The following is a 461,373-nucleotide window of genomic DNA, read 5'->3' as shown; positions in this document are numbered from 1 at the left end:
TGGAAAGCGCCGAGCAGGTTCGCCGTGCGACCATCAATGACATTGGCGGTATTCTGGAGCTGATTCGCCCGCTGGAAGAGCAAGGCATTCTGGTCAGACGCTCGCGCGAGCAGTTGGAAATGGAAATCGACAAATTCACTGTCGTGGTACGCGATAACCTGACTATCGCTTGCGCTGCGCTTTATCCGTTCCCGGAAGAGAGCATTGGTGAAATGGCCTGCGTCGCGGTTCACCCGGATTACCGCAGTTCCTCACGCGGCGATATGCTGTTACTGCGCGTTGCCGCTCAGGCACGTCAGCAGGGTCTGCAAAAGCTGTTTGTACTGACGACGCACAGCATCCACTGGTTCCAGGAACGCGGCTTTTTACCCGCTGAAGTGGAAATGCTGCCGAAGAAAAAGCAGGCGCTGTACAACTACCAGCGTCGCTCGAAGATTCTGGTGCTAGACCTCTGAGTTATTCCACTCAATAACGCTTCTCGTGGCCGACCGTAAAATCGGCCACGATCTTTCATCCGCTTATGGCTGCTTGCCAAACTCACGGTTCGACGTCGTTCATTTCAATAAGCCATCAGACAGAGGTATCTGTACCAATTTTCCAACGCGATTCACACCCGCTGCGCATCGTCATTCCCTAACTGAATGACGTCTTACTAGCAGAAGCGCGCGCCATTAATAAATACGCTAATCCTCTCTCCCAAGCCGCTATAGCGCTGCGTTGGCGTTTTCACCGCCCGGCAGAGAATGCGGACATCGGTATAGAGTGACAAACGCTGGCGCGCACGCGTGATAGCGGTATACACCAGCTCTCGCGTCAACACCGGTAAATAGTGGTTCGGCAGCACCAGCGCCGTATGATCGAACTCCGATCCCTGCGATTTATGCACCGTCATCGCATAGGCCGTGTCATGCGGCGGCAGACGGCTTGGCGTAACGTCTTTGGTTTCGCCATTCGGCAAGGGGAAAAATACGCGCAGCTCCCCGCTTTCCCCTATCATGGCGATACCGATGTCACCATTGAACAGACCCAATGCGGCATCGTTACGTTCAATCATGACCGGCCGGCCGGGATACCAGCGGTTAAGCGGATTACGACTGCGCTGAATCAGCCCTGCCTGATGCAAAGCCTGCTCGATGCGCTGATTCAGTCCTGCTACGCCAAACGGCCCTTCACGCAACGCACACAGTTGGCGATAACGCTGGAAAGCAAGCAGCACGGCATCTGGCGTTGCACCCGCCGCAACAAGCTGTAGATAATCACGATACCCTTCGACACACCGTGCCAGCATGGCCTGATACTCTTCAGCCTCGGTTAACGGGCTACACGTGATGTCAGCAAACTCACCGTTCAGCACGGCACGCACGCGAGCATCATCACCGCCGTTGACCGCCAGCGCCAGTTGTCCAATACCGGAATGCGGATCGAAACGGTAGCTCCGGCGTAACAGACAAATACTGTCACTGACCGTCGACGGCCCTTCAGGGCCGTTTTCATCCAGCGAACAGCCCGTCAGGCGTTGCAACTGTTGCGCTCGCGCACGGCTATAGCCAGCTTCGGCAAAACGACAGATGTCACCTAACACCGCCCCCGCCTCGACGGACGCCAGTTGATCGCGGTCGCCCAGAAAGATAATTCTGGCGTGTGGCGGAAGCGCGGCAATCACATTCGCCATCATCGGCAGATCGACCATCGATGCCTCATCCACAATCAGCACATCCAAATGCAGCGGGTTGTCCTGATGGTGACGCAGGCGCTGGCTGTCTGTCACCGCCCCCAAAAGGCGATGCAGCGTTGTCGCTTCCTGCGGAAACGCTTCCCGCAACCGAGGATCCACCACCAGACGGTGCAGGGCCTGCCCCAGCGACTCCGTGAGCCGCGCAGCCGCTTTCCCGGTCGGCGCAGCCAGTTGAATACGTAACGCGTCTCCCGTATTCAGCTCAATCAGCGCCGCTAACAACTTAGCCACCGTCGTGGTTTTCCCCGTTCCCGGCCCGCCAGAAATAACCGCAATGCGGCGCGTCAACGCGACAGCCGCGGCCACCTTCTGCCAGTTAATCTCTTCGTCCGTGTCAGGAAACAACCGATCCAAAACCGCTCGAATTGCAGGTTCATCGACGGGGATCGTATCGCGCTCGCTGGCGATAAACCGCGCCACGCGGCCTTCACTCTGCCAGTTGCGCTGTAAATACAGCTTTTCTCCTTGCAACACCAGCGGCGTCGGCTGGCTGCCGTCGCTGACAGCATCGGACGCCAGTAAACGCGGCTGCCATGCGGCAACCGTGTTTAGTCCTGTCCCCGCAAGCAACTGTTGCGCCAGTTCAGACTCACGGCCATCAAACAGCGTCTGCGCCTGCAAGTTCTCCAGCGGTAAACACACATGCCCCGCCCCCGAGTGCGCACTCAGGCAGGCGGCAGCCAACAGCAGATCGGGCTGCGTCTCATCCGCCAGCATTCTGGCGAACTGAACATCCAGCGGGCGCAGCAACCGCCGCGCCAGTGCCGTTTCAAGTAACGCAATCATGAGGGAATTCCTGTATCAGCATCGTCAGGTGTCTTTCCCTTAAAAAGCGCATCCAGCCCAAAAACAAATTCAGCCGAGGGGCGAAAAGTAAAGATGCCATTGCCGGGATTCGACGCTTCAACGCCGCGTAAAAACAGATAAAACACCCCGCCAAAATGGCGCTCATAGTCATAATCCGCAATGCGATGACGTAGATAGCGGTGCAAAGCCAGCGTGTAGAGCTGGTATTGCAGGTCGTAGCGGTGTTCGGCCATCGACTGCATCATGGCCGTTTGGGTGTACGCGCTGGCATCAGGGCCGAGCCAGTTGGATTTATAGTCCAGCAGGTAATAGCGCCCTTCCCAGCGGAACACCAGATCGATAAACCCTTTCAGCATGCCTTTCACCTGCTGAAAAGAGAGCGTCGGACACCGCGCGGATAGCGGATCGTGATGCTTTGCCAACCGATCGAGCTGCGCCGCCTGTATTGGTGCGTCAATCGGTATGTAGAACTGTAATTCGGCCTGTTTATCGGCGTTATCCAGCGCTGACAGCATAATCCCTTGATCGTTAAGCGACGTATGCAACAGCGTATCCATCCACGTCTTCAATACAGGATGCCAGTGCGCTTCAAATCCCTGTAGCTGCAACTGCTCAGCCAGCCAGTCATCCTCAACGGGCTGAGTGAAATCCAGCGTTTCAAACAGGCTATGCAAAAACGTTCCCGGACTCGCGCCACGTGGAAACGTATGCGGTGTCAGTTGGGTTTCATCCGCTTCCTGACGCTCGCCTATCGCTTCGATATCCAGACGCGGCACCAGATCCTGTGCGCTTGCAGAACCATGTTGCTGAAGCCCCGAATAGCTGGTTACTCGCCAGCCGTCGCGTAGTTGGCGTTCAATGTGACGAGCCCGCAGCTCGGCCAATTCTGGTCTATCTGGCTGCCAACGCTGTTCTTCCGTTGCCTGTAGCGGTGTTAATGCGACACCGTCGCCAACCATGCCTTCCAGCTCGCTGACTAACGTTGCTGCCTCGGCCTCTTTGCCACGTTGGAGTAAATAGCCCAGCGCGCTCTGGTGCATATCGCTGCTGCCGTCTTTCTTACGCGATCGCTGAACGGGGGCGACGCCCACGCTACAGTGATAGATAGAACGGGTCAGCGCGACATACAGCAAACGTAAATCTTCCGCCAGCCGCTCTTCTTCCGCCAGCGTCTGACTTTCTTCATTATTTTGCAGATCCAACACGGCCTGATAGCTCTCGCGATCGTGATAAACGCCCTGATCCTGCACGCGGAAGTTACTGATGAAAGGCAGCCATACCAGCGGGTATTCGAGTCCTTTCGACTTGTGGATCGTCACGATCTGTACCAAATGACGATCGCTTTCCAAACGTAGCTGCTGATTCTCTGCCTGCGGATTAGGTTGAACAATTTGTTGTGATAGCCAGCGCACCAGCGCATGTTCGCTATCAAGCGTTGCCGAAGCATCCTGCAATAATTCACCGATGTGCAAAATATCGGTAATCCGGCGTTCGCCCTCCGCACTCGCCAGCAGGTTCTCCGCCAACTGATGTTGACTCATCAACGCCCGCAGCATCGGCAACACGCCGCGCTGACGCCACAGAGCACGGTAGCCCGCAAATTCATCCACCAGTGCATCCCATGCGGCTTCGCTTTGCCCTAATGCATCAACCTGTTCGGCATCCAGTCCCATCAAGGCCGTCGCCATAGCACTGCGTAACGTGCGCTCCTGTTCCGGTGCCAGCACCGCCTGCAACAGCCACAACATATCGCTGGCTTCCGGCGTGCTGAATACGCTGTCGCGATTTGACAGATACACCGAAGGAATGGACAAACGGCTCAGCGCGTCACGAATCAGCGAAGCTTCACGTCGGCTACGCACCAGCACGCTCATGTCAGATGCCCTGACCAAACGGCGAGAATCGTCGGTGATCAGCCAGGCTTCGTTACGCTGGCTGGCTGCCAGCCAGTCACGAATCTGCGCCGCACACTGACGCGCCATCCGCTGCTGATAATCCCCTACGCCAATCGGTTCTGAACCCGTTAGCCAGAATTGCAGCGCAGGCTGAGGCTGCCCCGCGACCTCAAACACCAAACCGCGCTTAGATTCAGCCGGCTTGACTGGCAGAAAAGGGATGTTTTGGAAAATAAAAGGATTTTCCAGTCGTTCAAACAAGCGGTTAACGCCGCGTACCATCTGGTGTGACGAGCGCCAGTTCGTGCCCAGCGTATACTGTGCAGCCACCTCTCCGCGTGCGTGCATATAGGTAAAAATATCCGCACCGCGAAACGCATAAATAGCCTGCTTAGGGTCACCGATCAGCAGCAGCCCACACTGCGACTGCCCGACGTACAGCGTTCGGAAAATACGGTACTGCTGGGGGTCGGTATCCTGAAACTCATCGATCATCGCCACCGGATAGCGTTCGCGAATGGCGCTGGCAAGCTGTTCCCCACCCGGCTGTTGCAACGCAACATCCAGACGGCTCAGCAGATCGTCAAATCCCAGTTCTGCACGCTGCCGTTTTTCCTCACGCACCGACTCCCGGATCGCCGACAGCGCACGGACAATGACTACATCACGCAGCGACAGCGGCGCTTCAAGCAGCCGTTCGGTCTCCTCAAAGAGGGCATGAACAGGCGGCTCGCCTTTCTTCGTTTTCTCTATTAGCGTTTGCTGGGCAAATCTCACCAGATCTTTCGGCAGTTGATAATCCAGCGTTGGCTGCTCTGCCCACAGCGTAACTTTCTGTAGCCAGTTGGGAAGATGCTTACTGCTGTAGCTGCGTTTATCGACACCAGAAGCGCTAATCAACGCTTCCAGATCCGCTGCTGACGCCAGCCAGCGTTGTTTGTACGCGTCGATCGTCACCACGATCTTCTCATGTCGACTCAGCAGCGTTTCATCTTCTTCTGGCGGCAAGCGGAACGCAGGCGCTTCACCATGTAGATAAGGAGCCAGATCGGCCAGCAGGCTTTCCGGCCCTTTCCACTCCAGACCGACAATCCGTGCAACTTCTACCGGCAGCGGATAACAATAACGACGCCAGAAATCGGCGCAGGCCTGACGGCGCAGCGGCTGTTCATCTTCTATCAGCACCTGTTCAAAAAGCACGCCGGATTCAAACGCATTGGTACTGAGCATACGCTGGCAGAAGCCATGGATCGTGTAGATCGCCGCTTCGTCCATTTGTCGTTCGGCCGCCAGTAAGACATCCGCCGCATCGCGGTGGTCCGAAATCTCCGCCAGCAACTGCCCTAGCGAAGTATCTTTAGGCTTCTCCGCCTCTTCACCCTGCGCGCTTTTACGCAGGCAGGCGATGCGCAAAGCGTGGATTCTGGCACGAATACGCTCCCGCAGTTCTTCGGTCGCGGCCTCCGTAAAGGTCACAACCAGAATTTCCTCGACCAGCAGCGGACGTGGATACGCGGCTTGCTTGCCCAGCCCTAGCAACAGACGCAGGTAAAGCGCAGCCAGCGTATAGGTTTTTCCCGTTCCGGCCGACGCCTCAATCAACCGCTCCCCCAGGAGCGGCAACGTCATGACGTCTAATGATTGCGGCGCGGCATTTTTCATTCTGCTGAAACCTTACCGACAGCTTCCGATGCTGCTGGCGCAGGGATCATCGTGGGCGCTTTCTCACGCGGTAACGTTTTCTGCAATGAAGACGCATCCGCGTAGGTATGCCATCCTTTCGGTGCGGCATAGTCGGCTTTACCATGATGGCTACCGGAAACCTGCGACAGAATAGCCAGGCCTTCAGGCTTCAGCGCCTGCTGGAAGAAGTCTGCCAGTTGCGCCACCGTCAGCGGTTTGATTTGTTCGAGCAGTTTCTCGCGTGAATCAAAAGCGAAGTTTTCCTGATCCAGATCGCGACGCAGTCGGCTGGCCTCTTCGCCCAATGTTTGCGGGCGCTGGCTCAGTTCATTCATCACGCCTTGCTTATACTGCGTGAACTCTTCTTCACTCATCTCACGCAGTCGTTTTTGCGCTTTCAGGTAAAAATCTTCATAACGCTGATACAGATAAGCAGGCTGTTTGCTGTTGCTTTGCAGCAGGAAGGCGATGCCCATCTGTCGACCAACCGTCGTAGGGAAGGCAAACACCGCGTAACCCAGTTGCTCTTCCGTTCTCAGTTGGCTATAGAACCAAGGCTGAACGATCTGCCCCAGCACCGAGCTATACGCCATACTTTCCGTTTCCGAATACCCCGTCGGGACATACACTGCCGCTAACGCAGAATCCGTGCTGCTTCCCGGACGTTGCAGATTAGCAAGCTGCGGCTTACTGACTTTGACATCATCGCTGCGCGACAGATTGTCGCCACCAGCCTTCAGATGCGTTTTCAGCGTGTTTGCTAGCTCGGTGACTCGATCTGGAGTCAGATTGCCGACGACCAGCATTTCCGGTGTGGCTTTTTGCAGCAGGTCTTTGCGGTAGTTAACGACGTCCTGTAAACGGATATCCTTCAGCAGGTTACGACGTTCTGCGCGCTCAAAGTAAGGCAATTGCGATATCGCCTGAACCGGCTGTAACGCCTGTTCAAAGGCTTTTGATTTCTCTACCGCATCCAACTGCTGTATGTACCAGGATTTCGCCTGCTCCAACTGTGCTTCCGTCGAGGTAAAGGAGGCGTAGCCATCCGCCAACGTCAGCAGCAACCGTGGCAAATGCTGGGTATAGCCATTGGCGCTAATCACCAGACCATCATTGCTGCGGGTGGAGAAACTGATGCCGCCGATCGAAGCCTGATAGCTGAGTTCATCCAGCGCCAGACCTGCCAGATAATCGTTTAACGCAAACAGCACCTGATTACGGGCGGTACTGCGCGCTTCCTGATTACGCAGGAACAGCGTGATTTCTGCTTTCGGTTCATCAGCGAAGTAGTGGCTTGGCATATACAGCACGCGCAGCCCTGGCTGATTCAGCAGGAGCGTCGGTTTGGTCATCGCCTTATCGGCTTTGATCAGGGAGAAATCATCCGGGATATAGGGATTGATCGTCGGCAACGACAGTGACATTTTCTGCCCCAGCGTTTTCCATTTTGCGAATGTTGCTGACGGGATTTTATTCATCTCGTACGGCGCATCGACAAAGTAGGCCACTTTATTATGCGGCTCATTTGGGCTGATGACCCAGACGCGCGCGTTCTGCGGCGTCATCTCGTCCAGTCGTGCAGCGATAGCCTTCGGATCGTAGCGATCGGCAACATACTGGGCATCCAGCGTATGTTCGACCGGCACGCTCAGCATGGTATCAACCAACCATTCGATGTAGTCCATATCACGGCTGATGGACGGATAGCGGAAATCCAGATCCAGAACATGCGCGATCTCATCAAAATAGCGCTGCTGAATCCCTTCGGTGCGGATTTGTTGCAGGTAACGGAATATGGCTGCAATCACGTCATCACGCTGTGCCAGACCTTTATCGGTCAGCGAGGCTGAAATAGCGAACATGCCGCCGTTACGGTCGATGATCGGCGAAGAACCTGCGCCGATAGACTCAACCAGCCCTTCCTTTTGCAACCAGTCAGAGAGCGTATTCTGGCTGCGGTTGCCGATCAGATAGCTAATGTAGGTATCCGTCTTGCTGCGAAATGCTTGGCTAATATCGCTGACGCGAAACTCAATGCGCAGCTGCTTTCTCGGCTGAGCAGGAACATAGTGAATCATTACGCCACGCTGCTTTTCCGTCGCCACAGGAACGGTAACCGCAGGGATGCTGGCATTGTGATTGGGAATGCGCCCGAATGTGTCGACCGCCAGCGTCGCCAGTTCAGGCAGAGGTTGATTACTGTAAATCACCCCTTTCATCAGGTTGGCTGAGTAGTATTTCTGATAGAACTTCACCAGCTCATCATGCAGTTTACTGTCGGGTTTATCGCTCAGGGTTTCAAGATTGCCCCCCGAAAAACGCGCGCTCGGGTGCGCTGGGTTCAGCGTCTCTGCCCCCACCTGCGCCATGCGGTGACCGTCGCGCGAACGCGCCATCGTTAATTCCGCATTGACTGCGTTACGCTCGCGATCGGCATTCACCGGGTCGAGCAGCGGCTCCGCAATTGCATCCGCCATCCGATCCACGGCGGGTCGCAGCGCATCATTTTCCACTTCCAGATAAAACGCCGTGCGGTAAGACGCCGTGCTGGCATTGTGGCTACCGCCATGCTTTTTCAAAAATTCGGACAGCGCCTCTGGCTCTGGGTAACGTTTCGATCCCATCAGCACCATGTGTTCGAGGTAATGCGCTAATCCCAGTTGATTATTGGGATCGTCCAGCGAGCCAATAGGCAGCGCCAGTGATGCCAACGATTTGGGTGCCTGTGGATCGGAAACCAGCAGAACGGTCATTTCGTTATCCAGTTTGATCGCCTGATATTGCCGCGGATCTTTTTCGCTTTTTCGAATCGTCTGAGCCAGCGGCTGCCAGCCCGTCTCAGCCCAACTCGCCGGAAGCCAGAATGTGAATAAAAGAAACCACCCGGTAATCCAGACCCACTGTTTACGCATGCAATTCTCCAACCTCATATCCATCACTTTTCACGTTGCAGTGCGTTATCTTCTCGCACCTCGAAATCTATTCGGGCATCATCCAAAACAAGCCCATCAAGCCAGATTAAAGCGGAACGGTGGCAGTAGCCAGATTTGCGCCGCTTCAATCACCTCATTCATTCGCTTTTCATCCAACTCACGAATAATGCGTTGCAGGTAATAATCCTCACCTTCACCCCGCATGCCCATGTTGCCCTGCCAGGCTTGCAGTAACCGGGTGCGCGCTTTGTTCTGCGCGTCCTCATCCACCCGCAGGCTATCGCTTTCACGATCATAACATTCAGCCAGCCAGGCGCTCCCTGCTTTATTTAGCAATAACAGCGGCTTGCTCATTCCCTGACGATATCCATCAAGCATGACAGCCAGATGTTCTCTGGCGTGTGCTTCCGACAAGGCAGCAAAGCGCCACACCGTGTCTTCCCGCCCATACAGCCGGCTTTCGCCCTGCCCGCCCGTTGCACAGTAGGCCAGATGTTCCAACCACAGCGTAATGCCATCCTTCATCGAAAGTGTGCCAGGACGCCAGCGCAGCAAACCATCCGGCTGAACCTGATTCAGCCAGCCACTAACGCGCACGCCGTCAAGGAGGATATCCACTTCCCGACTCACCGACAGCGAAAGCGTTAATTCATCGCGTACACGCACAGCCAACTGCGCCATCTCCTGCTGTTGTTCCTGCCAGTAAATTTCGCCGAACGCGCCATAGGGCAGTTCACCCGCGGCTCTGGCACGGCGATACAGTTTTTCCGTATCGCCTTCATGAATCAAGGTATTAAGCAATTCGCTATTCAACTGATAGCGGTTAAGGCTATCAACTACAAAGGGCTCTTCATCCAACAGCTCATCGCTGTGCAGCATAAAACTCACGCCAAGCCGCAGTTGAAAAAAGGCTCGCACAGGATGACGATAAAAACGCTTCAGATCGTCCAGACTGACATCCCTATCACTCGCTCTTTCGGACAGCGCTTCACGATCGAAATCAGGCTGAGCTTCCCCTTTTTGGTTCGCCGCCGCCAGCCACTCTGCCGCAAAGCTCAACGGCTGAGGTGAAGACAGGAAGTTATTCGCATCAAAAGGCATCCGGCTATGTTCGCGGCAAAGGTGCTTCACCACGCGCTCCGCGCTGCTATCGATATCCAGCGCTTCATCACCCGGCAGGACGTAACTTTGTGCAATATATTCCGTCAGTTCGCTGACCAATACGGAAGGATAGCGACGCGTATTATCCTGGATCGAGCGCCCGATATAGCTGATATAGAGTTTGTGCTGCGCCGACAGGAGCGCCTCAAGAAACAGATAGCGGTCATCGTCACGTCGGCTACGATCGCCGCGCTTGATTTTCCGCCCCATCAGATCGAACCCGAGTGGCGGCAGCGTTCGGGGATAAATACCGTCATTCATACCCAACAAACACACGACCTTGAACGGGATGGAACGCATGGGCATCAGCGTACAAAAGTTGATCGAACCGGCCAGAAAACGCTGGCTGAGTCGCTCCTGATCGAGACGCCGCGACAGTTCATCACGTAACCGGGATATCGGTACCTGTTGCGGATAATGCGCCATCGTGCCCATACCAATTACGTACTGCCACTGTTTTTCCACCAATGCCAGCGCCGCTTCGGTCTCGCTGTCAGCATCAAAGAAGGTTTCGATCAGCTCTCGACACAGCGGTAACCAGTCAACAAGCACACGTGGCTGGGACAGACGCTGACGCCAATGGTGGATCTGCATCAGCAGTTCGGCCAGTTGACCAGCCAGTTCGGCAATCAGGCCGCTGGATTCATCGTAAGGCAGTACGCCCTGCCAGTCGCCGACCTGGCTGTCCATCGCATAGCCCAGCAGCATTCTCGTGAGACCGAAACGCCACGTATGTTGCCCCGTTGGCGGCAGCATCAGATCGCGCACGTTGTCGTCATCCAATCCCCAGCGCACGCCTGATTCCACAACCCACAGGCGCAGACGCCGTAGCCCTTCTTCCTGAATACCAAAACGTGCAGCCAGCGCGGGCACTTCAAGCAACGCCAGAACCTGTTCTGCCGTAAAACGGCTCGTTGGTAAATCCAGCAGGCTGATTACCGCCTGCAATGCGGGATGCGCATGTCGCGCACGCTGATCGGAGATGGCAAAAGGCAGATAGCGGTTATCCGGCGCATTACCAAACACCGCCTGAATAAACGGCGTATAGCTGTCGATATCCGCCATCATCACAATAACGTCGCGCGGCATCAGCTCAGGATCGTCGGCCATCATGGCCAGCAGACGATCGTGAAGCACTTCAACCTCACGCTGCGGACTATGGCAGGCGTGAAAATCAATCGAACGATCGTCGAGAGCCAGCAGGCGTTTTTGCATGCTGGTGTTCTGCGTGTCGTGGCTGACGGCCACCACCGCGTGGTCTTCCAGCTCAAGAATGTCGCGCTGCAAGGTTTGCAGCAGGTTTTCACCATCCGACTCAACAAAGGCGTCGATTTCCTGCACGCTATCCAACTCAGCCAGCAGATAAAGGTTATCGCGCCCCAGCTTTCCCCACGATGCCAACAGCGGATTATTAACCGACTGTTTACCATCGTCGTTGAACAACGTTTCTGCCAGTAAGGGATCGCGAAATAACGCGCGGGTTTCATCAGTCTGCTCGCCGCCAAAGCGATGTAGGCGACGGTGGCGGGCTTTTAGCTTCGCCAGAAATTTATAATCCTGAATGTCACTCCAGTAATGGCGACAGGGATTGGTAAATAGCAGATGCACATCAATATGCTGCGCCAGCGCGTTCAACGCCTGTAAATAGATAGGGGGTAACGCCGAAATGCCGCAGATAAAAACGCGTGGCGGCAAGTCTTTCGGGCACGATTTTGCCTGCTCTAGCGCATTGATAAAGCGCTGATACAGAATCGCATGGTGCCATTCGGGCTGCGCCAGTTCGCGAGTGTAGTCAACCAACGCACGCCACAGCGCCGATTGCCACAGTTGGTTGCCACCGAGACCGTCAACCTGTTTCCCTTCTTGCCATGCCTTGATCCACTCAGGACGATAAATCAGATATTGATCGAAAAGATCCGCTACGCGTCCGGCAAGCTGATGCAGCTTGCGCTGGTTATCGTCATCCTGCAAATAGTGGTTAAGGGCCGCAAAATCAGGCTGTGCCAACAAATCGGGCAGCAAATGCATGAGCTTCCACGTCATCACATCCTTGCTGAAAGCGCTTTCTTTTGGAATATCCGGCAGCACGTGGCGACACATATTCCACAAAAAAACACCGGGCAGCGGGAATTGAATATTGGCAGCAATGCCGAAATGTCCAGCCAGTTCAATTTGCAGCCACTGCGCCATCCCCGGGCTTTGCACCAAAATCACTTCCTGCTGGAAGGGATCTGCAAGCGGCTGACGTTTTATCAGCTCAACCATCAGTCTTTTCAAGATATCCAACTGATTGGAGTGATAGATTCTAAACATTCTGGCTCCTGCTACCGCTGCTTACGATTGATCATTCATGGTTTACCCAAGTATGCCTACCCAACAGGCGATGACAGGCAAAACCAACGGTTTAGTGTAGCCTGATAGCGGCGTGGCGTCATGACTCTTGCCGTTACCTGACGGCATTCTGCATTCTGTCGCTGCTCCGATACACTAAACTGCCAATTTTTACTCGCAAGAGACGCAATATTATCCAGATCGGACGGGTGATACGGCATATCCGCTTCATAGGCCTCCAACTGTTGCATCGCAAACCGCCAAGCCTGACGCTGCTGCAACTGGTGCTGAAATGACTGCTGCAAAATCTGGTGATATTGCAGTAGCCCCATCAGCGACACGGCGAACAGCAGTGCCGCCACCAGCGTCTCCGGCAGGCTGAAACCAGATTGACGACTCCTGAGCCTGCTGTTCATTGCGCTACTCCGTTGCATCACAGCGTGCGACATCTTTATCTGGGCAAAAGTCTAACCAGCCGTTGCCCAATGGTTGAATCGCAATCTGGCCCGACGACAGTCCCGAAAAGGACACGCGTTGGTAGAGTCTCAACGGTCGCGCCGAAGTGGGAAGAGCCCCTTCGCCACGCAGTAATCCTTGTTCCCCATCCGAGGCCGCACGCAGGCATACCACAAGCTGTTCTGCCGACAACTGCTGACACTGCCAGCTTTCCGTTAACGTGGCCCAACGCTGCCCTCTTCCCCAGTTCAGCGAGGACAATGCCTGATTGAACGCTCGCAGATAGTGTCGCTCATCGTTCCCCACCTGAATGGCAGTATCAAGCTGGCGTTGCAAACCGGACATCAACAGCAGGCCGATAATGGCGATGAGCAGCACCATAGCCAGTGTTCCACTTCCCTCCTGATGTCCTTTTTTCATTGGTTACGACCAAGAATAAGTCGAGTGGTATGCTGCTGAACGGCAGGACGTTTGGCCCAATAACCGGCCAGTTGTAATTCATACAACGCCGCATTATTTTTCGCAGACAGACGCTGTAACCGGAACACCGTGAGTACCACCTCCTGCGGATCAAACAGCTTCTCCCACCTGTCGCCCTGACAGTTATGCGCTCCGCTCTGAATTTCCAATGACCGACCGCGCAGACGATAGCCAAAAGACTCGGCATCCTGCTGTTCCCCACCATCCCAAACCCCATTTCGGTTCAGATCGTAAGAAACATTCAGACAGCTGTTTTCTGCCTCTCCTGGATAACTCCCCAGGCTGATCGCCTTTCCCTGACAGGTTCCCGCACAAAAACCTGCCCGACGGATGTCTTTCTCAATTCCCATTGCGACCTGACTGAAGAGCTGCTCCAGCCGGAAAAGCTGTGCGCTGTCCTGACTTTGACTACGCAGCAGAGGGTACAACTGTGCCGCCGACAGCATAATCAGGCTACCTAAGCTCAGCGCTAACAGGATTTCCGGCAGAGTGAAGCCGCGCTGCTTACCCCTCAGCCTTCGTTGCCTCCACACGATCTGTTTCAGCATAGGGGAATCGCCAGAACAGCCTGCGACTCGCTGCACAGACGCAGGCGTCCTCTCACCGAGATGATGAGGCGTAGCTGACCCGCAGAATTCGACAACGAGATGTGTCCAGCCTGTGCCGCGTTACGCAAGCCAAAGAACGTAAAAACGTTGCTTGTGAACTTTGCCAACACCACATCCTGCGTGCGGCGAACGAACTGTCCCGGATGGTTCTCACGGCACGAATCCTCTGCCTGCTTTTCATTCTGCCCTGCCACCATGCACCATAATTCTCCCTGCGGTATGAGCTTCGCTGTGCGGGTTTCGTTATGCCAGTAGGCATTCGCCTGAACCCGACTCAAAAAGTCCAGCAGTTGCTGGGCACTCTGCTCCAGACGAATTGCCTGCTGATACTGAATCCAGCCATGCAGGCCGCCACCCGCCATTAGCGCCACAATCGTCAGCACCACCAATAATTCAAGCAAGGTAAACCCTCGCCGTTGTCGATTATCTGTTTTCATGGCGTCAGGATAATGAGTCTTATCAGTAAAAACAGCGTGTTAACGACGTTATACGCGGCGACTCGCAATGTTTTACTGCAACGATGTAACAACAAAAAAAGCGTGCGGGGGGATGAGGAAAGTACAATGAAAAAACGGCGCCAGCCTGTATGGAAGACGCCGTCTGGTAGGGTAGGTCGTTAAATCAGCGATCGATACGCGTCCAGTTCTTTTACCGTCATTGGTAACCCCTGACGCAGGAGACAATCCAGATATTCGTCTACATCAAACGGAGGCTTTCTGAAGGCAGTGCGCGAAGTGCGAACAGCTTTAAGCACCAGAGCAGAATTGAGATCAAATAAATCGGCAATGAATTCGTCTGGATGCATGGCTTCCACTCCAAATTCCAAAAGTGCCGTTGCAGGAAAGTCTTTCAGATTCGCAGTGACGATAACTTCTGCATTAGCGCGTATCGCCGCTGCCAATACATGTCGATCATCCGCATCAGGTAAAACCAGAGCAGAGATAAGTTGCTCGTATCCAGTCACATTGGCATCAGGTAATGCCTTATTCATCAGATGCTCAATATTTCTGAGCTTATCTATCGTTACGTCAGCGTTATTTAGCAACAAATTTCGCTGCCACTCTTCCTGAATTTTTGCCGTCCATTTTGGCTGATATAACCCCGTTAAACCAAGATGCATGAGCAAATCCCGTAGCAAAGATGGATAGATTACACATGCATCAAGTACGACGGGATAAGGTGAATGATTCATTAGTAAAACCCGAGCTCCTGACTTCGATCTGTCAGCTCCTGCATGGCTTGCATACTTTCATTTTCACGCTGTTCTTTGTATTGCATCAAATCAGCAAAAAGCACGCGGCGATGACGACCTGTTTTATGGAAAGGAAGATGCCCTTCTTCCAAAAGCTTCACCATATGTGGCCGTGAAACATTCAGAATATTTGCCGCTTCTTGTGTCGTTAACTCAGCTTGCACAGGGACAATCTGGACAGCGTTGCCCGCAGCCAGTTCGCCAAGGATGCTCATCAGAAGCGTGAGTGCCGAGGTAGGCAACTCGATCCGATGGGCAATGTCATGCGCATCCTGAATCGAAATTTCCTGTGTTTCCAGCTTCGTAGACAGGTAGGTTGCAAGCTGCCTTTGTCCACGGATAGCGGCCTCCATTTCTTTTGGAGCCGGAAGGCTCAAACTATTTAGAGGAGTATTTTTCATCAAGTATTCCAGCGTTCTTCAGTTTGTTAGTTCGTTACAGAGTAGCGATATCAGCTCCAAGGGCTAACATCGTTAAAAATAATGATAATCGAAATAAACGAAAATCGCAATATTCGAAACGATTAATTCTCACTCAGGGCCGATTCAGGAAGCAACAGGCGCACAGCGCGAAGAGAAATAAAAAAGGCCGCATTACGCGGCCCTGAAAAACATGGGAGAGGCTTAGATCGCAACCGGTGCTTTGATGGCGGGATGCGGATCGTATCCCTCAATTTCAAAGTCCTCGAAGCGATAGTCGAACAGCGTATCCGGGCGGCGCTTAATCACCAGTTTAGGCAGCGCGCGCGGTTCACGGCTCAACTGTAAATTCGTCTGTTCCAGATGGTTGTTGTACAGATGCGTGTCGCCACCGGTCCAAACGAAATCACCAACGTCGAGATCGCACTGCTGCGCCACCATATGCACCAGCAGCGCATAGCTGGCGATGTTGAACGGCAGGCCGAGGAAGATATCGCACGAGCGCTGATAAAGCTGGCAAGAGAGTTTGCCATCCGCCACGTAGAACTGGAAAAACGCATGGCACGGTGCCAGCGCCATTTTGTCCAGCTCACCCACGTTCCAGGCAGACACGATAATACGGCGAGAATCTGGATCCTGTCTCAACTGGGTCAGGACATTCTTCAACTGGTCGATCTCACGACCGTCTGCGGCTCCCCATGAACGCCACTGTTTACCGTAAACCGGCCCCAAATTACCGTTCTCATCCGCCCATTCGTCCCAAATACTGACTTTGTTTTCATGCAGATAAGCAACATTGGTATCGCCATTCAGGAACCAGAGCAGTTCATGGATAATCGAACGCAGGTGGCATTTTTTGGTGGTAACCAGCGGAAACCCGTCCTGCAAGTTGAAACGCATCTGATGGCCGAAAATAGAACGCGTGCCCGTGCCAGTGCGGTCGGCTTTCGGCGTGCCTTCTTCAAGCACTTTCTTCATCAGATCCAGATACTGTTTCATACTACCTCACCACAAAAATTAAAGAAGGACAGCGGATTATTGCTGTGCAGGCTGACGGCGATAGGCCCAGACCATCATCAGAATACCGGCGATCACCATCGGCAGTGACAGGATTTGTCCCATGCTGAACAGGTCGCCGAACAGCCCCAGTTGCGCATCCGGCTGACGGAAGAATTCGGTAATAATTCGGAACGTACCGTAACCAATCAGGAAAAGTCCCGAGACGCTGCCCATCGGCCGAGATTTACGGATAAAGAGATTCAGAATGATAAACAGTGCCACACCTTCCAGCATCATTTGATACAGTTGGGAAGGATGACGCGGCAGCATGCCATACTGATTGAAAATCGCCTGCCACTGCGGGTTGCTGACGGCCAGCATCATATCTTCGCCACGCGAGCCAGGAAACAGCATCGCCCACGGTGTATCCGTCGTCACGCGTCCCCACAGTTCGCCGTTGATGAAATTGCCCAACCGGCCTGCACCAAGCCCGAAAGGAATCAAAGGAGCAATAAAATCAGCAACCTGGAAGAAATGGCGTTTAGTGCGATGAGCGAACCACAGCATGACGCAGATCACGCCCATTAAGCCGCCGTGGAACGACATGCCACCGTCCCAGACTTTGAAAAGGTAGAGCGGGTTTTCAAGAAATGACGGGAAGGCATAAAACAGGACATAGCCCAGACGCCCGCCGACGAAGACCCCAAGGAACCCCATATACAGCAGGTTTTCGACTTCATCTTTGGTCCAACCGCTACCCGGTTTATTCGCCCGACGCACCGCTAACCACATGGCAAATACAAAACCCACCAGATACATCAGCCCATACCAGTGCAGCGCCAACGGGCCAATTGAGAAAATCACTGGATCAAACTGAGGAAACGCCAGATAGCTTGTCGTCATCATTCACCACATATTTTATTGTGTTATCCCTGCTTTCGGGATCGTCATTGATAGGCAAAAGGCAGGAGAATGAATCCGTTCCTGCGAACCGCGGTGGCGAATCATAGCATACGCACCCGCGCTCGTTGCTTGCTGAGGGGAAAAGTTCTGTAAAACATTGAGTCGTTGTTAAACATTTACTCGCAATGACATCTTGATGTATCCGCCACTATCGCACCGCGACGAATTAGCGCCCACCGCGAATCAAGCCGCCCAATCCGCGCTCTTCCATGAAAATCGCCGCCCACTGTCGGACTTCCGTCGCGCTCTGTGCATTCAGCAATTGCTTCACCAACGCCTGCGATTCAGTCAGCGTAATTTGGCGCAGCAGATATTTAATTCGCGCCACGCTACGTCCGTTCATGCTGAACGAGCGATAGCCCAGCCCGGTCAGCAGCAGTGCGCCAAGCGCTTCTCCCGCCATTTCGCCGCACACGGAAAGCGGAATGTTATGCCGCTCGCACTCGACGGCGATCATATTCAACGCGTGCAACATAGAAGGGTGCAGGCTGTCATAAAGCGATGCCACGTGAGCGTTGTTACGATCTACTGCCAGCAAATACTGCGTCAGATCGTTGGTGCCAACCGAAACAAAATCGATGCGAGAAGCCAGATGGGGGAGCAGGAACAGCATCGACGGGACTTCAATCATGATCCCAATTCGCGGCTTGGGCTGCGGGAAGCCCAATAACTCTTCCACTTCGCCTGCGGCCTGATCGATCAGGCGACGCGCTTCGCTGATTTCATCCAGACTGCTGATCATCGGCAGCAGGATGTTGAGGTTGCCACTATGCGCGTTGGCACGCAGCATGGCGCGCACCTGAATCAGAAAGATTTCAGGCTGATCGAGCGTAATACGAATGCCGCGCCAGCCGAGACACGGGTTCTCTTCGCTGATAGGCAGATAAGGCAGCGGCTTATCTGCGCCGATATCCAACGTGCGCAACATCACAGGGCGCGTAGGATAAAGCGCCAACATACTTTGATATTGCGCCATCTGCTCATCTTCGGACGGAAAGCCGCTTTGTAGCATAAAGGGAATTTCCGTGCGGTACAGCCCCACGCCATCGACCTGATTGATAAAGCTTTTTTCGTGTTCAGCGCTGAGCCCTGCATTTAGCATGACCTGAATGCGCTCACCGCTTTTCAGCACGGCAGGCTGCTCCATTTCGCCTTCGGCCAGGCGGGTCAGCTCGTTTTCTTCCGTCAGCAGGCGCTGATATTCCTGTACCAACACCGGTTCAGGATCGACCAGCAGCTCGCCGCGATAGCCGTCAATGATCAGCAGGCGCTGATGCAGCATGTCAGGCTGAATGTCCGCCCCCACCAGCGTCGGAATGCCCATCGCTCGGACGAGAATCGCCGCATGCGAATTGGCAGCGCCGTCATACACGACAACACCGGCCAACCGATCCGGCGGCAGTTCCGCCAGCAACGTTGCTGTTAATTCGTCCGCTACGAGGATAAAGCGCTCAGGCCATTGCCCCATGATTTGCGCGTTATCGTCGAGATGAAACAGCAGCCGTTGCCCCAACGCGCGCAGATCGCTGGCACGCTCGCGTAAGTAGGTGTCCTGCAAATTGGTGAACTGCGCGGCAAAGCGCTCGATCACCAGCTTTACGGCCCACTCAGCGGCATTGCCCGCATCCACTTCCTGAAAGAGTTCTCGCTTGAGCCGCGCATCATTCAGCAAGTGCGAATACAAATCGAAAATCGCCGCGCTCTCTTTCTGCGCGCTGGCGCTAAACCGCTTGCTGAAGCGACGGAATTCCGCCGTGGCCTCTTCCAACGCCTGCGTTAAACGGGAGCGCTCACGCTCGCTGTCCAGACTCGACGCGGGGAAAACCTGTTCCAGAGAAGGCTGGGTACAATCCTGCCAGCCGGGGGCAATCGCCACCCCCGGTGCAGCCACTAGCGCCTTAACGCGCGTCTGGCGGTATTGACCGAAGAGCGTTTTTATCTGCGAAAGGGAAAGAATAGCGGCCATCTGCGTGGCCAGCGTCACCATGAACGATTCTTCGTTTTTATCAAACTGACGATGTTCACGCTGCTGCACCACCAGTACGCCCAGCAGGTGGCGACGGTAGATAATGGGAACGCCAAGAAAAGAGCGGAAATGTTGCTCTTTCACGGCGGGGATATATTTGAAACTGGGGTGTGCGCGAGCATCGGCCAGATTGATGGGCTCAGCACGTTGACCGACCAACCCGACAATACCTTGCCCAAACGCCAGCGTAACCGTGCGCCCGCGCGGTTTTTTCAACCCGCGCGTTGCCATCAGGTAATAACATTGACGATCGTGATCGGCCAGATAAATGGAACAGACTTCCGTGTCCATAGCCTGACAGGTCTCATTGACCAGAATGTCCAGCGCATCACTAAGTCGGGCCGTTGCCGCAACGTTTTCGACAATTTCTCGCAAGCGCGTGAGCATAATGTGCCTGAATTACCCTCTTTTTCGCCGAGGACCGGATGGGGTAACCACCCGAGCCGCAACACTCTCCTGAAGCAGTATCACCGGGTTGATAAATTCCTTCATCACGCGACGATACACATCTCGCTTAAAAGAGACGACCTGACGTACCGGATACCAGTAACTCACCCAGCGCCAGCCATCAAATTCCGGCGTGCCGCTGCTCTGCATATTGATATCCGACTCATTACACATCAACTGTAGCAAAAACCATTTCTGCTTTTGGCCGATACAGACCGGTTTTGTATCCCAACGCACCAAACGCTTTGGTAATTTATAGCGTAACCAGTTACGGGTAGATGCCAATACGCGCACATCCTTTTTTCTTAACCCGACTTCTTCAAACAGTTCGCGGTACATCGCCTGCTCAGCACTTTCACCGGGGTTAATCCCCCCTGCGGAAACTGCCAGGAGTGCTGACCATAGCGCCGGGCCCACATCACCTGCCCCTGCCGATTACAAATTACAATACCAACGTTTGGGCGGTAGCCATCATCATCGATCACCGGACTACCTCGATAAACATCAATGCAAAGATGACCTGATTGTTTCACACTCCCGTCAGGCGGTAAACCACTGCTTAGAAAGCATGTGATTCGAATAAAAGTAAGATAACCCACAGATAAGATCAAAGTTATAAACATGTGAAGACCAGAATCTGCAATTTATTCACTTTTTCTGTGGACATCTTTGTGCAGAACCCATGAAGAAGTGAGTAAAACTCATTTTTCATGAAGAAAAAATATTACTGCGAATTAAAAAATAGTGCTTTTTATTCATAAAATTACAAACCCTTTTACTTGAAATGGCGAAGCCTTATCTTTTGTTCAAATGGCATACAACGCAAGATTGGCGAAAGATCGCACTACGCCGACTTTATCCACAGGGAATGCCTCAAAGTCAGGCAATAAATAGGCAAAAACAGCAAAAAGGCCAGGCGTCAAGGCTGTAAATCGAACCAGTAATTCATGTTTATGTGGGTTATCCAAGAAATCTGTGGATAACCTAGTGTAAGATCCTGTTTATTGTCGGTGGCTATACGTGCACAGTTTGCAAAACGATTCTAAGTGATCGCCATCACACTAAAAAAAAGCGCTACGAATCATGCTATTATTGTTTTTCTCCACAGTCTTGCAGGCTGTGCATTGGTACCCTCCACTTATTGTATTTTTTTTGAGCGGAAAAATATCGGGCTATACGCTATGAATTCACCCACGGTTCACACGACTGCGCCGCCAAGTGAGCACACGTTGCTGGAGCGCGCGCAATCCCTCGCAGGTTATAATCTCGCGGAATTAGCGGACATCGCTCGCCTGCCCCTTCCCGCCAACCTGAAACGTGATAAAGGCTGGATTGGTATCTTGCTGGAGCGTTTTCTGGGTGCAAGTGCAGGCAGCAAGCCCGAGCAGGATTTCCCCGACATCGGTGTTGAGCTAAAAACCATTCCTATTGATGAACAGGGCAAACCACTGGAAACCACGTTCGTCTGCGTCGCACCGTTGACAGGCAACAGCGGCGTCACGTGGGAAAGCAGCCACGTACGACACAAGCTCGCTCGGGTACTGTGGATTCCGGTGGAAGGCTCGCGGCACATTCCGCTGGGGGAACGCCGTATTGGCACGCCGCTGATCTGGAGCCCCAATGAAGAGGAAGAGGAACAGCTGCGCTGCGATTGGGAAGAGTTGATGGACCTGATCGTGCTTGGCCGGGTAGAAAGTATCACCGCCCGACATGGAGAAGTGCTGCAACTGCGCCCCAAAGCGGCAAATAGCCGGGCATTAACCGAAGCGATTGGCGAATTTGGTCAACCAATTCTGACCTTACCGCGCGGGTTCTACCTGAAAAAAACCTTCACCGCACCGCTATTGGCTCGCCACTTTATGCAGCTCAGTAGCTGAGTTTCATTAGCGCGATGTTCTATTAGCAGTATGCTTCATCGTACACTAGCCTTATACGCCGCACGCTATTACGCAACAATCGTGCGACAAGGGAGTCGATCTGGGAAAGCCTGACGCCGAGCCAGAGTAAAAAACCAGAGCAAAAGGGATGCCAGCACACGGCTGCAATGCGAAGCATGACGAGTATATTTTCACGGCATCATACTTTCGCTTGCCTACGCCCCGAGCTGGCAGAGTATAATATCGTTTACGTTTCGTTTAAGGTGTATTGATATAATGTTTGATTGGATTGTTGATCCGAACGCATGGTTAGCATTGGGAACACTGACTATTCTGGAAATCGTTCTTGGGATCGATAACATTATCTTCCTGTCTCTGGTTGTCGCCAAACTGCCTAAAGCCCAGCAAAATAAAGCTCGCCGTATCGGGTTGATGGGTGCAATGTTAATGCGTTTGGGACTGCTCGCTTCTATTGCCTGGGTCATGCGTCTGACCGACCCACTGTTTACCGTCGCAGGCAATGAAATTTCCACACGCGATCTGATCCTGTTCTTCGGGGGACTCTTCCTGATCTGGAAATCGAGTATGGAAATTCACGAAACCGTCGAAGGCGGTTCAGAAGACCATACTTCTAAGGTGTACTCTTTCTTTGGCGCGATTGTGCAGATCATGATGCTGGATATCATCTTCAGCCTGGATTCAGTTATCACCGCCGTCGGCCTGTCTGACCATCTGTTTATTATGATGGCAGCGGTTATTATCGCCGTTCTCGTGATGATGTTCTCTGCGCGCCCTATCGGCGAGTTTGTCGAACGTCACCCGTCCGTCAAAATGCTGGCCTTGTCGTTCCTGATTCTGGTCGGGTTCACCCTAATTCTGGAAAGCTTCGACGTTCACGTACCGAAAGGCTACATCTACTTCGCCATGTTCTTCTCGATGTCCGTCGAGGCGTTGAACCTGCTGCGCAGTAAAAAAGAAAAAGCAGCGCACTGATCGTCACATAACAAGCGCTGACGATAAAGGCGCACTAATCAGGCGGCGACCCGCCGCCTGATTACACAACATTAATTCCCTCCAAACACATTTTTTCCATTATTCCTACGTTATCCCCCGCAACCATTTGCTAGACTCACTTTAAGATTTTGCATTTATTAACGGGTAATATGATGAAAGTACGGATGAAAATGGCAATCACACTGGCGTTATTATTCATTCTGGCGGGCTGTTCAAGTGACTACGTGATGGCGACAAAAGAGGGGAAAATGCTCCTGACGCAGGGAAAACCCGTGCTGGATAAAGATACCGGGCTGCTCAGCTATACCGATGAGCAAGGTAATCAGAAACAAATCAACAGCGATCAAGTCTCCCAGATCATACAGCGTTAACGGTAACGTCAGCCTGATATTTCCCCCCTCGAACGACGCTCTTCGGCAAAATCCTGCTGAAGAGCAACAGAAGAGACTTCCCCACTCGCCACGGCTTCGTTTATAGTCGAATTCAGGTGTGTCTTCCCAAACTCATTTGGAATCGCAGCAAATCATGCGGAAATGACGGGAAATACGCCTGCTATTTTCAGACATAAGGAAGCTGGCAATGCAATATCACCGTATTCCCCATAGTTCTTTAGAAGTGAGCGTGCTGGGTCTTGGTACGATGACCTTTGGCGAACAGAACAACGAAGCAGACGCTCATGCTCAGTTAGATCACGCCATTGCCGCAGGTGTTAACCTGATTGACACAGCAGAAATGTACGCCGTTCCTCCGCGCCCAGAAACACAGGGGCTAACCGAGAGCTATATCGGTTCCTGGCTGAAATCCCGTGGCGGACGTGAAAAGTTGATTGTGGCCAGTAAAGTCTCCGGCCCCGTGCGCGGAAACGATCACAGCATTCGGCCACAGCAGGCGCTGGACAGAAAAAACATCCGTGCTGCGTTGGATGCCAGCCTGCAACGCCTGAACACCGACTATATCGATCTCTATCAGTTGCATTGGCCACAGCGCCAGACCAACTGCTTTGGCAAGCTGAACTATCAATATACTGATGACAAACCGCAATATACCGATGACAAACCGGTAGTGACGCTGCTGGAAACGCTGGAAGCGCTGAATGAGCAAGTGCGTGCCGGTAAGATCCGCTACGTCGGTGTCTCGAACGAAACCCCATGGGGCGTGATGCGCTATCTGCATCTGGCGGAAAAACATGACCTGCCGCGTATCGTGTCGATTCAGAACCCCTACAGCCTGCTGAACCGCAGCTTTGAAGTCGGCTTAGCGGAAATCAGCCAGCATGAAGGCGTGGAACTTCTCGCCTATTCGTCACTGGCGTTCGGTACGCTGACGGGTAAATACCTGAATGGCGCGAAACCTGCCGATGCACGTAACACGTTGTTTAGCCGCTTCACCCGTTATACCGGCCCACAGGCTCAGGCAGCGGTTGCCGAGTACGTGGCGCTGGCGCAAAAGCACGGTCTGAATCCGGCGCAAATGGCATTAGCGTTTGTGCGTCAGCAGCCGTTCGTCGCCAGCACGCTGCTAGGCGCGACGACGCTGGAACAGCTGCAAATCAACCTCGACAGCCAGAACCTGACGCTGGACGGCGAGATTCTTGACGAGTTGGAAGCGATCCACCGTCGCTTCACGTTCCCAGCACCGTAAACGCAAGAAAACCGAGCATCACCTAATGCTCGGTTTTCTTTCTTTGTCTGTACTGAATTACCACGCTTACTTCAGCGTCTGCAACAGACTCTTGCGCTGGTTTTCCAGCGATGTGACGCGGCTACATACATCATTGCCGAAGCGCTGGAACTCCAGTTCCTGATTATTCCACTCGGCCTGAATCGCTTTCTGCAAGCCGCCGAGGTTACCCATCATCGCCTGTAGCGGGTTGCCGCCGCTGGACATCTGTTTTACGCCCATCTCGTTCAGGCTGTCCTGCAAGACACCGCCCATGCTTTGCTGCACGAGCTGCTTGCCATCTTGCTCAACTTGCTTAATCGCCTGATGGTGGAACGTCAGGCCATCGCTGCGGTGTTCGATAATACGGTTCATCTGCTGCTTGAGCTGTTTATCCAGCGTAGTCAGACGATTGCGCACATTGCTGTCGCTGCCAAGCTCTTGCACGATGACGTTATCCAGCGCAACTCGCGCTTTTTCAAGATGCTGCTGCGCCCCCTGGTCGATCCACGGCAGTTGCTGGCGTAAATCCGCCTGATAGGCTTTGGCTTTCTGGCGTTGTTCGGCGTTCAGGGTCAGTGGCGTACCGTTACGGACGATGTCGCCCTGCGGGGAAAGCTGTAAATTGCCGCTGGCGCCCACGACCTGTACGTGTTGCGGACTGATAACGATGTCGTCCTGCGGATTCACGTTGCACTGGTAGGCCGCCTGCGCTTGCCAGGACAGCAACATCAATAAACCCAAGGTTATTTTACGCGACATATTTTCTCCTGAAGAAAACAACGGCAGTGGCGGGAGAGCGGCAATCCGCCCTTTGATGAGGCGGATAACGCCTGAGCCAGAATCAGCTCAGGCATTTTTGCTTAGATCAAAGCGTTTGCTTAAACCAACGCTTTTATTTCAATCGACATTACAGCAGGTGTTCTGGCAGATCCCACCAGATATCGAACAGGTTGCTGACTTTCACGTCCGTCAGTTTCTGCTCTTCCAACCAGCGGCTAACCAGTTGGCGATGCTCTTCGGTGCAGTGACCGATTTTTTGCAGACAGATCAGGCCTTCCCAGAGCAAATAACCGCTGCCTTCGAATGCCAGTCCTTGTGGTTCAATGACGTCGTCAACGAACTTATCCATCAGCTTATCGATATCTTCGACGTTAGTGCCTTCTGGAAAGCGGAAGCTGACAGAAAAACCTAATTCCTGAAACTCATCAATGTGAAGTTTTTTACGTAAACGACGGCTACGAGCTTGTGCCATTTTATTTTATCCTCTCAAACATCAGATCCCACACGCCATGCCCCAAACGCTGGCCGCGTGCTTCAAATTTCGTCAGCGGACGGGACTCCGGCCGCTCAACGTACTCATTATTATTGGAAAGATTACGGTACTCGGTGACAGAGGTCATCACTTCGAGCATATGTTGCGCATAAGGTTCCCAGTCTGTTGCCATGTGGAACACGCCGCCGACTTTCAGTTTACTCTGTACCAGTTGGACGAAAGGCACCTGGACGATACGGCGTTTATTATGGCGGGCTTTGTGCCACGGATCGGGGAAGAAGAGTTGAACCATAGACAGTGAGCCATCCGGGATCATATTCATCAGCACTTCGATCGCATCGTGACACATCACGCGCAAATTGCTGATTCCCGCTTCCTGTGCAGACGCGAGACACGCGCCCACGCCCGGCAGGTGAACTTCAATACCGAGGAAATTCTGCTCAGGATGCTGTGCGGCCATCGTCACCAGCGAGGCGCCCATCCCAAAACCGATCTCCAGCACCACGGGGGCGTCACGGCCAAATAGCGCGTTAAAATCGACCAGCTCGGTCTGATATTCCACGCCCATCACCGGCCAGTAGTTATCCAACGCCAGCTGTTGCCCGTTGGTCAAGCGCCCCTGACGGCGGACAAAACTGCGGATACGACGCATCGGGCGCCCATTTTCATCAAATTCCGGTGAAATGACGTTGTTAATCATAAAGAGTGCTTACTTGCTGTCCGATTTCGTTAATGAAACGCGCATTATGCAAGGATACCGTGGTTTAGCAAGCCCACTGCCTCGGAAAGTTCCGGTTTACAGCACATTCACTCTGTGCTGGAATCGCTATCAAACTTTTTACCTGCCGGATAGTGACTCCATTTTATGATGCAAGCGCAACAGTTCGCCCATCAGGTGCTGGACTGGTACCAACGCTATGGCCGCAAAACCCTGCCGTGGCAGCTTGAGAAAACTCCCTATAAAGTATGGCTATCCGAAGTGATGTTGCAACAAACGCAGGTCACCACGGTTATCCCCTATTTCCAACGCTTTATGGAACGCTTTCCGAACGTCAGTGCACTGGCGGCAGCACCGCTGGATGAAGTGCTCCACTTGTGGACCGGGCTGGGCTACTACGCCCGTGCGCGTAATCTACACAAAGCGGCACAGACTATTGTGTCACGTCACGGCGGCGAATTCCCCACCACCTTTGATGAAGTCGCGGCGTTGCCGGGCGTCGGGCGTTCCACCGCAGGCGCGGTGCTGTCGCTCGCTCTTGGCCAGCATTACCCGATTCTCGACGGTAATGTGAAGCGCGTGCTGGCACGCTGCTACGCCGTTGACGGCTGGCCGGGCAAGAAAGAGGTCGAAAAGAAACTGTGGGCACGGAGTGAAGGCGTTACGCCAGCCGAAGGCGTCAGCCAGTTTAATCAGGCGATGATGGATCTCGGTGCGATAGTCTGCACCCGCAGCCGCCCCAAGTGCGAGCTGTGCCCGCTGAGCACCGGCTGCATTGCCTACGCCAACCACAGCTGGGCGCAATACCCCGGCAAGAAACCGAAGCAGACGCTGCCAGAAAAAACTGGCTGGTTCCTGCTGATGCAACAGGGTTCTCAAGTCTGGCTGCAACAGCGCCCCGCCGTGGGCCTGTGGGGCGGGCTATTTTGCTTCCCGCAGTTCAGCGAACGTCGGGAATTGGAACTCTGGCTGCAACAACGTGGTCTGAATCCTGATGGATTGCAACAGCTTGTCGCGTTCCGCCACACATTCAGCCATTTTCATCTGGATATCGTTCCGCTCTGGCTGGACGTATCGCAGACCGATCGCTCACAAAACAGGTCCTGCATGGATGACGATGCAGGTCTCTGGTATAACTTAGCGCAGCCGCCGTCTGTCGGACTGGCCGCCCCAGTAGAACGCCTGCTGAGGGAGTTGGCTCACCCGCAGTCAACACGTTTGAATGCCTGCGCAATTGATGAGGAAGAAGCATGAGCAGAACGATTTTTTGTACTTTTTTACAACGCGACGCCGAAGGGCAGGATTTCCAGCTCTATCCCGGCGATCTGGGCAAGCGCATCTATAACGAAATCTCTAAAGAAGCCTGGGCGCAATGGCAAACCAAGCAAACCATGCTGATCAACGAGAAAAAACTCAGCATGATGAATGTTGACGACCGTAAGCTGCTGGAACAGGAAATGATCAAGTTCCTGTTTGAAGGGAAGGACGTACACATCGAAGGCTACACGCCTCCGAGCCACTGAGATTGCGGGCTTTCGGGCCCGCTTACGTCCCCATTCCGACACGGCTTGTTATATGAAGAAAATGTTAGCGCTGCTGGTGATTGCACCACTGCTGGTTTCCTGTTCGGGAAACAAAGGGAATGCCGACAAAGAAGAGTTTCTCAAGGATACCAACGCCTTCGATATTTTGATGGGGCAATTTGCCCACAACATCGAAAATATCTGGGGGATGAATGAAGTTCTGATCGCTGGCCCAAAAGACTACGTCAAATACACCGATCAATACCAGACGCGTAGCCACATCAACTTTGATGCCGGTTCAATCACTATCGAAACCATTTCGGCAACCAACTCCGTTGCCAGCCTGCGCCAGGCGATTATCACCACCCTGCTGATGGGCGATGACGCCAGCAACACCGATCTGTACTCCGACGCTAACGATATTCAAATCAGCCGCGAACCGCTGCTGTACGGACAGGTGCTGGATAACACTGGACAGCCGATCCGCTGGGAAGGCCGTGCCGCCAGCTTTGCAGATTATTTGCTCCAGAACCGTCTGCAAAAACGCACCTCCGGCCTGCATGTGATCTGGTCGGTCACGATGCAGCTCGTCCCTAACCATCTGGATAAACGTGCGCACAAATACCTGCCGCTGGTGCGTAAAGCCTCCGAGCGTTACGGCATTGAAGAGTCGCTGATTCTGGCGATTATGCAGACAGAATCCAGCTTCAACCCTTACGCCGTCAGCCGTTCCGATGCACTGGGTCTGATGCAGGTGGTGCAGCACAGCGCAGGACGCGACGTCTTCAAGATGAAAGGGAAATGGGGACAGCCGAGCCGCAGCTATCTGTTCGATCCAGAACAAAACATTGATGCAGGTACCGCCTACCTGTCGATTCTGAAGAACAGCTATCTGGCAGGTATTGAAAACCCGACGTCGAAACGCTACGCCGTCATCACCGCGTATAACGGTGGCGCAGGCAGCGTGTTGCGCGTCTTCTCCAGCGATCGCGATCGCGCCGTGGGCATTATCAACAACATGTCACCGGGCGATGTCTACCAAACGCTGACGACGAAGCATCCGTCTGGCGAATCACGCCGCTATTTGTACAAAGTGAACACGGCACAGAAAAATTACCGCCGCTAATTCATGCGCACCACAGAACGCCGCGCTACCGAGTTTACTCCGGTAGCGCGGTTTCATCAGACCAGATATCTACAATAACGTTGTTGATAAACACAATGACCGCGATTCCTTTACCGTTTATTACCGCACTTCTGCTGGTTATTTTGTTTTTTCGCATCCAGTTTCTGGCTATTCAAAATAAAGAGACTAAAAAGCGCAATACCAAAGCAGAGGCGATACTCATCGGCGTGAGCTGTCTTGCTCTGACAGTGGTAGCGTTACGCTGGGGCGGCCATGTTGCCTTACCCTCATTTATCCAACCCGCCATTGCCGCATCGATTCCACCGCTGTTATGGTTGTGTCTTTTCCCCTATGGAGAAAAGGCATCTGAGGACGTAACCCGCAACCGTCGACGATCTCTCTGGCATCTGTTACCGCCCTTACTCATCCTTGGCGCAAGTGCCGTCCAAAGCAGAACAACCGTTCCACTCATCGATCTGATGCTGGTGAGTGTTTACTTCGGCTATGGGGCAATGCTGATTTACAGCGATCGTCATCGTCAAACGCCCTCTCCCCTGTGGAAAAGCGCACCGTTTATCGCCGGGCTGTATGTGCTTATCTCCGGCGCTATCGATATCGTCATCGCACTGGATATCGCGTTCTACAGCGGCAATAGCGCGGCGACCATCATCGCCGTATTCCACATCATCATGCTGGCGATATTGACCCTGCTTATCGTCACGCACGCTGCACAACACCCGCAGGCTGAGCTTAGCGTTACACATGACCAGAAGCCGGAAGCGCTGCCTGCTACCGATGATGAACACCAACTGGCGAAAACGTTAGATGATTTCATACGCACGCATGCGTTATACACCGACCCCAGCATGACGCTTCAGCGCCTGAGCCGACGCATGGGAATACCGCTAAGACGCCTGTCCGAAACCATCAACCGCGTGCACGGTCGTAATTTCTCGCAGGTGATGAACGAATACCGAATTGAGGAGGCCAAGCGCCTCCTCAGCCAAACGGATGCACGAATCACGGATATCATGCTGGAAAGTGGGTTTCAGACTAAATCAAACTTCAACCGCGAGTTTTTGCGACTCACGGGGATGAGCCCCAGCGTCTGGCGTAGTCAGCACCCACTTCGGGCACAGGCTACGGCTTCCGCCACGCCGCCTGAAGAAAATCGCTAATGTCCTTCACAACGCCCTGCTGAATCTGCTCACGCGAACGTGCGCCGCCATCGAGACAAATCATGCCATCCCCTGGGTTCTCGGCATTAATGATATCAATGGCACCCGGTTTACAAAGCTGCATGAAGCTAAAATGCGTCGCATCGGCAATTTCCTTATAGGCTGAATGCGCTGGTGGCAGCTTCTGCGCCAAATCGTGAGATTCCAGCTCGGCAGGCAGTTCCTCATTAGGATACCCAGCCGCAAGGATCAAAACGGGAATGTGTATTGCCGCAAGACTCTCTGCGATAAACCCTCGCGCCAGCCCCATATCCAGCGATACCACCGCACTGACACGCGGATCCGCCAATGGCTTATCAAGCTGCGCACGTAATGACGCATTCTTTGCGATATGCATCTTTTCATAGGCTTTGCAGGACGCCAGCCCAACATGCGTCAGACAATCACGCTCAAATTGTTGCGTGCTAAAACGCCCGCCCGCTAACTCTAATACCGTCCATCCCCCCAGCGAATGGCCAACAGCGGCAATACGCTGCGCATCAACACGCCCCGTTTTTTCTGGAGCAGCGAGTAAAGCGGTAATAACGCGGCTAATATCGTTGGGCCGTAGCCATAACTCCTGAGCCTTCTCAACCCGCATATCTTTAGTGGTCGTTCCTGGGTGATTGGGCGCGGCAACAATATAGCCTTGCTTGACCAACGCCTGTGCCAGCCAGAGTTGATTAAACCAGCTCCCGCCATAGCCATGTGAAACCACAATCAAGGGATATTCACCGGATTCAGGCACGGCATTTTTGCTTACGGCGATACCGGGAAATACAGGGTTCTCACCGATTATCGCAGTCTGTTGTGATGTTGAAACCGGATAAAATACGGCAACGTCCAGCGGCCTATTATTGGCCTCATCAGCCAGCGTTATTTGTTGAAACCCAATGCCAACATCCGCCATAACGGCAAAGCTGAGTAGTAAATTCGTTATCAATCCTATCGTGATGCGCCATGTCATACCTATTTCTCCGAAGTTTCTGTACCGTGAAAAATAGCAGTTATAACAATGGCTTTCTTCCCTATGCGACCTAAAACGCTATTTAGTACCTCTCTTTAGGACACAAAAAACTACGGCCAGCATGTGCTGGCCGCATTCCCTGATATTGGCGCAAAATTTACCTGCCTTTCTCCTACTTTTTAGGACACCGGCAGATATAGAGCCAAAAAAGTCTGTTAACGCTTAATTTTTTTGAATTGCTGTGTAGTAGCCGTTAATGCGGTTTCTGTCGGCAGCCGCTCCATAGAGCTGGCACCGTAAAAACCATCGCACTGCGGGCAGTGATCCATAATGAACTGTGCGTCATGCGGTGTTGAAATCGGTCCGCCGTGGCACAGCACAATCACATCCTTACGGATGGCTTTCGCCTCATGTGCCCAGTGATTAATCAACGGAACGCAATCCGCCAGATTAAGCGCGGTTTCCGCACCAATGTTGCCGCCGGTGGTTAACCCCATGTGCGGCACAATAATATCCGCTCCTGCTTTCGTCATCGCGACCGCATCTGCCGCACTGAACACATAAGGCGTGGTCAGCATGTCTTTTTCGTGTGCCAGACGAATCATGTCCACTTCCAGCGCGTACCCCATTCCGGTTTCTTCCAGGTTGGCGCGGAAATTACCGTCAATCAGCCCAACGGTTGGGAAGTTCTGCACGCCAGAGAAACCCAGCGCTTTCAGGTCATCCAGAAATTTATCAAACTGACAGAAAGGATCGGTCCCGTTTACGCCCGCCAGCACGGGCGTGTGCTTCACAACCGGCAGCACTTCTTTCGCCATATCCACGACGATCTCATTCGCGTTGCCGTAAGCCAACAGGCCAGCCAGCGACCCCCTCCCTGCCATGCGATAGCGCCCGGAGTTGTAGATCACGATCAGATCGATGCCGCCCGCTTCTTCACACTTTGCAGAAAGCCCCGTTCCCGCTCCACCACCGATAATCGGCTCGCGGCGCGCGATCATGTCGCGGAATTTTGCCAGCAGTTCCTGGCGATTCATGCCTGACATTATGCTTCTCCCTTCTTATTTCACTAACGCCCGAAACGCATCGACTGCGGCATGGGCAAATAAAGGATCGTTAATATGGAAAGGCAGACGAATAATCTGTCGTCTTGCCGTTTGCTGAACAATGCTCTCCAACGTGCTGATAAACGCGTCACGTGCTTCTGGGTGCCAGAATGCCTGATCCGGCGCATCCAGCGCGGAGAAACCGCCTTCTGGGATCAGGAAGCGCACGTCGCCTTCACAGCGGTTGAGCTTCTCCCCAATCCAGCGCGCCATCGCGATATTTTCGTCTATCGTGGTACGCATCAGGGTGACCTGCGCGTTGTGGTTGTAGAACAGGCGGTGGGCGTATTTCTCGGGTACGCTGGCGGGCGCGCCAAAATTCACCATGTCCAGCGCACCGCAGGACGCCACGTAAGGCACCTGCGTCTTGGCTATCGCATCAAACCGTTCCGGCCCGCAGGCCAGCACGCCATCAAACAGTAAATCGCACACTTCTGTCGTGGTGAGATCGAGCACGCCAGAGAGCAAATGGCTGTCCACCAGCTTTTCCATCGCTTTCCCACCGCTGCCCGTCGCGTGAAAGACCAGACAGTCAAACTCCGCTTCCAGCAATGCGCTGGCTTCCTGAATGCACGGCGTAGTAACCCCAAACATGGTCAGGCCAATCGCAGGCTTATCGTCATGATGCTCCTGAATATGAAACTTCACGGCACCGGCAATCTGGTGCGCGGCGTTGCCGAGAACCTGACGAGAAATGCGGTTCAGGCCCGCCACATCGGTAACGGAATACATCATGCTGATATCACTGGCACCGATGTAACCAGAAATGTCGCCAGAGGCCATCGTCGACACCATCAGCTTCGGCATACCAATCGGTAACGCCTGCATCGCGGGCGTAATCAGTGCCGTTCCGCCAGAGCCGCCAAGACCAAGTACCCCAGCAATATCCTCGCGGGACAGCATGAAGTGCTCAAACGCAACGGCCATAGCGCTAATCGCCTGTCCTCTGTCATGGCAAAACACCGCCGATACGCCCTGCGGATGGTACGATGCCACCGTTGCTGCGCTGATATCTGTCACATCTGACACCTGTGAATCCGTTGACGGCGGTGTCGTTGACAGATCGATCGTGACCGTTTTTAAGCCTGTAGCGGCAATCAGATCGCGGACGTAAATCTGTTCTTTTCCTTTAGTATCAGCGGTACTTGCAATATAAACGCTGCCAACTTCACTTCCCACTTGGTATCCCTCCCACCGTTAGCGAAACAATTAACATATTGATATAAATGACAATTATAAAAAACCAAAAACAGACCAGATTAATTCGCCGCCATATTGAGACTTGAGTATCAGAAAGACAAACCATTAAATACCCAAATGAGATAAAAGTCTCAAAATGTTATGTATGGCATTACATTAACAGTAAGAAAGCTTGACGTGGCACAAGAATCACGCAATTTGCTATAGTTCAGGCGACAACGCCGTGCTGCCCGATAGCGTCCGGCTCGAAAATTCAATGAGGTCTATGTGATTGAACGGGATGAAAAACTGACATCAACACGGGCGAAAACCCGTCGTTTATTAATTGATACCGCCATGAATATGTTCGATCAAGGCATATTCCCTTCCATTACGGATGTTGCTGCTGCGGCTCAACTTTCACGTGCGACAGCCTATCGTTATTTTCCGACGCAAAGTGCATTAGTCTCAGCGGTTGTCGGCGAAAGCCTTGGTCCGATTCTGGCGTGGCACCCGACACAGCCAGACGCCAGTGAACGCGTGTCTGAACTGCTGCACTTTGCTTACCCAAGAATGCTGGAGCATGAAGGTGCGTTACGTGCAGCGTTACATCTTTCACTTCAACAATGGGCCGATCGCCGCTCCAATCGCCTGCATACGGATACGCTGACGCGCGGCAATCGTAAACGCCTGCTCAAGATTGCCACCGAACCACTGGAAGGAAAAATCACGCCGGAAGCGCAACAGCGGGTGATTTATGCCTTATCGCTTATTTATGGTTCGGAGGTTTTTCTGGTGCTGAAAGATATCTGGCACCTGGAAGAAGACGGCATTCAGGATGTCACGCAGTGGGTCGCCAAAGCGATTTTACGACAGGCGGAAGAAGACGCCGCACAGGCCGATTCGCAGAAAACCTAACGAACACATTTATGCTGCGTCCCGCTCTGTCGCCGGATACGCAGCAACGGAAGCGCATTCTTTGCCAAGGGAATATATGATGCTGAAAAGTAAGCGTGCGATTGTCACCGGCGGTGGCCGCGACTTTGGACAAGCGGTATCCGTCTGGCTGGCTCGCGAAGGGGTGAAAGTCGATCTTTGCGCCCGCAAACTGGCCGATGCACAGGCCAGTGTCGACATCATTCATCAGGAGGGGGGTACAGCGCGTGCGTATCAGTGCGATATTGCCAGTCCTGATTCGGTTAAAGCCTTTTCCGCACAGTTGCTCGAAGACAGCGCGCCCGTCGATATTCTGGTTCTCAACGCTGCACAATGGCTAGAAGGCGGATTGGGAGAAGAAGACACCGATGCGGACATCGTCAGCACCATCAACTCCGGCCTGACTGGTTCCATTCTGCTCACCAAAGCACTGTTGCCGAGCTTACGTCGTTCACAAGGTGCCGATATTCTGGCGATGGTTTCCGTCTGCGGCCTCCCGCAGTTCCACGATTCTATCGCCCATCCCGCGTTCTTCGCTGCCAAGCACGGCATGAGCGGTTTTAGCCAGAATCTGGCGCATCATGTCGCGCAGGAAAACATTCGCGTGACGGGGTTTTATCCGCCAGATTTTGAGGTCACCGGCTTTGATGACAACCCCGTTAGCGGGGAAAAAATGGGCGAGCATCTGCTGAACGCTCGCTCGATATGGGAAACCATGCGTTTCGTGCTCATCCAGCCGCGCAGTTGCCATATCAACGCCATCCATTTTCAGGGGCCGACGCGCGCAGATATCGGCGTGTAACCCATCACATTTTGCACTTCATCCCGCTCCGGTATTTATCACATAACCGGAGCGGTGAAGGGTGTTCCCCGCCTGACACACCGCGATCCCCACGCCATCATGCTCTGACACACTTTCCTGCTATCCATTTTTTGCCACAGAACACAGGAAAAGGTAGCATCGCTGCCGTTGTTTTCTGCCATGCGGCTTACCGCGCTCAACGCATCATAAAAAAAACGTCGCAGACAAAAACGTAATCATTTGAATTTTAAATAATAATAGAAAACGCGTCGCCAAGAGATGCGTGACAGACAGGAAAACACCGAGTAAATGACACAACATTCCTCAACCAATAGCGAGCATCATGCTGCTCAGCAGCGTCTCCACGAAAAGGGTTATCACCAAAGTCTCGGCAACCGCCACGTACAGATGATCGCAATTGGCGGTTCCATCGGCACCGGTCTGTTTCTTGGCGCGGGGGCTCGTCTGCAAATGGCAGGGCCAGCCCTGGCGCTGGTTTATCTGGTTTGCGGCATCTTCTCTTTTTTCATCTTGCGCGCGCTGGGCGAATTGATTGTCCACCGCCCCACTAGCGGTAGCTTCGTGTCGTACTCGCGTGAGTTTCTGGGTGAAAAAGCCTCCTACGTCGCAGGCTGGATGTACTTTCTCAACTGGGCGATGACCGGAATTGTCGACATCACCGCCGTCGCGCTCTACATGCACTACTGGGGCACCTTTGCCGATGTACCACAGTGGCTGTTTGCACTGAGTGCGCTATCCATCGTCACGCTGATGAACCTGATCGGCGTGAAGTGGTTTGCCGAAATGGAGTTCTGGTTTGCGCTGATTAAGGTCGCGGCTATCGCCATTTTTCTGGTGGTCGGCACGGTCTATCTCGGCACAGGCAGCCCGCTGGACGGCAACACGCCCGGCCTGCACCTGATTACCGACAACGGCGGCCTGTTCCCACACGGCATTCTGCCTGCGCTGGTGCTGGTTCAGGGTGTGATATTTGCCTTTGCCGGTATCGAGATCATCGGGACGACGGCAGGCGAGTGTAAAAACCCAGAGCAGGTGCTGCCGAAAGCGGTCAACAGCGTCATCTGGCGTATCGGCCTGTTCTACGTCGGCTCGGTCGCGCTGTTGGTCTGCTTGCTGCCGTGGAATGCGTATCAGGCCGGACAAAGCCCGTTCGTGACCTTCTTCAGCAAGCTCGGCGTTCCTTATATCGGGACGATCATGAATATCGTGGTGCTGTCCGCCGCACTGTCCAGCCTGAACTCTGGTCTGTACTCGACGGGACGCATTCTGCGCTCACTGTCGCTGGGTGGTTCGGCGCCCGCTTTTCTGTCGAAAATGAGCGGCCAGTCCGTGCCCTATACCGGCATTTTGGTGACGGTCGGCATTCACATCATCGGCGTGGTGCTGAACTACGTGGTGCCATCGCAGGTGTTCGAGATCGTCCTGAATATCGCCTCGCTCGGCATTATCTGCTCTTGGGCGTTCATCATTCTGTGTCAAATGCAGTTGCGTAAAGCGATTCGTCAGGGGAAAGCCAAACCGGTGGCGTTCAGAATGCCCGGTGCGCCCGTGACATCATGGCTGACGCTGGCTTTTCTGGTTAGCGTGCTGGGATTGATGGCGTTTGATTACCCGAACGGCACCTGGACGATTGCGACGGTTCCAGTGCTGGCGATCCTGTTGATTATCGGCTGGCGCGGGCTGAAAAAGCAGCGTGAAGCGGTGAAACTCGCCAATCAGCAGGAATCTGATTTGCGTTAAGAGACCAACATCTTAGGGCAGAAAAAACCCAGGTTCGTTTCCGAGCCTGGGTTTCTTGGCTTACCGCTATCCGTAATTACTCTTCGATCACGTAACCGTACAGGCGCTTGCTGCCATCGTCTTCCGCGACGCTATAGACCCCCTGCAATTCCGGGGAGAAGCCGGGCAGCAGGTTAATTCCCGCTTCCAGCGCCAGAAAATAGCGCTGTACCGCCCCGCCCCAGGTTTCACCCGGCACCACACACAGCACACCCGGTGGGTATGGCAACGCGCCTTCCGCCGCGATACGCCCTTCCGCTTCGTCGATAGGAATCAGTTCGATATTTCCGCGCACAAATTCTCTATTAGCATCTTGTGGCAGCATCACCACTGACGGGAACTCGGTTTTACGGAACATCGCTTTTTGCAGATCTTTCACGTTGTGCTGAGCGTAAAAATCATGCATTTCCTGACACAGCCAACGCAGTCGGTAACCACGATAACGCTCTTTGTATTTCTGATACAGGCTGGGCAGCACTTCACTCAGCGGCGCATCACGGGCGATCAGTGTTTCGAAATGCACCAACGCATTCACCAGTTCCTGCATTTTTGCGCCGTCTTCCGCTGGCGTTAACAGAAATAGAATCGAGTTCATGTCGCATTTTTCAGGGATGATACCGTGCTCGCGCAGATAGTTGGCGAGAATCGTCGCCGGAATACCAAATTCGGTATAATCGCCGCTAATCGCATCAATACCCGGCGTCGTCAGCAGTAACTTGCAAGGATCGATAAAGTATTGATCCTCCGCGTACCCTTCAAACGCGTGCCATTTCTCGCCCGGCTCAAAGTTGAAGAAGCGCACGTCCTGCGCGATCGTCTCCGTATCATGATCCTGCCAGAGCACACCGCCCACCGTCACAGGCACGAACGGTTTGATGAGCGAACAGCGAGTCAACAGCTGCTTACGCGCCTCAATGCCCAGCTTCACGCAGTCCATCCACATACGACGCCCGCTTGCCCCTTCGTGCATTTTGGCATTGACGTCTAGCGCGGCGAACAGCGGGTAAAACGGGCTGGTCGAAGCGTGCAACATAAAGGCGTTATTCAGCTGCTTATGGTTGCAGAAACGACGCTGGCCTTTGATGTGCGTATCTTTTTTGTGGATCTGCGAGGTCTGGGAGAAGCCCGCCTGCTGCTTATGCACCGACTGAGTCACGAAAATGCCCGGATCGTTCTCATTCAGATCCAGCAACAGCGGCGAGCACTGCTCCATCATCGGGATAAACTGCTCGTAGCCGACCCAGGCGGAGTCAAACAGAATGTAGTCACACAGGTGCCCGATGCTATCGACCACCTGACGCGCGTTATAAATCGTGCCGTCATAGGTGCCGAGCTGGATGACGGCCAGACGGAACGGGCGCGGCTCGTTGGCGCGTTCCGGCGCGACTTCCGCAATCAGCTTGCGCAGGTAGGCTTCATCAAAACAGTGCGCATCCACGCCACCGATAAAGCCAAACGGATTGCGCACGGTTTCCAGATAGACCGGCGTCGCACCCGCCTGAATCAGCGCACCGTGATGGTTAGATTTATGGTTGTTACGGTCAAACAGCACCAGATCGCCACGCGCCAGCAGCGCGTTCGTCACTACTTTGTTCGCAGAAGAGGTGCCGTTCAACACGAAATAGGTTTTATCGGCGTTAAACACGCGCGCAGCGTGCTTCTGCGCCTTCTTCGCTGCTCCTTCATGGATCAGCAAATCACCCAGTTTGACGTCAGCGTTACAGATGTCCGAACGAAACACGTTCTCGCCGTAAAACTCAAAAAACTGACGCCCCGCTGGGTGCTTGCGGAAGAACTGACCGCCCTGATGCCCCGGGCAGGCAAACGTCGTGTTTTTCATGTTGACGTACTTGGTCAGCGTATCGAAAAACGGTGGCAGTAACGCATCCTGATAGGCTTTCGCCGCACGTTCCAGCACGTTCGCGTGCTCGCCTTCGTCATCGAGAATCAGCCATTCGCTGCCCGCAGGCAGCACATCTAATTCTTTATCTTCATCAGGCTCTTCGACAAACGCCGGAATATTAAAACCGGTGTGCTGCAATATCGACAGAATGCCGCTACGGGCTTCCTCAATAGAAACCACGACCGCCGCCACATCAGTGAAGTCGGTCTGACTCAACGCGACAATCTCGCGCGTTGTGATTAAACGGGTGGCAACCGCTGCATTCGCCGCAATTTTTAACTGTTTCATGTAACCAAACCCAAACGGTTAAGGGTAAGTGTACGTGCCTAGAAGACACCGTTCAGGGATAACAATCCCGACCAATCACAATGCCAATCAATAACGACAAGCGTATGATCCCTACAGGTAAACTGTAGGCTAAGAATGGAAAAACTGGAGCCAGCACCATCCGATAGACATCAGTAAAAGCAGAGCTGCACTCTATTTTTACTCATGCCTAACAGTGAGCGAACGAACGCCTCACCGCATGGTGAAAGGGGATAATCGACGGGGAGAAAAGTAAACCGCGCAGGGGTGATAAGAAGATACACGCAGTGACGTCATCAACGAGCTGGCGCGAGCGTGCTGCACCATGAGCAATGAATCTGACATATCGGCGATCCTCTTTTAGCTATACGCTAACTACGCTTAAAGGGGCGTTCAGGTGAACGAGACGTTAAAAACCGCGCAATAGTGGCATTATTCTTCATCAAATTCAACAATCCAACCCGCCCTTAACGCGGTAAAAGTGCAACGAAACATGCTGCACGTATCGGGAAGAAACATTACCGCGCTAAGCATGCTGAAAGGATCGCCAGAAATTGGCTAGCAAATAATACAATTGCCTGAAAATAGCGCAGGCGCTCCGCTTTGTGACAGAAACCCGTTGACGCCGTGCGGCCAATACGGTTTAATGCGCCCCGTTGCCCGGATAGCTCAGTCGGTAGAGCAGAGGATTGAAAATCCTCGTGTCCTTGGTTCGATTCCGAGTCCGGGCACCACTTGCATCAAAGCACGCTGGTTAAGAATGAGAAGCTTAACGGGCGGTTAATACAGGGTTCGGTCATAAAATCGTTCCGGTGCAGAGACAGTCGATAAGGCTGCACTGTGAATAAGAACTGAAATCCTCAAGATAGGGAATCTGCTCCAACAGATTCCCTTTTCTCGTTCGCGCTTATGGTTGCAGTGAATTACATTACTGTCAAGTCATGTAAAACGGGTTGCGCATAAATATCCGTATGTAACGCCAGCTCTTTTTCCAACGTCCTACCTACGATTTCCATGTTTAGCTCGACATATTCCATTGTTGTACTCACATTTCGATGCCCCAGCAGATCCTTGACCAACAGCAGATTACGCTCCGGCGTTTTCATCAATTCCGTCGCTAACGTATGTCGGAAACGATGTGCTGACACCAGAAATCCACAATCCCGGGACAATCTGTTGAAAAAAGATCGGATGGTTTGGTGTGTTCTCTTTTCATTGTACTGATATTCCTCTTTATGCCGACGAGATTTCATAAAACGGGTGACATCGAATAGGATATCGGAAGGTTCGGCGCCAGCCAGTTTTGCTCGCGCCAGTAGTGAGGCCAGTCTCGTACGTAACTGGCGAACGGCCGGGACACGCCATTCACGATGCGTTTTGCTCCCCTCCAAACATAGCTCAATGTAGCCCTCATCCAGATTGATATCCTGCAACCGAATATGCAGTAATTGATTTTGCCTCATTCCAGTGTAACGCAAGGTATCTAGCACAGTGAGCCAGTACCATGCGGGATAAAGCGCGCAACGCTGTCCCCAGGTAGCATGAGGCTTTTCGGATTCTATTCGCTGCATCCGCAGATAAATGGCAGTCAGCTGTTCACGCGTTAGAATTTTTTTCTTTTTTCGCGCTTTTTTAACAACGGTACCGTTAAAGGGATTCTTGTCCTGTTCTATTAAATTACGCTCTATCGCAAAATTAAATATTGCACGCATGTGAGCTACTTTGTTATTCCATGTATGCGTAGATAAGTTACGTTCCTTTAATAGATTCCTGCGCCACTTCAACACATCCCGGTGTGTTATTTGGGTGGGGAAAACTGATTCACCGATGAATCGACTAAAACCACTCACTACCTTCCGATAGCTAATTTCTGTCGCCCCACGTAAATTATGTGAGAAAAAATACTCATCAACGATTTCGTCCCAGGTCATTGACTTATCTGACATATAAATTCCTTTCTAATAAAGAGCACAAAATGCACCTTTGCTGTGTGCAGACTAAAAATTAGCCCGCTAATTAGATTGCCATACGTCAGGGCAAAATCAATAATGTGCTCTCGTCAGGAATACGATTCCCCCGGTAAAGTGATGACGCTTTAACCAGATAACCGTTAATGTTTTGATACGACCCGGTCCCGGACGGGGTACTGTATATTCTTGCTTGCAGGAAGCGCTTGCCATCAGCAACACGATGGATACCCAGACGCTCAAACGATGACTGTAATGCGTTGCGCTTCCCCTTATTTCCGGTCTCCTTCTGGAATTGATAAAATATTTCAGGAACACACAAGAAGACAAACCCGGCAACCATGTGAGCACGAGCGCCTTCTTCATTTATTCTTATTTTCCCCTCGATTAGACCTGTTGATAACCATTCCAGAAATATCGCGCCTTTATTATTATCTTCTCGGGTGTTTTCGTTATTTCCTGACGGAGAAATAGCGGATATTTCCAGCCCCGTCAGCGGGGCATTTTCATGCTCCTTTTGGCTGTTTATTTCATTCAGGACGGGGAGATCTACAGCGGGTGTTGCTTCAACGCCTGGCACAGGCGACTCAGCCATGCCGGAAAAAAGACTCAGCAGCGCCTGAGTATCACTCTGAGTAGATTCAGGAACCGGTTCTGTTACGGGTTGTTTTTCAGCAACGGAAACAGATCCTTCCGGTGTGGCTGAAACCAGCTCAGGTTTAAGTAATGGCTCATGTTTTTGTAGTGCGGTTTCTGGCGCTGGAACCGAAGGTGACACATGGCGGTTCACAGCAATGGCTGAACTACTATCTGGCAGCGCTGATGTAAGAGCTGAAGAGGCTAAAGGCTCCGGAGGCAAAACCGCTGCCTCAGCACTCTCTACCGCCAGCGGTGCCGGTGGCAGCAGACCTATTAGCGGCGGCGCACCACATTTTTCTGCGGCCGACTGTAACAGTTCATCAATCAGTCCGATCGTTGCGGGCCTCCCCTGCATACGCTGTGCCAGGCAATCGAACGCATCAGGAATGCTCGATAACCAGGGAAGTACAGATAATGGCAGTAACTGACCGGCCAGCAGCGATACCCTTCCCTGCGCATAGGATGGGGGTAATTTGTCTATACAATGTCGAAAGCGAAATGGCCCCCCTGGAATAGTAAATCCCGGCATCCAGCCCTCCCCACCATCCAGTTCCCCTTCCCATTCACAAAGCAAGGGCAAGTGATAAAATAAAGCCGACCAGAAGACCACCGCATTCCAGAGTAACCCCTGCGCGGCTTGTTCCTCCGGCGGGATACCCGGTGGCAATGTTCTCCCCTTGGCCAACCTGACAGCATACGCAGCGAACTGCACGGTCAAATCACCAAACGCGCCAGCATACGCCCAGTGCCCCTCTTTCGACGCCGGCAGGTTCTGAACACGACTGAGTAATGAAAATAAGGGGGTCAGATAACATTGGCGATAGAATGCCGCCGGCAACGCATGATTGTCGTTGAGCTGCTGGAGAAAATTTTGCCGCTTTGGAGACGCAATTAACGCATCAATGGGAAGAGGGATATAATATCCAGATGGGCAGGCTGATTCAGGCGAAATGGCTTCGCTTCGGGGAACATTATCCGTCCCAACAATAAAACGTTTTATTCGGTTGAACATGATTGACTCCGACCAGTAAGCGGCACAGTCTTGAGCGGCTCACAGATAAGAGGCAAGAAGAAACTCTTTATGCATTTTAAAAATTATTTGGAATAACTATTCATCAATCTGACATTACTAACTGATGGTTGTATCGAATCTCAGGGTAACAGTTTAATTATGATAATCTCGCATGAGTAATGAGGAGCATATTACATGCTGTCGATGCGTTCTCAGCCAACCGAATCACTTCCCTGATGTAGCTAATGCCTGAACAATAGTACGCTAACTGAGTAATTCAGAAAGGAGAAAAAGGCTGACTTATGAATAAATCAGCCTTTTTATAATTAATTTACTCTTCTTGTTGACTTAATAAATTCTGGATGTATCTCATGGTTGATGTTGTTTTCTCTACATTGGTAAATAGTCGAGCCAGATAAGCACCATCATGATTCTGAGTTAAATAGTTCTCTGTAGAACTTGTCAATGAGTTAAATTTCAATTGAATATCTTCATCGTTATAAACTGAGATGGTTCTTTCTCTCCATGAAGAATTTAATTTAAACATCATCGCAGAAATGTATCTATTTCCATGAGTAAGTATTCCGTATAATTTTTTATCTCTTTGTCGATTAATACTTGAAAGTTTTTCATGTATTTTCCTATCAATAATTTTATTAAAATTCACAGCATTTATTACGCTTACTCCTGACACTGTGGAGTTAAATGCAGAACGATACAATGAACCATCAAGATTTTCAAAAAACTTACCACGTTGAGACTTTAAGGTGACAACCGCACTAGGAGTTCCATTTGCACAAACCAAGGCATTTAGAGCTTCATCTATTGTTATTACTTTATCGGTGGCACCCTGAATTTCATTGGTTCGCAGTAACTGATATGTATAGCCCTCAACAATTAGATCCTTATTAAGTCTAACTTGCTCATACTCTTGAGAGGCAAAATCCCTGCCTAAGACACGATTCTGATGGTTATTAGCACGAGTAATATTTTTCACTAAATCATTATCATCTGTAACGATAAATCTAGCCTGTAGCCTAATACCTCTTAAATAGTCTTCTGATAAATTATTTTGCTTGGCAATCAAACCAATTGAGCTGACTGTCTGAGCGCCATTGATAATACTTATATCGTGAAAAGTAAAAAGCCCCCGAGCATTATCAGACGTATTTCTTCTGTGTGGATTAGCTTCCCTTACTAATACAGTAATTCCATTATTATAAAACCAAAAGTTATTTGGTTCATCCAGCACTGTTTTTTTAATTGAGTCGTTAACATCTGTTTGACCAAGTATATTTCTGATATTTTTTGAAAAAAGTTGCGTACCATGTGTAGACCACCACTCAGATATTTGCTCTCCAGTAACTGCTCCAAAGTATGCATTATGTGGTTCGATTATTTTCCCATACTCCATCAGTTCAACATCTTCGAGATTAATTGCTGAGAGTGACTGCCCCTGAATTGCACTTGAAATATCTTCAGCTGAAAAAAGATGCACCTGAAAAGGATAATCTGATGAAGACATTGAACCGGTATTTACACAAGCATCATCATTTAATTCAGATTGCCATGTTTGCATATCCGTTAATATTTGACTTGCTGCTCCAACTTTACCAGTATGGGCCATGATAAAATAAAACTTATAATCTATCGAATCTAGAGCGATAGTGATATCCTGTGATTTAGCCGAAACACGTTCATCAAAGCGATGATATTCTTCTCTCTGTAAATATGAACAAGCCTCTTTGAATCTAAGAAAATCAGTTAATGACCAAGTGCTATTTCCACTTTGGTTATATTTAGCTTGAACACAAATAAGTTTTTTTTCAACATGAGACACAAAAATGGCATCAATTCCACCATCATTCGAACTGTCGCATACAGCATTACTAGCTTCAATATCATCTGTAGCTCCATAGCATTGAATTGCGAATGCAGCTATAGCACGACTGGTCATTTTCTCAGTATATTGACTACTACCTACCGCACATTCTCGAGAGTCAATGTGTGATTCAAATCGTTCAAGAAGCTTTTGCCCTATCCGGCGAGCCTGGACTCCGGCAGTAGCAGAGGCTGGTACACTATTAGCACTTTGAGGTATATCGGTAACAATCGTCATTTTTTCTTCTCTATGTTCTAAAATGACTTCAATACAACAAAAATCAATAGTCGGCAATAAAACCAGTCAAAGAATCATCTTATCTATCGAGATTGATTTCTCTAGGCGAGTAAGAAAGCTATAATCCTCTTCGTTTAAAAGCAGCGTTGCCTCAGCACGTTGAACCCACAACACTTTAATTTGGCGATCAGACATAGTTGACTACACATAAAAGTATGTCATGTCAGATTAAGCTCGAGTCAGTAAAAATTATTCGGCAAAATTTATTCTTCTTCGTGCAGAACAGGAGCTTCGACAATAGGTTTATCCTCTGTGATATCATTGGGTTCCTCTTGTTCACAGAGCAGTTTCAATAGTTCATTTCGAACCAAAAGCTTTCGTGCACGAGTCGTCGCCACATACAGCAAATTAGTTTCATCCGTCCTGGCAGCGTCAGACAACAACGGGTCGGTAATATCCGAGAAATCATCGTTTAGGATTACCGTATCCCATTCCAACCCCTTGCTGCGATGCGCGGTCGATACCACAACATCGGCATCTTTTTCATTCGTCGTCGCCTGACGGCGTAAGACCTGTAATTTTTGCGGGAGCGGGAAATATTTATCCAGTAAGCCGATCGCCTGATTCATTTCGACGTCGTTGGTTGCCTTGGCGATCGATTTATACTCTTCAAAATCCCGGTATTCACGGCTAAGACGTGGTGTACGCATCCGTTCAGGCATATCGACTGAAAACCAGTACAAGTCTTCCAGCTCTTCCGTTTTATAGCCTTCAATCCCACCAACCCAATACACGCGCTTCTCTTTCATACTCTCGTAGAGCGCAGCACCAATGACACCGGCAACCGTACGGCTGAGCACCGTATAACGCGAAACCTTCGCAGGCAGCCGATCAACCACGTCGTCACTACCGCCATTGCCAATTACCGGATGTGTTTCCTCCTGGCGCGCCAGTAATACATTTGCCATTTCGGCAACAGCCGGACCAAATCGAAAACTCTGCGTCAGCCACAAACGGTCGGCCCCTTCAAGTGCTGGCGCATTCAGCGCGTTATCGGCCCCACGAAAACGATAAATCTGCTGATGGCGATCGCCAACCAGGACGACATTGCAATTCTGAGTGAGTACCAGTGAACTGATGACAGGATTGGCATCCTGCGCTTCATCAAACAGGATCGTGTCCCAACGTTTCGACAAATCGGGCGAGGATAACTGGAACAATTTCAGATAGGTATCATGCGTGACAGGAAACGTCGAATCGATGCGACTCATCTCATTCCACAGAAACTGTGCCGCCCCCAATATCTTGTCAGCATCCAGTCCATCGCGATCGTTCTCATCCGGAAGATGCTCATAACTGAGCGCAGGAGAAGCGCTACACAGAAAATGGTTTAGCGCAGTCAACGCCATTCTGACCAACGGCCAGTGCCGGGTATTTAGCTTCCGACCAACGTCGGTAATGCGCAAATTGGGCGTTAATCTCGGTTTTAGATGCTTGCCAAATTTCATCCAGGCCAGCTGATGAGAGGTCTTACACTCAACATTGAATGGAAACTTGCGTTCGGCTTCATCACGAACAGCTCGGTTGTAAGCAAGGTAGAGCATCCTTTGGTCCGGGTTTGCCTGTGCGTAGCGAACCAGCGTTGTCGTTTTCCCCGTGCCAGCAAAAGCATTAACGACCAGATGTCGCCCTTTCCAGTTGATAACAGCGGATTGCTCTGGCGTATCCGAGTAAGCCATGCCTGTACCCTATGGTGAAAAATCATGCTGGTACAGTGCGTGAAAGTATATAGTCCCGCCATTAAAAACCAATTCTTCACGTTGGAAATTTTTAGATTCGGGAAAAGGGTTTTCGCATGTTTTTTATCACCATGCGCGATATAAAAATTACTCTATTTATAAAAAATAAGGTAAAAAAGATGACAGAAGAAATAGCCAACATATTGGCTAACGTAAAGACCTCTTCATCAACCACATTCATTCCATATCGCTATAGCGATAATGACAAAACGACATTAGAAATAATTACTGAGGCGGAGAAAACCACCATTATATCTACGCAGGCGATCAAATTTCTTCAGTTAATAAGTACTATTCCTAATGCACTACACCTTGATGGTTATAGTAACGATGCAAAGTTGAATGGAACGGCATTACTTAGCATGAGTATGAGCGAATCATCCAAAATAATCGATCTCACATCAAAAAAAGATAAAAATTTAACCGTGAAAGAAATTAGCACTTTAAAAAAAACAATAGAGCATGCGATACAAAATCAGGCAGATTACATCACTGCATTCATTCCATTAAAATAGAGAAAGGCCGTGAAATCACGGCCAATAATAAAATTCATTTTATTTTCAACATCAAGTCAACAAAGGATTTTGAGACTTTTCCCGGATCATCTGTCCACATCAATGTATAGTTGCTTTCCTTTAGTTTATGAATAAACGTCTGTATATCCTTGGCACTCCCATTTGTATGAAAATATAATTTTCGCAACGTTTTTTCTCGCGGATGATGATCCTCTGGCAGTTTTTTCACACCAATCAGAATCGTTTTTTTAGCATCATCAACAATATCACTGATCTTGTTGTGTACTTGGGGCCAAACGGTCCTTAGTGTTTCAATCTTTTTTTGCTCGGCCAGTTTCTGAGGAATATTTTTATTTAATTCATCTAAAAGATGCTGAAAACTGAAGTCTCCCTTTCCGGGAGTTAATTGAAGCTCATCTGTCATAGCCCGTTCTTGTTCAGCATTAAAATACACGGTGAAGTTCCCCTGTTGCCGACTACCATATAGTTTTAACGTTAACAATGTATTTATGTTTCTCAAAAAAACGAAAAGGTGCTCTCCAGATGATTTTTTATCTTCAGGAGAGAAAAACACCATAAAAACAAAATGTCCACGACCGATGACAAGCTCAAAAGCGATCGTAGGTTCATGCCTTACCCATGCCGATGAATAGATCGCATGCAATTGATTAAAGTTAAATTTCACGCTCATATTTCGTATCCCTCCATTGATATCATCTTACACAGCCAACCCCCATTTTAGATGAAATCGCTTTAAAGAGTCTCTGAGTAAGCCCTAATTATTTTAATTACCACAGACTTAGCACCTATGCTGCCCCCCTAAGTAGCCCCCATAAATAAACAAATTTTCAAGCTTGACTTTTCCAATGAAAAATGAAAATCTTAAAAAAGGTCGACTATTAGCCATGGTCCCTTATCCCGCTGCCATTTTTCTCATATGCGCAAACGGACGTGAGGCTAAACATTGTTCGTCGGTTTTACCGATTTAATTGCGCGTATTGGAGAAGATGTCATGAAAAAACCATTTTTTAACCCAGCCTCTTGTTTAGCAAGCATTATCCTTGATATTTCAGTTAGGGATTTCTCCCACCCTGACGGGGAAAAACTTAGCGTTGATGCGGCAAAAACATCGTTAATCGACATTATCAGTCAGTCTGCAGGCTATAAGGGAGGGGCTGACTTCCACGAATTTTTGAAGTTTGCACAGCAGAAGGATCTTAGTCATCTTCCTACTCAACTCATTTCTTTAGTCAAACAAATTGAAGATGAGGTCGTACAGCGCTACGGGCACAGGCACGCGTTGGCTTTCCAAGCCTTATCATCCAAAGAAGTCAGCTTGAAAGTAGCAGATCACTCATCAGGTAATCTCACTCTGATGTACAAAACTCCCGAAATGCGTCTTTATAATGATGCCTATGGTCAAAGCTTATTCGCAAATAACGACCCAATAAGTTTTTATGAAAGCGCAATTCGTTTTTTTGAATTCCTTTTGGCTGCAGGTCGAAAAGTAACATTTGAGAATTTATCTACGCTGCCCAAGCTTGAGGGAATTTTACTACCACTTCCTAGTGATATAAAAATGAACATTCGAGCATGGATACATAAACTCCATATTCAAAACCCTGAATTAGACCAAAAAATCCACAAAAATAACAATAAAAACATTCGTGAAAACCTTCTAAAAAACAACCTTAAATTCAAGGAGAAAATATACCCTTCCAATGCACCATCTATATTTAGTTTATATGCGGAAGGTATATTGATCCCTAGAGTATACTTTGAAGAAGCATCATTGGTTGGCCATAGCCTACTACCATTTAAATAACTTCACCTATAGCTATATAAATTTATTAGCTTAGAAGCACTTCTACAGAAGTGCTTCTAAATAAGATATTGCATCTGGCGATGAGAAATTTATTCAATTTTTACCATGCACCTCATTCATCTTCTGATATAAAGGATCTGTACCAAGAGGTAAACTTTTACTCACGTCTCTACGTTCAAGCGCCATGCCAACAACGCACCAAACCATCATTCTAGAGGAAGACGGCGTTTTCGCAGGGTGACCACGCCGGACTCAGCAAGGCAACGAGCAATAATTTCTGGGTCAAGAAAATCGCTAAGAGAAGTCAGAGGGTTACGGGTTGAGTCGTAACGTGAAACGAGGTCAATGGCCTGAGAAATGCGCATAAAAAAATCCGGAAATGAAGAACATCTCCGGATTCTTACACAGCAACTGGATCGTTCAACTGATCCTTAACTGATCGGCATTACCCCCGAAGGAGTGCTTTCTGTTTTTTAAGCCGCCAACTGGTGAACTGCACCCATTGGCTGGCTAATGTTGTTTAGCTGCGACACCACATGATCCGATTCCTCCCTAATCCACCCAATTGCATCGACCATAACCTCATAATAATCCGATGCATTCGGCCGTTCAGGATCATTGACCTCCGTATCCCCCGTAAAACTCTTCATCACAGCACCATTGCGATAATGAACATCTGCGCGGAAAGTCACTGGTACATAAATTCCCGCGGCTATCGCATCGACATGCTGGGTCAGAAAATCATCCTCAAACTCCATGATATCGATGTCATCAATAGACTGCTGAGACATGTACAAACGTATTTCACCAGCGCTGCCACGCCAACGCCGTATCTGTTTTTCCTCGAAATTACAGTTGCTGACAAACTGCGTCAGCGTTTCTGCACACTGATGAGAAACATCACGCAACGATCGCTCCAGGTGATCCATAAATCGAAACCAATAGCGTTCACTCTGTCGAAACTGAGCCAACGTGATGTATTCCTCGGATGCATTGTCACGTTGCCCAGAAGCTTCACGAAACATCGCCTCATCCAGTTCGTAGAGTGGCATGATGTCAGCACGCAGCAGTTGGTCGGTACGGCCACTGATTTGCGGGTGAATCCGGGGAAGATACAAATACCCATGCTCTACTCCGTTACCGTTAGCCAGCCAGTTCGTGGCGTTTATCCACAACGTAAGGACTTTCCGGCTGCGCTCACGCTTCGCATCGTCTGTATCAAGGCGTTCTAGCATGGTTTCCATCACGGCCGTCAGTTGCTCGTTTTCAAACAACGTTTGCGTATTAACGTAAGTAATACCGACGTCATCATCCAACTGCCAGCATATGTCGTCGTAATCCGGCGCATAGCCTAATGCCCTCTGATACGCCTGCTGAATGTATTCATGAATAATGCACATGGTGTACTCCTGTCAAAATAGTGATGGCAGGAGACCCGGCAGGGTATTCCCCTGCCGGGTAAAGTTAATTAATCAGGCAACCAGACGTAACGCTGGAGTCGGTGAGTGGGTATCACGTTGCAGACGCTGGCGCTCGTCACGCAGCCAAGCTATCGCCTGCCGCACAACATCACCATAGTCTGCCGCGGTCAGCCGGTTCACGTTCACATTCGCGACCTCTTTCTCAACGGAAAAACGACCGATGATTGTGCCATTGTGATAGTGGATCCGGCTCTCCAGCGCAACAGGGTGTATCTCGCTGCGACAGACCTGTTTGACATACTCAACGGGGTCTATCGTGCTCATGCACTCAGGGTCAATCGCCCTCAGGTTCACCGTAATAAACCCGAAATCCGTATCAAACCGTCGAACAACACACTCATCAACGTCACAACGCCGCTTCAATGTCGCCAACTGTGCCACGCAAAATTCTCCCGTCTGCGCCAGCGCGCGACTCAGCCATGACTCAAACCGTGACCAGTGCTGCATCGTTTGCGCCAGTTGAGAACGGGGGATGATGTCATCAGCATGTCGATCGCCCTGGGCCGTCAGCTGAATAAAATCGGCGTCCGACAAATCCAGTAACGCCGACGGATCGCCTGGTAGCAGACAGTCAACTCGGCCGCTACTCTCCGGAGACGTCCGCGGCAGCAATCGTGTATTGCCACTGGCTGTGGCCAGCGCATCCAGTCCCAAAATCCACAGGGTCAGAATACGCTCACTCAGTTGACAACGCGCCCGTAACTGACGATTACCGGAAATGTTATCGAGCATAAATTGCATGACCGGTAACAACCGCTGGCTATGAAACACGATATCCGTATTCATGTAGTCCTGCAGATCGTTACTGATATCAATCTGCCACTCATCCGGATGGAGAAAGAGGTTCATCTCCTTCAGGTATATCTGTTGAATAAACTGCTCTGTTAGCATGATGTCCTTACAAATAAAGTAAGGGCGCTTCCCTTTCCGGGAAACGCCCGGTTAGGGTTAAATTGTTCTGTCAGGCGACTTTCTGTTGAGCTTTTCGCTCTTGTTCACGAGTCCATTTACGTTCCCAGCCAAACATTATCCAGAAAGGCGTGCGCCAGGTTTGACGGAACTCCATACTCAGACTGTTCCCGACAATCACCGTAGCAGGAATACCGCACAGAGCCAGTTGCACATACGCCATCATCGCCGCGACAGGATCAATATCGACGCAGACAGCAACCATCTGTTTCTGTGGATTGAAGCCCGCCTCAAGGATGGCTTGCGCCATCGCGACCACCAGGCCACCGGCCCCGCATGCAGGGTCTGAGACAGTAATGAAATCCCTTTCCCCACTTGTCAGCGCAGGTAGACCGTCAGACAACTGCATTTTCGCCATCATGTAAGCGACGGAATACGGCGTGAAATACTGTCCCCGGCGCTGATCGCCCAGCTCAAGTTCCATAAAAACCGAGCCGAGAAAATCTGACGCACTGAATTCCATTCCCTCAACTAGTGTGTTGAACAGTAATGGGAAACGCTTCTGATCGGCTTTCTTGTAACGTCTGATTCGTCGCATGTAATCATCTTCGATTTCCTGCACAAAATGGCACCTGTTATGTAACGCCGCTGCCGACATGTGAATAAAATCGCTGAATACTGTCCAACGGTTCTCATACGGTGCAATTTCCTGAAACTGCCGAATAAACGTTGCTCGATGTGGATTAGAACGTCCCTGGTTTCTTACCCAAGGGAGCGCGGCGAGATTTCCCGGATCATCCGGGTCATCCCCTTCTTCCTCATCGTTAGCTGCAATCTCATCGACCGATTCGGCAGACGGTGGCGGTAGCAACAAAGTGCCAAGCTCCGGCGCCTCCAGGGCGACGTCGCTATCATCGATGTCGCTGGCGACACGATGAACAGCCAGACTTCCTGGATTCAGTGAGAAACGCGCCAATGCATCAGCAACGCTATTCAACTCTGGTGTGAACAATGCCGTCGGCATATCACACCGAGGCCATTCGTAGATACGGGCCAGCGCATTTACCGCATTACCCGGTGAAATGTTGTAACGCAAGTGCTGATGCACTACGCTGTCACACACTAACGTCGTATCATCCAACTGCTGGCCATAGTGAGTAGTTAACAGATGTTCTGCCTGTCTCTGCCAATGCTGAACATCATCAAACGGCAATGTGGCCAACCGCTGTTTTTCCAGCCAATCAACCGCCTTGCCTGCTTCAGAAGCAGATTTAAACAGTATCCACGGGTCTGAACCCAACTCACCATTCCACATCGACGGACCAGCAAGATGTATCCCTGCCAGTGCGGCAAGAAATGCACGTCCCACATCAGCAACAAGACTCTCTTGCAGGTATTCATCCAGTTCCGGAACATCACTCCCCGTGAAACAACGGCGCCCCAGTCGAGTGGGATGTCCAGTAGCACTGACGAGCAACGCTATGAGACTATCTAGATTACCCTGCTCACTATCAGGTAATTCAATGCGATCGCTTTCGGGCAGGTAAACCGCCGGACGTTGTGCATTGAACAGAACAGGAACCCCGGACGCAAACTGCCACTGCCCTACCCGCTCCATTCCAGGTACGGGAGACGGTGGCCACGGCCAGCCGGGTTGCAGCATGTCGGATAATCCCTCGCACTGTTCAACGTTGATAACCCGAAACAGTGAAAGTGACGGTTTGTAGCGGACGACGGTGGTCGGTCGCTGCCCCGGAGTGATTCTTCCGCCCAGAGAGCGTAAATCATCACCCGTCAGCCAACGATTTGATACCAGGCCGTTTTGCAACGCCGATTGCCAGAGCAATAAAGCGTTAATGCCGGTGAACCGTTGTCCGCTTAATGCGTGTTCCGGTATCCCCTGGCGAATAACACTCTGTCTCCACGGCGTTTTACCCGCGTTGACACTCTGCATCAGACGTTCTGTTAACAGCCGGCAAATATCACTGGCATCCTGTAATGTGAAAGTTTTCATTCTGGTCTCCATCAAAAATCGGGACCATCCCCTGAGGGATGGTTCCCTCAGGAAAAATCAAAAATCAGAGTACAGTGGTGAACAGTTGCAGAATCGCATGACCCGCAATAACAGCCTGCTGGCACAACTGCACAAACTGCTCATGATGCAGATAGGCCCAGACAACAGCAGATGTGATTATCCCTGTCGCCGACATGGCCATCAGAAACTGGTTACGCCGCCGGCGGAACAGTGCTTCTTTCTCTGAGACTTGTGTGTGCAAAAACAGTCCCAGCGTTTGCAGTTCCGCAAAACGACTGAACTCTTCACGCCGTAGTGCTTCACAAGCTGCATCATAACGTTCCAGTTCTTCCGGATGACGCTGTTCAAGAAAACGCCGGTACCCTCCGTCTCTCAACGTGTGATAGTGCCGATCAAACTCAGCCTGTAACCAGTCATAGAAACGGTTACGGGTACGTTCGATGGCACCAGGCTCGCGAGTCAGAGACTTCATTGCGCCTTGCGTGGCCAGGGCCGATTCCGATTCTTGGTGTTCATTAGTGGTCAGTAAACTCATGGTATGGACTCCGAAAAAAAAAGACGGGTCCACCCCTGCGGGTGTCCCCGTCAGGGTTAGTAAGATGCTGTGTTAGCCGGTCACGGTCAGGCTGATATGAATAACATCATTCTCATAGCGCAGATAAAACTGCTGCCACAACGATGTCGATTCATTGCCGTCACCGGTTAAACAAAAATAGCCGGTCGTTATTTCTGAGCGAGTGCTCGCAGCCAGTGCTTTTAATGCATGACGAATCAGACGATGTAGCCGTTCAGTCTCGCATGCCGGCTCGGGCGTAAACGCGACGAGTCTTTCCCAGGCGCTCTCATCAATGGCAACTGCCGGAGAGGAATGCGACCTGTCCATCATGCTGCTTCATCATTCTGAGCAGCTGACGAAATCGTCACGACAGCGGGCATCCTTTCAGGTTTAGGTCGTTGGCGAACATTACGTAATAACTTCTGGTGCATGGCCAATGCGGTATCAACCGCTTCATCCTCGCTATCCATATAACGTTCGCCGTAAAACGGTTCAGCTGCCTCCTCGCCGAAATACAGCAGTTCGACACCAGGCTTATAGCTGTGCCGGTGTTGCAGTACGATTGCTCGGCCACAGCACTGGTGATCGTCAGCAAGCAGCCACTTCCCTGTATAAATTATTCGATGAGCTGACGATTCCATGGGCTCTGAACGCTGTCGCCAGGTCTGATAAAGCCAGACAAGCGCTCGCGCAGACAATTTGCTCGTCCAGCGCACGATGAACCACAGCCCTGTAAACAGAGCAATCAGTATGTGTAAAGTCGTTGGCATAGCTGCTCCTTTCAATGCGTTAATCCGCGAAGTGCGAGGACAACAGCTAAAAGCACCAGAGAACCGGCGACTTTCAGCAACGTGAGATAACCAAGCAGCTTCAGCAGTGCATTGCGATCGCGCCGAAAACATTCACGACGTATGAGCTGACACACTGCGTCTTCCTGCTCTGGTGTAAACGAAGCATCCTGAGTGGGAGCTTCTTGAGTGATATGAGACATGAACTCTCCTTTTTGGTGATAAAAAAGGGAGAACCATCCCGTAGTGGGAGAAAGTTCTCCCCGTGGGGTAACGTCTGATTAGACGAAGGTATTTATGTGGTTATAACCAGCCACGTTCGGCAAACGACACCATTTCACCGTGGCCAACCACTATGTGATCTAGCATGCGTGTTTCAATCAGATCTAGTGCGTTAACCAGGTCCTCGGTGATTTGTCGATCGGCATTACTGGGTTCAGCATTACCGGACGGATGGTTATGCGCACAAATGACCGCAGCCGCATTCAGAGAAATGGCGCGACGAACAATTTCACGTGGATGGACTTCAACGTTTGCAATTGAGCCAGCAAAAAGGGACTCACAGGCAATTAAACGCCCCTTATGGTCTAGGAACATAACAACAAAAACTTCTCGTTCCATGTGCTCCAATTTGAGACGTAAGTAAGCTTTAATATCTTCAGGAGACGTCATGACTTCCCGTTTCCTGACTCTCCGTTCAAGAAGCGCTAATGCCATATTGATGACGCGTGCCTCACGCTCGGTATAAGCAGTGGTACTGGGGGATGTTAATTCGCGCATAAAAGACCTTTTACGGGCGAATGCTTTCCCCCTAGTGGCGGAAAGCATTGCCACTGGGGGAAAGGTAAAATTATCGAGGGTCGATAATTGATGTAAAACAGGCTGTCAGTGCATCAAACAACCTTCAAGCGAAGGCTCACATGCAGCATTGGGAACGATCCGTACACACTGGTCACTCAAAATGAGTCTTATAACTTTTGACTCACTAAGCCACTTAATGTGCGCAACCTCATCAGAAAAAGCCGAACGAGCATGCTTAACGTCGGTGACACCAAATTGAAAATAGGTGTCCCAGAATCCCCAACCAGCTTTCTTTCCCTGCAAAATCACATCATCAAAATAATGTCTGTAATTTTCGGGAATAAAGCCCAGCTCAAAGGCCTGGCCCAGACACTCTGCGATTTCGAAAATCAGATAATCATGGCCTATGGTGCCACTATGATCAGGAACACAGTTGATATCAGACTGCTTGAATGTACCCATCTCCATCAATTTGCCTTCTATTGCAGAAATCACACAAAGCAACTCAACGACAGAATGGCGATTACGATAAAGATGATTAAGTAAAGTATTCATAGATAAATCCTTTTTCAAATTGAAAAGGGATTTATCACCCAAAGGGGATAAATCCCTGTATGGGTTAGGTTGAAAATCACGCTTAGCGATAAAGACCTAGTCCTAGCATGTAGATAAATGTCTAACCGCGTAAAGCAATTTAGCCGCGTCGTCTGCATGCGGAAAATTGAGGCTATATCTATCAACAAGACTGTTGAACTTTAATGTTAGTTCAGCCCCTTGTGAATAAAGGTCGTCCCGAGAAACATTACCGCTCTGATATTTCAACAGTAATTTGTGAGCTGATTGTTTAATATCTGAAAAATTAGATTCAATTTCACAAGTCAGCTCAGGTGTTGTTACAGTAGCACCAGCATGAGCGGAGGCGTTATCACGATAACTGCTGTTGTCTGAATCAAACCCAGAAAATTCAGGCATTATTGCGTTAGCTTCCGCATGACTGTGAGCGTAACGAAGCAAATCGTCGAATGCATGCTGGATTTGCTTGCCTTCTGTGTCCGATATCATTGGCAATCGGTTATCTTTGATATCAAGTAGCACCCCACGAAGGGCGCATAACGTCACCAATAACCCGAATGCATCTGTTGTCACCTGGATGCGAAACCGAGATGCATTGACGTTATAAACCAGATCACCGTCAGGAACCACATATACTGGAACTTCCAGATCGCCAGTCACCTGAGGGTGCCAGTCATTCCAGCTACCGCTGCTAACATGGAGCTTAGACTGCCAGACCTCAATAATGTACTGAACGAATACGTCGTAAGTCTCTTTCGACATGAAAGAGTAGAAAGTTTCAAAGGCTGACGCTTTGTTAGTCTGAGTCATGGATAAATCCTCTTCTAAATTCAATGTGAAAGGGATCTATCCCCAACGGGATAAATCCCGCATGGGTTAAGTCACGATATGGCAGTCGGTCAGTAGAACGTCCGGCCGTCATACCAGTTGCGCTCGACATCTACACTGAGCGCGTAAAGGTAGTAGTCAATAAGCCAAATGCTCGCATCAGGGTTCTCATGAACACGGGCAGCATCCTTCAGGCCTTTATTAAAATAGTGCTGCCACAGAGCAGCATTAACAGAAATGCCGAGCTCAAGAATATCTGCGAAGTATTTGTCAAAAAAAGTGCGCGGTAGCAGTTCCAGGTTGATAATTTCACCGGCCTGCCGTGCAACCCATGCTATCTTTTTCTGGTTAAGCGTCATCAGTGCTAAATCACCCCAGTCCATCGTATCGATGCCGAGACGTATGAGCGCAGTCGATTCCATCAATACAGACTCAATATCAGAGACAACCCTGATGAGATCTGTTGTGGAACGTTGTAAAAATTCATCATCGCGTCGCAAAATGGCCAGGCGCGAGACGAAAGGTTTCGTGTTGAAATCGTGCATCGATAAATCCTTTTTTCGGTTCAAAACGAAAAGGGATTTATCTCCACTGGGGATAAATCCCCATGTGGGTAGGTTCTAAGTCACTGGAAGCGATAACGCAGCGTTGCTAACTGTTTTGCCAGCAATTGCGCAACCTTGATTGCCTCGTGACGCTGTGGAAATGTGTTATCGGAACAAGTATGGGAGTCGAATTGGTAAGACTTTGAGCCCAACCAGCCGGTGCGGCTTTCCACCTGATAGCTCCATCCGGAATCACTGTGAGAAACCCGTGCCCGGAAGTGCATATGCCTGGAGCGATTCGGTATCCACTCACCAATAAATGCATCGTTGCGCTGTGTGTTTTTCTTCAGCAACGCAGACAGACGCTCAGTAAAATTACTCGTACGAAGTAAAACCATTTGCATGATGTTCTCCTGATAAAAACGGGAGAACATCTACCCAGACGGGAAGATATTTTTCCCGTTAGGTTGCTGGCTTAAAATCGGTGTTAGAAAGAGTCTTCTGGATAGGCCTGTTCTGTCGAAACCGTAACCGGTACAACAGCGGTATCCATCGGTTCATCTTGCTGAGACTTATGCTGAAAACCACCGAGTCTGCTCAAATAAAAAAAGCAGAAGACGATGACAGCACTTCCCCAGATGAGTAGCAGTTGAAGGAAACTGTAGGTCTTATAAACATGCTGCCGCGTTTTCACTTTTTTCTTCAGTGAAAGCAACAACTGACCTGCCCAGTATCCATCACGATATGCAGTAGAAGAGTTCATTGTGGTTGCTCCAAAAATAAAATATTTGGAAAACCACACCCCTGCAATCGGGAAGTAGCTTCCCGGAGGGATTGATTGATGGTTAGTAAAATCGGACCTTCATCACCACGCTCGCAACGTCGTTTAAACTACCTGGTGATATCTGCTTCCAAAGGCTGGCAGATTTACCACACGCAACTGAGCGTGTTCTTCCTTGCAGGCTACAGAAGTGTTCTTTTGTGACTACCCGAAGGCGATCCTCACGAGTCACCGGATCATTAGTGGTCGTCAGAGACGACGGGTTAGCCCGTTCAACATACTCAAAGATGGAATTAAATTCAATATATTCTCAACTATTCCTGAGCCATTAAATTATTCGTATCAGATACGAATAAAGCATTGAACTGTTTGCAGGAAGAATATTTAATCGTATCTGATACGAATAAGAGGGGGTAGTATGCGTATTTCAAAAAATCAACGTGATGTCTTGTTTCTACTATATGCCATTGAGCAGAAAAAAGGCCATCAACATTTTGTAACAGCTACGGCCTTATTCTCTATGATAAGCAGAAATCGTAGTACGACACTATATACAAATCACTTAAGAACGTCCTGTCATACTCTACATAAAAATGGTTTTGTTGAACAGTATAGAGACGAACAATTAAAACTGTCCTATGCGTTAACAGAACAAGGAAGATTGGCGGCGTTGACAATTTACAATGAAACTGCCAAAAATCCTTCTTGAACTTATCTCACTGAGTGGGATCAACTTTATTATAAACACGTGCAACATAACGACCCCGGCCATCACCGTGCCCCAAATCCATGGAAACTAATGCATCAGCCTCCTCTTTACTAAATCCATTTTTAAGATGTAGCTTTGTTGCATCCTGGGTATAGGCATACCTAAGACTATGAGGTGCATATTTTCCGACAAGCCCCGCTTCTCTCACGATATTACGATACTGTTCAATTGCCAAATGCAAAGCAGGACGGTTAATCAGTCGACCGTTATTTTCGCTCGTAATATGTATTGCATTATTCACTGCATTGATTAACTTCTCGCGTTCAATAATTGTCGTATCTCTTGGCCTCCCTCCTTTCGTGCCAAAAACAATCCGAACTTTCTCATCACCATTCTGCAACGCCTTCTGCCATGTTTTAAGGGATTTAACAGACTGAATGGTTTCCTCAGTCCGTAAACCAAGAAGACGGGATAATTCCATTGCAGCAGCTGCACCTTTATCTGCAGCACTCACCTTTTCTAAAATGCTTTGATATACATTATCTGGAATAGCAACTTTTGAACCGTCACGACTCGCACCAGAAATACCCAATGCCTGATTACTCAGCTTTTCGTTTTCTGGGTTAGCCATAATGGTCTTACCGGCTGCACGCAAAATGGATCGTATTGCTGACATTTCATTTTGCAACGTCCTGATTGAAATTTTCTCGTCCTGACGACTTCTGATATACATTTCAATATGACGAGGCTTAATATTCTTTGCATCCCTAATCTGCACATTCAAACGCTTTAACCTTTCCGCAAAACGATCGGCTATTTTCATACGGTCATTAAGTGTTTTAAAACTGCCGCCACCGTCCCGCGCTAACGTCACGAGATTCTTGTTTAACTTAGCCATATAGTCCTCCAGTTCTAATGAAGTGAGTTATGTATTCCGTCCCGTGTGAACGGAATACATAACTCACCGGCTCCCTTCTAAAAGAGAGTAAAAATAGGTACTTCATCCCCGACGACACGGTTTGATTTTGCGCATCCTGCGTCTCAGCAGACATCTGTGCATCGGGTGCGAAATGTTGAATTGTTGCAAGGCACCCTGGGTGTTACCCATTCGCGGCTTACGCCGGGCTGACTCTCGTCAGTCTACCTCCACACGCCAGTTTGGTTGCTGGCGTCGCCATCGATGTCGTGCTGATTACCTCCTCTATCTAATAGAAATGTCTTCATGATGATGTTTTTCATACATTCGGACTGTTTGTTAAATGAACGACCATTAAACGGTTAGTAAAACGTCTTTATACGTACTAAAAACCGTTACTACGTGTTGGTCAGATGGTAGAAGAATCGTCTATCGGGCAGTGCGTAAGCTCTGACCGTATTACGCGCTCGCGCGTCACTTGGTGTTCGCTTTGCTTACACGCAAGTGACGCGCGCAGCTTCGACCTTCCATTGCTGCTCCCGTAAGCGGCCAAATGTACCAAATGGCCTTATACGTGCGTGCAAAGGTCGGACGTCGCTCTGGACGTATTCGTATCCTGAATCGTGTGTAAAACAGAGAACTTCGAACAACATCAACTTGTTGCTGAAGCTATCGGGCTGAGCTCGCTAAGACGAGTCAGTATTTGAGTGGATAAACGGACCTTCATCACCACGCTCGCAACGGCGTTTAAACTACCTGGTGATATCTGCTTCCAAAGGCTGGCAGATTTACCACACGCAACTGAGCGTGTTCTTCCTTGCAGGCTACAGAAGTGTTCACAGCCACCCGAAGGCGATCCTCACAGGCTAACGGATCATTGGTGATCGTCCGAATGGACGATAGTACAGCGAAAAGGATATTAACAATGCGATTCGGGATCGTCAAATAGTTACCCACATACCCACCGACAAAGCCGGCTCGACACTCGCCGACCGCTCCAGTTCGCCCGCGCCTTTGATGGGCGCTGACTCACTGGCTTATTTGTCCGTGGATATGTGGATAACATATTAGTAATGCTTCATACAATTTAGCTTGCTGAATTATTTATAACCTGCTCAGTTACCTGGGATAATGCCCCATAAACCCAGTAAGGAATTGAGTCCCGTGACGGCACTAATAGATCCTTAAGTGTTCGGTTCGCCTGCCGTCCATAACTAAATTTATTGCGATTCTGCCATATACATGAACAATAATATAATAACTCCTCGCGAGACATTTCAAATAACGGCCGAAGACAGGCCACATGAAAACCTGTATAAAATGGGGTTTCCTGATAAAAGGTAGATAACACACCATTACCACTTAAAGCACATGTTAACTCTCCTGCAGGTGCAGGCGGTATAGAGTCAATTGGTGCCACGTAAGAGGATATACCATTCCCCCCCATTTTTCTCGATACAAATGGAATACCACCATCACGCCGACTCAATAAATCAAGTCTATTTAACTCAAGAGAATGTCCATAACGCACATCAAATAAACCACTAATAGGAACAAAATCCAATTCCCTATCTAACTTTTCATTAAATAGAAACGCAGTGTTATTTTTAAAACCATCTAAAACACTTAAGGTTTCATTCGTTTTTATATCTTTCACCCAATCTGGTACTACATTAGGAAGCTCAATTTCTTTTAACCGTTTTCCTTTAGGCTTTCTTCCATATGAAAACAGGTAGCGATTCATTGTTATGCATCGTGCATAGAATATTTTATCCCTAAGATTCATATCTATTTTAGGTATAAGTATTGAAACATCACTATTGCATGCAAACTCGAATGAAGATACATAGGAATATGTATGACTCCCCTCGCCATTAGTTGAAACAAACAAACTCCCCTCAGGATAAATATTTTTTTCTTCAACATCCGATTTTGATATCCATCCGGAGATTGTGCGTTGCTGGGTATTGGCAGGGCGCAAATAAGGTATTGATCCAAAGAAAGGCCCTGGCTGTATATTTAGCCCAGAGCTAACAATACCGTTACGGACATGAAATAGTTCATCAAGCTTCATCATCGTCTCCCCGACCAACCTCAGGACTACCTTGCACATCAAGCATTAAATTAAAAAGCAAAAATCTTTTAAGATCTTGCTCAAATATTTCTTTAGTCAAAAGGGTATAATCTGTTTCGATATAAGCTTCAGCACACCATTCATCAGTTGATGACACTTTATATGTTGCACTTTCGCCAGGGTGTATTTCACGATTACGATACATTGCAACCCAACGGTCACGAATGTCAGGCCAACGATGATTAATGTCAATTCGCCCTTTATGTTTGGTTTTGACAAAGCCATCATCTCGCCAATAGCCAAACCAGGTTTTCCGATCTGAATATTCATGAGGCTGGCCTGCAATCCATACCATAATGCAAGTAACAACTCCCACTGAATTAAACAACTCTGGCGGCATCGACATTACGGCATCGAGCGTATGATGTTTCAGTAATTCTTCTCTTACCGGATTAGGGGAAATGGCACAAGACATTGGAACAATAGCAATACCGATAGAACTAGGCTGAAGGCAATTCAGCATCTGCTTCACAAAATAAAGCTCATGGAGTTCCGCATCACTTTTCGATTGCGCATAAGGTGGGTTTAGCATTCCAACATTAGGCTTCATGCCTTTTACTGAGCGAATTATCGCATCATCAAAACAACTGGCCTGATGCAGGTTGGCTTTGCCATCACCACGGAGGATCATATTAGAAGCAGCCAAAGCAAACATTTTGGGGCTGTTTTCTATTCCTATCAGCCTATTGCGACGAATATCCTGGCGTTGCGCTTCTGTCACCGCTTTTTTCAGCATGTGCTGCATGGCTGAAATCAGAAAACCACCTGTGCCGGCGCATATATCCAGGACCCGAGATTCGGGACCAACATTCGCCAGCAAAGAGAATAACTCTGCGATATGCCCAGGCGTCAGTACGATACCGAGTGCTTTTTTATCACCAGCGGTGTACTTTAAGAACTCGCCATAAAACTGGCCAACCACATCAAAATCATGATAGATATTGATATACGGCCAGACATTTTCACAAATTCTCCGAATAATCTCTTTAAACACGCCTCCCGGATACTCTTTTGCCGTTCTGCTATCAGGACGTCCCAGATTGGGATGTACTGCTATAGATGTATACGGTTGCAACATCGTGTCTTTTTTCGCCTGGGGGATCTCTGCCTTATCCAGTTCTTTTTTAATCGCCCCCAACCAAGTATCTTGCAGTTCCCCTGCAGGCAAGCTGTCAAATGTCTTAATGAACGTGACATTCATCAGTGCGATTAACGTTCCACTGACCAACAAAGGCTTATCTTCTTCGGAAACTTTAGCTTTAGTCCAGATGAACTCATGAAGTTCACGAGAAAACGCGAGCAGATCAGCATGGCGTTTTTTCGCAACATCGGGGTCAAAAGAAGCAAGTCGGTAATAATCATCAAACGGAAGCAACTCCATCACTGGAGCACCTGATTCATTGGTAAGAATTTTCGTTTCTGTTGTTCCCGCAGGAACCAAGAAACTGGAGATTTTCATCGAGCTGGTTGTTTCACCACTGACGGCGACAGCAACAACGGTGTAGTCCTTTGCCAGATGTTTGGCATAGTGCAAGGCACCATCTACAGCGAATTCAACGGGTTTATTTCCAGTCTGGCTTTCGTGCTTCCTCACGTCATGCTTACACTCGAAGACAATGAGAAACGCCGTATCTTTCAGGTTAGAAATAATAAATTCAGGGTATCCTGCGTTCCCTTTTGCATTTTTGCTTGCTTTAGATAATAACGTTTTAACTCTAGATATTTCAGATTTTTGCTCTTCAATGCTGATCCCGTTGTCTGGCTCGTAGTAACCTAGCCCCCTTAACGCATCTCGAACCAATCCTTCAGTTACTCGCTCATTTGCCATACTAATAATCCGGTATGGCATCAGTCAGAACCAGCAAACCACCTCTCGCTGTGGTGCTAAATTAAGTTTTGCTATCGAATGAATGCCCAGTAAGATCCATGCCTTATGTACAACTATCACTAAAACACACCGGATTATTAGTGTGATGTGTGTAACCTGCATGCCCATCTTCTACAGATGTAAGATATCGCTCTGACCTTCGGAAAGGGCGACTCCTTTTTCATCGCTTATTCTTTAGATTGGGATTATTTTTCCTGCCGGATAAAATCAGGTCCGATAATGGCAACAACACTTCCCCGAGTTGTCAGTTTCAGAATTTTTTTCTGACGCAGCATACGCAACATCTTTCTGAGTTCTCTGCTACGTCGGACGTTTAGTTCCTCCGTTACCAACCCCCGACCAATGAAGCTATATAATCCATCCTGTGTGGCTAGTGCCTCGAATCTCATATGATGCTCTTCAGAAATAAAAGAGGCATGCCGTGCCGGACTTACCCAATACAGCGCCTCCAGTATGTCGTTCCATGCTCTACGGAGTAACCTTAATGACGCATTTAAACCATAGACAGGACGGCTATAATCGGGTTTTCCAGTCGAGGGATCTACCTCTTGAAATTTCCAGATAGCTTCGTGATGGGCAAGCCGGTTGCGCAGATCTCGTATGCGAGTAAATTTTTTCTCCAGGACATGACGAGGTGTCCCGGCGGGTGCACCGGGGAATACCTCCGGTAGTAACTGAGGCCACAGCAATGAATACTTTCGAGGTTCGTCATAAGTATGAGTCAAAAAATTGGTCCAAAAACCAAAATCAAGTCCAGAGATTAAACGCTCTGCTGTTGGAGCCTTCCCTGCCTCACGAATTCGCTTTGAAACTTTACGAATGCAATCCTCTTCCCAGGCTGTTTTGTCGTAAACAGGTTGCCCGCGACGATAAATAACCTGACCCTGTGAGTTTTTCTTGTAACGGTTTCCCTGCCGTATCCATGTCTTATCACCAATGTAACGTGGCAGATCAAAGATCCAGTTAGCATCAGTACGCCAGTGATCGACGGCTCCAGGCAAAGGATGGCGGCGAATAGCATGATCGATAGCATTGCGTAGCGTTACCTCAAGGCAGTGCATCAGTGGTTGCATCGCACCAGAGAGCGTCTTATTCCAGTTATACCCCCCAAGCTCTTCGCCTGGCTTGAGCTTCAGCACATCAGTGTAAATTTTTAGCCTTTCGGGTGAGATATAGTCTTCCAGTTCCATACTGCCCTCCAGGGCCTTAAAGTCAGTATTGATGTTGACGTGGGCAACAGATACTGTTAGATTTCACGCATCAAGGCGCGGATTTCTTCGGACCCGTGCGTATTAAGTTAGTATCGGAAAAGCCACCCTCGCGGTGGCTTTTCTCGTTAATAATCCACGCATTATATACTTGGCTTCACAAAATATTACAGACGTTGAGTCACTGTTTGAATAAGGGCGCGAGCCACTTGTTCGAGGGAAACAGGGTTGTCATTTTCAGCAACACCATTTGAATACAAATGCATCTCACTGATACGAGCACGGAACCGAAAGCCAATTGATGGTTCAGAGAGTCCCATTGCTGTCACCGCCTGATAGTCAGTGTCGGGTAATAGTAATCGTCGCTGAAGTTCTGGGAATGAAAATGCCTTCTGAGGTTCATTAACATTATCGCCAAGGCAAATAAGCACACGCCATGCCCCATACTGATACTCCCCCGGTTGCCAGATATTTACCGTCACATTTTCATTTGTCCAACTGAGTGCACCAGAGACAGAAGACAATTTCTTGAGGGCACGAATTTGGTCGATATGAAGGTAGAAACGATGCCGGCGATCAGGAAGAGGCGAATAAAAAATATTTCGCCAGGCCTCGTCAATAATCTCCCTGCTACAGCTCGCTAACTCTGAAAAAAGGCAAAAGGTTACAGAGATACCACGCGGGATCCGTTTATAGCCAGACAGAACCTGGTCAGCTCGCGGAATAAGGAATGGAACATTGGCCATCAGAATACGACGCAGATCATCCTCGTTACCGATGTTCAACAGCCGACGATACTCCTGATTCCAGTAACTGACTTGTTCCGAGTGAAACTCTCCATCAAGCAGTTCCGCACCAATGTAAGCCGCAATTTCATGGTCCAGCGATGACACGAGACTGTTTTTCATCCCGAAATTACGGATATGGTCACTCAAGTTTTTCTCAAGAAATTCTTTAACAAATGTCGCTTTCGGCTTACCAGCCACAAAAGCCAGATCGGTGATAGTGGAATCCAATTGAGGAGACACATTACGCAGGGCAATCGTAATACTGTTTTCATTTGCCTCTTGCGGTAAACGAGGTTGCTTCGTCATATGGTGCATCCTGAATGAACTTAAGATTATTTTGATTACGCTAATCTACACTCAACAACAATCAATCACAACAAATAGTGCATGATTATTAAAAAAGTACACGATTATGATAAATTGACATCATTTGGGATTAGCGACATACTGGCTCTAAAATCGGAGTGGGATCACTGCCCCCTTGTTTGAAGCCTGTTTTATAGCAGCAAAAACTCTGGCAAAGCAGTATGTACTTTCTTTTTATTTGATGGATTTGCGCTCTTCACTAGACTAAAATGTAACCATAAAATATTCCATCGATAAGGATATTCATATGCCGAGCACAGCAAAGAACCAAGCCTATCAGCGTGGACTTAAAGCTGCAGGTATCTGGAAGGGTACCAGAAACCGCCTGAAAGAATTGGATATGGCATGCGTAAGATGGGCGACCAAAAACCATTTACCCAAGCTGATAGGTCATATTCCTGTTGTCGCAGGACTCGTGTTGTTTGTATCTGGAATACTACTAGGAAGTGCAATCCTTTCAGTTGTTCTACTGTTTGCTGCGGGCTTGGCATCGATTCTCTGTGGAAACATCTCCAATAAGGCAGCGGAACAAAACCATAGCACAGATGGATTTGTTGGCCTTTCGACATTCGAGTCATCGAAAGAAACTGACTACTTTGATTTAAGCCATCCCCATAATGACCCACATTATCACGGGTGTCCTTACGGTGATGATGTTAAAAACTATAATCAATATTAGAACTAAAGGGGAGCTCACGCTCCCCCTTTCATTTTTGACTATTTCGAGCCCTCATTAACTCCTCCGGCGAATGAACTAATCCCTTTTGATGCAGCGCCTCCCGCCTGTTCAGCAGAACTCTGAGCTTTAGACACACCAGTACCGATCGCATTTGACATTACATTTCCTATATTTACGCCAGCCCACGACAACGCACCAATCCATACGGTGGGAAGTACAAGAAACATTGTTCCCATAACAAAGTTCATGACCATATCGTCAGAAGTATTCTGAAAACCTGCCAGATTAAACCGGCTATGGGTATCAGAACTGTACAGTGCTTCAAGTAACCAACTGTCGAGCCAACGCGCTAATTCCCACCAGAACGTCAGGAAATTCAGTGCGAATATAACGAATGTCAAAGTAACTACGACCTTGAAGTCATAAACACCAAAAGCGAGAATCAACGGTAACATGACATACGTGGCCATCAGTAAAATAGCTTGAACCATTGGTAGGGCCTGACGCATCGCATCAAATGCCGGAAATGCCCCCAGACTTCCCAACGCGCCGCCGGCAATGGCACCAAACCGATTGACGGTATTCATCGTAGTGAAGTCCGCATTACCCCCGTAACCAGCGTAAACCTGCCCTCCCTGAGAGATATTTAGGCTCTGAGGACTCACCAAACGCCTGATCACCGCTTCTTTATAGTCAGCAGTGCTTTTCCCCATCATTTTCAGTGCGGCAGAAAGACGCAGCCACATGCCCGGATCAGCTTGATTGACTACTCTATCCTGCAAGCCGGTATCCGCTGTGGACCACCATTCATTACAGGTAGGATAACCCCCCGCCCCGTGTTCGGCCGGCCACTGTCCCTGGCATCGCTCCAGGGAAAATTTGACCGCGGCATTTTTGAGTTCAGTTCACCATAATAGCGGGAGCGGAATGTTGAGCTGCCTAGCCATTCGATGTCCTTCAGCACATCCTTATCCGTTGTGGCCCCCTGATCTTGTTGTTTCCACGTGTATAACGCGAGCGCATAGCAGTCGTTGGTAAAGTCCTGCAGCTCTTCAGCCAGAGCCGGATTACTGATGTTGGTCCTCTGCACCTCAAAACGAACCTGGCGCAAATCCGGCCGACAGGGAATGGTTGCGACCGCAGCCTGCGTGACGCCTTTTGACAGGCGGTGTACGACAGCCCACCAGAAGGGTACCGCGGCTGTTTGATCGCCGAGGCTAGACACCACGCTGGAATACCCACTGTCATCCGGAGACTGTGTTGTCCAGGTTCCACACATTTTTGCCCGGGATGTATCGTACTGCATGGTACTCAAGCTCAGATTAATCAACGGAACGCAACAGGCCAGCATCACAAAGAACGCACCGTACAACGCGTTCTCGATACGGGGCAGTGACAGCATCCCTTTATTGCCTTCATCCTCCCCTTCTTCCCGAACTTTCATCCAGATGCCAACGACCTTGAATGCCAGCGGCGCAGCAAAAAGCCCAGTACCAATCAGGATGTTCCACAGGCCATTATTAATGACCCAGCCTAACAGCGTCAGAAAATACTCGAGATAGCTGTTCGTGGTCATCGTGTCGTTCCTGTATCGAGATACATGGCATATTCACACGCTAGTAAAAACATCACGCTCACGATGCCCATCCGCTTCAGCGATGCTCTATACTCCGGCTTACATCCTGGGGCATGCCAGATTTTCCAGAATCCCCATTCCAGCACGCTATACAACGTCAACCGCCAGACCAACCAGCCAATGCTCGTTCGCTGCATCCAGTGGCGTAGCGCTAAGAATTCATCCGGATAGGACACACCAATACTCGCAATCAAAAATGCAATAAACATAACGCCAGAGCCGAAGGCCAGCACGAGCAGCAGCACTTTGGTTCCCTGGCGTAGTCGTTTCAGAGAGGATTGGGGTGAAATCTCTTTAGATTCAGGCATAGTTAGTTACTCTGGACAGGAATAGTCATCTGGTTGAAACGCGTATCCGTGTTGTCCTGGATTTGCTTCTGCGGGTTAGTTTCAACACGACTGTTTTCCCGTTCGATGATCGTCAGAACCGAGTTACGTGCCAGTTCGCGCTTGAGCTCCATCTCGTTCTTCAGTGCATTGATTTCCCGATCGAGCGACTCAATGCGCCGGGTACCCTCATCAACCGCCGCTTCCTGAGCGGCGGCATTGGGTTCAGACATTCCGGTCATCAGCATACGGCGCATCAGTAATGCCGTCTCAACCGTATCCGCCATCGCCAGCTCGCTCGCCAACCGTCCCGTTAACGCAGCGTTATCCGGGTCGCGTTGTAACGCCCGGATAACGCCACTGGTGATAGTCAGGCTACCGGCTTTCAGTTTGGCCAGATTCGCAGCCGTTGGTTTCTCAACCCCATTAACCATTTTCACCAGTTGTTCCAGATTGGCTTTCGTCGCATCCTCCAACATGGGGGCAAATCCCGTTCCCGCCTGAGTCGTACCGGGTTGCTGAGCTTCATCCCCACTGGTGCATTCAGAGGCAACCTTACACGTCCGCATCGAGCGATCGCCAAGTACCTGAACGACAGCTTTTGCAGCTTCCTCCGAGTTAGCGAATTTTTGACAAACAGAGCCCGTACAATTGCTGGTACTGACGGAAGATGTACTCAACACGGGCTGACTGTTCATCATGTTATAACCCGCGGCCGCCAAATCGTGTGTTGGACGAATAGCCGGTTGCCCTTTACCGCCACGTCGTTGACCACCAATCCAGTTTTGGCCATTATTGCCGGTGAGTTTCTGGGAATCGTTATCCGTTTGAATGGCATCCGCTTTTCCGCTGTTGACCAGTTGCTTGTATTCATCGGCCTGTGCTGATTGAGTCCATTTGCTGGAGTCCGAAAAATCCATCATCCGTTTGGTCATGTTTTGGCAGTTAAACATGGCCTTATCAAACGCGACATTTGCCTGGAGAACGCCGTTAGTCAGCATGTCATAGAGTCCTGGGCTCGCTCGTTGAATAATGGCGCCAGGTAAACTGGACACAGCACCAGTCGCCCCCTGAATGACTTCCCCCATCAGGTTTTTGAATCCTGATGTCACTCCATTCAACTGATTACCAACCGTTGTTTTCAGGTCAAAATTACCGCACTGCAGATCAGAGCTCCAACCGAGATCGACACCCAGCTTCTCCATACTGATACGCGTCGCCGGCTGTGAAATTACAGAGCCGCCACCAAGCGTATAAAATAGTTTGTCTGATACTGCACCACTGACATCAGCCCCATACCCCGGCGAACCGCTGTTTGCCTGAGGCAAATTGACGTTGAACTGATCGGCGAGAACGCACGGCGTAACCCATTGCAGGCCGATAGCCAGCACGCAAAACTTCATTCTCATCGTTATTCCTTAAAAATTCGTAACAGATAACAACCGCTGACCGCGGCGTTGACAGCAACTGTACGGTTGCCAGAGGGTATAGGCTGCACTGCCATTTTCAGCTGACATGCGATCACCATCAGGGAAGATCGCGCATGAGGACGTTAGCTGTGGAGACAAACGCTGCCACTTGTGATTGTTGGTGTTTTCCACTACGGATTCAGGAGGCCAATACCCATCACGGCGGGAGCCTGTCAGGGGCTGATAAACATGTAGTTGCCCAGAACGCGTAATAATGTCAGCCACGCGCTGGGCGACCACAGCTGACGCTTTATCGTCATCGGTATGCTGGATAAATCCAGATCGGGGATAAACATTCCCCCACATATTCCCTGATGCTGTGCTACCGACTTCACGTTGGCCAGGAATGAGCGCCTCCGGATACAACGATTCAGGAACTCCCGTTCGCCAGGCGAGAGAATCCAGCGTACTCAGAAAATACGGCATGAGCGGCGTGGCAACACTGTCGCAGGAATAACCGGGAATTTGCCCACCAATGAGTGTCGAGGCGGGATGGCCTATCGCATCCGCATACTTAAATTTGATGTTGGATTTTCGTCGACCAGGGTCTTTAATGTCTGCCGCGTTCCCACCGCCGGCAGCGATCCCACTTAATCCACTGGTAATCGTACTTTCCAACCCTCCCGCGCCCTGGCTGACTGGAGACATCTCAGTCCAGGGATTACCGCCAGAAGCCATGTACGTGGACACGACCGCATCTGGGATAAAGTGAGTAACTTTGACGGACGTGCGAATGGTACAGCCGAATTGCGTGCAGAATAGCCAGTAACAAATGCCACTGACACGCCAGCTGATACATCCGGGAGAAATAGCACTGGCAACAATTTGCGCAGTGTTAACGGCAGCAATCGCTGCGGGCTCACACGCCGTCGTGAGCATAATGCCAACTGCAATCGGCCGTAACCGGGTCTCCATCTACTCATGGACGCCCCCTTCCTGCATTTTATATGCAAGTGCCATCGCAACATCAGCCGTACCGTACACCACGTCGCGATCGTCAAAAACAACAGCGGGATATTTTTGCACGCCAATTTCCCATGCATGCACCACACCACGATAAGCTGTTTGAAGATCGTTCTCATGCTGTTGCCACTGTGGGGAACGCATGACAGCCTGAACCTGCCCTGTCGCTTGCTCCATCGAGGCTGAAAACTCGCCAAAAACTGCACGCTGCAGTCGCTCCGGCGCATCCAGCCAGACTACTTGAGTCTCTGGTGTCAGATTGCTGGGAGGATGTTCCTGGTCGGTGTAGACAACGGGGTTGGCCAATAATGGAACAGGTAAAAATAGGAGAAGAAAAGCATAAATTTTGCCATTCATCACCGCACTCCTTTAGGTTAATAAATACCCTTCAGGTTGCAGCAGACCTAGGAGATAAACAGCAATAAACTCTTTTTCCAAATAGAAAAATAAATTCCCTGAAAAAAAATCATAAAAAATATGAAAAAAAATTTCTTTTACAAAAAAAACAATATATAAATATATACAATCAAAAAAAGAGAGAAATAATGAAAAATAAAAAAACATTAATAGATGAACAAAAAATAAATGCAGATAAACACTCGGACGGAGATGCAATTACAATGCTAGACAATGTAATGCGGCATTCTGGTTATGATGCCATGTTAGATTTATTAAAAAGAATGCCTAGATTTCAAAAGTCGATATTGAGTGATTCATTTAACTTAAACGGATGCAAAAATATAAACCATGAATTAGCCAATGAGTTAAGGATAATAATTGAAAAAGAAAATCTAAATAAATTAATAAAAAAACCACATAAGGAAAAAACTCAAAAAAGATTATAGACCCATTATGAAAAATGACTTTTAATGCCAGACCATTAGTCTGGCACTCACGTTAAATCATCCTACCCCCATTAAATACCTTTAACTCTAACATAGAGAATCAACACCAATATCATCATTATTACCACACATAACCATATCTTTCAGGTACAGAACCAGGTAGACCACATCCACCGCATCCGGAACAGAAACATACCAGCGTGGATGATCGTAATCATCTGGCTTTGGCCAGCTCGTTGTGCCGGCAACCGAAATCAGGATATCAACGCAGGGACCGATACCATGCCCGCCATCAAAATGCAGCGCGACAGCACCTCGGGTGCCAACCCGGTGAGGATGGCACGTTACATTGCACTGCATAGGCAAACGCTGACGAATAGCATCACGTAGCTGTTGCAGTTCGCTGTCGTTTTTCAGGGAAATCCCCACCTCGCCTTGCGGTTTCAGACTAAAAAGCATGGGAAAATGGCCACTCTCCGTTTGGATAGTCGGCGTAGGGTATTTCAATGTCATCATGCTACAACTTTCTCCTGCTCAACCAAGCCACGGGCTTTATCTAATGCTGTGGCGACCCGCATTGCCGCTTCCAGCTCCGAACAATGGAATTCATTCATCAAACGACGTCGTTCCACTTTTTCTTCTTTTTCTGTCATACCAAGTGCCAGATACAAACTGGGGGGAACGGCACGGAACAACGCCTGAACGTTCTTCGATAATACGACCCCCTCTGTGTAGCATTTATCCAGTTTGCTAGCCGACATCAGCACCGATTTCTGTTCATCCGTCAGAGACTTAAAGCGGCTGATATCATCAACTTCTTTCTTCGGCATCACCAGGCATAGCCACCACTCCGCCATATTCAACATTTTTCCGGCCGCATCAGGGAAATCCTCCAGGTTTTGCGTCGCCAGCCAGAGCCAGGCCCCCAATTTCCTCCACATTTTGACGATCTTGGTCATATATGGCGCCAGCAGCGGGTTAACCGTTGCAATATGCGCTTCATCGACAGCGAAAACGATATCCCGTTTCTTGTACTGATCACGCTCAGCAATATTGTTGATGGTGTTCGTCAGTGACACCATGGTCAACGCCATCTGTGCTTCATACCCTTCGCGCGCAAAATATCCCAGGTCTATCAACGTGACGTCTGCCTCTGGCCAGAGCTGCCCTTCACGGTTAAACAACTCAGCCTCAAAACTCCCTTCCTGTGTGAAAATACTTAGCGATTCAGCCATCTCCGCGGCCTTAGTGCGCCGCTGCTCATTGCGTTCAGTATCCATGGAAATATCGAGCAGGGCGCGTTGCAGATCAGACGGCAGCATCTGTTTAGAAACTGCGTAAGAAGCTTTAGCTGCCATCACCAGTGCTTCACGGATCATTGCGCGATCGGCCCTCTTCAGCTCCGCTTCTTCCTTCGCATCACCGCCGGTGATCATCATGCGAGCTGAGATCTCCATCTCCCCCAGGATGTCTCGTTTTTCTTTCTTGTCCTGTTGACTGTCGTCTTGCTCTTCGCTATCGGCGTCCAGCTCAGGCAAGGCATCAGCATCAATCGCCAGAGACACATCGCTATTCAACAACTGATACGCATCACCAAACAACGGAAGACTCAACCCGTTACCCGGCTTGATGCTGACCTTATTCACTGTCAGACCAAGGCTTTCAAAATAATCGGCCAACAGCCCAAATGAGTTGCCGGCTTCAGCAATGAACAACCGGGGGCGGTGTATGGCCATCACCTGCGATAACATCGCGCACATCGTTGCCGACTTCCCGGCTCCCGTCGGTCCGAATATCAGCTTATGGGCATTTTGGCTGCGATCACCTTTATTCAACGGGTCGAATGACAATACGTCACCACCGCGGTTGAAAAAGCTGATCCCTGGATTACCCGTACCCGTTTCACGACCTGTCACGGGTAACAATCCTGCCAGATGCTGTACCCACGTTAGCCGGGTATACCAGTGCTTCTTGTCCGTCTCTGGGTTAAAACACATGGGTAATGCACGTAAATAAGTGTTCAATGGCGCAACGTCATACTCTGGTCGCACCGGCTGCAAGCCGGCTCCCAGCAATACGGTCGTCAGTTCAACCCGTTTATGATTGAGCGTTTCCACATCATCGGCGCGTAACAAGAAGGTCAGTCCGGCACGGTACAACTTGTGCCGATTTCCCAGATACTCTTTGACGGTTTTAACATCCTGGCGAACGCGACCTGACTCGGTGTTCTCGCCCAATGCGTTCTTCGATAGCCGGGTAAAATCAGCTTCCAGTTTATCTTGCGGCTGTACCACTATGGTCATACACAGGGTGGTACCCTCCGGAAAGAGATCCATCAACGCATTGATCTTTTCTCCCCGGAGCATTTCCCCTGTAATCGCGCCGGGTTTTGGCGGGCGCCGTAATTTCTCGACTGGCAACGCACAATGCGCCTGATTATCAAACCACCACACACCGTTCTCCACGTCCGAACGTGGCGGATTGAACCACAGCGTTTCTGTAAAATCGTTGAGTACCGGCATGGTGCCATCAGGCGTATCGCGTCGGTCAAAATAGGCAGCCTGGCGATAGAGCGTGTCTTTATCCACCCATTCAGGCGACGGATTAAAATGACGCAGCAACCAGCCATGTACCTGATGACCATTCTGCCGCACACACATTACACCGGCACCAGACAATGCACTGGTCACACGTTCACAGACCTGGTTGAGCATCGCGACTGGCGACATCGGGTCTCGGTTGTTTTTACCAATCCAGCGGTATATCACCATGCGCGTACGGCGCTGCTGTCCACGCCAGGGCTGGCCTGTAATTTTAGTATCAGTAAACAACCCTTCCGAACGGGCAATCCCCCGTAAATGACGCTCCGTTTCCTTCAGCCAGGCCTCCGAAAAAGGCGTTCCCTGCGCATGGGGTTTGACATAGCCCCTCAGGTGATCGACATAAGTATCGACATTGTTCTCATCCTGACAAAAGAACTGCACAACCCAGGGGTTTTCATCAAGTTCTTCAAAGCTGTCCTGTATGGCATCCTCGACCGTATCGCGGATTTGTTCCAGGCGCTCCTCCGTACGTCCTTCTGTAGCAACGGGAGAGACTTCATATACCGCGCCGACAGAAATGCCGTCATCCAACAGCAGACATTTATCGTTATCTAAGAATTCAGCCCACGGCAGGTAATCGATGATTGAAGGATTGGCATGATTCAGCCTGACCTCATCCTGTATCGTCATCTTCCCGGGCCGTTGCATCGACGGACGCCCCGCGATCTGGAGCGGAATACCTTCAGCAAGATTGTCGATCGCGTCATCAGGTACACGGATTTCCCGAGAGCGGGATAGGCGCTTTTTATTAAACAGTGAGAACATTACAGCGCCTCCACGCGTTCACCCGGCATCGCGTACTGGGTCTGGCTATAGAAGGGAAAGACCGTGCTGTAACCAGGAACGGGCGTATTGCCCTCTGCAAGATGAGGGAAAATGTATATCACCATGTCTGGGTTCGGCAGACGGGGAAACTGTTGGCTGATTTCACTCTCCTGAGTTCGACTGTAGCTACGATCGTCATGTAAAGACGTTTGAAGCTCTCCGGGACTCAGCGGTCGGCGTAATGCATCCCTGGCCTGGGCAGAACGTCGAGTCGTTCCCTCGCCATCTGCGCCATTCCATAATTCCAGCATGGAGTGCTCCCCAGCTGGCAGCATTTCTTCTTTTGAGGTTGAGCACCCGCTCAATAACACCATAACAAGCAGTGTGGCCATAATCTGGCATTTAGGCATGTGTTTCTCCAGAACGTCGGAATAAATGAAAATGACCGGCAATGAGTGAAAATGACCGACACATCGGGTGACGGGATAATTCGGCGACCGTCATCCGTACGGTGTGCCAGTCATTAAGATGGCCCTGTTCGATGGCCATCAGGAAAGGATCGGTCTGTTTCTCCAGAAAACAGGCAAGTTCAAAACGCCTGATGGATGCAGGCGGCAGTTGTCTGACAAAAAAACAGCCTTCCTGTACCGGAATACAATGGCTGCCGACGTCAAGAAACAGATCATCGTTAACCCAGTACAGAGAGGCTTGCGCTGATTCAGCCAGACTTTTGGCCAACAGCTCAGAATCGGACTGACAATAATGAATATCTATACGGAGCCGATCGATTACGGATGTCGTGCTAAAGATCCAGATATTTTCCCAACAGGCGTGAACAGCGTCCATCTCGCCTCCTCAATCCAAACCACGTTGACTGCGACCATCAGCCGGCAACGAGAAGTCGTACCGAACCTTGCGCCCTTTTTCTTCGTAATCAATCGCCAACTGCCTGGTAATATGCACGGCTAATCGCATGCCTGGTGGGACATAAATCGCATCAAATGTCTGACCATAGCGTTGTTTCACCCAGTCAGTCGTCTCATTCAAGCCGCCGGCCAGCGCCTTACCGAGAACAGCCTGCCCAGCATCACCCGTGAGTGAGGACGTCATTCCACCGTAACCATTTGTTTGCGTCGCTTGCTGATTCTGGCTCAGCGCGCTGGCAGCCCCTGAGCCAGCAGAAAGGGCAAAAATAGTAGGCAGATAGGTGGATGCGTTAGACTTTCGCTCGCCACTGATGCACGGGATCCCCGCTTCATCAGAAATCCAGCCAATACCTCCGCTGGAGCCACTCGCGTTCTGATTGCTGCCGCCGTTATTGCTATTACTGTTGCCATTAGCGTCAGAGCGCGGCAATGTGCGAACCGTGCCATCGGCAAACACAAACGTAATATTGTTGACCTGCCCACGAACACACGACAACGTCCAGTCACCACTGGCTGTTCCTGATACGATCGCCCCTTCAACATCCGGTAAATCGATACCATTTGCTGTCAGGTTGTCTTTACCAATTAAGACTTTGAAGGGATAAGGGTCAGTCACCGTACCGTTAATCGGGACTCGGCCCAGTAGCGCCGTCATTGCGCGACTGCCGATTAAGGTAGAATTCTCAGGTAAGGTGTAAACAGGCTCTGCTGTAACCTCATTTTTTTCGTTCGAGTATCCCTTCACCTGCTGCTCATACGCCGCCTTCTGGCGCGTCAGTTCATTATCGTTCAGAAAAGAGGTCGGAAACTGGGGAAGTGCAGGCATGCCCGAACTGGACGTCTTATTAGGGTCGGCTGGTTTCTGGTCTTTTGGCTGTACCCATATCAGGCCATCTGCACCTTGTGACATAGTGCCACTGGTACCATTTCCCATACCGTCCAGCCCTAATCCCAGAGGGATATCGCCGTGCCCGGAGGATCCTTGGTAGCTACTTCCTCCACTAATATGGCCTCCGGGATTGCTCATCGAATTAGCCAGTTTATCGGTCAGTTCCTGGATTTTATTCTGTAACCGTAACTGTTCATCCTGTAGGCGTTTTTGCTGCGTATCGTAGGACTGTTGCACATCAGAAACGGCTTCATTCACCTGCCCAGACACGTCAGTGCTACGGCGGGTCAGCGCCTCATTTTGTTTTTTTAGATCCTCGTTTTGCTGACTGAGTTTACCTAAATCACTACGCACCTGATTCAGCGAACCGACTAATGTGCGTAACGTATCCTGAGGGGTATCACCGGCGACACCTAACGCCTTCAGTTCATCCTGAGATAATCCCAGCGTCGTCGTTGAAGCATCAGGTGTATTCTGTGTCTGAGCGGGTCCCTGGCAGCTTTTTACGCCAATCAATGCGCCAATGGCCAATACCGACGGAACCATGAATTTTACCAGCGTATTGGACTTAATTTGCATGGCCGCGCTCCTTCTTACTGGCTTTAGCTGCTGTCGGGCTCACTTTAACGACCGGCTCTGCGACGAATGCCAGCTCTGGGCGGTTATCGGTAACCAGATACAATGTTGTCGTGTCTTCTGGTGTACCTATTGGCCCAATCCAACGATGCTGGAATGTGGCAGAAACAAACTGCCCCTGAAGAATCCGGGGATCGAGAATGATCTTTCGGCTTGAGGTGTTGCGAACGCGTAGTGCCACAACGGAGCGAGAGCCCACTCCCCAGGCTGACAACGTCGTAATATCAAGTGGTTCAGAGGGGTATAGCGTCGTGATCTTCCCTGATAATCGTGGATTAACAGGATGAATACCGCTAACAGGCTCTACTGCACGTAATGGTCCGTAAAGGGTTTGCGCGGCAAAACGAGTCAGAACAACGGGCAACGGAGCATTATAGCGAGGTGCCTTAGACTCTTTTGCGTCTGACTTTGTTTCCGCAGTCGAAGATGAGCTACTACGCCCGGATGATTTGGCTGGGCGATCGCTATTATCGACAGTGGTTACGTCACCGCTATACACCAGACGGATAGGTTCTGTCGGGCCATTAGGTGACGCAGTCACGTCGAGCAGAATAATCTCGCCGCTTTCCAGATCCTGTAACTGCAACCGCGTTTGAGGAAATGCACTGTCCGCTTTGAGATAAACCGCCCCACCTGTCGATTGCACGCGTAACTTGTCATTCAGTGCCAGTGGGAAACCGACACGAACATTTTTATCCGCAAAAATAACGCGTTCTTGCCCTACTTTTAGTGGAATTTGCAGCGGGATACGTTCCCACTTAATCAGTTCATCAGCCGCAACGTGTAATGACGTTGTGATGAACAATCCCAGTAAACCGCTCTGAAAAAGTAATCGTGCTCTCACCGCATAACCCCCTTTTTCTCTGGCTGTGGCTGATGTGATATTTCCAGACGCTGTGGCATCGCGTCATAACAATCCAGAGCCAAACCAAACGGGTTACGTTCTGCATCCCCATCCCAACGAACGACCTTTAGTGGGTAACGCACGAGTACCCGCTTAACGGGTTCGGTGTGGTAATACTCATCGGTCACCAAATCTAAACGGACAACCCAGTTATCACGGCTGATAACATCCACGCTCTCCGCGTTGTATCCCCGCCTGGGGATCTCGTAAACCACACGGACACGGTCAAGCAATTCGTTACCCAATGAGCGTTTTTTCGCATCTGCATTCAGAAAATCCAGACAAGATGGCGTCAGGTACGGGGATAGGTTGAATATCTTGCCGGGATAGTCCTGTTCGCCATTTTTAGGCCATGCGTTTAGTTGCTGGAAAATGTAAAACGCAAAGCTATAGACTGTCGGTGCCGGAACTTCCCACCAGGGCTTGGTACTACCAGCCCGGAGATCGGGAGGATTATGAACCATCAAATTACTGGGGGCGCGCATCCAGCCGAGTATCGTGACCAGCAGAAGAGCAACCAGAACGCCACAGGCAATACGTAATGTCAGAATATGTTGATCGCGGTTTCTCACCGCGTTGCGATAGATGCTCATGCCTTTCCCTTCAATTGACTACGGCGTAATGACCAGCATCGAGAGTGAATAACCAACGTTTCATCCCCAACTCCAAATCGCCGTTTCTTTTCCTCCAGCTTCTGCCAGATGTAATTCTCAGGCTTACCGCGTTTAATTCGTGCTATCCAGCTCCCTCCGAAGCCAATGACCAACAGAGGGGTTAAGAGCATTCCTGTAGGAATAATTACCCAGCCGGCAAGGGGAATAAGGAATACGGACCACAAGAAACCTGCAATAACGCCAAACAACGCGGCAAGACCCAACTCTGGCGTGGTAAATCCACGAAACACTACGGGTTCGGCATTCAGGCGATCGGGTAAAAAAGGAATGGTAAGCATGCCGCCACCTTACAAAATGATGTTGGCAGATTTGCCCAGCAACCAGATGATGATGACAAGTAAGCAAGCACCTACAACAACGACAGCACCAAATTTTGTCCAGGTTGCTCGTTCATTACGAACTTCGACAAAAGTATGACCAGCTGCAATGGCAACGTTAATGAACATAATGGCGGCGACCAGTAATCCCCCAGAACAATACCATCCTGTAGATAGCCCTTTGCCTGTCCCATCATTCCTGAGCCGCCACTAGATTGGGGAGCCTCGACGGTTGGTAAAGCAGCAAACGCGGATTGGCATAACACACTAATGTAGAACAAGAACGAGATAAGGCGGCGAAACATAAACATGGAAAAAACCCTCTGTGTAGAAAAATTAACTGGCAAACATCCAAATGCTGATGACCAACAAGATCGCAGCTCTCAATACAAACCTGCCCAACGCAGCATCTCTGACTTTCTCGTTAGCCCATCCATTCCAGACATCACTTAATGCCCAGGCAGCCCATAGGAACAACGCAGCCAACAGAAAGCCGATACAGATGAGGCTGAGTATTTGGGGATCGAAACCAGATGCCGATTTAAAGGCTGAAGACTGTGCGGCAGTCATAGACATATCAGGGGCTCTCCCGACGGTAGTTCCCCGCAATAGAACTGGCTTCCCGAGGTTGCGCCCGGGATGGTGCCAAGTAGGTATCGATACCCGCTCTGATGGAATTCAAATCAGCAGTAATGCGTTGATAGTCAAAGTGGTATCGGGCACGATCAGTAGGGTCAGATTGCGCAGCGACAACGCGAGCGCGCTCCAGAGAAGCCTGGACCTGATCAAGTAAGCGCTGCGTGCTGGCTAGCTCGTCTTTTTCTGATGCATTTGCTGCATGGGTAAACAGCAGTGAAGCACCGAGCAGACAAGCAAGCCGGACTGAGACTGAGGGAGAAAACATGCACACCTCACAGTAAGTTGACGGTGTACATAGGATGAGGAATCAGGAAGGGTTGGTCAGCGATAAACTCTATCTGCGATGTCTAAAATTTATGATGAAATATATACCTATACATTCATGCAACAGGAACTCACATGGATTCTATTAACAATTCTGCATTTTATTTATCACTCGCCCTTCTGATCTTATTTGTAGCGTTTGTTGCGTTCCTCTCATTCATGTTAAATGACTTGGATCTATCCCTAAAAAGACGCAAGTATGAGGAAACAATCAGAAAGGCAATCAATGCGGAAAAAATAAAAAATGAAGATATTTATCTTTTGGCTGAACGATGGAGTGTAAAACGAGAAAAAATATCTGTCGCGCTTAATTTCATTCTCAACGACTATCTTAATGAAAAAGATTGTACTGATGAACGGTTGGGAAAAATTAGAAACCTTATCGTTTGGCATCAGGAAAACGATCCTTTTTCTGACCTTCCAGATAACATCAGGCTACAACTACAACATCTACAGAGCACAGCAATTGGTTGCCAGGATGATGTTATCAAACTGTCAAAATCCCTCAGTGATATCTCTATCTCAGCTAAACGCCAGGCGAAACGGGAACGTCTGATGACATATCTCAGTGTGATACTGGGCGTTGCAGGTCTAGTAATTGGGGTTATAGGGCTGATGTATGGCACATCGCGATAGCCAGAATATCTTATTTTGATGATATTGAATTATTACTGCTTTCCAAGGTATGCCCTCGTTACCATAACATTGACTAAAAAACCTCATGGAAACGATCGCATATGAGTTTTTCCCTTTTAATAATATGGACGGGCTTCGTCATCGCGTGGATTCTACTTATCAAGTTTTCGCTCCTGATGGAGGTTAGATACCCAGCCTGGATATGGGGAGCATTACATATCGGTTCCATTGTTATATGTGGGATTTCAATCGCAGCAATTGCCACAATCCTGATTGAATTAGCAAACTGACGCGCCATAAATTGTGCGTTCGTGGCTTGTCTGCTGACGAAGGCGCACAAAAACAAGTTTTGTACGCCTTCGTCCAGCCTGATCTCGAGTAATGTTAAGAACGTCTTAAAACAACACGAGAATTCGATTTATCAACAATGGTGTATTTTCTCAATTGAGTCAGAGCCCTCACGCCACCTGCTGCAATAGCAATAGTAATAGCGGAAGTCGTCGTCGACACTCCCAATATACCTACAGCACCACCTGCCCCAACAAGCGCTGCTGTTCCTGTCACCGGAGCTGCTGCACCACCAGTGCCCATCGTAGCTATCGCGGCACCCACAGCGATCCCAATCGCTGCAAAAGCAATTGCCCAAGCAATTTTTCCGGTAGCCTTTATTTTAATTGTCTTTTTAGCAAGATCCCCTTCAATAGTTATTGTGTCTTGCTCCTCTTTTAGTGCCTTTGCAAGTTCTTTCTCTGTTGTAATAGCAGCCATTTATCCATCCTGAATATTAATTCATTGATAAAAAACCAGATTAATAAAATTATTTATTCAACATATTGATATGAAATTTGTTACACCGAAAAATATTTTTTTAAGACGGCTTATGCCTACAAACAGATTCAGAACTGTAGTGATAACGTGCAGTTTGAATGTGGTGTACGCTGGCTGAACTCTCTTTTCTAGCCTGATGTCTTCTTCTTGAGAGCATACTACACTGGCAGTGTATTTCACCATCACCTAAAGCTTCCAGTACACAAAAACCATTTCCCCACCCAGTGCATCTGATTCGCTAGCTTATTGTTGTTATATCTAATTATCTTAGATCAAAGGTACTTTTTAAATGTGGCAGTGGTCACCGTAATGGCAGTTCCGAATAGCAACGCTGCCGGCAACAATAATAAGTTAGGGTAGACCGCCATAGGCCAGGACAAATACAGCATAGCGGGTACATAAAACGCAGGTTTAACCAAGCGTTTGGCATGGTGATAGAGAAAACTGGATTCATAGCCCGCGCCAAAACGCCGCAGGTCACGTCGTCCCAGCCCTTCGACAATAGCCACAATTACCACCATAGCAAACAGAGGTATCGAGAGAACCAGGATGGTTACCCTAACCAGGGTAACTACCGTGACATAAACGGTGGCCAACAAATATTCCCGTAGCGATTGTGCCAGCCAGCCACTCCAGGCGTTTAAACTACGACTGAGCTCACTATGACTGTTTGCCTGCATCTGATACTGGTTACTAACCCAATCCATAAACCCGCTGTTGATAAATGCCCAGTGATACGCCGAGTTTATCCAGTGGATGACCGTGACAGAAGGCTCGGAAAACAACAGACTACGTTTGAATTCTGACGACAGATACCCCAGCTCAGTATTCATAACCTGCAGGCTGTGGGCGGATCCTTCTGTTGGCCAAAAGAAAGCGATCCCAACATATTCGATCAGCAAACTGAGTAACAGCGAACCGAAAACAATACCAATCAGTTTCCATGGCCAGCCCCACAACACGTTGTAGAGCAACCCATGTTGGCGATCTGGCTTCTGCGGAGGTGCATTACGTGCAGGTTCAGCCATACTACTCACCTCCAGCAGCAAATGAACGCCCGTCCCACCATCCCTCACTGGAACGGTAGTTACGGCGCATCTCTGCCGCTACAGCCTGCAAGTTGGCTGGCATCATTGCATCATTCAAATCATTCGCCGGCAGTGGCATCCTAATTTTCCACAACTGACCACCTTCAAGCAGAGCGAACGCCTGACCTTTAGGTAAACTAACGACATCAGACGGCTCAATCAGTGGCGTTTTTATCGTGCCGACACGGTCCTGTGTGCTTGAGGTAAAGTCCTGTCCAGTTTCAACATTAGCCGTATCCGAGTGGCCAGAAACCAATGTTTTGCTGTAGATCTCAACCTGTGGCAGCTGTGTCGTAAGGAGTTCTGCGGTTTTATTGTCCCGAACACGCAGCATAATCAAGGTATTGAAGTTACCAATGACCTGGGCAGTTTTCGCGGCGTTACCAATACGCGCTTCGATATCCGATGACGTTTGAGTATAGGCCGTAACCTGGACGCCAGCCCCGCCGCCTTTGTTGATCAGCGGAATGAATTCATCACCCATTAGCTCATTGAATTCATCGCAGTGCAGGTTGATAACGGCCTTTTCTTCTTTCTGCTTTGGGAGCCCGGCATTAATTCCATGTTTATAAATATGGCCAGCAACGCTGACAAGATCGGCAAACATACTGTTACCGACCGCCGTGGCAACCTCGCTATCTGTCAGTGCATCAAGACCGATATACACGACGCCACGCTTGCGAACCACTTGCTCCCAGTCAAATATGGGACGGGGGTCGTCCATATCAAGATAATCAGGAGACAAAAGGGACGCCGTTTTACCCGTCGTCAGCTTCTCCAGTAGCGGCAACAGCGAGGCGACAATTTTATCGAAATAGGTTCTGTCGTAGCGAACAGCACTACGCAAACCATCGAGAATCGGATCATAGACCGCCTTGCCAGCTTCGGAGCTTAACGCAACTTCTATCGCCCATATCCCAACGCTATTAGGTTGTCCCTGCATATTCCGGGGAACATCCTCATCAGTGAGCACACCCAGATTATTACGTATCTGTTGCTGTAACTCAGGCAATTCCTCTTCAATGACCTTTTCAGCGTAGCGCTGATACAGATCCGCAATATTGTTGACGTAACGCATAATCAGCGTGTAATCAGGTCGTTCACCCAATGCAACCAGCGCCCTGGCCACAATGTTTACGAAACGCCACGCAAACTCTTTAAACGCGGCACTGTTCCCCTCCCCTGCCAATTGCCCTGAGATACGTGACGCGACTTCAGATACACGACCAAATCGCCCGACGGCGTTATAGCGAGCGGATATTTCAGGCCAGCCCAGGTGGAAGATATAGAGTTCATCTTCCCGTCCTGCACGATGCGCTTCAGCCCATACACGACGTAATAAATCGGAGTCCCCTTTGGGATCAAAGATGATAGTCACATCACCACGGCGAATATCCTGCGTAATAAACAGTTCGGCCAACCGGGTTTTACCAACACGCGTCGTCCCCAATACAATGGTATGCCCTGGGCGATCGGCCAGTGGCATGGTGACATCAATCTCATCGGGTTCAATACCATGCAGAACGGGCTTCCCGCCGACAGGTGGCAATGGTCGTACTGGGTTCAGCGGAGAATCGACGCTTAACAACTTGGTGAGCCAGGGCAAGCTGTGTTCTGATGCATTCTCCAGTTTACGGGCGGCCTGGTATAACGTTGATGGCTGAATATAACGTTCTACTTCCGGGCGTAACGTGTCACGCAGCCGCTGAGTGTGTTTCTGCGTCCACATGAATCCCTTACCGATAAACAGCCGCCGTTTACTTACTGGGATTTGTTTACTGCTCATCACATAGCGCGGTAGTCGTCGTAAGTTACGCCGGTAACGCAGCACTTTCATTCCCTGCTGAGTACGCACCATGGCCAGAACAGCAAACCCACCGGCCGTCACGTAACTGACTAAAGGGGCCAGCGCAATAGCCCACGGCGCCTGCACACAGACAAATGCAGCTGTGGCAGATACCGCGGCTGTATTCAGCTCAACGGCAGGTCGTAGCAATGCCTCAATGACATAACGATCGCTCATGGGTTCTTTCTCCCTGTGAAACGGCGCCACCAGGGAAGCTTCTCATGTTCTGGGGTCTGGTCATCACTCCCCCATGTTGGTGATGCTAACGACAGTTGCTGTTTCAAAAAATACAGACAATGCAGCACCTCATGACTATCATTCAGGATAAACACCTTTATTTCCGGATAATCTCTTCCCACATCCAGCGTCAATGTCGCGACCGTCTGAAATCGATCCATTTTCCAGCCAGGCGAATCCTCTCGCTCAACAGCAGTTCGACTGACATCCAGTTGTCCCTGTACCCCTCGTTCTAACAATACAGGAAGCAACGCATACAATTTCCTGCATGCATGAAAAAAGGCCCAGTCAATATGGAAGAGGCTTAATGAGACATGGTGTAATTGAGTTCTTCCCGCATCTTCAAGATGAAAATGAAAACGAGACAGACAACTTCGGTGATTACCGTCAGAACCCACATACCAGTGAATGCCATCCAGACTGATAAAGTTCATGCCAGCATGTAAACATTCAGGGTCAGTGTAATATGCTGGATTCTTCTCTATTAATGGGATGTTGATATCCATCCGTTTACCACGATCTAAAAATTCCAGCCAGGTCATACCCGCATATTGCGGATGATCTGTACCAATAATACGAAATACATTAATACTTCCTTGACTGGTCCAGTAATGGTGCGTAATAAAATCACCCGCTAAGCGGAACGTCGCATCATCCCAGCGCTGGATGGTTTCATTTGCCCATTGAGGCTTATTTTCATTAACCCGCTTGATAAAATAAGCAGAAACTTCGTTACTCTCGCTCATATTACTTATCCCAACTCTGCTTTGCTGAAACGTCCCCACCGTGACCATATCCATGTACGCTTTTACTCACCCTATAGGAAAACCTGAGACGATGAAGACACTCTATACATATTGAAATAAAAAAGAGGAGGTAATAAAAACCATTAATACTCTTAAGATTTTGGTGAACGACATCTGACAATGGCACAGGTTTATTTACACAATGACCCAAATAACCTACCGCCTGCTCAGTAGGCAATTCGACACAATTTCTCACGTTCATATATCCTGTCGGTGCCATTTGAAAAGATTCCGCTTCAGACGATAAAATATTCAGGTAAATACGTTCAACGTCTCCTTTCAAGGAACCAATAACAAAGAATAAAAGTAAAAATGACCCGAAAATAATGCTCGGCCATTTAACCAAAACTCGATAAGTCATGGCGCTAATTTCTTGCACCAATAACCTTGCATACCAGTAATTAATAGAAAGTTTCATGTTTTTCCTTTTCAGTTGAACCAATTTGAATTACCAGCCAATAAAGCCAGAAGCCGCTGCCCACTGACCATATAAAGAGGAAACGTATTATCGTGGCTGGAGATCGCATGTTGCTTGCTTTTAGCGCCAGTCCGCCCGGTGTGAATAAATAAACCGCCACACCGGTGCTGTATCAGTAATGCCGAGAATTCAGCGACGTGCGCGGGATCTATCGCTCTGCTGTAGCGTTTTGCCTGGATTAACCAACGCCGTCCTTCAATAAATACTTGCCCATCCAATCCACCGTCACCGCTGTATGATGCATTGCGAATCACCTTTAATCCTTGGCGCTCCATCGCCAGCAAAAGGAGTTCTTCGAATACGTACGGATTAACGCGCCGAAGATAAGAAAAACGCTGAGCATCCCCAGCTAAAGTGGGAAGCTTCCTTAGCAGGCGTTCAGCCGTATGACGATAGCGACGGTGGCGACGTACGCTGGCTTTCTCACGCCAGTTGAGTGACATACTGACTACGCTACCGATAAACAGCAGAATAAATCCGATGGTCAAAACAGGATTGACTAATAGAAGAGCAGTCAGAGACATCGGCAACGAAGGGAGCATTACCGTACCTCGGAGGAGACAGACGTCTCTGTAATCAACGTGGGATAATGTTGCAACCGTAGTCTACGCGCTAGCTCACTACCTGATGCAGGTGCCATCTGTACACCAGGAACCAGTGAGCGCAATGCCTGAACAGCTGACATATCCATTACGTTGACGATTAAGCCAACCGCCTGCATTTGGCTCAATTTTTCAGCATTCATCTGTAACCAGGAACGTGACGCAGGATCGTCTCCGACGAGAAATAACGCACCAATTCCAGGCAAACTTAGTGCCCTTGACACTTCAATGCCAACAGTTAGCTCTGGCGTCAGCACCGGCAGCATCGCCCCTTCGCCTGGCTGACCTTGCCAGGTACGGTTTTCAGTGTTATTGGATTCGTTGTTGTCCTGGCGATTAATACCATCAAAGAACGATGCGGTATCTTTCCCTCCCAAATCGGCGACAATATTCAGTTCGGCATGAACAAAGAACGAGCTCGCCAGAAGACACAGCGCGGATACAGGAATAATTTTCATTTATTTGACACTCCGGGGTTCGATCCAGACAAGTTGAGTGGTAGGAGCAATCTCAGGAAGGTGGGAAGCTTCAATCGGTTCAATCATGGCCAGCTTACGCTGTACCGCAGAAATGTATCTTGCAGATGGAGCTCCGCCGGCAGGACGGTGGTAACAACCAACAGCACGTAACCAGCTGCCCGGTTTTCTCTCGTAGCATTCACGTAGAATTTGTGCTGAAACATTCAGATTGGTATAGGGTTCAAACGCCTCCCAGGAGTTTGCAAAACGACGACCGTTCCAACCCCAGTTAACCTGCCCTAATCCAACATCAATGTTTTTATGTGGAACCGTCTTCAGAAAACGCTGTAGTGCCTGCCAGGCTTCCAGCCGGCTATCATATTGATAGCTTCTCCCCTGGACATTCAGGCTCCAGGGCCAGGGGCGAACGCCATGAGGCAGCTTGCGGCTAGACTCCTGTAATGATTGTGCATAGAACAGTTCAGGCGGAACCTGATGTAAATACGCAACACGCTGATACCCGTCGGGCACCGGTTGTCGTGATGCGTTAACGCTGGAAGAAAAAATGCTGAATATAACCAGCATCAGAAGGCAGCGACACGCCATCCACTTTCTCCCTGCTGCAGCAACACTGGCATCAGTCCATTACCAAATCGAATCCAACGGCCACCATCATGGTTCAATGTGATTTGGCGATTACGAACGCGATCCACAGGGATATTGCGCTCTCTGGCCCATTCACGCAGTTTGTTATCATCACCGCCGCTATCGACCAGATAGATGTCAACTGGGCGATCATCCGCCAGAACGGCCGCAAGGCGTGAATTACAGTTGCCGCAATCCTTGGATTTCACAAATAACGCCAATCGACCGCCGTTATCGTGTGCGATACCGCCTGCATTGCCCATGTTGACTGGCAATGCATTCGGATAAATGCGCCCCCAGGCCGCATCCACCTCTCGCTGAAATTTCAGAATCTTTTCAGTTCGCTGAAATTCTTCCTTAACCCACTTCTCTGCTAACTGCCGCCGTTCTGCATCACTGCGAGCTTCAATACCCAGCGTGGTTAACGGATCCAATCCCGGGGATTGGATGCCAGTTTTCCCCCGGATCATGTCCTGATATCGAGCCCATTCTTCATCGGTCAGCCCCCACTGTGTCGACTGAAGGTGAGATAATCCCTGATCAACAACTCGAGTTTGTGAATTCGACTCAGGTGTAACATGAATGCTGGTATTGACGGACGCGTGTGCCATTCCAGCCAACGCAAGCATCAGCACCATTGCTTTCACTTTCATAACGGTTCCTTACTGCAATGTGAGAATTTGAGACTTCCCATTAACCAAAAAACGCGCCTGATTTCCGTCAATGCTGGCTAACGTCCAGCCATTAACCGATTCGCCAGGCGTTAGCATTCGTATATCTGACCAGCGATTGCTTGCTGAATGAGGGATGATGACGGCATATTGCTGCCCTCCCCGATGCTCAATACTGGTTAATGCAAAAGGGGCGGGAACGGGTTTAATTACCCGTTGAGGCTTTTTTGCAGGGGTAGCCTTCTGCTTCTGCGGCGCTAACTTTTCAAATCTGTTTTGCCATTCAGAGGCTAAAGAGGAAATGCGTTTATCCTGTGCATCTGCAGTTCCCTGAAGATCATTAATACGCTGTTCAAGGTGTGCAAGCCGTTCAGGAATGGCTGATTGCCCTTCTACACTTTTTATGTATTGATTCAGTTTCGTATCCAGGGTGTTAGCCCAATCATTCTGAGACTGACGCAATGTGTCTAGCTCCTGCACAGAGACAAACTCGCTCCGAAGCAAGCCAATTTTACTTTTAACATCTTGTATCTCTGCCGGCAGTTGCTGAAGCTGACCACGCCGAAATGCGGCATCCAGCGAGTCCAATTGAACGCTCTGCTGTTGAACGATCAGGAAAAGCACGACAGAAAGACCTAGCGGAACGAAAAATAAAACGGCAAGCAGACTTTTAAAGAGCCAGGAGGGCCGCGAAGATTGATTTTCCTTATCAGTAGATTCTTCTCTATTGAAGAGCCCCATGCGCCGCGCAGCGACGTCTGCCGAAGAAGTCTTGGCGTAATGTGCGTTGACCTCTTCAGCAAACGGATCATCTTCTTGAGTTTTAGTGAACGATGGTATTACGGTGTCTGTAACGGAGGACTCAGTTGTCATGCCTCAAATCCTTGCCTTTGGTTAACGGTTTTCACCATTACTTTGCAAAAACCGAGAACCAGAGACGACAAACAACTGAATATTGAGATTGGGAAATTAAAACTATGGCTGTTACCTTCCTATTCTCCCCAGTGATGTCCCCTTTACTGCCTGGTGCAGCCGAGCATCTTTACCCGAGTGATAGCCAGCATGATATGCATCATCATCGCCGCGACAGCTTTTCGCTTCCCGGCTTTTAAGTTCGCTAAAACCCTCGGAGATCTGTTTGTAATACAGTGACATTAGTTGTTGCTCTTCAGGTTCAACAGTAAACCGGCTAATGGCATTCCGAGCACTACTCACCCAGCCTGCACAAAATTGATCTGCACGATTGGTTTTAGTAGTACGTTTGATACGCTTATTTTGTGAAGCAATAAACTCGCTTCTGGCTTTAATCAACTGAATACTCAATACATCGAACCCGTATGCCGCAATCTGCGGTCGTTCTGTCGGACCGTAGAATGAAACAGAACGTCGATGGTTCCGCGTCCAGGTGTAATAACAATTCACACCGAATGCATAACACAGCATGTTGGCTAAACTGACCACGTATTCTGGGAGTTTGTTCGCATCAGACGGGCAATGCTCGCTCTGAAATTCTTTAATCGACTTCAGATCGATATCTAATTCACTTAGGCCAAACTTATGCATTAAATTCTGAGCCTGGCTAATAGCATTAGCCGCTTCATGCTCATTAGTACTGCGTTTTGCTAAATGAAGGAGTTTTTGGATTTTCTCCAGGTATTTTTCTTTTTCTTCTTCATTTTTCATTTTCTACCTCGTTATAAAATTAGTGAAAGAATAGACGAGCTACTATTTTGTTTAATTAGCTGACGATAATAACGTTTAGTCCGATATCGACTGGCTATTAGATGCAAATAAGCAGAACGGATATCGGGGAAGTTCAGTATAATTAATTCGTCGTCATATGATTCGTCAATCATGCTGATACGCAGTGTCAGGTAACATTGTTTGTCTTCAGGATTTACTAATATACCCTCATAGTCTGCTATACGTCTTACACCAAAACCGAGTTCATTCTCAAAGTAAATCCTCACACAAGCATAATCAATAGAGAATCTAACTCTGCCATTCTCATCTCTTTCCATTACTTGTGAAAATGCAGATATTCCACGCAATACGAATGGCATTTGATAACGCGATGGAGTAGCCCTTAAGTGGACGTTCCCCAGATGACACCTTTTATCGTCCCATTTCGGATGAAAAATTAACCCACAATCTGCCATGAAAGCGAGCAATGCCGACCGGGAGAAATACTTATACGGTGGATTATTAATAATCATGTTCAAATCTGGCATCGCGTCAGGATTTTTATGCCACCATACTGATATAGCTTCTAATGAAGCATCACGTTTATCAACTATTCCGCCCCACGACTCAATACATGCAATTTCGTACTCTAAACGAATCTTTTGTAACTCAGCATGCGCGGTAAACATAAGATGCCCCATAGAATCAAGCGATTTGTTTAAGTCTTTTTTTAGCAATTCAAAGTCAGCGAGTCGTTGATTAAAAGTATTTGTAGCCAAATCCAAACGATGTTTTAAATCCATTATGCAGTCCTGTATTTTTTCAACGCATCTTTATAACTGGCCTTTGCTGCTTTCTTTGTTTTGCACCACTCGCCGTAGATGCTTGAATCCTGATAATTCCCGAACCGATACATACGCCATTCCCCGCGACTGCTATCGTAGTCAACACGTGGAGTGTTGATACCCAACCAGTCGGCAAAATCTCGATGCCCATAATCGGCATCAAGATACTCCTGCCAATTTCTCTTTGATTTGGCTTGCCTGGTGTTAATTTTCGGCGGGGTGTAATCAATAACGTCGCCATACTCGATGCCATCCGTCGGGTGATAGCGTTCAGGGGCAGCATGAGGAGCAGAGTCCAGAACAATGCCGATATAGTTACCAAAATCGCGCACAATAGTGCCAGGTTCGCCATATGCGATTACGCGACGCCCAACGCAGGCATTAACGCCGTAGTGATGATTGACGTAATTAAATACGCTCATTTCATTGGCCTCTCAACTTCAGCTTTTGCACTCAATTTGATGATTCACATATTGAGACAAAACGTCTAGATTCTGATGCCGGATTAACTCCGCCCCAGACTAACAAACATTTACCTCTATTAAATTCAGCTCTGTTTTTATTCACGATCGAGTAAATAACAGGAAACTCCACACTCGATAATTTATTTTTTTCGTGCGAGTTCGCATCCCTCTCATTGGTGCCATAGATTTCGGCTAGTTCATAACCAATGGATATGCCATCATTCTCTTCATCGACATAAAGCCCCAATGAAAATCCCACTTGATATTCATCATGCTTTTTATCGAATTCAACCCATTCACCATTAACCCAGCGTAAAGAAACTGCTCCGACATAATCACGAGCTTGCCATACACCGACAACTGAAGGTTCTCTGGCATTGTTATTTACTGAAAGTTCAATAGACGTAAGTGAAGAGAAAGTACCATCACATATTTTTGCAGCGTGTTTTTTGTCAATAACCTTGTGATAAGAAATCTTCCCAGGGTGTTGATTGTAAGATTTGTTTTTATTCAACTCACAACCAACCACTTTCAGTGTTATCACCTGATGTTTGTTATCAACATTCAGTGTGGAAGCGATAGCCAATGAGTTGAAACTTATTGCAGATAAAATCAGTAATGGTTTAATAAAGAAATTCATATATCTCCCTTAAAGCTACACCTATTAATAAGTATTAAGGTAATGATTAGATAATTTAAATAAGGGGCTATTCATAGATAGCCCCTTATTCAGCAATCAGAATGTGAACGTCAATTGAGCAACGGCACCATACGTTCTGTCTGTTCCTGCCATGCCGGTGATATCAAGATGTACGACATCGAACGGGGACAAGCCAATGCCAGCAGTGAAGTAGGAGTTATCGCTGTCATGAATATCAGTACGATACCCTGCACGCAGTTGCGCCCATTTCCAGGCATTCAGCTCACCGCCCACGCTGACAAACTGGCTGTCTTTATCAGAGTTAAAACGGCTTGCTGGAGTCAGATCGACATCAAGCGCAGTAGTAAAGAAGCCGTTACTGTATGCGGTTCCCAGTGTGGCTTGAGGCTTGATTTTGAACGTGTCTTTGACACCGTTGACTTCTTTCGTCTCGATGCTGCGTGCAACTAGATTCTGGCCGACAAGACCAACAATCCAGTTATCACTCAGATTGGTTGAAAAACCGACATCTACGTTGGCGCCCGTTTTATCGTTACGGTAGTCGCTGCTACGAAAATCCGAGCTGTCATAGTTATTGATCGCAACGTTGTAATTGAATGTATAGACGCGTTGTACCTTCGGTGTAATACCGGCAGAGAACTCGAATCCGCCAACGTTGAATTCGCGAGCCATCGCAACACCGACATCTGCCACGACAGCGGCACGGCCATTGGCGGATGACGTTAACGAACTCAGATCTGAGCCGTTTGCAGTACCGTTTGAAACCCCATCAAGCCACTGGATATCGCTATCTGTCACGTTGGTTTTGACTGTTGCCGTTCCCCACGCCTTAGCAACGACCGCAAAGGGCAGAACGCTATTGGGAACTGCAGCAACCGTTGACGCACCGGCATGTGCCTTAGCATGGCTACCTGACAGGTCTTGCAGTGATGCGCGTAGTTTTGATGCAGCTAAACTGGCATCTCCGCTGGCGCTAACGATACGCTCAAACGACTTCCAGTCATTGTTGATGCGATCAACACCATCTTCCAGATTATCTGGGTCTGAAACCTGAGCACCGACTGCTGGCAAAATCAGACTAAAATCATCTGACTTGTCGAATTTCGTCAGCAGCGCGGGGTTTACCAGCGCTGCTGCGCTGTAGTGCGAGGAAGCGACACCTGTTCCGCCCATAGCATCACCGCGAGCTTCAGTCCATGTGCCAGCTGCATTAGCTGAAGTAGCAACCACGATGCCCGCAATAATAAAACTGCGTGTAATTAATGAGTGTTTCATTCTTTATTTCCTATATAGAGATTGAATATAAATATTTATGATTATGCTTTCTTGGTATTCCCTGGTACTGGCACAACATTCATTTCTGAATTTTTGATAAAAGATCCCCTGATGCTGGCGCACCATTAATAATAAAAAAAATTACAATTTAACCTGCTAACCAATCTTGATGGTTTTTATATTCACACTGATAATTATCAATAACCATAATGGGAAACACTGAGCCATTAGTTAATGACTCAGCTTGTTTCTTTGAATAAGCTAAATACCTAGCATTCTTCGTTTTCGGAAAACCCCACTCTTTCAACACACGATAAATTTTAATGATTGGGATATTAATTACACCCTGAACATTTTTCCATTCCCGAGTAAAAGCAAAAATCACATCACAATCACTCATTGCGCGAAAGAAAACCAATTCAGCGCTATCACTCAAAGCGTCATAATCCAGAGGTTTCTGGTCAAAAAAATGATAATTATCCACTGGATAAATTTTCTCGCAAAACAACCACTGCACGTCGATTTCAAACCATGATGCCAACTGATACAGCACTTGATGGTTTAACAAATCCAGTGTTCGTTCTGCGCTGGATAATGCCCCCTGACTAATACCAAACGGGGCAAGTAATTGCGCTTGTTGCAATACATTTACGCTATGAGCATCCATTAACAAACAAAAACGTTCATAAACCCCCATCATTTTGTCAGCTGTTGATGCCCTGGCTTCAGAAAGCACCCCTTCCAAGATAATGCCGTAGAGCGTAGACTTGGAAACACCGATACGCTCGGCATGCATATCAAGGAACGCCCTGCTTTCTGGTTTGATTCTTACTGAAAATTGGCTATTACCACCATCATACTTTTCATCACGTTCAGGGAAGACTATGTCCCCTGAACGCAATAATGCAATTAACGCAGTATATGTAGGATTCATTCACTACGACTCCACATAAAAATCATTTCAATGTAATTCAATAATTCGCTTTAATGTACTAGCGAGGTTAAACAACATTATTAATCGTGTACAACAAAATAAATCGATCGGTTCGATCTAATGTATCGATCACATTAAAGTAATGTACTTTTTCAATCCACGATAAATTAATCACATATCATTAAAAATTTATCGAACCATAACTACGATCATTACACCACCACGGCTGACCCTCACCAATCGCCATTCTTGAAACAACATCTGGCACGTGATCCCTATTCGTTCAGTTCTGGAGAGAATAACTTTAGATACCCGGTAGCTATGACCGTATTTAGCCAAAACCGTCTCTGCTAGCTTCACCTGAGAGGCCCGCATCAAATGAGAACGAAAAACGATTGGCCTATCCTTCTGAAGAGCCTGTTGCAAGACCGTAACAAACGCAAAGTTAAATTTCTGTAACTGTGCCTTGTTCATGTTCCCTATACGAGAAAACACCGCTAAATGTATTACCATATACCGTGTTTTTCTATGCTTCAGTGATGAAATAGCAAACCCTTTAAACGGCACTAATAAACATATGACAGAGTAGAGTGGGCAGTACAGAGCAAGAAAGGTGATAAATACCAATAAAAAAGTCATAGCTGGACACATGAATATCTTCTAGATATCTAAGCATGCGAACTGCTTAAGGAAATGGCGATATTTAACTCAATATCGCCTATGCAAGTTTAAAGCGGGTTGATCAGTATGCGCTCAGGCATATTGACAGAAACATGGCCTGGGGGAGGCAGCCGTTCACCGTTCTTCGCGGCAATAGCCTGGAATTTGAGTAATTCGACAGATGCTACTTTTACTGCGTCATCATAAGTTGATGCTGTCACTGTCAAATCATCAAGGTCAGAAAATGTGATTGTCACCTGACTGCCACAATCATGAACTTCGATATCTGCGGGGTAAGGTATAAATATTGAGGTCAGTTTTTGCGCCTGCTTTTTGCGGGCATCCAATTTACTAACAAGGTGGGTGGCTCTGAGGTGTGTATACCGTTTAAGCATATTCATGGATTTATGCCCCGATATCGCAGCGACCTCCATGACGTTTAATGTCCCCAATTCAAACAGCCGGCTAATCGCTTCATGCCTCAAATCATGAAAATGCAGATCATTAATCGATAAGGATTGTAATGCGATACGCCAGGCACTTTTAAAGCCACTCGACGTATATGTAAAAACATTCCCCGTATCATCACGCCCCAGTTCGCCAATTTCCTTCAAAACCAGACGCGCCTTTGAAGACAGTGGCACATCACGAGCAGAGCCATTTTTTGTTAACGGCAGGTGAGCAATCCCGAGTCGAAGATCGATATTCTCCCATCGTAATGACAGTATTTCACCTTGCCTCATCGCTGTTTCAATGGCTAAACGGAAGATAGCTAATAACTCAGGTTTTTTACCTCTGAAGTAACGGGTCAGACCTCGTTCTTCTTGTGACGTTAACCTACGCACCCGACCTGAAGACACCGCAGGCTTTCTAACGTGTTCAACTGGATTACTCGTGCATGTTCCCCATTCGACTTTGGCCAAATTATACAATGCGGAGAGCAACGCAAGCTCAAGACGAACAGTGTTGCCACTGATAGATTTTTTTGTACGTGGATTAATCTGGGCCAGTCTGTCATCTCGATATCCAGCAATATCAACTGATGAAATTTCATCCATATGTCGGTTAGCAAGCGGTGATCTTTTGATAACGTTTATTCGATAAAATTCTTGCAACTGCCCCCGTTTATAGCGTGAGACAGTAGAGAAATATTTGTCCAGCGCCTTGCTTAATAGCATCTTTTTTATACGTTTTTTCATCAGAAATGTCCGTCCCTAAAATTTAAAAGGGAAGACAATACCGCAGTTTGCCTAATTGCCAATCCGGTGCGTGGAAATCATCTTCCTCTATCCAGCCCGGCACCATCGCTATGTGGGGGACACCCGTCCCCCCTGAGGGCTGGCTGGAACTCAATGGTCAGCTATTTAATCCCAGCGGCAATCCCGTTCTGACTAGCTTGTACCCCACTGGTCAGGTACCGGACTTCAGGGGATACTTCCCCCGAGGCTGGGATAATGGTGCAGGAATTGATCCAGATGAGCGGGCTATGCTTAGTTATCAGGAAGATGCTATTAGAAATCTGACTGGCGAATTCCAAACAATTGATTACTTCGGGTATGAAGCTAGTGGTGTATTTGGTCGCGTTGAAAAATCAGGTAGAGCTCAAATAGGTGGAACACCTCAAGACTGGATCATTCAAAAGTTCAACTTGATGCATCAAGAGTAGTCCCAACAGCTGCAGAAAATCGACCTAAAAATATCTCTGTGATGTTCATCATTAAAGCTGGTTGAACCGCTTGTGAGCGCCTTGCCAATCCGGTGCGTGGTCAGTGATGAAAAATCGCAGAAATAGAGAAAATTCGAGTGCTTCTGGACCACTTATCGAAATCTAGTCAGGGGCATGAACCCATCGATTTTGCCCCCAAAGATAGATAGATTTCCCAGAGTGGTCATCAGAAGCAAAGCACAATGCACCCTGGATAGCTATCACCTGTACTGCACCGGATTGGCAAGGCGCTCACAAGCGGTTCAACCAGCTTTAATGATGAACATCACAGAGATATTTTTAGGTCGATTTTCTGCAGCTGTTGGGACTACTCTTGATGCATCAAGTTGAACTTTTGAATGACTCCAGTCTTGAGGTGTTCCACCTATTTGAGCTCTACCTGATTTTTCAACGCGACCAAATACACCACTAGCTTCATACCCGAAGTAATCAATTGTTTGGAATTCGCCAGTCAGATTTCTAATAGCATCTTCCTGATAACTAGCATAGCCCGCTCATCTGGATCAATTCCTGCACCATTATCCCAGCCTCGGGAATATCCCCGAAGTCCGGTACCTGACCAGTGGGGTACAAGCTAGTCAGAACGGGATTGCCGCTGGGATTAAATAGCTGACCATTGAGTTCCAGCCAGCCCTCAGGGGGACGGGTGTCCCCCACATAGCGATGGTGCCGGGCTGGATAGAGGAAGATGATTTCCACGCACCGGATTGGCAAGTAAGTATGGATCCAGTGCTATCATGGCCTATCAGGCCAGTTGTATCACTGATTGATGTCAGTCCCAGCGTCACCGCATCACAAGAATCTCCCGAAACAACAACTGTCTTTTGATACAAAAATTGGTCAGCAATAACCAACTTACCAGCACTGACATCAGCAGCAGCACTAACGCTTTTTTCTGAACTAATGTCGCCTTCAGCATTAATCCCTGCATTGAGCTCCGCGCGCTTTTTGTCATTATTCCATTTGAGCCAGGCCTCAATATCATTCCCATTGCGCCAACCAAAAAAGCCATTGCTCTCCAATGCCACAAATCTCGCGGCATTCACTTCATTCGCATTGACCTGTTCAGCATTGTTCAGGTTGTTCGAATTCATATCGATTGCGGTGTTCATCTGGTTATATTCCGGATGCGCATCACTACTAAACCGATAAAGACGATCGCTTTCCTTATCCAGACCACCAATCACACCGCCATTGATGGCCACCGCAATATGCCCGGGCTCCGCCGTTAACCCAAACGGGGTCACAGGAAGTGACCAGGACAGCTCCACGCCGTAAGCGGTGTTCGCCTGCCCGCCCAACTCGGTCAGCGTGGGGTCACTGATATATCCCCCCATCCCATCGATAAGCTGAGCAACCCGACGAACGCCACCTTCGTCCAGCGCTTCACCGCCCGTCGTGACCATCAGCGCTTCCAGTGCCGGCTTCATCGAGCCATTCACTGCCCGCGCTCTCACACCAAACCGGTAAACTTGTCGGTCTATCGTTGTTGTGCCCATCCCTTCATCAAGGTATCCGGCATCAATCAGCGTCTGTGCCGTAAAAGGCTGAGGCAGGGATGTGGGTGTCCCCGTCGTACAGGTGGCGGGCGCCAGCTGACACAGATACCCATCATGTTTATCAGACAAGTATTTCCCCGCTGCCTGAGAAACCCGGCTGGCGTGACGGGCTACGGCCTGATAATGCAGTTCGGTCACGTAGTTAGTGATTAACTGTGTCACCAGGCCGAGTACCGCAATAAAAACAATCACACCGATGATCGAATCTTTGATTAAGCTGCCGCGGGCAGGCTGACGTCGGATAACGCGGCTCAACAGGCCCTGCAATGACGTAATGATTGAAAACATAAGGCAACCTCTATCAGTGCCAGAGCGTAAACATCCAACGGTCCGTTAACCGTTGGATGTCCGTCGTAAAAGGAATAAGCAGCCCCCCAAATCCTGCCATCCAGGGGCCAATCGGCGTATGATCGCGTCTGGTCAGTTGCATCGTCAGCGCACCAGTAACCAGAGACACAAACAGAATAACGCTGCCTGCAACTCCGCCCCAGGCGCTCAATACCAGCCACAGCATGATGTCTCCCCGCCCGGGTAGAAGAGCGGACAGCGACGGTCGGACAATAACGGCAATAAGCGCAGCCACCACGACCACGGCAGACATCACCATCACCGGCTGAATGATGTAGGTTGGCAACGGTGAGTAATTCAGCGCAAGAAAAAACAGCGGGACGGTATAGCTCTCAGGTAGCCATTCCCTTTCCACATCAGCCACAGCACAGGCAAGCAGACCCGCCTGCATCACCAGTAGCAACAGAGAGCCGGACTCATGAACATAAAGTGATACCAGACTAGCAAGCCAGAACGGAATAACGAGCAACAACAAGGTCATTCCGTTCAGCACTCGTGCAGGTTGCAGCGCCAAAAAACGCTCTATCCAGCGAACGTGCTGGCAAGCCAGCCAGGCGACCATCGTCAATACAACGAAAAGTAACGGGGCTAAAATGAATAGACTCATTTCAGTACGATACCCCGTCGTTCGCGTAACAACCGTTTATAGCGTTCCCAGATGAGGTTGGCGTATTTCTCACGCAGCCGGTGGCGCTTATCACCGAACCCCGCATTGTAACTGCCCAGGCAGTTCCAGCTCACACCACACACCTGGAAATGGGATGCCAACAATCGGGTACCAATCTGAATATTCAGGCACGGCTTATCCAGCAAATCCTGCACTGTCGCGATAATGCCCTCCCGGATCAGTTTCGGTACATTCCCCGAGTTAACCATCATCAGACCGTAATCCGCACTACCATCCGAGTTGCTACGGTTGACTGCTTGCGGATTAAAGCTGCTTTCCTGCTCCATCACCGCTTCAATCAGCAGTGAATCGATGACGTACTTCACACTCGCGGTGTGAATACAGGCCAACCAGGGCTGCACCGTATATTTCACCGGCATTTTTCCCTGAGCAACGCTGTTGCCCGGGAAATACGCCAGCAAGATAACAGTGATAAACAGCAACACATTGGCCATGATTATCATTAACGTGACGTGGTAAGAATCAATGTCTTGTCACCACCATCACACTGGGTACCAATCAGCGTCGCCGCCGTTGATGTGCCGGTGGTGACATTTGCTGTCAGCATCGCCGTACTACCAATGGTGACGGAATAGATTGATTCCCCAGCGTTCAGGAACATTTGCGCCAGATCACCACACCCCCCTTCCGATACCCCCGTTAACGTCAATGCAACTGAGTTGTTGAAGGGTGAACCATTTGTTCTGGCGGGAGCCAGGGCATACGTTCCGCCGTAGCGGTTGTAATAGACATCACCAGTGCGATCGACAGACGCGGGAATACCATTGACCGCACGCAGGGTTGCCATCGAGGCACCGGTATACCCGGCCCGACTCTTCAGCTTACGAGACTGCTCCAACATGGTTGTGACTTCCGTCTGAGTAGCACTGTTCTGATACAACCCCCACAGATAAGCCCCCAGTTGAAAGACAAGAATAACGACCGCGGCAGCGACCACAACCGCGATAATCGCATCTTTCAAATTGCCTCCCCGAGCAGGGTTGATAAGCCACTTCGCAATACCAGCCTTGCGGCGGGATGTAGTCAGAGACGTTTCCATTCAATAACCTCTTGATAAATAACTAGCGTTAAAAAAATATAATGTAGTGATACGGGTCAGAACCCTTGAGAACTCAAGGTCATCGTCAGCCCGACCACAGCGAACATGACGTAAATCAGAAAAGCGCCGATCGCTCCCCCCAGGCCAAAGGTCAGCCAGTTACTCAGTGACCGAATACGCTCCAGTGCGACGGGCATTTGCTCCTGTCCCCAGTCATTGAGCACATCAGCAATATCCCGACTGGATCCCGCACGACTGAGAAAAATGGCGCTTTCTCTGGAGGGGAAGTTATAACCACTTTCATAGAGCGCGAGCCCCAGATTGCGGCCGCTGCGCACACGAAAAGCCGCAGCATCAAGGCGTGCAACCAACCATGGCGAGGCGTGCTTACTGAGCGTATTCAGGACGTCCAGCGGCAACATGCCCGCCTTCAGCAACGAACCGGCACTGAGCATAAATAGCGCCCCTTGCAAGGTGGAGTAGATCGACCAGGGAGGAATAAACTCAAGAAAGCGGCGACGGATAACGCCCCCACGCTTCGGAATAGTGCGGATAATGCGGAAAGTGATCATACCGATAACAAAACACAGAACGGCTCCGTGCTCTTGTATCCCGTGGCTGACACTGTTCAATATGATGATATGCAACGTCCAGCGCTCCTCTGGGATCAGCTTGGACATTGCTGGCAACAGATGTTGTGATACGCCGTAGAGTATCCCGGGTACAGAGCACAGAACCAGGCCCATCTGGCCCAATGCAGGGACCATCGCACTGCGTATTTGCTGAATATATTTAAGCAGGCTGATAGATTGGGCTAATGCCTCAGACATATTGCCCGAGACATTACCCACCCGAAAAAGCACAGCTTCTAGTGGCGAGCACCAGGCTGCCAGAACATCTTCCGGTGTCGCTATCTGATCGCGGGGGCCGGGCAGATTCATCTCCCCGAATGTGCGTTTGCTAACCGCATCGCTCAATTGCTGGCACAGCAGGCTACCGCGATTACGCCGTTTTCCGTTATCGCTGTAGATATCCCGCATAATGTCGAAAATTTCTGCCGGCGGCATCCCCATTCGCCAGAATGTACGCACCATCTGCCAGAAACGAATACGCTCCGTCAGCCAGAAGGTTCTACGCATAACCGGTGACCAGCTCACAGAGAGGATCAGAAAAATCCCCAGGACCAGCAGCACACAGAAAAGGCCTATCAGCAATGTCACCATGACTAGGCACACTCCCTGAAATCACGGTCTTCATCCGGATCCATGTGCTCAGTGGCCATCACCAGGTCTGTCTGACCTTCCAGCAGCAGACGCCGTAAATGCTGCCCACGGCTAAATCCGCCCGCCTGAAGCCAGCGCCGACGAGCGGCAAAACTCCCCTCTTCAAGCCAGCTTTTCATGATAAGACGATCGGGACGCACGATTTCAGCCACGATGGTTCGTCCACTGATCCCCTGATTAATCGCCGTTCCCAGCAACTCCTTCGTACAATGTTTGCAGCCGTCAGGGTTACGAAAACGCAACTGCTTAATCTCATCCGCATTAAACATGCGTCTGGCCAGTGCCTGATGAGACAGGGGAATTAGTTCGCGTTTAAGAGCCTCTGACCACGGCAATGAGCAGGACGGGCAGAGCGTATTCACCAACGACTGTGCAATCAGCCCCCGAAAATACGTCGGGTTCGCCAGCTCACGCGCATCAATTCCCCAGTTACGCATGCGGGTCAGTGCATCAAGCGGATAGGTACAGTGGAGCCCAAACCAGCCAGGGTGGCCACTGACGGACGTTTCCAATGCAGCGTATGCTGATGCGTAGTCGCGGGCTTCTCCGGTATAGATACCATCCGGGTCAAGACGCATGGACATCACCACACTGCCCGCCCAAGCTTCTCCCGCCTGATGCAGACTGAGATTGTCGGTATTAACGGCACACTGCACTGCGCCCAAAATCAGCCCTTCAATCGGCGCTTCCTGGGTTTGTAGACTGACCTGTCCGTTGTTTCTGGCCAGCCATCGACTGGCAAGTACCCTCTGCGTCGTGGATTTACCCGACCCGGTCGTCCCACACAGACCGATAAGTCCCTGTGATGTCAGCTCAATTTCTTCCACCGCCGCTTCATGCTCCGGCTGATAGCCTAAGCTTTGCAGCGTTCGGGTACGCCCACGATCGTCTTCAATCAGGCGCATCACCGCAAAAACACCACCATCGTCAGTCGGACGATGGCTATAGCGGGCTGCATACAAATTCATATCCGCCAGAAATTCAGGTTTAACACGACCATCCTGAGCAACACGCGGGTTGTAGCCCTGAGATTTGGTGTCACACATACTTTCCACCATAGTCGACAGCAGCGTTCCTCCCTCTTCAAAATCCGGTTCACGAATGGTGTACAACAACCCATTGATCCGGGTACGGATCCGGCTTCCCTGGCGACGGTCGAGATGTACGTGAATATCAGAAGCACTCATCGAGATGACGTCGCGAAACATCCGACGCACCTCGCGCTGCGCCCCACTGATCCCAGCCTCCACATCATGCGTATTGGCAAGTCCCACCTGACCCAGTTCACTTTTCATCACGAATTCAGGCGGCAATGGCTTCAGCCCGGCCCGGCGCAATCCGGCAAACCAGCTGATGAATTCCGGCTCCTTACTAATTTCCCGGTTAATGCGCACACTCACAGACTCGTTATCAAGACGAATGAGCTCAATGTCATCACGGTATGGCTCTGGAACGCGGCAGGCCAAATCTGCATCAGCTGATTGATGGTTATCCGTTTTCATTACTGCGCTACCCCTGTCTGGATCATCTGTCCGTTGCTAAGTTCGACACCGCGTGAAGTGATGCTTTTCACGCGATGCTCACTGCCTGGCCAGGTATCGCCTGGCTGAAGTACGATACGCCGACCGTTAAACTCGGCAGCCGCGCGCAGCGTTCTGTTTTCACTCCATATCTCTTTCAACCGCGCAGCCGTAATAGCCAGGCTTACCCCGGCGCCTTTGCTCGCAGTCCCAAGCCCAACACCTGGTGTAGCTGAAGGCAGTAACATATCGGGCCGGTTCTTCAGCGTTTGCCCCTTCAACCGACTTTCCGCCAGTGCGTTCTGCGCGTCCTGACGAGCCTGCTGTGTTTTTATCAAATCAATTTCCAGCTCGACAGCTCTCAGCGTCCTGACTGTCACTTCATCAGAAACCAGGACGTCCCCTGAGGGAACAGGACTAATTTCCGTCATATCAGAAGCCAATACCGATGCGGTAAACAGCAACGGAAATAGGGAAAAAACTTTCATCATGGTGTATTTCCTTCTGGTGCAACGCTGTTCTGGGCACGGCTGTACGCCGTTCCATCCCATGACCAGGTCAATGACCGCCCCTCAACCTTCAGTCCAACACGCGTCAGACGGAGTCCCACCGCAGACAAACCTGCCAGCTGAAAGGAAGGGGCTAAGCGAGAGGTATGAGAAAAGGCAAATGCGCTCCAGTCCTGAATCCACTCGACCGTTTCATCCACCGGAGTTGATGTTGGCGGAACATTCTGGAGTGACGGAGGGATCCCCCGGGACTGAAAGAAACTCAGCAAAAGTCGACGGTGAGTTTCACTGTCAATCACGTGATCGTCACCGCCACTGGGCAGCGCAGGATAGGAGAATGCCACCTGCGCGTTATCCCCACTCTCATCGATAAAGACAACCGGTGAGCCTGGAAGAGACTGCACAGCCTGAATCAGGCGGTTGACCGTCGCCAGTCGATTGTTCTTATCCCGTACCCATGCGGTCATAACGCCATCAGCCCGGCAGTCGGCAGAGGACAATGGCCAAAAACCCAGATCCAGAGGAAGCGCATCCAGCTTACGTTCGCAGACCGTTAGCAAAGTCTGAGCCGATGGTTGCATCACCCATGGATGGGGTAATACACGTTTTTCTTTTTGAGAAAGCTCACTGCCCCCTGCAGCCATCGCAGCCAGCTTTGCTTTTGCCGCCTGGGCCTGACGAGCAGACCAGTTCTGCCAATACTGCACGCCCCACATCCCTGCAATGCTGACCGCAAACAGCACCGGCACACTAATCAATAACGTACGTTGTATTCTGGCGGGACACGTCAATCGATAACGTGCAGGCCAGTCGCGACGACGCAAAGGCAGGATATCAGCGGGTACCGCAGGCGCATCCGGCGTGGAGGCCACATGCCATCCCGCTTCCGGCGCAAGCGTGAGGTTAATAAATTCATTTGTGATGGCGAACATATCGTCGCGCGTACCGCAGATGTCGCCGTTAAGCGCAGGAACACCGTGAATAGTCGCTAAAAAAACATATTCATCGTCACCGAGTTGGACAACGCCATACCCGTTTTCCCCCGTCCAGTTCGTCGCAAGTGCGGCAAGTGACCACAACCGACCGGGCCTCCATGGGCAAGCGCCCGTGACCGCTGACGCACCAGAATGAATATCGGAAGCTGGATTGCGCCGACGAACAGGGTTGAGCTTCAGGGATAACATATCGCGCCCAAACCGCTGGACACTTTTCTCTGCTGTCGGCTCCCAGCGCAATCCTGCGACTAACCCACCATTCTCATGAGGTACAGTAATCACATCGCCGCCCTCACATCAGAACTGGCGTAACGGCGATGATCAGGGTGACATCATCCGTTTCACTTGATTTACCACCGCCGGCGACGGTGACATCAGGATCGAATGCACCCTCCCGAGATGTAGTCAGATTGCGCGAGTTATAACCACTGACGATCAGCGTCTGGCCTGGCTTCAGATTAACCCTCTCACTTAAGCTGCGTACGGTGGTATACGGCATCTCCATTTTGGTTCTGCCATCTTCAGATGACTCTTTGCGTAACTGTGCCGGATCGGAGTGGCTGAAGTTAAATTGCAGTTGAATATCGCCTTCATCACGGATATCAGGCAATAGTGTCATCTGTGTCCCCGTAGTGATGCTTCCGGGTTCCATGTCCGTCGTGGCATAATTTTCGGACACGGTTGTTTTCTGGTTTCGCAGGTAAACCATCTGGCCCGCAATCTGAAACGGTGCAGGAACCAAATTAGTCGTCGTTGCCTCATGAGCCATCACAACAGACACCTTGCCTTGCGACTCTAATGCCCGGAACAACGCCGTCGTGCCTGCAAATTTTCCATCAATAACATTGATACCTGCGGATGAAATTGCAGTAGTGGCCGTTGGCGTCCCCGCCAACGTTAAGCCAAATCGATCGAGACGATTAGCAACAACAGACCAGTCCAGTGACGTCTGGCTTGAACCTTTGCGCTGAACCGAATAGACGCTAACCATAAGCTTGACCATCCGATTCATACGCACATTCAGGTTGTCGATATAGCCCTCAACTCTGTCCAGTACCTGGGGAACATCTGTTACAACAAGTTCGCCCGTTGAGCCAGAGAGGTGCCAGTTCCCCGATGGACTGATCATCGACTTAATGGATTGACCGATGTCATTATGAATTTTGCTTTCCAGCTTAACGCTAGTGCTCTGTCCTGAATTCTGGCTGCCGCTTACCGAGCTATTATCACCTCCGGCCGTCGAGCTACTAGTGCCGGTCAAGTTGGAATTCATGGATGTTTCAGCGTTGAGAACCTTTAATCGGTAAGTTCGCGTGTCCAGGTAATACAGCACCACCTGATTGTTTTCGAATTTCCAGTTAAGCCCCGTACGCGATGTAATTTGATCCAGAGCTCCACCGAGAGGCTCACCTTCCCAGCTGATATCAGTAATCAGTCCCGCACCGATATTCGGTGAAAATGACGAGGTAGACGTCACCCCACCAATACTGGCAAGCGCGGGACGCCCTCCTTCATCCGGACGAGGAAGTGCACCCTGGATAGCGCGTGTCGGCCCCGCCCCCTGCGATGCAGAACCCCCGGACAGCGCACTCATAGCATCAGGCGTTATCACAACCGGGAACCCGCAACTGCGGGTAATACGCTGGCCAACTTCATACAGAGACAAGCTGCCATCAATAATCAAGGTCAGGCTGCATGGCGGTAACTTGACCTGTTGCGCCCGTGCACTGACACGAATAGGGCGGGGATTGACCCAGGGCTCGTCAACCCAGACAAGTGAAGGAGAGGAAGGCTGTGTGCGAGATAATCCATGTAACTGCTCAGCCGTTCGGATATCCCGTTCTGCTTGCTCATCTGCACCTCTAAACCCGTTGGTAGCACAACCATTCAGGATAGAAACGAGCAATGCCAGCGCAACGTTCCGGTATGTAAAATGAGGGGTAAATTGTGACATCGTCTTCTCTTAGTTGATGTATACCAAAGAACCTTCCGTGACGCCGGCAGGCAATGGAACGGGCCAGGGAGCGGGGTCAACAAGAGTATTCACACGCCCTTCGTTGATACGAGCCAGCAGCCGTGAGTCGCGTGATAATTCACGTAACACCCTGGCCATACCTGGCTTTTCTTTTGCCCACACGAAAACTCGTCCGTTATATTCGGTGCAGTAAATGTCTGGGTTATCTTCCAAACCAGGGATTGAAAGCAGATTCGAAGGACGGTTCCCGGGACATAAGGACAGGACATTTCCCCCCAGAGCTTTTAACCTTCCTAGCGTGTTGGCTGTCTGAAGCATTTGGCGTGCCGTAGAAGTTTCTATGACCGTATCCACCGACAAATCACCAGTAGAGCGTGCCCCCTGGTATCCGCCAACCAGGACTAACAACGCCATTAACACCAACATGCCTTGCATCAGTTCAGCCCTGTTCTTAGGGGTTTATCAGAGACCACAACAACACACTGGCTGCGGTTAGCGAGGCCATAGAGCGGGGTATCCACTTTCCCATCCACCCTTTCTGGTCCATATAAATAAAAAATGCGGTTCACAAATGCATCGAAACTGCCATGAATAACCAGGCGAGGCGGCAAGGGATAATCGACATTGATCGGCCAAACCACAGCCCATTTTCCGCCATAGGGGCAATCGACTGAGGAAGCCTTTCGCGTCAAAAACTCACGTAATGTGGTGGTATCGGGATCGGCTTTCCAGACTGGTGTAATAACAGGTGCGGGCTTGGGTTCAGAAGCCACAACAGGAGAAGCTACTGGCGTCGGGACCACAGGTGCAACTACTGCCGGGCTCGTCTTAGACGACGTCAAAAGCAACTTTGCCGTTTCATCTTTTTTTGGCGGCTGCGCGACAGGAGCCGGCGGCAATGCTGTCGTCGGTGCCGGGATTGATTTTGCAGCTGGAGCTGGAGCGACTGAGGATTTTACAGGTGATGGCAGCGCAGACAACGGGGCTGTTTGGGCGGCAGCAGAAGGTTTCGATATGGCGGCAGAAGCGACCGGCTTGTTCACAGAAACAGGTACCCCCGTAGCCAATACCGAAGGTTTACTCTCTGTCGCTGTCGGCGAAAGCGTTGTCAGGGTTGGTACAGGTAAGGGTTGGCTGTCCGGTTTTAACATGCCTGACTTCGTCTGCGCCCCTGGGTTCGTAAAAGGATTTCCGGAAGTGCGAGGCGGGACAGAAATGGCCGATTTAACGGGGGAAGGAGACAATGATGCAGAAGCGGCCGGTGCAAACGAACGATATTCATCACGCAGAAGAAAGCAGACTTCACGATTCACATCGTCAACGCGTAGCCGCCACGCGGGCCCCGCAACTATCTGCAACGCTTCACTGAGACGAACCGGACCGATATTGCGCTGGACACCTGGCAAAGATCGACCAAGCAGCTCAGAAAACGTTGATGACGTTGAGGGGCACAGCGAATAGCCAGACTCTAACAACAAATAACGAAATCCATCCCCGACGCTACGCACCAGTTGCGGCGGCATCGTGATGTCGATCATTTGGTTGAGTGGATCGCGTTGTGAATCTGCAGGGCGAGTGCTGACCAGTGTGTAACGGTCATAACGCACGACTTCAGGTGAACGATTTTGATAAATATCGTTCGTCCTTGGCTGCACAGCCGGGCGGGAAACTGAAGAGGTTGTTTGTTGTGCGCACCCAACTACCAGCATTGCAGCAGAAAGGCATGCCAGCGTCGTCGTTGCTGGCGTATTTCGAGGGTGCCGCATAGGTCTTGTCATCAGTCTCCACCGTGTTTAAGAGAAATCTCAAAATCAGGTGGTTATTCTGCCGACAAGCCCGGACTGAACAACGCTAAACTAAAAACGTGCTCAGAAAAGAAAAACGCTGACCGAAGCCAGCGTTAGTGCCCTATTACTACAGGGGATCAGTTAATTTGGCCAAAACTCAGAATACAACACATCATCTACCGTCCAGATTTGCTCGTCCGGTAAGTTTTCCAGCTGTGTTTCCGATGCTGCAATGGCCACGGCTTTAGACCAGATCACATCATACCAATCAGGGTCATTCAGTTTGGTTTTCAGGCTCGGAGACTCTTTCAGCGCGTATGCCACATCTTTACGCTGCGCTTTGATCGTCTTTTCCCAGCTCGAACCACGACGTTCCGGTTGATATTTCCATTTCAGTAAGTGAGCAATCAAGACAGCCATGCGGCTTGCCAGCTCCCGTTGTTCGCTCTTACCCACGTCTGCAATCTCCTCCGCGATATTCTCGCAGTCGATCTCTGAAAATTTACCGGAGCGTAAAAGTTCCGCCTGCTCATTAGACCAGGCGACAACATCAGTCTCGTATCGAGTATGAGTAGTCATTTTACCCCCGAAGGATCACAGAAAAAGTAAGTGTTTTACTCAGTCTGTCATGTAAGAAAGTACCCGTCAATTTAGCTAACAAGAGCGAGAACTTCTGGATGCTGTCGCCAACGCCGATCAGCATCAGCATCAGCAAGCAATAGACTGTTTGCCTTATCCCTCATTCGTTCGGCGGTCGAATAATTATCCCATGATGCTTCAATCGCCGCTTCTTTGCGGAGTTCCTCACATTGGGAATACAACTGTTTCGCCTCAACATCACTAGAAACTGGCTTAGTCCACTGAATGCCATCCCCAGCAAAGACACCGCCGAGAACCAGCTTTCCGAATCTATCTAGAATTCTGATCTGGCTAGGATAAAAACTTTGTGGCCCACAATCATGCCCAAGGTCGGGATCATAGTAATCAGCATCTTCATCACGAAATGGCCAGCTATCATCGCGATAAATGACCGTTAATCGATCAATAATCTCTGCGATAGTGGCGCCGCCAGAGATTTGAAGTGATTCAGTTCGGTAAAAGGAACCATAGCTCCGATCATCTTCCAGGTACTCAACACTGCCCATAACGTCAGCGGTGAACTGCCTATTGAAGATGTCTTCGCGTAGCGAAATACCTGGTTCATAGGGTGTATGAAAAAAAGAAGGTATATTGTTGATCATAAATTCGGTTCTCCTGATTGATTAGGAGAACTTTCCCGCGGGGAAATTCTCCCGCAAGGAAAGGTAAATAAGAAAAGCGCCAGAAAAAACCTGGCGCATGAGATTAAGATACGGCATAAATCGCTTTACGACATACGCCATAGCCAAACCCCAGAAACGGTATGTCGTCGTCAAAATCCATCGGCGGTTCATTGCCAGCTGGACGTTGAGACTGAGGGGTACCACTGTGTGCCGGTGCTGCTGGCTGCTGAGGTTTTCCCCATGAAGTGTTGGCCGCACTTTGGTTGTTGCTTCCCCCGTTAGGACGAGAACCTAACATCTGCATCGTACCGCTAACGTTAACGACAATTTCTGTCGTATAGCGTTCGACGCCAGCTTGGTCGGCCCATTTACGAGTCTGTAATGATCCCTCAATGTAAACCTGAGAACCTTTGCGAAGATATTCGCCAGCAACTTCAGCGAGTTTTCCAAAAAGCACAACACGGTGCCATTCAGTCTTCTCTTTCTGTTCACCGCTCTGCTTATCCCGCCAAGTCTCGGAAGTCGCTAATGTCATGTTGGCAACTGCACCACCATTCGGCAAATAGCGAATTTCAGGATCTTGACCGAGATGGCCAACTAAAATAACTTTGTTAACACCACGTGAAGCCATAATCTTTCTCCTTTTACATTGAAAAACACCCCGCGAGCGGGGTGTCTATAATGAGTACCTGATATCAGAATGAATTATTCGCATAGGATTTAGCCGCAGCGGCACCATTATTCTGAGGAGGCACAGAGTCAGATTTTTCAGCTTTATAAACCTGTTTTTGGCCTACTTTAATCCAGTCAACCTTAATCAATCGGGCCTTCTGGCTAACACGCTGTTCACCGGCATGATCACCGGATTTTAATGTAAAAATATCAGCAGAGAGATTACTCAATGTGAATCCAATCAGGACCTTCTGATCCTCATCAGACGCCTTTTGACAGCGCGAAATAAGGTCAGTGGCTTCCTTACCAACAACGGTAACATCAAAACGAACATAGTTCGCTTTATCTGCCGGACCACTTAATGCGTTAATGACACAACTCAGGAATGGTCCTGACGTGCCAGTAACTTGACGAATATTACTGACGTATCCCAATCCATTAATCAGAAGATTAAAATATTCTGATTTGCCAGTTTGAGAATTTTTTTGAGCTTGGTTGTTGTTATTTGCAGACATAATGTATTTCTCCATGGAATGTTAATTTATTCGACGGAAAGAACATATCCCTTGAGGGAATTGTTTTTCCCGTCAAGGGTCAGGATCAGCTGTTATCCTGACTTGTCTGGTTAGTAAAATCGGACCTTCATCACCACGCTCGCAACGGCGTTCAAACTACCTGGTGATATCTGCTTCCAAAGGCTGGCAGATTTACCACACGCAACTGAGCGTGTTCTTCCTTACAGGCTACAGAAGTGTTCTTTTGTGACTACCCGAAAGCGATCCTCACAAGTCACCGGATCATTGGTGGTCATCGAAGATGACGAGTAAGCACGGTCATTTTTAAATCACTGAACAATATCGTCAAACCTAAATTGTTTACGTGTCAGTGAAAATAAAAACGGCACCCGAGATGGATGCCGTGGGAGGAACAACAGTTTGTAAGAACGCCTGACCGATGTGACTGGTTCAGCGGCAATTTAATGCCTATTCGCCCCTGTTCGACGCTGGGAGCGTCTGGCTCGGACTGTTCTCGCCATGGCTGAAAAGCCCATACAAAGTAGCAGTTATAGGATGAAAATTAACGGAAAAACCATTTACTACGCTGCATAAATAAAAACGGTGTCGGTTTTATCCGACACCGTCTAGTGGGGTGTACCAGATCCCTGAGGTCTTCAACGTGGCTCCGAGGAAGTTTCCCGACGCGCTTTTCACGGAGGGTATGCGTCTTACAGATCGACTAGTGTGCGGTAGCCATCTGCTGGGCTCTTAGCGTTCAGTTCCCCGTAAGAACATCACACTACGTCGTAGCCTGCGAGGTACGAATTGCATCAAAGCGGAATTACAATATCAAAAATACCACTTGTCAGGTAACCGGTTTATTCTTAATTTTTACTGTCCTTTTACCTGATTTACTTTTTGTTTTTGCTCCTTCACTTACAACACCTTTGCAAAGGGGATACTTTATACATCCCCAAAATATTCCATTGGTACCTTTTATTCTTTGAGTAATACCGCCACATGTTGGGCATGGAGGAGTAACGGGGGGCGTTAGTGAAATTGTTTGCTGTTTGCCCTTTTCAACTAAGATTCGTGTCCATTCTGTCTGGCGCTGCATGAAAACTTCAAGAGAGAGTTTGCCCTGATATATATCTTCCAAAGACTGTTCCCACAACGCAGTCATACCAGGACTGGTTAACGTCTCTGGTAGGGCTGACACCAGTTCTCTGGCCATTAGGGTCGAATGAATATAGGATCCTTTTTTCTCCAGATAATTCCGTTTAAACAGTGTTTCAATGATTCCGCCACGTGTTGCCTCCGTCCCCAAGCCAGCATTCTCACGTAGTACCTTTTTTAACTCAGGATCAGTAACAAAACTTGCCGCATTTTCCATCGCTGCAATGAGCGTTCCGTCAGTGAAATGAGATGGTGGCTTAGTCTGCAGAGACTTAACCTCTGCCCCTTTTACCTGACATAAATCATTTTGACTTAATTTGGGTAACTCACCACCGCCGTTATCATCCTGCTCCTTAGTGGCTACACTAACTTCTTTCTCGTCGACAAAAAGAGCCTTCCAGCCGAGAACAACACTAATACGTCCCCGGGTCCGAAATAGTTGTCCGCCGATATTAAACGTTGCCTCGGTTACATCAGATTCCTGAAGCGGAAAAAATTGCGCCAAGTAATGTTGCCGAATGAGAGAATAAACCTTTGATTCATCCTCCGATAATTTCGCGATATCAAAGGATTGCCTGGTAGGAATAATGGCATGGTGCGCAGTTATTTTTTTATCATTCCAGACGCGGGAAATAAATGAGCGATCAGCTCTTTGCACAGCAGAGGCTACCACAGGATCGGATTGCACAATCGCAGAAAGGACTTCATCAATCTCTGTTTTCATTGATTCTGGCAGATACCCGCAATCCGTTCTAGGGTACGTTGTTGCTTTATGTGTTTCGTAGAGTGCTTGCGCGATACTCAGTACCTGATTTGCCCCCATCCCCCATTTACGAGAACAAACTTGTTGAAGAGCGCTTAAGCTAAAACATAAAGGTGCAGGGGTCCTATCTCGCTTCATCGTGACATCAAGTACCACGGCCGTTTCAGTATTTCGGCACAGTTGCTCTACTGCCAATGCTGCGTTCTGCTGTATACATCGATGCTCACTATCACAATAACCAGCGGCTGGGATCCAGATTGCAGTAAACCGAATCCCATCTTTCTCTAACTCAGCCCAAACTTTCCAGTAGGGCTTTGGCACAAAACTATCGATTTCAAGATCGCGGCGAACCACGAGTGCCATCGTTGGCGTTTGCACTCGTCCGATAGACAATACATCACGTCGCCCAAAACCTTTATCACGAGCCTTTAAGGTATAAAGGCGGGTCAGATTCATGCCAATCAACCAATCCGCTTTACTGCGTCCCATTCCTGCGTAATAAAGGCGAACCGTTTTTTCCCCGGGCAACAAATTGTCTAACCCCTTCCGGATACTAGCGTCGTCGAGCGCACTCAACCACAAGCGTTTTACATTTCCAGTAAAATGGCAGTAATCCAGTAACTCTCTGGCCAGAACCTCCCCCTCCCGATCTGCATCCGACGCAATAACAACGTCGTCCGCCTGCTTCAGCAAACGACTAACGACAGAGAATTGCTCCGACGTATCTTTCTTTACAAGAAGCTTCCACTGTGAAGGGAGCATTGGCAGAGAATCAAGGCTCCATTGAGCAAATTCATCGCCGTATGACTCAGGATTAGCCAGCTCCAGAAGGTGACCAATAGCCCACGTAATTGTAATGTCCTTACCAAAAAGAAATCCTTTACCACGCTGAGTTATTCCCATAACTTTCGCGATGTCTTTGGCCTGAGAAGGTTTTTCACATAAAAATAAACGCATTACGCCCCCCCGATTGGAGAAAGCCGTGCAGAAAAAGAAGAACGCACTTTCCCAGACATAATGTCTGCATCAGGCTCGCCGTAAAGCTCAATGGCTTTCAGGCCTGCTGGCGTTTTGGTGAGAATATCATTGCGGGTAACAGCAACAGCACGGTAATTCTGCACGATGCTGTATATCTGTCTGATCGCATATCCTCCCTTATCCAAGTATTGATCGCGAGTTGCACGAGAAATAAGACCATAGTGGAAAGCCTGAAATACCTTCATCGCTAATTGGTCATAGCCGACCAATAGCCAGACACAGCGATATCCAAGCGGAGAACTGCTATAAACACCGATATTTAGTGGTGAAACAGACACAACGTCGGTTAGCGTTATTGATACAGGGATAGATTTCAGGATCTCCGATATCTCTTGAACCACTTGCTGAACTTTATCTGTCGATATTTCAATAGCATCTTCCAACTTAACCAGCAGTGCATCAGCATAAGGGTTATCGGCAACTGATGCCTGATATGCCTGACCGGCCCGTGATATCACTTGCGGCATGCTAAAAATATGGCGAGGGGGCCGTTGTGAATTCACATCGGCTGTCGCCGTTTGCTCTTTGCGGCGTCCGTCCCATAACCTGATGGCATAATGAGTATGGAGATCGAGAGTTAAAGATGATTTCAATGCACCGGAACGGGATTCTCGTTCACGGGTAGGCTGAGTGGTTGGAGATGAGGCTGTCGGCTCTGGGAAAGCAGGCTCCTGCTGAGTATCCTTATTCACACCGTTTTCTGTATCTGACATCGCTAACTCCTGGTTCTGACCTGAAATATTTCTGATTTGGGATAGAAATATTCAGGGCAAAGGAGCTATCAGCTCAATTCAAAACCAGTTTTGAGAAAACGTAAATATAAATGTGCCGGGACGGGAAGAGCACACACGTACCACCAAAAACCCAACTCGCCCAGCCAAACTATTATATAAACTTTCACATTCATATAACATCGTCTAAAACTATCATGTAATGATTGTTTTTTAATCGCTGTTGCAAGGCTGCAACACCGCTTAATATTCAACCAATCCAGCGTGAGCCACCAAAAATACCTCACGTCGGCACCCGAATTCACATTGTGGTCATTTTTTAATCGCTGCTGCCAGTGGCAGCACTGACTAACATTTAACCAATTTGGTGTGAACTACCAAAAAACACCTCACATCGGCATCTGAATTCACATTATGGTCGTTTTTTAATCGCTGTTGGCAGTGCCAACAGCGATTAATATTTAACCAATCGGGTGTGAACTACCAAAAAACTCCTCACGTCGGCACCTGAATTCACATTGTGGTCGTTTTTTAATCGCTGCTGGCAGTGCCAGCACTGACTAATATTTAACCAATCCAGCGCGAGCCACCAAAAATACCTCACGCCGGCACCCGAACTCACATTGTGATTATTTTTTAATCGCTGCTGCCCGGGGCAGCACTGAGTAATATTTAACCAATCCAGCGTGAGCTACCAAAAAATACCTCATATCGGCACCCGAATTCACACTGTGCTCATTTTTTAATCGCTGCTGCAGGGCTGCAGCACCGCCTAATATTTAACCAGTGTAGTGCTGACCACTCCCGTTTATCTCGGAGAACACTTTTTCCGTATCTCAGCCAGCATATTCTGGACGAACGCTTTGTCTGAAACCGGCTTAGGCACAACATCGGTTGCCGCCTCAGAAACACGCATACCCTCCGTGAAAAGCGCGTCTGCAGCTTGGGGCTGCGCAGGCCGTGTCGGCGTTTTTTGAGTAAAAAGTTTTCCATCACGGGCTCGTTTCAATACAGACAGTAGCCAGCCAATCGGGTTAGTCAGTCCTCCGTCAGAGAGCGCCCTGCTTATCGATTGCAGCACCTGCTCAGCTTGTTCGCTGGTCAGTGCCTGAAGTTGCTCCGTCACCATGCTACGATCGACCATCGGTAGTAACTGTTCGAACGCGCTCGGCAGTACGTACGTATTTCTTTTTACACATTGTGTATTACTACGTACGTAACGGTTCGGATTCCGAACTGAGTGACAACTCCTTGAAATACCACTGAGTTCGGATTCCGAACCAAGTGATTTATCCTCTTCAGGATGACTGAGTTCGGATACCGAACTCAGTGAATTTATATCCGAACTTGGTGGTTTTTGTCTTAGTTCGGATTCCGAACTGGGGTAACGAACCCGCTGTCTGGCTGCCATTTGTTGCGGTGTTTGTGCGGAACCGAGGCGGCTCTCAATAAGCGCAATACGGCTATGACGATGGCGCATCGTGGTGTCATTTTTGATCTCGTTCAGCACTTCCCATGCTGTCTGACTGATAGTTTTGTTCTTGTTCTGGCATGCTTCAGCAACCGTATCCAGCCAACCCGGATCGAAAATCTCAGCATCGCGGAATGAGAGTGGTTCATCATGCTGCGCATAAATGTTTCCGCGAACTCGGCCTTTTTCATCACGAACGCGTTTGCACAAACTGAGCCAGCCGGTGATCCTCAGCATCAATAGCACTCTGCTGATCGTTTCTCTGGAAGCCTTACCTTTATGCGGGGAAGCTAGTTGGAGCTGTAATTCATCATAGGTGGGGAAAATAGCCCCTTCATTTTGCTGGGCGTACAGGCGGATCATCATCCAGGCCATCTTATCCAGGGGAGATAACCGGGTATCTAATAGTAAACGTCTGGGGTATGCATCATGTACGTTCCCCATATAAAGCAGCCCGCTACGCAGCTGTCCCGCGTCATCAGCGGGTATTCGTTCAGCCAACCGGAGATTCATCTTCTCAACGGTGTAGGCTATCAGGCTGTCGGCCGGCAGATTCATATCATTATCCTTATCGCTGACTGTTCTTTATCCGGCTGTTGGCTCGTGATAAAAAAAATCAATGCACTTGTTTCTGCATCCGAATAAACAGATGCAGCATAAATACACTGATTAGTCATGTGTTGATTGGCTCATTTTTAATATTCCGTTATTGTCATATATCACCTCATACTATTTTCGTATTTCTTTGTTATAACGTTCGTGGTTCATTAACTCCCACGAATCACCCTGATTTCGACTCAATAATCGCCAAAATGGGCCGATGTCTATTTTTAGATACTTGCTATTTTTTTCAGTAAGGCGAGTGTAATTTTTCTCCCCTTGCCGAAAACGCCGAATTTGATTTTTAGCTTTATGGGAATATGATTTTTTAACTGTTGCTGGAGCATATAATCCCGGCATGATTTCACATAAACGAGAGCGCATTATTATCCTCACCGTGATATCGTTTTTTTTGCTGATTCAGCAGAAGCATTCATACTATGCGTTTGACTCCACGACCGAACGGCGTGCCAAACGGCAGTCAACGACACATCCATCTGCTCCGCGGCTAACATCATGACATCCAATCCCTCGCCGCTATCGGCATTCTCTACAGTAGCCAACTGCCAACGCTGCCATAACGCGGCACTATCCTCTTCACTCAAGACAACACCTCGGCCTGGACGTACGTCAATGCCGGCAATGCGCCGCCGATTGGCAACCTCAAGACTGGATAGCCCAAACATGTGTTGCATCAGTTCAATAGAACCGCCTAGTGATAACGCACGATCAATACGCTGCGTACGCATTTGCTCACGGCGGGCATGCTGAACCAGACGGTAAAAATTCTCGTGGTGAATGTTGAATTGCAATACAGAAACAGAGCTATTGGAAATATAATGCAGGTCCTCAATCGTCAGACTTTGCAGTAGTTGCATTTCTTCTTGTTTCAGCCCAAGAGACTCACAACGACGTATATAACCACTCTTTAAGTCCATCACGAGTTGGGTAAGGAGATTATTTGCTGACTGGGATGCATTTGCTATTTGTAGTGAATTTTCACTCATAAATTTTCTCCATGTGTAAAATGTTATTTGTCTCTTTTTGAACTATCTAAATGCTTATCCGATAAGTACGCATGAATACGCCGAAAGTCAGCAATTAGCGGTTTACATTCATTCGCTGTTTTTAAGAAAGCATCACATTCACCATGCTGACTGAGTATTTCCCCGCACCGATCCAATGTTTGGACATCATCCGTATACGCATCCTGAATCTGCCGTTCTTTCTCTGTTATTGCACTGGATAGTGCATTAAGTAGCACCTCATAATAGGTGCCACTTTGTAAACGCAATTTTCCCATCCTTTACGGCTCTATTTGTTCCGTGGTGATCTGCCGCTGATGTTCGCGTAAACGACGCAATACCCGAATCAGACGTAATATTTTCACGGTGTATTCATCATCAAGAACAGGCGAGTCTCCCTTGTTTGCAGAGCCGATAATGTTCAGGCAGAAGCTGAACATGTTGAATGGTTCATCACTTTGTTCGCCGGTCAACCCATTGAGAAAGAGAATAAAGGGGGACTGAGATATCATCGGGGCGACATAGCCTGCATCAAGAAGCCCTTTTGCTTCCTGGATTTCGTTGGGATAGCCCATAACCTCAGCCAGTTCAAATGCCAGTCGATAGGCACTATCCTGTAAATGTTCGATGTCATCCTGAAACACAGGGATCTGCCAGATATCAGAAACAGGTTCCAAACCGCCGTTAGCAAAAGAAAACACAGAAGCAGAAGAGGCTAACTGCTGTGTAGAATGCTCACCAGAAGGTAAAGAAAATGCTGCCTGATTATCTGCGCTTTGACTTTGGCTATTTGCTAATGAAACGTTGTACCCAGAAAGATTGTCATGAGAGAAGACATTGTCATTGCCCAGAGATTCACTGCCCTCTACGTTTTCATCATCATGTTTATCGTCTTCATCGATATGCTGATAATGTTCATCAGTTGCGCTATTTAACGAAGGAGGCACAGATGTTGAAGGCGGTGCTGAAAAATGTTGCCTGTCGTCATTCTTTCCAGACTGCTGGGAAGATGGAGGCGCAGATTTTAGACCAGTATCGTCATCACCTTTGTCTTTATTTGCAGCTTCAGGTGGAGGTTCATGGACGAACGCAGGTAATGGGTCAGTCTCGCCGAACAGTTTGCGCTGATTACGCACCTTCGGATCTAATTCCATCACCCAGCGATCGTAGTTCAGTGACGGGTGCGGTAAAGCGCTGACTAGGTCGCCGATAAACTCGTCCCGAAACATTTCTAATGACCAGTCATCCGGAGAATCAAATTTTTTGCAGCACCCACCAAAAACGTCCTCAAAAGACATTCCGGTTGAAACCGTTAATACATATTCAGACCAAATTTTTTCAGCATCATGCCTTAATGATAGTAAGTTCCTAATTTGAGGTGCGCCTAACCCAGACTCAAGCAAATCTGGCATATAGGGATATAGGAAGGTTATCGTGCTATCCATCCTGCTAATACTTGATTTATCAATCGGTAAGCCAGCCTCCGTCAGCAACGTGGCCAACTCACGCAGTGATACCGATTTACCCAGCTGTTCCTCATAAATGCCACGGGCTTTCTGGATACCAAAGGCTTTTTCTATAAAGGTCAATTCGCCACGGACTTCGTTCTCAGCCAGATGGCCAATGACACACTGAAGGCGGCCGGGCCACGGTTTGAAAATAACCGTGTGACGAAAAAAGCGTTCTTCGCCTGTTTCTTGCCACAGCTCGCTCAGGATTTCATAACGTGTGTTACCGCCGTCACTGAAGACATACAGATCAGGTACGTTCGGATCGCGGGTTACCTTTAATACAGTATCCAGACCGCGGTGACGTATGGACTCTTTAATCTCATCATATTTGGGATTCCGCTTGGTTCGCGGATTATCCGGATGAGGACCCATCTGATCCAACGTCAGCACCATCGGCATTTCATTGACCGGCAATGCGGAAACCTGAGCCGTTGCGGGTTCACGACTGCCTTGCAGCATCGCGTTGCCGAGCTGTAACGAGGCTATTTTTTTATTCATTAGTATTGATCCCTATGGCCAGATGTCGAATCCCTGAAGCGTGTATATTGCGCATCAAAAGCAAGCTTTACCGTGCCTACGGGTCCCTGACGTTGTTTACCAATAATGATTTCAGCCAATCCTTTATCCGGGGTGTTCGGGTCGTAGGCCTCTTCACGGTGAATAAACATAATCAAATCACCATCTTGTTCCAATGAACCACCGTCTCTTAAATCAGAAAGCGTTGGCCGCTTATCTGCCCGAGCCTGAGGGGAACGATTCAACTGGGACAAAACCAGCATGGGTATCTTGAACGTCTTTGCACAACCCTTAAGGCCAAGAGAAATAGCCGCGATTTCCTGGGTTCGGTTTTCGGCACCAGGGCTGCTCATCATTTGCAGATAATCAATCATGGCAAGGCTTGGCTTTCCGTATTTGCGGATCAAGCGACGCAGACGGGAACGCACGAGTGATGGTGTGAGAAAACTGCTGTCGTCAATGACTAAGCGATCGCCCCATGATTGAATGAGCTCCATTGCACCAGAGAAGCGCCCCCAATCTTCATCATTCATTTGTCCACTACGCATGGCCTGTATACTGACGCGACCAATAGATGCAGCTATACGCATCATTAGTTGCTCTGCTGGCATTTCCAGGCTAAAAATGAAAACAGGTTTATCTGGTACCCGTGACAATGCGTTTTCCGCGATATTTACCCCCAATGCAGTTTTCCCCATTGAAGGCCTCGCAGCCAAGATGATCAGATCTGCTTCCTGAAGACCACACGTCTCTTTATCGAGCTCGATAAACCCTGTTGGTGTCCCCGTTATCCCATCTGGGATCTTGTTATTTCGCTCCAGTCGGTCAACGACCTGAACCAATGCTTCTGCAGCTGTCACTTCACGCTGAGCTTCACGTTGTTCTGATATGTCAAAAAGCGCTTGCTCAGCCTGTTCTGCAATATCAGAAACCTTTATTTGCCCATGTGCCGTAGACATTGCGTCAGCGCTGATTTTTTTACCCAATGCGATCAACTGGCGAGCCTGACTTCTATCTCTAACAATCTCAGCATAGGCATTCGTATTTGCTGCGCTGGGCGTGTTTTTGGCCAGTTCTGCGAGGTAAGCAAATCCCCCAATTGACTCAAACAGGTTATTAGGGGATTTTTCGATTGATTCTGACAGCGTTATGAGGTCGATGGGTTGGCCGCTCTCGACCAACCGTTGCATAGCCTTAAATATCTGCTGATGTGCCCGGTTATAAAAATCGCCGGCAACGACCCGTTCAACCACATCGTCCCAACGGTTATTCTCAAGCATTAATGCCCCGAGAACTGACTGCTCGGCTTCCAAAGAAAAAGGAAGATGTTGCGTCTGGGAGCTAGCCATGCACAGCCTCCTTTCCGCCAGAGCCAATCTGACTAATACTCATAAATGCTTTAATCAGACGCTCATGTGTCCGAGGAGAAACCAGCATCAGAGGCCAGTCCTCCTGATTTATATAAAAAGGTTGTTGCTTCTCGCTACTCCACCCAGCCTCAAACAATTTTTCATCATTACTTACTGGAGAATCGTCCATTGAATCCAGGAGCAATTCTTTCTCTGAATAGACGTTATAAACAATGACTGAGGATTCAGGAACGCCCCACATATTCGCTAGGAGCGCTCGTAAACGTTCCCCCGCATCCTCAGTGTGAAATGTTTCAAAAAAAACGGTCTGTTCATCAATGTCTTTATAGCGCCAATGGTTGCAGGAGCAGAATGCTCGGTAGAGAGATCTCATTACTTTCCCTCCCCAACAGGACTGCCTACCAAAACTACATTAAAGTCATGTAATAACACTGTTTTTAATAAGGTTATGTAAACTTCTGAAAAGGGCGTCGAATCTACCGTTGCGAGGGATACACTCCCTTCTACTGACAGATCATTTCCTGACCGCTTAGTTTGACGACTCCGGTCAGAAGGAACTGGCAGTAAATCCAACAACAGAGAACCTAACAACGGAGATCCGACATGGATTCTTTTGAAAAACGCTGTAGCTTTTTTTACCAGCAGGCAGCAGAAAAGTATTCGGAATATCCCGGTGCAGAACTGATTCAGACGTCCTACCGCTTGCTGTGGCTGGGCGAATGGCTTCGTCTGACACATAGCTGGCATCAGCAATTCAGTCCCTGTTCCCCGCGAGAAGCATTGGAATATGCGCTGATTAAGCAACATCAATGGACGCCCGAAATTATTCAAAGCATGTCCGATAAAGAGATGTCGCTGGCGCTGACCGACTATTGGACTGCTTTCGCAGCCGATCCTGAATGGAGCTCCAAGCAATGGGATATCGAGAAGCAGCTCGACCGATTGGATGATCCGTACACCGGAATGGATATTTGGCCGAAAAGCACGCAGGCAAGTGCCATTCCGGCATAATAGTGGCTGAAGGTTAGACATTAGCTACCTCCCCTGCGCCAGTTTGATTCCGTAACACGGAATCAAACTGCTCTTTCCAATGGGGGAAGAGTTCGCAAGCGAGACTATGCATGGTCACAGCCGCCGCTGCGCTCTTGCGATCAGTGACATATTCAAGACGGTGGACTGGTTGGCCAAAGGCGTGACCGCGCTTATAGACCTCAAGCTGGTCAATTTTTGTTTCAAGTATCGAGATGTTTATGCTTTCGGATTGAAGGTATTTTTTCTCAGAAACGATGTTACCCAACTCTTCCAAAGTCTTACGATCCAATGATGTGTTCTCAACACAGTTGGCCAGAATTTTGATATCAGGGATCTTAATCCCATAAGCCTGCAACGCCAGTAGCCGAGACATTAGACGCACTGTTCCGCGCATGAATTCCCGAACATCAGGAAGTATGGGTTTAATCACGCCAACAACATTTTCTGTGGCAGCCAGAACCACGAGCTCAACCATCACACCGGCAGCCCCTTTCGAGTCAATCATGATGACGTCGTAATTCTGGAAACTTTGATGCTGAAGGATATTCTTGAGACGCATGCGTCCATCAGGGGCATGAAGCATTGCAGTGGGAAGGCGATCATCAGGATCGTTGGAGATGATGAGATCGAGGTTAGGTATGGCTGTTCGAGAAATTATGCTGTCTGGCTGGTTTAAATCTGTTGTCTGCATTAACAGCTCAAACAATCCAAACGGAGCCTCATGCTCCAGCGCATAAATACTACTGGCAGTAGGCTGTGAATAGTCGCCATCGATAAGCAAGGTCTTTAACCCTGCATCAGCAAAAAAACCTGCAAGGTTAGCAGCTTGAGTCGACTTCCCTTCGCCACCTTTTGTCGAAATTACGGGTAAAATTTTCATTTTTGCACACTCGGTTGAATGTGCAGCTTTTTTGCGTCTATCTCAGCACGAGGATTGAAAATCCTCGTGTCCTTGGTTCGATTCCGAGTCCGGGCACCACCTTTCCTTTTTTATGCCTCCTTATCAATTCTTATGTGTATATAATTCAATAAGTTGGCGTAAAAATCTTTTCCGATGCGTTTTGATTTATCCCTTCGTATCGGGGAATTTGTGGGTCAGATTGCGGGTCATTCAGTTCGATGAACGGGAGTGACCCTCATATGTTAACTGACAGCAAAGTCCGATCCGCGAAACTTCTCGCAAAATCTTACAAGCTCACTGACTCGCAAGGCCTATACCTCACGGTATCCACCAGCGGCGCTAAGCTATGGTATTTCCGCTATCGCTTCGGCGGTAAAGAAAACCGTCTGGCTTTTGGCCCCTACCCTCAAACCACGCTGGCGGAAGCCCGTGAAAAACGCGATGCAGCGCGTAAGCTGCTGGCATCCGGCATCAGCCCTTCTCAGCTTCGCAAAACGAACAACCCCGCCGTTGATGAATCCCGCACCTTTCAGTATGTCGCTCAGGCATGGCACACCAGTAGCCTGAAACTCTGGTCGGACGCGCACGCCGATAAAATTCTTATCTGCCTGAAACGCTACGTTTTCCCCGCCATTGGCGCGATGGATATCGCTCAGGTTGAAACCCGCCATCTGGCGCAGTTGGTTAAGGCGATTGACGATAAAGGCGTGCATGACGTCGCCGGACGGGTACGCCAGCATCTAACTAAAATCATGCGTCACGCCGTCCAACAGGGCGTCATCAAATACAATCCGGCTTACGATTTGGATGGCGTCGTGACCCCGGTTGTGACCCAACATCACCCCGCCCTGCCACTAAAACGCCTGCCCGAACTGCTGGATAAAATGGAAAACTACAAAGGCCGGATGCTCACCCGTCTGGCGCTGGAGCTGAACCTGCATGTTTTTCTGCGCTCCAGTGAACTGCGTTTTGCCCGCTGGGATGAATTTAACCTGAAGGCGCATATCTGGAGCGTGCCCGCCCAGCGCGAAGCGGTAGATGGCGTGCGGTTCTCAGAGCGTGGTGCCAAGATGAAGGATGAACATCTGGTGCCGCTGTCACGGCAGGCGGTCGCCCTGCTGAAACAGATTCAGGCGATTTCCGGCGAATCGGTCTTCGTTTTTCCCGGCGCACATACCCTGAACAAACCGATGAGTGAAAACACCATCAACAAGGCGCTGCGCGTGATTGGCTACGACACCAAAACCGAAATCTGTGGGCATGGTTTCAGAACGATGGCCTGTAGCGCCCTGAATGAGTCCGGGCGCTGGTCAAAGGATGCGATTGAGCGACAGATGAGCCACAAAGAGCGCAACGGCGTGCGGGCGGCCTACGTGCATAAAGCGGAGCATCTGGAAGCCAGAATCGAAATGATGCAATGGTGGTCGGATTATCTGGACGTCAACCGCGAGGGTTATGTCGCGCCGTATATTTATGCGCGGAGTCATTCGGCTGGCTAACGCGCTGCGCTTGTTGGCTCCTGACGGGCTTTCTATGTGATAGAAAGCCCGTCAGGAGCGTTGTCGTAAAACCATTCGAGCATTCTGCCAAACGTCTCTTACACGTTAGTATTTGCTACATCGACTGACTCAAATCACCGTTCAGCCTTTTGGTTCAATACCGCGCGTCTGGAGTTCCTTACGCAGAACACGCTTGATCCACGTAGCCAATGTCTTGTCGCCATCCTTATGGGCTTGTTCTTCTAATTGCGAACGAAACTCGTGGGACAGTCGAATTTGATACTGGTCTGTTTTTGATTTTTCGCTTGACATTGTAATTACAAATTCCATAGCATGGTATAGTTGTAATTACACCGCAATTACATGGTGTTTTGCAACAGTAAAGAGCGAAGCCCGGCAGTGCTAGGAACACTAACCGGGCTTCTGACCACAACATTATGAGGACTAATGCTATGGCTGACACCGATAGTAACACGGGCGCGTCTTATCAATCACTGCCGGATTATGAGAACCGTTACTCCGCCATGAGTGCCGCGCTGGCTCGTCTGGACTTTTCACGCATGGACAATGACGAACTCTCGCAGGTCACAGAATATTGCGCCGAAACGCAGGCCGGGCTTTGCCATTGCCTGAATTTCATTGGCGATGCGCTGATTACCTTTGCCGATAATGAGGTGTGCGAATCGACGCCAGAAAGCTTGTGCCAGTTGGGTCATGGGCTAACCGCAATCAGTTTACTCATCCCTGCCCTTACCACGATGCACAAACACGCACATTCACTCACCGCCAGATAGCCATCTGAATATAGCCTGCCTGATTAAAGCTCTGCCGTTAGGTCAGAGCTTTTTTGCTTTCGTGACTCAATAACAATAACTCTCCCCATCCGATATTGAGTTGTTTGCAGGCAACACCGTCCTTTCCCGATAGCCTTCCCTACTGGCTGATTTCAGTGGGGATAGATATGTCATCACGTTTTATTTTCACAACGCTGACCGCGCTCAACAGGCTATTCAAACACAATGCAGAATGCAGCGGGGTTAGGCGGTTGAATGCCTGCGCCTCGCGGGCATTCAACCGTGGCGTGAGGCGAGTAAATTCAATTTCACAGAAATTGCTAATTTGCGTCGCCCGAACCCACCCGCGAGCGTTTCTCCCAAGGGAAACCGAGCAGGCCGGGGGGAGCCGAATAAATTTTGCCGCCCCAGCGAGCAAAAAGACGCGCCCACGCGTCGGTTTATTTGGGGGGCATCAGCCCCGCACGCCGTCGCGGCTAAGTCTCCGGCCACAAGCCGGTAGCGAGGCGCGACTACCCGCTTTGAAGGCGTTTTCCCATTTTTTCGCTGACCGAAACGGGCAAAAGAAAAAGTGGGCTAAAAACGGCGTCTCAAAGGGGGTAGTCGCGCGTAGCGCGCGACGGTGTGCCGCTGTTGACGTTGGGGGTTTTGGCGTGGCGTCCAGCCGCGACATTACCCCCATGCGACAGGTAATAAGGGCGTCCAGCCCGCATGAACTGGCGCACGCCGTTTTGTGCCGGGAAATGTATTTTCCGGCACATGGCTGCAAAGCGGCCACCTCTTTATCCCCACAAGATCGCCTCATGACGTCGACTCATGCCAGTACCCCAAGGTATGCGCCCATGTAATGAGGCGATAAAGCCGAAAGAGCGAACACACCAGTAAAATGCGAAGGAGGAACCATGCTGATTTACGATTACCGTGAACGACGGGCGCGTAGTCACGAAAAAATGCGACTTCTGCTCACCTTTCTGAAAGAAGAAACCTACAGCGACTTTAAAACGTTGATGCTGCTTTTTGATTATAAAAATCACAAGCCGCTTTATCTGTTGCTGGCAAAAGCCATCGACATGGGATTGGTCCAAAAGCATGAAATAAACACCAGAATGGTGAAAACCTCTCTGTGGGGGATCACCAATGACGGATTATCCGTTGTTGTCACACCCCATGAGAATGGTTTTCCTGCGCGGTTCGAACCTTCGAAAGTCACGGGCTGGACGCTGATGCAGCGCCTTGATCGTCAGCTAGCACGGCTCCTTCTGGAAAAGAAAGGTGCTTATGGGTGGATCAGCGGCGCCGATTCAACATTCCGCAGCCGCTATGAGGTATATCATCGCCCGGCCGGGGTGATAACGTTACCAGACGGAACCGTCATCGCCGTTGAGACTGAGCGCCATCTGAAAACCAAGGCCCGTTATCAGGCAATTATCACCCAACATTTGATAACTCGTACTCAAAAACTTTGGATGTACGTCTTCTATATCGTGCCCGATCCGCAGATAAAGCGAGCTATTGAACGGATGTTCAATAGCGTGACATACGCCATCGTCAACCATCAGCGTATCCCGCTGGAAGCGAAGCACCGCAATGTTTTTCGGGTTTATACGTTTGAGGAGTTGAAGGGGTTGGTACTAAAAAGTTACTCTTAGATATCAGTGCGTCACGGCAAATATTTCTCAAGGAACGTCTAGCTTTAGCTAACTTCAAAATGGTGATGATCTGGTGCTCAGTAAATCAGGCTTTACTCAGGGCAATCACCTCTCGGTGCACAATCAATTTGCTAGGAAGTGAGTAGACCTGTTCGCCGGAATACTTACAGTAGGGCTGAAAGCAAGGAGTCGCTGACTGGCATCGGTGCTGCAGGAATATCTGTTAGTAACGGTTTATGTCGCCGTTATGACGCTAATCCCGTAACGGTTCTTATGCTCTCAATACCGCTGTTTTTGATGGTGTTGTTGGTTGCGATGGTGATAGCTTGGGATGGCTGAGACGCATAGCGCAGCGTATGAACCAAGCTTTGTTTATCACCGAGCCAAACGCTTCATAAAACCTGTGTTCTGTATATCCTACATCGTGTATCTATCATGGTCATCAGCGGTGTACCCCAATCTGCAGTTGTTGCCTGCAGTACTGATGTTAAGAATGATTCTATCGGTGCTGACAACTGCGTCCAAGAAGTATTCATAAGCTGGACGACAGTTCCCCTAGGAATCATCTCGTTTTTTTGTTATTTTCAGTGTATTGTAGAAAAACTGACGGATTTTGAGGATCTTATGCCTGTCAGAATAACTCGTATCGAAATTACAAACTTCAGATCGATTCAAAAGGTAGTAATTGATAGCTCAAGGCTACAAATTATCGTTGGTAATAATGATGCAGGGAAATCAAATATATTAAGAGCATTGAATTTATTTTTTAATGATGAAACAAATCCCGGCGAGAATTTTAATTTCAATACTGATTATAATATTTATGCTGCAAATAAAGCCTCAAAAAAAGCACGTGAAATAAAAATAAAGTTGCTATTGGAAATACCAAAAACATACCATGCTACAAATGGCGATTTAATTGAGTGGACTAGATCATGGCGTTCTTCCGGTTTTTTTGATGAAAAAATTGTAGGGATAAAATCTATATTTGGCACTAGAGGTGGTCACAGCACGCAAAGAAATGACATTCCTAAAAGATCAAACATAAAAGCTTTACTTCAAAACGTTAAATATGTATATATACCGGCAGTAAAAGACAAACAGTACATATCAAAACTTAGAAGTGAGATATATTTCGTTGTAAATGATGTATTTAACGATAACTTTAGTGATTCAAGTAGAGCATTTGAAAGAAGCATAGCTGAAAATTTGGATGAGCTTATACAGGAAATCAGTGATTCTCTTGGATTTAGCTCAGCACTATCTTTGCCTCGTGATTTGAGTAGCCTCTTTGGCAATCTTGATTTTCTTAATGAAATGCGCATATCTCTTAATGAAAGAGGTGATGGAATAAAAGCCAGACACATCCCATTAATATTAAAATACATAGCTGAAAAAACTAAGACATTACAAGCGCAGGGAAACCCACCATACACATTCATTTGGGGTTACGAAGAGCCTGAAAATAACTTAGAACTAACTAGTGCTATTAAACTTGCATTACAATTTAAGAGTTTCGTGCCTGAACCTGTCTCGCAATTAATTATTACCACTCATTCCCCTGCATTTTATAATCTTTCAAAACATGATAATGACGTTAGGTGCGTTTATATTGAGAAAGATAATTCAGATATAACTTCATGTAAAAATGACTATTCGCAACTTGATGATAAAATGGGAGTAATGGAATTACTTTCCCCATACATCGAGGAAGTTAAGTCGAGAATTGAAAACTTTGAGGCTGTAAGTGAACTTGGAGTTGATAAGGCTGTAATTTACGTAGAGGGGAGTAGTGACAAGATAATAATAGAAAAAGCAATAAGCCTATTTATCCCGAAAGGGTAGATTTAATTGATGTTATTACTAAAGACTTTGGTGCAGGTACAAACTATGTTTGTGATATGCTTAAAGCATATTTCCACATGCATAAACACCACTCTGAAAAATATAAATGTGCTGGTTTAGTAGACAGTGATGCCGATGGTAATAAAGCACGAGCAGAATTAGCAAAAATTCAAGACGTTGGGAAGTCAGTTAAGTGTTTATCCTTACCTATCTCTCAAGATATTATTGACGCAAAAAAAGATGGGTATTTAATTCCAGGGATACTAGAATGCAACTATCCAACGTATTTGTGGGAAAACGAACTCGCTAACGGCAAGTTAGAAGAGCGTGAAATGATAGCTGATGTTTTAAGCCCGAGAAAAAACAATGAGCTTCTTCAATTAGCAAAAACCGTTTCCGATGATTTAGAGGGCCGGCCTTATAGAATAAAAGTTGAAAACTATGTACCTAAAGGTCGGAAAGTACCTCTTGCGAACATAATATCTCAAATGGATGATGATGAATCTCGAAAATGTTTATCATTTTTAGAGAAAACCATGTCTGAACTGAATAATTTTCTTTTCCCAAAATAACAATTCATCATTAATTTATTAATTGAATATGGCACTATTTTTAATGGAATGAAATTTAGTGCCGCTATTCTCTATTCTTGTATGGAAAGCAGAATCTCAGTATCTTACTGACTTAACCTTATTATCCTTTTGATATTATGCATAGGCATTGCTTCAGCACCTTGATTTTTATATAAATAAATTTTGGTGTCATTAGCATTAGCCAGCCACTGCTAAATAGCTTTGCGCATTGATGCTTCACTTCTCATCATGCGAGGACAGTGCTGGCGGGGTGCCACCTTCAGCAAGTGTAGAGCTATTATGCAATAGCTATTTAGTCTCATAATATTTATCTTTAAATATCAACCAAAATTTCAATCCACTATCCCCCCAGAGAAATGACTATTAAATATAATTCATTAACTTCTATATTTGAAAAACTTATATAATATCCACTACTATAAATATAAAAATCAAGACTAAAGCAACCTTTTATCACTTAAACTATATTATAGAAAAATGGTTAAATCTCCTCCTCAACTTTTATTAGCTTAGGGTTGTATTGATACATAAGAAGACTCCTTTCCATTACATATATATTACAAAACTTTTTTAATGCTGGATGTTTATTTATTAAATCTATAGATTTTCCATAATTTGATTTACATCCGAAATAAACTGTTCTTATAGAATATGGGTTTATTCGGAATAAATGGACAGTTTCTATATTATTTTTAGTCGAGAAAAAAATCTCATTTTTTATACTTTGGTCTCCCATCTCTTCATTCATTTCATACTCTGGCGGGAATATTATATTGATTTTATTACCTTCAAGTTCTAAAACTTTTATGGCGTGATCTCTTGAGCAAGTCTCTCGAATATGTTTATTAGCAATACAGATTATTGAATCAGCATATTTTAATGGCACTACAATTCTCTGTTCTTGTTCATGAATCCAATCTATAGATTTTGTAAACAATATCGTTTTGAAGAATTTTTCCCAATGATATTCATCTATTGAATCAGGGGCTGATAGCTCGGACCGTGAAAAATTTGGCAATTCTCTTTGATAATCAACTTTTTCTGGATATTCATAGCAGCGACCTAATATATTCCTTCCGAATCTGGAAGCTTTTCCATTATTGATAAGAATAGAGTCCTCAAAAAAAAATTCATTAAAATCAAATTCTACAACCATGCCTTTATGCTCATTTGCATAGTGTGCCCACATTAAAGGGTTGTTATAGCTTTCACTTAACGAAATAATACCTAAATCGCTTATATTACCTTGTAAAACACCAACACTTTCATTTATTTGATAGTCATCAGGATCATCATAGGTGTCTAAACCACATTTTCTATAAAATCTCAGTTGGTTAATTTTAGCATCTTTGACTTGAATTTCATTGAAATGCCCTTCAAATGGATCATTCAAAGAAAGTGCTGGTGTCGCTCTTATCATTGGATTACTAAAAAAATCATCTCTTAGCGACATATATTTATATAAAAATCTTTTCATGTTTTTTTTGAAAAAATAATGAATAACTAGTCACATACAATAAATAAACATTAACATTTAAAAAATAAAAATCAACTAAAAAATAAGTTTATATTATGTGTAAGTATCCCACTAAACCTAATCATTCACTTTTATAAATCGTCCGAGCACTGATGATGCCACTAGAAGAGACTGCCATGCGCAAATCCCAACTAACCGAGCATCTGTTCATTACTATTCTGAAATCAGGCGAATCCGGGTAATGTCATTACGATTTATTAGACCATGGGAAACCGAACCGACGGAACGAACCGGACGTTTTTCGCATATATGGAACCCATCATTCTGATCTATCTATAAAAATACGGGTCAACCTACGGGTCTTGACAACTGTAGTGATTAAAATTTATGCTGTATTTCAACTTAATAGAAAGCTGAATGATCCCGAGTCCGGCACCACTAATTAAAAAAACCAGCCTAACGGCTGGTTTTTTGCTTTTGGGGAATGGGTCCTGAATAGGGTTCGGTTCTCTGCGAGCGTGCTATCCCGCCTCCCCTTCCCCATGATTCGGGCTCATCCCTTGTAGCGTGACGGCCAAATCTCCTCCGGCTGCTTTCCCAATGCACAGGCAATTAACCTTTCGCCTTTGGGCCAATGTCTCGTTAAAAAATTAGCTATGGGGTTGAATCGATGGCTTCTGTTTACTCTGATGAATATCAAATCGTTATCAAGGCATTACGTGAAGCACGCATTGCCAAAGGGATCACGCAGGGAAATTTGGCGCTTGCGCTGGATCGTCCCCAATCATTTATCGCCAAGGTTGAGAATGGAGAACGAAGGTTAGACATCGTAGAATTTATCCATATCGCCCGTTTACTTTCCCTAGACCCCACCAGCATTATTGCTAAGATCCCTGCAAAATATAAAGCGCTTGGTTAAAGAGGAGCACGGCCATGAAAAGTCGATATGAGCATACACACTCAATTCAATTCCCTGGTTCCATACCCCACGACCACCTTTCCGGCAGCAAGGCTTTTTGTTACCACGGTTCCGGCGCCGACTTTTACGTTATCACCTAATGTAATCTCGCCTAGCAGAATGGCATTGGCACCAAGCTCCACCTGATTACCCAGCACCGGGCTTTTGGTGACATGACCTTCACAGTTTATCACGCTACCAATGGTGACGCCCTGCCGTAATGTACAGTTCGCCCCGATGATTACATCGGAATTCACCACAATACAGTGCGGATGATATATTTTCAGCCCAAAACCGATTTGAGTTCTGTGCGGAATTTCCACACAGAACAGCCACTCATTAATCACTTTATTCAGGACAACAAAAGGAACGCTGATAATTTTCAGCAGCGCATTTGATGACTGGTAAATGGTTGAAAGGCGAAACAGCAATATGACTAGTTTAGCTTTAATACTGCCCGCCGCTTTTATTTCACACCATACATGGCCGATATTTTTCAGCATATTAATATCTATTCTTAATTTCGTGCTCAGCGCACCGTTACCGTGGAAATTCGATACCAACCGTCAGCTTGCTTGCCCTCGTTGGCGAGATTAATTCGCGATACTCCCTTTGCGTCCAGCATCGCCATTTCAATATTATACTGCCCGGCTGGCAGCGCTTCCGGCATCGCCAATTGGTAGACGAAGGTATGCTGCCCTGGCAACCAAGTGCGGATGTCATCAGCCATTTTTCCCATACTCATTACGGTGTTGGCATCATTCACCACACGATAGGCCACATCATATTTCAGATAAATGGGCGCTACGCCGTCGTTAAACCACTGCTGGTTTAACGTCAGGCTCTGCCCTTGTGCCAGTTCAGACTCATGAGTTAACGAGGCCAGGCGAAAACGATAGCCGAGTTTGGTCAGCGCGTTATCCACAATGTCCCGATATTCCGTCGGCACGCTGCGCGACTTCAGATTAATGGTGCTAGCATGCTGTGCCAGCGCCCAGTCAAAGGCCACCTGCACTTGCGCACGAGTATAGTGCTGCACGCTCTGCCACTCCGACATATGACCACAGATTTCCAGACTCACCGGCGCACGTTGCCACGCAGAGCTAAAATTTGGATAAAGCGCCTCCGCGTTTTGCAGTCGCTGCGGGTAATCATCTTGCATGTGGCTCCATGTGGTCGAAAAATTATGCCAGTCTCCCCAGCAATCCGCGCGCCATCCAGCACCTTGCTTCACTGCGCTGGCCAACGTGTCGCCGCCGTTAATGAGCATAATCTTTGGGCTGTTGGGAAACGCGGCAAAATACATTTCCACGTACTTATCCAACTGGGCTGATGTGTAGCGTTCAATCAGCGGCGTAATGGTCGGGAAATTGATGTTGTGCCACTCGCCCCATGACCCCACCAACCCAATATCGATATAAGCCAAATTCGAATTACCGTCATAGCGTAGCCCAAAAGCATTAAGCAAACGCTGGCTGTATTCGATAAACACCGGGTCGTCCAGATCCGGCACAAAGGTTTTTTTGTCCGGCGTCCATTCGCCCTTGATACCTTTTTGGATCAGCCAGTCAGGAATCTTCGAACCACTGGCAGGCTCATCAAGCGCCATAAAGCGCAACCCCACGTTCATCGGCGGTTGATGCTGGCTAGCCAGTTCGAAAATAGCGTCCACGGCTTGAAAATTATATTGGCCTTCTGCTGGTTCGAGTTCATTCCAGTACAAACGATCATATTCAATGCCGGTGTCGGGATAATCAGCCAGCGACAACGTTGTACCATTACCCTTGTTAAAGCTGGCGACGCCAGTACCTGGGTTCGTTAGCGGGCCAGTTAGCCCTCTGGGGGTGGCGGTCGTCATCACGCCATCGGCCACACCCAATACAGAAAATAGCAAACCTCCTACAGCGATAATTTTACAATGCACTTATGACTCCTTATTTCCACATCAGCAGAAACCGGAGGTCAGTGATCCTTCAGGCTGAGCCACCAATCCCAAATTCCTAAGTGGAAATGTGGGAAAATATCAATACCCAAGGCAGACTTAATCATGTAAAGCATCAATAGCGCCGCAAGCATGCAGGAAAAGCCAGTAAACAGGATCAACGCAGTCAGCAGTATACGAAATAGCGTTGACTCTTTGCGTGGACGCTTGCGGTGATCCAGACCGAACAAAAAAACGAAGTAATAGCGCTTGTTAAAAAAAGGGAAACTCTTACGCACGTCGACCCAATGCATTGAAGATGCCGTAATCGACAGCACCGCCTGCTCAACGGCCAGCCGCTGTTCCGAGGTCAGTTCTGTATCGGTTTTTCCATCAAGGGCTTCATAGAAGCGCTCAATGACTAACGGGCGTTTATTCGATTCATTCACTATTAACCTATTGATTTATTTACTGCGGTGTAAACGGCCATCGTTTGTTCCGCGATTTGTTGCCAATTATACCTTTGTAAATATTCAGAGTAATCAACAGATAACGATTTAGAGCGCAACGTGATTTTTTCGGATAAATCCGCCACATCTCCTACATTGAAATAAGTTTCTGGCGCTAATTTCACCTCCAGATTGGCTGGAATATTGCTGACCACAGCAGGCAATGAGAATGACATGGCCTCCAGCAACGCAATGGGTAACCCTTCATGATATGACGACATCACAAAGAGTTTAGCCTGTGAGAAAACAGTTTGTAGTTCCTGGCCGTTTAAAAATCCGGTCAGGATCACATTCGGGGTTTCATGGGCTAACTGTTTTAACCGCATGCTATACGCAGTGGGGTGATCGGCATCGCCAACCAAAACCAGTGGCATCGTGACACCCGATTGCCGATAGGCCGCGATAAGATCATGCAGGCCTTTTTCTTCCACGAAACGGCCAACTGCAACCAAATAGTGTTGTGGCTGAAGAGAAAAACGCGCCAATATTTGATTGATAACGTCCGCAGTGAGTCGCTGGGGTAGATTCACACCGTTATAGATAAGATGGGCATCATCGCGGCCATATTTCTGCTTGATCATATTATTAATCACTTCGGAGATCACAATCACTTCATTGGCATATTTCACTGCGACCTTTTCACCCAGCATTAAAATCTTCTTTGCCAGGAATCCCCATTTATGGCGGTCATAGTCTGGGCCATGATGAGTAAAAACCACTTTTTTACCCAGCAAACGTAAAAGCGGCACCACCAGGCCCGGACCAATAGCGTGAACATGCACCACCGTGGACTGATCAAAGCAGGTGATAAATGCCGCCAGCACCGAATGAACGATAGCCTCTAATGAACGCTTTTTCGGCGACAGTAAAGCGCGAGTCATCACGCCTCGATATTGTGATTTTTTATAATTGACATAAGGCGAACGTGCGAGAACGCAAATATCCACGTCGAATTGCTGTTTAATCGTCGGATATAAATTTTGGCAATGTGTTTCCACACCACCCAACACGTTTGGAATACCACGTGTTCCCAGAACGGTAATTTTCGTAGTCATATTATTTTTCGATTAATATTTCCCGATAAAGCGCCAATAGAGATTCTGTGTGTTTACGTAATGAATATTTTTCGCGAAGACGTTGGCGCGCATTTAATCCCATTTCTCTGGCTTTTTGCGGATTCAACGTCAGGTCATCCAGCACATCGGCTAATGCCTGCACATTGCCGGGTTCGAATAAAATGCCGTCTATCTTATCGCGAATTTGTTCAGGTATACCGCCAATACGCCCACCTACCACCGGTTTAGCGAATGCCATCGACTCCAGTACCGACATTGAACAGTTTTCATAGTATTCGGAAGGAACCACCACCGCGCGTGCGTATTTAATCAGCCGGTTAAGTTCTTCGCCCTGCTGTTTATAACCCAGGAATTCCGCATGCGGAAATTGCGCGACCAAATCGTTATACAGCGGCCCGCTGCCCGCAATTTTTAACGGAATTTTATTCCGCATTTGCTGATGCGCCCTGGCAAGCGTAGCAACGCCTTTCTCCCTACTCAGGCGACCAATAAACAGCAAATAACCGTCGTCTTTAACATCCTCCGCTGGCAGGCTGTCATTAATGCCGTTCACAATCACGTCAATACGAACATTCGGCAGCTTGCGCATTAATTGGTTACGCAGAAATTCGCTGGGCGAAACGATCACATCCAGCGCCTGATAGTTTTTGGCAATATTCTGCCAGGCACCTTCTAACGAAAGCAGCAGACTTTTCGATGTAGAACCTTGCTGGCACCGATATTTAAAAGCGTTAAATACCGAACCGGTTAAACAAGCGTCACAGACTTTGCCATCGCGCAGCATGGTGTACGAAGGGCAGATAATCTTGTAGTCATGCGCCGTTAACACGGTTTTACACCCAAATTGACGGGCAATTTTAATCAACGACGGCGTGAGCTGGTGGTAGATATTGTGAAAATGAACAATATCCGGTTTTTCTTTACGCAATAACACCAGCAATTTCTTACATGCCTCAGCATTATGAATAAAGTTAACCGCGGTTTTAATTGCCCCAATCGCACTGCTGTTTTGATGATAATCCACATTACCGACAAAATAGGGCGCGTAGTCTGACGGGAAGTTATTTTCATGCTGCATAGAGAAAGCGATAACGTCAACGCCAGCCTTTTTCAACATATCAATCTCTTGAAAATAAACCGTTTCAGCGCCGCCCTTAATATAGAAAAATTTATTGACCAATAAAACTTTCATCATACCTGCCTATTCATGAATAACCTTGCTGCTTGGTGGTGTCATAGGGTCGCGCACGGGTCTGGTTAACCCTTTTATCAATCCCGCAGAAAACACAGCTAGGTTCATCACACTCTGCACCCCGTTCAGCAGTGAACGGTTCTTAATCATTTTTAATGCCACAAAAGCGAGTAACGGCAGCAACACAGCACCAATAACAGTGGCGTTAAACGTCAATAAACTCATCAACAGCACCAGCAGATAAACCGCAAAAACTGCCTCGTTTTTAACGATATGCAATGCCTCACGGAAATAAGGCATCCCCCATGCGCTGCGTAAAAGCTCGCCCGGTGCCCAGAGAAAACCGTTCCGCCAACGATATTGCAGCATTTTATATGTTGGCATGGTGTACGACGTGTGACGGAAATAAGGCACATTAAGTCGATGTAATTTATAGTGGGCATAGCGCAGACGAATGCCTAATTCAGCCTCTTCATAACCATGCAAGCTGCGGTTGGTGAGATAACCTATTTTTTCAATTGCCGAGCGGCGGTATAAACCCCCACCACCTAAATGACCGCAGTCGCCCAACGGATATATTTTATGAAGGCGCTGTTTACGTGATATAAACTCATAGTTCGCCGCGCCATCCATCTCTACCGTTCCAGCCACGCCAGCGTAATCAGGGTGTGCGGTTAAAAATGCGATGCCCTGCTCAATAAAGCCATCTTCCAGCTCCATATCGCCGTCCATTAGCAGCAAATAATCCCCCTGACTGTACAGGTAACCAAGCTGATGCCCCACACCGCAGCAGCGTTCGGACGGTTCAGTCAGCGACACCACGGTAACGCCTTTGGCACTGGCAAGCTGCTGAGTGTTGTCGGTTGATAAGCTATCGGCAACAATGATTTTATGGGGGTAATCCACAATATGGCGACGAATACTGTCGATGGTTTTTTCGATGCATTCCGCTTCATTGAATGTCTTAATACTCACTGAAATAAAAGGTTTATCACTCATACAGTTTTCCGATATAACGGCGGACAGAATGGCGAATCACCAGACTTGAGCCCAGAGATAAATAAAATAGGAATTGCAACATGGGAATAATCATCAGGATCTGGCTATAAGGCAGACTCAACAGGCACCCAACCACAAAAACGTTAAAGGCCGGAGAAAAACTCAGCAGTTTCAGGTCCTGTTGGTCTAATTTATTACGATCTAATCCCGGCTTTGGCTGCGTAATGACTAAGATATAAATAATTAGCCCGATGAAAAATAACGTTCCAACCACGCCGACTTCCCATAGCAGCACACTTAATGAGGTTGAATCGATGATCAAGTTATAGATAATATTCAAAAAACCGGGAGAGACAGCGCTGCCGCTATTTGTCGCATTTAATCCATAGCCAAACAACGTGCCGGAGATCCCCCACATATCGTGATTTTTCAGCCAGAAAAATAGCGTAGTAAGACGCCCAAGTTCACCGGATTCCATAATGTAGCTGGTATCAAAAATATAATTCAATGAATCCAGAAATACGCTCATCGCGCTTTTCGTCGGGTCGCCACCAAACGCCGAGGAGTAACCCGAGGCCAAAATGGTAATCGCTACGGTAATCAGCAACGCCATGCCAGTGAAAATCAGCAAAATTGCTTTCAAGTTTACGCTATTCATGCCTTTGATGTAGCTCGGCATTAACCAAACCCAGGCCAGTAATAATGGTGAAATCAGGATCACAAATTTCACTTCCCCCAGGATACACAAGCTAAACCCCAAAACGATATGCAGCGCCGTGGATTTAAACGACGTCAAACCATGTTTAAATTCCGAGACTTTCAGCAGCATAATCAACAGGCAGAACAACCCCATCGCCGCGGTATTTCCCCCGCCCATCGGGTCGCCGCCGAAAGTGCCGACTACCGAGTCCCATTTTTCGTCTTCTCCCCGCAATGCTGCCCGCCGCGGCAAAACAAACAACACTTGATAAATCACCACCGGGAACTGCGCGTAGAACACCCAATACAAACTGCGGGTCACGCGATAAATCTGTGATTCGCGGCAAAATCCCAGCAGCAGGCAAAACATCATCAGCGACAATGCAACCTCGTTTTTAAACCCAACGATAGTGACGGTTATTCCGCCCTGTAACAGGGTAGATAATCCCGCCATCGCCAGAAAAGAGAGGTAAAGCGTGAGAACCATCAATTCCTGCGTATCCAAATGCAATCTATCGTAGCGAGTCTGCATAATCAGCAACCCCACCATGTTCAGCGCCAAAATAAATGGTAACCACAGTACTGCCAGAAAACCGGTGAAATACTGCGTCAGTCCGCAGAATACCAGCGTGATAACAACATAAATCTGTAGGTAAAGCCCGGTATTCAAGCTCATGATTCTGTCATCATATTTTTCAGTCCATTAGCACGTTTGTTTACTTTGAGATAAATAAACGCGTAGCGTACAAATGTAAGCACAGAAAAAAGAATCATTGATGTGGCATAGTGATTATAAAAAAAAGGCACAATCACAAATGCGATTAATACCACACTCAACTGTTCTAATTGAATACGCAAAAAATAGCGATGAGAGCCAAATATTAGCTCGATCACCGTCAGCGGACACACCGCCAGCGCCGGAAATAAATAAGGCAACATATAGCGAGAGGTTGGAATGGAGTTAATCCACTCCTCGCTAAAAAAAAGATGCATCACCAACGGATAGAAAATAAATACCCCTAGAGTGCAGATCACTCCCGAAATCAATAATACCAGACGGACTTTTTTGAACTCATCATAGTTGAAACGTTTATTTCTGAAATCGGTAGACCAGGTTGAAAAAATAGAATGACGCACTGCATTGCCGATGATCACCACCGGAGACAAACAAAAACGGCTCACCACCGAGAAATACCCCGCTGTCAACGCGGAAAACCAAAAATTAATCAGCATAACCGGCAAATTACTATTAACCATCGCCAGTACTTCTGCGCTGCCAACGCGAGTGAGATGATGAGCATGCTGATGAAAGAAAGCCCTATTACGTTGCGGACTAAAATGTCCAAACGTAATGGTGTGAATATTGAACGAGAACAAAATACATCCGCTAATCAGCACCATCATGGCGCAGGCCCAGGACCAATAAAACGCGGTGGTATGTGAAGTGAACACCAGCGAAAGCACGACCACCACCGAGACGGCGAGTCGCTGAAAGGCCAGAAAACGGTAGTTACCCTCGCGCAGCGACAAATTCTCCGAAATCAGCACCAGCGCATAGGACAGCGTGAGCAGATAGAGAAAGAACACATTTCGCTGAAACAGCCATGCGGTCAACGTCGCATAGGGCACAGCGATAAGCAGGCTTTGCAGTGTGCTGAACACCACACTTTGCGCCAGTTCACTGTCTTGCTGTTTCGGAATCAGCAGTTGCGATGCAAAGGTACAGACCTGCGCCCCCACCAACACGATGCTGTAACTCAGCGCGTAGATCCCCACCTCGGCCATGTTGTATTTATGCGAAATCAGCCAGATAGACAGCGCGCCAATCAGTTGTGAAACCACCGATGAACCCGCAATGGTAGAAATGCTTTTTAGTAAACTCATCTTTTTCATAAACTCACAGGTGACCAGTACTGTCGATTAGCGCATTCATACGATGGTTCAGGGAACGTATCCCCTCTTTGGTTTCGAGGTTTTTATCCGCAACCCGATTCATTACCGCGCCAATCAGCACCGCGCGGTGGTGTTTAACGTTCTCAATGGCATTAAGCACATCACCCGTACGCCACTCGCCGGCTTTTAGCACAAAAACCACCCCGTCGATTACCCGGCTAATGAGTTGACTATCCTGCGTTTGATTCACTGCGGCCACATCAACGATTATTCTCTGATAGCGTGTTCTCAGCTCTGCCATCAACGTCACGACATGTTCGGACGACAGCATCAGTAAAGAAGATATCAAGGCATTGCCACGCGGCAGGAAGCTTAAATTTTCACTGATTGTCACCAGTGCGGCATCCAACGGTGATTGCCCTTGCAGCAGTTCCGCCACACCGATAGCGGAAGGGGGCGCCAGGTCTTGCGTCAGCCCGCCGTCGTTAAAGAAATCCAGGTCGATAAGCAGCGTTTTTTGGTCAGCGCTGAAAGATGTCGCCAGCAAATGCGCCAGCAACGATCGCCCTTCGCCATGCTCTGCCGAGCTGATGGCAATGGCCTGGCAGGATGGATGCGATAACAAAATGTGGATTCGCATGCTGTGGACAATATCGACATACAGCGGCGCTTTGGTTATCAAACGCACAACCTGTGAGCGCTTCACGCCACTGGCGAAGATGCGAATTTCCCCCATCGGCGCCACATTCAGGCGCTTTTTCATCTGGCTGATACTGTTGATTGAATTATCCAGCGCGGCTCTCACGATGAAGTAAACCACCGAGAAAATCAGGGTTAGCATGACAACCATCACCAGCAGCATCACTTTATTGGGTTTCGACGGGTGGTCCGCCGGCACAGCAGGGTCGTAAAGTACCGCGTCTGGCTCTAAATAGTTACCTGCCAGCGTCTGCTCTTTGGTGCGCTGATAGAGCGCCTTATACAGCTCTTTTGTTTTATCCAACGCGGTGATCAGGTTATTGTATTCATCACGTTTAGACGCTAACGTTTGGAAATCCGCTTTCTGTTTCTCCAGCAGTTGCTGATAATATTTTTCATCCCTCAACGCCGCCTGATACTGCTTATTCAGCCCCGCTTCCAGTTCGAGTAACACGGTGTGGGTCTGCTCTTCAATCGCCTGAACCTGGGCTTCGGCTTCTAAAATTTTGGTATGCTTCAGCCCGTAGCGTTTCCGTAACTCGTATAAAGAACGCCGAGCCTGAATCAGCGCAATGCGCAAATCCTGAATTTGGGCATGATTAGAAATATCAGGCAGAGAAATGATGTTTTCCAGCGACGTACCCACGTTCAAACGCACGCTGTTGTAGTTCGTTTCCGCCCTGATGCGACGTTGGGTGGCATCCGCTAACTTGGTGGTGACGATCCCCAGTTGTTCAGTTTCGAAGCCATCCACGCCGCGGAAAGTCAGCAGCCCTTCTTTCTTCAGAAATTGGTCGATGACGGCCTGTTGCTCGACCACTTGCTGCCACACCTCTTCCATCTGTTTTTGGTTCAATGTTTTGGCTTTCAGTGTCTTGAGGTGCTTTTGCCTGGCCGTATAGTCAATAAATGCCTGCGCCGCGCCGTTAGCGATGTCGGCCGCCAGCTCAGGCGACGCCGATTCGTATGAGATAGTGGCGAGGTGCGTGGTGCGAACGCCAGTGATAGTGAGGTTTGCCACTATTGAATCCAGTGCGTGATCGACCCGCTGTTGCTCATCGCCACGGTTATCTGCATTTTTGTCTATGTCGCCGTTAAACGCTGGATTTTGGTCCAGCTTGATGTCCCGCACGGCTTGTTCCAGCACAATACGCGACTGCATCAACGCATACTGGGTTTCGTAATAGCCGCTACGGGTGGAATCATAACCATCGACCTGCGGCAAAGGCGAAACGTTATCCTGCTGTGCTTTAAGCAGTACCGTTGCGGTCGACACATATTTGGGCGTGATCATGCTAATCAGCGGGTAAGCCACTACCGCCACAATCAGGCCGGCCAGCATGATCTTCCAGCCGTTCTGTTTGATCTCTTGGGCAAATCTGGAGAAATCGATGATGCTTTCCAGTTTTCTGCCATTTTCCACGATAGATAGACTCATGGTCAGAAAAAGCTCATACCGACAATCACGGTATCGCCAGGATGAACGACACGTCTTACATCAACATTTTCAATCAGTTGATTGCTATTCGATAGACGAATACCCACATCCTTACGGTCTGCGCGGTCGGTAAATCCGCCGGCCAGCGCCAACGCTTTTTCAACGGTTAAGCCCGGCTCGTAGGCATACCCGTTCGGTTTCTCCACTTCACCAGTGATATAGAATTTCCGGAACTCGGCAATGCTGACCGTCACCATCGGATTTTGCAGATAGTCGCCGCGCAGGCGATTAGCCAACTCCTCGCCCACCTGCTCTGGCGTTTTCCCTTTCAACACCAGTCGACCAATGTAGGGGAAGGTAATCGCGCCGCTTTTATCCAGCATGAACTTCATCGTCATCTCCGGCTCGCCGTACACCAGAATATTTACAGCATCGCCTTCATCTAACTGATAACCGGTGGTTTCACTTTCAGGTTTGTCCATTTGCCGCTGGCTCGGCGGGGAGCATCCCGCTAGCCAGACGCTGAGGGACAGAAAAATGCACAGTTTTATTATTTTCACGTTAGATCTGTACCTTAGCCGTAAACATAATCAGAGAGTTATCACGGCCCAGCATTCTGACGACCTGGCGATCGCCGTTAGGGCCAATAAAGAAAGAATCGCTATCTTGATTGGAACGTAGCGTGTTCAGTTGATACTTTAATTCAACGTTAATAGAGGGTCTGAAGTTATAACTCATGGCGAATGTGAACACTCTGTTTCTGTCTTTACGATCTCGCGGGTAATTCTTGTAAACGTCCGTCAGGTATGAGTAGTCAAACGTGGTGGAGAAACGATCGACGAGCCAAAGGTGCTGATAAGAGATGCCGTATTTAGAAACCAGGATATAGCCGCCGATTTCTGACGGGTCTTTGATATGCTGCGACGTATGTGCGGTAAAAACGGATTGTTTAAGTGGTTTCCACTCCGTCTGAATATCCCAGTTTATCCCGCTAAAACTCCTGGAATTCGGGTTATTATCGAATGTCTTGTATAGCCAGGACACATTGGCATCAATACCGGTTTTTCCCGTAAGTTGCGATTTAATGCCGAATTCCAGATAGTATTCATCATTATCTTTTTGCGAATCGATTTCATAACGCCGCTGATTACCAATAAAACGGTAGCGAAAGCGCGTTGCCGACGAGTATTGGTCAGATAATTCGGCGATTAAACCGTTCTCGTACCATTCCTGCCCAAGAACATAGTTATAAAAATCAATATCGGTATTTTTAATATCCTCCGTGCGGCCTAACCGCAGTTTTCTAAACAGCAGCGCGACGTCGGCTTTACCGCGCCCTTTCAGCGCGCCATAGCTATAACGCAATTCACTGTTGAAAAGCGCGGTACTCAACGGCGAATGAATACCGAAATCGCTGAACTGTTGTGGTCGAAAACCTTCGGTAATACCGCGCCCACGCACTTCGTGCCCAAGCGCCTCCTCAAGACTGAGCGTTAATCCATGCCTTAACCCGTAGCGCCATGCGCCATTAAAGCGAAAGAAATGGTCGGTGTAATTATCCGCCGGATCGCTGTCGTAACGACGATAATCGCCGGAATACATCAACAGATATTGATCCTGATAACGCGCGCCAATGGCCTTAATCATTGGCCTGAGGCTCTGAAAATGAGAACTCACCGCATTCTGATCATCAGCCTGATAGGTCACGTTATTCTCATGCCCATAGTCCAGACCCACCTGGCTTTGAAAATCAATACCGGCGACACCGATATGCGATTTCGGCATCAAGTCAGCCCAAGATGAGAGGGGGGTTATCATTCCAGCGGCGATGACCAATTTAGTACACATTTTCACCGATAAAGCCTTTGAAAATGGTTCTAAAGATAATTTTGATATCCAACCAAAGGGACCAACTCTGAATATAGGCAATATCGTAGTGAACCCGTTTTTCCATTTTATCGAGGGTATCCACTTCGCCGCGATAACCATTAACCTGCGCTAAGCCTGAAATTCCAGGCTTCACTTTATGGCGAATCATGTAATTCTCGACTAACTGGCGATACTGCTCGTTATGCACGACGGCATGAGGACGTGGGCCAATAATCGACATCGTCCCTTGCAATACATTGAAAAATTGCGGCAATTCATCCAGCGAAGTCCGGCGTAAAAATGCGCCAAAACGCGTAACGCGCGGATCGTTTTTAGTCGCCTGCGTCACGACGCCGGCGTTTTCCATCACGTGCATCGAGCGGAATTTCCACACTTTGATTTTATTGCCGCTCAGGCCGTAACGATCCTGCTTGAATAACACCGGCCCCCGTGACGTCAGTTTGATACCAATAGCAATCACCAGCAGCAATGGCGAAATCATCAGCGTAATAACGCCACCAATCACTAAATCCTCAACGCGCTTAATCACCGAGCCAATACCATCAAACGGCGATCTGAAAATACTGATGGTCTGAATGTTATTGATGGAGCGAAACTGCGATACGTATGAGCTGTAGGAATAAAGATCGGGAATGATATAGGTATCTACCGTCGTATCGGACATCATCGACAGAAAATAACGAATGCGTTGTAGCGCAACCATTGGCAGCGCAATATAAATCTCATCCACTCTGCCCGCTTTAGCCTCTTCAACCAGCTTGCTCACTTTGCCTTTAAATTGGCTCTTAAACAGATAGCCACAACGGGATGGGCTACGATCGTCGTAAAAAGCCAATTCTAACTGCATGTTGGCATACTCTTTAAGCAATGCTTTTTCCGCCGCTAACCCACCGGGCGTTAATCCCACAATAGCAATTCGGATCCGCTTTTTAGTCGTAAATTTAAACGTAATTAAACGCGTGATATAGAGGCTACATAGCGAAAGAATATACCAGTACAGCGTTGCGGAAAAATATATATTATCGAATTTATGCAATAGACCCAGCGAGTACAGCGTACCGGCATAATTCCTGACTAACTCCACAAAGATGACCGAAAATAATGCGGAACCCCACAGTCTTCCCTGCCCACCAGGCTGCATATTTTTAAGGCCATGGTGATATAGGCCAGTATATTCTCCAATAAGTAAAAAAGAGGTTGAGAATAGCAGGCTAATCATAATTACATCATCGAAAGCGCCCATCATAAATAGACTAGCGCTGACCATTAATGTCAAATTTATTGATAAAAAGTCCATCAATTTAATAACAAAAAAATCATTTCCATAGGAAACATTCATCTGATTAGTAGACACTTTTTAATCTTAATCCATTAAGTTTTTATTATTAATTTTTTCCGTGCCGGATAATATATCACATAAAAAATTTTAGAATAACAATCAGATCAATCTTAAAGGTTTTTTTTAGCAAAACACACAAACTGCTAGTACCCACAACCATAACAATTAACATATAAAATATAATTTCTCACATCAGTAATTTCTCTAAACAATTATTTTTTAATTATTTGATTTTAAATATTTGTGTTTGATAATTATTTTAATGTGATGAATAAAGCATAAAATTTCGCCGTTCAGGCAAGTCTGCTCCTATGTTTTTTGATTCCATAAGTTGGTGTAAATATCTTTTCCGATACGCTTTGATTTATCCCTTCGTATTGGGGAATTTGTGGGTCAGATTGCGAGTCATTCAGTTCGATGAACGGGAGTGACCATCAAATGTTAACTGACAGCAAAGTCCGATCCACGAAACCTCTCGCAAAATCTTACAAGCTCACCGATTCGCAAGGCCTGTACCTCACGGTATCCACCAGCGGCGCTAGGCTATGGTATTTCCGCTATCGCTTCGGCGGTAAGGAAAACCGTCTGGCCTTTGGCCCCTATCCTCAAACCACCCTAGCGGAAGCCCGCGAAAAGCGCGATGCGGCGCGTAAGCTGCTGGCGTCCGGCATCAGCCTTTCTCAACTTCGTAAATCGAACAACCCCGCCGTTGATGAATCCCGCACCTTTCAGTATATCGCTCAAGCGTGGCACAGCAGTTGCCTTAAGCTCTGGTCAGAGGCACACGCCGATAAAATCCTCATCTGCCTGAAACGCTACGTTTTCCCTACTATTGGCGCGATGGATATCGCTCAGGTTGAAACCCGCCATCTGGCGCAGTTGGTTAAGGCGATTGACGACAAAGGCGTGCATGACGTCGCCGGACGAGTACACCAGCATCTGACCAAAATCATGCGCCACGCCGCTGAAACGCCTGCCGTAACTGCTGGAGAAGATAGATAGCTACAAAGGCCGGATGCTGACCCGTCTGGCGCTGGAACTGAATCTGCATGTGTTTCTACGCTCCAGTGAGCTGCGTTTTGCCCGCTGGGATGAATTCAACCTGAAAGCGCATATCTGGAGCGTACCCGCCCAGCGCGAAGCCGTAAACGGCGTGCGATTCTCAGAGCGTAGCGCAAGAACATCTGGTGCCGCTGTCACGGCAGGTGGTCGCTCTGCTGAAACAAATTCAGGCAATTTCCGGTGAATCGGTCTTCGTTTTTCCGGGCGCGCATAACCGTTAATTGATTATTTTTCAGAAGCGGAGGCTGAACCCTCTGGTACTGCTGAATCCAGCACCGAAACCAGCTCAGGCAGGAGTAATGGCTCATGCTTTTGCAGTGCGGTGTCAGGGGCTGGAGGAACCGAAAGCGACACATTACCGTTCACAGCAACGGCTGAACGACTACCTGGCAGCGCTGATGTAAGAGTTGCTGGAGAAAAACCTGCCGCTTTGAGGGCAAAATCAATGCATCAACAGGAAGGGGGATATGATATCCAGGCGGGCAGGCTGATTCAGACGAAATAGCTTCACTTCGGGGAACATTATCCGTCCCAACAGTAAAACGTTTTATTCGGTTGAACATGATTGCCTCCGACCAGTAAGCGGCACAGTCTTGAGCGGCTCACAGATCAGAGGCAAGAAGAAACTCTTTTTGCATTTTAAAAATTATTTGGGTTAGCCGTTGCTTGATATAAGGGGGTTCACTTGGAAAACGGAAAGCATCATAGGGATGATGCGTGCTCTGCTCCAGTCATCCAGAAAAAGTCCAATTAATTCAACAAAGTCCCTCTGTTTTTCGACGCACAGCGTATTGCGGCACGGATTTATCATGCCACACTGAACAATATCTGCACCTGCGCGCCGGAAATACCTGTCGTACAAGGGCTGGCGCAGAGATCGTTAGCGGCGTCAATCTTACCGTTATCAACCCGTTTAATCAGCAGACCCACCGCCCGCGCCAATATCCAATTGCACGCGGGCTGGGTTGTTATCCTCCTAACCTATTTCTGCAACAGGGCCTCAACCAGCAATGCGGAGCAGGGCGATTTCAGCAGTTGGGTGTGATTGCCTTCGCTGCGCGCATACCGCAATTGAGGAAACAGCGCTTGCCATCCCTGCAGTTGCTCGTTATCTGCGTCGCAAGCCAGTATCAGATAAGGCGTAACCGCCGGTAGCCTGGCCGGCGCATATCGGGTGCGGATATTCGTCGAGAATACCCGGAAAATGCCTTCCACCACGCTTAAGCGGGTATTTTCCGGCATCAGCCCTTGTGCAATCAGGCTACGGTGCAGCGCAACAAGCCGCTGGGAGTGCGTCATCCCGTCGAGAGAAGCGGCATCTAGGCCTAACCGGCACCCTTGCATCTCAAACAGTTCAACCAGTTCAACTAGCGTCTGTAGGTCGGTATACTCCCGCGCATCGCCCGTTGGAGCGTCCGAATCCGCCAGTACCAGCGACGCGACGGCAATCCCTTCCGCCTCCAGCTTCGTCGCCAGCTCGAGCGCTACCCAACCGCCAAACGAGTGCCCCAGCAGATATAGCGGACTAGAGAGCGTCTGGCGGCGAAGCGCCTGAAAGTAGTGCTCGGCAGCGCTCTCCACGCTGGAGTGGGGTACGTCATCCCCCCACAGACCGCGGGCCTGCAACCCAAGGACCGTCCAGTCACTCACCACCGATTTCACCAGATCAATAAAAGCAAAGACATTGTCTCCCGCGCCATGAACACACAGCAAGGTTGGGCTATTGCGTTCGCCCGTCTGTAAGGGCACTATCGGTTCATGTCCGTCGTCGCGCGCGTCTGGCACAGCGATACGCCCTTGGCTGCGAGCCTGAATCGCTTCAGAAACCATTTTACCCGTTTCACGGACATAGGGCTCTGACACTAACATCCGGTGTTCTCCGTGCAGCGAAAAGAGACGAATCGCCTCGCAGGGGAGCACCCGATCCCAACCAAGATACTGGCCGCCGTCGTTCGGCTCATCTTGCGCGATAAACAGATCGAGATTCACTGGCAGCGTGGGGACATGATATTTTACCCGCAACAAATCCAGACGGTGATGTATCCAGTTTTGGTAGTAGTCCGGCGACCAACCTGCCGGCAACATCCCCATCTTTTGCCCCAGTTGATAGTGTTCCCGCCAGTTCACCGGTCTACCCGAACGCTCAAGGCAATCCGCTCCCACGATTGCTTCAATATCGCCTCGGATAAGGAAGTCAATCATTGCTTCATCATCGCTCAGCGCGAACAGTTCATCCATCGGCACGATGTGTCCATCGTCTCGCTCTGGCAACCGGGTATCCAGCATGCCCAGAAATTCGATTTGCTGATCCTGTCCCAACAGTTGCGCAGCAATCTCGTAAGCCAATGTACCGCCGAACGACCAACCAAGCAGTCTATAAGGCCCTTGCGGCTGGGTCGAGCGGATTATCCCTACATAGCGTGCCGCCGCGCCTTCCAGCGTTTTGAATGTCGGCAGGTTGCGATCCGGTCCCATCAGCCCATAGACAGGGATATCACTGTCAATACAGGAGGCTAGCAGCGGACCGTAGAGCATTTCAGCGCTGGCTTCTGGCACGATAAACAGCGGACGCTGGGAACCGGAGGCGCGGAACGCTACCGCCCGATCGTGAACATTCTGAGCGTCGCCGCGTTGTATTTTCTCAGCCAGTAGTCGCAGTTGTGGTGCAGCAAACAGCGATGATAACGTCAGGTAAATTTCCTGTTTGCGAGCCTCATTGATAAAACGTACCGCCAGCAGCGAATGGCCACCCAACGCAAAGAAGTCATCGTGTCGACTCACCTGTTCAACGCCCAGCAGATTCTGCCAGATAACCGCCAGAATCTGCTCCTCACGCCCCTGCGGCGCTTCATAATCGCCGCGCGCCAGAGCGTACTCATCCGGCGTGGGCAGCGCCTTGTGGTCCACCTTGCCGTTCGCGGTCAGCGGGATCGTCTCCAGTTTCACATAAGCCGCCGGCACCATATACGCTGGCAACCGTGCGCCAAGCTGCGCTTTCAACTCCCCGGCGCAAATTTCCACACCGTCGTCGGCGGTGTAATAGGCAACCAACTGTTTGTCGGCCCCACTGTTTCGCGCCGCCACGACCGCCTGCGTCACCCCATTGCACGCCTGCAAGGCCGATTCTATCTCCCCCAGTTCGATACGGAACCCGCGGATTTTCACCTGAAAGTCGTTACGCCCCTGAAACTCCAGCGTCCCGTCGACCCGCCAGCGCGCCAGATCCCCAGTTCGGTACATTCGAGCCCCCGCCTCGACCGCAAATGGATCGCTCAGGAAACGTTCCGCCGTTTGTTCAGGCAGGTTCAGATAACCGCGCGCCACGCCGCTACCGCCGATATAAACCTCGCCCGTCACGCCGATCGGCACTGGCTGCTTATGCCCGTCCAGCAAGTAGACAACAGTATTGGCTATCGGCCGTCCAATCGGCATGCAGGGGCTGTCGGGATCGGTCTCGTTCATCCGATAGGCCGTGGCGAAGGTCGTCGTCTCCGTCGGCCCGTAGACGTGCATGAAGTTCTGCGGCGCGCCGTGGCGCAGCGTATGTCGGATAAAGCCAAGATCCAGCGACTCGCCCCCCACCAGCAGATAACGTAAGCTGGGCAGATAATCCTGCAACGCGTGCGCATACTGATTAAACAGGGCGGTGGTCATAAAGAGCATGCTGACCCGCTGCTCGCGCAACTGTGCGCCGAAAAGCCTGGCGTCCAGCACCGTGTCGCGGCTGAAGATCGCTATACTGCCGCCGTTCAACAGCGCCCCCCACAGCTCCATGGTACTGGCGTCAAATGCGGGGTTAGCAAGGCAGGCGATGCGATCGTCAGCCCGGAAATCGGCGTAGCCGTTGTTGAGCGCCAGCTTCACCACACTGCCGTGCTGCACCATGACGCCCTTGGGCCGCCCAGTTGAACCGGAAGTGTACATAATGTAGGCAAGCGTCGATGCGTTTACCGCAGCCGACGTCGGCATCTCGTCCGCGTCAGAATCGGCTTCATCCCAAGGGCGCACTATATCGACGTCTAGCACTATCAGCTCCGCTGGCAGGATGCTGAAAGCGGCATGCGATGGCGTATCGGTGATTAATACCTGCGGCGTGCTGTCCGCCACGATAAAATGCAGGCGTTCCTGCGGATAGCTCGGATCCAGCGGCACATAGGCGCCGCCCGCTTTGAGGGTGGACAAGATCGCCACAATCAGATCCACACCACGCTCCAGTGCAATCGCCACCCGGCTTTCCCGCCGCACCCCGCATTCAGCCAGCCAGCGCGCCAGCCTGTCGGCCTGCCGATTCAGTTCGCCATAGCTCAGCCGTCGGTCGCCGTCTATCAGCGCCAGAGCGTCAGGATTCGCCTTCGCCCGCGCCTCAAACAGCGAATGAATACAGGCAGTGGATGGGTAGTCGGCGCTCGTCTGGTTAAAATCAATCAGCACCTGCCGTCGCTCCGCCTCCGGTAGTATCGGCAGTGACCGTACCGGCTGGTCTGCATTATCCGTCATGCCGCGCAGTAGCGCCTGCCAGTACCCCAGATAGCGCCGTACCGTGCCTTCATCGAACAGCATAGTGGCATATTGCAATCGTCCTCCAATCTGTCCTTCACGTTCATAAAGTTCCAGGCTCAGGTCACATTGGGAGGTCGTCGTCTCAACAGACAGCGACGATAGCGTCACGCCGTCCAGTTCAGCGGTGTTATCCGGCATATTTTGCAGCGTAAACATCACCTGAAATAGCGGGCTGTACGACAGGCTGCGGGCTGGCGCAACCGCCTCCACCACCTGTTCAAACGGAATATCCGCGTGGCTCTGCGCCGCCAGTGACGCCGTCTTCACCTGCGCCAGCAGCGCACCGGTATCCGGCGACGCCGACAGGTCCACCCGCAGCGCCTGGGTATTGACGAACATCCCGATCAGCGATTCGATCTCGCGCCGCCCGCGCCCGGCGACCGGCGTGCCGATCACCACCTCATCCTGCCCGGACAACCGACTCATCAGCAGCGACCAGCCGGCCAGCAGCGTCATGAACAGCGTGCAGCCGTGACGCCGGCTCAGCGTCTTCAGCCTGTCGGTCAGTTCCCTGTCCAGCCTCGCCTCAATATGCGCCCCGGCATAGCTTTGCACCGGGGGCCGTGGCCGGTCCGTCGGCAGCGTCAGGCACGCCGGAATACCGCGCAGTTGTTCGACCCAGTAGCGCTGCTGCGCCTGCAACACGTCAGCCTGCAAATGCCGGTGCTGCCAGGCCGCATAGTCGCCGTACTGAATCTCCAACGGCGGCAGCGGATCGGGATCGCCCGCGCTGAACGCCTGATACAGCGTCCCCAGCTCCCGCATCAACACCCCGACTGACCAGCCGTCGGCAATAACATGGTGCAGCGCCAGCCGCAGCCAGTGCTCGTCATCGCTTATCCGCACCAGTTCGCCCTGTGCCAGCGGGCCGCATGTCAGATCGAACACCGGTACAAACGGCGCGGGCGTTCCGACGCCCCCGGCATCGAGCAGCCGCAGCGGAAAACCGCCTCCAGCCGGCTCCACCACCTGTACCGGCGCGCCCTCCCGGCTTTCTATATGGGTGCGCAGCGCCGCATGACGCGCCACGATTCGGTCCAGCGCCTGACGCAGCGCCGCGACATCCAGTTTTCCGCGCAGGCGGAACCCGCCCGCTATCACATAGGCGGCCCCCGCCGCCTCGTCCATCTGCGCCAGGAACCACAGCCGCTGCTGGGCCAGCGACAGCGGCGGCGTCTCGCCCGCCGCCAGCGGTTCAATGGCCGACAGCGCCCCCTTCCCAGCCGTGCCGAGCGAGGCGGCCATATCCTTGAGAGCCGGACGGGCAAACAGTTCCGCCAGCGGCAGCTCACAGTTTAACTCACTGCGAATACGTGAAATGAGCTGTACCGCCAGCAGCGAATGACCACCGAGCGCAAAAAAGTCGTCCTGCCGCCCCACCGTCTCCACGCCCAGCAGTGCCTGCCAAATCGCCGCCAGCGCCGTTTCGTCACCCGCCAGCGGTGCTTCATAGCGCTGGCGCACAAAAGCGGTGTCATCCGGCTCCGGCAGTGCCTTACGATCTACTTTGCCGTTTGCAGTCAGCGGAATACGTGCCAGCCTGACATAGGCCGCCGGCACCATATACGCAGGCAGACGCGCGTCAAGCTGCGCTTTCAGCGCCTCGGCACCCGGTATCTGAGTGGTATCATGGACGGTATAGTAGGCTATCAGCCGTTTTTCCTGTGTCGCATCACCCTGCGCCACGACGACGCTTTCGCATACCCCGTCGCACGCCAGCAGCGCCGACTCTATCTCCCCCAGTTCGATGCGGAAGCCACGGATCTTCACCTGAGAATCGTTGCGCCCCATGAACTCCACCCGTCCATCGGTCAGCCAGCGCCCCAGATCCCCGGTTCGGTACAAACGCGCCCCCGGCTCGCCCGCGAAAGGGTCGTCAAGGAAACGCTCGGCGCTCAGTTCAGGTCGGTTGAGGTAGCCGCGCGCCACCTGCGCCCCGCCGATATACAGTTCCCCGCAGACGCCCACTGGCACCGGCTCTCCCTGCGGATCCAGAATGTACAGCGCGGTATTGGCGATCGGCCGCCCGATATGCAATACCTGGTCGTCGGCGCACACGGCGCCCGAGGTCGCCACCACGCTGTTCTCGGTCGGGCCATAGTTGTTCACCAGCGTAAACCCTGCGTTATCCGGCGGACGGCGGTTAAGCCTGTCGCCCCCGACCAACAGCGTGCGCAGCGTCGGGTGGTGCAGCTCGCGGGCAAACGCCAGTTCGGCGACTGGCGTCGGTAAAAAACCAACGTCAATCGGCTGCGACATCCACCAGGCCAGCAGCCGCTCGGGGTCGCGGGACGCCGCCGGGCTGGGCATCACCAGACGCGCCCCGACGCAAAGTGGCGGCCAGATCTCCCATACCGCCGCGTCAAAACCCAGCCCCGCCACGCTGGACGCGCAGTGCGACTCACGCAGCACAAAGGCGTCGCAGTGCCAGCGCACCAGATTGACCACGCCCCGATGCGTCACCATCACCCCTTTGGGCTGTCCGCTGGAGCCGGAGGTATAGATAACGTAGGCCAGATGGTTCTGCGTCAGCCCCAGCTGCGCCGGACTGCTATTTACCGCCGGACACTGCGTCCAGGGCCGGCTGTCGCCATCCAGTTCGATCGTCCGCAGCCCGGCCGGCAGCGCGCCCAATTGCCCCCGCAACGCCCGGCTGGTGAGCACCACCGTCGGGTCGCTGTCATCCAGCATATAGCGCAACCGCTCCGGCGGAACGCCCGGATCCAGCGGCACATAGGCGCCGCCCGCCTTGAGGGTGGCCAGCATCGCCACAATCAGATCCACACCACGCTCCAGTACCAGCGCCACCCGGCTGTCCGGCCGCACGCCCAGCTCGTACAGCCAGTGCGCCAGTTGGTTGGCGCGGGCATTCAGTTCACCGTAGCGCAGCGTCTGCCCGTCGCAGCACAGCGCCACCGCATCCTGATCCCGGGCGGCCTGCGCTTCAAACAGTGCATGCAGACAGGCCTCGTCAGGGGAGTCGGCGCGGGTCTGGTTAAACTCAACCAGCACCTGCCGCCGCTCCGCCTCCGACAGCATCGGCAGTGACTGCACCGGCTGAAGGGGACGGTCCGCCATGCCGCGCAGCAGCGCCTGCCAGTATCCCAGATAGCGCCGTACCGTGCTTTCATCAAACAGCGCAGTGGCATAAATCAATACGCCCTGCACCGCGCCATTATCCTCACTCAGCGACAGACTGAGATCGAACTGGGCCGTCGTGGCCTCATTCGCCAGCGGCGACAGGGTCAGCGCCGGCAGACGCAGAACGTTATCGGGCGTATTTTGCAGCGCCAGCATCACCTGAAAGAGCGGGCTGTACGACAGGCTGCGGGCTGGCGCAACCGCCTCCACCACCTGTTCAAACGGAATATCCGCGTGGCTCTGCGCCGCCAGCGACGCCGTCTTCACCTGCGCCAGCAGCGCACCGGTATCCGGTGACGCCGACAGGTTCACCCGCAGCGCCTGGGTATTGACGAACATCCCGATCAGCGATTCGATCTCGCGCCGCCCGCGCCCGGCGACCGGCGTGCCGATCACCACCTCATCCTGCCCGGACAGCCGACTCATCAGCAGCGACCAGCCGGCCAGCAGCGTCATGAACAGCGTGCAGCCGTGACGCCGGCTCAGCGTCTTCAGCCTGTCGGTCAGTTCCCTGTCCAGCCTCGCCTCAATATGCGCCCCGGCATAGCTTTGCACCGGGGGCCGCGGCCGGTCCGTCGGCAGCGTCAGGCACGCCGGAATACCGCGCAGCTGTTCGACCCAGTAGCGCTGCTGCGCCTGCAACACGTCAGCCTGCAAATGCCGGTGCTGCCAGGCCGCATAGTCGCCGTACTGAATCTCCAACGGCGGCAGCGGATCGGGATCGCCCGCGCTGAACGCCTGATACAGCGTCCCCAGCTCCCGCATCAACACCCCGACTGACCAGCCGTCGGCGATAACATGGTGCAGCCCCAGCCGCAGCCAGTGCTCGTCATCGCTTATCCGCACCAGTTCGCCCTGCGCCAGCGGGCCGCGTGTCAGATCGAACACCGGCGCAAACGGCGCGGGCGTTCCGACGCCCCCGGCATCGAGCAGACCCAGCGGAAAACCGCCTCCGGCCGGCTCCACCACCTGCACCGGTGCGCCCTCCCGGCTTTCGATATGGGTGCGCAGCGCTGCATGACGCGCCACGATTCGGTCCAGCGCCTGACGCAGCGCCGCGACATCCAGTTTTCCGCGCAGGCGGAACCCGCCCGCTATCACATAGGCGGCCCCCGCCGCCTCGTCCATCTGCGCCAGGAACCACAGCCGCTGCTGGGCCAGCGACAGCGGCGGCGTCTCGCCCGCCGCCAGCGGTTCAATGGCCGACAGCGCCCCCTTCCCGGCCGTGCCGAGCGAGGCGGCCATATCCTTGAGAGCCGGACGGGCAAACAGTTCCGCCAGCGGCAGCTCACGGTTTAACTCACTGCGAATACGTGAAATGAGCTGTACCGCCAGCAGCGAATGACCGCCGAGCGCAAAAAAGTCGTCCTGCCGTCCCACCTTCTCCGCGCCCAGCAGTGCCTGCCAAATCGCCGCCAGCGCCGTTTCGTCACCCGCCAGCGGTGCTTCATAGCGCTGGCGCGCAAAAGCGGCTTCATCCGGCTCCGGCAGTGCCTTACGATCTACTTTGCCGTTCGGTGTCAACGGAATGTGCGCCAGCATGACATAGGCCGCCGGCACCATATATGCCGGCAACCGCTCGCTAAGGTGTTCTTTAAGCGCTTCGATAGCAATGCCGCCCTCCTCCCGAGGGACGCAGTACGCCACCAGCCGCTTTTCCTGTGCCTCGGAACCCGACGCAGTCACCACCGCTTCCCGTACGGCCCCGTAGTCCTGAAGCGCGGACTCTATCTCGCCCAGTTCGATACGAAAGCCGCGGATCTTCACCTGAAAATCATTGCGCCCCAGATAATCAATCGTACCGTCGGCGCGCCAGCGCCCCAGATCGCCCGTCCTGTACAGACGCGCGCCCGGCTCTCCGGAGAAGGGATCGTCAACAAAGCGTTCGGCGGTCAGGTCTTCCCGTCCAAGGTAGCCGCGCGTTACCCCGGCACCACCGATGCAAATCTCTCCCGCTACGCCAATAGGCGCCGGTTCGCCGCGGCTATCCAGCATATATATCTGTGTATTAGCGAGCGGCCGGCCAATGACAATCTGCCGGTCGGAAGCCAGAATGGGAGAACAGGTCGACCATACGGTGGTTTCAGTCGGGCCATACATGTTCCACAGATTGCCTACTTTTTCCAGCAGCGCCTGCGCCAGCCCCAGAGGAAACGACTCGCCGCCGATCAGGGCAGTCAGCCCAAGTTCACCATGCCAGCCTGATTCAAGCAGTAATTTCCACGTTGCTGGCGTCGCTTGAAACAGCGTTATTCCCTGTTCGCACAGATAACGTCCCAGACGTTCGCCATCCTGACGCAGAGCATCACTCGCCATATGTAGTTGCCCACAGCAGATCAGCGGCAGGTAGATTTCCAGTACGTGGATATCAAAGGAGACGGTTGTGACCGCCAACAGACGCGCGGCAGCCTTAACACCGAGCTGCCGCTGCTGAGACAGCAAAAAGTTCACGACCCCTTGATGGGGCACCATGACCCCTTTCGGCTTCCCGGTGGAACCTGAGGTATAAATAACATAAGCCAGATGGCGGGAGGTAAGTCCACGCGAGACAGAGGGAATATTAGATACAGCACACGCCGACCAGGGACGGTAATCGCTATCCAGCGCAATGATTTTCAGCGACTGCGGTAAATCATCCAATTGGGTATGAATATCCTGCATGGTGATCAACACCAGAGGTTTACTATCCTCCAGAGTATAAGCAAGCCGCGCCGGAGGCGTTACCGGGTCCAACGGCACATAGGCACCTCCCGCTTTGAGGGTGGCCAAAATCGCGACAACCATTTCTACACCGCGCGTCAGGGCGATCGCTACCCTGTCGTCTGGCCGCACGCCCAGTTCGATCAGCCAGTGCGCCAGTTGATTCGCGCGGGCGTTCAGTTCGCCATAACGTAGCGTCTGCTCGTCGTAGACCAGCGCTACCTCATCAGGACACGCCTTGACCTGCTGCTCAAATAGTTCATGGATACAGGATTCAGCAGGGTAATCCATCAGTGTATCATTGAAATCGAACACCACCTTCTGCCGCTCCTCAAACGACAGCATCGGCAGGGCCTGCACCGGTAAGTGAGGACTCTCCGTCATGCTGCGCAGTAGCGCCTGCCAGTAACCCAGATAGCGCTGTACCGTGTTTTCATCAAACAGCGCGGTGGCATAAATCAGTACACCCTGCATAACGCCATTGCTCACCCCCAGCGATAAACTGAGATCGAATGGCGCATTAACTGCCTCCCCTGCCAGTTCACTTAGGGTCAGTCCCGGCAACGACAGTTTATTGTCTGGTGTATTCTGTAACGCCAGCATCACCTGAAAGATCGGGCTGTGCGACATGCTGCGGACCGGCGCGACCGCCTCCACCACCTGCTCGAACGGAATATCGGCGTGGCTCTGCGCCGCCAAGGCGGCTGCCTTCACTTGTTCCAGAAGCGCACCGGTATCCGGAGAAGCCGACAGGTCCACCCGCAGCGCCTGGGTGTTGACAAACATCCCAATCAGCGATTCGACTTCACGCCGACCGCGCCCAGCGATCGGCGTGCCGATCACCACCTCATCCTGCCCAGACAGCCGGCTCATCAGCAGCGACCAGCCGGCCAGCAGTGTCATAAACAACGTACAGCCGTGACGCCGACTCAGCGCGTTGAGATCGGCGAGCAGCACCGAGTCAAACATCACTGGGATACTGCCGCCAGCATAGTCCTGAGTTTGCGGGCGCGGCCGATCTGTCGGCAGCGTCAGGCATGCCGGGATACCTTGTAACTGTTCAACCCAGTAGCGCTGCTGCGCCTGCAATACCTCGCCGTGCAGGTGCCGATGCTGCCAGATGGCGTAGTCAGCGTACTGAATGTCCAGTGGCGGCAGCGGATCGGGGAGACCCGTGCTGAACGCCTGATACAGCACGCCCAGTTCCCGCATAAACAGCCCTATCGACCAGCCGTCGGCAATAATGTGGTGCATGGCGATACGCAGAAGATGCACCTCATTCTCCATTCGTACCAATTGGCCGACGATCAGCGGGCCTTTTTCCAGATCGAAGTGCGGCGGGAAAGCGTGTTCAGCCGCTTCGATATCCGAACCATCTATCTCTTCAAGCGTGAACCCAATATCCTCCGCATCAATCTGTTGTAGCGGCGTTCCCTCTACGGTAACAAAGCGGGTTCTCAGTATCTCATGACGGTCAACCAGGCGATCTAGCGCCACACGCATTGCTCGGGCATCTAGCCGTCCAGTAAGCGTAAACGCGCCCCCCAGAGTGTAAACACCGCTGGCGTTCTCCTCCATTTGCGCCAGAAACCACAGTCGTCGCTGAGCAAATGCGAGGGGCTCCCCCTGCGGGGAGCGGGCAGCAGGTTGAATGGGCTGAGCATCCCCCGCGTTTTTTCGCTTCAGTCCTTTGGCCTTGGCTAGCGCCAGCAGCTTGACTTTTTCACTTTTCGACAATGTCTTAATGGTGGATACTCGATCGTCATCCCTGTTATTCATGGTTGGTTTCTTCCAATAATTCCGTCATTTCAAGCAACGCATCGTTATCAAACTGATCGATGCTGATATCAATAATCCGTTCGCTGAAAGCGAGCAGTGTCGGACAGGCAAAGAGATCGGCAAGAGGCACCTCGACGTCCAGTTCGGCGCGAACGCGGGAAATAAGCCGCACCGCCAGCAGCGAGTGGCCCCCCAGTTCGAAAAAGTTATCGTGGCGGCCTACGCGATCAACGCCCAGCAGAGACTGCCAGATGAAGGCAAGCGTTTCTTCCGTCTCTCCTTCCGGCGCTTCATATGCAGTATGGACGAAAGCGGTATCATCCGGCGTCGGCAACGCCTGCCGATTGACCTTGCCATTTTGCGTCAGCGGGAACGCCTCCAGCGCGATCCACGCCGCCGGCATCATGTAATCGGGGAGATGCGACGAAACATACGTCCGTAGCGCATCGGCATCGGCATCGCCCCGATAGTAGGCAACCAGACGTTTCTCTCCGCTTTCACCCTGCGCAACAACCAGCGCCTCTTCAACCGCATCGTGACCACGCAAGCAGTTTTCAATCTCGCCCAGTTCAATGCGAAAGCCGCGGATCTTCACCTGAAAATCGTTACGTCCCAGATAATCAATGTTGCCGTCGGCACGCCAGCATCCCAGGTCGCCAGTTTTATACATTCGGGCCTCAGGCTTGCTGGAGAACGGATCAGCCAGAAAGCGTTCAGCGGTCAGGTCAGGCAGATTCAGATAACCGCGCGCCACGCCGCCGCCAATATAAATCTCCCCGGCAACGCCTACCGGAACCGGTTCGCCGCCCTCATCCAGTATATAAATGTGGGTATTAGCGATCGGCCGGCCAATCGGCGGCAATGAAGGCCATTCAGACACCGTATCCGGGCTGGTATATTCGGTGACGACATGCGTCTCTGCCGGCCCATACTGATTGCGGAGCTGGCTACGGCCAGCATCGGCGAACAACGCACGGATCTCCTCTGTGGCGTGCAGCGCCTCACCGCTGGTAATCACCTCGGCCACTTCAATCTCGCACGCCTGTTCCTTATTCGATCTGGCCAGAGCCTGTAACAGAGCCGGTGGAATAAATGCGCGCTGTACGCCGTGATCCTTGATGAACCTCGCCAGACGGGGCATATCAAGACGAACGTCGTTGGTTACGATAGCCAATACGCCGCCGCTGGCCAGAGCGCTGAGCGTTTCCTGGAAGCAAACGTCGAAACCAAAAGAGGCGAACTGCAACGTAGCGGTCGCAGAACGGCTTATCTGCCAGTGGATCAGATTCAGCAAGGGAGCGTGCGGCATAGCGATCCCTTTCGGCCGCCCTGTCGAACCTGAAGTATAGATAACATAGGCCAGATGCCGTGACGTCAGCCCCAGGCTTTCAGGCGCAAGATTACGCTGCGGCAGGCCGCTCCATAGCGAGGCATCCCGCTCCAGATCAAAGATTGGCGGGAGATTGCTCCCATCCAGCACCAATCGTCCCAACTCGTCAACCAGCAGCGCAACGGGCGAACTGTCTTCAAGCATATAGCTCAGGCGCTCGGCAGGATATGCCGGATCCAGAGGTACATAAGCACCGCCAGCTTTAAGGACGGCCAACAAGGCCACTACCATTCCAGCGCCGCGCGTCACGCAAATAGCGACTCGATCATCAGGGCGAACACCATGGCCGATAAGCCAATGCGCTAGCTGATTAGCCTTCGCGTTCAATTCCGCATAGCTTAGCGTTTGTTCTCCACACGCCACCGCCAACTCATTTGGACGCTGTGCGGCTTGCGCTTCAACCAACAGGTGGACGCCAGCCAGTTGCGGGAACTCAACGTCGGTCGCGTTAAAATCAACCAGCACCTGCCGTCGCTCCGCCTCCGGCAGCATCGGCAGTGACCGTACCGGCTGGTCAGCATTATCCGCCATGCCGCGCAGCAGCGCCTGCCAGTACCCCAGATAGCGCCGTACCGTGCCTTCATCGAACAGCGCAGTGGCATAGAACAACGTCCCTTTTATTTCTTCATCTGTCTCGCAAAGATCCAGACTCAGATCGAACTGCGCGGTGGTCATCTCATTAGGTAACGGCGATAGCGTCAGACTCGGCAGAGCCAACGTCTTGTCCGGCGTGTTCTGTAACACCAGCAAGACCTGAAAGAGCGGGCTGTACGACAGGCTGCGGGCTGGCGCAACCGCCTCCACCACCTGTTCAAACGGAATATCCGCGTGGCTCTGCGCCGCCAGCGACGCCGTCTTCACCTGCGCCAGCAGCGCACCGGTATCCGGTGACGCCGACAGGTTCACCCGCAGCGCCTGGGTATTGACGAACATCCCGATCAGCGATTCGATCTCGCGCCGCCCGCGCCCGGCGACCGGCGTGCCGATCACCACCTCATCCTGCCCGGACAGCCGACTCATCAGCAGCGACCAGCCGGCCAGCAGCGTCATGAACAGCGTGCAGCCGTGACGCCGGCTCAGCGTCTTCAGCCTGTCGGTCAGTTCCCTGTCCAGCCTCGCCTCAATATGCGCCCCAGCATAGCTTTGCACCGGGGGCCGCGGCCGGTCCGTCGGCAGCGTCAGGCACGCAGGAATACCGCGCAGCTGTTCGACCCAGTAGCGCTGCTGCGCCTGCAACACGTCGGCCTGCAAATGCCGGTGCTGCCAGGCCGCATAATCGCCGTACTGAATCTCCAACGGCGGCAGCGGATCGGGATCGCCCGCGCTGAACGCCTGATACAGCGTCCCCAGCTCCCGCATCAACACCCCGACTGACCAGCCGTCGGCGATAACATGGTGCAGCGCCAGCCGCAGCCAGTGCTCGTCATCGCTTATCCGCACCAGTTCGCCCTGTGCCAGCGGGCCGCGTGTCAGATCGAACACCGGTACAAACGGCGCGGGCGTTCCGACGCCCCCGGCATCGAGCAGCCGCAGCGGAAAACCGCCTCCGGCCGGCTCCACCACCTGCACCGGCGCCCCCTCCCGGCTTTCGATATGGGTGCGCAGCGCCGCATGACGCGCCACGATTCGGTCCAGCGCCTGACGCAGCGCCGCGACATCCAGTTTTCCGCGCAGGCGGAACCCGCCCGCTATCACATAGGCGGCCCCCGCCGCCTCGTCCATCTGCGCCAGGAACCACAGCCGCTGCTGGGCCAGCGACAGCGGCGGCGTCTCGCCCGCCGCCAGCGGTTCAATGGCCGACAGCGCCCCCTTCCCGGCCGTGCCGAGCGAGGCGGCCATATCCTTGAGAGCCGGACGGGCAAACAGTTCCGCCAGCGGCAGCTCACAGTTTAACTCACTGCGAATACGTGAAATGAGCTGTACCGCCAGCAGCGAATGACCACCGAGCGCAAAAAAGTCGTCCTGCCGTCCCACCTTCTCCACGCCCAGCAGTGCCTGCCAAATCGCCGCCAGCGCCGTTTCGTCGCCCGCCAGCGGTGCTTCATAGCGCTGGCGCACAAAAGCGGTGTCATCCGGCTCCGGCAGTGCCTTACGATCTACTTTGCCGTTTGCAGTCAGCGGAATACGTGCCAGCCTGACATAAGCCGCCGGCACCATATACGCCGGCAGACGCGCGTCAAGCTGCGCTTTCAGCGCCTCGGCACCCGGTATCTGAGTGGTATCATGGACGGTATAGTAGGCTATCAGCCGTTTTTCCTGTGTCGCATCACCCTGCGCCACGACGACGCTTTCGCATACCCCGTCGCACGCCAGCAGCGCCGACTCTATCTCCCCCAGTTCGATGCGGAAGCCACGGATCTTCACCTGAGAATCGTTGCGCCCCATGAACTCCACCCGTCCATCGGTCAGCCAGCGCCCCAGATCCCCGGTTCGGTACAGACGCGCCCCCGGCTCGCCCGCGAAAGGGTCATCAAGGAAACGCTCGGCGCTCAGTTCAGGTCGGTTGAGGTAGCCGCGCGCCACCTGCGCCCCGCCGATATACAGTTCCCCGCAGACGCCCACTGGCACCGGCTCTCCCTGCGGATCCAGAATGTACAGCGCGGTATTGGCGATCGGCCGCCCGATATGCAATACCTGGTCGTCGGCGCACACGGCGCCCGAGGTCGCCACCACGCTGTTCTCGGTCGGGCCATAGTTGTTCACCAGCGTAAACCCCGCGTTATCCGGCGGACGGCGGTTAAGCCTGTCGCCCCCGACCAACAGCGTGCGCAGCGTCGGGTGGTGCAGCTCGCGGGCAAACGCCAGCTCGGCGACTGGCGTCGGTAAAAAACCAACGTCAATCGGCTGCGACATCCACCAGGCCAGCAGCCGCTCGGGGTCGCGGGACGCCGCCGGGCTGGGCATCACCAGACGCGCCCCGACGCAGAGCGGCGGCCAGATCTCCCATACCGCCGCGTCAAAACCCAGCCCCGCCACGCTGGACGCGCAGTGCGACTCACGCAGCACAAAGGCGTCGCAGTGCCAGCGCACCAGATTGACCACGCCCCGATGCGTCACCATCACCCCTTTGGGCTGTCCGCTGGAGCCGGAGGTATAGATAACGTAGGCCAGATGGTTCTGCGTCAGCCCCAGCTGCGCCGGACTGCTATTTACCGCCGGACACTGCGTCCAGGGCCGGCTGTCGCCATCCAGTTCGATCGTCCGCAGCCCGGCCGGCAGCGCGCCCAATTGCCCCCGCAACGCCCGGCTGGTGAGCACCACCGTCGGGTCGCTGTCATCCAGCATATAGCGCAACCGCTCCGGCGGAACCCCCGGATCCAGCGGCACATAGGCGCCGCCCGCCTTGAGGGTGGCCAGCATCGCCACAATCAGATCCACACCACGCTCCAGTACCAGCGCCACCCGGCTGTCCGGCCGCACGCCCAGCTCGTACAGCCAGTGCGCCAGTTGGTTGGCGCGGGCATTCAGTTCACCGTAGCGCAGCGTCTGCCCGTCGCAGCACAGCGCCACCGCATCCTGATCCCGGGCGGCCTGCGCTTCAAACAGTGCATGCAGACAGGCCTCGTCAGGGGAGTCGGCGCGGGTCTGGTTAAACTCAACCAGCACCTGCCGCCGCTCCGCCTCCGACAGCATCGGCAGTGACTGCACCGGCTGAAGGGGACGGTCCGCCATGCCGCGCAGCAGCGCCTGCCAGTATCCCAGATAGCGCCGTACCGTGCTTTCATCAAACAGCGCAGTGGCATAAATCAATACGCCCTGCACCGCGCCATTATCCTCACTCAGCGACAGACTGAGATCGAACTGGGCCGTCGTGGCCTCATTCGCCAGCGGCGACAGGGTCAGCGCCGGCAGACGCAGAACGTTATCGGGCGTATTTTGCAGCGCCAGCATCACCTGAAAGAGCGGGCTGTACGACAGGCTGCGAGCTGGCGCAACCGCCTCCACCACCTGTTCAAATGGGATATCTGCGTGGCTCTGCGCCGCCAGTGACGCCGTCTTCACCTGCGCCAGCAGCGCACCGGTATCCGGCGACGCCGACAGGTCCACCCGCAGCGCCTGGGTATTGACGAACATCCCGATCAGCGATTCGATCTCGCGCCGCCCGCGCCCGGCGACCGGCGTGCCGATCACCACCTCATCCTGCCCGGACAACCGACTCATCAGCAGCGACCAGCCGGCCAGCAGCGTCATGAACAGCGTGCAGCCGTGACGCCGGCTCAGCGTCTTCAGCCTGTCGGTCAGTTCCCTGTCCAGCCTCGCTTCAATATGCGCCCCGGCATAGCTTTGCACCGGGGGCCGTGGCCGGTCCGTCGGCAGCGTCAGGCACGCCGGAATACCGCGCAGCTGTTCGACCCAGTAGCGCTGCTGCGCCTGCAACACGTCGGCCTGCAAATGCCGGTGCTGCCAGGCCGCATAGTCGCCGTACTGAATCTCCAGCGGCGGCAGCGGATCGGGATCGCCCGCGCTGAACGCCTGATACAGCGTCCCCAGCTCCCGCATCAACACCCCGACTGACCAGCCGTCGGCAATAACATGGTGCAGCGCCAGCCGCAGCCAGTGCTCGTCATCGCTTATCCGCACCAGTTCGCCCTGCGCCAGCGGGCCGCGTGTCAGATCGAACACCGGCGCAAACGGCGCGGGCGTTCCGACGCCCCCGGCATCGAACAGCCGCAGCGGAAAACCGCCTCCGGCCGGCTCCACCACCTGCACCGGTGCGCCCTCACGGCTTTCGATATGGGTGCGCAGCGCCGCATGACGCGCCACGATTCGGTCCAGCGCCTGACGCAGCGCCGCGACATCCAGTTTTCCGCGCAGGCAGAACCCGCCCGCTATCACGTAGGCGGCCCCCGCCGCCTCGTCCATCTGCGCCAGGAACCACAGCCGCTGCTGGGCCAGCGACAGCGGCGGCGTCTCGCCCGCCGCCAGCGGTTCAATGGCCGACAGCGCCCCCTTCCCGGCCGTGCCGAGCGAGGCGGCCATATCCTTGAGAGCCGGACGGGCAAACAGTTCCGCCAGCGGCAGCTCACGGTTTAACTCACTGCGAATACGTGAAATGAGCTGTACCGCCAGCAGCGAATGACCGCCGAGCGCAAAGAAATCGTCCTGACGGCCCACCGTCTCCACTGCCAATAATTCCTGCCAGATCTCGGCAAGTACGACCTCTTCACGCCCCTGTGGAGCCGTATAAACCTGCCGAGAAAAGGCCTCTTCCCCCGGCTCCGGCAACGCTTTACTGTCCACCTTCCCGTTCGATGTCAGCGGGATGCGCGCCAGCATGACATAGGCTGCCGGCACCATATATGCCGGCAACCGCTCGCTAAGGTGTTCTTTAAGCGCTTCGATAGCAATGCCGCCCTCATCCTCCTGAGGAACGCAGTATGCCACCAGCCGCTTATCCTGCGCCGTACCTCGCGCCATAACGATCGCCTGCTTGATGCCATCACAAGCCTGTAGCACGGACGCTATTTCGCCCAGCTCGATGCGGAAGCCACGGATCTTCACCTGAGAATCGTTGCGCCCCAGATAATCAATCGTACCGTCAGCGCGCCAGCGTCCCAGATCGCCGGTACGGTACATCCGCTCTCCTTTTCCAGCGAAGGGGTCGTCAAGGAAACGCTCGGCGGTCAGTTCAGGTCGGTTGAGATAACCCCGCGCAACCCCGGCTCCGCCAACGTACAACTCTCCCGCCACTCCTATCGGCGCCGGCATCCCGCTCGCATCCAGAATATATAACCGCAGGTCTGCCAGTTGGCGTCCCACCGGGCTTTCTCCGCTCCGCTCCGCGTCGCGTTCATCCAGCAGAGCACTGGTCACGTGCACCGTGGTTTCAGTAATACCGTACATATTGACCAACTGCGTGCGGCAACCGACGTTCTGCCGATACCAGGGCGCTAACGCCGCCACATCCAGCGCCTCGCCGCCGAAAATAACCCAGCGCAGAGCATGCCTTTCCCCGCTTTCCGCCTGCGCCGTCGTAAGCTGACGGAACACGCTCGGCGTCTGGTTAAGCACCGTCACGCCTTCTTCGCACACCAGACGGTAAAGCGCCTGCGGCGAGCGCGCAATCAGTTGAGGCACCACAACCAGACGCCCGCCGTGCAGCAGCGCCCCCCAGATTTCCCATACGGAGAAATCAAAGGCATAGGAGTGAAACAGCGTCCAGACGTCCCGTTCGTCGAACCGGAATGTTTCCTGCGTTGCCGCCAGCAGGCGCGTTACGTTGCGGTGCTCTACCATCACCCCTTTGGGTCGGCCGGTAGAGCCGGAGGTGTAGATAATATAAGCCAGATGGTTCGCCGCCAGCCCCAGCCGCGCCGGGCTGATATTCGCCGAAGGGCACTGCTCCCAGGGCCGAGACTCCGCATCCAGCACAATCAGGCCAAGCTCCTGAGACAGCTCGCCCAGTTGCGGCAGGAGCGCCCGTGTGGTGATCAACACCGCCGGTTCGCTGTCTTCCAGCATGTACTGCAACCGCTCCTGCGGATAGCTGGGATCCAACGGCACGTAGCCGCCGCCGGCCTTCAACGTCGCCAGAATGGCGACGGGCAGTTCGCAGCTGCGTTCAAGCGCGATCGCCACACGGCTGTCCGGGCGTATGCCCAGTTCGATCAGCCAGTGCGCAAGCTGGTTGGCGCGGGCGTTCAGTTCGCCGTAGCGCAGCGACTGCGCCTGACAAACCACCGCCGTGGCATCCGGCCACGCCTGCGCCTGTGCTTCAAATTGCTCATGGATACAATGCGTTGACGGATAGGTGCTCTGCGCGGCTCCCCACTGCTCAATAGTCAGCGTACGCTCTTCAGACGGCAACACGGGAATATCGACAACCAACCGTTGTGGCTCATTTTGCAGCGCCTCAACCAATCCCGATAGCGCTGTCTGCATGTAACCAACCACACGCTCGGCGTCTATCGAAATAGCCGCCTGCACAGTCATCGTGAGCCCCTTATCCAGATCGTCAACACACAGGATCAAAGGGTAATTGGTTCGCTCTTCCGCACTGAGAAGATCGATGCCTTCCCACAGAGAGATGGCTTGATCCTGTGGATTAATGACGGTATGCCGATAATTCAACAACGCGCTAAACAGCGGTAGCGGCGCAGGCACGCCGCTGCAACGCTGCGCCAGCGCCAATGAGGCGTGCTCATGAGCCAACAAACCGGCCAGCCGACTTTGGGTATAACGCACAGCATCCGCCGCCTTGCAACCAGACAGTTGCAATCGTAACGGCAATGTATTGATAAACATTCCCAGCGCATGACCGGATCCGCCTTGTAACCGGCCGACCAGAACCGTCCCGAAGACCACGTCTTCACGACCCGACAGCACGCCGATCACCCGCCCCCAGGCCAGATGGAACAGGCTGGCCACGCTAGTCCCGAAGCTGCGGGCCTGTTCCCGCAGCGCCTGGGTCAGCGCCGCCGGCACGGGGTGAATGACTTTATTGACGCCCTGACCATCTCCCTGCACATCCGTCAGGCCATAAGGCAGCGTAGGCTCTTCTAGCGTTCCCAACATATCGCGGAAAAAAGCGTTGTCCGAGTCGCTATCACGTCCAAGACGGACCTGCGCCACGTAGCGGCGGAATTGGAAAGGCGCAGGCAGAGACTCAGCCTTACCCTCCAGACACGCCTGCGCTTCCTTTAGCAGCAACTGAAGCGATGTCGCATCATCCACCAAATGGTGATACAACAGCGTCAGCAACCAGCGGCGATTAGGCTTATCCTCGGCAATCTGTACCGCCAGCAAAGGCGCTAGCCCGATATCCAACCGCGCCGGGCTGGCATTTAGCAACTGCTCAGCAATATCGCCGTTAGCAGGATTCAGAGTGAATTCGGTCACTGGTGTCACGGCTGAACGCCACACCACCTGCACCGGGTTACGCAACATTTTCCACACTATCGAAGTGCGCAACACATCATGGCGCGCAATTACCAGATTTAACGCGTCGATAAAAGCATCGAGACGCTGCCGACTGTCAAACGCCAACAGCGCATTCAATAAATAGGGATCGTGCTGCTCCGCCGTCAGTGAATGGTAGAGCAATCCTTCCTGTAAAGGCGCCAGCGGGTAGATATCCTGTACGGCAGTTGCACCACCGGGCACCGTCGCCACAACACGGTCAATGTCCTCTTGTAACAACGTCGCCAGAGGCAGCATTTCCGGCACAATATACGTACAGCCGACAGGGATCAAATTGTCAGGAACAGGGAGATCGACCCTACGCCCCGTCACAGAGGCCAAAGCCGCTAGATTAGGCTGTTCAAACAGTACCCGGACATCCGTATCCATTCCTTCGTCGCGCATCCGTGCCATTAAACGCACTGCCAGCATGGAGTGTCCGCCGAGTTCAAAAAAGTTGTCGTGGCGGCCTACCCGATCCAGATCCAACAGCTCTTGCCAAATTCGGGCTAGCGTCTCTTCGAGAACGCCTTGCGGCGCCTCGTAAACATGCGTTACTCGCGAGCCGACATCCGGTGCCGGCAGTGCTTTACGATCCAGTTTGCCATTCGGCGTCAAAGGTAGGACAGGGAGCCGTACATAGGCATCCGGCAACATATAAACCGGCAGCGTTTTCTCCAAATGTGCACGCAATATCTGCGCTTCCGGTATTTCGCCCTCATGGCCTTTGGATAACACGTAATAGGCGGAAAGAAATTGTTCGCCAACGCCATCCTGTCTGGCGATCACCACGGCTTCGCCCACTGACGGGTAGCTCAATAGCGCCGCTTCAATCTCGCCCAGCTCGATGCGGAAGCCACGGATCTTCACCTGAGAATCGTTGCGTCCCAGATAATCAATCGTACCGTCAGCGCGCCAGCGTCCCAGATCGCCGGTACGGTACATCCGCTCTCCTTTTCCAGCGAAGGGGTCGTCAAGGAAACGCTCGGCGGTCAGTTCAGGCCGGTTGAGATAACCCCGCGCAACCCCGGCTCCGCCAACGTACAACTCTCCCGCCACTCCTATCGGCGCCGGCATCCCGCTCGCATCCAGAATATATAACCGCAGGTCTGCCAGTTGGCGTCCCACCGGGCTTTCTCCGCTCCGCTCCGCGTCGCGTTCATCCAGCAGAGCACTGGTCACGTGCACCGTGGTTTCAGTAATACCGTACATGTTGACTAACTGCGTGCGGCAACCGACGTTCTGCCGATACCAAGGCGATAACGCCGCCACATCCAACGCCTCGCCGCCGAAAATAACCCAGCGCAGAGCATGCCTTTCCCCGCTTTCCGCCTGCGCCGTCGTAAGCTGACGGAACACGCTCGGCGTCTGGTTAAGCACCGTCACGCCTTCTTCGCACACCAGACGGTAAAGCGCCTGCGGCGAGCGCGCAATCAGTTGAGGCACCACAACCAGACGCCCGCCGTGCAGCAGCGCCCCCCAGATTTCCCATACGGAGAAGTCAAAGGCATAGGAGTGAAACAGCGTCCAGACGTCCCGTTCGTCGAACTGGAATGTTTCCTGCGTTGCCGCCAGTAGGCGCGTTACGTTGCGGTGCTCTACCATCACCCCTTTGGGTCGGCCGGTAGAGCCGGAGGTGTAGATAATATAAGCCAGATGGGTCGCCGCCAGCCCCAGCCGCGCCGGGCTGATATTCGCCGAAGGGCACTGCTCCCAGGGCCGAGATTCCGCATCCAGCACAATCAGGCCAAGCCCCTGAGACAGCTCGCCCAGTTGCGGCAGGAGCGCCCGTGTGGTGATCAACACCGCCGGTTCGCTGTCTTCCAGCATGTACTGCAACCGCTCCTGCGGATAGCTGGGATCCAGCGGCACGTAGCCGCCGCCGGCCTTCAACGTCGCCAGAATGGCGACGGGCAGTTCGCAGCTGCGCTCAAGCGCGATCGCCACACGGCTGTCCGGGCGTACGCCCAGTTCGATCAGCCAGTGCGCAAGCTGGTTGGCGCGGGCGTTCAGTTCGCCGTAGCGCAGCGACTGCGCCTGACAAACCACCGCCGTGGCATCCGGCCACGCCTGCGCCTGCGCTTCAAATTGCTCATGGATACAATGCGTTGACGGATAGGTGCTCTGCGCGGCTCCCCACTGCATGAGCGTGTCATGCTCTTGAGGCGATAACAGTTCGTAATCGCCCACTTTTTTAGGCAGATTGTCCTCGGCGATCGCGAAAAAGTACATCAGGCGGCGAAGGTGACACGCTAAATCATCTTCATCGTATAAGGAGGCGTTGCCCGTCAGACAAAGCTCCAGGCCATGGGTTGTGCCGCGATCGAGTACCGTGATCATAAGATCATCCGACGGGCCAAGCGCCAAATTGTGCACGGTGACTCCCGCATCGCCAAAACGTATATCGTCGTACTGGAAAGGAATGATGTTGATCAAGGTGGAGTACAGCGGACTGCCCTGAGCGATCAAACCCAGATCGGCGCTAATGGATTCGCCGCGATAGCGCTGGTGTCTCCCGGCACCATATAACACGCTTTTCGTCTGACTAAGGCACTCTGCGATCCCGTCGTCGTCCGACAGCCGCAGACGCAGCGGCAACACATTGCTGACCATACCCGGAAAGCGGCGAAAATTGCTACCGGAGCGCGCCGTCATCGGCAGCCCCAGCAACAGATCGTCCTGTTTCGTTATTCTCTGAAGATAAATGGCTATCAGGCTAATCAGTAACTGTGGTAAGGCCACGCCATGCCGGCTGGCAATATCCCGCAATTGAAGATGGTTGTGTTGCGGTAAGTATTGCTGCCGACGGACAATATCGGAACAAGTCGCCTGCCGCTGCGCTAAACTTACCGGAGCTGGTTGATCGGTAAGCTGTTTCATCCAGTATTGACGGTCCTGCTCATAGCGCGTTGATGCTTCATACGCGTTATTGGCGTCCAGCACGTCCGTCAGGGAGGCAAAAGAATCGCCATGGGGATGATTGCCAACCAGAAGATCGGAATAGACTTCGGCCATACGCCGTACGAGCAAAGCCGCGCCATACCCATCAAGAATAGTGTGATGATAACTGTGGTAGAAAAAAAATCGTTCGGGCGCCAATTGAAGAAGGGCTAATGAGAAAAGCGGACCGCGCGACAGATTAAAGGGAGTATTTTGATCGTTTCGCATCCATCGCTCTGCCGACGCGGTAGGATCAGACTCCTGACTAAAATCAAGCTGCGGGAAATTCCAGTCAGGCGGCAGATCGAGACGCTGGCAGGGGCCTTCTGGCGTATTATGCAAGGTCATCCGCAGAGACGGCGCTTCTTCAACGACAATTCTGGCCGCTTTTTCAAATATCGCCGTATCCAGAGGGCTAAGGATTTCAAGATATTCAGCAGCTTTGAATACCTGGGCCTTGGCGCTGTGGTTTAGGTGCTGGGCGAACCACATCCCCCGCTGCGCGGAAGATAAGGGGAAAATAAGGTCGCATTGCGCATTTTCCCTATTACCCACTGGTTGCAGATTACACAAAAATACCTTTTTATCAGACATAGGATTCCCTCCCTGATTGGCGTATTTAATCAGAAATTAATATTTATCGCTTTGAATATAATTAGCAAGTTAATACTTATTGGATATGGTTAACATATTAACATGTCAACTAACACTTCCCTTATTTAACTGCCACTCTTCCACATCCTACAATCGTTGACTTTACTATCCACCCACTATCTGAACCCTGAATATCTGAGAATAAATACTCATCCTAACGATGAATACTTACTCTCAGATAAAGAGTAATATAATTAACTTATATGTAACATAACTCAAAAAATGAATAAAAGAGCTTATCCCACCATACTTCAATCTGCTTGTATATTGGATTTATCTAATAAAAACAACTCAACATGAGTTTCTCTTCAAAGGACTCATAATATAGTTTCTTGAGCAAAAAATAAATAAAATTAAGCATAATGAATATAGGAACAAAAATACAAATACAACGTTAAAATGACAACAAAAACCATGCCAATTAATTATAAAAATAAATCATAATAAGCCAAACTATAAACAGGGAGAAATAATAGCTTGATTTATAATTAATGTGAGCCTTTGTTGAATAAATCGGATTTAGATAACAGGTCACCTGTCAGTCATTTTCTCAGATAATCCGTACACTTTTGGGCATACCTGCGTGGGATCAGCGCCTTGATTTTTTGCGCCGCAGTTCGTCGTGGCACCGTTTTGTGTCATAAGCCCCGTCGGCTGAGGCGACCCAGACTTTTCGGTGGGTTTGGCGGATAAGCGCTGGGAATGCCTCCGCGTCGGTCACGTTGTTCAGGGATAGATCAGCGCAGATAACCTCGTGAGTATCGGCGTCTACTGCCAAGTACTGTTTTCGCCAGATACGGCGCTTTTCCTGACCGTGCTTTTTCACCTTCCACTCGCCTTCACCGAAGACTTTTAAGGCGGTGGAGTCGATAACCAGATGGGCAATCTCGCCTCTCGTAGGGTTTTTAAACGGGATAGTGACGGATTTTGCCCGCCTGCTGACGCAGGAATAATCCGGGCAACGGAGCGGGATATTCATTAGCGTAAAGATTGAGTCAATGAATCCCTGAGTGGCGCGCAGCGTGAGGCGAAAGACGCGTTTGAGCATCAGAACAGTGGAAATAGCCAGTTCAGAATAACGTTGCGGACGATCATGCGAAGAGGTTTTTGGCTCGTCGTACCAGGCCTGGATGGCCGAGTCATCAAGCCAGAATATCAGCGAACCGCGATTGAAGAGAGCCTTGTTGTAGGCCGCCCAGTTGTTGATTTTAACTTTTTGTTTTGCCACGGGATACCGCTACAGGATCAGGAATGTGATGATCTGATCCTGATTGCAGCCAGAAGTTCGATTTATTCAACAAAGCCGTGAAAATGTTGAAGTCTCAATAAATATGAACATCCAAATAAGTGCGTTTATCAATTAAGAAACTCCATTTATAGGTAACACGAGCTCCACGATAAAATAATATCGGCAACGTATTCGGCATCCTGAGCATGCGTCAGAAGGTGATCCGCCTTACCCAAGGAAATGAAACTCTTAGGATGCTTTGCTGCTTTAAATATCTTTTCGGCTTGCTCAATTAACACGGTGTCATCTTCAGGCGCATGGAAAATCAGTAGAGGTTTATTCATGGCGAACACCTTATGAGCGATTTTGTGTTCCTGAATATCGTCGAGCATCTGTTTCTTTAACGTAAACACCCGCCCAGCCAACTCTACTGGATAGGCTCCATGATGGCTAATATCTTCAATACTGTCCTTGAACAAGCGCTGTACGTGTGTTAGTTCGCCAGGAGAGCCAATAGTGACAACGGCCTTTGCCTCTGGGACTTCGGCGGCGATGGACAGGATAGCTGAGCCTCCCAGGCTATGGCCGATGAGCAAAGACGGCGCCTCGTACTGCCGGCGGAGATAATCTACCGCGCAAAGAAGGTCAGAAATATTAGATGAAAAGTTGGTGTTAGAAAAATCGCCTTCACTGTTTCCCAGACCGGTAAAATCAAATCGGAGAACGGCGATCGCGTTATCTGTCAGTTTTCGCGCAATTCGTGCCGCACCCTTAAGGTCTTTACCGCAAGTAAAACAATGGGCTAACAGCGCAAACGCTTTAGGGTTTTCAGGAAGTTCAAGTAATCCAGCCAGTTCCTCACCTGCCGCATTTTTGAACGTGAATTTAAGTTTTTTCATTTGGTATTCCGGGGCCTTAGTTGATGTCATGTATTTTCAACTCAGTTGAAAAACAATCTCCCGCATCACATTTTGCATAACACATTTTCATCCATCTCTGGGGATTTGAAACCGAGATTTATGACGAATGCCTGTCCTCACATTCCGGCGTCAATGCTGAATATTGTTCTTTCTATTCGATGAACACTTACGCTATGCTACCAACTAGATGGTAGTTTGCAAGAATTTTATGAGGACTCACTGAATGGCCAAATGCGCGCTTATTCTTAAAATATTCCTGGCGATGCTGGCCTTTGCGGCAAACTCAATTCTCTGTCGTCTGGCTCTTAAAGGAGGCCATATCGATCCCTTTTCATTCAGCAGCCTTAGGTTGGCCAGTGGTGCATGCGTCCTATTGCCTTTCCTGTTTTATCATGCGAAGGCTCCTTTATCGCTGTGGCGCCCGCTGAGTGGATTTTACCTGATGGTGTACGCGGTGCTGTTCTCTGTCGCCTACATCCATCTCGATACCGGAGTCGGTGCGCTGTTACTTTTTGGCGCCGTGCAGTTTGCGATGGTGATCCATGGATTATTTAAAGGAGAATCACTTTCCGCTATACGAGCATGTGGTCTTGTTCTCGCCCTGGCGGGAATTGCAGCCCTGCTGTTACCCGGAGCTAAGGCACCACCGCTTTACAGTACACTTCTGATGATTGCCGCAGGATTAGCCTGGGCCGCCTATTCCATCAGGGGGAAGGCGGCCCAGGCTGCTGGGGCATCAACGGCGGCAAATTTTGTTCTCGCCACGCCAATGGCTCTCGCTCTTTCAGTGCTGTTTATGAAGCATGGCCACTACGATGCTGCAGGCATCGGTTTGTCATTGCTGTCCGGCGCTGTCGCCTCAGCCGGTGCCTATGTGCTGTGGTACACCCTTTTGCCCTCTCTCGGATCTATTACCGCCAGTACTCTTCAGCTCAGCGTTCCCTGTCTGGCCATGTTAGGTGGCGTCGTATTTCTGGGTGAATCACTGACGGTCAGAACGATGTTTTCTGCCCTGGCCGTGCTGGCTGGTATCGTGATGGTGACGCGGGAAAAGGCAAACATCAGCCGCCCGGTGGCAAGGGTGAGAAGACACAAATAAGACAATTAATCGTTCAGTTGGAATGGATCGCTTATGTTAATCAAGCGTGCCTATTTTCCCGATCCGGTATCAGGCTGACAGTAATACTGAGATCAACGTTTCATACTCCACCTAAGGCAGGTTCATGAAATGAAATATGATTTTGATGAATACGTAAGCAGAGAGAAAACAGACAGTCTGACCGTGGACGGCTGGCGGGAATATCTGTTTGCCGGACAGTCCGAATTTGCGATGCGGTATCCGGCAGAAGGGTTAATCAACCTGTGGGTTGCTGACATGGCATTTGCCACGCCAGAACCCGTTCTTCAGGCCATCAGAGACCGCCTGGATAAAAAAATACTCGGTTACACTAAAATCTACGACGATGATTACTATAAAATCTTTGGGGACTGGTGTGAGCGACAATATGGTCATCGTTTCAAAACGGAAGATATTGTGCTATCTCCGGGCATTATTCCTGCGCTCAACCGTCTCGTCCCACTGCTGACCGACAAGGATGACAGTATTCTTATCATGACGCCTTCGTATGGCCCGTTTAAAAAAGCGGGTGAATACAGTCAGCGGCGTGTGGTGTACTCGGCGTTAAAAAAGTCAGCCAGTGGCTGGGAACCTGATTGGGAAGACTTTGCACGCAAAGCCGGTCAGGCCGATTTAGGTGTGAAAATTCTTTTCCTGTGTAATCCGCATAACCCGACCGGTCGGGTCTGGCGGCCTAATGAACTTAAGCGGATTATTGAAATTTGCCTAGCCAACGACATTTGGGTGATATCGGACGAAATTCACTGCGATCTATCCCGAAACGGTATCGGTCATACACCAGCCGCCTCTCTTTTCCCTGATTCCACACGCATCATTACCTGCATGTCATCAAGTAAAACATTCAATCTGGCGGGGAATTTATTAGCAAATATTATTATTCCGGATGCCGGTGTCAGAAGCGCCTGGCGTCTCAGGCACGACGAGTTCATCTCCCCGCTGAGCCTGGTGGCAAACAAAGCGGCGTGGAGTGAATGTGATGACTGGCTTATCCATCTGAGGGAATACATTGACGGGAATTTCCAATACCTGCACGACTATCTCAAAAGCTATTTCCCCGAAACCAACTTTTCGATCCCCGAAGGAACGTATTTGGCTTGGATAGACATTAGCCATTACCTGCCCAACACCGCCGGTGAGGATTTATCGCTGTATTTTGCCCGAGAGTCAGGGGTGCTTCTTGAGGGGGGCTTGCTGTTTGTCGACAACGGGGACGGATATATCCGATTAAACCTGGCCTGCCCACGGACCCTGCTGACAGCAGGGCTGCAACGAATCTCACAGGTGCTGCGGACGCCGGTTCCCCATAGAGTGTGATGCCTTTCTCATTGGCCGTTTTGGCCTGCCAGAATGTAGCCTGAACCCGGCATAACACCCTGTGCCGGGAACATAGAAATTAGCGAAGCTCATGCGGAAAGAACGAATGACTCCAGAGCTGTAGGCAACTTCGACCGCCTGAATGTCACCGTTGATTTCCACGTCGCTTAAGCAAAAAACCTTAAAACGCGAATCCAAGGCCGCATTATAAAATGCGTGGTGAGCGATGAATATCACTGGAAAAGACCATTGCTGAATTTAAATCCACGGTTTCCACCTGCGCAGGATCCTGAAAATGAGATGAGGATGAGTACAAGAACTGCTAAGCACGGGTAAACATCGTTAGCGAAGCCTGCTGAAGACATCTACGGCAGCAAAAAAATGCCGCCCGGAGAGGGGCGGCTCATGTCAATGTGCTTTGCTTTGATTAGCGTCTGACGGCCATGATGCCGGCATCGACGTCCCAGATAGCACCGGTGACCCATGATGTTTTATCAGACAGTAGGAACAGGATGGTATTAGCGACGTCTTCAGCCGTCCCGACGCGACCCAGCGGATGGAAGTCGCTCAGAGACTTCATCGCATCAGCAATCTCGGCTTTATCCATGAACCCTTCATATATCGGCGTATGTACAATACCAGGGGATACGGCGTTGACACGAATGCCGGCGCTGGCTAATTCAATCGCCAGATTACGCGTCAGGGCATGCAGACCCGCTTTTGCCATTGAATAGGCAGAGGATGGCGAGTCACCCAGTGCTGCCTGTGCCCCAATCGAACCGACGTTGACGATAGAACCTTCCAGCTTCACGGCGAGCATGTTCTTCACGACATCCTGCGTAATAAAAAACGTAGCGCGGTTCAGTGAAAGATACATGTCGTAATCGGCAACGCTGTGCTCAGTAAACCCTTTCGGCATGAAGATCCCAGCGGCATTCACCATCAGGCTGATATCGCGATGGTTGGCATTGATTTCCTGACGGATAGTTTCCATACCTTCTTCGGTCATCAGGTTCGCTGCGATAACGGCAACCGAACCCAGCGTGCTCAGCTCTTTCTGAACTGTATCCGCTTTGTCTTTTTTATTCCCGGTCAGAACAACGCTGCCGCCTGCTTCGAGTACCATACGCGCGACTGCCAGCCCCATGCCACTGGTTCCGCCGACGACGAGCAGCTTTTTGCCTTTGAAAAATTCACTCATTTCAGACTCCGTAATTTTGCAGGTGAGAAGTTACCGGCACGGTCAGTGCTAGCGGTAGAACGTTTAGATGCTGCACCCTTCAGTTCCGCAGGTCTGACCCGCAGTGGCTGAAAATTCGGTTTGCTGTTCATCCCATACCTGACGCAGGGCATTCAAAAAGTTGTCTGCGCTCTGAGCACCGCTGAGGGCGTATTTTTCATTCATCACGAAGACGGGAACACCGCTGACACCAATGGCGCGCGCGTGGGCTTCATCTTCAGCAACAGAGGCCCGCAAGGCGTCATTTTCGAGCGAGGATTCCGCGTCGCTTTTTGCCATGCCCGCTTCAACGGCCAGTGCAACCAGCTCCTGACGGTCGAAGAGGGAGCGTCCCTCTGTGATACTGCCACGGTAAAAACGTTCTTCGACCGCATCCGCAATGCCGGCTTTGCGCGCCGCGGTCAGGAGGGTGTGCGCATCTTCGGTGTCACCAAACATCATGCTGTCGAAGTTGTAGATGAGGCCTTCAGATTTACCTGCGGTGCCCACTTGATTCATCATCAGCTCTGCAGAGTGCTGGCTGCCCAGCTTCTTCACGATGGCATCCTTAAAAGGCATTGTTGGGCTACCGCCAGCTAGGCGGTAGCTGTGATGACGGATCACCACCTGATCGCGAAACTCAAAGCTGTTCAGACCCTGTTCAAATCTTTTTTTAGCGATCCAGCACCACGGGCAGACTAAATCTGACCAGATATCAATGGTGAGGGTAGGTTTAAGCGTTTGCATAATAAATTCCTCATAGACCATAGGGGCACGCACTCTCACGGAGCGTAGAGCTGTGCCCGTGTCGTATTTATTGAGCCTGCCAGGCCGGATAATCGGTGTAGCCTTTTTCCGGAGAGCCGCTGACGCCGTAGTACGTGGTACGGTCACTTTCAGCCAGCGGCCAGCCGTTTTGCATTCTTTCGACCAGATCCGGATTGGCAATGTAAGGCACGCCAAAGGCCACTAAATCCAGCTCGTCAGCCTCAAGCGCCTGTTCGGCAATATCGCGGGTGAAACCACCGGCAGCGATGATGGTGCCTTTAAAGGTGTTGCGGAAACGGCGGCGGAATCCTTCCGGAAGCGGCGCTTTGGTGTACACCGGCTGATAGTAAAGGTGTACGTAGGCCAGTTCGCGCTGACCGAGCGCGTCGGTGATGGCTGACCAGGTTTGCTCTTCGCCTTCATACGGCGCGAGGTCATAAATGCGGCCGAACGGCGACAGGCGCACGGCAACGTGGCTGTTACCCACGGCTTCCGCCACGGCGTCAATGGTCTCCAGCAGGAAACGCTGACGATTTTCCACCGAACCACCGTATTCGTCGGTGCGGGTGTTCAGTTCGCTACTGAGGAACTGGTCAAAGATGAATCCGTTTGCCGCCATGATTTCTACGCCGTCAAAACCGGCTTCCATCGCCAAGCGTGCGGAGTGCACAAAATCTGCCGTGATGCGTTTCACTTCGTGAGTTTCCAGCGCGCGCGGCTGGCTTGGCACAACCGGGCCCGGTTCTCCGGATTCGGTCAGCGCAAAAACGGTGGTATTGACCGCCTGCACGGTGCCCGCGGACACCGGTGCAATATGACCCGCTTGCAGGGAGACGTGAGACATCCGGCCAACGTGCCACAACTGGGCGAAAATACGTCCACCTTTAGCGTGAACAGCTTCCGTGACCTTACGCCAGCCCTGAACATGCGCGTCGTTGTAAATCCCCGGCGTGTAGAGATAGCCGCGTCCTTCTTCTGAAACAGGCATACCTTCCGTGATGAGAAGACCAGCAGAAGCGCGCTGTGCGTAATACAACGCCACAACCTCGTCCGGCACGTCATTCATCGTGCGGGTACGAGTCATCGGTGCCATAACCACGCGATTTTTTAACGTCATGCCAGACAAATTATAGGGGGTGAACAGCTTACTCATCGTGTACCTCACAAAGACAAAAAGGGTTTACCCCCGCAGGGGAAATACAACATCCGCCAGATTTACCGACCTAGCGTTGTCGCATGGGAGTTGCGTAAACATCGGATGGGTGGCACTATACCAACCATCTAGTAGGTAGGTCAATGAGGCAAAAAAATATTTATGTGTGCTACCTAACGCAGCAAGCGCTTGTTTAAACGCGACTCCACTTAATGAGAACATCAATATGCGTAAGTTAACGTCTTATAACGAAGATAATTTCCGGCAGATAGAACAGTACGAGGGGATATCCGTAGTGCGTTTTTCTGCGCTCTGGTGTCCGCCCTGTCGGGCGAGCGAAGATATGTTCAGTCAGTTTGCAAAACGACTGGATGATGATATCCAGATAGGGAAGGTTAATGTGGATCAGGCTCCGGTTCTGACGACTAAATACGAAATATGGGGGCTGCCGTCGGTACTGATATTTAATGAGGGGCAATTGGTAAAACGCATCCCCGGCGTGAAACCTTCTGCGGTATACGCTCAGGCGATCGCGGACATAAAAAAAGGGCAATAACGCCCTTTATTACACCACTTTTAGACGCTTAACCACGAGCCTGGCTCACTGCATCGAGAGTACGTGCTGAATAAATCACAGCCGCACCCGCATTGAGGTTGATCGCAACGCCCAATGCTTCAGCGATTTCTGCGTCCGTTGCACCGGCTTTTACTGCGGCGTCGGCGTGGAAGGCAATGCAGCCATCGCAGCGTGTGGTAACAGCACAAGCCAGTGCGATAAGTTCGCGAACTTTGGCACCCAGAAGGTCGGTCTTATTGCCTGCATTTCCCAGAGCAACAACGCCTTTCATGGTGTCTGGGGTCAGCTTGCCTAGTTCACCAAGGCGCTGCATTAAATCTGTGCGGTAGTTATTCCAGTCTAACATGATCTTATTCTCCGAAAGGAAGGGGATTGAGGAGCAAATTTATATACTTAAGGTTGTTGCTGAATACTTCGGGTCTGGCCGTTGCACGAGCAACAACGCTGGCACCTTCACATAGATTGATGATGATCAGTGCCATGTCTGAAGGAGTTGTGTGGGGGAAAAATTCCCCCGCATCAACCCCGCCCTGAACGATTTTCGTGAGCCAGGCGATTTGCATATCGAAATAGCGCGACGTCTGTTCAGTGATATTTTGTGGCAAATTGGCCGTATCTGCAGAAAGCGCACAGCACAGTGGCAATAGAGAAGCCCTGTGGCTTTGTAAAAAAAGATCGACGTAAGCCGCTATCCTCTTTTCTGCTGATTTCGCAGTGGCTTCAATTTGTTCAAACTGCCTCTGCGTATCAGAAAATGCCTGTATTACGACCTGTTCACCTAAAATATCTTTTGTCGGAAAATGATGGTGAATACTGGCCTTTGTAATACCGACAATTTTCGACAGGTCGGCATAGCTGAAAGCCGAGTAGCCTTTTGCCCGCATCAAATATTCAGCCTCGCTGAGAAGGCGTTCCCGCGTCATCGTTGTCATAAAAACCCCATATAATCTACTAGTAGATAGATTTTATTCCTGCCCTTTTCGAGAGGCAAGCTCTATTCCTAGCCTGAGCGTAAAAGAGAATTATGGTTCCGGAAAGAGTGGGAGCGTCTCCGTGTTCAGCGGCATGGCTTTAATACCCGTCACGCATTACGCTTTATGAAAAAACAGGCTGCCAGTGAAATAAGGTAGCGTTATCTTTTCAGTAGATCACCCGGCGTCAGGCCAGACGGGTGATCACATCAACCGGGTTTGCGAGCGTGTCGTGGATCGGTGAGTTCTTTTTCATTTCGCTAACCAGCGCTTCCAATTCTTCGCGGCTGGCAGACTTACTTTCCAGATGTACGTCCACGCGAATGGACCTGGCACCCTTACGCACGCTGCTATCAAGACCGAGGAAGCCATTAAGATTGATATCGAAGTTCATATCAAGTTCGATACCGTCAAGCTCAATCCCTTTTTCAGCCGCCATCATAGTTAGCGTTGCGGTATAGCACCCCGCCAGTGCCTGCATGATGTATTCCGTCGGGCTCATGCCGGTGTCGGTACCCAGTAAGCCTGCGGGTTCATCACCGATATTGGAGAATTTCCCTACGCGGCTGTTATCGACAACACCGTCCTGAATCGTTGCACCGGTCTCAGTACGCACGGTTAAACCGCCGTTGGAACGGGCTTTCATTTGGAAAGTCAGATTACCCAAGCCTGGCTGGGCACGTACTGCTTCACGGGTATTGTGGATCGCATCAGCTGCGGCAGAAGGTTTAACGCTAGTAGACATAATGACTCCTGATATTTCTTAAAGAAAGAATGTAGTTATCACAACGACAACCAATCAACTAGTAGGTAGATTAGTGTGGGAAGCTATTCTTGTCCACTCTTTTATGAAAAAGAGGGCAGAAAGCCCCAGCAAACAATTTTATCTCACGTTAATTCTTTGATTACTTTACTGAGCCGCCTTAACCACGAATAGCTCAAAGCCGCTGAGCAACTCCTCGGCAATATCATCAGGCTCTTCCTGTTCACAGAGCAGCTTCAATAGTGCATTTCGAACCAAAAGTTTTCGGACCAGGGTTGTGGCCACATATAGCAAATTGGTTTCATCCGTCCTTGCTTCTTCAGATAGCAACGGGTTGGTAATATCCGAGAAGTCGTCGTTCAGGATCACCGTATCCCATTCAAGCCCCTTGCTACGATGCGCGGTCGATACCACAACATCGGCATCTTTTTCATTCGTCGTCGCCTGACGGCGCAAGACCTGTAATTTTTGTGGAAGCGGGAAATATTTATCTAAATAACTTCGCCTAATACCGCTCCACTTTAGCCAGACCATGCTGATTGCCGAGGAACGGCGAAGCGGCATTCATAAATAGCTTTACCTGTTCCAGTAACTGCCACATATACCGACACTGATGGTTACGCGTTATGGTCTCGTGTAACGACAACCAGAGTAACTCGATTGGATTCAGCCACGGCGAATACGTGGGCAGAAACAACAACTGGAACGTCGTATTTTTCTCCAGCCACCGTTCCACCTTGCGGCTTTTATGAATGATGTAGTTATCAACGACTAGCGTAATAGTTTTCGCTCGCCGATATGTCCGCCGTAATGTCTCTAACAGATTGATAAATAAATCAGAACACTTTTTACTGCCGCCGACGTAATGGACTCGTCCCGTATCCGAATGCAGTGCCCCTGCCAGATAATACTTTTGGTTATGTCCCAGCGTAGTAATACGTTTCTGTTGCCCTTTGAGCATCCAGTCCGCGCCGATTTTCGGGTTCAGGTCGATATCCACTTCATCCTGATAAAATACCGGATGGGTCGGCTGCTTCCGGACGACCGCCTGTTCGATGGCGAGTCGCTTTTCCTCATAATGCGGGTCTTTTATTTTCAGTGTTGGCGCGGCTCTGCGCCAGACAATACCCGCTCGTCTCAGGTAGCGGTGCAACGTGGCAGGATGAAGCGCTACATTAAAAAGCCGATTAACGATAAGCGCCAACAACTCAGTGCTCCAGCGGGAGCGCAGCCAGCCAAAATCCTGAGGAGAACGCTGAACCAGAAGCGGTAGAGTATGCAGGATATCCGCGACCGGCCAGCGTGGTGCCCGTCCGGATTTGAGGCTCTTTAGTCCTTCAACACCCTGTAACGTAAACCAATTTATCCATCTCCCAACGGATGAGCGAGCCGCACAGAGCAGTCTGGCGACGTCGGTGACGGTCATTCCCCGATGTAACATCAATATGGCGATGAGTCGTCTGGAATAGTTTTTATCACGTGTTTGTTGGGCTTCTTTACGCATTAGTCGTCGTTCTTCATCAGGGATTGCTGCTATGATCGGCATCGCTCAGTCCGGTTGGTGGTTTGTGATGTTTGGCGATTGATCAGATCGCACAATCCGGACTGAGTTCCCTTTAAGTGATCGACTATTTGGCGAAGCTATTTAGCTTTAGTCAGATGACAGAATTACTGTATCTTATGCCGTATTTCGATGATTAAGTTACTCATTGACAAGGTATTGAGTCGCTTATCCATTTCGTTTGTGTTTAAAGTGTCTAAATTTGCATCCCACTCATCCAAGAGGATAATACGACTCCGAACCCCTGATAATAATTCAAGTTGATGTAATTGTTTTTGTCCTGTGGAGCCTGACAATCCATCGTCATCGGTATCAATACCAGGGCCAAAAAATAAAGCATCAGGATGCTTACTCTTTAAATACTTCATGATCGATGATTTTCCTGCACCATTTGCCCCCATGATCAATATCCTTCCATTAGGATTACGATCAATAAAGCCATCACCTAAGATATCTTGTAAATTTATCTCGCTGCCATTATACAAATTGGTAATTGATAATTTATCAGGTTCAATATTAGCAAGATAATCATAACCTTTTAGCGTTGTAGAAAAGGAATACAACTTCGTAACCTTTCTCTTCAATAAAAAAATTTGGCTGGTACTCATGCTTGCAGCATGAATGTTCTGGAATAACTGCAAACTTCTTGGCAGTACAGCGACCAACGCTCCGATAGCGACTTCATTAGCTGAAACCTGATAATATGAAAACCCTACCATAAGTGGGATGGAAATAAGAATAGGCGTGCAGGATATTATCTGCTCTAATAATTTATACGATTCTTTCCGTTTGAAATAAACAGACGCTTTCTCTCGGGTTAAGGCCTGTGCTGAAGCCAGCCGTTCCCGATCACCATAGAACATACTATCCCAGATTTTACTCATAAAATTCAATGCCGTGATTTTATCACTTTGCATGCTTCCAGCCATCTCCCCGATTTTACCTTTTGCCAAAAACAATAGTATGACTGAAAATAACATGCAAAAAACAATGACCCCAGCTAACTCTACGCCCAAAATTATAAATAGCGCAATAGTTGTAAAAATAACGTTGAAATATATTGCGAGAATCTCAACAAACTCAAAACCAACTTCATCAAAAGTACTGAGCGCTTCGCCACTTAGCCAAAGCTGAGTCATCTTTTTGTTCTCTTCCGTCGCAAACGAATGATTACGTGAGACATCACTCAGTGTTGACAAATAATACCCCTCCCATAATGAATTCGATAACTTAACACGATAAAACAAAGATGAAGAACCAAAAATATAAGCAATAAAAATAGAAAAAAAGAACATCCCAGTATAAAAAAGAGTCTCAGACGAACTTATATTAATACTTTCCCCAGCACGACCAATAAAGTAGGTCGATAATCCAACAAGTATTTGCTGGAGGCAAATAAAACCAACACTAACTATAAAAAATTTGTTTAAAATAACGTTATTCATTTTTTAATAATTGTCCCTATTAGCTTAAGTGCGGCTTTGTTGAATAAATCGAACTTCTGGCTGCAATCAGGATCAGATCTGTAGCGGTATCCCGTGGCAAAACAAAAAGTTAAAATCAACAACTGGGCGGCCTACAACAAGGCTCTCTTCAATCGCGGTTCGCTGATATTCTGGCTTGATGACTCGGCCATCCAGGCCTGGTACGACGAGCCAAAAACCTCTTCACGTGGTCGTCCGCAACGTTATTCTGAACTGGCTATTTCCACCGTTCTGATGCTCAAGCGCGTCTTTCGCCTCGCGCTGCGCGCCACTCAGGGATTCATTGACTCAATCTTTACGCTAATGAATATCCCGCTCCGTTGCCCGGATTATTCCTGCGTCAGCAGGCGGGCAAAATCCGTCACTATCCCGTTTAAAAACCCTACGAGAGGCGAGATTGCCCATCTGGTTATCGACTCCACCGCCTTAAAAGTCTTCGGTGAAGGCGAGTGGAAGGTGAAAAAGCACGGTCAGGAAAAGCGCCGTATCTGGCGAAAACAGTACTTGGCAGTAGACGCCGATACTCACGAGGTTATCTGCGCTGATCTATCCCTGAACAACGTGACCGACGCGGAGGCATTCCCAGCGCTTATCCGCCAAACCCACCGAAAAGTCTGGGTCGCCTCAGCCGACGGGGCTTATGACACAAAACGGTGTCACGACGAACTGCGGTGCAAGAAAATCAAGGCGCTCGGTGGCGGAAACGGCGATGTATCGTGTAAAACAACTCTTTGGTGGTCATCTGACCCTGCGGGATTACAATGCACAAGTCGGAGAAGCTATGGCCATGATCCGTGCTTTAAACAAAATGACGCGTGCAGGTATGCCCAAAAGTGTACGGATTATCTGAGAAAATGACTAACAGGTGACCTGTTATCTAAATCCGATTTATTCAACAAAGCCCAGCAGTCCATAAGCCACTTCGCGTCCGGTAACTTTTGCGGCTTTATGCTTGCGGGATACCGGCGGGATAACCTTGTCCTTAATCAATAACCGGAAGGCCATAAACCCCAGTACCAGCAGACTGAGCGCAATTCCCCAGACGATAAAACCAGCGGCGATAAGCGGGCGCAGCATTTCCCATTCCGTTGAACGGTCGGTCGTCCAAAGCCACCATGCCACCCCGCCCAGTTATCGTGTTATCAGGTTTGGCCCCGGCAAGCTCGCTATCTCAGCCAGCCAGCGCCCGACAGCAGCAGTACCACTAGGATAACGGCGGCCACCAGCGAGGTTTTCCCCTCGGCAGAGGGCAACAGTCCGCCAGCACCGCCGCCGATTAGCACCAGCAGTGCCGTGGCCGACAGCCACCTTGCAGTACCAGGCGGACGCGCCGTTTTGTACTCCGGATAATCAGGAACGGGCCTCACAGGTCAATATCGCAGTCAGGAAACGAGCTGACCAGCGTACAGCCGCAGGCACAGCGGTGGCCATGCAACGCTACTGGCTGTCCATCTACTGTGGTCAATGCGCTACCTTCAGCAATGGTGGTCATACCGTGTTTGTTACAGCGAACCGGATCCCCCTTACAGGCAAATCCCTGACCAAAACACTGGTAATGCCCTTCTAATACCTTGCCACCATATTCCCGCAGGCTGTCTCCTTTTCGGATGACTTCACTCATCAGTTCTCCTTTCTCTGTCTCAGGCAATAGTCGTCAGGACATCCTCAAGCCAGCCGGCTGGGATCGCGGCTTTCGCCCGCGCCAGCTGTTGTTCAGCCACAAGCGCCTTTCGCTGTGCAACCACCACGCCCGGCTCCCGGGTAAATGCCCGCAGCTGTTCCCCGCCTGGCAGTTCCGGCACGGCTTCACGGGTGATCCGATCCAGCACCTCAACCTGCAACGATCGTACTGCACCTGTCGCGGCCAGCCCTGCCAGCTTTCCGGTCAGGGTCTTTTGTCTGAAGCTCAGCACAACACCTGTGGTCAGGGTAGCAAACCCGACTAGATCGCCGGCGATCACCAGCGGTGACAGGGACTTATTACATTTGTCGCTGAAATAAATCATCCGGTAGCGGAAGTAGCCGCCCCACATCTCGCGCGTACCCAGCGCAGCGTGCATAAACCAGGCACGCGAGTCGTGTACCTGGTCGTCAAACAACGCCCTGACCAGCCCGGCTGGCTGTTCGGCATTACTGGCCTCACCGGCGGCAGGGAACAGGACCGCCACCCGGGCGTCTCCGTCAGCCTTCATCCGCCGGTATTCCTGGGGTTCATCATCGGTATTAAGAACGAAAATCATCGGCTGCAGCACGGTATCCAGCACCGCCTGCGCCAGGTTATCCGGGATACGGTAACCGTCGTTGTAATCCTTACCAAACTCCTTCGCCGCTTCAAATAACTGGGTTTGATCCATCTTTGGGTCAAAATCTTTAACCCCCGGATGAAGTACCAGCTCATTCATCTTGTCGGCGGGCTGTTTTACTCTCTGGTCCTGACGCTTTTCAAGCACCTTTTTCTGCTTCTCATTCCGTACTGCTTCTGCTGCCTTACGCGCGGCGGGCAGTGCTTCGGTATTGGTGGCGCGCTGATAGAATGGCGTTTTTAGCATCGAGCCTCTGGCATAGCGCTCTATACGCCAGGCGGTGATCCACGCAATCTGGTTTTCAACAACGGTTTCCAGACTACCGCTGGCGCGTGGTGGCTCGTATCGGGATGCCTCTTCAGGTGCGATTTTTTCTGGCGTGGTCTGATTCAGGGTGAGTTCGCGCCAGGCGTTGAAGCGCTGGACAAGATCTCCGTGAATCAGAAATTCTTTTAAAGAATCTAAAGACATCAACCGCCAGTTATCCGCCTTCTTATCACCGGGCAATGCTTGCTCAGGTATTTTTAATGGCGCGCCAGCGGAAAATGCTGAAGCATACATATCATGCAAGGCTATCTGTGATAGCAATAAAGCATCATCCTCACCATTAGCTTTACCCTGATCCCGCGGCGGATAACCACCACCAATATCCGAGTGCATCCCCGGGTAAACCACCTCGGTGACATAAGGCGGATATTTACCGTTACCCCGGCGCACCGAGTCCATCGGGAAGCAGAGGCGCTGCTCATGCCCGGAGACCAGATGTACGCATTTTTTTATCAGCCCACCATAGGTTTCATCACTCGGCAGCTCCATTGTGCCGTCAGCCCAGGACATATGCCCCTCAGCAATCGGCACTACGTGCGCTATCCCGACGGAGGCCACAGTATCCAGCAGCCCGAGAAACTCCACGCTGATGGGTAACTGCAGCTCACCAATCTGCAGACACTGCGGGGGATTTTCGCCTTCAGCCTTTGGCGGGGGCAGCAGCTCGCTCAGCCAGCGCACAAAGGCGCGTGCCGCCGCAGCACCGCGGGAAAAACCGTAAACGTACAGCTTGATACCTAACAGCTTCGGTTTTCCCGGCTCCGGCTGAGTCATTAATGTTTTCAGTTGCGGGGCTAAATCATTCAGTAAGCGACTGAACTCTTCATAACGGTTATGGCTACCGCCAAACCACAGCCGGTTCCAGCTGGTACCCATTTTGTCTATGGACTGTCGACTCTCTGCGGTGGTCAGCCATTTTTCCGTGGAACAAAATTTCAGTACATCAATAATGCGCAGCAGCGCCCAGTTAATACGCTCCTCGCCCTTGGTTGCGCCCACCAGTCCCATGGTGGAATAGTCCGGGTCGTTCACTTCCGGGAACGGGGTACCCACACCGGGCATGTAGAACTTAAAATATTTCCCTTCACCGTCTTCGGCATCATCTAACAGGGTGGTCTGCTCGCCAGTCGGTACCCCGCCCGCCGTACCGGTTCCGATAGTGGCACGAAACAGACGCGCGATATTGGTCGGATGCTTCGGATCAGACAGAAGCAGGTCATTGTTCAGGTTATTACCCGTACCGTCGAAAAACAGACTGATATGTAGCGTCTTGCAGCACGGCGGTTCCACACGTCGTCCGGCTGCAAGACACAACTCCTGACGGTAGAGCCGCTCGGCGCTGTTCTGCTGATGGCAACTTTGCCCGACCTGCAGCGCCTGCGTCGGCAGGCGTCCCTGCACCGGAAACGGCGGCGGTACCCAGGCTAAATCGGTTTCAGTTATTTCGGACATACTTTTGGCTCCTTCATCCTGATGGGCTCTTTTATCGGGTAGTTGGCATTTCTCGGCGACCAGCAACTGGTTGTCACCTTTACGTCATCGCAGGGCAAAAAGTGCACCGTGATACCGCAAACATCCTGGCCGTTATAGTCGGGGAGCGGGACGGTTTTGCTGTGCTGGCGATTCTGGGCACTCATCTTTTTCTCCCAGGCTTTATATTTTTCGTAATCAGCAAATCCAGGGAAACCTTCAGTCGATGCTTCCCCACTTTCCCAGTCAATACGCACCGTCATACCCGGCGTCCATCGGGCGGGCACGCTGTAGCAGCAGCCCCCGCCGCCGCCCTGAAACGGGCCGATAATGTCGATGCCCGACTGGTTATCAACGCTAAAGTGGTTAATCGCCCATTTGGTGTGGTTGATGGCTTTAATGGTTCCGCCGCCTCCACCGCCTGCGGCCTGAGCGGCAGGCTGCGAGCAGCCGGTTAACAGCAGCAATCCCGCCAGCAGCGGGCTTAACAATAAATGTTTCATCTGACTTTCCTTATAGAGGCAGGACTAAAGGGGAAATGGCAGCGGATCTCAGGCTAAATCGGTTTCCGTTATTTCGGACATACTTTTGGCTCCTTCATCCTGATGGGCTCTTTTATCGGGTAGGACGGACTGCCGTAGGTGTAACAGCTGGTTGTCACCTTTACGTCATCGCAGGGCAAAAAGTGCACCGTGATACCGCAGACATCCTGGCCGTTATAGTCGGGGAGCGGGACGGTTTTGCTGTGCTGACGATTCTGGGCTTTCATTTTCCTGGCCCAGGCGAGATATTTTTCTCTGTCCTGATAACCGGGAAATCCATCCATATCCCCCACCCCGGTTTCCCAGTCAATACGCACCGCCATACCCTGCGTCCATCGGGCGGGCACGCTGTAGCAGCAGCCCCCTCCGCCGCCCTGAAACGGGCCAATAATGTCAATACCCGACTGGTTATCGACACTGAAGTGGTTAATTGCCCATTTGGTGTGGTTGATGGCGTCAATGGTGCCGCCGCCTCCACCGCCTGCGGCCTGAGCGGCAGGCTGCGAACAGCCGGTTAACAGCAGCAATCCCGCCAGCAGCGGGCTTAACAATAAATGTTTCATCTGACTTTCCTTATAGAAGCAGGACTAAAGGGGAAATGGCAGCGGAGCTCAGGCTAAATCGGTTTCCGTTATTTCGGACATACTTTTGGCTCCTTCATCCTGATGGGCTCTTTTATCGGGTAGTTGGCATTTCTCGGCGACCAGCAACTGGTTGTCACCTTTACGTCATCGCAGGGCAAAAAGTGCACCGTGATACCGCAAACATCCTGGCCGTTATAGTCGGGGAGCGGGACGGTTTTGCTGTGCTGACGTTCTTGAGCCTTAATATTCCTAGCCCACTCTAAGAACTTCTTCTCATCTGCATAGCCTGGGAAACCAGCGGATGAACCCTGCCCGGTTTCCCAGTCAATACGCACCGCCATACCCGGCGTCCATCGGGCGGGCACGCTGTAACAGCAGCCGCCACCGCCACCCTGAAACGGGCCAATAATGTCGATACCCGACTGGTTATCGACGCTGAAGTGGTTAATCGCCCATTTGGTATGGTTGATGGTAATCAGCGATTTTTCACCGCCGTACAGCACATCCGCCAGCGCCAGCGCGGTTTCGGTCTTGCCCACACCACTCGGGCCAACCAGCAGGAACACGCCCTGCGGGCCGTTCTCTGACGTCAGTCCGGTCTTCGCCGCGCGCAGGCGCTGGGCGATGGCCTCAAGGGAAACATCCTGGCCGACGACACGGCTGCCAATTTCATTTTCCAGCGTCAGCAGTTCGGTCTGCTCGTCTTTCATCAGGGAAGACAGCGGTACGCCGGTCCAGTCGGCAATCACGTTGGCAACCGTACGGGTGTCCACATCCACCGTACAGCACATCGCCTTGCTGCGCCTGTTGCCGCAACTGAGTATCGTCAGCCTGACAGGCGGTGACCAGATTCTGCAAAATGCTCATTATTCGACTCCATCCATGTCACTGTTTCCAGTGTTGGCCATCAGCGCCTGAGCGGTGGCCGCGCTGTCGACACTGAATATTTGATCCGGCAGCGTGAAACCGCGCAGCTCCAGTAGCGCCAGCGGACCTTTCCCGAGTTGTGAGCGCAGGACCCACTGCAGGGTCCGTCCGTCCGGGGCGGTAAAGCTCATCATCCACTGGCTGCGGTCACGCTGCTGGCGCTTGCCCTGGTCCAGCCAGCGAATAAAGCCCCAGGTCCCGCTGTAATCTCCGAACAGGCGCGCACCAGCGTTGACCGTGGTCCAGGTCAGCATGGTTCCCGGCTTGTACGTCTCTCCCGGCCAGCGGAACGACTGCCAGTCGGCCATCTGATTAAAGTAATGGAGCGCCTGACCATCAATAGTGAGCTGAGTTTCCACGACTTCCGGTACCGGCCGTGCCTGCAACTCAAAACTGATACCCTGCGCTCCATCGGTAAACAGAATGTCGGAAAGCTGGCTGAGTTGGTTCACCGCTTTCAGGAAGGCAGGGTTAAAGGTCAGCCCCTGGCTGTTGACCTTATCCGGTACCCACTGGCTGCCCTCTTTGTGCAGCACACCGCTGAGCTCTGTCGTCAGAAAACGCTCAATACGTCCGCTGTCTTTACGCAAAAACTCAGCCAGCATTGGCAGGGAGGCATCACTTTTACTCGCCGCAAACGGGAAGCGCCCGTCAAAGGCGGTGTGCCAGTTCGCCACCACGGAGCGGTTCCATTTGTCATTCAGGCTCGCCGCCGACGGCTGAAGCACCGTCTCCCAGGCCTGGAGCAGCGGCTGCACAAACATTGTGCTGCCAAATCCGCTCCACTCCTCGCCAAGGCTTGCTGAAATCAAACTGCCGTACTGCTGGGTGTCGGTCAGGTCCACGCTTTTGCCCTGAAACACGGTCTGCGCCAGGGTCTGCATCATCGCCTGCGGGTCAGAGGCGCTGGCCACCTGTTGCAGACGCAAACGCACGCGGGTGATGCGGGTCAGATACGTCTGCAGGCTCAGTGAGTTGTCAGCCGACATGACGTTACTGCCCTTGTTTTTACCCAGAAGCTGAAGCAGGGGGCCAAAAGTTTCATCGAGTGGCCCCTGCGGCCCTGACGCAGACTGGTCAATCGCAGGTTTGTCTTTTCCGCCTACCAGGTCTTTAGCCGATTTGATGATGGAATCCGAAAGGCCTTCGCTTTGCTGGCCGGTCTGTCCCTGCCAGGCGAGGGTATTCATCAGGGCAATCAGTGGCGACTGGCGGACATCGCTCATCAGCGTCAGCTGGTCGGTGACGTCCGCAATGTTGTTTGCCGGGTTAAGTCGCAGGCTGTTGAGGAAGCTCAGCCAGCTGCCGGCAAAGTCGGTGAAGTAACGTTGCGTCAGACGCGCTTTCAGGGCTTCCGGCGACAGGTCAGCTGATACAGCCTGATGGGAATCACTCAGCACCCAGTCAATTTCATCCCGGCGGGAGTTTGCGGCCTTTTCGATAGCCTGCTGAATGCCCCCTTCCCATGCCTGGCGGGTGAACATGCCCGGCACCACCTCCCCGATGGTGAACAGTCGCCGCGCATCGGTGCCGCTGGTCATGTCTTCCAGAGAGACATCGGCGAAGTTACGACGCACGGATTTGAGCATGTTCTCATACAGCGTGCTTTCCGCATTGCGACGACCAATTTGTTCCAACAGCACCTGACGTGCCTGCGCCACCAGCCCGGCATCCGGCGTGATTTTCCACTGAGGCTGCTTCGGTAATTCGTTGATGTAGAAGGCCCACAAATCCGGCGACAGGCTTTGCCACAGGCCGGTTGAGATACCCATCCGCGTTGGCTGCACGGCTTTCAGGGTCTGCGCGTAATACGCACCGTCGGCCTTATCCGGACGAGCCATCATCAGCCAGGCTTTCAGCTGGTCATAGCCGGTCTTCGCCAATTCGCCGCGCAGTGGGCTGGCCGGTGGCAGGTTGGCCAGCCTGCTGATTTTTTGCTGTAACGCCTCATTTGCCGGGTCGCGGATCAAACGGTTACTGGCAACACCGTACCAGGGCAGCATGGCAGCAAGCAGCCGGGAATTGTGGTCAAGACCAAAACGCTGATACCAGGGAGATCCTTCCTGAACACGATATTTAAGACGCCCGGCGTCATTGCGCAAATCATGCAGCGCCGTTAGCTGTTGGTCTGATACCGAAGGATGCTCAACCAGCGCGTGAGATTTTACGGCCACCGAGACAATTTGCTGGCGGTTGACGGCAAACGACAGCAGCAAACCTGCGGCCCATCCCCCCAGTACGGTCAATACTGCCCAGGCCAGCGTACGCTCCCAGGCCATGCCGACGCGGCGACCGCGTACGCGGGTACAGTCGTCCGTCACCCCTTGCCAGCGTGCAGGAAGAGCCAGCGCATGTCTGTGGGAAGAAGAGAAGAGCATGCCGGCTTCGTCAGCCGCTTTTTCGCCGTCCGCTGAAGCCGCTTCTGGCAGGCTAAACACCAGACCCCGCAGCGGAACGCGTTGCTGACTGGCATACAGCCAGGGTGTCAGTTGTTGTGTCCAGCGGGCAATGCCCCCCGCATTCAGGTGCTGGCCCAGCCTTAACAGGAAGTCGTGACTGTTGTTTTCAACCACCTGACTCATGCCCTGAGCATTCAGTGCAGGCAGCAGGTTTTCCAACTGGCGAGTGATATCATCGGGTTTAGCACGCAGTGGGAAGAATGCGCCCACCGCCTGTTCAGTGCGTCCGTTCTGCGACCAGTCGCTGTCGCAGAGTTGCCACAGCCAGACGGGCGGCTGATAACGCAGCAGCTCACCGATTTTTTCCAGCCCGCGTAAATCGTTATCACTGATTTGTGATGTCAGGTTAAGCGACTCAGGCATAACACGGACAATCCCGTCCAGAGGACGCCCGCGGCGCAGTTTACGCAGCGCGGTATATTTTCTGCATCAATTTCTGCCGTCAGACTCCCGCCATAAATCAGAACGGTACGGTGACCTTCCAGCCACTGATTTTCCCGTAAACCGGGGGTAAGCTGGTCGATGGCGTCCGGTTCTCCGGTAACCAATAGCAAACGGGTTTTACGGCGCCAAAACCAGCCATGGCGTTTGCATAAAGTACGCGCTATCTCGCTCACCAACGGCAGAGGTTTTATCTTTCTCTTCTTTGCCAGGGAATGCTGTTCCAGCGTTGATGAACGCTTAATCCGACTGACAATCCAAAGATGTATCGCCAGAAAAACCAAAGAAACCACACATGCCAACGCAATCCAGATAAGACCACTGACCAGCAGAACAGGGTAGATAACCGACCATTCCACCACGTGGTCCTCTACAAAGAACCAGTAAATCAATCCTCCCAGTAAAATAAGAAACGTGATCGCTACAGCGGCGAGCACGACGGTAAACGCGACAGAAACTCCTTCGTTCTGAAGTTTATCCTTGCTGGTTTCCATGAGGTTTAACAATTCCAAGGGCTAGGGGATGTAAAAAATCCGTGGCTATCCAGCCACAGGGTTGTGACTGGCTCTGCGCATAAATGGCAGCAAGGGAGATAACAATCAGGGCATCCAGTTTTCCTGTATATCCCCAGTAGTTGTCCTGTAAATGGTGGGTCATGTTCCAGCCACTGACCGCCAGAGCAGGTTGTTCTGGATGAGAAAAAAGCATGCAGGTATCAGGTGATGCATCAAGCTCACTTTGCCTCTGGGCCCGTTCACAGACCTGTTCCAGTGACTCCGTGGCGCAAGGGTCATAAAACTCGCCCCGGGATAACATGACTGGCCCATCAGAACCCGCAAGCCACAGTACCGCCGCTTCTCCGGCTGCTCGCTGCGCTTGCGAAGATGCGGGTTCCGACTGACATCCAGCAATAAGATACTCAGTGCCGTTTTCATCCGCGCTCAGAGCGGCAGCAATACCAGACAACGTATTTTCCCCCTGCCAGAATTCCGGTGTTGCAGGAAGCGTAATTCCGGGGAACGATTTCATCGCCTGATCAGAGAATACCTGCCAGGCACTTTCACTGCCCAGCCAGAAACAGCGTTGCGGTGAGGTAAGTTTTTTACCTTCTCGCTGGTTTTTCCACTGCAGTACCAGCATTCGGACTAGTTGATGTTCACGTTCGCTAACATCAGGAGAAAAGATTCGTGCAACGCGCAGCGCCAAACCGTTCGCCTCCTGGCGTTCAACAGGCGGCTTTTGTTCACGCTGCAGCAGGCGCAACCAGTCAACCCTTTCGGCACCGGCAGGACCAATCAACACTACGTCCTGCAGAGAAAAATGCCGGCGGTGCTGATACCACCAGTGGTTATGCACTTCAGCCACCTCCTGCTGCCAGGTGGCCGAGTGGTGAACAGAGAACCGGTAATAAAGCAGAGAAAAGAGCCAGCAAAAACTGATGAACAGCATTGTGGAGAGCATTCCTGCAAGGATGATACCGACACCCGTATTCGCTCCACGCAAGAGCGCAATGCCTGCCCCTGCGAACAGAACCAGCAGCGCCATCGTACCCAGCCAGCGCTTTGCTGCTGGCGGTTTCGCGACGTGATAGTCAGGAAAATGAGGGAGCGGCCTCATTGCGCGATGCTGCAATCGGGAAAAGAGCTCACCAGCGAGCAACCACAGGCGCAGCGATGTCCGTGAAGCGCGACAGGTTGACCATCAATTTTTGACAGTGCACAGCCTTCAGCAATGGTCGTCATTCCATGTTTATTACATTTAACGGGATCGCCTTTAGTCGCAATACCTTTGCCAAAACAAAGGTAATGTCCTGCCAGGACTTTGCCACCATATTCACGCAAACCATCCCCCTCACGTATCACTTGTTTCATCCGAACTCCTTGTATTACTGAACCGCTATTTTGGCTTCAAACCAAAGCCAGACATCACCCCTGTGCCAATTAAGACCACAGGGAGGCTATCGTCGATTTAGTGCTTGCCAGTTTTTCTGCTTCCCGTGATTTTTGCCGGTGCGCAATGATTTCTGCGGGTTCATTTGTCAATGCAGGCTGAGAAGGAAAATCAGACACCATGGCAACAGGAATATCGGTGGGGTTATTTATCACTGAAATATTTTGTTTTATCTCGGGAATAGAATCTTCATCGCTGCCACCCGTATACCTCTTAACTTTTTCAATATATAAACTTCCATAAGGAACGACGTCTTTAAATCCCCTGTCAATATAGCGGCCAAATTTTACCAGTGGCGTGATATTTTTACTCAATAGCTCACCAAAATAGATCATCCGATAGAGAAAATAACTGCCCCACGGCTCCCTCGCCGACAACATGGCATGCAAAAACCAGGCTCTGGAATCATGGACCTGATCGTCAAACAGTGCCCTGACCAGCCCGCCAGGCTGTTGCACATTACTGCCTTCTCCCTGGGCGGGAAATAGCAAATCAAACCTGTCGTTAGCCGATTTTTTTATCTGTCTGTATTCTCTGGCAGCATCATCATCGCTGAAGGTATAAACGAGGTTACTTAATATCTCCGAACCTGAATATACCCAGTTTCCTGTCTGGGCTCGGCGTTTTACCTGATAGTCAGCACGAAACTCCTCAGCGGCCTCACCGAGTTGCGTTTGCGCTATGGCGGGCTCGAAATCTTTTTGCCCGGGAGGGAAGGGAATATAGCTATCTTTTTTAGATGACTCACGCATCTTGAGACGGATTTTTGTTATTTCCCATTGTTTTTCATCGCGTATTCTTTCGGACTCTGCGCGTACTTTAGGGTCACTGTCTTTATTCATTCCGTTTGCCGCTGAATCTTTATAAAAACGCTGCATTTTATAAGTGCCGTGCGCATAGCGGCCTATGCGCCATGCGGTTATCCAGGCAATCTGGTCATCCAGCGCGTTAATAATATTGACGGGTGCGCGTTCAGGAACGTATTTGGCTGCATCTTCGTCGCTTATTTCTTTCTGAGATGATGAGATATTTAATGTTAATTCACGCCAAGAATTAAATCTTTTAATTATTTCTGAGGATATTTCAAATTCACCACCCAGATCAAAAGGCATCGTTCGCCAAATATCTTTGGTAAAATCAGGAGGCAATACTTGCTTAGGAACCTTCAATGGTGCTCCTGCAAAAAATGCCGATGCATATATATCATGCAAAGCAATCTGTGATAATAAATAAATATCATCATCACTAATTGCTTTACCCTGATCTCCTGGTGGATAACCACCGCCAATATCGGAGTGCATACCGGGGTAAACCACTTCTGTTGCATAAGAGGGGTAGGTGCCATCATGGCGGCAAATAGAATCCAGCGGGAAGCTGAGCCGCTGCTCATGGGCAGAGACTAAATGCACACAATGTTTAATCAGGCCGTTATCGGGCAGTTCCATCGCACCATCGGCCCAGCCCATATGACCTTCCGCGATGGGGGCAATATGGGCAAGCCCGACGGACGCCACCGTATCCAGCAGCCCGAGAAATTCGACGCTCAGCGGAATTTTCCAGTCGGCCGCTTCCAGCGTCAGGCAGAGCTCTGGCTTAGCGTCTTTTCTAAAACCGCCGGGCAGCAGTTTAACCAGCCAGTTAATAAACGCTCTCGCTGCCGCCGCCCCGCGGGAAAAGCCGTAAACATAAAGCTTAATGCCCAACAGCTTTGGCTTACCGGGTTCCGGCTGGCTCAGTGCCAGCTTCAGGTTTGGTACCAGCTCTTTTAACAACCGCTGAAATTCTGTCAGGCGCAGCCTGGGGCCAAGAGGTGCGGGAGAGCCAATACGTGGGGTCATGGCCTCTACCGCTTGCCAGCTTTCATCATCGGATAATTCAGGCAACCCCAGCGTACGCCTTAGCGCATCAATAATACGAATTAACCCCCAGTTAATTCTCTCTTCTCCATAACGGGCAGCCGCCATGCCAGATATGCTGTAATCCAGATCTGACACCTCCGGGAACGGCGTGCCGACGCCGGGAATATAGTACTTATAATATTTATTGCCTGCGGTTCCGGCTAAATCAACCAGCTCTTCGCTATGCCCCTGCACGCCACCGGCATACCCCTGGCCAATAGTGGCGCGGAATAAGCGGGCAATATTGGTCGGATGTTTAGGGTCAGCAAGATAAAGATCGTTATTCAGATTATTACCGGTACCATCAAAAAACAGGCTGATATGCAGGGTTTTACAACATGGTGGCTCGACCAGGCGGCCAGCAGCCATGCAAAGCTCATTACGATAGGCCAGCTCGTGGCTGTCCTGTTGCTTACAATTTTGCCCCACCAGCGAGGCTTGAGTCGGCAATCGCCCCTGTTGGGGAAATTCTGGCGGATACCAGGCTAAATCAGGGTTCATTTTGGACATACTGCTGGCTCCTCCATTTGGATCGGATCCTTAATCGGGTAGTTCGGATTGCCGTAGCCGTTACAACTGGTGGTGACTTTTATCCGATCGCAGGGTAAAAAGTGAACGGTAATACCGCAGGTCTTTTGCCCGGTATAGTCGGGTAAGGGAACAATCCTGCTATGTTCCCGGTTCTGCGCCTTCATTTTTTTTTTCCATGCCAAATATTTAGCATCGTCCCCAAATCCCGGGAATCCTTCCATATCCCCAGCCCCCGTTTGCCAGTCCACTTTTACTGTCATACCGGGCTGCCATTTAGGCGGAACACCGTAACAGCAGCCCCCGCCCCGCCCTGATAAGGGCCAATAATATCGATACCGGACTGCCCATCAACGCTGAACTGATTTATCGCCCAGTGGGTGTGGTTTATCGCTTTAATGGTACCGCCACCGCCGCTGACACTCCCGGCTTCAGCAGGCCGGTCACAGCCGCTGAGTAACAGCGCCATGGTTATCAGCATTAAAAGGGATGAATTTATTTTGCACATACTGCTGGCTCCTCCATTTGAATCGGATCCTTAATCGGGTAATTCGGATTGCCGTAGCCGTAACAGCTGGTGGTGACTTTTATTTGATCGCAGGGTAAAAAGTGGACTTTTATTCCACAGGTTTTCTGCTCGGTATAGTCGGGTACAGGTACTATTTTTGTATGCTCTCTATTGAGCGTTTTGATTTTTTTATACCACACTTCTTTTTCATCAAAATATGCTTGCCATACCTGATGAGAAGCCTTAGCGTTAGGACGTTGTGGCTCTGGAATTTCAGGGACATCGCTGGCAAAAGCCACACCCGTTTGCCAGTCCACTTTTACCGTCATACCGGGCTGCCATTTAGGCGGAACGCCGTAACAGCAGCCCCCGCCTCCGCCCTGGTAAGGGCCAATAATATCGATCCCGGATTGCCCATCGACACTGAACTGATTTATCGCTCGGTGGGTATGGTTAATCGCTTCAATGGTGCCGCCACCGCCGCTAACACTCTCGGCTTCAGCAGGTCGGTCACAGCCGGTGAGTAACAACGCCATGGTTATCAGCATTAAAAGGGATGAATTTATTTTGCACATACTGCTGGCTCCTCCATTTGGATCGGATCCTTAATCGGGTAATTCGGATTGCCGTAGCCGTAACAGCTGGTGGTGACTTTTATTTGATCGCAGGGTAAAAAATGAACGGTAATGCCGCAGGTCTTTTGCCCGGTATAATCCGGTAATGGGACAATTTGGCTAAGCTGACGACTTTGAGAATCAATTTTTTTCCCATGCCAAATATTTAGCTCGATCTTCATACCCAGGGAAATCCATTGAATAGCCAACCCCTGTTTGCCAGTCCACTTTTACCGTCATACCGGGCTGCCATTTAGGCGGAACACCGTAACAGCAACCGCCGCCGCCGCCCTGATATGGGCTAATAATATCGATACCGGATTGCCCATCGACGCTGAACTGATTTATCGCCCAGTGGGTGTGGTTTATCGCTTTAATGGTACCGCCACCGCCGCTGACACTCCCGGCTTCAGCAGGCCAGTCACAGCCGCTGAGTAACAGCGCCATGGTTATCAGCATTAAAAGGGATGAATTTATTTTGCACATACTGCTGGCTCCTCCATTTGAATCGGATCCTTAATCGGGTAATTCGGGTTGCCGTAGCCGTCACAGCTGGTGGTGACTTTTATTTGATCGCAGGGTAAAAAATGAACGGTAATGCCGCAGGTCTTTTGCCCGGTATAATCCGGTAATGGAACGATTTGGCTATGCTCGCGATGACTTTCCTTTATTTTTTTTCCCAAATTAAATATTTAACGTTGTCCTTAAAGCCTGGGAAATCTTTTGTCGACGCCTCTCCCGTTTCCCAGTCCACTTTTACTGTCATACCGGGCTGCCATTTAGGCGGAACACCGTAACAGCAGCCCCCACCGCCGCCCTGATATGGGCCAATAATATCGATACCGGACTGCCCATCAACGCTGAACTGATTTATCGCCCAGTGGGTGTGGTTTATCGCTTTAATGGTGCCGCCACCGCCGCTGACACTCCCGGCTTCAGCAGGTCGGTCACAGCCAGTGAGTAACAACGCCATGGTTATCAGCATTAAAAGGGATGAATTTATTTTGGACATACTGCTGGCTCCTCCATTTGAATCGGATCCTTAATCGGGTAATTCGGATTGCCGTAGCCACCCTGATAGTGGTAAATTTTATTGATCGTCACTATCCAGAGATAATACCTGCTCCATTTCGCTATATATTATTCAGAACAATCATGCCATTTATTAATACCATCAATTACTCATTAAAATGAGATCTTCAATTAACCCCTAACTCCGCTCAGCTTAGTAAAATAAAGTCTTTCGACCTTTTCTTTATGTTTTTTAAAGATCTTATGATATTTAAAAAATCACCAATTAAATAAAAAATAAAATCCACATCCCAATGGTGAGATAAATGGCAAGACACATAGCCAGCAATGCTTCACAAACAACGGGAATCTATTGTAAGTCCCGCTTATAATAATTGTATTCAACCCGATTGAAAAAAGCAGAAAAAAATACAATGTAAGCCATAAGAAGTAAAGCAGCATACCCAGACCTAAGATATTCTCCGTATAAAAAAAAACAAAACCTACCACCGAGTAAATTATTAATATAGCCAAAAGAAACACTTGTGCTAAAGTTAATAAAATGATTTTTTCATACATTATATCCATTATTTGATAAAGACGGATGAACACCGTTTATACCCACCCTACTTCAAGTTGCCTGGGTGTTGCTGGCGCTCTCGGCTTCTGTTGGCTGGTTATGTGGATATCATATTGTAGGCTTTCTCTGTTCAGCCAGATAATTGATCACCCACTTATCACGTTTATCATCAAACAGAATTTTTTCATGCGTTGCGGATAACATCGCTTCAAAACAGGCAGTAAACGCTATCTCTTCCGAGTTGAACAACCCCTGAGGCAACGGCTGATATCCCAGAAACTGTTTTGCATCGCACAAACACATCAGGCTTTCAAACTGGCTGTCAGTGAACATAGTTGGTTCACAAGCTTCATCTTCATCCAAACCGGCCCCATTTCCCTCAAGCAATGCTGGTTTTCCATCTCTGTCCTGCCAGCTCCAAAAAAGAACGGGTCTGTGTAGCTGATTTGTCTGCTCACTATCGAGAACATGGGTGAATAAAAACGAGAACAGACGCGTATCCCAGAAGCGAAAGATACCTGGCCGCCCTTCATGTCGTGCATCCACGCAGCGTGTTAGCCAACCAGCCAACGCTTCAAATGGCCAGGATGAACTCAGTACCAGTAACGGTGCCGTTACCGCCGCTTCATGAGCCAGCGCGTACAGCCACTGCACCTGCTGAATATCACTCAATTCAATACGCACCAACAAAGGCGCATCTTCAGGATAAATATTTTCCGGCAATCCCTGATAAAGGGACTGCCATTTTATCGCAGGGGAAAAACCGGAAAGTGCCGGTATGACAGAAACGTTAATACCGCACTGATCGATAATGATATCGATATTACCCTGGCTAATATGCTGGCAAGTCTCCTGGATCTTATCCAACCAAATAGTAGTGTTATCCATATTTACGCTTCCCTCGGCACAAAGCCCTGCGCCAGTTCCTGTGCACGCTTGAGACACTCTTTGCAGACAGAGGATGGCAGGTCAGGTAACGGAAAATCTTCGCTGGCCGGCCCCTGCAGGCTGTGTTGACCTTTCAGGCTCAACAAGGCGGGTCCGTGAATTTCAATTTCCCCTTGCGGAGTTAGCCGGATATATGCGCCACCGCAACCGATCGTGATGCCGTTTTTCGCCGTCAGTTGCAGATGCCCTTGAGTTGACTGCACCGTAATGTCTTTCAGTGCAGTGACAGATAGCATGTCAGCGTGAGACGCCACCTCCAGTGACCCTTTGGCAGAAACCAGACGCATTCCTTCCTGCTGAGCAAGCAAAGAAATTGCCTTGCTGGCATTGACCGAATATCGCTGCGCCGTCGTCGAGTTAATTTCCCCCAGACTCTGGAGGTACAACCCTTTACCACTGTGCAATAGCGTGGTTTCAGGTGTGACGACGGCGACCCCTTTCGGTGCGCTCATTAGCAAAGCCGCTTCTTTCAGTTCACTGGCTCCGTTAACAAACTCGCTCAGCGGATCCGTATCAGGGGAAAAATTGTGATGCGTCTGGGTGATGCTTCCCCATTCAGTTATCTGATTAACGGCACCTTTCAGAAGACTGATCGCTGGCTGCATCTCCAGCACATCCCCCTGCGCCTTTGCCTGCCCATCAGCACTGATAAATATCCCTTTCTGCGCCCGGATGGCTCCCCAGCTGTCGGTTCTGAGCTCAAAACCTTCACCGCGTTTTTTCTTCTCACTGTCCACCAGATGCCCGAGGTTCAGCTGACTCTTGCCGCCGTACTCGGTGGAGACCTTGATATGCTCCTGGTCACGACTGTCATCGAGGCGGATTTTGTTGTTCGCCGGCGTGCGCAGAACGTTACGTTTGTAGTTCCGGATGGTGACGTGGTCGCCATGTGCCGAGTCATGCAGCACGCCGGCGATGTACGGTCTGTCCGGGTTGCCGTCTTCAAAGCCAATCGCCACTTCGGTGCCCGCCAGCAGCGGCAGGTGCAGGCCGTAGGTATCGCCGGCATAGGGGCGTGACTGGCGCACCCACAGGCTCTCGAACCCGGTCTCCCAGTTATCACGGTCAAACAGCATGTTGACGCGATAGCGGCCGTCTTTATCAATATGCCCGTAGGTGTCATTTTCAGTGGTACTGGTGACGCGGGCCGGTAATGTACCGGCCATCACCGGGCGTGAGCCAGGCTCAGGACGGAAACCAAAATCCGTGCTGTCCGGAATACCGTCGAAGCTGACGCCAAAATCTTCATCACGCCGCGCATGGCTGTGCATCGCCGTGATGACCATGCCCTTGCTGAAGGTCTCCGCCACTTCGTACCCGCCGGTGACTTTCACTACCTGACCCGGAGAGAGGGTCGGGCAACTGGTGATGGCACGGGTCTGCGTCTGGCCATTCAGGTAGCGCTCATGACGAATGCGGGCATAAAACGCCCCGGACTCCGGTGCCGGATTGCGGTCATAGGTATTACCCGCTGTCAGGTAGTTATCCGCATAGTGATAGGCATCGCCGTAGGTGGTCGCATCCCCGCGGGTCGCATCGACCTGGGTGTTCATGTCTTCCGTCGCCTGGCGGTAGTTGTAGTCGCGGGCGCTGACCTGCTTCTGCACCACGTGATGATGGCTCTCCATGCCCCAGACCGCGTCCACTCCGTCCGAATGCTGGCCCGACGGCGGAATCGATGGCAGCATCAGGCCTTTTTCATACCCCTGCTGACCGTCGTAGAACGCCACGACGTCGATGTTCAGACGCGTATCCGTGGTAAAGCGGAACCAGATGCCGACTTCACCCAGCAGGCGGGTAATAAAGTGCAGGTCGTCTTCGCCGTACTGCATCACCTGCTCCCGGCGCGGGTATTCCTGCGACAGGGAGAACAGAAAATCCTGACCGCGCAGGTTGTGACGCTCGCGCAGGATTTTTTCCACAATCTGCGGCACCGACATGTCCTGATAAATCGCGTTCTGGTGCGACCGATTAAGCAGCGCCAGGCGGGGCTGGAGCGTCAGCGCGTAATGGGTTTCATCCTTTGAGGTGTTGAGACGTTCAAAACCGCTCACCACCCCTGAAGGGTTCGCACGGCCTGCTGCATTTTGATGCCGTATCCCAGGTCTTCCGGGGCCAGCAACGTCAGGGAGGCCGCTTTCATCAGCATCATCTCTTTGCTGATGGCATGGTCACCACTGGTGAATTCAATACGGTAACTGAACGGCGTGCTCAGGGCTTCATCGCCTTCAAACGCCAGTACATCGAGCTCGGCTGCACATCCCTTCACCGAAAGCCTGTGATGGTTGTGGCTGAATCTTATCGGGAGGCTGGTACTCATGCATTCACTCCTTGTATCCGGTCAAACTCCAGCCCGATACCCGCTTCCTCACTCCAGCTAAGGCATAGCGACTGTGGTTTCTGTTTCGCCGCCATATAAGTCAGCAACTGCTGACTCAGCACCGGCAGAATGTGTTGATTGAGCAGGCTGTCGACGTTGCGCGCCCCGGTATCCGGCAGCAGGCAGGCGGCGGTCAGCGCGTCATACAGGCTCTCTTCGATATGCGTGGTCAGGCCGTAGTGGCGACTCAGGCGCTTGCTGACCTGTGCGAGCTTCATTTCCACGATGGTGCGCATCGCCGCTTCGGCTAATGGCCGGTAAATCACAGTCTGGAAGCGGGCCAGCAGCGCCGGCTGGAAGTGGTCGCGCAATATCGGGCGCAGCCGTTCGTGCAGGTCTGCTTCGGTGGCGTCTGGCTGTTCATCCAGCAGTTGCATCAGGGGGTCGCTGCCGAGGTTGGAAGTCATCAGAATGACGGTATTACGGAAGTCGATTTCACGCCCTTCCCCGTCGCGCATAAAGCCGCGGTCGAAGACCTGGTAGAACAGGTTCATCACGTCGCGGTGCGCTTTCTCCACTTCATCCAGCAGCACCACGCTGTACGGGCGCTTGCGTACCGCTTCGGTGAGAATACCGCCCTGACCGTAGCCAACATAGCCCGGCGGTGAGCCTTTCAGTTGGGAAACGGTATGCGGCTCCTGATATTCAGACAGGTTGATGGTAATCAGCGATTTTTCACCACCGTACAGCACATCCGCCAGCGCCAGCGCGGTTTCGGTCTTGCCCACACCACTCGGGCCAACCAGCAGGAACACGCCCTGCGGGCCGTTCTCTGACGTCAGTCCGGTCTTCGCCGCGCGCAGGCGCTGGGCAATGGCCTCAAGGGAAACATCCTGGCCGACGACACGGCTGCCAATTTCATTTTCCAGCGTCAGCAGTTCGGTCTGCTCGTCTTTCATCAGGGAAGACAGCGGTACGCCGGTCCAGTCGGCAATCACGTTGGCAACCGTGCGGGTGTCCACATCCACCTGAACCAGCACATCGCCCTGCTGCGCCTGCTCCAGTTGCTGTTGCAGGTCAGCAATTTCAGCCTGCTGGCTGATGTCCTGACGGCTGGCCATCAGCTGCTGTGCCAGCGCCTTTTCATTGCTGAATCGGCCTTCCTGCTCCTGAATACGCGCGTCCAGTTCAGCCCGCTGCTGCTCAATCACACCCAGTCGGCCACCATGACGGTTGCTGCCGGCGGCGATATCTTCCAGCAGCGCCTGCTCTTCCAGCGCCAGTGCGGTCAGCTGTGCTTTCAGGCGCACAATTTGTTCAGGCACCGTATCGAGGCTCATACGCACCCGGGCGCTCGCGGTATCCAGCAGGTCAACGGCTTTGTCCGGCAACTGGCGGCCGGTCAGGTAACGGCGGGACAGGGTGACCGCGGCACGCACCGCATCGTCGGTGATGTGCACGCTGTGATGTTCGGCATAGCGGGATTTCAGGCCCCTGAGCATCAGACACGCCGTGTCATCGTCCGGCTCGTCCACCAACACCCGCTGGAAGCGGCGCTCCAGCGCGGCATCGCGTTCGAAGTACTGCTTGTATTCGGACCAGGTGGTCGCCGCGATGGTGCGCAGTTCGCCGCGGGCCAGCGCCGGTTTTAGCAGGTTCGCCGCGTCCGCGCCCCCTGACTGATTACCCGCGCCGATGATAGTGTGGGCTTCGTCGATAAACAGCAGAACCGGCACCGGCGACTGCTGCACCGCATCGATGACGTTTTTCAGGCGCTGTTCGAACTCGCCTTTCACGCCGGCGCCCGCCTGCAACAGGCCGAGGTCAAGGGTGCGCAGGATAACCGGTTTGAGGGATTCCGGTACATTGCCTTCGGCAATACGCAGCGCCAGGCCTTCGACCAGTGCCGTTTTGCCGACGCCCGGTTCACCGACCAGGATCGGGTTGTTCTTGCGCCGACGGGAGAGGATGTCCACCATCTGGCGGATTTCCGTATCACGGCCGAACACCGGATCAATCTTGCCCGCTTTGGCTTTGGCAGTGACGTCGAGGGTGAATTTATCCAGCGCGTTCTGTAACGCCGGGTTCAGTTCCCCCTCTTTCAGTTCTGCACCCGCAGGACGGCTCACAAACGCCACCTCACTGCCGTGATCCTGGCCCAGCCCGGCTTCCAGCTGTAGATCCGGCCGTTCGTCTGACTGCGTATCCAGCAGCGGGCGAAGACGTTCCAGTTGACTCTGCCCCAGCGTCAGCAGTGGCCACAGTCCGTCACAGCGAGCCAGCTTTGGCTTATCGACCAGCGCCATCAGCAGGTGCACACTGCGGATACGCTCCTCTCCGGCAAGCGAGGCCTGCATCCAGGCCTCCTGCATCAGGGTCTGAATGGCGTCAGACAGCTGCGGGCGGTGGCGTACCGAACGCGGTTGATTATCCAGCCAGCCGAGCAACGCCTGCCACAGCGCATCCATATCCCATTCGTAACGACGTGCCAGCACCGTCAGGTCACCTTCCCCTTGTTCGAGCAGCTTCAGCAGCCAGTGCTCCGGCAAAATTTCCGCATGGGCACGGGTCTGGCAGAGCGACGCCGCGCCGTCCATCGCACGGGCACAGTAAGGGTTCAGACGTCGCAACAGAATGGCTGGATTTTCCATGACTCTCTCTCTTTGTCGGTTCCTGGACACGCTACCGCCCATCGCTGTTTCCCGCGAAGGGGGACCAGAGCGCATACGGTCGGCTGGCAGTTTGTGGTTTTCTTTGCTGAAAGCCCGTTTCAGACAGGCTCTCAGCAAAAACTGCGGACAGGAAATCCCATCCGCATCGGGCTTACGCCGTGGCGCGTTCGTTCCACGAATCGGAATGAATGATGTTGCCGTCTTTGTAGGTCCAGGTGATTTTTTCGTAACGCAGTTCAATGCGCTCTAGGTGGTTATGCTTTTCGAAAGAAGGATCCTTGACGTCGTGCATCACCGGATTCACTTTCACCACTTTCACGTTTTCAAGTTTGGTGTTGAAGTACTCCACTTCCTGACCCGCGTCGTTGATTTTGTACCACTTGAATTCCGCAGACTTGAGGGTCTGACCGGTGGTCACGGCCTTGTACAGGTACGGGCTGGACGAGTCGATTTCCTTGGTGAACAGGAACGGGGTGTGGATACGGGTACCGGTCAGTTTGCCGGTGTTGTTGTCGGTCGGGATGTACAGGTTATGTTCCTGAGCGACCACTTCGATGCTGCCTTCACGCTCCTGAACGTCCACAGACCCTTTGATGTCCGCACCGCCGTCGTCTTTCAGCCAAAGATAAACAGGAATTGCCATGGAATTACTCTCCATTTAATTGTGATGCGCCATCACCCTGCGATGGCACCGGGTGTTTGCCGGGTATCTGACAGGCCATGGCCTGCGGTACCAGACTGATTTCGACACGGCGGTTGAGCGCACGCCCTTCCGGAGTGTCGTTGGTTGCGACAGGGCGGCTTTCGCCATAGCCCTGCACCGCAAAACAGCTTTCCGGCACGTCGCCGGTGTCACGCATCCAGTCGCGTACCGCTTCGGCACGTTTCTGGGACAGCGTCTGGTTCAGTTGCGGATTACCGGTGTTATCGGTATGCCCGGACACAACAATCAGCCAGCCCGGCTTTGCTTTGATGCCGACCAGTGAATTCACCAGCATTTTGGTGGAGCCCGCTTTCAGCACGGATTTACCGGAATCGAACAGCGACATGCTGTCGAGGCGGACAATTTTCGGTACCGGTTTGGGTTTCGGCTGCGGTTTAGGCGGCGGTGGCGGGGGCACATAGGAACGGATCGCATCCAGCACAAGCATTCGCAGACGCTCCCCCTGGTACAGACCGAGGCTCATCCGCGCCGGTACGCCATTGCGCGCCTGGTCATCCAGTTCTGCCGCATCGTCACGCAGGACGGCAACAGCGTCGGCTTTGGGTCCGAAATCATGCATCGGGATACGGTCATAGCGGGCAATATCGAAGCTCACACGCTGCTGCAACTGGCGATTGTTCCAGCCACTACTGAGCAGCGCAGCAATGGCCGCCAGCGTGAAAATCCCGAGCGCACAACGCCAGGTACGCCCATGCGGCGTCAGGCCTCGCCCTTCCGGCAGCTGCGGCAGGATAAAATCTGGGAATGGGGAAACAACCGTACTGTCCGTTCCCACCGGCTGCCAGCCCGCCACCTGCTGCATCGCAGTGTGACGAGAAAGCCACGCCGTCCAGGCCGATGTGGCCAGACTTCCGGCAAGGATCGGTCCCATTCCCCACAGCACCGCAACAGGTGCAATGACAGGAACATCGGGGTTCTCATCCATAAAGACAGCGTTGACGTGCTGATGGAACCAGCTCATCAGGCTGTTCATCAGCACCTGTTGCTGCATCGCAGGCGACCCACCGGTGGTGACCCATGCAGCAATTGAGCTCGGTGCTGAAGACTCACGCCAGCCCCTCCTCCCTTCCCCCAGGATAGCCGCCTGCCAGAGCATGTCATTCGTCATCGCGCAGCCAACCTGACCATTCAGAACCAGCGGCACAGAATGACCCGTTTCTTTACGCAGTTGGCTGATTTGCCAGCGCAGGGCCAGCAGACGACTGATCAGGGCTTCGTTGTCGGCGTGTTTCTGAGGGCAGACACTGACCATCACCGACAGCTGACGACCCCAGTCAGGTCTCAGCCACAGTACCTGGCGGGCTGCCTGCTCCAGATCCTGATGATCCTCCACGCGGATCCAGCAACCCTGTGTGACCGTAAGCACCGGTGACTGCTGCGGCCAGGCCAGCGGCAGATCGCCACAGACCAGCACCACAGGTTGACGGTAAGTGGCTTCTGGGAGGTCATCCAGACGCAGGGTGACGTCATGCTCCGCACGACGGCTGGCGACAGCCCAGAACGCCAGGATAAGCCCCAGAACGGTAAGCAGAACGAGCACAGAAACCAGTCGAGATACCGGCAGGAAACCCAAGCAGACCACTGCACTCAGCAGGGCCGCCCACAGCGCAAGCCCGCGCTGTTGTGCAGGACTCATTTCACGGCTCCCGGCAGCAGGGTCAGCAGCATCTGATCCAGCCAGTTACTCAGTCCCCACCAGAGCGCGGCAACTCCCACCACACTCAAGCCGATACGCACAGGCCATGACGCCAGCCAGCCGCCCATTCCCCGCCCGGTACGGCTTTCCGCCAGTACCGGGTGGGTTTGTGGATAGCTGAACGGCGTGACATGTTCACTGAGTGCGTTGACGAGTTTCTGGCGCTCCGGGTCGTTCAGAGAGCGGAAACTACCGAGGAATCCCAGCATCATGACCCGCTGGAAGCAGGTCACGACAGCGTGGTCAGGAGCCGATTCACGCAGCACGTCGCGCATCCGATCGCACAGCGTATCACCGGCATCCATGGTGCCCAGGAAGTGCCCCTGCAGGGGAATGTCATACCACTGCACACAGGCGTCATCCTCCACACCGCGACCTTTGACCGCCTCATCGAGCAGCGCACACTGTGCCGTGAGAATATGCTGACAGCTGACTTCATCGAGTTCGCTCGCTTTCAGCTCACGCTGCACACGTTCGACATCAGCAATGCAGCGCTCCCACAAGGTGCGCCCTTCTCCATCCTGAAACTTCGGACCATGGCGCAGGCTGATCACCTGCAGCCAGGTGTCCTGCAGCAGGGCATCAATATCAATGGACGCGGCCGCGCCGCGTTTACGCTCATTCATGTTCTCAGTACCGCAAAGAGTTCAAGTTCAGGCTCGCCGAGCATTCCCGGAACGTAAAACATACAGGTGCCGCTCTGGAGCATTTCGGTGGCCAGAGGATGAGAGACATCGAGGCTGAAATACTGGTTTTCCAGACGCAGTGGAATGGCTGCCGGCACATGACGCAGTGGCGTCAGAGGGACGCCCACCCGTGATGAATTGACGATACTCCTGACATGATCGGGACTGCCGACCTTGCACTGGCGCGGGAACTGTTCCTGCAACTGTGCCACTGGCATCGGCGAACGCACGGAAAGGTAGTAATCAGCCCCTTCGCGCAGGCGTGGGTCATGCAGACGGGCCTGCCAGAAGTGAAGGCGGGCATCATGCTCAAGCTCAATCGCCACCACCCGCGACGGCAGGCTGGCTTCCAGCAGGTCGCCCAATAAATCAAACAGCGGCGGGAAGACGTTATTCAGTTGCTCATGCTGCCAGACCGGAATAGCACTGACCTGATGTTCCAGCGAGAAGGTCAGCAGGCTACCCGCAAGCCTTGCCAGCTCAGGATACAGACGCTCAGGCGGACTTTGCGGGTGGCGCTGAAACTGTCCCAGCACTGGCTCAGCACTGTTCAGGGCATTGAGCAGCCAGAACAGCGACACATCAGCCACGGCAAAATCGGCCATGCGCTCATTACTTTCACGACGCATATCCATCAGGCGAATCAGACGGGCACGCAGTTGCGTCATCAACTGTTCCAACTGGGTCACCAGCCAGCGGCTGCCCTGCAGAGTCAGCAGTGGCGGAAGATAGGTTTCATCGAGTGCCCAGCTTCCCTGCGAATCCTGCCGCAGACGGGCAATCGGACAGGTCAGGTAATCACTGTTGTTCTGATGGGCGAAACGCAGCGTCAGCTCTGGCTGCATCACTGCAATCTGACGGATATCTTCCCCAAAGGTGTTGCGGACATCCCGCCAGCGCTGGCGATAGCGAACAGGGCGCTCGGCCACCTCATCGGGTTTAAGGCAGTTGCCGCCATTCGCCCTCAGCAGTGGAAGCGCCAGAACCACCACCACGTCCTGTGATTCCCCCTCAAGCGCCAACACCGGCGGCAGATCGTCGGCATTATCCGTGTCGATAAGCGTCCCGTCGGGGAAACGAATGTGCAGATGACAGGCCTGAAGACGGCCCAGTTTCAGTGCATCCGGTTCGAAAGTGGCATCAATCATCCCCCAGGGATGGGAGAGACCCAGTCGGGCGATGCATTCCGCAGACCAGGACGCATACGCGGCCTGTTGCTGGAAGTGCTGGGGAGAGACCATCTGGCCCCTGCCCCATAACGGTTGTTCCGTTTTCATTGGCTTCCTGCCTTTGCTTATGATTTCGCTTTCGGCATCTGAGATACCAGCGACAGATTGACGTCCATCCCTTCCACCTGGAAGTGCGGGATGGCGAACAGTCGGACACGGAAGAAGCCCGGATTGTCTTCGATGTCTTCCACAATCACTTTCGCATCGCGCAGCGGGTGAGAAGCCTGCAACTCATCGCCCGGATCGGTCATTTCCGTCACCAGACTGCGAACCCAGGTGTTCAGCTCAAGTTCCAGCAGACGGCGGTCTTTGGTCGTCCCGATATTTTCACGCTGGATCAGCTTCAGGTAGTGAGCAATACGCGACAGCAGGAAGATGTACGGCAGACGCGCATTGATACGGCTGTTTGCCGTTGCATCGGCGGTATCGTAAAGTGCTGGCTTTTGGGTGGAGTTGGCGCTAAAGAAACAGGAATAATCTCTGTTCTTATAGTAACTTAGGGGAATAAAGCCCAAATTGGCGAATTCAAACTCTCGGGTTTCCGGGATCATCACCTCAGACGGGATCTTCACCTGATTGCCCGTACCGAGGTCATACAGATGGATAGGCAGATCCTGAACGGCACCACCGGCCTGTGGGCCACGGATTTGTACGCACCAGCCGTTGTTGATGAAGCTGCGCACCATGTTAGACGCAAAGGCAAACGAGGCGTTGGTCCACAGGTATTTGTCGTGATCCGGGCCTTTCACTTCTTCGACGTAGTTGAAGCTACGTACAGGTGCGGTGTCCGGACCATACGGCAGGCGGCCCAGTACACGCGGCATCACCAGACCGATATAGCGGGAATCGTCTGTTTCACGGAACGACTTCCATTTGATATACTCGGCGCGGTCAAAGTAGTTACCAATGTCCTTGATGGCCGCCACATCCTCCATTGAGTCCTTGAGGAAAAATTTCGGGCCGGCTGAGCCGATAAACGGCATGTGCGCTGCGGCAGACACTTTAGATATGTTGCGCAGAAGCGCGACATCCTGCGCGGAAGCATCAAATTCGTAGGCAGAAACCAGCGCGGCGATCGGCTCTCCACCCGGTGTATCATACTCATCAACATATGTATGTTTATACAGCCCGCTCTGGATGATTTCCGGGCAGTCTTCGAAGTCCTGACGCAGGTCTGCTTTGGACATATCCAGCAGTTCAACCTTCACGTTCTGGCGGAAATCAGTTTTGTCGACAAGAGATTTCACCCCGCGCCACAGACTTTCTACCGCCTGAAAGTCCTCATGGTGCATGACTGCATCAAGCTGACGACTAATCTGGTAGTCCAGCTCAGCGATATGATGGTCAATCAGGTTTTTGTCGAGCTTCTCAACTTTTGAGCCCGATTTTGTCAGGCACTCCAGGAAAACCTGCATCCCAGCCGTTAAACGTTCATCCGCAGTCGCATCCGACATCGCCTGCGCATCCTGCCAGATGTCCAGCGCACTCAGCTCGGACACCGGGTTCAGATTGATTTTTTCAAACAGGGACGCATAAACCCCACCAACAGCAGGACGTTCAAGCACCACACTCTCGCCACCAGCGGCATTCTCATTTTTTACAGACATCAGCATTTCCTTCATTAATCCGTTAAGTATCGCGACCGTTATGGCTGTTTCGGCGCCAGGGCAGACAACTCACTGCGCAGTTCAGCGCTAAGCGTTGGGTCGAGCAGGATTTTCTCCAGCGCTTTGCGGAAGGTTGCGTTGTCCAGCAGGTTTGCTTTTAAGTCGCGGAGCAGGCTGCGCATGGCAAGCATGGCTTTGAGTTGCGGGATTTGACGGGCAATCTGTTCAGGTTCGAAGTCTTTCATGTTCTGGAATGTCAGACTGATGTTGTCTTCGCTACCGTCACCGGCCAGGGTATTTGCTACAGAAAGGTTTATTGAGGGGGAAAATTCGGATAACACGTTGTCAAAGTTGTTTTTATTCAGATTAACTTTTTTGCGCTCAGATAGTGGGGCAGATCCCTGTCCATTACTGAAGTCGCCCGCCACAAGTAATTTCAGGGGAAGTTCAGTTTTCTTGCTTACGCCCCCCGTATGCAGATCAAGTTTTAGATTAATACGTGCCTTTGGCACTTCATTCTGGAAACTATCAGCCATTTAACCACCCCTTTCTGTGTCTACAATGCCATTGTTTAGCGGTTGATTTTACGGTTCTACATGCAGTGGTGTATCGATACAGATAGTTAGCCAGGTAATTATCCACCACTAAAATAGTTACGGTTTTGAACTGTGCACGACAGTAAAGTAAAAGTGGATGGATAATCAATTTTGAAGATAAACGTAGGGTTAACGACACCGTATTTTTCGCACGACTGTGGTGTGTTTGTGACCGTCATAGCAATATTTTCCCCAAGGGCTAGTGCGCCTTAAAAGAGAATGTTTAGTGCGACAGTGAAACGCTAAGATTATGCCTACAAGCCATCAACAATAATGAATATTCAGGGCCTGCAATTACCTTCCGTCGCGTGTCACGCAGAGGTTTCTGCGCTAGCAACAAGGGGTATCGACGATGTGGTGTCATTTCCGGCTGGAGAACACCGCCATGACGTGTGGCAAAAAATCGAGAAGCCGCAAACCGAGGTTTGTGGTCGACAGCAGCCTGGAGCCGTTGCCTGAGCGGTGCCCTGACGGTATTTCAGGACTTACATCTATTTTCTGTTCTTGTGTTGCTGTTACGATTATCACACGCGGAAAACGGGGCTGATGTGTGGAAAAGCGTTTGTCAGCAGAGAAGAGGCGCTGAACGCGATATTCGATTATATACCCGTCATACTTCAAGTTGCATGTGCGTTGGCTGCGCTACTCGGCACACTTACGTGGACCTCGCCCCGTTGGGGCCGCTGCAAGCAGCGTTCAAACCTGCCTCTGGCAGATTTGTCAGTCACCCGAATCACTTACCTGAGTAAGCTCATCGGGATTCCTTCGTTTGCCGCCTTCCTGAAACTCGAATTATTTAGGGTATATATAGCCATAAGATTGATGACATCGAAAAAAATATTCAGATTTTTAACCCCGATAAAAAATGACGCATCATTACGTTACGATAATTACAATGATGAGATGCAATTAACTCAGTAACGTTACCCAGCCACTGGGGATATCAGTAAAAAACGTGGCTTCCTGTGTGGCAGTCCGTGTGCCAACAATAACGTACTGACTGAGCGCCGGGTTAACGTTGGTTAAAATGTAGTACGGCTTGCGCCCGAACATATTCCCTTGATCTGGCTGCTGTACGCCCACGCTACCATCGAGGTTGAATTCAAAATACAGGGCATTCTGCGGTGCAGTGATTTGATACTTATACGTCCCGTAGGATGCGCCATCCAGGACACAAGAGGTGGAAACAGAGTCACCTTTTGAGTTACTGATAATATAAGCACCAATATCCGCAAGGCTTTTGAAATTGTTATCTTTAATAATTTTCTGAATATACGCTATTGCCTGGAGTGGTGTTCTCCCTCGGCACGACTCTATTTGTGGCTGGAACCCGGTTTTCTGAATGTCCCCAATGGTCCGATTATCTCCGCGATAATAAATAGATGGCATATCTTTATCTCCTCATTAAAATGATATTCATCAGACATACATTGTTGCTATGAACATTTTTAAAAATAACAGCAGAGATAAAAAAAGAAATTCGTCTTTTGGCGTAGGCTATTTATCTTGATGGGTTATTGTTGGCGGGGGAAGTATCTGGATTATCCGTGATGATTTAAACGGCAAAAGCATAACGACACCATCAGCCGTTATGCTCTTCATTCTGTATTATGTCGGCAGAGCGCTAAAAAATGAATGGGCTGGTTTACCGGGATGCTCACATACCAGCGCCAACAACGATCGATACGATGGCCACGTTAGCTGCAAATATCAATCCCCATCAAACCTCCTCAGAAACCTGACTGATTTCCCGCAGCGCTCCCGGTGCGTGGCCCACGATGCGTTTAAATGCCCGGCTGAACGCTGCCAGCGATCCGTAACCCAGACGCAGCGCCACCGTTTCAATCGTCTGATGCTCATGACGGATGTACTGGACAGCCAGACGCATGCGCAATTCGCTGAGGTATTTCGCGGGTGTCGTACCGGTTGCGGAGAGAAAGCGTTCGGCAAACACGGAACGGGAAGTGCCCGCCTCTTTTGCCAATTCCGCGACGCTCCAGTTTACGCCCGGCTGCTGATGCATCGCGTAAATCGCCCGGCTCAGTCGCGGGTCGCGCAGTACTTGCACCCAGCCCGTCGCCTTACCGCAGCCGGCTTCAACCCATCCGCGTACGATGAGCGCCGCGACGACATCGGCCAGCCGCGCCAGAATGCCGGCAAAGCCCACCTGACGCGTCATCGACTCACGTTCCATGGCCGCAAGAATTGGATGGATTTCCGGCCAGGTCGACATCAGGCGGCTCACCATCATGACTTCCGGCATCGCTTTGATCAGCGGCTGCATTCCGCCCAGCTCAAAATCCATGCATCCGCTGAAAATCACCGTGTTTTCGGTATCGGGGCACGGTTCACAGCCGATCGCACACACCGAATTGCAAATCGCTTCGCTTGGAAATGCCAACACCGGCGTGACGTCAGCCTTTTCATCAGAGAGCAGCGCATGCGAATTCCCGTTGGGGATAAACAGTGCGTCCCCGCTTTTTAGCACAAACGTCGCGCCACTCTCCATGCGTAGCAGCGCCGTGCCCTGGCTGACAAAATGAAACTGCGCCTTGCCGGGCACATAGTCGAACGCCACACCAAAGGGGGCATAGGTTTCAATTCGGCTATATTTCACCCCGGAAAGACGCATCCCACGCAGAAGCTCGCTGATCAAATCGGGTGACTGAACGGTCATGATGGCAACTCCGGACGAATAATCAATAAGTGAAGATTATATGTCATAGATCGTCCACGAGGAACACTCTATGCTTTGTGACGGTTGTCACATTTTTCTAACGGGAGAGCAACAGATGAATTCATGTATCGCGGCGAGTGAGGCCATCGCGCCCACAAAACCCGCCTGGCGAGCCGTCTATTCACTGGGACTGGGGGTGTTTGGCCTGATTACGGCTGAGTTTTTACCAGCCAGTTTATTAACGCCGATGGCGGCCAGTTTAGGCATCACTGAGGGAATGGCGGGTCAGGCGGTGACCGCGACGGCGCTGGTCGCGCTGGTGACCGGTTTGCTCATCACATCGGCAACCAAAAGCATCGACCGCCGTTGGGTGTTAATGTTTTTCTCGGTGCTGCAAATCATCTCCAGCCTGCTGGTGGCGTTTGCCCCCAATCTGCATGTGTTGCTATTCGGACGTTTACTGCTAGGCGTTGCCATTGGTGGGTTCTGGGCCATGTCCACCGCCACAGCAATGCGCCTTGTGCCTAAGGATAAAGTGCCTAAAGCGCTGGCAGTGATCTTCTCCAGCGTCTCGATTGCCACCGTCGTTGCCGCGCCGCTTGGCAGCTATTTGGGGAGTTTGATTGGCTGGCGAAACGTCTTTATCCTCTGCATTCTGCCGAGCATTCTGGCGCTGTTGTGGCAGCTCTGGGTATTGCCATCAATGAAGCCAGAAAGCAGCGGTAGCCTGGGAACACTGCTTCGCGTGCTGCGTCGTCCGGGCATGATCGGCGGGTTGTTGGCAACCGTGCTGATTTTTAGCGGACATTTCGCCTTCTTTACCTACCTGCGCCCGTTCCTGGAAACCGTCGGGCAGGCAAGCGTCGAAAGTATTTCTCTGATTTTACTCGGCTTTGGCCTCGCCAATTTTGTTGGTACCTCGATTGCTGGTTATCTACTGGCGCGAAACTTACGCCTGACGCTGGCACTGGTGCCTTTTATCATGGGCATTCTGGCGCTCACCATGGTGGCCTTCGGACATCTGGCAATACTGGATGGTCTGCTGGTGGCGATGTGGGGGTTTGCGTTTGGTCTGGTTCCCGTAGGTTGGTCAACCTGGCTTGCGACAACCGTACCGGACGAAGCCGAAAGCGCGGGGGGATTACTGGTGGCCTCGATCCAGTTTGCCATCGGGGCAGGCGCAGCGGGTGGCGGGGTAATATTTGACCTCAATGGGGCCAGCGGTGTGTTTGCTGGCAGCGGATTATTGCTGGTATCGGCAATGGTGATTGTTTTTGCGGGTGTGCGAGTTCGCACGCAATAAAACGGCATTCCACACCCTAGCGCGGGTGTGGCATCCAGCATGGGGAATCGAACGTTCCCCCGCTCGGCTATAAATCTTTCAGCAGCGGCTGATACTGACGAATCAGTGCATTAGCGACCGAATACAAGTTGCAAAAACACCTGAAATAACAGCTTGATGCTGCAACGGTTCAAAATGATAAAAGCCCTGACTATGTTAGCCAGGGCTTTTAAGGTACTGCAGATTTAAGATTTAACATTCATTGACTTAATACATTTTACTACTATTGATACAGCTTCAAATGTACACGTTTATAACAGATAATATTGGGCACTAAAATTAGCTAAACCTCCCCTATACTTACTGATTTAAACACTCTGCCAACCTTATCACCATTCAAAAACATGGCAGGTTAACAAGTACATCCCCCATCGCGATATTAATTCTTTGATGCGTGGCCTTACTTCCGTTGCGATATTTTACGACTAACTTAATCAACCTCTAATCGCAAACAATAAAACAAAATCATGGCCTTACATCATCGCGCTTTCGCCCCACTTTTGCGATTGTCGATACTGACTACGTGGCCTTAATGCATCATCGAGTGAGAGTATGAACTTTTCTCAACATCGATTACCCATACAAAAATATTTCGTGACCTGTATCGCAAAATAATCATTAAAAACATATTTGATGTCTTTAACATCACAGCAGACTTAAACTTCATCGCTGTTAGCAACTAATCTACGGGTTTTAAAAACAGTGTCAATACTGTTTTTAATAACATGTCTTTAATAACAGTAGTCATCAGAAAACCATGAGGAAAACGTAGAAAAATAGAGCATTTTCAATAATCAACTCTGTGACACAGAGTTTAATTTAATTTCAACGACCGTATGACCAGTAGTTATTTTCTTTTTGCCAACGATGATTAATCCACTTAACGTCAGAATATCTTCCAAATCTTTCAACGTTCTGTATCGCGTACCATCCTGGCAGATAACGGATTGAAAAAGCGCATTCATTAATAATCTTGGTGAGGTTTCTTCATGCTCTAGCAGAGGTTCGATGATTAATAGCATCGAATTCCCAATTGATTGCGCGATGGCTTTTAATATCTTCAGGCAGAAATCGTCGTTCCAGTTATGCAATATGTTTTTAAGCAGATAGACATCATAACCAGAAGGAATTGCCTCAAAGAAACTGCCGGGAGTGAAAATCATTCTTTCTTTCAATTCAGGATAGTACTGTGCGACACGCTTTTCACTTCGATTGCAGACGCCGGTCATGTCGAAAAGACAGCCGGTTAGATGATGATACTGCTTTATAAGCTCAGTAAGAATAACACCGCTACCCCCACCAATATCAACAACGCTACCGACCTTTTTAAAAAGAGCCTCATATTCTTTCGCCAGTACATTCCCCACCGGGCGAGATAAATCCCGCATGGCAAGATCGTAAATTTCTGCTCGTGATGCGGAGTGCGCCAGATGCTCATATAATGTCAGCCCAAATATCTGTTTAAATCCCGACTCCCCCGTACGACTCGTATGCAATAGCCCATCAAATCCCTGATAGTATTCATTGCCGAACAACATACAGAAATGCCTCATTGAGCTTAGGTGATCCGACATCAGCAACGCAGAACGTGCGTTATTCTTAATAATACTGGCATCTTGCACTTCAAAAAAACCAAATATCTCAAGCACCTTGATAATATCAAAAATGTTTTTTTCACTCGTCTGACATTCCTTTGCCAATTCAGCGATAGTTGCCCCCTGCTCCCCAATTTTATCTGCTACCCCTATTTCCGCTGCGACGCATAATGCTTTTGCAGCCAAAGGCATCATCATGATTTCTGAAATACTTCTAATATGCTCAGCGGAATTCATATTTCTCCCTTTATTCTCTGATTTCATAGCAAGGATGGAATTTACGATCTAGCTCGTCATTTATAGCGATATGCAAAGTATGCTGAAATGAGGCTAAAAACATATCATCCGTTTGGCCGAACGGTAATCAGCCATCGACCATCCGGCTAGAAGAAATAAGGGATTAAAGCCACCTCAGGGCTAGCGCTTACGCTGTCCTATACCGTGCCAATACGCAGGCCAGTTGCTTTCCTCGGCATAGTTATTGATCACAGCGGCGATCGCCACCAGCACAATGCTCCCCAATAAAACGGGCGTGACTAAAAACTCAAACCCCACGGCGCTTTTCCCTGCCAGAATGATAACCAACGGGTTGGCACCAGCCGGTGGGTGAACCGCGCGAAAATATTGCATCAGCATTGTTGCTACGCCAACAGCCAATGACAACACAACGAGAGTGTCGCCGAATCCATATAAAGCAATCAGCCCCACAGCAGACGTAATGAAATGTCCCCCAATAACGTTCCTTGGCTGTGCGAATGGCGACGCTGACGCAGCAAATAAAATGACGCAAGTTGCCCCGAAGGGTGCCATCAACCAAGGTACACCGCTGGACTGCCCCACATAGCTTAGGATCAGAATCCCTATACTCCCACCAACTAACCCTTTCATTAATTGGATAAATGTTGGTTTTGGTGGCAAAGCACCGCCCCCTCTGAGTCTCTTCATGGCCCATCCTCTGATAAAAACATGCGTGTTATGAAATTGCTGTGCTACATTGAGTGTACAGATCTGTACACGTGCAGTTGGAGAGTACAGATCTGTACACATAAAAACAACCTATCATTGGTGAAAAAACGATGAAAGAGAGCATGGGTAAGAGAGAGCACATTTTAGATATCGCCGAAGCGCTATTTAACGAATTTGGCTATACCGCCGTTGGCGTTGATTTAATTCGGGATAAGGCGGGAGTCTCCAAAACATCCATGTATCGCCATTTCGGCTCAAAGAATAAGCTGATTGAAGCCGTGCTAGCTCGCCGACATACGCACTTTGAGGAAGGGTTAGCCAGCGCGGTATCTGGCGCTAACGATGCGGAAAGTCGTCTGGATGCCGTGATGGACTGGCATTTTTCCTGGTTCCGAACCGTGAACTTTAAGGGGTGTATGTTCATGCATGCGCTGGCTGAGTTTAAAGGGCAAGATGAAGCTATTACGGCTCTGGCTCTGCGTCATAAAACTTGGATCAAGTCACTCTTGCTATCGATATTCACTGCCGAAGAACCAGAAAAAGAAGACAAAATCGAAGCTATCATGACTTTTATCGAAGGGATGATCGTGAGAGCAGAATTTATTGGCCTAACCAGCGGCGAAGATGTTTATCGCCAGCACGCCAGACGGTTAGCCTTTCCCCATCCTTCTCAGCAATAACTCGGTGCCTATCGCACATCAGTAAAGCAGTCCCTATTGGCTTTATCTCTCATTGAGGAAGTAACCATGAACTCACCACTCACACAAGGCGTTCACCATATTGGTCTGACGGTATCAGCATTGGAAGAAAGCGCGCACTTTTTTACCACGCTTCTGGGATGGAAATAGGTAAAACGAAAAGAGGATTATCCCGCTATTTTTGTCAGCGATGGAACGGTAATGCTCACTCTTTGGCAGGCACAAACCACCGAGCCGGTTCAGTTCGATCGAAAAAGTCATGTCGGCTTGCATCATCTTGCCATTAAGGTTGATAGCAAAGCGACGCTGTTTGAGATCGCTGAGAAATTATCAGCGCATAACATCAACATTGAATTCGCACCCGCTTTGATTAGTGGCGGCCCAGCAATGCATATGATGTGCTATGAGCCAAGCGGGATCCGTATCGAGTTTTACTGGTCGGGTCAGTAAATGAGGCGTAAAAACCTGCCTCATGACCCACATCAATAATGGCGCTGATATCACCGCCTTCACTCTGATTTAAAATTGACCAAAATCAATAAAAAATAAGTAAATACATTAATTTACCTTTCTATACCCCCCACCTTTTGACCTTCCCGTAGGGGGAAGGTGTAACGTCATAAGTTGTGATTCCAAGCTAATGACTCTATTGAGGGGAAATGATGATGAAGATAAAGATGATGGCGGCACTGCTCGCGCTGACGTTGAGCGGGCCGGGTTTCGCCGCGGCGACTGACGCCAACGCGTTTCTGGCTAAACAAGGGCTGGCGGGGAAAAGCGTCGAGCAGATCGTCGATACGATCGATCAATCGCCGCAGGCAAGACCGTTGCCCTACAGCGCGTCGATTACCAGCAAAGAACTGAAATTATCCGATGGGCAGCAGCAGTATAGCTATCCGCTGGGAAATAAATTCTATCTCTCATTTGCCCCTTATATTCAGCAAACCCATCCCTGCTTTAACCACAGTTTATCTGGGTGTCAGGGTGAGCTAGCGAATACGGCGTTTGATGTAAAAATCACGGATAAAGCCGGTAATGTTATCGTGCAGAAAACCCTAAACAGTCATCAGAACGGTTTTGTTGGCGTATGGTTACCGCGCAATATGGAAGGAACGATTAATGTCACCTATCAGGGACGCGTGGCAAGCTCACCGTTTGCGACCTATGACGACAGTCAGACCTGCATGACGACACTGCCATTGAAAGAGGCGTAGCAGAAAGAAGCCGCGAACACGGATTCAGAGACCCAGCTATATCGCTGGGTTTCTTATTTAACGGGGGAAAGGCGCATTATCCCCTCGTCCGCAAACGCGACTCACTCATACCGCGCCCGTATCTACACGCTTACCAATATCTTTGAGCTGCGAGTATTTTTCTAACAGGCCGGGCGCGTCGTCCAGACTCATGGCAAACATCCACATGTAGGTCATCACCGAATAGATATGCCCCGCATTGGTTCCGCCATTAAGCGTCATATGCAGGATCGTCAGTGAAAACAGGACGGCAGCCGCGGCGCCGATAGCCAAATAGCCCAGCGCCTCACGATCCGACAGACGAATACGCAGACCAGCCAACACATGATAATGCTTGGTCAATGAAGCCGCCGTCGCGCTGCTGACAAAACCAACCTCTTTTTCCAGACGGTTATTTAATTTACCGAACAGTACTTCGTTCTTGCGGGTGTAGCTTGGCAGGAACAACGTAAAAAACAGCAGAATGACGATGCAGGCCACGCCCGCCCAGAACTCAATCACCAGCAACATCACCGCCGCACCGATGATAGACGCCAGCGACGTGATCAGCACCGGAAGGTGGATTTCAAAAAAATCCACGAACTCCCGTGAGAGCGCCACGCGGGCCGCAATAGTTGAGTGGTTATGGTTTTCTTTTCTCTGCGCCAGAATCACCGGCACGGCCAGCGCAGCATAAATACGGGCGAACGTGCGAGTATCCACGCTGCGCCGTGCCGCGCCAATCACCCACATAATAAACACCATCAGCGCATACAGCACCGCGTGCCAGGGCTGAGCATTCAGAATCGCGTTAATGGCGAAGCCCGCCATCAGGGGATAAAGCAGATAAGTCACATTCTCCGCCACGACTAACAGCAGAGTGAGAATTAGTTTTTTGCCATGCAGCTTTCCGAGTTTTTTAAGGGTGACAGCGGCACTATGCGAAACCTTGACCGGTTCGCTGATATTATGGGTTTGCATGAGAATCATATTTAACAGAGTTATACTTGAGCGGTTGCTCAAGAGCAAAAATTGTATTTGAGCAATTGCTCAAAGTCAACGCGGGGACAGTAATGAAAGAGACGACGACAGCGCTAAAAGACAAAATCCTTGATGGCGCAATCGAGCTGTTTATTGAGAAAGGTATAGAGAAAGTCACAACGCGCGAACTGGCGGAACACGTTGGTATTTCGCGCAGCCATCTTTATCACTACTTCCCTGACTGGCAGACGCTATCAATTGAGGCGCTAACGGCATTCATGCAGGCAGATTTGGAAAACGTCGCAGCAGAAATCGCCACGTTGACGCCGAGAGAAAAACTGCATGAGCTGGTGAAGAATTACCTGCCGGATACGACTGACGTCATCTGGAATCTGTATGGAGCGCTATGGCAGTTGGCTGTTCACAATGCCGCTTACGCAGAACTTGCCCATATAATGGCAGAGAAATGGTTTGCCTTACTGGAAGAGATCATCGCATCAGGCGTCGCGGCCGGTGTCTTTAAAAATACCGATACTCAGCGCGTTTCCCGCCAGCTAGGCGCGCTGTTAAACGGCTACTCCGATCATTTGATTATTAATCCTGATCCCGCTGATTTTCAGCAAGCGACTGAAGATATTGATGATTTTATACAACGCGTGTTGTGAAACGCTTAGTCAGTACACCCCGCATCGCGATTAATGCGTGCTCTTGTTCCACACGCATTAATCGCGGATATTACACGCCATCTTGGATTGAACGGTACTAATCAGATAAGCATGCTTCGTCAGCATTTCGAACTGGACGACATCATTTTCAGCTAATATCGGAATCGCTTCATCGGGGGCATTATCATTAATATTTTTATTCATCGCGATATTGTGCACCACCAGACGGTTGCCATCCCACACAGAATCAAAGCTGAACGTGCGCCGAATCGTCAGCGGCACGCTATCCTCGCCAATATAAAGACCGTTGACCAAAACCAGTGCTCTGTTTTGTTTATTGAGATAAAAATAGACATCATATTCCGTTCTGATTTGCCGATCTTCTATGTAGAGCTTTATCTCAGCCTGACAGACCAGCGGTTTTCTGTGTAAATTACTCTTTAAATAAAAAAGGGTTCCCAGAGAGAATGCAATAAAAAGCACCAACATGGTGCAAAGAATCTTCTTCCTAACTTTAATTATTAACATAAGTTACACATCCCTTCCCATCCTTCTTGCAGGAAATAACGATTTCACTCTTCTTATCCAGCATTTCAGATATAACGCTTTTTTTCGGCAGAAAGAACAATGTGTTATCTGAACACAGGTTTTCATAGTCGGTCGGGAGGGGATAGCCAACGCTATCATATAAATAGAAAAGATCGCATTTCCCGTTCATCTTCACATCGACAAGATGCCTATACGGGAAACGATTTACGTTCTCCAGCGTGAGCAGGAAAATCCCCACTACCGTTGCGCAGATGAGAAAGAACTTGATGTATTGCTGTTTTTTTACGGGTTCAGGAATGGCGTAATGTTCTATAGAAAATGGCTTTTTTCCTTCACAAGAACCCTCCTCAACATCCTGATTTAATGCTTCTTTCTCTTCTCGTTCTTCACCCATTGCTGGCTGGATAACAATACTGTTAACGTTAAAAACAATCCCCAACTTAGGAATAGTCACAATCGAATCTGAAAGATCAAATTCGCGTAATACCTTTCTGAGTAGAGAGAGATAGTTGTTGAGATTATTAAGAGAAGGGCAAAGCGCGTGCTTTTCCAGCGCCTCCTTTAACAAAAAATCACGACTTAACGTTACCCCCTGATTCTCTATTAGCAAGCAGAGCAATCGAGAAATAGGAAAGCTCAAAGAGGTTGCTTCGCTTTCACGTTTCTATCCATGCAAGTGTTCCATCTCCCTCATTAAAAATGATTAAATCATTAATAAAATAAACCATACGTTCTTTTTCCATCAAGATTAAGAGGCGTTATTCGTTTGTTATAATAAGTAGCTTGATAGATACGTCATCTATAAAAGCAAATAAATTATATACATAAGCTGACAGGCCTATCTTCGCAAGGATAAAAACTTACTTATTTATTGTCAAAGGTTATTTATCATTCGTTTAAGATCCATATAAAAAAAAGACATTTCATTATTTTTATAATAACGACAGAAATTTTACATCATTGCCACACAAGGAAAAAAAATAGCAAATAACATATTGAATTAAAATGATTTATGTATAAAAACGATATTTACCCATTGAGATAGTGTTGAAATAAGAAAATATCACAACAGAATAAAAACCTAAATAAATGTAAATTTAAAAAATAAAATCTAAATAAATGTATTCAAATCAATACATTTGACCATGCCCCCCCCCATTATTACCATTAACCACGTTCCTGAGTAATCGACTGGGCAGGCGGGTAAGTATATTCACCATCTGAAAAACCGGCGAACCTCCAGTCAATCAACAGAGACATTACAAAAGAGAAGGCATTATGCATGAATGCACTGAGCATTCATGAGAGTAGCGTTCACGTTTCAACATTCACTTTTAAAAAAGTAACCCACAGAGAGAGCACAATATGAAATTATCAAAAATCACCCTAGCATCCCTTATCTCCGTCATTTTTTCTGTCAGCGCACATGCCGCAGATTCACATAATGGATCGGTGACATTTAAGGGAAAAATTATTGATACACCTTGCTCAGTATCTCAAGACGATCTGCATCAAACGATCGAGTTTGGCGAAATCAGCAAAACCGTGCTGGAAAAGGGTGGCACCTCAGAAATGAAGCAGTTTGATATCACCTTAAAAGATTGCAGCCTGGATACAGTAACCAGCGCTAAAATTGTTTTCTCCGGCGGCGTAGCATCGGGTACCAATAATCAACTGCTGGCATTAAACGGCAGCGCAGCTGGTGCAGGCATTGCCGTAGAGCGAGGCGGTGAAAAAATTAAATTCGACGGAACCACACCAGCCGTACCCGCTACTCCGCTGGCAAATGGGGATAATATTTTCTCCTTCACGTCTTATGTCGCAAAACTCCCAACGCCACAGGAAGGGAAATCACCGGTAATCACGACAGGTTCCTTCGTCAGCACGGCTAATTTTGTTGTGTCCTATCAATAAAATTCCGTTGCGCTAACAACAGGGTATAAGCAATCAAATGGGGAGGCCTCCTCCCCTATACCTACATTATTCCCCATATCGCTTGATATGCATGAATAACCACAATGCGGCATCTATTCAAGTAGATATTCCTATGGCAATGAAGAATATTACGTTCAAAGAAAAAATAAAATCCGCGTTATTTCGCGGCGGTATTTTTATTTTTTCTTTGAATACAACATCGCTTAGTGCAACGGAATTTAACGTTAACGTACTGGATGTCGACGATCGTAGTGAAATTGATCTTAGCCATTTTTCCGATCCCGAATACGTCACGCCCGGCGCTTATCTTTTATCCCTAAAGGTGAACTCGCGTGAAATACAGCAGTTGATCGTTAACTATCTGCCGGAAGGCAATAATCGCTCTCGCCCAACGGCCTGCCTTCCGCCTGAACTCGTCGATAAACTGGCGCTGAAAAAAGAAGCACGCGACAAAATCGAATTATGGAATAACGGCGCGTGCGTCGATCTGACCCCCATTGCTGGCGTTAAAGTCTCTAACCAGATAGGAATGGGAACGCTGAATATTACGATTCCTCAGGCATGGCTGATGTACAGCGATCGCAACTGGATTCCGCCCGAGCAATGGGATCATGGTATCGGCGGTGCGCTACTGGACTACAACCTCGTCGGGAACGTACGTCGTGATACCAACGGCAAAGGCACATCACACTATCTCAGCAGCTACGGCACGGCCGGATTCAACCAGGGAGCCTGGCGCTATCGTGCTGATTACCGCTATTTTCTGCAAAAATCGCGCAACTCGAATAGCGATCGTTTCTCGTGGGATCAGTTTTACGCCTATCGTCCGCTGCCAACGCTTTCAGCCGACCTCAAGCTGGGGGAAATGTATTTCAGCAGCAACCTGTTCGATAGCTATCGCTTTACTGGCATCTCATTAGCCAATAACGATAACATGCTTCCCCCTTCGCTGCGTGGCTACGCGCCCGAAATTCGCGGCGTCGCCAAATCAAACGCGACGGTGACCGTCACGCAAAATGGCAGGCTGATTTATGAAACCACCGTGCCTGCCGGCCCCTTTGCGATTCAGGATATGAAAAACGGCGTCAGCGGGACGCTGGATGTCAGCGTGACGGAAGAAGACGGTACGGTGACGACGTTCCAGACCGAATCGGCCAACCTGCCTTACCTGACTCGGCCGGGACATGTGCAGTATAAACTCGCCGCCGGTAAGCCCTCGAATACCAACCATCGTCTGCAAGGTCCGGCCTTTTCTGCCGCCGAAGCCTCATGGGGATTATCCAACGCGTGGTCGGTGTACGGCGGCACTATTTTGTCCGATGGCTATCAGTCCTGGTCTACGGGCATCGGGAAAAACCTCTACCTGCTGGGCGCGCTATCCGCTGACGTCACGCAGTCACGCGCCACGCTCCCGGCACCGTACTCGTCGCAAATGGGACATGCTTTCTCGCTCAACTGGTCTAAATACTTCAACTCGATCGATAGCCAGATCAGTTTTGCGGGCTACCGCTTTTCAGAGAAGACCTACATGAGCATGGCGCAGTATCTCTATGCGCTGAATTTTGATAGCCGCTATCGCAATGAAAAAGAGCGCTACACCATTACGCTGTCAAAAAACTTCGCGACGCAGGAATCATCCTCCGTACTAAGTGGGCTATCGACCTACGTCACCTATACGCGCCAAACCTACTGGAATGAAACGCAGCAGGATCGCTACGGGATTTCACTTAACAAGTACCTTGATATTGGTGCATTTAAAGGCATTGCCGCGAATTTATCGGCCTACCGCACCGAATTCAACCGCCGTACCGATGACAGCCTGTACCTGAGCTTTTCTATTCCACTCGGAGAGAAGGATCGCCTGAGCTACAGCATGGGGCGCTACAACGACGGCAGCAATCAGGCGCTGACCTATTCCAATAACGCCGATCCGCGTCGGACCTGGAACCTGAGCACCCGACACGACAGCAAAGAGAAGACTTACCTGAGCGGCAACTATACCCATCTGGCACCCATGACGGATGCCACCGTAGGCGTCGCCTGGCAGCAGGATCGCTACACCTACCTGAACGGCTCACTTCGCGGCGGGATTACCGCAACCCGCCACGGTGTCGCGGCACACCCGAAAGGCAATCAGGGCGGCACCCGTATCATGGTCGACGCCGAGCAAGCGGGCGTGCCGTTCTCTGGCAGCCAGGTAGAGACTAACCGCTATGGTCTGGCCGTGATTGCTGGCACCAGCAGCTACTACGATGTGTCGACCCGCATTGATGTACAGAAATTACCGTCAGACATTGAAGCAGTAACGACGGTAGTTCAGGGCACGCTGACAGAAGGTGCAATCGGCTACCGCAAATTCGACGTGGTGAGCGGGGCAAAAATCATGGCGAACGTTGCATTGGCCGATGGCAAACATCCCCCGTTCGCCGCTCAGATCAAAAACAAGAAAGGTCGCGATATCGCCATGATCGCCAACGGCGGGCAGGCCTACATCACTGGTGTGTCGCCTGACGAAACGCTGTCCGTCATCTGGGAGGGGAGAACACAGTGTGTCATCACCCTGCCCCCGGCCTTAAATCACCTTGATGCACTGCTGCTTCCCTGTAAATAAGCGGCGCAAAGAAAGAGAAAAATCTGGAGAGTACGTTATGAAACACACCATTTATCAGCGAGCAGCAGGGTTCCTCATAGGCTGCCTATGTTTGATGCCCTCAGCCTATAGCGCCCTAAGCCTCGATCGCACCCGCGTTATTTTTAACGATGAGGAGCAATCCGCGACGGTCATGTTGATGAATCAAAACGCAGAGAATCCGTTTCTAGCGCAGTCCTGGCTGACGGACGACCAGCACAATAAAGTAGCAACACCGCTGATGGTGCTGCCGCCGTTACAGCGTATAGAAGCAAAAGGATATAGCCTGATCCGTCTGGTCAAGACCGAACAAATCAGCCAATTGCCAACCGACCGCGAATCGCTGTTTTACCTTAACGTCCGGGAAATTCCCCCCAAGACGGACAAACCTAACGTATTACAGATAGCCATTCAGTCTGAAATTAAGGTGTTCTTCCGTCCCCGTGGCGTAAAGCCAGCCAAAGACGAAATCTGGCAGGAAAAACTGATCGTCCGAAAAGCGGGAAACACCTTTCAGGTCGAAAACCCCACACCGTACTACATCACGGTCAGTGGCATCCTGAAACAGCCCAAAGCGACACGCGTCCCCCCCACCAGCCTGCTGAAGGACAACGCTTTTATGGTCGCGCCACGCTCAACCCTGTCGGTTGAGGTGAATGACGGCACGGTCGATCGCTTCTATCTGTATTACGTCAACGACTACGGCGGCCATCTGGAGTTGCCTTTTACCTGCGCACAAAACCAGTGCCAGCCCACCATCCGTAAATGAGCTACAGGGAACCCGCCATGTCTTGGTTAGCCATTCGTCAACATCGCACTGTCGCCCTCTGCGCTTCACTCTTATTCGGCTTAACGGCGTTTAACGCCAGCGCGCTGGAATGCCGACTGGGTACAGTGACTGGCCCAGTAAACGATTATGAGGATATCGGTACGCTAAAGATCCCAGCGACCTTGCCTATCGGCAGCCGCCTCTGGACGTCAAAAGCCTATACCCGCAACCTAGCCTGCTGGGCGTATAAATCCGTGCGCTCAAAGGGTGAGATGTCCTACTTCTATCCCAATCCCGAAGGAAGGGCCATCAGTCAAGGGGTAGGCATTGGCATCATCTATAACGGACAGGATCTCGGGGTGATTACCAATGGCGGCACTACCGCATCCAGCGTCTCCACAGGACAGTGGGTCGTACCGGGCCCCAGCGGTTCAACGCCGCCGTCCAACCCGACCATGCTGAATGTCACGGTGCAGTTCTATCTCGAAAAAACGGGGAATATCACCGATACCACGGCGGGCGTGGATGCGCTGCGCGTCTTCCAGATTGACGGAGAAGGGGGCATCAACGACAAACCCGGCAGCAACTATGGTTTAACCCTGTCAGGACTACACGGCATCGACATTATGCAGTGCGCCGCGAAGATCAACGTCTTGCCTGACAGCTATGTCGATTTTGGTACGGTCAGAGCGTGGTCGGGTACGGAAGCCAACGCGCTAGCGCAAACGGAATTCCACATCAACGTATCAACCGACGACGGAGAAGACTGCGGCAAGGGATTCGCTCTGGACATCAACTTTGATGCCTCTTCACGGGGAAATTCACTCGTCGGGATAGACGGCATGAACATGGGAAATGGCGCTACGCTGAAGATCGAAGATACGCGCAGCGGCAATAACGTGGTGTTTAACCAGTTTATCGGTCTGGTTGACGGCCTGACAGCATCGAGCGGTCAGGTTGAACGGCGCTATACGGCCCGGCTCTACGCCTCCGGTCCCGCGGTGATAGGCGATACCGAGAAAAATATTATCCTACGGTTTAATTATCATTAATCCGTCTTCCTACGCGAGATCGCAACGATGATAAAACACAGCAATACAGTAGCGAAAACCAGGTCGCGCGGCCCCCTACTCGCCTTCACACTTGGCCTCATCGCGCTGCATTCAGGTGTATCCTTCGCGCAGCAGATGACAATGCTGAATGATCGCGAAGTGACCTTCCGCGTTTTAGTCGTCAACGCCGCTTGTAATGTGAGTACGGAGAGCGAGGCGATTGTGGTGGACATGAGTGAAGTCTCTGACCGCTATTTAAAAACCAATCGCTACGGTGACTGGCATGACTTCACGATTAACCTCACGGATTGCAATCTGGACACCTACCAAAACGTCACTATCCGTTTTTCAGGCAAAGAAGAACCGCTCTTGCCTAAGCGGCTGGCACTGGATACGCCATCTAGTGCCAAAGGCATCGCGGTTGGCATTTATCATGCAAACAAACTGGTCGGCATCAACAGCAGCACGGACAGCATTGTGCTGCAAAGTGGAGACAATACCATTCCCTTTTCAGCTCGTATCGAAAAGATACGCGACGATTTGATTCAATCCGGCGATTTCATGGCAACGGCGAATTTCACGTTGAGCTATTTATAGCGGGTTAAAGGACAAAAACCGGGCCGCCATGTTGTTTGCTAAACACTGGCGGCACAAGCATTGATTCACGGCTAACGCTATTATTTAACAGCTAAAAACCTATTCGCTAGCGGCTAAACACCAGCGGAATCCTTTTCGATAACAGAAAATACGGAATCCAAACGGCAATGCCAAAGAACGAAGAGGCTATTGCGCGAATATCGCCAGTATCGAGCTGGACATTAAACAAATAAGCCGGTAGCAATGTCATATACCCCACCAGCAGTGCACTAATGAAGTAGTAGGCCACCATGACATTCCGCGTTTGTTTTTTACGTCGGAAGAAGGTCATCGCGGTAAAAATTTCCAGCGCGAACATGGCAAACAGGAAAAACACCAGGGCCAACGCGTAATAGCCGAGAAATCCGGTGTTCTTAAAGTGAATAATCATCGAATTGATAATGTCGTACAGCGAGAACGGCGTTGTAATGACAGAGAGAATAATCCCCAGCGCTGGAAGGTAGAGAATACCGTTAATCTTCTGCTGTTCTTGCTCTTCACACTCGGAACACAAGCCAGACTCTTTACGCGCATCGTTATCGCAGTGTAGGCACTTCATTTCTTAACTCCCTGTAAATATGTTCCAAAAGAAAAAGACGGTTTCCCATCTTGATATCATGCTAATTGTCGCTTATTCGCGAAACGATGTTAATCCCTAGTCTGCCATCAGCTCGCGCAGCATGCGCTCAGGGTTGTTCAGGAAAGCACGCGTGATCTGGTAGTGTTCCGTGTCCTCATACGCGACTTGCTGTATTCCGTCTTCACCGAACTGAAAGATCGTGGCATCGGGATACGCCATCAGAATCGGAGAGTGGGTCGCGATAACAAACTGCGACCCTTCACGGATGAGATCGTGCATGCGGGCAATCGCCGCCAACTGCCTGCTGGGCGACAGCGCGGCTTCCGGTTCGTCGAGCAGATAAATGCCCTCTTTACCAAACCGATTGAGCAACAGCGCCATGAAAGATTCACCGTGGGATTGTTCATGCAGAGAATGCCCACCATAGGAGTTAATCACCGGCGGATCAAAACCCGGTTCGCTATCCAGCCGCTCAATCTCTGTCGCAACATTGAAGAAACTCTCCGCTCGTAAGAAGAAACCGTTTTTAGGCTTCTTGATGCCTTTCGCCACTCGCAAGAAACTCGACAGTCTGGAATGCGACGTACGGGTGCCGAAGTTGAAATTGCGGGTCCCGCCTTCCGGGTTGAATCCCATCGAAACGGCAATGGCTTCTAACAGCGTGGATTTCCCTGCGCCATTTTCGCCGATAAAGAAAGTGACTTTCGGATGCAGTTCCAGCTTATCCAGCGAGCGAATCGACGGAATAGAAAACGGATACACCTCGAATGAATCGACCTTTTCCTGTGTCAGCGCGATTTGGCTGATGTATTGCGTTGAGATCATTCTCTGTCTTCCTGACGGGTAATGATGATGAGTGAGTCGCGTGTTTTTTCCATTACCTTAGCAAACGAATAAAAAGCGTCAATGCCTGATACTCATCCCCCATCAGGCTGTGATCGCCGTCGCAGATGTGATATTTCCTCACTTTTTCCTAATTGCGCTGGCCGCCTTCATTTTCGCCGCCACTGTGGAGTAGCACAACGCATGCTGGGCATCTGCACATGGTTATTCCTTTCACTCATTTCCTATAACACTTTCGTAACCTACCTACGCAAGGTGTAAAAAATGACAGCGACAACAACCTTATCATCTGCCCACACCAGAGAGGCACATCTCGCCTCGGCCATTGCCAAATTCTTCAAGCGTATTATCCCGATGCTGGCCGTTATGTTGATTATTAATCAAATAGATAGGTCAAATATCGGATTTATAAAAGCAGAACTCCAGACCGATGCTGGCATCAGCGCGGCGGCATTTGGTCTTGGCGCAGGGCTTTTCTTTATCGGCTATGCGCTGTTTGAAGTGCCCAGTAACCTGATGATGAAGAAATTCGGGGCGCGAGTGTGGCTGACTCGCATCATGATTACCTGGGGAGCCGTCGTGGTCGCGACGGGCTTTGTCACCAGCCCTATCCAGTTTTATGTCCTGCGTTTTTTACTCGGCGTAGCAGAAGCGGGTTTCTTCCCCGGCGTGCTGTATTACTTCCGGCTCTGGGTGCCTAACGCCTGGCGCGGCCGGGCAACGGCGCTGATCCTCAGTGCCAGCGCGGGGGCGTTTCTCTTCTCCGGCCCGATTACCGGAGCCATCCTGATGATGCATGATTTCCTCGGCATTGCAGGCTGGAAATGGGTGATGTTTTTAGAAGGCGCGGGGTCGATTTTGGTCGGGATTCTGGCAGCTTTCGTACTGGTCTCCAGCCCTGATAAAGCCCGCTGGCTCAGTGCAGAAGAAAAACAGGCGTTGGAGCAACAGCTACAACAGGAAGAAATAGAGCGCGACGCACAGCAGGAAAATACCGGAAAACTACGTTTACTGACGGACCGCAGAACGCTGTTCTACTGCGCCATCTTCTTTACCATGACCATGACGGGTTACACGCTGGTGTTCTGGCTCCCGCAGATTATCCAACGTATTCAGGGGTTCAGCAGTTTCGGTATCGGGCTGCTTACCGCCATCCCTTGGCTGTGCGCCATTATCGCCATCAACCTTGTCAGCAAATTTAGCGACAAACATCGCCAGCATTTACCTAAAGCGCTAGGCGTCGCCATGCTGATTGCCGCCTGCGGCACGTTTATGGCGACGATCGGATCGCCGTGGTTCGGCTTCCTCGCCATGATCGTTGCCTGCATTGGCTCAAAGGTCAGCGCCACCTTCTTCTGGCCCATGCCGCAGGGCAACCTGCCTGCATCCATCGTCGCACCGGGGATCGCTCTGATCAACTCCATCGGCAACCTCGGGGGCTTCGTCGCGCCTACCGTCTTTGGCTATCTGGAATTAAAAACCGGCAGCACAACGGGCGGGCTCTATTCGCTGACCGCCGTTTCCGTCGTCACCGGTCTGTTCTTATTGCTGCGTAGCACACACGCCACGCCGCCCAGTTCATTCAAACCTATGGAGCATCGAAATGTCTGACAGCCCTATCATTAAAAAAATGGAGGTCATTCCGGTCGCCGGATATGACAGCATGCTTTTGAATATTGGCGGTGCGCACAACTGCTACTTCACCCGGATTCTGGTGACGCTGACAGACAGTGCGGGCAATACCGGCGTAGGGGAATGCCCCTGCCATTCCAGCACGCTCTCGGTGCTCAACGATTTCATCCCACAGGTGGAGGGAACCTCATTACTCAAGCTGAACACCACGCTGAGCACGCTGTTTAAAAGCGATAAGCGCAATCTGAGTAGCGGACAAAGCGACAATACCGCGATTCACATTCCACAGATGAACCCGGAGAAATTTTATAATGCGGTCGCCGCGACGGAAGCCGCGCTGCTGGATCTGACCGGTCAGTTCTTAAACCTTCAGGTCGCAGAACTGCTGGCAAGCGGCAAGCAGCGCGAGTCGATTCCGATTCTGGGATACCTTTTTTACATTGCCGACCGCACGAAAACCGATATGAATTACCTGCCCGGCGAAACCGGAAAACACGACTGGTTTTATCTGCGCCATCAGGCAGCCATGGACGACGACGGCGTGATTCGTCTGGCAGAAGCCGCCAGCGATCTTTACGGTTTTAACGATTTCAAACTCAAGGGCGGCGTGCATCACGGCGAAAAAGAGGTTGAGACGGTAAAAACGCTGCTGCGCCACTTCCCAGGCTCGCGGGTTACCGTGGATCCCAACGCCAGTTGGTCTCTGGATGAATCAATACGCTTAGGTCGGGAGCTACAGGGGCAAATACCGTATCTGGAAGATCCGTGCGGCGCAGAGAACGGCTATTCCGGCCGGGAAACCCTCGCCGAATTCCGACGCGCCACCAACATTCCCGTAGCAACCAATATGATTGCTAACGACTGGCGCCAACTTAATCACGCACTCCAGTTGAACGCCATCGATATTCCGCTAGCCGATCCGCACTTCTGGACCATGCGCCATGCCAATACCGTGGCGCAGCTGTGCCACGAATGGGGATTAACCACGGGCTGCCATTCCAACAACCATTTCGATATCTCGCTCGCCATGGTGGCTCATCTGGGTGCCGCCGCGCCGGGCGAACGCATCACGCCGTTTGATACCCACTGGATATGGCAGGATGGGCAACAGCTCACCCATGAAGCCCCGCGGATTGAAAAAGGCCATTTACATTTGCCGGAAGGACCGGGATTAGGGATTACGCTGAACAGGAAACGGGTGGAGGAGGCGCACCGACTTTATCTGTCACTCCCAGATAAAAACCGTAACGACGCGCTCGGTATGCAGTTTTTAATCCCCAACTGGTCGTTTAACGCCAAACGGCCATCGCTGATTCGTTGAGAAAATCCCCCGCCGATGCTGTCGGCGGGGGATGATGTTTTATTTAAGATTTAGACGACATTATCGATCGTCAGAAAGCGTTGCTCGTCAGAAAGCGCTGATCGTCAAAAAGCATAGTTGACGGTCATCGAGACGCTGCGCGGCGTGCCATACACGGCATAAGGCGCAAGGTAGTCGCTATACTCTTTATCAAACAGGTTGTTGATATTCGCCTGTACCGCCAGCTGTTTGGTCACCTGATAGCGGCCAAACAGGTTAACCAGCGCATAGCTGCCCTGCTCGGCACGCAGCGTGGTGTTTTGCGGGCCAGAGCCTTCCTGCCAGATGCCATTTTGCCAGTTCACGCCGCCGCCAACGGTTAAGTCCGGCACCATTGGCAACTGGTAGCGGGTAAACAGCTTGAACGACGTGCGCGGCTGTTCTGGGTTAACCGACTGACCATCTTGATCGTCAACAACATAGCGCGAACCGCCAAACGTCATTTGCAGGTTATCCGTCACCGCACCGTTGACTTCAAATTCGATCCCTTTGCTGACGACACCATCAACTGAACGGTAGGCAAATTCGCCACCACCGCCGGGAATCGCGATTCCCGTTGACTGTCCCACATTATCCTGTTCGATACGGAAAACGGATACCGACGCGGTCAGGCGACTGTTATACCAGTCTCCTTTAACACCGGTTTCGTAGTTTTTTCCCGTCGTCGGAGACAGGTATTTTTTATTACTATCTTTATACGTTTGCGGTTGGAAGATATCGGTATAGCTGGCGTACGCCGACTAGGTCTCGTCAATGTCATACACCAGACCCACATAAGGCGTGACGCGATTATTGCTGGTGTCACCCGTCGAACCAATGATGCTCCAGTCGGTATACCGCGCGCCTGCAATCAGATGCAGCGGATCGGCCAGAGAGAAACGGGCTGAGGTATAGAGCGATTTTTGGCGCGTGGTTGAGTGTTCATAGTCAGCCCAAACGCCCCCCACAAAAGTTCCATTAACCCAAGATCCCCATGTCGGATCGGCAATATTGCCATCCCAGTTATAGTAATTACCCATATCTGTCGGGCTGATCGTGGATTGCGTGTTATAGAACTGGCTACGTTGTCGACTGTAGCTGCCGCCTATTACCAATTCATGTTGGCGTCCCAGTAGTTCGAACGGGCCGGAAGCATAGGTATCCATCGCATCAACTTTACGGGTACCCTTATTCCATCCACCGTAAGCACCAACATTACCGCCGAACGGATCAACCAGTATTCCGGTATCTTTATCTGGGAAACCATTGGCATACATCAGCTTGGAATCGAAGTTGGTTTCACCATGCGTTCCGTTCATACGCACCTGCCAGCCGTTATCAAAACGCTGGGTTAGATCGGCAAAAACTTTTCTCGATGTTTTATCGGAGTAGCTCCAGTTCGGTGCAGAGTTAACACTACGGCCGAAATGCGTACGGCTGCCGTCAGTGAACCACGTCGGCAAGCCGCCCCACGTTGGGCTATCGGTATTGGCTTCCTGATAATCATAACCGAGGGAGAGCGTCGTCGAATCAGTCACATCGGCATCGATCACGCCGTAGAGGAATTTTTTGCGGTTGTGGTAACGATCGAGCCAGGTGTCGTTATCCTGATAGCCCGCAATGACGCGTCCACGCACATTACCGGACTCCGTCAGCGGTGCAGACAGATCGGCCACCATCCGTTGTTTATCCCACGAACCGTAGCTGCCGGATACTGAGCCTTTGAACTCGCGGCTGTCCGCATGCTTGCGCACCATGTTTACCGCGGCAGAAGGGTTGCCCGTTCCGGTCATTAACCCAGTCGCCCCACGCACCACTTCGATACGATCGTAGATCGCCGTGTCTGAGCCTGAATCACCAAAATCCCAGATTTCGTTAACCACCGTCGGAATGCCGTCGAACAGATAATTATTGATGCGGAAGCCACGCGCGAAATACGTCACACGTTCGGAGTCGATAATTTTAGAAGACACACCCGTCGTGTTAGCCATCACCTCGCCAATCGTTTCCAGACCCTGATCTTCGATACGCTGCTGGCTGATGACGCTCACCGACTGTGGGATATCACGCGGTGTCAGCGTCATCTTCGTTCCGGCGTTAGTCACTTTCACGCTGTAATCCTGCGGATCGCTGGCTTCCGCGTTGGCATTGGCATTAGCGCTAACGACAAGCGTATCGCCTGAAGCGGGATTTTCTTCGGCAGCGGCCTGAGCGGGCAGGAAAGAGGCTGAGATCAACAGGGCAAGAAGAGAGACTCCGAATGGTTTTGCTCCGGCCAGCGAAGAATCACAAACGCGCGTTTTTTCGGCGCGAGTAACTCTAAAAGACATGGTATATCCTCGGTTAACTGATGGTGATTTTGGCGAGATGCTGAGGCGTTTTTTGTCAACATTTGCACGGAAAGGTAAATGATAACTATACTCATTATTATTGTCATTTCAACGCAAGGATTAATTTACTTAAAATACAAATAGATAAAAAAGAACAAATCACCACATCGTTAGCAAGGCATTGTTACAAAAAGAACATTCGAGGAATTTATGACAGTCCGCTCAGCCCAAGGACGGCAATCGGCAGCGCAATGCCCGCCACCAGTGTCTGAACCGCAATGATGCCCGCCATCAATGGCGCATCACCACCCATCTGACGAGCCATGATGTAAGACGACGATGCCGTCGGCAGCGCCTGAAACAGCAGTGCGGCAATCGCCGCTGGGCCAGACAGACCAAAGAGGTGGCAGGCGACGATCGTCACCAGCGGCATCGCAATAAATTTCGCGCATGATGCAATCACTACAGGACGCAGCCAGCTACGCGCGGCAGAGAAATCCAGCGCCGCGCCCACGCACAGCAGCCCGAGCGGCAGCGACGCCTGTCCCAATGATTTCATTACTGGTTCAATCCCCGGCAGCAACCCTAACTCGGTAATCTGCAAAGTAATGCCGATGGCACAGGCCACCACCAGCGGGTTTAGCGCCAGCAGCCGCACGATATTCTTGAATGACGGCGTCCCAGCATTACCGTAGCGGGCGAAAATCAAGACACAGAGAATATTGACCGTCGGCACAATCGCCGCGTTCGCGACGGCGGCAAGCGCCACACCGTGTGCACCAAATAGCCCGGCAGCAGCAGACACGCCAACGTAGTTATTAAAACGGACGCCGCCCTGAAATATCGAGGTAAACGCCGCATCATCAACGGGAAAGCAGCGGCGTACTGCAACCAGCCCGACAGCGACAGCCAGCGTCGAGCACACCAGCGTCAGGATCATCGCTGCTACCGGCACGCCATCCAGACGCGCTGTCGCCAGCCCATGCAGAAATAGTGCGGGAAGCAGAAGGTAATAACCCAGCCTTTCAGCCTGTGGCCAAAATGCCGCCGTCAGAAAAGCGCGCTGACGTAACCACGCTCCCAACACGATCAGTAGCGCGATAGGCAACAGCGCCAGCAGGAGCGAGACGATCATAGGCTGAAACACCACGGCGCAGAAAATGAAAGAAAGAAGGATTGCGGGTTAGACACCATGAGTCAGTACCTGAAAGTGAAGAAACAGGCACTACCATAGCGGGACTTCTGATGAGAAAAAAACGAGATTAAATCGACATTAACTCAATTATTTCTCATGGATGACATCGTCACCAGACTGTGTTCGAATCGCTTCCGCCAGCGCCGCAGCAAGGCGCGCCGCTGGGCGGTCTTCGCGCTCCAGCAGCACAACACGACGCTGCTGCTGAGGTTCGCCGAATGGGGTACAGACCAGATTATCTAAACGGTTCTTCTCCCGCTCGGACAGTGGAATCACCGCTACGCCAAGCCCACTGGCAACCATCTGAATAATCGCGTCCTGACTGTCCAGCTCCATATCGGTTTGTACCCGCAGCCGCTGGCGACGCAGCTCGCGATCGATAGTTCGCCCAGCCCAGGCACGACGATCGAAACGAATGAAAGGACGATCTTGCAGGAGCTGTCTGGCATCCAGAGATGCCAGCGTCGGTGGGGCAACGATCCAGAATCCTTCCTGATACAATGGCGTGCTCACCAGACCGGTTGGATAAGGTTTTACCGGCTCGGTGGTCACAGCGGCGTCCAGTTCGCCAGCATCAATACGAATTGCCAGCTCCGCCGACATCCCCGAATTCACCAGAACACGCAAGCGTGGATGAGCGCGACGCAATGCGGCCAGCGCAGCGGGCAAAACGCCAGCCAGTGCGGTCTGGATCGCGCCAATTCGCAGGCGTCCGGCCAGTTCCCCACCCTCGCCTAACTCGGCGGCAATGCCGTCATACTGCGCAAGGATATCCCGCGCCTGCTCCACCGCACGATGTCCGGCTTCGGTGAGTACTGGGATGCGACGTGAGCGATCGAAAAGCGACACCTTGAAGTCTTCTTCCAGGCTGCGGACATGCAGGCTGACAGCAGATTGCGTCAGGCATACGGCTTCAGCCGCGCGGGCAAACGATCCATACTGAGCAATCGCAACCAACGTGCGTAAGGCTTTTAACGACATCCGAGCGGCTCTCCGACAGAGACAAACAGGGTAAAAAAAGCACCAAAAACTTCTGACATGATAGGGGTAAGTAAGAATACACAATAGCGCAAGCAGTCATCGCCTTTAGGATTCTAATCATGATGATAACCCAGCACAGAATTATAATGGGGATAATCGACACAATGCGGATCATCGGCAAACATCAAATTCTATATCGTATATAACCTTCAAGTAATTAGATGAATTCTCTGAGAGGAAGAGCTGAATCTAAATAAAAATCTAGTTAACAACGTCAGTATCCAAGCCTGATAGCGGTTTCGATATTGAATCCCCCATAAAAAACGCCCAATATTTAGCCATCAAAAGGAATGGTTTACTGTCAAAGGAGAATGACGATGCCGGGTGCTGCCCGTCTTAACGATATCGGAAGTGGTCATGACTGCTTCCCCGAAACCTCGATAACCGAAGGCAGTCCTGACGTTATCATTAATGGTCAGCCCGCTGCTCGTAAAGGCGATACCGTTCTGCTGCACGGTTGCCCTTGTTCCAATGCACCCCATGGTGTTCATTCCCGAAAAATCGCCGAAGGTTCATCGACCGTCATTATTAACGGTAAAAATGCTGCGTGCATTGGGGATAGTATCAATTGCGGCGGGGTCATTATCTCTGGCAGTGGTAACGTCATCATTGGTGATACCCCACATCGTTCTCCGGTTCAGGAATGCGCAAGGCAAGCGGTGTTGAGCCGTGCGCCATTACTGGCGCTAACACCGATGCTGACTGCACCTCCTGTTTACGCTAAATCCTGTTTGTTTGATGACGGTTGTACGCAGGCAGGAACGGAAGAAGAACCCGTTGAACATTTTGGGGAGATGGTGCTATTTGCCCAGCCAGAACAAGATGACTGCTGTGGTTATGGTCATCATGTTGCGGATAATACGCATGAAGTTGTGCAACATGCGCAGGCGACGAAGAAGAAAACCACGGTATCAGAAAAGGCGATATCTTCACCCAAACTCTCTCCACCTAAACTACCACCACAAGAGCCTTGGTATAAAACGCTGTTTGATTTGTTGGTTGCGGCGGATGACAAACCACTCCCTCAGGCACCTGTTGCCAAATCGCTTACTGAACCTGCCGCAGAAGAGCAAAAAGCCCCTGTCGCCAGCGCCGATGTTGGTTTACTGGCTGCTACGGGAGTCATGACACAAGTTTGGGGGAATGGTCTCTTGGTGGCATGCTGAGTGCGGCAAGAGCGGTGCCGTATATCGGTGCATTGGCCTCCGCGCTTTATATTCCTTCGGCAGGGGAAGGCAGTGATAAGGTGCCGGGGCGAGACGAACATTGGCTGGAAGATGAATTGCGACGTAAAGGCTGGGCTGGTGAAACAGCAACAACTCGCGTCCGGTTTTTCTGGCGCCCTGATATTCATGGAAAAATACAGGTCTATGGAGTCCATACGGGGGAAGGAACACCGTATGAAGGCGTTCGTGTTGCCAATATGGTGTGGGATGCGAAAATTCAGGGCTATACTTTCACTCCTGCGCCCGGTCGGGATGGCCCGACCATCACATGGACACCAGAAAAGCCAGAGGGGTCAGAGCCTGTTGCGCATACAGGAAGTCCGGTCAACCCCATCGATCAACCTACCATCCTGATCTATCCTATCCCAGAAGATGAAACGGAAACTACAACGCCACCGTTTCCTGTGCCAGATGAGCATGATTTTAATGACTGGATCTTGGTGTTTCCTGATGGTTCAGAGATAAAGCCGATCTATGTTTATCTGCAATCAGAGCGGGATAAGCCCGGAACCGTGACAGGAAAAGGTGAGGTATTGAGTAGTGAAGGTAAATGGCTGGAAGCTGCCAGTTCAGGATTAGGTGCACCAGTGCCTACTCAGGTTGCGGATAAACTGAGAGGGCAGAAATTTGAGCGTTTTGATGATTTCAGGGAGGCGTTTTGGTTAGCCGTGGCAGAGTGTCCTGAATTAATGGTGCAGTTTTCGCCTGCTAATAAAGCACTAATTAAAAAAGGTCGTTCGCCTTACGCAGTGCCGAAAGAACAGTCTGGGAGAAGGACTGTGTTTGAAATTCACCATAAAATACGAATAGTTGATGGTGGTGGAGTTTACGATATTGACAATATGTCGATTGCCACACCTAAAAGACATATCACGATCCATTCCAAGGAGAGTTCATGACAATAATAAAGTTCACGCTAAATGATTATACTGAAAAGGATTTCCTTCAATTTGTTAGAGATATTGTTGAAGTGAATTCTTCTTCCGAGGAAGAACATCATAAATGGGTTAGCCATTTTGAAAAACTAGTGGGGCATCCAGATGGTAATGGTGTTATTTATTATCCAGAGGATGACAATGATGGGACTCCTGAAGAGATTGTTAAATTTGTAAAACGTTGGCGGAAATCCCAAGGCCTTCCATTATTCAAAGACTCAAAGTGACTTTTTATTTTGGCCTGCAACCGTGGTAAAAGAGTTACAGGCTGATGATCTTAACGTCTTCCTACAATTTAGCTCGAAAATTGCTATTAGCGCACAAGGTACAGGCGCTCACGACAGCGGAAGTCATGGTAATTTTTAGGACTCTGGACAATCAGCGTGGGATAAACCCGTGACTGGAAAATGGGTGATATTTGAGCAGTGAAGGTAAATGTCTGGAAGCCGCCAATTCAGGATTAGGTCAGATTTATCACGCTCTCTCTCGTTTTTAGTCGGCATCCAATTTCAAAAAAATCATAAAAAATTAACGCATTCATGAAAAACATATTTTTGACACAACATACATTTTTATTATAAATAATCTGGTATTTTCCCTGGTGAGGCAAATACGTGCTTACTTTCTGATTATCATCAAAATACAATCAATGCCTATCAGATTATGCTGTTTATCATAGAGTAATATAGCCACCTAAGAACGAGTGAAATTCACTCTTGCCTAAATACATTTGATATGATAAAGAAGCATTCACATTGGAAGTATAATTTAGCGTGCTAATAATGAGGTTTTATTGTAATGAATCTACATATTACTAACACACCAGATTCGGATGAAGAAGAATTTGTAATAGCAAGCCTTTGGAAACACAATGAACAGTACGAAGCTGTTGATATTTCCCCTCTCTTTTTAAATTTCAAAGACGATGAAAACAATATTATCGCAGGGTTAATCTCCAGAACCTGGTGGGGTGCATTAGAAGTTCAATATCTTTGGGTCAGCGAGAAATATCGTAAAAGTGGGCTTGGCCGCCAACTCATGCAGGCTGCTGAAAAAGAAGCATTAAAGCGTGGTTGCCATCTGGCTTATGTGGATACATTCGGATTTCAGGCTAAGGGATTTTACGAAAAGTTGGGCTACAAAGAATATGGGAACCTACCGGGATATGCGCACAAGCATACTCGACATTACTTAGCTAAATTGATCCGCTGAATTAATTCCGGCCTATTAAGGAGGGCAGGATGCCATCATCACAAGCAAACATGACTGATTATATTCGTAATTTGATTATTATGATGGAATGTTTAAATGAACCATGGGGTATTAAAGATTTATCATCACGCCATGTTTACATGAATAAAGCCGCTTACCTTTATACCAATACGCCAATGCGTTTTGATATTGAAGGACGACTAGATGATGAATTTCCTGCCAGTTGGGCGGAACTTTCTGACGATTTAAAAGAACACGATAGACTAACAGAAAATAGTGAACAAAGAGTCACTGTTATCGAAACACACTATTGGTATGGAAAGAAAACACTGACGCCCTTCGTCAGTGAAAAGATCCCCATCTTTGATGAAAATAAGCTTTGCATTGGTACGATGTGGAATGCCAGGCCTCTGGATACGCGGTCTCCGCTCATCTATATAGACCAAAAGAAGCCGACCACGTTACAAACCGAATTAACAACCAGTATTTTCACCCAATCAGAACTGGATATTATCTTCTTGATACTACAACGTTTATCAAATAAAGAAATAGCCAGAAAAATGAACATATCACCAAAAACAATCGAGAACAGAATATATAACATGTATCAAAAGGCAGAGGTACATTCGTTACCTCAATTTGAAGAATTTTGTCGCCATCTTGGAATCGATGGTTATATTCCTAACTCTCTCATCGAGAAAGGCATTCAATTTATATAAGAGAACCTATCTACATGGAAAAAATAGATGACTACCCAGTCAGCCGCGTTCCGCTGAGTGTCCGGCTGCCTTTTTTAAATGTGGCATTAGTGCACATCGGCATGTTAACCGCGCTAGACCAGTTTATGTTAGGTGCGGTGCTCGGCCATTCAATGACGCTGGGCCAGGCATTTCTCGCCATCTTTATTGGCAGCGCCATTTTTGGCGTGGTGACCGTGGGGCTGGGCTACGCAGGAATGAAAGAAGGGATGTCGGGCAGCCTGCTCGCACGCTGGTGCGGCTTTGGCCGTATTGGTTCCGTCCTGATTGGGCTAGTGATCGCCGTTAGCCTCATCGGCTGGTTCGGTGTCCAGAACGCCGTATTCGCCAAAGCACTTAACTTTGCGATGGAAGATAAGCTCGGTTTTGGCTGGTCTGCCGCCCTGTCCGGCATTGCGTTGACGCTGCTGGTTGCCTTTGGTTTCAGAGCGTTACGCTTCACGGCCAAAATCGCCGTACCGATGTTTGTCATCGTCGTCGGCTATATCTCGATCATGACGCTCTCCGGCCACAATATTGCTGAACTGATCGCCTCCGCACCTAACGGTGAAGCCATTTCCATTAGCGCTGGCGCGACGATGGTCGTAGGCGGCTGTATCGTCGCGAGTTTGATTACTCCCGATATGACGCGCTATTCCCAAAAAGGAAAACACGTTTTCTGGATGACGATGCTGTCGATTATCGTCGGGGAATTTCTGGTGAATGGTCTCGCCATCATTATTGCCCGTGCGCTCAACACCGCAGACGTTGTGACGATCATGTCACAGGCGGCTGGCGGCATCGGGCTGATTGCCGTGATATTTTCGACACTGAGGGTGAACGACATCAACCTTTATTCCTCCTCTTTGGGAATCGCCAATGCGATAGAGGGCGTCACAGGGAAGAAATTACGCTACGTCTCGATCACGCTGGTCATTGGCCTCATCGGCACACTGCTTTCGGTAGCGGGTATTCTGGATCGCTTTATTGATTTCCTGACGCTATTAGGCGTGCTGTTCCCACCGATTATCGGGGTGATGCTGGTTGATTATTATATTTTGCGCACCCACAAGACATTGCTCGCAACCAGCCGTGCCGCAGGCCAATTACCCGACAGTGCACAAACGCCGCTGATTGGCTGGTCGGCTATTATTGCCAGCATTGTCGGCGCCATCGTCGGATTAGCCTTTGAGTGGGGCGTACCGGCATTTAATTCGTTACTGGTCGCCAGCCTGCTTTATTTGGTAATACAGCACCACATCAATAACCACGTTTATTTTAGGAAACTCAAGCATAACCAAAATTTAAAATGGAATAGGTAACAAGATAAAAATAATCTATAATCCAATCGGCCTCTTCTTACAGAGGTCGATATATTTTTTACTTAAGCAAAATAGATCCTAAATAATTCGAGTTACATGCAGGCGGCGACGCGGTGAACCCTCGGAAGCTTACATCAGTAAATGACAGGGGTGAGCGAAGACAAATCGACCTGGTCGATTTGAACGCAGCTTGCTGCGGCCCGTCAGGGCAAGGCTCAAATATGAGCCGAGTATTGCCAACCTACAGGTAACTTGAAGTGTGACGGATATAGGCCATGATGGCCTTGGGATGGGTCTTATCTATCTACGAGGAATTCTCTCTCGTGAAATAATAAGGCTGATTAGCAATATTCATGCTAGGAAAAGGATTTATGCCAAAAATAAAAACACTTATCACGCCACTAAACTGTCTACTCGTTTTAAGTGGCGCATTGATGATCAATACGGCAAACGCCGCTGAGGCTTGTGTCGCGGGTAACTGGCAGGTGGATAGTTCCATCACGGATATGCCTTCCGTGAAATACCAGACTGAGCACTTTGCCTTCCGCTGGAATAATAACGACGTTAACCGCAATGATGCCGTTGCCGCAGGGCAGAAACTGGAGCAAATTTGGGATAAGTTCATTAACCAAATTCAGTTCCCCGAGCCTTATTGCAAACAGACCGTGAAATATAAAGCCAATATTCACATCGACCCGACCTTTGGGCTTAGCGGCGGGATTGCGGGTGGTGGCAGCATGGGAATGTGGATCGGCCCTGCGTCACTCAAGGATAACTGGGGGCTGGCGCACGAATTTACCCATGCATTGCAGGGGCAAACCGGCGGCTTCCAGAGTGCGGGAGATAACTACGTTGGCTGGATTTGGGAATCCCACGCGAACTGGATGACGCACCAGATGGATGAATTCCGCGGTACGTCGGCACACTGCTCGGAAATGCAGGTCAACTATTCGCATATTTATCTGGGTTCAACACGTAACCGTTACTGCAACTGGCAGTTTATGGAATATGTGAAGAACCGCTTTGGCTATGGTGCCATCAACGATATGTGGGCAAAAGCACCGAAATGGGGCGAAAGCGGTCAGTCTACCGCCGATCCGCTGTCTATTTTGCGCACCAACATGGGCTGGAGCCAGTCTGAATTCAACGATGTCTTCGGCGACTGGGCTATGCACAACGTCAACTGGGATTACATCGATCCAGATGGTTTCGACCGTGGTCGTTTCTATCGCTCAACCTACGGCAGCTATGGTGCGGTACAACCCAACCAGAATAACGCCGACCGTTTGCTGAGAACCACCGCACTTGAGCCGGTTGTCGGTGCCAGCGCCAGCCTTCGCCGCTTCTCCGTACCGTTCGATCAGGCTCCGCAGCAGTTAGGCTACAACATCGTCAAACTTATCCCAGAAAGCGGTGCGACGAAAATCACCGTTAAGTTTCGCGGCATGGTACAGAGTAAATCAGCCATTACCCGCTTCCCTGGGCTGAAGAACGATCCAGCGACCATGCCACAGCCTAATTCCGACTGGCGCTGGGGTATTGTCGCTATCGGGTCGGACGGCGTTTCTCGCTACAGTGAATTGCAGCGTGGTGCCTCTGCCACAGTGAAAAACTTCACTATTCGTCAGGACGATCGCGGCATTTACATGGTGGTCATGGGCACACCGTCGCAAATGCAGAAGATCAAGTGGGATCAGGCTTACTACTCCCTTTACCGCTACCCGTGGATGGCTGATTTCACCGGCGTCTGGCCGGAAGGCAGCCAGCCTGGCGCGCCGAATCCAACCGCTAACGGTTCTCGTCACGCAAACGGCGGCGGCTGGGTATCGAACTCAGCCAATGTTGCCCCTACCGCGTACGTCGGGCCTTATGCTCGCGTCATCGGCGGGACGGTGAGAGATAACGCCAGAATTGAAGATCGTGCAACGATTCTGAGCGGAACGGTGGAAGGTCGCGCTGTTGTCGGCGGCCTGACGGTGCTACAGGGTAATACCGTGGTACGCGATAACGCGCGACTGCATACGGTCTTCATGGGGCCGGGTGCGTTTGAGCGCGGTATTGTGCTGTCAGGCAATGCGCAAATGCGTGGAGATGCGGAAATTCGCGGCGCTTCTGCATCACAAGGCGTGTTCTATGGCTTTATTGATGATGAGGAAGTCAGAAGCAGCGCAGCCGGTGCTTACCTGACCGATGCCGTGCCAGAAGTGACGGCCGTTCCGGTTTACAGCACGAAGTAATATCACAACAGAAAGGGGAACTGACTCAGAACCACGTTATGTTGATTCTCAAAATAAGTCGGTCCCACAAATAAACAGGCCGCCCTATTGGCGGCCTGTTTCATACGATGCATAGCACAGACTCTTAGAACAGTGCGCCGGGCGGCACGTCTTTATAGGTATTCAGGTAAGCCGCCAGCATTTTTTTAAAGAAGTTACGCACTTTTTTCACCTTGGTTTTACTTAACTGATTGTTTAACTGAGCGATGGAATGGCTTTTTAGCGATGACTTGTCTTAATGGCGCAATGCCCCGCTTTATGGGGATGAATTGTACACGCTTGGTGAGAGAAAGCACATTTTTTGTGATGCATGTCACACAATGAAATTCACTAATACTCCCCCTACTCCGCCCTTACCCACGATTATTTTCTTTTGTTGCGAATCATTACCCTCAGTGACCAATACGCCGCTGGCTATGCTATGCTCATGATGAAAGACGAAATTTTAGTCACTGTCCGTTATTAACTGAGCGCTATTCACTGTCGATTAGCACACTTTTTCACGCGCAGTCACCACGGTTTCGCCATTGGTATTCGCTAATGAAGGCCCATTCCTACCCCCATGGAAACCTGGAAACTTAACCTCTTCTCTGCCTGGCTGGGATGTTTTTTCACCGGGCTGGCCATGAGTCAGATATTACCCTTCTTGCCGCTGTACATTGAGCAGCTTGGCGTTCACTCGCACGAGTCACTGAGTCTGTGGTCCGGCTTGATCTTCAGCTCGTCTTTTCTCATCTCAGCCGCCGTTGCGCCTCTGTGGGGAAGCCTCGCCGATCGTAAAGGGCGAAAGCTCATGCTGCTGCGCGCCGCACTCGGCATGGCGATCGTGATGTCATTGCAGGGGCTGGCGACCAACGTATGGCAACTGTTCATCCTGCGCTCGCTCATGGGGCTAACCTCTGGGTACATTCCCAACGCGATGGCGCTGATCGCCTCACAGGTTCCGCGCGAAAAAAGCGGCTGGGCGCTGGGTATGCTATCGACCGGGCAGATCGCTGGCGTTATTCTCGGCCCCTTATTCGGCGGCTTTATGGCCGACTATATCGGGCTACGCATCGTCTTTTTCATCACCGGTGGCCTGTTGTTTATCAGCTTCCTGATTACGCTTTTCGCCATTAAAGAGAGCGTGGTTAAGGTCACCAAAGAGAATCGACTCAGCGGAAAAGCCGTCTTCGCTTCGCTGCCGTATCCGGCGCTCATCATCTGCCTGTTCATTACGACAATGATGATCCAGATGGCGAACGGATCCATCAGCCCGATCCTGACGCTGTTCATCCGCGATTTGGCTCCCGGCACGGACAACATTGCCTTTATCAGCGGCGTGATTGCGGCTATTCCCGGCGTGTCCGCCCTGTTATCCGCACCGCGACTTGGTCGTTTAGGCGACCGAATCGGCGCACATCGCGTCCTGATCGCCGCACTGGCGATCAGCGTGCTGCTGTTCCTGGTCATGGCGATGGTACAAAGCCCTACACAGCTCGGCATACTGCGCTTTCTGCTGGGTTTTGCCGATGGCGCACTGATGCCAACCGTGCAGGCACTGCTGGTCAAATACAGTAGCCAGCAGGTGACAGGCCGTATCTTCGGCTATAACCAGTCATTCATGTATCTGGGCAACGTCCTCGGGCCGCTGGTGGGTTCCGGCGTCTCGGCCCTGATGGGCTTCCGCTGGGTCTTCGTCATCACCGCCTTTCTGGTGCTGTGCAACACAATCCAACTCTTTTTCGCCTTCAGGAAACCGCGCGGAAAAGGATAACGATCCGGCCAGTGACGTCACTGGCCGTTCATTTTTCTCGGTTAGCGCCCACCACATGTGCCTTTCTCTTTCTTAGGGTATTCACTCATCACTGTTAAAAATGATGTAAAAACATCAAAAAACTTATTTTTTGACAAAAAATTACCATCAATTCGTGTAAATATGAAAAATTAATCACATAAATGTAAAAAAAATTAAACAAACCCTACCTATATTGGCTGCTTTGTTTCGGCGCCATGCGGATTGCCCTGTTCAGAAATGCAGACATCCGCGCCTGTAGGGAAGTGAGTAATGAGAAACTGGAACGAACCAAAGAAGCAAAAAGCCCACATCGATTTGGTTCCCATGATCGATGTGATGATGTTCCTGCTGGTCTTCTTTGTGCTGATCAGCATGAACGTCATTCCTGCGCTAGGCCTGAAAACGCAACTCCCCGCCGCAGGCAGCGCACAGCAACTCAAGCCGCAGAAAAAAGCGATCATCACGCTTGGCGCTCAGGATCATCTTGAGCTCGACGGGCAGCCAATGGCCCTGAGCGATCTCGTGACGACGTTGCAACAGCAGCAGCAAGATCAGCAAACCACCATCATTATCAACAGCGATAAAAGCGTTGAGGTTGAACGTCTGGTAGCCGTCATGGATACCCTGCGTCAGGGTGGGTTCTCGTCCATTTCTATCGCAACCCGGAAATTGTGACATGTATCAGCTCTATCGCTCACGCCACGCCATCAGTTGGTTGCCGTTGCCGGTGTTTGCCACCTGCCTGTTCTTCGCCAGCCAACAGCCACCGCTGAAAGTTCAGCAGCACTACGACGAAACGGTCATGGCACTTACGCTGGCTGAACCGGAGCCGATTCCCCAGCCCGAACCACTCCCTGAGCCGGAACCGGAACCTGTGCCACAACCTGTGCCACAACCTGAACCGGAGCCGATTCCGGTTAATGAACCCGATCCGATTATAGAAGCACCGCCGGTTACTCCCCCTAAGCCGGAAGTGAAGCCGAAGCCTAAACCCGAGGTTAAACCCAAGGCGGAAACCAAACCTAAACCGACGCCCACACCCGCCAAGCCGACTACGCCACGCCCGGAAGCCCCGGCCAAGCGGCTGGCACCAGTTGATCCTTCCGCGCCGTCGGTGAATGCCGCCGCGCTGGAAAACAGCTATGCGCAGGCGCTGCGCGCGCAGCTTGAACAAACCAAACGCTACCCGACTGGACGACAGGCATCGCTTGAACGTCCTGAAGGTCGCGTTGAAGTCTGGCTAGAAGTCGATCGCACAGGACGAGTTATCGATTCAGGCATCAGCAGCAAAGCACGCAGCATGCTGCTGAACCGGGCAGCGCAAGCCAGCTTACAGAGCATCAAACAGGTTCGGGCCTTCCCTGCCGATGCCTTTGCAGGACAAAGCACAAAACGCTTTTTAGCCACGTTCGATTATCAGGCGCAGTAGCGTTTCGCACCTGAGCAAGAGAGTGAATCAGCAAAAATAACGCCAACAGCATGTTGGCAGATAACCTAATGATAAAACTAGGATATTAAATGAAACCGTTCAAACTTTCTGGGGTATGTTTGTCCGTCGTCGGCGCATTGCTGGCAGGCTCCGCGCTGGCGGAGGAAGCGACAGATGTCGGCACGATCAACGTACAGGGACAACCGCTCGGCGCAGGGCTAATGGTTCAGGAAGACAGCGCCAAATCGCGCTCGACCGTGACAAAAGACGCACTGGACAAGATGCCCGCCGCAGGCAACGCCATTGATAAACTAAAATACACCGCAGGCCTGAACGTCAGCAGTAACGATTCCAGCGGCTTAAGCGGCGTCAGCTATACCATGCGCGGCATGAGTGCGGATCAGGTCGGCCTGTCATCAGACGGCATTCCCGTCAATGATTCCGGTGACTACGCCGTGTACCCGAACGGCATGGGCGATCCGGAAAACCTGGAGCAGATCTTCGTTACCCAAGGTTCATCAGAAATGGATGGCCCGCACATCGGTGCCAGCGGCGGCAACATCGGGCTGGTTTCCCACCGTCCGGCGAAAGAGTTTGGTGGTTTCGTTAAGCAAACATTCGGCAGCAACAACCTCAGCAAGACCTTTGCACGTCTGGAAACCGGTCAACACAACGGTTTCAGCAGTTGGCTCTCTTATTCGTATACCGATTCCGACAAATGGCGTGGCGCAGGCTATTCCCGCGCCGATAAAGTCGAGTGGAACGGACTGTATGAACATGAAAATGGCCACAGCAGTAGCTTGATTGTGAAATACAATCAGCAAGACACTATCAACTACATGACGCTGAGCAAACGACAGTTCGAGCAAAATGGACGCAAGATGGATTACGCCACGACGCCTATCTACAACAGCCGTGGACAAATATCCCAATACTACAAACTCAATCGCAATAACTTTGAAACCCTGAATGTCACGTTCACCCAGAAGTTGCAGTTGCGCGATAATCTGGCGCTGACGTTACAGCCCTACTATTTCTCAACGAACGGCGGCAGTTTTGGCAGCGGAAGCGCCAGCGTGTTATCCGCGACGTCGGACCGCGCAGGTAACTACGATCTCAGCAACCTGACCTCCAACACTTATTATCGCCCGTCGTGGACAGAAACCTGGCGACCGGGTATCACCACCAAGCTGAAATGGGATATTAGCGACGAGCATAGTCTGGATATCGGCTACTGGTTCGAGCGTGCCCGCCAGCGCCAAACGCAGCCGTTCATCCCGATCCAGAGCGACGGCAACCCAGTTAACGTCTCCGGCAAACCCGGCGACGCGAATCAGGTCACCGACGCGAACGGGAACGTGGTTCAAGGCCGTAACCAGTTTACTATCACGCCAGCACATAAAATCTGGGTTCAGGACACTTGGTTCTTCTCCCCAGAATGGACGTTCACCGGCGGTCTGGCCTATCAGCACGTAGAGCGTGACGGGACTAACCTCGGCAGCTTGTATAACGTCGCAGAGAAAAAGAACAAGAAATACCACGAGTTCCTGCCTAGCTTTAACGCGGCTTACCGCATCAATACCGAAAATCAGGTGTTCTATAACATCACGCGCAACATGCGTACCCCGCCCAACTACGTGTTGTATAACGTTGGCGATTCCATCAATACCAAGCCTGAGTTGAGCTGGAATCAGGAACTCGGCTGGCGCTTCCAGGATGAGGACATGCTGCTGAGCGCCTCACTGTTCTTTATCCGCTTTACCGATCGCCAGATCTCCAGCCGTAACGCCGCTGGCGATTACGAAATGATCAACGCTGGGAAAGTGGAAAATAAAGGGCTGGAACTGGAGTGGAGCGGCAAGCTGCCTCATAACTTCAACTACTTCGCGGCTTATACCTATACCGATACCACACAGAAAAACAATCTCGCCACCGGCGGCAGTCAGCTCCCCACCACGGGCAAGCAGGTCGCCAACGCGCCGAAAAATATGCTCAACCTCGGGCTGGGCTATGACGACGGCCTCTACTACGCCGGTGTGAATAGCCGCTACGTCGGATCGTTCTACGGTGACATGACCAATGACGAGAAGATCGGCGGACGTACCGTTTTCGATCTCAGCGCCGGTGTCTATCTGCCAGTGGATAAGAAGATCGTGAAAAGCGCCACCTTACGCTTTGGCGTCAGCAACCTGTTCGACAAAGCGTATCTCGACTCCGCGCGCTCAGTGAGCTTCAACTCAAGATCGTATAACGGCGTATCGGCAGGCACACCGTTTTACAACGTCGGGGAAGAGCGCACCTTCAACGCCTCACTGGAAGCCACGTTCTAATTCGATAACGTAATACGCCAGCACGGAGCACCGTGCTGGCGCTCATCACCAACAATGCCCAACAAGGCAACAGAAGGATCAGGCCATGAACGCCGATATGCTGCACGAGATTATTTTCTACGTCATGTACGCCTCACTGGTGATCGCCCTGATGATCATCATCGAACGCAGTCTCTACTTTTCCTATACGCATCGGCAAGCCAAACGTCTGGAACGCGCGCTGACGGCGGATATTCGCCACGTTCACGATCTGCCGGACGCACTGACTCAGCGCCCCAGCCTGCCTATCACCGTCGTCACGCCGGTTCTGGCACAGTCGCATCAGGCAGAAAACCGCGATGCGCTTAACGACCTGATCGACGCACAGTATCTGCAAAGTAAGCCGCAACTGTCGCGCGGATTGTGGGTTCTGGAAACCGTCGTCACCGCAGCACCGTTACTGGGGCTGCTCGGCACCATCATGGGGATCATCGAAACCTTTAAGGCGCTGTCCGCTGCGGGAATCTCCGACCCAAGCCAGGTTTCCGCCGGCATGGGAACCGCGCTGTACGCCACCGGGCTGGGCATTGCCATCGCGCTGGTTTGCCTGCTGGGGAACAATTTCCTGCAAAGCCGAATGGAACACATCAACGAAATGCTGAAAGTCCTGCTGATTCGCGCCGGAATGCCGCATACTCGCCAACAGAAAGCGGGCCCTGCTGTGACACACAATTCCATGACAGACAAAGCGATGGCGGAGAAGCGCTATGCTTAATCGTTGTGGTTTCATCCATCCGGGGCAGCGCTGGAAGTATGGCATCAACACACTGCTGACAGGAGGCGTATTGTTTATTGTGAGTGCATCAGCCCATGCCGACGCTAGCGCGAGCGGCTATCGCATTCCCGGCTATGAATTAGTGTATGACGCCCCGGTGGAAACCACGCTGACCGCCCCCGATTTACGCCCTAGCGATGCGGTGTGGATATCGCTGTTTGATCACGCGCAACACACCATTGAACTGGGCCAATTCTATGTCGCTAATCAGGCTGGAACACGCTTCGATAACGTCTTACAGCATCTGCGTGCCGCCGGAGAACGCGGCGTGCGCATCCGCCTGCTGCTTGAAGAAAAAGGGCTAAAGATTTCCACGCAGGACACGCTGGAACAGCTCAAAACGATTCCGAATCTGGAGCTGCGCGTGATTCCCTTTGAACGCCTGAGCGGCGGTATTGTGCATGCCAAATACCTACTGGTTGATGGCAAGCAGGCCTACATGGGCAGCCAAAACCTTGACTGGCGGGCGCTGGAGCACATTCACGAAACGGGGTTATTAATCGACGATCCTCGCGTGGTTAATCAAATTAGCGCTATTTTCGAACAAGACTGGCAGGCACAAGCGCGACTGACACACGGCGAAACCGTTGCGCCGCTGCCCGCAGCAACGCAACCCGCTGATCGTTCGGGCAACTATCTGGTTGCCAGCCCCAAAGCGTTCAATCCCGCTGGCGTGATTGATTCCGAAGAAGAACTCCCTCGTTTGCTGGCCGAAGCCCAACAGCAGGTTCGCATTCAGGTGATGGATTACGTCCCACTCTCCTACGGTCCGGATAAAACGCGCCCGTACTACGCGGTTATTGATAACGCGATTCGCACCGCCGCCGCACGCGGCGTCCAGATCGAGCTGATGGTGTCCGAATGGAGCACCAAAATGCCGAACATCGCCTACCTGAAAAGTCTGGCCGTGCTACCCAACATCCAGATAAAAACGGTCTCAATACCGCAAGCCAGCAGCGGCTTCATTCCTTTTGCCCGCGTGATCCACAGTAAGATCATGACCATCGACAGCCAAAAAGCCTGGATAGGCACCAGCAACTGGAGCGGCGGTTATCTGGATAACTCGCGCAATCTGGAGATGGTGATTCAGAACCCAGCGATGGCACAGCGGGTGGACATGCTCTATACACAACTGTGGAACAGCGAGTACGCGCATCCTTTGCGCATTGATTATGATTATCCGCGGCCCAATCCGGGCGGTATCACTTCATCCACGACAGGCGGCACGGTCACCGCACCGTCGCCACTACCCGAATGACATTGATGGGGAATAGCATGAAACACACGTTGTTAGCACTGCTGGTTGCCGGATTTCTGCCGTTCAGCGCGCAGGCCGAAGGAGAAAAAGTAACACGCTACGTCGTTACCTTCCCGGCCAGCGATCATGTTGCATATCAGGGCAAATTCGCCAAGAGCTTCCCCAACGGTTTGCCTGTCGGCATTGGCTCCGGCCTCTATTTTACTGGCAAACAGGGTGACGACCTGATGTTCACCACCGTCACCGATCGCGGCCCAAATGCCGATGCACCGCTGGTCGGTGAGAAAGAGGCCAAGATCTTTGCCAGCCCCGATTACGCGCCGCTGATGATGGATATTCGGGTCAGCGCGAAAGCCGCCGAGGCGATCAACGCCCGCCCGCTACACGATGCCGAGGGCAATATCACTGGCCTGCCGCTGCCAGGGAACTTTATTGGCACCACCAATGAAGTGGCGCTGAACGACGCGCTACAACCGCTCAGTACCAGCCAACGTGGGCTCGATACCGAAGGCGTTACGCCGGATGGCAAAGGCGGCTTCTGGCTGTGTGACGAATACGGCCCGTTCCTGATTCACGTTGATGCCAGCGGGAAGATCCTGCAAAAATTCGGGCCGACGCCTGCGGGCAATGAGCACTCGGTTGCCAGTGGCTTACCGAATATCATCAAATGGCGTCAGCCGAATCGGGGTTTTGAAGGCCTGACTCGCTTGCCGGATGGCACGATCGTCATGGCCGTACAAAGCACGCTGGATATCGACAGCAAAAGCAAAAACAAAGCGCAGTTTACGCGTCTGGTGATGTTTAACCCAGAAACCAAAACCAGCCGCATGGTGGGCTACCCCATCAACATCGACAGCTATAAGAAAGCGAAAGATGCCAAGATCGGCGATATCGTGGCGCTGGATAATCAGCGCATTCTGCTGGTCGAGCAAGGCGCGGACAAAGACAAGCAGATGCAGAACCGCATCTATCTGGTCGATCTCAGCAAGGCGAGCGATCTGACACCGTTCGATGCCGATGGCAAATCGCCGGAATTTGACGATCTCGCCCAGTTGGAAAAACGCGGCATTACGCTGGCGCATAAGCAGGAGCTGGTGGATCTGCGTAAGCTTGGCTGGCAGCAGGAGAAAGTGGAAGGTCTGGCGCTGGTCGATAAGCAAACGCTGGCCGTCATTAACGACAACGACTTTGGCCTGCAATCTGTACTGCAATCCCCAGTGAAAGCAAAAGATAAAGCGGACGACTATCAGGTTACTGCCGATGGAAAACTGACGCGAGATGGCAAGGCGGTCGAGACGACGTTAGCCATCAAACCGTTGGAGAAGCCAGAAGCCGATAATGAACTGTGGGTGATTACCCTGCCACAGCCACTACAATAATCTTGAAATCGCTTTCAGCATAGCTTCCACCGGAAACGGTGGAAGCCACTGTTCAACGCACTCAAGTCAACACACTCAGGCGTGCTCGAACCAGTCGCTATTCTGTTGCGCAATCGGCGTGATCGAATAGATCATTTCCTGCAAATGCTCACGAATCGCTTTTTCTGCGGCATCAGGATCGCGTGCTTTCAGGGCGCTAAAGATAAGATAGTGCTGTTGGATCAGGCTGGGTGGCGGAGAAACCTGGCTCAGGCTGAGAAAACGTACGCGGTCCATCGTCGCTTTAATCGACTCGATGGTTTCCCACGCCAGCGGACAGTTGGCAATCTGCGTCAGAAGCTGATGGAAGCTGTCGTCAAGGCTGAGAAACTCACGCACCTGCTCATTCTGCGCGGCCAGTTCCTGACGGCGTAAGTTGTGCTCCAGCGTCAGCAGCTGTTCTTCCGTCACCATTTCTGCCGCCCGGCGCACAATCGCGCACTCCAGCGCTTGACGGATAAAGCGGGCATCCGCCACGCGCTGCTCGGAGATTTTCATCACAAACGTGCCGCGCTGCGGCATAATTTGCACCAGTCCGGCCTCTGCCAGCTTGATAAAAGCCTCTCTGACCGGCTGGCGGGACACGTCAAAACGCACGGAAATTTCTTTTTCAGACAGCAGTTTACCTGGCGGAATATTGCATTCCACAATGTCCTTGCGCAGTACGCGATAAATTTGCTGGTTGACTGGTTCGTTGTTGTTGATCTGAAAAGAGGTGTCCATGCCGCTGTGCTTACCCGAGAAATTTACCGCTTATGATACACGCTTAGCGCAGCGAGTGTCAGTGTTACAACGCCTGTCGTGGGGGGTGAGATCGGGAGACACAGGATAAGGCATTGTCGGCACTCGCCTCATCCTGTGTTGCTTTATGATTATGGCTATCTAATGTAGTCACGCGACGGCCGTCGCCGCCGCACTTTCATCCTACCAGTCGGTATCCTGCAATGTTCCTTTCACGCCCTTCGCTAACAGCGACAGGTAGTGCTGCGTCACTGCATCGACAAAGACAGGATTCTTCGGTAAGTCCTCACCAAAAATCGCCGTCAGCGTCAGCAGCGCAGCGACTCGGCTTTCACCTTCTGGGCTACGTTGCACCGTTTCCGCGATCAAGTCTTTCAGCGGATCGCTAATTTCAATCGGTTTTCCTTGCTCATCCACGCCGCCGACATAGCGCATCCACCCTGCCACGCCAAGCGCCAGCGCATCAAAACGGCTGCCGCGAGCCAGATGCCAGCGGATCGAATCCAACATCCGCTGTGGCAATTTCTGCGAACCGTCCATCGCAATCTGCCAGGTACGGTGTTTTAGCGCCCGGTTGCGATAGCGATCCAACAGCGCATCCGCATAGGCGGCGAGATCGACTCCCTGTGTACGCAGCGTCGGTGCCTGTTCACGCAGCATCAGATGATGCGCCGCCGCAACCAGTTCGCTGTCCTGCATACACTCGCTGATATGCTGGTAGCCAGCCAGGTAGCCCAGATACGCCAGAAACGAGTGGCTGCCGTTCAGCATACGCAGCTTCATTTCCTCAAACGGCAGGACATCCTGCACCAGCTCCGCGCCCGCTTTTTCCCACGCAGGACGGCCGTTGACGAAGTTATCTTCAACCACCCACTGGAAGAACGGTTCACAGGCGATCCCCGCAGGATCGACGACACCTAGCTGCCCCTGAATCGTCTCCAGCGTTTCCTCGGTGATAGCCGGAACAATCCTGTCCACCATCGTGGACGGAAAGGTGACGTGCTCTTCAATCCAGCGCGCCAGTTCGACATCCTGCAACTCGGCCAGTTGCACAATCACATTGCGCGTGACGTGCCCATTTTCCGGCATATTGTCGCAGGACATCACGCTGAATGCCGGTAGCTGGCGTTCCCGTCTGCGTTTGATGGCAGCCAGAATCACACCGGGCAGGGAGCGTGGTTCTGCGGGTAACCCCAGATCGTGGCAAATCAGCGGATGTTCACTATTCAGCTGTCCCGTCGCTGGATGGTGGCAATAGCCTTTCTCCGTGACGGTAATCGACACAATGGCGATATCCGGCGCGCTTAGCGCTTCCAGCACGGCGTCGATACCTTCGACTTCCGCATGCAGCGCGTGGGTTGCTACGCCAATGACCCGGCTATTCCAGCCGCTGTCCGCCATTTCGGAAACCGACCATAGCAAATCCTGCTGGCGAATGGCTTCAATCTGCTGCTCGCCGCCAATCAGGTTGATTTCGCAATAGCCCCAGTCGCTACCGTGCTCCGCCGCCAGCTTATCGGCACAGACCGCCTGATGCGCCCGGTGGAATGCGCCAAAGCCAATATGCGCAATACGTGTTTTTAGCAGGCGTCGGTCGTAACGCGGCACCACAACCTGCGATTTAAGAGTGGAAAATTCACTGATACTCATCGTTATCCCTGATAGGTGATTCAAAAAATACGTCAACTGCTGGAAACCTGAGAGGAACGGGGATAATGGGTAGATCGTAAAGACGCTGTGAATACATCCCTGTACGCTCGGATTGCGCCATCCATGGCGCAAACGCTTTACTCTTCTATCCCATTATCCCCGTTTTCGCTCCGCAAACAGGAGCGCTGTGGTGTTCTGTTATACCGCGTCGTCTAATGCATCCAAGTCACGGTCTTTCACTTCCGGCATACAGATAGCCGCGAATAAACCAATCACCGAGTAAGCAATCATCATCACGACAATCGGCCACCATGAACCCGTCATGTTGCAGAAAATACCCGCTAACACCGGACCAAAACCAACGGCAACCAGACCACCCGTTTCTTTGGCAATCGCCATTTGCGTAAAGCGGCTGCGTCCACCGAATATTTCCGCCATGGTGATGTTTTCCAGCGCAAATAATCCCAGCACCGCGAAGTTATGAATAATGATAATACTGACGACAATCACGTTAACGCTATTCTCTTTATCGACGATAAGAGAGAGCATCGGGTAGGCTAACAATATCGCCGAGATATTCAGAATAATATACGGTACGCGGCGACCAATTTTATCCGAGAGCCAGCCTAATAATGGAATCGTGATAAAACCGATAATGGAGCTGATCATCAATGCGTCGGTAGGAATAGATTTATTGAACAAGAGCGTTTGGACTAAATACCCCGCAAGGAAAGTCTGAATTAACCCTGAATTTCCCGCCTGTCCGAAACGTAATCCCGTTGCTAGCCAAAACGCTTTGCTTTTGAACATGGACAGTACTGATTTTTGCTCGCTTTGCTCAACAACCAGAGCAGGTGACGGCTCATCAGTACCAGAGACATCATTACTGACTTTTTCAAATACAGGGCTTTCTTTCAGGTTCATACGCAGCCAGATCGCGAAGATCATCACGACTACGCTAGCCAGGAACGGTACACGCCAGCCCCACGCCAGTAGCTCTTCTCTTGAGAGGGCAAAAAACATGACGGCCCAGATAGCCGTAGCACTGAGCGTGCCACAGTTGGTACCCATTGCCACCAGTGAGGAAATAATCCCACGTTTCCCTTTCGGCGCGTATTCAGCCAGCATGGTCCCAGCACCGGAAATCTCGGCTCCCGCCCCTAACCCCTGCACGATACGCAAGGTCACCAGCAAGATCGGCGCGAAAATACCAATCTGTGCGTAGGTCGGCAACACGCCAATTAACGTGGTACAGATCCCCATCATGGTAATGGTGATAAAGAGCACTTTCTTTCTGCCGATGGAGTCCCCCATACGGCCGAAAATAAAGGCACCGACGATACGTGCGACATAGCCTGCACCGTAGGTTCCCATTGCCAGAATCAGCGCCATCGCCGCCGATTGTTCAGGGAAGAATATTTCATGGAAAACCAATGCTGCACCGAGCGAATACAGTTGGAAATCCATGAATTCTAATGCGGTGCCCAGCCAGCCGGATACTGCCGCCTTGACTAAATCCTTGGTACTTCTTACAGGCTTATCTTGTCCAGATGCTATTTGCGTATTCATATATACTCTCGACGATTTGTAATTATGGTAGAGCACAGTAAGTAAAATTACCGTTCATCATGGTGTCGCAATCCACTCCAGTCCGTTATTGACGATCTGGAGTGATTAAGAGAGAAATAATTACTTCAAAGGAATCATTATATTATTCTGTAGTCGATATAATTTTTCCTTTTATACCCGTCATACTTCACGTTGCTTGTGCGTTGGCTGCCCTTACTCACCCCAGTCACTTACTTATGTAAGCTCCTGGGGACTCGCGCGGTTGCCGCCTTCATGCAACTCGAATTATTTAGGGTATATATCCCCTGTTGTTAATAACGTGTCATGCATCATTAAACGTCAGCAGGACTTTACAGCAGCGTTTTTGATCTTTTTCAAAGACCTCAATCGCCTGTACCACCTGCTGATAATCAAACCGATGGGTAATCAGTTTTGCTGGGTCGATACGTTTCGCTTTCAGCCACTCAATCACGATGGGGAATTTATTGGCATTCAAGCGCGATGAGAAAATGGAGATCTCTTTGCTGGTTATTCCCTGTTGGCTGACCTGACAAGGCTCGCTGGAAAAACCCATGATGGCGATGCGTGCCGCAGGAGACGCAATCGTAATCGCTTCCTGCAAAATAGACGGATGGCAGGCAGCATCAACAATCAGCGTAGGCTTGATATTCAGCGCTTCCAGCTCGTCTTTTAATGACAGCGATGCGTTGTTGATGACCCTGTCCGCTCCGCTGCGTAATGCCATATCCAGACGTTCAGGAATGCGATCGACGACAATGACTTCCTTCACGTTGAACACGCCTTTCAGCACCTGAACCGAGGTCAACCCCATCGGTCCCGCGCCATAAATCAGGGCGATATCCTGCTCCGTCGGCTTCACCTGTGCGGTCACGTTGGCTGAAATCGTGAAGGGTTCCACCATTACCGCGAACTCATCAGGAATCTCGTCCGGGATGGTGTGCGCGTTCTTCGCCGGTACGGCAGCGTACTCGCTGAACCCGCCGTCACGGTGCACACCCAGCACCACCAGCGAGGTACAGACGTTCGGCTTGCCGATTGAGCAAGGGTAGCAGTGGCCGCAGCTCACTACCGGGTCGACCGAGACACGTTCGCCCAGACGTGATGTCTCCACGCCCTCACCCACCGCCTCAATCACGCCGAAGAATTCATGCCCGATCACGCGCGGGTATTTGGCAAAGGGGTTATGCCCGCGATAGATGTGGCTGTCCGAACCGCAGATGCCTGCCAGCTTTACCTTCACCCGCACTTCACCTGCTGCGGGCTGCGGAATAGGACGTTCTTCAATCACCAGCGCATTCGGCTGCTGTATCACAATGCTTTTCATATTTTGGCCTCTGATTACCTATTCCACTCTTACCAGTTCCACAACGTGCCGTCTTCCAGACGGGCAACCGGCAGATAAGCGGGGTCATAGGGGTATTTGGCCGCCAGCTTTTCATCGAACTCAATGCCTAACCCCGGTTTTTCGCCTGGGTGCATGTAGCCGTTATCGAATGTCCAGTTATGCGGGAATACTTCCAGCATTTGCTCCGAGTAACCCATGTATTCCTGCACGCCGAAGTTTGGCACCCAGAGGTCAAAATGCAGCGCCGCCGCCATGCAGATAGGCGACAGGTCCGACGGCCCGTGCGAACCGGTACGCACCTGATAGAGCGAGGCAAAGTCGGCGATGCGACGCATGCCGGTAATCCCGCCCGCGTGGGTAATCGTGGTGCGGATGTAGTCGATAAGCTGTTCTTCGATCAGCTGTTTGCAATCCCAGATGCTGTTAAAGACTTCACCCACTGCAATCGGCGTAACCGTGTGCTGACGGATTAAACGGAAGCACTCCTGATTTTCCGCAGGCGTCGGGTCTTCCATCCAGAACAGACGATAGTCCTCAATGCTTTTGCCAAAGCGCGCCGCTTCAATCGGCGTCAGGCGGTGGTGCATGTCGTGCAGCATGTGCTCGTTGAAGCCAAATTTGTCGCGCACTGCTTCAAACAGTTTCGGCGTGAAATCGAGGTATTTTTCCGTCGACCACAGCTGCTCTTCCGGTAAGTTACCTTTCGTCGCCGGCTCATACGCCAGCCCTTTGCCTTTCGCCATGCCGTAGGTGGTTTTCATACCGGGCACGCCGCACTGTACGCGAATCGCCTTGAAGCCCTCATCGCGATGCTTAGCGTAATCATCCAGCACTTCATCAATCGAGTGGCCCGTGGTGTGGCAATACACCATGACGCCCGTACGCGATGCGCCGCCCAGAAGCTGGTAGAGCGGCATGTTGGCGGCTTTGGCTTTGATATCCCACAGCGCGGTGTCGACTGCCGAAATGGCAGACATCGTCACCGGGCCACGACGCCAGTACGCGCCTTTGTAGAAATACTGCCAAATATCTTCGATCTGGTGCGCATCGCGGCCAATCAGCTGCGGACACACATGATCTTTGAGGTAAGAGGCGACCGGCAGCTCACGCCCGTTGAGCGTCGCATCGCCGAGGCCGGTTAATCCGCTATCTGTCGTAATTTTCAGGGTGACAAAGTTCCGTCCCGGGCAGGTGACAAACACTTCAGCGCTGACAATCTTCACGTTACTTATCCTTCTGTGCATGTAGCCATTCGTTTATGCTGACTACCATACAAGTATATTAATCGAGATAATTTGAATCACCTCACATTTATTCACATTTGCAACATTTATCTAAAATTCATGAAGAGAGGGAAGAGAAACCGGAGTGCGCCGAGGGGAGATAAAAGATAGGCGGCAGCTTGTGCGGTCAATGCTCGCGCCACTATATGCGAGGCTGGTAGCGGTTCCGGTATTGAATCTCCCCTAAAAAACGCCCAACATTCAGCTATCAAAAGGATTGTTTTACTGTCAAAGGAAAATGACGATGCCGGGTGCTGCCCGTCTTAATGATATCGGAAGTGGTCACGATTGCTTCCCTGAAACACCGATAACCGAAGGCAGCCCTGACGTGATCATTAATGGTCAGCCTGCTGCCCGTAAAGGCGATGCGGTTCTATTTCATGATTGCCCCTGCCCCAATGCGCCACATGGTCTCCATTCCCGAAAAATAGCCGAAGGCTCATCCAGCGTCATTATTAACGGCAAGCCTGCTGCGCGTATTGGAGATAGCATCAATTGTGGTGGTGTGATTATTTCCGGCAGTAGCAACGTTATTATTGGCGATACGCCGTATAAATCTCCGGTTCAGGACTGCGCTAAACAGGCAGCCTTAAGCCGTGCGCCGGTGCTGGCATTAACACCGATGCTGACCGTTCCTCGTGTTTACGCCAAATCTTGTTTACAAGATAAAAGCTGTATTCGTGCAAAGACGGAAAAAGAGCCGGTCGAAAATTTCGGGGACATGGTGCTGTTTGCTCAGCCCGAACAAGACGATTGCTGTGGCTATGGTTATCATGCTGCAAGTAATGCGCATGAAATCGTGCAACGTGCACAGGCTGCGAAGAAGAAACCAGCGGTATCAGAAGCCGCAACACCTTCACCTAAGCCATCTTCTCCCAAACCTCTCCCACAAGAACCCTGGTATAAGACCCTGTTTGATTTGTTGGTCGCTGCTGATGGCAAAACGCTTTCCCCAGTCCCCATTACCAAACCGCTTATTGACTCAGTAGTCGCAGAGAAACAGAAAGAACCCGTCGCCAGTGCAGATGTCGGCTTACTGGCCGCGACGGGAGTCATGACACAAGTCTGGGGAGAATGGTCTCTAGGTGGCATGCTGAGTGCGGCAAGAAGTGTGCCGTATATTGGCGCATTAGCCTCCGCGCTCTATATCCCGTCTGTGGGGGAAGGCAGTGATAAGGTTCCAGGACGAGATGAACACTGGCTGGAAGATGAGCTACGGCGTAAAGGCTGGGCGGGCGAAACGGCAACAACACGCGTCCGGTTTTTCTGGCGTCCTGATATTCATGGCAGGATGCAGGTCTATGGTGTTCATACGGGGGAAGGAACACGCTATGAAGGCGTTCGCGTTGCCAACATGGTGTGGGATGCGAAGATTCAGGGCTATACCTTCACACCCGCGCCCAGCTTAGATGGCCCGACCATCACATGGACACCAGAACAGCCTGATGGATCAGAGCCTGTCACGGATACCGGAAGCCCGGTAAACCCCATCAGTCAACCAACCATCCTGATCTACCCTATCCCCGAGAATGAAATAGAAACGACCACGCTACCGTTTCCTGCAATAGATGAGCATGATTTTAATGACTGGATCTTAGTATTCCCTGATGGGTCAGAGATAAAACCAATCTATGTTTATCTGCAATCTGCACGGGATAAACCTGGAACCGTGACAGGAAAAGGTGAGGTATTAAGTGATGGAGGTAAATGGCTGGAAGCCGCCAGTTCAGGACTAGGCGCGCCAGTCCCTGCTCAGGTTGCAGATAAACTGAGAGGGCAAAAATTTGAACGCTTTGATGATTTTAGGGAAGCATTTTGGTTAGCCGTGGCAGAGTGTCCTGAATTAATGGTGCAATTCAGCAAGAATAATATAAGCAGAATGAAAAAAGGACTTTCGCCTCGAACGATTACGACAGAACAGGCAGGAAAGCGGCGTTCATTTGAATTACATCATGTGGAATTAGTATCAGAAGGTGGGGATGTATATAATGTTGATAATATTAGAGTTACAACCCCAAAAAATCATGTCAGCATTCACTCTATTCGGTAGGTGATAGTTATGAAGTTAAAAAACAAATTCTCAGAATATACGAAAGATGAATTTCTTAGCCTGATTACTGAAATATGTGACGCCAATGGAGGGGATGAATATCAAGATTATTTAATGGAGCATTTGATTAACATCACCGAATATCCAACAGTTTCAGATGTTATCTATTACCCTAATGAGGGTGAAGATGATTCCCCGGAGGGCATTCTGAACACTATCGTTGAATGGAGAAAATCCCAAGGACTTCCGCTATTTAAAGATTCAAAGTAGCGTAGCTTGGCACTACACATGGATTATGTATCTAACTGATTTATATACCCTCTCACTTCGTGATTAAAAAACGTTCAACTCAAGCCAATCGAGGGGCCAACTATCAGGCGATCTGCACCTTCCAAACAAGGGAAGCGCGCTACCGAACGGACTTGCTGTTGTAATCTTGCAGGAAATCCAGAAACAGGCGCACCATGGGAATGTTCGTGCTGCGCTTCAGATAGCTAATGGCAAATGTCCTTTTCAGTTGTTCTCCCAGCGGAATCACCGCGACGTCGTAAGCAGTCAGGCTTTTAGCGACAGACGAACAGAGGAAGACCACGCCGGACAGGTTGATCACCAGATCCATAATGATGTCCATATTACTGCATTCGCGAAAGTAGCTGGGGTTGATGCCCTGTCGAGTGAAGGATTCCGAAACGGCGGCATGTTCCCCCGTCCCTTTCTGCGGCACGATCAGCTTTTCTTTTACCAGTTGCGGCAAGCTAAGCATCTTACTGTCGGCAAGCGGGTGCGACCTTGCCATCACCGCAACAATGTCATCGATCTGACAAATGGTGTGATGAAACAACGGATCGTTCAGGTACTCATCAAAAGGCGTCGAGAAAGACAGGTGGATCTCGCCATTGCGCACCCTTTCCAGTAAATCGGTGCTTACGCCGTCAATGAAAGAGATATCGATATTGGGATAGGCCTTCTGAAACAGGTTGAACATATTGTAGTGAGCCAGACGGTTAAAAATCGGGATCACACCAACCAGTAGCGCGCCATCCGTGCTTTCTTCATAGCTGCTGACGAACTGTTCCAGCTCATAATGCTCTTTAATCATCCCCTGAATTTTGTCAGCAAAGATCTCCCCGAACGGCGTCAGAGAAAACTGCCGGGTGGTTCGGTTAATCAGTTTTCTTTCCGTTTCAATCTCCAGGCGCGCGATCTCCTGTGACAAGAAAGCCTGAGAGATATTCAGCGCCTTCGCCGCCTTAGTGAAACTCCCGACTCGGATGAGTTCCTGATAATAAATCACACGCTTTATGCTAAACATGTTTTATATTACACATCAACATTCTCGGTTATAATCATCCACAATGACAATTATAGTAATTTGTAAATAATCAAATGTGATTAGATGCACATTTAATTAATGAGAAATAGCGTTAATAGTAGATATAGTCAACTTATTATCAATGAGGAAATAATTTATTAGTTTAAGACAGAGCACTCCATATTAATAAATATTTATTAATGTTATTTTTACAAACTCAACATAGTTCTTCACAAACCTCACTAATTTACATACTTCTAACAAAGGACTGAAAGTATGCACTATCCGAAAACAGCAAAAATAGTATTAGCATCGCTGACGCTGATAGGTTCAACCGCCATCAATGCGTCACAGAACCAACATGAAATCACCGTCAAGCAAGAAACGGCGTCAGTGAAGTTAATCTCCGATGTCGTTTACTCTCAGGTATCGGTGCAAGGCTATCCTAACGTCGCATTAAAAATGGATATTCTTCAGCCCGAAGCGAAAAAAGCGCTTCCCGTCGTACTATTCATTACCGGTGGTGGATTCGTTAATGCCAATAAAGATAATTACCTGCAACAGCGCCTTAACCTTGCCGAAGCCGGGTATGTGGTTGCCAGTATGGAATATCGTGTCGCTCCCATCGTGCTTTTTCCCTCTCCGCTGGAAGATGTCAAATCCGCCATTCGTTATCTGCGCGCTAATGCGAAAAAATTCGGTATTGACGGGCAACATACTGCTGTTTTCGGCGCTTCTGCGGGAGGGTATTTGGCAGCATTTGCCGGCACGACAAATGGTTCAAAGGACTATGACAAAGGCGATAATCTCGATCAAAGCAGTGATGTTCAGGCCGTGATTGATTTCTATGGCTTATCCGACCTGACGCTCGTTGGTGAAGGTTTTCCTGATGATATCGTCCAGAAACACGCATCGCCTTCTTCGACAGAGGCTATCTGGGTCAATGGCACGTCGGTATTTAATGAAGGAGGCGCAATCACCCGCTACCCTGAAAAAGCTGCCGCCGCTAACCCTATTAACTTTATCAGCAGCGCGACGCCTCCATTCCTGATTATGCACGGCACGAACGATACCAATGTTTCTCCACGCCAAACCGAGAGGCTGCATCAAGCACTGACAGAGAAAAAGATCGAATCGACCTACTACAGCGTTAAAGGAGCAGGTCACGGTGGGCCACATTGGCTGCAACCGGAAATTATGAAAATTACCGTGCGCTTTCTTGATAAGCACCTAAAACCCTAATACTTTATTACCATCGATAGAATAGATTTTTCATTATTATGTTGCATAAACGTTAGTGTAAAATAAGCACTAACGTTTTTATTTGTTGCAAAAAAAGAGACCTATTCATTCATCACCCTGTTTATCCTCGCCTAAAAGACTCGTAATCTGATACAAATCAATTCGTCACATTCATCGTTCTCTGAAAAATAACCTGATAAAAAACCATAGCAGAAACGCATTTCCCTAAAAGGAGAAACTTATAAAAAATCATCTTCTAAATAAATAGCACAACAAAAATGACATTTATAACAAATCGGTATTTGTTATATACGGTTATACAAAAAAATAAACGTGACCAACCGCACACTTAACCTTTAATCCCCATGTTCCAATAAAACCATAATAACAACGTGGCCTAGTTATTATTTTCATCGTAATAATGAAGCATTACTCCCAATTAGCGCCACACTGCGAAATGTTAACGCTATTGCTGGATTAATAATATCTAGCGCTCGCGCGGCTATCACCCCAATGTGAAGATTTATAATATGGAAGATTTATCTCGCCGTCGTTTTATTGCCTATATGGGAAGTGCGATTGCCGTTAGTGGGCATATCGGTCTCGTACAAGCGCAAAATGAGCCAGAAAAAACGCCGGGTAAAGTAGCCATTAAATATGGCTTATTACATAACGAAATGCGTTGTATTGGATGCAAAGCCTGTATCAAGGCCTGCAAAGAGACGAATAGCGTTCCTGATGGCGTAACCCGGCTGGACATACTGCAAACCGTCGACATTCCTGCCGTCGAGAAAACGCGCGCCATCAAGCAATTTTTCCGTAAGTCCTGCCAGCACTGTGAGAATCCGCCCTGTGTTGCCGTCTGCCCGACCGGAGCCTCCTTCAAAGACGCGCTCACCGGCATTGTTGATGTGAACGATAAACGCTGCGTGGGCTGCCGCTACTGTATTGCCGCCTGTCCTTACCATGTGCGTTTCATCAATCCCGTCACGAAAACGGCGGACAAATGCAATTTTTGCCGGGAAACCAATCTGGCCGCCGGGAAACAGCCTGCCTGCGTCGAAATCTGCCCCACCAAAGCGTTGGTATTTGGCGATCTCAACGATCCTGAAAGCAACATTGCCAAGATGATCGAGAGCAATGCGACCTACCGCTCCAAGGTTTATCTGGGCACCGAACCCCAACTCTATCGTATTCCAGGGAAACGAGGAGCCATCGACAATGCATAATGCCTTCACGTTCGACACGCTGGTATGGGATTGGCCCATCGCCGTTTATCTTCTTCTGGTTGGTATTTCGGCGGGAATGGTGTCGCTGTCTCTGCTCATCAGGCACTACGTTCCTACCGAATATCACGGCAGTAATCGCGTCATCAAAGCCACGGCTATCGTCGCACCGCTCGCCGTGATCCTCGGGCTGGGAATTCTGATTTTACACCTGACCAAACCCTTTACCTTTTGGTATTTGATGGTCTTTTACAACCCGACCTCCATCATGTCGCTTGGTGTGATGCTCTTTCAGGTGTATTTCGTCGTGATGCTGTTATGGCTCATCACGCTTTATCATGATGGGTGGCTGACGCAGCTTGAGACCGTCTGGCACCAGCCCGCACTGTCTGCGCGAGCGCGTAAGTTGACGGCGATGATCGTCAAAAAGGCGGCGGTGATTGAAAACGTGTTGCTGGTGCTGGCAGTCCTGCTCGGCTGCTATACCGGCTTTCTACTGTCCGCGCTGAAATCGTTCCCGCTGTTGAATAACCCCGTTCTGCCCGTGCTGTTTCTGGTATCCGGCACCACCTCCGGTATTGCCGTCATGCTGCTGGCCAGCGCGTGGGGCCGTAATACGCAAGGGAATTCACGCTCCCTGCATTTCATTCACCGCATGGAAACCCCTGTGGTATATGCCGAACTGTTCCTGCTGCTAGCGTTTTTTGTTGGGCTGCTGCTTGGCGGCGGGCAAAAGGTTGTCGCCGCACAAACCGCACTGTCGGGTTTCTGGGGCGGCGTATTCTGGATCGGCATTATCGGCATCGGTATTGTGATTCCCGCCATTGCCAACCGAGTACGCAAGCCCTCTTCCCACGCCAGCAAAGGCCAGTTGATTACGTTAGCCGTCATGAGCCTGTTCGGCGTGTTCCTACTACGACTGTTCGTGCTTTATGCCGGACAAATGACGGTGGCCTGAATGAATTCGTCATGGGTCTTATTCTGGATTGCTTCTGCCACCTTTTTCATGCAATCCCTGGATACCACCATGGTGTATGTCGCCATTCCCGCCATCGCGCAATCGCTGCACCAGCCCGTATTGCATATGGAAACGATCGTGATTTCCTACGTCGTCACGGTCGTTGCGTTTACGCCGGCCAATAGCTGGCTGGCAGGACGACTTGGGGAAAGGAAAACCTACCAGATTGCGATTGCCATTTTCACGCTCGGCTCGCTGCTGTGCATGACGGCAACCACACTCGGCAGCTTAAGCGTGTTCCGCTTTATTCAAGGCATCGGCGGTGCGCTCATGCTGCCTATCATCAGAACCGTCATCTTGCGCACCACGCCGCAGAAGCTGAAATTACGCTTCCTGAATCGGGTGACCTTGTTGGGGTTATTCGGTACCCTGATCGGCCCCGTTTTCGGCAATATTCTGGTTAGTTTTCTCTCGTGGCAGGCTATTTTCCTCGTGAATATCCCGCTGGCTTTACTCTGCTTTTTTCTGGCAACCAGATATATTCCTGTTGCTGCCATAAAAGAGACAACCCAAACGGGTGCCTATGAGGTCGTTTTTCCCATTTTGATGTTATTTCTCGTGGCCTTCATGTTAACCACCGCCACGAAAAATATATTGCCAACGTTCGTCATGTTATTCCTGTCTTGCAGCACGCTAGGCTTGGTGTTTATTTACTACCGACAGCATCTCATTGCAGATACCGCATTATTTCCTCGCGCCTTATTTGGCATCAGAACCTTTTCTGTCGGCGTAATTGGCGGCATCGCGACGCGAACGCTATTGGCGTCAACGCCCGTCGTACTTTCATTAATGCTGCAAACGACGCTGGCCTGTAAACCTGCGGAAACCAGCCTGATTCTGCTGCTTTTTTCCAGCGGTGCACTACTGTCAAAACTGCTGTTCGAGCCATTGGTCAAGCGTATTGGCTACCGTCGGCTATTGATGCTGACAACCAGCGTAACGTCGCTGTGTATCCTCGCCTTGAGTCTTGCCGTGCAAGAGAAATCGATGCTGCTCATCGGCATCATCGCCATGATGTTAGGCGTACTGATTTCGACCTTATATTCAGCAGAAAGCACGTTGGCGTTTAGCAACCTAAATAACAGCACGTACCACAGCGGTAATAATCTGCTAACCATTAGCCAATTACTTTCCGTGATGCTCAGTATGACGCTGACATTTCCGATATTACGTTTTCTTTCTCAGTTTGAAATCCTCTTCAACCTTAACCCTTTCAGCCTGTTGTTTTTATTACTCGGTATTGGTTTACCCCTTTGCTGCCTGATATTCAAGCCCCTCAATAACGACGACGGTTATCACTTTATTCATGGGAGATAGCTTTATTTATGGGAAATAACGTGGCTATTCACCGTATTCATTCAAAAACTACTGGAACTATTAATATGAAAATCTGCTTAGGAATCCTTCCACTCTGCCTGTTATTCACAATGGGAACCGCGGTCGCACAAGAAGGGAATTTTAAAGCTGGCACCTACTCCGCTGCCAGACAGGGTATCGGCGGCGATGTCACCGTCACGCTTGATATCGATGCGCAGGGGAAAGTCCTCAAATCGACAATTGATGCCCCGGAAGAGACACCTGAAGTCGGCGGGGAAGCCGCCATAGAACTCGCAAAAGCCATGACCGAAAAGCAGAGCATCCAGGTTGATGGCGTGTCCGGTGCCACGATGACCAGTGGCGCGGTGCAAGAAGCCGCAGAAGACGCGTACTCGCAGGCTAAGGCGAATTAATACCGTGTGGTAAGAATACTAATAACATTAAGGAAAACATCATGAAACGCTTCAGAAAAAGTGTACTCGCGACGCTCTGCCTCTCGATGATGAGCTGGTCTACCGCACAGGCGGCGGACGCGGCAAAACCGGAAATCCCGAAAAGCGCGGATATCGTTATTATCGGCGCGGGTGCGGCAGGCACGTCGGCCACGATGGCCGCCGCAGAAAAAGGGGCGAAAATCGTCTTATTGGAAAAACAACCGATAGTTGGCGGTACGGGTAACTTTGCCGAAGGCATCTTCGCCGCCAACAGCAGCATGCAGAAACGTCAGGGGATTGTGGTCACGCCGGATATGGCCTTTAAGACCATCATGGAGTACAGCCATTGGATGGCCAATCCCTTCGTGGTACGCGCCTTCGTCAACCGTTCAGCGGACACCATTGAGTGGGTGAAATCGAAAGGCATCAAGTTTGAATACATCGGCCCCGGCGGCCCTGGCGGCATGCTGACCTGGCATGTGATCGACGGCCCCGGCCACGGACGCCACCTGATTAAGACATTCCACGAGCAGTTTAAAACGATGGATGTCACGACGCTGGTGAAGACGGCGGGTAAAGATCTGGTCGTGAAAGACGGCAAAGTCACAGGCGTCATCGCACAAGATAGCGAAGGCAACACCGTCCAGATCGACGCCAAGGCCGTCATCATCGCGACTGGCGGCTATGCCAACAACAAAGAGATGCTGCAAAAATACGCCGCCTTCCCCGATACCATTATGGTGGGTAACGTCGGTAAAGACGGCGACGGCATTAATATGGCCTGGAAAGCCGGTGCCAAGCCGGACGGTTTGGGTCTCCTGCAAGCCTATCGCCCCGGCCTGCCAGACTACGCCCCGAACTCTCACCTGCTGGCCGCCGCGCGTCAGCCCTATCTGTGGGTTGACCAACACGGCCGTCGCTTTACCGATGAATCCAACGTCATCATCTGGCCACATTCCGGCAATGCGCTGTCCAAAGCGGGCGGCATCATGTACTCCATTTTTGACGAAACATCCCGTAAGCATTACGTCGAAGACGGCATTGATGTGCCGATTGGTGAATGGGTGATCGCCAATACCAAGCTGACTAAATTTGATAGCGAATTTACCAAGGAAAGTCAGAAAAATCGCGGCTTCGTCTTCAAATCCGCCACCATTGACGGGCTGGCGAAAGAGATGGGCGTTGATGCCAGCGTGCTGAAGAATACGCTGGAAGAAAATAACAAATTTGCGACGCAAAAGCGGGATGAGGTGTTCAACAAAAACATGGATTACCTGCGCCCGGTAAAAACCGGCCCGTTCTATGCGGTGAGAATGCAGCCCGCCGCGCTGGGTACACTCGGCGGCGTGAAGATTGACGAGAAAATGCAGGCGATAGATAAATCCGGCGAGGTCATTCCGGGTCTGTACGTCACGGGTAATGATGCTGCTGGCATGTATGGCGACACCTATGACCTGCTGTTAGGCGGCGGCACATTTGGCTTTGCGCTCAACTCGGGTCGTATCGCAGCAGAAAGTGCGCTTGATTATATGAAGTTCAGCAAGAAATAAGCTCTGCCCTTAAGCCTGATGTCGATCGTTTGAGCATCGAGATACACGGGCGACCACAGGGGTGAGGCCTCCCTACGGGAACCTCCCCTTGTGTTCGGGCTTAAATGACCAGCATTATCTAAAGCAGCCTGTATTGCTCCATGCAGGCTGGTCATTCCTCTTATCCCGCTTTACGAAATGTCAGATTAAAACGGCATTCGTCAGACATCCCTTCCGGCACGCTGCCGCTTTTCAACGGCAGAATGCCGTGGAAATAGAGCCGAGATTCACCGCCCCAAACCACTACATCACCGTGTGTTAACGGAACACGCTGTGCTTTATCGCTACGTGCCATGCCGCCAAACAGGAACGTCGCGCTAAGCCCCAGCGAGACAGACACGATAGGCTGACGGAAATCCCGCTCGTTTTTATCCTGATGCAGAGACATGCGCGTGCCGACATCATAGCGGTTGATCAGGCAGGCATCCGGTTCAAAATCAGCAAAACCAGCTTCGCTCGCCGCCTGCTTCGCCAATTGAGAAAAAGCCTCAGGCATGGCAGGCCACGGCTCTCCGCTTAATGGATCCTGTGCGGTGTAGCGATAGCCGCGTTCATCCGTCACCCAGCCAAGCGGCCCGCAGTTGCTCATCGCCACCGACATCACAAAGCCGCCCGGCGTGACCATATTCCGCAACGGCGCACGCGCAGTGACGGCATTCAGCGCCGCAAGCAACGCTGGGGCATCGTCATAGGCGCGACCGCGCAGGATGACCGCACTCGGTGCCAACGTTTCCGTCCAGCGACGCGGCGCTTCGTCGGCAAATAAATCAAAATTCACACTGGCGAATCCTTGGGTGAATACGCAATCTGAAGCCGTGCATCGTTAGTCTCCACAGTGGGGGATGAAAGTATCCCCTTATAAATTTATGCCTACCGCGCACGTTTTATTGGGTTTTCGCTCATATCACTAGGGAATCAGCGGCGTTCCGCCAATATGTTTCATCACGAGGGTCGTGGAGGTTTCTGCGACACAGGGTATCCCCTGAAGCACGGTAGGGACAAAGTCCGCCAGCGTGTCCATATCCTTTACCCATACCCTCAGCATGTAATCACTCTCTCCAGTCACAAGCATGCATTCGGTTACTTCCTTCATGCCTGTTACCGCGTTCACAAACTCGCGATGCGCTTCGGGGTTTGGACGTGACAATTTAACCGAAATGAGAACGCAAATTCCCAGACCAAGTGCACCGGGATTCAGCTTTACGGAATACCCTTCGATCACCCCAGCCATTTCCATCTGCCGTATACGTCTTCCACAGGGTGTAGGCGAAAGCCCGATGCGTTCTGCCACCTCTGCCGTCGTCATTCTGCCATTGTTGACCAAGGCCGCAAGGATGCGGCGATCGATAGCGTCTAGTTTCATGCTTGGCCGTTTCCTTCAAAAAAAAATCTAATTTGCCGCTTTACGCCAATTTTAATGGTTTCCATGAAGATGTTTGCACACATCCCTCACCCTGTCATTGGTAAAATTTACGCATTAACGATCCCTATGATGGCGGCAAAAACGATAGACGTTTTTTTTGCGTATGTGCCGCTTTATTTCTTTTTTAGCTAAAAATAGCGACACCATAATGAATAAATCTACTCACCTGCCGCTACTGGCGGTTTTTGTTTCGCTTATTTCGATCCAGACTGGCGCGGCTTTTGCCAAAAGCGCCTTTTCCGTGGTGGGGCCACTTGGCATGTCGGCACTAAGAGTGGGTATCGCCATGCTGTTGCTCACTGTTGTATTTAAACCTTGGACATTACGGACTGACAAAAAGGGGTGGAGTACCCTCGCCACCTACGGCGTGATGATGGGGGCAATGAACATCCTCATCTATATGTCATTCCAATACATTCCCGTGGGCATTGCCATTTCAATTGAAGTATTGGGGCCACTCACCGTCGCAGTGCTAGCCTCACGCCAAAAATCAGATTTGGCATGGATCGGCTTTGCTCTTATTGGACTTCTACTACTGCCGCTAGGCGGTCAGAACGGCCCCCTCGATCCACGCGGAATTGCCTACGTCATCGCCGCTGCTTTTTGCTGGGGAATTTATGTCCGGGTTGGTGGCAAGGCGGCAGAATTTGGTAGTCGTGGCGTTGCAGCTGGCACAGTCTTTGCGTCGCTTTTTATCGTACCCATCGGTATTTACCAGGGCGGTTTTGCACTTTTAATTCCCGATATTTTCATGCTCGGTTTTTTAATTGCCATTATGTCGAGTGCACTACCGTTTTTACTGGATATTTATGCGCTGCGCCGCTTATCCAGCAACACCTTTGGAATTCTGATGAGCGCATCGCCCGCTGTCAGTGCGTTATCTGGATTTTTTATATTAGGCGAAAAACTCAGCCTTGCTCAATGTAGCGGCATACTGGCAATTACCGCTGCCTGTATGGGAGCAACGCTTTGTGCACAATCGAAGAGGGAGCAAAATAAATGAATAAAAAACAAAAAATTCATTGTGATGGCAACGATGATAACAGTATGTCATACCCGCTGAGCCAGCCAGTTCGAATAGATCGGCGATTGTCGCCATCAGACAGCGCCACACCGAGAACTTTACCCTATGCTTACCTCATGGTATTTGTGACGAGCGCTTGAGCTACCGGCGTATCAGAGCTTTAAGCTGACACACCGGTAACGCGCAGAGTTAACACAGACAAGTAACGTAGACGAATTAGCGCAGACGAGAACTGGCCGATACCTGCTGAACGTCGCGGCGGTTCACAATCCGTTCCCGCAGTGTATCGTAGGCCCAGTTATACACCACGGTGTACGGCAGGAAGAACAGGAAGAAGCCGATCTCCACCATCAGCGCCTGCCACAGCGTGACGTTCAGCATCCACGCCGCCAGCGGCAGACCAATCAGGATAAAACCGCCTTCAAACCCCAGCGCGTGAGCAATACGAATCGGTAACCGACGCTTAACGCGATCCGCCGGCCATAGGCGATCGAATATCGAGTTGTAGATCATATTCCAGATCATCGCGACGCTGGAGAGCATAATTGCCAGTGCGCCCATATCGAAGAGCGGCTTATTCAGCAGCCAGGCACCCGCTGGCGCACAGATCGTCAACGCGATGAGCTCAAAGCCCACCGCATGGTACACACGCTCACGTAAGGTTTTACTGGTTTTGTTCTGCATAGCACATTCACTTTATTTATTGCGAGTTACTGGTCAATTTTCGCCATGACCATGGATGGCATCGTATTACAGCCTTATTTTCATCGTATAAGGTGGTAGAGTACAGTTAGATTCCATCGATAAAACCGATACATCTGTCATATTGTCCTGAATTCGAATTATTTAGGGTATAGATAACAATGCGATATTCACCAGAATCCCTGCTGGCTTTTGTTACCACCGTTGATGCGGGCTCGTTTTCCGCCGCCGCCCGACGATTGCATAAAAGCCAGTCCACCATCAGCGCGGCCATCGCTAATCTGGAAGCCGATCTGGGGCTGATGCTGTTTGATCGCTCCGGTCACCAGCCTGTGCTCACGCTGGCGGGCAGAAAAGTGCTTTCCCACGTACAGGCGATCTTATCCGCCAGCGAAGAGTTGGATGAGCTGGCGATCCGTCTGGCCGACCACATCGAACCCCGCCTGACGTTTGTGTTGTCTGATATCTGGCAAGCAACCCACTACGAACCCGTGCTTCAGCGTTTCGCCCATCACTTTCCCGATATTGAATTTGAATGCCTGATTGCGGAAGGTGATGACGTGATCGACCTGCTGCAAATGAACCGTGCGCATGTCGGGTTACTACGCGCCCAAACGGATTACCCGCCCGACATTGCCGCCGCGCGTTTGCAGGTTAAGACCGAAATGGCCATCTTTGTGTCGGCAGCGCACCCGCTCGCAACGGAAAAAACCGTAACGCGCAGCCAGTTGGCGACAATCCGTCAGCTCTATCTCAATACCTATAAACGCAGCGTTCGGCTGCAACCGGAAGGGATCGTCTGGTCTGCGCCGTCCTACCTGATGCTGTTGGAAATGGCGCAGCAGGGGCACGGCTGGAGCATTCTGCCACGCTGGCTGGTGGCGCAATATGACCAGCGGAAACTGGTGGAGCTGCCTGTCGCGGGCTGGCCACAGTGGATTGACGTGGACGTTGTCTGGTCCAAACCCCACCCACCCGGCCCAGCGGGGCTGTGGATGATCGACAATCTCCTTGCCCAGCAAGAGAGTACGCCACCATAACCGTCGCAATGACACAGAATGATGTACAGGGTCTCAAAAATGTCAAAGAAGATTGAATTTCTCCAATGTGGCTTTGACTTCCTTTCGCAATCCCACTTCGTCGAGTTCATAATCCGCACGATCGGTGTCAGGATTATAAAGCTCTGCAACCATGAATAACTCCTCTCCGCAATTCAAAATATCTTTAGGTTGGTCTTTCACCCCGTATAGAGCTCTTCTTTCAATACATATATCCTCAGAAAATTTTAAAGCAGTGGTTTTCTGATTTAAAAAGCCCTTAGCTAGCGCTATTATTGCCAATTTATTCATAAGTCACCTGTTTGTAAATAAATTCGACCATTGTCGGCATCAGGATTGATTTTCCATCCAGACAAGAAATTTCCATCCTCTTTGAGAATAACAACGTTCATTGATTTGGGATTGAAATACATTTTCTAACCTTCGGTAAGTGTCAAGGTAGTTGGCACCCCCGGTTTATTTAGGCTGCCTGTTTTTCCCGGTCTGGGTTTTACTCCCAGCACACCCTTGCAGCTCACGCTCCGGCCAGATGGGCTGTGGATCACCCCAGTCACCGATGCGGCCACCAAGAACACATTGTGCGAAGCCAGCCAACAGCGGCAAGATTTGGGCGCAGATTGGGTACGGGAGAACGACGAGGTGATTATCGCCGGAGATTGGATCACCGAATCCGGCATTACCAACGCGGAACAATTTGAGGTGACCGCTGCGCCTAGTGTGCTCAGGTTGCAACTGCGGGAAGTGGATGTTTTCAAAGCGTAAAAAGTAAACATCCCGGCCAACTGGCCGGGATTTATAACAAGATCTAGATTAGATCTTCACCATTTAAAAGCACAATAATATTTTCCTCCCCTAACTCTTTCCTGAGCATATCTGCTACTTCAGAAGTGTTCAACTCAGGGAAGGATTTATCATTGACTGATATCATAAAATATGACTTCGGTTCTTCAAGGCCAAACTCTTCCGCTATTAGTAGATCTGTTTCCTTTTTATATTTGTCAACTCGATCCTCAATAAATTTTAATTGTTCATGAGTTAACACTTCATCAGCAGCATACATAAGATATGACTGCTCAAATAAATAACCATAATTTAACTTAATGACATCTAGTTTAGGCTGCAATGACTCAACACCTAACTTGGTATAACATGTGATATCAATTGCCATCCCATTCTCCTACTTGATTTTTATTGGCTTACCTGATTGATCTATAACAATAATTCTATCCAATCCTTTAACAGGCCAATCACTAAATTGTTTCTGTAAATCACTAACACTTGCCTTTGTATCCGCTAGATTAATAACAACACTATTTGTTTGCCCTTTTTCAACCTTTTTCTCTACTTCTCTCCATATATTTCTAATATTTCCAGAACTTGGAGCATAGTTGTCGAAAATTTCACCATCAATTTGGCTTTGTTGAATAAATCGAACTTTTGCTGAGTTGAAGGATCAGATCACGCACTTTCCCGACAACACAGACCGTTTCCGTGACAAAGCAAAAGTTCAGAATCACCAACTGGAAGACCTACAACAAAGCCCTCATCAACCGTGGCTCCCTCACTTTATGGCTGGACGATGAGGCGATTCAGGCCTGGTATGAGTCAGCAACGCCTTCATCCCGCGGAAGACCTCAGCGCTATTCAGATCTTGCCATCACGACTGTCCTGGTGATTAAACGTCTATTCCGGCTGACCCTGCGGGCTGCGCAGGGTTTTATTGATTCTATTTTTGCCATGATGAACGTTCCGTTGCGTTGTCCGGATTACACCAGTGTCAGTAAGCGGGCAAAGTCGGTTCATGTCAGTTTCAAAACGCCCACCTGGGGTGAAATTGCCCATCTGGTGATTGATTCCACCGGGCTTAAGGTCTTCGGTGAAGGCGAGTGGAAAGTCAAAAAACACGGCAAAGAGCGCCGTCGTATCTGGCGAAAGCTGCATCTGGCCGTTGACAGCAAAACACATGAGGTCATCTGTGCCGACCTGTCGCTAAACAACGTCACGGACTCAGAGGCTTTCCCCGGATTAATCCGGCAGACCCACCGAAAAATCAGGTCAGCCGCTGTAGATGGTGCTTACGACACCCGGTTATGTCACGATGAACTGCGGCGTAAGAAAATCAGTGCTCTCATCCCGCCGAGAAAAGGCGCAGGTTACTGGCCCGGAGAGTACAGAGATCGTCATCGTGCAGTAGCGAATCAGCGTCTGAGCGGAAGCAATGCGCGGTGGAAATGGGCAACAGATTACAACCGTCGCTCGATAGCGGAAACGGCGATGTACAGGATAAAACAGTTGTTGGGTGGTTCACTGACGCTGCGTGATTACGATGGCCAGGTAGCAGAGGCTTTGGCCATGGTGCGGGCGTTAAACAAAATGACGAAGGCGGGTATGCCTGAAAGCGTGCGCATTGCCTGAAAACCCAGTCGGCTACAGAGACATTCGCCCTGAGTCTGATTTATTCAACAAAGCCCGGTTATTGTCGCTGTGGAGCGAGGGCAGTTGACTATAAGACCTGTGATAGTGGAATGAACAACTGATAAAAATAAATATCCCGCCACAAGGGCAGGATATTTTACTATTCAAGAGTTGTTATTTCTGCATCTGAAGATAAAACATTATCTGGTAACACATGAAGAATATTCTTTATCACATCAGGGAGATTGCTATAGCTTATTCCTTTATTCGGCCTAGCGATCAACTTATAAGTACCATCATCTTTAACATCATGACTAAAAAGTCCTCGTTCAGCCATATCAATAAACGATTTTAAATACCTATTACGTTGAGCCTCATTTGAAAAACTGGGTAAGTTGTCGCCAACAATCTCAATTTCAGATGTTTTATCAAAAGCATAAAAGTAATCATAAATTACTTCATAATTTTCTGTCGAACTCTTCACCGATTCAGGGACTATACCTTTCCCACCAGTTGCAAAGTGAGCAATATAGCCATCCTGATAAGCTGAAAACCAATCTAAATCATTGGACTCAAGAAACTCTTCATCCATTTCCATTATTCTGCTCCAAACATATTGGTACAATTTTCACAACGAGGAACAACCTCACCTGTTCTCGGGCGAACAGCCGGAGTGAACTGAATATCTTTAAGTTTTAAGTTGGGGTTGCTCAGAAGCAATTCATTAGCGGCCCTAAATTCGGCACAACGACCTAAGGTATTACCGCACGCAGTTTTTACTCCTAAACCGCCAAGCTTATCTGCATAGGATTGCAATTCAGGAGCTATTGTAGTTGGAATAGCTCCATTTGATGTAGTCACTATTTTACCAGTGATAGGATCTACAGCGCCTATAGCGGTAGCAGGTTTATATTTACTTCCTGCCAACGATTCGACGTACAGATCTAACTGTTTACTAGCATCTGAAACGAGGTTGCTATTTGTTGTCGTCCCTTTTTCCGCATTACCACCCAGATTACTCAACACCACATACACCGGCTCCACACCGGTCCCTGCCGCATCCGGACTCCAGTAGATAAAATCCTGTAGCCCTTTGTGGTCATCGACCGGTGTCGTGGTCACCGTGATGCTTTCCACTGGGGTAATATCCGTCCCCGTGTGTTTCGGTGTGACTGGCGCTGGCTCATCATTGCCTGTACTGGATGACTTGGCAGGAGGTGCCACCGGATTAATCAGAATAGTACGCTCCGGTTCACCCGCAACGGACGGCACCCTGATACGGTTCAGACCGGTGGCCTCGTCACGCTCTGCCATCAACACCCGTACCGCTTTTGGCACCCCATCGCCCGTTTTCAGCAGTTCCAGCGCCAGTTGACCAACACGATAAAGCCGCAGAACTAAAAACCCGCCGTTATACCGTGGGTTACATTCGCGACTGGCAGACTCACGAACCCGCACCAACTATTACGCTGAAGGGCTACTGGCTGGAAGATGCGGGGTTTACAACCGTTACACCACTGAAGATCCGCGTGATGCAGGGCAGCCTGGTGCTCACCGCACAAGAACCACTTCTGGCACCGTCGCCAGAGCCGGAGATTATGCAGACACTGAAGAAGGTCTGTAAGCTCTCGGGCCGCAAGCAACAACAGATCCTTGAGTTTATCGAGGTAATTTCAGCTAAACGGCCATCTGCGAGGAAGTGGGGCTGAGGGCTGGCTGACAGGTAAAAAAACCCCGGCGCAGGTGGCCGGGTTCTTTTGTTATCTAGGATGGGTATTTTTCTGATATATAACGCATTATTGCAGATATATTTTTTAAGTTATAACCCATCAGTTTGTTCGCATTCTGAGCTTGACGTAGCGTGTCATAATCATCCTCTAGTTGACCTATATCTAGTTGATTTGGCTCATTATAAGGGTCATATATAAACTCCGAGGGTATATTCCAATAAAAATCTGCTGTTAAAGGAATGCTACTCATACCCTTTTTCTTCATTTCACTAAATATGTCACTTATTGCCTTTTCGAGTAAATCAAGATCCACATGCATATTTAACCCTTACCATTTTTATTTCATTTATATTCTTATTAAGCGTCTTAATCTCATTTTCAAGATGACGAATTCTTCCTTCGATTATCCTTTGTCTAACCGCATCGCTCGGGGCATTCTGAAGATGGCATTGATTATCAAACGCATCGGGGTTGTGCTTATACGCAGCTAATTTTTCTTCATGAGCTCTGATTTGCTCTTCCAGAGATTTAATAGACCTTTTATCCGAAGTGCTTAGTTCTTTATCTCGCGCACTTTGCTCATCCTCTGGCCCCCAACCGCCCGGCGTACCTGAACCCGTTCCACCCAGTTCTTTCTTCTGCTCATCCGTCAGATCCTTGCCTATATTCGGGTTCGAAGCTGCATCCGGTGCATATTTATCCTGAAGCGAATTGAGATACTTCTCAGTGATCTCGTTGGTGCCCATCATCTGTAACATAATTAGATGATCCAGTTCATCGGACGTTATCTTATCTGCCACGTCCTTGAGAGCCGCTCCAGCGAGACCCACAATACCTGCCTTGGCACCGATCTCCAGTAACTGCTCTGCAACCTTGTTACGGCATGATGCAGCGACTCCACAGACTTTCAGCGCCAACGACAGCGCATTATTCTCCACCGCATTGCGCCCAGACTGCGCGCCGCTGGCAGCAGACGCCGTGCTATTGCCTGCAAGGCCGGCCGCCAGCGTTGAGAGGGCGCTGACTGACTGCTGTACGTACGATATCCATCACCTGCGCGCCGATTTCACCAATCAGCTGCGCCTGTTTCAGGCGTTTTTGCTCTTTCTCTTTGTTAAAGATCGGGCTGAGCGCGTTGTTCGCGTGCTCAACGTCACGACTCAGCGTAGTGATATCCTGCACCTGCATCGCCGTATCCCGCAACAACAGACTGCAAGCCATCTAGGAACTGGCTGGAAGCTGCGGGGTTTGGGAGCGATACACTGGTTATTGTCGCTGTGGAGCAGGGGCAACTGGTTATTCGACCTGTGACTGACTAACGAATAAAGAAAAACCCCAGTTCAACATATGAGTTGGGGTTTTCTTTTCTATTTAGGATGGGATTTTATTTATAAATTCTTCCAGTACCTTTTTTACAGGAGGTTTAGATTTCATCATTAATAATTTAGCTCTGGTCAGAAATTGTTCTTTAGTCTCCAGACTCAGATCTGATAAATTCAGACTTCTCAACGTATCAATGCAAGCAATAAATAAATCTTCATCTTCCGTATTGATTAGCTCTAAAATTATTTTAAGATGATATGAATTATGCCCCCCCCCAAACATTCAACAAGCCTTTTTTGCCAGAGCACTGGTTTATTTTCTAATTCACGAATCAATAACTGCCAATCATCATCACTAAATTGATTAAGCATTTCAATGGAGTCAACTATGGCACAATCATACCAATAATCTTCAGAGTCACCCTCATGACTAAAGTCTGATATACAAGAATTAAATACATTATACATACCTTATATCCTTTTCATTTTACAGGACCAAATCCCGGGGTTGGTTTGCCGCCTACAGGGTATCCTGCTGTTATTTCATTGCCTTTTATTATTACATCGATCTCCACCCCATTAATAGTTCCTCGATGCAGAGTTTCACCCGTTGAAAGCCGCTGACCAATAGCAGAGGAGTCTCCAACCTTGCGAATTGAATCTATAATATTTGCATCAGACCAGCTATCAGGAAAAACAGTACTAGTTTTTATCTTAGCTAGATTTCCGTCAGTAAATTTCGTTGTATATTTTATTAATTTTGTACCATCAGGGTTTGTTGCCATAACTTGTACAGCGTAATTTGGATTTGCATCATTAATATTTGGAGAATGCCCACCAATTATCTTATTGGAGCCACTAATACGATGCCCTGCTAAAATCTTAGTTTCCATTTCTGAAGTTAATATGGCAGTACTCGTCGTCCCTTTTGCCGCATTACCACCCAGATTACTCAACACCACATACACTGGCTCCACACCGGTCCCGTCTGCATCCGGACGCCAGTAGATAAAATCCTGTAGCCCTTTGTGGTCATCGACCGGTGTCGTGGTCACCGTGATGCTTTCCACTGGGGTAATATCCGTCCCCGTGTGTTTCGGTGTGACTGGCGCTGGCTCATCATTGCCTGTACTGGATGACTTGGCAGGAGGTGCCACCGGATTAATCAGAATAGTACGCTCCGGTTCACCCGCAACGGACGGCACCCTGATACGGTCCAGACCGGTGGCCTCGTCACGCTCTGCCACCAACACCCGCACCGCTTTTGGCACCCCATCGCCCGTTTTCAGCAATTCCAGCGCCAGTTGACCATTACGGTAAACCAGCGAACCCCGCACTGGCAAATCCACGCTTGTTGAACCTGGCGCGATTTTTACCCCATTCTGGCTCAGCAACTTCGCATTCAGCGCAAGCATCGCCTCCCGGTCACGCCCTGGTACTCTGTCGCTGCCTTGGCCTGCCGCAGCAGAAAACAGTAACGTCGAGGCCGCCGCCACCATTGGTCCCGCCGTACTGGCCGTCAGCAACGTCACCGCTCGGCTAATCGCCACTTTCAGTACACTGACAGCCTTTTCCCCCAGCAGCATCACGCCTCTACCCGCCACCGCAAACTGCATCCCCCATCGCCCACTGTTCAGCGCCATGACATCCGGCCTACCCAGCAGCCGCATCGCCGCCTCAAGCAATTCAGGCGTATACTTCGGAGCCGGCAGTAACCCGCTTAGCAGACTCACTGCCGCCCTCTTCTCATCCTCTGTAGCAAAACAAGCCGCCACACCGTATCCGTCGTTCCTGTCCATCACCCACACGGAGCCCAGTACACTGAGGCTCATCAGGTAACAGGCTTTTCCCTGTGATGCAAACTGGAACTTTCCGCCCCCCAAGTCAGTGACCAGCGGAGCCTGAGTGCTACCACCGGAAAGGGCAGTAATAACTTGTCCTCTGACATCATAAGGAACGCCTTCTTTGTAGTACGCAGGTTTTTTCATAACAACATCTGCTTATCATTCGCGCATAAAATACAGTATGCGTACACAGTAGGATAAATCTTGCACAAGTCACGCCTTTTTTAGGAAAAGCTAGATTCGCCAATATTCACTTGACTCGACTTACATATTAGGTTTAACAGACGTAACCAACTGCAAAAAATGCATGAAGTTGAAACCGAAAAACTGACGCGCCAGCAATTCACCTAGCCCCACGCACGAAAATGCGCTCAACATCATCGCTGAGCGTCTGTCGTTCTTTGCATGATGTAACCAAGGCTTCTCAATATCAGGGGCGTTCACATCGATACGGCTCAATAGCACAGCATATGTCAGCCGCTCCAGCGGTGTTGGAATCGTGCAGAAGAATTTTAGAGAGAGAAAAAACAGCGGTTTTCACAACCAGAACAAAAGGGAAAACCGATACATTTTTAATTAGTTACAAACGATTTCACCTTTCAGCACGCAGGATTCCTCATCCAGCGGATGAATACGTCTAAACGTACCAAAGTAGTACTTCCCGACAAAAAACCATACTATTATGGTGATTACTACTTTTGTATTCGAGACATCCCTGTAGTGCTGCGGTAATACGCCTTAATAATAAGATGCTGAATCCTATAAGGTGAAAATTTACTAATTGATGCAATTGCAAGTGAGAAAAAAATGTCGAATAAACCCTTCTATTACCAAGATCCATTTCCACTCAATAAAGATGACACCGAATATCGCCTGTTGAGCAGCGACTTTGTCTCTGTCGCACAGTTTGAAGGTCAGGACATCCTGAAGATCGAGCCAGCCGCGTTGACCCTTCTGGCCCAGCAAGCCTTCCACGATGCTTCTTTCATGCTCCGCCCCGCTCACCAGCAGCAAGTTGCCGATATTCTTCACGACCCGGAAGCCAGCGAAAACGACAAATACGTTGCCCTGCAATTCCTGCGCAACTCAGAGATTTCCGCCAAGGGTATTCTGCCAACCTGTCAGGATACCGGTACGGCGATCATCGTCGGTAAAAAAGGCCAGAATGTCTGGACTGGTGGTAACGATGCCGAAGCGCTGTCCAAAGGCGTGTACAACACGTTCGTTGAAGACAACCTGCGCTATTCGCAAAACGCTGCGCTGGATATGTACAAAGAGGTCAACACCGGCACCAACCTGCCCGCGCAGATTGACCTCTACAGTACCGAAGGCGAAGACTATAAATTCCTGTTCGTCACCAAAGGCGGCGGTTCAGCTAACAAAACCTACCTGTATCAGGAAACCAAAGCGCTGCTGACGCCGGGTAAACTGAAAAGCTTCCTGATCGAGAAAATGCGCTCGCTGGGCACCGCGGCCTGCCCGCCGTACCACATCGCGTTTGTCATTGGCGGCACCTCGGCAGAAACCACGCTGAAAACCGTTAAGCTGGCGTCGACCAAGTACTACGACGAACTGCCGACCGAAGGCAACGAGCACGGTCAGGCGTTCCGCGATGTCGCGCTGGAGCAGGAGATTCTGGAAGCCGCGCGCGATCTGGGTCTGGGCGCACAGTTTGGCGGGAAATACTTTGCACACGACGTGCGGATTATCCGCCTGCCGCGCCACGGTGCCTCTTGCCCCGTCGGTATGGGCGTGTCCTGTTCCGCTGACCGTAACATCAAAGGCAAGATCAACCGCAAGGGCGTCTGGCTGGAACAGTTAGAGCAGAATCCGGGCAAATATATCCCCGAACACCTGCGTGAAACGGGCGAAGGCGATGCAGTTAAAATCGACCTGAACCGTCCGATGGCCGAGATTCTGAAAACGCTGTCGCAGTATCCGGTATCCACCCGTCTTTCTCTGACTGGCACCATCATCGTGGGTCGTGACATTGCTCACGCCAAGCTGAAGGAACGTCTGGATAACGGCGAAGGCCTGCCGCAGTACATCAAAGATCACCCGATTTACTACGCGGGTCCGGCAAAAACGCCAGAAGGCTACCCGTCCGGCTCGTTAGGCCCGACCACCGCTGGCCGCATGGATTCCTACGTCGATTTACTGCAAGCCAACGGCGGCAGCATGATCATGCTAGCGAAGGGCAACCGCAGCCAGCAGGTGACCGACGCGTGCCATAAACACGGCGGCTTCTACCTCGGCAGCATCGGCGGCCCGGCAGCGATTCTGGCGCAGAACAGCATCAAGAGTCTGACCTGCGTCGAGTACCCTGAATTGGGTATGGAAGCTATCTGGAAAATCGAAGTCGAAGATTTCCCTGCCTTTATTCTGGTCGATGATAAGGGCAACGATTTCTTCCAGGTGATTCAGAGCGCCAAGTGCGTGAAATGCGGTTAAAGAAACTTTTACGTGATTAGAAGTTAGGCGATATTTCGTGTGCGATAACAATCGGTATTTTCATGCAGATTCTCCGCACGCACCCGACAAGGAGCAGCCAATCGCCGCTGCTCCTTGACCTCGGGCTTTTTGGCGGAACGGGGTCGCTACGCGATGCCTTCACCGCCAGAGGCTTCTTACCGGACCACCAGTGACGCGATGACTCGTCTCATAAATGAGACTCGCCCTTCGGGCCAGCACATGTGCTGTTCAAAAACGTCTCTGACGTTTTTGTCCGACGCGACACTGGTTTTCGCCGCATCCATGCGGCTCATCCGGAAAGCCTCTTTCGGTTCAGCCCCTTTTACGCCGCTAAAAATCAGCGATCCTTTTTATCTAAAAGTGATAGCAGTCGAATTAAAAAGCATCTCTTTTAATTTTTAACCGCTTTGCCAAACGGTGCAGGTTGCCGCTGTCCATTTCCAGCTCTCTGGCGCAGGATGACCAGTTGCCCTCATGACGTGCCAGCGTTTGTTGGATGATCCGACGCTGATAGTCGTCCGTTGCTTCTCGCAGCCCGCCGCTGATGAAATACGCTGGCTCTATCTCGATAGCATTCGACGATCCCGTGGCGGAATGAGCAGGTTGAGCGGGAAGTTCAAGATTGAAATGCTCACGCCCCAACAGCACCTCGCCCGATTCCTGCCCCGCTCTCGCCAGCACAGTGGCACGATAAATAGCGTGTTCCAGCTCGCGCACATTTCCCGGCCAGTCGTACTGTTCCAACAACGCGCCCGCGTCTGCCGTCAACGCAAGACGCGCCAGCCCAAGCTGCACGCGACTACGTTCACAGAAGAACCCCGCTAACAGCGCCACATCCTGACTGCGCTCGCGCAGCGGCGGTACGGAAAGCGGGAACACGCTCAAACGGTGGAACAAATCGGCACGGAAAGCGCCATCCAGCACCGCCTGCCGCAGATCGCGGTTAGTCGCCGCCAGCACGCGCACGTTCACTTTCAGACTACTGTCATCGCCCACGCGCTGGAGATCGCCATACTGCAATACGCGCAGCAGTTTCGCCTGTAGCGTCAGCGACAGTTCGCCAATCTCATCCAGAAACAGCGTACCGTTATCCGCCATCTCAAACTTGCCGGTTCGATGATGGATCGCTCCGGTAAACGCGCCCTTAACATGACCAAACAGCTCACTCTCCGCTACCGACTCCGGCAGCGCGGCGCAGTTCAGGTACACCAGAGGATGACTTGCCCGGCTGGAACCGCGATGAATCGCCCGCGCCACCAGCTCTTTACCGACGCCGGTTTCTCCCATGATCAGCACGTTCAGGTCGGAACCCGCGACGATATCAACCTCTTTCTTCAGCCGCTGCATCGGTTCCGACAGTCCAACCATTTCATCCACGCTTTCCGCCGCCGGACTTTCAGCACGCACTGGCGCGGGCAACTGCCGCTCAAGGCGTTCCATCAGCAGCGCGTTACTCAGCGCCGCCGCCGCCATCGCCCCCACTAGCCGCAGTTCTTCATCGCTAAAATGGTCGAACTGGCACGGATCCATACCGTCCACGGTCAGCGCGCCGATCAGGTTCTGATTGGCAAACAGCGGCAGGCCAACGCAGGCATGCACCTTAAGATCTTCCTGGCTGGGGATAAGACCGTCATACGGATCGGGAAGCTGGCTGTCCGCCGGAAAGCGCACCACGTCACCCGCGCGGGCAATCGCCTCCAAACGGGGATGATCGGACAGACGAAAGCGTCGCCCCAGTACGTCCGGCGCCAGACCGTCGATCGCCAACGGACGGAACAGCTGATTCTCGTAACGCAGCAGCGCCGAAGCATCGCAGCGCAGCAGCTGGCGCAGGCTGTTGATTAAGCGCTGGAAACGGTCCTGATTTGATAGCCCCATTTGCAGCTCGATAGCAATACGAGCAAGGGCGTTAATAGAGAGCGTCATGGTGTGTCCTAATGACAGAGATTGTGTCATTACGACAATAGAGAAACAATGTCATTTTGACAATCACGTTTTATTAAAACCATATAAATCAATATATTAAAAACTGGCACACTTCCTGCAATCTCTACAGCATATCCCCGACTATGACTACTGAGGTTTCAGAACATGACAATTCACGTTAAGAACAATATCCACTGGGTTGGACAACGCGACTGGGAAGTCCGTGACTTTCACGGCACAGAATACAAAACGCTGCAAGGCAGTAGCTACAACAGCTACCTGATCCGCGAAGAGAAAACCGTGCTGATCGATACCGTCGATCACAAATTCAGCCGTGAGTTTGTGCAAAACCTGATGGCGGAAGTGGATCTGAACACAATTGACTACATCGTGATCAACCACGCCGAAGAGGATCACGCCGGGGCGCTGAGCGAGCTGATGGCGCGTATTCCCAACACGCCGATTTACTGTACCCACAACGCGATCGATTCCATTACTGGTCACCACCATCACCCCGAGTGGAATTTCCACACGGTCAAAACCGGCGACACGCTGGATATCGGCAACGGCAAGCAGTTGATCTTTATCGAAACGCCAATGCTGCACTGGCCAGACAGTATGATGACCTACATGACCGAGGATGCCGTACTGTTCAGTAACGATGCGTTCGGTCAACACTACTGCGATGAGCACCTGTTCAATGACGAAGTGGATCAAACCGAACTGTTCGAGCAGTGCCAGCGCTATTTCGCCAATATTCTGACGCCGTTCAGCCGCTTAGTCACCGCCAAGATCCACGAAGTGCTGGGCTTTAACCTGCCGCTGTCGATGGTTGCGACCTCACACGGCGTGGTATGGCGTGACGATCCTGCTCAGATCATCCACCTGTATCTGAAGTGGGCGGACAGCTATCAGGAAGATCGTATCACGCTGTTTTACGACACCATGTCCAATAACACCCGCATGATGGCCGACGCCATTGCGCAAGGCATCAACGATGTCGATCCCGGCGTCGCGGTGAAAATCTATAACGTCGCCCGTCACGACAAGAACGAAATTCTGACACAGGTCTTCCGCTCGAAAGGTGTGTTAGTCGGTTCATCCACCATGAATAACGTGATGATGCCGAAGGTCGCCGCCATGCTGGAAGAGATCACCGGCCTGCGTTTCCAAAACAAGAAAGCCTCGGCGTTCGGTAGCTACGGCTGGAACGGCGGTGCGATAGACCGCGTTCAAACCCGTCTGATGGATGCCGGTTTTGAAACGACACTGGCGCTGAAAACCAAATGGCGTCCTGATGGTTCAGCGCTGGAAATTTGCCGCAATCACGGCCGCGAAATCGCCCGTCAGTGGGCATTGCATCCGCTGGATAACACACCAGCCCGACGCGTCATCTCGCCCGTAAAACAGACTGCGGCGGCTCCGCAAACCACCACCGCCCCGCAGAATGTGAGTGCCCCAGCCGAGAGCGCCTGCGGATGCAATGACGTCGCTGCGCCACAGTCAACCGCACAGCCAGCGGTACAATCAGAAAACGGTTGTATGGTGTGCAGCGTCTGCCAGTGGATCTACGATCCGGCGCTCGGCGAACCGATGCAGGATGTCACCCCTGGTACCCTATGGTCGGACGTACCAGACAGCTTCCTCTGCCCAGAATGTGGACTGGGTAAAGACGTTTTCAATCCGATTCGCTAGGGAGAGGATGATGAAAGATATCGTGATTATTGGCGCGGGCTTTGCCGCCCGCCAGCTCATCCGACAGCTGCGCAAGCTGGATGCTCACTGCCCTATCCGCCTGATTACCGCCGACAGCGGCGATGAGTACAACAAGCCGGATTTAAGCCATGTGATGAGCCTGCAACAGCACGCCGACGATCTGACCAAACTGTCCGCAGCCGCGTTTGCCGAAGAAAACCGTATCACGCTGCTGGCCAATACGCGTGTCACCGCCATCGACCGCCATGCACAACAGGTCATCTGCGGCACGGATCGTTACGATTACCACAAACTGGTGTTCGCAACCGGAGCCAGCGCGATGGTGCCGCCGATTCCGGGACGCGAACATATGCTGACGCTCAATAGTCAGCAGGAATACCGCACCCACGAAGGCCGACTCTGGCAAGCCGAACGTGTGCTGGTGCTCGGTGCCGGACTCATCGGAACCGAGCTGGCAATGGATTTGGGCCGCGCCGGAAAACGGGTCACGCTGGTGGACTGCGCCAACAGCATTCTGCCCGCGTTGATGCCGCCCGAAGTCAGCGCGCGCCTGCAATTCACGCTAACACAGCAGGGCGTTTCTCTGCTGCTGAACACAACCCTGCAACAGTTGGAGAAAACCGAAACCGGCGTACAGGCTACATTTACTGGTGGCCGCTCTGTCGAAGTGGACGAAATCCTCTCCGCTATCGGTTTGCAGGCCAACATGCAACTGGCGAAAGCGGCGGGGTTAGCGGTACAGAAAGGCATTCAGACCAATGCGCAATTACAGACCACCGATCCACAGATTTATGCGCTGGGCGACTGCGCAGAGATTAGCGGTAAGTTCCTGCCCTTCCTGCAACCGATTCAGCTCAGCGCGATTACGCTGGCGAAAAACCTGCTGGGTGCCAGCGAGACGCTAACGCTGCCGCCGATGCTGGTTAAAATCAAGACGCCGCTGTTTCCCTTACAGATGGCAGGCGATACCACTGGCAGTGATTTACACTGGCAGCAGGAATGGAACGAGCTGGGGATGGTGGCTAAAGCGCTGGATGGTCAGCAAATGCTGCGCGCCTTTGTGGTCGGTGGCGAGCGGATGAAAGAGGCATTTCCGCTGCTGCGACAGCTTTCCACCGTGAGTTCAATCACGGCCTGACACAGCAAAATAAATAATGCATTTAAAATACATATTTTCTGGTCAGCCTGCGTGCGGATTAATAGAATACGGCTATCGCTTTTGGAATTTACAGACCGAGGTAACGATGCAAGATCTCATTTGTTATAAGAAGATGCCGCAGTGGAACAGCCAGACGCTGCCTGCCGCGTTTCAGGAAAAGCACAACACGCAGGAAGGCACCTGGGCGAAACTGACCGTGTTGAAAGGGGAAATGACCTTCTCCATGCTGACCGAAGACGGCGATACGCTGGAGACATTCCAGTTCTCCGAGCAGAACCAGCCGCCGTTTGTTGAGCCGCAGGCGTGGCACCGCATCGTCTCGTTCTCTGACGACCTGGAATGTCAGCTCAGCTTTTTCTGTTCAGCGGAAGATTTCTATCATAAAAAATACGGTCTGACGCGCACCCATTCCGAAGTGATCAACGCCGTGCAGCACATCAAACCGGGCAAAACGCTGGATTTAGGCTGCGGCGGCGGGCGCAACGCGCTGTATCTGAATCTGCGTGGTTTTGATGTCACGGCCTGTGATAAGCATGAGCAAAGCATTGATTCGCTGAATAACATCATCAAGAGCGAAGCGCTGGAAAACATTCGGGCTGGCGTTTACAACATCAATCTGGCGGAAATCAAAGAACAGTACGACTTTATCCTGTCGACCGTCGTGCTGATGTTCCTGGAACGCGATCGTATTCCGCACATCATCAGCAACATTCAGGACAGCACCGTTAACGGCGGCTATAACCTGATTATCGCCGCGATGTCGACGGAAGATTGCCCGTGCCCAATGCCCTTCTCGTTTACCTTTAAAGAAGGCGAGCTGAAGAACTATTACGCCGATTGGGAGATCCTCAAGTACAACGAGGATATGGGCGAACTGCACAAGACCGATGCGCAGGGTAACCGCATCAAACTGCGCTTCGCCACGCTGCTGGCAAGAAAGCCGTAAGCACCGGTTTGCGGTTAAAAAACCTAAACCCGTAAAATACAAAAGGGCCGATTAATCGGCCCTTCTTATTGCTATTACGCTGCAAGCATCAGCTGGCTTTGCGCTCTGTCGCGATGCGGTAAGCGACCAGATCTTCAATCGTCAGCACCGGCATGTCGTGCTGTTTGGCAAACGTGATCACTTCCGGCGCATGCGCCATTGAACCATCATCGTTCGTCAGTTCACACAGAACACCAGACGGCTTCAGGCCCGCCAGCGTCATCAGGTCAACCGTCGCTTCAGTGTGCCCCCGCGCGTTAACACGCCACCCGGCTGGGCGCGCAGCGGGAATACGTGACCAGGGCGATTCAGATCGCTTGGCTTAGCGTTATCCGCAATCGCGGCACGAATGGTAGTCAAGCGGTCGGCAGCAGAAACGCCCGTCGTCACGCCTTCGGCGGCTTCGATCGTCACGGTGAACGCCGTTTGGTAATGGCTGGAGTTCTTCTCCACCATCATCGGCAATTCCAACTGCTGGCGACGCGCTTCCGTCAGGCACAGGCACACGATGCCACTACCGTGACGAATCGTCAGCGCCATTTGTTCAACGGTCATATTTTCAGCGGAGAAGATCATGTCACCTTCGTTTTCACGATCTTCATCATCCAACACCAGCACGCCGCGGCCATGACGCAATGCATCAAGTGCGCGTTCTACGCGTTCGGTAGGATTGCCAAATTCAGAAAGTAATGTCTGATTCATGGTAAAAAACCTCAATGTTATTATGGATTACCAGAATCAGGGCGAGCTTGAGGAGTAACCATTACTACTGGTTGCATAGTAATAGCTAACAAAAATAACGCGAGCGAGCATATAGCTCGACAGATACCGTTACTCTCTCCCATCCGGACTTTAACCGTCGGCTCCGGAATTACACCGGATCTGCTGACCCCACGCTGCGAAACCGATAATAAAAACCGGAAAACACAGCGAGAGCGCTCGCGGGCTTCCAGTGCGCAGAGACTGCGTTCACTGGTTTACCGCCGGTGGGGAATTACACCCCGCCCTGAGAATAAGCGGGTTTACTATAACGCTAATACCTCGATAGGGCAATTGATCCGCCACAGGAAATAGGGCAAAACGTATGCTGGATTACAGTAAAATGATGCTAAATATGTGCAAAGCAGATGTCAGATTTCATTTATACCCATTACACTTGCTATAGTAATAACTTACATAACCTAATCAGGAAAGCGACATGATTGACCCAAAGAAGATTGAGCAAATCGCCCGTCAAGTGCATGAATCTATGCCAAAAGGTATCCGGGAATTGGGTGATGATGTGGAGAAAAAGATTCGTCAGGTCTTGCAGGCACAGCTGACTCGGTTGGAGTTGGTGAACCGTGAAGAGTTCGATATTCAGACGCAGGTTCTGCTCCGCACACGCGAGAAGATTGCTCGCTTGGAACAGCGTATGACTGAGTTGGAAGCGAAACTGTCTACGGAAGAAAAGCCCGCCGCTGCGCCGGAAAACGACTAATCCTCATAGCAATTCGTCTCATCACAAGCGCTCGTAACATCGCGATGCAGCGCCCTAATCAGGGCGTTGCTCGATTCCCTACTCTGCGCCAGCGCCAGCCCTCAGAAACACAGATTTCACGTCGCGGCATTCAGAATAAACAGCTCAGTGGGAAACCAGTTCGACCTGCTTACGTGGCAGGAACAGCCACAGCACGGCCAGCATGATTAACGCATACAGCGATTTCCAGCCAATCATCAGCAACAGCGCACAGCAGAGCAGGCCGCCGATTGCCGCCATCACTTTGGCGCGCCCTTTCAGCAAACGCCACCCCGCCAGCATACACAGCAAATAAATCAGCACAAAGATGCCGTTCGCGTACACAATCAACATGTCCAGCGGCAGTCTGAGCCAGTAAATTAACAGGCAGCACACCAGACAGCAGGCCACCACAACCGACAGCGCATTCACCGGCGCTTGCCCTGCGGACAGCTTCGCCAGCGCACTCCCTTTCGGTGCCTGCGACCAGACTAAACGGGCAAAGCCCTGCGTGTAGATATTCACACTGGCAAAGCAGGCCAGATACCCGACAAAGCAGGCAATCCACAGCGCATGCTGACCAAACAATTGCACAACGATGCCCGGCAGTGAGGCCGTGGCGGCAATCCCTTCCCCATAAGCCTTAAAATGCAGCACGGCTACCGTACATCCCCAATACACCGCCCCCGCGACCAGCATGCCAATGAGTAAAGCCCGTGGGAAATCCCGCTCCGGCACCCGGAACTCCGTCGCCATGTGGGCAAAGGCTTCAAGGCCGACGAAACACCAGAACATCACGGCCAGCGCACCAAAAGTGTTAGACCATGACAGTTCCTCCACCGACGGCCAGGGAATGTGTGCAGGCGTGATATCGCCCTGCCACCAGATCGCGGCAACCAGCCCCACCACCAGCATCGCGATAACGATCTGAATATTGGCGCTGGACCCCGCACTGCGCAGACCAAGCAGCCAGATACCGCCCAGTGTCAGCAGCTGTACGCAGAGTAGCCCCAGATCGCTCCAGCCAAATGCCGCCTGCCAGAACCCTGCGGCAATCTGCAAGGCAGCAGGTAGCCCCAGCGGAATAACGGACAGAAATAGCCAACCGGTCACCCGCGCCATGCGCGGCCCAAAAGCGAGGTTAACAAAGTGCGCGGCTCCGCCCGCATTAGGAAAATGTTGCCCCAGCGCGGCAAAGCCGATTGCGATAGGAAAAACAAACAGGATCAAGATCGGCCACGCCCATAGACTGTCTTGCTGTGCCAGCTGTGCGACCAGCGCAGGAACCGCAAACACCCCAGTCCCCAGCAGCGAAGTAGACAGCAACCCCACGCCCTGAATCAGCCCAAGCTCTTGTTTTAATCCTTTTGCTTCACTCACTACGTTTCACCTTTTCTTGCTTTTTACACCACACCACTGCCGGTTCGAAGAATAAAAAAAGCCTCCACTAACGGAGGCTTCTCTCACCCACTGCATTCGCAAACTTTATGCTTTCACATAAATGTCTATCAGGCGTTGGCTTTCAGCACATCGCGAATGCGGGCTTTGTAGGATTCAACCTTCTGCGGCGTCATCATACGACGTTCGTCATCTTGCACCACACCGCCAACATCGTCAGCAATACGCTGTGCAGACTGTAACATCAGTTTAAAGTTTTGGCTGGCATCGCCATAAGACGGCACCATCATGAAAATGGACACGCCGGGCGTCGAGAACTCGGACATCGCATCGACATTAAACGATCCGGGTTTAACCATATTCGCCAGACTGAACAACACCGGGCCTGCGCCAGCGGGGTTCACATGGCGGTGAAAAATGTTCATTTCACCAAACTGGAAACCGGCCTGAAGCAGACTTTGCAGCAGCAGTTCACCGCCAATGACACCGCCCTGATGCGCCACAACATGCAGCACCAAAACCGCTTCTTTTGCCGCTGCGGGTTCAACTGGCTCAGGCTGAACTTTCTCATGCAGCGAATGTGCAACAGGCTGCTGTGGAGCAGATACAGGTGCATCATACGGAAACGGCTCACGCGGAGCGTTAATGCTCGGCTCGGGAATAGCGGTTTCTCTAGGGACGACAACCTGCGGATGAGTATCACCACGTACTTGCGCACGCGGAGAATCCACTGGCGTCGCTTCATCCAGTAGCGGATCGTAAGAAGACACGGGAGACAGGTGCTCAAATGGCGATTTCGCCTCTGAACGAGCGTCTTCACGTGCACTGTTGTTAGTGAATGAGGGGTTATCAAACGACGCGTTATCAAATGATGAGTTATCAAGTGAAGCGCTGCCAAATGAAGGCTCACTCTGCTGCGGGCGGGCGCCCTTCACGCGAACTTCGCCAACGCCTTCATCCAGATCGTCAAGCGGCGTTTCATCACGCGCTTTTTTTCCACGTTTAACCGGGCGGTCACGAAAAAGGGACGAGCGCTCTTTACGGCTAGTCCACAAGCCGTGCAGTAACAGCGCTATTATAGCGATCGCGCCAACAACGATTAATATCAGACGCAAGTCCTGCATCATTGCTATCCCAATTGTTCCAAAAAAACATTGCCACCACGGCAAATACCTATACTACTAACTCTATTTGCCTGAGTACACAAGTGCAAGCCTGCACGGTACTTTATGACAATAAAGATAGATACAACGCACTTTTTTGCTGTTTTTTCATCCAAATGCGGGCTAGTCAGCATAAGATCATCCCGATATGATGCCTCAACAAACAAATGACTGAGTCTATCGGCACTATGTTTTCAGAAAAACAATCGTCTTCAGAAAAACCACCATCTTCCGAAAAATCGTCTTACGGCAACACCGCAGGCCAGGTTCGCAGCGGCATACACTATTTTTTTGCCGGATGGCGCCTGATCTCACTACCGGGCATCCGACGTTTCGTTATTCTTCCCTTATTGATGAACATCGTCCTGATGGGCGGGGCTTTCTGGTGGCTTTTCAACCAGTTGAATGACTGGATTCCGCAGATCATGAGCCACATTCCGAGCTGGCTGCAATGGCTCAGTTACCTCATTTGGCCACTTGCCGTGCTCTCCATTTTGCTGGTATTCAGCTACCTATTTAGCACGATCGCCAATTTTATCGCCGCACCGTTTAACGGCTTGTTGGCGGAGCAATTGGAAGCAAAACTCACCGGCCAAACGTTGCCGGACAGCGGCATACTCGGCATACTCGGCATCGCTAAAGACGTCCCACGCATCATGAAGCGTGAAGTCCAAAAACTGGCGTATTACCTGCCACGCGCGATTGCGCTACTGCTTCTCTATTTCATCCCCGGCATTGGACAAACTGTCGCTCCGGTACTGTGGTTCCTGTTCAGCGCGTGGATGCTGGCGATTCAGTACTGCGATTATCCTTTTGATAACCACAAAGTGGACTTTACCACGATGCGCCAGGCATTACGTCGCCATAAAGTCGCCAATATGCAGTTTGGCGCCTTGGTCAGCCTGTTTACGCTGGTGCCTTTTTTGAATCTGGTCATCATGCCCGTCGCGGTATGTGGTGCAACGCAGCTGTGGGTGGATCGTTATCGCGATCTGTCAGCAACCCTGCCGAAAAAAGCACCATAAAAAGACAGTAAACACTGGCTGATAACAGCCAGTGTTTACTATTGTAATGAAAAGATATTTCTTAAGAACATAACGATATAGCAATTCTTTACTTCACTGAAAAGTGTGAACGGGTATTCTCTCTACGTTCGCAAAAATTTCATACAGTTATAAGGACAGGCTATGAGCAAGATCTACGAAGACAATTCTTTCACAATCGGCCATACGCCGCTGGTTCGCCTGAACCGTATCGGCAACGGACGCATTCTCGCTAAAGTGGAATCCCGCAACCCCAGCTTCAGCGTAAAATGCCGTATCGGCTCCAACCTGATTTGGGATGCAGAAAAGCGTGGCGTTCTCAAACCGGGCATCGAACTGGTTGAACCTACCAGCGGAAACACAGGTATCGCTCTAGCCTACGTCGCGGCAGCTCGCGGTTACAAACTCACACTCACCATGCCAGAAACCATGAGCATCGAGCGTCGTAAGCTGCTGAAAGCGCTGGGTGCGAACCTGGTGCTGACCGAAGGCGCGAAAGGCATGAAAGGTGCCATCGCCAAGGCAGAAGAGATTGTAGCCAGCGATCCGCAGCGCTATCTGCTGCTACAGCAGTTCAGCAACCCCGCGAACCCAGAAATTCACGAGAAAACCACCGGCCCTGAAATCTGGGAAGATACTGACGGTGAAGTTGATGTCTTTATCTCTGGCGTCGGCACAGGCGGTACGCTGACAGGCGTGAGCCGTTACATCAAGAACACCAAAGGCAAGGCCATCATCAGCGTGGCAGTCGAACCTACCGATTCACCCGTGATCACTCAGGCGCTGGCAGGCCAAGAGCTGAAACCGGGCCCGCACAAGATTCAGGGCATCGGCGCAGGCTTCATTCCAGGTAACCTGGACCTGAAACTGATTGACCGTGTAGAGAAAGTGACGAACGAAGAAGCGATCAGCACCGCACGCCGTTTGATGGAAGAAGAAGGCATTCTGGCCGGTATTTCTTCCGGTGCAGCCGTTGCCGCAGCGCTGAACTTGCTCAAAGAAAAAGAATTTGAAGATAAAACTATCGTCGTTATTCTGCCTTCTTCCGGCGAACGCTACCTCAGCACAGCACTCTTTGCCGACCTGTTCACCGAGCAGGAACTGCAACAATAACTCCCTCGGTCACACTCGAACAACAAGTGACCAATGTGTTAAAAAAGCACCTATTTAGGTGCTTTTTTGTGGCACAGTTCAAACTTTCCACCACATATGGATTGCTTTTCTACATCAGGTTTAGTATTTAACCGAACAATTATTTTGATGCGTGAAATTAATATCCGACAAATACCACGCCCCGTCACATGCTTTTCCCCTGCGCACGATAGCCCACATCGCCGTTTTGCGACTGAGGTTAAGATAATGGGTAGCGGAAGCTGCGGTGTTTGATGGTATTTTATTCAGGAAATACGTTTGACGGTTTTCTTGTCGCATCGTGGCCCGCCCCTGTAACATAAATCAGGAGCTAACCAAACAGGCTAAAGTTCAGTGAATCAACTAGACTTTAGTTCCACAACATTAATCTAATCCATAAGTTGGGGAAAAAAGCATGTTCCAGCAAGAAGTGACTATCACCGCACCAAATGGCCTGCACACTCGTCCTGCTGCTCAGTTCGTCAAAGAAGCCAAAGGCTTCACCTCTGAAATCACCGTGACGTCCAACGGCAAGAGCGCTAGCGCCAAAAGCCTGTTCAAATTACAAACACTCGGCTTAACACAAGGAACTGTAGTTACTATCGCTGCGGAAGGCGAAGACGAGCAAAAAGCGGTTGAACACCTGGTCAAGCTGATGGCTGAGCTCGAGTAACCGACGAGTTTTTTTAGTGAACACCAGAATCGAGTAAGGTAGGGTTATGATTTCAGGCATATTAGTATCACCGGGTATTGCTTTTGGTAAGGCACTGTTACTGAAAGAAGATGAAATTCTCATCAACCGGAAAAAAATCTCTGCGGATCAGGTGGAGCAGGAAATTGAACGTTTTCTGACTGGCCGTTCCAAAGCATCCGCACAGTTGGAAGCTATCAAGAAGAAAGCGGGCGAGACGCTGGGCGCAGAGAAAGAAGCCATCTTCGAAGGCCACATCATGTTGCTGGAAGATGAAGAGTTCGAGCAGGAAATCATAGCCCTGATTAAAGATGAACATGCTTCTGCCGACGCTGCTGCGTTTTCTGTCATCGAAAACCAGGCTAAAGCGCTGGAAGAGCTTGATGATGAATATCTGAAAGAACGCGCCGCAGACATGCGTGATATCGGGAAGCGTTTGCTCAGAAACATTCTCAATATGCCTATCGTCGATCTGGGCGATATTCAGGATGAAGTCATCTTGGTTGCCACGGATCTGACGCCGTCAGAAACCGCGCAACTGAATCTGGACAAAGTGCTGGGTTTCATCACCGACCTCGGTGGCCGCACGTCTCACACATCCATAATGGCCCGTTCTCTGGAACTGCCAGCCATCGTCGGCACGACAGATGTGACCCGCCAGGTCAAAAACGGCGACTATCTGATTCTAGATGCTGTCAACAACCAGATTTATCAGAATCCGACCGCGGATAAAATTGAAGAATTAAAAGCGGTTCAGCAGCAATACCACGCTGAAAAGTATGAGCTGGCCAAACTGAAAGATCTGCCAGCCATCACGCTGGACGGTCATCAGGTTGAAGTCTGTGCCAACATCGGTACCGTGCGTGATGTCGCGGGTGCTGAGCGTAACGGCGCAGAAGGTGTCGGCCTGTATCGTACCGAATTCCTGTTCATGGATCGTGACTCGCTGCCTACTGAAGAAGAACAGTTCCAGGCGTATAAGGCGGTTGCCGAAGCCGTTGGCGCTCAGGCCGTTATCGTCCGTACCATGGATATCGGTGGCGACAAAGATCTGCCTTACATGAACCTGCCGAAGGAAGAGAACCCGTTCCTTGGCTGGCGTGCTATCCGTATCTGTCTGGATCGTAAAGAAATCCTGCATGCTCAGTTGCGTGCCATTCTGCGCGCATCAAAATTTGGCAAGCTGCGTATCATGTTCCCGATGATTATTTCCGTGGAAGAAGTGCGTGAGCTGAAAGCAGAACTGGAAATGCTGAAAGCGCAGCTGAGAGAAGAAGGTAAAGCCTTCGATGAAAGCATTGAAGTCGGCGTGATGGTTGAAACACCTGCCGCCGCCGCTATCGCGCCACATTTAGCCAAAGAAGTCGACTTCTTTAGTATTGGGACAAATGACTTAACCCAGTATACTCTGGCAGTTGATCGCGGTAATGAGCTGATTTCTCATCTCTATAACCCGATGTCCCCAGCTGTCCTTACCCTGATCAAACAGGTTATCGACGCGTCTCATGCCGAAGGCAAGTGGACAGGGATGTGTGGTGAGCTCGCCGGTGACGAACGTGCTACACTACTGTTATTGGGAATGGGTCTGGACGAATTCAGCATGAGTGCAATCTCTATCCCGAGCATCAAGAAAATCATCCGTAATGCGAATTACGAAGATGCGAAGGCGCTGGCGGAGCAAGCACTCGCTCAACCGACAGCACTAGAGTTAAGCAATCTGGTGAGCCGCTTTATTAAAGAAAAAACGCTCTGCTGATTCTGCTTTACCTAATAGGTTTCAAGGTGGCAATCAGCACCCCGACAGGCGATAGATTCGCAGTCGGGGTAGCGAAGAAAACCAATGCCACACCAACTTGAAAGATTAGGGTATACGCTGGCCCAATATTAATGCTTAGGAGAGAATCATGGGTTTGTTCGATAAATTGAAGTCTCTGGTTTCTGACGACAAAAAAGACACTGGCAGCATCGAAATCATTGCCCCGCTGTCCGGTGAAATCGTCAATATTGAAGACGTTCCTGATGTCGTATTCGCAGAGAAAATCGTCGGTGACGGTATTGCCATCAAGCCAACTGGCAACAAGATTGTCGCACCGGTAGACGGCACCATCGGTAAGATTTTTGAAACCAACCATGCGTTTTCCATCGAGTCTGACAGCGGCATTGAGCTGTTTGTGCACTTTGGTATTGATACCGTTGAATTGAAAGGCGAAGGCTTCAAGCGCATCGCCGAAGAAGGCCAGCGAGTGAAGAAAGGCGATCTCATTATTGAGTTTGACCTGGCTCTGCTGGAAGAAAAAGCGAAGTCTACTCTGACACCAGTGGTTATTTCCAACATGGATGAAATCAAGGAATTGACCAAACTGAGTGGTACGGTTGTTGTCGGTGAAACGCCGGTTATCCGTATCAAAAAGTAAGCCGCCTTCTACGGATGGTTTACTACGTTTGCACGAAAACGGCACCCGGATGGTGCCGTTTTCGTTTCAGGCTTTCCAGCGCGGCACACACAGGCGAATCACTAATCCGCACTCTTCACCATTATCTGCCTCAATATGCCCACCGTGCGCCAGCACGACTTTACGGGTAATCGCCAGCCCCAGCCCATAGCCTTTGCCAGACAGCGGCGAATCAACTCGAATGAAAGGATCGAAGATGCTGGAGAGCTTACTTTTCTCCACGCCAGGCCCCTGATCGGCGACCTGAATCATCCACTCATGTTCATTGCCAATGAGTGACACGGAAACCTGCTGTTCAGGTGCTGAAAAGCGTAGCGCATTGCGCATCACATTATCGACCGCCCTGCGCATCAGCTCCGCGTTACCTTTAATCGTGTAGTCTTCGTCTCCATCCGCTGCCAGCAGGATTTCAACGCCAGTGACCTGCGCTTCATAGCGAGTATCATTGACCACCGCCGTCACCAGCCCCAGTAAATCGAAATAGGCTTCCTCAATGCCGGAATGCTCCGTGCGCGATAGCGTAAGCAGTTCGCCAATCATCTTATCCATCAGCAAAGCTTCACGCTCAATTCGCTGCAAGGAACTCTCTATATTGTCTGGGTTCTGTCTTATCAACCCGATAGCGAGCTGCAAACGCGCCAACGGAGAGCGCAGCTCGTGCGAGACATCATGAAGTAACTGTTCACGCGCGCTGGCCAGACTGTCCAGCCGTTCGACCATTGAATCGAAATCACGCGCAACATCGCTGATTTCATCATGACGTTTATGCATCACTGGCAGCAAACGCACGTTCAGATCGCCCTGCGCAACCTGATCAAACCCTGCGCGGATCTGGCTTAGCGGGCGTGCCAGACTCCATGCCAATACCGAGCTGAACAACAGGCCACCAAACCCCGCAATGATCACAAACGGCACAGGCACGTTGAGAAATTCGACTGGGCGAGGAGGACGAAATTCGCTGCGTAGCAGCTCGGCGTCATAACGTATCTGATACCACTTTCCGGCAGGCCCGTTGACCTGCTTGATAATATGCGTGTCACGCGGCGCGCCACGTTTATCCGGCACAAAAGCCTCATCGAGCAATGCGTTCTGCGGGGCGGAAATCAACGCCTGATCGGACAGCGGCAACGGCGATTCCGTGACGGAAATGTATTGCTGCTCTTGCTGCGGCAGCAGCGACATCACATCGTTCAGTTCCCCCAAGCCGCCATGTTGCAGCGCCGCAGCCACCATCTCCGTTTGCATCGTCGCAATACGCGACACCACGATTTCTTCCAGCGGCTTATGCCGCTCGCCGTAAAAAGAAAAAGCCAGCCACAGCAGTTGAGACATAACGAGAAACGTCAGCCAAAAACCGAGCAAGATCTTCCAGAAAAGTCGTCCACGAATCATCATCAGCGAATCCGGTATCCCACGCTGCGCACGGTTTCAATCGTCATGCTGCTGCCCGGCAAGGCTCCGAGCTTCTGACGGATATTGCTGATGTGCACGTCCACGCTGCGGTCATAAGCCTCACGGCGACGCCCCAGGCATTTTTCGGACAGCTCATCCTTTGACACCACCCGCTCGGGGAAACGCAGCAGCAGCTCCAGCAAATTAAACTCAGAGGCCGTCAGATCAAACGGCTTCCCGCGCCATTCGCTGATGCGCGTTGCAGGGTTCAATACCAGATCGCCGCTGGCCGCCAGACTCTCGTTCCGTTTTGTGTTCGGCTGATCGTCATAGCGGCGTAGCACCGCCCGTAGTCTCGCCACCAGCTCACGCGGGTAACAAGGTTTGGGCATATAGTCATCCGCGCCCATTTCCAGACCGATGACTCTGTCGATATTGTCGCCTCTCGCCGTCAGCATAATGACGGGTAACTGCTGGGTTTTTCTGATCTGACGCAGCACGTCAATTCCGCTCATATCCGGCAGCATGACATCCAGAATCATCGCGGTGTAATCCCCCGACGTCGCGCCATCGACCCCCTCTTTGCCCGTCAGCACCCGCGAGGTCGAAAACCCTTCCGCATTCAGATACTCACAGAGCATATTACCCAGTTCCACGTCGTCATCGACCAGTAAAATATTCATATCCTGTCCTAATTCATCGGGTATACCCAAAACAATCACCGTGCGGGCAAGAAATCCACATCCTGTTTAAAGGATGATGAGTATAAATACTGTATTCTCAGGCTTGGCGTTAATATTCGCAGCCAGATTTACTTAATCCTTACCATTTCTTTCTGCAAAGATTACCGCTACCTTTACAAACTCGGGGTAAATTACTCACCTACGTTATTTACTCCCGTTCCGATGCATTCATTAAGGACGACTTCCCCTGATGCAATCACGATTTTTTACACGACGCCGTACGACGATCGCACTTGGTCTTATCGCCGCTGCCGTGCTGCTTCATCTGTTTTTCAACAAGCCATCGCCTACGCCCAATACGCTTACCGCCGCCGCCGAGATTGCGGATCTCGAACAAACGGTGCTTGCTGACGGAAAAATTGAGGCACAGAAGCTGGTCAGTGTTGGTGCACAAGCCTCAGGGCAAATCAAAGCGCTGCACGTCGAACTCGGCGATAAGGTGAAAAAAGGGCAATTGATCGCCGAGATTGATGACCTCACCCAGCAGGACACGCTAAAAAACGGTGAGGCGGCGTTAAAAAATATTCAGGCGCAGCGAGCGGCCAAATTGGCCGAATTGCGTAATAACGAATTAAGCTGGCAGCGTCAGCAAATGTTGATGAAACGTGGCGTTGGCGCACAGGCCGATTACGATAGCGCAAAAGCAACGCTGGATGCCACCCGAGCCAACATCGACGCGCTGGACGCCCAAATCATTCAGGCACAGATTACCGTCAACACCGCCAAGGTTAATCTGGGATACACCCAAATTCGTTCACCGATGGATGGCACCGTAGTGGCCATTCCTGTTGAAGCTGGGCAAACGGTCAACGCGATTCAGACGACGCCGACCATCGCCAAAGTCGCTAACCTGGACACCATGACCATCAAGGTGAAAATCTCAGAGGCCGACGTCGTCAAGGTAAAAACCGGCATGCCGGTCTGGTTCAGCATTCTGGGCGAACCGAATAAGCGCTATGAAGCTACGCTGAGTTCGATTGGGCCTGCACCAGACTCCATCAACACAGATGCCACCACGACATCATCCAGCACCAGCAGTTCCAGTTCCTCATCCAGTACCGCAATCTATTACAACGGCCAGTTCGATGTGAAAAACCCTGACGGCGTATTGCGCATTTCCATGACGGCACAGGTGTATATTCTGCTGTCTTCGGTGAAAAATGCCATTGTCGTTCCAGCGACGGCGTTAACCTCACGCGATGGCATGTGGTACGTGCAGGTCGTGAATGCGAAGAAGAAGATCGAATCGCGTCTAGTCACGCTCGGCCTCAATGATAACGTGCGCACTCAGATCCGTTCGGGGATCAGCGTTGGGGAACAGGTGGTTGTCAGCCCATCGTCCGGTGATGCCGCGTCTACGCATCCTGGCCCGCCGATGGGGATGTAATACATGTCCACATCCTTACTTAAGCTAACCGGTATTACCCGCTGCTTTTCCAACGGCGAACAGGACATCACCGTCCTCAAAGACATCAACCTGACCATCAATCAGGGAGAAATGGTGGCGATTGTCGGTGCGTCTGGGTCGGGAAAATCCACGCTGATGAATATTCTCGGCTGTCTGGATAAACCGTCCTCCGGTGATTATCAGGTGGCAGGACGCGCCGTTGGCAAACTGGACAACGACCAGCTCGCGGAACTGCGTCGCGAGCATTTCGGCTTTATTTTCCAGCGCTATCACCTGCTCGGCGACCTCAGCGCGCTGGGAAATGTTGAAGTTCCGGCCATTTATGCCGGAAAGAGTCGGCTGGCACGCCGTCAACGCGCGGCAGAGCTGCTAACCCGACTAGGACTGGAAAATCGTCTCCACTATCGGCCTAGCCAACTTTCTGGCGGCCAGCAGCAGCGCGTGAGTATCGCACGGGCGCTGATGAACGGTGGCGGCATTATTCTGGCGGATGAACCAACCGGTGCGCTGGACACCCACAGCGGCAACGAGGTTCTGAGCATACTTCGCGATCTGCACAAACAAGGTAATACCGTCGTGATCGTGACCCACGATATGACGATTGCCGAACACGCTCAGCGCATCATCGAACTGCGCGATGGCGAGGTGGTTGCCGACCGACAAACGCGCCCCGAAGAGGCTGCCGTACCGTCACCGGAAGCCACCGACACTCCAGCGACATCCGCCCTGAATCAGTTAAAAGATCGCTTTATCGACGCGTTTAAAATGGCGCTGCTGGCGATGAACGCCCAGCGGATGCGCACCTTTCTGACCATGCTCGGCATCATCATCGGCATTGCGTCTGTCGTCTCGGTCGTCGCGCTGGGAAAAGGCTCCCAAGAACAAGTGCTGGCCGACATCAACTCGATGGGCACCAGTACGCTGGAAATTTTCCCCGGCAAAGACTTCGGCGACATGGATGCCAGCGCCATACAAACGCTGCGGGCCAGCGATATTCAGCCGCTAACGCAGCAGCCCTACGTGCATAGCGTTACACCTTCGATCTCAACCAGCGTAACGATGCGCTACGGTAACATTGCCGTTTCCGCCAGCATTTCCGGCGTTGGCGAGCAGTTCTTCACCGTGCGTGGCTACACTCTGCAACGCGGCGTGCTTTTCCCTCGCAGCAGCGTCGATGAACTGAAGCAGGACGCAGTGATTGACAAAAACACACGTGATAAGCTCTTTCTCCACGGCGAAGATCCCATTGGGCAAGTGATTCTGCTGGGCTCGCTGCCTGTAAGGATTATCGGCGTCGTCAGCAAGAATCAGGGCGGTTTCGGCAGCGATGAAAACCTGAACGTCTGGGTGCCATACACGACGGTGATGAAGCGCATGGTCGGGCAGTCCTACCTGAGAAGCATCACGGTGCGGGTGAAAGACAATATTGATATGAACGTCGCCGAGAAAAGTATCACAACACTGCTGACACAGCGGCACGGTACGAAAGATTTCTTTATCATGAACACTGACAGCATTCGTCAGATGATCGAGAAAACCACCACCACGCTCACGCTGCTGGTGTCGATGATCGCGCTGATTTCGCTGCTAGTCGGCGGTATCGGTGTAATGAACATCATGCTGGTATCCGTCACCGAGCGGACCCGAGAGATCGGCGTTCGTATGGCGGTTGGCGCACGCACCAGCGATATCATGCAGCAGTTTCTTATCGAAGCGGTGCTGGTTTGCCTGTTCGGCGGCATCATAGGCGTAGCGCTGTCGCTGGCTATCGGCATGCTGTTCGCCCAGTTCAGCAGCAATTTCGCAATGATCTATTCCAGTTCCTCAATTATTGCTGCGTTCCTGTGCTCCAGCCTGATCGGTATTATCTTCGGCTTCTTCCCCGCCCGCCGTGCCGCACGGATGGAACCGATTCACGCGCTGGAGCGGGAATAGCCAACGCACATGCAACTCGAAGTATGACGAGTAACGTTAATCAAATACCCCGGTGGACAGATACCGATCGCCGCGATCGCAGGCGATTGCCACAATCACGCTGCCGGGGTTTTCTGCCGCAATCCGCAACGCACCAGCTACCGCACCGCCGGAGCTGACACCACAGAAGATACCTTCCTGACGCGCCAGCTGTCGTAGCGTATTCTCAGCGTCCACCTGCGTCATATCCAGAATGCGATCGACCAGATCGGCACGAAAAATCCCTGGCATATAGTCTGGCGTCCAGCGGCGAATACCGGGAATGTGGCTCCCTTCCGCAGGCTGTAATCCCACCGTACAAATTGCCGGGTTCTGCTGTTTCAGATAACGGCTGACGCCAGAAATTGTGCCCGTCGTTCCCATACTGGAAATAAAATGAGTCAGCTTTCCCGCCGTCTGCTGCCATATTTCTGGGCCAGTAGTCAGAAAGTGCGCCAGCGAATTGTCTGGGTTATTGAACTGATCGAGCGTTTTCCCTTCTCCCGCCAGCACCATCTGTTTCGCCCGATCCCGCGCCCCTTCCATCCCCAGCTTGCGATTCACCAACACCAGCTCCGCGCCATACGCGCGCATCGCGGTCTGGCGTTCATAGCTCATGTTGTCCGGCATCAGCAGACGCAGCCGGTAGCCTTTTACCGCCGCAATCATCGCCAACGCAATGCCGGTGTTCCCGCTGGTCGCCTCAATGAGCCGGTCACCGGGGGCGATGTCACCGCGATTCTCCGCCTGCTGGATCATGGAGAGCGCGGCCCGATCTTTTACCGATCCGGCGGGGTTATTCCCTTCCAGCTTCAGCCAGATTTCACTGTTCAACCCCTGTGTTATGCGCTGCAATTTCACCAGCGGGGTATTACCAATACAATGCTCAAGCGTTGTCACAAGTTGAGTCCTAAAAAGTCTCACCCACTTACGGAGTGAACGATAAAATTAACGTTGCTGACAAACCCATGATGGTTAATTCGAGATACACGGGGCGACCACAGGGCGAGGTATCCCTACGGGAACCTCATCCCTGTGTTTCCCCTAAAATCTGACTTTGCCAGCAATCTCAATTTACTGCTTTTCAGGCGGATTCCGTTCCCGCCCTTGCGCCATTTGCCGTTTTACACGCCACTGCAAAGCGCTTTTGATGAACAGTGTCAGTATCGCCATCACGGTTAACAATGCCGCCGCGGTAAACGCCCCCACGCTGTTATAATCCTGATGCAACAATTCGACCTGGAGCGGCAGCGTGTAGGTTTCACCACGAATCGAGCCTGACACCACGGACACGGCGCCAAACTCGCCAATCGCCCGGGCATTGGTCAGCACCACGCCATACAGCAGCGCCCAGCGAATATTCGGTAGCGTCACCCGATAGAACACCTGCCAGCCTGACGCACCGAGCAGCACCGCCGCTTCTTCTTCCTGACTGCCTTGGCTCATCATCACCGGAACCAGCTCCCTGACCATAAACGGGCAGGTCACGAATATCGTCACCAGCGCAATGCCCGGCCAGGCAAACATCAGCGGTATCCCCTGCTCATCCAGCCAGCCGCCAACCGGGCCGTTGGTGCTGTAAAAGAGCAGATACAGCAAACCCGCCACCACAGGAGAAACAGCAAAAGGAATGTCGATCAGCGTGAGCAGCAGTTGCCGCCCCGGAAACTGAAAGCGCGTAACCAGCCAGGCCAGCAGCGTGCCAAACACCAGATTCACCGGTACGACAATCGCGACCACCAGCAGCGTGAGGCCAATGGCATGCAGCATGTCAGGATCGCTCAGGTTACGCCAGACGCCCCCCAGCCCATGCGACAGCGCCGCGGCAAAAATTGACACTAAGGGGATGACCAGCATGATGAGCGATAATATTACGCCCAGCGCAATCAACGCCGTTCTCGCCCCGTTGCGTTCCTGTCGCACCGGATGAGATTGACGCTGCGGTGTCACAGTCGGTATCTCTGCCATTACACGCTCCGGGTCCGTTGACCAAAACGGCTTTGCAGCACGTTGACGGCAAATAGTATCAATAAGGACGCGGCTAACACGACGGAGGCAATCGCGCTGGCAGCAGGGAAATCAAACTCCTGCAAACGGATAAAAATCATCAGCGAAACGACTTCCGTTTGCCAGGCAATGTTCCCCGCAATAAAGATAACCGCGCCAAACTCGCCCAGGCTGCGGGCAAACGACAGCGCGGTGCCCGTTAATAACGCCGGGGTTAACTCCGGTAAGATGACATAGCGAAAACACTGCCAGCGATTCGCGCCCAGCGTTTGCGCCGCCTCTTCGTATTCCGGCCCCAGATCTTCCAACACGGGTTGGACGGTACGCACCACAAAAGGAATGCTGGTGAACGCCATCGCGACCGTAATCCCCAGCCAGGTATACGACACCTTAATGCCGTACTCTGCCAGCCATGCGCCGTACCAGCCGGTCGTTGAAAACAGCGCGGCGAGCGTCAGCCCCGCCACGGCGGTGGGGAGCGCAAAGGGTAAATCCATCAATCCATCCAGCAGGGCTCGGCCGGGAAAGCGATAGCGCGTCAGAATCCACGCCATTAACAGACCGAATCCGGCATTAAATACCGTCGCCAGCCCTGCCGCCAAGAGCGTGACTTTGTAGGCGGCCACCACCTGCGGATTGGAGATTACCGTCCAGTACTGCGCCAGACTCATTTCTGAGAGTTGCATGACCAACGCACTTAAGGGCAGCAGCAGAATCAGACAGACGAACAGCAGGCTGCTGCCCAGACTCAGCGCGAATCCCGGCAGCACCCGTTTACCTGAACCAGAAAAGAAGTGACCCGACCCCAAAGACATTACTGACGACCAGCCGCCAGCAATTTATCCAGTTCACCACCGGTGTCGAAGTGGGTTTTCATCACCTGTGGCCACGCCCCAAACTGATCTTCCACTCGGAATAAGGTGGTCTCCGGGAAGCGGGATTTCAGCGTTTGCGTCAATTCAGGGTTATTCACACGGTAGTAAAAGTCGGTGATCACCTTCTGCGCCTCTGGGCTATACAGATAATTCAGATAGGCTTTTGCCGCCTGCTCCGTGCCGTTCTTCTCGACATTCTTATCGATCCACGCCACGGGGAATTCCGCCAGCACGTTGACCTTCGGGACGATCACCTCGTAGTTCTCAGCGCCGTACTGGTTGCGAATGTTATTCACCTCGGATTCAAAACTGATCAACACATCGCCCAACTGACGTTCCACAAACGTGGTGGTTGCGCCACGGCCGCCGGTATCAAATACCTCGACGTTCGCCAGAAAGCGCTTTACCCACTCGCGCGTTTTGGCCTCATCGCCACCGTTGGCTTTACTGGTCGCGCCCCAGGCCGCAAGGTAGGTATAACGGGCATTGCCGGAGGTTTTCGGATTCGGGAAAATCAGCTTAACGTCATCACGCACCAGATCGTTCCAGTCGTGAATCCCTTTTGGATTACCTTTGCGAACCAGAAACGCCATGGTGGAGTAGAACGGAGAACTGTTATTCGGTAAACGCGCCTGCCAATCAGCCGGAATCAGTTGCCCGCGATCGTGCAGGATCTGCACGTCCGTCACCTGATTATAGGTCACGACATCGGCCTTAAGGCCTTGCAGGATAGCCAACGCCTGTTTAGACGAACCGGCATGCGACTGTTTGATCGTCAGCGGATCGTTAGGATGCTGAGACAGCCACTGTTTTTCAAAGCCGGGATTGAGCGCAACAAATAGCTCACGCGATACATCATAAGAGCTGTTCAGCAGCTCGGTAGCAGAGACCATGCTCTGCCCGCCCAGCAGCAATGACAGCGCCAGAGAACCTTTCACCAGCCAGCCTTTCACCTGTACTTGATTCATCTTATGTCCTGCCAGAGTTAGAGCCTATTCGGTAGGCCTTGTTATAGGGGCCGTTTACATAGCCGTTTTTGTATATACCCTAAATAATTCGAGTTGCATGCAGGCGGCAACCGAGCGAATCCCCAGGAGCTTACTCAGGTAAGTGACTGGGGTGAGTAAGGGCAGCCAACGCCCAAGCAGCTTGAAGTATGACGGGTATAGCGCAAATCAGTGTAGGGGGAAGTGACGGTTAACATATAACCTTTATATATAACATTTCGGGATTTTTAAGCGCTAAAGGACATAACCCCGAAACGAGCGAGACGAGAAGAAAAATAGGGTGAAAAAGGAAAGGTGGGCCAGATAGCCAATACAGGGAGCGGAAAATTGAAAGCGGAGAGAATTGATGCCTGCACAGGTGCAGGCATCAGGAAAACGAGTCAGATCTTACAGCGACAAAAGCTTCTCAAGAGAAGGTGCGAAGAAGTAGCTGCCGCTGACGGCACGTGTAAAGCGCAGCATGTCATCGCGTTTGCCATCACGATCGCCGAACATGCTCAGCAACTGCTGCTCAATGTTGTGCAGGCGCGCGCAGTAGGCAACAAAGTAAAGCCCGTTCTTCCCGCTCGCGGTGCCGTAAGGCAGGCTCTGACGCAGGATTTTCAGTCCTTTGCCGTCTTCCTTTAAATCCACACGGCTAAGATGCGAGGTTACAGGGCGCTCATCGGAAGACAGTTCTTCATTGTCCTGCTTGGTGCGGCCAATCATTTGCTCTTGCTGCTCCACGCTAAAACGCTGCAACTGCTTCAGATTGTGCTCCCAACGTTGAGTAAACACGTAGCTGCCGCCCGCATCCGGCTGGCCTTCTGGGATAATCGCCACAGCGTGACGCGCATCGCCCTGCGGATTTTCCGTGCCGTCGACAAAGCCGCTTAAATCGCGATCCTCCACCCAGCGGAAACCATGCGTTTCTTCTTCGATACGAATCGCGCCACCAAATGCAGTCAGTGCCGCCTGTGCCAGCGTAAAATTGACATCATGGCGAAGCGATTGAATATGGATCAACACATCACGCTGCGTGGCAGGAGCAAGCCCTTTGCCCAGCGGCGTGAACGGCTTCAGCTCCGCCGCACTATGATTACAATCCAGATCGCGCCAAACATCGCTGCCAAATGCCAGCACTGCGCCTAATCCCGCATCGGGATACTGCTGCTGTAACGCTTGTAACGTCTGACAGAATTTTTTGCATCCCTGCCGGATAGCATCAAACTCTCCCTGAATCATCGCTTCCATAAAAATGGCAAAACGGCGGTGTTCCAATAAAATACCGCTTTGAATTGGTGTCATTTCTGCTTCCTCAAGCGTCAGTTTTTTCTTTGTTGTTATGGTTTACTACGATAGTTATGGCGCATACGACCGCCGAAAAAATATCAGGCGGTGCCGCTATCATACCGGAAGCCGCCTGACTTTTACCTTGCGTGAAGACAAATTCGTCTTTGATGTAAAGATGCCCTTTTATAAAACGGATGTGTTGCGCGCCTGCGCGTGCCACACGATCTTGCTCACTTTCCAGGTTTTCAGGATATCATCGGGCGGCATCAAGCCTTCCGGGCCGCTCCACTCGCCGGAATAGACGTAGCTGATATGCGTACTCTGCGGCGCGGCACATTCCACGCTCTGCGCATCATCACCTTGCCCTAACTGGCAGGATTCAAACGCTTTACTGTAGGTATTGCTAAAAGCATCCCCTATTTTCACGCCGCCTGCGCTACCAATCGCCGGATCCATGACCTCAACTTTGCGCACGCTGCCCTTCGGCTGCCCATTGATGACCATCTTCACGTCTTTGCCATCCAGCGCCTGATAAAACGCAACCAGTTGACCGTTGGACGTGCCCATGCCGCTACGCAGTTGATAATTACCATCCAGTGCGCTCTGTAGCGCCCCTTCGGACAGCGGCGTACCGGCATTGATGCCACCGACACCTGCATCGGTAACCTCCAGCGAGCTGCCGAACCAGTTAAACGGTGACAGGCTGGACCAGGAGAAATTGGAAAGCGTGCTGCATCCGGTCAGCAACATCGGTAAACCCAGCACCAGCGATAAACCCAGCGGGCGAAAATTCATGGCATGTACTCCTCAAGATTGAACGGCTTTCGTCATCAGTCACCCTAGTAAGATGGGGGTTGGAGTCTGCGAGCGACGAAAAGTGCCGTAAAAGACGAAATGACTCAGATGCCTGGCATTCACCTAATCGTGGATTGAGGGGAAACACGGGGATGAGGCTCCCGCAGGGATGCCTCGCACCGTGGTCGCCCCGCTATCTCGATCCTTAAACGATCGGCATGAGATAATCCTGCGGAGGATTATAGGGGGCATGGGATGAGAAACCTACCAGAACCGCAGACCTCCCGAGAGCCGGAAGGCCTGCGAACAACATCAACTGCGCTGTGAGGCAAAATCCGTTAAGTCATAACGGTGCGTGAACAGGTCGTCCAGCTCCGTCTGGTGCGTAATCGCCACCACGGTACACGCAGGTAACGCCAGCTTGACCAGCGCCAAAAGCTGTCTGGCGGCGTCATGATCCAGGTTGCTGGTCGCTTCATCCAGATAAAGCGTATCGGGTTTAGCAATCAGCGCGCGGGCAAAAGCAACACGCTGCCGCTCGCCACCGGAGAACACCCGATCCCAGTTCAATTGCTCATCCAGACGATCGCGCCACGCGCCTAGCCCGACGCTATCGAGCGTCTGACGCAGCATTTCACTGTCGGCTAGCGGCGGATGTGGATAGCAGAGGATCTCTGCCAGCGAACCCTGCCCCAAATAGCTTTGCTGCGGTAACAGCAAGCTGCGACCTTCAAGCGACTGCCAGCGGCCATCGTAATACGGCCAGAGGCCGCTTAACGTACGCAGTAGCGTTGATTTCCCCAGCCCGCTGCGGCCAGAAAACTTACTCCAGCTACCCGCTTCACAGCTCAGATCCACCTTTTGCAACAGCGGAGCGCCCTGCGGCGTGGTGAAAGAAAGCTGATCCACTTGCAGACGATCGCCGACCGGAATCACTTCCTGTTCAGACTGATGGCGTTTAATTTCCTGTTTGAACTGGCTCAGACGTTCCATGCTAGCTGATAATTCCACCAGCTCTTTATACATGCGGATAAACCAGCTCAACGCACTATGCACCTGTGCAAACGCTCCGCGGATCTGCATCAACCCGCCTAGCGTCACCGTTTTGCTGAGAAAAGCAGGTAATGCGGCAAAAATAGGGACGATCAAGCTAACACGCATGTAACCCGTGGTGAAAAAACCCAGGTTACGCTCCGCATTCATTGAACGCCACCAGTTAGAGACAATCGCAGAAAATTGCCGCTGAAGATGGCTTTTTTCCTGCTGTTCCCCGCCATAGAGCGCAATTTGCTCAGCGTTATCATGCTTACGCAACAAAGACGCACGAAAATTCGCCTCAGCACGTTGCTTCTCATAGTTAATACCGTGCAGTCGTTTACCAATAAGATGCGTAATCAAGGTGCCGAACACGGTATAGAGAATGACGGCCCAGACCAGATAACCTTTGATTACCCACTCATCACCGAACAACGTAAAGCGCTGTACTCCCGATAACTCCCAGAGAATGATGACGAAAGACGACAATTGGGCAGTCACAACCAAAAACGAAACCACCAGACTCACCGTTTTATCAACAAATAAGCTGATATCCTCGGCGATACGCTGATCGGGGTTATCGATTTTTCCCTCTATCGACATCCGATAAAACGCCCGCTTTGCCAGCCAGCTATTCACTAATTCTTCCGTCATGGCACTGCGCCAGCGAATGATCAACCAGCGAGTGAACCAGTCCTGATGCACAAATACCACGATATAAATCAGGATATAGATGCCGTACTCTTTCATGAGAGAGAGCAGCAAGCTGCTATCAAACGACCCTAGCGCATCGTAAAACGTTTTACTCCAGTCATTGAGCAATACGTTGAGATAGACGATGGCCCATCCCATGCTGGTGGCGATAATGAGAAGTAACAGCGCTAGCCAACCTTGCTTTCCCCGCCAAAAAGGACGGCAGAGATCGACAAACTGTGCCGTCATCTTTTTCACTCTTTCACCTCTTGCGGCAAGGTGATGTAAAGCACGCGGTTATCTGGGTTATACAGCGTCGCCGACATCGCCCGTACGTCTTCCAGCGTGATGCTATCCGCCAGTTTGGCTACGCTAGTCAGATAACGCGGATCGTCATAATGGCGGTAGCTCAGGAGCAGACGGCGCTGTATGGTCATGAGATCGCCCTGACGCCCTTTTTCCGCACGAATGAACTGTGCTTTCTGCTCATCCACATCCTGCTGAGTGATATTTTTCGGCAGTTCAGCAAAGGCTTTCTCAGCCAGTTTCCACAGTTCCTGCGCACGTTCAGGCGCGCTGGTGAAGCTCACTTCAGTCTCAATACGCTGTCTTTTATCTTCCAGTTCGCTATCGACACGCATGCGATAAATACCTAACGCATCATCACGCAGGCTGGTTTTGAGATATTTATTCGCCAGATTACGGGCAACGCTCACCTGCACCGCGGCCTGTGGTGTCCACGCATGTGGTGTGAAGCTCCAGGCGCGGATATCGGCACGCGGTTCAATACTGATAGCCGATGTCGCTTCACGTTTACCCGGCAGGGCCAGATGTGATTTCACCTCGCCAGCAGGCTGACGCGGGATCGTCGCTAAATAGCGTTCAACCTGCGGCAAAATCTGTGCAGCAGGCATATCAGCCACGAGGTAGTAGGTTACCGGGGCAAACACCGCCTTATGCCACTGTGAAAGCAGCGCCGGCGCTGAAATTTGCTTCAGCTCCGCAATTTCAGGTTGCTGCCAGGCTGGCTCACCGAAACGTAGTTTGGCAATGTCACTGGCTCGTTCTCCTGAAACAGATTGATCGTCATTGGCTTTTTGACGCGCCAGACCCATCATGCTTTCTTTCATCACGTCAGGATCGATACCCGGAGCCACATTCAGCTCACGATACAGTCCCAGCAGACTTGCCAACTGCTCTGTTGGCGCACTTCCGTTCACGGTGAGTTGATCGGCTTCCTGAGCAATACCCAGCGACAGCGTCTTTTCCTTTTTCCAGTTATTAAGCGCTTCACCGTTCCATGTTGCAGGCCCGCTTTGGTTTACCAGCTGGCTTGCCAGCTGTACCTGCCACGGATTGGTCGACGTGGACAAATATCCCGCGTCGCTCACTGCCGTCAGGTAGACTTTTTTACCCGCTTCTGGCGCACGCAGCCATACCACGCGGTCACCATTGCTCAACTGCCACTGCTCTACCTTCTGCGCGGCAAAGGTCTTCACCGCCGTGCGTTTCCCACTTTGCGTTACGGCAGGCAATTCAGGGATGACTTTCTCTTTTTCTACTTGTAGCGGTGCCAGCGTCGCGGCTGCCCACTGTGCCTGCAACTTACGAATCGCATCCGGTTTAGGCAAGGTGAAAGGCGTCGCGCCCGGCACGCTAAACTGAACCAACGTATCAGGTGACGCTAACCAACGTTGCCAATGGCGATTCACATCTTCCGCCGTGATGGTATCCAGCGCTTCCAGTGCATCTTTACCGCGCTGCTGGCTGCCGACATAAGGGCGATCCTGCTGCCAGACAATGGTCAATTGTTGAACCCAGTCTGAAAACTCACGTTTTTCAGGTGTATCACTCATACGCTGTGCGACTTCACGAATGTCGGATGTGATCTCCGTGATGTCCTGTTCGTTTAACGGATAACGTTTGAAGCGCTCAATTTCTTTCAGTACGGCGGAAATAGCAGCGTCATGACCACCCGGCATCACATTGGCGAAAAAGCCTAGTGCAGCCGTCGTTTTACCGATATCCGATTTACGCACCACCAGACTACTGGCGTCTTGTGGCAGTTCCGCTTGTTGTCGACGAACCTGACGTGTTACCGCAGACAGTGTGATTTGCGTCAGCAAACGATGACGGTAATCGGATTGGCCGAATGTGTCTTTGTCATTGAAACGGTAGACAAATGACACCTGACTGCTGCCACTCTGGCTATCCTGCAAACGCGCAACGTTGAGTCTCGGTTTCAGTAACGGCTCGTAGTAATCACGGGCTGGCACAGCGACATTCGGCAACGGTGCAAAATAGCGTTGAATTTCGCGTTCTGCATCCGCAGGCGTGATATCACCAATGATCATCAAGCGCATATTCGACGGGTGATACCAGCGTTGATAGAAATCTTGCAATACGCTGGCTGGCGTGTCGTTAATCGACGCTTCCGTACCAATCGTCGGGCGGGAAGGATAACGAGAGTCATGGCGAATCGCCTGTACGCGCTGCTGGTTCATTCGTTCCGCTACGCCCAGCTTGCCACGCCACTCTTCCAGAATAATTTTGCGCTCATCATCAAGATCGCTTTGCAGCAGTTTGGCATGGCCCGTCATCTGGCTCAGCGCCTGCAAGGTCGTCCCCAGATCGCGGTTACCTTTTGGCGGGCTCATCATGTACATGGTTCGCTCGTAGTTGGTCACGGCGTTATAGCTCTGACCGCGTACCCATCCCTGCTTGTGCAGTTCGGTACTTACGCCTTGAGGAAACGCCTCGCTGGCGCGGAACACCATATGCTCCACAATATGCGCCACACCAGATTCGTTGTCATTCTCATCAATCGAACCGACATCCACAATCAGACGAATATCAACCCGCGACTTCTGCCCTTCCAGCGGTACAAGGGTATAGCGCAGCCCATTTGCCAGCGTCCCTTCTTTAAAAACCGGCAACGGGCTTTTCACTTCTTCGGCCTGACTCACCAGACTCCCCGCTAACAGGCCGACAGCCGTTAGCGATAACCAGCAACATCTCTTCCAGTTCATAACAACCTTTTCGTTTTTATTTTTGCCTGCAAGGCAATTTCTGAATGCATCAATGCAAAATGCCCCGTCATACGTCGGCATGTGACGAATGACGGGGCATAGGATTTACCAGGTGTAAGCGACGCCAAGCCAGAACTGACGGCCGGGTTTGTAGGTGACAGTACTGTTAATAGAACTCACTTTCTGCTGAGTTTCCACTACGTTATCCAAAACGTTTAGTACATCCAACGTGATATCCAGCGTCTGAGTTTTGTATACTGGCTGCGAGTAGGAGAAACGCCAGTCGTAAGAGATAAAATCATCATATTTGGTGGAGATATATTCTATAGCGCTTCCTGTAAAGCTAGGATCTGCATTACACGCAGGGCTGCCGCCTGGACACACCGTCGCGGATGACAAGGTCGTATAGCCTTTGTAGCCTGAGGTATAGCCCACACGCTGCCCCCAGTTGAGACGAACCGCAGGGAAGTATGTATCCACACTCAGGAAGGCACGCCATGGAGTATTGAAATCCATCGCATCCATATCGCCCTTATACATCAGCTTATTGTCAACAATAACCCGACTCTCATCTGAACTGACATCATCGTAATAAGCAATTGAGTTAGCTTTATTTTCTGCGATGCTGGCCCCCAATTTCCAGTTCACTTCAGCGAAACTGAAACGGTGCGGACTGATGGGCTCAACTTCCAGAGACAGTGTATTCCCTTCCGTGCGGCCAGCATTATTCATTACACGGTAGCGTTGCCCATCAACGGTCATTGATTCAGCACCAAACTGATCTTTCCCCTGACGGTTAACCCACTTGGCCGTCCACACGGTATTCATGACGCGCTGTGATAATCCCAGCGTTATTTCGTCACTGTAAGGCGTTTTTAAATCGGAAATATCGTAATCAAGACCCGCAATTCTTGCAGGGTTGGAAACCCATTGATCGTTGGGCGACGTACGGTTTTGAATAATATTCGTGTTAATCCCCTGACGCAGCTTATACGACAGCATATTCGCGCCATAATAGCGATTCGCCCCACCAAACAGACGTGTTGAACGATCGCCGAAGACATCATAAGAGGCAGAAAAACGGGGCGCGAAATTCAGATTTCCCAGAAAATCATCATAACTAGCACGCACGCCGGGGGTCACTTCTACACGACCAAAAGAAATACTGTCCTGAAGGTAAACAGCGTAATTGGTATAACTTCCCTCAACGGTACGCTCCGGATATAGAGTCCGGCTTTTGAAATATTGTTCCCCGTCAATACAATAGTCATCCCCAGCCTGACACACTGTATTTTTATCAAAAGTTGGCCTTGCACGGCTTGAGCTAACATCGCTAAAGCGGCGGTATCTTGTATTATAAGAATCAACTTGCCAGCCTAAATCTAACTGATGCTGGGTTCCCCAAATTGCTAAAGGGTTAAGCTCATAGTCCTGCTTTAATGTAATTGTGCTTTTTTCTGTTGCAAACTTTCCGGATCCGCCTATTAATGAATTTTGATAGCTACTAGCAGGAATAGAGCTAACCCAGTCAATTTTTTCGGAAATAAAATTATCCCTTGTACTGTAACGATTCCATGTCTGAAAAGAATTTGACTCATGTTCAATTTCATTTTGTTCAAACTGATATCCCGCCAAGCTGATCACTTTCCCCCAGTTGGCATTGTGCTCCCACTCCATATTAAAGCGGTAACCACCGCCAGTATTAGTGAACGAACCGTTTTTAACATCTCGTTTATAATATTTTGATTCGTGTGGGGAATACATGCCCATCATGCGAATAATATCGCCATTATCCGCCAGATAGACGCCTTTTAGCAGGTAGGTTTCACTAATCCGCTCCTGATCTTTCCATGTCTGCAAGTACTGCTGATAATAAGGAATATCCGATTGCTGGCGATTATAGGCAAAAATAAAGCCAGCCTTATCACTCAATGGCTGGTTAAAGGTCGCTGAATAGAACTGCTTCTTAAATTTTGGCTGGTAGTACAGGTTAGTTGCAGAATAAAATTCATCGCTGATACCCCCATCGACGTGATAACGGGTCCAGCTATCGCTCGAGGTACGATAAGAAATCTTGCCAAATACGTTATCCAGCTTAGGGTCCATCAGCTTGGCATCCACCACTCCACCAGTGAAATCACCGTACTTAGCGGAGATATTGCTATCAAATACTTCCAGCGACTCAATCAGCTCAGAGTTAATCCAGAATGACTGTGTCCCACCCGCAGGTAGATCTGTCGCATTGTAACCATCAGGATCGCCACCTAGCTGCCCCTTATTGGCTCCAGGGTTAATATTGCTATTATTCGATAGCCCATCGATCATAAAGTTATTGTTGTAAAACTTCTCGCCGTGGAACGAGACGTTTTCCGGTGCCAGCTCCCCCGGAGTATTACTGCTATTCGCTGTGTTCGAGAACTGCACAGCAGCGTTATTCTTCAATAACTCTGGTATCGAACCGTTTCCGGTCGGCATTTTTTTAATCTGCTCGGCATTAATGATCTGCGTTCCCATCGACTGGCTAGTCGGGGTTGAGCGGACTAAAATCGTATCTTCGCTATTCTCCGAAGAGGAATCACCCTGCTGTTCTTCTTCGGTTTCTGCCTTGTTTTTCTGCTGATTTTCATCGGCAGAGGTGTCGTTTTGCTGTGCGAGCGCAGGCCCTGATAATAATGACAAAATCATCATTAAATAGACGTTCTTATTCATTTATTCAAAATCCCCAGTGAACCTTATCATTTGAAAAATAAAATTATTTTTTGTAATTACCGCATGTAACATTTATTGCTAATCATCAACCTGAATATGACCATTCAGTTTGAAAACGATGGAAACGACCTGATTATCAACCGGTGCCTCCGTGCGATAGCGCCAGCGCGCCATGTCTTTCACCACGTCATCACCAAATACACCGTCTGGCGTTTCAGACAGAATCTGTACGTTAGTGACCGTACCACTGCCGGTAATATCGAATTTGACGCGCACCTTTCCTTCCACACCCAGCGCTTTTGCCCGAGAGGGATAATTCACACGGCGATGCAGTGCTCTGAAATTTTGACTGTTGCTTTTCCCTGCACCGCGAGCTGCCTGACCGCTATCGCTTTCCCCTGCCTTGGCCGTTGCCGCACTGCCCGGCATGCCAGCAGAAGCTTGCATCGGTGAAGGTGCATCGCCGGTCTGATTTGTCGCTACGGGAGACTCGCTCTTTTTTTCTGTCTGCTGCTGCGTAGCCTGCTGTTGTTCTTTTGGTTTGCTCTCAGGCTTCTTTTCAGGCTGCTTCTTCTCACGCACGGGCGGCTTCTTTTCCGCAACGGGCGTGACGGGCTTGCGCTCAATGATGGGTTGTTTAATCACCGGATTGGGGTGTTCTGGTAACGGGGGAGAAATAGGTTGTTCTAAAGAAACGGTTTGCGTCGCCACAACGGGAGGATCGGAAGATTCTGCAGTCGGAGGGGATGAATCAGCCTGCTGCACCATTGCGGCAGCCATCATCGTCACCTGCATACTTCCACCTGCGTTTCCCGCCATATCGTCAATGCTTTCTTTCGGGGAAGAGTGCAATAGAAAGAAAAGCGCCAGCGCCGCATGCGCTACGCAGGACAAAACAAAGAATGCCAGAGAACGCCAGTTAGGTGCATCGGCGGTTAGCGTTGTGGTTGGATAGGAATGAGCAAGAGGACGAGCGCCCAGCAATACGCTGCGGCCAGTGCGATTCGCGCCCAGTAAAGCCCCCTGAAGATTTTCACTACTCACTATCCAACTCCATCTTTTAAACTTCAACTTCCTGGTGTCAGTAGTGCAGTCACAATCTTCCAGGCGATAAAATGTAAGCAAGATCGGAACACGAAAAAACATGTCAAGGCCGATCGGACAACATTAATAAATAATAATACAAATGAGAATCGTTTTACAAATGAAAACTATTACCCACAAAGTCTAACAAACTGCATGCAATATCATTACAAATTACAGTAACGCATTGAGATTAAATGAAAAAAGTGCGCTAACAGAGGCGCACTTTTTACTAAGAGGGGGAATTCGGGGGAGAAACTGTGCAGGAATAGTGGTTTAGTATCTGTGAGATAGCGATCAATATTCCCGATCTTCAATCAGGCGTTTTCCCAGAGTGATGCAGTCGACGATCTCATAATCGAGTTTTTCATACATGCCGATCACGGCATCGTTGTCTTCGCGCACCATCAGGTGAATTTTCGGACAGCCGCGGGCAATCAGTTTTTTCTCCAGACGGCTAATCAACGCATTCGCAATGCCGCGCCCGCGAAAATCTGGGTGCACGCCCAGATAGTATGCCGATCCGCGGTGGCCGTCGTAACCGCCCATCACCGACCCTACGATTTCGCCGTTCACCTCTGCGACCAGAAACAGATCGGGATCGTGATTGAGCTTACGTTCGATGTCCATTTCAGGATCGTTCCACGGGCGCAGCAAATCGCAGCGCTCCCAGAGGGTGATCACGGCTTCAAAGTCATCCTGCCTGAATATGCGGATTTCCATCACAGTCGCCATTTTGCAATAAGGTAAATCGTGATTATCGCGTGATTTTTATCAGACGCAATCTCAAATTGCGCGCCGCCATCGGGAATCACACAACAGGTGACCGGGGATCGATTTTATTGATGGTATACTGCCCGCCTTTATTATTGCGCTCCATCGCCAAAGAAACGAGATGCCCACTATGTCTGACGTCAATGCGGTAAAACATTTTTTGCTTAGCTTACAGGAAGATATCTGCCAGCAGCTTGCAGCGCTTGATGGCGGAGCCGATTTCGCCAAAGATGAATGGCTGCGTGCCGAAGGCGGCGGCGGGTGCAGTCGCGTGCTGTCCGGCGGGCGCATCTTTGAACGAGCTGGAGTCAACTTTTCCCACGTGACCGGCAAATCATTGCCACCTTCAGCCAGCACCCACCGCCCCGATCTGGCGGGCCGCAGCTTTCAGGCAATGGGCGTGTCGCTGGTGATTCATCCGCTTAGCCCTTACATTCCCACCAGCCATGCCAATGTGCGCTTGTTCATCGCCGAGAAACCGGGAGAAGAGCCGGTGTGGTGGTTTGGCGGCGGTTTCGATCTTACGCCCTATTATGGTTTCAAAGAGGACGCGGTGCACTGGCATCAGACTGCACACGACCTGTGCCAACCGTTCGGTGACGATGTGTACCCGCGCTATAAAAAGTGGTGCGACGATTACTTCTTCCTCAAGCACCGTAACGAAGCGCGCGGTATCGGCGGACTCTTTTTCGACGATCTCAATGAGCCAGATTTTGCTACCAGTTTCGCCTTCATCCGTGCCGTCGGTAACGGGTTCCTCGATGGCTATCTGCCCATCGTCGAACGGCGTAAAGATCTGCCGTGGGGAGAACGCGAGCGCGAATTCCAGCTCTATCGCCGTGGTCGCTATGTAGAATTCAACCTGATTTGGGATCGCGGGACGCTGTTTGGCCTGCAAAGCGGTGGACGCACCGAGTCAATTTTGATGTCCATGCCACCGCTAGCACGCTGGGAATACCAGCATCAGACTGAACCGGGTAGCCCGGAAGCCCTACTGTATCAAGATTTTTTACCGGCTAAAGACTGGCTGTCAGAAAATCACACGCACAACAAGGAAACATAAGTCATGCAGATTTGGGTCGATGCCGACGCCTGTCCTAACGTCATCAAAGAAGTGCTATTTCGCGCGGCAGATCGCACGCAAACACAGGTCACACTGGTTGCCAACCAGACCATCAAAGTGCCGCCGTCGCGCTTTATTCGCACGCTGCGCGTCTCAGCGGGTTTTGACGTCGCCGACAATGAGATTGTGCAACGCGTTGAAGTCGGTGATCTGGTGATCACTGCGGATATTCCGCTGGCATCAGAAGTGATAGAAAAAGGCGGCATCGCGTTGAATCCGCGTGGAGAGCGCTATACACCGGATACCATTCGGGAACGGCTGAACATGCGGGATTTTATGGATACCATGCGCGCCAGCGGGATACAAACCGGTGGCCCTAGCGCATTAAACCAGCGGGACCGTCAGCAGTTCGCTAATGAACTGGACAAGTGGTTGCAGCAGTCGAAAAAGCCGTAACGCTCTGCCTGATTCCCCTTCCGTAGACCACCGATCGTCAAAACATCGAGATACACGGAACGATCGTGGGGCGAGCTATCCCTACGGGAACCTCATCCCCGTGCTTTTCCTAAAAACAGGCTCAAGCAACCAACATTAACTATCTCATCCCTTCTGTTTTAGCAAAGCAGGATGGCGATATGACTTAGCGATAAACTGGCAGCAGATCGAGACTCGAGAGCACATGTATCAGCGCGGTGCCGATACCAAATAGCAGCACCAGCGCAACCATCGCATTGCCGCCCCGCACGCGGAACAGCGGGCTACCGAAGCGGCGACGCGACGCAAGGGCCAGCAACGCAGGCGTGATCACCGCCCATACGGTGGCTGCCAATCCGGCAAACCCAATCGCATAAATAAAGCCGTTCGGATAGAGCAGACCGCCGATAATTGGCGGCAGAAAGGTCACCAGCGCCGTCTTGGCTCTTCCCAGTCGGCTATCGTCAAACTTCAGTAAATCAGCCAGATAATCAAACAGCCCCAGCGTTACCCCAAGAAATGAACAGGCGACGGCGAAGTTGGAAAAGACGGTGAGCAACACGTCCAGATAGGGGCTGTTCAACACGCTACCCAGCGTCTGCACCAGCACGTCAATATTACCGCCCCGCTCCGCAATCCCGATAAAATCAGGGCGGGCAATGTTCCCCATCGTGCCAATCAACCAGATGGCATACATCACCAGCGCCAGAACGCTGCCAATAAACAGGCAACGCTTGATGACCTGTGGCTTATGGCCGTAATGCTTCACCAGACTGGGAACGTTGCCATGAAAGCCAAAAGAGGCCAGGCAAAATGGCAGCGTCATCAGCACATACGGAAGATAGCTGGGCGCTTCTTCCGCAACATTGAGTAAAACAACCGGCTTAACGTTCCACAGCAGACTGCCGAACGTCATGAAAAAGGTCAGTACTTTTGCCGCCAGAAAAAAAGCGGTCATGCGGCTCACCGCCGCGGTGCTCCACCAAACGGTCAACGCGACAAACAGCGCAAACAGGCAGCCGCCGACGCGGGCGGAGAAATCGATCGACATCTCAGCAAGCGTGTGATGGATGATTGAGCCACTCGCCGAGATATAGGCGTAAGTCAGGATATAAAGAACAAAGGCAATCGATATGCCGTTAATCACATTCCAGCGCTTACCCAGCAGATCTTTGGTCAGCGTATCGAAGCTGGCCCCCGTCGGATAATTCAGGTTAGCTTCCAGTATCATTAACCCCGAGTGATACATGCAAAACCAGGTAAACACCAACACGGCAAATGACCAGAAAAACCAGGCACCCGACATCACCACCGGCAGGGAAAACATCCCGGCACCAATGATCGTTCCTGCAATAATCATCGACCCGCCAAACAGCGAAGGAAGACGCTTTTCTGTACCGCTTTTTTCTACTGTATTTTCGTTCACTGCGCGTATTGCCATAGCCGATATTCGCTCGTTGGTTTTTTTATCGAGTCCGGGGAGTCTCCCCCGAAAGACGAGGCGAGATCATGGCATAAAACGAAAATTATTCCATTGATTTCACTTATACCACCATATGAAAAAAGACCATGTTCTGCTAAAAACAACGTGCTATGTTGTAAGCAAGTAATATGTTGTAAGCGATTAAAAGGAAAAGTCATTTAAGGATGATGACGTTATGCTGAAGGCTGTGAAATCTGTTTTATTCGATATTCTTTCGATGATACTGACGTTTATTCTCTGGATTATCTCTCTTCTCATGGTCACCTATTTACTCCCAGAAAATATCGCATTCCCCGCCTTTGCGTTTTGCTTTATTGGTTCTATGTTTTTAAGCGACTATTTGGTCGATAAACTAAGAGAGTAAAAAAACCCAGCCGATTTCTGGCTGGGTTCGTCTATATGACTGGAAATAACTTACAGCGGCTGAGTTTGTGCTTCTACCACCGCCAGTGCGACCATGTTCACGATCCGGCGTACGGAGGCAATCGGCGTCAGGATGTGTACCGGTTTTGAAATACCCATCAGTACCGGCCCTACCGTCACCCCTTCTGAAGAGGAAACGCGTAGCAGGTTATAGCTGATACGCGCAGATTCCATGTTCGGCATGATCAGGATGTTAGCTGAGCCTTTCAGCGGGCTGTCCGGCATTTGCTCGCGGCGGATGGCTTCCACCAGTGCGGCGTCGCCGTGCATCTCACCGTCGATCTCCAGTTCCGGTGCCAGCTTGTTGACCAGCGCCAGCGTGGCACGCATCTTCTGTGCCGTTGGGGAATCCGAGGTGCCAAAGCTGGAGTGCGACAACAGTGCAACCTTCGGTTCGATACCGAAACGACGTACGCTTTCTGCCGCCATCAGCGTGATTTCCGCCAGCTGTTCCGGCGTTGGATCTGCATTGACGTAGGTATCAGCGATAAAGGTGTTGCCGCTCGGCAGCATCAGCGCGTTCATCGCCCCCGCAGCCTGCACGCCTTCGCGGTAGCCGAACACTTTCTCAACCACATCGAAATGTTCTTCATACGTGCCAATCGTGCCACAAATCAGCGCGTCCGCTTCGCCACGGTGAACCATAATGGCCCCGATCAGCGTTGGATTGCCGATCACCGCGCGCTGCGCTTTTTCCTGCGACACGCCGCGACGTTTCATGAGTTCGAAATACTCACTCCAGTATGCTTTGAAGCGCGGATCGGATTCGTTGTTAACCACTTCGAAATCTTTACCGATGGTCAGTTGCAGCCCCAGCTTTTGCAGACGCATTTCGATGACGCTCGGACGACCAATCAGAATCGGGAACGCCAGACCCAGCGTCACCAGTTCCTGCGTGGCGTGCAGCACGCGCGCATCTTCACCTTCAGCGAAGACGACACGCTTCGGCTGCTGACGCGCCTGTGCAAAAATCGGCTTCATGAACAGGTTGGTTTTGTAGACGAACTGGGTCAGTTTTTCGACATAGGCATCGAAATCCTCGATCGGACGCGTCGCCACGCCGGAATCCATCGCCGCCTTCGCCACCGCGGGTGCGATCTTGATGATCAGGCGCGGATCGAACGGTTTTGGAATCAGATAATCCGGGCCAAACGACAACTCCTGATCGCCGTAGGCAGAGGCAACCACTTCACTCTGCTCCGCCAGCGCCAGATCGGCAATCGCATGCACGCAGGCCAGTTTCATCTCTTCGTTAATCGTGGTCGCGCCAACATCCAACGCGCCACGGAAGATGAACGGGAAGCACAGCACGTTGTTCACCTGATTCGGGTAATCCGAACGACCGGTACAGATGATCGCATCCGGGCGCACTTCTTTCGCCAGCGGCGGCAGAATTTCTGGTTCCGGGTTAGCCAGCGCCATGATCAGCGGACGCGGTGCCATGGTTTTCACCATCTCCGGCGTCAGTACACCGGGGCCAGAGCAGCCGAGGAAGATATCCGCATCAGGGATCACGTCAGCCAGCTTGCGAGCACCGTTATCCTCAATCGCGTAAGCGGCCTTGGTTTCTTCCATATTTTCGTCACGGCCGTGGAAAATCACGCCGCGCGAATCGCACACCACAATGTTGTGCTTCTGAAGACCCAGCGCCACCAGCAGGTTAAGACAGGCGATAGACGCCGCACCCGCACCGGACACGACCAGACGCACATCGGAGATATTTTTTTCGACTACACGCAGGCCGTTCAGAACGGCGGCGGTACAGATGATCGCGGTGCCATGCTGATCGTCGTGGAAGACGGGAATCTTCATGCGCTCACGCAGTTTCTTCTCGATGTAGAAGCACTCAGGCGCCTTGATGTCTTCCAGATTGATACCGCCGAACGTCGGCTCCAGCGCGGCGATCACGTCGATCAGTTTGTCTGGATCCAGTTCGTCGACTTCGATATCGAAAACATCAATGCCGGAGAATTTTTTAAACAGGACGCCTTTGCCTTCCATCACCGGTTTACCGGCCAGTGCACCGATATTGCCGAGGCCCAGAACGGCCGTCCCGTTAGAGATAACGGCAACCAGATTGCCGCGCGCGGTGTATTTGTAGGCGGCCAGCGGATCTGCCGCAATTTCCAGACAGGGAGCCGCGACACCAGGGGAATAGGCCAGCGCCAGATCGCGCTGTGTCGCCAGCGGTTTCGTCGGGGAAACCTGAATTTTTCCGGGAATCGGATACTGGTGGAAATCAAGGGCGCTTTGCTTTAGCTGTTCATCCATTTTATGTACCTTTTCGGTTTTGTTGTGTTGTGTCTGTAGGGTCAAGAGTACCCAGTATAGTGTTTGCGAATGACGAAACTAACGAGGATGGCAAAAACTGCGGGGGAATGCTGGTTAATATAGTTATTTTATTTGATGGTTTTTTGTTCAACAATCAGATGACTTGTAGAGAGAAATCGCGCGGGACAGCACTGCTAAAGTAAAGCTGTGATGCCATCACATTACGATGAACTGAGACTGCGATACTGTGCACAAAAGGATCGCAAATCGCACTATTGTTTGTGATCCAGATCAATTAATTCACCTGAGCACATTGCATGACTCCAGCGCCGCATGCTGATATTGCGGCGCAACACCACAAGTTGCACCAGCCTATTTTTATCGCGGCGTGCTACTGCTTCGGCAGGCAAGACCAAAGTAAAAATGCATTTCCTCTTTTTAAGAGGTGCATTTTTATTTTGGTCTTTTTTTTTGGCCTAATTGGCGTCAACACAGGGTAAAACGATGGATTATCAAAAAATGAATTATCAAAAACTTGGAGTCGACATCCTCGCGTTGAGCGGCGGCAAGCAGAACGTCAGTAAACTGACCCACTGCGCCACTCGTTTACGTTTCGAGTTCAACGACAGCCATGCCGTACAGGCAGAAGCGATTGCTAAACTTCCCGGCGTCATCAGCGTGGTCGATCGTGGCGGACAGTTTCAGGTGGTGATCGGCAACGACGTTCAAGTCACCTACCGGGCAATTTTGAATGAGATTGGCGAGATGAACAGCCAGCGCAATGCTGGCAACAAGCAGCAGAAAAAAGGCGGCATTTTTACGCAAATCATCAGCGTGATTTCCACCACCTTCACCCCCGTCATTCCGGCAATTACCGGCGCAGGGATGATCAAAGCACTGCTGGCAATCCTCAAGTTGACTGGCTTAATTTCTGCCGACAGCACGACCTATCGCTTGCTGGATACCATCTCTGATGCGGCCTTTTTCTTCCTGCCCGTGCTGCTGGCTTACGGTGCCTCCATCAAGTTCGCCTGTAACCCAATTCTGGCGATGACGATTGCTGGTGCATTGCTGCACCCGAATCTGGCTCAGCTGTTAGCATCAGGCGGGCCCATCAGCTTTATCGGTATACCGGTACGGTTGGCGGACTATGCCGGATCGGTGCTACCGATCATTCTCACCGTGTGGATCATGTCCTACATCGAGAGATTCGCTGAAAAAGTCTCGCCATCGATGATCACCTTCTTCACCAAACCGATGATCGTGCTGCTGTTTACCGCGCCATTGGCGTTAGTGGTGATTGGGCCTTTCGGTATTTTCCTCAACGATCTGGTCGCCAGCGGCGCGGCCATCATTGACGGCAAGGCAAGCTGGTTAATCCCGATGCTGATGGGTGGCCTGCAACCGTTTCTGGTGATCACCGGCACAGCGTGGGCGATGACGCCAATTGCCACCTCGCAGCTTACCCGTAACGGCTTCGAGATGATCAACGGGCCTGGCATGCTGGCTTCCAACATTGCTCAGGGTGCCGCCACGCTGTGCGTCGCGTTTAAAACCAAGAACAAGAATCTGAAACAGCTGGCTTCTTCGGCGGGCTTCACCGCGCTGCTGGGGATCACCGAACCGTCCCTGTACGGGGTGACGCTGAAACTGAAGAAACCGCTGATTGCCGCCATGATTGGCGGGGGCTGCGCGGGTATCTATGCCGGTTTAGCCGGGCTGGTTCGCTACGCCTTCGTCTCACCGGGGCTAGCAGCGCTGCCTGCTTTCATTGGTGAAAACCCGATGAACATCGTCCATGCTCTGATCACCTGTGCCATTGCAATTGTCGTCACGTTTGCGCTCACCTGGATCATGGGATTCGACGATCCGGTGGATGAAACTGACAGTGCCCAAACCGACTCGGCTCAGGCAGATCAACGCCAAGCGACACCGGCAGCCAATACCGCGCAAAAAACGCAGGCCGCAGAAAGCCACGCAGAACCACAAACTATACTCAGCCCGTTGTCCGGCAAATTGGTCGCGCTGAGTGACATCAACGATGACGTATTCTCACAGGGATTACTGGGGCAAGGCGTGGCGATTATTCCTGACAACGGTGAAGTGGTCGCGCCCGTCAGTGGCGAAATCATCACGTTCCTTGAGTCTAAACACGCCATCGGCATCCGGGCTGACAACGGTTTGGAATTGCTGATTCACGTCGGTCTGGACACGGTGAACCTCAACGGCAAGCACTTTACCGGCTATATCAAACCGGGCGACCGCGTCACCGCTGGCGACAGGCTAATTAGCTTCGATCTGCATGAAATCACGCGTCTGGGTTATGACCCAGTTACGCCAGTCGTGATTATCAATAGCGATGAGTACGCCAGCGTCGTCTGCACCGCGCCGCAGCCGATCTCCCCGATGGATGCCATCATTAAAGTGAACGCCTGACGATCCATAAAAGCATTGGGCACCCTGCCCAATGCTTTTCAGTCTCCCTGTATGTGAGAAAAATATGCACTATCAACAGCAAAAACACTTCCCGGCAGGTTTTCTGTGGGGAGCGTCGACGTCGGCTTATCAGGTAGAAGGTGGCTGGCAGGCCGATGGGAAAAGTCCATCGATCATTGATCAATGCCAGCACCCGGAAAACACTGCCGACTTCACCGTCGCCAGCGATCACTACCATCGGTTTAAAGAAGATGTGCAGCTTTTCGCGGAGCTGGGCTTAAAGGCCTATCGCTTCTCTATCGCCTGGACACGTATTCTTCCCGATGGCACTGGTGCCATCAATCCGCTGGGTATCGCGTTCTACAACAATCTGATTGATGAGTTGAACGCGCACAATATCGAACCCGTCGTCACGCTCTACCATTTCGATTTGCCTTATTGCCTTGAAGAACAAGGTGGCTGGCAGAATCGCGCCACGATTGATGCCTTTGTTCACTACGCCCGCACGTTGTTTACGCATTTCGGCGACAAGGTAAAATATTGGCTGACAATCAATGAGCAGAACACCATGATTCTGCATCCCGGTGCGATTGGCCTGCCGGAAGGTGGCGTTTTACCGTCTAAAAAAGTGCTATATCAGCAAAACCACCACATGATGTTGGCGCAGGCTCAGGTCATGGCCTTGTGTCACGAACTCGCGCCCAATGGCCTGATTGGTCCGGCGATCAACACCACGTCTATGTATCAGGCCACCAGCAAACCGGAAGATGCTATCGCCGCACACAACTGGGAAACGCTGCGCTGCTGGAGTTTTCTGGATGTTGCCGTACACGGCCGCTACAACGCGCTGGCCTGGCGTTATCTGGAAGATCGCGGTCTGGCACCGGAAACATTACCTGGCGATGACGATATCCTACAGTCAGGAAAGCCCGACTACGTGGCGATCAACTACTACTCCACCGCCACCATTGCCGCCAGCAAAGGCGATGCGTCGGATGTCAGCGCCCGCGCGGGCGATCAGCAAATCATGCTGGGCGAGCCCGGTGTTTATCGTGCAGCGGAAAACCCGCACGTTGATAAAACGCCTTATGGCTGGGTGATCGATCCTATTGGCTTGCGCTTAACGCTGCGGAAAACCTACGAACGCTATCATCTGCCGATCCTGATTACGGAAAACGGCATGGGCGCGCCGGATAAGCTTGAGGCCGACGGTACGATCGACGATCAATACCGCATCGATTTTATTGCTCGCCATATTGAACAGATGCAGCTCGCCATCAGCGATGGCGTTGATCTTATTGGCTATTGCCCGTGGTCGGCGATCGATGTGGTCAGCACCCATCAGGGCTACGGTAAACGCTACGGGTTTATTTACGTGAACCGCGACGAATTTGATCTGAAAGATCTGCGCCGCATCAAAAAGAAAAGTTTTTACTGGTATCAAGGTGTCATAGAATCAAATGGAGCGCGCTTATTTCCCAGCGTCCCGTGATACCGATATCCAGTACACGTTGTTAAAACGGGGATGAGCACGACGCCGGATATGTCACGTTGCAGGAAGCCTATTTCCCGCAACGTGACAAATTAGGGGGCAGGCTTATCCCACTGACTTTCCCACTGAATCACTTAAGAAACGCATGATGGCTGAACCGATAAAAGCAATAAAAATACTGAACAATAGCCTGGTGTTATCTTCCGATGCAGATAACAACGAAATCATTGTTATGGGGAAAGGAATCGGCTTTAACAGCAAGACCGGAGATATTCTCGATCCGGCCAAAATTGAGAAGACCTTTATTCTCAAGGATGGTACATCGCCACGCGAATTTGCTCGTCTGATTGAGCACGTTGGGGAAGAATATGTTCACATCGTGAATAAGATTATTGATGATGCGAACCGGCAGCTTCATGGTCGCTTGAGCGAGCAGGTCTTTTTTACGCTGATCGACCATATCAGTTTTGCGATTGAGCGCTATCGCAAAGGCATCAGCATACAAAATCGTCTGCTTTATGAGGTAAAGCGGTTTTATCCGCAGGAATTCGCGATTGCCTCGCGGGCACTCAACGACATTAACCAACAGATGAAGCTGGAATTGCCCGAAGAAGAAGCAGGCAATATCGCGTTTCATTTAGTCAACGCCCAAACCGACGTCCAGAATATGGAAAACACGCTCCAGTCGGTCAAGATGCTGAAAGATATCTTTAATATCATCCAGTACAACTTCCATATCGTGATTGATAAAGAGTCGATTAACTACTCCCGCTTCCTGACGCACATGCAATTCTTTATTCAGCGTCTGTTGGAAAATAGCCTGATTCATTCAAATGATGACTTTATTTTTGAGCAGGTCACCAAAGAATACCCCGATGCCTATAAATGCAGTCGACTGATCAAAGACTATATTCACAACCTGCTCAATATCGACATTTCTAACGATGAAATGCTGTACCTGATTATTCATATCGTCCGCATCACACCGGAAAAATAATCCCTTCTCAATAGCTGGGCGAAACGCCGCTATTGGGCAAGATTTCTGCCATTATCACCAGTAATCTTTCGGGTATATGTTCTGTTTGTCTTTGCTTTTCGATATTTATTCTTTAGCCTTCAATCCAGTCAAGCGAATAGAGAAATAAACGCTATCATTCTGTTTATCATGGTAAAAGATCTATTCCACTCTCCTGTAATCCAATAACAAAAGTAACAAAACCGCTCGTTTATAACTTATAACCTTTTTTTATTTGTCCTGTTTTACCCTGACGATTAAAAGAGAAAAGGTGTCAAAAAATGCCGTTTGGCACATCACATACCGTATAAGCCCTTTTCTTTTGATAAGAAAAACCCATTTATTTTTCCATGTCTTATGAAGAAAGGCATGTTAGTTAACCCAGGTAAAGACAATGAAAAAACCTCTGTTTGCCTTCCCATTACTTATGCTTGGCGTATTGCCGCCGGCCTTTTCTGCCGATCAAAATGTTCCCACCACTCGCACCTTTCAGGTTCAGTCCGATTCAGCCTTAAAAGCCAAAGTGCCAGAGGCCGTCCTGCAAAAAGGCTTTATTGTTGCGGGCACCAACCCCAATACGCCGCCAACCACCTTTTATCAGGAAGATAATAAAACACTGGCAGGCCGCGAGATCGATATCATGAACGCGATTGGTGACCGGCTGGGCGTACCGGTGAACTGGAACGATACCGGCGGGTTCGACAACATCATCCCCGGTCTGAAATCAGGCCGTTACGATGTGGCGCTGTCGAATATCAATGCGACGCCAAAGCGCCTTGAGCAAATCGATTTCATCGGCTATTTCAACGCGTCAAAACTGGCCATCATTTCCCTGAAAGACGCTAACGTCGCGCCTTTTACCTCCCTCAGCGTGCTGTGCGGTAAAGAAGTGGGGGCGGGAGCGGGTACCACTCAGCTACTGCGCTTGCAGGAAGCCGACAAGCAGTGCGTCGCAGAACAGAAAAACGCGATCAAAATCGCGATCTTCCCGGATCGTCCATCAGGCGTACAGGCGGTGATCAGCGGACGCGTACCGCTGTTCTTCGGCCCTTATGAAGGGTTACGCTATCAGGTGAGTCAGGTAAAACGGCTGACCATCAGCGGTGATATCGCCGTTAACGATGCCCCTGTTTCCATTGCGTTCCCTAAAGACTCGGCTCTGGAAGACGCGGTTCAGGCGGCGCTGAATTCGCTGATTAAAGATGGCACCTACCAGAAGATTTTGGATAAGTGGGACATCGGCTACGGCGCAGTCCCTGAGGCGAAACGTAACGCAGAGATCTTCGGATGAGTACTTCCTCGCCGCAGCAGGAACTGCACATCGTTGCCAACCGACACTACGGGCGCTGGATCAGCGCCCTGCTGGTTCTGCTGCTGTTAGGCGCAATCGCCCATTCCGTGCTGAACAATCCCCGTTTCGAATGGCGGGTCGTTGTGGACAGTTTTACGGAGGACTCCATTCTTCAGGGCGTCATCATGACGCTGAAACTGACCGCCATTTCGGTGGTGTTGGGCTTTGGTGGCGGCACGATATTGGCGCTGATGCGTCTGTCCAGCAACCCCGTATTGGTGGCGGTCAGTTGGGGCTACACCTGGTTCTTCCGTGGCGTCCCGACGCTGGTGCAGCTGTTTCTCTGGTATAACATTGCAGCGCTCTACCCAACGATTTCGCTCTCGCTGCCGTTTGTCGGCGAACTTTTCAGCATTCCCGGCAATACGCTCATCAGCCCGTTTAATGCCGCCGTGCTGGCGCTGGTCATGCACCAGTCTGCCTATGCAGCGGAAATCGTTCGCGCGGGCATTCAAAGCGTCAACCCCGGTCAGTTAGAAGCAGCCCGCGCGCTGGGATATCGTAAACCGCAAATATTCTTCTACACCGTTCTGCCGCAGGCGATGCGCGCCATTCTGCCTCCCGCAGGCAACGAGGTCATCGGCCAACTGAAAACCACGGCGGTGGTTTCCGTGATTTCGCTTCAGGATGTGCTGTATTCGGCACAGATCATTTATCAGCGAACCTACGAAGTCATCCCGCTACTGCTGGTTGCCACTATCTGGTATCTGCTGCTGACCTCCATGCTCTCTGTCGGCCAATACTATGTTGAACGCTATTTCGGCCGTTCCACGCTCAAGCGTAGCAAGCCAGGTAGAAGCCGTAAACCACGTGCTGCAAGGCTTACCCAACGCGCTCAGCCAGCGAACCGGCAGCAGCCCAGCGAGTCCCCCGGCACCTGAATCGGCGGGTGACCAAAGTCATGCTCTCAATGAATGATGAAGGAAAGGCAACTATGGGCGAGCCCATCACACTGCGAAATGTGCGTAAATTCCTGTCGGGAAACCTGATTTTAGATGACATCGATTTGCAGATGCAGGCCGGATCGGTCACTGCGATTCTGGGTCCATCCGGTGCGGGTAAATCCACGCTGCTGCGCTGTATTAACCACCTGGAAAAACTCGATGGCGGCACCATTTGCGTTGGCGACACGCTGGTTGGCTATCGGCAAAAAGGCCATCGACTCTATGAATTGAGTGACAAACAGGTCGCAGCCCAGCGCAGCAAGATGGGTATGGTGTTTCAGCACTTTAACCTGTTCCCTCATCGTACCGTGCTGCAAAACGTGAGCGATGCCCCGCTGCGCGTTAAAAAACGTGAACGGCAGGAGGTGCTCGATCAGGCGTATTCGCTGCTGCGACGAGTTGGACTCGCGGAGAAAGCCGACGATTGGCCGCACCAGCTTTCCGGTGGCCAACAGCAGCGGGTCGCGATTGCCCGCGCCCTCGCCATGAATCCGCAGGTGATGCTCTTTGACGAACCCACTTCGGCATTAGACCCGGAACTGGTTGGCGAAGTGCTTCAGGTGATTAAGAAGCTGGCACATTCCGGTATCACGATGGTCATCGTCACGCACGAGATCGGCTTCGCCCGTGAGATCGCCGATAACATCGTGTTTATGGAAAACGGCAGAATTGTCGAAACCGGCCCAGCCAGACAGGTACTGGACGCCCCGCAAAACCGTCGTACGCAGGCCTTTTTCTCAACCGTGCTGTGATTAGGGCATGATTTATGCCCGTCATACTTCAAGCTGCTTGTGCGTTGGCAATACTCGGCTCATGGCCGAGCTTCCCGCTGAAAGGCTGCCGCAAGCGGCGTTCAAAACGAACTGTTTTGTCACGTAACTCGAATGATTTAGGATATTACGGCTGCGGGTCAGTGACCTCGTCGCATTTCTGAAGGTTTAATCGTACTTTTGAATAATTAGCATTTTAAATTAATTAAGCATTCGCTAATATCAGTCTCATAGACAAATTATGGACATTTTTTGTGACAACGATTAGAGATATCGCCCAAAAAGCAGGAGTGGCTGCATCAACCGTTTCTCGCGTGCTTAATAACGATCCCAGTCTGTCGGTCACCAAAGAAAAGCGTCAACTCATCAAAAAAATTGCCCACGAACTGGAATATTTATCGCCCACACAGCGTAAACAGCAGAAAAAAAAGTCAGAGCACGCCATTGTTGTACGCTCCCATTTCAAAATGGATAACGATAATTTATTAAATCTCGCCGTCGTCCACTTTCTCACGCCTTCAGAAGAACTCAACGATCCTTATTTCACCGCAATGCGTATTGGCATTGAAAACCGCTGCCATGATTTTAATATTTCGTTGCGAAATATATTCACCACAAATTTATCATCCAATAGCAACACCTTAGCTCAGGCACAGGCCATCATTTGTGTTGGTCACTTTAGCGATAACGATATTGCCTTAATTTACGCATTAAATAAGAATCTGATTTTTATCGACTCGGCCCCCCTCGATAAAAAATGTGACGCCGTGCTTTTTGATCGGGAAGCGGCAGCACGCGAGGTATTACATTACATCGTTAATAGCGGTGCTCAGCGCCCTGCATTTATAGGGAATAATGAGAGCCGGCTGCATGTATTTCAAGAAATAACAAAAGAACACGGTATCTATCGCGAATCACGATGTAAAGTTAGCCAGCTATTCTGTATTGAGTCCGGCTATCAGGCGATGAATGAATTACTGCAACAAAAAGAGTGGCCCGATGTTGTGTTCGCCGCAACAGATATTATCGCTATTGGCGTCTACCGCGCGCTGCAAGAAAAAGGCATTTCCATCCCTAAGCAAATCAAAGTGATTGGCATGAATGATATTCCTACTGCCCAACACCTCAACCCAAGCCTGACTACCATGCGACTCTATCCCGCTGAAATGGGCGAGGCCGCCGTCGATCTGTTTTTAGAATTGGTAGCGGGACGCTATTACAAGAAACACGTACAACTGGGCTATGAGATGGTCTGGCGCGAAAGTTTCACACTTAACGATGCCCTTTTATAATACGTCCACTTATCTTTCCTACTCTTACAAATAAAGCGGCCACGCAAGGACATTACGCGGCCAGAGAGCGTCAATTAGCGGTTATTTTCCACAGCTGATTCCATCCCCCATTATCATGCCATTGAATACCGGATGCCCCGTTCTCTGTTGAACGGCTGTTAACATCCAAAAGTTTCCCACTGTTCCTGTTCATGATTTTATAATAGCCATCGCCCGCATCCAAAATCAGCCATTGCTGGCTAAAATGGCCGGTGTTATACATTTGGAGAATTTGCGCACCATCCTCATTGGCACTGAAATTAACATCAATATACTTTCCGCTATTCACATTCACCAGATTGAAGTAACCATTACCAATCGCGTTAAAATAAAAACGCTGGCTGTCCCAGTTGCCGTCACTGTATTGTTCAACCCATGCGCCGTCTTCACGCGAACCGCTCACAACATTCAGTGATTTGCCACTATGTCGATTAGCGATCTTATAGCGGGTTCCGTTGATAAAATTGATTTGTGATTCGGCAAACGCATCCAGTGCTCGGGTAAATTGCAATACATTGGTTGAAACTTGCGTCGTCGCGCCTAAAGCGTAGCCATCCGGTAACACCTTTGCATTGCCCGCTGGTTCCCAATAAAAAACCCCGATCCCTTTATTTCCCGGCACCGCTTTAACAAGATTAATCGTATCCCTAATCGTCCAGTAACTGTCTGTCGGGTTAGTTTCCAAACCGCCGACTTCAACGACCATGACTTCCTTACCATAGCGGCTCGCCATATCATTGAGGTTGCTAGCCAGTGCGCCAGTGAGTTCCCAATAATTTTTCCCCTCCCAATAGGGGTAAAATGAAAAGCCAATCACATCGGTTTTCCCACCGTGCGTAGTGAGGAAATTGTCAAAAAACCAGCGAGCATTCGAATTATTATTCCCATGCGCCAGATGGCTGATCACTTTAGAGGAAGGGCTGACCGCTTTAACCGCATCATAGCCCGCATTCAGTAGCTGCGTTAAATTAGCAAACCGGCTTGTGCTTCCTTCCGGGAGTAAAATTCCGGGGTTCATTTCGTTACCAACCTGTACCCATTCCGGCGTCACGCCTGCGGAAATCAGCGCAGTCATCACTTCATGTGTATGGTTATAAACGGCCGTCGTTAATTGGCTCAGATTGTAGTTCGCCCACGCGGCTGGCTTTATTTGATGACCCGGATCTGCGAAAACATCACTGTAGTGGAAATCTACCATGACGCGCATTCCCATCGCTTTGGCGCGCTGCGCGGCATCCACCACACGGGTTTTATCTGTATAGCCAAGCATCGTCCAGGTCGTATTATCTTTATGCCATAGCGCACTGGGGTCGGGATTAACGAAAATGCGTAACCGTACAGCGTTAATGCCGTGATCGCGCAATATCTGTAATACATCGCGCGGCGTTCCTGCATCATCACGCCAGGTGACTCCGCGATCTTCTAATTGCTTTACCCAGCCAATATCCGCGCCATAAGCAAACGGCTGCGCCGCTTTCGCCAGATTGGCCAACATGAACCCGATAAACAGCATTAACAATACAGAGATGATTCCTGAATAATTATTCTTTTTCATTCATTTCTCCTTGAGGTAACACGCTTAAAAGGTATTTATTACATAAATACCCAGGTACAGATTCAAAAATAGAGGTCGATATTTATAAAAATAAATTTCACATAAGAAACCAAGCAGCTAATTTTCATCGCCGCTTGGTTAACTTCATGATTATTCCCTTTACGTCATATATTTTATGGAGCAAATCTCATCATTACAGGCCGTTATTTTTTAATTAATTCGTTTTCCATTTTCATCAAAAAAATGCAGATGTTCACTACGGCACGTAAGCGGAATCGTTGAGTAGGGAACAATACTGTTGTCACCCGACAAATGTACCTTGAAATGATTAACGCCAGAATAAGCACCAAATATATACGTGGCATTACCCAGCCTTTCGGTTACCTCACTATTGATTGACAGGCTGACATCGCCGCCATTTGGATCAATACTCAGGTGTTCAGGCCGAATACCCACGGTAATCTTTTGTCCGATTTGCAGCCCGTGATTGGCAACATTAACGGAAAGTGTATTGAGCGTATTGATCAATATACTCACGTTATTTCCTTCAACCTGTATCACTTCACCGGGTAGAAAATTCATGTTAGGCGAACCGATAAAGCCAGCGACAAAAAGATTTTCTGGCTTATGGTATAGATCCATTGGCGTGCCGACCTGCTCAATGTCGCCTTTGTTTAGTACCACGATTTTATCCGCCAGCGTCATTGCTTCCACTTGATCGTGCGTCACATAAATCATGGTATTACGCATTTCCTGGTGCAGCCGGGCGATCTGTAAACGCATTTCCACGCGTAATTCAGCGTCAAGGTTCGATAAAGGTTCATCAAATAAGAACACTTTAGGATCGCGCACAATAGCTCGCCCAATCGCAACGCGCTGCCGCTGACCGCCAGAGAGCTGTTTCGGTGTGCGATCCAACAATGCTTCGAGTTGGAGCGTCATTGCCGCCTTTCGCACCATTTTTTCCACTTCGGCTTTGGGGTGCCCATTCATTCTTAGCCCAAACCCCATGTTTTCAGCCACCGTCATATGCGGGTATAGCGCATAAGACTGGAATACCATCGCAATCCCTCGCTCTGCGGGGTCGAAATGGTTCACTAAACGGTTATCAATATGAATTTCGCCATCCGTGATCTCTTCCAACCCAGCGATCATTCTCAGCAACGTGGATTTGCCACATCCCGACGGGCCGACAAATACCACAAACTCGCCAGAATTAATTTCAAGATTGATACGATGGATCGTCTCCGTCTTATCGTAACGTTTCACTATATTTTTTAGTAAAATATCAGCCATGTGAACCTCAAACTTTAATTTTCCATTGAGAGCGTATTACTTTACCGCGCCCGTCATGCTGGCGATAAATTGCTTCTGCATGGCAAAGAAGATAAGTAAACTGGGAAGTGTAGAAATCACCGTTCCAACCATAATCAATCCGAAATCTGGCGAGTAGGCAGAAGCAAAACTCGATAGCACCAGATTAATCGTCTTTAATTCATTAGACTGAAGGACAATAAGCGGCCAGAGAAAGGCATTCCATGACGTCATGAAAACAATAATAAAAGCAGCAGAATAGCTGGCACGCATAATCGGCACGTAGACATACAGGAAAATTTTCCACTCAGCGACGCTTTCCACGCGCGCAGCATCTATCAGCTCCCTCGGAAACGTTTTAGTACATTGCCTAAAGTAGAAAATAATAAATGCCCCAGCCACCGTTGGCATAATAACGGCAAAGTGTGTATCCAGTAAGCCAGCCTTACCAAACATGGTGAAGAGCGGGATCATTAATGCCGCAAACGGAATCATCATCGTCGTTAACAGTGCGACATAGACACGCTCGCGGTTTTTACTGGAATAAATCTCAAACGCATAGCCTGCGATAGAGCACACCACAAGCGTTGACACCGTGCTAATCAACGCAATTTTTGATGTATTCCAAAATATTAATGACAGGTCAACCTGACTCGTCAGATTGGTAAAGTTGACCACTAGCTGATCGCCAAACGTGAATTTCCCCATGTTGATTTGGCTGGTGCTGTTCGTACTCGATACCACCATCCAGTAGAAAGGGAAAAGCGAAAAAATGCTCATCAACACGAGAAAAACATGCATCAGTATGCTGTTAATTTTACTTTTTCTCATATTATCCCTTCCGTGCCGCTTTAAATTGAATCAGCGCCAGTATTGCTGAGAAAACAACAATCACGTACGAAACCGTTGCTGCATAACCAAAGTTAGGCACAAATTTGAACGACAAGTTATAAATATAAAGCGATAACGTCAGCGTCGCATTTGCCGGACCACCATTCGTGATATTCATCGCTTCATCAAACAACTGCAATGTGCCAATGGTTGATGTCACACTGGTAAAAAGAATCACCGGTTTCAATAAGGGTATAGTGATAAAGAAAAATTGCTTAATGGGGCTAACACCATCGACTCTGGCGGCCTCATAAATTGACTTATCAATGTTCTGCATAGCGGAAAGATAAAAGATCATATTATATCCCGTCCAACGCCATGTGATCGCAATGATAATCGTCACCTTTGCCCAGAAAGGATCGGACAGCCACGGAATCGGATCGTCAATAACATGAATAAACATCAGGAATGAGTTAATCACGCCGTCCAGCTCAAACATACTTTTAAAAAGAATAGAGTAGGCAACCAGCGAAGTGACACAGGGTAAGAATATGGCTATTCTAAACCATTGTCGATATTTAAGTTGAGACGAATTTAGGCAAGAAGAAATCGCTAATGATAGCAAAATCATAATGGGAACCTGGATAACCAGAAACGTCAAGGTATTCCAAAGTGCCGTTTTAAACATAGGATCATTAAATAAACGAATGATATTTCCCAAGCCAACAAATTGTGTCACCACACCACGGCCAGACTGAAAGGAAAGCCAAAGTGATTTGAAAATAGGATATATCGTCATTAGGGCAATTAACCCAACTGCTGTAGCGACAAAAGCCCAGCCGTTGATGTTATAAAGCCTATTCATTTTAGGTTTATACATCATTATCACACCATTGATTTCTGGAGAGAAGTGCCTGGGGGCTTACCGCCCCCAGGCTCACACTCATTACTGCATAATCTGGTTTTTTAATGCAGTTTCGGCGCGTTTTAAAACGTCATCAACAGAATCGCCTTTCAGTAATGCAGGTATTTCAGCGGCAATGGCGTTATCAACTTCCTGGGTATACATGCCATAGGAGACCTGTGGAATTTCAGTCACCCATTTAGAGAAATCAGCGAACACGGGTTGCCCACCAAAGAACGGATCCTTTACTGCGTAAGCCGGGCCGGAAGTGGCAGGAAGGAAGGTGGCAAGCGCACCGCGATCAACCAAAAGGGTTTGATACATATTGCTATCTGCCGCAAAGATTTTCTGCAAAAATTCAATCGCCTGTTTAGTATTTTTTCCCCCTTTTAAGACATACCAGCTCGATCCCCCCTGATTGGATGCATGTACCGCGTTGTCGATATTCAACCGTGGGATCGGCGCAACACGCCATTTTCCTTTCTGATCTTCGGCACTTTTAATGGAGCCAATTACCCACACGCCGGACACCACACTCGCCGATTTCCCAGCATTAAAACTACCGACAAAACTCGACCAGCCAGAGATAGGGCGCGCAATTTTCGCGTCATTAATCGCCTTAATCGTTTTTAATGTTTCTTTCAGTGCATTGTTTTTGGTGAGATTGAGCTGCCCTTGATTATCGAAGAACCACTCTCCACCGGACTGCATCATAATATGGGGAAGAACCACATCATTCATATCGTAGGTCAGCATATCAACACCGGTTTTCGCTTTTACCTGCTTACCGATTTCAATATATTTATCCCAGGTAATGTTCACCATATCGCTCTCTTTATATCCGGCTGCTTCCAGATAATCGAGTCGATAGAACATTCCCGCAACGCCGGAATCAAAGGGAACACCGTATACCTTATTCCCTACCGTCATCACTTTCGTTTTATAAGGCGCAAACTGACTATAATCGATGGCATCCTGCAATGGGATAAACGAATCAGGATAAGCCTGAAGGTATTTCTGCGCATTATAATCTTCAATAAGAACAATATCAGGCAGCGCATTTTTAACACCCGAAGCCAACATCGTATTTAGTTTCTGCTCAATATCTTCTTTACCTGAGTCGATCACTTTCAGACTAAAACTTGGATCGGCTTTTTTATATATCGACGATGCCTCATGCATTGCCGCGACATTGAAGTTAGGATCCCAGGCCCACACGGTGACTTCAGCAGCCAGGCTGTGACTCGATAAGCCCAGCGTGAGGAATGAAACTGCAAATAGGGTAGATACTTTATTCTTGATCTTCATCAGAGCAGTCCTTCTTTACTTTTTGTAAAGAGAGAATATGAGTTACTGCATAATGAAGCAACGAGTTACACCGCTTACATTCTTTAATCCAGTGATACGGCTCACACAACAAGGAGAGAAATAACTAAATATTCGATCTAAATACAAAAAATTTAGGAAAATTTTCCTTAGAAAAAACCCATATCCGATCGATAAAATAGACTAAAAACCAACCTAAAAAAAACCCACTACATTGAAATTTAAGCAAAAAATAAATAATAAGAAAGTAAATAAAAAGTTTACCCCGATAGTATTAACCATCATCACACCGCCATCACGGTATTACCCAAAAATGAAAACGCTACCACGGAAAATCAAGCGGCACACGTAGATGCCCGTGTGCCATAAAATACACTGACGCCTAGGCAAACCAGCCGCGAATGATCGCGTGCTGTAATAGCATGATGGTCTTGCCGTCTTTAATCCGGCCATCGTTCATCATCGCGACGGCTTCGCTGAACGGCAGCTCCAGCACCTCGATATCTTCATCTTCCACGCCGCCGCCCGGATTATCCCGCAACGACTCATCGTATTCGGCGGCGAAAAAGTACACGCGTTCCGTCACGCTGCCCGGCGACATGTAGGCATAGAACAGCTTTTCCACATTTCCGATCGCATAGCCGGTTTCTTCAATTGCTTCGTTACGGATACATTCTTCGGGCGAATGGTCGTCCAGCAAACCCGCGCAGGTTTCCAGCAGCATGCCGCTTTCGTTACCGTTGACGTAGGTGGGAATGCGGAATTGTCGTGTCAAAATCACCGTGCCTTTCGCTCGGTTGTACAGCAGAATCGTCGCGCCATCACCACGGTCGTAAACTTCGCGAACCTGACGAACGATGCCGCCATTATTTCTTTTTAAATCAAAAGTATATTTATTCAGAATGTACCAATTATCGGATAGCAGCTTCTTTTCGACGATATCAATGGGAGACGACATGCAAACACCTCAGTGATCGATGTGGAGGGAAGGCTCGTTTATATAACAACGTGAATTCATCATATCCCCTTTTAACCACGGCATAAACGGATAAGAAAGCAGGTATTAAACGAAATTCATGGCGAAAAAATAGATTAACCCCATGATTTATATGATTTACTCCTATTACGACTATTCCGCTCTTTTTGTCCCTCTGTCGTTTATCGACTATGCTATACCTTAAATCAGTCACGTTTCAGGAAGTCGTGCTGCGCTTTCGTTTGTCCCATCACCACCGTCCATTCTCATGACGCGCTACCGCAACCGCCTTCCATGATTCACTCGAATTCAATACCGCATCACTTCTTAAACCACATCATCGAGGTAGACAACATGAGCCATTTCATTTTCTCTTCACCTAGAAAATATGTTCAGGGTCGCGGCGTGCTGGATGAACTGGGTGAACAACTCAAGCCACTGGGAACGAAAGCATTTCTGATGGCGGACGGCATTGTTTGGGACATTATCGGCCAGCGCGTTGATGCGTCTCTCAAACAGGCAAGCATCGGCCACCATTACGAGCGTTTTAACGGTGAGGCATCCAGCAACGAAATCACCCGCCTTGCTAAGCTGGCGCGCGATGCGGGCACAAACATTGTCGTCGGATTAGGGGGGGTAAAACGCTGGATACCGCGAAAGCTGTCGCCGATGAGCTGAAACACAATGTCACTATCGTCCCAACGGTGGCGTCAACGGATGCGCCGTGCAGCGCACTGTCCGTCATCTACACCGACGAAGGCGTGTTTGAGTCCTACCGCTTTTACGATAAGAACCCCGATCTGGTGCTAGTCGATACCGCCGTGTGTGCGCAGGCTCCCGCACGCCTGTTCGCTTCCGGCATTGCCGATGGCCTGGCAACCTTTGTCGAAGCACAGGCGGTTCTGCGCTCTCACGCACTTTCCATGCTAGGTGGTAGGCCTACGCTAGCGGGCATAGCGATTGCCGAAACCTGCGAAAAAACGCTGCTAACCTACGGCTACAGTGCTTACAAAGCGGTAGAAAAAGGTGCGGTGACGCCAGCGGTAGAATCCGTGGTGGAAGCCAACACGCTGCTTTCCGGCCTGGGCTTCGAGAATGGCGGACTGGCGGGTGCTCACGCTATTCACAACGGCTTTACCGCGATCAAGGGCGACATTCACCACCTCACCCACGGGGAAAAAGTCGCCTACGGCACGCTGACACATATGGTGTTGGAGCAACGTCCTGACGAGGAAATCGCACGCTACATTCGTTTCTATCGCGCGATTAACATGCCCACGTTGCTAAAAGATCTGCATCTGGAAAATGAGTCGTTTGAAAATCTGGTCAAAGTGGGTGAACTGGCATGCAGTGATGCCGATACCTTGAAAAATCTGGATAGCAGTTTAACAGCCGAAGATGTCGCCCACGCCATTGTCGCCGTCGATGCATTCAGTAAAACGATTAATTAATCGCAACCGCGCTAAAAAGCCCGACTCCAGCGAGATCCATGCAATGGAGCCGGGCTTGATATAACAGGCAGGATAACGGCATACTCTCTCGACCCTGAGCCATCGAATGACGAAACGTCCTCGCCTTATCGCGCTATCGGATACGCTGACGCTTGCCCTTTTCGGGACGATCGTGCTGGCATTAGGAATGGGGCTGGGCGCTTTTTGTATACGCCGATACTGCCCGTGATACTGGAAGAAGGCAGCTTCGCTTTCGGTCAGCTTTCCTATATTGCCAGCGCAAATTACGCCGGTTATCTGTTCGGCAGTCTGTTCTTCTCTTTCAACCGTCGCGCCTCAACCTCTCAACCGCTGTTCCTGCTGTTTATCGCCGCGGCCGCAACGGGCGTTTTGCTCTTCGCAATGGCACTGAGCACTCATACTACGCTGGTCATGATCATTCGCTTCATTGCAGGGATCGCCAGTGCGGCGATGATGATCTTCGGTTCTTTGACTATTTTGCACCACACAAAGCATCCCCGTGTGATCGCTTCGCTCTATGCTGGGGTTGGCGCAGGAATCGTTCTATGGGCCGCCAACCGCAGGGGAACCTTGCCCTGCCTGACGGCAAACCTGCTGATTCAGGGAAGCTGCGTCCTGTTGACGCTATTCAGCCACTCCCCCGTGGCATTGATATTCAGTTGTCTCGGCTTTGGTGCTACTTTTATGGGAACCACCTCGCTGGTGATGCCCTTAGCCAAACGGCTACGCGCGCCACACTGCATCAACCTGCTTGGGCTGGTGACGCTCACTTACGGCATAGGTCAGATTCTTGGCCCACTGCTCACCAGCGCCCTGACGAATACCAACGCTGTCGCGCCAGCGATCCTGTGTAGCGCAGCAGCACTTTTCATCGCGGCAGGGCTCTGCTTCCCCTACCGTCGACCACTACCCTAATCCCGGAGAATCTATGCCGTACGTCAACATCAAAATCACCAATGAAGGTGTCACCGCTGAACAAAAGCGTCAGTTGATTGAAGGCGTCACCCAGTTGCTGGTCGATGTACTAAATAAGAACCCGAAAACCACCGTGGTCGTGATTGATGAAGTTGAAACGGACAACTGGGGGATCGGCGGCGTGCCAGTGACGGAGTTGAGGAAGGCCAGTAAATAGTGAAACGGTGCCACTTGGGTGGCACCAGAATTATATCCCCAACATCGTATCAATCAGCAGATACATATTCAGGGAAACCACCAGCACTACAATGAGTTGACCGATGCGCTGTACCCATTTTCCGTTCACCATCGTTCCCATTAATTCACGGTTACCGGTGAAGGACAGCAAGGGAACCAGCGCCAGCGCAATCCCGAAGCTCAGCACCACCTGGCTCAATACCAGCACGCGCGTCGGATCCATACCGGACAGAATCACGATAAACGATGGCAACATTGTCACCGTGCGGCGTACCCAGAGTGGAATATGGAAACGCACGAATCCTTGCATCACCACCTGCCCCGCCAGCGTGCCGACAACGGTAGAAGACAGACCCGCCGCCACCAGACTCAGACCGAAAATGATCGCGGCGGCTTTACCCAGCAGCGGCTCCAGCGTGAGGTAGGCTTTATCCAGATCGGCAATATCCTGATTGCCGCTGAAATGGAACGCCGCCGCAGCCGTTGCCATCATCGCCAGATTGACGAATCCGGCGATGGTCATCGCAATCGCGACATCGACTTTCGTTGCCGAATAACGCTCGGCACGGGTGTGGTTGCCCTCATGCTGCGTCAGGGAAGAGTGCAGGTAAATCACATGCGGCATAATGGTCGCCCCCAACACACCGGCGGCCAGCAACACGGCATCGGAGGTCGGCAGACTCGGGATTGCCATGCCTTTGGCTAACGCGGACAGCTCAGGCTGGGAAAAGACCAGTTCAACAATATACGCCGCCGCCACAAACAGCAGCAGGCCGCCAATGACCATCTCCAGCGGCTTTTGACCGCGCTGTTGCAGCATGAGAATCAGGAAGGTGGCAATGGCAGTGAGGATCGCGCCTTCCAGCAGTGACACGCCCAATAGCAGCTTGAAACCAATCGCCGCACCGATAAATTCGGCCAGATCGGTCGCCATCGCAATAATTTCGGCCTGCACCCAATACGCCCAAACGGCCGGACGCGGAAAGCGATCGCGGATATGTTCCGCCAGGTTCTTACCCGTTGCGATCCCCAATTTAGCGGACAGCAGTTGGATCAGCATCGCCATCAGGTTCGCCCACACCACCACCCACAGCAGCGTATAACCATAGGCCGCACCGGACTGGATGTTAGTGGCAAAGTTACCCGGATCGATATAACCAATCGCCGCGATAAACGCCGGGCCCATCAGAGAAAGTTTGACCTTCCTTGATGTGCGGCTTGTTGACTCAATAACACGGCTACCCGGCATAGTATGACCCTTCTAACACTGGTGTCTTATTACTTTCACAAAAATGATAATGATTATCAAGTGCATTTAGAGTGGTAATACCAATTCTTTTGATAGCTAATGATGATGAGTCATTCAAAACCTAAAAAACATCTTTTTTATCAAACAAATCTTAACAAAATGTACACTAAATAATTCAGTATGACGGGGGATACAAACAAAAAACCCCATGCGGTGGGCACGGGGTTCGGAATAAAGCTACGTTGTAAATAGGGTGCGTGTATCAGTCTTGTGCTTTTGATACCGCAACCATCGCCGGACGCAGCAAACGGCCGTTCAGCGTATAACCTTTTTGCATGACCATCATGACATGGTTCGGCTGGTGATCGGCCGAAGGTAACATCGTCATCGCCTGATGCACTTCTGGGTTAAACGGTACGCCCACATCACCCACAACCTCGATGCCAAATTTACGCACGGCATCCAACAACGATTTCAGCGTCAGTTCAACACCTTCAATCATTGCAGCCAGTGATTCATTGGCCTTGTCCGCCGTATCCAGCGCACGCTCCAGATTGTCGATAACTGGCAGCATTTCGCTGGCAAATTTTTCTACCGCAAATTTATGCGCTTTCTCAACATCCATTTCCGCACGGCGGCGAATGTTATCGGCTTCAGCACGGACGCGAAGCATATTGTCACGTTCACGCTGTTGCAGTTCGCTCAACTGGGTTTCCAGTTCGGCGATGCGCGCATCACGCGGGTCAGCTACGTCTGCCGTCTCTGGCGTGGCATCCGCTTGCTGCCCTTTTGCTGCTTCCTTTTGATCCAAGACTTGCTCGTCAGGCGTTTTCTGTTCTTTACTACTCATGAAATTCTCCGCGGTTTAGCATTAATCTCGCTAGTTGCTTATTATGGGGATCAAAATCGGGGATTCAAGGGAACCAGTCACATATTGGTTCCCGCTGCTGCCGATACACCACGCTGAGGACAAAAACAGCAATGAACACACCGCTTACAATGAACAGGCCGTTTAATTGTATTGGCATTGTCGGCCATCCGCGCCACCCAACGGCGCTGGCAACGCATGAGATGCTTTATCACTGGCTCACCGACAAAGGTTACTCGGTTCTGATCGAGCAACAGATCGCCCGCGAACTGAATCTGAAAGACGCACCGACCGGTAGCCTTGCCGATATCGGCCAGCAGGCGGATTTGGCGGTTGTCGTCGGCGGTGACGGCAATATGCTCGGCGCAGCACGCGTGCTGTCGCGCTATGACATCAAGGTGATCGGCGTAAACCGTGGCAATCTCGGCTTTTTAACCGATCTCGATCCTGACCATGCGCAGCAGCAGCTTTCTGACGTGCTTGATGGTCATTACCTGAGCGAGCAGCGCTTCATGCTGGAAGCGCACGTTTGCCGCGTAAACCAGCCCGACAGCATCAGTACCGCCATTAACGAAGTGGTGCTTCACCCCGGGAAAGTCGCACATATGATTGAATTTGAAGTCTATATTGACGACAAATTCGCCTTTTCTCAGCGTTCAGACGGCCTGATTATCGCCACCCCCACAGGCTCAACCGCCTATTCTCTTTCCGCTGGCGGCCCGATTCTGACGCCGTCGTTGGATGCGATTGCGCTGGTGCCTATGTTCCCGCATACGCTGTCCGCCCGCCCGCTGGTTATCAACAGCAGCAGCACGATTCGGCTGAAATTTTCCTGCATCACCAACGATCTGGAGATCAGCTGTGACAGCCAGATTGCACTGCCAGTGCAAGAGGGCGAAGAAGTACTGATTCGCCGCAGCGAACATTACCTGAATCTGATTCATCCAAAAAATTACAGCTATTTCAATACACTAAGTTCAAAACTCGGCTGGTCAAAAAAATTATTCTAAAATTCTATTCAGCTACTTTACTGTATATAAAACCAGTTTATACTGTATGTAATCACAGGTGATTACATACAGAGGTTTATCATGCTGGCGCAACTCACTATCAGTAACTTCGCTATCGTGCGCGAATTAGAAATCGATTTTCAGTCAGGGATGAGCGTTATCACCGGGGAAACCGGTGCGGGGAAATCGATTGCGATTGATGCCCTCGGTTTATGTCTGGGAAATCGTTCTGACGCCAGCATGGTCAGGCCGGGCGCTGCCCGCGCCGACATTTGCGCCCGCTTTGCGCTGGCGGATACGCCGACGGCACGTCAGTGGCTGGAAGAAAACCAGTTGGATGACAGCAACGAGTGCCTGCTACGCCGCGTCATTAGTGCTGATGGTCGTTCACGCGGTTTTATTAACGGCACCGCCGTGCCGCTGTCTCAACTGCGTGAACTCGGCCAGCACCTGATTCAGGTACATGGCCAGCATGCCCATCAGCTACTGCTGCGCCCCGATCATCAAAAACACCTGCTGGATGCCTATGCCGATGAACCGAAACTGCTGGTTGCGATGCAGCAGGTTTGGCATCAGTGGCACCAAAGTTGCCGCGCGCTGGCGCAGTTGCAACAGGCGGCTATTGAGCGCGAAGCTCGCCGGGAACTGCTGCAATACCAATTAAAAGAGCTGAATGAATTCTCCCCACAGCCCGGCGAATATGAACAGATTGACGTTGAATATAAACGTCTGGCGAATAGCGGCCAGCTACTGACGATGAGCCAACAGGCTATGCAACTGCTGAGTGAAGACGAAGAGCAGAACATCATCAGTATGCTGCACAGCGTAAAACATCAGCTTGGCGAACTCATCAGCATGGATGACAAGCTGTCGGGCGTGCTGTCCATGATCGAAGAAGCAGGCATTCAACTCAGCGAAGCCAGCGATGAACTACGCCACTACAGCGAACAAATGGATCTCGACCCGATTCGGCTGTATGAACTGGAACAGCGCCTGTCGCGTCAGCTCGCGCTGGCACGCAAACACCATGTTGCTCCAGAGGCGCTCCCGACGTTCCATCAGCAGCTACTGGAAGAACAGCAACAGTTGGAACAGCAGGAAAGCGACCATGATGTGCTTAGTGCTTCCGTCGGCGAATATCATCAGCAGGCGCTACACCTTGCAGAACAGCTGCACGTGCGCCGCCAGCACCATGCCAGTGAACTGGCACAGCTCATCACCACCAATATGCGTGAGCTAGCAATGCCACATGGCCACTTCACTATTGATGTGAAGTTTACGCCAGACAACCTGACGGCCACCGGTGCCGACAGTATCGAATTCCGCGTGACCACGAACCCCGGTCAGCCGCATCAGACGCTGGCGAAAGTGGCTTCGGGCGGTGAGCTATCGCGTATCGCACTGATTATTCAGGTGATCACCGCACAGAAAATGGACACGCCGGCGATGATTTTCGATGAGGTCGATGTGGGTATTAGCGGGCCAACCGCCGCCATCGTCGGCAGAATGCTGCGCCAGCTCGGCGAATCCACGCAGGTGATGTGCGTGACGCACCTACCGCAGGTCGCGGGCTGCGGTCATCAGCACTTCTTCGTGAGCAAACAAACAGACGGTGCAGAAACAGAAACCCTGATGCAGCCGTTGGATAAACGTGCTCGGCTACAAGAACTGGCACGCCTCTTGGGCGGCAGCGCCGTCACCAAAAACACGCTGGCGAACGCCAAAGAATTGCTGGCGGCCTAAAATCTACCGCCGACAGGGCAAGAAAGGTGCATCACAGGTAAAAAAGCTCAACTTTTTTACCTTCCTGAGGTCATACAATCACCTTGCAGGTTTCCAAGTCCTGCAAGGTCTATTATCATCGGCAACCTATGCCCTTAAGGAATGTAATCACTATGCGCTGTAAAACGCTGACTGTCGTCGCCGCGGTGGTTGTTATGCTGACTGCCGGTTGTTCCACACTGGAAAAGGTGGTCTATCGGCCGGACATCAATCAGGGAAACTATCTGGCACCGGCTGACGTTGCAAAAATTCACACCGGCATGACCAAACAACAGGTCGCTTATACGCTGGGTACTCCTATGATGCAGGATCCGTTTGGCAGCGATACCTGGTTTTACGTCTTCCGCCAGCAGCCTGGTCATGAGTCGGTAAAACAGCAGACGCTGACGCTCACCTTCAGCGGCAGTGGCGTGTTAACCAACATCAACAACAAGCCCGCGCTGGACTAATGCTTTCAATACCGTTCTGCTGAATCAGGGTGAATTCTCCTATCAGCGAAAGGCGGCGCTTTAAGACGAGGCCCACGATGGGCAGAGTACTTGAAGGAAGCCAACGCACACGCGGCTTGATGTCTAGCGGGTATAACAGCAGGCAAATCTGAACACTTCAGGTTTGCCTGTGTTTTTTTGTAAGGGCATTTCGATAAGGACGCTCAGTAAAACGTCATGTGCCGTTCAACGACATCGTTCAGGATTTGCTCTTAGCACGCTCCGCCCGCTGACGGCGTAGTTCTTTCGGATCGGCAATCAGCGGGCGATAAATTTCCACGCGGTCACCATCCTGAACAACGTCGGCCAGCTTCGCAGCACGGCTGTAAATACCGACTTTATTCACCTGCAAATCGATATCATGGCGCAGCTCCAGCAGACCCGATGCCACAATCGCCTGCTCAACCGTACTACCCTCTTCCAGCTTCACCGTGCGTAGATACTGACGTTCCGGCAACGCGTAGACCACATCAACCTGCATTGCGGACACTGTAGACCTCTTTTGCTCGCTGCGTGAAAGCCTGCACCATATTTCCCGCCAGCTCCTTGAATACTTTGCCAAAAGCGAGTTCAATCAAGGCATTGGTGAATTCAAATTCCAGATGCAGTTCGACTTTACAAGCATCAGCGCTCAGCGGCGTAAAATGCCAGTCGCCACCCAACTGACGGAACGGGCCATCAACCAACTGCATATTGATATTCTGGTTATGCGTCAGCGTGTTACGGGTGGTAAAAGTCTTGCTGATACCGACTTTGGAAACGTCGACTGCGGCGGTCATCTCCCCTTCTGAGGAGGAGAGCACGCGGCTCCCCGTACAGCCCGGTAAAAACGCGGAGTAGGAAGCGACATCATTCACCAGCTTGTACATCTGTTCAGCGCTGAACGGCACCAGTGCGGAACGACTTATCTTTGGCATACTATTTTCCGTGATTCATAAAACGCGCAAAATAATAGCATTGATAGCCCGACAGACAAAAATTCTGCGAAGCTTATCGCACGATATCATTAACCACGACACGGACGCACGGCGGGGATTTCATTCCCAATGACATCCAGTATAATGACGGCACTATGACAAAGAAAAAAGCATACAAACCCGGTTCCGCCACCATTGCGCAGAACAAGCGCGCCCGTCACGAATACTTCATTGAGGAAGAATTTGAGGCCGGCCTTGCGCTGCAAGGATGGGAAGTCAAATCACTGCGCGCAGGCAAAGCAAACCTCAGCGACAGCTATGTCACCTTCATGAACGGTGAAGCTTACCTGTTTGGCGCAACGATCACGCCGCTGAATGTGGCTTCATCACACGTTGTGTGCGATCCCATACGCACGCGAAAACTCCTGCTCAACAAACGCGAGCTGGATTCGCTGTTTGGCCGCGTCAGTCGCGATGGCTATACGGTCGTTGCGCTGTCCATGTATTGGAAAAACGCCTGGAGCAAAGTCAAAATTGGCGTGGCGAAAGGTAAAAAAGATCACGACAAGCGTGATGACATCAAAGAACGTGAATGGAAGTTAGACAAAGCCCGTATCATGAAGAACGCCAATCGCTAAGCCACTGGCTTAACGGCGGTAAGTTCTGGTATACTGGCGACAGTTTCTTGGGGGCTGATTCTGGATTCGACGGGATTTGCAAAGCCCAAGGTGCATGCCGAGGGGCGGTTTGCCTCGTAAAAAGCCGCAAAAAAATAGTCGCAAACGACGAAAACTACGCTTTAGCAGCTTAATAACCTGCTTTGAGCCCTCTCTCCCTAGCCTCCGCTCTTAGGACGGGGATCAAGAGAGGTCAAACCCAAAAGAGATCGTGTGGATGCCTTGCCTGGGGTTGAAGCACTAAATCTAATCAGGCTAGTTTGTTAGTGGCGTGTCTATTCGCAGCTGGCAAGCGAATGTAAAGATAGACTAAGCATGTAGTACCGACGGTAGAGTGGTTCCGGACGGGGGTTCAAATCCCCCCAGCTCCACCAATTTAGACATCGGGTATTACCAGATAAGTCCGATGAAGTACGAAAAGCCCGCACGGCACAAGCCCTGCGGGCTTTTTTGTGTCCGCTATTGTCCGACGATATTCGCCTGAATCCAGAGATTATTGGTATACGAATTGGTATACGGTAGGATATATACCAAAAGGCGTATACCAATTGCATGTGTATACCAATAACAAAGGATTCCCCACATGGCACGGACAACCCGCCCCCTCACTCACACTGAAGTACAAAAGGCCAAAGCGACAGATAAAGATCTGACGTTGCATGACGGCAACGGGTTATTTCTCTTAGTCAAAACTACCGGGAAAAAGCTGTGGCGGTTCCGTTACCAGAAACCAACAACCGGCCAACGCACCATGATCGGGTTTGGCGCTTACCCAGCATTATCGCTAGCTGATGCCCGCGCCATGAGAGACGAGAAACTCTCTTTGTTAGCCAAAGGTATCGATCCACAGGAAAAAGTGGCTAAAGAAGAGGAAGAAGCGCAAATCGCGGTAGAAAGCATCTTTATTAATGTGGCGCGTAGCTGGTTCACGTTGAAACAGACGAATGTCAGCGCCGATCACGCTAAAGACATTTGGCGCTCACTGGAAAAAGATGTGCTACCAGCGATTGAAAATATCCCGGTACAGGAAATCAAAGCCCGTACGTTGATACAGGCGCTAGAGCCAATTAAAGCCCGTGGCGCACTAGAAACCGTCAGGCGGCTAGTACAGCGTATCAATGAAATCATGGTTTACGCAGTCAACACGGGGCTAATTGATGCTAACCCCGCCTCTGGCATTGGTATGGCCTTTGAGCGCCCTAAAAAGCAGCATATGCCAACTATCCGGCCAGAAGAACTCCCCAAGCTGATGCGCACCATTGCCATGTCTAATCTGTCCATCCCGACCCGCTGCCTATTAGAATGGCAGCTATTGACACTGATTCGCCCAGCGGAAGCCTCCGCCACGGCATGGGCAGAGATCGATATAGAGAAAAGAACGTGGAGTATTCCGGCTGAACGAATGAAAGCCAAGCGCGATCATATCGTGCCGCTCTCCGATCAGGCGCTGGAACTGCTCGACATCATGCGCCCTATCAGCGGCAACCGCGAACACGTATTTCCCAGCCGTAACGATCCTAAAAAACCCATGAACAGCCAGACCGCGAATGCCGCGCTAAAACGCATCGGCTACGGTGGAAAACTGGTGGCTCATGGTTTACGCTCAATAGCCAGCACTGCCATGAATGAAGCCGGTTTTAATCCTGATGTGATTGAAGCAGCATTAGCGCATTGTGATAAAAACGAAGTTCGACGGGCTTATAACCGCTCAACCTATCTTGAACAGCGTAAAGAGTTGATGGATTGGTGGGGGAATTTTGTACAATCTGTTTGAACTTACTTGCTTACTTTTTACCACTGATCTAATCTAGATCCATCTTTACGCGTGGGTTTATAGTATTAAACCTAGTCGGGCGATTAGCCAGACATACAGTATTGAGGACACTTAGGGTTGCGCAAAAGCACTTCTCTAACGATCCTTAATCAGGAGCGTCAGAGAAGTCTTTTGCGCATCCTCTAGGTAAAGATTTAAACAAAGCGGATCTCCGCTTTGTTTTTTTATGGAGATAATTAATTGAGTACGGTAAAGGGTAATGAAAGCTACGAAGATGCACTCATTGATGAGTTCAGTTCTCTTTCGTACTCTAATTTTTCTCTTTACCTAACCCCTCATAAAATATTTATTTGTGGTGGTGAGATTAATACAGGAAAACTTATCCCTCAGAGTTTGCGCGACAGGATTATTGAATTCTTTGAGGTTAATAACGATGACGGACTTTCAAAATCCTTCATTATGGCTGAAACCTTCAAAGACTATTTCCGAGAAAACACTTATTCTGATTTATACTCTTTTGAAGATGATATTGCCAAGCTATCCACCCTTATCATTATTTGTTTAGAAAGTCCCGGTTCTCTTGTCGAATTAGGTATGTTTGCCAATATTAGCGACCCTAAGAAAATACTTATTTTCGCTCCTGATGAACATGTACAAGCTGAGGACTCATTTATTTTTTTAGGTCCTTTGTCATATTTAAAAAGAAAAGATAAGGAATCAGTACATATTTTCCCATGGCCCAATAAAGAAGAAAATAATTACCCCGATTTGCCATTGGTTATAGAATGTATAAAAAACAGGCTCAAAACATCCAGTAAAACCACTAACTTTAATTCAACCAATCCGGCACATATTGCCTTACTGATATATGATATTGTACATACTTTTTACCCAATAAAAGATTATGAAATAGAGTTGGCATTAGTAGCATTGGATATCGACATAGATGAAAATATCATAAAAAGACTACTGTATTTATTACAATCGATGTCTATGGTTGGGAAAAAGAAATACAGCAACATAACTTTTTACTATCCTTTGGAAAATAAAAAAAGAGTTACACTTGGAAAGGATAAACTAGGGAGAATAAAAGAATATAAAGCTATGAGAATAAGAGCTGTCACATCATTCGTTTTATCCGAAGATGAGGCATCAAGAAAGAGGAAGCTTGCACTTTCAGCAATCACACGAATGCTTGAGGATGACATTAGATGAACATACTTAATCAGTTATCCAACACATTATTCATGGATAAAGACTCCTTAAAAAGCTTTATTTCCACAGCCCCGCGTCGCTATAAAAAATATACAATACCTAAAAGAAATGGAGACGGCGTTCGTATTATTGCTCAACCATCCAAGCAAATTAAGTCTTTACAACGATATGCTGCCAACTTGCTTTCAAAGCATCTAAGAGTACACTATGCGGCTCACGCATACGTTCGTGGAAAAGGCATCAAGACCAATGCAGCCGCACACAGAAACAGCAACTACATATTGAAAATCGACTTTAAAGATTTTTTTCATTCAATCACGCCAGATATTTTTTTAAAAACACTCGAAACAAACAATAATATCATCGAGAATGAAGACAAGTTTATTATCTCTCATCTTTTCTTCTGGAAATTGAGAGGGAATAGCCCTCTTAGATTGAGCATTGGCGCACCAACATCCCCAATTATTTCAAATGCGATTATGTATTGCTTCGATGAAGAATTAACAAATTACTGTACTGAAATAAATGTAACATACACTCGTTACGCAGATGATTTAACTTTTTCATCATTTCATAGTTTAAGCCTAGCAACGATACAGTCCACCGTCCAACGCCTATTAATAAAACATTACAAAAGAAAAATAAAAATAAACAGAGAGAAAACAATTTATTGCAATAAGGCAATGAATAGAAATATCACAGGTGTAATATTAAATAATGAAAATGAATTATCTTTAGGGAGAAAGAAAAAAAGGATGATTAGCTCCCTCGTTCACAAATTTTCATATAGTCTTCTGAATCAGAAGGAGATAAATTATCTCAATGGTATATTAGGCCATGCTTCTCACATAGAGCCTCAATTCATTGAACGCCTTAAAGAAAAATATGGGCATGATGTTATTGCTAAAATCAAAAAATCAATTACTTATGCTCACATCACTTGACCGTTAATTAAAAATATCTTTAACTCAGAAGTTCACACCCATTCCGATGAGTTATCACATCAATTTCCTTTTATGCGATAACTCAGTGTTACACTCCAAATGAAAAATCATTACTAATATCAAAAGTTACTCACTCTTCACACCAAATAAACCTTCTAAAATTTAGAGTAAGTAAATCTAACTATCACACCCCGCGCGCAATGCTATCCCCGCCACGCCTGCCCGCTTTGTGTAGCGCTTTTCATGCAGTTGCATGGAAGCACTCAGGCCGCGTCAGTACTGGTGCTGTAGGGTAGATTCGGGGGTAAGTATTGCATGCAATTCCATGCACCGTATGCATGCACGGTCAAAAAATCGCTAGCCAGAGAAAAAAGCTCGCAAAAAAGCCCGCGCAATGGCGGGCGGCTTCCTGATGCTGACGGTAATGAAATTATAATCTGACTAATTAACTCCGCAGGGTTGAGGCTGGATAATCCTTATATTTTTTCTGCATGGCCGGGGATAACGGAATATACGGCACCGGCAGATCTTTTCGGTTCGATGGCTGAATAATTTCCTCTATCGATTCCAGTGTCCTAAAGGTTGCAGAGCATTCAATATTCCGGCATTGGTGATAGCGCTGTTTAACGTTCTCCGATAACGAGCGACTGGTTCGCGCATGGGCAGCGTGGCCGCAGAACGGGCAGTGCATCATACTTTCTGGCTCCGTGTTTTTAATGCTTCTTCTTTTTCCTTTAATTCACGCCAAAATTTCGTATTTTGGCAAGGCGTCGACACCGGCGGGAAATCGGAATGCGGCAACGCGGGTTGATACAATCTCAGAGATGACAATTCCGGCTCATTGTCCATATTAAATTGATACTTATTCGATTTCGCCATCAGGTGGTCAATCACCTGATTAATCACCCTCTTATCAGGATCTTGATAGGCAAGCCCTTCAGTAAATTCAGATGTAGTAACATCATACATATGCCGATATAGCTTAATAGCCCGGATAAGATCCTCGCTAATGTTATTCATCGCCAGCCCAAATTCCCAGTGTGCGTATTGGAATAACGCCGTTTTATAAGCATCCCGACAGCCTTTTGCTGAAAAGTGACATTTTGCTTTCTGCTTGAGCTGGTCGATTTCCAACTGCACCAGCAATCCGTCATACTCCTGCGCCAGTTCACGCTGTGCCAACCGCTGTAATTGCTGGCTTTTTAATTCTTCCGTCATTTCGCCACGTGCCGCAAGAAAACGCGCACGCCAGTCGGTATCAGAAAGCTGATTTTCCGCTTCCGTATTGGCTTTCTGCTCTTTGGCTCGTGCAATAGCGGTATCGATGTTGTCCAGTTCGCTAGCGTTGGCAAAGTGTTCCGCTCGTCTCTTCTGGTATTCATCAGCCGTTTTTTTCAGGACATCAGGCGGGGTTACGGGTTTATCGGTTTGTTCTGCCTTCTGGCTCATGGTCATTCTCCGTATGGGGTGAGTGTCTGTTGGCTATTGTGCAATTCACCACACAACTCCCGCTATCTAAGCCGGTTGTGCTACTTCCCACACAAAACAATCTCTAACACAGGCTGTTTCCCCAATTGAGAACTAACTTTTTTATAAAACTATTCACTACTCTTCACCTGAGAAAAAAGAATATATAAATAAATAAAGGGGTGAAGAGTTGATAAATAACTCTTCACCGAGTGTTCACACTGTTCACCCGCTTTTTTGAGCCTTTTTTCTGGCGAGCAGTTTTTACGATGTTATTTCCTATAAATAACGTAGTGATTAATAGCCATAAACATGTAGACCTTTCTCGAATGGCAAACAAAGGAAAACTAATGGTAACTATTGGCAAACGTTGGCAATTTGGGGCTGTTTTTTGCCCATCGACAGCACAACAGCCCCTTGTTGCCAGCCCCGAAAATATTCACATAATAGCGAGCTACCAGAGAAATCCAGCGCCATCCGGCCAGAGCCGGGCGGACATTAACGAGGTAGCGCCACATGTTGTCAGCCACACCCCCAACACCCATTCCTGCTATGCCCCCGATGTCACCGCATCCGGTCAGAGAGCGCTTAATGCGCCTGCCGGAAGTGCTGCACGTCACCGGTATTTCCCGCTCCACCCTGTACGAACTCAGCGCCCGTAACGCTTTCCCTGCCCGTGTCCCGTTGGGTGGGAAGAATGTTGCATGGGTTGAATCCGAGATCCATCACTGGGTGGCCGAACGTATCGCCGCCCGTCAACAGGAGAACCACGCATGATCACCTTAACTATCGCCGGGCAGTCGGTCACACTTGATGAACGGGAAGCCCTCAGCCTGTGCGACCAACTGCTTCCTGCCATCCGTAACCCGGCCACCGTTGCTGTCCGTGAAGCGCGTTTCGGTGCGTTGCTGCTGAGCATTGCACCAACGCCCGCCGCCTCTGATTCTCCCCGGCGTTACTGCGCATCCCGTGCCGGTGATGCGCTGACCAACTGCTGAGGCTGTTCATGACTGCGCAATTTATCCGTTTCCCCGGCTTGCCTGCCGGGGCTTTTTGGCGTTATAGTTCCGCTGCTGTCGCAAAATCGACAGCCGGGCGTGAGAACCCGAGTCACTCAACGGCGACACCAGACGCGCCTAGCGTCTTTTTTTACGTCGCAGCCTTAGCACACCAGCATGTTGTGCGGCATTTTTTACGCCGTTACCGGCGGTGATTCTGGCCGTCAACAACTCGCCGATGCGTTTTAGTGACCACAGCGGCGGCGTATCCCGTCGCCGGGTGATTATCCACTTCGGCGAAACCATCCCGGCCAGCGAACGCGACCCCAAGCTGAAAGAGAAAATCCGCGCTGAACTGGCGGTGATAGTGCGTCACCTGATGAAACGCTTTGAAGAGCCGAACGACGCCCGGACGCTGTTACAGGCACAGCAACACTCCGCTGAGGCGCTGGAAATCAAACGGCAGGCTGACCCGCTGGTTGATTTTTGCGGCTACCTGCTGGCACACGGTGATACCACCGGGCTGTATATGGGCAACGCCAACATTACGCCCCGTAACCCGCGTAAATACCTGTATCACGCCTACCTGTCCTTTATGGAGTCGCACGGCCATCAGAAGCCGATCAGCCTGACGGCCTTTGGTAAGGTGCTACCTAACATGATGTCGGAATATGGGCAGAGTTACCTCAAAGGCAGAACCAAGCAGGGCATACAGACCAATCTTGAGCTGAAAGACGAGTCAGACGCCGACTGGCTGCCCAAATGTGAATCGGCGAGGTAGACGCCAACAACGACAAAACCGGCTCCGGCCGGTTTTTTTACGTCCAGATACTTCAAAGGTGACGAGTGACTCATCACCTGTTCACCGACTCATCACCCATTAATTTATTGATTAATAAAAATAAAAAACCGTGGTGAAGAGGGTGAACAGTTTTGTACAAAATCTTTTTATTTGGCGTCGCGTTTATGCTGTGATGTTGCTGCTTTTTTGGTTAAGTGCTAAATTCAGTATTAAATATCATACTTAAAAGGGGCTAGTTATGTCCGTACAACCTATTCTTGCAAATGCAGCCGTGAGTATCAGCGACTTTAAAAAGTCCCCTAATGCCGAGCTTAAAGAAGCTAACGGCGAGCCTGTAGCCGTGCTAACCAATGGCCGTATCTCTGGCTATTATGTTTCTCCTGAAACATGGGAAGCGCTGGCCGATTATCAGGAAGATATCGAACTTGCCAAAATCGCCCGTTCTCGGATGAAGGGGAAACGTGTGAAGGTCGATCTGGATGAGTTATAAGCTGGAGTTTGAAGAGCTCGCGCTGAAAGAATTTAAGAAGCTGGGTGCGCCCGTGCGGGAGCAGTTCACCAAAAGTTGAAAGGTGATGAGTAACTCGTCACCTGTTCACCAACTCATCACCCATTAATCTATTGATTATTAAAAATAAAAACCTCTGGTGAAGAGGGTGAACAGTTTTGTGCAAAATCTTTTTATTTTGGCTACTGACGGTTACATGACGAACGGTGCTTTTCCGTCCTCTCCTTTTAACGCTTGCTGTAACGAGCCTAAGAGTGCTTTTAGTTCACCGTTCAAATACTGACTGAATGCCTCCCGCCCTAACGTTCTATTAAATACCGCTTGTGGCAGGAATCGCCGCATTTCAGCGCTAAAGCGGCCATCCCCCACAACCTGATCGATACTCTGTATGCGCTGTACCAGTAGCTCATCATAATTAGGGATGCGGTAATCCTGTATTTTCTTATGAATCAGATCGATATCATAAGTCGCGTTTTGCTGGAGCAACCACGGTAAGTCCCAAACGTCACGATAGCGGATATATTTAGTGGTCGCGACGAGTGAAACCAGCTTGTCACACATCACTTCATTAAGCGTTTCACACATGACCAGCGTATCGGAATAACCATCGGGTAAAACCTCATAGTTACGTTTTAGCGTCATCGGCGCTCGGGTATAAGCCGGAATATTGGCGATCTCAATCTTGATCCGCTGTCTCGGCATATCACGTTTTTCCGGTGCCGTGGTCACGGACACCTGCCATTTGTCGATACGGACTTCCTCATAGCCGGGTTCATTCCGTAGCTCATTTGGCTCTTTCACGTTGACCTCAAGGCCGTAGCGATTCCCCAGATAATCTTCAATACAGGCTTTCATGTTTTTTAGGTCTGCGCCAGAAAACGCAACACCACCGGCAAAATCCAAATCCTCACTGAAGCGGTTTGCGCCATGACATAACCTTAACGATGTACCGCCCTGAAAAGTAAGCTGTTCTAACAAGCCCGCGATATCAAGACAGTAGAGAATGTCATAGTGCAAAAGCTCCTTTTCCACCACATTGCGCAAGCCTTCAAGCTCGGCTGATCCCACCGCTTTGCTGACCAGTTCGGCAAAGTTAACTTTCTGATTCATGATGTAGCTCCGATTCGTCAATCAGATGGGTATTGCGTCCAACGCGGCGTAAATCCCTCACAGCGGTTTTCTTCGTCGCGTGCCGTAACGGGGAGCTACCAAAATAGGTATCCTGCAAAATCTGCTCTGGTGGCCGCTTGGTATGGGTAAATTCAATCACCCCAAAAGGCGTTTTATGTTCTTCGGAACGTCCGGTGGTCATCACCGTGATCCGGTCAATCGGGATTTGAGAAATCACGCCATATTCAGATAAGGCGGATTCGAGGCTAAGATAGTTATATTCACCACGGCGTAGCGCTAACACGATACGCTCAAGCGTATAGGCATCTTTGCTTTTGGCATGGTTATAAACGTACACGCCGCGAATAGCACGGGTTAGGATGCCATCTTTTACCAAACGATTTAGCCCGGCATTAAACGCTCTGGGCGTATCCTCATGGAAAATCTTGGCTAAATCGCGGGAGGTGAAGACATAACGCCCTTGCTTATCGAATGCGTTTAAACGTTCAATAGCAGTGATCCTGTCCATTTATAAGTCCACATGAAAACCACACAATTGTGTCATTCACGTATACTTGAATAAAAACCACTCGTCAAGTACACATGAATGACACCAATAAGTGATATTCGCGTGTACTTATAAAAAATCGTCATAGATTAAGGTGACAAAAAGGTGGGTTTCACAGGGTGAGATCGTTGGACAAAATCCCTATCACTTTTCAGCATTGGTATACGCTTAGGTATACCAACAAAGTCTGAATTCAAACTTAAAACATAAAGATCATCACGTTACGATAGATATTCAGATTCCCCCAGCCGATGAAGTACGAAAAGCCCGCATGGCGCAAGCCCTGCGGGCTTTTTTGTGTCCGTCATTGTCCGTCATTGTCCGTCATTGTCCGACGATATCCGGTGGTTATTGGCTACGTTTAGGTATACGCAAACTGAGCATACTGGTTAATCTTTGGCTGAAAGACGAATCAGACGCCGACTGGCTGCCCAAATGTGAGTCGGCGATGTAGACACCAGAAACGACAAAACCGACTCCAGCCGGTTTTTTACGTCCAAACACTTCAATAATTAGATGCCTCTAATCGTATAACCATTTCCCTGCTTTAGCTGACTCAATAATCATCCCGACAGTGAGCGGTTTTAACGCTTTCAATAGTGGTTTCTTTTGCCAGATTGGATACTCATATTCAAAATAATTTCCTCCATCAAAGTTTGAATACTCAATATTAAAATGTCCGAATACATCAAGAAGGAAATCGTGAGCATCCTCTGGTAGAAACTGATAATCATCCTGTAACGTCCAGTCTTTAGTGACTTGTCTAATTTCGGATTTAAACCAATTTTTCCTAATCGGGTAACGTTCCATGAGATATTGAATAACCTCATTTTCGATATCTCTTTTACTCATCAGAAATACGTCCATTCAATGCAGTCTTCTGGCCTAGCGATCAGATTATACTGTCGACGGGTGTCCCTTGCTACCAATTGCATTATAGCTATTAATTGGACATAACCTATCCATGGAATATAACGCCCAACAAAAGAGGCAATCTTATTCGTTGGAACCATCTTCAATGTCGCAAGATTTTTTCCCATAGGCGTAAGCGGCCTTAGCCCATAAGGGAAACGTAAATCTCTGAGCAATGCTCGTGATACTCACTGGTTCCGGGCGTCGCAGTGGCGGCGGATAGTTTTCCTGACACCTTTAGATAAGGTTGCCCTGAGAGGATCAGCACCGCCGCTGTAATTTCTAAATCGGTACGAGAAGAAAAATTTTCAAGAAAGATCAGGTTAAATAACTCACCGGCAGTTAAATTAACATGCCCATGATAATAATATGTGTTATTGAGTTCTTCAGTAGTATCCATTAAACCTCCCTGTTTTTAATGTATTTTCAATATTATTTTATTTGGTGTCACATTTATACCGTGATGTTACTGCCTTTTTGGTTAAGTGCTAAATTCAGTATCAAATATCATACTTAAAAGGGGCTGATTATGTCCGTACAACCTATCCTTGCAAATGCAGCTGTGAGTATCAGCGACTTTAAAAAATCGCCCAATGCCGCGTAACGGTGAGCCTGTAGCGGTGCTCACCAATGGCCGTATCTCTGGCTACTATGTTTCCCCGGAAACATGGGAGGCGCTGGCCGACTATCAGGAAGATATCGAACTTGCCAAAATCGCCCGCTCACGGATGAAGGGGAAACGTGTGAAGGTCGATCTGAATGAGCTATAAGCTGGAGTTTGAAGAGCACGCGCTGAAAGAATTTAAGAAGCTGAGCGCTCCGATGCGGGAGCAGTTCACCAAAAGTTGAAAGGTGATGAGTAACTCGTCACCTGTTCACCAACTCATCACCCTTTAATCTATTGATTAATAAAAATAAAAAACCATAGTGAAGAGAGTGAACAGTTTTGTGCAAAATCTTTTTATTTTGAGGGAAGTACCCTCATCCTCGATGCGAATATTCAGCCTATCTTTTAATTTGCATGTTTTATATACTGAACGTACGGCAATCTGCCGGGATTATGAATATGAGGTAACTATGCCTACAACCGCAAGACTGGAAGCGCGCATTCCTTCGGAACTCCACGCATTGATCAAACATGCCGCCGAGTTACAGGGTCGTACAATGACGGATTTTATTATCACAGCAACGCAGGAAGCCGCTAAAAGAGCCGTAGAAGAAACCGCGATCCTGAGACTGGCAATTGAAGACCAAAAACAATTTGCTGATTCACTGCTGTCCGAATCGCCGGTTTCCCCTGCATTATTAGGCGCAATGAAAAGGCGTAAAGCGCTGGGAAGATAAAATGAGCTTATTGACCTACACGCTACTTGCCAAAAGCCATAACAAGAGAAACTTTAATTGCGGCGTTCCTGAGTTAAATACCTACCTGCAAAAGTATGCTGGGCAGGACAGCAGGGAACGCTTTACTAAATGCTATGCTGCCGTTGATGAAAACAATAACGTAGCGGGCTTTTATACGCTCTCTTCCAGTGCAATCGATATCAGCGGCCTTCCCGATACGATTACCAAGAAACTTCCACGTTATCCTTCTGTACCTGCTGCGTTACTTGGCCGCCTTGCCGTCGATTCTCAATTTGCAGGAAAAGGCATAGGTGGTTCATTACTCGTTGATGCGCTCCTCAATGTGTCGCGCTCGACGACAGGAATATGGGCTTTACATGTCGATGCTAAAGATGAGGCTGCGAAGAATTTTTATCTGAAGTATGGATTTGTTGCCTTTCAACGTAAGCCTAATTCTCTCTATCTTCCTATCACGAATACCCTGTTAAAAGAATTAGCTTCATTTGAACTGGCCTGATTAGCATCCAGCAGGATCAGGATTAAGAACACATTAACACCACTTAAAAGTGACCTTCGCGTGTACTTATTAAAAAAATGGAAAAAGAACGGATTATCATGGAGCATAAGCGTTTGCCCCCTGTCACTCATCGCCATTTTTCGTAGGCTCACGTTTAGGCCTACAAATAAAGTCTGAACTCAAACTTAAAACATTAATATCATCATGTTATGTTGGATATTCAAATTCCCCCAGCCAATTCCCGAGCCATAACAAGCATCTCTATTGATCCTTTAAGTCGTGAAGTCATGTAAAATACCAACAAAACAAGCTGTTAATGTAAGGTCATGGATAGATGCACCGTCTCTATAAAAAAGCGATAACTTATTTATTGTCGAAGGATTTTCTCGTTACTCTCCTCGTCTTATCTATCATGCTCGCTATTTTCTGGTACATGCTTTGGGCCTCGCAACTGTCACGTCGCACGATACTGATCGATACACTCCCTGACTTCACTATCTACCTTACCTTTGGGATCGTTCTGGGACTTATCTTTGCTGGCAGGGCGCTCTACTCTCGTTCGGTAAAAAAGAAACTAAAGCACACGCTCGAAATGTTCCTGGGTGGCTTTGTGTTGGGATTTCTTTCCATCGTGAATAGCTTTGACGTGTACGTTTATCTGTTTCCCGATGACGTGATTAATTACACATCCGATTATGAGATTGTTTTTCCTGGGCCACCAAAAGGGAAAACGAGTCGTTGTGAAGCAGGTTTATGGATTAGAGATGTTCATACTGGTCAGTTGAAACAGCTATGTACCAGTAGAGAGACGTTATTTAAAAAAAGAAGGCAAGGAATGGATGAGTTGTGGGTCACTGCGCGGGTCAATAAACTCGGCACGTATATTGTCGATTATCACTTTACCTACAAGTAGCGCTCACCTTCAAGCTCGCCAATTCCACCGTATTATTGGCACATTTAGTAAGGTTAATAAATTAAAATATCGGAAACTCGCTTAGGTCGGTTTTCGGTATGCAATGAATATCAGTCCCCCGCCAAAAATGAAATCATCCACTGGAATGTATTTCCTTTTTACACGTTTGGACATCACCGATATCGAAATTTTATATCACGAAAGCAAACAATAACAATTTATTATAATTTTAAATGACGGGTATATACGACCCAAAAGAGGTGTTACTGCTATGTTCAGAAAATTATCTCTCCTGAAGATCGTTGTCATTTTTGCTATTTCTCCCTTTGCATTTGCCAAATCAGACATACTGCGTATCGGCGTCGATTTAACGTATTCTCCCTTTCAGAGCATGGATAAAAATGGTAATCCATCGGGGTTTAAAATCGAGGTACAGCAAGACACTATTCAGGAAGTCTATGCCAATAAATATTGGCTACCCGCTGGGGTGATGGTTAAAAGCTATCCCGATCAGGAAGCCATTTATGAGGATTTACAGTCAGGAAGAGTAGAAAAACGCTATTTCTCGATATCGATTTAAGCGTGAAGGAATAATATCAGGCGCGGTTAACAGGTTATTTCACGCTAAACCATTCTCCCTGACCGACGAGAAGGCCGGGGAGATTCTTGCTGGAACAAGAGTTTACTACCATACCCAGCAACAGAATGTTGATAAAGAGGGCAAGCGCCATCAGCCCCTTTTCTGTTACTATCACGCGTTAGAAAATAGCGATATATATGTGAATATATTTCGCTTCACATCACCATTCTCAATGTCGCTTTTACAGTGAACTACACGCAGGAGAAACCATGAGCCTTCACCTCTGGTTGGCTTATACAGGCATCATCATCGCTCTGATTGCCATTCCGGGCCCATCCGCCTTAATCAGCATGTCGCACGGTTTACGCTACGGCGCTTCACGCGCAACAGCAACCGTACTCGGCGGCGTCAGCGCGGCAATGATATTGATGTCCTGTTCAGCATTGGGGTTAGGTGCCATCCTCGCTGCGTCAACCACCGCATTTACCGTATTAAAAATTATTGGCGCGGTTTATCTCATCTGGTTGGGCATCGCGTCATGGCGTTCTAAGGATATGGGCACTACGGAGCAGGACGTGCAGGAAGCCTCGGCTCCGGGCTGGTTTCCGCTATTCCGCAAAGGCTTTCTGGTCGGGATCAGTAACCCGAAAGATCTGCTGTTTTTCGCCGCACTCTTCCCAAATTTTATCGATACCAGCGCCCCACACGCCATGCAGCTCATCATTCTGGCGGTAACCTGGGCAGTCTTCGATTTCAGCATCATGTTTATCTATGCCTGCACTGGCCGTCGTTTATCGGGCCTTTTCTCCAGCCCACGCCGCATCAAGCTGTTTAACCGCTCGACGGGCGGAATCTTTATTCTGGCAGGCACGACGTTGGCGGCGTCAACGCGTTAATTAAATAGGGCTCCTGCTGCCTTCTGGTCGACAGGAGCCATCGCGTTACGATGCCGTCACAAAATCAGCAATACCCTTCTCGTCCATCCGATAGCGAACCCACTCATCCTGCGGCTTCGCGCCAATGCTTTTATAGAAATCGATCGCGGGTTGGTTCCAGTCCAGTACGCTCCATTCCAGCCGTCCGCACTGTCTTTCCTGTGCAAGACGCGCAACCTGTTTCAGCAGCGCTTTACCCGCTCCCGCTTGACGATACGCCTGCGCAATGTAGAGATCTTCCAGATAGATGCCATATTTTCCCAGCCAGGTTGAGTAGCTCATGAAGAAAATCGCATAGCCGACAGGCTTGCCATCAATCTCGCAAATCAGCGTTTCAGCCGTCGCTCCCTCGCCAAACAGCGAGCGCTCAATATCCTCAAGCGAAGCCAGGACTTCGTGGCGTGCTTTCTCATACACGGCAAGTTCGATGATTAAATCCAGAATCACGCTCGCATCTGATTTCTGGGCGGGGCGGATGACAATGTTTATAGAGGCAATATTTATAGAGGTCATGTTCATAAAGGCTCTTTTCTCCGGTGCTAATTTTTCCAATGCCAACAATCACCAAGGCTTGCCATGCTACCGGATTAAAAATCAGTTACACAACGACATGACGATTTCAGTCATATAGAGAAGGAAGGAATACGTTAGGTTGAGAATGCCAGGCTCGCCGCTCTCGCTCAATCAATAGCACGAGAGCGACGATAGGAAGGTTATCAATCTGGCTGTTTTTTCTTTTAAACGCCGAGAACGTCAGCAGCCTGCTCGCTTTCCACTTTGGAAAAGTTCGCGTAGGTCAGCGCATCAAGCAATGCGGCGCGATCGATCGTTGGATAAATCTCTGGGCTCTGCAAAAGCTGGCCGATTTCCTGAACGGTTAGCTGGGGATAGATCGCGTGTGATGCAACAGCAATATCGCGAGCGGCGTAACACAACTTACGTAAAATTACCGCAATTTGCTGGTATGTGATCGCCTCCTGATACACGGTATAAAGCACATCAGCAATTAATGTCGACGTCAAAACCGAAATACGGGACACATCACCCGCTCTTCCTCCCAATGCCTGAAGGATGTGTTCAACGGCCTGTTCTGGCGTTTTTCCCTGCGCCTGTTGTGAAGCCAGTACGGAAACCAGTTTATTTTTTATTTCATCATTTGCCATCGTTCGGTTCCTTCATACATTGATTACAGATGTTATTTTAGTATAAGCACGCTACCTGTCATGGCAGTAATGAGCAAACAAAATCATACGGCGGTACCCTTCAATAGGTACAAAAAGATATCAACCCGCTCAGCGGTGTATAATATGCCCAATTTTAGGAAACGCGGGCTCTCCCTCATACGAAAGCCACACGTAGAAAGATCGCTTGAAGTATGACGGGGTATCCCTAAATAATTCGAGTTGCAGGCAGGCGGCGACGCAGTGAATCCTCAGGAGCTTACATCAGTAAGTGACTGAGGTGAGCGAGAAAAGCCAACGCACATGCGGCTTGAAGTATGACGGGGATAAAACACAGTTTGATACAACTCCGCACACATCATTCCACCCTCTTTTTTCCTGAAATGCGATAATCCTCCGATAAAAATCGTATTTTCGTTTATTCCCAGTCATTTTCATCGCCCGAAAAGACCATGTAAAATGAAAGGCTTAGTGAGCAAGAAGGCTATAAGTCATGATCACCACCGACGGTAATAACGCAGTCGCCTCTGTGGCCTGGCGAACCAATGAAGTCATCGCCATTTACCCGATTACGCCCAGTTCCAGCATGGCTGAACACGCGGCCGCCTGGTCGAGCGATGGCGGGCTGAATATATGGGGAGATACGCCCCGCGTTGTTGAAATGCAATCGGAAGGCGGCGCGATCGCTACCGTCCACGGCGCATTGCAGACGGGCACACTCGCCACCACGTTTACCTCATCGCAGGGTCTGCTGCTGATGATCCCCACGCTGTATAAGCTGGCCGGTGAGCTAACTCCGTTCGTCCTGCATGTCGCTGCCCGTACGGTTGCGACGCATGCGCTTTCCATCTTCTGCGATCATTCGGACGTTATGGCCGTGCGCCAGACGGGTTGTGCCATGCTGTGCGCCAGCAATGTGCAGGAATCGCAGGACTTTGCGCTGATCTCGCAAATCGCCAGTCTGAACAGCCGTCTGCCGTTTATTCATTTCTTCGACGGTTTCCGTACCTCACACGAAATCAATAAGATTGAGCCGCTGAGCGATGACGTGATCCGCCAGCTCCTACCACAGAAATCCATTGATGCACACCGTGAGCGAGCGCTCACACCGGAACGCCCAGTGATTCGTGGCACCGCCTCTAACCCGGATACCTTCTTCCAGGCGCGTGAAGCAACCAACCGCTGGTATGACGCGGCTTATGAGCACGTTGAGCAGGCGATGAACGATTTCGCCGCCGCGACAGGACGCCAGTACCAGCCGTTTGAATACTACGGCCACCCGGAAGCGACCAAAATCGTCGTCCTGATGGGTTCCGGCGTCGGCACCTGCGAAGAAGTGATCGATACACTGCTGACGCGCGGCGAGAAAGTCGGCGTGGTGAAAATTCGCCTGTATCGTCCGTTCTCTGCCAAGCATCTGCTGGCCGTCATTCCACAAACGGCGAAGAGCATCGCGGTGCTGGACCGCACGAAAGAGCCGGGTGCACTGGCAGAACCACTGTATCTCGATGTGATGACCGCGCTGGCCGAGGCGTTCTCCGCAGGTGAGCGTTCACTTATGCCACGGGTTATTGGTGGCCGTTACGGACTGTCTTCCAAAGAATTTACCCCGCAGTGCATACAGGCGATCTTTAATGAGTTAGCACTTGCTAACCCACGGCCGCGCTTCACTGTCGGGATTTATGACGATGTCACCAACCTGTCTCTGCCACTGCCGGAACAGCATTTCCCCAGCAGCGCGTCACTTGAAGCCCTATTCTACGGACTGGGCAGTGACGGCACCGTCTCTGCGACCAAGAACGCGATCAAAATCGTTGGTGAAACCACCCCGATGTTTGTGCAGGGCTACTTTGTCTACGATTCGAAAAAAGCCGGTAGCCTGACCGTTTCCCACATGCGTGTGGGCCCGCACCCGATCAACTCAGCCTATCTGATTGATCAAGCCGATTTCGTCGCCTGCCATCAGTGGCAGTTTATCGACAAGTACAGCATGGTCGAACGGCTGAAGCCCGGCGGCGTTTTCCTGATCAACTCGCCGTATAGCAGCGACGATCTGTGGCACCGTTTGCCGCAGGAAGTGCAGGCAGGGCTGAATCAGCGCAACGCCCGCGTTTATTGTATCAATGCCGCCAAGATTGCCCGCGAGTGCCATCTGGGCGCGCGTATTAATACCGTCATGCAGATGGCGTTCTTCCACCTGTCACAGATTCTGCCAGCCGATGTGGCGGTAGAAAAACTGCGAACCGCCATTGCCAAGAGCTACGGCAGTAAAGGTCAGGAGCTGGTTGAGCGTAACTGGCTGGCGCTGAGCGCCACGCTGGAAGCGCTGGCAGAAGTGCCGCTGGAAGCCGTCAACCCAGACAGCCCGCAGTGGCCGCCTGTGGTTTCCGACGCCGCACCCGATTTCGTCAAAACCGTCACGGCCGCGATGCTGGCAGGTTTGGGCGATACGCTGCCCGTATCTGCCCTGCCGCCCGATGGCACCTGGCCGACTGGCACCACCAAGTGGGAAAAACGCAATATCGCGGAAGAGATTCCGCTGTGGCAGCCGCAGCTTTGTACGCAGTGTAACCACTGCGTTGCCGCCTGCCCGCACTCGGCTATTCGCGCCAAAGTCGTTCAGCCAGACGCAATGGAAAATGCACCAGCCTCACTACAATCGCTGGATGTGAAAGCGCGCGATATGCGCGGTCAGAAATACGTGTTGCAGGTCGCTCCGGAAGACTGTACCGGTTGTAACCTGTGCGTAGAAGTCTGTCCGGCTAAAGACCGTCAGAACCCAGAAATCAAAGCCATCAATATGGAATCCCGTCTGGATAATCTGACGGCGGAAAAAGAGAACTTCGATTTCTTCCTGCAATTACCGGAAATCGACAAATCCACGCTGGAACGTATCGATATCCGTACTTCTCAGCTGATTTCGCCGCTGTTTGAATACTCCGGCGCCTGCTCCGGCTGTGGCGAAACGCCGTACATCAAGCTGCTGACGCAGCTCTATGGCGATCGCCTGCTAGTCGCGAATGCGACAGGTTGTTCGTCTATTTATGGCGGTAACCTGCCTACCACGCCGTGGACGACTGATGCCAACGGCCGCGGTCCGGCCTGGGCTAACTCGCTGTTCGAGGATAACGCCGAATTCGGTCTGGGCTTCCGTCTGAGCGTCGATCAGCACCGTCAGCGTGCCGTGCGCCTGCTCAACAAGCTGGCACCGCAACTGCCGCCGGATCTGGTTAACGCGTTGCAGGAAGAATCCATCGTGCCCGAGCTGCGCCGTCAGCAGATTGAACAGCTACGCGGGTTGCTAGCCGCTATCAATGATAACGACGCCAAGGTACTGGCGAGCGAAGCCGACCACTTTGTCGATAAATCCATCTGGCTTATCGGCGGGGACGGCTGGGCGTACGACATCGGCTACGGCGGGCTGGATCACGTCATGAGCCTGAGCGAAAACGTCAATGTGCTGGTGCTGGATACGCAGTGCTACTCCAACACCGGTGGACAGCAGTCTAAGGCGACACCGCTGGGCGCCGTCACCAAATTTGGCGAGAAAGGAAAACGTAAAGCGCGTAAAGATCTCGGCATCAACGTCATGATGTACGGTCACGTGTATGTCGCGCAGATCTCACTGGGCGCACAGCTGAACCAAACGGTGAAAGCGATTCAGGAAGCCGAAGCCTGGCCGGGCCCGTCGCTAATTATCGCGTACAGCCCGTGTGAAGAACACGGCTACGACCTGGCATTCAGCCACGATCAGATGCGTCAATTGACGGCAACGGGCTTCTGGCCGCTCTACCGCTTCGACCCACGTCGCGCCGAAGAAGGGAAAGCCGCGCTGGTGACGGATTCTCGTCCACCATCCAGCAGCCTGAGCGAAACGCTGCTGAAAGAGCAACGCTTCCGCCGCCTGAATAGCATGATGCCGGAAGAAACCGCGCAGCTCTATGAAGAAGCGGAGCTGGATCTGCGTCGCCGCTTTGACTTCCTGACGATGATGGCAGGCAAGGCAGAGAAAAACCCGCAGGAATAACTTTCTCCCTCAAACCGGCTTCGGCCGGTTTTTTTATGACATGCCATCCCTGGCCGCCACCCTTACGGGCCGTTGCGTTTTCCCCTATCCAAACGAGGTTGAATAACGAAGAATCCAACGCGGATAGTCCAGTTTGTCAGGCATGGTAAAGAGGGGCTGACAAGACGCAAGTTACCTTATACTTTATGAGATTATTCGCTCGTTACGGTGTCAAACCGCTCTCAACGTCGCAGAGGACGAAACATGAAAGGAAAGTTCGCACCATCGCAGATTGCATTGCACTGGCTGGTTTTTCTGTTGCTCGTTGTGACTTATGCCACCATCGAGCTACGCGGATTTGCTGAACGCGGTTCGCTGCTGCGCACCGTGATGATGGTGACGCACTTTAGCTGCGGCGTAGCCATACTGGTTCTTATGCTGGCTCGCTTGTTCTTACGCCATCGCCATACCTCACCAGCCATTACGCCACCGCCGTCACGTTGGCAAAGTGCGCTGGGCTCACTTACCCACGCCGTTATTTACCTGCTGTTTATCACGCTGCCGATACTGGGCGTTGCCTCGCGCTATTACAGCGGTCGGGACTGGATGCTTTTTGGTATCAGCATGCCAACAGCCGCGACACCAAATTTTGACCTGGCTGAAACGCTGATCGGTTGGCATGAAACGCTGGCACCGCTAGGGTACTGGCTCATCGCGCTGCATACCGCCGCTGCCCTGTTCCACCACTATGTCATGAAAGACAACACGCTGCTGCGCATGATGCCAGCCAAGCGCGATTAATCGGGCCACGAAGGAGCAAGCATGAAAGTCGCACTGGGACAATTCGCCGTTGACCGCGAATGGCAGCAAAACGCCACGACCATCACTGAGTTCATGTCGGCAGCACAGCAAAACGGTGCCGACCTGCTGGTGCTGCCTGAAGGCGTGCTGGCTCGCGATATCACCAATCCAAACATGGTGCTCACTGCTGCTCAACCGCTTGATGGCCCGTTTATCTCGCATCTGCTGGAAGCCAGTAAAGGCAACAATCTAACGACCATGCTGTGTGTGCATATCCCGAATGGCGAAGGGAAAGTCTGGAACACGCTGCTGGCGCTGCGCAACGGCGAGATCGTTGCTCAGTACCGGAAGCTGCACTTGTATGATGCGTTTTCCGTACAGGAATCGGAGAATGTGCTGGCAGGCGAAGACGTTCCACCGCTGTTGACCATCGCTGGGTTTAACGTCGGGCTGATGACCTGCTATGACATCCGCTTCCCTGAGCTTGCACGCCGTCTGGTACTGGACGGCGCAGACGTACTCGTTCTTCCTTCGGCCTGGATCAAAGGGCCGCTGAAAGAAGCGCATTGGGAGCTACTGGTGCGCGCCAGAGCATTGGAAAACACCACTTATCTCGTCGCCGTTGGCGAATGCGGCGTCAAAAATATCGGCAACAGCATGGTGGTCGATCCTTTAGGCGTTGTCGTAGTTCAGGCACCGGAAACACCCGCTCTCATCTATGCCAACATTGACCCTGAACGACTGGCGTATGCCCGCCAGATTCTTCCAGTTCTGGCTAATCGCCGCTTTAACAAACCCACGCTGGAAGATGAAAATTGAGTCGCGGTTCACTCTACGCTGCTTTCTTTCTCATTCGGGCGCCAAAAAGTGTGATTAGTTACACATGTTGTTTCCCTCTGAGGCCGTTCTGCACATATAATGCGCATCCGGTCGTCATGGCGACCCTAGCAGACCAGCCTCCTGATTCGGGGGGTGCATTCACCACTCAAATAAAGAAATGAAAATGAGTATTCGCGCGATCTTTACTTTAGTTTTTGCAGCAGCCGCATTCAGCCAGGCCGCTTTTGCCGTTGTTTATCCTCTGCCTGCGGCTAACAGCCGACTGATAGGCGAGAATATCGACATCACCGTACCGGAAGACAGCACACAGCCGTTGGAACATTTTGCAGCACAGTTCCAAATGGGTCTGAGCAACCTGATGGAAGCCAACCCAGATGCGGACGTTTACCTGCCTATTCCTGGCAGCAAAATGGTTATTCCTCATCAGTTGATTCTGCCAGATGCACCGCGTGAAGGCATTGTCATCAACAGTGCAGAAATGCGTCTGTACTACTACCCGAAAGGCTCCAAGACCGTGGTCGTGCTGCCAATCGGGATTGGCGAGTTAGGTAAAGATACGCCGATTAACTGGACGACCTCCGTTCAGCGCAAGAAAGCGGGCCCAACCTGGACGCCAACCGCGAAGATGCACGCAGAATATGCGGCACGTGGTGAAACCCTGCAAAAAGTTTTCCCGGCTGGCCCAGATAACCCAATGGGGCTGTATGCGCTGTACATCGGTAACCTGTACGCGATCCACGGCACCAATGCCAACTTCGGTATTGGCCTGCGTGTAAGCCACGGCTGCGTCCGTCTGCGCGCCGATGATATCAAGTATCTGTTCAACAACGTTCCGGTCGGTACTCGCGTTCAGTTCATCAATGAGCCAGTGAAAGCCACCGTTGAGCCAGATGGTTCACGCTATGTTGAAGTTCACAATCCGCTGTCTCGCACGGTAGAAGAATTCCATTCTGATTCTCCGGCACCGATCAGCATGACGCCAAAAGTGAGCAAAGTTCTGGCCGACGCCAGCGTAAACACCAGCGAAGTCGATCAGGCAATCCAGAGACGTTCTGGTATGCCCACCAAAATCAATGGCCTGATCGAACAAGCCACGCCAGCCATTCCGGTTGAATCTGTTGCGGCACCTATCGCACCAGAAGTACAGCCACAAGATAGCCTCAATGCCGTGCAAAATGCCGCACCGGTTGAAGCACAGACGACGACCCCAGCTGACGCTAACCGTTCGTAATCGCTTATGACGCGTTGGAAACCCGAATCGGTTTCCAACGCGTTTCTCTAACATCCCTATCGTTTACTTTTTCTGTGAGGCTTCCAGCGCCTGCGCTACATCAGCGATGATGTCGTCAATGTGCTCAATGCCGACCGAAATTCTGACCAGATCCTCACTGACTCCCGCTTTCGCCAACTCTTCCGCATTCAACTGCCGATGCGTGGTACTTGCCGGATGGCACGCAAGCGATTTGGCATCGCCAATATTCACCAGTCGTAAAATCATCTTCAGCGCATCAATAAAATGCCCCCCTGATGCTTTCCCGCCCTTAATGCCAAAGCTGATAATCCCAGACGCCTTACCCGAGGTAATTTTGTCGCAGTTTGCTTTGTAAGGGCTATCCGGCAACGCGCCATAGTTCACCCAGGTAACCAGCGGATGCTGATTCAGGTAGCCAGCCAGCGCTTCGGCATTGCTGCAATGGCGTTCGATGCGCAGGCTGAGCGTTTCCAGCCCCTGCAACAGCAAGAACGTGCTGTGCGGAGAAAGCGCCGCACCGGTATTGCGCAACGGCACCACGCGGCAGCGCCCAATATAGGCCGCCGGACCGAAAGCGTCGGTATACACCACGCCGTGGTAAGAAGGATCGGGCTCATTCAGTAACGGGAAACGCGCTTTATTCGCGACCCAGTCAAACTTGCCGGAATCGATAATCGCGCCGCCGATTGTGGTGCCATGACCGCCGATATATTTGGTCAGTGAATGGACGACGATATCTGCGCCGTGCTCAAAAGGTCGGCACAGCACGGGCGTCGCCACCGTGTTATCAACAATCACCGGAACGCCGTGACGATGCGCAATCTCCGCGATTTTGGCAATATCGACGATATTTCCCGCCGGATTCCCGATAGATTCACAAAAAACGGCTCGAGTGCGTTCATCAATCAGCGATTCAAGCGTCGTAAAATCATCGAAAGAGGCCATCCGCACCTCAACCCCCTGACGCGGCAGCGTGTGGGCAAACAGGTTATAGGTGCCGCCATACAGCTGGCTGGTGCTGACAATATTGTCCCCAACCTGCGTGAGCGCCTGAAGCGAATAAGTAATCGCCGCCATACCGGATGAAAGCACCAACGCGCCAATACCGCCCTCAATGGCTGCCAGCCGCTGTTCCAGCACCGCATTCGTCGGGTTCATGATACGGCTATAGATATTGCCCGCCACCTTCAGATCAAACAGATCGGCACCGTGCTGCGTGTCGTCAAATGTGTAAGAAGTCGTCTGGTAAATCGGCACGGCGGCGGACTTCGTTGTCGCTTCAGATTCATAACCATGATGTAGCGCGAGGGATTCAAGTTTCATCTTACGGGCCTTTTTGTTGATCGTTGGAGTGAGGAAAATATCCAGACAAAATAGCAGACAGCGGTCGGGAAAAGCACTTGATGATGTAGAAGAAATGGAGATAAGTTAGTAAAAACAAGACTAAATTTCAGCGTTACATTATTACGCTGAAGCCCCCTCACAAAATCGTGCTCCACCGCGGAACCGAATCTGAAAAAACGATAAGATTTGCGCAGAGAAAAAAACGTGCGCACCGTAACCTATCTGCGCGTCACGTATTGCACCGCCTGCAAATCACAGCTACTTTTAACGTTATAAATCCCCCCACCCGAAGCGCAATAAATGACTGATAAAATAAAAAATATCGCTACCTGCGAATTGCCTGCCAACGTCCAATTCCCCCACTACGATCGTAAGGCGCTGAAGCCGCGCATCGTCCATATCGGTTTTGGTGCTTTTCATCGCGCTCATCAGGCACTGCTCACCGATCGCGTGCTGAATATGGTGGGAGGAGACTGGGGAATTTGTGAAGTCGTACTGTTCAGCGACGACACCATGATCAATGCGCTGCGTCAGCAGGATCATCTGTTTACCGTGTTGGAAAAAGCGGCGACGGACAATCAGCCGATTGTCGTTGGTGCCGTGTGTGAATCGTTACATGCCAAAATAGAAGGCATTGGTGCCATTATTGAGAAACTCGCCGCGCCAGAAACGGCCATCGTTTCCCTAACAATTACCGAAAAAGGCTATTGTATGGACGGAACGAGCGGCAAGCTCGATCGGACCAATAAGCTGATTCAACAGGATCTCAGCGATCCTCGTCATCCCGCCTCGGTGCCGGGGTTGCTGGCGGAAGCGCTGCGCTTGCGTCACGAGCGCGGGATTGCGCCGTTCACCGTCCTCTCGTGCGATAACGTGCCGGAGAATGGCAAAACGGCCAAAGCCGCCGTACTGGAATCTGCGGGGCTCAACGATCAGAGCCTGATCGATTGGATCGAGGCTAAGGTTTCTTTCCCGAATACGATGGTGGATCGCATTGTCCCTGCCGCAACGCCAGAAGCGTTGCAGGAAATTGCCGATCACCTCGGCGTCGCCGATCCCTGTGCGATAGCCTGTGAACCCTTTATTCAATGGGTGATCGAAGATCATTTCACTGCCGGACGCCCTGAGTGGGAAAAAGCGGGCGTGCAGCTGGTGCATGACGTACTGCCATTTGAAGAAATGAAACTGCGCATGCTGAACGGCAGCCACTCGTTTTTAGCCTATCTGGGCTATCTCGCCGGTTATGATCACGTCAGCGACTGTATAAATGACGAGAACTATCGCCGTGCAGTGTCTCATCTCATGCTGCTGGAGCAGGCACCGACACTCAGCGTCGTGGATATCGACCTGAAAGACTATGCCGTTCAGCTGCTTACCCGTTTTTCCAACCCAGCGCTCAAGCATCGAACCTGGCAAATCGCGATGGATGGTTCACAAAAGCTGCCCCAGCGCATGCTGGAATCGCTACGCTGGCATCTGCGTAATGGCGGAGACTATCGCTGTCTGGCATTAGGGGTCGCTGGCTGGATGCGTTATGTCAGCGGAAAAGACGATGCGGGCAACCCTATCGAAATCCGCGACCCGCTGGCTGACCAGCTCAGACTGGTCGTTGCAGAAACGTCAGATAGCCCCGAGCGGGTCAGTGCGTTTCTCAATATTCGTTCTATTTTCGGCGAGGATCTGTCAGCAAACCACGATGTCTTCAACGCTATCGCACAGGCTTATCTGAAGCTGCGCGATCACGGCGCGAAGAACACCGTGGCCGCACTGGCACAAGACTTTAAATAACGATAAATCCAAGCAGCGCAAGATATACCGCACTTTGGGCACCCAGCGACAGAGTGCGGCCTTTACCTTTTGTTTCATCCAGCCACGGCAGCGATGACCAACTCATTCCCGCACCAATAACCGCGATCAACAGCATCGCTGCGGCAACCAGCCAGACAAGCTTATCCAGCAGCGAATTGGGAAACAAAATTTGCATTGCGGAAACGACGAGAAACAGCGTAACGCAACGCAATACCCCGACCAAAATACCCGCACGATCTCTCAGCCCACGCGGTGCGGAAGACGGTAACCAGGCCTGAAAAGCAAACAACCCAACTACGGCAATAAAAATCACATAAATAATGGCATAGACCAGCAAATGACTCACGTTACGGCTCCTGATGAGGGAATACGATAAAGTAAACTGGGCGGGATGATGACGACATTTCCGCTCTGCGGTCAATGCGTTATTTCACATCATGCTATCGATTTGTGGGGCAGCGCCCACTATCGCCTCGTCGCCAATCTGCACGTATAATGCTTTTCCGTAATAAATTTACATACTTTGTAAATTAAGAACATAAACGCATGATCAAATAATTATAAAAAGCAAATTAAAATATCTTATTTCATGATCTGTCTGACAAATCATCATTAAAAGCGCCCTAAAGCGTGATCGCCAGTTTACTTTCTTTTCAATAGAGCAAATGATAAAGAAATGATAGTTCAATAGAACTGAAATATTGTTTCATATTTGTAATTAGGCTGATCATGAATAAACCAATCTCTTTTAAACATACGTTCTGCTACGGCAGCGCGAACCTGCTTGGCAGCGGCGCGCTTGCTATCAGCGGTGCATGGCTGATGTATTTTTACACCACATTCTGTGGGTTAACATTGGTTCAGGCTGCTGCTATCTTCTCGGTTGCCAGCATCATCGATGCGATCAGTAACCCCATCATGGGATACATCAGCGATAACTTCTACAACACCCGTGTTGGTCGCCGATTTGGCCGCCGCCGCTTCTTTATTTTGCTGGGTGTCCCGCTGGTTCTGGTCTACCCCATGCTATGGGTTGAAGGCTTTGGCTTCTGGTACTATCTGGCGACGTACGTGCTGTTCGAGCTGATTTACACCTCGATCATGGTGCCGTATGAGACGCTGGCTACCGAAATGACCTCTGACTTTAAACTGCGCTCTAAGCTGACAGGTTCTAAAGCCATTTTCGGTAAAATCGCCAACTTCTTGGCGGCGTTCATTCCTGGGCAGTTTATTGCCATCTACGGTAAAGATTCCGCAACGCCATTCTTCTACACCGGTCTGGTCTACGGTGCCATTATGTGTGCAGCAATGATCGCGCTGTATATGACATCCTGGGAGCGCCCGGTAAACGAAATCGTCCGTGAAAGCACATCGAGCCTGTGGCAAGCGATGAAAAAGCTGAGCGTGGATATGGTTTCCACCTTCCGTTTGCGTATTTTCCGCAAGCATCTGGGGATGTACCTGTTTGGCTTTGGCGCTGAGTGGCTTTTCGCTTCCGCGTTCACCTACTTCATCGTCTTTGGTCTGAAGCAGAACACGGCGTTGGTATCACACCTCAATAGCTTCAGTTCGATTATGCAGCTCATTTCTACCGCAGCCTTTATCGGTATCTGCGTCAAAATGGGCTTTGCGCGGCCGTTCCGTCTGGCCTTGATGGTAGTGATTGTCAGCGTAATAGCCTATGCCGCACTCTATTTCGCTAACTGGTCAGAAGACATGACCATCTTTGTTCTGTTCGCCATTACTGCCGTATTTGGCCTGAGCACGGGCGGTATCTACTATATCCCCTGGACGGTTTATACCTTCCTGGCCGATGTGGATGAAGTGCTGACCGGGCGTCGCCGTGAAGGTATTTACGCTGGTGCCATGACGTTCGCCGGTAAAATGGTTCGCTCTGTGATTGTCTTCGCGATGGGCTGGACACTGAGCCAATTCGGCTTTGTTTCCGGGCAGTCAGTGCAGCCGGAATCTGCCGTACAGGCGATTGTTGGCGTGTTCTCGCTGGGTGTTATCGGTCTTGCGCTGGTTGCGATTTACTACACCACGCAGATGAAGCTGGATCGTAAAAACCACGCCATTCTGCTGGAAGAGATTGCACGTATCAAAGCGGGCGGCGCGATTGCCGATGTACCAGCTCACGCTCGTGCTGTCGCAGAAGAGCTGACGGGCTGGGAATATGAGAAATGCTGGGGCAACAACCCGTTAGGCGTTCAGTCAGAAGAGTCTAAACCGCAGGTTGCGACTGCACAGCATTAATCGAAGACGTTCGTTTATTGAAGACGTTCGTTTATTGGAAACAAGCATCGATTGAAAACAGGCATCAATTAACTGTTATCAACTAAAAACAATCAGCCCAATCTCGTATTGGGCTGACTCAGAATGTTGACGAACCTTTTTGCCGAACGAAAACGGGAGTAACGGAATAGAAGAGTAAAGCGTTTGCGCCAGGGATGGCGCAATCCGAGCGCACAGGGAAGTGTTCACAGCGTCTTTACGATCTATCCGTTACTACCGCTCGGCGGCCTTTGTCAGCAACCTCAATCAGCCCAATCTCGTATTGGGCTGATTCATTTAGCGCTTCGTATTTTGATTAACAGAGCAGGCAGGATATGGCAGGCGATGGCGTCAATCGCCTGCCAAAATGGCAGGATTTTAAATCAACGAGGCTTCTTTCAATTCGCTTTTCAGGTAAGCGTAGTATATCGGGGCCGCAATCACACCGGACAAGCCAAATGCCGCTTCAAACACCAACATCGCCAGCAGGATTTCCCACGCGTGCGCTTTGATCCTTGTCCCAACGATTTGTGCATTCAGGAAGTACTCAAACTTGTGAATCAGCATCAAATACACCAGCGCGACCAGCGCAATCGGCAACGAAAGCGATAAGCCAGACAGGAAAACGATCGAATTGGAGATCAGGTTACCAACCACTGGCAGCAGACCGAAAACGAAGGTAAGCACCACCAGCGTTTTGGCAAACGGCAGATGGATGCCACACAGCGGCAGAGCGCCAAGAATGAAAATGGCAGACAGTATCGTGTTAACCGCAGAGATTTTCACCTGCGCGAAAACAATATTGCGGAACGATGCCGACAACAGCGAAACCCGACGCAGCAACTCCGCTTTGAGTAACGGTTTTTCCGTGTCTTTATCGACATTATAAAGCGAGACAATCGCGCCCAACACCATACCAATCAGCATCGTCACAAAACCATGTAGAAAACTTTTCCCCATGTTCTGCAACATCACAATATGCGCCTGAACCCATTGCAGCAGCTCGTGCTGGAGCTCTTCAATACTGACCGGCAGATACCCCGGTAAGTAGTGGACGATCTGCTGCTGGATGTCATTGAGGATGTAGCCAATGCGCACATTGAAAGCCGCCGTATCCTTCATTTCCTGCATCAACAACCCGACCAGACTGCCAAACAATAGACTTAACAGGCTGACGACCAGCGTGCTGATCACTGCGACCACAATCCAGCGGGCACGCTTACCGCTGATGACCCGTTGGAAATAGGGCGTCAGTAAATTCACAATTTCATACACCAAAAAACCGGCAATAAAGCAGGCCAGCAGGCGTAAAGGCAGCAATATAAGCAGGCCACCCATAACAAAGAAAAAGCTCAACAGGCGAGCTTGTTTCAGATTTAGTAACTGCATGATGACATCCCGTATGAAGAGGCAACGCCGAGGATACTCTTTGTGGAGTATGCTACGCCTTTTTCGGCACCAACAGATTGATATATATGCGCCAGATTTACGTCTATTCTGCGAGTAATACAAACGGGGGATATTTTTGGTGTTTTATCCGCGAAATACCAGCAGTGTTTTAGCTCGGTCGGATATCCACCCACCAAGAGAAACGCCGGGTCACCTTCACTGGCAGCGTACGGGTAACAGCCTCAAGCAGGCGATCGGTTTCATGTAGCGGAAACACGCCCGAAATCCGTAGCATCGTCACCGCAGAATCAACATGAAAATAACCATTGTGATAGCGGGAAATTTCATTAATAAACTGCCCTAGCGGCATGTTATCCGCGACCAGTTGTCCTTTACGCCAGCTCTGGCGGAAATTCTCAACGGACGCAGGTTCACTGCTCCTGTCACGGGTAAAGATAATCTGCTGCCCTGCCGTCACGCGCTGCGCAGCGGGCACAGCCGTTTGTAGCAAGACCTCACCGCTAAAAACGGAAAGGACGCTGTGGGCAGACGTATAGCGCAGCGCTAATTGACAGGAATGCGCGGAAGCCGCGAGATCGCCATGGGGCGTGGTCAACCGGGCTGCGTGGGCCGTTTGGTTGTCCAGCATCAATTCGCCTTTGATCAATTGAAACGTCAGCGGTTGAGACAATGCAGGGTTGCCTTGCTGATTCAGTGCCGAATCCGTATTGAGCCAGACGGTCATCCCCGTTTCGATGTTGAGCTCGCGCGTTTCCCCCGTTCCCGTGTGGTAATCGGCCGCATAGCTTTCCCACGGCAGACTAAAACCCACACCTCCGGTAAGGCTGGCAATCGCCAACAGTTTGAGCATGCGCCGACGTTCCCCACCCCGCTTGCTCAGCACCGAAGAAGCTAATTGACTGTCTACCGCATGGAAACGGGCGTGAATCTGTTCAACCTGCTGCCAGGCAAGCTGATGGGTTTCATCCTGATGTAACCATCGTTGCCATGCCTGACGTTCGAGTTCGGAGCAGTCTTCGTCATACAGCGTGGCATACCACTCGGAGGCAGCATAAAGAACATCTTTCGGAATAGAAGAAGTAATAGAGGAAATCATAAGTCCTGACACAATAGACAATTCAGCATTGCCTGTGCCATATATTTTTTCACCATCCGCTCGGAAACGGCTAATTGTTCAGCAACCTGCCGATAGGTCAGGCCATCAAGATGCACGAGCAAGAATGCCTGACGCACTTTGCCCGGCAGCGTCGCCAGCATCTGGTCGACGGCCATCAATGCATCAACCACCATAACCTGCTGTTCCAGCGAGGGAGCAAAAGTAAACTCCTGCTCTGCCAACACCTGAAGATAGGCATTCTCGATGTCTTTACGTCGCCAGTGATTCACCACCAGCCCGTGGGCAACCGTCGTCAGCCAGGCGCGTGGTTCACGGATGCGATCGGCCTGATGCAAGCAGATCAAACGTAGAAACGTATCCTGAGCCAGATCCGCGGCCTGCTGTGAACACCCCAAACGCCGACGCAGCCACGCCTGCAACCAGGCATGATGGTCATGATAAATCTGCTGAACGTTTAAGGTTTCAGGCTGATGGAGGCAGACAGCGGCGGGACTCTTCACGGTATTCGCTCAATGTGACAGCAATGAAATGATTTTTATTATCATTAAAAGCAAAGTCAACGACTATTCACATTTATCATGTCGATTACACTAAAAAGGAGGGCGCTGCATGGCGTGCATGCAAAAAGAAAGAAGCCCGAGGGCTTCTTTCAGTAAGAGTCGAGAAGGAAGATTACCAGCGATAGCTGACGTTCGCGCTAACGTTACGGCCTTCACCGTAGTAGCACCAGTAGTTACAGGCGCTGACATACTCACGGTTGGTCAGGTTGGTTGCATTAACCTGCAAACGCCAATCTTTGCTGAAATCATAGGCGATCATCGCATCCCACAGTGTATAAGCAGGAACCTTCATGTCCGCTGAATTGGCAATGTCACCGTAGGAGCTGCCCACATAGCGCACACCGCTGCCGATACTTAATCCTTCCAGCTTGCCGTTAAAGGCATAGCTAGCCCAGCCAGACACAATATGTTCAGGCAGGCCCGGTAGGCGTTTACCCACTTCACCGACGGTACCTGATTTAGTGGTCTCCACTTCGTTGTATGTGTAGTTTGCCGTCAGCGTCAGACCGGTATAAACCTCACCGCTCAATTCCAGCTCGAGGCCGCGTGAACGGGCCTCACCTGCCTGAATAGTTAGACTCGGGTTTTTAGGATCCGTCGTTTTGACGTTTTTCTGTTCCAGATTAAACAGGGCAGCAGAGGCATAACCGTTAAAGCCTTCCGGCGTATATTTCACGCCAACTTCCGTCTGCTGGCCTTCTTCCGGCACATAAGGACGTTCATAACCATCGCGACCCGACACAGGCAGGAACGATTCCGAATAGCTGACGTAAGGGGAAATACCATTATCAAACAGGTACATTACCCCAGCAGTCTTGGTAAATTTGGTATCGTCGGTGCGAGTATCCGCGCCTGATGAGAAATTACGATCGCGAGACTTCGCCACGTCGTAACGTCCACCCAGCAAGAAGATCAGACGCTCGTCATACTTAATCTGGTTCTGAACATAGTAGCCAGTCTGATGGCGGCCAGAGCGGTGAGCGAACAGGTCGCTATCTGATAATGTGTAATTACCATAAACCGGATTAAAGATGTCGATAGGACTGCCAAAGGCGTACAGATTTCCATCGCGGCTTTGTGTATTGGCACGGCGGTAGTCGAACCCGAGCAATAGCGTGTTTTCAATATCTTCCCACTGCCATTCACCCACTAACCGATTATCCGTAGCCCAGTTTTGCGCAAAACCGTCACGGTAGGTCAGCCCACGATTAGCCTGACGATCATTAGCCATACTCAGCGCATAAGCATTGCGCAGATCCAAATTCAGATAGGTGTAATTCACATTCTGGTGGAACGTCCAGGTGTCGTTCAGATGATGCGTGAACTCATAGCCCAGGCTGAACTGCCGGGTATCGTGGCGGTTCATTCCCGGTTCGCCCAGCGACGTTTTATAGCCGACTTTGCCAAACGGCGTGCCATGTAATGTACCGTACGGCAGCTTAAAGCCGTTTGTCGTGTCAGATTTAGTATCCATGTAGCTGGCTAACACGGTCAGTTCCGTGTCTTCTCCGAGGAACGTGACGCTCGGTGCCAGATAAAGGCGCTTGCTCTTCGAGAAATCCATCTCGCCCGAGGTATCACGCGCTAGCGCAACAACCCGATACAGCACCGAGCCGTCATCATTTAACGGACCCGCACTGTCGACAGCCAGATGGCGATAGTCGTTAGAGCCGTATTCCAGCTCCACTTTTCCCTGCGGCAAACGCGTTGGTCGTTTAGTGATGACGTTAACCAGACCGCCCGGCGGGTTTTGCCCATACAGAACGGAGGCTGGGCCTTTCAGGACTTCGATACGCTCGACGCCGAACGGCTCAATCTGCTGGCCGTAGAATCCATCTTCATTCAGCGTAGCCAAGCCATTCTGGAATCGGGACTGATCGCTAAATCCACGAATAGTTACCCATTCGGCTTTATTGTCCGGTCCGTATGGCGTCGCCAGAATACCGCTGCTATAGCGCAGCGCCTGATCGATCTTTTGCGCACCGCGCTCTTCGATCTGCTGCTCTGTCACAACCGAAACCGCACGTGGCGTCTCTGAAATCGGCACATCCAGCTTCATCGCGGTATTCGGTGGAGCGGTGACGACGATCCGATCGTTTTTAGCGACAACAGGCGCAGAAACGGGAACGGGCTCACTCACCGTGCGCTGCACCAGCGTCACACTGCCATCAGCACTGTATTGTGCGCTTAGGCCGCTGTTGCTGAGGATCTGCTGGAAACCCTGCTCAACGCTGTAGTTCCCCTGCAACCCCGCACCGTGCTTACCCGCCACGACTGCCGGATCGTAAGACAGTAATACGCCAGCCTGTTGGGCAAATTGATTGAGCACCTGATTGAGCGGGCCCGATGACACCCCATATTGCTGGACAGGTGCCGCAGACGCAGCATAGGCCGCCGCCATTGGCAGCACTGAGGCAAACGCTGCCCCAAGTACCCCGGCACGTAAAGTACGTGCCAACAGGTGGGTACGGAATTTAACCATTATTTATCCCCTATCGCATAAGAAACGCTTGTTTTCAGAAGCTATGCCAAGCGAGAGAGTAAAAAGGGGAACCAGAAATCGAAAAATAATTAAAGTCATCCGTTATCAATCAGAAATATTAGGGAAAATACGTTGCCGCTATTGGTAAACCGATACGATAACTAATAAAAACTGACGTCGGATTTATCAAAACGTGCTATATCGCGATAAACACGGTATCGGCTCAACCGCATCAATAATTAGACGAGGGTCTACTTATTCATTTGTCATCCTTTAGGATTCAATACGCTAAAAATAAAGAAAATTTCCAGAGCTTATTATCCGTATTTAATAAACCGTGATGTTTACAGGAATAATTCACGAGCTGGTAGGAGAAAGAGCGGGTAAGCAAGAAGAAAGGCAGAGGAGATCGAAACGTTTCGCTGCTTATTTTAAACAAGCATATTGTATGCAATAAAATAGTTAACTCTCTATTTTTTCTTAATTTTTCATAGCAACGTGATTAATAAATAACGTCTTTAATTCTTCATTTATGAAAAATCGGTGCTGCTTTATCGTTCTACTGGCCGTCAGCAAATATCAAAAAACAACCCACGCAATCGATTGCTGTTGGTAAAACGAGACTAAATCAGCCATAGTAATGTTATTAATGACAACAATTTTTCTTTTGTCGTTATTTTTCACTGGAAAAACCACATTTCTATTCTTCCGGCCAGATAATCTCCGATTACTCAAGCTTATGACGCTAAATTCGTCGAAGGCTCAACCGCATCCTGGTTTAGGATCAGCAGAGAGAGCACTCGGTTTTCAACGTTCAGCTTCGAAAAAGACAGCGTACTTAACTGCTTTTTGGTAAAACCATCAGACAACAAATCCGAAACCACACGCGTACTCAACATGTTGGAATTCGTCATAAAATCGTGATAGGCAAACTTCACGTTGATAGGGAGTACATCATCAATTGAGACGGGCGTATTCATTTCAGCACGCAATCCAAAATGGGCGTTGAAGGCAGAATTCGCACAGACGACCTTACATTTTTCGTCAATCACCGCCACAGCACGTCTATCATTCTGAACTGGTTGAGAAAGCATGCCTAAAATCTCATTCCGGCCAAATATCAGACTCATTGTTTCCTCTGCATCATGCTATGTAAAAAGATATCTCACAGCGCACCATGACGCCACGGCACACCATTGATAAGCAATCAACCTACCGGAATTTAAAAGGTTTCCGGACTAATAGTGTTCTTCCCCCCCAGAAAATCACCTAATGAAAATAGTGAATTTCCGCTAACCGGGACTGTTTACACGTCCTCAGGCTACTGGGGCTCAAACATCCGCCGCCTTACTTAGCGTCAGTGATGTCGGGTATATCTATGTTATTTATTTTTGGAAACCGGATATTTCTGAATCAGACACAAAAAATAACACTTCATTTTTCTTTTTTTAGCGGCTAGCGCACGGCATCTTTACTCTTTTTAAGAAGGCTCACATCTGTGCGGTAGAACCCGCTTAAAGTGTAGATTATTCACACTTATCTGCTCGGTGATAATCAGATAAATCTATTTCATTAATAGCCTACATATAATTAACAACCAGAACAAAATTTCAACACCCCGATCACAGTTGGACACGCTAAATAGCTGGCCTACGTAGGAATATACTCTGAACAGGATTTTTACTATCGGCTGAATAAGCGGGATCTTTATGCCTTTTGATCGTAAAGGGCGATCAAAAACTTGATAACAATAGATATAATCTATTGAAAACAATGAATTGATCGTTAATGACATTATAACAGCACTGATAATTCTGCTGGCGGTCATATTGTGACATACATCACTTACTGCATTTTGACTACAACGAAAAAATTGCCTGTTTTCTGAACCAAAAGGCTATCTTTTAAGTCATGCCCCACTGCTTTTCCTGCATTGCGTGATCAATCGCGCAAAAAAGAAACAAAGATAACTGGTTAACTAGAATTAACCATTATTTGACATAGCATTAACATGTTTAAGGAGAAGCGCTATGACACAACATAATAAACACGCTATTCCCGCTTCAATTGCGGAAAATGCACTGATAAATGCTCAGCAATACAAAAATATGTATCAGCAGTCCGTCGACGATCCCGCCGCCTTTTGGGGCGAGCAGGGAAAGATCGTCGATTGGATCAAACCCTATAAAACGATCAAGAACACCTCATTCGACCCCGGCCACATCAGTATCCGCTGGTTTGAAGACGGTACACTCAATGTGGCAGCAAACTGCCTGGATCGCCATCTGGCCGAGCGTGGCGACCAAACCGCCATCATCTGGGAAGGCGATGACGCGACACAAAGTAAAAAAGTCACCTACCGTGAACTGCATCAGTCCGTGTGCCGCTTCGCCAATGTGCTGAAGTCACAGGGCGTCAAAAAAGGCGATGTCGTTGCTATTTATATGCCGATGGTGCCAGAAGCAGCCGTGGCAATGCTGGCCTGTGCCAGAATCGGGGCGATTCATTCGGTGATCTTCGGGGGCTTCTCTCCCGAAGCGATTTCCGGGCGTATCATCGATTCCAACGCCAAACTGGTCATTACCGCCGATGAAGGCGTACGCGCCGGACGTGTGATTCCGCTGAAGAAGAATATTGATGAGGCGTTAAAGAACCCGAACGTCACCACCATTACCAGCGTTATCGTTTTCCGCCGCACGGGTAAGATCAATGAATGGCAGGACGGACGCGATCTGTGGTGGCACGAGCTGGTTGAAAAAGCAGACGACCATTGCCCGCCAGAAGAGATGAACGCGGAAGATCCGCTCTTTATTCTTTATACGTCAGGTTCGACGGGGAAACCCAAAGGCGTGTTGCACACCACTGGCGGCTATCTGGTTTATGCTGCACTGACCTTCAAATATGTCTTCGACTATCATCCCGGCGACATTTACTGGTGTACGGCGGATGTTGGCTGGGTCACGGGGCACAGTTACCTGCTTTATGGCCCGCTGGCATGCGGTGCGATTACGCTAATGTTCGAAGGTGTACCAACCTGGCCGGACGCCAGCCGCATGGCACAAGTGGTTGATAAGCACCAGGTCAATATTCTCTATACCGCCCCCACTGCGATCCGTGCGCTGATGGCGGAAGGTGATAAAGCGATTGAGGGTACATCGCGTGAATCGCTTAGGATCATGGGTTCCGTCGGTGAGCCGATCAACCCAGAAGCCTGGGAGTGGTATTTCAACAAAATCGGCAATGGCAAATGCCCTATCGTCGATACCTGGTGGCAGACAGAGACGGGCGGCTTCATGATCACCCCTCTGCCCGGCGCGATTGAGCCGAAAGCCGGCTCCGCGACGCGCCCGTTCTTCGGTGTACAGCCAGCGCTCGTCGACAACCTCGGCAACCCTCAAGAAGGCACTGCGGAAGGCAATCTGGTCATCGTGGATTCCTGGCCGGGTCAGGCAAGAACCCTGTTTGGCGATCACGACCGCTTTGAGCAAACCTACTTTTCTACCTTTAAAGGCATGTACTTCAGCGGGGACGGTGCCCGCCGTGACGAAGATGGTTATTACTGGATCACGGGCCGCGTTGACGACGTGCTGAACGTTTCCGGGCATCGTCTGGGGACGGCGGAAATCGAATCCGCGCTCGTTGCACACCCCAAGATTGCCGAAGCAGCCGTGGTCGGCATTCCTCACCATATGAAAGGGCAGGCCATCTACGCCTACATCACGCTGAATCACGGCGAAGAGCCATCCAGCGAGCTGTATACGGAAGTCCGCAATTGGGTGCGTAAGGAAATCGGTCCGATTGCCACACCGGACATCCTGCACTGGACTGACTCTTTACCAAAAACGCGATCCGGCAAAATCATGCGTCGTATTTTGCGTAAGATCGCCGCCGGTGACACCAGCAATCTGGGGGATACCTCAACGCTGGCCGATCCTGGCGTCGTCGAAAAACTGCTCGAAGAAAAGCAGGCCATGAGTACCGCCTCTCAATAACCCCTGACCCACCGCTCTCTTCATTCCCGTAAGCCATGACGTGGCTTGCGGGGATGCGGCTGGCGATAAATCAGGCGGTAACGTCGCGGCAAGACTCAACCCTACAGATTACTGGAGACTTACGATGAATGATGCCATTTATCAACGGATTGAAAGTCACCCCTTATTCAGAGAACTGGTCAACAAGCGACAGCGTTTTGCCGCTTTTCTTTCACTGATCATGCTGGTGCTTTATGTCGGCTTTATTCTGCTCATCGCCTTTGCACCTGGCTGGCTGGGAACGCCGATTGCTCCAGGCTCCAGCATTACCCGTGGCATTCCGATGGGTGTGGGATTGATTGTGATTTCCTTCATTCTGACCGGCGTCTATGTGTATCGCGCTAACGGTGAATTTGATCGTCTGACCAAGCAGTTACTGGATGAGGTAAAGCAATGAAAATACGCTTTATAATGCTGTTCGGGCTTTTGACGCTGCCAGTGCTTGCGTGGGCAGCAGATGCACTCACGGGAGATGTCCAGCGCCAGCCGTTGAATATTCAAGCCATCGTGATGTTTCTGCTGTTCGTCTGCGGTACGCTGTATATCACCTACTGGGCATCGAAGAAAACGCGTTCACGCAGTGATTACTACACGGCTGGCGGCAACATCACCGGTTTCCAGAACGGGCTGGCGATTGCAGGCGACTACATGTCCGCTGCATCCTTCCTCGGTATCTCTGCGCTGGTCTATACCTCCGGCTACGACGGCTTGATTTACTCACTCGGCTTTTTGGTTGGCTGGCCAATTATTCTGTTTCTGATCGCAGAGCGGCTACGTAATCTCGGGCGTTATACCTTTGCTGACGTCGCATCTTATCGTTTGCAACAGCGCCCGATCCGCAGCCTCTCCGCCTGTGGCTCGCTGGTGGTTGTGGCCTTGTATCTCATCGCGCAGATGGTGGGCGCGGGGAAACTCATCGAGCTACTGTTCGGCCTCAATTACCACATTGCCGTGGTGCTGGTCGGTATTCTGATGGTGATGTACGTGATGTTTGGCGGCATGCTCGCCACCACATGGGTACAGATTATCAAAGCGGTCCTGCTGCTGTTCGGTGCCACCTTCATGGCTGTGATGGTCATGAAATCCGTAGGGTTCAGCTTTGATACACTGTTCAAACAGGCGATGGCGGTTCACCCAAAAGGTGCGTCGATCATGAGCCCCGGCGGGCTGGTTTCCGACCCGATATCTGCGTTGTCCCTCGGGTTAGGTCTGATGTTCGGTACAGCCGGTCTTCCTCACATCCTGATGCGTTTCTTCACCGTCAGCGATGCGAAAGAAGCACGAAAAAGCGTGTTCTATGCCACCGGGTTCATGGGCTATTTCTACTTCCTGACCTTCATCATCGGCTTTGGTGCCATCCTGCTAGTCAGCGCCAATCCTGCGTTTAAGGACGCAACGGGCGCGCTCATCGGTGGAAATAACATGGCAGCAGTACATCTGGCCGATGCGGTCGGCGGTGACTTCTTCCTTGGCTTTATCTCCGCCGTGGCCTTTGCCACCATTTTGGCCGTCGTCGCCGGTCTAACGCTGGCGGGCGCTTCTGCCGTATCCCACGATCTCTACTCTAACGTGATCAAGAAAGGAAAAGCGACGGAGCGTGATGAGCTGAAAGTCTCGAAAATCACCGTACTGGTGCTGGGCGTGGTGGCTATTTCGCTCGGTATCCTGTTTGAGAACCAGAACATCGCCTTCATGGTCGGGTTAGCGTTCTCCATCGCCGCGAGCTGTAACTTCCCGATTATTATCATCTCCATGTACTGGTCGAAGCTAACCACGCGCGGAGCGATGATTGGCGGTTGGGCGGGTCTGTTGACCGCTGTCATTTTGATGATATTGGGGCCGACAATCTGGGTGAAAATCCTCGGTCATGCCACCCCTATTTATCCCTATGATTATCCAGCACTGTTCTCCATGCTGGTCGCGTTTATCGGTATCTGGTTCTTCTCCATCACCGATCGTTCCGAAGCCGGACAGCAGGAACGCGCACGCTTCCATGCACAGTTTGTCCGCTCACAAACCGGCGTCGGCGCATCAAAAGGCAGTTCCCACTAATCTTCCTTCTCATCCTCCCCCTCACAGGGGGAGGATTTAACTCAGTGACGTGTCTGGTTCACTCTCCCCTACCAAGATTTTTATACATAGACTCCACGACTGATGATCGATTATGCCGTTATCCGGCATACAAAATTATGCAGCGGTATTCATGAACGCCGAGTGAGCGACAGGACGTCGCGAAAGCCAGTGTCGCGTAGGGAACGCGTCACTGGAGGCTCGATTAGCGATCATGAACACCGATAGAACCGCGTAGCGGCATAATTTAGCCGGAAGCCTGGGTTCGTAGGGCGGCGGCGATTGAGCGCCCTGCGTCGGGCGCGTATACGGTTTAGCATATGAATGGAGGCCGTGTAACGCACGAAACCCTCTCTTAGGCTACATAAAATACAACCAATAAATAGGCTGCCACGGCGAAGGAAAACAAGAAGGGATGAAGGCCAGCGCACTCAACATCGCCCGCCAGTTGCTGCAAAGTGAGATGGAGCAGGAATTAGTTCAGCGCGTTACCCAACTATCCGATGAAGAAATGGCGCAATTGCTCCACAGCGAACAGAAATAATTTTTTATCGTGGGCTATCCCTGCCCACGCCCCTCTGGGCCAACGCTTTGCGTTGTTGAAAATCGCTCCTGCGATTTTTTATCGTGGGCTATCCCTGCCCACTGCTCTGCGAAACTCAGCGCTTCACCTTGTTAAAACTGGATTTATTCCTCGCTTAATGTCACCACGTCATACATCACGCTGCCGCCTTTTAATTGCAGCGTGATCGTGTTGTTGCCATTTCTCAGAAAGTGGGATGACACAGGGATGCGGGCGATGTGATAACGACCACTCTGTAGCGCGCCGCGATAAATGGTTTTGTCGTTTTCGTAAGTCAGCGTTTCCAGCGTACTGCCGTTCACTGCTATCGCCAGCTGTGGCATGGTCGGCTCGCTCATGCCGCTGTTGCTCGCGGCCGCCAGTGCGATATTCAGAAAATAGGTTTTTTTCTCAGGTTGCAGGGCAAAACGGATATCCCATTTTCCCGGTTTGGTCTGCGCGTAATACCAGTCGTGCTGATAGTCGCTGCGGCCAACATCGAACGTCAGGTTTGCCGGAACCTCATGCTGCCAGCGGGTGTTGCGTGCCTCATTGCCAAAACGGAATTCACTCGCCTGCCGATTGGCCTGCCCAATCGCCCAAACAACCGATTCGGCTTTCGGTAGGGTTATCACAGGCAGCGCTTGCTTATCACCGGAAACGGACAACGTTTGTTCTGCCAATATCCCCGGCTGCGTACCGCTGTTGGCGTATACCGCCAAATGGTAGTTGCCCGGACGGACATGGGAAATTGCAAAATTCCCCTGCGTGTCTGTCGTTGCCTGATACGAATAGCCACGGGTTTGCACATCGAACGGTTCATCCAGCGATGACGAAAGCACGACGGTCACCGACTGCTGGCTGGCAATGCGTCCGCTCACCTGCGTGCGATCGCGCGCATAGCGGGAATCGTTGACCCAGTTGTACGGCCAACTAACGGCTTCCGTCAGCGCCTGACGCTGAGCACCCGCCAGCATTTGTTCGATATCGCCCTGATTGATATACAGCAGCCACGGACCGTAGAATTTTTTCCAGCCCGGCGGGGCGACCATATCCGGCGTACCAAAGTGCGAGCCCGTCATGTAGTTCAGAATGATCGCATCCTGATGTACCAGTAGATCCTGCTTGAGCGCATCGCCGGAGAAATATTCCCGATTGCCGTGAATCAGCCACGCCCCCACGCCATTGCCGAAAACGCCCCAGAAAGGCGCAGCACGCATATAGCCAGCAAAATCATATTTGGAATAAATGCTGCCATCCGGCAATCGCCAGGTTTCATCCTGCACCTTCGGCGACGCTTCAAGCTGGCTGTAGAGCAGCGGCTTACCCTGACGATCGCCGTTGTAGAGATGATCTAACCGGGCGGGATCGAAGCGATAGACGTTGCGCAATTCACTGACTTTAACGTCCTGACTTCCGCTATTCTCGGCCACCACATAGCTATAAAGCCCGCTAACGCCGCGACGCATAATCAGGTGATATTCAAGCCGTAACAGCCCGTCCCGGTCGTCGATATAGGCCACATGCGCTATATCTCGATCGTTGCGCAGCACCTCTACCCGCTCGGGGACAAAATCTTTGACGCCTTTAGCATGAGCATCGTTAATATAGTAATCGAGATAAGCGCTACGCATTTTGCTTGGGTCGCGCGCCGCGCCGGACAGGTTAGTGACGATATTTTTGCCTCCCGTCACCATCCTCACCGCGCTGCCATCCTCCCCGAACGCGACTTTTAGTAAGCCGTTATCCAGAACGGTATTCAAACCAGAAACGGATAACGACACCGCATTATCCTGCGCGCTATAGCCATAGGGTGCCAGCATGGCCCCCACCAACAACAAGACAGATCGCTTCACAGTCAGCCCTCTTGTGTTCAGTCAGTTAAATCATAATTTTCATCGCGGCGGTTCAAGGTAACGGTCAATGCCAGATATTAGGGGAAACACGGTGATGAGGTTCCCGCAGGGACACCTCGCACCGTGGTAGCCCCGTGTATCTCGATGTCACGTCGCAGCCTTGCCACTAATGTAAAAAAATCAGCTATTTTAAACAGATAGAATGGAGATCACAGGAACAACATAATCGAGGGGGATAAGCGCCCTCCTTCACGCCACTGCCAGCAACAACAAGAATCTGGCAATAGCGGGAAGAAAGTCAGGATCGACATCGCAGAAATTAAAACTGATCAGAATGACAGCTCGCGAATCAATACAGCAGACACCACTTTCCAGCCGCGAATCAGCAGGCTTTGCGCCTCACCGTCCATCACCACCGTGCCGCGCAGCACCTGCGGCTGAGCACGATAATCGTCAGGCAGACTGAGCAGCACGCGATAAACGGCCTGTTCAGGGTGCAGCTTGCGCTGTGCGTCGCTCAACGTGGCAATATCGCCGCCATAAATGGATGCCAACTCCGGCGCGGCGTTCAGATCGCGGGTTGCTGTGCTGGCAATCTCCACAATAGTAAGCGGCAGCGACGAGCGGCTCACGTCCTGTAAATAAAACGTCCCCTTTGCGCCCGTGCGGAGCCGCTGCCAGTCTTTTTCCGACACGAACGCTTCCACCAGCCCGCCGGTTGGCTTGGTGACGACCGCTAGCCATTCCCCCTGCCCCAGCCACTCACCGGTTTCCAGCGGCGTCGCCATGTCTGCCACCACGCCGTCTATCGGCGCACGCACCGTCAGTTGTTCCGACTGACGCTGCAATACCTGTAACTTTTGCAACGCCGCTTCGTGCTCCTGCTTCACCCGCTGGTGATCGCCAGCCGCTTCCTTGTTGAATACCTGAAAGGTGCTTTGCCAGTTCAGCGTAGCGATTTGTCGCTCTAGCTGTTGCCGTTCATGCGCCAGCGCGTCAGACGACAGCGTAAACAGCGTCTGCCCCGCACGCACGGGCTGCCCAACCTGCACGTCAATGCGCTGAATCATCGCAGGTACGGGCATATACAGGCTGCTTTGCTGTTCCGCCCGCAGCAGCGCCGGTGCGTACACGCCGCGCTGCCAGGGAATCATCAACAAGAGCAGAACCACAGCGCTCACGGTCAGCGTTGTCGTCATATTACGGTTCATACGATAATCCTTACGGCGTTTACTCCACTCACGTACTTCATTCACCACCGGCATCACCACGAAGTAGCCGATTTCAATCGCGAAAAGCAGCATACCCAGCAGTTTGAACGTCATGTGGTAAACCAGAATCGCGATACCGGTAAACAGGAAGAAACGGTATATCCACACCGCAAAGGCATAACCCACCAGCGTACGTTGCAGCCAGCGCGGAAAGAGCTCCGGCGGGGCATCGCCTAAACCGAACAGCCATTCCCGCATCTGCCAGCGGCCGATAGCAAAGCCTCGGTTTTGCAGGTTCGGCATCTGTAATCCATCGGAAAGCAGGAAATAGCCGTCGAAGCGCATCAGCGGGCTGAGGTTAATCGCCAGCGTCATAATCCAGGTTGTCGTCGCCAGCATAAACGCGGCGCTGCGCAGCATGCCGTCCGGCAAGAAGCTCCATGCCAGCGTCGCCCACGCCGCCAGCACCAGTTCGGTCATCATGCCCGCGGCACCAATCGCCATCCGCTGCCGACGGCGGGTGAGTTTCCACGAACCGGACGTATCGGTGTACAGCACCGGCATCATCACCAGAAAGGCGACGCCCATGGTGGCAACCCGCGCACCAAAGCGCTTGCAGGTGTAGGCGTGGCCGAACTCATGCAGAATCTTGGTAAAACACAGCGTCAGCCCCGCCAACGCTGCGCCTTCCAGCGTGAAGAAATGCAGAAACGTATGCTTGAACGTTTCCCACTGGCGTCCGGCGAGGAAGAGCCCCAGCACGGCCACCACCAGCGTCAGCTTGAGAAAAGTCCGGCTGAAAAACGGCTCGATCCACGGCAGTGTCGCGCCCAGAAAGCGATCGGGGTGCCACAAGGGAATGCGAAAAAATAGATAGTTCTTCAACAGCTTGCGCCAGATCGAAACGCGCGACTGTTCCACCTGACGAGCAAACTGCGCCATCGCCTCATCGCCAGAAACCCGCGTCAGGCTGTTGGCCTGCAAGAAACGATTGAAGTACTGCACATCGCTGTCATCAAGTATCAGCGCAGAAGTCTGGTTAACCTCGGCAACAATTTGCGCAGCGTTCCCCATCGACCAGCGCGATAGCATCGCCATTTCCGCCCAACCGATACGAAAATAGAGGCCACGCAGCGGATCTTCCAGCGTCCAGCTAGGCGATCCGTCACGGTTAGCGGGCCCAGCATGCAGGATCAGTTCATCGCGCAGCGGGCTGAGCCCAGCGACCGGCGTCGCGTCTCCGGCCATCGTTAGACACCCAGCCAGACGCGCAGTGACGCCAGCGGTTTACGCAGCAGGTAAACGAACAGCACCGTGCGTTTCCCGTACAGCTTGGCGGTCCCTTTCAGGCCCACGCGCAGCTGCGGATCATCCTGTGTAAAGCGTGCGCGCAACCGATAGGCCATCACATTGTCCGGCGTCGGCGCGGCGCGATAGCCAATCTGCTCCAGCTGCGCGTCCTGTGCCGAATTCGGCGCCACATTGAGGAACAGGCGCACGTCCGCGCCATGTTCCAGCGCAATCGCATCCGCCGCCGGCAACTGGATCTCCAGCTCAACATCGTGCGGATCGGCGATCATCATGATACGTTCTCCCACCGCCACCGAGCGCCCAATCCAGTCGCTGCTATCGTCAAAAATCGCCACGCCGCCGCGCGGGGAAGCAAGCTGCATGCGTTCCTGCTGACGTTGCAGAAAGTCCATCTCGCTCTGCGCCTGTTCGCGGCGGCTTTGCAGTACGGCCAGACTGGCCTTGCTATTGGCATCGAACAGCGCCTGCTGCTGTGCCTGACGATACTGAGCATCAGCGGTAGCAAAAGCCTGTCGGGCCGATTCCAGTCGATTTTCCAGTTCGCGCACATCCAGTCGCACCAGCGGCTGATTGGCGCTAACGGCCTGATTAGGCCGTACCAGAATGTCATCAACCACGCCCGCCACGGGCGCGCGTACCATCACCGGACGATGCGCGACGATCTCAGCCGGAGCCAGCACCGACTGCCGAACGGGGATCAATAAGATCAGCGCCAGCGCCACGATTCCAGCCAGAATCAAACGACGCTTCTTCGGGCTGGTATTCGTCTGCCGCCGACGTTGTTTCTGCAAACTCGCCCACGCGTGAGCATACGCGTCCGCCAATTTTTCCAGCAGCACGATCTCGGCAGGCAGCCACGCGCTGTCCCGTGCTAACACCAGCACCAGCGGCGTATCGCCCTGCGCTAAACGCAGCGGTAGCCAGAGTAAAAATTCCGGCAGATGTTCCTGCCACAAAATCTGGTCATCGGCAGGCAGCTCGCGGCATTGCAGCGCCTGCGTTTGACGCCCTTCTTCCTGCCACTGACGGCACAGGCGGCTAAATTCGGTACAAAACGGCGCGTTGTGATCGAGCGAGGCCAGCCCGGAAGCCGCCTGCAAGCGCCGTTTATCACAGTCCCACAACAGCGCCTGCCGATACTTCACGACATTGTGGGTTTCATTGACGATAAAAAACGCCAGTTCATCCAGCGTTTCACGCGCTCTGGCACGGCTTTGCAGTTGCAACAGCTCGACCAACAGCGCCAGCCGGGTATCCTGTTCGGTTTGCGCTGCTGTCGTGGTGTTTCGATCGGTCATGGCGATACGCTGCCTGCATCAGGCGACACTGCCTGTGCTACGTCACTAATTTGCGCTACGCCACTCATGCCCGGCAGCAATCCGGCGGTGGATTGGGTAATCCGACCAAAGACTTTTACCGACTGACTGACCGGATCGATCGCCGAAGAGAGTCGGCTGATTTCCGCCGGATAGCTCAGGCCGGTTTCATCCAGCGTGACCTGAAAGGCGCTGCCCTGCTTCAACCACACCAGCCAGCGCGATGGCACGATCATTTCCAGCTCAAACGCGCTGTCATCATAAATCGCTAGCAGCTCTTTGCCTTCCGGCACAGATTCCCAACGCTTCACCTTGGTTTCCGTTACGCGACCAGAGAACGGGGCTTTAATGACACAGCGTTGCAGCATGGCGCGATTGACGCCGCTTTCAGCCTGCGCCATCGACACCGACGATCGCGCCTGATCGACATCAGACAGGCTGATCGAATTGAGCTTATCCAGCCGATCGGCAATCGCCAGCTTCTTACGCGCAGCATTCTCTGCGGCGTTTGAGTAGTTCAGTTTTTCACGCAGCACGGTGCAGTCAAACGTCACCAGCGTATCGCCCTGCTTGAAGTGTTCGCCCTCTTTCACCGCAATATCCGTCACTTTCCCCGCAATTTCGCTGGATAACACGGTATAGCGCTGTGCGCTAAGCTGTACACGAATGTCTCCCGTTGTCACAGCCTGCCCCAACAGGGGCAGACCTAACATACTGACCAGCAATAGCGGACGCATTATGCCGAAAGCCATTAACGCGAACCTCCCGCCTGTAGGGATTGCAGGTTATCCCACATGTCCGTGTTCACCACGCGATAAGGCTTACCCGCGCCAGCCGATGATGTCGCAGCAGACGAGGCAATCGGCGTCACAACAGGTGCTACGGATGGAGTGGATGCTGTTTTAGCCGAAGCCGTCGTGGTGGCAGGCGTAGCGGGTGTTGACAGGGACAGACGTGGTACCGCAACGCCGCCTTTCTCAAGGTTACCCGTGGTGCGGGCAATTGAGCTGCTCAGCGCCGCCAGACTGACATCATTCACGTTATCCGGCAGCACATCCAGCCCGGCAGCCTGATACACCGCACCCAGCGCGTTCTGCACATCGGCAAAGCTGCGGTCACGCGCGCGGGTGGTCAGAATGGTTTCCGTGCTGACGCGCACCTGTTCCATCTGCGTTTCGGCACGATGCTGTACGCTGAGCGTGGTCTGATTAAGGATGCCGCGTTGAATTCGCGCCAGTTCCTGATAGCGACCAAACATCCGCGTGCTCTGCTGGTATTCCTGCCAGGCGACGTTCACCTGTGTCAGCACCGCCATGCGCAGCGCCTGACGACGAACTTCCGCCAGATCTTCATTCGCCTGTCCGGCACGTTTCACCGATGACCACGACAGCACGTTCAGCAGGTTGCCACTGACTTGAACTCCTGCGTTAGCCCACTGGTGATTAACCAGATAGCTGTTGCTGTCACCGTTGATACCGGCAAACAGTGACACGCCCGGCAGCAGTCGCAGCAGCGATTTACGGGTTTCCAGTACGCTATTGCGTGCCAGATAGCTCTCTTCACGCACTTCCGGGCGTTTAACCATCGAGAAGTTTTCCAAATCGTCGAGCGAGTAGGCCATCTTCGGTGCGACCAGGCTGCTTTCGCTCGGCACGACGACGTCATATTTGCTCGACGGTGGCAGGTTCATCAGCGCCGCCAGACGAGATTTTGCCACCACCAGATCGCTGTCGACGATTTCCAACTGACGCACCATCTCCAGCATGTTCTTCTGGAAACGCAGCGCTTCAACTGGTGCCAACAGGCGTTGCTGTTCGGTCTGACGCGCATATTCCAGCGCCTGACGCGCCTGCGTCAGCGCGGTGGTCACTTCTGGCTGCAAACGCTGCGCCGTGGCCGCTTCCCAATAAGCGGTACGCACCTGACGGGTAATATCGGCCACCACGCGACGACGACGCTCTTCCGCCGCCAGCGATTTGTTCGCCTGCACTTTAGCGTTGAAGTAGCTGATACCGAAGTCCAGTACGTTCCAGCTCATCGTCAGATCGGCGGTGCGCATAGTCTGATCCTGACTGGTGGACGCTTCCAGCGACTGCCGCCCAGTGGTGACCGACTGGCTGCTGGAACCGGCCACGTTATCGCGGGTTTGTAGCCCGGCGCGCGCGGTCAGTTTCGGTAACAGCATATCCAGATTCTGTACGCCCAACAGGTCATCTTCCATCGCCTGTTCCATCAGCGCGACCCGCTGTTGCAGGTTATATTTCAGCGCACGGGCAATCGCCTCATCCAGCGTGATCGTGCCGCGCACCGGTTCCTGATTAGCGAACATCTGTGTTCTGTCGCTCAGCGCCTGTGCGACCTGCTGTTCGATCGTAACCGGCTCTGGTTTGACGGCACAGCCAGCCAGCCCCAGACAGGCAAGAGCTACTGCGATCCGTAACGCCCGAGAACCTGCGGTGCGTGGTGTAGCCTCATGTTGAACGTTCTGCTGCTGACTATCGTGTTGCTGGCTATCCCAGAAATGCGCTATGTGCTGATTCACCCGGGTTCTCCCCATCTTGTATTTGTCTGTTCCCTTCATCTTGCAGGCGGTGGGTTGGTTACCACCTGCAAGCGCCCGGGTTAGTGGTTATACCCGTCATACTTCAAGCTGCTTGTGCGTTGGCTGCCCTTACTCACCCCAGTCACTTACCTGTGTAAGCTCCTAGGGATTCGTGCAGTTGCCGCCTTCACGCAACTCGAATTATTTAGGGTATAAGTAAATAAAATCTCGTCTTAATATTCAGCCTACGTGTGCTATGTACGCAGACTGCTCAGCTCACTGAGCGCCGCCAGCAGCGCATCCTGTTCTGGTTGATGCTGGCGCAGTTGTTCGGTAAAGGCGGTTTTCCCCGCTGGCGCTAACCGTTCTGCATCCCGGTTTTCAGCCGGGTCTGCGGCAGTGGGAACAACAGAGTGTGCAGGTAATTGCATCGCGCCACGGTCAGTTGTCATCTCTGCGCCATCGCCCTGTCCGGTTTGCAGCGTAATCGGTACGATTCGGCTGGTGCCGTCTGCGGCCTGCGCTTTCAGCGCCAGTTGGATCTGATTAACCTGCACCGCACTGGCATCGGTAATGCGCACCACGCCGTTGCGGGCATCGAACTGCACCCACGCAGGCAGCGGACGCCCGTTCGCCAGTTGCAGCGTCAGCGTGGCATTACCTTCACGCACGCTGAACATGCGCTGCGGCAAGCTAAAGGCGAGTGTGCCGGAGGCATCCGGCTGTAACGCGCCCTGCACGCTGCTGAAAGCCGATTCCAGCGACGTTGTCTGACCGCGCACGCTCAGGAACAGGTTGGAATCAGCCGAACGCAGCGCGGCGTTATCGCGAATAGACGCCTCAGCGCGTGAAGAGAAGTTGACCTGCTCCAGCGTCGGCATCAGCGATGACATGACGGGATCGAGCACCCAAGGGGCATCCGACTGGCGTGACGTATCGGCATCACGCTGGCGTACAGGTTCAGTGACGATGTTGCTTGGTCGCGGTTGTGCTTCCGGGCGAGACAGATCGGCGACAATCGCCCCCAGCGGCTGTTCGCGTTCTCTGTCACCCGAATCAACAGGCAGGCTTACGCCCCTCTGCACCAGAATCACTGGTGCCGCTGTCGCGGTGTTATCAGGGTTCACTGGCTCTGTTGGTGTACCGGGATCGACTGGCGTCGAGGCAGCATTGATCGTCAGCACCACATTCAGCGCCGTCGTGTTACCCGCGCTGTCTCTGGCGGTAATCGTCAGGTTGAACACACCAGCCGCTGACGGCGTGCCGCTGAGCGTCCGTGTTGCACTATCAAAACGCACGCCTTCTGGCAGTTGCGCATCATCAACGGTAAACGTCAGCGCATTATTTTCAGGATCGGTAAATAGCGTACTCGGTAAGGTATAAGACCAGCGGGTGCCGGCCTGTGCCGCTGGCGGCGTGAACTGCTCTGCATGACCAACTGGCGGCAGGTTCACCTCTCTCGACAGCGTAACGTCGAGCACCTGCGGAGCGGAATCGGCTGTGCCGTCATTAAGCACCAGCGTCAGCGATGTCGCGCTCCCCGTCAGCGGTGCGCTCGTCGCCCAGCTAATCTGGCGTGCCAGCACCGTCGTATCCGCACGAGAAAGGGCAGCAGTGAAGATCACGGTTAGCTTGCCGTCCGCCTGCGCGAAGGTGGCTACCGCTTGCCCGTCTTTGCTAATGACGCCATTCGCCAAGGTGAAACCGTTACCCGCAGTAAAATCGAAGCGATCGCTTGTTGAGGCCGTTTCACCGCGCTGTAGCGTGATGGAGGCACCCTGATAATTTCCCGCCCCGCCGTTCAGTGCATCCAGTTCTGCATCACTGAGAACGATAGAAGGCGCGACGATCACCGCCGGGCCATCAACGCGATAAACCGGCAGGCGAGAAGCCTCATCCAGCACCGACACGCCGTTGCCGAGCGTAATCAGACCACCGTCAATCGGCAGCAGATGAGTGAAGCCTGTACCAGCGTTTTTCAGCGTATCGAGTTTTGTCAGCGTCTCGCCGTTCAATACATAGCGAGTGAGCGCTCCGTCGCTTTGCGTGACGTACAGCACCCGCGTATCCGCAGCAAGGGCGATATGGTTCACCGTGCCTTCTGCCGCAACGCGAGCAAGGTGCGTAAAGGTTCCCGTAGCGGTGTCCAGCGAGAAGGCATCGATCTGCCCTGCACTGGCGACAAAGATGCTGCGGCCATCGGCGCTGACCGTGAGTTGCTCCAGCCCAGATAACGTCACCGAATTTCCTTGCGCATCCGTAAACTGGCGCACATATCCCAATAGCGTCGGCTCACCGCTATCGCCACGCGTATACACAATCAGCGATGAACCATCATTAGCATTCGTAGTAACAAATACCAGATTGCCACGGCTGACTATTTCGCTGGATTGCCACAGGTAAGGTTCACTCCACATACCGCCTTCGATAAGCCCAGCATAAGCAAGCTTGCCTGTCGCTGAATCGCGGGTAAACCAGAGAAGGTTGTAGTTGTTGATGACATACAACGTCTTGCCATCATCAGACAGGGTGACCCCTTTGATGTCGTAAAGGTTGCTGTTGTGTATCTCGTAGTCATCAACGATGGTTTCTTTATGTTCCAGATTGCCTTCACCATTCCGGCTAAACCAGACAATCGCATTGCCGTCGGCACGCAGCGCATACACGCTGTTGCCATCGGCAGAAACCTGTAGCTGGCTTATTCCTGTCACGCCCTCTGCCGCCGTGAAGGTGCGCACATAGGTCAATTCGCCGCTGTTCGCATCACGCTGGAATAAAGCAATCGCGCCTTTATCATCGCTGACATACAGCGACAGCCCATCGGTCGTACGGGCGGCCGCCGTCAACGTGCCCAGCCCGCTAATCGCGGTGTAGGTATTCACCAAACGCAGTTCATCGGCAGAAAGCACCGGATCGTTCGCCACGACAGGCGTGTCGTTGATCGCGGTAATCGCTACCGACAAGGCCGTGACTTGAGAGTCCAGATAGCGATCGGACAGCGTCACCGTCACCGCAACCTGCGCGGCTGGCGTACGGCTGTCGCTGGCGTAGGTAATCTGGCGCAGCGTATTCTGTACGTCTTCCGTGGTCGGGATTGTGCCTGCATTCGCGTTGAAGCGAATCGTCAGTACGCCATCCTGATTACTGACCTGAGCAATAGTGACGCCGTCTTTCTGAAGCGTATTGCCGGATAACGTCAGGCCGTTGTCAGCACTTTTTTCAGCACTAAAGCCCAGCTTATCCAGCGCCGTTTTACCGTCGCCCAGCGTAATCTTCAGCGTCGCGCCGTCGTAGTTGCCCTTGCCACCATTGAGTTTGTCCATCTGTGCATCAGACACCGTCGCGTCCGGTGCCAGCACGATAGGGTCAGCGCGTTCGGTATACATCGGCGTCGTCCCCGGAACCGTGATAATCGGCGCGGTATTGGTTTCTGCCGCAGGCACCAGCGTCAGCGTAATCGCCTGTTCCAGCGTGGTTTCCGGTGCGGTGCCGTTATAATCATTTTCCTTGATCATCAAGGTGACATGGCGTTCACCGCTGGGAGCGCTGCCCAGATAGTTGTAGCCGATGCTGTCAATAATCTCTGCGGTTCCACTCGCGTCTCTCCCGACATACAGGAGGACCGTCGCTTTACCGTCCTTCACATCAACAGAATATTGCAAGCCGCTGGCGGTGCGTGGAACACCATTGGATTTTTCGAGCACAATCGTGCTGCCATCCACGCTAATCGTTTCGTTAGGCCCTGAGACATCAAACGTTAACACGACCTGCCAGAGGGTTTGTCCGCTCTCAATGGTGTCAATTTGGGTATCTTTAAACAGCTTAACGAATTCACCGTTGCCCGGAACCTGTGGGTTGAGCACCGTTGTATTCAATATCGCCGGATCGTTCACGCCAACGAGATTGACGGTGATATCCATGTTAGCGGTGTTATTGTCACCGTCATTAATACTGAAAGTGAAGGTCGGCGACGATCCTGCTTGTTCAGGATCCTGACTGGTGTTCTGGTAAGTAATTTGGCGCAGCACATTCTGCGCATCGGTTTTGGTTACCGCTGCGATAAATTTAATCGTCAGCGCCCCATCCACTTGCGTAAAGGTCGCGATCGCGACGCCACCTTTCAGGATAGTGTTGCCATCAAGCGTTAAACCGTTTTCGGCCTTAAAACCAAAGGTATCTTCCGGTAGCCCACCATTTTCCCGACCAACGGTGATACTGGCACCGTTATAATCACCCACACCGTTATTTAACGCATCGAGCTGCGGATCGGACAGACGACCTGACGGCAGTAGCACTGTGGCATCGTTACCTTCGGTATAGCTTGCACCGGCGATGCCGACATTCAGAACATGGACCTTATCGCCACCAGTCAGATAGAGCTGCTTGCCATCGGCACTCAGTTCCACCTTTTGCAGATCGGAGAAAGAAATGCCAATCGGGCTATCCCAACCACCGCTAAGGGTGTCTTTCAGCGTCAGGCTGCCATCGTCCGCGCGGGAGAATACAGAAATGTTCTTCCCGATCACGAACAGGGCTGTGCCATCGGCAGAAACGACCAGATCGGTCGCTAACGCCTCGCCGGAATCGCCACCGTCATCGGTGATTGCCGTTGTTTCTGCAAGCGTTAGCGCCCCATCAGCTCCCACCGTGATGGTATTCAGCGTGTGATTTTCCCCATCGGAATTAATCGCATATAGGGTTTTACCGTCAGGAGAAAGAGCCAGCGAACGGATGTAGTACAGGTTGTCACCTTCAGCACGAATCTGGGAAAGCTGGCTCAGTTTGCCTTCCACATCGATGCTGAACGCGGTGACTCCGACCGCATCCCCAGCGCCGGCAACAAACAAATAACGCCCGGTTGGATCCAGCACAAGACGACTCGCACCGATCAGATTATCGGCCTGAGAAACCACCGCTAGCGTACCGTCCGCCCCGCGCTTAAACACCAGCACGCTGCGGCCGTCAGTATCGCTGTTGGACTGAGCAGCCGTTATATAGAGGTAATCGCCTTGCGAAACAATATGGGAGCGCACGTCCAGAGAATGATCGCCCAGCAACGTTTGATCAAGGATACCGGCTTGCGTCAGTTCACCGTCGCTGCCAACGCTGAAGATCGTGACTGCATTGCCTTCGCTACCCACCACATACAGGTACTGTCCATCAGAAGACAGAATCACATCTGATGCACCGGCCAATCCGGCATTGTCCACAACGTTATCGGTTTGCTCTGTCTCATTGTTATAGACGGAGCGGTAGTTGAAGAAGGTTTGCGACAGGGTGAATTTCCCTTCCGCATTGCGCACAAAGACGCTCAGTACCGCTGACCCACTATCAGGTGAGCTCACGACATAAAGCGTTTTGCCATCCGCGGACAATTGGCTGTCTTTTACGCCTGTCAGCACATCAACATAATTATTGGAGTCGTAGCCATCAAGGGCATAGTCATTCTGAAGAGAGCTGGACTCACCGCCGAGCGCCGGCATTTGTGTAGGATCGGAGACAATAGTCAGCGTAATCGTCTGCTCCGCCTGTTCACCCGATGCATCGGTCGCCACGACGGTAATAGAGAAGCTTCCCGCACCATTGAGTGCTGGCGTACCGGAAATCGTGCGTGTGTCTGAATCGAAGGTTAAACCAGCCGGAAGGCCATTGACCTGTAGCGTCAGCGCACCATTTTCAGGATCGCGGAACAGATCGTCAGGAAGCATTTGTTCGTAATGCTGCCCAGCCATGCCAGACGGCGGGACATACCCCTCGTTATCCACGATCGGCGCTTTGTTCTCCACCAGCGTCAATAGCAGACTAGTCTCCTTACCGCCGTCGCTAAAGACGATATTCAGTGGAATTGATGCCCCCGCCGCATCACCATCATTACGGTAAGTCACCTGATGCAGAACCTGATTGGCTACCGTTTTAGTGACGCTGTCGGTAAAGACAATCTTCGCCTCGCCTTCGCTCACGCTAAAAGTGGCGATTGTCGCGCCCTGATACTGAATGTCGCTACCGGACAGCGTCAGGCCGTCTCCGCTCTGGAAGGCAAAATGGTCATTTGCCGATGCGTCGCCATTACGGCTAATCGCGATCGTCGCGCCATTGTAGTCATCGGCTGCATCCAGTTCTCGGTCTGACAGCGTGACGCTCGTGGTAAACGGCATCGCCACCGCCTGACTATAGTCCGCATGCGCCGCAGCGCTGGACATCATCACACCGGTATTGAAAAAGCGTGCGCCGGTATAAAGCGACTTGCCGTCTTCGGAGAACGTCAGCGTGGTAATCGGTCGTCCTACCGCCAGCGTACCCGTTTGGGCTAGTGTGCCATCGGCACCAATCGCATACACGGCAACTACACCGAGATTGTTACCGACGTAAAGCGTTTTGCCGTCCGAAGAGGCTGTCACGCCCCACGGATTCGTCACATTTAACGCTTCGACGCGGCTGACCGTGTTTTCGGCAATATCGTAATGCAGTACTGTCAGGCGATTGCCCACATTGCTGGTCACAATGTAGAGATAGCCCTCATCCGTGACGGTAAATGAGGAATTGGCGTGGTTAAGCTCGTTGCTGGTCCCCAGTGTGCCTGCCGCTTTCTGCACACCCGTGCTGTCGGTATAGGTCAGCGTAACGCCATCGCTGCCACGCACTAACTGGCCTGCGTAGTTCAGCCCACCGTTTGCATCCGTGGTATAAATCGTGATTCGGCCAGCATTGCCCAGCACATACACCGTACCATCCGCATTCACCGCCATCCCAATCGGCGTGGTGCCATCAACCTGAGTGAAGACGTTGGCTGCGCTCAGCGCGCCATCATCGCCAATCGCATAGTGGTGCAGGCCACTGACCGTTAAGACATACAGGCTCTTACCATCGTCGGAGCGAGCCATTTTCAATACGTTGCCGGATGGCCCTTCAATACGTTCGCTCAGGCTCAGCGTATTGTTCGTGGCATCCTTCGTGAATACCAGCACGGCCGAGTCAGCACTGAGATACACCGTTGAACCGTCAGCAGAAAAAATCGCGGCGCGTCCCACCAGCCCGCTGATTTCCAGGCCGTTGCTTGCATCGCCGTCATCCTGACCCGATGCGAGACGCTGCGATAACGTGAGTTTCCCCGTATCAGGGTCGCGCTGGTAAACGCTTACCCGCGCATCACCACCGTAGTTGGTTGACGTTGTCCCGATGACCAGCAGCGAGCGGCCGTCGTCGGACAGCATAATGCTGCTGACGGAGCTGTTGTAGCCTGTGAGCATCCCATCTGCGTAATACAATGCAGGGTCGATATCGATATCTGCCTGAATGACTGGCGCATTGTTAATCGCCAGTTGGATGGTCGCCGTAATATCAGGATTCCCCGTATCGCGACCTTCACCTTGCGCCCCACCATTGTCGCGCAGGCTTGCCAGCGTGACGGTGCGAGTGCCCACGGTCGCTTCTGGCGTATCGTTAACATAGGCGATACCGTTCACCAACGCCTGCACCGCACTAGCGTTCATACCCGCGCTACTGTGGATCGTCAGCGTACCGCTGCCGTCATTTAGCGTATAGGTATAGGTGTAACCGCTGCTCGTCTCGCCGTTTCCTGCCTGGGTCAAATCCACGCGCATGCCATCGACAATCAGGAATTCGTTCGCTGCCTGCGCCAATCCACCGATATTCAGGGTCATATCAAGGATGGTTTGCCCAGCTTCACCCGTCGCAATCTGTGACTGCGTAAACACGTTAACCGCCGTGGCAGAAGTGTCATAGATCGGAAGCGGGGCAACCGTCGCTGTCAGCACTGGTGCGGTATTGGCGGTGATCAACACATCCAGATTCACTTGCTGGCTGTCGACTTTTCCGTCATTGGCCTGTAGCGCCAACCTCACCACGGTGCCGTTAGCCACCGTTCCCGTATTCTGATAAGTGATTTGGCGGAGAACCGTATTGGCATCATTCCGGCTTACGCCGGGCAGGAAGGCAATCGTCAGCACGCCGCCAGCCTGACTGAACGTGGCAACAGCGCGATCGCCCTGAAGAATCTGCCCATTATCCAGCCGCAGGTTATTCTCACTCTGGAAGCTAAAGACGTCCTCGCTTGATGCAGCACCGTCCCGAGACAACACCAGTTGCGCTGTGCCGTAATCACCGCTGCCGCTCGACAGTCTGTCGAAATTGGCGTCAGAGAAGGTCAGTCCGGATGTGATAGCCGTCTCCGTTCCACGAATTTGCGTCTGAATTGACGTATAACGGTTCAGACCGTTACCGGAGGCCACAATGGAGTTGCCGTCTGCGGACAGAGCAATATCTCCACCGTTAGTGCTACCAGCCGCGCTTCCCGTTAACGTCAGGTTGCCATTGGTCGCAACGGCGTAGGTGTTGAGCGTGCCATCGATCGTCACCGCATAAAGCAGGGCTTTATCGGTATCCAGCGCCAGACTGCCTACGCTACCGCTAGATATCGTGTTAATCAGCGACGGCTTGCCGTTACTGTCAATCTGATAGATAGAAAGGGTGTTTGTTGTTGGATCGCCCAGATACACGAATTGTCCATCTTTCGACGCGGCAATTGCATAATCAATAGAAGTAGAACCCATGTTACTGAGCAAAACGCTATCGATGAGCGTTAACACGCCAGTATCCGCACGCTGATAGACTTTCAGCTCATGCTGATCGAAGGATCTTGCACCAGCGTTAACGATGTAAACATGGTCGCCAGACGTGGCAATAATGCTGTTACGATGTGAATCTAAGGTTTGCACGCGTGTCAGCGCACCGTCATCACTGCGGCTATAGACATACGCGATTCGACTAAAGTCGTTGCTGCCATCGACATAAACCTGAGCGCCATCGTCCGATATCGCCAGCCCCCCTGTTGCACCCGAGCCAACCGAGACCGTTGCCGTATGCGTCAACACACCTTCGCTATTAACACTCAATTGCATCAGGTTGCCGTTACCAGAAAGGGTATAGACCGACTTGCCATCGGCACTGACGACCAGATGATTTACCGTCCCCAGATTCTCAACCACCACGCTCTGCTGTGGCGTCAGGCGACCCAACGCATCTGCCGAGAAGACAGAAAGGGTGTTCGCTGAACCCGCGGCATAAACATATTTACCATCCGCAGAATAGGCAACCCCTGTAGAGCCTGACAGAGATCCGGCAGCAAAGGATTCCGCTTCCTGTAACGTTCCCCCGAACAGTTCCGGTGCAACGTTGACGGAGCTGTCGATAGTAACGGTAGCGTGAATATCCAGATCGGCAGTATCGGTATCACCACCACCCTCATCGCTCAGGCTTTTCAGCGTCACCACCACGTCACCGCCGGCTACGGTTTTATCCAGCGGCTGGTAGGCGATACTGTCAATCATCGCCCTTGTATCCACGAGGTTATTGGTGAAACCGTCGATATTAACGGTCACCGTCGTGGTTTCGCCGCTCACTGCCACGAGGTATGAAAAGCCATCCCCTTCCGCGCGCGTCGTCCCACTCCCTGATTCCAGCGTAATACTTTTACCGTCGATGACTAATGCCTGATTCGCGCCCGTGCGGTTGACGGTGATCACTAAATCTTTCAGCTCTTGTCCGCCGTTATCCGCCGACACGCTAACGTTGCTGAACAGATCGACCGGTTGGAAGCTGTCACTGCTGTCGGTAATAGTGACCGTCGCCTTAACTGGCGTGGCATCGACGCCGGGCGCAGTATCCGTTGCTGCGACGTGCGCAGCCACATCTACCGCGGTGACCACGGCGGCGGCATCAAACATCATGCGCGGTTCCAATACCCACGCCTGACGCGGTGCGCGCGTTAAGCCTGAACCAGATTTTGAGCGGGAAAAAGTCATCGTGTCATGTCCTGTAATGAAAGGGGCAAATCGCGTCATTCCTGGCTATATTCAGCGGTCATTCAACCAATCGAACATAGCCGCCCTCGGTTTCGATCTGGCCGGCAATACGATTCAACCGTTGAATCAATTGATCCTCAACGCCCTCTGCGCCAAAGCCTGCACCATCGATAAAGCTCATGCGTTTTTCACCCTCGGTGCAGACCAGCAGGCCCGGCGTCGCTTCGGCGTCAAACAGGTTGCGGCCAAAATCCTCTGGGTCGCCGGGACGAATGCCGACAAAATAAAATTTGATATTGCGCGCGCGGAAGCTGGAACACAGATCGCGGAAGCGCTGCGCAGCAAAGGTACGGGCGGGATCCGTGCCGGTTTGACCACTAAATGCATTGCGGTTGAAGTTGTAGCTGTCGGTGTCGAACCAGTTCCCAATCGTGTTAGCCATCATCACGATCACCTTTTGCCCGTCACCGTTGCCGTCCAGATTGAAATCTAGCGGCAGCGTGGCATCGCCCCAGCCGTCGGAACCGCGCATGTTGGGTGACAGCGCCGCGCCCGCCCATGACATCGCAATGGCGTAATTCGTGTTGAAACGGGCAGAAAACTGTTCAATACGCTGATTCAGCCTGCTTTCTTCATTGGTCAGCGGCATCAGCGCGGCGTTAGGGCACCCTTTGTCTGCCACGATCCAGCGGGTATCTACCGCATTGTTATCGTCAAAATCGGGATTCGGGCCGCGCCAGGAGATGGGCGGTGCGCCGGGGCTGCCGTTTTGCGGCAAATCGTGGCGGTAATAGACCTTGAATTGGCCGACGGGCGGTTCATCCCAGAAGAAGTTTTCTTCCCGACCCAGCCCACGATACATGCACAGCAGGTTGGCGCGACGATCAGGGAAACGGCGGTCGGCCATGCTACTGGCCACGCCACTGGCAAACAGCGAACGCAGTTCTGGCGGGTTCAACGCACCCGGTGCCGACCAGCGCCGAATGCGGTTCGCATCTTCCGCATCGTATACGCTAACCGACTGGCTGTACGGCACCAGCGATAGCCACAGGTTGTCACGTTTGCCGTCTGCGCTGCTCAGCATGCGCTCAACGAAACTGCGGCTAACGCTTTTCAGCGAACGGATATCCCCCTCACTCATATCCCCCGTCACTGGCATGACAAAGGCAATCTCGGTCGGGCGGTTAATGACTTCGGAGGTCGAGTACACTTCTTGTTTCCTCGCACCGAGGCTCAGCAAACTGGGCTTGGTTTCGAAGGCGACGGTGACGGTATAAGTTTTACGCGTCTCGCTGTTGCGCCCTTCCGTGACGGACACGTCACCTGCTGCCAGTTTTTCACTCAGAGCACTATTCATCCCCAGATTGTTTTTGACGTAGTCATACGCCAGCTTATTGGTCTCTTCCTGACTGTATTCTTCGCCATTAATGGTCGCCTGATGCCCGACGGCCAACGCAGCGGCATCCGTCGCACGTTTGATTTGCGTTGCATCACCGGTTGCCGTGGAGGTATCGACAATAAAAGCCGCCGTCACCAATAACGCCATGGCACCCAGCGTATAGAATGCCGTGCCCGCGCCTTTTTCCTCCTGAATAAAGGCAGACAGGCGTTCACGCCAGAACAGAGTGATTCCGGTAGCGTCTTTTTTTACTCTTCTGTTCTGTAAGGTTTTTTTCATTCCTTCCTATCCTGTATTCCTGGATTCAGCGCGTACTCAACCCGCCCATAAAGCGGGAAAATAAAAACGACATTGCTCATATGCCTATAGATTTTTTAATCGTTTCGTTATTCCGGTAACGAGAAGCTCGCTGCCGTTTGCGGTCTATTTGCCGCTTCGGTGTCTTATATAAAGCCCGTCGTTATTGCTCTTCTTCTTCCAGACCGGCCTCTTTTCTGAGTACCTCATCCAGCTCAACCACGTCGATAGCGACCCGATTGACTGACGATGCATGCAGCAGGCCGCCCAGCGACAGGCCGCCCAGCAGACCCACATCCTTTCCCTGACGGCAGATCTCAACCACGATCATGGAGATATTCTTGCTGCCCTCTTCGCGGTCTCTTTCCGGCAGTTCAGGAAGATATTCTTCACCCGGTAGCGTTTCACTTTCCGTACACAGCGCCTCTGCCGTGCCTCTGCTCAACTGCCAGTGCAGCTCACCAGTCTGACGCACGTTGCTGATTAACAGTTGGTAATTTCCTGCACCTTCCGTTGGCAGCACCGTATCGAGTAGCCCTTGTAGACCCTTTTCATCCAGCTTCTGCTGCATCGCTAATATTGACGAAATAGCGCCCGCACGCTGTTCCATGCGCGTACGTTCAAGCCCGACGGTGTAGATATCCGCGCACAGCGACCCAATCGCCAACACAATCGGGAACGCTAACGCCGTTTCTACCGCCGTGGAGGCACGGTGAGAAAGCCAGAAGTGGCGTATCACGCTCAGGAAACGGCTGGTTTTCGATACACGACTGGTTTTCAGTAACCGATCAGTCATTGCGCAGTTCCGTCCCAAACACATGTTTGTACTGATAGCGGAAGGTGTCCCCCAGCGTTAATACTTCCGGCAACGGCGTAATAAACGCCTTTTTAATCTGCACCGTCACGGACCACACCGGCAGCGTCGTCGTTTCCTCGCCATTGGGGTTGTCCTGACTGCCATTTCCGTTCGTCAGCCCGCCAAGCTGGCTCAGGTTGTCGAAGTGCAACACGCTGACGGTTAAATCGTCTTCTTTGAGGTAGCCGTATCCCGCTTCAACCATGCGCGCCTTTAGACGGGTTCCCATCTGCTCCGCGCTGTCCGATGCGAGGTTATCGAGGCGGAAAGCCTGCACAGCTTTATCCAGCGCGGCGCTGCCGGCAGCGATCACCAGCCCGATACGCGCCAGTTCAAACAGCATCATCACCCCGACCAGCACCACCGGCACCAGAAACGCCACTTCCGTCGCAATCACGCCGCGCGTGCTGCGCCAGTGGCGTTCATGGCGCGGCACGATGCTTTGTACTCTGCCTTGCACTATGCCCTTATCACGCCACGGGCCGAGATTACGAAGCCATGCCATTACTCAGGCATACTCAATTGCAGGCGTTGACGGCTGGATAACAACAGCGCTTCACCGCGGGATTTATCCTGCTGCATCTGCTGTAAACGCTGATTCAGCTCGTCGATCAGGCCATCGATACGCTGTGGCTGGGCAATGGTCGCCAGCGCTGCACGCGCGTCGTCGTCTCTGCCGCCAGAGAGATAGGCCAGCGCCAGATTCAGTCTGCCAGTTGCATTACTCTCATCCACCGAACGCAGCAGAGAAATCGCCTTGTCTGCGTTGCCACTTGCCAGCCATGAGAGCGCCAGATTGTTGAGTGCCGCGACATCTGCCGGGTTTATCTGTAACGCTTTTTCAAACAGTTGACGCGCTTCTGCGTGTTTGCCTGAAGCATCCATCACCACGCCCATGCCATTGAGTGCGCCTGCATCGTTCGGCTGTGCTTTCAGTGCACAGGCAAAGTCGGTTTGCGCCATGGCATTACGTCCCAATGCCAGCTGCGAGCGGCCCATTCCCAGACACACCGCCAGCGCTTCTTCCGGCGTCATTTTATTGGTATCGCCGCCCAGCGCCTGACGTGCTCGTCCGTACAGTTCCAGCGTTTGCTGCGGTGAACGCGCCAGAGCCGCAACGCTGGCATACTCCAGCATCTCTGCGCCTTTCAGCGCATCGCGGCTGTCGAGGCGCGCGTACACTTCCGTCGCGGCTTCAACACGCCCTTGATCGCGCAGCAAGCGTGCCAAACGTAGGCCTTCATCTTTACTGCCTTTAATCGCCATCGAGCTGCTGCATCCCGCCAGCACGGTACTGACAATCAGCAGTGCCAGCATGGGCGCGCCGCGCTTAAGTTTTGCTACCAGATCGACCATCTTCGTAACTCCATCGGTTGTAACTTTGGTGATTTCCGGCTGATACCGGGAATCAATGTTTTTAAAGTCAATGCTTTTAAAATCAATGCCCTGAAAATAACAAGCTACTGCGCCAGCAGGCGGATCACTCGCACCAGTGCAGGCGATGCCATAATGGCGATAATCGGTGGCAGGATCAGCGCCATCAATGGCACGCTCAGCTGCGCAGGCAATTTACCCGCCTTCTCTTCCAGCCCCAGAATCAGCGTCTTGCGGCTTTCATCCGCAATCGTGCGCAGCGCCTGAGACAGCGGTGTACCGTAGCGCTCCGCCTGAATCAGCGTCGCTACCATGCTTTCGATCTCGCTGACGCGGGTACGCTCCGCCAGATGCTTCATCGCCAGCGTACGATCCGACAGGATCTGTAATTCGGCGGCGGTGTAGTGCAGTTCATCCGCCATTTCCGGTGAAGACAGCCCCAGCTCTTTCGATACCACCTGCAACACGCGTCCGATAGGCAGACCGGCTTCGGCGCAGACCACCATCAGATCCAGCGCATCCGGCACCGCACGCGCCAGCTTTTCACCCCGGCTTGCCGCGCGCCATTTCAGCCACCACTCTGGCACCATCGAACCGACAAAGAAGCCAATCAGCCCCGCGGCTACGCCTGTCAGCCCCGCACGGTCAGCAGGTGGCAACCATCCCCACACCAGCGCGATAGCGAACAGCGCCCCTGCGGAAAATTTTCCCATGACCAGCCAGCCTACCGCTTCGCTGCGGCGGATTCCGGCCAGATCCAGCAGGCGGCGCAGATTGCGGCGATCGCGATCCGATCCCGACAGACGCTCGCCCTGCGTGGCAATCGGCTGCAACAGCTTTTCCAGCAGGGGAGAGAGTGTTGCTCCCTGGCCTCTCAGGATATTTTCCTGAGAGGCCGCCTCTACAGAGGTGACGGGCAGATGCCCACGCATGCGAATTTCCAACTGCTTGTATTGCTGCGCTTTATGCTGTGTACGTGCAAGGTAAATCCCCGCCACTATCAGCACGAGCGCCAGCAGCAGTAAGGGATCGTCAAATACCGTCATGAATGGCTCTCCCTTTACCCTATCCGTTTAACCATAACGTGCGTGATCAACATGCCGACCGAGACACTGCACAAGGCGTAAATCAGTACCGTCGTTCCCACCGGATCGGAGAACAAGAAACTGAAATCCTCCGGCGATTTCATGTACAGATAAGCCAGACAGCCGGGGAACAGCGCGGCGACAATCTTGGCGGACGCGCGCGCTTCCGACGTTTTGGATTGCACTTTCAGTTGCAGCTCCCGCCGTTCACGCAGCGTAGCGGACAGACGTTCCAGCGTTTCCCCCAGTCGCCCACCCGCTTCCTGATTGATGATCAGAATCACCACGAAAAAGCGGTATTCGGACATCGGCACCCGCGTAGCCGAGGCCTGGATCACCTGACGCAGCGGAATCCCCAACCGCAGCCAGTGATCGATCGTCTTGAATTCATTCGCCAGCGGCCCGGTCAGGTGCTCAGCGACTATCGAGAAGGTATTCGCCACGGGCACACCAGCACGACAGCTGCGGGTAATGGCATCAATGGCTTCCGGCAGGCTCTCACGCAGCGCTTTCAGGTGTTTTTGCAGCGTCGAACGGAATAACAACATGCCGATACTGATAAACAACACCAGCGTAAATATCAGCCCCATCGTGAGCGGCAACAGGGTGCGTTGCCCCAGAATCATGCCGAGAATCAGGCTCACCGCCGCCAGCGAAAGGGAACGCTGAAGCAAGTTCTTTTTCCAGCCAATGAACGTCATCTGCGCCCAGAGGATCGCCAGCCAGCGCCCAATCACCGGGACACCCATCAACGGCGTGGCGATCTCGTCACGCAGAATGGAATCAGACGCCACGGCGGCAGCCGATGGGCTGACCTCGTTCAAAATCTGCTGCCAGCGCTGTTCACGCTGCATGCGCTGCTGCCGTGATTTTCTCCAGGCGTTGACCGCCAACAGCAGCATCAGCACGCTGCCAAACACCAGCAGCGTAATCAGATTCAGGCGTAAATCACTCATCGCGTCTCCTCAGCCCGTCACTGCGCATCGAACAGATGCGCTTTATCGCTGTAGAACTGCGGGCGCTGAATGTGCTGAACATATTCACCCGTCAACAGACCTTGTCCATCCATCCCCTGAATGTTGAAGCTGAACAGATCCTGAAGCTGGATCACTTCGTTCTCCATGCCACACACTTCGGTAATGGACACCACGCGGCGCATGCCGTCACGCATACGTTCGATCTGCACGATCAGGTGCACCGCGCTGGCGATCTGACGGCGGATCGCCATCAGCGGCAGTTGCATGTTGGCCATCATCACCATATTTTCCAGACGCTGTATCGCATCGCGCGAGGTATTGGCGTGCACCGTACACAGCGAACCGTCGTGACCGGTATTCATCGCCTGCAACATGTCGAAGCTCTCGCCGCCGCGCACCTCGCCCAGAATGATGCGGTCGGGGCGCATACGCAGGGCGTTACGCATTAGATCGCGCTGGTCGACGCGGCCAGTGCCTTCGGCGCTGACGGGACGAGTTTCCAGCCTCACCACGTGTTCTTGCTGCAATTGCAGTTCGGCGGCATCTTCAATGGTGATAATGCGGTCAGTGCTGCCGATTTTCTGCGACAGCGCATTCAGTAAGGTGGTTTTACCCGCCCCCGTTCCGCCGGAGACGATCACGTTAACGCGCGCCTGCATCGCTTTGTTCAGGACATCCGCCATCGCGTAGGACATGCAGCGACGCTCAGCCAGCATTTCCAGCGACAGGTTGCGGCGCATAAATTTACGGATCGAGATCGTGGTGCCGTCGATCGCCAGCGGATAGGTGATGACGTTGACGCGGCTACCGTCCGGCAGACGCGCATCCACCATCGGGCTGGCTTCATCGATACGACGCCCCACCGCGGCGGCAATACGCTGCGCGGTGTTAAACACATGCTCTTCATCAATGAAGGTAATCGGCGACAGTTCCAGCTTGCCAAAGCGCTCAACAAACACCTGACCAGCACCGTTGACCAAAATATCGTTGACCGTGTCATCCGAGAGCAGCGGCTGGATCGGCCCGATCCCGGTCATCTCATCCAGCATTTCGGCGGCGATAGCTTCTTCTTCCTGCCGGGAAAGCTGCAAGCGCTGCTCATCACAGATGCGACGGATCACCGTTTCGATCTGCACCAGCAGCTTGTCACGCCCCATCATCGCCGCTTTACCCGCGTCGATCTGATCGTAGAGCTGTGCGCGGATAATCCGACGCTGGCTGGTCCGATTGTCCGTCTGGCGGGCAGCCGGTGCAGATCCAGAAGACGTGTTCGCCGCAGGCTGTGTGCGGTTCTCCGCAGCCGGACGCGTTTTCAGTTCTGCCACATTGGCAGCAGGCGCAGGCTGAGGCGTACTTTTTCCTGCTTCACTTTTTTGCAGGTTATTCTTGCGAATCAACATAATCCTGAACCCCAAAAAACAGTCCGTAACCCTAAAATAGTCCGTTAACCTTTAAGAAAACGGTGCACGCTGAACATCATCACGCGCGTTTTAACCAACGCGAGAACCAGCGTTTTTCCGCTGGTCTGGCGCGTACACCGCAGGCCAGATCGACCAGTTGGCGTAATCCCTGCTGGAAAGCCGGTGCCGCAGCCAGATTCAGTGCACCGAGCGTCAGGCTCTGCGACAGCGCGTGGCCCGCATTCGGCAGCACGACATCAATCTTCCGACCAGTAAATTGCTCGAACTGATCGCGGCTTAACGGCGCGGTCGTAGCAAAACGGCTCTGGTTATGCACCAGCAACAGGCGTTGTCCTTCGCTTTCGTCGCCGATCTCATTCAGCACGCGCCGTACATTACGCGCATCCTGAAGCGTCAATTCCGTCACGATGATGCGCAGATCCGCGTAAGTCAGCACGTCCAGCGCACCGGTTGGGTAGCTGCTAGGCAGATCCCAAATCACCTGATTGAACATGCGGCACAGCGCACCGCCGAGATTCAGCACGTTATCCACGTCAACCGGAGCCAATTCCCCCAGTTCCGGCTTCTGTGCCAGCAGGTGCAGACGGGTATCCACGCGCAGCATGGCACGCTGTAATAGTCGGGTATCCAGTTCCTGCGTCCCCAACACCGCCGCCAGACCCGCGTCATCGGTTTGCCCCTGCAACAGCAGTTGGTCGCCGTTACGACGGTCAAAATCCACCAGTGCCACAGGCAAGTGACGTTCGCCGGACAGCAGGCGACTCAGCCCCATCGCCACAGTACTTGCGCCGCTTCCGCCGCTGGCGCCGACGATAGCAATCGTTCTGCCCATGCGGGCATATTCTGGCCCAGCCTGTTGGCCTTCACACTTCGCCAGCGTTGCCGCCAGCAGATCCAGCGTGAGCGGCTTCACCAGATAGTCCACTACGCCCGCCTGAAGCAGTGCGCGATACAAACCGACATCCTGCTCTTTGCCTATCGCAATCACCTGGCTGGTGGGGCCGCAAACGCTCAGCAGTTCTTCCAGTGCCGGAAGTGGCCAGTGCGCCCCTTCCAGATCCACCAGTAAAATACGCGGCGGGACATTCAGCTCGCACCATTGGCGAGCCGCGGCGATACCGCCAGACATCACCGGAACATCTGGCTGTTTCAGACGGCTGAAGAGATCGCTGAGGTCAGCCACATCGCGTACGTCATTGGCGAATGCCACCAGCGGCAGCGCCAGTTCTTCACCATCGTTAGGGGTAATTTCACTCATGGAATGTCACGCCCTTAATCTTCTTCAAAGTTAATGTCGATGAGCTCTTTCACTTCATCTTTGTGATAGCGTTCGATGCTATTGACCGCCGTCACGCCATCCGCACTATCCAGCGCTTTCGCCTGAATCAGATCGCGTGGTTCGGCGACCATCATCGCCAGATTGTTTTGCGTAGCGCAGCCGAGAGAACCCATCGCCTCATAGGGCTTCACCATCAGCTGATTGGGGTCATTGATCGTGCAGCGGGTGGTTTTGACCACCAGCGCTTCGGAGATCACTTCCAAATCGCCATTCTGTCCACTCGCCGTAGAACGGCGCATCTGCTTCACATTCTGTGGATTAGCACCGGCGTTTTTCAGCACGGTAACCAGTCGCCCTGCCATCTGCTCGCCGCTCGCGCTGTGTGGGATAAGCGTCAGCGTCTGTGCGGAGAGCCGTCCCTGATCCTTCAACATGATATTGAGCTGTTTCAGGGATTCAGGAAGGAAACCCCGCCCGTTCGGTGCAACCAGTAACGGCACTGACACCGATGAAGGCTGGACAGCAATGGGTTGAAGCCCAGGCTGATCAAAGCGCTGCATACGTACATCGTTAATCGGCTTATTCCATCCGCATCCTGCCAGCAGAACGACGGCGGTAAGCACAGCCGCACGCATGTGCAGTGGGCGGAGCAGAGGGTAACTGTTGTTGATCGTTTTCATGTTTTATTGCCCCTCACGGACTCAGTAGAGATAGCCGATAGATGCAGAGCGCGGCATAGACGAATCCAGCATTTTTACGCCTTGTCCCGGCGTCTGGAGATCGCCCGCGTTAACGGGCTCAACGACATAGGCGGTCGCGATAATCACCAATTCCGTTTCTTCCTGACTGGTGGACTCGCTTTCAAACAGGCGGCCAAACATCGGGACACTACTTAATCCCGGCACGCCGTTGATCGTCTGGCTACCGGCGCTACGCAGCATGCCCGCCAGTGCAAAGCTCTGTCCGCTGGCCAGCTCTACCGTGGTATCCGCACGACGTACCGTTAATGCCGGAATGCGCGATCCGCCTTCCAACTGTACGGAACCAACGTCGGTCAGCTCACTGACTTCCGGCGCAATGTGCAGGCTGATGCGATTGGCAGAGAGCAGCGTTGGCGTCATGCGCAGAATCACACCGTAGGATTTGTAATCGATGCTGACGCTGTTATTGGTGATCAGGACGATGGGCACTTCACCACCTGCGGCAAACGCAGCGGTTTCCCCTGACATCGCCGTCAGGTTAGGTTCAGCCAATACCGTTGCCATGCCCTGTTGGTTCATCGCGGTTAACAATCCGCTCAGTCTGGAGCGACCAAAATTCAGGAAGCCCGCATCCGTTGGGTTAGCAAATCTCCCCGTCGTGGCGTTGAACAAATTAAGACGCGATCCGCTGCCTGCGGTCATGTTGCCGCTACCGGTGCTCAGTGATGCCGCCCAGTTGAAGCCCAGTTCACTGGTTAACTTGCGGGACACTTCCACCACGCGCACCTGAATATTGATTTGCGAAGGCGTTTTGATTTTGAGCTGGTTGATGACTTTGCCGGAGGATTCGCTGGAGCCTGGCAGTCTTTCGCCACCGCCTCCACCACCCTGCCCGCCGCCGCCGGAGGACGCGCTGATATAAGCCTGTATGCTGTCGATCACGCGCTTGGCATCCTGCGGGGTATCGACGCTGCCGCGCACAATCACGCCGCTGGGAATTGAGGCTTCCAGTTGGATATCCGCACCGGGGAATTCACGCTTCATGCGTTCACCCAGCGCTTTCAAATCATGCTCAGACACCAGACGAATGGCGTTGATCACATTGCCATTTTCATCCATCGCGTAGAGCGTGGTGGTGCCGACGCTTTTGGCGTAGACAAACAGATTACCCGGTGAAGGCAGTTCAAAACTGGCAATATTCGGATCGGCCACCAGCACGCTGTCCGGCAGCGCATCAAGGTGCAGTAACCGTCCCTGATTCACGGTCAGTCGCACCTCATCGGTGACTGGCGCTACCGATACACCGGCAGCCAGCGTGGTCGCAGGCAACATCATCGTTGTCAGCGTGACAGGCAATACCGCATTAAACAGGCCAGCGGCCAGCAATCGTTTGCACGTACCCCGAAAGTCCGATTTCAAAAACAGCGAAAACATCGTCATTTACTTAATTCCGTAATGGGCTTCATTTTTCCATGAGCAACTTGCGGCACCCCGCAGGCTGTCAGATTGCGTGTTCTTCCTATCGGGAGGGGAACGTCACCACGTCTTTTTGCTCGGCGCGATAGATTTTCACTTTGTGTCCGCCGGATCCGGCAGATAGTGCTCCGTAGATATCGGTCGCCAGCGGAACCGTGGTCACATGTGGTCGCCCTGTGGCCGGATCGACCATGTCATCCAGATCGGCACTGCGCAGTGCCAAATGCAGAATGCCCAGTTCTTTGGCAACCGCCAGCGCTTCAGCCTGTTGAGGCGTCACTTCCAACGTCACGGTTTGATAGGTTGCAGGACGAGAACGCACGGCAGACTCACGGCTTTTGGCGGTGGCATCAAGCACCGTACCGTCTTCCGCGGTATCAAAGCGTGGGTATACTGGCGTACCGGTTTTATCGTTCAGCGCCAATACGCGTAAATCGCGCACGATCGTTTGTGATGCCAGCAGCGGCATCACAACAGGCTGATTACGGCTTGCAGGTAGCTCTGACTGATCGTCTCGTTTCATGCTGAGGATCACATCAACACGATCGCCTGCGGACACTAACCCGGCATTGCTCGCAATAGCGCTGGTAGGAACGGAGATAGCACGCATCCCTTTACCCAACACCGCAGCAACAAAACCCGGTTCATTAGGCTTTACTAATACATTACTGTTTAACGGCGCACCTTCTGCCACTGCTTCACGCAACGTTGAGCCGAACAGTAGCGACTGACTGTCTTTACCGCGAACAAAGTTAAATGAACGAGAAACTGATTCATCTGTCTCCTGCCAGCGCAGGGAGGATGAATCCAGAAAATCACCGGGATGCAGATCTTTCGCGGCCACCAAAACAGCCGTTTTTTCCGGCGCTTTAACCACGACCGGAGGCGGCGCTGGGGGTTCAGAAGAGAGATGGCTACGCACCATCAGCGCAACAATGCCTGCCAGAACGAGCGCGCCTGACAGTACGTATGTAGAGTTCACTTTCATTTCAACTTGCCTACCCTAGCGTGTGTGTCTTAAAGCTGCGACAGAATTAAAACAAGGGAAAAATCAGGACATACATCGCGCCGAACGCAATGGCGACGCCGTAAGGTATGCCTTGAGAAAGATCGGCGGGCAACGCGGGTGGCATAGGCAACCGACTCTTGAATATCCGGTTGGTGGTTTGAATGCCCATCGCAACCGCTGTGGGTACGGTATTCAGCAACGGCAGACTGAGCGCCAGAACACCGCCAGCCAGCGCCGTCACCATGATGAAAACGATCTGGTGCCCTTGCCCAACCCACAGGCACAGCACACTCATCAGCTTGACATCACCAGCGCCTAATCTGCCGGTGAGGAAAAGCAAAAATCCCACAACCAGTACTGCCGCCGCGCCAGGCAGCGCCCAGAGCGTTTTCCGTAGAGCCAACATATCTAACGCACCGGCTTGCAGGACATGTGAAGCGCTGAAAAACAGCCAGCCCAGCAATAAAATCAGTACCGCCTGATTCGTAATTTTGCGTACTAACAGGTCGGTACTGATACACCACAACAGGCACACCATCAGCAGTGCCGTCTGCGGCCAGTGCGCGTAATCCGCCATCTCGCGCTTATTTCGCTGCGCCGGATGTACCGCCACTGGTGCCCGTACCGGTAATTTGATCGGCGATTTGGGTAAATTTCTCATTCAGCGCTTTCACGAAGATACCGTCGCCGCCGAAAATAGCGCCGATGGCTGCTGCCATTGCCGCTGCAAGAATGCCGTATTCGATAGCCGTTACACCGCTTTCGTCACGCAGGAAAGAACGCAGTTTTGCTTTCATATTTTTCATGGGAAGACTCTCTAATCCGCAGGCAAAGAAATCATGGCCTACTCAGAAATTCGGGGGGCGCCATGATGATAATAAGATTAATAATGAGACTTATTATCAAGCGTCGCAAGCAGTAGAACATTAATATTCGTTAATCTTTCCATGCAATAAATTATCAATATAAATCAATAATTAACATACTTTACATTGCAAGAAAAATTAATAAATATTCATATTTTTTGCAGGGATATTCATAAACGATCGAGAGAAAATGGTCGTGGTCAGCAGGGAAAACCCACTTACCGCGCGTCGAATTCATCACGAAAAAAAGGATTAGCAGCGATTAAGACATAGGTAGACGCTCAAGCCCGGTTCGGAGGAGTCCAGATAGAGCTTGCCGCCGTGCAGATCGGTGATCGCCTGCACCAGAGATAATCCCAGCCCATAGCCGGACTGAAACCAGGTATCCAGCCGCTGAAAGCGCTGTAACGCTTTGGCATGCAGCGCGGGCGGAATGCCCGGACCGCGGTCAGCAACGCTCAGGGCGATCCAGCCGCGATACAGCGTCACGCTCAACGTGATGTATTTTCCCTGCGCCGCGTATTTCAGCGCGTTCTCCACCAGATTGGCCAGCGCCTGAAACAGCAGCGCCCGGTCGCCAAAGAGCTGAATGCCAGCTTTAATTTCAATTTTCAGATGACAGCCGCGCTCTTCCGCCAGCGGCTGATAATATTCGGCAATTTCTTCCAGCAGTTGGCGCGCTTCAATGTTCTCAAACTGGTGCACACAGCGCCCGCTTTCGATTTCACCGATACGCATCACGGTACGGAATAGCCCGAGGATTTTATGCACCTCGTCCACCGCCAGATTCAACTCATCACGAATGTCGTTATCCAGCCCCGCGCGCTCCGTCAGGTTGAACAAGCGATTTTGCAGATGCGTCAGCGGCGTACGCAGTTCATGCGCGACATGGCTGGAGGTGCTGCGCACCTGTTCCATCAGGCGCTCAATTCGCTCCAGATTCTGGTTAATATCGGCACTCAGACTGTCAAAATCATCGTCGTAAGGCGACAGCGGCATACGCACCTGTTGCTCACCGCTGCTGTAGCGATGCAGCGCCGCACGGATTTTCTCCACGCTGCGCAAGCTGCGTAAGCTGAAATGACGGCTGACAAACAGGCAGAAAAGCAACACGACAAACAGTCCTGCCCCCGCCACGAGCGGGATCGTCCTCACCCGTTCTAACATGGGCCGAATGTTGTAAGCGGTAAACAGCACGCCCCCGTCATCCAACATCACGGACAAACCGATCAGATTGGGATCGTCTGGGCTGGAAATTTCGGCTTTAAGACAGCTAACATCCATCTGGCAATCGGTATGCTGTCGCATTTCCAGAGGGTGCGTATTGGCAGAATGAGGGGTTAAAAGATGCGTCCTTAAAGGATGATTGTGATACAAAATATCACCGTGTTTATCCATCACCAAAAACAGCGGTAATTCATCCCCTTTCGCTCGATTATCCTGCCGTAATTGCGTAATCAGGCTATCGGCATTCGTTAAACGCGACTGCATCGAATAATCATAAATATTACCCAGAATAACTTCGCGGACATGCGTTCTAATCAGCGTTTCACTTAATGAACTGAAGCCGACAATACACATCAGCATCATCAATAAGAACAGAAAAACAATGGTTATTGCCTGGCGAAAATTAGAGGTGCATAAAAAGCCAGGGTATTGGCTTGCCCCTAGTAATTGCCAGTGTTTTATTTTTACCTGCCAGCGCTGCCCGAGCTTCTTTATTTTTATTTTATTCAGCGTGGCTGCCAACATCGATTTTGTCCTTATCTACCGCGCCTAATGCATAGCCCATCGCTCTCAGCGTTTTAATTAATGGACGCGGGAACCCTTTATCAATTTTTGCCCGCAGTTTTGACATATGAACGTCGATCAGATTGGTCTGCGGATCAAAATTGTAGCCCCATACGCGCTCTAACAGCATCGTACGCGTAATCGCCTGACCCGGATTTTCCATTAATATAATCAGTAACTTGATTTCTTTATCGGTCAAATCGATACGCTTGCCGCCGCGCCATGCAACGCGCTGCATACGGTCAAGCTGCAGATCTTCAAAGCTCAGCATGGAAGGATTATCAACATGGCGCTTACCGCGCCGCGCCATAATATCCAGACGTAACCTAAGCTCATTAAAATTAAAAGGCTTGCCGAGATAATCTTCCGCGCCAAGCTCCAACCCCATCACCCGATCGACATCACGATCCAGCGCCGAGAGCAGCATAATAGGCGGATGACGTGAGCCTTGTAATTCACGTAATACCGTAAATCCATCCATGATGGGTAACATTCTGTCCAACAGAACGACATCATAGACTTCATCCTTGATTGCTTTTAATGCGTGTGCGCCATCGTGCACCATTCGGCAAGAATGGCCGTGGGAATGTAATTTAGACCCCAGCCAATGGCACAGCACAGAATCATCATCAACCACTAATACACGCATAATTTTCCCCTATAAACGTGGCTTATTACCTAATTAATTCAGGGTTAATGTCCGTTTATTTTTATCTGGTCCTTCAAACAGCCATTCACCCCACACGATGTTAATACCGTGCGGGCCGTTTTTTGCTTCTCGTTTTTTTACTTCTCTGGCTTTTTACTTCTCTGCTTTTCACTTATGAGAAAAGTCCTACGGATAATAACAATCATTATCATTTAGTGACAAGCAGTTTACAATCGCCTGACATCGTTCTTAGACTGGACGCATAAAAAACATCCCCATCGCTTACGCCATGGGGATGGTGAGGAAAGAAAGAGAAGATAAAGAAATCAACGCGGTAACGGGGATCGCCTCACCGCGTCTTACTCATTTTCGATCAGGAGCGCTTCCATCAGGTCGAGATCGTGCAGCATTTTTTGCAACGTCTCATTGCTGATTTGCTGCGTGGCACGCAGGTGATACAGCTCCGCACGTTCAGAATTCAGCGCGGTCAGACGAAAACGCCGCTCCAGATTCTCAATCAGCAGGCCATTTTCAGGATCGTCTTTATCAATGAGCCGTCGGCGTAGATTACCGATGACGCGTGCGCTGACTTCTTTCAGCACCTGCTCATCAATGTTTTCCTCCCGATCGGCCGCCAGACGCTCCTCCATTTTGTGCATACTTTTGATCGCCACTTCTGCCACAGCCATACGCGCCATGCGGATTTCTTTGGCATGTGCGGCCTTGTCTGCGACCACCACACCACGCAGCAGAAACGGCAACGCCAGCACACCACACAGCAGAGAAAACAAAATCACGCCCGTGGCGATAAACACCAGTTGATAGCGTGATGGGAACGCGGTGCCATCGGTCAGCAGCAGCGGAATAGAGAGCACGCCCGCCAGCGTAATCGCCCCTCGCACGCCGGCAAAGGACGCGATCCACAGCTCGCGCGTGGAAAATTCGGCGAAGATCATCGGGCGCTTTTTCTGGATGTGCATACTGTATCTTTTCATCACCCACAGCCAGCTGAAACGCAGCAGCAGTAAAGCACCATAGATGATCGCGATATCGGTAAACAGCATCCAGGTTTCAACCGTTGGATCCAGCTCTGCCTGCGTCACCGAGGTTTCCAAAATATCAGGCAATTGCAGACCCAACATGATGAATACCATGCCGTTAAACACGAATTCCAACATCGACCACACGCCGTTCGCGCGCAGTCGCATGGTAAGTGGTGCACTACGAATCACGCCGGACTGACCGATCGTCATCCCCGCCGCCACCGCTGCCAAAATACCCGACACGCCGATATGTTCTGCAATCAGATATGACGCAAAAGGCAGCAGCAGTAGCAGTACGATCTGCGTTGCGGCATCATCGCCACTCCAGCGGCTAATAATGCGCAGCGATTTACCGTATAGCCAGGTCACACCGACGCCCGCCAACAGCCCGCCCAGCGCAACCTGAATAAATTCCAGCGTCGCACCAGAAACCGTAAACACCATCGTGCCCATCGCAATCGCGACAGCAAACTTCAGCGACACCAGACCGGACGCGTCGTTCATCAACGCTTCGCCCTGCAAAATGCCCATCAGTTTTTTCGGAATACGATCTTCACCCACGATACCAGACAGCGCGACGGCATCCGTCGGCGACAGCACGGCAGCCAGCGCAAAAGCGGCAATCAGCGGCATACCCGGCACCATCCAGTAGATGAAATAGCCGATGCCCACCACGGTGATCAGCACCAGAACCAGCGCCAGACCAATAATTTCCCGGCCGTGTCTCAGAAACTCACGCGTGGGTGTTTTCCAGCCGTCGGCAAACAGCAGCGGCGGAATAAAAAGCACCATAAACAGCTCGGGATTGAAATCAACGTGCAGACCGAACTGGGGCCAGGCAAGGATGGCACCCAGCGCGATTTGCATTAAAGGCAGAGGGATTTGAAAAGGTAAAATGCGGGTAACTACCCCGGACAGGGATACCACCAGGGTCAAAATAAGAATCGTAAAAAATATTTCCATGCTTTCCTTAGACGTACTCCTAAATCAAAAAACTCTACCTGTTAGCGAACAAACAACGCTTCCATATTTAACGCATTTAGCTCGGTATGAAAATGGATTTCTGGGTGGAGAAGAAAAGTAATTACTTCTCTGATTATCACATAAGTAACATCAACCCAAAACCAATAAAAGGGCACATAAAATCGCGTTTGGCGTGGAAAATGATAAGGAAGGGAAAGAAGAAGGAAAGACCGAGGAATGACAGACCTTCCGGACGGTGCCAGAAGGTCTGTTGGAAAGAATTACAGCGCCCAGCCACCAGCGTAGAACACCACCAGCGCGACAGCGATAATCACGGTGCCGATGTTCAGTTTACGCCATTCGCCGGAGAAGATGCGGCCTAATACCAGCGCGCCAAAACCCAGCATGATACCGGTCACGATGTTACAGGTCAGTACAATGAATACGGCACATACCAAACCGGACATGGCATCCACGAAATCATCAAAATTCAGTTTAGAGACGTTGCCCAGCATCAGCAGACCGACGTACATCAGCGCTGGCGCGGTGGCATAGCCAGGAACCAGATACGCTAACGGAGAGACAAACAGCAGCAGTAGGAACAGCACGCCCACGACAGTTGCCGTTAAGCCCGTTTTCCCACCCGCCGCCGTACCCGCTGCGGATTCGATGTAAACCGCCGCCGGAGATGTCCCGACCAGACTGGAGAAAATGCTGCTGACGGAGTCTGCGGTCAGGGCTTTACCACCGTTGATGATTTGCCCGTCTTTATCCAACAGGTTTGCCTGTCCGGCAACGGCACGGATTGTACCGGTGGCATCGAATACGGCAGTCATCACCAGCGCCAGTACGCTCGGCAGAACCATCGGCTGCAATGCGCCCATGATATCCAAACTGAAGATCAGCGACGAACCGTCAGCGGCCGTCAGGCTAGGCAACGCAAAGAAGCCAGCGTATTTTACATTCGGGTCAAAAATCAGCCCCAGAATAGAGATCGCGATAATAACCAGCAGAATACCGCCCGGCACGCGACGCTTCTCTAAACCGATAGTCGCCGCCAGCCCCAGTAGGGACATAATGACGGGGAAAGAAGTGAAATCACCCAGCGCTACCGGCAGACCGTCAATCGGGTTTTTTACCACCAGACCCACACCGTTGGCGGCAATAATCAGCAGGAACAGACCGATACCAATTCCCGTGCCATGTGCCACGCCCATCGGCAAATTACGCAAGATCCAGGAGCGGATGCCCGTAACGGAAATGATGGTGAACAGCACACCCATCAGGAAGATCGCCCCCAACGCCACAGGAATACTGATTTGTTGCCCCAGCACCAAACTGAACGCGGTGAACGCCGTCAGCGAAATCGCGCAACCAATCGCCATCGGCAGATTGGCCCACAATCCCATCAGCAGCGACCCCAGCCCAGCAACCAGACAGGTTGCAACGAACACGGCGGTAGGCGGGAAGCCAGCCTTGCCCAGCATACTCGGAACCACAATGACGGAGTAAACCATAGCCAAAAACGTCGTCAGGCCAGCTAACACTTCCTGACGCACGTTACTGCCGCGCTGTGTAATTTTGAAAAAAGCATCAAGCGGGCCCTTCGAGCCTGCCTGACGGGTGGTGTTTGACATGGTGGTATCCCCTGAAATGCCATTATTATTTAAGATCGATTCTGACGGTTCCTGCGGCCTTGCTCCGCGAATGCACCAACATTGCTGACGCATCATGAACCGTATATACCCGTCATTCTTCAAGCTGCACGCGCGTTGGCTGCGTTCAGTCACCCGAATCACTTACTCAAGTAAGCTCATCGGGATTCCCTCTCTTGCCGCGTTACGAGGCCCATAAATGGGTCTCGCCCTAGCGGGCCAACGCTTTGCGTTGTTCAAAACGCTAACGTTTTGTCCTGCAACTCGAATTATTTAGGGTATAGCCCCGCACGCAAACGATTAACTCGCTGGATGCAAAGCTGGAAAACGTTGTCGTATCAAGACATTGACGTATAAAACACTGCTGTATTAAACAAGCGGTACTAAAACAAACTGGACAAAACGGCGCCAGGCAATTGAAGCGCGTGATTATCCCGCTTCACCCGCGCTTATTTCAACTGCTAATCGAGACAATTTACCTATCTCACCTCATCGGTTCGATAAGGAAACGCCCAGCCAGTACAGGTAATGCTCAATCAGGCAACTCGCTGAAAGTGGGTCAGTATGGAGAAAAAGCAGAAAGGGTTCTTAGATGGAAATCAAAACAGCGGTTTACTCCTCACAAACTGAACGTTCATTTTTTTGTGATTCGTATCACAAAAAAGTTGACCACCCGTATCAGTGCGAGTATTCTTAAAAACGTGAACAGCATCACAGAAAACAAATCAACTAACAACGAGGAAATGACCATGAAACTGCTGAACAAAATCATCGCTATGTTTGAAAACATCAACATCAACTTTGGTACTTTCAACCAATAATTATTTAAGAATCGTGGGGATAAAAAAGATGCGCGTTGTCCGCAAAATCAATCAAATATTAAAAGCGTTGGGCAAAACCTATCGCGGTGTTAACCCCCACGCTATCTTCCGTTAATCGTACTTAAGTACGTTAACCACCATAAATGGCTGCCATCCGGCGGCCATTTTTGTTTTACACGCTACATAACTGATTCAACTCACCATCCAGTGATGGCGCAGAAGCGCCATCCGATATTTATGCCATCAGGCGTAGAGTGAAACTTCCCCTACCGGACGGGTCTTAAAGCGACGGTGCAGCCAGAGGTACTGCTCAGGCGCCCGCATGATTTCTTTCTCAATCACCTTATTCATGTAACACGCCGCAGCCTGTTCATCGTGATAAGGATAATCCTGTAATTCAGGCTGGATCACCAGTTGATACCCCAAGGCATTAGGCTTGCGAATCAGGACTGTCGTCATCATCGCCGGTTTTGCGAGACGGCTGATGGTGTACGTGCCACTAGTGGTTGCCGCATTTTTAACCGCGAAGAAAGGGGCAAAAACGCTGCCTTTAGGGCCGTAGTCCTGATCGGGAGCGAACCATACCGCTTCGCCACGTTTTAGCGCTTGCACCATCCCACGCAGATCTTTACGGTCGATCATCGCTTTGTTAGAACGTGACCGTCCCCACGTCTGTACCATTTCCATCGCTTTATTATTGTGCGGACGGTACATCGCCATCATCGGCTGACACAGCCCCATCGCCCTGCCACCCAGTTCCAGCGACATAAAGTGAATACCAATCACCATCACGCCCTGACCTTTTTCGGTCGCGTGCTGTAAATGCTCCAGCCCCGAAACATCAAACCAGTGGCGCACGCGACGATCGGACCAAAACCAAGCCATGCCGGTTTCGACCAATGCCATGCCGAGCGAAGCAAAGTTGTTGTCGATCATCGCTTCTTTTTCGTCGTCGGAGATCGTAGGGAAGCACAGTTCAAGATTGCGCCGAGCAATCGAAACCCGACGTTTGAGAAAGATACGTGATAAACGGCCAGCGCTGCTCCCGAGTTTCATCAGCAGCGGATAAGGGAGTTGGACTAATAAAAACAACACGCCAAGGCCGAACCAAGTCGTCCAATAGCGCGGGTGGAGTAATGCCCTGGTAAATGTTTGCTTAATTTTCATGATACTCATCTTTAAGTGATTAACAGCGTACCGCATAAAGAGTCGTTCTCATCGCGCTACATCTATCATGACACTTATTTATAGGGATTGTTTCAGCTCTGTGGAAAACTTACTTCTGACCGTTATCGCGCATGAGGTTAAAAAGCAGGATAAACATGCTGATAACACAGAGGGGGTTTTTGAACAGCCGATGAGCGGCTAACGGTAGCGACATAATACCTGATTCACACTCAATAAAGGAGTAGCTGGATAAGAAATATTCGCAATATTAGACGACATGAAGATAACATAATACCAGCGCCAACCAACGCGACTGGCTTCCCAGTATCAGATCATAGAGGATGACAAGCCATAGCATAATCAAGGAGTTGATGAAATATGACTTTTCCCCTCCCTTACCGACTCAATGCATTAACCGTTTTCATCGCCAGCATCCCTGCGCTAACTTTTGCCACAACATTCGCCGATAGCACTTTCTTTCATAAAGACTGGGAAGTGGTCTGTGGAGTTGCCCCTACTAAAACGGACACGGCTAATTAGCAGCTAACATGGCATCGCGATATTCGCGTGGGGATTTCATATTCAGCCCCTTGTGCGGATGCAGGTTATTATAGTCCTCCATCCATTCTGCCATTTTTTCCATCACTGATACTGCATCCGGCAGGTCATTTACGTAGACGTAATCCCGCTTGAACGTCTTGACGAACGATTCTGCCATGCCGTTGCTTTCCGGGCTACGTACTGGGGTGGTACACACGATGAACCCCAGTGAACTGGCGAACGTACGCGTGGCATCGGCTATGTAGCAACTGCCGTTATCAGTCAGCCATTCTACTGCATGTGGGACCATCAGTGCGTTACCGAACCGCTTCTCCAGACTTTCTGTCAGCAGATCCTGTACCATTACACTGCTGATACCCCCTGTGGTGGCACTCCAGCCGATAACCTCTCGGTCACAGCAGTCCAGGCTGAACACCACTCGTACCACTTCACGGTTCCAGCAGCGGATTTCAAAGCCGTCAGAGCACCACCGGGTATCCGGTTTCAGTGTGATCACACTACCGGTATGGTTGCGGTGTTTTTTCTCATGACCCGATTTTGCCAGCAGCAGGTTATGGTGTTTCATGATCCGGTATATCCGCTTTGGATTTACCCGGCGACCGTCTTCCTTTAACCTGCGATTCAGATGTGCGGTGACCCTGCGATAGCCATTTGTCGAGCGCTGGCTGCATATCTGTCTGATTGATGGCAATAATTCCTCATCCGCTTCTTTGCTGTAACGCGCCATACGGGGCAGTCGCTGCCCACTCAGGCGTTCATAAAGATTAGAGCGTGATACCTGCAGTACCTGTGTTATCCGGATTAGGGGATATCGTCCGGTGGCAGCAATGGCATGCGCGATATCAACTTTTTTGACTGCGCTATCTCCAGCGCATCGCGGAGGATTTCGGCTTCCATTGTTTTACGTCCCAGCATCTGCTCAAGCTGTTTTACCTTTTTTTCCAGTGCCTTAACTTCAGCAACACTGACAACGTCATCGCCAGCAGCGATCGCAGATTGGCCACCTTCGTTCATAAGTCGTTTCCATTTAAAAAGCAGACTGGGTGTAATGCCATATTGCCGGGCAACCAGAGAAACGGAATAGCCGGGTTGCATGGACAGCGCAACAAAACGGGATTTTTCTTCGGCAGTATAACGGCGTCGCTTCTGCTCGCCAGTGATCACTTCGATTCTTTGCACAAGACACTCCTTAAACATAGGTCTATGCCTATGTCTTATTGATGAAGTGTCCGGTTTAAATGGGGGCTACTACAGTCTGTGATAACACGCTAACGTGTCGGGCTGCGGGTTATTCGTCAGAAGAGCAGTACACGGGAGAAGATAAGAAAGCACAGGACGTCTCGATTCTCCTCACCCGTCATGCCGGGCAGAATACGCCAATAACGGCTGAGGTCACGTTCGCTGAGGTAGATAAAGAGATGCCTAAAGATACCCGGCTTACACTCACGATAGACAGCGTGGATAAAGGTACACTCACCTCGACCGGAGATAACCTCTGGCAGTTAAGCAACACACAAATTCCCTTTGTGTTACAAGCATTAAAAGGAAGCGGAAAAGTGGCGTTTCATCACAATGGCGTCGTTTCCGAACTGTCTGGCGCGGGTGCCTACGCCGTCCTGTTAAAGATGGATGAGAAACAAGGCCGCGTTAGCACGGTGGATGCCATCACCAAAAAAGGAAACAAAAGCAGTGAGCTACCTGCCGCAGCAGCCCCCATCATCTATGCAGCCGTAACCAAGCAGGAACACTCACGGAATCTGACAGATGCAGAACAGGCGTCCATCCAGAAAACGCTGCTTAAGACGTTAAAAGCAGATGACTGCGACAGTTTCCCACCGCAGGATTACCAAAAGGCAGAACCGATTGAACGCATTCCACTAAATGACAGCATGTCGCTGCTCACCACACTCTGCTGGCGCGCCGCCTACAACGAAGGCTACGCTTACTGGGTTATTGATAACGCCATGCAAACTCAACCCCAGCTCGTGACGCCAAGTGGAACAGGTTACGAAAACGGTGAGATTACCTCGGTGCAGAAAGGACGCGGGCTTGCGGACTGCATGAGCTATAACGCCTGGACATGGGATGGCAAAACATTCCAGCAGAGCAGTGCATCGATCACAGGCTCGTGCCGTATGATCCGCCTCGGCGGCACCTGGGATTTACCCTACTGGACGACGACGGTGATTAAAGCGGAAAAGTGAAAGGAATTGGGGTCACTCGCTTACCTCATATTCAATCATGGGGAAAACGAACGCGTTAGAGCCGCCACGTTAATGCAACCAGAGTAAAACGCGCGTTATTAGAGTAACCGCTCTGAACGCGCCTGCATTCACTCAACAGAATCAGTCAAGAAGTGTTGTTCCATAGGAGTTATCAATTGTGCAAAGCCAGTTCCCATCAACATCTTTCCTGAATACGTAGGTTGCTCGTCGCGTTGTGGTGACAATATTCCCCCGCTCATCTGGGTAATGAAGAACGGTTTCCATGATCACTAAAGCGTCTCCACCGCCCTCAATGACCTGCATATTTCCTTGTTCAACAATAAGTTGGTTTTTAAAATAATCAGCAATAGCGACAAATGCTTTTCTTATATCATCTTTTCCTTTCGCAACCATGCCTGGCTTGATAACAAGTGCAGCATCCTCAGCGTAATAACCCATCAGAGCATCAAAATTTCGCTCAGAGATTGCTTTATCACAGGCTTCAATAATTTCGCGTATCGGATGTGGTTTCATAAGCATTGACCTCAGTGAAATGGCGTAAAAAACCCAATAAGGAATAACACACAACCCTATGATAATAGAGATGTTATTCATAATAATTTCTTGTATTCAGATTGCGAGAAAATTCTGCTTATGAATGCTCTGCTTTTTCGGGGGATTACCCTATACGAATACGCTATACATTCTGATGTATACATTTCGATAGATGAGATTTTCCCTAAGCGACTGAGAATTCTTGTTAAACCGTGTATTTACTGGGTTTTGTGGACTTTAGAGAACTTCAGAGGAAGTATTTTTGGAGCGAGTGAAGGGAATCGAACCCTCGTATGCAGCTTGGGAAGCTGCCGTTCTACCATTGAACTACACTCGCACGGAGAGGCGCGTGGCATTATAGCGCTATGCTGTTGCCGAGCAAGTAAAAAAACCCGGCAAAGCGCTGCTGTTTTAGCCAGTCATGCAGCTTCGGATAGCGGTAGGAACAACGTTTCATAGCCATTGGAAATGACGTGCCAGGCAAAGTAGGCAAATAGCAGTGCGGAAATCAGGCTGCAATAGAATGAGATCCGTTCTTTCAGCAGTCGCTGACCGTATTTCACCAGCGCGGCAAGGAAGAACGTCCACAGTACGCCGCCGACGAAAAAGCCCAACAGAAACAGAGTAATCATGAAGGCAGAGCCATCGGTAGACTGCGCAATAATCGTGCCGCCGATTGCCGCAAACCACAGTAACGCCGTCGGTGACGCCAACGCCATGCCAACGCCGCTGAGAAACTCGGTATACCGCGCTGGTGGCACTGTAAAATCCGTCGCATTCGCTGTCACAGACAGGTCGGCGAAGCGTTTAACCTGATAGTCACGCCATGCCGCACGCGCCATGCTGAACGTCATCCAGATCAGAATCAGCCCCCCGCCAATCCATAGCACCCAGCGCACAGGCGTCAGGTTAAAGACCACAGCCAGACCCAGAACCGACAGCGTGGCATAAAACAGATCGCCGAAGCAGGAGCCCAACCCGATATAAAATGCCGAACGCGCCCCGTGCCGCAGCCCACGGTTAATAATCGCAGTATTGACCATTCCCAGATCGAGACAGAGTGACAGAGACAGCAGCATCCCCGTGAAGACAACTAACAGCATGGTATTCCCTTCGAGCGTTAAGCAATAAGGCGAGTGTAGAGCCCAAGGGAAACACTGTATTGTCAAAAATTGATACGGCGGAACTGCCCCGGCGTCATGGCGTTATAACGGTTGAAGGCTTTAGTGAAATGCGCCTGATCGGCAAACCCAACATCGCCCGCAACCTGACTAATCGCACTGCCCTGCCGCAGCAGTTCTCGCGCTTTACACATACGTCGCTGCATCAGCCATGCCAGCGGCGGCAGCCCGACCGCCTGATTAAACGAGCGCACCAGATGTGCGACAGACAGATTCTCCTGCTGCGCGAGCTGATCGAGCGTGGGGACATCGCTGAGATCGTTCAGCAATCCGTCTTTGATCCGCGTGATCCGCTCAGCTTCTTTGACCTGGCCTTGAGAGGGCACATGATGCTGATTTTCCATCAACCCCGCGAGCAGCAGGATAATGCGCTCCTGACGCGTGCTGTCGTCCAAATCAGAGGTGACCAGCTGTTTTAACTCGGACGCCAATTGCGCCGACGGATTCCAGCCCCGTGAGAATCGAAAGGTTTGGTGGAAATAATGCTCGAATGCTCGTGGGTGCACGTACAGCGAGGCGCATTGCCAGCGGTCAAACGCGTTGTCACTGCCCTGTAGCTGATCGGGGTTGTAGGTCGTTACCATATCATTGGTGACAACGAAGGTCTCTCCATCCAACCAGACCGTCTCCAATCCGCTGAGATTGGCGCTGATGACAAACTCGTCGTGCGTATGACGTGGAAAACTGCGGCCATTGGTCAACAACGCCAGTTCAAACCAGGCATCGCGGTACGTCATCATGATGGGTGTTCCGACAGTGAATGAATGCCTGAAAATAGCATCTTCCCCCGTTGGACGACAATCACAGAATGGCGCCAAAAATGCGAAGGTAAAACGAGATGATAATACTATCGAGGTGGGCTCGAGATACACGGGGCTACCACGGTGCGAGGTGTCCCTACGAGAACCTCATCCCCATGTTTCCCCTAAAATTTGGCATTGTCGATAGTAAAAAAACCGGTGCGATTGCACCGGTTTAATAAAGTATGACGACAACGTCAGGCTGACACTTTCTCTGCCTTACTTCTGCGGACGCATCGCTGGGAACAGGATAACGTCGCGGATGGTGTGGCTGTTCGTGAACAACATCACCATGCGGTCGATACCGATACCCAGACCCGCGGTTGGCGGAAGACCGTGTTCCAGCGCGGTCACGTAGTCTTCATCGTAGAACATCGCTTCGTCATCGCCTGCATCTTTAGCATTCACCTGCTGAGCAAAACGCTCTGCCTGATCTTCGGCATCATTCAGCTCAGAGAAACCATTACCGATTTCACGGCCGCCGATGAAGAACTCAAAGCGATCGGTGATTTCTGGGTTATCATCGTTACGACGCGCCAGCGGTGACACTTCAGCCGGATATTCGGTGATGAAGGTCGGTTGAATCAGGCTGCTTTCTGCCGTCTCTTCGAAGATCTCAGTAACGATGCGGCCCAGACCCCAGCTTTTCTCGATCTTGATACCCAGAGACTGTGCGATCGCGGTCGCTTTCTCCAGATCGTCCAGATCGGCAACGTGGGTTTCAGGACGGTATTTGCAGATCGCTTCACGCATCGTCAGCTTCTCGAACGGCTTACCGAAGTCGAATGTCTGGTCGCCGTACTCCACCGTCGTCGAGCCCAGCACGTCCTGCGTCAGCGTACGGAACAGGTTTTCCGTCAACACAATCAGGTCTTTATAATCGGCATACGCCATATAAAGTTCCATCATGGTGAATTCAGGGTTGTGACGCGGGGAAACACCTTCGTTACGGAAGTTACGGTTGATCTCGAACACACGCTCAAAACCACCCACAACCAGACGCTTCAGGTACAGTTCCGGCGCGATGCGCAGGTACATGTCGATGTCCAGCGCGTTATGGTGCGTGATGAACGGACGGGCAGACGCGCCGCCAGGGATCACCTGCATCATTGGCGTTTCGACTTCCATAAAGCCGTTATCCACCATGAAGCGGCGGATGGCAGCCATCACGTTAGAACGGATGCGGAAGGTATTGCGTGATTCGTCGTTGGCAATCAGATCCAGATAGCGTTGACGATAGCGGGTTTCCTGATCGGCCAGACCGTGGAACTTATCCGGCAGCGGACGCAGCGCTTTGGTCAGCAGACGCAGTTCGGTACAGTGGATAGACAGCTCGCCAGTTTTGGTTTTGAACAGCTTGCCGCGCGCGCCCAGGATATCGCCCAGATCCCATTTTTTGAACTGCTCGTTATAGATGCCTTCCGCCAGATCGTCGCGGGAAACATACAGCTGAATGCGGCCACCGACGTCCTGCAAGGTCACGAAAGAGGCTTTACCCATGATGCGACGAGTCATCATACGGCCCGCAACGGTCACTTCGATGCCCAGTTCTTCCAGCTCTTCGTTCTCTTTGGCATCGAACTCAGCGTGCAGACGATCGGACGTGCTGTCACGGCGGAAATCATTCGGGAAGGCAATCCCAGTTTCACGCAGCGCCACCAGTTTTTCACGACGCGCTTTTAATTCATTATTCAGATCTTGCGCCTGATCGGCACCCTGTGATTGTGATTCAGCCATGTGAATTCTTATAACCCCGCTTTTAAACTTGCTTCAATAAATTTGTCCAGATCGCCATCCAGTACCGCCTGAGTGTTACGTGTTTCCACTCCGGTACGTAAATCTTTGATGCGCGAATCATCCAGAACATAGGAACGAATTTGACTACCCCAGCCGATATCAGATTTGTTGTCTTCCATCACCTGTTTCTCAGCATTTTTCTTTTGCATCTCAAACTCATACAGCTTGGCTTTCAGCTGTTTCATCGCCTGATCTTTGTTTTTATGCTGGGAACGGTCATTCTGACACTGCGTGACAATATTGGTCGGAATGTGGGTAATACGCACCGCGGATTCTGTCCGGTTAACGTGCTGACCACCCGCACCAGATGCGCGGTACACGTCAATACGCAGGTCGGCTGGATTAATTTCGATATCAATATCGTCATCCACTTCTGGGTAGACAAACGCGGAGCTGAATGAGGTGTGACGGCGGCCGCCGGAATCGAACGGGCTCTTACGCACCAGACGGTGTACGCCAGTTTCAGTGCGCAGCCAGCCAAACGCATAGTCACCGATGATCTTGATGGTGGCGGATTTCGTACCGGCCACGTCACCGTCTGACTCTTCAATAATTTCGGTTTTAAACCCTTTGGCTTCCGCCCAACGCAGGTACATACGCACCAGCATGCTGGCCCAATCCTGCGCTTCCGTACCGCCAGAACCCGCCTGAATATCCAGGTAGCAATCCGCACTGTCGTACTGGCCGGAGAACATACGACGGAATTCCAGCTGGCCTAATTTATTTTCCAGCGCGTCCAGTTCTACCGACGTCTCATTAAAGGTGTCTTCGTCGTCTTCTTCCACCGCGAGCTCAAGCAAACCATTCACATCTTCCAGACCCTGAGTCAGTTGATCGATGGTGTCTACGATGGCTTCCAGCGAGGAGCGTTCTTTCCCCAATGCCTGAGCGCGTTCAGGCTCATTCCAGACATCAGGCTGTTCCAGTTCTGCGTTTACTTCTTCGAGGCGCTCTTTCTTGGCATCATAGTCAAAGATACCCCCTAAGAACGGCACTACGTTCAGACAGATCCTGAATGCGGTTTTTTACCGGATTAATTTCAAACATGATTTTTTATATTCTTACGTTAAGTCGTTGACAACGGAATGGTGTAACCCGCCATTCTAGCGGATAAAAGGCGCATTTTATAGACTTTCTGCCCACCGTATGTGGTTCACGCGCGCGGCCACAGATGTTGGATCATCAATTGCACCGAGCGTTTACCGCGAAACTCGTTAATATCCAGCCGATACACCATTTCCACTTCTTTAATGCTCGGATCCGGCCAGATGGTGGTATCGACATTGAACGCGATACCATCTAACAGCGGCACAGCACCCGTTGCGCCTATCGGTTCAAACATCGCTTTCAAATGGCGTTCTTTGAGTAGACGGGGTTGCAGAATACGGAAGCAGCCATCGAACGTCGGTTCAGGGAATGCCTGACCCCACGGCCCGGCGTAACGCAGCATTTCTGCCGTCGATAACAAATCCAGCTCCGGCAGAGCCAGTTCACCATCAGACCAGACAACGCCTTCAAGCTGAGATGGGTCCAGCCATTCGCCAACCAGTTCGCCGAAACGCAGCCGGAAATCGTCGAACCGATCTTCATGCAGCGATAACCCTGCCGCCATCGCGTGTCCGCCGAATTTATCCATCATACCGGGGTACAGTGTATCCAGCCGCTCCAGCGCATCACGCAGATGCAGGCCGGAAATAGAACGCCCCGACCCTTTCAGCATGCCGTCGCCCGCAGGTGCAAAGGCAATTACCGGACGATGAAAACGCTCTTTAATGCGCGACGCCAGAATACCGACAACGCCCTGATGCCACTCTGGGTGATACATCGCCAACCCGTAAGGCAACTCAGTACGAGTGCGCTCCAGCGATTCGCACAGGCGCAGCGCTTCGACCTGCATCCCCTGTTCGATCTCCCGTCTGTCCTGATTCAATGCATCTAAATCATTAGCCAGCATACGCGCCTGAGTAATATCGTTACTCAATAACAGCTCAACACCGACCGTCATGTCATCCAACCGACCAGCGGCGTTCAGCCGTGGCCCAAGCGCAAAACCTAAATCGCTGGAGACCAGTTGGCTGGCATCGCGGTTAGCCACTTCCAGCAGCGCACGAATGCCCGGACGACACTCGCCCGCACGAATGCGGTTCAGCCCCTGTGCAACCAGAATTCGGTTATTGGCATCCAGCGGCACGACGTCAGCCACCGTACCCAGTGCGACCAGATCCAGTAATTCGGTGAGATTCGGCTTCGCCAGCCCCTGTTGCGTAAACAAGGGTTGCGTAAACCAGTCGCTATCGCGCAGGCGCACGAACAGCGCCATCATCAGGTAAAACGCGACGCCCACGCCAGCCAGCGCCTTGGAGGGAAACGGGCAGTCAGGCAGATTGGGATTAATCATGGCGTCGGCAGTAGGCAAGATTTCGCCCGGCAAGTGGTGATCGGTCACCAGCACCGCGATACCGCGCCGATGCGCATCTTCAACCCCCGCGTGAGAAGAGATCCCGTTATCCACGGTAACAATCACTTCCGCACCCAGCGCGGCAGCCTGTGCCACCACTTCCGGGCTTAGCCCGTAGCCGTTTTCAAAACGGTTCGGCACCAGATATTTCACGTTCACGCCACCCATACTGCGCAGCGCTAATACGGTGAGCGCGGTGCTGGTGGCGCCATCGGCATCAAAGTCGCCAACGATGACAATGCAGCGCTTCTCTGCCAGCGTGTGTTGCAGCAGATCAATCGCTTTATCAATGCCGCTGAGCAAACGGTAATTGAGTAAACCACTCAGACTACGTTCCAACTCCTGCGCACCTTTAACGCCGCGCTGCGCATAAAGGCGACGCAGCAACGGCGGAACGGTGTCAGGTAAATCAATGTCCTCCGCCAGCGGACGCCGACGGAGTTGGGTAATCATATCCACGTAGTATCAACCGCCGGTTTTCTTCGAAGCTTTGTGTGCTTCCAGCATCGCCAGCATCTCTTTCGGCCCTTGATATCCTGGTACAACCATACCGTCTTGCAACACGATGGCAGGGGTGCCCTGTACGCCAAACTGTATGCCTAGTTGGTATTGCGCGGCGATATCGATTTTGCAGGTTGCTGGCGAAATTGCTTCGCCTTTCATCGCGTTATCAAACGCTTTATTGCGGTCGGCCACGCACCAGATGGACTGCATATCTTTCGCTGCTGGCGATTTCATGCCCTGACGCGGGAAGGCCAGATAGCGCACGGTAATGCCCAGCGCGTTGTAATCTTTCATCTGTTCATGCAGTTTGTGGCAATAGCCACAGGTGATGTCGGTAAAAACGGTGATAACGTGTTTTTCCTGCGCGGCTTTATAAACAATCATTTGTTCCTGTAGCGCATCCAGCTTGCCGATCAGGATTTTATTGGTGGTGTTGACTGGCATGGTGCCGCTCACGTCGTAAAGCGGGCCTTGCAGCAAATGCTTGCCGTCTTCACTGATATACAGCACGCCGCTATCGGTAATGACAGTTTTCATACCCGCCATCGGCGAAGGCAGAATTTCCGCCCCTTGCATATCCAGACGCGTCAACGTCTGCTTGATCGCAGCATCATCGGCGTGTGCAAAATGGGTCGCCGTGGCCACCAGCAAAGAAAGCAGTAATAACCCTTTTTTCATTTCATCAATCCTGTGTTTTCGCAACATTGTCCGCAGCAAATCGCTTGTGACAACGATGCACCGTGATAGTAAGCGGGAAATCCCGCCAGCCAGATAACATCCTGTTACTCTGTATAATGACTCGATTGGTTACGCTATCCCTATGCGCGCGGATGGTGCTGCTGATGAAGCTGTTTCAGCCGCTCCGTCGCGACATGGGTGTAAATCTGCGTCGTGGAAAGATCGCTGTGCCCCAAGAGCATCTGTACGACCCGTAAATCCGCCCCGTGGTTCAATAAATGGGTCGCAAACGCATGGCGCAAGACGTGCGGCGAGAGCTTTTCGCTGTCGATGGACGCCAGTACCGCATAATGCTTGATGCGGTGCCAGAACGTCTGACGCGTCATTTGCCGTGCGCGACTGCTGGGAAACAGCACATCCAGCGTCTGCCCATTTAGCAACCACGGGCGACCATGTTCCAGATAATACTCGATCCAGTACACCGCTTCTTCACCCAGCGGCACCAGTCGTTCTTTATTCCCTTTCCCCAGCACGCGCACCACGCCCTGTCGCAGGCTGACATCGCTCATCGTCAAACTGACCAGCTCGGAAACACGCAGCCCCGTCGCATACAATACCTCAAGCATGGCCTTATCGCGTAATTCCAGCGGTTGTTCAATGCTTGGGGCGTTAAGCAACGCATCAACCTGCGCCTCGCTCAAATCTTTGGGTAGACGCTGTGGCAGTTTTGGGGATGACAGTACTGCACTCGGATCGTCGCTACGATGCTTTTCTCGATAAAGGTACTGAAAGAAGCGACGCATCGCGCTCAACAAGCGGGCCGAACTGGTCGCCTTGTAGCCCCCCTCGACCCTATCGGCGAGAAACGCCTGAAGATCGAGCGCCTGCGCCTGTAGCAAATCGTTGTCATGATGTGCAAGCCACTCCGCCAGCGCACGCAGATCCAACCGATAAGACGCCAGCGTATTTTCGGCCAGATTTCTTTCCAGCCACAGCGCATCGAGAAACTGTTCGATAAGCGCCCGATCGTGTTCTTGCATCGCCGTGTCCTTCTTCACCTATTGGCAATATTATGCCGGAGAGCGGATGAGTCGACTACTTTACACCTTCATCAGGTCCGCATTCTCTCGTAAACAGAATTGTGCGTGATCTCACATATTCCGCGAACATCAACATCACCATAACATTCTCCGGCAAAAATAAGGCCACGGCACATTATATTTTATGTATCGTCAATATCTCGGAACAGGCTCCTTGAAGCCGCGTGTCTACTGGCATTGACCTTACTGAATCAACGTTGAAAAGCCGATTTTTCTGTGCGTAGAATGGCTGCTCGTGTTGTTAAAATAAAGAAACATTATGCAAGCCACCACCATCACTCCCACTCTCGATGCCGAAGCGGAAGCCCCTCCCGTAAACTCACGCAATAAAGTGATTGTTGCGTCACTGATTGGCACCGCTATCGAATTTTTCGATTTTTATATCTACGCCACCGCTGCGGTGCTGATTTTCCCGCACATTTTCTTCCCACAGGGCGATCCAACTGCCGCGACGCTACAGTCGCTCGCCACCTTTGCGATTGCCTTTGTGGCTCGCCCTATTGGCTCGGCAGTCTTCGGTCACTTTGGTGACCGCGTCGGACGTAAAGTCACGCTGGTCGCTTCTCTGCTGACCATGGGGATTTCAACCGTTCTGATTGGGCTGTTACCCACCTACGAAACCATTGGTATTTTTGCACCGATTCTGCTGGCACTGGCGCGCTTCGGCCAAGGGCTGGGTCTGGGCGGTGAATGGGGCGGCGCAGCGCTGCTGGCGACCGAAAATGCCCCGTCCAATAAACGTGCGCTGTATGGGTCGTTCCCCCAGCTTGGCGCGCCGATTGGCTTCTTCTTCGCTAACGGCACCTTCCTGCTGTTGTCCTGGCTGCTGACGGAAGAGCAGTTCATGACCTGGGGCTGGCGTGTGCCGTTCGTCGCGTCCGCCGCGCTGGTGCTGGTTGGCCTGTATGTCCGTATCTCTCTGCATGAAGCCCCAGTCTTTACCAAAGCGGTCAAAGCCGGTAAGCAGGTGCGTATGCCGCTGGGCACGCTGCTCAGCAAGCATATGAAAGTCACGATCCTCGGCACCTTCATCATGCTGGCGACCTACACGCTGTTCTACATCATGACCGTGTACTCCATGACGTACGGTACGACGCCAGAACCTAAAGGGCTTGGCTTCTCACGTAACAGTTTCCTGTTGATGCTGATGATCGCGGTGATCGGCTTTGGTCTGATGGTGCCGGTAGCGGGCTATCTGGCGGACGCTTTTGGCCGCCGTAAGACCATGATTACCATCACCTGCCTCATGATCGTCTTCGCTATGCTGTTCCCTTATATGCTCGGTTCAGGTAATCAGGCGCTGGTGATGGGCTTCCTGGTGCTGGGTCTGAGCATCATGGGGCTGACGTTCGGCCCGATGGGTGCCCTGCTGCCGGAGCTGTTCCCAACGGAAGTGCGCTACACCGGCGCGTCATTCTCTTATAACGTCTCGTCGATTCTGGGCGCCTCGGTGGCACCGTATATCGCGGCGTGGCTGACGGCCAACTACGGCCTGTTCTATGTCGGCGTTTATCTGGCTGCTATGGCATCGCTGACGCTGATTGCGCTGCTGGCAACCAAAGAAACGCGTCACCAGTCTCTGGGATAATGTCCCTTCAGTGGGGGCTACGGCCCTCACTGCGCCTTTCCATACTCTCGTTCTCCTTTTAGAATACCGACATCCTGCGGCATCATTCGCCCGTCACGTTATCTCTGTGGCCTGAAGCGAGTGTGCCCTTACTGATAAAAATTGTTTATAAAGAACTGAATATGAAAATCGGTCTGTTTTACGGCTCAAGCACCTGCTACACCGAAATGGCGGCGGAAAAAATTCGCGACATTCTGGGCGAAGAATTGGTGGATCTGCACAACGTTAAGGATGTCGACCCTCAACGTATGGAAGATTACAGTACGCTGATTCTCGGCATCCCAACCTGGGATTTCGGTGAGATTCAGGAAGACTGGGAGAACATCTGGGGCCAATTAGCGACGCTAAACCTCAAAGGCAAAGTCGTCGCGCTCTACGGTATGGGCGACCAGCTTGGCTATAGCGAATGGTTCCTTGATGCGCTGGGCATGCTGCATGACCAACTGCTGCCGCTGGGTGTCACATTTATTGGATATTGGCCAATAGAGGGCTACGACTTCACCAGTCCGAAACCGCTGACTGCCGACGGCAAACACTTTGTCGGGCTGGCGCTGGACGAAGTGAATCAATACGATCTCAGCGATGAACGGCTGGAACAGTGGTGCGAACAGATCCTGCAAGAAATGTCGTCATTACTGTAATCTGAGCTGAATGGTGATGTGAGCGGATACCTTTGCAACAGGCATCCGCGAATATTGATATCCGTAGAGGTTGAAGTCGCTTAGCGCTTTTGTAGCCAGCGGGTACGCGCAGCGGTATCAAGGAAGCTCCACGCCACAAAGCGGCTTTGCTTCTGGCCTTGCGCCATATCTATCGTTCTGACCTTCTCCGCATCAACCGCTTCCAGTGCACGATAAATCTCCGGCAGGTTCTCTTTACGTGACACCAGCGACGTAAACCACAGGCACTGACGGGAAAAACCGGCGCTCTCTTTGATCATTTGACCAATAAAAGCGGACTCACCACCTTCACACCACAGCTCATCCTGCTGGCCGCCAAAATTCAGCGGTGAACGCTTATCCAGCCCCAGATTATGCAGTTTGCGCTGCGATCCCTGACGAGCATCCTCAGCGGAAGCATGGAACGGAGGATTACACATGACGGCATCAAACGTGTCGTTCTTGTGAATGATGCCCGCCAGTATTGCTTTGCTGTTTTTCTGACGGCGCAGGCGAATCGACCGATTCAAACCGGGGTTTGCCTCAATGGTCTCATTGGCCGCTTTCATCGCTTGCGGATTGATCTCACTGCCGGTAAAGCGCCAGCCGTACTCGCGATGCCCAATCAGCGGGTAGACGCAGTTGGCACCACAGCCGACATCCAGCACGGACGCATCGCGCGGCACAACTGAACGGTTATCTTCCGCCAGCAAGTCAGCCAGATGGTGGATATAGTCGGCGCGGCCAGGAATTGGCGGGCACAGAAAGCCGTCTGGAATCGTCCAGTGCTCAATCTGATAAAAATGCTGCAACAGCGCCTGATTCAGCGTTTTCACCGCCTCGGGATTGGCAAAGTCCACGGATTCATCACCGTAGGCATTCACCTTTACAAACGGAATCAGTGCAGGATAGCTCTGTTTGAGCGCGGGAAAATCATAACGGTCGCGATGGCGATTACGAGGATGCAGACCATTTTTTTGCACTGCGGGCTTAGTCATCAGTTATATCCAATCAATTTCAAAGCACGGCCAAACGGTGACCGAATAAAAATATTTCCAACGCGCGGCTATCTTGCCCAGTGTTTCTGCTGCAAAAGAATCTGACGCAAGTGACGCCATTCGTCATTGCCCATGCTGTCCGATGCCAGCCACAGCTGTTGCTTGTCTTTAGCGTTAACCGCCTGCAATGACAGCAACACGCCATTCTTCAGCAGCCACGGTCGCTTAACGATTTGCCATTCCTGCTGCCGCCAGTTCAGGGTCGTTTCGCTGAGCAGAACGATTTCCCCCTGTCGGGATTTAATATTCCTTTGGCTACGGATAAAACCGAACATCACCATCGTGACCAGGCATAGCCATAGCCACGCATAGCCGTCCGGCCACGGTGCCAGCAGAATGAATAATACTAAGAGGCCATGCACCACCAATGACAGCAACTGCATGCGCCAGGAAACGCGAAGGTCACATCGCCACTGGGCCACGGTCTTTATTTCGCGTCTGAATAAGGGAAATCATGCGTTTCAGCTCTCCGTCCTTCGGTTCACCGTGGTTCATCAGCCAGTTGAATAAATCGGGATCGTCGCTTTGTAACAAACGTACAAACGTACGCTTATCAGTGTCATTCAGTGTGTCATAGTCATGCTCAAAAAACGGCATGATCGCGATATCCAATTCGCGCATACCACGGCGGCATGCCCAATGAATGCGTGATTTATTATCGATTTCCATATTTCATGTCCACCTTGTTATCGCTGCTTGCCGCTAGTGTACTCCGATTCCGGTAGCGGGTATCAACTAATAGTAACATTTTGACATAGTTTACCGGCGTGCACCGCGCCGAGTGCGCTCAGCAGTATCAGGATGTGCTATGCCATAACGCTGCGTGAATAACCACTTGCAAACCCTGAGCGCTCTTTTACCATTAGGCCATTCGGGTATCGCCCTTAGCGCAGGATTGTACTATATGGTTAACCAACATACGGCTCATCAACTTCCTTTTGCCTCACAGCCCCCATTTGCTTCCGCCCAACTGGCCGCCACGCTCATCTCTCTGGATGACTGGGCACTGGCCACGCTGGTCGGGCCGGATACCGTCAAATATCTTCAGGGACAGGTCACCGCAGATGTCGAAGCACTGCCTGACGATGGGCACATCCTTTGCGCCCACTGTGACGCAAAAGGGAAAATGTGGAGCAACCTGCGTCTGTTCCATCACGGCGAAGGCTTTGCGTTTATTGAACGTCGTAATCTACGCGACGCCCAGCTTAGCGAACTGAAAAAATACGCCGTTTTCTCAAAAACGACCATCGCGCCAGACGATAACACCCTCCTGCTGGGCGCAGCGGGTGCGGGCATCCGCGAGCTGCTGGCCTCTGTATTTAGCCAGCTTCCAGACGCTGAACACCCTGTCGTGCAGCACGAAGGGGCTACCTTACTGTATTTTGCCCATCCAGCAGAACGTTTCTTGCTGGTACTGTCTCCTGAGTACAGTGCGTCGCTGCTTGAACAACTCGGCGATAAAGTCAGCCTGAATGACAGCCGCCAATGGCTGACGCTGGATATTGAAGCAGGTCAGCCCATCATTGACAGCGCAAACAGTGCGCAGTTCATCCCGCAAGCGACTAATTTACAGGCATTAAATGGGATTAGCTTCAGCAAAGGGTGCTATACCGGTCAGGAAATGGTCGCTCGGGCAAAATATCGCGGTGCGAACAAGCGCGCGCTTTACTGGCTGGCGGGTAAGGCAAATCGGGTACCGCAGGCGGGGGACGATCTCGAATTGCAGCTCGGTGAAAACTGGCGTCGTACCGGTACCGTGTTGGCCGCTAGCCAATTGCAGAACGGTGACGTGTGGGTACAGGCGGTGCTGAATAACGATCTGAACGCAGAGAACCTTCTGCGCGTACGCGAAGATGCCGAAAGCCAGCTCACGGTCCAGCCTCTGCCGTATGAAATCACGGATTAATTCGACGAGTGATACCGCGCATGAGCCAGCTTGGCTCATGCGTTTTATGCAGGCTTAGATATAAAGATAAATCGCCAGAAAATGGCAGACGCTGCCGCCCAACACAAAGCCGTGCCAAATCGCGTGATTATAGGGGATCCGCTTGCAGGCGTAGAAAATCACCCCCAGCGTGTACACCACGCCGCCCACAGCCAGCAGCGTCACACTCCCCGCCGCCAGCTTCATCACCATCTGATAAATCACCACCAGCGACAGCCAGCCCATCACCAGATAGGTAATCAACGACAGCACTTCAAAACGGTGAGCAAACGCCAGTTTGAAAATCACGCCCAGCAGCGCCATGCCCCAGATCACGACCATCAGGCCATGCGCCAGCGGCGAATCCAGCCCCACCAGCAAAAATGGCGTATAGGTTCCGGCAATCAACAGATAGATGGCGCAGTGGTCGAATTTCTTCAGCCACGGCTTAATACGCTGAGACGGAATCGCGTGATACAACGTCGACGCCAGAAACAGCAGGATAATGCTGCCACCATAGAGGCTGTAGCTGGTAATCGCCACGCTGCCAGCGTCATTGTTGACTGCCTGCATCAGCAATAAAACCAGACCTACAACTCCTAAAATCACACCGATTCCGTGGCTTATGCTGTTCGCAATTTCCTCAGCCAGAGAGTAATCCGACATTTGTTCATTTTTTGACATCAATCGATTCCACAGTATTCGCCAACAGAACACGTCGTGTGCTGACGTTATTCGCCCGCCTTTCCTGCTTTCGTACAGGATGAAACAGGCGTAGGTGTTTAACCTTTGAGCAGATTAACTGAGAATAGTTTCAGTGTACACGTGTAAGCTAAAATATTTACTCTTGCCTTGCTTCCGGCTTGCTCTCTCACTTAGCCTGTAATCATGCATGTCAATCTCGGGCGACATCCCCTACAATGATCGACGTCGATATCTCCCTGTTTAGAGGTAAGTTTTTCATGTCATCTGCCCCATCTACTCTGAATTTCGGTTCCATGACCGATGTCTTCGGCTTTCTGATAGAAATCGATAAATTAAAAAGCGTACAGCGCCGCACCAAGATTATCGGCAGCGAACGTCACGAAGATTCTGCCGAACACAGCTGGCATTTTGCCGTCGCCGCGATGGCATTGGCGCCTTATGCCAGTGAAGGCGTGGATATCCAGCGCGTGATCCAAATGGCGCTGATTCACGACATCGTCGAAATCGATGCGGGCGATGTGCTCGTTTACGATCTTTCCGCTCGTCTGGCGATTCACGATCAGGAAGTGGCTGCCGCTGCCCGTATTTTCGGCCTGCTGCCAGAACCACAGCGCCAACAATTCCACGATCTGTGGGAAGAATACGAAGCGAATGAAACTCCGAGCGCCCAGTTCGCTCTGGTGCTCGATCGCGTCATGCCGATGCTGATGAACCTGTACAACGGCGGCCAAAGCTGGGTAGAAAACGGCATCCGTCTGGAACAGGTTCTTGACCGCGCCGAGTTCATCGCCACGATCAACCCGGAACTGTGGCAATACCTCCAGCAACATCTGGAAGACGCCAAAGCCAAGGGCTGGTTGCTATAATTCAGTTTTCCCGCTAGACGCCCCGTCGCCGGGCATTCACGTCAGGAGAGGGTGATGTCTTTAAAAACAATCGCGAATAACCTGGGTTTGTCCGTGGCGGCGGTGAGTCGTGCGCTGAACGGTCATCACGATATCTCCGACGCCACGCGCCAACGTATTCAGGAAGAAGCGGATCGCATTGGCTATCGTCCCAATACGCACGCACGCCGCTTGAAAATGGGCAAAAGCAACGCCGTCGGGCTGGTCTATCCCTACGCCTCTTCACTGAGTAACGATATCTTTTTTGAGATGATTGGCGCGATCAGCCGCAAGCTGGCACAGCATGAGGTCGATTTTCTCCTGTTAGCTGACGAGCAAGACGCCTGTCAGGGCGCTGCCCGGTTGATCGCCAGCCGTCGCATCGACGCGCTGATCGTCGCGCATACATGTGAACAGGATGCGCGGCTGACGTTATTACAGCGCCACAACGTGCCTTTTCTGGCGCTGGGGCGCAGCCAGCTCCCCCACCCTTACGCCTGGTTCGATTTTGACAACCGCGCAGGCATGGCGCTGGCGACCGAACACCTGCTTGAACTCGGCCATCGCCGTATCGCCATGTTAAGTGAAGACCACCCGCAGGCGTTTATCATGCAGCGTCGTCAGGGCTATCGCGATACCCTGCAACGCCACGGCCTGCCGTTTCACGACGCCTATCTGCGCTGTGTTAGCCCCACGCGCCGCGCGGGCTATCAGGCCATGCTCGACCTTCTGGCGCTGCCTGAACCGCCAACCGCTATCGTGATGGATGGCAACGTCCACGGCGATGGCGCAGTCGCCGCGTTGCAGCAGGCCGGTCGGCTTTCCGGTTCACACCCTATCGCGTTAGTGATGTATGACGGTTTGCCACAGGACAGCCTAACCGACATCACCGTGACCGCTATCGAACAGGCGACGCGCGAGCAGGTTGGCGAACAGATTGCCAGCATGATGCAGGCGCTCATCACGGGCGAAGCCGTAGAAAACTTGCAGGTGTTGTGGCAACCAACATTACGCCTCGGCAACACGAGCTTTCCCGCCTAATCTATTCCGCTCTCTGCCACATTTCATAAGGCCATCGGTTGGTTTGCTACGCTAGCCATCAGCGAGGTGCCCTTCACATCTTCATCGCAACCTTTTTCCATTTCCTAACGATTATTTTAACAACATCACACTTCTTAAACGTTTAAGTTGATGACTTAAACGTTTAAGTTCTTACTGAGATCCACTATTCATCATTTGGTCGTCGTAATTTGGAGCCTTCCTCATGAAGCGTGATATTGTTCAATTAACCAGCGCGCAGTGCGATGTCATCGTACGCTGCGCCCCGGCAGCGGAAATTCTCTACTGGGGGCCACGGCTGCGCGGTTTTTCGCCAGAAGATATCGTTTCTCTGCAACGCTCCGTCGCTAACGGTCGTCTGGACGTGGATCTTCCTCTGACCCTGGCGATGGAATACGGGCGTGGCCAGTTTGGTTCACCGGGTATTGAAGGGCACCGTTCAGGCTATGACGCCGCGCCGATCTTCACGACGACGCAGACTGACGTTCAGGACAATACGCTTACCATCACGGCGGAAGATACACTGGCAGGGCTTCGTCTGATCAGCGAACTGCATCTGGATCCGCAGACCGATGTCCTACAACTGCGCCACACGCTAGAGAATCTGCGTGCGGATGCCTGGCAAGTGCAGCGCCTCGCCGTCACGCTGCCCGTCCCAGAACGGGCGAGCGACATCATGGCGTTTCACGGCCGCTGGCTGCGCGAGTTCCAGACTCACCGCCTCACGTTGCAGCACGGCGGTTTTATTCAGGAAAGCCGTCGGGGAAGAAGCTCCCACGAGTATTTCCCCGCCTTTATCCTCGGCGAGTCCGCATTCAGCGAACAGCGTGGCGCTGTCTGGGGCGTGCATTTAGGTTGGAGCGGCAACCATCGCCTGCGTGCCGATATCAAAACGGATGGCCGTCGCGTCGTACAGGCGGAAGCCCTGTATCTGCCGGGCGAAATCACGCTGGCGCAGTCGGAATCCGTCACCACGCCGTGGGTCTACGCCGCCTTCTCCGATGCCGGTTTAAACGGCATGAGCCAGCGCTATCACACCTTCTTGCGCCAGTCCCTGATCCAATTCAGCGGCGATAAGCCACGTCCGGTACATCTCAATACGTGGGAAGGGATCTATTTCGATCATAACCCCGAGTACATCATGCAGATGGCGAGCAAAGCCGCCGACGTCGGCGTAGAGCGCTTCATTATCGATGACGGCTGGTTCCGTGGGCGTCACCACGACCAAGCCGCACTCGGCGACTGGTATCTGGACGAGGAAAAGTACCCTAACGGGCTGATGCCAGTGATTGAGCATGTCAAAGCCTTGGGGATGGAGTTCGGCATTTGGGTCGAACCAGAGATGATCAATCCCGATTCCGACCTGTTCCGCGCCCATCCAGACTGGGTGCTGCAATTGCCCGGCTACGCGCAGCCAACGGGCCGCTACCAGTACGTGCTGAATTTAAACCAACCCGAGGCCTTCGCTTATCTGCTGGAGCGGCTGAGCTGGCTGTTGGGTGAGCACCCTGTCGATTATGTGAAGTGGGATATGAACCGCGAGCTGGTGCAACCCGGCCATGAGGGGCGTCTGGCCGCCGATGCGCAAACCCGACAGTTCTATCGTCTGCTCGATACCCTGCGCCAGCGTTTTCCCGATGTCGAATTTGAATCCTGCGCCTCCGGCGGCGGCCGCATCGACTACGGCGTGCTGGAGCGTACCCAGCGTTTCTGGGTATCGGATAACAACGATGCATTGGAACGCCAGACTATCCAGCGCGGCATGAGCTACTTCTTCCCACCAGAGGTGATGGGGCAACACATCGGGCACGCCCGCTGTCACGCCACCTATCGGCGTCACACCATCGCCTTTCGCGGGCTGACCGCCCTGTTCGGTCACATGGGCATCGAGTTGGATCCCGTGAAGGCCGATGACGACGAGCTGGAAGGCTATCGCCACTACATCCAGTTGCACAAAACGCTGCGCCCGCTGCTGCACAGCGGCACCACCTGGCGGGTCGAGATGCCGGACGATACGTTGCAGGTCACCGGCGTGGTAAGCAGCGATCGGCAGCACGCCGTTTTCCAGATAGCTCAGCTACGTATGCCGGCTTATTCGCTGGCGGGGACGCTCCGCATCCCTGGTCTACTGCCCGACGCACGCTATGAAGTCACACTGCTGGACGGCCCAGAAATCAAAACGGTGCGAGAAGGCGGCGGCACCATGCGTGAGCTCCCGCCTTGGTTACGTCAGCCGATCGTGGTTTCCGGTGATTGGCTGATGCAGGCCGGCCTTGCCCTGCCCGTCCTGACGCCGGAAACCGCCATTCTGGTCGCGCTTTCCGCAGTGCCGGATACCGCTGGCAGCTAGCTGTTTTGCTGTATAGCAATAATGGAACACCAACACATAACCACACACCTATACCCTAAATAATTCGAGTTGCAGGCAGGCGGCAAGAGAAGGCATCCCGATGAGCTTACTCAAGTAAGTGATTCGGGTGACAAATCTGCCGGGAGCAGATTTGAACGCTGCTCGCAGCGGCCCCGACGGGGCGAGGCTCATGGATGAGCCGAGTAACGAGCGCAGCCAACACACCTGCAACTTGAAGTATGACGGGTATACCCTCTAGAGGGAAAGTAAGATGCCTACGACCTCGTGCTACTACAAAAATAACCGTAACTTCTGGATTTTCGGCGCGTTCTTCTTTCTTTATTTTTTTATCATGGCAACATGCTTCCCGTTTTTGCCGATTTGGCTGGCGGACGTTATCGGGCTCAACAAGACCGATACCGGCATCGTTTTTTCCTTCCTGTCCTTGTTCGCGATCTTATTTCAGCCTTTCCTCGGCATCCTGTCCGATAAGCTGGGCATGAAGAAGCACCTGCTATGGGTGATCTCGATTCTCCTGCTCTTTTTTGCCCCTTTCTTCCTGTATGTCTTCGCTCCGCTGTTAAAAATCAACGTGATACTGGGTGCTTTAGTCGGCGGCCTGTATATCGGGTTCTCTTTCAGCGCAGGGGCTGGGGCCATTGAAGCCTACATCGAACGCATCAGCCGACAGCACCACTTTGAGTACGGCAAGGCGCGCATGTTTGGCTGTTTTGGCTGGGGAATTTGCGCCTCAACGGCGGGTATGCTGTTTAACATCAACCCCGATATCGTGTTCTGGATGGGATCCGGTTCGGCGATTATCTTGATCGTGTTGCTGTGTCTGGCGAAGACGGAAAGCAACCCGACCGCCGCCGTCATGGACTCGCTCGGGGCCAATGCCTCGCCTTTTAGTGTGAAGCTGGCATTAGGTCTTTTGGCTAACCGCCAGTTCTGGCTGCTGGTGCTGTACGTGGTTGGCGTCGCCTGTATTTATGACGTCTACGATCAGCAATTCGCTAATTTCTTTAAATCGTTCTTTAGCTCGCAGGAACAGGGCAACCAGATCTTTGGTTTTGTCACCACCGCTGGGGAAGCGGCGAATGCGCTAGTGATGTTCTGCACGCCGTGGATCATTAACCGGATCGGCGCTAAAAATGCGCTTTTAGTGGCAGGCACAATTATGTCGATCCGGATCTTGGGATCGGCCTGTGCCACCTCCATCACGGAGGTGATCATACTGAAAATGCTGCACGCCTTCGAAGTGCCGCTGCTGCTCATCGGGATTTTCAAATACATCGCCAATACGTTTGATTCGCGCCTGTCGGCCACGATTTATCTGGTGGGCTTCCAGTTCGCCAAGCAGTTTATGGCGATATTCCTCTCCTCCGCTGCGGGCAATCTGTATGACCGTATCGGCTTCAACCAGACTTACCTTATTCTGGGCGGCATCGCGATCGCCTTTACCGCAATTTCTGCCTTTACGCTGTCATCATCACGCAACACGGGGAGTATGCGTTCTCAGGCTGCGCATTAACGTGATTACGCCCCGTTGAGTTAGTATCAACGGGGCGGGACTTCCTTATTTCACGTCTCGCAATGCCGTTTTATCCACGTAAGGCTTCATGATGCCATCTGCTTCTTTTTGTGCGGCAGCGGCAGCATCCTCAACCTTTTTCGCCGGATCGTTTAACAATGCCGCCAGCTGATTTTCCATCGCTTTACGTACCGCGACCGTTTCATAGGTGGCGTACCACGGATGGGCATATTGCAGTTGTGAAAGCGCGATGGCCGCACGCGGATCTTTCGCCAGATAGTCTTTCATTTCCGGCAGATCGTAGGCCGCCATGCGCGGGGCGAAGTAGCCGGTAAAACGGCTCCAGTTTCCGCTGACTTCCGGGCTGACCAGATAGTTCATAAACTGCCAGGCTGCTTTCTTCTGATCTTCGGAAATTCCTTTGAAGCTCACCAAACTCGCCCCGCCGATGGTCACACCACGACGCTCTTTTTCCGGCATCATCGCCACGCCAAGCCGGAAATCTTTGGTATTTTCACGCATAAAGCCCAGCGCGCCGGTACTCAGCATGGTCATGCCCAGCTTGCCGGAGAAAAACGCAGCGCTGATCTGTTTGGAATTCAGCACACCGGCGGGCATCACTTTGTCGCGATACACTAAGTCGCGCCAGAACTGGAGCGCACCTTTGGTCGATGCGGTGTTGTAATACACTTCGCCCGGATAGTCAGCATTGTAATACGCTCCGCCGTTGGCACGCGTCAGCGCAGACAGCATCCAGCCGCCGTAGTCATCATTCGTGGACGGAATCATGATGCCCCACTGTCCTTTCGCCGGGTCAGTCAGTTTCTTCGCGACCGCAATCACTTCATCCCAGTTTTTCGGCGGTTCGTTAAAGCCCGCCTTCTTCAGCATGTCTTCGTTGTAATAGAGGATCGGCGTCGAGTTGTGGAACGGGATCGCGTAAGTCACGCCCATCACCTGCGCGTTCTGATGCAGCGCAGGCCAGAAGTTTTTGGTCAGGAAAGGCGTGGCTTTTTCATTACCGTATTTGAACAGCTCGTCCATCGGCAGGATTTCATCTTTGATGACCAGATCGGCGGTGAAGTTTGCCGACATAATCACCAGCGCCGGAGGATCGCCCGCTTTAGCGGCCGCTTCTGCTTTCACTTTGGTCGTATCGTAATTGCCGGTGAAGATCCCACGTACTTCAACCTGATCCTGCGATTGGTTGTACTCTTTGATGATGCGTGTCATCTCCATCGTCAGCTTGCCATCAACCGGCGCGGGAAACATGAAATCGATACTCTCTTTCGCCAACGCGGGACCAGACATCAGCAAGGCTATCGCTAACGCCATCATACGGGGCTTACGCATTTCTTTTCTCCTGGGATAAATTACGGGCGGTTTGCCCGGAAAACCAATGACAATCCTGCGGTGAAAAATGGATCACAATGGATGCGCCGACATCCGGCACGCCATCGCGATTTGGGCGACGGTAGCGAATATTTCCCAACGGCGTATCCACATGAATCAGATACTCCGCACCAAACAGTTCCCGTTGTTTCACTATTCCTGACAATGACAACTCGCCGTCTGACGCGGCGTGTTCGGTAATATGCTCAGGACGAATCCCGAGCAGTACACTGGTTAATGAACGCGTTTCTTCACTGACGGGCAGTGCCACAGGCAATGCCTGTAACAACGCGTGACCATCGGTGCAGGGCAGCGTCACAAGATTCATCGCGGGCGTGCCGATAAATCCGGCGACAAAGACGTTAGCTGGGTGCGAATACAGCTGCTCCGGCGTGCCAACCTGTTGCAGCACGCCACGATCCAGCACAGCGATTCTGTCCGCCATCGTCATCGCCTCAACCTGATCGTGCGTGACGTAAACGGTGGTTGTTTTCAACTGCCGATGCAGATCCATAATGCCGTCCCGCACGTCGCTGCGCAGGCGAGCATCCAAATTTGATAGCGGTTCATCCATGAGAAACAAGCGGGGATCTCGCACGATCGCCCGCGCCATCGCCACGCGTTGGCGCTGGCCACCGGACAGTTTTCCCGGTTTACGTTTGAGTAATGGCTCAAGCTGGAGCAGGCTGGCAACGCGCTGCACGCGCTGTGGATAGTCCGCCTTCGGCTCGCCGCGCATCCGCATCCCGAAAGTGATGTTCTGCTCGACCGTCAGGTGCGGAAACAGTGCGTAATTCTGGAAGATCATCGAGAAATTGCGCTGCTTCGGGCTCCACGTCGTAATGTCATCGTTGCCCAGCAGGATCTGTCCATCGCTCACGTCTTCCAGACCGGCCAGCATACGTAGCA

At 51.2% G+C, this 461,373-nt stretch carries 383 protein-coding genes, 2 tRNA genes, 1 other RNA gene, 28 pseudogenes and 1 riboswitch (2 of these 415 only partly in view); of the genes and pseudogenes, 138 read left to right on the top strand and 276 right to left on the bottom strand.

Going from position 1 to position 461,373, the window contains the following annotated elements; translation table 11 throughout:
• Positions 1-455, top strand: the 3' end of a protein-coding gene (argA, locus tag EO763_RS05390) for an amino-acid N-acetyltransferase (RefSeq protein ID WP_169743505.1). Its footprint begins 889 nt before the window's first position; 455 of the gene's 1,344 nt are visible here — the last part of the coding sequence; its start codon lies beyond the left edge, outside the window; the stop codon is at positions 453-455.
• A gap of 197 nt (positions 456-652) precedes the next feature.
• On the opposite strand, the gene recD is transcribed toward argA, so the two are convergent.
• The 14 genes and pseudogenes from recD to rppH all read right to left on the bottom strand — a co-directional run bounded on the left by recD (position 653) and on the right by rppH (position 20,680).
• Positions 653-2,521, bottom strand: a complete 1,869-nt coding sequence (gene recD, locus EO763_RS05385; RefSeq protein WP_161528332.1) for an exodeoxyribonuclease V subunit alpha — start codon at positions 2,519-2,521, stop codon at positions 653-655.
• Entirely contained in the window at positions 2,518-6,099 is a 3,582-nt protein-coding gene (recB, locus tag EO763_RS05380; RefSeq protein WP_161528331.1) for an exodeoxyribonuclease V subunit beta, read from the bottom strand. The genes recD and recB overlap by 4 nt, the downstream gene beginning before the upstream one ends.
• Positions 6,096-9,032 (bottom strand): pitrilysin, encoded by a 2,937-nt coding sequence (gene ptrA / locus EO763_RS05375; RefSeq protein ID WP_161528330.1) that lies wholly within the window; start codon positions 9,030-9,032, stop codon positions 6,096-6,098. The genes recB and ptrA overlap by 4 nt, the downstream gene beginning before the upstream one ends.
• 96 nt (positions 9,033-9,128) lie before the next feature.
• Positions 9,129-12,527 (bottom strand): exodeoxyribonuclease V subunit gamma, encoded by a 3,399-nt coding sequence (gene recC / locus EO763_RS05370; protein WP_161528329.1) that lies wholly within the window; start codon positions 12,525-12,527, stop codon positions 9,129-9,131.
• A gap of 56 nt (positions 12,528-12,583) precedes the next feature.
• Positions 12,584-12,979 carry a prepilin-type N-terminal cleavage/methylation domain-containing protein gene (locus tag EO763_RS05365; protein WP_161530343.1) on the bottom strand — a complete coding sequence of 132 codons (396 nt, stop codon included), beginning with the start codon at positions 12,977-12,979 and terminating at the stop codon, positions 12,584-12,586.
• Positions 12,966-13,421 carry a YgdB family protein gene (locus tag EO763_RS05360; protein ID WP_208851985.1) on the bottom strand — a complete coding sequence of 152 codons (456 nt, stop codon included), beginning with the start codon at positions 13,419-13,421 and terminating at the stop codon, positions 12,966-12,968. Before EO763_RS05360 ends, EO763_RS05365 begins: the two co-directional genes overlap by 14 nt.
• Positions 13,418-14,029, bottom strand: coding sequence for a prepilin peptidase-dependent protein (locus EO763_RS05355; protein WP_161528328.1), 612 nt, complete (start codon positions 14,027-14,029; stop codon positions 13,418-13,420). Before EO763_RS05355 ends, EO763_RS05360 begins: the two co-directional genes overlap by 4 nt.
• On the bottom strand, positions 14,023-14,526 hold the full coding sequence (locus EO763_RS05350; protein WP_161528327.1) for a prepilin peptidase-dependent protein: 504 nt from the start codon (positions 14,524-14,526) through the stop codon (positions 14,023-14,025). The genes EO763_RS05355 and EO763_RS05350 overlap by 7 nt, the downstream gene beginning before the upstream one ends.
• A gap of 179 nt (positions 14,527-14,705) precedes the next feature.
• Positions 14,706-15,281: a PIN domain-containing protein gene (locus EO763_RS05345; RefSeq protein ID WP_161528326.1), complete on the bottom strand. Its 576-nt coding sequence runs from the start codon at positions 15,279-15,281 to the stop codon at positions 14,706-14,708.
• A complete protein-coding gene (locus tag EO763_RS05340) occupies positions 15,281-15,742 on the bottom strand; it encodes a helix-turn-helix domain-containing protein (protein WP_039497370.1) in 462 nt (153 codons plus the stop codon). The genes EO763_RS05345 and EO763_RS05340 overlap by 1 nt, the downstream gene beginning before the upstream one ends.
• 222 nt (positions 15,743-15,964) lie before the next feature.
• Positions 15,965-16,759, bottom strand: a complete 795-nt coding sequence (gene thyA / locus EO763_RS05335) for a thymidylate synthase (RefSeq protein WP_010299697.1) — start codon at positions 16,757-16,759, stop codon at positions 15,965-15,967.
• A gap of 36 nt (positions 16,760-16,795) precedes the next feature.
• On the bottom strand, positions 16,796-17,662 hold the full coding sequence (gene lgt / locus EO763_RS05330) for a prolipoprotein diacylglyceryl transferase (protein ID WP_039490611.1): 867 nt from the start codon (positions 17,660-17,662) through the stop codon (positions 16,796-16,798).
• A gap of 226 nt (positions 17,663-17,888) precedes the next feature.
• Entirely contained in the window at positions 17,889-20,135 is a 2,247-nt protein-coding gene (gene ptsP / locus EO763_RS05325) for a phosphoenolpyruvate--protein phosphotransferase (protein ID WP_161528325.1), read from the bottom strand.
• Positions 20,136-20,147: 12 nt separating this feature from the next.
• Positions 20,148-20,680, bottom strand: a pseudogene (rppH, locus tag EO763_RS05320) (RNA pyrophosphohydrolase).
• 696 nt (positions 20,681-21,376) lie between these two features.
• Here rppH and mutH point away from each other — a divergent pair.
• The 4 genes from mutH to EO763_RS05300 all read left to right on the top strand — a co-directional run bounded on the left by mutH (position 21,377) and on the right by EO763_RS05300 (position 24,727).
• On the top strand, positions 21,377-22,072 hold the full coding sequence (mutH, locus tag EO763_RS05315; RefSeq protein WP_010282867.1) for a DNA mismatch repair endonuclease MutH: 696 nt from the start codon (positions 21,377-21,379) through the stop codon (positions 22,070-22,072).
• Positions 22,073-22,348: 276 nt separating this feature from the next.
• Positions 22,349-23,065, top strand: a complete 717-nt coding sequence (locus EO763_RS05310) for a TerC family protein (protein ID WP_010299690.1) — start codon at positions 22,349-22,351, stop codon at positions 23,063-23,065.
• A 173-nt stretch (positions 23,066-23,238) separates the two neighbouring features.
• On the top strand, positions 23,239-23,457 hold the full coding sequence (locus EO763_RS05305; protein ID WP_208852005.1) for a YgdI/YgdR family lipoprotein: 219 nt from the start codon (positions 23,239-23,241) through the stop codon (positions 23,455-23,457).
• 208 nt (positions 23,458-23,665) lie between these two features.
• Positions 23,666-24,727, top strand: a complete 1,062-nt coding sequence (locus EO763_RS05300) for an NADP(H)-dependent aldo-keto reductase (RefSeq protein ID WP_161528323.1) — start codon at positions 23,666-23,668, stop codon at positions 24,725-24,727.
• Between the two features lie 66 nt (positions 24,728-24,793).
• Here EO763_RS05300 and EO763_RS05295 read toward each other — a convergent pair whose 3' ends face one another.
• From EO763_RS05295 to trmB, 3 genes are all read right to left on the bottom strand, one after another.
• Positions 24,794-25,507: a YggN family protein gene (locus EO763_RS05295; RefSeq protein WP_039490339.1), complete on the bottom strand. Its 714-nt coding sequence runs from the start codon at positions 25,505-25,507 to the stop codon at positions 24,794-24,796.
• 148 nt (positions 25,508-25,655) lie between these two features.
• On the bottom strand, positions 25,656-26,000 hold the full coding sequence (locus tag EO763_RS05290; RefSeq protein ID WP_161528322.1) for a YggL family protein: 345 nt from the start codon (positions 25,998-26,000) through the stop codon (positions 25,656-25,658).
• Position 26,001: 1 nt separating this feature from the next.
• Positions 26,002-26,721 carry a tRNA (guanosine(46)-N7)-methyltransferase TrmB gene (gene trmB, locus EO763_RS05285; RefSeq protein ID WP_161528321.1) on the bottom strand — a complete coding sequence of 240 codons (720 nt, stop codon included), beginning with the start codon at positions 26,719-26,721 and terminating at the stop codon, positions 26,002-26,004.
• Positions 26,722-26,886: 165 nt separating this feature from the next.
• Between trmB and mutY the strand changes: the two genes are divergently transcribed.
• The 4 genes from mutY (at position 26,887) to EO763_RS05265 (ending at position 30,566) form a co-directional block, all read left to right on the top strand.
• Positions 26,887-27,993 (top strand): A/G-specific adenine glycosylase, encoded by a 1,107-nt coding sequence (gene mutY / locus EO763_RS05280; RefSeq protein ID WP_161528320.1) that lies wholly within the window; start codon positions 26,887-26,889, stop codon positions 27,991-27,993.
• Positions 27,990-28,262 (top strand): oxidative damage protection protein, encoded by a 273-nt coding sequence (locus EO763_RS05275; protein WP_005975842.1) that lies wholly within the window; start codon positions 27,990-27,992, stop codon positions 28,260-28,262. Before mutY ends, EO763_RS05275 begins: the two co-directional genes overlap by 4 nt.
• A gap of 52 nt (positions 28,263-28,314) precedes the next feature.
• Positions 28,315-29,388: a membrane-bound lytic murein transglycosylase MltC gene (gene mltC, locus EO763_RS05270; RefSeq protein WP_161528319.1), complete on the top strand. Its 1,074-nt coding sequence runs from the start codon at positions 28,315-28,317 to the stop codon at positions 29,386-29,388.
• A 95-nt stretch (positions 29,389-29,483) separates the two neighbouring features.
• Entirely contained in the window at positions 29,484-30,566 is a 1,083-nt protein-coding gene (locus EO763_RS05265; protein WP_161528318.1) for a helix-turn-helix domain-containing protein, read from the top strand.
• Here the strand turns inward: EO763_RS05265 and EO763_RS05260 are convergent.
• From EO763_RS05260 to EO763_RS05250, 3 genes are all read right to left on the bottom strand, one after another.
• Positions 30,529-31,572, bottom strand: a complete 1,044-nt coding sequence (locus EO763_RS05260; RefSeq protein ID WP_161528317.1) for an alpha/beta hydrolase family protein — start codon at positions 31,570-31,572, stop codon at positions 30,529-30,531. The genes EO763_RS05265 and EO763_RS05260 overlap by 38 nt on opposite strands.
• Positions 31,573-31,787: 215 nt before the next feature.
• Positions 31,788-32,618, bottom strand: a complete 831-nt coding sequence (locus EO763_RS05255) for a phosphoenolpyruvate hydrolase family protein (RefSeq protein ID WP_161528316.1) — start codon at positions 32,616-32,618, stop codon at positions 31,788-31,790.
• A gap of 15 nt (positions 32,619-32,633) precedes the next feature.
• Positions 32,634-33,857: a Tm-1-like ATP-binding domain-containing protein gene (locus tag EO763_RS05250; protein ID WP_161528315.1), complete on the bottom strand. Its 1,224-nt coding sequence runs from the start codon at positions 33,855-33,857 to the stop codon at positions 32,634-32,636.
• 288 nt (positions 33,858-34,145) lie between these two features.
• On the opposite strand from EO763_RS05250, the gene EO763_RS05245 reads away from it, so the two are divergent.
• The 3 genes from EO763_RS05245 to ansP all read left to right on the top strand — a co-directional run bounded on the left by EO763_RS05245 (position 34,146) and on the right by ansP (position 37,356).
• Complete coding sequence (locus tag EO763_RS05245) at positions 34,146-34,775, top strand: TetR/AcrR family transcriptional regulator (protein ID WP_039490327.1); 630 nt, start codon at positions 34,146-34,148, stop codon at positions 34,773-34,775.
• A gap of 79 nt (positions 34,776-34,854) precedes the next feature.
• Positions 34,855-35,595: an SDR family oxidoreductase gene (locus tag EO763_RS05240; protein ID WP_161530341.1), complete on the top strand. Its 741-nt coding sequence runs from the start codon at positions 34,855-34,857 to the stop codon at positions 35,593-35,595.
• Positions 35,596-35,904: 309 nt separating this feature from the next.
• Complete coding sequence (gene ansP / locus EO763_RS05235; protein ID WP_103157921.1) at positions 35,905-37,356, top strand: L-asparagine permease; 1,452 nt, start codon at positions 35,905-35,907, stop codon at positions 37,354-37,356.
• Positions 37,357-37,432: 76 nt separating this feature from the next.
• Here ansP and EO763_RS05230 read toward each other — a convergent pair whose 3' ends face one another.
• The gene (locus EO763_RS05230; RefSeq protein WP_161528314.1) at positions 37,433-39,586 is read right to left on the bottom strand and encodes an ornithine decarboxylase; all 2,154 of its coding nucleotides are present in this window, start codon (positions 39,584-39,586) and stop codon (positions 37,433-37,435) included.
• Positions 39,587-40,262: 676 nt separating this feature from the next.
• Here EO763_RS05230 and EO763_RS05225 point away from each other — a divergent pair.
• Positions 40,263-40,338: transfer RNA gene (locus tag EO763_RS05225), tRNA-Phe, on the top strand.
• 189 nt (positions 40,339-40,527) lie between these two features.
• Here the strand turns inward: EO763_RS05225 and EO763_RS05220 are convergent.
• The 4 genes from EO763_RS05220 to EO763_RS05205 all read right to left on the bottom strand — a co-directional run bounded on the left by EO763_RS05220 (position 40,528) and on the right by EO763_RS05205 (position 47,080).
• Entirely contained in the window at positions 40,528-41,550 is a 1,023-nt protein-coding gene (locus tag EO763_RS05220) for a tyrosine-type recombinase/integrase (protein WP_039513545.1), read from the bottom strand.
• Positions 41,551-41,635: 85 nt separating this feature from the next.
• The gene (locus EO763_RS05215; protein WP_161528313.1) at positions 41,636-43,222 is read right to left on the bottom strand and encodes a conjugal transfer nickase/helicase domain-containing protein; all 1,587 of its coding nucleotides are present in this window, start codon (positions 43,220-43,222) and stop codon (positions 41,636-41,638) included.
• Between the two features lie 331 nt (positions 43,223-43,553).
• A complete protein-coding gene (locus tag EO763_RS05210; protein ID WP_039513541.1) occupies positions 43,554-45,341 on the bottom strand; it encodes an AIPR family protein in 1,788 nt (595 codons plus the stop codon).
• A 263-nt stretch (positions 45,342-45,604) separates the two neighbouring features.
• Entirely contained in the window at positions 45,605-47,080 is a 1,476-nt protein-coding gene (locus tag EO763_RS05205; protein WP_161528312.1) for a UvrD-helicase domain-containing protein, read from the bottom strand.
• Positions 47,081-47,196: 116 nt separating this feature from the next.
• Between EO763_RS05205 and EO763_RS05200 the strand changes: the two genes are divergently transcribed.
• Entirely contained in the window at positions 47,197-47,655 is a 459-nt protein-coding gene (locus EO763_RS05200) for a hypothetical protein (protein WP_161528311.1), read from the top strand.
• A 34-nt stretch (positions 47,656-47,689) separates the two neighbouring features.
• Here the strand turns inward: EO763_RS05200 and EO763_RS05195 are convergent, their stop codons facing one another.
• Positions 47,690-48,346 carry a hypothetical protein gene (locus EO763_RS05195; protein ID WP_161528310.1) on the bottom strand — a complete coding sequence of 219 codons (657 nt, stop codon included), beginning with the start codon at positions 48,344-48,346 and terminating at the stop codon, positions 47,690-47,692.
• 321 nt (positions 48,347-48,667) lie between these two features.
• Between EO763_RS05195 and EO763_RS05190 the strand changes: the two genes are divergently transcribed.
• Entirely contained in the window at positions 48,668-49,480 is an 813-nt protein-coding gene (locus tag EO763_RS05190; RefSeq protein WP_161528309.1) for a hypothetical protein, read from the top strand.
• A 108-nt stretch (positions 49,481-49,588) separates the two neighbouring features.
• Here the strand turns inward: EO763_RS05190 and EO763_RS05185 are convergent.
• From EO763_RS05185 to EO763_RS05120, 14 genes and pseudogenes are all read right to left on the bottom strand, one after another.
• A pseudogene (locus EO763_RS05185) lies at positions 49,589-49,845 on the bottom strand (transposase domain-containing protein); the annotation flags it as partial.
• A 108-nt stretch (positions 49,846-49,953) separates the two neighbouring features.
• Complete coding sequence (locus EO763_RS05180; RefSeq protein ID WP_161528308.1) at positions 49,954-50,880, bottom strand: hypothetical protein; 927 nt, start codon at positions 50,878-50,880, stop codon at positions 49,954-49,956.
• A 72-nt stretch (positions 50,881-50,952) separates the two neighbouring features.
• Positions 50,953-51,852: a hypothetical protein gene (locus tag EO763_RS05175; protein WP_161528307.1), complete on the bottom strand. Its 900-nt coding sequence runs from the start codon at positions 51,850-51,852 to the stop codon at positions 50,953-50,955.
• A gap of 70 nt (positions 51,853-51,922) precedes the next feature.
• Positions 51,923-53,884, bottom strand: coding sequence for an ArdC-like ssDNA-binding domain-containing protein (locus EO763_RS05170; RefSeq protein WP_161528306.1), 1,962 nt, complete (start codon positions 53,882-53,884; stop codon positions 51,923-51,925).
• 64 nt (positions 53,885-53,948) lie between these two features.
• The gene (locus EO763_RS05165; protein WP_161528305.1) at positions 53,949-54,440 is read right to left on the bottom strand and encodes a hypothetical protein; all 492 of its coding nucleotides are present in this window, start codon (positions 54,438-54,440) and stop codon (positions 53,949-53,951) included.
• 72 nt (positions 54,441-54,512) lie between these two features.
• Positions 54,513-54,791, bottom strand: coding sequence for a hypothetical protein (locus EO763_RS05160; RefSeq protein ID WP_161528304.1), 279 nt, complete (start codon positions 54,789-54,791; stop codon positions 54,513-54,515).
• Complete coding sequence (locus tag EO763_RS05155) at positions 54,788-55,231, bottom strand: hypothetical protein (protein WP_161528303.1); 444 nt, start codon at positions 55,229-55,231, stop codon at positions 54,788-54,790. Before EO763_RS05155 ends, EO763_RS05160 begins: the two co-directional genes overlap by 4 nt.
• An 11-nt stretch (positions 55,232-55,242) precedes the next feature.
• Positions 55,243-55,452, bottom strand: coding sequence for a hypothetical protein (locus EO763_RS05150; protein ID WP_161528302.1), 210 nt, complete (start codon positions 55,450-55,452; stop codon positions 55,243-55,245).
• Between the two features lie 100 nt (positions 55,453-55,552).
• Positions 55,553-56,029 carry a JAB domain-containing protein gene (locus EO763_RS05145; RefSeq protein ID WP_161528301.1) on the bottom strand — a complete coding sequence of 159 codons (477 nt, stop codon included), beginning with the start codon at positions 56,027-56,029 and terminating at the stop codon, positions 55,553-55,555.
• 105 nt (positions 56,030-56,134) lie between these two features.
• Positions 56,135-56,605, bottom strand: a complete 471-nt coding sequence (locus EO763_RS05140; protein ID WP_161528300.1) for a hypothetical protein — start codon at positions 56,603-56,605, stop codon at positions 56,135-56,137.
• Positions 56,606-56,707: 102 nt separating this feature from the next.
• Positions 56,708-57,433 (bottom strand): antirestriction protein, encoded by a 726-nt coding sequence (locus tag EO763_RS05135; protein WP_161528299.1) that lies wholly within the window; start codon positions 57,431-57,433, stop codon positions 56,708-56,710.
• An 89-nt stretch (positions 57,434-57,522) separates the two neighbouring features.
• Positions 57,523-57,996 (bottom strand): hypothetical protein, encoded by a 474-nt coding sequence (locus EO763_RS05130; RefSeq protein WP_161528298.1) that lies wholly within the window; start codon positions 57,994-57,996, stop codon positions 57,523-57,525.
• An 80-nt stretch (positions 57,997-58,076) separates the two neighbouring features.
• Entirely contained in the window at positions 58,077-58,400 is a 324-nt protein-coding gene (locus EO763_RS05125; RefSeq protein ID WP_161528297.1) for a hypothetical protein, read from the bottom strand.
• 83 nt (positions 58,401-58,483) lie between these two features.
• Positions 58,484-58,759: a hypothetical protein gene (locus tag EO763_RS05120; RefSeq protein WP_161528296.1), complete on the bottom strand. Its 276-nt coding sequence runs from the start codon at positions 58,757-58,759 to the stop codon at positions 58,484-58,486.
• 436 nt (positions 58,760-59,195) lie between these two features.
• On the opposite strand from EO763_RS05120, the gene EO763_RS05115 reads away from it, so the two are divergent.
• Complete coding sequence (locus EO763_RS05115; protein ID WP_161528295.1) at positions 59,196-59,486, top strand: chromosome segregation protein ParM; 291 nt, start codon at positions 59,196-59,198, stop codon at positions 59,484-59,486.
• A gap of 7 nt (positions 59,487-59,493) precedes the next feature.
• On the opposite strand, the gene EO763_RS05110 is transcribed toward EO763_RS05115, so the two are convergent.
• The 5 genes from EO763_RS05110 to EO763_RS05090 all read right to left on the bottom strand — a co-directional run bounded on the left by EO763_RS05110 (position 59,494) and on the right by EO763_RS05090 (position 66,726).
• A complete protein-coding gene (locus tag EO763_RS05110; protein ID WP_161528294.1) occupies positions 59,494-60,384 on the bottom strand; it encodes an integrase domain-containing protein in 891 nt (296 codons plus the stop codon).
• Between the two features lie 1,105 nt (positions 60,385-61,489).
• A complete protein-coding gene (locus EO763_RS05105; protein ID WP_226374957.1) occupies positions 61,490-62,479 on the bottom strand; it encodes a restriction endonuclease subunit S in 990 nt (329 codons plus the stop codon).
• Positions 62,466-64,364 (bottom strand): HsdM family class I SAM-dependent methyltransferase, encoded by a 1,899-nt coding sequence (locus tag EO763_RS05100; protein WP_116166359.1) that lies wholly within the window; start codon positions 64,362-64,364, stop codon positions 62,466-62,468. Before EO763_RS05100 ends, EO763_RS05105 begins: the two co-directional genes overlap by 14 nt.
• Positions 64,365-64,609: 245 nt before the next feature.
• Positions 64,610-65,614, bottom strand: a complete 1,005-nt coding sequence (locus tag EO763_RS05095) for an Abi family protein (protein WP_116166358.1) — start codon at positions 65,612-65,614, stop codon at positions 64,610-64,612.
• A gap of 185 nt (positions 65,615-65,799) precedes the next feature.
• Positions 65,800-66,726 (bottom strand): hypothetical protein, encoded by a 927-nt coding sequence (locus tag EO763_RS05090; protein ID WP_116166357.1) that lies wholly within the window; start codon positions 66,724-66,726, stop codon positions 65,800-65,802.
• A 307-nt stretch (positions 66,727-67,033) separates the two neighbouring features.
• Here EO763_RS05090 and EO763_RS05085 point away from each other — a divergent pair, with 307 nt between their 5' ends.
• The gene (locus EO763_RS05085) at positions 67,034-67,465 is read left to right on the top strand and encodes a hypothetical protein (protein WP_116166356.1); all 432 of its coding nucleotides are present in this window, start codon (positions 67,034-67,036) and stop codon (positions 67,463-67,465) included.
• Positions 67,466-67,503: 38 nt separating this feature from the next.
• Here EO763_RS05085 and EO763_RS05080 read toward each other — a convergent pair.
• The 5 genes and pseudogenes from EO763_RS05080 to EO763_RS05060 all read right to left on the bottom strand — a co-directional run bounded on the left by EO763_RS05080 (position 67,504) and on the right by EO763_RS05060 (position 72,216).
• Positions 67,504-69,041: pseudogene (locus EO763_RS05080) on the bottom strand (conjugal transfer protein TraG N-terminal domain-containing protein).
• On the bottom strand, positions 69,038-69,409 hold the full coding sequence (locus tag EO763_RS05075) for a hypothetical protein (protein WP_161528293.1): 372 nt from the start codon (positions 69,407-69,409) through the stop codon (positions 69,038-69,040). The pseudogene EO763_RS05080 and the gene EO763_RS05075 overlap by 4 nt, the downstream one beginning before the upstream one ends.
• 2 nt (positions 69,410-69,411) lie before the next feature.
• Entirely contained in the window at positions 69,412-70,836 is a 1,425-nt protein-coding gene (locus tag EO763_RS05070) for an integrating conjugative element protein (protein WP_161528292.1), read from the bottom strand.
• Positions 70,837-70,845: 9 nt separating this feature from the next.
• Positions 70,846-71,811 (bottom strand): TIGR03756 family integrating conjugative element protein, encoded by a 966-nt coding sequence (locus tag EO763_RS05065; protein ID WP_161528291.1) that lies wholly within the window; start codon positions 71,809-71,811, stop codon positions 70,846-70,848.
• Positions 71,812-72,216: a TIGR03757 family integrating conjugative element protein gene (locus EO763_RS05060; protein WP_161528290.1), complete on the bottom strand. Its 405-nt coding sequence runs from the start codon at positions 72,214-72,216 to the stop codon at positions 71,812-71,814. It lies immediately after the preceding gene.
• A 188-nt stretch (positions 72,217-72,404) separates the two neighbouring features.
• On the opposite strand from EO763_RS05060, the gene EO763_RS05055 reads away from it, so the two are divergent.
• Complete coding sequence (locus tag EO763_RS05055) at positions 72,405-72,704, top strand: hypothetical protein (RefSeq protein WP_161528289.1); 300 nt, start codon at positions 72,405-72,407, stop codon at positions 72,702-72,704.
• A gap of 87 nt (positions 72,705-72,791) precedes the next feature.
• Here EO763_RS05055 and EO763_RS05050 read toward each other — a convergent pair whose 3' ends face one another.
• The 11 genes and pseudogenes from EO763_RS05050 to EO763_RS05000 form a co-directional block, all read right to left on the bottom strand.
• Complete coding sequence (locus tag EO763_RS05050; RefSeq protein ID WP_161528288.1) at positions 72,792-73,220, bottom strand: acetyltransferase; 429 nt, start codon at positions 73,218-73,220, stop codon at positions 72,792-72,794.
• Positions 73,217-76,072 carry a conjugative transfer ATPase gene (locus tag EO763_RS05045; protein ID WP_161528287.1) on the bottom strand — a complete coding sequence of 952 codons (2,856 nt, stop codon included), beginning with the start codon at positions 76,070-76,072 and terminating at the stop codon, positions 73,217-73,219. The genes EO763_RS05050 and EO763_RS05045 overlap by 4 nt, the downstream gene beginning before the upstream one ends.
• Positions 76,072-76,482 (bottom strand): TIGR03751 family conjugal transfer lipoprotein, encoded by a 411-nt coding sequence (locus tag EO763_RS05040; RefSeq protein WP_161528286.1) that lies wholly within the window; start codon positions 76,480-76,482, stop codon positions 76,072-76,074. The genes EO763_RS05045 and EO763_RS05040 overlap by 1 nt, the downstream gene beginning before the upstream one ends.
• Entirely contained in the window at positions 76,475-76,918 is a 444-nt protein-coding gene (locus EO763_RS05035; RefSeq protein WP_039507447.1) for a hypothetical protein, read from the bottom strand. Before EO763_RS05035 ends, EO763_RS05040 begins: the two co-directional genes overlap by 8 nt.
• A 9-nt stretch (positions 76,919-76,927) precedes the next feature.
• Positions 76,928-78,466, bottom strand: coding sequence for a TIGR03752 family integrating conjugative element protein (locus EO763_RS05030; protein WP_161528285.1), 1,539 nt, complete (start codon positions 78,464-78,466; stop codon positions 76,928-76,930).
• Positions 78,456-79,367 (bottom strand): TIGR03749 family integrating conjugative element protein, encoded by a 912-nt coding sequence (locus EO763_RS05025; protein WP_161528284.1) that lies wholly within the window; start codon positions 79,365-79,367, stop codon positions 78,456-78,458. Before EO763_RS05025 ends, EO763_RS05030 begins: the two co-directional genes overlap by 11 nt.
• Positions 79,364-80,020: a PFL_4703 family integrating conjugative element protein gene (locus EO763_RS05020; protein ID WP_161528283.1), complete on the bottom strand. Its 657-nt coding sequence runs from the start codon at positions 80,018-80,020 to the stop codon at positions 79,364-79,366. The genes EO763_RS05025 and EO763_RS05020 overlap by 4 nt, the downstream gene beginning before the upstream one ends.
• Entirely contained in the window at positions 80,017-80,379 is a 363-nt protein-coding gene (locus EO763_RS05015) for a TIGR03750 family conjugal transfer protein (RefSeq protein WP_161528282.1), read from the bottom strand. Before EO763_RS05015 ends, EO763_RS05020 begins: the two co-directional genes overlap by 4 nt.
• Before the next feature lie 9 nt (positions 80,380-80,388).
• Positions 80,389-80,729: pseudogene (locus EO763_RS05010) on the bottom strand (TIGR03745 family integrating conjugative element membrane protein).
• 25 nt (positions 80,730-80,754) lie between these two features.
• Positions 80,755-80,994: a TIGR03758 family integrating conjugative element protein gene (locus tag EO763_RS05005; RefSeq protein WP_103160225.1), complete on the bottom strand. Its 240-nt coding sequence runs from the start codon at positions 80,992-80,994 to the stop codon at positions 80,755-80,757.
• A gap of 1 nt (position 80,995) precedes the next feature.
• Positions 80,996-81,322, bottom strand: a complete 327-nt coding sequence (locus tag EO763_RS05000) for an integrative conjugative element protein, RAQPRD family (protein WP_161528281.1) — start codon at positions 81,320-81,322, stop codon at positions 80,996-80,998.
• A gap of 134 nt (positions 81,323-81,456) precedes the next feature.
• On the opposite strand from EO763_RS05000, the gene EO763_RS04995 reads away from it, so the two are divergent.
• Positions 81,457-82,017, top strand: a complete 561-nt coding sequence (locus tag EO763_RS04995) for a hypothetical protein (protein ID WP_161528280.1) — start codon at positions 81,457-81,459, stop codon at positions 82,015-82,017.
• Between the two features lie 384 nt (positions 82,018-82,401).
• Here the strand turns inward: EO763_RS04995 and EO763_RS04990 are convergent, their stop codons facing one another.
• The 17 genes from EO763_RS04990 to EO763_RS04910 form a co-directional block, all read right to left on the bottom strand.
• Positions 82,402-82,785 (bottom strand): hypothetical protein, encoded by a 384-nt coding sequence (locus EO763_RS04990; RefSeq protein ID WP_161528279.1) that lies wholly within the window; start codon positions 82,783-82,785, stop codon positions 82,402-82,404.
• 332 nt (positions 82,786-83,117) lie between these two features.
• Positions 83,118-83,873 (bottom strand): TIGR03747 family integrating conjugative element membrane protein, encoded by a 756-nt coding sequence (locus EO763_RS04985; RefSeq protein WP_161528278.1) that lies wholly within the window; start codon positions 83,871-83,873, stop codon positions 83,118-83,120.
• Between the two features lies 1 nt (position 83,874).
• On the bottom strand, positions 83,875-85,956 hold the full coding sequence (traD, locus tag EO763_RS04980) for a type IV conjugative transfer system coupling protein TraD (protein WP_161528277.1): 2,082 nt from the start codon (positions 85,954-85,956) through the stop codon (positions 83,875-83,877).
• A complete protein-coding gene (locus EO763_RS04975) occupies positions 85,953-86,762 on the bottom strand; it encodes a hypothetical protein (RefSeq protein WP_116166382.1) in 810 nt (269 codons plus the stop codon). Before EO763_RS04975 ends, traD begins: the two co-directional genes overlap by 4 nt.
• Before the next feature lies 1 nt (position 86,763).
• A complete protein-coding gene (locus EO763_RS04970) occupies positions 86,764-87,240 on the bottom strand; it encodes a hypothetical protein (protein WP_161528276.1) in 477 nt (158 codons plus the stop codon).
• 11 nt (positions 87,241-87,251) lie between these two features.
• On the bottom strand, positions 87,252-87,842 hold the full coding sequence (locus tag EO763_RS04965; RefSeq protein WP_161528275.1) for a restriction endonuclease: 591 nt from the start codon (positions 87,840-87,842) through the stop codon (positions 87,252-87,254).
• On the bottom strand, positions 87,842-88,360 hold the full coding sequence (locus tag EO763_RS04960) for an integrating conjugative element protein (RefSeq protein WP_161528274.1): 519 nt from the start codon (positions 88,358-88,360) through the stop codon (positions 87,842-87,844). The genes EO763_RS04965 and EO763_RS04960 overlap by 1 nt, the downstream gene beginning before the upstream one ends.
• Positions 88,361-88,945 carry a lysozyme family protein gene (locus tag EO763_RS04955; protein ID WP_116167125.1) on the bottom strand — a complete coding sequence of 195 codons (585 nt, stop codon included), beginning with the start codon at positions 88,943-88,945 and terminating at the stop codon, positions 88,361-88,363.
• Complete coding sequence (locus EO763_RS04950) at positions 88,945-89,658, bottom strand: TIGR03759 family integrating conjugative element protein (protein WP_161528273.1); 714 nt, start codon at positions 89,656-89,658, stop codon at positions 88,945-88,947. Before EO763_RS04950 ends, EO763_RS04955 begins: the two co-directional genes overlap by 1 nt.
• 9 nt (positions 89,659-89,667) lie before the next feature.
• On the bottom strand, positions 89,668-90,549 hold the full coding sequence (locus tag EO763_RS04945) for a hypothetical protein (RefSeq protein ID WP_125232258.1): 882 nt from the start codon (positions 90,547-90,549) through the stop codon (positions 89,668-89,670).
• Positions 90,550-90,660: 111 nt separating this feature from the next.
• Complete coding sequence (locus tag EO763_RS04940; protein WP_161528272.1) at positions 90,661-91,359, bottom strand: DUF2786 domain-containing protein; 699 nt, start codon at positions 91,357-91,359, stop codon at positions 90,661-90,663.
• Positions 91,360-91,370: 11 nt separating this feature from the next.
• Positions 91,371-92,162, bottom strand: coding sequence for a hypothetical protein (locus EO763_RS04935; RefSeq protein ID WP_012822457.1), 792 nt, complete (start codon positions 92,160-92,162; stop codon positions 91,371-91,373).
• On the bottom strand, positions 92,162-92,626 hold the full coding sequence (locus EO763_RS04930) for a hypothetical protein (protein WP_012822458.1): 465 nt from the start codon (positions 92,624-92,626) through the stop codon (positions 92,162-92,164). The genes EO763_RS04935 and EO763_RS04930 overlap by 1 nt, the downstream gene beginning before the upstream one ends.
• 31 nt (positions 92,627-92,657) lie before the next feature.
• Positions 92,658-93,308, bottom strand: coding sequence for a hypothetical protein (locus tag EO763_RS04925; RefSeq protein ID WP_119888206.1), 651 nt, complete (start codon positions 93,306-93,308; stop codon positions 92,658-92,660).
• Between the two features lie 96 nt (positions 93,309-93,404).
• Positions 93,405-94,604, bottom strand: a complete 1,200-nt coding sequence (locus tag EO763_RS04920; RefSeq protein WP_161528271.1) for a conjugal transfer protein TraF — start codon at positions 94,602-94,604, stop codon at positions 93,405-93,407.
• 148 nt (positions 94,605-94,752) lie between these two features.
• Positions 94,753-95,538 (bottom strand): hypothetical protein, encoded by a 786-nt coding sequence (locus EO763_RS04915; RefSeq protein ID WP_161528270.1) that lies wholly within the window; start codon positions 95,536-95,538, stop codon positions 94,753-94,755.
• 728 nt (positions 95,539-96,266) lie between these two features.
• The gene (locus EO763_RS04910; RefSeq protein WP_161528269.1) at positions 96,267-97,397 is read right to left on the bottom strand and encodes a site-specific integrase; all 1,131 of its coding nucleotides are present in this window, start codon (positions 97,395-97,397) and stop codon (positions 96,267-96,269) included.
• Positions 97,398-97,507: 110 nt separating this feature from the next.
• Here EO763_RS04910 and EO763_RS04905 point away from each other — a divergent pair, with 110 nt between their 5' ends.
• Positions 97,508-97,864 (top strand): phage tail protein, encoded by a 357-nt coding sequence (locus EO763_RS04905; protein ID WP_244322066.1) that lies wholly within the window; start codon positions 97,508-97,510, stop codon positions 97,862-97,864.
• 540 nt (positions 97,865-98,404) lie between these two features.
• Here the strand turns inward: EO763_RS04905 and EO763_RS23555 are convergent.
• From EO763_RS23555 to EO763_RS04790, 25 genes are all read right to left on the bottom strand, one after another.
• The gene (locus tag EO763_RS23555) at positions 98,405-98,581 is read right to left on the bottom strand and encodes a phage tail protein (protein WP_244322065.1); all 177 of its coding nucleotides are present in this window, start codon (positions 98,579-98,581) and stop codon (positions 98,405-98,407) included.
• Positions 98,503-99,771 (bottom strand): shufflon system plasmid conjugative transfer pilus tip adhesin PilV, encoded by a 1,269-nt coding sequence (gene pilV, locus EO763_RS04900; RefSeq protein WP_161528268.1) that lies wholly within the window; start codon positions 99,769-99,771, stop codon positions 98,503-98,505. The genes EO763_RS23555 and pilV overlap by 79 nt, the downstream gene beginning before the upstream one ends.
• A gap of 13 nt (positions 99,772-99,784) precedes the next feature.
• Complete coding sequence (locus tag EO763_RS04895; protein WP_103157522.1) at positions 99,785-100,438, bottom strand: prepilin peptidase; 654 nt, start codon at positions 100,436-100,438, stop codon at positions 99,785-99,787.
• Complete coding sequence (locus EO763_RS04890) at positions 100,435-100,962, bottom strand: lytic transglycosylase domain-containing protein (RefSeq protein WP_012822391.1); 528 nt, start codon at positions 100,960-100,962, stop codon at positions 100,435-100,437. Before EO763_RS04890 ends, EO763_RS04895 begins: the two co-directional genes overlap by 4 nt.
• Positions 100,962-101,558: a type 4 pilus major pilin gene (locus EO763_RS04885; protein ID WP_161528267.1), complete on the bottom strand. Its 597-nt coding sequence runs from the start codon at positions 101,556-101,558 to the stop codon at positions 100,962-100,964. Before EO763_RS04885 ends, EO763_RS04890 begins: the two co-directional genes overlap by 1 nt.
• 56 nt (positions 101,559-101,614) lie before the next feature.
• Positions 101,615-102,781, bottom strand: a complete 1,167-nt coding sequence (locus tag EO763_RS04880; protein WP_161528266.1) for a type II secretion system F family protein — start codon at positions 102,779-102,781, stop codon at positions 101,615-101,617.
• Positions 102,782-102,783: 2 nt separating this feature from the next.
• A complete protein-coding gene (locus EO763_RS04875) occupies positions 102,784-104,343 on the bottom strand; it encodes an ATPase, T2SS/T4P/T4SS family (protein ID WP_161528265.1) in 1,560 nt (519 codons plus the stop codon).
• Positions 104,343-104,852 (bottom strand): type IV pilus biogenesis protein PilP, encoded by a 510-nt coding sequence (gene pilP, locus EO763_RS04870; RefSeq protein ID WP_102118379.1) that lies wholly within the window; start codon positions 104,850-104,852, stop codon positions 104,343-104,345. Before pilP ends, EO763_RS04875 begins: the two co-directional genes overlap by 1 nt.
• Positions 104,849-106,147, bottom strand: coding sequence for a type 4b pilus protein PilO2 (gene pilO2 / locus EO763_RS04865; RefSeq protein ID WP_161528264.1), 1,299 nt, complete (start codon positions 106,145-106,147; stop codon positions 104,849-104,851). The genes pilP and pilO2 overlap by 4 nt, the downstream gene beginning before the upstream one ends.
• Positions 106,148-106,157: 10 nt before the next feature.
• Positions 106,158-107,819, bottom strand: a complete 1,662-nt coding sequence (gene pilN / locus EO763_RS04860; RefSeq protein ID WP_161528263.1) for a PilN family type IVB pilus formation outer membrane protein — start codon at positions 107,817-107,819, stop codon at positions 106,158-106,160.
• 9 nt (positions 107,820-107,828) lie between these two features.
• On the bottom strand, positions 107,829-108,275 hold the full coding sequence (locus tag EO763_RS04855) for a type IV pilus biogenesis protein PilM (protein WP_161528262.1): 447 nt from the start codon (positions 108,273-108,275) through the stop codon (positions 107,829-107,831).
• Complete coding sequence (gene pilL2 / locus EO763_RS04850) at positions 108,275-109,618, bottom strand: PFGI-1 class ICE element type IV pilus protein PilL2 (RefSeq protein ID WP_161528261.1); 1,344 nt, start codon at positions 109,616-109,618, stop codon at positions 108,275-108,277. Before pilL2 ends, EO763_RS04855 begins: the two co-directional genes overlap by 1 nt.
• Before the next feature lie 150 nt (positions 109,619-109,768).
• Positions 109,769-110,206: a DUF29 domain-containing protein gene (locus EO763_RS04845; protein ID WP_161528260.1), complete on the bottom strand. Its 438-nt coding sequence runs from the start codon at positions 110,204-110,206 to the stop codon at positions 109,769-109,771.
• A 71-nt stretch (positions 110,207-110,277) separates the two neighbouring features.
• The gene (locus EO763_RS04840; protein WP_161528259.1) at positions 110,278-110,868 is read right to left on the bottom strand and encodes a hypothetical protein; all 591 of its coding nucleotides are present in this window, start codon (positions 110,866-110,868) and stop codon (positions 110,278-110,280) included.
• Between the two features lie 103 nt (positions 110,869-110,971).
• Positions 110,972-111,520, bottom strand: a complete 549-nt coding sequence (locus EO763_RS04835) for a single-stranded DNA-binding protein (RefSeq protein WP_161528258.1) — start codon at positions 111,518-111,520, stop codon at positions 110,972-110,974.
• Positions 111,521-111,584: 64 nt separating this feature from the next.
• Positions 111,585-112,076 (bottom strand): STY4534 family ICE replication protein, encoded by a 492-nt coding sequence (locus EO763_RS04830; RefSeq protein ID WP_161528257.1) that lies wholly within the window; start codon positions 112,074-112,076, stop codon positions 111,585-111,587.
• An 847-nt stretch (positions 112,077-112,923) separates the two neighbouring features.
• Complete coding sequence (locus EO763_RS04825; protein ID WP_161528256.1) at positions 112,924-114,954, bottom strand: DNA topoisomerase III; 2,031 nt, start codon at positions 114,952-114,954, stop codon at positions 112,924-112,926.
• Entirely contained in the window at positions 114,954-115,748 is a 795-nt protein-coding gene (locus tag EO763_RS04820) for a PFL_4669 family integrating conjugative element protein (protein WP_116167169.1), read from the bottom strand. The genes EO763_RS04825 and EO763_RS04820 overlap by 1 nt, the downstream gene beginning before the upstream one ends.
• An 826-nt stretch (positions 115,749-116,574) precedes the next feature.
• The gene (locus EO763_RS04815) at positions 116,575-117,795 is read right to left on the bottom strand and encodes an STY4528 family pathogenicity island replication protein (RefSeq protein WP_116167170.1); all 1,221 of its coding nucleotides are present in this window, start codon (positions 117,793-117,795) and stop codon (positions 116,575-116,577) included.
• 171 nt (positions 117,796-117,966) lie between these two features.
• On the bottom strand, positions 117,967-118,221 hold the full coding sequence (locus EO763_RS23550; RefSeq protein ID WP_116167171.1) for a ParE family toxin-like protein: 255 nt from the start codon (positions 118,219-118,221) through the stop codon (positions 117,967-117,969).
• A gap of 8 nt (positions 118,222-118,229) precedes the next feature.
• Positions 118,230-118,844 (bottom strand): DUF2857 domain-containing protein, encoded by a 615-nt coding sequence (locus EO763_RS04810; protein WP_116167172.1) that lies wholly within the window; start codon positions 118,842-118,844, stop codon positions 118,230-118,232.
• Positions 118,845-118,867: 23 nt separating this feature from the next.
• The gene (locus EO763_RS04805) at positions 118,868-119,140 is read right to left on the bottom strand and encodes a hypothetical protein (RefSeq protein ID WP_116167173.1); all 273 of its coding nucleotides are present in this window, start codon (positions 119,138-119,140) and stop codon (positions 118,868-118,870) included.
• 3 nt (positions 119,141-119,143) lie between these two features.
• Positions 119,144-120,871 (bottom strand): ParB family protein, encoded by a 1,728-nt coding sequence (locus EO763_RS04800; RefSeq protein ID WP_116167174.1) that lies wholly within the window; start codon positions 120,869-120,871, stop codon positions 119,144-119,146.
• Positions 120,871-122,238 (bottom strand): SPI-7-type island replicative DNA helicase, encoded by a 1,368-nt coding sequence (gene dnaB-PI / locus EO763_RS04795; RefSeq protein ID WP_161528255.1) that lies wholly within the window; start codon positions 122,236-122,238, stop codon positions 120,871-120,873. The genes EO763_RS04800 and dnaB-PI overlap by 1 nt, the downstream gene beginning before the upstream one ends.
• Positions 122,231-122,632, bottom strand: coding sequence for a hypothetical protein (locus tag EO763_RS04790; protein WP_161528254.1), 402 nt, complete (start codon positions 122,630-122,632; stop codon positions 122,231-122,233). Before EO763_RS04790 ends, dnaB-PI begins: the two co-directional genes overlap by 8 nt.
• Positions 122,633-122,862: 230 nt before the next feature.
• Between EO763_RS04790 and EO763_RS04785 the strand changes: the two genes are divergently transcribed.
• Entirely contained in the window at positions 122,863-123,270 is a 408-nt protein-coding gene (locus tag EO763_RS04785) for a hypothetical protein (protein WP_161528253.1), read from the top strand.
• 13 nt (positions 123,271-123,283) lie between these two features.
• Here the strand turns inward: EO763_RS04785 and EO763_RS04780 are convergent, their stop codons facing one another.
• Positions 123,284-124,171, bottom strand: coding sequence for a ParA family protein (locus EO763_RS04780; protein ID WP_161528252.1), 888 nt, complete (start codon positions 124,169-124,171; stop codon positions 123,284-123,286).
• Between the two features lie 260 nt (positions 124,172-124,431).
• Here EO763_RS04780 and EO763_RS04775 point away from each other — a divergent pair, with 260 nt between their 5' ends.
• The gene (locus EO763_RS04775) at positions 124,432-125,691 is read left to right on the top strand and encodes a tyrosine-type recombinase/integrase (protein WP_161528251.1); all 1,260 of its coding nucleotides are present in this window, start codon (positions 124,432-124,434) and stop codon (positions 125,689-125,691) included.
• 141 nt (positions 125,692-125,832) lie between these two features.
• On the opposite strand, the gene EO763_RS23245 is transcribed toward EO763_RS04775, so the two are convergent.
• On the bottom strand, positions 125,833-126,003 hold the full coding sequence (locus tag EO763_RS23245) for a hypothetical protein (RefSeq protein WP_167521835.1): 171 nt from the start codon (positions 126,001-126,003) through the stop codon (positions 125,833-125,835).
• Between the two features lie 140 nt (positions 126,004-126,143).
• On the opposite strand from EO763_RS23245, the gene EO763_RS04770 reads away from it, so the two are divergent.
• Complete coding sequence (locus EO763_RS04770) at positions 126,144-126,485, top strand: hypothetical protein (protein WP_161528250.1); 342 nt, start codon at positions 126,144-126,146, stop codon at positions 126,483-126,485.
• A 590-nt stretch (positions 126,486-127,075) separates the two neighbouring features.
• Here EO763_RS04770 and EO763_RS04765 read toward each other — a convergent pair.
• The gene (locus tag EO763_RS04765) at positions 127,076-127,246 is read right to left on the bottom strand and encodes a hypothetical protein (RefSeq protein ID WP_161528249.1); all 171 of its coding nucleotides are present in this window, start codon (positions 127,244-127,246) and stop codon (positions 127,076-127,078) included.
• A 141-nt stretch (positions 127,247-127,387) separates the two neighbouring features.
• Here EO763_RS04765 and mobC point away from each other — a divergent pair, with 141 nt between their 5' ends.
• From mobC to EO763_RS23540, 4 genes are all read left to right on the top strand, one after another.
• A complete protein-coding gene (gene mobC / locus EO763_RS04760) occupies positions 127,388-128,134 on the top strand; it encodes a MobC family replication-relaxation protein (protein ID WP_161528248.1) in 747 nt (248 codons plus the stop codon).
• A gap of 331 nt (positions 128,135-128,465) precedes the next feature.
• The gene (locus tag EO763_RS23800; RefSeq protein WP_161528247.1) at positions 128,466-128,672 is read left to right on the top strand and encodes an IncC plasmid conjugative DNA transfer DtrJ family protein; all 207 of its coding nucleotides are present in this window, start codon (positions 128,466-128,468) and stop codon (positions 128,670-128,672) included.
• Entirely contained in the window at positions 128,576-129,979 is a 1,404-nt protein-coding gene (locus EO763_RS23545) for an ATP-dependent nuclease (RefSeq protein ID WP_341874933.1), read from the top strand. Before EO763_RS23800 ends, EO763_RS23545 begins: the two co-directional genes overlap by 97 nt.
• A 77-nt stretch (positions 129,980-130,056) precedes the next feature.
• On the top strand, positions 130,057-130,551 hold the full coding sequence (locus tag EO763_RS23540; protein WP_244322062.1) for a hypothetical protein: 495 nt from the start codon (positions 130,057-130,059) through the stop codon (positions 130,549-130,551).
• Positions 130,552-131,053: 502 nt separating this feature from the next.
• On the opposite strand, the gene EO763_RS04745 is transcribed toward EO763_RS23540, so the two are convergent.
• Both EO763_RS04745 and EO763_RS04740 read right to left on the bottom strand, forming a co-directional pair.
• On the bottom strand, positions 131,054-132,049 hold the full coding sequence (locus EO763_RS04745) for a DUF2971 domain-containing protein (protein ID WP_161528246.1): 996 nt from the start codon (positions 132,047-132,049) through the stop codon (positions 131,054-131,056).
• A gap of 521 nt (positions 132,050-132,570) precedes the next feature.
• Positions 132,571-132,707, bottom strand: a pseudogene (locus EO763_RS04740) (helix-turn-helix domain-containing protein); the annotation flags it as partial.
• Between the two features lie 12 nt (positions 132,708-132,719).
• Between EO763_RS04740 and EO763_RS04735 the strand changes: the two are divergent.
• Complete coding sequence (locus tag EO763_RS04735; RefSeq protein WP_161528245.1) at positions 132,720-132,968, top strand: helix-turn-helix domain-containing protein; 249 nt, start codon at positions 132,720-132,722, stop codon at positions 132,966-132,968.
• A 41-nt stretch (positions 132,969-133,009) separates the two neighbouring features.
• Here the strand turns inward: EO763_RS04735 and EO763_RS04730 are convergent, their stop codons facing one another.
• The 12 genes from EO763_RS04730 to EO763_RS04675 are packed head-to-tail and all read right to left on the bottom strand — an operon-like array spanning position 133,010 to position 146,662.
• Positions 133,010-133,510 carry a serine acetyltransferase gene (locus EO763_RS04730; protein ID WP_161528244.1) on the bottom strand — a complete coding sequence of 167 codons (501 nt, stop codon included), beginning with the start codon at positions 133,508-133,510 and terminating at the stop codon, positions 133,010-133,012.
• A gap of 26 nt (positions 133,511-133,536) precedes the next feature.
• Complete coding sequence (locus EO763_RS04725; protein WP_161528243.1) at positions 133,537-134,931, bottom strand: DUF4832 domain-containing protein; 1,395 nt, start codon at positions 134,929-134,931, stop codon at positions 133,537-133,539.
• 38 nt (positions 134,932-134,969) lie between these two features.
• Complete coding sequence (locus EO763_RS04720) at positions 134,970-135,377, bottom strand: hypothetical protein (RefSeq protein ID WP_039490298.1); 408 nt, start codon at positions 135,375-135,377, stop codon at positions 134,970-134,972.
• 2 nt (positions 135,378-135,379) lie between these two features.
• Positions 135,380-136,492, bottom strand: coding sequence for a glycosyltransferase family 4 protein (locus EO763_RS04715; protein ID WP_039507741.1), 1,113 nt, complete (start codon positions 136,490-136,492; stop codon positions 135,380-135,382).
• A 1-nt stretch (position 136,493) separates the two neighbouring features.
• Complete coding sequence (locus EO763_RS04710) at positions 136,494-137,705, bottom strand: glycosyltransferase family 4 protein (RefSeq protein ID WP_103861689.1); 1,212 nt, start codon at positions 137,703-137,705, stop codon at positions 136,494-136,496.
• A gap of 9 nt (positions 137,706-137,714) precedes the next feature.
• Positions 137,715-138,704: a glycosyltransferase family 2 protein gene (locus EO763_RS04705; RefSeq protein WP_161528242.1), complete on the bottom strand. Its 990-nt coding sequence runs from the start codon at positions 138,702-138,704 to the stop codon at positions 137,715-137,717.
• Positions 138,697-140,079, bottom strand: coding sequence for a hypothetical protein (locus tag EO763_RS04700; RefSeq protein WP_039490292.1), 1,383 nt, complete (start codon positions 140,077-140,079; stop codon positions 138,697-138,699). Before EO763_RS04700 ends, EO763_RS04705 begins: the two co-directional genes overlap by 8 nt.
• Positions 140,076-141,287: a lipopolysaccharide biosynthesis protein gene (locus EO763_RS04695; RefSeq protein ID WP_161528241.1), complete on the bottom strand. Its 1,212-nt coding sequence runs from the start codon at positions 141,285-141,287 to the stop codon at positions 140,076-140,078. The genes EO763_RS04700 and EO763_RS04695 overlap by 4 nt, the downstream gene beginning before the upstream one ends.
• A gap of 13 nt (positions 141,288-141,300) precedes the next feature.
• Positions 141,301-143,433, bottom strand: a complete 2,133-nt coding sequence (locus EO763_RS04690; protein WP_044209121.1) for a GumC family protein — start codon at positions 143,431-143,433, stop codon at positions 141,301-141,303.
• A gap of 2 nt (positions 143,434-143,435) precedes the next feature.
• Positions 143,436-143,993, bottom strand: coding sequence for a polysaccharide biosynthesis/export family protein (locus tag EO763_RS04685; RefSeq protein WP_039490288.1), 558 nt, complete (start codon positions 143,991-143,993; stop codon positions 143,436-143,438).
• A 1-nt stretch (position 143,994) separates the two neighbouring features.
• Entirely contained in the window at positions 143,995-145,281 is a 1,287-nt protein-coding gene (locus EO763_RS04680) for an outer membrane beta-barrel protein (protein ID WP_161530340.1), read from the bottom strand.
• Positions 145,271-146,662 (bottom strand): undecaprenyl-phosphate glucose phosphotransferase, encoded by a 1,392-nt coding sequence (locus EO763_RS04675; protein WP_208852004.1) that lies wholly within the window; start codon positions 146,660-146,662, stop codon positions 145,271-145,273. The genes EO763_RS04680 and EO763_RS04675 overlap by 11 nt, the downstream gene beginning before the upstream one ends.
• Positions 146,663-147,100: 438 nt before the next feature.
• Here EO763_RS04675 and EO763_RS04670 point away from each other — a divergent pair.
• A pseudogene (locus EO763_RS04670) lies at positions 147,101-147,936 on the top strand (tyrosine-type recombinase/integrase); the annotation flags it as partial.
• Between the two features lie 595 nt (positions 147,937-148,531).
• On the opposite strand, the gene EO763_RS23745 reads toward EO763_RS04670, so the two are convergent.
• From EO763_RS23745 to EO763_RS04650, 5 genes and pseudogenes are all read right to left on the bottom strand, one after another.
• Entirely contained in the window at positions 148,532-148,654 is a 123-nt protein-coding gene (locus EO763_RS23745) for a hypothetical protein (RefSeq protein ID WP_280117251.1), read from the bottom strand.
• 51 nt (positions 148,655-148,705) lie between these two features.
• Complete coding sequence (locus EO763_RS04665; RefSeq protein ID WP_161528239.1) at positions 148,706-159,904, bottom strand: non-ribosomal peptide synthetase; 11,199 nt, start codon at positions 159,902-159,904, stop codon at positions 148,706-148,708.
• Complete coding sequence (locus tag EO763_RS04660; RefSeq protein ID WP_161528238.1) at positions 159,897-172,727, bottom strand: non-ribosomal peptide synthetase; 12,831 nt, start codon at positions 172,725-172,727, stop codon at positions 159,897-159,899. Before EO763_RS04660 ends, EO763_RS04665 begins: the two co-directional genes overlap by 8 nt.
• A 661-nt stretch (positions 172,728-173,388) precedes the next feature.
• Positions 173,389-174,015, bottom strand: a pseudogene (locus EO763_RS04655) (IS5 family transposase); the annotation flags it as partial.
• Between the two features lie 146 nt (positions 174,016-174,161).
• A complete protein-coding gene (locus EO763_RS04650; RefSeq protein WP_039534118.1) occupies positions 174,162-174,914 on the bottom strand; it encodes an alpha/beta hydrolase family protein in 753 nt (250 codons plus the stop codon).
• A gap of 244 nt (positions 174,915-175,158) precedes the next feature.
• On the opposite strand from EO763_RS04650, the gene EO763_RS04645 reads away from it, so the two are divergent.
• Positions 175,159-176,034 carry a DMT family transporter gene (locus tag EO763_RS04645; protein WP_161528237.1) on the top strand — a complete coding sequence of 292 codons (876 nt, stop codon included), beginning with the start codon at positions 175,159-175,161 and terminating at the stop codon, positions 176,032-176,034.
• 129 nt (positions 176,035-176,163) lie between these two features.
• Positions 176,164-177,387, top strand: a complete 1,224-nt coding sequence (locus tag EO763_RS04640; RefSeq protein WP_039490274.1) for a MalY/PatB family protein — start codon at positions 176,164-176,166, stop codon at positions 177,385-177,387.
• 427 nt (positions 177,388-177,814) lie between these two features.
• Here the strand turns inward: EO763_RS04640 and EO763_RS04635 are convergent, their stop codons facing one another.
• From EO763_RS04635 to EO763_RS04625, 3 genes are all read right to left on the bottom strand, one after another.
• Positions 177,815-178,588 carry an SDR family NAD(P)-dependent oxidoreductase gene (locus tag EO763_RS04635; protein ID WP_161528236.1) on the bottom strand — a complete coding sequence of 258 codons (774 nt, stop codon included), beginning with the start codon at positions 178,586-178,588 and terminating at the stop codon, positions 177,815-177,817.
• 63 nt (positions 178,589-178,651) lie between these two features.
• A complete protein-coding gene (locus EO763_RS04630) occupies positions 178,652-179,353 on the bottom strand; it encodes a DsbA family oxidoreductase (RefSeq protein WP_161528235.1) in 702 nt (233 codons plus the stop codon).
• A 67-nt stretch (positions 179,354-179,420) separates the two neighbouring features.
• Entirely contained in the window at positions 179,421-180,527 is a 1,107-nt protein-coding gene (locus EO763_RS04625) for an alkene reductase (protein ID WP_039495264.1), read from the bottom strand.
• A 226-nt stretch (positions 180,528-180,753) separates the two neighbouring features.
• Here EO763_RS04625 and EO763_RS04620 point away from each other — a divergent pair, with 226 nt between their 5' ends.
• Complete coding sequence (locus EO763_RS04620; RefSeq protein ID WP_039495262.1) at positions 180,754-181,083, top strand: thioredoxin family protein; 330 nt, start codon at positions 180,754-180,756, stop codon at positions 181,081-181,083.
• A gap of 28 nt (positions 181,084-181,111) precedes the next feature.
• On the opposite strand, the gene EO763_RS04615 is transcribed toward EO763_RS04620, so the two are convergent.
• From EO763_RS04615 to EO763_RS04590, 6 genes and pseudogenes are all read right to left on the bottom strand, one after another.
• Positions 181,112-181,450 carry a carboxymuconolactone decarboxylase family protein gene (locus EO763_RS04615; RefSeq protein ID WP_016246488.1) on the bottom strand — a complete coding sequence of 113 codons (339 nt, stop codon included), beginning with the start codon at positions 181,448-181,450 and terminating at the stop codon, positions 181,112-181,114.
• Between the two features lie 4 nt (positions 181,451-181,454).
• On the bottom strand, positions 181,455-182,036 hold the full coding sequence (locus EO763_RS04610; RefSeq protein WP_039495259.1) for a TetR/AcrR family transcriptional regulator: 582 nt from the start codon (positions 182,034-182,036) through the stop codon (positions 181,455-181,457).
• Between the two features lie 226 nt (positions 182,037-182,262).
• The gene (locus EO763_RS04605) at positions 182,263-182,820 is read right to left on the bottom strand and encodes an OsmC family protein (protein ID WP_161528234.1); all 558 of its coding nucleotides are present in this window, start codon (positions 182,818-182,820) and stop codon (positions 182,263-182,265) included.
• Between the two features lie 165 nt (positions 182,821-182,985).
• Positions 182,986-183,333: pseudogene (locus EO763_RS04600) on the bottom strand (ATP-binding domain-containing protein); the annotation flags it as partial.
• Between the two features lie 10 nt (positions 183,334-183,343).
• On the bottom strand, positions 183,344-184,384 hold the full coding sequence (locus EO763_RS04595; protein ID WP_161528233.1) for an IS630 family transposase: 1,041 nt from the start codon (positions 184,382-184,384) through the stop codon (positions 183,344-183,346).
• 122 nt (positions 184,385-184,506) lie between these two features.
• On the bottom strand, positions 184,507-185,844 hold the full coding sequence (locus EO763_RS04590; protein WP_161528232.1) for an ATP-binding cassette domain-containing protein: 1,338 nt from the start codon (positions 185,842-185,844) through the stop codon (positions 184,507-184,509).
• A 93-nt stretch (positions 185,845-185,937) separates the two neighbouring features.
• On the opposite strand from EO763_RS04590, the pseudogene EO763_RS04585 reads away from it, so the two are divergent.
• Positions 185,938-186,733, top strand: a pseudogene (locus EO763_RS04585) (IS5 family transposase).
• Between the two features lie 53 nt (positions 186,734-186,786).
• Here the strand turns inward: EO763_RS04585 and EO763_RS23240 are convergent.
• From EO763_RS23240 to EO763_RS04465, 27 genes and pseudogenes are all read right to left on the bottom strand, one after another.
• Positions 186,787-187,014 (bottom strand): annotated as a pseudogene (locus EO763_RS23240) (hypothetical protein); the annotation flags it as partial.
• A 35-nt stretch (positions 187,015-187,049) separates the two neighbouring features.
• Complete coding sequence (locus EO763_RS23235; RefSeq protein ID WP_103158486.1) at positions 187,050-187,250, bottom strand: hypothetical protein; 201 nt, start codon at positions 187,248-187,250, stop codon at positions 187,050-187,052.
• Positions 187,247-187,504 (bottom strand): PAAR domain-containing protein, encoded by a 258-nt coding sequence (locus EO763_RS04580; protein WP_044209679.1) that lies wholly within the window; start codon positions 187,502-187,504, stop codon positions 187,247-187,249. The genes EO763_RS23235 and EO763_RS04580 overlap by 4 nt, the downstream gene beginning before the upstream one ends.
• A 19-nt stretch (positions 187,505-187,523) precedes the next feature.
• On the bottom strand, positions 187,524-189,965 hold the full coding sequence (locus EO763_RS04575) for a T6SS phospholipase effector Tle1-like catalytic domain-containing protein (protein WP_161528231.1): 2,442 nt from the start codon (positions 189,963-189,965) through the stop codon (positions 187,524-187,526).
• Positions 189,953-190,486, bottom strand: a complete 534-nt coding sequence (tli1, locus tag EO763_RS04570; RefSeq protein WP_161528230.1) for a T6SS immunity phospholipase A1-binding lipoprotein Tli1-KP — start codon at positions 190,484-190,486, stop codon at positions 189,953-189,955. Before tli1 (EO763_RS04570) ends, EO763_RS04575 begins: the two co-directional genes overlap by 13 nt.
• Positions 190,487-190,554: 68 nt before the next feature.
• Positions 190,555-191,088, bottom strand: a complete 534-nt coding sequence (gene tli1 / locus EO763_RS04565; RefSeq protein ID WP_161528229.1) for a T6SS immunity phospholipase A1-binding lipoprotein Tli1-KP — start codon at positions 191,086-191,088, stop codon at positions 190,555-190,557.
• Positions 191,089-191,156: 68 nt separating this feature from the next.
• On the bottom strand, positions 191,157-191,627 hold the full coding sequence (tli1a, locus tag EO763_RS04560; RefSeq protein WP_425281362.1) for a Tli1a family immunity protein: 471 nt from the start codon (positions 191,625-191,627) through the stop codon (positions 191,157-191,159).
• Positions 191,628-191,975: 348 nt separating this feature from the next.
• A pseudogene (locus EO763_RS04555) lies at positions 191,976-195,430 on the bottom strand (ImcF-related family protein).
• Positions 195,411-196,481: a hypothetical protein gene (locus EO763_RS04550; RefSeq protein ID WP_244322061.1), complete on the bottom strand. Its 1,071-nt coding sequence runs from the start codon at positions 196,479-196,481 to the stop codon at positions 195,411-195,413. The pseudogene EO763_RS04555 and the gene EO763_RS04550 overlap by 20 nt, the downstream one beginning before the upstream one ends.
• A 68-nt stretch (positions 196,482-196,549) precedes the next feature.
• Positions 196,550-196,807, bottom strand: coding sequence for a PAAR domain-containing protein (locus tag EO763_RS04545; RefSeq protein WP_103165004.1), 258 nt, complete (start codon positions 196,805-196,807; stop codon positions 196,550-196,552).
• A 69-nt stretch (positions 196,808-196,876) separates the two neighbouring features.
• Positions 196,877-199,294, bottom strand: a complete 2,418-nt coding sequence (locus EO763_RS04540; protein ID WP_161528228.1) for a T6SS phospholipase effector Tle1-like catalytic domain-containing protein — start codon at positions 199,292-199,294, stop codon at positions 196,877-196,879.
• A pseudogene (tli1a, locus tag EO763_RS04535) lies at positions 199,282-199,820 on the bottom strand (Tli1a family immunity protein). The gene EO763_RS04540 and the pseudogene tli1a (EO763_RS04535) overlap by 13 nt, the downstream one beginning before the upstream one ends.
• On the bottom strand, positions 199,808-200,395 hold the full coding sequence (gene tli1a, locus EO763_RS04530; RefSeq protein ID WP_161528227.1) for a Tli1a family immunity protein: 588 nt from the start codon (positions 200,393-200,395) through the stop codon (positions 199,808-199,810). The pseudogene tli1a (EO763_RS04535) and the gene tli1a (EO763_RS04530) overlap by 13 nt, the downstream one beginning before the upstream one ends.
• On the bottom strand, positions 200,383-200,616 hold the full coding sequence (locus EO763_RS23895; RefSeq protein WP_425281356.1) for a DUF3304 domain-containing protein: 234 nt from the start codon (positions 200,614-200,616) through the stop codon (positions 200,383-200,385). The genes tli1a (EO763_RS04530) and EO763_RS23895 overlap by 13 nt, the downstream gene beginning before the upstream one ends.
• Positions 200,576-200,920, bottom strand: a complete 345-nt coding sequence (locus tag EO763_RS23890) for a DUF3304 domain-containing protein (RefSeq protein ID WP_425281355.1) — start codon at positions 200,918-200,920, stop codon at positions 200,576-200,578. The genes EO763_RS23895 and EO763_RS23890 overlap by 41 nt, the downstream gene beginning before the upstream one ends.
• Positions 200,908-201,446: pseudogene (tli1a, locus tag EO763_RS04520) on the bottom strand (Tli1a family immunity protein). The gene EO763_RS23890 and the pseudogene tli1a (EO763_RS04520) overlap by 13 nt, the downstream one beginning before the upstream one ends.
• A gap of 687 nt (positions 201,447-202,133) precedes the next feature.
• Positions 202,134-202,913 (bottom strand): toxin Tle1 chaperone Tla1, encoded by a 780-nt coding sequence (gene tla1, locus EO763_RS04515; RefSeq protein WP_161528226.1) that lies wholly within the window; start codon positions 202,911-202,913, stop codon positions 202,134-202,136.
• 2 nt (positions 202,914-202,915) lie between these two features.
• A pseudogene (locus EO763_RS04510) lies at positions 202,916-205,293 on the bottom strand (type VI secretion system Vgr family protein).
• The gene (gene tssH, locus EO763_RS04505) at positions 205,290-207,944 is read right to left on the bottom strand and encodes a type VI secretion system ATPase TssH (protein ID WP_161528225.1); all 2,655 of its coding nucleotides are present in this window, start codon (positions 207,942-207,944) and stop codon (positions 205,290-205,292) included. The pseudogene EO763_RS04510 and the gene tssH overlap by 4 nt, the downstream one beginning before the upstream one ends.
• A 172-nt stretch (positions 207,945-208,116) precedes the next feature.
• Positions 208,117-208,608, bottom strand: a complete 492-nt coding sequence (gene hcp / locus EO763_RS04500) for a type VI secretion system effector Hcp (protein WP_103184900.1) — start codon at positions 208,606-208,608, stop codon at positions 208,117-208,119.
• A 4-nt stretch (positions 208,609-208,612) separates the two neighbouring features.
• The gene (locus tag EO763_RS04495) at positions 208,613-210,325 is read right to left on the bottom strand and encodes an OmpA family protein (protein ID WP_161528224.1); all 1,713 of its coding nucleotides are present in this window, start codon (positions 210,323-210,325) and stop codon (positions 208,613-208,615) included.
• On the bottom strand, positions 210,322-211,011 hold the full coding sequence (gene tssL, locus EO763_RS04490; protein ID WP_161528223.1) for a type VI secretion system protein TssL, short form: 690 nt from the start codon (positions 211,009-211,011) through the stop codon (positions 210,322-210,324). The genes EO763_RS04495 and tssL overlap by 4 nt, the downstream gene beginning before the upstream one ends.
• The gene (gene tssK / locus EO763_RS04485) at positions 211,008-212,348 is read right to left on the bottom strand and encodes a type VI secretion system baseplate subunit TssK (RefSeq protein ID WP_161528222.1); all 1,341 of its coding nucleotides are present in this window, start codon (positions 212,346-212,348) and stop codon (positions 211,008-211,010) included. Before tssK ends, tssL begins: the two co-directional genes overlap by 4 nt.
• A gap of 17 nt (positions 212,349-212,365) precedes the next feature.
• A complete protein-coding gene (tssC, locus tag EO763_RS04480) occupies positions 212,366-213,913 on the bottom strand; it encodes a type VI secretion system contractile sheath large subunit (protein WP_161528221.1) in 1,548 nt (515 codons plus the stop codon).
• Between the two features lie 32 nt (positions 213,914-213,945).
• A complete protein-coding gene (tssB, locus tag EO763_RS04475) occupies positions 213,946-214,443 on the bottom strand; it encodes a type VI secretion system contractile sheath small subunit (RefSeq protein ID WP_161528220.1) in 498 nt (165 codons plus the stop codon).
• A gap of 969 nt (positions 214,444-215,412) precedes the next feature.
• On the bottom strand, positions 215,413-215,892 hold the full coding sequence (locus EO763_RS04470; protein WP_161528219.1) for a hypothetical protein: 480 nt from the start codon (positions 215,890-215,892) through the stop codon (positions 215,413-215,415).
• Positions 215,893-216,223: 331 nt separating this feature from the next.
• Entirely contained in the window at positions 216,224-217,180 is a 957-nt protein-coding gene (locus EO763_RS04465) for an AraC family transcriptional regulator (protein ID WP_161528218.1), read from the bottom strand.
• A gap of 115 nt (positions 217,181-217,295) precedes the next feature.
• On the opposite strand from EO763_RS04465, the gene EO763_RS04460 reads away from it, so the two are divergent.
• Positions 217,296-218,483: an MFS transporter gene (locus tag EO763_RS04460; protein ID WP_161528217.1), complete on the top strand. Its 1,188-nt coding sequence runs from the start codon at positions 217,296-217,298 to the stop codon at positions 218,481-218,483.
• Between the two features lie 833 nt (positions 218,484-219,316).
• Here EO763_RS04460 and EO763_RS04455 read toward each other — a convergent pair.
• On the bottom strand, positions 219,317-220,354 hold the full coding sequence (locus tag EO763_RS04455; protein ID WP_161528216.1) for a methyltransferase: 1,038 nt from the start codon (positions 220,352-220,354) through the stop codon (positions 219,317-219,319).
• A gap of 180 nt (positions 220,355-220,534) precedes the next feature.
• The gene (locus EO763_RS04450) at positions 220,535-221,062 is read right to left on the bottom strand and encodes an HPP family protein (RefSeq protein ID WP_161528215.1); all 528 of its coding nucleotides are present in this window, start codon (positions 221,060-221,062) and stop codon (positions 220,535-220,537) included.
• Positions 221,063-221,205: 143 nt separating this feature from the next.
• Between EO763_RS04450 and EO763_RS04445 the strand changes: the two genes are divergently transcribed.
• From EO763_RS04445 to cueP, 4 genes are all read left to right on the top strand, one after another.
• Positions 221,206-221,763, top strand: coding sequence for a TetR/AcrR family transcriptional regulator (locus tag EO763_RS04445; protein ID WP_167521834.1), 558 nt, complete (start codon positions 221,206-221,208; stop codon positions 221,761-221,763).
• A 66-nt stretch (positions 221,764-221,829) separates the two neighbouring features.
• Complete coding sequence (locus EO763_RS23885) at positions 221,830-221,931, top strand: VOC family protein (RefSeq protein WP_425281354.1); 102 nt, start codon at positions 221,830-221,832, stop codon at positions 221,929-221,931.
• Between the two features lie 51 nt (positions 221,932-221,982).
• Entirely contained in the window at positions 221,983-222,231 is a 249-nt protein-coding gene (locus tag EO763_RS23530; RefSeq protein WP_244322060.1) for a VOC family protein, read from the top strand.
• A gap of 212 nt (positions 222,232-222,443) precedes the next feature.
• The gene (gene cueP / locus EO763_RS04435; protein ID WP_208852002.1) at positions 222,444-222,995 is read left to right on the top strand and encodes a copper-binding periplasmic metallochaperone CueP; all 552 of its coding nucleotides are present in this window, start codon (positions 222,444-222,446) and stop codon (positions 222,993-222,995) included.
• A gap of 105 nt (positions 222,996-223,100) precedes the next feature.
• Here the strand turns inward: cueP and EO763_RS04430 are convergent, their stop codons facing one another.
• Positions 223,101-223,994 (bottom strand): ABC transporter six-transmembrane domain-containing protein, encoded by an 894-nt coding sequence (locus tag EO763_RS04430; RefSeq protein ID WP_161528213.1) that lies wholly within the window; start codon positions 223,992-223,994, stop codon positions 223,101-223,103.
• A 92-nt stretch (positions 223,995-224,086) separates the two neighbouring features.
• Here EO763_RS04430 and EO763_RS04425 point away from each other — a divergent pair, with 92 nt between their 5' ends.
• Complete coding sequence (locus EO763_RS04425; RefSeq protein ID WP_161528212.1) at positions 224,087-224,659, top strand: TetR/AcrR family transcriptional regulator; 573 nt, start codon at positions 224,087-224,089, stop codon at positions 224,657-224,659.
• 57 nt (positions 224,660-224,716) lie between these two features.
• On the opposite strand, the gene EO763_RS04420 is transcribed toward EO763_RS04425, so the two are convergent.
• Both EO763_RS04420 and EO763_RS04415 read right to left on the bottom strand, forming a co-directional pair.
• On the bottom strand, positions 224,717-225,187 hold the full coding sequence (locus EO763_RS04420) for a FidL (RefSeq protein ID WP_161528211.1): 471 nt from the start codon (positions 225,185-225,187) through the stop codon (positions 224,717-224,719).
• Entirely contained in the window at positions 225,174-225,848 is a 675-nt protein-coding gene (locus EO763_RS04415) for a winged helix-turn-helix domain-containing protein (RefSeq protein WP_244322059.1), read from the bottom strand. Before EO763_RS04415 ends, EO763_RS04420 begins: the two co-directional genes overlap by 14 nt.
• A gap of 725 nt (positions 225,849-226,573) precedes the next feature.
• Between EO763_RS04415 and EO763_RS04410 the strand changes: the two genes are divergently transcribed.
• From EO763_RS04410 to EO763_RS04390, 5 genes are all read left to right on the top strand, one after another.
• Positions 226,574-227,122 (top strand): fimbrial protein, encoded by a 549-nt coding sequence (locus EO763_RS04410; RefSeq protein WP_161528210.1) that lies wholly within the window; start codon positions 226,574-226,576, stop codon positions 227,120-227,122.
• Between the two features lie 133 nt (positions 227,123-227,255).
• Positions 227,256-229,754 (top strand): fimbria/pilus outer membrane usher protein, encoded by a 2,499-nt coding sequence (locus EO763_RS04405; protein WP_161528209.1) that lies wholly within the window; start codon positions 227,256-227,258, stop codon positions 229,752-229,754.
• 37 nt (positions 229,755-229,791) lie between these two features.
• Complete coding sequence (locus tag EO763_RS04400) at positions 229,792-230,541, top strand: fimbrial biogenesis chaperone (protein ID WP_161528208.1); 750 nt, start codon at positions 229,792-229,794, stop codon at positions 230,539-230,541.
• A gap of 17 nt (positions 230,542-230,558) precedes the next feature.
• The gene (locus tag EO763_RS04395; protein WP_161528207.1) at positions 230,559-231,593 is read left to right on the top strand and encodes a hypothetical protein; all 1,035 of its coding nucleotides are present in this window, start codon (positions 230,559-230,561) and stop codon (positions 231,591-231,593) included.
• Positions 231,594-231,734: 141 nt separating this feature from the next.
• The gene (locus EO763_RS04390; RefSeq protein WP_244322058.1) at positions 231,735-232,190 is read left to right on the top strand and encodes a fimbrial protein; all 456 of its coding nucleotides are present in this window, start codon (positions 231,735-231,737) and stop codon (positions 232,188-232,190) included.
• 106 nt (positions 232,191-232,296) lie between these two features.
• Here the strand turns inward: EO763_RS04390 and EO763_RS04385 are convergent, their stop codons facing one another.
• Positions 232,297-232,788: a DUF2569 domain-containing protein gene (locus EO763_RS04385; protein ID WP_044208089.1), complete on the bottom strand. Its 492-nt coding sequence runs from the start codon at positions 232,786-232,788 to the stop codon at positions 232,297-232,299.
• A gap of 96 nt (positions 232,789-232,884) precedes the next feature.
• Positions 232,885-233,634, bottom strand: a complete 750-nt coding sequence (locus tag EO763_RS04380) for an AAA family ATPase (protein ID WP_161528205.1) — start codon at positions 233,632-233,634, stop codon at positions 232,885-232,887.
• Between the two features lie 282 nt (positions 233,635-233,916).
• On the opposite strand from EO763_RS04380, the gene EO763_RS04375 reads away from it, so the two are divergent.
• Positions 233,917-235,263, top strand: a complete 1,347-nt coding sequence (locus EO763_RS04375; protein ID WP_161528204.1) for an MFS transporter — start codon at positions 233,917-233,919, stop codon at positions 235,261-235,263.
• Positions 235,256-236,605 (top strand): enolase C-terminal domain-like protein, encoded by a 1,350-nt coding sequence (locus EO763_RS04370; protein WP_161528203.1) that lies wholly within the window; start codon positions 235,256-235,258, stop codon positions 236,603-236,605. The genes EO763_RS04375 and EO763_RS04370 overlap by 8 nt, the downstream gene beginning before the upstream one ends.
• A gap of 104 nt (positions 236,606-236,709) precedes the next feature.
• On the opposite strand, the pseudogene fhuE reads toward EO763_RS04370, so the two are convergent.
• The 3 genes and pseudogenes from fhuE to EO763_RS04355 all read right to left on the bottom strand — a co-directional run bounded on the left by fhuE (position 236,710) and on the right by EO763_RS04355 (position 241,129).
• Positions 236,710-238,953, bottom strand: a pseudogene (fhuE, locus tag EO763_RS04365) (ferric-rhodotorulic acid/ferric-coprogen receptor FhuE).
• Positions 238,954-239,161: 208 nt separating this feature from the next.
• Positions 239,162-240,088 (bottom strand): AEC family transporter, encoded by a 927-nt coding sequence (locus tag EO763_RS04360; RefSeq protein ID WP_161528202.1) that lies wholly within the window; start codon positions 240,086-240,088, stop codon positions 239,162-239,164.
• A gap of 147 nt (positions 240,089-240,235) precedes the next feature.
• Positions 240,236-241,129: a LysR family transcriptional regulator gene (locus EO763_RS04355; protein WP_161528201.1), complete on the bottom strand. Its 894-nt coding sequence runs from the start codon at positions 241,127-241,129 to the stop codon at positions 240,236-240,238.
• 377 nt (positions 241,130-241,506) lie between these two features.
• Here EO763_RS04355 and EO763_RS23880 point away from each other — a divergent pair.
• The 6 genes and pseudogenes from EO763_RS23880 to EO763_RS04325 all read left to right on the top strand — a co-directional run bounded on the left by EO763_RS23880 (position 241,507) and on the right by EO763_RS04325 (position 248,858).
• Positions 241,507-243,314 (top strand): annotated as a pseudogene (locus EO763_RS23880) (S-type pyocin domain-containing protein).
• Positions 243,311-243,577 (top strand): bacteriocin immunity protein, encoded by a 267-nt coding sequence (locus tag EO763_RS04345; RefSeq protein WP_039472102.1) that lies wholly within the window; start codon positions 243,311-243,313, stop codon positions 243,575-243,577. Before EO763_RS23880 ends, EO763_RS04345 begins: the two are co-directional and overlap by 4 nt.
• 571 nt (positions 243,578-244,148) lie before the next feature.
• Positions 244,149-244,562, top strand: a complete 414-nt coding sequence (locus EO763_RS04340; RefSeq protein WP_044208063.1) for a GNAT family N-acetyltransferase — start codon at positions 244,149-244,151, stop codon at positions 244,560-244,562.
• Between the two features lie 29 nt (positions 244,563-244,591).
• Positions 244,592-245,281 (top strand): helix-turn-helix transcriptional regulator, encoded by a 690-nt coding sequence (locus EO763_RS04335; RefSeq protein ID WP_039507695.1) that lies wholly within the window; start codon positions 244,592-244,594, stop codon positions 245,279-245,281.
• 14 nt (positions 245,282-245,295) lie between these two features.
• The gene (locus EO763_RS04330; RefSeq protein WP_039494812.1) at positions 245,296-246,621 is read left to right on the top strand and encodes a purine-cytosine permease family protein; all 1,326 of its coding nucleotides are present in this window, start codon (positions 245,296-245,298) and stop codon (positions 246,619-246,621) included.
• Positions 246,622-246,992: 371 nt separating this feature from the next.
• On the top strand, positions 246,993-248,858 hold the full coding sequence (locus tag EO763_RS04325) for an Svx/AvrXca family virulence/avirulence protein (protein WP_161528200.1): 1,866 nt from the start codon (positions 246,993-246,995) through the stop codon (positions 248,856-248,858).
• Between the two features lie 124 nt (positions 248,859-248,982).
• On the opposite strand, the gene azuC is transcribed toward EO763_RS04325, so the two are convergent.
• Entirely contained in the window at positions 248,983-249,039 is a 57-nt protein-coding gene (gene azuC, locus EO763_RS23875) for a stress response protein AzuC (protein ID WP_125176151.1), read from the bottom strand.
• A 420-nt stretch (positions 249,040-249,459) separates the two neighbouring features.
• On the opposite strand from azuC, the gene EO763_RS04315 reads away from it, so the two are divergent.
• From EO763_RS04315 to EO763_RS04285, 7 genes are all read left to right on the top strand, one after another.
• Complete coding sequence (locus EO763_RS04315; RefSeq protein ID WP_103861286.1) at positions 249,460-250,653, top strand: multidrug efflux MFS transporter; 1,194 nt, start codon at positions 249,460-249,462, stop codon at positions 250,651-250,653.
• A 291-nt stretch (positions 250,654-250,944) separates the two neighbouring features.
• Positions 250,945-251,349 (top strand): ExbD/TolR family protein, encoded by a 405-nt coding sequence (locus EO763_RS04310; RefSeq protein ID WP_010301909.1) that lies wholly within the window; start codon positions 250,945-250,947, stop codon positions 251,347-251,349.
• Between the two features lies 1 nt (position 251,350).
• A complete protein-coding gene (locus tag EO763_RS04305) occupies positions 251,351-252,103 on the top strand; it encodes an energy transducer TonB (protein ID WP_161528199.1) in 753 nt (250 codons plus the stop codon).
• Between the two features lie 89 nt (positions 252,104-252,192).
• Positions 252,193-254,433: a TonB-dependent receptor family protein gene (locus tag EO763_RS04300; RefSeq protein ID WP_161528198.1), complete on the top strand. Its 2,241-nt coding sequence runs from the start codon at positions 252,193-252,195 to the stop codon at positions 254,431-254,433.
• 85 nt (positions 254,434-254,518) lie between these two features.
• A complete protein-coding gene (locus EO763_RS04295) occupies positions 254,519-255,187 on the top strand; it encodes a MotA/TolQ/ExbB proton channel family protein (RefSeq protein ID WP_161528197.1) in 669 nt (222 codons plus the stop codon).
• Positions 255,180-256,505 (top strand): phospholipase D-like domain-containing protein, encoded by a 1,326-nt coding sequence (locus EO763_RS04290; RefSeq protein WP_208851984.1) that lies wholly within the window; start codon positions 255,180-255,182, stop codon positions 256,503-256,505. The genes EO763_RS04295 and EO763_RS04290 overlap by 8 nt, the downstream gene beginning before the upstream one ends.
• A 17-nt stretch (positions 256,506-256,522) precedes the next feature.
• Positions 256,523-257,884 (top strand): esterase-like activity of phytase family protein, encoded by a 1,362-nt coding sequence (locus EO763_RS04285; protein WP_161528196.1) that lies wholly within the window; start codon positions 256,523-256,525, stop codon positions 257,882-257,884.
• A gap of 75 nt (positions 257,885-257,959) precedes the next feature.
• Here the strand turns inward: EO763_RS04285 and EO763_RS04280 are convergent, their stop codons facing one another.
• From EO763_RS04280 to manD, 5 genes are all read right to left on the bottom strand, one after another.
• Complete coding sequence (locus EO763_RS04280) at positions 257,960-258,646, bottom strand: GntR family transcriptional regulator (RefSeq protein WP_044208044.1); 687 nt, start codon at positions 258,644-258,646, stop codon at positions 257,960-257,962.
• 201 nt (positions 258,647-258,847) lie between these two features.
• Positions 258,848-260,314 (bottom strand): mannitol dehydrogenase family protein, encoded by a 1,467-nt coding sequence (locus EO763_RS04275; protein WP_161528195.1) that lies wholly within the window; start codon positions 260,312-260,314, stop codon positions 258,848-258,850.
• A 198-nt stretch (positions 260,315-260,512) separates the two neighbouring features.
• A complete protein-coding gene (locus EO763_RS04270; RefSeq protein WP_161528194.1) occupies positions 260,513-261,883 on the bottom strand; it encodes an MFS transporter in 1,371 nt (456 codons plus the stop codon).
• Positions 261,884-262,205: 322 nt separating this feature from the next.
• Positions 262,206-263,228, bottom strand: a complete 1,023-nt coding sequence (locus EO763_RS04265) for a Zn-dependent oxidoreductase (protein ID WP_161528193.1) — start codon at positions 263,226-263,228, stop codon at positions 262,206-262,208.
• Between the two features lie 29 nt (positions 263,229-263,257).
• Positions 263,258-264,472, bottom strand: a complete 1,215-nt coding sequence (manD, locus tag EO763_RS04260) for a D-mannonate dehydratase ManD (protein WP_039283781.1) — start codon at positions 264,470-264,472, stop codon at positions 263,258-263,260.
• Between the two features lie 304 nt (positions 264,473-264,776).
• Between manD and EO763_RS04255 the strand changes: the two genes are divergently transcribed.
• Together EO763_RS04255 and EO763_RS04250 are read left to right on the top strand one after the other, a co-directional pair.
• Complete coding sequence (locus EO763_RS04255) at positions 264,777-266,582, top strand: type VI secretion system PAAR protein (protein WP_161528192.1); 1,806 nt, start codon at positions 264,777-264,779, stop codon at positions 266,580-266,582.
• Between the two features lie 9 nt (positions 266,583-266,591).
• Positions 266,592-266,852 carry a bacteriocin immunity protein gene (locus tag EO763_RS04250; RefSeq protein ID WP_161528191.1) on the top strand — a complete coding sequence of 87 codons (261 nt, stop codon included), beginning with the start codon at positions 266,592-266,594 and terminating at the stop codon, positions 266,850-266,852.
• A gap of 139 nt (positions 266,853-266,991) precedes the next feature.
• Here EO763_RS04250 and EO763_RS04245 read toward each other — a convergent pair whose 3' ends face one another.
• Complete coding sequence (locus EO763_RS04245; RefSeq protein WP_161528190.1) at positions 266,992-267,894, bottom strand: LysR family transcriptional regulator; 903 nt, start codon at positions 267,892-267,894, stop codon at positions 266,992-266,994.
• 276 nt (positions 267,895-268,170) lie between these two features.
• On the opposite strand from EO763_RS04245, the gene EO763_RS04240 reads away from it, so the two are divergent.
• The 6 genes from EO763_RS04240 to EO763_RS04215 all read left to right on the top strand — a co-directional run bounded on the left by EO763_RS04240 (position 268,171) and on the right by EO763_RS04215 (position 274,681).
• Complete coding sequence (locus EO763_RS04240; RefSeq protein ID WP_161528189.1) at positions 268,171-269,136, top strand: alpha/beta hydrolase; 966 nt, start codon at positions 268,171-268,173, stop codon at positions 269,134-269,136.
• A 530-nt stretch (positions 269,137-269,666) separates the two neighbouring features.
• Positions 269,667-270,365: a 4Fe-4S dicluster domain-containing protein gene (locus tag EO763_RS04235; protein WP_161528188.1), complete on the top strand. Its 699-nt coding sequence runs from the start codon at positions 269,667-269,669 to the stop codon at positions 270,363-270,365.
• Entirely contained in the window at positions 270,358-271,320 is a 963-nt protein-coding gene (nrfD, locus tag EO763_RS04230; RefSeq protein ID WP_161528187.1) for a cytochrome c nitrite reductase subunit NrfD, read from the top strand. Before EO763_RS04235 ends, nrfD begins: the two co-directional genes overlap by 8 nt.
• Positions 271,321-272,697, top strand: a complete 1,377-nt coding sequence (locus EO763_RS04225) for an MFS transporter (protein ID WP_161528186.1) — start codon at positions 271,321-271,323, stop codon at positions 272,695-272,697.
• A gap of 65 nt (positions 272,698-272,762) precedes the next feature.
• Positions 272,763-273,110 (top strand): FMN-binding protein, encoded by a 348-nt coding sequence (locus tag EO763_RS04220; RefSeq protein WP_161528185.1) that lies wholly within the window; start codon positions 272,763-272,765, stop codon positions 273,108-273,110.
• A gap of 41 nt (positions 273,111-273,151) precedes the next feature.
• Positions 273,152-274,681: an FAD-dependent oxidoreductase gene (locus EO763_RS04215; protein WP_010305892.1), complete on the top strand. Its 1,530-nt coding sequence runs from the start codon at positions 273,152-273,154 to the stop codon at positions 274,679-274,681.
• A 160-nt stretch (positions 274,682-274,841) separates the two neighbouring features.
• On the opposite strand, the gene alkB is transcribed toward EO763_RS04215, so the two are convergent.
• Together alkB and EO763_RS04205 are read right to left on the bottom strand one after the other, a co-directional pair.
• Positions 274,842-275,498: a DNA oxidative demethylase AlkB gene (alkB, locus tag EO763_RS04210; protein WP_161528184.1), complete on the bottom strand. Its 657-nt coding sequence runs from the start codon at positions 275,496-275,498 to the stop codon at positions 274,842-274,844.
• A gap of 129 nt (positions 275,499-275,627) precedes the next feature.
• Positions 275,628-276,083 carry an Lrp/AsnC family transcriptional regulator gene (locus tag EO763_RS04205; protein ID WP_039494072.1) on the bottom strand — a complete coding sequence of 152 codons (456 nt, stop codon included), beginning with the start codon at positions 276,081-276,083 and terminating at the stop codon, positions 275,628-275,630.
• 208 nt (positions 276,084-276,291) lie between these two features.
• Between EO763_RS04205 and EO763_RS04200 the strand changes: the two genes are divergently transcribed.
• The gene (locus EO763_RS04200; RefSeq protein ID WP_161528183.1) at positions 276,292-277,146 is read left to right on the top strand and encodes an EamA family transporter; all 855 of its coding nucleotides are present in this window, start codon (positions 276,292-276,294) and stop codon (positions 277,144-277,146) included.
• Between the two features lie 237 nt (positions 277,147-277,383).
• Here the strand turns inward: EO763_RS04200 and EO763_RS04190 are convergent, their stop codons facing one another.
• Positions 277,384-277,851, bottom strand: coding sequence for a multidrug/biocide efflux PACE transporter (locus EO763_RS04190; protein ID WP_161528182.1), 468 nt, complete (start codon positions 277,849-277,851; stop codon positions 277,384-277,386).
• 179 nt (positions 277,852-278,030) lie between these two features.
• Here EO763_RS04190 and EO763_RS04185 point away from each other — a divergent pair, with 179 nt between their 5' ends.
• Positions 278,031-278,909: a LysR family transcriptional regulator gene (locus EO763_RS04185; protein ID WP_161528181.1), complete on the top strand. Its 879-nt coding sequence runs from the start codon at positions 278,031-278,033 to the stop codon at positions 278,907-278,909.
• Between the two features lie 42 nt (positions 278,910-278,951).
• Here the strand turns inward: EO763_RS04185 and EO763_RS04180 are convergent, their stop codons facing one another.
• Positions 278,952-279,218, bottom strand: a complete 267-nt coding sequence (locus EO763_RS04180; protein ID WP_161528180.1) for a colicin immunity domain-containing protein — start codon at positions 279,216-279,218, stop codon at positions 278,952-278,954.
• Positions 279,219-279,410: 192 nt separating this feature from the next.
• On the opposite strand from EO763_RS04180, the gene EO763_RS04175 reads away from it, so the two are divergent.
• Positions 279,411-279,689 carry a hypothetical protein gene (locus tag EO763_RS04175; protein WP_161530336.1) on the top strand — a complete coding sequence of 93 codons (279 nt, stop codon included), beginning with the start codon at positions 279,411-279,413 and terminating at the stop codon, positions 279,687-279,689.
• Positions 279,690-279,732: 43 nt separating this feature from the next.
• Here EO763_RS04175 and EO763_RS04170 read toward each other — a convergent pair whose 3' ends face one another.
• A complete protein-coding gene (locus tag EO763_RS04170) occupies positions 279,733-280,095 on the bottom strand; it encodes a hypothetical protein (RefSeq protein ID WP_161528179.1) in 363 nt (120 codons plus the stop codon).
• A gap of 9 nt (positions 280,096-280,104) precedes the next feature.
• Positions 280,105-280,284, bottom strand: coding sequence for a CdiA C-terminal domain-containing protein (locus tag EO763_RS23870; protein ID WP_425281361.1), 180 nt, complete (start codon positions 280,282-280,284; stop codon positions 280,105-280,107).
• An 88-nt stretch (positions 280,285-280,372) separates the two neighbouring features.
• Between EO763_RS23870 and EO763_RS04160 the strand changes: the two are divergent.
• A pseudogene (locus EO763_RS04160) lies at positions 280,373-281,342 on the top strand (IS5 family transposase).
• A gap of 160 nt (positions 281,343-281,502) precedes the next feature.
• Here EO763_RS04160 and EO763_RS04155 read toward each other — a convergent pair.
• Entirely contained in the window at positions 281,503-281,940 is a 438-nt protein-coding gene (locus tag EO763_RS04155; RefSeq protein WP_161528177.1) for a hypothetical protein, read from the bottom strand.
• Positions 281,940-282,680 (bottom strand): S-type pyocin domain-containing protein, encoded by a 741-nt coding sequence (locus tag EO763_RS23370; protein WP_244322055.1) that lies wholly within the window; start codon positions 282,678-282,680, stop codon positions 281,940-281,942. The genes EO763_RS04155 and EO763_RS23370 overlap by 1 nt, the downstream gene beginning before the upstream one ends.
• Between EO763_RS23370 and EO763_RS04140 the strand changes: the two genes are divergently transcribed.
• Entirely contained in the window at positions 282,674-283,051 is a 378-nt protein-coding gene (locus EO763_RS04140; RefSeq protein WP_244322054.1) for a SymE family type I addiction module toxin, read from the top strand. The two genes, EO763_RS23370 and EO763_RS04140, sit on opposite strands and share 7 nt — an antisense overlap.
• A gap of 55 nt (positions 283,052-283,106) precedes the next feature.
• Here the strand turns inward: EO763_RS04140 and EO763_RS04135 are convergent, their stop codons facing one another.
• The 4 genes and pseudogenes from EO763_RS04135 to EO763_RS23860 all read right to left on the bottom strand — a co-directional run bounded on the left by EO763_RS04135 (position 283,107) and on the right by EO763_RS23860 (position 284,293).
• Positions 283,107-283,391: a hypothetical protein gene (locus tag EO763_RS04135; RefSeq protein WP_161528175.1), complete on the bottom strand. Its 285-nt coding sequence runs from the start codon at positions 283,389-283,391 to the stop codon at positions 283,107-283,109.
• Positions 283,375-283,989: a hypothetical protein gene (locus EO763_RS23865; RefSeq protein ID WP_482811984.1), complete on the bottom strand. Its 615-nt coding sequence runs from the start codon at positions 283,987-283,989 to the stop codon at positions 283,375-283,377. The genes EO763_RS04135 and EO763_RS23865 overlap by 17 nt, the downstream gene beginning before the upstream one ends.
• A pseudogene (locus EO763_RS24005) lies at positions 283,978-284,106 on the bottom strand (VENN motif pre-toxin domain-containing protein); the annotation flags it as partial. The pseudogene EO763_RS24005 and the gene EO763_RS23865, both read right to left, overlap by 12 nt.
• The gene (locus tag EO763_RS23860; RefSeq protein WP_244322052.1) at positions 284,054-284,293 is read right to left on the bottom strand and encodes a hypothetical protein; all 240 of its coding nucleotides are present in this window, start codon (positions 284,291-284,293) and stop codon (positions 284,054-284,056) included. The pseudogene EO763_RS24005 and the gene EO763_RS23860, both read right to left, overlap by 53 nt.
• Positions 284,294-284,304: 11 nt before the next feature.
• Between EO763_RS23860 and EO763_RS23855 the strand changes: the two genes are divergently transcribed.
• Positions 284,305-284,391, top strand: a complete 87-nt coding sequence (locus EO763_RS23855; protein WP_161530333.1) for a type I toxin-antitoxin system SymE family toxin — start codon at positions 284,305-284,307, stop codon at positions 284,389-284,391.
• A gap of 246 nt (positions 284,392-284,637) precedes the next feature.
• Here the strand turns inward: EO763_RS23855 and EO763_RS23230 are convergent, their stop codons facing one another.
• Both EO763_RS23230 and EO763_RS23365 read right to left on the bottom strand, forming a co-directional pair.
• Positions 284,638-284,862 carry a hypothetical protein gene (locus EO763_RS23230; protein ID WP_167521822.1) on the bottom strand — a complete coding sequence of 75 codons (225 nt, stop codon included), beginning with the start codon at positions 284,860-284,862 and terminating at the stop codon, positions 284,638-284,640.
• A gap of 14 nt (positions 284,863-284,876) precedes the next feature.
• Positions 284,877-286,382, bottom strand: coding sequence for an S-type pyocin domain-containing protein (locus EO763_RS23365; protein ID WP_208851982.1), 1,506 nt, complete (start codon positions 286,380-286,382; stop codon positions 284,877-284,879).
• Between the two features lie 663 nt (positions 286,383-287,045).
• Here EO763_RS23365 and fumA point away from each other — a divergent pair.
• Positions 287,046-288,689 carry a class I fumarate hydratase FumA gene (gene fumA, locus EO763_RS04105; RefSeq protein ID WP_044208020.1) on the top strand — a complete coding sequence of 548 codons (1,644 nt, stop codon included), beginning with the start codon at positions 287,046-287,048 and terminating at the stop codon, positions 288,687-288,689.
• 62 nt (positions 288,690-288,751) lie between these two features.
• The gene (locus EO763_RS23740) at positions 288,752-288,883 is read left to right on the top strand and encodes a hypothetical protein (protein WP_258013199.1); all 132 of its coding nucleotides are present in this window, start codon (positions 288,752-288,754) and stop codon (positions 288,881-288,883) included.
• Positions 288,884-289,085: 202 nt separating this feature from the next.
• On the opposite strand, the gene norR is transcribed toward EO763_RS23740, so the two are convergent.
• Positions 289,086-290,636 carry a nitric oxide reductase transcriptional regulator NorR gene (gene norR / locus EO763_RS04100; RefSeq protein ID WP_161528174.1) on the bottom strand — a complete coding sequence of 517 codons (1,551 nt, stop codon included), beginning with the start codon at positions 290,634-290,636 and terminating at the stop codon, positions 289,086-289,088.
• 165 nt (positions 290,637-290,801) lie between these two features.
• Between norR and norV the strand changes: the two genes are divergently transcribed.
• From norV to tehB, 3 genes are all read left to right on the top strand, one after another.
• On the top strand, positions 290,802-292,331 hold the full coding sequence (norV, locus tag EO763_RS04095) for an anaerobic nitric oxide reductase flavorubredoxin (RefSeq protein WP_161528173.1): 1,530 nt from the start codon (positions 290,802-290,804) through the stop codon (positions 292,329-292,331).
• 7 nt (positions 292,332-292,338) lie between these two features.
• Positions 292,339-293,490, top strand: a complete 1,152-nt coding sequence (gene norW, locus EO763_RS04090; RefSeq protein WP_244322051.1) for an NADH:flavorubredoxin reductase NorW — start codon at positions 292,339-292,341, stop codon at positions 293,488-293,490.
• 106 nt (positions 293,491-293,596) lie between these two features.
• A complete protein-coding gene (gene tehB, locus EO763_RS04085) occupies positions 293,597-294,457 on the top strand; it encodes an SAM-dependent methyltransferase TehB (protein WP_044208013.1) in 861 nt (286 codons plus the stop codon).
• An 88-nt stretch (positions 294,458-294,545) separates the two neighbouring features.
• On the opposite strand, the pseudogene ribB reads toward tehB, so the two are convergent.
• Positions 294,546-295,198 (bottom strand): annotated as a pseudogene (ribB, locus tag EO763_RS04080) (3,4-dihydroxy-2-butanone-4-phosphate synthase).
• Positions 295,199-295,325: 127 nt separating this feature from the next.
• Positions 295,326-295,514, bottom strand: a riboswitch (FMN riboswitch).
• A gap of 180 nt (positions 295,515-295,694) precedes the next feature.
• On the opposite strand from ribB, the gene ubiK reads away from it, so the two are divergent.
• The gene (gene ubiK, locus EO763_RS04075) at positions 295,695-295,976 is read left to right on the top strand and encodes a ubiquinone biosynthesis accessory factor UbiK (RefSeq protein WP_039494084.1); all 282 of its coding nucleotides are present in this window, start codon (positions 295,695-295,697) and stop codon (positions 295,974-295,976) included.
• A gap of 144 nt (positions 295,977-296,120) precedes the next feature.
• On the opposite strand, the gene yjeH is transcribed toward ubiK, so the two are convergent.
• Both yjeH and zipA read right to left on the bottom strand, forming a co-directional pair.
• Positions 296,121-297,374 (bottom strand): L-methionine/branched-chain amino acid transporter, encoded by a 1,254-nt coding sequence (yjeH, locus tag EO763_RS04070; protein ID WP_161528172.1) that lies wholly within the window; start codon positions 297,372-297,374, stop codon positions 296,121-296,123.
• 128 nt (positions 297,375-297,502) lie between these two features.
• Positions 297,503-298,519 carry a cell division protein ZipA gene (zipA, locus tag EO763_RS04065; RefSeq protein WP_208851981.1) on the bottom strand — a complete coding sequence of 339 codons (1,017 nt, stop codon included), beginning with the start codon at positions 298,517-298,519 and terminating at the stop codon, positions 297,503-297,505.
• Between the two features lie 224 nt (positions 298,520-298,743).
• Here zipA and cysZ point away from each other — a divergent pair, with 224 nt between their 5' ends.
• The 5 genes from cysZ (at position 298,744) to crr (ending at position 303,834) form a co-directional block, all read left to right on the top strand.
• Positions 298,744-299,580, top strand: coding sequence for a sulfate transporter CysZ (cysZ, locus tag EO763_RS04060; protein ID WP_208851980.1), 837 nt, complete (start codon positions 298,744-298,746; stop codon positions 299,578-299,580).
• A gap of 162 nt (positions 299,581-299,742) precedes the next feature.
• On the top strand, positions 299,743-300,711 hold the full coding sequence (gene cysK, locus EO763_RS04055; RefSeq protein ID WP_161528170.1) for a cysteine synthase A: 969 nt from the start codon (positions 299,743-299,745) through the stop codon (positions 300,709-300,711).
• A gap of 433 nt (positions 300,712-301,144) precedes the next feature.
• Positions 301,145-301,402 (top strand): phosphocarrier protein Hpr, encoded by a 258-nt coding sequence (gene ptsH / locus EO763_RS04050; protein ID WP_005971891.1) that lies wholly within the window; start codon positions 301,145-301,147, stop codon positions 301,400-301,402.
• 46 nt (positions 301,403-301,448) lie between these two features.
• Positions 301,449-303,176: a phosphoenolpyruvate-protein phosphotransferase PtsI gene (ptsI, locus tag EO763_RS04045; protein WP_039494090.1), complete on the top strand. Its 1,728-nt coding sequence runs from the start codon at positions 301,449-301,451 to the stop codon at positions 303,174-303,176.
• A 148-nt stretch (positions 303,177-303,324) separates the two neighbouring features.
• The gene (crr, locus tag EO763_RS04040) at positions 303,325-303,834 is read left to right on the top strand and encodes a PTS glucose transporter subunit IIA (protein WP_010301392.1); all 510 of its coding nucleotides are present in this window, start codon (positions 303,325-303,327) and stop codon (positions 303,832-303,834) included.
• A gap of 66 nt (positions 303,835-303,900) precedes the next feature.
• On the opposite strand, the gene EO763_RS04035 is transcribed toward crr, so the two are convergent.
• Complete coding sequence (locus EO763_RS04035; protein ID WP_161528169.1) at positions 303,901-305,268, bottom strand: ATP-binding protein; 1,368 nt, start codon at positions 305,266-305,268, stop codon at positions 303,901-303,903.
• Complete coding sequence (locus EO763_RS04030; protein ID WP_161528168.1) at positions 305,268-305,948, bottom strand: response regulator transcription factor; 681 nt, start codon at positions 305,946-305,948, stop codon at positions 305,268-305,270. The genes EO763_RS04035 and EO763_RS04030 overlap by 1 nt, the downstream gene beginning before the upstream one ends.
• A 250-nt stretch (positions 305,949-306,198) precedes the next feature.
• Here EO763_RS04030 and EO763_RS04025 point away from each other — a divergent pair, with 250 nt between their 5' ends.
• Both EO763_RS04025 and EO763_RS04020 read left to right on the top strand, forming a co-directional pair.
• Positions 306,199-307,395, top strand: a complete 1,197-nt coding sequence (locus EO763_RS04025; RefSeq protein ID WP_161528167.1) for an efflux RND transporter periplasmic adaptor subunit — start codon at positions 306,199-306,201, stop codon at positions 307,393-307,395.
• Between the two features lie 3 nt (positions 307,396-307,398).
• Positions 307,399-309,351, top strand: coding sequence for a MacB family efflux pump subunit (locus tag EO763_RS04020; RefSeq protein ID WP_161528166.1), 1,953 nt, complete (start codon positions 307,399-307,401; stop codon positions 309,349-309,351).
• A gap of 36 nt (positions 309,352-309,387) precedes the next feature.
• Here EO763_RS04020 and cysM read toward each other — a convergent pair whose 3' ends face one another.
• The 11 genes from cysM to EO763_RS03965 all read right to left on the bottom strand — a co-directional run bounded on the left by cysM (position 309,388) and on the right by EO763_RS03965 (position 324,597).
• Positions 309,388-310,269 carry a cysteine synthase CysM gene (gene cysM, locus EO763_RS04015; RefSeq protein WP_010301380.1) on the bottom strand — a complete coding sequence of 294 codons (882 nt, stop codon included), beginning with the start codon at positions 310,267-310,269 and terminating at the stop codon, positions 309,388-309,390.
• Positions 310,270-310,443: 174 nt separating this feature from the next.
• On the bottom strand, positions 310,444-311,337 hold the full coding sequence (gene cysW, locus EO763_RS04010; RefSeq protein ID WP_161528165.1) for a sulfate/thiosulfate ABC transporter permease CysW: 894 nt from the start codon (positions 311,335-311,337) through the stop codon (positions 310,444-310,446).
• Positions 311,337-312,191, bottom strand: a complete 855-nt coding sequence (gene cysT, locus EO763_RS04005; RefSeq protein ID WP_010301373.1) for a sulfate/thiosulfate ABC transporter permease CysT — start codon at positions 312,189-312,191, stop codon at positions 311,337-311,339. Before cysT ends, cysW begins: the two co-directional genes overlap by 1 nt.
• The gene (locus EO763_RS04000; protein WP_039494103.1) at positions 312,191-313,219 is read right to left on the bottom strand and encodes a sulfate ABC transporter substrate-binding protein; all 1,029 of its coding nucleotides are present in this window, start codon (positions 313,217-313,219) and stop codon (positions 312,191-312,193) included. Before EO763_RS04000 ends, cysT begins: the two co-directional genes overlap by 1 nt.
• Before the next feature lie 426 nt (positions 313,220-313,645).
• Complete coding sequence (locus tag EO763_RS03995; protein ID WP_161528164.1) at positions 313,646-314,545, bottom strand: Dyp-type peroxidase; 900 nt, start codon at positions 314,543-314,545, stop codon at positions 313,646-313,648.
• A 168-nt stretch (positions 314,546-314,713) separates the two neighbouring features.
• Positions 314,714-315,325: an RpoE-regulated lipoprotein gene (locus EO763_RS03990; RefSeq protein ID WP_161528163.1), complete on the bottom strand. Its 612-nt coding sequence runs from the start codon at positions 315,323-315,325 to the stop codon at positions 314,714-314,716.
• Positions 315,326-315,637: 312 nt separating this feature from the next.
• The gene (locus EO763_RS03985; RefSeq protein ID WP_161528162.1) at positions 315,638-317,311 is read right to left on the bottom strand and encodes an ABC transporter ATP-binding protein/permease; all 1,674 of its coding nucleotides are present in this window, start codon (positions 317,309-317,311) and stop codon (positions 315,638-315,640) included.
• Positions 317,308-320,082 (bottom strand): M16 family metallopeptidase, encoded by a 2,775-nt coding sequence (locus EO763_RS03980; protein WP_161528161.1) that lies wholly within the window; start codon positions 320,080-320,082, stop codon positions 317,308-317,310. The genes EO763_RS03985 and EO763_RS03980 overlap by 4 nt, the downstream gene beginning before the upstream one ends.
• Before the next feature lie 105 nt (positions 320,083-320,187).
• Positions 320,188-322,791, bottom strand: coding sequence for a TonB-dependent receptor plug domain-containing protein (locus tag EO763_RS03975; RefSeq protein ID WP_161528160.1), 2,604 nt, complete (start codon positions 322,789-322,791; stop codon positions 320,188-320,190).
• Between the two features lie 78 nt (positions 322,792-322,869).
• Positions 322,870-323,835 (bottom strand): TonB family protein, encoded by a 966-nt coding sequence (locus EO763_RS03970; RefSeq protein ID WP_161528159.1) that lies wholly within the window; start codon positions 323,833-323,835, stop codon positions 322,870-322,872.
• Between the two features lie 336 nt (positions 323,836-324,171).
• Positions 324,172-324,597, bottom strand: a complete 426-nt coding sequence (locus EO763_RS03965; RefSeq protein ID WP_010284320.1) for a GNAT family acetyltransferase — start codon at positions 324,595-324,597, stop codon at positions 324,172-324,174.
• A 181-nt stretch (positions 324,598-324,778) separates the two neighbouring features.
• On the opposite strand from EO763_RS03965, the gene hemF reads away from it, so the two are divergent.
• Both hemF and EO763_RS03955 read left to right on the top strand, forming a co-directional pair.
• A complete protein-coding gene (gene hemF / locus EO763_RS03960) occupies positions 324,779-325,711 on the top strand; it encodes an oxygen-dependent coproporphyrinogen oxidase (protein WP_161528158.1) in 933 nt (310 codons plus the stop codon).
• A gap of 3 nt (positions 325,712-325,714) precedes the next feature.
• A complete protein-coding gene (locus EO763_RS03955) occupies positions 325,715-326,167 on the top strand; it encodes a YaiI/YqxD family protein (protein ID WP_039543556.1) in 453 nt (150 codons plus the stop codon).
• A gap of 184 nt (positions 326,168-326,351) precedes the next feature.
• On the opposite strand, the gene mtr is transcribed toward EO763_RS03955, so the two are convergent.
• Positions 326,352-327,626: a tryptophan permease gene (gene mtr / locus EO763_RS03950; RefSeq protein WP_161528157.1), complete on the bottom strand. Its 1,275-nt coding sequence runs from the start codon at positions 327,624-327,626 to the stop codon at positions 326,352-326,354.
• Between the two features lie 456 nt (positions 327,627-328,082).
• Complete coding sequence (gene maeB, locus EO763_RS03945) at positions 328,083-330,362, bottom strand: NADP-dependent oxaloacetate-decarboxylating malate dehydrogenase (RefSeq protein WP_161528156.1); 2,280 nt, start codon at positions 330,360-330,362, stop codon at positions 328,083-328,085.
• Between the two features lie 519 nt (positions 330,363-330,881).
• Between maeB and EO763_RS03940 the strand changes: the two genes are divergently transcribed.
• The 7 genes from EO763_RS03940 to EO763_RS03910 all read left to right on the top strand — a co-directional run bounded on the left by EO763_RS03940 (position 330,882) and on the right by EO763_RS03910 (position 339,662).
• Complete coding sequence (locus EO763_RS03940; protein WP_161528155.1) at positions 330,882-332,798, top strand: beta-glucoside-specific PTS transporter subunit IIABC; 1,917 nt, start codon at positions 330,882-330,884, stop codon at positions 332,796-332,798.
• Between the two features lie 64 nt (positions 332,799-332,862).
• Positions 332,863-334,290 (top strand): glycoside hydrolase family 1 protein, encoded by a 1,428-nt coding sequence (locus EO763_RS03935; RefSeq protein ID WP_161528154.1) that lies wholly within the window; start codon positions 332,863-332,865, stop codon positions 334,288-334,290.
• A gap of 148 nt (positions 334,291-334,438) precedes the next feature.
• Positions 334,439-335,287 (top strand): BglG family transcription antiterminator LicT, encoded by an 849-nt coding sequence (gene licT, locus EO763_RS03930; RefSeq protein ID WP_010302054.1) that lies wholly within the window; start codon positions 334,439-334,441, stop codon positions 335,285-335,287.
• A gap of 412 nt (positions 335,288-335,699) precedes the next feature.
• The gene (locus tag EO763_RS03925; RefSeq protein ID WP_161528153.1) at positions 335,700-336,596 is read left to right on the top strand and encodes an ABC transporter substrate-binding protein; all 897 of its coding nucleotides are present in this window, start codon (positions 335,700-335,702) and stop codon (positions 336,594-336,596) included.
• On the top strand, positions 336,593-337,537 hold the full coding sequence (locus EO763_RS03920; RefSeq protein ID WP_161528152.1) for an amino acid ABC transporter permease: 945 nt from the start codon (positions 336,593-336,595) through the stop codon (positions 337,535-337,537). Before EO763_RS03925 ends, EO763_RS03920 begins: the two co-directional genes overlap by 4 nt.
• Before the next feature lie 53 nt (positions 337,538-337,590).
• Positions 337,591-338,352 (top strand): amino acid ABC transporter ATP-binding protein, encoded by a 762-nt coding sequence (locus EO763_RS03915; protein WP_161528151.1) that lies wholly within the window; start codon positions 337,591-337,593, stop codon positions 338,350-338,352.
• A 272-nt stretch (positions 338,353-338,624) separates the two neighbouring features.
• Positions 338,625-339,662, top strand: coding sequence for a LacI family DNA-binding transcriptional regulator (locus EO763_RS03910; protein WP_161528150.1), 1,038 nt, complete (start codon positions 338,625-338,627; stop codon positions 339,660-339,662).
• Between the two features lie 70 nt (positions 339,663-339,732).
• Here the strand turns inward: EO763_RS03910 and EO763_RS03905 are convergent, their stop codons facing one another.
• The 6 genes from EO763_RS03905 to nudK form a co-directional block, all read right to left on the bottom strand.
• Positions 339,733-341,256, bottom strand: a complete 1,524-nt coding sequence (locus EO763_RS03905; RefSeq protein WP_161528149.1) for a glycosyl hydrolase 53 family protein — start codon at positions 341,254-341,256, stop codon at positions 339,733-339,735.
• Positions 341,257-341,466: 210 nt separating this feature from the next.
• Positions 341,467-342,552, bottom strand: coding sequence for an ABC transporter ATP-binding protein (locus tag EO763_RS03900; RefSeq protein WP_161528148.1), 1,086 nt, complete (start codon positions 342,550-342,552; stop codon positions 341,467-341,469).
• Positions 342,553-342,588: 36 nt separating this feature from the next.
• Positions 342,589-343,401, bottom strand: a complete 813-nt coding sequence (locus EO763_RS03895; RefSeq protein ID WP_103861341.1) for a carbohydrate ABC transporter permease — start codon at positions 343,399-343,401, stop codon at positions 342,589-342,591.
• A 1-nt stretch (position 343,402) separates the two neighbouring features.
• Positions 343,403-344,284 carry a carbohydrate ABC transporter permease gene (locus EO763_RS03890; RefSeq protein WP_039355562.1) on the bottom strand — a complete coding sequence of 294 codons (882 nt, stop codon included), beginning with the start codon at positions 344,282-344,284 and terminating at the stop codon, positions 343,403-343,405.
• Positions 344,285-344,347: 63 nt separating this feature from the next.
• Positions 344,348-345,613: an ABC transporter substrate-binding protein gene (locus EO763_RS03885; RefSeq protein WP_161528147.1), complete on the bottom strand. Its 1,266-nt coding sequence runs from the start codon at positions 345,611-345,613 to the stop codon at positions 344,348-344,350.
• A 400-nt stretch (positions 345,614-346,013) separates the two neighbouring features.
• Positions 346,014-346,589, bottom strand: a complete 576-nt coding sequence (nudK, locus tag EO763_RS03880) for a GDP-mannose pyrophosphatase NudK (protein ID WP_103861344.1) — start codon at positions 346,587-346,589, stop codon at positions 346,014-346,016.
• A 372-nt stretch (positions 346,590-346,961) separates the two neighbouring features.
• Between nudK and EO763_RS03875 the strand changes: the two are divergent.
• The 3 genes and pseudogenes from EO763_RS03875 (at position 346,962) to EO763_RS03865 (ending at position 349,211) form a co-directional block, all read left to right on the top strand.
• A pseudogene (locus EO763_RS03875) lies at positions 346,962-348,058 on the top strand (glycerol dehydrogenase).
• Positions 348,059-348,164: 106 nt separating this feature from the next.
• Positions 348,165-348,994: pseudogene (locus tag EO763_RS03870) on the top strand (YbfB/YjiJ family MFS transporter).
• A 13-nt stretch (positions 348,995-349,007) separates the two neighbouring features.
• Entirely contained in the window at positions 349,008-349,211 is a 204-nt protein-coding gene (locus EO763_RS03865; protein ID WP_010282462.1) for a 2-hydroxymuconate tautomerase family protein, read from the top strand.
• A gap of 30 nt (positions 349,212-349,241) precedes the next feature.
• On the opposite strand, the gene EO763_RS03860 is transcribed toward EO763_RS03865, so the two are convergent.
• Both EO763_RS03860 and grpE read right to left on the bottom strand, forming a co-directional pair.
• Positions 349,242-350,480 (bottom strand): Nramp family divalent metal transporter, encoded by a 1,239-nt coding sequence (locus EO763_RS03860; RefSeq protein WP_161528146.1) that lies wholly within the window; start codon positions 350,478-350,480, stop codon positions 349,242-349,244.
• A gap of 262 nt (positions 350,481-350,742) precedes the next feature.
• A complete protein-coding gene (gene grpE / locus EO763_RS03855; protein ID WP_039533923.1) occupies positions 350,743-351,330 on the bottom strand; it encodes a nucleotide exchange factor GrpE in 588 nt (195 codons plus the stop codon).
• Positions 351,331-351,479: 149 nt separating this feature from the next.
• Here grpE and nadK point away from each other — a divergent pair, with 149 nt between their 5' ends.
• From nadK to bamE, 3 genes are all read left to right on the top strand, one after another.
• Positions 351,480-352,358, top strand: a complete 879-nt coding sequence (gene nadK / locus EO763_RS03850) for an NAD(+) kinase (RefSeq protein WP_039491033.1) — start codon at positions 351,480-351,482, stop codon at positions 352,356-352,358.
• An 81-nt stretch (positions 352,359-352,439) separates the two neighbouring features.
• Positions 352,440-354,101 carry a DNA repair protein RecN gene (gene recN / locus EO763_RS03845; RefSeq protein ID WP_161528145.1) on the top strand — a complete coding sequence of 554 codons (1,662 nt, stop codon included), beginning with the start codon at positions 352,440-352,442 and terminating at the stop codon, positions 354,099-354,101.
• Between the two features lie 152 nt (positions 354,102-354,253).
• Entirely contained in the window at positions 354,254-354,589 is a 336-nt protein-coding gene (gene bamE, locus EO763_RS03840; RefSeq protein WP_011092444.1) for an outer membrane protein assembly factor BamE, read from the top strand.
• A gap of 238 nt (positions 354,590-354,827) precedes the next feature.
• On the opposite strand, the gene EO763_RS03835 is transcribed toward bamE, so the two are convergent.
• Positions 354,828-355,109, bottom strand: a complete 282-nt coding sequence (locus tag EO763_RS03835; protein WP_214652895.1) for an RnfH family protein — start codon at positions 355,107-355,109, stop codon at positions 354,828-354,830.
• Positions 355,099-355,545 (bottom strand): type II toxin-antitoxin system RatA family toxin, encoded by a 447-nt coding sequence (locus EO763_RS03830; RefSeq protein ID WP_161528144.1) that lies wholly within the window; start codon positions 355,543-355,545, stop codon positions 355,099-355,101. Before EO763_RS03830 ends, EO763_RS03835 begins: the two co-directional genes overlap by 11 nt.
• Positions 355,546-355,700: 155 nt before the next feature.
• On the opposite strand from EO763_RS03830, the gene smpB reads away from it, so the two are divergent.
• The 5 genes from smpB (at position 355,701) to EO763_RS03805 (ending at position 360,155) form a co-directional block, all read left to right on the top strand.
• Complete coding sequence (gene smpB / locus EO763_RS03825; protein WP_010282425.1) at positions 355,701-356,183, top strand: SsrA-binding protein SmpB; 483 nt, start codon at positions 355,701-355,703, stop codon at positions 356,181-356,183.
• 50 nt (positions 356,184-356,233) lie between these two features.
• Positions 356,234-356,596, top strand: a transfer-messenger RNA (tmRNA) gene (ssrA, locus tag EO763_RS03820).
• Positions 356,597-356,805: 209 nt separating this feature from the next.
• The gene (locus tag EO763_RS03815) at positions 356,806-357,996 is read left to right on the top strand and encodes an integrase domain-containing protein (protein WP_161528143.1); all 1,191 of its coding nucleotides are present in this window, start codon (positions 356,806-356,808) and stop codon (positions 357,994-357,996) included.
• A gap of 240 nt (positions 357,997-358,236) precedes the next feature.
• Positions 358,237-359,211 carry a retron St85 family effector protein gene (locus EO763_RS03810; RefSeq protein ID WP_161528142.1) on the top strand — a complete coding sequence of 325 codons (975 nt, stop codon included), beginning with the start codon at positions 358,237-358,239 and terminating at the stop codon, positions 359,209-359,211.
• Positions 359,208-360,155, top strand: coding sequence for a retron St85 family RNA-directed DNA polymerase (locus EO763_RS03805; RefSeq protein WP_161528141.1), 948 nt, complete (start codon positions 359,208-359,210; stop codon positions 360,153-360,155). The genes EO763_RS03810 and EO763_RS03805 overlap by 4 nt, the downstream gene beginning before the upstream one ends.
• A gap of 445 nt (positions 360,156-360,600) precedes the next feature.
• On the opposite strand, the gene EO763_RS03800 is transcribed toward EO763_RS03805, so the two are convergent.
• Both EO763_RS03800 and EO763_RS03795 read right to left on the bottom strand, forming a co-directional pair.
• Positions 360,601-360,849 (bottom strand): ogr/Delta-like zinc finger family protein, encoded by a 249-nt coding sequence (locus tag EO763_RS03800; protein WP_116156036.1) that lies wholly within the window; start codon positions 360,847-360,849, stop codon positions 360,601-360,603.
• Entirely contained in the window at positions 360,846-361,604 is a 759-nt protein-coding gene (locus tag EO763_RS03795; RefSeq protein ID WP_161528140.1) for a capsid size determination protein, read from the bottom strand. The genes EO763_RS03800 and EO763_RS03795 overlap by 4 nt, the downstream gene beginning before the upstream one ends.
• 534 nt (positions 361,605-362,138) lie before the next feature.
• Between EO763_RS03795 and EO763_RS03790 the strand changes: the two genes are divergently transcribed.
• From EO763_RS03790 to EO763_RS23790, 6 genes and pseudogenes are all read left to right on the top strand, one after another.
• Positions 362,139-362,399, top strand: a complete 261-nt coding sequence (locus EO763_RS03790; RefSeq protein ID WP_161528139.1) for a helix-turn-helix transcriptional regulator — start codon at positions 362,139-362,141, stop codon at positions 362,397-362,399.
• Positions 362,396-362,620, top strand: a complete 225-nt coding sequence (locus EO763_RS03785; protein ID WP_161528138.1) for a hypothetical protein — start codon at positions 362,396-362,398, stop codon at positions 362,618-362,620. The genes EO763_RS03790 and EO763_RS03785 overlap by 4 nt, the downstream gene beginning before the upstream one ends.
• Positions 362,621-362,628: 8 nt before the next feature.
• Positions 362,629-362,823: pseudogene (locus tag EO763_RS03780) on the top strand (ash family protein); the annotation flags it as partial.
• Positions 362,808-363,401 (top strand): annotated as a pseudogene (locus EO763_RS03775) (primase-like DNA-binding domain-containing protein); the annotation flags it as partial. The pseudogenes EO763_RS03780 and EO763_RS03775, both read left to right, overlap by 16 nt.
• Before the next feature lie 259 nt (positions 363,402-363,660).
• Positions 363,661-363,912: a type II toxin-antitoxin system Phd/YefM family antitoxin gene (locus tag EO763_RS03770; protein ID WP_161528136.1), complete on the top strand. Its 252-nt coding sequence runs from the start codon at positions 363,661-363,663 to the stop codon at positions 363,910-363,912.
• Positions 363,902-363,985: pseudogene (locus EO763_RS23790) on the top strand (type II toxin-antitoxin system RelE family toxin); the annotation flags it as partial. The gene EO763_RS03770 and the pseudogene EO763_RS23790, both read left to right, overlap by 11 nt.
• Before the next feature lie 137 nt (positions 363,986-364,122).
• On the opposite strand, the gene EO763_RS03760 reads toward EO763_RS23790, so the two are convergent.
• The 4 genes and pseudogenes from EO763_RS03760 to EO763_RS23850 form a co-directional block, all read right to left on the bottom strand.
• Positions 364,123-365,040, bottom strand: coding sequence for a nucleotidyl transferase AbiEii/AbiGii toxin family protein (locus tag EO763_RS03760; RefSeq protein ID WP_161528135.1), 918 nt, complete (start codon positions 365,038-365,040; stop codon positions 364,123-364,125).
• Positions 365,024-365,569, bottom strand: a complete 546-nt coding sequence (gene abiEi, locus EO763_RS03755; protein ID WP_161528134.1) for a type IV toxin-antitoxin system AbiEi family antitoxin — start codon at positions 365,567-365,569, stop codon at positions 365,024-365,026. Before abiEi ends, EO763_RS03760 begins: the two co-directional genes overlap by 17 nt.
• A gap of 561 nt (positions 365,570-366,130) precedes the next feature.
• Positions 366,131-366,460 (bottom strand): DUF1493 family protein, encoded by a 330-nt coding sequence (locus EO763_RS03750; RefSeq protein ID WP_244322049.1) that lies wholly within the window; start codon positions 366,458-366,460, stop codon positions 366,131-366,133.
• Positions 366,460-366,920 (bottom strand): annotated as a pseudogene (locus tag EO763_RS23850) (STM2901 family protein). The gene EO763_RS03750 and the pseudogene EO763_RS23850 overlap by 1 nt, the downstream one beginning before the upstream one ends.
• Positions 366,921-367,049: 129 nt before the next feature.
• Here EO763_RS23850 and EO763_RS03740 point away from each other — a divergent pair.
• The 7 genes and pseudogenes from EO763_RS03740 to EO763_RS03710 all read left to right on the top strand — a co-directional run bounded on the left by EO763_RS03740 (position 367,050) and on the right by EO763_RS03710 (position 370,770).
• Positions 367,050-367,290: pseudogene (locus EO763_RS03740) on the top strand (type II toxin-antitoxin system Phd/YefM family antitoxin).
• Positions 367,280-367,363, top strand: a pseudogene (locus tag EO763_RS23785) (type II toxin-antitoxin system RelE family toxin); the annotation flags it as partial. The pseudogenes EO763_RS03740 and EO763_RS23785, both read left to right, overlap by 11 nt.
• 105 nt (positions 367,364-367,468) lie before the next feature.
• A complete protein-coding gene (locus EO763_RS03730) occupies positions 367,469-367,864 on the top strand; it encodes a type II toxin-antitoxin system TacA family antitoxin (protein WP_244322047.1) in 396 nt (131 codons plus the stop codon).
• Between the two features lies 1 nt (position 367,865).
• Entirely contained in the window at positions 367,866-368,381 is a 516-nt protein-coding gene (locus tag EO763_RS03725; RefSeq protein WP_125232317.1) for a GNAT family N-acetyltransferase, read from the top strand.
• A gap of 334 nt (positions 368,382-368,715) precedes the next feature.
• On the top strand, positions 368,716-369,294 hold the full coding sequence (locus tag EO763_RS03720; RefSeq protein WP_161528132.1) for a hypothetical protein: 579 nt from the start codon (positions 368,716-368,718) through the stop codon (positions 369,292-369,294).
• A 271-nt stretch (positions 369,295-369,565) separates the two neighbouring features.
• Positions 369,566-369,847 (top strand): annotated as a pseudogene (locus EO763_RS03715) (ABC transporter substrate-binding protein); the annotation flags it as partial.
• Between the two features lie 296 nt (positions 369,848-370,143).
• Positions 370,144-370,770, top strand: a complete 627-nt coding sequence (locus EO763_RS03710) for a LysE family translocator (RefSeq protein WP_039491068.1) — start codon at positions 370,144-370,146, stop codon at positions 370,768-370,770.
• A 45-nt stretch (positions 370,771-370,815) separates the two neighbouring features.
• Here EO763_RS03710 and EO763_RS03705 read toward each other — a convergent pair whose 3' ends face one another.
• Complete coding sequence (locus tag EO763_RS03705; protein WP_029367525.1) at positions 370,816-371,298, bottom strand: GNAT family N-acetyltransferase; 483 nt, start codon at positions 371,296-371,298, stop codon at positions 370,816-370,818.
• A gap of 248 nt (positions 371,299-371,546) precedes the next feature.
• Entirely contained in the window at positions 371,547-371,972 is a 426-nt protein-coding gene (locus EO763_RS03700; protein WP_039491070.1) for a hypothetical protein, read from the bottom strand.
• A 511-nt stretch (positions 371,973-372,483) separates the two neighbouring features.
• On the opposite strand from EO763_RS03700, the gene nifJ reads away from it, so the two are divergent.
• From nifJ to EO763_RS03680, 4 genes are all read left to right on the top strand, one after another.
• Positions 372,484-376,017, top strand: a complete 3,534-nt coding sequence (gene nifJ / locus EO763_RS03695) for a pyruvate:ferredoxin (flavodoxin) oxidoreductase (RefSeq protein ID WP_161528131.1) — start codon at positions 372,484-372,486, stop codon at positions 376,015-376,017.
• A 243-nt stretch (positions 376,018-376,260) separates the two neighbouring features.
• A complete protein-coding gene (gene cybB, locus EO763_RS03690) occupies positions 376,261-376,797 on the top strand; it encodes a cytochrome b561 (protein ID WP_161528130.1) in 537 nt (178 codons plus the stop codon).
• 21 nt (positions 376,798-376,818) lie between these two features.
• Positions 376,819-377,616: a deaminated glutathione amidase gene (locus EO763_RS03685; RefSeq protein WP_161528129.1), complete on the top strand. Its 798-nt coding sequence runs from the start codon at positions 376,819-376,821 to the stop codon at positions 377,614-377,616.
• Positions 377,617-377,800: 184 nt separating this feature from the next.
• Positions 377,801-378,868, top strand: a complete 1,068-nt coding sequence (locus tag EO763_RS03680) for a L,D-transpeptidase family protein (RefSeq protein WP_161528128.1) — start codon at positions 377,801-377,803, stop codon at positions 378,866-378,868.
• 63 nt (positions 378,869-378,931) lie between these two features.
• Here the strand turns inward: EO763_RS03680 and EO763_RS03675 are convergent, their stop codons facing one another.
• Positions 378,932-380,212 (bottom strand): O-acetylhomoserine aminocarboxypropyltransferase/cysteine synthase family protein, encoded by a 1,281-nt coding sequence (locus tag EO763_RS03675; RefSeq protein WP_010295775.1) that lies wholly within the window; start codon positions 380,210-380,212, stop codon positions 378,932-378,934.
• 321 nt (positions 380,213-380,533) lie between these two features.
• On the opposite strand from EO763_RS03675, the gene EO763_RS03670 reads away from it, so the two are divergent.
• The gene (locus EO763_RS03670; protein ID WP_161528127.1) at positions 380,534-382,021 is read left to right on the top strand and encodes a mannitol dehydrogenase family protein; all 1,488 of its coding nucleotides are present in this window, start codon (positions 380,534-380,536) and stop codon (positions 382,019-382,021) included.
• On the opposite strand, the gene EO763_RS03665 is transcribed toward EO763_RS03670, so the two are convergent.
• A complete protein-coding gene (locus EO763_RS03665; protein WP_039496998.1) occupies positions 382,014-382,388 on the bottom strand; it encodes a hypothetical protein in 375 nt (124 codons plus the stop codon). The genes EO763_RS03670 and EO763_RS03665 overlap by 8 nt on opposite strands.
• A 383-nt stretch (positions 382,389-382,771) precedes the next feature.
• Here EO763_RS03665 and EO763_RS03660 point away from each other — a divergent pair, with 383 nt between their 5' ends.
• Positions 382,772-384,298: an MFS transporter gene (locus EO763_RS03660; RefSeq protein WP_161528126.1), complete on the top strand. Its 1,527-nt coding sequence runs from the start codon at positions 382,772-382,774 to the stop codon at positions 384,296-384,298.
• Positions 384,299-384,694: 396 nt separating this feature from the next.
• On the opposite strand, the gene EO763_RS03655 is transcribed toward EO763_RS03660, so the two are convergent.
• The 5 genes from EO763_RS03655 to EO763_RS03635 all read right to left on the bottom strand — a co-directional run bounded on the left by EO763_RS03655 (position 384,695) and on the right by EO763_RS03635 (position 391,015).
• Positions 384,695-385,705: an AI-2E family transporter gene (locus EO763_RS03655; protein WP_161528125.1), complete on the bottom strand. Its 1,011-nt coding sequence runs from the start codon at positions 385,703-385,705 to the stop codon at positions 384,695-384,697.
• 169 nt (positions 385,706-385,874) lie between these two features.
• A complete protein-coding gene (locus EO763_RS03650) occupies positions 385,875-386,822 on the bottom strand; it encodes a FecR domain-containing protein (protein ID WP_161528124.1) in 948 nt (315 codons plus the stop codon).
• Positions 386,819-387,343, bottom strand: a complete 525-nt coding sequence (locus EO763_RS03645; RefSeq protein ID WP_161528123.1) for a sigma-70 family RNA polymerase sigma factor — start codon at positions 387,341-387,343, stop codon at positions 386,819-386,821. Before EO763_RS03645 ends, EO763_RS03650 begins: the two co-directional genes overlap by 4 nt.
• A 172-nt stretch (positions 387,344-387,515) precedes the next feature.
• A complete protein-coding gene (locus tag EO763_RS03640) occupies positions 387,516-389,885 on the bottom strand; it encodes a TonB-dependent siderophore receptor (RefSeq protein WP_161528122.1) in 2,370 nt (789 codons plus the stop codon).
• Between the two features lie 737 nt (positions 389,886-390,622).
• Positions 390,623-391,015 (bottom strand): hypothetical protein, encoded by a 393-nt coding sequence (locus tag EO763_RS03635; protein ID WP_010282300.1) that lies wholly within the window; start codon positions 391,013-391,015, stop codon positions 390,623-390,625.
• Between the two features lie 900 nt (positions 391,016-391,915).
• Here EO763_RS03635 and acs point away from each other — a divergent pair.
• The 4 genes from acs (at position 391,916) to EO763_RS23735 (ending at position 396,530) form a co-directional block, all read left to right on the top strand.
• The gene (gene acs / locus EO763_RS03630; protein WP_161528121.1) at positions 391,916-393,877 is read left to right on the top strand and encodes an acetate--CoA ligase; all 1,962 of its coding nucleotides are present in this window, start codon (positions 391,916-391,918) and stop codon (positions 393,875-393,877) included.
• A gap of 124 nt (positions 393,878-394,001) precedes the next feature.
• Complete coding sequence (locus tag EO763_RS03625) at positions 394,002-394,313, top strand: DUF485 domain-containing protein (RefSeq protein ID WP_039491097.1); 312 nt, start codon at positions 394,002-394,004, stop codon at positions 394,311-394,313.
• The gene (actP, locus tag EO763_RS03620) at positions 394,310-395,968 is read left to right on the top strand and encodes a cation/acetate symporter ActP (protein WP_161528120.1); all 1,659 of its coding nucleotides are present in this window, start codon (positions 394,310-394,312) and stop codon (positions 395,966-395,968) included. The genes EO763_RS03625 and actP overlap by 4 nt, the downstream gene beginning before the upstream one ends.
• A gap of 433 nt (positions 395,969-396,401) precedes the next feature.
• The gene (locus tag EO763_RS23735; protein WP_280117250.1) at positions 396,402-396,530 is read left to right on the top strand and encodes a hypothetical protein; all 129 of its coding nucleotides are present in this window, start codon (positions 396,402-396,404) and stop codon (positions 396,528-396,530) included.
• Between the two features lie 143 nt (positions 396,531-396,673).
• Here the strand turns inward: EO763_RS23735 and EO763_RS03615 are convergent, their stop codons facing one another.
• The 23 genes from EO763_RS03615 to EO763_RS03505 form a co-directional block, all read right to left on the bottom strand.
• On the bottom strand, positions 396,674-398,404 hold the full coding sequence (locus EO763_RS03615) for a polysaccharide lyase family protein (protein WP_208851978.1): 1,731 nt from the start codon (positions 398,402-398,404) through the stop codon (positions 396,674-396,676).
• Between the two features lie 329 nt (positions 398,405-398,733).
• A complete protein-coding gene (locus EO763_RS03610) occupies positions 398,734-400,863 on the bottom strand; it encodes an HlyD family efflux transporter periplasmic adaptor subunit (RefSeq protein ID WP_161528119.1) in 2,130 nt (709 codons plus the stop codon).
• A gap of 2 nt (positions 400,864-400,865) precedes the next feature.
• Positions 400,866-402,224 (bottom strand): efflux RND transporter periplasmic adaptor subunit, encoded by a 1,359-nt coding sequence (locus EO763_RS03605; protein WP_161528118.1) that lies wholly within the window; start codon positions 402,222-402,224, stop codon positions 400,866-400,868.
• Positions 402,221-402,994 carry an efflux RND transporter periplasmic adaptor subunit gene (locus EO763_RS03600; RefSeq protein WP_161528117.1) on the bottom strand — a complete coding sequence of 258 codons (774 nt, stop codon included), beginning with the start codon at positions 402,992-402,994 and terminating at the stop codon, positions 402,221-402,223. The genes EO763_RS03605 and EO763_RS03600 overlap by 4 nt, the downstream gene beginning before the upstream one ends.
• A complete protein-coding gene (locus EO763_RS03595; RefSeq protein ID WP_161528116.1) occupies positions 402,994-404,784 on the bottom strand; it encodes a TolC family protein in 1,791 nt (596 codons plus the stop codon). The genes EO763_RS03600 and EO763_RS03595 overlap by 1 nt, the downstream gene beginning before the upstream one ends.
• A 254-nt stretch (positions 404,785-405,038) precedes the next feature.
• Positions 405,039-414,605, bottom strand: a complete 9,567-nt coding sequence (locus tag EO763_RS03590) for a putative Ig domain-containing protein (RefSeq protein ID WP_161528115.1) — start codon at positions 414,603-414,605, stop codon at positions 405,039-405,041.
• A gap of 58 nt (positions 414,606-414,663) precedes the next feature.
• Complete coding sequence (locus tag EO763_RS03585; protein ID WP_161528114.1) at positions 414,664-416,283, bottom strand: Tad domain-containing protein; 1,620 nt, start codon at positions 416,281-416,283, stop codon at positions 414,664-414,666.
• A 181-nt stretch (positions 416,284-416,464) separates the two neighbouring features.
• A complete protein-coding gene (locus EO763_RS03580; RefSeq protein ID WP_161528113.1) occupies positions 416,465-417,097 on the bottom strand; it encodes a TadE/TadG family type IV pilus assembly protein in 633 nt (210 codons plus the stop codon).
• Positions 417,090-417,662: a hypothetical protein gene (locus EO763_RS03575; protein ID WP_039507600.1), complete on the bottom strand. Its 573-nt coding sequence runs from the start codon at positions 417,660-417,662 to the stop codon at positions 417,090-417,092. Before EO763_RS03575 ends, EO763_RS03580 begins: the two co-directional genes overlap by 8 nt.
• Positions 417,662-418,513: a tetratricopeptide repeat protein gene (locus tag EO763_RS03570; protein WP_039507598.1), complete on the bottom strand. Its 852-nt coding sequence runs from the start codon at positions 418,511-418,513 to the stop codon at positions 417,662-417,664. The genes EO763_RS03575 and EO763_RS03570 overlap by 1 nt, the downstream gene beginning before the upstream one ends.
• 104 nt (positions 418,514-418,617) lie before the next feature.
• The gene (locus EO763_RS03565; RefSeq protein ID WP_161528112.1) at positions 418,618-419,577 is read right to left on the bottom strand and encodes a type II secretion system F family protein; all 960 of its coding nucleotides are present in this window, start codon (positions 419,575-419,577) and stop codon (positions 418,618-418,620) included.
• A 14-nt stretch (positions 419,578-419,591) separates the two neighbouring features.
• Positions 419,592-420,572: a type II secretion system F family protein gene (locus EO763_RS03560; RefSeq protein WP_039470877.1), complete on the bottom strand. Its 981-nt coding sequence runs from the start codon at positions 420,570-420,572 to the stop codon at positions 419,592-419,594.
• 17 nt (positions 420,573-420,589) lie between these two features.
• A complete protein-coding gene (locus EO763_RS03555; protein ID WP_039543444.1) occupies positions 420,590-421,993 on the bottom strand; it encodes a TadA family conjugal transfer-associated ATPase in 1,404 nt (467 codons plus the stop codon).
• A gap of 79 nt (positions 421,994-422,072) precedes the next feature.
• Complete coding sequence (locus tag EO763_RS03550; protein WP_161528111.1) at positions 422,073-423,272, bottom strand: CpaE/TadZ family protein; 1,200 nt, start codon at positions 423,270-423,272, stop codon at positions 422,073-422,075.
• A gap of 14 nt (positions 423,273-423,286) precedes the next feature.
• On the bottom strand, positions 423,287-423,973 hold the full coding sequence (locus EO763_RS03545) for a CpaD family pilus assembly protein (RefSeq protein ID WP_161528110.1): 687 nt from the start codon (positions 423,971-423,973) through the stop codon (positions 423,287-423,289).
• 21 nt (positions 423,974-423,994) lie between these two features.
• The gene (locus EO763_RS03540; RefSeq protein ID WP_161528109.1) at positions 423,995-425,434 is read right to left on the bottom strand and encodes a type II and III secretion system protein family protein; all 1,440 of its coding nucleotides are present in this window, start codon (positions 425,432-425,434) and stop codon (positions 423,995-423,997) included.
• A gap of 79 nt (positions 425,435-425,513) precedes the next feature.
• The gene (gene cpaB, locus EO763_RS03535) at positions 425,514-426,458 is read right to left on the bottom strand and encodes a Flp pilus assembly protein CpaB (RefSeq protein WP_161528108.1); all 945 of its coding nucleotides are present in this window, start codon (positions 426,456-426,458) and stop codon (positions 425,514-425,516) included.
• A gap of 46 nt (positions 426,459-426,504) precedes the next feature.
• The gene (locus tag EO763_RS03530; protein ID WP_161528107.1) at positions 426,505-427,056 is read right to left on the bottom strand and encodes an A24 family peptidase; all 552 of its coding nucleotides are present in this window, start codon (positions 427,054-427,056) and stop codon (positions 426,505-426,507) included.
• A gap of 7 nt (positions 427,057-427,063) precedes the next feature.
• Positions 427,064-427,285, bottom strand: a complete 222-nt coding sequence (locus EO763_RS03525; protein ID WP_010295686.1) for a Flp family type IVb pilin — start codon at positions 427,283-427,285, stop codon at positions 427,064-427,066.
• Positions 427,286-427,597: 312 nt separating this feature from the next.
• Positions 427,598-429,097 (bottom strand): sensor histidine kinase, encoded by a 1,500-nt coding sequence (locus EO763_RS03520; RefSeq protein ID WP_161528106.1) that lies wholly within the window; start codon positions 429,095-429,097, stop codon positions 427,598-427,600.
• A complete protein-coding gene (locus tag EO763_RS03515; RefSeq protein ID WP_039491134.1) occupies positions 429,075-429,785 on the bottom strand; it encodes a response regulator transcription factor in 711 nt (236 codons plus the stop codon). The genes EO763_RS03520 and EO763_RS03515 overlap by 23 nt, the downstream gene beginning before the upstream one ends.
• A gap of 359 nt (positions 429,786-430,144) precedes the next feature.
• The gene (locus EO763_RS03510; protein WP_044203999.1) at positions 430,145-431,791 is read right to left on the bottom strand and encodes a Na+/H+ antiporter; all 1,647 of its coding nucleotides are present in this window, start codon (positions 431,789-431,791) and stop codon (positions 430,145-430,147) included.
• 281 nt (positions 431,792-432,072) lie between these two features.
• On the bottom strand, positions 432,073-433,428 hold the full coding sequence (locus EO763_RS03505; protein WP_039491137.1) for an NCS2 family permease: 1,356 nt from the start codon (positions 433,426-433,428) through the stop codon (positions 432,073-432,075).
• A gap of 443 nt (positions 433,429-433,871) precedes the next feature.
• Between EO763_RS03505 and EO763_RS03500 the strand changes: the two genes are divergently transcribed.
• A complete protein-coding gene (locus EO763_RS03500; protein WP_208852001.1) occupies positions 433,872-434,267 on the top strand; it encodes a hypothetical protein in 396 nt (131 codons plus the stop codon).
• Between the two features lie 243 nt (positions 434,268-434,510).
• Here EO763_RS03500 and lpxP read toward each other — a convergent pair whose 3' ends face one another.
• Together lpxP and EO763_RS03490 are read right to left on the bottom strand one after the other, a co-directional pair.
• Positions 434,511-435,434, bottom strand: coding sequence for a kdo(2)-lipid IV(A) palmitoleoyltransferase (gene lpxP, locus EO763_RS03495; protein WP_161528104.1), 924 nt, complete (start codon positions 435,432-435,434; stop codon positions 434,511-434,513).
• Between the two features lie 532 nt (positions 435,435-435,966).
• A protein-coding gene (locus EO763_RS03490; RefSeq protein ID WP_244321988.1) for an IS3 family transposase occupies positions 435,967-437,192 on the bottom strand; the annotation gives its coding sequence in 2 pieces (ribosomal slippage) (positions 435,967-436,850 and positions 436,850-437,192; 1,227 coding nt in all).
• A gap of 41 nt (positions 437,193-437,233) precedes the next feature.
• Here EO763_RS03490 and EO763_RS03485 point away from each other — a divergent pair.
• Positions 437,234-438,199 carry a DUF1176 domain-containing protein gene (locus EO763_RS03485; protein WP_161528103.1) on the top strand — a complete coding sequence of 322 codons (966 nt, stop codon included), beginning with the start codon at positions 437,234-437,236 and terminating at the stop codon, positions 438,197-438,199.
• 141 nt (positions 438,200-438,340) lie between these two features.
• Here EO763_RS03485 and EO763_RS03480 read toward each other — a convergent pair whose 3' ends face one another.
• The 9 genes from EO763_RS03480 to xerD form a co-directional block, all read right to left on the bottom strand.
• Positions 438,341-438,733 carry a YybH family protein gene (locus tag EO763_RS03480; protein WP_161530327.1) on the bottom strand — a complete coding sequence of 131 codons (393 nt, stop codon included), beginning with the start codon at positions 438,731-438,733 and terminating at the stop codon, positions 438,341-438,343.
• Positions 438,734-439,017: 284 nt separating this feature from the next.
• Positions 439,018-439,091 (bottom strand) — tRNA-Gly (locus EO763_RS03475).
• An 82-nt stretch (positions 439,092-439,173) separates the two neighbouring features.
• Positions 439,174-439,857 (bottom strand): LysE family translocator, encoded by a 684-nt coding sequence (locus EO763_RS03470; protein WP_161528102.1) that lies wholly within the window; start codon positions 439,855-439,857, stop codon positions 439,174-439,176.
• A gap of 62 nt (positions 439,858-439,919) precedes the next feature.
• Positions 439,920-440,675 carry an AraC family transcriptional regulator gene (locus EO763_RS03465; RefSeq protein WP_161528101.1) on the bottom strand — a complete coding sequence of 252 codons (756 nt, stop codon included), beginning with the start codon at positions 440,673-440,675 and terminating at the stop codon, positions 439,920-439,922.
• 279 nt (positions 440,676-440,954) lie between these two features.
• Complete coding sequence (gene lysS / locus EO763_RS03460; RefSeq protein WP_116164248.1) at positions 440,955-442,472, bottom strand: lysine--tRNA ligase; 1,518 nt, start codon at positions 442,470-442,472, stop codon at positions 440,955-440,957.
• Positions 442,473-442,480: 8 nt separating this feature from the next.
• A protein-coding gene (gene prfB / locus EO763_RS03455; protein ID WP_116164246.1) for a peptide chain release factor 2 occupies positions 442,481-443,579 on the bottom strand; the annotation gives its coding sequence in 2 pieces (ribosomal slippage) (positions 442,481-443,503 and positions 443,505-443,579; 1,098 coding nt in all).
• Between the two features lie 106 nt (positions 443,580-443,685).
• Positions 443,686-445,449, bottom strand: a complete 1,764-nt coding sequence (recJ, locus tag EO763_RS03450; protein WP_208851977.1) for a single-stranded-DNA-specific exonuclease RecJ — start codon at positions 445,447-445,449, stop codon at positions 443,686-443,688.
• A gap of 6 nt (positions 445,450-445,455) precedes the next feature.
• Positions 445,456-446,172, bottom strand: a complete 717-nt coding sequence (dsbC, locus tag EO763_RS03445; RefSeq protein ID WP_161528100.1) for a bifunctional protein-disulfide isomerase/oxidoreductase DsbC — start codon at positions 446,170-446,172, stop codon at positions 445,456-445,458.
• A gap of 140 nt (positions 446,173-446,312) precedes the next feature.
• Positions 446,313-447,212, bottom strand: coding sequence for a site-specific tyrosine recombinase XerD (xerD, locus tag EO763_RS03440; protein ID WP_161528099.1), 900 nt, complete (start codon positions 447,210-447,212; stop codon positions 446,313-446,315).
• Between the two features lie 319 nt (positions 447,213-447,531).
• Between xerD and EO763_RS03435 the strand changes: the two genes are divergently transcribed.
• Entirely contained in the window at positions 447,532-448,860 is a 1,329-nt protein-coding gene (locus EO763_RS03435) for an MFS transporter (protein WP_161528098.1), read from the top strand.
• A gap of 161 nt (positions 448,861-449,021) precedes the next feature.
• Complete coding sequence (fldB, locus tag EO763_RS03430; RefSeq protein ID WP_044204035.1) at positions 449,022-449,540, top strand: flavodoxin FldB; 519 nt, start codon at positions 449,022-449,024, stop codon at positions 449,538-449,540.
• Between the two features lie 80 nt (positions 449,541-449,620).
• Here fldB and rlmF read toward each other — a convergent pair whose 3' ends face one another.
• The 3 genes from rlmF to sdhE form a co-directional block, all read right to left on the bottom strand.
• Positions 449,621-450,556, bottom strand: coding sequence for a 23S rRNA (adenine(1618)-N(6))-methyltransferase RlmF (gene rlmF, locus EO763_RS03425; RefSeq protein ID WP_161528097.1), 936 nt, complete (start codon positions 450,554-450,556; stop codon positions 449,621-449,623).
• 68 nt (positions 450,557-450,624) lie between these two features.
• Positions 450,625-451,038, bottom strand: coding sequence for a protein YgfX (locus EO763_RS03420; RefSeq protein ID WP_161528096.1), 414 nt, complete (start codon positions 451,036-451,038; stop codon positions 450,625-450,627).
• Positions 451,019-451,285 (bottom strand): FAD assembly factor SdhE, encoded by a 267-nt coding sequence (gene sdhE / locus EO763_RS03415; RefSeq protein ID WP_039355397.1) that lies wholly within the window; start codon positions 451,283-451,285, stop codon positions 451,019-451,021. The genes EO763_RS03420 and sdhE overlap by 20 nt, the downstream gene beginning before the upstream one ends.
• A 235-nt stretch (positions 451,286-451,520) precedes the next feature.
• Here sdhE and ygfZ point away from each other — a divergent pair, with 235 nt between their 5' ends.
• Positions 451,521-452,522 carry a tRNA-modifying protein YgfZ gene (ygfZ, locus tag EO763_RS03410; RefSeq protein WP_161528095.1) on the top strand — a complete coding sequence of 334 codons (1,002 nt, stop codon included), beginning with the start codon at positions 451,521-451,523 and terminating at the stop codon, positions 452,520-452,522.
• A 54-nt stretch (positions 452,523-452,576) separates the two neighbouring features.
• Here ygfZ and trhA read toward each other — a convergent pair whose 3' ends face one another.
• Positions 452,577-453,224: a PAQR family membrane homeostasis protein TrhA gene (gene trhA / locus EO763_RS03405; protein ID WP_161528094.1), complete on the bottom strand. Its 648-nt coding sequence runs from the start codon at positions 453,222-453,224 to the stop codon at positions 452,577-452,579.
• 278 nt (positions 453,225-453,502) lie between these two features.
• Between trhA and EO763_RS03400 the strand changes: the two genes are divergently transcribed.
• From EO763_RS03400 to EO763_RS03385, 4 genes are all read left to right on the top strand, one after another.
• Entirely contained in the window at positions 453,503-454,111 is a 609-nt protein-coding gene (locus EO763_RS03400) for an HD domain-containing protein (RefSeq protein ID WP_161528093.1), read from the top strand.
• Between the two features lie 54 nt (positions 454,112-454,165).
• Positions 454,166-455,170 carry a LacI family DNA-binding transcriptional regulator gene (locus EO763_RS03395; protein WP_161528092.1) on the top strand — a complete coding sequence of 335 codons (1,005 nt, stop codon included), beginning with the start codon at positions 454,166-454,168 and terminating at the stop codon, positions 455,168-455,170.
• A 223-nt stretch (positions 455,171-455,393) separates the two neighbouring features.
• A complete protein-coding gene (locus EO763_RS03390) occupies positions 455,394-457,538 on the top strand; it encodes an alpha-galactosidase (RefSeq protein ID WP_161528091.1) in 2,145 nt (714 codons plus the stop codon).
• Between the two features lie 271 nt (positions 457,539-457,809).
• Positions 457,810-459,072: an MFS transporter gene (locus tag EO763_RS03385; protein ID WP_161528090.1), complete on the top strand. Its 1,263-nt coding sequence runs from the start codon at positions 457,810-457,812 to the stop codon at positions 459,070-459,072.
• A gap of 45 nt (positions 459,073-459,117) precedes the next feature.
• Here the strand turns inward: EO763_RS03385 and EO763_RS03380 are convergent, their stop codons facing one another.
• Positions 459,118-460,425, bottom strand: a complete 1,308-nt coding sequence (locus EO763_RS03380; RefSeq protein ID WP_161528089.1) for an ABC transporter substrate-binding protein — start codon at positions 460,423-460,425, stop codon at positions 459,118-459,120.
• Positions 460,418-461,373, bottom strand: the 3' portion of a protein-coding gene (locus EO763_RS03375) for an ABC transporter ATP-binding protein (RefSeq protein ID WP_161528088.1). The gene runs 133 nt beyond the window's last position; the window shows 956 of its 1,089 coding nt (coding positions 134-1,089); its start codon lies beyond the right edge, outside the window; its stop codon occupies positions 460,418-460,420. The genes EO763_RS03380 and EO763_RS03375 overlap by 8 nt, the downstream gene beginning before the upstream one ends.

Origin of the sequence: Pectobacterium odoriferum (assembly GCF_009931295.1) — a bacterium.
Classification (GTDB): domain Bacteria; phylum Pseudomonadota; class Gammaproteobacteria; order Enterobacterales; family Enterobacteriaceae; genus Pectobacterium; species Pectobacterium odoriferum.
Note: the sequence above shows the minus strand (reverse complement) of the source record. Positions and strands in the feature narration are given on the sequence as shown.

Bases quoted from the DNA above. Each gene is read 5' to 3' on its own strand.
- EO763_RS04955 (WP_116167125.1), bottom strand. From the start codon at position 88,945: ATGCTGGTTATATTCAGCATTTTTTCTTCCAGCGTTAACGCATCACGA.
- sdhE (WP_039355397.1), bottom strand. From the start codon at position 451,285: ATGGAAATCGATAATAAATCACGCATTCATTGGGCATGCCGCCGTGGT.
- EO763_RS04370 (WP_161528203.1), top strand. From the start codon at position 235,256: ATGTCTGACAGCCCTATCATTAAAAAAATGGAGGTCATTCCGGTCGCC.
- EO763_RS03790 (WP_161528139.1), top strand. From the start codon at position 362,139: ATGTTGTCAGCCACACCCCCAACACCCATTCCTGCTATGCCCCCGATG.
- EO763_RS03385 (WP_161528090.1), top strand. From the start codon at position 457,810: ATGCCTACGACCTCGTGCTACTACAAAAATAACCGTAACTTCTGGATT.
- norR (WP_161528174.1), bottom strand. From the start codon at position 290,636: ATGACGCTCTCTATTAACGCCCTTGCTCGTATTGCTATCGAGCTGCAA.
- EO763_RS04625 (WP_039495264.1), bottom strand. From the start codon at position 180,527: ATGAGTAAGCTGTTCACCCCCTATAATTTGTCTGGCATGACGTTAAAA.
- cysZ (WP_208851980.1), top strand. From the start codon at position 298,744: ATGTTTTCAGAAAAACAATCGTCTTCAGAAAAACCACCATCTTCCGAA.
- EO763_RS05125 (WP_161528297.1), bottom strand. From the start codon at position 58,400: ATGCAAATGGTTTTACTTCGTACGAGTAATTTTACTGAGCGTCTGTCT.
- EO763_RS05120 (WP_161528296.1), bottom strand. From the start codon at position 58,759: ATGAACTCTTCTACTGCATATCGTGATGGATACTGGGCAGGTCAGTTG.
- EO763_RS04970 (WP_161528276.1), bottom strand. From the start codon at position 87,240: ATGAAACTTTCTATTAATTACTGGTATGCAAGGTTATTGGTGCAAGAA.
- EO763_RS03905 (WP_161528149.1), bottom strand. From the start codon at position 341,256: ATGAAAAAGAATAATTATTCAGGAATCATCTCTGTATTGTTAATGCTG.
- EO763_RS04915 (WP_161528270.1), bottom strand. From the start codon at position 95,538: ATGAATCCTACATATACTGCGTTAATTGCATTATTGCGTTCAGGGGAC.
- EO763_RS05220 (WP_039513545.1), bottom strand. From the start codon at position 41,550: ATGTCAGATAAGTCAATGACCTGGGACGAAATCGTTGATGAGTATTTT.
- EO763_RS04390 (WP_244322058.1), top strand. From the start codon at position 231,735: ATGCTGAATGATCGCGAAGTGACCTTCCGCGTTTTAGTCGTCAACGCC.
- smpB (WP_010282425.1), top strand. From the start codon at position 355,701: ATGACAAAGAAAAAAGCATACAAACCCGGTTCCGCCACCATTGCGCAG.
- EO763_RS04290 (WP_208851984.1), top strand. From the start codon at position 255,180: ATGCTTAATCGTTGTGGTTTCATCCATCCGGGGCAGCGCTGGAAGTAT.
- mobC (WP_161528248.1), top strand. From the start codon at position 127,388: ATGCTGATTTACGATTACCGTGAACGACGGGCGCGTAGTCACGAAAAA.
- EO763_RS04330 (WP_039494812.1), top strand. From the start codon at position 245,296: ATGGAAAAAATAGATGACTACCCAGTCAGCCGCGTTCCGCTGAGTGTC.
- EO763_RS05115 (WP_161528295.1), top strand. From the start codon at position 59,196: ATGCGTATTTCAAAAAATCAACGTGATGTCTTGTTTCTACTATATGCC.
- EO763_RS03980 (WP_161528161.1), bottom strand. From the start codon at position 320,082: ATGAACTGGAAGAGATGTTGCTGGTTATCGCTAACGGCTGTCGGCCTG.
- EO763_RS04885 (WP_161528267.1), bottom strand. From the start codon at position 101,558: ATGGAAACGTCTCTGACTACATCCCGCCGCAAGGCTGGTATTGCGAAG.
- EO763_RS04690 (WP_044209121.1), bottom strand. From the start codon at position 143,433: ATGAGTCTATCTATCGTGGAAAATGGCAGAAAACTGGAAAGCATCATC.
- EO763_RS03530 (WP_161528107.1), bottom strand. From the start codon at position 427,056: ATGGCGGATTACGCGCACTGGCCGCAGACGGCACTGCTGATGGTGTGC.
- EO763_RS05100 (WP_116166359.1), bottom strand. From the start codon at position 64,364: ATGGCAAATGAGCGAGTAACTGAAGGATTGGTTCGAGATGCGTTAAGG.
- EO763_RS03380 (WP_161528089.1), bottom strand. From the start codon at position 460,425: ATGCGTAAGCCCCGTATGATGGCGTTAGCGATAGCCTTGCTGATGTCT.
- EO763_RS05140 (WP_161528300.1), bottom strand. From the start codon at position 56,605: ATGAATACTTTACTTAATCATCTTTATCGTAATCGCCATTCTGTCGTT.
- EO763_RS03815 (WP_161528143.1), top strand. From the start codon at position 356,806: ATGGCACGGACAACCCGCCCCCTCACTCACACTGAAGTACAAAAGGCC.
- EO763_RS03990 (WP_161528163.1), bottom strand. From the start codon at position 315,325: ATGAATTTTCGCCCGCTGGGTTTATCGCTGGTGCTGGGTTTACCGATG.
- EO763_RS05035 (WP_039507447.1), bottom strand. From the start codon at position 76,918: ATGGACGCTGTTCACGCCTGTTGGGAAAATATCTGGATCTTTAGCACG.
- EO763_RS03975 (WP_161528160.1), bottom strand. From the start codon at position 322,791: ATGAATAAGAACGTCTATTTAATGATGATTTTGTCATTATTATCAGGG.
- EO763_RS04630 (WP_161528235.1), bottom strand. From the start codon at position 179,353: ATGCAAACGCTTAAACCTACCCTCACCATTGATATCTGGTCAGATTTA.
- EO763_RS04660 (WP_161528238.1), bottom strand. From the start codon at position 172,727: ATGTCTGATAAAAAGGTATTTTTGTGTAATCTGCAACCAGTGGGTAAT.
- EO763_RS05060 (WP_161528290.1), bottom strand. From the start codon at position 72,216: ATGAATGGCAAAATTTATGCTTTTCTTCTCCTATTTTTACCTGTTCCA.
- fumA (WP_044208020.1), top strand. From the start codon at position 287,046: ATGTCGAATAAACCCTTCTATTACCAAGATCCATTTCCACTCAATAAA.
- EO763_RS05000 (WP_161528281.1), bottom strand. From the start codon at position 81,322: ATGTTTTCTCCCTCAGTCTCAGTCCGGCTTGCTTGTCTGCTCGGTGCT.
- tssL (WP_161528223.1), bottom strand. From the start codon at position 211,011: ATGAATGAGCGTAAACGCGGCGCGGCCGCGTCCATTGATATTGATGCC.
- tli1 (WP_161528229.1), bottom strand. From the start codon at position 191,088: ATGAAACATTTATTGTTAAGCCCGCTGCTGGCGGGATTGCTGCTGTTA.
- EO763_RS03555 (WP_039543444.1), bottom strand. From the start codon at position 421,993: ATGTTGATTCGCAAGAATAACCTGCAAAAAAGTGAAGCAGGAAAAAGT.
- pilN (WP_161528263.1), bottom strand. From the start codon at position 107,819: ATGTCACAATTTACCCCTCATTTTACATACCGGAACGTTGCGCTGGCA.
- EO763_RS03830 (WP_161528144.1), bottom strand. From the start codon at position 355,545: ATGCCAAAGATAAGTCGTTCCGCACTGGTGCCGTTCAGCGCTGAACAG.
- EO763_RS05040 (WP_161528286.1), bottom strand. From the start codon at position 76,482: ATGCCTAAATGCCAGATTATGGCCACACTGCTTGTTATGGTGTTATTG.
- EO763_RS04875 (WP_161528265.1), bottom strand. From the start codon at position 104,343: ATGAAAACGGATAACCATCAATCAGCTGATGCAGATTTGGCCTGCCGC.
- EO763_RS05105 (WP_226374957.1), bottom strand. From the start codon at position 62,479: ATGATGAAGCTTGATGAACTATTTCATGTCCGTAACGGTATTGTTAGC.
- EO763_RS03585 (WP_161528114.1), bottom strand. From the start codon at position 416,283: ATGAAAAAAACCTTACAGAACAGAAGAGTAAAAAAAGACGCTACCGGA.
- cpaB (WP_161528108.1), bottom strand. From the start codon at position 426,458: ATGAAAGTGAACTCTACATACGTACTGTCAGGCGCGCTCGTTCTGGCA.
- EO763_RS04035 (WP_161528169.1), bottom strand. From the start codon at position 305,268: ATGATGATTCGTGGACGACTTTTCTGGAAGATCTTGCTCGGTTTTTGG.
- EO763_RS23885 (WP_425281354.1), top strand. From the start codon at position 221,830: ATGAACTCACCACTCACACAAGGCGTTCACCATATTGGTCTGACGGTA.
- EO763_RS04620 (WP_039495262.1), top strand. From the start codon at position 180,754: ATGCGTAAGTTAACGTCTTATAACGAAGATAATTTCCGGCAGATAGAA.
- EO763_RS03660 (WP_161528126.1), top strand. From the start codon at position 382,772: ATGAATAAACCAATCTCTTTTAAACATACGTTCTGCTACGGCAGCGCG.
- EO763_RS04905 (WP_244322066.1), top strand. From the start codon at position 97,508: ATGTGGGGGACACCCGTCCCCCCTGAGGGCTGGCTGGAACTCAATGGT.
- cysW (WP_161528165.1), bottom strand. From the start codon at position 311,337: ATGGCAGAGATACCGACTGTGACACCGCAGCGTCAATCTCATCCGGTG.
- EO763_RS04445 (WP_167521834.1), top strand. From the start codon at position 221,206: ATGGGTAAGAGAGAGCACATTTTAGATATCGCCGAAGCGCTATTTAAC.
- EO763_RS04645 (WP_161528237.1), top strand. From the start codon at position 175,159: ATGGCCAAATGCGCGCTTATTCTTAAAATATTCCTGGCGATGCTGGCC.
- EO763_RS04430 (WP_161528213.1), bottom strand. From the start codon at position 223,994: ATGCAAACCCATAATATCAGCGAACCGGTCAAGGTTTCGCATAGTGCC.
- ygfZ (WP_161528095.1), top strand. From the start codon at position 451,521: ATGGTTAACCAACATACGGCTCATCAACTTCCTTTTGCCTCACAGCCC.
- EO763_RS03525 (WP_010295686.1), bottom strand. From the start codon at position 427,285: ATGAAAAATATGAAAGCAAAACTGCGTTCTTTCCTGCGTGACGAAAGC.
- EO763_RS04705 (WP_161528242.1), bottom strand. From the start codon at position 138,704: ATGAGTGATAAACCTTTTATTTCAGTGAGTATTAAGACATTCAATGAA.
- EO763_RS03680 (WP_161528128.1), top strand. From the start codon at position 377,801: ATGAGTATTCGCGCGATCTTTACTTTAGTTTTTGCAGCAGCCGCATTC.
- EO763_RS05030 (WP_161528285.1), bottom strand. From the start codon at position 78,466: ATGCAAATTAAGTCCAATACGCTGGTAAAATTCATGGTTCCGTCGGTA.
- recB (WP_161528331.1), bottom strand. From the start codon at position 6,099: ATGAAAAATGCCGCGCCGCAATCATTAGACGTCATGACGTTGCCGCTC.
- EO763_RS03865 (WP_010282462.1), top strand. From the start codon at position 349,008: ATGCCGTACGTCAACATCAAAATCACCAATGAAGGTGTCACCGCTGAA.
- EO763_RS23800 (WP_161528247.1), top strand. From the start codon at position 128,466: ATGGCTGAGACGCATAGCGCAGCGTATGAACCAAGCTTTGTTTATCAC.
- EO763_RS04250 (WP_161528191.1), top strand. From the start codon at position 266,592: ATGAAGTTAAAAAACAAATTCTCAGAATATACGAAAGATGAATTTCTT.
- EO763_RS04990 (WP_161528279.1), bottom strand. From the start codon at position 82,785: ATGGCTGCTATTACAACAGAGAAAGAACTTGCAAAGGCACTAAAAGAG.
- EO763_RS03785 (WP_161528138.1), top strand. From the start codon at position 362,396: ATGATCACCTTAACTATCGCCGGGCAGTCGGTCACACTTGATGAACGG.
- EO763_RS05355 (WP_161528328.1), bottom strand. From the start codon at position 14,029: ATGCTGAAACAGATCGTGTGGAGGCAACGAAGGCTGAGGGGTAAGCAG.
- EO763_RS05175 (WP_161528307.1), bottom strand. From the start codon at position 51,852: ATGCTAACAGAGCAGTTTATTCAACAGATATACCTGAAGGAGATGAAC.
- EO763_RS04000 (WP_039494103.1), bottom strand. From the start codon at position 313,219: ATGAATCAAGTACAGGTGAAAGGCTGGCTGGTGAAAGGTTCTCTGGCG.
- abiEi (WP_161528134.1), bottom strand. From the start codon at position 365,569: ATGGACAGGATCACTGCTATTGAACGTTTAAACGCATTCGATAAGCAA.
- EO763_RS04680 (WP_161530340.1), bottom strand. From the start codon at position 145,281: ATGTGTACTAAATTGGTCATCGCCGCTGGAATGATAACCCCCCTCTCA.
- EO763_RS04615 (WP_016246488.1), bottom strand. From the start codon at position 181,450: ATGTTAGACTGGAATAACTACCGCACAGATTTAATGCAGCGCCTTGGT.
- EO763_RS03835 (WP_214652895.1), bottom strand. From the start codon at position 355,109: ATGCAGGTTGATGTGGTCTACGCGTTGCCGGAACGTCAGTATCTACGC.
- EO763_RS03540 (WP_161528109.1), bottom strand. From the start codon at position 425,434: ATGACGATGTTTTCGCTGTTTTTGAAATCGGACTTTCGGGGTACGTGC.
- trhA (WP_161528094.1), bottom strand. From the start codon at position 453,224: ATGTCAAAAAATGAACAAATGTCGGATTACTCTCTGGCTGAGGAAATT.
- EO763_RS04590 (WP_161528232.1), bottom strand. From the start codon at position 185,844: ATGAATAACGTTATTTTAAACAAATTTTTTATAGTTAGTGTTGGTTTT.
- EO763_RS04355 (WP_161528201.1), bottom strand. From the start codon at position 241,129: ATGTCGTTAAAAGCCTTACGCACGTTGGTTGCGATTGCTCAGTATGGA.
- mtr (WP_161528157.1), bottom strand. From the start codon at position 327,626: ATGGCAATACGCGCAGTGAACGAAAATACAGTAGAAAAAAGCGGTACA.
- mutY (WP_161528320.1), top strand. From the start codon at position 26,887: ATGATGCAAGCGCAACAGTTCGCCCATCAGGTGCTGGACTGGTACCAA.
- EO763_RS04385 (WP_044208089.1), bottom strand. From the start codon at position 232,788: ATGAAGTGCCTACACTGCGATAACGATGCGCGTAAAGAGTCTGGCTTG.
- EO763_RS04550 (WP_244322061.1), bottom strand. From the start codon at position 196,481: ATGGCGCTGCTGGTTCTGTTCGCAGGGGCAGGCATTGCGCTCTTGCGT.
- EO763_RS05240 (WP_161530341.1), top strand. From the start codon at position 34,855: ATGCTGAAAAGTAAGCGTGCGATTGTCACCGGCGGTGGCCGCGACTTT.
- EO763_RS03470 (WP_161528102.1), bottom strand. From the start codon at position 439,857: ATGCTGTTAGTTGTCTTCACGGGGATGCTGCTGTCTCTGTCACTCTGT.
- EO763_RS03940 (WP_161528155.1), top strand. From the start codon at position 330,882: ATGAATTATCAAAAACTTGGAGTCGACATCCTCGCGTTGAGCGGCGGC.
- EO763_RS04180 (WP_161528180.1), bottom strand. From the start codon at position 279,218: ATGAATAAATTGGCAATAATAGCGCTAGCTAAGGGCTTTTTAAATCAG.
- EO763_RS05085 (WP_116166356.1), top strand. From the start codon at position 67,034: ATGCCGAGCACAGCAAAGAACCAAGCCTATCAGCGTGGACTTAAAGCT.
- EO763_RS03655 (WP_161528125.1), bottom strand. From the start codon at position 385,705: ATGCAGTTACTAAATCTGAAACAAGCTCGCCTGTTGAGCTTTTTCTTT.
- EO763_RS03465 (WP_161528101.1), bottom strand. From the start codon at position 440,675: ATGATGACGTACCGCGATGCCTGGTTTGAACTGGCGTTGTTGACCAAT.
- EO763_RS04925 (WP_119888206.1), bottom strand. From the start codon at position 93,308: ATGAATTTCTTTATTAAACCATTACTGATTTTATCTGCAATAAGTTTC.
- EO763_RS05255 (WP_161528316.1), bottom strand. From the start codon at position 32,618: ATGTCAGGCATGAATCGCCAGGAACTGCTGGCAAAATTCCGCGACATG.
- EO763_RS04700 (WP_039490292.1), bottom strand. From the start codon at position 140,079: ATGAGCTTGAATACCGGGCTTTACCTACAGATTTATGTTGTTATCACG.
- trmB (WP_161528321.1), bottom strand. From the start codon at position 26,721: ATGATTAACAACGTCATTTCACCGGAATTTGATGAAAATGGGCGCCCG.
- EO763_RS04340 (WP_044208063.1), top strand. From the start codon at position 244,149: ATGAATCTACATATTACTAACACACCAGATTCGGATGAAGAAGAATTT.
- EO763_RS04405 (WP_161528209.1), top strand. From the start codon at position 227,256: ATGGCAATGAAGAATATTACGTTCAAAGAAAAAATAAAATCCGCGTTA.
- EO763_RS03885 (WP_161528147.1), bottom strand. From the start codon at position 345,613: ATGAAGATCAAGAATAAAGTATCTACCCTATTTGCAGTTTCATTCCTC.
- EO763_RS04985 (WP_161528278.1), bottom strand. From the start codon at position 83,873: ATGGCTGAACCTGCACGTAATGCACCTCCGCAGAAGCCAGATCGCCAA.
- nifJ (WP_161528131.1), top strand. From the start codon at position 372,484: ATGATCACCACCGACGGTAATAACGCAGTCGCCTCTGTGGCCTGGCGA.
- EO763_RS03600 (WP_161528117.1), bottom strand. From the start codon at position 402,994: ATGGCTTTCGGCATAATGCGTCCGCTATTGCTGGTCAGTATGTTAGGT.
- EO763_RS04205 (WP_039494072.1), bottom strand. From the start codon at position 276,083: ATGAAACTAGACGCTATCGATCGCCGCATCCTTGCGGCCTTGGTCAAC.
- EO763_RS04460 (WP_161528217.1), top strand. From the start codon at position 217,296: ATGAATTCATGTATCGCGGCGAGTGAGGCCATCGCGCCCACAAAACCC.
- EO763_RS05015 (WP_161528282.1), bottom strand. From the start codon at position 80,379: ATGCTTACCATTCCTTTTTTACCCGATCGCCTGAATGCCGAACCCGTA.
- EO763_RS04360 (WP_161528202.1), bottom strand. From the start codon at position 240,088: ATGATCGTCTCGCTCCTGCTGGCGCTGTTGCCTATCGCGCTACTGATC.
- EO763_RS04610 (WP_039495259.1), bottom strand. From the start codon at position 182,036: ATGACAACGATGACGCGGGAACGCCTTCTCAGCGAGGCTGAATATTTG.
- bamE (WP_011092444.1), top strand. From the start codon at position 354,254: ATGCGCTGTAAAACGCTGACTGTCGTCGCCGCGGTGGTTGTTATGCTG.
- EO763_RS03550 (WP_161528111.1), bottom strand. From the start codon at position 423,272: ATGAGTGAAATTACCCCTAACGATGGTGAAGAACTGGCGCTGCCGCTG.
- EO763_RS04450 (WP_161528215.1), bottom strand. From the start codon at position 221,062: ATGAAGAGACTCAGAGGGGGCGGTGCTTTGCCACCAAAACCAACATTT.
- EO763_RS04345 (WP_039472102.1), top strand. From the start codon at position 243,311: ATGACAATAATAAAGTTCACGCTAAATGATTATACTGAAAAGGATTTC.
- grpE (WP_039533923.1), bottom strand. From the start codon at position 351,330: ATGAGTAGTAAAGAACAGAAAACGCCTGACGAGCAAGTCTTGGATCAA.
- ubiK (WP_039494084.1), top strand. From the start codon at position 295,695: ATGATTGACCCAAAGAAGATTGAGCAAATCGCCCGTCAAGTGCATGAA.
- EO763_RS05305 (WP_208852005.1), top strand. From the start codon at position 23,239: ATGAAAGTACGGATGAAAATGGCAATCACACTGGCGTTATTATTCATT.
- dnaB-PI (WP_161528255.1), bottom strand. From the start codon at position 122,238: ATGGCTAGCTCCCAGACGCAACATCTTCCTTTTTCTTTGGAAGCCGAG.
- EO763_RS05070 (WP_161528292.1), bottom strand. From the start codon at position 70,836: ATGAGAATGAAGTTTTGCGTGCTGGCTATCGGCCTGCAATGGGTTACG.
- EO763_RS04580 (WP_044209679.1), bottom strand. From the start codon at position 187,504: ATGAGTGAAGTCATCCGAAAAGGAGACAGCCTGCGGGAATATGGTGGC.
- ptsH (WP_005971891.1), top strand. From the start codon at position 301,145: ATGTTCCAGCAAGAAGTGACTATCACCGCACCAAATGGCCTGCACACT.
- EO763_RS05110 (WP_161528294.1), bottom strand. From the start codon at position 60,384: ATGGCTAAGTTAAACAAGAATCTCGTGACGTTAGCGCGGGACGGTGGC.
- EO763_RS03720 (WP_161528132.1), top strand. From the start codon at position 368,716: ATGCACCGTCTCTATAAAAAAGCGATAACTTATTTATTGTCGAAGGAT.
- EO763_RS04170 (WP_161528179.1), bottom strand. From the start codon at position 280,095: ATGGCAATTGATATCACATGTTATACCAAGTTAGGTGTTGAGTCATTG.
- ptsI (WP_039494090.1), top strand. From the start codon at position 301,449: ATGATTTCAGGCATATTAGTATCACCGGGTATTGCTTTTGGTAAGGCA.
- maeB (WP_161528156.1), bottom strand. From the start codon at position 330,362: ATGGATGAACAGCTAAAGCAAAGCGCCCTTGATTTCCACCAGTATCCG.
- EO763_RS04800 (WP_116167174.1), bottom strand. From the start codon at position 120,871: ATGAATAAAAAAATAGCCTCGTTACAGCTCGGCAACGCGATGCTGCAA.
- EO763_RS04265 (WP_161528193.1), bottom strand. From the start codon at position 263,228: ATGAAAAGCATTGTGATACAGCAGCCGAATGCGCTGGTGATTGAAGAA.
- EO763_RS03435 (WP_161528098.1), top strand. From the start codon at position 447,532: ATGCAAGCCACCACCATCACTCCCACTCTCGATGCCGAAGCGGAAGCC.
- hemF (WP_161528158.1), top strand. From the start codon at position 324,779: ATGTCTGACGTCAATGCGGTAAAACATTTTTTGCTTAGCTTACAGGAA.
- EO763_RS04665 (WP_161528239.1), bottom strand. From the start codon at position 159,904: ATGAATAACAGGGATGACGATCGAGTATCCACCATTAAGACATTGTCG.
- EO763_RS04845 (WP_161528260.1), bottom strand. From the start codon at position 110,206: ATGACTACTCATACTCGATACGAGACTGATGTTGTCGCCTGGTCTAAT.
- EO763_RS05195 (WP_161528310.1), bottom strand. From the start codon at position 48,346: ATGAGCGTGAAATTTAACTTTAATCAATTGCATGCGATCTATTCATCG.
- EO763_RS05190 (WP_161528309.1), top strand. From the start codon at position 48,668: ATGAAAAAACCATTTTTTAACCCAGCCTCTTGTTTAGCAAGCATTATC.
- EO763_RS04325 (WP_161528200.1), top strand. From the start codon at position 246,993: ATGCCAAAAATAAAAACACTTATCACGCCACTAAACTGTCTACTCGTT.
- EO763_RS04425 (WP_161528212.1), top strand. From the start codon at position 224,087: ATGAAAGAGACGACGACAGCGCTAAAAGACAAAATCCTTGATGGCGCA.
- EO763_RS05265 (WP_161528318.1), top strand. From the start codon at position 29,484: ATGACCGCGATTCCTTTACCGTTTATTACCGCACTTCTGCTGGTTATT.
- EO763_RS03635 (WP_010282300.1), bottom strand. From the start codon at position 391,015: ATGAGTCTGATATTTGGCCGGAATGAGATTTTAGGCATGCTTTCTCAA.
- EO763_RS03565 (WP_161528112.1), bottom strand. From the start codon at position 419,577: ATGACGGTATTTGACGATCCCTTACTGCTGCTGGCGCTCGTGCTGATA.
- norW (WP_244322051.1), top strand. From the start codon at position 292,339: ATGATGAAAGATATCGTGATTATTGGCGCGGGCTTTGCCGCCCGCCAG.
- EO763_RS04315 (WP_103861286.1), top strand. From the start codon at position 249,460: ATGGAAACCTGGAAACTTAACCTCTTCTCTGCCTGGCTGGGATGTTTT.
- pilP (WP_102118379.1), bottom strand. From the start codon at position 104,852: ATGATGAAAGTTTTTTCCCTATTTCCGTTGCTGTTTACCGCATCGGTA.
- nudK (WP_103861344.1), bottom strand. From the start codon at position 346,589: ATGTCGTCTCCCATTGATATCGTCGAAAAGAAGCTGCTATCCGATAAT.
- lysS (WP_116164248.1), bottom strand. From the start codon at position 442,472: ATGGCTGAATCACAATCACAGGGTGCCGATCAGGCGCAAGATCTGAAT.
- EO763_RS04965 (WP_161528275.1), bottom strand. From the start codon at position 87,842: ATGCTCCCTTCGTTGCCGATGTCTCTGACTGCTCTTCTATTAGTCAAT.
- EO763_RS04935 (WP_012822457.1), bottom strand. From the start codon at position 92,162: ATGGATTTAAAACATCGTTTGGATTTGGCTACAAATACTTTTAATCAA.
- EO763_RS05020 (WP_161528283.1), bottom strand. From the start codon at position 80,020: ATGAGCATCTATCGCAACGCGGTGAGAAACCGCGATCAACATATTCTG.
- EO763_RS04765 (WP_161528249.1), bottom strand. From the start codon at position 127,246: ATGTGCCGGAAAATACATTTCCCGGCACAAAACGGCGTGCGCCAGTTC.
- EO763_RS05340 (WP_039497370.1), bottom strand. From the start codon at position 15,742: ATGAAAAATACTCCTCTAAATAGTTTGAGCCTTCCGGCTCCAAAAGAA.
- EO763_RS04135 (WP_161528175.1), bottom strand. From the start codon at position 283,391: ATGCATGTGGATCTTGATTTACTCGAAAAGGCAATAAGTGACATATTT.
- EO763_RS03640 (WP_161528122.1), bottom strand. From the start codon at position 389,885: ATGGTTAAATTCCGTACCCACCTGTTGGCACGTACTTTACGTGCCGGG.
- EO763_RS04605 (WP_161528234.1), bottom strand. From the start codon at position 182,820: ATGTCTACTAGCGTTAAACCTTCTGCCGCAGCTGATGCGATCCACAAT.
- EO763_RS04215 (WP_010305892.1), top strand. From the start codon at position 273,152: ATGAAACGCTTCAGAAAAAGTGTACTCGCGACGCTCTGCCTCTCGATG.
- EO763_RS04030 (WP_161528168.1), bottom strand. From the start codon at position 305,948: ATGAATATTTTACTGGTCGATGACGACGTGGAACTGGGTAATATGCTC.
- EO763_RS04895 (WP_103157522.1), bottom strand. From the start codon at position 100,438: ATGAGTCTATTCATTTTAGCCCCGTTACTTTTCGTTGTATTGACGATG.
- EO763_RS03520 (WP_161528106.1), bottom strand. From the start codon at position 429,097: ATGTTGGCAGCCACGCTGAATAAAATAAAAATAAAGAAGCTCGGGCAG.
- acs (WP_161528121.1), top strand. From the start codon at position 391,916: ATGACACAACATAATAAACACGCTATTCCCGCTTCAATTGCGGAAAAT.
- EO763_RS23550 (WP_116167171.1), bottom strand. From the start codon at position 118,221: ATGCGCTCTCGTTTATGTGAAATCATGCCGGGATTATATGCTCCAGCA.
- EO763_RS03505 (WP_039491137.1), bottom strand. From the start codon at position 433,428: ATGTCAAACACCACCCGTCAGGCAGGCTCGAAGGGCCCGCTTGATGCT.
- EO763_RS05170 (WP_161528306.1), bottom strand. From the start codon at position 53,884: ATGAAAACTTTCACATTACAGGATGCCAGTGATATTTGCCGGCTGTTA.
- EO763_RS03925 (WP_161528153.1), top strand. From the start codon at position 335,700: ATGAAAAAACCTCTGTTTGCCTTCCCATTACTTATGCTTGGCGTATTG.
- EO763_RS05050 (WP_161528288.1), bottom strand. From the start codon at position 73,220: ATGATGACATTGAAATACCCTACGCCGACTATCCAAACGGAGAGTGGC.
- EO763_RS23530 (WP_244322060.1), top strand. From the start codon at position 221,983: ATGCTCACTCTTTGGCAGGCACAAACCACCGAGCCGGTTCAGTTCGAT.
- xerD (WP_161528099.1), bottom strand. From the start codon at position 447,212: ATGCAAGAACACGATCGGGCGCTTATCGAACAGTTTCTCGATGCGCTG.
- EO763_RS23735 (WP_280117250.1), top strand. From the start codon at position 396,402: ATGAAGGCCAGCGCACTCAACATCGCCCGCCAGTTGCTGCAAAGTGAG.
- EO763_RS04410 (WP_161528210.1), top strand. From the start codon at position 226,574: ATGAAATTATCAAAAATCACCCTAGCATCCCTTATCTCCGTCATTTTT.
- EO763_RS04995 (WP_161528280.1), top strand. From the start codon at position 81,457: ATGGATTCTATTAACAATTCTGCATTTTATTTATCACTCGCCCTTCTG.
- EO763_RS05350 (WP_161528327.1), bottom strand. From the start codon at position 14,526: ATGAAAACAGATAATCGACAACGGCGAGGGTTTACCTTGCTTGAATTA.
- EO763_RS03895 (WP_103861341.1), bottom strand. From the start codon at position 343,401: ATGAGAAAAAGTAAAATTAACAGCATACTGATGCATGTTTTTCTCGTG.
- EO763_RS04020 (WP_161528166.1), top strand. From the start codon at position 307,399: ATGTCCACATCCTTACTTAAGCTAACCGGTATTACCCGCTGCTTTTCC.
- EO763_RS04715 (WP_039507741.1), bottom strand. From the start codon at position 136,492: ATGACTACGAAAATTACCGTTCTGGGAACACGTGGTATTCCAAACGTG.
- recN (WP_161528145.1), top strand. From the start codon at position 352,440: ATGCTGGCGCAACTCACTATCAGTAACTTCGCTATCGTGCGCGAATTA.
- EO763_RS04650 (WP_039534118.1), bottom strand. From the start codon at position 174,914: ATGAAAAAACTTAAATTCACGTTCAAAAATGCGGCAGGTGAGGAACTG.
- EO763_RS05045 (WP_161528287.1), bottom strand. From the start codon at position 76,072: ATGTTCTCACTGTTTAATAAAAAGCGCCTATCCCGCTCTCGGGAAATC.
- EO763_RS03545 (WP_161528110.1), bottom strand. From the start codon at position 423,973: ATGAAAACGATCAACAACAGTTACCCTCTGCTCCGCCCACTGCACATG.
- rlmF (WP_161528097.1), bottom strand. From the start codon at position 450,556: ATGACTAAGCCCGCAGTGCAAAAAAATGGTCTGCATCCTCGTAATCGC.
- EO763_RS03995 (WP_161528164.1), bottom strand. From the start codon at position 314,545: ATGACACCAATTCAAAGCGGTATTTTATTGGAACACCGCCGTTTTGCC.
- EO763_RS05210 (WP_039513541.1), bottom strand. From the start codon at position 45,341: ATGACGATTGTTACCGATATACCTCAAAGTGCTAATAGTGTACCAGCC.
- EO763_RS05095 (WP_116166358.1), bottom strand. From the start codon at position 65,614: ATGGAACTGGAAGACTATATCTCACCCGAAAGGCTAAAAATTTACACT.
- EO763_RS05145 (WP_161528301.1), bottom strand. From the start codon at position 56,029: ATGCGCGAATTAACATCCCCCAGTACCACTGCTTATACCGAGCGTGAG.
- EO763_RS05275 (WP_005975842.1), top strand. From the start codon at position 27,990: ATGAGCAGAACGATTTTTTGTACTTTTTTACAACGCGACGCCGAAGGG.
- EO763_RS05055 (WP_161528289.1), top strand. From the start codon at position 72,405: ATGAAAAATAAAAAAACATTAATAGATGAACAAAAAATAAATGCAGAT.
- pilV (WP_161528268.1), bottom strand. From the start codon at position 99,771: ATGTTTTCAATCATTACGTCATTGCAGGGCCTGTTGAGCCGCGTTATC.
- EO763_RS04380 (WP_161528205.1), bottom strand. From the start codon at position 233,634: ATGATCTCAACGCAATACATCAGCCAAATCGCGCTGACACAGGAAAAG.
- lgt (WP_039490611.1), bottom strand. From the start codon at position 17,662: ATGACGACAAGCTATCTGGCGTTTCCTCAGTTTGATCCAGTGATTTTC.
- EO763_RS03480 (WP_161530327.1), bottom strand. From the start codon at position 438,733: ATGAAACCACATCCGATACGCGAAATTATTGAAGCCTGTGATAAAGCA.
- cysT (WP_010301373.1), bottom strand. From the start codon at position 312,191: ATGTCTTTGGGGTCGGGTCACTTCTTTTCTGGTTCAGGTAAACGGGTG.
- EO763_RS04270 (WP_161528194.1), bottom strand. From the start codon at position 261,883: ATGAATACGCAAATAGCATCTGGACAAGATAAGCCTGTAAGAAGTACC.
- dsbC (WP_161528100.1), bottom strand. From the start codon at position 446,172: ATGAAAAAAGGGTTATTACTGCTTTCTTTGCTGGTGGCCACGGCGACC.
- EO763_RS03675 (WP_010295775.1), bottom strand. From the start codon at position 380,212: ATGAAACTTGAATCCCTCGCGCTACATCATGGTTATGAATCTGAAGCG.
- EO763_RS04400 (WP_161528208.1), top strand. From the start codon at position 229,792: ATGAAACACACCATTTATCAGCGAGCAGCAGGGTTCCTCATAGGCTGC.
- EO763_RS04225 (WP_161528186.1), top strand. From the start codon at position 271,321: ATGAATTCGTCATGGGTCTTATTCTGGATTGCTTCTGCCACCTTTTTC.
- EO763_RS03580 (WP_161528113.1), bottom strand. From the start codon at position 417,097: ATGACTGATCGGTTACTGAAAACCAGTCGTGTATCGAAAACCAGCCGT.
- EO763_RS04595 (WP_161528233.1), bottom strand. From the start codon at position 184,384: ATGCCGATCATAGCAGCAATCCCTGATGAAGAACGACGACTAATGCGT.
- cueP (WP_208852002.1), top strand. From the start codon at position 222,444: ATGATGAAGATAAAGATGATGGCGGCACTGCTCGCGCTGACGTTGAGC.
- EO763_RS04745 (WP_161528246.1), bottom strand. From the start codon at position 132,049: ATGAAAAGATTTTTATATAAATATATGTCGCTAAGAGATGATTTTTTT.
- EO763_RS03485 (WP_161528103.1), top strand. From the start codon at position 437,234: ATGGGGGCTACTACAGTCTGTGATAACACGCTAACGTGTCGGGCTGCG.
- EO763_RS04310 (WP_010301909.1), top strand. From the start codon at position 250,945: ATGAGAAACTGGAACGAACCAAAGAAGCAAAAAGCCCACATCGATTTG.
- EO763_RS03805 (WP_161528141.1), top strand. From the start codon at position 359,208: ATGAACATACTTAATCAGTTATCCAACACATTATTCATGGATAAAGAC.
- crr (WP_010301392.1), top strand. From the start codon at position 303,325: ATGGGTTTGTTCGATAAATTGAAGTCTCTGGTTTCTGACGACAAAAAA.
- EO763_RS05165 (WP_161528305.1), bottom strand. From the start codon at position 54,440: ATGAGTTTACTGACCACTAATGAACACCAAGAATCGGAATCGGCCCTG.
- EO763_RS05200 (WP_161528311.1), top strand. From the start codon at position 47,197: ATGTTTTTTATCACCATGCGCGATATAAAAATTACTCTATTTATAAAA.
- EO763_RS04235 (WP_161528188.1), top strand. From the start codon at position 269,667: ATGGAAGATTTATCTCGCCGTCGTTTTATTGCCTATATGGGAAGTGCG.
- nadK (WP_039491033.1), top strand. From the start codon at position 351,480: ATGAACAGGCCGTTTAATTGTATTGGCATTGTCGGCCATCCGCGCCAC.
- EO763_RS04285 (WP_161528196.1), top strand. From the start codon at position 256,523: ATGAAACACACGTTGTTAGCACTGCTGGTTGCCGGATTTCTGCCGTTC.
- EO763_RS04940 (WP_161528272.1), bottom strand. From the start codon at position 91,359: ATGAAAAATGAAGAAGAAAAAGAAAAATACCTGGAGAAAATCCAAAAA.
- EO763_RS05310 (WP_010299690.1), top strand. From the start codon at position 22,349: ATGTTTGATTGGATTGTTGATCCGAACGCATGGTTAGCATTGGGAACA.
- licT (WP_010302054.1), top strand. From the start codon at position 334,439: ATGGCTGAACCGATAAAAGCAATAAAAATACTGAACAATAGCCTGGTG.
- nrfD (WP_161528187.1), top strand. From the start codon at position 270,358: ATGCATAATGCCTTCACGTTCGACACGCTGGTATGGGATTGGCCCATC.
- EO763_RS03590 (WP_161528115.1), bottom strand. From the start codon at position 414,605: ATGACTTTTTCCCGCTCAAAATCTGGTTCAGGCTTAACGCGCGCACCG.
- EO763_RS04825 (WP_161528256.1), bottom strand. From the start codon at position 114,954: ATGCGTTTATTTTTATGTGAAAAACCTTCTCAGGCCAAAGACATCGCG.
- EO763_RS04835 (WP_161528258.1), bottom strand. From the start codon at position 111,520: ATGGCTTCACGTGGTGTTAACAAAGTTATTTTAGTTGGCCATCTCGGT.
- EO763_RS04950 (WP_161528273.1), bottom strand. From the start codon at position 89,658: ATGAAAGTGAAAGCAATGGTGCTGATGCTTGCGTTGGCTGGAATGGCA.
- EO763_RS05260 (WP_161528317.1), bottom strand. From the start codon at position 31,572: ATGACATGGCGCATCACGATAGGATTGATAACGAATTTACTACTCAGC.
- EO763_RS04220 (WP_161528185.1), top strand. From the start codon at position 272,763: ATGAAAATCTGCTTAGGAATCCTTCCACTCTGCCTGTTATTCACAATG.
- ptrA (WP_161528330.1), bottom strand. From the start codon at position 9,032: ATGCGTAAACAGTGGGTCTGGATTACCGGGTGGTTTCTTTTATTCACA.
- EO763_RS04305 (WP_161528199.1), top strand. From the start codon at position 251,351: ATGTATCAGCTCTATCGCTCACGCCACGCCATCAGTTGGTTGCCGTTG.
- EO763_RS04185 (WP_161528181.1), top strand. From the start codon at position 278,031: ATGCGATATTCACCAGAATCCCTGCTGGCTTTTGTTACCACCGTTGAT.
- EO763_RS04375 (WP_161528204.1), top strand. From the start codon at position 233,917: ATGACAGCGACAACAACCTTATCATCTGCCCACACCAGAGAGGCACAT.
- EO763_RS03890 (WP_039355562.1), bottom strand. From the start codon at position 344,284: ATGATGTATAAACCTAAAATGAATAGGCTTTATAACATCAACGGCTGG.
- EO763_RS03800 (WP_116156036.1), bottom strand. From the start codon at position 360,849: ATGATGCACTGCCCGTTCTGCGGCCACGCTGCCCATGCGCGAACCAGT.
- EO763_RS05295 (WP_039490339.1), bottom strand. From the start codon at position 25,507: ATGTCGCGTAAAATAACCTTGGGTTTATTGATGTTGCTGTCCTGGCAA.
- tssH (WP_161528225.1), bottom strand. From the start codon at position 207,944: ATGGAAAATCCAGCCATTCTGTTGCGACGTCTGAACCCTTACTGTGCC.
- EO763_RS03400 (WP_161528093.1), top strand. From the start codon at position 453,503: ATGTCATCTGCCCCATCTACTCTGAATTTCGGTTCCATGACCGATGTC.
- EO763_RS03900 (WP_161528148.1), bottom strand. From the start codon at position 342,552: ATGGCTGATATTTTACTAAAAAATATAGTGAAACGTTACGATAAGACG.
- EO763_RS04780 (WP_161528252.1), bottom strand. From the start codon at position 124,171: ATGAAAATTTTACCCGTAATTTCGACAAAAGGTGGCGAAGGGAAGTCG.
- EO763_RS04785 (WP_161528253.1), top strand. From the start codon at position 122,863: ATGGATTCTTTTGAAAAACGCTGTAGCTTTTTTTACCAGCAGGCAGCA.
- EO763_RS03395 (WP_161528092.1), top strand. From the start codon at position 454,166: ATGTCTTTAAAAACAATCGCGAATAACCTGGGTTTGTCCGTGGCGGCG.
- zipA (WP_208851981.1), bottom strand. From the start codon at position 298,519: ATGATGCAGGACTTGCGTCTGATATTAATCGTTGTTGGCGCGATCGCT.
- cysK (WP_161528170.1), top strand. From the start codon at position 299,743: ATGAGCAAGATCTACGAAGACAATTCTTTCACAATCGGCCATACGCCG.
- EO763_RS03955 (WP_039543556.1), top strand. From the start codon at position 325,715: ATGCAGATTTGGGTCGATGCCGACGCCTGTCCTAACGTCATCAAAGAA.
- EO763_RS03920 (WP_161528152.1), top strand. From the start codon at position 336,593: ATGAGTACTTCCTCGCCGCAGCAGGAACTGCACATCGTTGCCAACCGA.
- EO763_RS04545 (WP_103165004.1), bottom strand. From the start codon at position 196,807: ATGAAACAAGTGATACGTGAGGGGGATGGTTTGCGTGAATATGGTGGC.
- EO763_RS04240 (WP_161528189.1), top strand. From the start codon at position 268,171: ATGCACTATCCGAAAACAGCAAAAATAGTATTAGCATCGCTGACGCTG.
- EO763_RS04960 (WP_161528274.1), bottom strand. From the start codon at position 88,360: ATGAAAATTATTCCTGTATCCGCGCTGTGTCTTCTGGCGAGCTCGTTC.
- EO763_RS04945 (WP_125232258.1), bottom strand. From the start codon at position 90,549: ATGACAACTGAGTCCTCCGTTACAGACACCGTAATACCATCGTTCACT.
- EO763_RS05230 (WP_161528314.1), bottom strand. From the start codon at position 39,586: ATGAAACAGTTAAAAATTGCGGCGAATGCAGCGGTTGCCACCCGTTTA.
- EO763_RS03625 (WP_039491097.1), top strand. From the start codon at position 394,002: ATGAATGATGCCATTTATCAACGGATTGAAAGTCACCCCTTATTCAGA.
- EO763_RS23245 (WP_167521835.1), bottom strand. From the start codon at position 126,003: ATGTCAAGCGAAAAATCAAAAACAGACCAGTATCAAATTCGACTGTCC.
- hcp (WP_103184900.1), bottom strand. From the start codon at position 208,608: ATGGCAATTCCTGTTTATCTTTGGCTGAAAGACGACGGCGGTGCGGAC.
- EO763_RS04280 (WP_044208044.1), bottom strand. From the start codon at position 258,646: ATGGACACCTCTTTTCAGATCAACAACAACGAACCAGTCAACCAGCAA.
- EO763_RS04820 (WP_116167169.1), bottom strand. From the start codon at position 115,748: ATGTCAGATACAGAAAACGGTGTGAATAAGGATACTCAGCAGGAGCCT.
- norV (WP_161528173.1), top strand. From the start codon at position 290,802: ATGACAATTCACGTTAAGAACAATATCCACTGGGTTGGACAACGCGAC.
- EO763_RS05005 (WP_103160225.1), bottom strand. From the start codon at position 80,994: ATGTCTATGACTGCCGCACAGTCTTCAGCCTTTAAATCGGCATCTGGT.
- EO763_RS05300 (WP_161528323.1), top strand. From the start codon at position 23,666: ATGCAATATCACCGTATTCCCCATAGTTCTTTAGAAGTGAGCGTGCTG.
- EO763_RS04805 (WP_116167173.1), bottom strand. From the start codon at position 119,140: ATGGGAAAATTGCGTTTACAAAGTGGCACCTATTATGAGGTGCTACTT.
- tli1 (WP_161528230.1), bottom strand. From the start codon at position 190,486: ATGAAACATTTATTGTTAAGCCCGCTGCTGGCGGGATTGCTGCTGTTA.
- EO763_RS03860 (WP_161528146.1), bottom strand. From the start codon at position 350,480: ATGCCGGGTAGCCGTGTTATTGAGTCAACAAGCCGCACATCAAGGAAG.
- EO763_RS04255 (WP_161528192.1), top strand. From the start codon at position 264,777: ATGCCGGGTGCTGCCCGTCTTAATGATATCGGAAGTGGTCACGATTGC.
- EO763_RS04575 (WP_161528231.1), bottom strand. From the start codon at position 189,965: ATGTCCGAAATAACTGAAACCGATTTAGCCTGGGTACCGCCGCCGTTT.
- EO763_RS03915 (WP_161528151.1), top strand. From the start codon at position 337,591: ATGGGCGAGCCCATCACACTGCGAAATGTGCGTAAATTCCTGTCGGGA.
- EO763_RS04245 (WP_161528190.1), bottom strand. From the start codon at position 267,894: ATGTTTAGCATAAAGCGTGTGATTTATTATCAGGAACTCATCCGAGTC.
- EO763_RS04730 (WP_161528244.1), bottom strand. From the start codon at position 133,510: ATGCTGAAAAATATCGGCCATGTATGGTGTGAAATAAAAGCGGCGGGC.
- EO763_RS05290 (WP_161528322.1), bottom strand. From the start codon at position 26,000: ATGGCACAAGCTCGTAGCCGTCGTTTACGTAAAAAACTTCACATTGAT.
- ansP (WP_103157921.1), top strand. From the start codon at position 35,905: ATGACACAACATTCCTCAACCAATAGCGAGCATCATGCTGCTCAGCAG.
- EO763_RS04455 (WP_161528216.1), bottom strand. From the start codon at position 220,354: ATGAATTCCGCTGAGCATATTAGAAGTATTTCAGAAATCATGATGATG.
- cybB (WP_161528130.1), top strand. From the start codon at position 376,261: ATGAAAGGAAAGTTCGCACCATCGCAGATTGCATTGCACTGGCTGGTT.
- EO763_RS05360 (WP_208851985.1), bottom strand. From the start codon at position 13,421: ATGAAAAAAGGACATCAGGAGGGAAGTGGAACACTGGCTATGGTGCTG.
- EO763_RS23540 (WP_244322062.1), top strand. From the start codon at position 130,057: ATGCATAAACACCACTCTGAAAAATATAAATGTGCTGGTTTAGTAGAC.
- EO763_RS05345 (WP_161528326.1), bottom strand. From the start codon at position 15,281: ATGAATCATTCACCTTATCCCGTCGTACTTGATGCATGTGTAATCTAT.
- EO763_RS03935 (WP_161528154.1), top strand. From the start codon at position 332,863: ATGCACTATCAACAGCAAAAACACTTCCCGGCAGGTTTTCTGTGGGGA.
- EO763_RS04890 (WP_012822391.1), bottom strand. From the start codon at position 100,962: ATGATAATCATGGCCAATGTGTTGCTGTTTATCACTGTTATCTTGCTG.
- EO763_RS04810 (WP_116167172.1), bottom strand. From the start codon at position 118,844: ATGAGTGAAAATTCACTACAAATAGCAAATGCATCCCAGTCAGCAAAT.
- EO763_RS04975 (WP_116166382.1), bottom strand. From the start codon at position 86,762: ATGAGCGAGAGTAACGAAGTTTCTGCTTATTTTATCAAGCGGGTTAAT.
- recC (WP_161528329.1), bottom strand. From the start codon at position 12,527: ATGTTTAGAATCTATCACTCCAATCAGTTGGATATCTTGAAAAGACTG.
- EO763_RS04735 (WP_161528245.1), top strand. From the start codon at position 132,720: ATGGCTTCTGTTTACTCTGATGAATATCAAATCGTTATCAAGGCATTA.
- EO763_RS03725 (WP_125232317.1), top strand. From the start codon at position 367,866: ATGAGCTTATTGACCTACACGCTACTTGCCAAAAGCCATAACAAGAGA.
- EO763_RS05130 (WP_161528298.1), bottom strand. From the start codon at position 57,996: ATGCACGATTTCAACACGAAACCTTTCGTCTCGCGCCTGGCCATTTTG.
- EO763_RS04540 (WP_161528228.1), bottom strand. From the start codon at position 199,294: ATGTCCAAAATGAACCCTGATTTAGCCTGGTATCCGCCAGAATTTCCC.
- EO763_RS05090 (WP_116166357.1), bottom strand. From the start codon at position 66,726: ATGACGAAGCAACCTCGTTTACCGCAAGAGGCAAATGAAAACAGTATT.
- EO763_RS04335 (WP_039507695.1), top strand. From the start codon at position 244,592: ATGCCATCATCACAAGCAAACATGACTGATTATATTCGTAATTTGATT.
- EO763_RS04025 (WP_161528167.1), top strand. From the start codon at position 306,199: ATGCAATCACGATTTTTTACACGACGCCGTACGACGATCGCACTTGGT.
- EO763_RS23890 (WP_425281355.1), bottom strand. From the start codon at position 200,920: ATGTGCAAAATAAATTCATCCCTTTTAATGCTGATAACCATGGCGCTG.
- EO763_RS04295 (WP_161528197.1), top strand. From the start codon at position 254,519: ATGAACGCCGATATGCTGCACGAGATTATTTTCTACGTCATGTACGCC.
- EO763_RS04635 (WP_161528236.1), bottom strand. From the start codon at position 178,588: ATGAGTGAATTTTTCAAAGGCAAAAAGCTGCTCGTCGTCGGCGGAACC.
- EO763_RS05160 (WP_161528304.1), bottom strand. From the start codon at position 54,791: ATGATGGACAGGTCGCATTCCTCTCCGGCAGTTGCCATTGATGAGAGC.
- lpxP (WP_161528104.1), bottom strand. From the start codon at position 435,434: ATGAAAATTAAGCAAACATTTACCAGGGCATTACTCCACCCGCGCTAT.
- tssB (WP_161528220.1), bottom strand. From the start codon at position 214,443: ATGGCTGATAGTTTCCAGAATGAAGTGCCAAAGGCACGTATTAATCTA.
- actP (WP_161528120.1), top strand. From the start codon at position 394,310: ATGAAAATACGCTTTATAATGCTGTTCGGGCTTTTGACGCTGCCAGTG.
- EO763_RS04640 (WP_039490274.1), top strand. From the start codon at position 176,164: ATGAAATATGATTTTGATGAATACGTAAGCAGAGAGAAAACAGACAGT.
- tla1 (WP_161528226.1), bottom strand. From the start codon at position 202,913: ATGGATAACACTACTATTTGGTTGGATAAGATCCAGGAGACTTGCCAG.
- EO763_RS04855 (WP_161528262.1), bottom strand. From the start codon at position 108,275: ATGCAAGGCATGTTGGTGTTAATGGCGTTGTTAGTCCTGGTTGGCGGA.
- EO763_RS23230 (WP_167521822.1), bottom strand. From the start codon at position 284,862: ATGTATAATGTATTTAATTCTTGTATATCAGACTTTAGTCATGAGGGT.
- EO763_RS03750 (WP_244322049.1), bottom strand. From the start codon at position 366,460: ATGAGTAAAAGAGATATCGAAAATGAGGTTATTCAATATCTCATGGAA.
- EO763_RS03670 (WP_161528127.1), top strand. From the start codon at position 380,534: ATGACTGATAAAATAAAAAATATCGCTACCTGCGAATTGCCTGCCAAC.
- EO763_RS23365 (WP_208851982.1), bottom strand. From the start codon at position 286,382: ATGAAAAAACCTGCGTACTACAAAGAAGGCGTTCCTTATGATGTCAGA.
- EO763_RS23895 (WP_425281356.1), bottom strand. From the start codon at position 200,616: ATGAAGATCGAGCTAAATATTTGGCATGGGAAAAAAATTGATTCTCAA.
- EO763_RS03575 (WP_039507600.1), bottom strand. From the start codon at position 417,662: ATGGCATGGCTTCGTAATCTCGGCCCGTGGCGTGATAAGGGCATAGTG.
- EO763_RS04190 (WP_161528182.1), bottom strand. From the start codon at position 277,851: ATGCAGAACAAAACCAGTAAAACCTTACGTGAGCGTGTGTACCATGCG.
- tssK (WP_161528222.1), bottom strand. From the start codon at position 212,348: ATGAAAACGGAACAACCGTTATGGGGCAGGGGCCAGATGGTCTCTCCC.
- EO763_RS04920 (WP_161528271.1), bottom strand. From the start codon at position 94,604: ATGAAACACTCATTAATTACACGCAGTTTTATTATTGCGGGCATCGTG.
- EO763_RS03685 (WP_161528129.1), top strand. From the start codon at position 376,819: ATGAAAGTCGCACTGGGACAATTCGCCGTTGACCGCGAATGGCAGCAA.
- EO763_RS05150 (WP_161528302.1), bottom strand. From the start codon at position 55,452: ATGTCTCATATCACTCAAGAAGCTCCCACTCAGGATGCTTCGTTTACA.
- tli1a (WP_161528227.1), bottom strand. From the start codon at position 200,395: ATGTGCAAAATAAATTCATCCCTTTTAATGCTGATAACCATGGCGTTG.
- EO763_RS03390 (WP_161528091.1), top strand. From the start codon at position 455,394: ATGAAGCGTGATATTGTTCAATTAACCAGCGCGCAGTGCGATGTCATC.
- EO763_RS05180 (WP_161528308.1), bottom strand. From the start codon at position 50,880: ATGTGCATTATTCATGAATACATTCAGCAGGCGTATCAGAGGGCATTA.
- mutH (WP_010282867.1), top strand. From the start codon at position 21,377: ATGAATTCACCCACGGTTCACACGACTGCGCCGCCAAGTGAGCACACG.
- EO763_RS03700 (WP_039491070.1), bottom strand. From the start codon at position 371,972: ATGGCAAATGATGAAATAAAAAATAAACTGGTTTCCGTACTGGCTTCA.
- EO763_RS04770 (WP_161528250.1), top strand. From the start codon at position 126,144: ATGGCTGACACCGATAGTAACACGGGCGCGTCTTATCAATCACTGCCG.
- EO763_RS23860 (WP_244322052.1), bottom strand. From the start codon at position 284,293: ATGGCTTGCAGTCTGTTGTTGCGGGATACGGCGATGCAGGTGCAGGAT.
- EO763_RS03510 (WP_044203999.1), bottom strand. From the start codon at position 431,791: ATGGAAATATTTTTTACGATTCTTATTTTGACCCTGGTGGTATCCCTG.
- EO763_RS04775 (WP_161528251.1), top strand. From the start codon at position 124,432: ATGTTAACTGACAGCAAAGTCCGATCCGCGAAACTTCTCGCAAAATCT.
- EO763_RS04495 (WP_161528224.1), bottom strand. From the start codon at position 210,325: ATGAGTCCTGCACAACAGCGCGGGCTTGCGCTGTGGGCGGCCCTGCTG.
- EO763_RS04275 (WP_161528195.1), bottom strand. From the start codon at position 260,314: ATGAGTATCAGTGAATTTTCCACTCTTAAATCGCAGGTTGTGGTGCCG.
- EO763_RS04420 (WP_161528211.1), bottom strand. From the start codon at position 225,187: ATGTTAATAATTAAAGTTAGGAAGAAGATTCTTTGCACCATGTTGGTG.
- EO763_RS05205 (WP_161528312.1), bottom strand. From the start codon at position 47,080: ATGGCTTACTCGGATACGCCAGAGCAATCCGCTGTTATCAACTGGAAA.
- EO763_RS03760 (WP_161528135.1), bottom strand. From the start codon at position 365,040: ATGAATCAGAAAGTTAACTTTGCCGAACTGGTCAGCAAAGCGGTGGGA.
- EO763_RS04300 (WP_161528198.1), top strand. From the start codon at position 252,193: ATGAAACCGTTCAAACTTTCTGGGGTATGTTTGTCCGTCGTCGGCGCA.
- EO763_RS04910 (WP_161528269.1), bottom strand. From the start codon at position 97,397: ATGAAAAAACGTATAAAAAAGATGCTATTAAGCAAGGCGCTGGACAAA.
- EO763_RS03560 (WP_039470877.1), bottom strand. From the start codon at position 420,572: ATGAGTGATTTACGCCTGAATCTGATTACGCTGCTGGTGTTTGGCAGC.
- pilL2 (WP_161528261.1), bottom strand. From the start codon at position 109,618: ATGACAAGACCTATGCGGCACCCTCGAAATACGCCAGCAACGACGACG.
- EO763_RS04880 (WP_161528266.1), bottom strand. From the start codon at position 102,781: ATGGTGACATTGCTGATAGGCCTTTTCTGTGTGCTGCTGGTCCTGGGG.
- EO763_RS04155 (WP_161528177.1), bottom strand. From the start codon at position 281,940: ATGGAAATGGATGAAGAGTTTCTTGAGTCCAATGATTTAGATTGGTTT.
- EO763_RS03605 (WP_161528118.1), bottom strand. From the start codon at position 402,224: ATGACCGATCGAAACACCACGACAGCAGCGCAAACCGAACAGGATACC.
- EO763_RS03610 (WP_161528119.1), bottom strand. From the start codon at position 400,863: ATGGCCGGAGACGCGACGCCGGTCGCTGGGCTCAGCCCGCTGCGCGAT.
- EO763_RS03770 (WP_161528136.1), top strand. From the start codon at position 363,661: ATGTCCGTACAACCTATTCTTGCAAATGCAGCCGTGAGTATCAGCGAC.
- EO763_RS04470 (WP_161528219.1), bottom strand. From the start codon at position 215,892: ATGCCATCTATTTATTATCGCGGAGATAATCGGACCATTGGGGACATT.
- mltC (WP_161528319.1), top strand. From the start codon at position 28,315: ATGAAGAAAATGTTAGCGCTGCTGGTGATTGCACCACTGCTGGTTTCC.
- fldB (WP_044204035.1), top strand. From the start codon at position 449,022: ATGAAAATCGGTCTGTTTTACGGCTCAAGCACCTGCTACACCGAAATG.
- EO763_RS05155 (WP_161528303.1), bottom strand. From the start codon at position 55,231: ATGCCAACGACTTTACACATACTGATTGCTCTGTTTACAGGGCTGTGG.
- EO763_RS04465 (WP_161528218.1), bottom strand. From the start codon at position 217,180: ATGACCGTTCAGTCACCCGATTTGATCAGCGAGCTTCTGCGTGGGATG.
- EO763_RS04815 (WP_116167170.1), bottom strand. From the start codon at position 117,795: ATGAATCTGCCGGCCGACAGCCTGATAGCCTACACCGTTGAGAAGATG.
- traD (WP_161528277.1), bottom strand. From the start codon at position 85,956: ATGAGCGATCGTTATGTCATTGAGGCATTGCTACGACCTGCCGTTGAG.
- EO763_RS03965 (WP_010284320.1), bottom strand. From the start codon at position 324,597: ATGGAAATCCGCATATTCAGGCAGGATGACTTTGAAGCCGTGATCACC.
- ptsP (WP_161528325.1), bottom strand. From the start codon at position 20,135: ATGCTCACGCGCTTGCGAGAAATTGTCGAAAACGTTGCGGCAACGGCC.
- thyA (WP_010299697.1), bottom strand. From the start codon at position 16,759: ATGAAACAGTATCTGGATCTGATGAAGAAAGTGCTTGAAGAAGGCACG.
- EO763_RS05065 (WP_161528291.1), bottom strand. From the start codon at position 71,811: ATGGAGACCCGGTTACGGCCGATTGCAGTTGGCATTATGCTCACGACG.
- EO763_RS04710 (WP_103861689.1), bottom strand. From the start codon at position 137,705: ATGAAAGTTTTATTGGTCAATAAATTTTTCTATATTAAGGGCGGCGCT.
- tssC (WP_161528221.1), bottom strand. From the start codon at position 213,913: ATGCTGATGTCTGTAAAAAATGAGAATGCCGCTGGTGGCGAGAGTGTG.
- EO763_RS03515 (WP_039491134.1), bottom strand. From the start codon at position 429,785: ATGCGTGTATTAGTGGTTGATGATGATTCTGTGCTGTGCCATTGGCTG.
- EO763_RS04790 (WP_161528254.1), bottom strand. From the start codon at position 122,632: ATGAGATCTCTCTACCGAGCATTCTGCTCCTGCAACCATTGGCGCTAT.
- recD (WP_161528332.1), bottom strand. From the start codon at position 2,521: ATGATTGCGTTACTTGAAACGGCACTGGCGCGGCGGTTGCTGCGCCCG.
- EO763_RS03795 (WP_161528140.1), bottom strand. From the start codon at position 361,604: ATGAGCCAGAAGGCAGAACAAACCGATAAACCCGTAACCCCGCCTGAT.
- EO763_RS04675 (WP_208852004.1), bottom strand. From the start codon at position 146,662: ATGAATGTTTCCTATGGAAATGATTTTTTTGTTATTAAATTGATGGAC.
- EO763_RS04930 (WP_012822458.1), bottom strand. From the start codon at position 92,626: ATGAGCGTATTTAATTACGTCAATCATCACTACGGCGTTAATGCCTGC.
- EO763_RS03570 (WP_039507598.1), bottom strand. From the start codon at position 418,513: ATGGTCGATCTGGTAGCAAAACTTAAGCGCGGCGCGCCCATGCTGGCA.
- tehB (WP_044208013.1), top strand. From the start codon at position 293,597: ATGCAAGATCTCATTTGTTATAAGAAGATGCCGCAGTGGAACAGCCAG.
- EO763_RS03710 (WP_039491068.1), top strand. From the start codon at position 370,144: ATGAGCCTTCACCTCTGGTTGGCTTATACAGGCATCATCATCGCTCTG.
- EO763_RS05215 (WP_161528313.1), bottom strand. From the start codon at position 43,222: ATGTTCAACCGAATAAAACGTTTTATTGTTGGGACGGATAATGTTCCC.
- EO763_RS05075 (WP_161528293.1), bottom strand. From the start codon at position 69,409: ATGCCTGAATCTAAAGAGATTTCACCCCAATCCTCTCTGAAACGACTA.
- EO763_RS03650 (WP_161528124.1), bottom strand. From the start codon at position 386,822: ATGATTTCCTCTATTACTTCTTCTATTCCGAAAGATGTTCTTTATGCT.
- EO763_RS23740 (WP_258013199.1), top strand. From the start codon at position 288,752: ATGCAGATTCTCCGCACGCACCCGACAAGGAGCAGCCAATCGCCGCTG.
- EO763_RS04830 (WP_161528257.1), bottom strand. From the start codon at position 112,076: ATGTCTGCAAATAACAACAACCAAGCTCAAAAAAATTCTCAAACTGGC.
- EO763_RS04840 (WP_161528259.1), bottom strand. From the start codon at position 110,868: ATGATCAACAATATACCTTCTTTTTTTCATACACCCTATGAACCAGGT.
- EO763_RS04695 (WP_161528241.1), bottom strand. From the start codon at position 141,287: ATGAGTTTACTAAAAAGCATTTCTACCATTGCGGGTTCATCGGTGGTT.
- EO763_RS04200 (WP_161528183.1), top strand. From the start codon at position 276,292: ATGAATAAATCTACTCACCTGCCGCTACTGGCGGTTTTTGTTTCGCTT.
- EO763_RS04395 (WP_161528207.1), top strand. From the start codon at position 230,559: ATGTCTTGGTTAGCCATTCGTCAACATCGCACTGTCGCCCTCTGCGCT.
- EO763_RS05365 (WP_161530343.1), bottom strand. From the start codon at position 12,979: ATGCAACGGAGTAGCGCAATGAACAGCAGGCTCAGGAGTCGTCAATCT.
- EO763_RS05135 (WP_161528299.1), bottom strand. From the start codon at position 57,433: ATGACTCAGACTAACAAAGCGTCAGCCTTTGAAACTTTCTACTCTTTC.